This is a genomic window from Anaplasma marginale str. Florida, from assembly GCF_000020305.1.
In the GTDB taxonomy this organism is placed as follows: domain Bacteria; phylum Pseudomonadota; class Alphaproteobacteria; order Rickettsiales; family Anaplasmataceae; genus Anaplasma; species Anaplasma marginale.
In genome coordinates, this window is sequence record NC_012026.1 from 807401 (window position 1) to 1202435 (window position 395035).

Consider the following 395035-nt stretch of genomic DNA (forward strand, 5'->3'; position numbering starts at 1 on the left):
TTGTGATCTCCCCCATCGTACAGATGATGCATCGTACAATAAAAATAGGCTATGGATCCGTTTATCACGGGCATACCATCCACTACTGTAAAATTATAGCTCTCCCAAAACTTCCTATTCCTCTCTGCAAAATTTCTGGAAACGTCGGCCTGGTGCTCACCCAAAATATTCACAACGAACTGGGTGCACATGCTAAACACACCAAACCTCGAAGAAGTTTTCTCAATAGAAAACAATACCAGCGGCGGATCCAGAGACACAGAGTTGAACGAGCTAACCGTAACTCCATGCATAACACCACAGTTGTCCATCGTAGTTACCACAGTAACACCGGTGGCAAACCTCCCCATACAAGACCTAAATAGTTCCGAAGAAACATCGCCGAGTTGCATTCGAACCGGGAATTACAGAAACCTGATACCTATCTTACCGAGAAACGCGCCCAGAAAAAGCAACAGCCCCACGTACATGTTGATCCTGAACATATACATGCATCTGCTGGGGCTGTCAAAGTCTGACTTTGCGTATTGGTAGTAGAATATGCCGGCAATCCCCAACATGCACACATAATAAGCAGCACCCAACGAGGATATTACGCCCGTACTCACCCACATGGTAGTGGTAAGTATATACAGCCTCCCTATGTATCGCTTTGTATTAGCACCGAACTTGACTGCGGTGCTTCCCAGGCCCAAAATCGCGTCATCCTCCTTATCTTGACAGGCGTATATGGTATCATAGGCGGTGGTCCAAAATATGCATCCTATGTACAGGAGTATGGACCCAAGCACAAGCTTATTTGCCGCCATTGCAGAGCCTATCAACACCCCGCAATTGAATACAAAACCGAGAAAAAACTGCGGGTAGGAGAAATATCTTTTCATCAAGGGATATAGCACAATACCAACTGCAAAAAAGGTGCTTAGGTAGAAAGTCATCGCGTTGGTCAATAGCAAAATACCTAGGGCGATCCCAACCAGCAACAGCAGCACTTTTAATGCCTGAGGAACAGTAAGGGCACCAGAGGCAAGGGGCCTGTTTTTGGTCCTCCGGACCTTTGCATCTATCTTTCTGTCAAATATATCATTGATCACACACCCAGCAGTCCTCACAATGGCCGCACCGACCGCGCTGAGCACAAAAAGCCACAGGGTTTTCGCGATGCTGCTCGACGCAATGGAGATACTGGCAAGCGCGGGAAAGGCAGCAAGTAGGGTTATTTCCACACTTTGCAGCCTGCACAGCGTAAAATACGGGAGCGGGAGGTGGCATTTGATGAGGTTCTTGACTCTACCCAGCAACATAGGCCACCCCAACACACATACTAGCTTCACGGTCTACCACAAAACCGCTGTTCGCTCAAGGCAAACCTACCGGCTAGGACCCCAAGCATCCAAGAAACCACGCTACACAGACGTGTAGCGTTGCAACACAAAATTGACAAAACTAGAGGAGAGGAGGATCCCCCCCCCCTTCCATTGAGCACTACACCCCAAGAGCAGTACTTGGCGTAGCAACCTCCGCAGCAACACTTGTCAAAGCGGTGCTGGGTGCTGGTTGCCCAAGAGCAGTACTTGGTGTAGCAACACCTACCAAATCGGTGCCGGGTGCTGGTTGCGTCCCAGCAAGGGTCGTCGTAACAGCAGTCGTAACAACACCTATCAAATCGGTACCGGGCGTAGATGTGGTGCCCATCTTACCAAGAGCCTGCAGCTTATCCGCTGCTCGTTTAAGAGCATCAGTAGCAGCGGCAAGTTCTGCTTTTGCTTGAGCAATTTCTTTTGCTTGGGCAATCTTAGGTGCCCATTCGGCATCTATATCGTTAAGCTCCTTCCTGAGTGATTCACGGGCTTGAGCAATTTCTTTTGCTTGGGCAATCCTAGGTGCCCATTCGGCATCTATAGCTTTGAGCTCCCTACTAAGCTCTATACGACCCTCTATGGTGCGAAGTGCCCTCCTGAGCTCAACCGCGTGTTGCGTCTCAGCATCTATAGCTTTGAGCTCCTTACTAAGCTCTATACTACCAATGATAGCGCGATATGCACTCTCGAGCCTAATCGCAGGTCTCCACTCAGCATCTATAGCTTTGAGCTCCTTCCTGAGTGATTCACGGACAATCACAGGCCTCCACTCAGCATCTATAGCGTCAAGCTCCTTACTAAGCTCTATACTACCAATGATAGCGCGAGATATATGCCAGAAGGTAATCGCGTGTTGCCACTCAGCATCTATAGCGTCAAGCTCCTTCCTGAGTGATTCACGGGCAATCACAGGCCTCCACTCAGCATCTATAGCTTTGAGTTCAGCACGAAGTTCTTTACGAACTTGAGCAGGACTCCCCTTAACTATGCACCTCCCCAGGAGTGCAAGGCGCAAGCGAGCGTCCTCCGCAAGCCTTAGCTCCTCTGCAATCCTACGACCGCAGCCCGGACTTCCACCCCGCGACACAGGACATCCCACAGTGCCATATGTTACTTCAACACCATGCCACTACGGGACAAATTGAAAAATCCATTACACCTCGGGCCTTTTCACCCGAATATTTCAGAAAACCACGCTACACAGACGTGTAGCGTTGCAACACAAAATTGACAAAACTAGAGGAGAGGAGGATCCCCCCCCCTTCCATTGAGCACTACACCCCAAGAGCAGTACTTGGCGTAGCAACCTCCGCAGCAACACTTGTCAAAGCGGTGCTGGGTGCTGGTTGCCCAAGAGCAGTACTTGGTGTAGCAACCTGGCCGTCAATCAAACCCGGGTCCGCACACTTACGACTACGCCCAGTACCCAGACTATTAATTGCAGCCACACAACGATCTGCACATTCACAAAATACCTGTTCAAGCGACTGTAGCTCCACGCCTTCCTGGACTTGCAATTTCAGTGTGAGCTCCATACCGTTACCAGAATTTGTAGCGTGCAACTCCACATCAAGTTGTTCACTGCTAGTGTGTTTAGTCATGCTCTGTCCAGTCTGACAGACAATCACAAACCTCCACGCAGTATCTATAGCGTTGAGTTCAGCACGAAGTTCTCTACGAACCTGAGCAGCAAGTTCTTCTTGGGCTTTAGCAATCCTAGGTCTCCACTCAGCATCTATAGCTTTGAGCTCCTTCCTGAGCTTAATCACAGGTGCCCACTCAGCATCTATAGCTTTGAGCTCCTTCCTGAGCTTAATCACAGGTGCCCACTCAGCATCTATAGCTTTGAGCTCCTTACTAAGCTCCCAACGACCAATGATAGCGCGATATGCACTCCTGAGCCTAATCGCAGGTCTCCACTCAGCATCTATAGCTTTGAGCTCCGCACTAAGCTCAATCTTAGGTGCCCACTCAGCATCTATAGCGTCAAGCTCCTTCCTGAGTGATTCACGGGCAATCACAGGCCTCCACTCAGCATCTATAGCGTCAAGCTCCTTCCTGAGCTCTATACGACCAATGATAGCGCGATATGCACTCCTGAGCCTAATCGCAGGTCTCCACTCAGCATCTATAGCTTTGAGCTCCTTCCTGAGTGATTCACGGGCAATCACAGGCCTCCACTCAGCATCTATAGCTTTGAGCTCCTTCCTGAGCTTAATCACAGGTGCCCACTCAGCATCTATAGCTTTGAGCTCCTTACTAAGCTCCCAACGACCAATGATAGCGCGATATGCACTCCTGAGCCTAATCGCAGGTCTCCACTCAGCATCTATAGCTTTGAGCTCCGCACTAAGCTCAATCTTAGGTGCCCACTCAGCATCTATAGCGTCAAGCTCCTTCCTGAGTGATTCACGGGCAATCACAGGCCTCCACTCAGCATCTATAGCGTCAAGCTCCTTCCTGAGCTCTATACGACCAATGATAGCGCGATATGCACTCCTGAGCCTAATCGCAGGTCTCCACTCAGCATCTATAGCTTTGAGCTCCGCACTAAGCTCAATCTTAGGTGCCCACTCAGCATCTATAGCGTCAAGCTCCTTCCTGAGTGATTCACGGGCAATCACAGGCCTCCACTCAGCATCTATAGCTTTGAGTTCAGCACGAAGTTCTCTACGAACCTGAGCAGGACTCCCCTTAACTATGCACCTCCCCAGGAGTGCAAGGCGCAAGCGAGCGTCCTCCGCAAGCCTTAGCTCCTCTGCAATCCTACGACCGCAGCCCGGACTTCCACCCCGCGACACAGGACATCCCACAGCAACATATGTCACTTCAACACGCATACCAATTTCCCGATCTACCACAAAACCGCTGTTCGCTCAAGGCAAACCCACCGGCTAGGACCCCAAGCATCCAAGAAACCACGCTACACAGACGTGTAGCGTTGCAACACAAAATTGACAAAACTAGAGGAGAGGAGGATCCCCCCCCTTCCATTGAGCACTACACCCCAAGAGCAGTACTTGGTGTAGCAACCTCCGCAGCAACACTTGTCAAAGCGGTGCTGGGTGCTGGTTGCATCCCAGCAGCAGCAAGGGTCGCAATAGCAGTCGTAACAACACCTATCAAATCGGTACCGGGCGTAGATGTGGTGTCCATCTTACCAAGAGCCTGCAGCTTATCCGCTGCTCGTTTAAGAGCATCAGCAGCAGCGGCAAGTTCTGCTCGGGCAATCCTAGGTGCCCACTCAGCATCTATAGCGTCAAGCTCCTTCCTGAGTGATTCACGGGCAATCACAGGCCTCCACTCAGCATCTATAGCTTTGAGCTCCTTCCTGAGCTTAATCGTATGTCTACACTCAGCATCTATAGCGTCAAGCTCCTTCCTGAGTGATTCACGGGCAATCACAAGCCTCCACTCAGCATCTATAGCTCTGAGTTCAGCACGAAGTTCTCTACGAACTTGAGCAACACGTTCTTCACGCTCGCGTTTCTTCTTCTGTGCCTCGTGAATAATCACAGGCTCCCACCCGGCATCTATAGCTTTGAGCTCCTTACTAAGCTCTATACTACCAATGATAGCGCGAGATATACGCAAGAAGGTAATCGCGTGTTGCCACTGAGCATCTATAGCTTTGAGCTCCTTCCTGAGTGATTCACGGGCAATCACAGGCCTCCACTCAGCATCTATAGCTTTGAGCTCCTTCCTGAGTTCTGCACGAGCCTTAGCAGCGGTAATATGCTGCTGCATCACCCCTCCCAAGCATAAGAGGGACGCGCGAGCAGCAGCGGCAAGTTCTTGCCGCTGCTGCCGGTCTCCCCCTCCATTACAGGAATCTCCACACATACTAGCTTCCCGATCCACAACAAAAAACCTTAGCTCCTCTGCAATCCTACGACCGCAGCCCGGACTTCCACCCCGCGACACAGGACATCCCACAGTGCCATATGTTACTTCAACACCATGCCACTACGGGACAAATTGAAAAATCCATTACACCTCGGGCCTTTTCACCCGAATATTTCAGAAAACCACGCTACACAGACGTGTAGCGTTGCAACACAAAATTGACAAAACTAGAGGAGAGGAGGATCCCCCCCCCCCTTCCATTGAGCACTACACCCCAAGAGCAGTACTTGGCGTAGCAACCTCCGCAGCAACACTTGTCAAAGCGGTGCTGGGTGCTGGTTGCCCAAGAGCAGTACTTGGTGTAGCAACACCTACCAAATCGGTGCCGGGTGCTGGTTGCGTCCCAGCAAGGGTCGTCGTAACAGCAGTCGTAACAACACCTATCAAATCGGTACCGGGCGTAGATGTGGTGCCCATCTTACCAAGAGCCTGCAGCTTATCCGCTGCTCGTTTAAGAGCATCAGTAGCAGCGGCAAGTTCTGCTTTTGCTTGAGCAATTTCTTTTGCTTGGGCAATCTTAGGTGCCCATTCGGCATCTATATCGTTAAGCTCCTTCCTGAGTGATTCACGGGCTTGAGCAATTTCTTTTGCTTGGGCAATCCTAGGTGCCCATTCGGCATCTATAGCTTTGAGCTCCCTACTAAGCTCTATACGACCCTCTATGGTGCGAAGTGCCCTCCTGAGCTCAACCGCGTGTTGCGTCTCAGCATCTATAGCTTTGAGCTCCTTACTAAGCTCTATACTACCAATGATAGCGCGATATGCACTCTCGAGCCTAATCGCAGGTCTCCACTCAGCATCTATAGCTTTGAGCTCCTTCCTGAGTGATTCACGGACAATCACAGGCCTCCACTCAGCATCTATAGCGTCAAGCTCCTTACTAAGCTCTATACTACCAATGATAGCGCGAGATATATGCCAGAAGGTAATCGCGTGTTGCCACTCAGCATCTATAGCGTCAAGCTCCTTCCTGAGTGATTCACGGGCAATCACAGGCCTCCACTCAGCATCTATAGCTTTGAGTTCAGCACGAAGTTCTTTACGAACTTGAGCAGGACTCCCCTTAACTATGCACCTCCCCAGGAGTGCAAGGCGCAAGCGAGCGTCCTCCGCAAGCCTTAGCTCCTCTGCAATCCTACGACCGCAGCCCGGACTTCCACCCCGCGACACAGGACATCCCACAGTGCCATATGTTACTTCAACACCATGCCACTACGGGACAAATTGAAAAATCCATTACACCTCGGGCCTTTTCACCCGAATATTTCAGAAAACCACGCTACACAGACGTGTAGCGTTGCAACACAAAATTGACAAAACTAGAGGAGAGGAGGATCCCCCCCCCTTCCATTGAGCACTACACCCCAAGAGCAGTACTTGGCGTAGCAACCTCCGCAGCAACACTTGTCAAAGCGGTGCTGGGTGCTGGTTGCCCAAGAGCAGTACTTGGTGTAGCAACCTGGCCGTCAATCAAACCCGGGTCCGCACACTTACGACTACGCCCAGTACCCAGACTATTAATTGCAGCCACACAACGATCTGCACATTCACAAAATACCTGTTCAAGCGACTGTAGCTCCACGCCTTCCTGGACTTGCAATTTCAGTGTGAGCTCCATACCGTTACCAGAATTTGTAGCGTGCAACTCCACATCAAGTTGTTCACTGCTAGTGTGTTTAGTCATGCTCTGTCCAGTCTGACAGACAATCACAAACCTCCACGCAGTATCTATAGCGTTGAGTTCAGCACGAAGTTCTCTACGAACCTGAGCAACACGTTCTTCACGCTCGCGTTTCTTCTTCTGTGCCTCGTGAATAATCACAGGCTCCCACTCCATTACAGGAATCTCCACACATACTAGCTTCCCGATCCACAACAAAAAACCGCCGCAACAATACCTATCAAATCGGTGCTGTGTACAGGTATAACACCTCAGGCCTTTTCACCCACAATCACACCATGCAGGTCTTGAATGCGTTGAATATCCAGCAAAGAGACAGAAGTGCAAGACCTAAAGTTGTAACTACTTGACAATAGCGGGGATTGATTATAGCCTGGACGCTGTTTGCCTTAGTTCAGTGCTATGAAAAGGACGTTTCAGCCAAGTAGGATTGTGAGAAAGCGCAGGCACGGCTTCCGCGCCAGGATGTCCACAAGGTGGGGCAGAAAGATTCTCAACAGGAGGCGTGCCAAGGGGAGGTGCCTTTTGTGCGCCTGAAAGGGGTGGTTACCTTAAAGAAAAGAAAGGAGTTCGCGCGCGCCAGGTTCAGTGGCCGCTCAGCAAGCAGCAAGGGCCTGTTGTTGCAAGCTGTGGAGGATTCTGCACACCCGCCGGGGAGCGATGGCCTGGTGCGGGTGGGGTTTACGGTAAGCAAAAAGTCTGGAAACTCTGTAGTTAGGAATAGGATACGCAGGCGGTTGCGGGTCATTGCCCAAGATGTCATATCCACCAGTGCGGCCAGAGGGTTTTGTTACGTTTTTGTAAGCAGTAGTAGGCTGTCAGAAACCAAGCTACCAGTGTTGCGGTCCAGTTTGGTGTCATGTCTTAAGAGACTGAGGCTGCATGTACCGGTTTGCGACTAGTAGGAGGCAGTTATGGGCTTGCTTAACACTCTCCTGTGCATCCCAGCCGTAGCCATGCTACTGTTTGCTGGGTTGCGCATGTCCATATCGTCTGGTTGGCTACAGATAAGGGGGCTGCCTCTTGCCATTTCTTCGCTCTTCGCGGGTGAGAGGAGAAAATTTTCCTCCGTTGCCGCTGTGTGCACAATTCTAGGTGGAAACCTGGGTGTTGGTAACATTTCCGGAACCGCAATAGCATTAAGTTCCGGGGGGCCCGGCTTTATAGTCTGGATGGTGCTGATAATAACAGTCGCCTCAATAATAAAATATGCCAACTGTTACATAAGCACCTCTACAAGGGTACAAGCACAAAACGGCAAGACGTTCGGGGGGCCTGTGGTGTACGTCAAGCACGCTTTTGGGGTGAAGTGGGCTCCCTGCGTCGTTGCATTTGTAACCGCAGTGTGTGCCATAACCGTCGGAAACTTGGTTCAAGTAAATTCCCTGGCTATTCCTATGAGCCTCATGGATCTGCCACCCTTGGCTGCGGGCATACTTGTGGCATTTGCACTCTTTTTCGTCAGCGCCTTGGGTATGAATTTCATAGCCAAAACTGTCTCTGGCATGGTCCCAGCGATGGTTTTGCTGTACATAGCGCTGTGTTTCGTTGTTCTGGTGAAGTGCTACGATAACATTTTGCCCTCTCTTACATTAATCCTCACGAGTTTTCTTAATCTAGACAGCCTGAAAAATGGGGCAGCCCTGGCGTTCATTGCGGAAATCCTGGCTGTTGTGCAGGTCGGCGCCTTGCGTGGCATATTCGCAACCGATATAGGGCTAGGGCTAGAAGGAACGGTGCATTCATTAGTACCAAACGAGTGTGACGACAAGAGGTTTGTGGCGCAACAGAGCCTGATATCGTTAGTTTCACCGTTCGTCGTTGCGATCGTGGCTTTCGTGACGACCATGGTATTGCTCACTACCGGCGTGTGGTCCGATGCTGCATTGGAAAGCACAAATATGTGCTTCACTGCTTTTACCAGCGCTTTGGGGTCGGGTTATGTAGAGTACGCGCTATTGGGGCTGATGTTTTGTTTCTCGTTCACCACTATGCTAACGTGGCTTATGTGTTCAAAGGAAGCGCTGCTGTACGTTTTGGGAAGGGATGCGTACGGAAAGGCCTGGACCGCATTTTTTATAGCCATAGCTCCCCTGGGGTCCGTGTGCACGGTCGCGCTCCTATGGGACATTGCAGATCTTGCAATTTCACTTGCCACAATCGTAAACACAATCGGAATGCTTGTTGTAGCATCGCGATATCGTGACATGTTCAATGTTGCACACTTGAGGTAGTTTTTCCCAAGTATTGCGCACTCTGACGGAATTGGTGGTTCGCATATCCGCATGCACGCTACGGGCCGATGCTATCCGCCGGGACCCGTACTTTTCTGCGGCGGTCTACTGGTAGTTTATTATCGGAGTGCGTCACAATCGCTAAACCGTTGCAAAAAGGCGTCGAATCGCCCGCATTTCTGTTTCTTGCGGCACACTTCGCACATTTCCCCTGAACAAAACTTGCCGCATTGGCGTGCCATGGTCTTCTGGTACGCGCACTTTCTACCTTAACCGAAGAGCCACTGAGTGATACATAATGCGCCCCGAGCTTCCTGATGTCATCATAAGTGATATGAGGTACGTGGCTGCACGGTGCCGGGTAGCGCGGGCCGGACCCGGTGTGTATTACCAAATCCGCCTCTGAACAGCGTTGTAAGATAAACTCAGTATCGCAAGAAATTATCACTCTACTATCATATATGCAGCCGCCTGCCATACATATCAGCTTCTTCCCCTGGCCAAAATAGCCTCCATTGATGATTTTAGGCTGCCCATTTTCCCGAGCCCATGCGGAGTAAGAAAACCCTCTCGTGCTTCCTCTCCTCATTGCAAAATACAGCTGGCCGTCACCCTCTTTCACGGCTACTCCGCCAACGCCATAAAGAACGTCCGGAGTTTTGTAGGCAAGCGCAAGTAGAAACCCAGACAAGGCAAAAAGCAAACCCAATATTATTCTTGCAGTCCCGCGCCACCAGCTGAATGCCAGCAACCCGAGCGTCATAAACAGTACAGAGGCGGGAGGAATGCTGCGCACGGTTGGCGCTAACCACTCAACTTTTGCGGCATAGTGGGCAATATATAAAATCAGGCCCACGGATGCTTCCAACGGGCTAGCCACTAACGCACCAGAAAGCAGACAGTCCGTTATTACGTATACAAGGCCAAGTGGTATCACTACAAACGCCGTAAGCGGGATGGCAATGATATTCGATACCACTCCAACTACGGAGAAGTAATTGAAGTGGTACACAACATACGGGGCAGTTGCAATGCTGGCGATCAGAGAGCCCGAAGTTGCCGCGGTGATGTATCGCACAACGCTGCCTGCAGATACTACCCTGCTCACGCCACAACTTCCAGCCAGCGCCACAACAGCGGCAAATGACATTTGAAAGCTGGGTAGCAAGATTGTCTCGGGAGTAAGCAATAATATGATAGATGCAGCGAGAGATATGGAGCGCAATACACTGTTGGGTTTATCAACGATTATCCCAACAAAAGTCAGAGTCACCATAATAAATGCCCTGCAGGCCGAAACTGGCATACCAGAGATAAGCAGGTAGAAAAAACTCGCAATAATAGCCACAACCGCAGCAAATTTTTTTATGTTATGTTTGAGTGTTATAGTCTCGGAGAGGACAAAAATATTCCTGGTAAGCATGAAGGAGATCCCAGCAACAAAAGATAGGTGCAGCCCGGATATTGCGAACAGATGCGACAGCCCGGAGTTCCTTATGTCTTCTAGTACCTCACTTCTGATACCAAGCCTCTTGCCGACTAGTAGCGCCGCCATTATTTCAGCGCAATCTCGCCGAAGGCCGGAAACAAGCCTTGCATAAATCTCGTCCCTGATTCTCTCAACCCATTCCTTGAACCCCACCTTGCTGCGTCGTTCATGCAACTTGACCTGAGAGGTCGTAAAGCCGACCGCATTAATGCCTCTGAAGTACGCAACCCGGGCAAAGTCGTAGCCGTGTTTAGACGCGGATACGGGCGGTGGGTGGATCACCCCAGAAAATGTCAATATGTCTCCGGGTCTTATCGTAGGATCAATTGCAGTTCTTGCAGCAAGTCTGGCACATATGCCCTGAATCTTGTCACTCTCTACATCACACACTAGAAGTTGGGCATATCCAGGCTTATGGTTAATCTCCTTCAACAGTCCGGTAGCGCCGTTGACGTACACCCGCCGAAACGTGGAAATGGGCGGCTGTTTGGGAAAGAGTAACGCGGTCCTACAATGCGCGCTGATAAACCCCAGCGCCCCAAACGCCACAATCAGCAGCGGTAGGAACCTTGTATTAATCAGCGTGAGTAAAAAAAGCGCCACCATTGCACAAGCCACAAGTGCCGCCAGTGTAAAACTCGGTTCGTGTTTTAAGGAGAAATACAGTAGGATGCCCGCCGCTTGTAGTGCTGGAATCCATATCACAAAATTGCAGGCCTGAGATGTTAATGCATCGATAGTCAGTCTCCAAAACTTCTTTATGTTGAACGGTCCGATTTCTGGCTGCATTGCGTTAACGGTGAGGCCAAAAGTCATTATTAGATTAAAATCTTAAGAATACAAGCGCCTCAATGACCGGCCAATTCCAAAGTTATGCATCCTGTAACAGCTCATGCTCAGCAGATATTACCCCACCGAAGCGAGACCCACATCATACGCCATAGGCCCGGTTGGAGTGCCACCACTTATCTCTTCTTCCACACTTTAGGACATTAACGCCCCGCGCGGCAGCGGCCTGCAGTCTGAGCGTAGCTAGAGCCATACCCTGCAGTAACGTGCCTACTTAACATAAGTCCGCCCCTGCAGCAGATTATCGGTCAATCAGCCCTAAGCTCGCCCCCCAATTTTTGCGCTACCAGGGCTATAATGCGCTCGGATACGTCTTTAATCTCTGATTCAGTCATGGTGCCCACTTTTGAAATCATCACAACAGCAACAGCAATAGACACCTTGCCTTCGGGTATGTTATCCCCACAGTAGAAATCAAAAACCGATACTTCTGCCACGCCGGGGATACATCCTACTACGTCAACCAAAGCTTGTGATTGCACGCCCTGGTCTAACACAAACGCAAAATCCCTCTTCACTGGCTGGTATTTGTGCACCAAAAACTCGTCTCCTGTGGGATTGTCGTCCACATTCGGGATGCGGGATAAAAATATTTCAAAACACGCAGCGGCAGACCGCATTTCAAAAAACCCAATGAGGTCGGGGTGCAGCTCGCCAACATATCCGCACAATATGTCGCGAAAATACACATCTGCTGATCGCGCCGGGTGCATATAACTCCTGTCACAGCTTCTGAACTCAACCAACCGACCATCAATACCTAGTTGGGTAAGCACCTGCAAAACGTCACACTTCGCGTCAAAAAAATCAAACTTTCTGGTTGCGCCGTGTGGATTGCGAGGAACGTTATCGCCGGAACGTACGCCGCATATCGAGCGCTCGCTTTCATCAAGAAACCTATAAACTTCCCCAAGCTCAAAAATCGCCACGCTCTCACACCCACATGCCTGATTGCTTGCAGCCGTCTGTAGTAAATTGGGCAAAAGAGACGGGCGCATGACATCAAACTTATTGCTTACCGGGTTTTCTACACACAAATCTTCAATACTATACCCAAGTTTTTCTGCAACAGCGCCGCTCATGAAGGACCACGTCACAACCTCTGTGAGCCCCGCAGACAGCATGATCAAGCTTAGCTTTTCGTCGTAATTACACCCATTAGGACCCGCAATACACGGCACAACAGGCTGTTCCTGAACTTTGTCATACCCGTGCATGCGCAACACTTCCTCCACAACATCGAAGGAGGATCGCACATCGGCCAACCTCCAAGATGGCACCGAGACCTCCCACTGACGATCCTTGTCGGCATTAACATCAAAGCCCAAAGCCGTTAGTATGCGAAGAATTTCTTCGCGCTCAATTTCTACACTACCTATAACGCCCACAGAATCCGGGTTAAAACTAATTACCCTGCCCTCAGAAAAAGGTGTCTCACCACACGCCACAACGTCAGATGCAACGCCGCCGCAGTACTTTACAATCATGTGTGACGCAAAATCCAGGCCAAGTTTAACGCACCCAGGATCGGTAAACCTCTCAAATCTGCAGCTGGAATCTGTGGATAGTTTGAGTTTTCTGGCCGACATTGCAATATCGACCGGGTCATACCACGCGGATTCGAGAAATATATTCTCAGAATCTAGTGTACACCCACTCAGGGTTGACCCTATGACACCCGCAATGCAGTGTACAACTCCGGCGCCGTCCGTCACCACCAAATTGTCTTTGCTCAAGGTGTATTTCTTCCCATCAAGTGCATGAAAATCTGTGTTAGATGACGCGCCAACAACTAGCTTGCCGCCCTGTATCTTGTCGGCATCATACACATGCATTGGCCTGTTTAGGACCAGCATAACATAATTTACTATGTCAACAACGCACGAAATGGTCTTGACGCCGGCAGATATCAAGCGATCCTTGATCCACCTAGGCGAGTCCCCGGTATTTTTTATGGACTTAATATACCTGCCCATAAGCACGCCCGCGGAGCGCATTTCAGCTTCTATTGGAGAGCGCCCAAAAACCTCAAGATCGTCCACGGGCAGTGGCCTCAAAGCCCCAACCCCGGCAGCAACCAACTCCCTAGCAATGCCGCGCAGGCCTAGGCAATCTCCCCGGTTTGGCGTAACACCAACCTCAATCACCGCCCCAGACAGAAAAAAGCTATCTCCCACTTCATAATCAGAACTCGGCAGGTCTAGTATACCGGAATCTTGTGCTCTCCACCCTTGGACACCCAGTTCATCAGCCGAACAGAGCATGCCATGGCTTTTCACGCCCCTGAGTACTGCCTCAACAATCGTAGGGCCGCCATTGGGCATAACCGCACCACAGCGCGCCAGTACAGACAGCATGCCCTCCCTGACGTTCGATGCACCACACACCACCTGCATGTGGTCTGCACCATCAAAAACCTCACAGACTTTCAGCTTATCAGCCGAAGGATGGGGCTTAACCGCGCCAACTCTGGCAACCACAAACGGGGCCGGATCTTGGCCTTCGTGCAGCAATTCTGCCTCAATGCCCAAACGAGAAAGCTCATCCGCAACCGCACTGGCCGACCACTCGGTATCCAAATGATCCATAAGCCAGGAATATGCGAACCTCACGGGTTAGCCCTCAGCCACCTTTTTAGGCTCCCCTTCCTTCCTGTCCACAAATTCCATAATAGCAATTGGAGCACAATCGCCCGCGCGGAACCCGTTCTTCAAAATTCGGGTGTAACCACCGGGACGCCGAGCATAGCGCTTTGCCAGAACGTCTAACAGCTTGTTAACTGCATCCAAATCCCCGCCCATCTTGGAAAGCAAAAGCCTACGGCCACGGACCGGGTCTTTCTTCGCAAGCCTCCGTCCAACGGTGACCAGTCTCTCCACAAAGGGCCTTAAATCTTTGGCCTTCGCGACCGTGGTAACAATACGCTCATGACGAATCAGCGACACCGCAAGATTAGCCAACATAGACAATCTATGCGCTGTGGGACGAGAGAACTTTCTACAACTTATACCGTGCCTCATTACAGACCCTCACCCACAACCATATGCACAGGACTCATGACTAATCCTCACTATACTGCTTACTAAGATTCTCAATAGACTCAGGCGGCCAATTCGGAACCTTCATGCCAAGGTGAAGGTTCATGCTAGCCAAGACCTCATTTATCTCATTCAGAGACTTTCTACCAAAGTTGGGAGTACGCAACATGTCAGACTCTGTTTTCTGCACGAGGTCACCTATATACGTTATGTTGTCATTTTTCAAGCAGTTGTGGGACCTTACAGAAAGCTCTAGCTCATCAACCTTGCGCAGCAGATTATGATCGTAGGGTAACGCCCCCTCTTCTTTGTCAACCTTCTTCCTGGATTCTCCCTCAACTTCCTCAGAGCCTATGAATGACTGCAGCTGATCCTGCAGCACCCTGGCAGAAACGGCCACAGCTTCGTCCGGAGATATAGAGCCATCCGTCTCAACAGAGATAACAAGCCTATCGTAGTCAGTAAACTGGCCTATCCTGCTACTCTCGATCCTGAATGCAACCTTTTTTACCGGACTATAGAGCGCGTTGGTGGCAATGAACCCCGGGCCAACTTCGCTGGTAGCGCCAGATCTGGAGGCAGCCCTGTACTCAGAAGCGGGAACATAGCCCTTTCCGCTGTTCACATATATCTTCATGCTGAAGTCAACATCTTTACCCAAGGTGCAGATATGCAAATCCTTGTTTAGAACCACGCACCCCTCGGAGTCACCTATAGCAGCTGCAGTGATCTCCCCGGGGCCTTTAGCAACGAGACGCAGAACCCTGGATTCAGAAGTCAAAAGCTTTACCCTCAACATACTCAGGTTGAGCACCAAATCCGCAACATCTTCCCGAACCCCAGATAGAGACGTGAGTTCGTGCGACACGCCCTCAACCTCTATCCCGTACACAGCGAACCCTCTTAGGGAAGACATCATAACACGCCTGAGCGCGTTGCCCAAGGTGAGGGCAAACCCACTCTCCAGGGGCTCTACAATTAGCTCGGCAGAGCGCGATAGATCGCCATCACCCACAACCTTTATGGAAGAAGGTCTGGTCAGTTTATCCCAGTGATCAGAGATCGAGAACTCGCTACCATAACACAAGCCAACGGAGCCCCCCCCATTATCAGAAATCGCCATAAATCTCTCGCAAACAAAAACTATACCCTGCGCCTCTTCGGCAGCTTACACCCATTGTGAGGGAGCTTAGTAGTATCCCTTATGGACGTAACATTGAGGTTACAGGTCTGAACCGCCCTGATGGCAGCTTCCCTACCAGCACCAGGACCGGATATGCACACCGACACCGTCCTCATACCATTCCGCTCAACAACGGCCTTAACTGCTCTCGCGACTGTCTCCTGAGCGGCGTAAGGGGTCGCCTTCTTGGAGCCTTTAAAGTTACAAGCCCCGGCCGAGGTAGTGACAAGAACGTGCCCCTGCTGATCAGCAATCGTCACAATTACGTTGTTATACGTGGCGTAGATATGCACCTCGCCCACAACAACGTTCCTCCTTTTCTTAACTACCGCCATATAACCCTATCACCCCTTTTTGACAGCAACAGCCAGCCTGGTGCCGCCTTTACGGGTTCTAGCATTCGTGTGCGTCCTCTGACCACGCACAGGAAGCTTCTTCCTATGGCGCAAGCCCCTGTAGCAGCCTATATCCATCAGAAACTTGATGTTCATAGCCACTTCTTTCCTCAGGTCAGCCTCAACAACACAACCAGACCTTATGAAGTTTCTGATCTTGACCACATCCTCGTCGCTAAGGGAGGATACGAGAACATCCTCTCCTATGCCACAACCCTCGCAAATCTTACTGGCCAAGGACGGACCGATACCGTATATGTACGTCAAGGCAACTACAACACGCTTATTCACGGGGACATTAACCCCACCTATACGCGCCACTAAGAACCCCTACAAAAAACACCAGCGGAACCCCTGTATAGCAAATGTACCACTCACCGTCAACTAGTTATTTAGGACATCAACTATATCTCTTATGGCCTGAAATACTTCGTCTACAGATCCATTGCTGTCTACTCTCGTTACCAGCTTTCCGTAATATTGCTCCAACTCTCCTATAACGGACTCATATTCCGAAATCCTGTGCTTTATTGTCTCTGCTACATCATCATTCCTACTGATATAATCACGACAACCACACTCATCGCACACTGTTGTGCCGAAGCTTACGTTTGACACCTTGCCACAACCTTTACATATCAAGCGTCCGCGTAGCCTGCATTTTACGACTTCCGCATCTACCTCCAACTTTATCACCGCATCAATCCCGCAATTTATTAATCGCAGAACGACCGTCAAAAACTCAGCCTGATGCCGATTTCTCGGAAACCCATCCAGCAGAAATCCCTGCCTGACTTTCCTGAGCTTTCTAAACAGCATCTCACACACAAGTGCGTCGTCGACGAGGATGCCGGAACGCATTACGTCTTCTATCTCCTTACCTGTCTCAGTGCGCTCGCAAATCTCGTTGCGCAGTAGGTCACCCATGGATACCACTTGCAGGCCGTCCAAATGCCCAGCCAACAAGCGCGCCTGTGTTCCCTTGCCAGAGCCAGGAGCCCCTAAAATGAGCAGGTTTACTTTACTTTTTTCCATAACTCAGACTTCTTCATCAACGCACTATACCTGCCAGAATACACCTGAGTCTGAACCTGAGAGAATGTGTCGTTTATGACATTCACGATAATTAAAAAACTGGTACCGCCCAGAGTGAATGAGACGGCACAGTAATGACGGACAATTTCCGGCACAACACACACAACAGATAAGTATATCGCACCCAAAACTGTAATCCTGCCTATAACCTGGTCAAAATACTCTTTGGTTGCCTTGCCTGGACGCTTCCCGGGGACAAACCCCCCATTTTTTTTTAGCATCTCTGAGGTTTCCTTCGTATCAAACACAAGAGAGGTGTAGAAGAAGGTAAAAAACATTATAAGCGCTATATAGACAGAGACATACAGGATGCCTTCCGAGGAAAGGTACCGCAGCAGCACATCGGCCCACTCGGAGCCAGAGTGGAATCTCACGAGCGAAATAGATGACAGTAGCAGGGCGTTAGCGAAAATTGGAGGTATGACACCCGCAGTATTTATTTTGAGCGGAATGTAACTTGAATCGCTATTGTAAAAACGGCCGCCTGTCTGCCGTTTTGGATACTGCACAAAAACCTTTCTGTATGACCTCTCGAAAAAAATTATCAATAGGAACAGGGCAAAAAATGCCAGTAACATTGACAGAACGACCAGTCCGGAAACCTCCCCGTTTTTCCCAAGCAAAAACACGGAGGATATGGAACTTGGTAGCTCGGAAATTATCCCCACAAAAATTATAAGGGAAATGCCGTTACCTATACCCTTCGCATTGATTCTTTCTCCAAGCCAAAGCAAAAACATAGTTCCTGCCAGTAGGCTACTGATCCCAACCACCCGGAACATTATTCCCGGATTTATAACCACCATGACCTCATCAGAGTTCATGCGTTCCAACCCCAAGAGTATGACCAACCCTTGCGCAATACAAAAAGCCACGGATAGATATCTTGTATAGGTGCTCATTTTCATCCTGCCAAGCTCGCCATCCTGCCTCATCTCATTCAGAGTGGGTATGGCAACAGAAAGTAGCTGTACTATTATGGACGAGACTATGTACGGCATGACATTGAGCGCAAAGATAGTCATCCTGCCCAGAGCGCCCCCGGAGAACACATTGAAGATGCCAAGAACACCGGTCGCATGGCTAGAAATTATATCCTCTACAACACTGGGATTAACTCCGGGAATGGGGATATAAGTACCCAAGCGATATACTATTAGGGCTAGCAGCGTGAACCCAAACCTCCAGAACAGCCCCGCATTGCCTCGTGCACCCACATTCACAACAAACCTTCCTTAAGAATCACTCAACCCTTCGGTAAGTAGACTTTCTTCCCAAGCAGCTTTCGACACCGCGTCATAACTTATCCCCACCTTCGCCTTGAGCGCGCCTTTGCCGAGAATCTTTACCTTACTCATCGGCGAAGGTATCATGCCCAATTCTGCCATCAGCTCCTTGCTGATGTTGGAGGCGTCAACAATCTTCTTCTCGCTAATCAGCCTCTGCAAGGCACCAATATTCACTATTTCGTACCTAGCTCGGGACATGGATCTGAACCCCCTTTTGGGAAGACGAGTAAATATGGGCTGTTGTCCCCCCTCAAACCCATTGACAGCGCATCCTGACCTAGCCTTCTGTCCCTTGTGCCCCCTACCAGAGGTCTTACCCTTACCACACCCCAGGCCTCTACCCAAAACCTTAAGCCTTCTACGCTTGGGTAAGCCGGCAAATAATTCGTTCAACTTCATAGCAAAAGACCCATCACCTATTCTCTATTACCTCACCGACCTTGCGGCTTCTTTTACCAGCAACTTGCTTGGGGGATAGCATATTTTTAAATGCAGCAAATACGGCATAAATTACACTATGCGGGTTAGAGGACCCAATAATCTTTGCAACAACATCCTGAACACCCAGCACTTCAAACACCGCTCTGACCGAACCGCCGGCAATAATTCCGGTACCAACCCTGGCAGATCTGAGAACAACCCTACTAGCGCAGAATTTCGCTTCCACGTCGTGGTGCAGTGTTCTTGACTCGCGGAGATAAACTCTGATCATGCTTTTCTTCGCCGCATTTACCGCCTTGATTTTGGCCTCAGAAACTTCCGCGTGCTTACCCATGCCGCAGCCTACCCGACCCTTCTCATCACCTACCACGACAAGCACAGAAAAGGAGAATCTTCTTCCACCCTTAACAACCTTAGAGACTCTGCGTACAGACACTAACAACTCTGACAAATCATGAGAATCGTGCGCAGCGCGCGGCTTTTTATCAACACTCATTCAGAACAACCTAAAACTCAAAACCAAGACTTCTCAACTCATCTGCAAACGCAGCTACCACACCTATGTACCTGCATGAACCACGATCAAGTACGAACTTGCGGTAGTTGGCATCCAAGCCATCTAGGCGACCGGCAAATAACCTTGCGACCACCCTAGCGGCCTCCGAGTTCACCCGCCTTTTGGCTGTGGCCAAAACATCGGGTTCAAGCGTGGAAGCGGCTGCCAAAGTCGCGCCTTTCTCATCATCTATAAGCTGGGCATAAAAGTGCCTGTTAGACTTGAACACGGAAAGCCTGACACTCGATAGCGACCTAAGCTTCAGCCTCACTCGCCTCTTACGCCTCGTAGCCCTTTTTAAATCACACAATGACATAGCCGGTTCCACCCTATTTCTTCTTACTCACTTCCTTCCGGTACACGTACTCTCCCTTAACGAATATACCCTTACCCTTGTAAGGATCATACCGCCTGATCGAGCATATGTCAGCTGCTACCATGTGTACCTTGACTTTGTCGGAGCCTTTAATCACAAGCTGTGTGGGCTTAGGACACTTGATCTCTATCCCCTCCGGAATTACATACCTCACCCCGTGGCTGAACCCCACAAACATAGAGAGGTACTTATTGTCACATACAACCCTATACCCAACGCCATTCACTTCGAGTTCCACAGAAAACCCTTTGGATAGCCCCTTTATAGCATTGCTGATGCCGCTCCTATAAGAGCCCCACATCACCTTCGCCCTGGGAGAGGACTGACGCTCATTCACAAGCAGCAGGGTACTGCCATCAAGCACGGCCCGTATGCCGTGGCACAAAGAGAAGGAAGAGGACGTCCCATCCTTACCAATCACGGTGACAGAATTACCATCACACACATCCACTTTCACACCTTCAGGAACCTCTATGGGCATCGCCCCAACTCTAGACACAGCAAACTCTCCTAAAAAACACCGCACAAAATTTCCCCGCCAATGCCGAGTTTACGCGCCCTGTAATCTAACATCACCCCCTGCGATGTCGACACTATGTACACACCGAGACCATTGTAAAACTTCGGCAGCCTATCTGCAGAAGAATACACTCTCTTACCTGGGCGAGAAACGCGCACTATTTTCTTAATGACCGGAGCACAGTTGTAGTACTTGAGGCACACCTTAAGGTACTTTATTCCTGAACTCTTAGACTCCTCAGTGAAACCCTCTATGTAACCCTCCGCAAGCAGGATGTCCAATATGGATCTAACCACCTTAGAATGGGGCACAAAAACTACCTTGTTCATGCCTGCCTGCCCATTACGCAGGCGGGTCAAAAAATCAGCAATCGGATCGGATAACGACACAGCCAACCTCCTTCTATCTACCAACTCGACTTCGTCAAGCCGGGCATCTGCCCTATCGAACCAAGCTGGCGCAGCACTATGCGGGACACCATAAACTTCCTGTAGTAACCGCGGGGCCTGCCGGTGATGAGACACCTGTTCCTAATCCTAATGTAGGAAGAATCCCTAGGCATTTTAGAGAGCTTCACCTGAGCAGCGAACCTTTCCTGCATGGGCAAACTCGCATCCTTGATGATGCGCACTAGAGCACGCCTTTTTTCCGACAACCGCGCAGAAATAGCAACGCGTTTCAGATTTCTCTGCACTACAGATTTTCTAGACACTACACCCCCAACTAATTCACAAAAGGAAAACCGAGCTCAGTAAGCAAAGCCTTGGCATCATAATCACTTTTCGCAGTGGTAACAACGCTCACATCAAAACCGCGTACCTTGTCTATTTTATCGTAGTCCACCTCAAGGAAGGATATATGCTCCTTCACTCCAAAAGATATGTTCCCATGGCCATCGAACTGCGACATAGACAGCCCCTTGAAGTCCCGCTCGCGTGGGAGTGCTATGTTAATCAGCCTGTCCAAAAACTCATACATCTTCTTACCTCTAAGGGTAACCATACAACCTATGGGAAACCCCTTACGTATCTTAAACCCGGCAATAGATCGCCTTGCACGGGTCACCACAGGCTTTTGCGCCGATATCAAGGCAAGATCCCTGCTACATGAATCCATAACCTTGCTATCCATCGCTCCAATGCCGATACCCATGTTCAGGCAGACCTTCACCACTTTGGGTACCTGCATGACACTACTGCAACCCAGCTTACTCATGAGAGACTGCGCTACGGCCTCTTTACACAAACTTCCTAGCATATACACCTAATCCAACACACGGCCAGAACCTTTAAGATACCGCACCTTTTTTCCATCCACAAACTTGTAGCCCACCTTGGTGCGCACACCAGCCTCACTATCAAACAAAGCGATATTGGAAATGTCTATAAACCTTTCCACGCTGAAAATACCACCCTCCCTATCCTTAGAGGGCTTAACACTCTTTCGACAGAGAGCAACCCCGGCCACCTTGGCCACCACATGCCCCCCCTTTCTCAGAATCTTCACAACCTGCCGATCTTGCCCTTGTCGCTTCCAGCTATGACAATCACATCATCCCCGCTAACAATCTTAGCCATCACAAAACCTCCACAGCCAAGGACATAACCTTGGTGAACTCACCAACGGGCAGCTTCCTAACAGGGCCAAATACTCTCGTACCCAGAGGGTCACCCTGGTCGTTCACCAACACAACAGCATTACTGGAAAACCTGATAGTGCTGCCATCCAAACGACGAATCGGGCCCTTGGTCCTCACAACAACAGCTTTATACACCCTACCTTTATTAACCTTGCCTCTAGGCGCAACAACCCTAGCAGACACAACAATAACATCCCCCACCAAGGCGCGCTTCTTTCCACCCAAAAACCCTATGCACAGCACTTTGCGGGCGCCCGAATTATCTGCTACATCCAAGATCGCGTTTTTTTGTATCATACAGAAGTTACCTCAACTATCCACCACAATCCACCTCTTGGTAGCAGACACGGGAATGTGCTCTCTTATCTTGACCACATCACCACGTTTACACCTATTGTGCTCGTCGTGCACAGAGTAGATTCTGCACTTTTTGACAATCTTCTTGTACACTTTGTGGTGCACCATGCGGTAGACCGAGACTTTTACTGTCTTATCTCGCCTAGCATCCGTGACGACACCCACTAGGACTCCCTTAGACATCATCCCCTCTCACTCTTCTCCAACTCAGCGTGGTAAGCACTCTTGCTATCTCCTTCTTGATAGCACTCCGTCTGACACTGCTGGTAGACGAACCTTCCTTGCTCTCAAACACCTGAGCAACCAAATCCCTGCGCAGGGACGCCAGCTTCTCACGCAGCTCTTTAGAAGACTGCCCCTTCATGTCTACAGAAGAACCCATACCTAACCTACCTCAACCCATCTTCAATATAACTACACCTCATGGGCAACTTCGCACTCGCCTTCCTAAGGGCCTCCCTAGCCAAAACAGATGAAACCCCACCTATTTCAAATAACACCCGGCCTGGTTGGACCCTGCACACCCACATCTCTATGCTGCCTTTGCCCTTACCCATACGAACGTCAACAGGCTTCTTGCTCACCGGAAGGTGACAGAACACCCTTATCCACACCTTCCCCACACGTCTAAGACTCCTAGATATGCTGCGCCTGGCAGATTCAATCTGCTTAGAAGTCAGCCTGCATGGCTCCAGCGCTTTAAGTCCACATGAACCAAAAGCCAGCTCACTACCACCCTTTGTCTGACCTTTGATGCGCCCCTTGAAGCTCTTAGAGTACTTGGTTTTTTTCGGCACAAATAACATAACAGTTCTCACTCACCCCCAGTTCTAGAATCGCCCACATATACCCAGACCTTCACACCAACAATCCCGTATATGGTCTTAGCTTCAGCGCAGCTATAGTCTATGTTAGCCCTAAAAGTATGCAGAGGCACGCTGCCCTCTTTGTACCACTCGGTCCTCGCAATCTCCGCTCCACCTAGCCGCCCAGAACAACTAACCTTAACTCCTCTGGCACCAAGCTTCAAGCAGTTCTGAACACCACGCTTCATAGCCCTCCTGAATGACACCCTTTTCTCCAACTGCTGCGCTATGTTCTCAGCTATCAGAGCAGCTTTCAGATCAGGCTTCTTCACTTCTACTATATGAAGTTCAACATCGTGATTGACCATCTGGGCAATCTTCTGCTTGACCCTATCTATATCAGTACCTTTCTTGCCGATTATTACACCAGGACGCGCAGAGTGTATGTTTATTATCACAGCATCAACCTTCCTGGCAATAACAACCCTACTGACCGCAGCATGGTGAAAAGTCTTCTTGACAAAACTGCGCAGAAGAAGGTCCTCGTGCAGCTTGGACGCATACCCACCGCCAGCATACCACAGCGAATCCCAAGTCCCGACTATCCCTAACCTTAATCCAATAGGATTAGACTTCTGCCCCATAAGTTACCTTTTCAACAATCTAATTACAACGCTCCCATACCGCTTTCTTATCCTGCATGCCCTACCCCGCGCCCTGGGCCGAACCCTGCGCAGAGTGAAGGACTTACCAACTAAAACCTCCTTCACGTACAAACTATCCAAGTCGACGTCGTAGTTGGCCCTAGCGTTAGCTACAGCGGACTTGAGCACCTTTCCAACAAGAAATGCGGCCTTCTTCCTGCAAAACTTAAGGTACATCACGGCCGTGGACACGTCCTGACCTCTTATCAGGTCCGCAACCAAATTCAACTTAGAGGGCGTAGACCTGAGACCCGACACTCTAGCACTGATAACAGTAGTCATAAACTAACCCTTCCTGGACACTTTCTTGTCACCCGCATGCCCCAGAAACCGCCTAGTAGGAGAGAACTCGCCAAACTTGCGCCCCACTATATTGTCAGTCACCTTTACAGGTACGTAGGTTCTTCCATTATGAACCCCAAAAGTCAGCCCTATAAACTTGTGCAGGATCACCGAGGACCTTGAGTGTATGTTTATGATCGCATTCCGGTTGGATGCAATCGCCCTATTTGCGAGACGCAGCACATGAGGGGCACAGAAAGGAGGCTTTTTAATCGATCGAGACATGCAAACTACCTCTTCCTGACAGACGAAACTTTTATGTACTTGTCGCTATGCTTGCCACGCTTCCGCGTCTTTTTACCCTTAGTCGGTACACCCCATGGAGTAACAGAGTTCCTACCACCCGAAGTTTTACCTTCTCCACCACCGTGCGGGTGGTCCACGGGGTTCATGGCGACACCACGAACCGTAGGCCTGAAACCAAGCCACCTATTTCTACCGGCCTTACCTAGCTTTATGTTCTGATTGTTCAAATTCGAAACAACGCCCACGGTTGCCCTACACAACGCCAAAATCTTCCTCACCTCTCCAGAACCAAGCCTTAACAGGACATACGCACCATCCCTACCCATAACCTGGGCATAGCTACCAGCTGCCCGAGCTATGATACCACCACCGCACGGCCTGAGCTCTACGTTGTGCACAAAGGTTCCAGCCGGTATTGAGCCCAGCTGCAAGCAATTCCCAGGAAGCACGTCCGACCCAACACCGGAAACAACCACATCGGAGACCTTCAGTCCATCAGGGGCCAGAATGTAAGACAACTCACCGTCCTCATAGCGTACCAGGGCCAAAAAAGCAGTACGGTTCGGGTCATATTCCAACCGCTGCACAACAGCCTGCACACCATCCTTGTTCCTCTTAAGGTCTACCACTCTGTGCAGCCGTTTGTGCCCCCCTCCACGGTGGCGCACAGTGATAACTCCATGTGCATTCCTGCCCCCACTGGAGACTCTACCAACGACCAGAGACTTTTCGGGCTTACCCCTCCACAGCGCAACCCTGTTAACCATAACGGTCCCCCTGAGGGACGGAGTGACGGGGTTTAGAACTTTAAGACTCATTTCGCCGCCCCCACAATTTTAAACTCCTTGCCCTTAGGTAGAGAAAAGTACACCTTTTTCCTATCTTTCCTTCTTCCGGGAACACCCTTACAGCGCTTCCTTTTACCCTTGACCCTAAGCGAGCACACATCAGTGGGCGCCTCCCCACACAGCAGCTTTATAGCACGCCTGACCTGGGGCTTGGTAGCACCGACAGCCACGTACACCGCATATCTACTGTGTCCCTCACCTAGCGAAACCGACTTCTCCGTAACCACGGGAGAAGCAATTACCGAAAAGCTATCCATTACACAACCTACTCTCAAGACACTTAACCGTGCCAACGGTCAGAATTACACAATCATGCCGCAGTATATCGAGGACATTTATGCCAGCGTATTTCAGTAGGTCAACGTTCGGAAGATTCCTACACGCACACATGACTTTATCTTCGTACGTTTCGGCAACTACTAAATAAGACCCATGTGCACCGAAATTACCAAAAGCAACATGCGCATCCGCGGTTTTTTCCAAAAGCAAACCCGAGTCATCCAGTACTACAAGTTTGCTGTCGGAAACCTTCATAGACAGCGCAACTTTCAACCCTAATCTGCGCACTTTCTTGTTCAGAGAGTACGCATGGCTTCTATTCACAGGACCAAACACCACCGCGCCTCCCCGGAATTGTGGGCTGCGTAAACTACCTTGCCTAGCTCGACCGGTATGCTTCTGCCTATAAGGCTTGGCCGTGGTACCAGAAACATCGGATATGCACCTAGTTTTGTGCGTACCAGCCCTTCTCTTGGCAAGCTGCCAGGTCACCACATCTCTCAGCACATCACGCCTGAGCTGTACCCCAAACACCTCGGCGCTGAGCTGCACCTTGCCAACCACCTCATTTTTGATGTTAACCACATTAACTTCCATGAACGCCCCTCACTTCCTCAACCAGCAGCGCCCACAGGAGACTGGGTAGCCACAACTCCACCTTCCCTTGGCACAGGCTTTTTCACAGCATCTCTCACCAGAACATACGACCCACAAGGCCCAGGGACGTTGGTGCCCTCAACAACAAGTAGAGACCTCTCGGAGTCTACCAGGACCACCCTGAGATTCTGCACAACCGACATGGTATGACCCATGTGCCCAGCCATCTTCTTGCCCTTAAACACTCTACCAGGATCCTGGCACTGCCCCGTGGACCCCTGCGACCTGTGAGATATGGAAACACCGTGAGATGCACGTAGCCCACCAAAATTATGTCTCTTCATAACACCAGCAAAACCCCTACCTATCGAGCGCCCAGCTACATCCACAAACTGGCCCTGGAAAAAGTGATCTACCAGAACCCTGCCACCAGGCTCAACGCCATCCACAGTGTCCACACGAGACTCAAATAAGTGACAATCAACGTCTATTCCCTTCTTCCTAAGTGCGCATATCTGCGGCTTGTTTAGGCGCCCAGGACGACGTACACCAAGCACAACCGCGTTGTACCCGTGCACATCACGACTTTTCACGTCAACAACGAAAGTGTCCTCTAGCAGCAGCAAAGTCACAGGAACCCTGGCACCTGCATCCCCAAACACCGCGGTGCTGCCAACCTTCTTCATCAACAAACCAACCCTGCTCCCAGTCGCCACGCTACCCTCCTACAACCTTGACTTTGACATCAACACCAGCTGGAAGCTGGAGACTCATGAGGGCCTGAAGTATAGCGGAATTAGCTTTCGGTAGGCTAATCAACCTCTTGTGCGTTCTGATCTCGAACTGCTCCCTAGACTTCTTATCGACATGGGTCGAGCGATTAACAATGAACTTCGCAATCCTGCGAGGGAAAAACACTGGACCATTCACCTTGGCGCCGCTTCTCCTTGCGATCAGAATTATGTTGCGGGCAGACCCATCGAGCAGGCAATGGTCAAACGCCTTTAGTTCAATATATATCTTCTGCGTTACCATAAACCACTACTCCAAAATCTCAGTTATGATACCGGAGCCTACGGTTCTGCCACCCTCTCTCACCGCAAACCTCAACCCCTTATCAAGAGCAACTGGTTTATCAAGAGCAACTTCGATACTGAGGTTATCACCAGGCATAACCATCTCAACTCCACTAGGCAGCTTTATGCTTCCAGTAACATCTGTGGTACGGACATAGAACTGAGGCTGGTAGTTCGAGAAGAACGGAGTGTGCCTTCCACCTTCCTCCTTCTTCAAGATATATACCTCTGCCTTGAACGCCTTGTATGAACGTATCTGACCCGGTGCACTCAACACTTGGCCACGCTCCACATCTTCCTTCTTGATACCCCTAAGTAGTATGCCGGCGTTGTCCCCAGCTTCACCTGTCTCAAGGGCCTTGTGGAACATCTCAACTCCAGTGCACACTGTGCTCTGTAAGTCCCTAAGACCTACAATATCTACCTTGTCCCCTACCTTTATCACTCCTCTCTCAATCCTACCCGTAACCACTGTGCCACGACCAGGAATCGAGAATACATCTTCAACCGACATCAAAAATGGCTTGTCTTTCTCTCTAACCGGAAGCTCTATCTTCTCTAGCGCCCCCACCAGCTCCATAATCTTCTCACTCCACGGACCGTCAGAGCTTTCCTCCAACGCCTTGACCGCAGATCCTCTCACTACGTCAACCCCATCACCGTCATACCCATAGTTGCTCAGAAGCTCCCTAACTTCCATCTCAACTATCGACAACATCTCCTCATCTTCTACCACGTCACATTTGTTTATCCATGTGACTATGTCTTTCACGCCTACCTGCTTGGCTAGTAGTATGTGCTCACGAGTTTGTGGCATTGCTCCATCAGTTGCAGAGACTACCAGTATCGCCACATCCATCTGCGCGGCACCGGTTATCATGTTCTTTATGTAATCCGCGTGCCCCGGACAGTCTACGTGCGCATAGTGCCTGCCTTCTGTCTCATACTCTACGTGCGCTGTGGAAATGGTGATACCACGTGCCCTTTCCTCAGGCGCTTTGTCTATCTCATCGTACTTTACTACCTTGTTCGCTCCGCTAAGCCTTCTTGTCAATACCGTAGTAAGTGCAGCCGTTAACGTAGTCTTCCCGTGGTCAACATGCCCTATCGTACCTACGTTTATGTGCGGCTTTCTCCCTTCTGTCATAAAATTACCCCAAAATAACACATTACAGCGACAAGATACCTTCCAAAGAGCGGGTAATGGGAATCGAACCCACGCGGGCAGCTTGGAAGGCTGCTACTCTACCACTGAGTTATACCCGCAACAGCCGTGGAGGAGGTAGGATTTGAACCTACGTACACATAAGTGGGCAGATTTACAGTCTGCTGCCTTTGACCACTCGGCCACCCCTCCCCTGAGACTTAGCAAAAAAGGCGCCGCCCCTGTAATAGCACATAATTCACAAAAGTAATACCAAAAAAACCAACTGCGATTCTAGAGTTGATTCAGAAAAATTAAACCCTACAATACGTCACTGCATACGTTAGCAAAATTTTTAGGCTTTACAACAACAAAGTTATGGGTCGCACCAGAAATCACGGAGGGTGCATGTGGATATGCGGTAGACATGTGTGCATTGCTGCGCTTCAGAACCCGAATAGGGTGTGTAGAGATATGCTAGTTACCGGAGAGTTCCTGAAGAAGTACCCAGAAGTTGCGCGTATGGCACAGAGCAAAGGCGTATACCCAAAAAGAGTTGCAGCGGAGAAGATCAGCAAGATTTTGGGTCACGGTGGAATGGCGCATCAGGGGATCGCACTCATGGTTGATGAGCTCTCCGGGCGCGACGGTAGCAAGCTCAGAGTGGAGGATATAGTGTCAGCCAACCCTTCCGAGGCTTCTACCGTGGTTATTCTAGATCGAGTTACAGACATCAACAACGTAGGTGCAATAGTGAGGTCGGCCGCCTGCTTTGATGCAGACGCGGTCATCCTACCGGAACATCACTCTCCTTCCGAAAGCTGCACAATTACAAAGGCTTCCAGCGGAGCCGCAGATATCGTCCCGGTGGTGCAAGTGGGCAATCTGGTCAAAACGATGGAATACTTGAAGCAGAATGGATACTGGTGCTACGGCATGGATGCGGGCGGGGATAAGGCCTTGCACGAAATTAGCTTTTGTGAGCGCAGAGCCATAATACTGGGCTCGGAGGGAAAGGGCATAAGGAGGCTGACAAGGGAGCATTGTGATCATCTAGTCAAAATCCCAATGTCGGCAAGGATTGATAGCCTGAATGTGTCTAACGCAGCCGCAATAGCGCTATATTCGAGTTATCTACAGCTACACGGAAGTGTGCGTGACTAATAACCCGGGCAATCAGCACAGCAAACGCTTAGTTATAGCCATCGATGGGCCATCTTGTTCCGGCAAGGGCACGCTAGCCAAGGAAATAGCCAACATTTTGCGCATGCAACACCTAGACACCGGAAAGTTGTACAGAGTTTTCGCAGTCAAATTCCCGCACAAATACTCACAGGCTCGCGGCCACGGGGAAATTCGGCTAAGTGCGGAGGAAGAAGAAGAAATACTGTCAGCACTGAATGATGATGACCCGAAGTACTACAGCGAGTGCGTCGGAAGGACGGCATCGGTGTTCGCGAAAGATACCCGAGTCAGATCTGCATTGCTGCCAATACAGCAGCAATTTGTGCTCAATGCCCCACATGGCGCCGTTGTAGACGGGAGGGATATAGCTTCTGTTGTATGCCCAAATGCCGATGTGAAGATCTTCGTCAGCGCATATGCGTCAGTTAGGGCACGAAGGCGCTTTAAACAGCTGCGCGGCTCTAGTTGCAAGGCAATGTACAAAACTGTACTCTTCCACCTGCTGCATAGGGATATCAGGGATACTCGTAGGAGTACTGCGCCACTGGTGCGCACTGAGGATGCTATATATCTGAACAACTCGCACATGCAAAAGGCCACTGCTCTGCAGGAATTGGTGGAAAAAATAAAAACGTTCTTGTAAAACTGCGCGAACGGTATATTATTGCCACTCGTTGTTTTCTTTTCGTTGTTTGCGGGCTTAGTGTATGTCGTCGGGTACGGGTTTGCAGGGTAGTGCTTCTGGTAGTATAAGCAGGATGTATTCCAACAGGTTTGTGAGCCACGGCTTTGATGATATAGAGTCGGGCGATGCTGACCTCTCTGATGCTCTGTCTGAGCTCTTGGATAAAGGGCCGAAGGAAGGCGAGATAATAGAAGGCACAGTTATCTGCATGGACGGCGGGTATATAACCGTCGATGCGGGGCTGAAGTCCGAGGGCGTGGTCTCCCTTAGGGAGTTTGAGCTTGGCGATGGCGGGCAGGACGTTGAAGTCGGTTCTAAGGTCAAGCTGTGCCTGGAAAAGATTGAGGGTAAAAGCGGCAGCGTGGTCCTTAGCCGAGAAAAGGCAATAAGAGACGAATTATGGCAAAAGCTAGAAAAGGCCGCGGAAGAGAAAACTGATGTGGAAGGGGTTATTTTTGGCTCCATCAGGTGTGGGTACACCGTAGATGTCGGGGGCGTTGTTGCCTTTCTGCCTGCAAGCCATGTGGGGCTGCGCCAGGTTAAAGATATTACCCCCTTGTTGGGTAAAAAGCAGCAGTTCCGCATTCTCAAGATGGACAAGAAGCAGGGAAATATCGTTGTTTCCCGGAAGGCGGTGTTAGAGGAGTCGCTTGCAGACGCTAAAGATTCTTTCCTAAGCCAGCTGGAAGAAGGCAGCATAATAGAGGGCAAGGTCAAGAGCATAACAAAGTATGGCGTGTTCATAGGCATACACGAATCTCCGTCCGTGGGGGTTGTAGATGGGCTGTTGCACATAACAGATATCTCCTGGAGCCGCGTGAGCCACCCATCTGCCGTGTTTTCTTGCGGACAGACGGTACGCGCAAAAATAATTAGGATTGACAGGGAAAACCGTAAAATCTCTCTGGGAGTTAAGCAGCTGGAGGAAAGCCCCTGGGCAAACGTGGAAGAGAGGTATCCTGTAGACAGTATCCACAAGGGCATAGTCACAAGCATAGAGGATTATGGAATCTTTGTGGAGCTAGAGACCGGAGTAGAAGGGTTGATACACGTGTCTGAGGTAAGTTGGGTGAGGAGCCACCTGCCCGTAAATCAGACTTTCATGCGCGGTGAGGAGGTTGAGGCAAAAGTCCTCAGTCTGGACGCGGCCAAAAACCGCATGAGTCTCAGTATAAAAAGGTGTAAGGAAAACCCTTGGGAGGCGTTTATAGAAAAGCACCCTGTTGGATCAGTTGTTGCAACCAGGGTAAAGAGCATAAGTAGCCTTGGCGTTTTCGTTTCGTTTGAGGATGATACTTCTGGGTCAGGCATAGAGGGACTGATTCGCTCCACCGAGCTGAGTTGGAGTGGTTCCCCTGAGGCAGCGTTGAAGAAATACAGCGTTGGGGATCTCGTGAAGGCCAAAATATTGATGGTTGCCACAAACAAGAACAAAATAGACCTAGGGGTTAAGCAGATTGAGCGGGATCCCTTCCTTGATTTGCTCAAGAGGGTCGAGGTTGGTGACCGTGTTGCTGTCACCGTATCAAAGGTTCTAGAAGATATGGGTGTGCTGGTTGACGTATTTGAGGGGTCAGAAAGCTTCAACGTATTGGTGAAGCAGGAGCACCTACCCGAGAACAAGAAGTTCTTTCCTGGTGACAGGGTGGAAGCTGAGGTTCTAACGGTTGGGTCTTACAGTCTTGTCTTATCGCTGAAATAGGGGTTGCACGTGCTTGATCACTTGCTAAAGATGGAGGCGTTACATTCCAGGGTTCTGTGGTGGAGGGCTTCTTTCTTTCTCGTCGTGTGTTTGCTACTTTTGGTTATGGGGCATGTAGATTACTCGAGGGTTATTGGAACCTTGAGGAGAACTCACGACTACGTCGCAAGGGTAAGAATCAGCGGTGAAATCGGCCGTAGCAGGGCCAGGGAAGCAATGCTCGCTCGGCTAGCGGAAAGTGATTCTGTAAAGGCGTTAGTCCTTAGAATAGACAGCCCAGGCGGTACTGTGGGCGATAGCGAAGCTTTGTATCAACAAATAAGAGAGATAGCCCTGAAGAAGCCCGTGGTCGCGGTGCTTGGGAACGTAGCTGCCTCGGGTGGGTACATGGCTGCCATAGCGGCTGACCATGTGGTTGCACGCCATGGTACCATAACCGGGTCCATAGGTGTAGTCTCGCAGTATATCGGCGTGGCCGAGGCGGCTGGGAAGTTGGGCATTGCACTGAAATCTATTAAAACTGCTCCGTTGAAGTCCAATATGTCTCCTCTGGAGGAGCTGTCACCCGAAGGTGAAAGCATAATACAAGGAGTGGTGGACGATTTTCACGTCTTTTTTGTAGGCTTGGTAGCTGAGAGGCGAGGATTCACCCCTGATAAAGTTTCTGCGGTCTCTGACGGCAGGATATATACCGGGGCTCAGGCTCTACAAGCCGGGTTGATAGACGCCATAGGAGGGGAAAAGGAGGCTTTGGAGTGGCTGAAAACGCAGAGGGATGTTGATGTGCGCGTCGTTAAGGATGTGGATTACCAACGCATTGATTCTGGTTTGCCAGCGTTCTTCTCCTCTGCTATACAGTACCTGCACGTATTGCTTTTCGGATGAACACTATATGTCCCTCAAGTCTGATCTAATTCAGCGCGTCGCAAGAAAAAATCCCTCACTGGGTGAGGCCGTGGTTTCGCAGATCGTGGGCATATTTTTCTCCTCTATAGTAGGCTGTGTCAGTAGCGGGTGCAGAGTTGAGCTTAGAGGGTTCGGCGCATTCTCTACTCGACACTACGTGTTGAAGAACCACAGCTTGAACTCTAGACTTCCGAAGCCAACTTACAAGAGGGTATACTTCCGCCCCAGTGAGAAGCTTGTTAAGGCTGTTGACAGTCGTTAGCGCAGCCGAAGGGCGGCCATTCCGCGTTTTTCACAGCGTAGCTGAAAATAGGCGGGTTCCATCTATTTGCAATTCTTCAAACCCACCCTGCAGTTCCGGGTTGACGATAACAAAAAGTTTGCATGTTTTGGTTATCTGTAATAACTTGCGTTTTTGGGTCTTTGTTCATCGTCCTATGGTTGTTAAGTCGGAGGATGCGGACTACGCCGGGGATCTGCGCAGAGCGTTTGATGAATTGGAGGATTCTCTAACGCGCAGGCTAGGTGCCGAGGGTGGTACAGGTACAGCTGGGTCCGAAAGAAGGGTGAGCGAGCTGGCCGCGGAAAAGCAGCTGCTGGAGGAGGCGTTGATGCAACGTGAGGCAGAGTGTGCGTATTGGAAAGCGACGTGCAGCGAAATTGTTGATGGCCTGAATTCCTCAATAGAAGCAGTGAAATCTATTTTAAACGGTAGAGAGGGATAGGTGACTGAAGAGATACCTGCTGGCTCGCGTGTCGTTGATGTTACGATTCGCGGCAGCACTTACAGAGTCGCTTGCGGGGCGAGCGAGGAGAAGCGCCTGGGTGAGCTTGCCGGCAGGCTGAGTAGGTTGGTGGAGGCAATATCCGGCGGGGGCAGAGGCAGAACTTCTGACACCCTACTCTTGCTTCTGGCCGGATTGAAGCTTGAGGATAAAGTCGAGGAACTGACACAGGAGCTCAACAAGGCCACTGAAGAGTTGTCCGAGTATAAGGCAATGCACAGCAAAGAAGTCCGCCTTAGGGGGTCCCTTGAGGGGCTGCTGCGCTACAGCCTGTCGCGGACAAGGGAGTTGTTGGCATATGTTAATGACACGCGCGCAAGGGAAGTGCAGGATACAGAAAGTGCCGCCGGAACCTGCTGAAGCGGCATGCTGACGCACGCGGCAGTCGCTGGTGACGTGTTGTGAAACGTGGCTGGGCTTCCGCGCGGTCCTGGAGTTTCGTTGTGCATTTGTTAGACTGGTAAGCTGCAGGCCTGGCGTCTGTAGCCCAGTACGTGCATCCGCGGTCGTGCGCCACACCGGTGTGTGTGCACCCCGCAAGCGCGGTAGGGCTCTGCGTGCAGGTCTCTGCTCTGTGGCATCGCATTTGTGGGCAGGAATGCTAAACAATTGCCCGACTGTTGACTGCACTGGGTATTTGCTCTAGACTGGACCCAATTTTACAGTCGGGGGGGGGGTATGCCGGGGTGTTGTAGCAATTCCGAGCCGAGCGGCAGGAGCACGGAGGAAAGCGGTGGCGGGTCGCACAGCCGCCTGAAGGTGCTATCCAGACAGGTGTGCGAGTCTGTGCTTTGCGGCTTTTCTGGTGCGTCGTCGTTTCTTATAGCTTCAGCATCCGCTATCCAGTTGCGAATCTTCCTCGGCGTCTGTCACAGCTCCATGGAGCCTGGCGCACGCAGGGTGCACAGGGGTAATATGCGTAACGCCCTTGCAGCCATGAAGGCGAGCATACTGCCTGCAGCTGAGATGTTTGTTCTGGTTCCGCTGCTGTGTACTCTACTCCACTGGTTCGGAAGCATCAGCCTTGCACTCTGCCTGCTAGCGTGCTGGGGAGCTATGTTCGCTGTGTGTCTCTTTGTGAGAGTCACTGGAATCTTAAAGGGATGCCCGAGAGTGGAATCCCCCATGTACGGGCATGGTAGCCCCTTCCCGAGAATGGCCCCCCCGCAAAACGTCGGCGCCGCACATGAACATGAGGATTCTATGCACAGTGAACCAGAGCCCGCGTCCAATGCCGGCGCTATAGGTGCGTCGCTTTTGAAGTCTGCCGTGCTAGCCGTTTTGTTTATACCCTTCCGGGCCGTGACGCTGGTCTCTACACTTGTACTTATGACAGTGGCGTTGTTGTGTTCGATCCCCAGCTTTTTTCATGACGTCTATGATGCAGTGAGGAGGCACGTTAGGCACGGCAGTTCCGAACGCCTTGGCCAAGACTCACAGTCCACGGCTCTGTTCCCAAGAGTAACAGATATCGCGCGCAAGTTTTGCTCCCTGGCAAAGTCGGCTTTGTTTGATCTCGCGTGGATTGCAACCCTGGGAATTACCGGAGTGCCATCTCTGATGCATGGAGTGACTGTAGAAGGGCTAACATCTTCCCCTCGTGTTGATGTTGCCGCCGCGGAACTTAGCTAGTGTTCGCAATTATGGCACAGCTCGGAGGAAGCTCAGCATCGCACCGTGGTAGCTCCACCGGAGCGGGAGAGTTGGTCATCGCTGCGGCAGCCGCTCGGCGCTCCCTAATAGTGATGCATTGGTTGCGTTCGTCCGCCCTGCAAAGCCGTTGGTCGCCTGTGCAGTACGTATGATATTACCCCGGTGTGACATTACCCCAGCAAGTGGCAGGTACAAGTGCCCGATACGGCCCCGTGTGGACTGCGCTGGTGAGCGTAGATCCGAGTTGTTGGCGCATTAGTCTTAATCGAGTTTGTAAACAGCGTGAGTAGAACATCAAACAAAAAAGTGGCTGTGGTGCTGCTCAATCTTGGTGGGCCGGGCTCTTTGTGTGAAGTTGAAAAATTCTTGTTCAGTCTGTTTAGTGACCGACGCATACTGGGGCTGCCGTATCCGCTAAGGATGCTGGTGGCCACGATAATTTCGAAGCTCAGAGCAAGGTCGGCTAGAAAGATCTACTCATTAATGGGGGGGAAGTCTACCATACTGGAGGAAACGGAGCACCAAGCTTCGGCCCTGGAAAAACGCTTGAATAGCTCCGCAGCAGGCAAGATTTACAAGGTGTTTGTCTGCATGCGACACTCAAAACCAGGGTCCAGGGAAGCACTGCACGCCGTTCGTGATTATCAGCCTGAACATGTAGTGCTGCTGCCGATGTATCCGCAGTATTCCAGCACCACAACTCTGTCCGCAATTGAGGACTGGAACAACAGCGCGCGTAAAGCATGCTATGCACCCGATACCAGAATCATATGCTGCTACCACGCCCACAAGGACTACATAGCAGCACACTGCAAATTGATTTTGGACGAGTATAATAAGGCTGCCATGGGCCATAGCAGCCCGAGAATATTATTTTCCGCACATGGGCTGCCTGTACACATTGTAGAGCGCGGGGACCCGTACCAAGAACAGATACGGCAAAGCGTTTGCGCGATTGTGGAGCAATTGGGGATACGAGCTCTGGACTACTCCATATGCTATCAGAGTAAAGTGGGGCCCACTCAATGGCTTGAGCCCAGTACGCAGCTTGAGATCCTTAGGGCGAAAGATGATGGAGTCCCAGTAGTAGTGGTGCCAATCTCTTTTGTCTCTGAACACTCAGAAACCCTGGTGGAACTCGATATAGAATACAAGGCACTGATGCCGGAAGAGCAGCAATATTTCAGGGTGCCAACTTTGGGGGTGAATACACTGTTTATTGAGTGCCTATACAAGCTGGTGTGCACACTAGATGCAAATGCGGCCCCGTGCTGCGCCAAGTACGGACTATGCTGGAAAAAAGTGCGGGGTGATACCCATGCAGAAACGCGCTAGCATCACCATGTGTCGGCCCCCATTTCGGCAAGCCTGGACGCGGCGCGCTTGAAGCCTACCGATGCAGGCCCTGTGTGTAATTCATTAATATCAGCAGCGAGAGAGCAAAATATGCGCACCCTGCGCTCATACAGCTCATCCACCAACATGATAAACCGCTGCATTTCGTTTTGAGCGAAAAAATCAAACACCGGAATGCCTTTGATAAACATGGTAGCGAAGTTTTTGGCTATCTCCTTATAGTCCGCAACCCACAAAGGGTTTTTGTCGCCGCACAGATCTTCAAAACTAAACCAGGCAACAGCATTGCAAGCCTTCCCTACTTCGATATTCCTGCTTCCAACGGTCAGCACCACGCTTTCAACTTTGCCAGAACCGACGAGCCCCGCAAAGCGCGCGTGCAATTTTTGGTCTGCACCCTCACCCACATAATATCTGCGCGCATTTTGTCCGCGCACCGACCTATAGTCGAGCTTACCAAGCATGGACACAACCTGCATACGCCGCTCAAGCAAAGATATGGCGGGCAGAAAGAGCTCCCGACGTAGCCCTCCTTCGTACAATCCATGTGGGGGATAGTTGGACGTCATGACGACTACTAGGCTTTTGGAAAATAGCACAGAAAATACTTTATGCAGCACTACAGCTTCACAAACATCGTTGACTTGCACCTCATCTAAGTACAAAAGCTCCACGCCTTGTAGCATGGCATTCACAGCAAAAGATATGCAGTGGCTATCCTGCTGCCGGTTATCAACACGCATGTGATGCAGCAGATCGTGCAAATCTTTCATGAAGGTGTTGAAGTGTATCTTTTTTTTCTTTTTGATTACCGAATGTTCGTAAAACAGATTCGCCAGCATAGACTTGCCCCTGCCAACATCCCCGTATATGTATACGCCCTTTTTTGCGGTAGAGCTTGGCCTACGCCAAAACTCCCACCATTTCGGCGGAGCTTGGTCGTATTGCATCAGCTCCTTGAGCACATCAACCTGGAGGTCATCTCGCGCTATCTTGCGCGCATCGACCATACTGTGATATCTAGCAAGCATAAACTTACCAAACAACCCCGCTAGATCCGGGGGATTATAATTCGCAACTGAGGCAGAGAATCTTACGCCCAGATATAGGGTGCCATAAAAACGGGATAAATTCCACTACCGCCGTACCACGCGGAAAATCAGGCCAGGTACCCTTCCCAACAGTGGCACAACTCCATCTCACACCACGAACCATATACCGCGGGCACATTACGCGCAACCCAGTTTTCCAAATTTGAAGGGAAAGAAGTTTGTTGCATAACCATCAGGCAACACAATTACCTATTTACTCAGGGATTTAGAGACTATATCTCTCATCTTGTCCCTAACATAGGCCGGATTGTAACCAGCAAAGTGACATACAGTTATGAAATCACTGTGCAAATCGTTGATCCAGTTAAAGGCCTTCATCTTTTCTATATTATTTTCCGTTCGTTTATAGTTAGATGTAATGTCTATCATGGCCTGAAGTATAACTGCACCCCAAAGTGAGCTGTAACGTTTCTGTTCGCCAACCGTTTCCTCATCCTCCAAATTGTGAAGTGGGTCAGTAGCAAGGCCGTCGTACACCCCGCAGTAGTTGTAGAAGTTTAATAGATTGGAGTCCATTTTTACCCTCTTAGATTAAGAAAGATCGATCGATTCAAAACCCAGGGAAAACAAAAAATCAAGCCGCGTCAGGGTGTCTCTCTGCTCCTTATTATGAACAAAAAAAGTAGCCTCTTTCCCAATGGCGGGGATTTTACGATATGCCTGTTATGATATAATTATATTGGATATTTCCGTACAGGCTGATCAAAAACTGTTACTCAGCTAGTATGTATTTGCTGAGAGAAAAATCTGGCGTGAAAAAGTTTGTGAGTTACTATTGTCTATAAGCTAAAAATATGGGCACTGTAGCGGCATTATCGGTGTTCGCTATACTTTACGGTGGAAAGCTTGCAGTGCGGAGGTTGCAACGCGCGGAGCATAACGGCACGTGTTTGTGCTCATATAATTTGATAATTTGCTACACCCTAAGCACTAATCGTCTGAAGCTGCTTGGTTCGCAGTTCATGCCGCAAACTCACGGCTTCTGTAGTGGATTTCTCGTGCGCGTGGTTATACATATAAGTCTTAGGCGTTCCAACAGAAAATGCAGTTTGTTTATTCAACGCTTATGACGGGCTGTGTTTCACTTTCTGATACAAGCGCAACCAGCAGATTGCTGACGAACTTGAGTTTGCGGTCATCAGTTAAGTCAATCCCGTGCTTAGCTTCAAGGTGAGATAGCACTTCGTCTACCATGTTGACCGCGTTTTTCACTATATACACCCTGGCCTCGGAAATCGCCTTCGCTTGCTGCCTTCGCAGCATAACTTGCGCTATCTCTGAAGAGTACGCAAGATGGGATATTCTCGCATCTTCCACTTCGATGCCAACAATGCCCATTCTGCTTTGCAGGATCGCACGAAGCTTTTGGGAAATCTCTGTAGAATTCTGGCGCAGCGATACGGCAGAATTGGAGTCATACGGATAGCTGCCGGCAAGCTCTCTGAGGGCAGTTTCTCCTTGCACAGAAATGAAGCTCTGGTAATTCTCTATGTTAAAGCACGCCTTGGCTGGGCATACAACTCTCCAAACCACGGCAGCTGCTATCTCTATAGGGTTCCCATCTGCATCGTTAACTTTCATCACGGAGGTGTTTGTGCTCTCGATTTTCAGAGAAACACTGCGCTTAGCGGAGAAGGGTACAGTGAAACGTAGGCCCATACCGAACGACGTGCCGATGTACTCACCAAAAAATTCCACAACTTTGGCCTCATTTGGCCCGTTTATGAAGAAGCCACTTGGCAACAGTGACCCGATTACAGTCAATATGCCCATGGCACCTAAAAACGGCAGCGAAAAATCGCTAACCAGGCAGCCAATACCGAGCCCGGCTAGGCTAATCAGCATTACGCCTATTACGCTGTATCCGTTAAAACAAAGCAGATTTTTGTTCTCAATATTGCGCACGGACGACGATGCTACACCATTACGTTTTCCCCCATCTTTTTGCATGAGACCCCCTAGTACAGTTTTGTGCAAGGACTAACGATAGCAATATAACGGCATGGACGCAAAGCCCATTTGGACAGCCAACGGGCAGCTACCCCTCTTGTTCTTCTTCGCTGAAGCCAACCTGCATTTCACTTATTGCGTTTATCATGTCTACCCTGCCCTTATCAATCGCAACGCTGAGCGGGGTTTCTCCTCGATCATTCTTGACGCTGACATCAGCACCATTTGACAGCAGGTACCTGACAGTATCTATGGCTCCATGCCTAACTGCATAAATAAGCAGGTTGTCCCCATTGTTAGCACGCATTTCTTCCATGACAAACTTTTGGTTTTTGCCCATTGCTGCTAACTCATCGACGACAGCCAAAAGCCCTGTGATGTCATTAGCTTTTGCGCAGTAGAATACGTGTGCGTAGTAATCTTCCGCGCGGTAAAATCGTGGTAGATGCATATTATCGTTATTGTATGCGTCCGTCTCTATGTACGGATGGGCTGCTCTGCGGTGCGGCCAATGCCTGGCTTTGCCGCGTGGTAGATTTGCGCTATCACCCGCAGATTCGCCACGATCACCGTCTTGTACGCGTTCCGCGTTGGTTTCAGCAACCACATCACTAGTGGTTTCGCTAACCACATCACCAGTGGTTTCGCTTCCCTGCACTGGAGGCTTTTTCTCTCCCTCATTGCGTTTTTGCGCATCATCGACGCTCACCTCTTTGTTTGAGCGTTGTTCCTTTGATTTGTCATCGCCACCTTTGCGCCACGTCATAATGCCGCTGATGCCCGACTCCACGCTAGGTATCATGGTCTCCGCGCGCTTGCTTACTTCTCCCAAAAGAAAGTCTAATGTGCCACTGGAAGAGCTGCTAGCAATGCATTCCTGGCTACAAAACACAGTGCACAAAACACCGGTCAAAAAAACCCTCCTCACACCACACATGTTTCGCTACTCTTTAGACTCCACGCATATAGGCTCTACCACCAAAGTATGATTTAATCATTAACACAAAGGTTAAGAAAGTAAAAAGACAAAACCGGTGAAAAATTCTAAGCTTGACATACAGCAGCAAAGTGCTACCGACCCGGAACGGGAATTCGTGTGGATAAGTGCATCTGCAGGTACTGGAAAAACTAAGTTACTGGTCCATAGAGTAATAAGGCTGATGGTATCTGGGCAGCGCAATATACTGTGCCTCACTTTCACAAACGCTGCTGTACATGAAATAAGAGAGAGGGTATACGGCATAGTTGCAGAGTGGCTGGCGCTACCCAAAGAAGAGCTAGTCAACAGGCTTCGGGAAGTATGCTACCAACAGATAGATCACCAACATTATGTAAGAGCACGGCGGCTTTTCTTTGACGTCCCATCCATTTTAAAAATACAAACGGTGCACAGCTTTTGTCACTCTCTAGTGGCATCATTCCCCGCGGAAACAGGTGTCTCGGCAGACTTTGAAATGCGCGAACTGTCGTGGTCTTACCCAAAAATCTTTGCACAGCTGCTACGAGAGGATAGGAGCATTGACCGTGACTTGTCAGAAATTTCGGTGGAGCTCGCAGAAGATACTCTGTACAACCTTGTGTATCAAATCATCAACAAGCAACACAAGATTGTCCCCATTGAGCCGCCACAAACCGCAGTTGCTGACCCACACACAATTATGTGCCCAGTGCAGTTGATAGACGCCTTGAAGTGTGGCAGCACAAGAGACCAAAAAATCGGCAAAAGGCTGAGCACTTGGAATACTTCCACCAGGAGGTCTCCGGAAGAGGTCGCGGAGTATTTGTCGATTTTCATCAACTTACAATCCCTGGCAAAAAAATCCATCTCTAGCATAGTGACAAAAGGCATCTTGGAACAATTTCCCGACATTGTCCGGGTAATTGAGTGCGAACAGGAGGCGCTGCTGGAATTTGCCGAAAAATTTTACACAGAACGGATAACAAAGCGTACGTTCCACCTGGTGCGGATTGCACAAAAATGCGCGGCGTTGTATGAACAGGACAAGAAATGCTCAAAATACCTGGATTACAACGATGTAATTGGGCTTACGCTTGATCTCATGCTACATCCAGACTGCAAAGACTGGGTGCTCTTCCGCCTAGACAGCGAAATAGACCATATACTGGTGGATGAATCTCAGGACAACAGCCTCGAGCAGTGGAACATAGTAGCCGCCCTGTGCAGCGAGTTCTTCTCTGGGCTTGGTAGCAGCAATAATAAGCGAACTCTGTTCGTTGTGGGGGATGTTAAACAATCTATATACGGGTTTCAAAACGCCCGACCAGATTATTTTCACCGCATGCACCAGTATTTTGTCGCCCAAAGCAGCGACGCGCTCACCATACAACTTCAGACGTCATTCCGGTCAGCCAAGCCTATTTTGCACCTTGTGGACCGGGTTTTCAACGCTTTTAGAGAGCAAGTTTCTTTCCAGTCACAAGAAATAAAGCATGAAGCATATCGCGCGTCAGACTATGGGTACGTTGAAGTGTGGCCATTGATAAACACTGAAAAGCGTAGAAAACTTTACGCCTGGGACGAGCTAGAGGTGGAAACCGGCACACCACATGCCACTGACCACTTGCTGCTTGCACAAACAATGGCGAGGTCCATCGGTACGTGGATTCAAAGCGGCAGGATACTAGCTGCTAAAAATCGCCCAGTACGCGCAGGGGACATACTAATACTGGTGCGACGCAGAACCATTTTAGTTGATTACATAATCGCGGAGTTGAGGCAGGCCGGAGTTCCAGTATCCGGCAGGGATAGGTTCAACATGATGGACTACGTCGCAATTCAGGACTTGGTAAACCTGGGAGAATTCTTGTTGCTACCCGAAAACGACATGGCTCTCGCGGCGTTGCTTAAGTCCCCAATCTTTGAACTGACAGACTGCGATCTATTAAACTTAACGCATAGCCGCGCCGATGCCGTTTCGTTGTGGGGCAAACTACAGGCATTTGCACAGTTCGGCAAAATCGCAGACTATCTAGTATCACTAATCAATGCTTCCAAAACACGTACTCCGCTGGATTTATACTGCCTTATCCTATCAGAGCACAGAGAAAAGCTATTGCAACACCCCGGCCAGGCATCAGCAGAGATCGTGGACGAATTTATGAACTCACTAACCAAGTTTGGGCTCAACAACGTGAACACTTTGGAATCTTTCATTCACTGGATAAAGAGCACAAACCCTGAAGTGAAGATTGATATAAACACCTCAGAGGACGTCGCAAGAGTTATGACTGTGCACAACGCGAAAGGCATGCAATCACCCATTGTGTTTTTACCAGATACAACGAATGTCCCCAGGTGCGAGCTTCAACTCATTTTCGACGCCGAAAATACACCTATATGGTGTGCTGGCGACACAAACGCGCGTTGCAGGGACCTAAAAACGCTGAAAAGGCAGGAAGAATACAACGAATATCTCAGGCTATTGTACGTTGCCATGACCAGGGCGGAAGATGAGCTGTACGTGGCTGGAGTGGGTCCCCCACGCGAGCAGTCCTGGTACAGTATCATTACCGGCGCAGGAGAGGGCGTATTCGCAAAAAAATCAGTAGTCCTGTCTCCAATGTTCCAAGACAAGGTAGATGCACTCTACATAGAAAGCTCCGAAGAACCGGCTTAGTGCGGTAGACCACTCAAGTTCTAGTCAGCACATTTATTCATAGCAAACTTATGGAGCGAGCTCGTAACCTGTTGGTGGCGTACGAAGCTGCTAACGCGCTCAGCGGCTGAGGAACTTGTGCATGGCGCTTTAGACCAGCCGCCAACGGGGCCACAATGCACCGGCGCAACACGCATCACCGCCACACATGGGGCGCTGCTACGCACCCGGGAAACTACCGTACCTTCAAGTTGGAAACACCAGCTTACTGCGACCAGCCGCCCGGGCCTTGGCCAATAACCAGCAAGTGTGCGCACAGCCAATGTTCACACCCAAACGGTCGCATTACATGGTAATGACGCCTAAACCCGACAACTTCCGGTCCTCAAGGTCTTTGTGAGCCTTGGCAATGTCTTTAAACTTGTAAGTCTTGTTAATCTCCGCCCTAATATGCCCCCTCCTGAGCATTTCAAATATCTCCATGGCGGTGAGCCCAAGTTCCAACCTGGAGCGCTTATAGTGCTGAATCGCCGGAGAAGTTATAAACCACGATCTGGCACTCAGCATCGACATACTGACACTGGGCATGCGGCCGGAAATGCTTCCGTAAGATATGTACAGCCCGAAGTGCCCCAATACGCCGAACGACATCTTGCTCACCGCTGCACCTATCGGGTCATACACAACATTCACGCCCCGGTCACCAGTGATCGTCATCACCTCTTTGGTGATGTCATCATCCTTTAGGTTCACAACGTAAGCACAGCCCACCTCTTTCGCCACACCGAGACGTGCACCTGACTCTACAACTCCTATAACCTTGCCGCCTTTGTACCTAGCCCACTGACAGAGAATTTGCCCAACGCCTCCAGACACTCCGTGCACCAGGGCAAATGTTCCCGGACGGATATCATATATTCTGTGAGTAAGATAGTGCGCAGCCATTGCCTTAAGCATGACGGCAGCGGCAACCTCGTCGCTGATGTCATCAGCTATCTTGAACAGGTACTTTTGGTTTATCAATCTGGTCTCAGAGTATGCACCACCGGGTGCAGTGCAGTACCCTACCCTATCTCCAACATTTAGCGCCTCAACACCCGGCCCCAGTTGCCTCACAACACCAACGGCCTCCACACCCAAAACCGCGGGGAAGGACGGCACTTTCCTTGTTCCAGTACGATACTCCACATCGTAGCGATTCAGGCCTATCGCCGTATGTTCAATTAAAACCTCGCCCTTGCCAGGCTCACCAACATCTACGTCAACATACTTGAGGACGCCCGCATCACCATTTCTGTCGATAACAACAGCTTTTGACATACGCTCCACTCCATCTCACCGTACCATATTACATACAACCATTAACAAAAAGAAAAAGATCTCGCATCGGTCATACATCCACACCTATTTAATTCACTTTGTTCCATAAAAGACCTAGTCCTGCTCCGGGACCAGTGACCCAGCTTCCATGCGTACACGGCCGTTATTTTGAGACCCAGCTCCCATGGCAGCCTTAGCACCAGGACTACCGCCACTAATAGGATCGTCGATTTTAGCTCCGTCTGTACTAGCGCCATTTGAAATACGCACCTTTGATGCCGTATCCGGTATACCACTTGTTGCGGACTTCTTGATACGACTGCGAGTTTTCCTTTTGTGCGACTTTTCTTGTACCTTAGAGACACTTTCAGCGCTGCTGCGTTCAGCGGCATTTTTCGTATTACTACGCAGCACACCCGGAGAGCCTGCGTGTGCGTCGGTCGCCGGACTATCAGCCTTTTCACGTGCCACTTGTTCGCGGTCTTGCTCGGGCACAGAATCTTGCTGTGTGACGCCTTCACTCTTGGCCACACTTGCAACCGAGGAGGTGCCGCCCCCTTTTTCTATTGGGCCTCCAGCAGGATGATCTGGACTGCCACCAGATTGCAAGTTTCCAATCGGAGTATTATGGCCGTGTGTAGCGCGGCCTCCCCCCACAGCGTTCTGAGAATCTGCAGCACCCGCAGCGGCACCGCCAACATTGCCGGACGACGCTTCTATTCTAGAAGGCCCTGGACCACTGGTAGGACGCACTCCTGCACCCTCCTGACTACCCGATTCCTTGCTGGTAGGAGGCTTGTTGGTAGTGAACCTACTGAGTATCTCGTCTCTCTCGCCCATAGCGGCCATCATGCCGTCATCCATAACGATTATCTGCTCCACAGCGCCGAGCAACTGCATTTTATGTGTCACAACAAACGTTGTAATGCCCTGCTGTTTCGCATAGGCGAGCGCACGTACCAAGTTTGCTTCTGCCCTTCCGTCCAAATTTGCATTGGGTTCATCCAAAACCAAGAGCCTCACGTCGCCGTAGAACGCCCTGGCTAGCCCCAGCATTTGTTTTTGCCCCCCCGATAGGACCACTCCACTGCCACCTATCACGGTGTCATACCCGCTGGGGAGGTGCAATATCATTTCATGAATTCCAGCAATTTTAGCGGCTTTAATTACCTTCTCTGGGTCAGGATCTGGTGCCATCCTTGCAATGTTGGTTTTAACGGAGGCCTGAAAGAGCTCAATATCTTGAGGTAAATACCCAACATGGCAGCCAAAATCTTCCCTATTCCACGTGTACACATCCGCACCGTCAAGCCTGACAACTCCAGACAGTGGCTTCCATACCCCAACCAAAAGCTTGGCCAGGGTTGACTTCCCTGAGGCACTGGGCCCGATGATCCCAACAACGCTACCAGGCTCCACACCGAAAGACACCCCTTTAATTGTAGGCTTACTTCCCCCATACGGCGTGAAAAACACCCTGTCCATAGTGACGCCCCCCCTAGGCTTGGGCAGCGCCATGGCCTGCTCCCTTTTAGGAAATGCGAGCAGCAGGGCCTGTAACCTTCTGTAGGAGATTCTTGCCGAAAGTAGCATCTTCCAGGTGTTAATCGCAGCCTCAAACGGGGCTAAAGCTCTACCCATAAGAATGGAGGCAGCAATTATGCCGCCGGCAGTTTTATGCCCATGTATGGCTAGCCACGCTCCCACACCGATTACAGAAATTTGCAGAACAGAGCGAACAAACTTCGTAACACCCATAATGACGTTAGACCTGCCCTGAGCTTTTATCTGCAACTTCCTGTTGTGGGTATTTCTATCGGACCACTCGGCAACTATGTGCCTCACCATCCCCATGGCCTCTACCACTTCGGCGTTCCGACTTGCAACATCTATATAGTTGATATTGCGCACGTTTTCCTCGTTAGACTCCTGCATAACCCGCTTGGTCGCCAGCTCATTCCAGATCGCCATCAATACCAGCAGCACTATGCCAACTATGGCTATATACCCTGTGACTGGGTGTATCATGAATATTGCAGCAAGATACACTACCGCCCACGGCATATCGAATAGGGATAGCACGCCAAACCCCGTAATGAAGCCTTTGACCACCCCAAGGTCACGTATTGCTTCACCGCTTGAAGTTGAAGCCTTCACTGAGGTCAAGCTGATGGATCTGGCAATCAGATCGGGCGTGGCTTCTCTATCTATCCAATCCGCAACCTTAGCCATGGTCAAGGATCGGCAAACATCCAACATCGAAGAGCAGACCAACGCGCCTACAGTTACTATGCTTAGCATAAGGAGAGTGGAAGAGCTCCCACTGGAGAGCACCCTATCCAAAACCTGTGAGGTATACAGCGGCAAAAACAGGACCAGGACGTTTATTGCGGAACTGAACCAGAACACAAACCAAAACACGCCCTTGCACTTTTCCAGCGTTTGATAAAGGACGCTTTTTTTCAGCTCCTTCATCGCGGAAAAGCCGAACTTTACACCTTCCACTACATACCCCAAATACCACGGATCTCACGCACTCACAGAGTGGCGCCAGTCGTTAAGCCTCGATATTACTATAAAAGTCTACTTATCATAAAGTAAATTAGTGTTGTACAACCCTAAATCAGGCCTTAGAATACCACTTGGGGTTTGTTCTACTGTTTGTAAAAATGCTACCCGTCGTTGTGTTATCACTGCTTACTGTACTCTCGTTGGTAGCAGGTGTCGTGCTAGCGTCTGTGGGCGGGAGCTTTTACGTAAAGTATAGGAACAAGCTCATGCTTGCAAGAGTGGCGCTGCAGGCAGCTTGCGTCATTTCCGCCGCGTTGCTCCTCAGGTAATGGGTCAAGTGTGGATCCTCTGCGTACTAAAATCATGGGAGTGCTGAATGTAACCCCAGATTCGTTTTCTGATGGAGGTAAGTTCTTCAATAGCGAAAGCGCGGTCGGCCACGCTGCAAGGTTAATAGCAGATGGGGCGGCAGTTATAGATGTAGGTGGGGAGTCAAGCGCACCCGGTGCCACGGCCATCTCTCAGGAGGAAGAGTGGAATAGGCTGAGTGGGGTTTTGCCCCAAGTTGTGAATATGGCACACAGCTCGGGGGTTGAGGTTAGTGTTGATACCAGAAACGCACGCACCGCTGCAGGGGCTTTAGCTCTCGGAGTGGATTACGTAAATGATGTGGGCGGGCTCATGGACCCGGAAATGCTGTCGACAGTGGCGCATAGCAGTGCAAAGATAATCATCATGCACAATTTTGGTATACCTGTATCCATTGCGAGGCCAAAATTGGATATGCCAGAACAATTGGTGGAGGAGATTATCGAATGGTTTCACGCCAAGGTAAGCGCGTTAGTCTCTGCCGGCGTGGATAAGCAGCGCATCATCTTAGACCCTGGTATAGGCTTTGGAAAGTCGCATAAGTGCTCATGGTATATCATAAAAAATGTATCGCACTTTAAAGTGTTGGGTTTTCCAATATGTATCGGGCACTCACGCAAGTCTATGTTCTCCGCAATTTCGGCTGAGCCAGAATCGCGTGATTTTCCCACGGCGGTCGTATCAGCATTTCTGCTGAACCAGGGAGTAGAGTTTATAAGAGTCCATAACGTGTCCCTTTGCAAAACTGCGCTCACAGTCGCAGGCATGCTGATGTAGCTTTTGCGCCCATCCCACAGGAGAAGGCTTCGCCCCAATATGTGTCAGGTAAGGTGGTCCCATGTGCGCCAGAAGCCGTAGCACGCCATTGTGTGCAGATCGCGCGGTGATGGCGGCACAACCGCTGGTGCAGTTACAGACGTCCTGCACAAATTACCAACAGACTTGCGCATCTGGAAATAACTGCGAACCATAAGCTTGCGCAGACTCGCGGGCAACGCTTGGGGAGCCTTGTGTATGTGCGTAATACCCAAGAATTCGCTTCTAGCTACTTCACACGTGCACCTACCAAACCTGCACACACCCAGATACAGGGCGCGCCACGGAACCAACACCAAAAGCGCAGCCAATGCGCAGGAAAAGTTACGCCTTGCAATCATGCGTTGTGCTGCAGTCCCGCTTTGCTTTTTGCCCGCATTAGTAGTAACATGCTGCGAGCTTATTTCCGGGAAATGTGAATGCCAAAGCGCGAAGATATAGAAACCATAATCATTTTGGGCGCAGGACCTATTGTAATAGGCCAGGCATGCGAGTTCGACTACTCTGGCACTCAGGCCTGCAAGGTTCTGAAAAGCGAGGGTTACAGGATAGTTTTAGTGAACTCCAACCCTGCAACAATTATGACCGACCCAGGCCTGGCAGATGCAACATATATAGAGCCGATAACTGCAGAAATTATTGAGAGAATCATCCTGAAAGAAAAGCCCAACGCAATACTGCCGACGGTCGGGGGGCAGACTGCACTTAACGTCGCCATGGAGCTTGTAGATCGTGGGGTACTATCTCGCAACGGCGTGGAAATGATAGGCGCAAACCAGGATGCAATCCGAAAAGCGGAGGATAGAAGCCTATTTCGCAAAGCAGTTGAAAGAGTTGGGGCCAAGTGTCCAAAGAGTACAATTTTAAAGGCTTCAGACCATATAGCCCAGGCGATGGAGTATGTGGGGTTGCCAGCCGTCATAAGGCCCTCTTTCACCCTTGGGGGAATAGGCGGCGGCATAGCGCGCACTGAAGAGGAATTTTGCGAGGCAGTCCAACGAGGGTTTGCGATGTCACCAATTTCCGAGGTTCAGGTTGACGAGTCAATAATAGGGTGGAAAGAATTTGAGATGGAAGTTATGCGCGACTGTCGCGACAATTGCATAGTCGTGTGCTCCATAGAGAACATTGACCCTATGGGCGTACATACGGGAGATAGCATAACAGTTGCACCGGCAATTACGTTACGCGATGAGGAGTATCAGCGCATGCGTAATGTCTCTTTCGACATATTGCGGGAGATAGGAGTGGAAACCGGCGGGTCCAACGTCCAGTTTGCGGTCAACCCCGAATGCGAGGGGGAGATGGTAGTCATCGAAATGAACCCCAGAGTCTCCAGATCATCTGCTCTCGCATCAAAAGCTACAGGGTTTCCCATAGCTAAAGTCGCGGCAAAATTGGCCGTAGGCTACACCTTAGACGAGATAGCGAATGACTGCGCAGTTTCAATTCCGGCATCATTCGAACCAGTGATGGATTACGTGGTGGTAAAGGTCCCCAGGTTTGACTTTGCAAAATTCCGGGTTCCCACGCAGGAGTTATCCACATCTATGAAGTCAGTGGGAGAGGCCATGGCGATAGGTCGGTCGTTTACTGAGGCCCTACAAAAGGCAATGTGCTCCTTGGAAGCGGGGTACAACGGATTGAACGAATTTTTTCCTCCGGGCACACATCTGGAGCAGGTATATGCGGCCTTGGCGGAACCATCACCCAGCAGGATTCTCATGATTGCAGACGCACTGAGAATGGGAATTGGCATAGACAAGATAAACGAGCTCACAAAGTATGACCCGTGGTTTCTCAAGCAGATAGAAATCATAGTAGCTTACGAGCAAGAGGTCAGAAACAATGGGCTACCGCAAACAAAGGCTGAGCTGCTGCAGCTCAAGAAAATTGGGTTTTCGGACGCAAGGCTAGCAGAACTTGGCGGTAGGGATGTCGCTTATGTAGAAAACCTGCGAGACACCCTGTCAGTGAAACCGGTGTATAAGAGGATTGACACGTGCGCCGGAGAGTTCAGAACCAACACGGCTTACATGTACGGGTGTTACGAGGGAGATGCGTTCGGTGAGCCTGAGTGCGAGTCGCTGGTCACAAATAAAGACAAGGTCATAATACTGGGAAGCGGGCCCAACAGGGTTGGACAAGGAATAGAGTTCGACTACACATGCGTACACGCCGCGCACATGATAAAGCAGATGGGGCTAGAAGCCATAATCATCAATTGTAATCCTGAGACTGTATCTACCGATTATGACACATCTGACCGGCTGTACTTCTCCCCACTAACGCGGGAATGCGTCCTAGACATCATAAGCAAGGAGTCCGAAGGGCAGGCTACGGTGAAAGTCATCGTCCAATTGGGTGGCCAAACTCCATTGAAGCTCGCGAAGGTGCTACAAGAGAAGGGCATAAACATCGTTGGAACGGGCTTTGACTCGATCGACCTAGCGGAAGACAGGCAGAAATTCAATGGGCTACTTACAAAACTTGGGATAAAGCAGCCGCACAGCGAAACCTGCAATTCCGCAGACGAGGTGTTAGAGAAGGCACAACGCGTGGGGTTCCCAGTTTTGCTACGCCCTTCATACGTGCTGGGGGGGCAGTTTATGTCGGTAGTACGCACCGAGCAGGCCCTCGCCACATATTTACGTGAGCACGACAAGATATTCGATTCCGGCTCACTGCTTATAGACAAGTTTTTGACCGACGCCGCAGAGGTTGATGTGGATGCAATCTGTGACGGCAACCAAGTCTACATAGCTGGAATCATGGAGCACATCGAGGAAGCAGGCATCCATTCGGGAGATTCCGCATGCTCGCTACCACCATATACCCTCGGGGAAAATACGATAGCCTTGGTATCGCAATACACCAGGCAGGTGGCGCTGGCTCTTAATGTCAGGGGCTTGCTGAATATCCAATATGCCATCCAGGACGGGGAAGTATATCTGCTGGAAGCAAACCCTAGAGCGAGTAGAACCGTGCCGTTTGTCGCAAAAGCCACCGGTGTTCCCGTAGCCAAACTTGCGACTGCAGTAATGCTCGGTGGAAGGATATCTATAAGCAGTGACGCACCAGCGGTAATGTCGTATACGGCAGTCAAGGAGGCTGTGTTTTCATTTTCGAGGTTTGCAAGCGCGGATCCACGGCTGGGCCCAGAAATGAAATCTACCGGCGAGGTCATGGGTATAGACCAGTCCTTTGGCATGGCCTTTGTAAAATCACAAATCGCGGCCGGATACGCACTACCAACGTCGGGCAAGGTGTTTCTATCGGTAAAGGATAGCGATAAGCCGGCAGCGGCGGATTTGGCGCGGTCATTTGTGGACTTGGGGTTTGAGCTTTTTTCAACCACCGGCACCGCTCAGTATTTGGATACGTTGGGCATTCGCACCACGCGCATCAATAAAGTCCGCGAAGGAAGGCCGCACATAGTGGATATGCTAAACAACGATGAGATAGTGCTAGTAATTAACACGTCCGCGGGAATAAAAGCAGTCTCGGACAGCGCGGATATCAGGAGAACCGCAATCATGCGCAGAATACCCCACAGCACAACGCTTTCCGGTGCCAAGGCCATAGTGCTCGCGCTCAGGAACCTAAAATCTGGAGGTGGCCCAGAGGTGGCACCCATACAGGAGTATCACGACAAAAATTCCGGAACATTATCGGAATGTTCAGTGCAGTGGGACCCTGGGAAAGAGGAAGCGACAGCCACGTGATAACCTCCAGATAAAATTTGCCGGCACCCTACTCGAGATTTGCACCTGTGATGACCATCAGCCAATACTGGCATCGCTCTCCAACCTAGCCATAGCGGCCAGAAACAAAGCACACCAGAATATCTCAACCAAAGCCGACCTTACCTCTACGAGGATAACCATGCACCAGACGATCAACCGCCGGTGAGTGCCATGGACATCTTCACATATAAGCAAACCAGCCACAATACACGGTCACAGTGTATTAGTCAGCGTAGTCTATATGGGAAAACCTAACCAGGAGGGTGTGCGCCACGATTGGGCCGTGGTAGCCAGTCAGTCGCTTCTTCGCCGCAACGAGGAAGGCCTAGCTGAAGACACAAATGCCGTTAAAAAGTGCCTTGGTCAACGGGGCAAATCCGGCAAGGCAAGCTAGCTACCCACACAAACGACGAATATCCCAACCAAAGCCGACCTTACCTCCACGAGGAGAACCATGCACCAGACGATCAACCGCCGGCGAGCGCTGTATTTTTCGCTATGATCAGACCTTTATAACTCGCGGCCAATGCCGTGATCCTCTCTACCGTAGGATGACCATGAACCAGACGATCAACCGCCGGTGAGTGTTGTATTTTTCGTCATGACAGGACTTTTTCAACCCGCACACTGCATCCTAACCGCAATAGTCCCTACCGCCCTACTCTCATGGGATGATCAATTACCTCCGGTAAGTGCCACAGACATCTTCACGTATAAGCAAAACCCGCATCCCGGCCGGACACAAAGGGATCGGTCAGCATGGACTCTACCATAGGAAAGTCCTACCAAGAGGGGTACCCCGGGCGAATGCACACAAGGAAAGCAAGCACTGAGCCGGCACCCACCGACCTGGGCCATCCTACAAAAAGCGAAACAGGCATGAACCTAGCACACGCCACAATACAGCCCAACACACCGCCGGGCCACAATGACGCTGAGAATAATAAATAAAAAGAAGGATCACACCCAGAAGCACAGCACCAAAACGAACCGCGGGTGCAACCTACGCAGAACCCACCAAAGTCGGCACAAAACCGAGACGGCTCCGCCCACTTTCAGCAGTGGAACCCCGCTGAGACGGCTGGCTTCTTCCCAGAAACCCGACGAGCAGCGTCGCCACCCAGCACCAAGGACGCAACAACCCAGGCACCGGCCCATGCGGAACATCGACCTACAGGGCAGTTAGTATAAAACTGAGACGATCACCCACCTTCAGCAGCGGCAGAAGAATTTTGCTGAGACGGCTGGTTGCCAGAAACCTGATGCGCCGCAGCATCGCCAGAGACAGAACCGCCACCCAGCACTACCCTCTCTAGCCTCAGAAGCCTCTTCTTAATAATCCTGAGATCTTCCGAAATCTTCTGAGACACGCGCTCTTCCAAACGATCAGCTATGCGGTCATATAGCTCGTTACCAACACCGTCAGCAGCTATCTGACCCACGGGATCACCGTCTTTCATGCTTGAAGCTAGAACCTTCTCCTGCATTTTCATTATGGAGGCAACCACGTCATCGAAGCGGCCCTCGCCGAAGACCTCCTTAACGCTCCCTATGCATTGCCTAATAATTTCCTTATATTCGTCTTCACCAGACATAAAAACGCCACTGACACAACTAGGACCCCGATGGTAACACGTAGCTAAGGTGCGGTCAATTACAAACTTGCGGTATCAGCCAGCGCGCAGCGGTCCGCGCTTCTCCTGTTGGGGCTAAGACGCCAGCCACACGCGCCCCACCACCATAAAACAGGCCACTATATTCAGTCAGGAGAGACCATCTTCCTGGGATCAACTATCGCGTCAAACTCCGCCCCGTCTACTAAACCCAATTTTGCAGCCGCATCCTTAAGCGTCACACGATTCTCAAACGCAAACTTGGAGATCTTTGCGGCGTTGTCATAACCTATATGCCTGTTTAGCGCAGTAACCAGCATGAGAGACTGCCCCAGCATGACGGCTATACGTTCTTTATCGGCCTCTATGCCGCTTACGCATTTTGTCGCAAAGCTCTCACAAGCATCTGCCAACAATCGGACAGAGTTTAGAACGTTATACGCAATCATAGGCTTGAATACGTTCAGCTCAAGGTGTCCGTTGGACCCCCCTACAGAAACTGCAACGTGATTCCCCATAACCTGCGCGCAAACCATGGTGAGTGCTTCGCACTGCGTCGGGTTCACCTTACCCGGCATGATTGACGACCCAGGCTCATTCGCGGGAAGGATGATCTCCCCTATTCCGCACCTGGGCCCAGATGCAAGCAGCCGGATGTCATTCGCTATTTTCATGCAACTGACGGCAAGCGTATTGAGCGCGCCGCTTAGTTGTACCATGGCATCATGCGTAGCAAGCGCCTCGAATTTGTTCTCCGCGGTTATAAACTTCATACCGGTGATGCCCGCAACCTCTTTTGCAAACTCTTCAGCAAAGCCTTTCTTGGTGTTCAAACCCGTGCCAACACCTGTACCCCCCTGTGCAAGCTGATAAACATCCACCATTGAGGACTTGACTCTTTCTATTCCCTTTCTCACTTGGCATTCGTACCCCGAAAACTCCTGACCAAGCGTGAGAGGTACTGCATCCTGGAGGTGGGTGCGACCCGTTTTTACTATGTCTGAAAATGCCACAACTTTCGCCTCCAACGCGCCGCGAAGTGCCTCCAGCGCGGGCAGTAAGCGCCGTTCTACCTCGGCCACGGTAGCAATGTGCATGGCAGTGGGAAATACATCATTTGAAGATTGAGAGTGGTTGACATGGTCATTCGGGTGTACGGGAGACTTGCTACCAACTTTCCCCCCCAGTATCTCTATGGCCCGGTTTGCTATTACTTCGTTGGCGTTCATGTTGGTTTGGGTGCCAGAACCAGTCTGCCACACCACCAGGGGAAATTCCCCATCCATCTTGCCATCTATAACTTCCTGCGCAGCAGCACAAATTGCCTCTCCCACAGACTTTTCTATGCTTCCTTTTCTAGCGTTTACCCGGGCAGCCGCCAGCTTCACCACACCCAACGCCCATATCAAGGGCCGGGGCATTTTTTCCTCTCCAATTGCAAAATTCATCATGGAGCGCTGTGTTTGTGCACCCCAATAGCGTTCAGCCGGCACCTCAATGTTACCCATGCTGTCAGACTCAATCCTCACCCCCATAACAGACTCCTGAAGCTAACAACGCCGCATTATAACAGACTTCCAAACCTCGTCTACAACCAACTCTGTAACATGAGTGCCAGGTAAATTCACTAAAATCTACATATGTTTTGCAAGACTTGGTCAGTAACGTTACTATTCCCACACGTTTAGTCGGAATAGGTGGCCAGTGCGCAGTGTGCTCATTACAGCGGGGTCTACCAGAGAGTATATAGATCCCGTCCGCTACATAAGCAGCGGCTCCTCCGGAAAGCAGGGATACGCTATTGCAGAGTGTATGGGGCTGATGGGTTGGGACGTTAAGCTGGTATCCTGCCCCGTCAGTATAACGCCTAATCACAACCTGTACGAGGTTTTGCAGGTTGAAACTTCCGCACAGCTGCTGGAAACCTGCTTAGACTTATTGCCCGTGGATGTTGCAATATGCACGGCAGCGGTTACAGATTGGGTGCCATACAGACATCCAAGCAAGCTCAAGAAGCGCTCCGTTGATGCTGTTAGCTTGATGCACAGCCCGGACATTGTAAGGTGTATCAGCATATCAAAAAAGAGGCCCAAGCTCGTGATTGGGTTCTGTCTAGAGTCCGAAAATTTGATAGAATCAGCAAAAGAGAAATTGGCCTACAAGGGCTGCGATTGGGTAGTTGCAAACCACCAATACGTGGCAGAGGAAGAGCAAACCATGGGTAGCGATCGCAACAAAATATCCATTGTAACCAGGGATGTTGTGCAGCACTATCCGGTCATGACAAAGCAGGAAGTGGCCAATCTGCTTGCGAAAAATATTGTTGACTATTTTAACGAATTACACATAAGCTAGGTGGGTGTTGTGGGTGTTGCGGACATGTATGCAAATCAATCTTGGGAGTTGCTTGGTGGCGGCCAGCGCCCGGATTACGTCATCGCATATGTGAACGCGCGGGTTATTGACCCCGGGTCCAACACAGACGCACCTGGGTACGTTGTAACTCGGGGGAGGGAAATTTCCCATTTTGGCTTTGGTGAGCACAAAGCTGACGATTTTCAATCAAGCGCAAACGAAGTAATCGATTGTGGCGGGCGTGTTTTGATGCCAGGAATAGTAGACATCCATGTGCATCTCAGAGAGCCCGGTGGCGAGCATAAAGAAACTATCGATACAGGAAGTAGGTCTGCGGCCGCTGGTGGGGTAACTACGGTGGTGTGTCAGCCTAATACATCCCCGCACATAGACAGCGTCATGGTTGCAAAGTACCTGAAGATGAGGGCGTTGGAAAGCTCTTGCGTCAACATAGAGTTTTATGGCTCAATAACAAAACCGTGCGGATCATTGTGCGATATGCGCGCTCTGAAGGAAGCTGGCGCTCTGGGATTTACAGACGACGGGTCGCCCGTGATGAATGCACTATCCATGAAACGTGCCTTCGAATGCGCAAGCACCCTGGGTGTTGTAGTTGCCCAACACGCGGAGGACTGCCACCTTTCTGACGGTGGGTGTATTAACGAGGGGAAGGTCTCACAGGAACTCGGTCTGAAGGGGATTTCTGACCTTTCTGAGAGCATCATGGTGGGTCGCGATATAGAGCTGCTGCGCGAGGTCCCTGGCGCGCGGTATCACGTGCTGCACGTGTCCACGAAAAAGGCTATCGATTTGATTCGTTCCGCAAAAAATGAGGGTCTGCCAGTCACGTGCGAAGTTACTCCTCACCATTTTGCTTTGACCGAAGATGCAGTCAGAGAGCACGGGACCATGGCCAAGATGAACCCCCCACTTAGAACCGAGGAGGATCGTCTGTGCATGGTCGAGGGGCTTGTAGATGGCACGATAGACTGCATTGCAACAGACCACGCGCCTCACTCGTGCCAGGACAAAGCGCTACCAATTTCCAGTTGTGCATTTGGTGTAGTTGGCTTGGAGACCATGTTGCCACTCTCTTTGGAGTTGTATCATAGCGGGAAAATGGGCCTGCTGGAGGTTTTGTCTAAGCTAACTGACAAGCCGTCGGATATAGTAAAAATCCCAAGAGGCAGAATAGCTAAGGGCCTGGTGGCGGATTTGGTTTTGGTTGATTTGGACCATGAGTGGACTGTAGACACAACCAAATTTGCTAGCAAGTCTAAGAATTCGCCGTTTCACGGCAGGACCGTAAAAGGTAAGGCGCTGCGGACTGTTGTCGCCGGAAAAACCGTATACCTGGCTTCCTGATCGCTATATCACAATCGCATCGCTCTCGGCACCATTTTCAAAAAAGGAGTGGCTACACAGCTTGCGTACAAACACTGTTGCACTACCGAGTGCCTGAATGAGTTGCGGCCGCCGGCTTGGATATCACACATTACTGCATTTCTGGCTCAACACCGTTTTCCACGCCCAACTCGCGCAGTTTTATGGAAAGCTCGTCCGCAACCAATGCCACCAACTTGGGATCTTCTCCCTCGATCACACATCTTATAAGCCGCTCAGTTCCAGACCTTCTAAATATTACCCTGCCATTTACTCTCCCCAGCGCTTGTTCTACATCTGACAAAGTAGGCCCTATCAGCCGCGCTATGTGATCAAACTCCATACTATAGGGTATATCCCTATGCACTCTAGGCATTGGAACAAAATCACCAAATATTGAACTCGCGCTTTTATTCTCCAAAAGCATTATTGACAAAATTTGCAGCGCGGCGACCAGGCTGTCGCTAGTTGTGGAATGCTCCCACAAAATAATGTGTCCAGACTTCTCTCCTCCAACGCTACACGAGTGTTGTCGCATTGTGTCCACAAGGTGACGATCACCCACTTCCGACCTGTGCAGCCTCACGCCCAGCTCTCTAGCATAGCTATCTATTGACTTACTCGACATAGTAGTCACCGCTGCGTCGGTAATAGACTTGGTCGCGCGCAAGTGCCGCATGATTGACGCTATTACCTGATCTCCATCAACGAGTCTGCCCTTTTCATCACACACAACAACGCGATCAGCGTCTCCGTCCAGGGCAATGCCAATATCTGCCCCCTCTTCCAATACTTTTTGTACCATACCCTCAGGATGTAAAGACCCACAATTGTGGTTTATGTTTAGCCCATCAGGCTTGTTTCCAATAACCACCACATCTGCCCCTAATTCCCAGAATACTTCGCCACCTATGTGGTATGCGGCGCCGTTCGCGCAATCCACCACTATCTTCATGCCAGACAGCTTCAGCCTTTTAGGAAATGTGCCTTTCACAAACTCTATGTATCTCCCAACCGCACCAGCTATCCTATACACCTTACCCATACCACGTACTTGGGCAAGGTCGCTGCTTAGCTCGGCACGCACGTTAGATTCGAGCACTTCTTCCAGCTCCAGGGGTATTTTTATCCCCTCGCTGTCGAATATCTTCACTCCATTATCCAAATACGAGTTGTGTGAAGCGGAAATCACAACGCCCATGCTGGCACGTAGGTTTCTGACAAGCGTAGCTATGGCCGCAGTGGGCATTGGCCCCAATAGGCCCACGTTGACGCCCATGGCAACCAGCCCAGAAACCAATGCGGACTCTACCATATATCCCGAAATTCTAGTATCCTTGCCCAAAACCACTTGAGTTCCAACCTTTCTGGCTTCAAGCCCTATGGCCATCCCAAGCCTAAGTACGGTTATTGGGTCCATGGGGTATACATTAGCCCTACCTCTAACCCCGTCTGTACCAAAAATATTCACGACAACACCATATAGTTGAGTGCGTACATATAAAACCTATTGCAAGAAGATAGTGTCGAACTTTTGCTGCAGCACGGCATCGAACTCTTCAAAGGGCACGGTAACCCCCAAATCCTGAAGCGACGTGACGTGAGAACCGGCTATGCCGCAGGGCACGATGCCTGAGTAGCAGCCAAGATCTGTGCTAATGTTCACCGAAAACCCATGGTAAGTCACCCAACGGCGGATTGCTATTCCAAAAGCGGCTATTTTCTTCGCTTGCCTACTATACTGCACCCATACACCCGTGTTGTCGTCATCAAAATGGCTATCAATGCCAAACTCCGCCAGTGTGCCAACTACCCACAGCCCAAGGTTACGTACATATAATCTTACGTCACGCTTGTCCCTGCGCCCTAAATGCAACATCACATAAACCACCCGCTGCCCGGGGCCGTGGTATGAATATTTCCCGCCACGGGTGGTGCGTACAACTTGAAACTTGTTCTCAGAAAGCAACTCTCCATCCTTCGCACTGACACCAGCAGTATATACTGAAGGGTGCTCCAACAGCCAGACCATCTCCGATTCTCTGCCCTCCAAAATACCATCAACTCTGGAGGTCATAAAATCCAAAGCTGCTTTATAGTCGACCATTCCGTCAGAAACGCGCCACTCCACAGGGAAACCAAGCAAACTCACAGCACCACGTTGAGGGGTGCGACTCTACAACACAAAATGGTGTAAGTCAACCCTCCGTAGGCATTATGAAAATGCGCCCGAATGGTAGGCTTATAACAGGCCGTTGGTTTTGAAGCTATAGTGCCTTTTTGGTGTAATAATCACATGGTCCACCAGCACTATGTTCATGCTACAGCAAGCCTCTTGCAACCTATTGGTAATGTGTATATCCGCCTTGGATGGCTTGGGATCACCACTTGGGTGATTGTGCGACACTACGATGTATGAGGCATCATGCAAAAGCGACTTTTTTACAACCTCGCGCACGTATAAAGGAGTCTCATCTATAGTGCCAGTATTTTGTATTTCATCTGCGATTATGCGATATTTCTTATTGAGGTACAAAACGCACAGGTTTTCCACGCTTGAGTTTCCTATTTTGACTCGCAAATAATCCAATAACTTCTGCCACTCATTCACTACCACGCCATATTTCATTTCGCCTTTTAGCGTGCGTATCACCGCCTCTCGCACACACAATATTGCGGCAACTGAAGATTCACCAACTCCCTTCACTCTCTTCAGCTTTGCCACATCTGCGTATATCACCTTCGAAAGAGTACCAAACTCCGCGATAAGTTGCTTAGCAATAGGTTTTAGGTCCACGCGACTGCGAGCAGAGCATAAAATCAATTCCAGAATTTCATAGTCGAGCAGTCCGACCCCTTCACCAGATATCAGCCTTTCTCTGAGCCTCGCCCTGTGCCCGAATTTGAGCTGCTCGCATTTTGAACTGTCTCGCATCTCATTGCTCCAAATTAGTTAAGAAATAAACTAAAACCATTTGGGGAAATCCTACGCATTGTGAAAGAACATGCAAGCCAACAGCGCCTCAAGCTAGTAAAAACTAAAAAAAAAATTACCAATCGTGTCCCACCACTCTTGAAATTCAATTTTTCGGCTCCTATATAACCGCCAGAGTTATCGTGACGCGATCAGTCACAAAAAATGTTCGGAGGATAGTTATGAATCTAGCTATGTTGCATGATAATGTTTTGGTTGAGGCTTTGGAAGATAGTGGAGGAAATTCTCCCATACAGCTTCCAGATTCGGCTAAGAAAAAGCCGACCAGGGGCAAGGTCGTGTCTGTAGGGCCCGGTGCTTTGAACAGCGAAGGCAAGGTTACACCCATGTCGGTCAGGGCTGGTGATGTAGTTTACTATCGTCAATGGGCCGGAAACGAGGTAGAGCTCGAAGGAAAGAAGTTCATAGTCATGAAAGAGAGCGACATAATCGCTAAGGAGGCGTAGTCCGGTACGCAGGTTTGGTTTGTTAAGTTTGATTTAGGAGGTTACAAATGGCGAATGTTGTTGTTACGGGCGAGGCGTTAGATAAGTCCATAAGGGAGGTGGTGCGCATTCTGGAGGATGCTGTTGGTTGCACTGCCGGCCCAAAGGGGCTTACCGTTGCTATTAGCAAGCCCTATGGGTCCCCGGAGATCACAAAGGATGGATACAAAGTCATGAAGAGCATAAAGCCCGAGGAACCTTTGGCAGTCGCTATCGCGAACATAATTACTCAGAGCGCGTCTCAGTGTAACGATAAGGTTGGTGACGGGACTACCACATGCTCCATACTGACTGCAAAAGTTATTGAGGAAGTGTCCAGAGCCAAGGCCGCTGGCGCTGATACCATAAGCATAAAAAACGGGATCTTGAAGGCCAAGGAGGCTGTTCTCACAGCTTTGCTATCAATGAAGCGTGAAGTGGCGTCTGAAGATGAGATTGCACAGGTTGCTACTATATCTGCCAACGGAGATAAAAACATAGGTGGCAAGATAGCACAGTGCGTAAGGGAAGTTGGCAAAGACGGGGTAATAACGGTTGAGGAAAGCAAGGGGTTCAAGGACCTTGAGGTCGAAAGGACTGACGGTATGCAGTTTGACCGCGGATATCTCTCCCCTTACTTCGTCACCAACGCTGAGAAGATGCTGGTGGAGTTCGAGAATCCGTACATATTCCTAACTGAAAAGAAAATCAATCTAGTACAAAGCATACTGCCAGTACTAGAAAACGTCGCTAGGTCAGGAAGGCCATTGCTGATCATCGCGGAAGACGTAGAGGGTGAAGCATTAAGTACACTGGTGCTCAACAAGCTTCGCGGAGGCTTGCAGGTTGCAGCTGTCAAGGCACCTGGTTTCGGCGACAGAAGGAAGGACATGCTCGGCGATATTGCTGTAATAGCCGGTGCGAAATACGTGGTAAACGACGAGCTCGCAGTAAAGGTTGAGGACATCACTCTGGATGACCTCGGTACTGCTAAGACTGTGCGCATAACTAAGGATACAACCACAATCATAGGAAGCGTCGACAGCAACGCTGACAGCATTACCAGCAGAATTAGCCAGATTAAGTCTCAGATTGAAGTTTCTTCTTCTGACTACGACAAGGAAAAACTGAAGGAGAGGCTGGCGAAGCTCTCAGGTGGGGTTGCCGTACTTAAGGTTGGTGGCTCTAGTGAGGTTGAAGTCAAGGAGCGTAAGGATAGGGTTGAAGATGCTTTGCACGCAACTAGGGCTGCGGTTGAGGAAGGCGTGGTACCTGGTGGTGGAGCTGCCCTGCTATACACGCTTGCATCTCTGGACGGCATCAAAGGGAAAAATGATGATGAGCAACTTGGTATTAATATCATAAAGCGCGCTGTTTGTGCTCCAATAAAGAGGATCATCAAAAATTCCGGATCCGAAGAGGCTCCGTGTGTTATCCAGCACCTTATGAAGCAGAATGACAAAGAGCTGATCTTCAATGTTGACACCATGAACTACGCCAACGCGTTCGCTTCTGGGGTTATGGACCCTCTGAAGGTAGTGCGCATCGCGTTTGACTTGGCTGTGTCACTCGCAGCTGTATTCATGACCTTGAATGCAGTAGTTGTGGACGTCCCGAGCAAGGAGGACACAGCAGGTGGCGGAGCAGCCGGAGGCATGGGAGGGATGGGCGGATTCTAACCCAGCCTTTTAAGCACATATTTGGGAAGAGCGGGATGGCCGTGCCGTGTGCATCGCCTAGGGGGCCGCTCTTTCCCTGTCTCCCCTGGGGTAATGCCTGGGGGATAGCAGTGTTGATGCAGGCTGCCCGTGGTGGCCGTGCTCGCCACATGAGCGCGCTGCATGTGTGAAAATCCTCGATAATGCTGCATGCGGGCTGGTGTGCAGTCAGCACCATGAGTCGGAGCTTGATTGGTGCATGCTGGTAACCATAAAAGAACTGTAAAATGCAGCCGTGTATAAAAGCGGTCACGTGTAACGTGGTGTCTCTGTACTCTCTGCAGCATACAGTGGAGTTGTGGTGGCACGGCTTTTCCGATTTTCTCCTGTCTTAAAGAGCACATGATGCTTGGCACGAAGCCGGTGCTACGCGGGAGTGCCGTTGGCGGTTATTCCGTTCAAGACACCACTTGTACGTCACCCTTCATGCAACAAAACTCCCTTTTTGTAACCTCCTCGCACCTCTGTACGTACAAAACTTGGCCCGGCAGCAAGTCAGCTAGTCGGTTGTTTTATGATTCGCCTCTGCTTCCGATGCCACACTCGCACAGCAGAGTTGGTGACGTGAGAGCGCGTTATTCTTCCTCAATGTTTTGGGTCAGCTCGTATATTTGGCCAGTAACGCAGCACTCCTCGGACGCCAACTCCACAAATTTGTCTGTGACGCTATCAGGTGCCAGTAATTTGGATTGCTTCTGCGCGGAAAAGATCTGAGAGTAAATGTTGCTGTCAATACTGCACGGGTACACAATGTTTACGCATAGTTTGCTATGCTTGGTCTCCACTGCATACACCTGGACCATAGCCTCTAGGGCCACTTTGCTTGCAGCATACGGCGCAAAATACGAGTAATTAAGTAGTGACCTCGCAGCTTCGGACGTCACAAACACTGCCCTGCCAGCCGGGGCACTCTTGAGAAGGGCGTCAAAATGCTTGATGAGGTACCAGTTTGCAAAGAGGTTCACATTCATCACTTCCTTCCAAACTGCAGGTTCGTATTCCTGCACGGGGCCAAGACCCCCGAGCGACGCGGCCACAGAGATTAAAATATCAAGGCAACCAAACTTGCTCTTCACGGAGAGAGCCAAGCTATGCACGCTCTCATAATCTTGTATGTCTATAGGAGCCAATATAGCCTCACCACCAGACTCCTGTATCTCATCACACAGCGTTTTCAGCTTGCCCATGTTCCGAGCAACCAAAACCACCCTAGCACCCTCCTTGGCAAGCCTTCTGGCTACAGCTGCCCCAATTCCACCCGAGGCACCAGTAATCAACGCCACCTTACCCCGCAAGCGATCAGCCATACCTAATCTTCAAAACCCCTACAAGTGTATGAGTGGGGATGGTAAGCCCTATTCAGGCACTTGACAAGAAATATAGTGCACCTTTATACAGCCGCGAACACGGTGGCCAGGGGTAAAATTCTTCATCGATAGGCCCCTTCACATTTTTTTCTGCAGCTCCATACAAATTTAGTGGAACATGACATATATCTATGTGCAGAAAAGTTAGGCATATAACCATCATGGATCTAAACAAGTTCACCGAAAAGGCAAAGGGTTTCATAATGAACGCGCAAATGTTCGCGGTATCCTCCGGGCACCAGTCTTTGCTTCCAGAGCATCTACTAAATGTAATGCTGGAAGAGGAAAATGACATGGTCGGCAACTTAATATCCTCATGTGGGGCCGAGGTGAGCAAGATCACTGGCGCTCTGTCAACCATGCTGAGTAAGCTGCCGGTAGTAAGTGGCTCAGGAAGCGGGCATTTAAGCCTCTCCAGAGAGATGGCAAAGATTTTAGACGAAGCAGCGAGTTTGGCAAAGCGCAACCAAGATGTGTACGTAACGGCAGAGCGGCTTCTGCAGGCTCTTGTTGTTGTGGAAAGCAGCGTGTCAAGAATGCTGCTAAATGAGGGAGTAACAACGCAGAAGCTTAACGCCTTAATCGAAAGAATGCGCGACGGAGTGAGGGCCGAAAGCGAAAACGCGGAACAGCAATTTGACGCACTGAGAAAGTATACCCAAGATCTGACCGAACTGGCCGCAAAAGGTAAGATGGATCCGGTAATTGGCAGGAGTGACGAAACTAGGCGGCTGATTCAAGTCTTATCCCGCAGGACTAAAAACAACCCAGCATTGATCGGAGAACCCGGGGTGGGGAAGAGCGCAATCGTAGAGGGGCTAGTTCAGGCTATGATTTCCGGCAACGTTCCTATGTGGCTGCGTGACGCGAAAGTGCTCGCCCTGGATTTAGCTTCACTCATAGCCGGAACGAAGTACAGAGGGGAGTTTGAAGAGAGGTTGAAGGCCGTAATAACAAAAATAGTCGCCTCAAACGGCAAAATCATACTATTCATTGATGAGTTGCACATGCTAGTAGGGGCGGGAGCAACAGGCGGTTCTATGGATGCATCTAACATATTAAAGCCTGTTCTTGCCAGAGGGGAAATACGCTGTATTGGCGCAACCACGCTGGATGAGTATCGCGAACATATAGAAAAAGACCCCGCACTCGCGCGAAGATTTCAGCCCGTATTCGTCGCAGAACCAACCACTGGTGATACAATTTCCATACTAAGGGGCCTAAAGGAGAAATATGAGCTCCATCATGGTATAAGAATCACCGACAGCGCAATCGTTGCTGCCGCAACACTGTCTAACCGTTACATTACTGACAGGTTCCTGCCAGACAAAGCCATAGATTTAATAGATGAGGCCGCGAGCCGCGCAAGAATTGAAATAGACAGTAAACCCGAAATTATAGACAGCATAGACCGAAGGATAATGCAACTCAAGATAGAGTCAGAAGTTTTGAAAAACGAAAAAAACGAGGCGTCTCAGCAGCGTCTTGCGGTTATTAATGCGGAGCTCAATGAGCTGAGTTCAGAAGCTGCAGATTTGAACAGCAAGTGGCAGGCTGAAAAGATCAAAATCTCAAAAATGCAGGAGCTGACTGAGAAGCTCGACGGGGCGCGTATCGAGCTCGAACAGGCCCAAAGGTCTGGCAACCTATCTCGGGCTGGGGAGCTAATGTATGGAGTAATACCATCGCTAGAGCAGGAATTGAAACAGCATGAAGAAGTAGCTGGCACTATGCTGAGGAAGGAAATAGGAGTAAACGACATTGCGGCAATAGTTTCACGGTGGACCGGCATTCCCGTAGAAAACGTGATGAATAGCGAAAAAGAAAAGCTGCTCAATATGGAGGCAGAAATAGGTAAAAGCGTTATAGGACAGGAAAGCGCGGTCAGGGCGGTGAGTAACGCGGTTAGAAGATCTAGAGCGGGAGTGCAAGATGCGCAGAAACCCATGGGGTCATTTTTATTCCTAGGCCCAACAGGTGTCGGGAAGACCGAGCTCACCAAGGCGCTAAGCGAGTTTTTGTTTGACTCCAGGTCTGCATTGCTGCGGTTTGACATGTCTGAGTTCATGGAAAAGCATTCGGTCGCAAAGCTGATAGGCGCGCCACCAGGATATGTGGGGTATGAGCAGGGTGGAATGCTGACAGAAGCGGTAAGGCGAAGGCCGTATCAGGTGGTGTTGTTTGACGAGATAGAGAAGGCGCACCCAGACATCTTTAACATATTGCTGCAAGTCCTTGATGAGGGCAGACTAACAGACAGCAAGGGCAAGTTGGTAGACTTCAAAAATACAATATTGGTGTTAACATCAAACATTGGACAGGAAATTCTGGTAAATGGTGCCACAGGCGAAAGCGCAGAAGTCACGCGCCAGAAGGTGCTTGAGGTGCTAAACATGCATTTCCGCCCAGAGTTTTTGAATAGGCTTGATGATATCATCATATTCAACAGGCTAGCCAAAGAACATATAGGGCGCATAGTCGACGTTCAGATGTCCTACCTGCAGAAAATAATTAGTGACAAGGGCCTCACCATAACTCTTCTGCCAGAGGCGAAATCCTGGATAGCAGAGCGCGGTTATGATGTAACCTACGGAGCACGCCCTCTCAAGCGTCTCATACAACACAATATACAAGACCAGCTGGCAGAGTTGCTGCTCTCCGGCAAAGTAAGCGCTGGGGATAGCTTAGAGGGATTTGTGTTGGATGGGGCCCTAGCGATACGGCGGAAGGAAACGCCCACCACGCGCGCAGAATCCGGAGCAAACAGTTACAGCCCGTAGTTTACACATAGGTGGCGGCACTTTTGTATTGTTACAGGCGCTGACAGGTATATACAAACGGCACTGCAGCTGAGATTCGGGTAGTACGGGCGTTATCTACCGCTTTTCACTTAGCGACCATGTAGAACGCCGGCACCCACACAATCATGTATGGACGCCGCGCTGCCGATTCTGATATCATAATTCGCGTGTGCAATCCGAGGGTCGGTTTCTCTACTTTCGGCCTTACCTAGAATAAACAAAACCAAGCTTATCGTACCTCGGGCCATAAGGTTGAGCAACCCAAAGTTGGCTAGGCTGCTTTCTATGCGCGCATCATACAGCACGGCATTTTCCCATCCAATGCCCCCTTCTCCCGACTTCCTTGTGATGTACAGCGCGTCACACACCACCGCTATCACAAGAATTGCACTAGAGACCACAAGAGCGGCGAGGAACCCAACGTACGTGGGATTTTTCACCACGCTATTGAGGCATGGTATGTGTAACACCCCCGTAAACAGGGCACCAAGAACTAGGATATTGGTGAGCAATATCTCTGAAAATAAACACACCCTGTCAGCAATAGCTGAGGCTTTTCTCTTGCCCGCAGCGTATAGCTCACTAGACAGTTGGGCGAGGCATGCGGGAAGCATAAGCACGGAGGTAATCACGCGGAAGAAAATTTCGTAAGCAAATTTGCTCCCCAGGTATGCGGTTTTGCTATCTCTGAATTCTTCCCTAATCACAAACAGTTCGCAGATGTTGCAAACCGCCGTGGTTAGTATGCCAAACTTGAGTACGGAACGGGCTATATTGTCGGGCACTTCAAGATCAAGAGAGCACGCCCCCTTGCGAACCAAGTAGCAGCAAAATGCCGTCGCTCCCATTAATATTGCAACGGATGACAATATTCCCACAAGTGCAGCAATGCTTATTGGATCACCACGAAGCCCCATTAATGGTGGGCTCCCAACCTGTAAAAAGGCAATATATGCAATTGTGGCGACGAGAAAAATATTGACCAGCAAAACGTGAGACAACGCACTTAGCGCCCGCACTACTGACATCGCGGTCTTTCTTCGTTTGTGATAAAAGTAATTGCATAGCAGGGCCATGCACGCAGGAAGCAATAACAAATATGACGTGCAGTATAGGTAGACCTCATACGCAACATAGCCGTCATAGATCTTTTTGCGTTGAACATTCTCATGAGCGAAAAATGGGCCGCTGCAGCCGCTATAGCTAACAAGCGCCGGCATGCCGTACACGATATCTCGCAGGTAGCTCTGTTCTAGAAGCGCGTGACATACACCGCACTGTGTATTTTTAACCATTTCATACACACAATAGTATCGCCATGTCATCGAGATTATAGACAAAGGAATAGTGCACATGGAGGCCAAAAATAGCACAGCCAGGTCTAGATGAGGTATGAAAAACCCATTCAGCAGGGTGGGATATTTTTTGAATGCAATCAGCAGGACCTTTGCAAATATGAGCTCAATGGCCAGCACAGAACGCAGGCATAGAAACAGCTCCATGCTGACAGCTGCCCCCACCATCCTGCCTCTTCTGTATAGCTCTTTAGAGATGTAATACGGGATTATAGGCACCACACACAGCACGGAGCTACACAGCATATACGCCGTGTATATCCTGCTCCGCACATCGTACACCCTAGCCTCGTCATCCGGAATAGTGTTGCAAGTACGGCTCAACACGTCCTCGGACGAAGTACTTATTTGCGGTCCGCTAGCGTACGCGACACCCTCTTCCATAGACTGAGGCACACATTTTCAGTAAAACCAAAAAGAGCGCCTCTGCCCATTCTGGAACGGGCATTCATTAGACCCCCACGCACTCAGGTGGCACCCTGCAGTATGGTACCATACAGAACCAACGCAAACAACCAGAGCACGTATTGCCCGGCAGCAAGCACCGGCCCATCCAGCATATTTTTTGTGTGCGCGCGCGGAACACGCCCCGGGATTCTACAAACCTCCAGGCAAGCGCCTTGCTGTTAGTCTCTAAACAGACCCCATTTGGTCTTCGTGTCCACAGACAGTCCGCATATCTTGGAACCTGCAGCAGCTTCTCTGAAGTTCAACGCCAGATCTTCCTCTCCACTCTGCCTGTCGTATACGTAGCACCCCAAAGCAAACAAGGCGGTTGGAATACCCATCAACAACTGCCTATCGCACCTAGCAAGGGAAGACATGCTCATGGCATCCCGGATTTGCTCCCTGAACATCAGGTTAAACGCGGAATCATCAGCCCTATCATGAGCGCTGGCAACACCGCGCCATATCAGGCTGAAGGCGCGCCTCGCAGGAAGGGAGTCTTTGAGCTTCATGTACCACGATGCGTAGTGATACACAATGCTGATGGCGAACATAATTGCAGTCGGCGCCAAGGCCCACAACACTGACTTCCCAAAGGAGAAGTGCTCACCAACTATCGGACCCGATAGCGCATAAGTAAGCAGGGTAAATGTCGCAAGGTTAAACAGCAACACGTGCATATAAGCGTACATTTGCCTGACTGTGGGCCCGAGCATCCGGTGCATCAACCCTAACCGTACCCTACCACCTCTTTTCATGGCGCTGTATGGCACGGTTCTGGCCCATGTGTATTCCGCCCCTGCAACAGGTCTCGACAGAGCGCACAATAGCAGTACCGGCGCCGTCATGAGAACTACAAGGGCCATGGTAGCACGAACATACAGGCAAAACGCCTTGAAGCCAGCTGTTGCAAACTTGCCTTTAGTCTTTTTCTTGGGCTTGTGATAGACGCTAGGCGCCATTTTGCGCGCCGCGCGACCACAGGCATCACCCGGGCCACCAAAAACATCTACGGGCACACCTAGCGACGGATAGCCACCAACATGCTGGCTACCGCGAACCACACCCGGGCTCACAAACTTTCCACGTTGCTTCCCGAATGGCCCGCACGCCTTTTTGGCTCCTCGGCCCATGACTCCGGCTAAGTCGTAGCCGTCTGTATACGCTTTCACGGACGTATTACCCTAGGAATACACACCTACCAGTGTACAACGAAACCGCATCGCGAATCAATCATGCGCAAACATCGCGGTCAGCTTAGAGCCTTCCACAGCCGTTATGGGGCCGCATTAATATCGTTACCATTTTGTTGAGCAGGACCAAAGTTTTCAGCAAAAGTCATATTAAACTCATACACCTTAACCCCGGTTTCACCGCCTTCGTCAACCAGCCGTGCAGTAAGCAGCTTCCTCATAGATGCGGGAATCCTACTGAAACCCGGATCCTCAGAGCCACCAAGCCCCTCAAAAAACATCTCGGTCTGAAGCTCGGGAAAATCTTGGTGCTTTAACAGGAAGTGGAGACGCGGGGACCTACCCATATGCCGACCTGGCATGATTGTAACAAAGCCAAAGTTACCCAGATTGTCTGTGGTTGCCTTGCCAGAGCCGTTAAAGTGCTCATCGTACTTCACCTCGCCAGGTTTGCCCGAACTCCCAGCTGCCTCACCAGAGCTTGCAACCCTGCCCGAGTTATATACGCCGCGGGAGTCTGCTTGCCACATGAACACGCTGACGTTGCTCAAGGGATGGCATTTTGAATCCGTCACCCTACCCACGATGTACACCAATTCCCCATCGGCAACCACTGGGCTCCCCGGCTTGCGCGCCAAATTGTTCGAGAGGTTAAAAACATTGGGCATTTCGCTCACATCGTGAATTTCCGGAGTTTCTACACAATTCACGATCACTGGATCAACCGCACCAGCTCCACGTGAGAAGCATACCAACAACGCAGCCAACCCAGCAAAAACACCGCCGAACCACTTATTCAACTTCCTCACCTCTCTCATAACCAACCCCATAGCACACCAACAACCCCAGCAGAGCACGATAACCCCACCGCACGTGCCTACTCCGCGCAAGAAACCCAATGATCACAGGTGTTGCTACCACCCATCCCGAGCCGACGCCGCGCAACGCACAACACTAGAGATTACCCTGTATTACCGCGCAGCACCGCTTAACGCAAGAAAAACAACTCTCTACACATCCCAACAGCGTGAAACCCGCCGGCAATGCACATATGCTCCGCCAGAATCATACACTCCACACAGCATCACAGCAAGTTTCTGGAGTGGCGCAAACCAGTGGACGAAAACGCCTAACTATCGGCAGTGCTGTTGGCTGGCTACACTCACGCGGCTTTCGCACCGAGCTGATTTGCATGGCACAGATTGCAGCTAAGCTTTCTGCACAAAACACCTCACAAAAATTCTCGTGTGATCTCAACATTCCCGGCTGCAGACAAACCAATATACATAACAAAAATTCTCGTGTGATCTCAACATTCCCGGCTGCAGACAAACCAATATACATATATAGTCGCCAGATCGCACCTCACAGCCCCATTGCATTAGGCTTTATGCCAAATGTGCTATGGTACTCGCATCGTTGGTAGATACACCATCTACTTCTTGAAGTACCGTGCAAATGGTGCTAGAATCCGCGCGCTCGTGCTTGTTTGGTTTGGGGCTCGTATGGTTAGTGTTTCGTTTCTTGGTCTTGCTTCCGGTGTTTCTACCTTGCTAAAAACCGCAGTGCTTGTTGTGGGGGTTTTTGAAGGTAGCAACGTACTTGAAGATGGTGGGATTCTGCGTCCTGAAGAGAGAAAGACGGTATTGAGAATCAAAGACATGGCCATGTTCTCCGGGAAGTTCGCTGACACCATGCCTATAGTTCTGACTCATGATGGCGGGGTGGTGCTGGTAGTGGGCCTGGGTAAGGAGTCTGACACCATAACGGAAAGCAAGGCTATGGAGTTAGGCGGGGCAGTCTATTCTAGTCTTGAGAAAATCAAGGCAAAAAGCGCTACAGTAGTCGCGCCCGGTGGTTCAGAGCTCAGAGTGGCCTACGGGGCGTTCCTGCGTAGTTTCAAGTTTGACCAATATTTCCACAGCAAAAAGTCCGACAATGCCTCTACAGTCCAGGAGATCAGCATGTTGGTTGCTGGGGATGCAGAGTCTGCAAAAAAATCTTTCGACGCACTCAAGAAAGCGGAGGGAGAGTCCGTATTTTTCGTGCGTTCACTCGTATCGGAGCCCTCAAACGTTCTGTACCCGGAAGAATATTCAGTGCGAATCCAGAAGGAGCTGGCCCCTCTCGGGGTTGAGGTAGAAGTGCTCGACGAGAAGCGTATGGAGGAAAAGGGCATGATGGCCCTTCTGGGGGTTGGCCAGGGCAGCACTAAAGAATCAAAATTGGTCGTGATGAAATACACGGGGGCACCTGGTGGTGGAGCCCCACTAGCGTTCGTAGGCAAAGGCGTAACCTTTGACACAGGGGGCATCTCGCTCAAACCTGCTAAGGGTATGTGGAGCATGAAGTATGACATGGGCGGCTCCGCGGTTGTTGTCGGGTTGATGAGGACTTTGGCTGCGAGAAAAGCAAAGGTGAACGCAGTTGGCGTGGTGGGTCTGGTTGAGAATGCTGTCGGTGGGAACGCACAGCGTCCTGGTGACATTGTCACTTCCATGTCCGGACAGACCATAGAGGTCTTAAATACAGACGCGGAAGGGAGGCTGGTTCTGGCTGACGCCCTGTGGTACACACAAAAAGTATTTTCTCCAAAATTCATTGTCGACCTCGCAACTTTGACTGGAGCCATAACTGTTGCGCTGGGAGAAAACCAATACGCGGGCCTCTTTTCCAACAGCGACTCCCTGGCTGAGCAGCTTGCGAAGGCCGGCGAGGAAGTTAATGAGAAGCTTTGGCGCATGCCCATGGGGGATGCTTATGACAAGATGATAGATTCCCCGGTGGCAGATGTGCAAAATATTTCCACCAAAGGGCATGGGGCTGACAGCATAACCGCCGCACAATTCCTGCAGCGCTTCGTAAATGGCGTACCCTGGGCACATCTGGACATTGCTGGCGTTGCTTGGGATGACGACGGGTCTGCTGTGTCCGCCAAGGGGGCGACCGGGTTCGGTGTAATGCTGCTCAACAGGTTTGTGTCGAAGTATTACGAAAAGTGAGGCGGGTGAGCCGTCGTGGCAGCTGTAGACCGTCTTAGACTTGGTGTGCTGATCTCCGGTAGGGGGTCGAATATGGCAGCAATAGCTCAAGCGTGTTTGGATAACACGTTCCCCGCAGTTGTGGAGTGCGTAATATCAAACAACCCCAAAGCCGCGGGGCTCTCCATCGCGAATGACTATGGGTTACGTTCATTCGTTGTCGAGAGAAAGCCTTTAGATGTTGAGCGAATTGATCAAATTTTGACGGATCACAAAGTAGATTTGGTATGCTTGGCAGGTTTTATGAGCATACTAGAGGGAGGGTTCGTTCAAAAATGGCATCGCAAGATGATCAATATTCACCCATCGCTGCTGCCATCTTTCAAAGGTATGCGGGCGCAAGAACAGGCCTTGAGAGCTGGGGTTAAAGTCGCTGGATGTACTGTGCATTACGTTTATCCAGAGCTGGACGCCGGGCCGATAATAATGCAGGCCGCAGTTCCGGTCATGAACAACGACAGTGTAGAAAGCCTCGCGGACAGAATACTGGCTGCGGAGCACGTGTGCTACCCTGAGGCAGTACGGCTTATATCCCTGGGCAAAATAAGCCTAGACAGTGATGATGTGGTCAAGGCAAATGACGGCAGTAGGCTATTTCTCTTCCCCACCAGCGTTTCATAGTTCCGGTCACCATCCTCCAGGCCATAGAGCATACAAGAGGCCAGCTGCTGTGGCCGCAATGTATGGCCATGCCACTGTACAACATGCAGCACTACACAACATTATTGCGCACAGTGCCGGGATAATTTACCCCCCTATCTTGCTCTTGACGGTTGCGCGACAGTCTTGGGTGCGACAGGCTCCCAATTTCGGGGATCAGTAGTAATAGCCTGGAGCAGGTTCTCGGCGGCACTGAGGAAACCTGCATCTTTTTCAAGGGCTTTCATTATGTCAGCTTTGTCAGATGGTGCTTGGGAAGTACCATCAACAGCCTCCTTTGCAGCAACTGGACCTTGCTGTATAGGCTCCCACCCTTGTCCTGCATCTACAGCTTTGTCAGATGGTGCTTGGGAAGTACCATCAACAGCCTCCTTTGCAGCAACTGGACCTTGCTGTGTAGGCTCCCACTCTTGTCCTGCATCCTTGGCAACAGGTTCCCAGTCTTGGGTCTGCTGCACGCTATCACTAGTCATGTTAGCAGTCTCGACAGCCACCTCATTTTGAAGTTGTTCGGGGCATTCAGAAGCACGCTGCCCGAGCACGATGGGACTAGTTTCAACAGGCAACGCAGCCTTGGCAGAATACCGGTCAGCAACTCCCCCAACGGCTAGACCTGTTGCCAGCACACCGGCGCCCAGAGCCAAAGCGATGATGATACATGTGCTTAATGGACATGCTACTGTACAACAAACTCCACACAATATTATTGCTGCACACAGCGCAACCACTGCGGCACCAGCCAGGGCCATGAGTATTCTATGCGTTGGACTGGCAGCTTCTGGAGGAGCGAGCCACTTTATCCTGCTGATCTTCTGTGGTTTATAATTCTCTATGACATCATATTCTGTAGTATCCCTCTTATGCACAGGATCTTGCATGGATACTACCGGCACCCTGGCAGAATGGAGTTCAGCCCTTACAGCAAATGCACCCACAGCCAAACCAGCTGCTACTAAACCGGCACAAGCAACCCCCACAGTACCAGCAGCAATCCACACACCGGTTACAACAGCAACCCCCACACCAGCTGCTACTAAACCGGCAACTAGGGGAGCAACACAAGCAACCCCCACACCAGCCGCGGCCAAACCTGTTGCCAAAGCACTGGCACATGTACCAACACATGTAGCAGTACTGGGTGTGGTACCAACAGCCTTGGTGGCATCCTTCAGCGTACTGGGATCTGCCTCAGCCATGACCTTGACAATACCAGAACTGGTAGCAACCCCAGCTATAACCTTATTAGTCCCGCCAACAGCAGTACCCTGATCCACAGCAGCCTGAGCTGCATCCTCAGCCTTGGCCTTACCAGTCAGGAGCTTGGCAATTCTTCTATTACCTGTTCTCTCAGCTATAGGAGTTACAGGAGTAAGAACAGGTTGTAATGATTGTACAGTAGCTAGTCCTTCTTCCTTTACTTGTTTAACTTGCCTACAAGATTCAACTAAATCTCGTATAGAACATCCTGTTATCACTGAAAATAACACTGCAGCTACGCCAGCCACTGCTACAGCTGCAATGATGGGTGGACAACATGCTGCTACTGTACACAACATTATTGTGCACAGCGCAGCTACGGTGCAGACCATCATCAGCATGCCCATGTTTATGAGCACTCCAGATACTGCATGTGCAGTGTTTGCTGCTGCAATACGATGTGCGCGTGTCTTTCCTATTTGTGTGTTGGGACTCAACCTTCCCCCCCCCCCTCCTTGCGGAGATGCTGGTGTATGGTTGGTGCAGTTCTCCATGTGTAGTCGGGCTATTTTTGCGTCATTTGTGGTGGAAATTCACATGCATCTGTGCTTTCTCCGCGCTAGAGCCACAAGCCGAGGCCTGTGTGGGAAGCGTGCGCAGCTTTGGTAACCCTGCATTTTGAGGCGTATACTACCCCCAGCACCCACAAAGTGGGATATCCTACATGCAGGCCTACTCCCCCATTCCTAGTGTACAACTACACTGCATAACAACTTATTACATAGCTTTGGTGATGCACGGAAAGTATAAGCTGCATACGGTGTAGTTAGGCAAAATACCTAACAGCGTTACAAAAAACTTCAAAACCATCGGCATAGGTGGGCACGGGCTTGCCCGCACGCACGTTTGCATCTTTGATATCCGTCCAGTCATACCGTTGAGTGAAAAATACCGCCCTTTCGGGGTGCGGCATCATCAGAAGGGCCCGGCCATTATTTCCTGATAGTGCGGCAATATCGTATGCGGATCCATTGGGATTATGTGGAAACTGTCCGTCGGCGAGCTCACCATCAGGCCTTGTGTACTTCATCGCGACGCTGCCCCGCTCCGCAAGCCCAAGTAGTGCATTGTCTGGAGCGTAAAACCTGCCCTCACCGTGCGCAACAGGAATATACATCTCGTCTATACCCTTTAGCCATATCGAACTGCAACACGATTTGACCTTTACCCACCTGCACTGATACCTACCGACATCATTACGCACTAGGGCTATGTCAGGGAAAAATACCCTGAGCAAAATCTGGCACCCGTTGCATATCCCCAACAACAGCTTATCTTGTTCCACAAATGCCTGGATTTCCTCTCCGAGCCCGTGCAGCATACGCAGGGCAAACGCGTTGCCGGCACCCGTGTCATCACCGTAAGAAAATCCGCCGGGGACCACCATAGTGTTGAACTCTCTGAGACATTTGGGATTCAACAACAGCTCGTTGATGTGCATTACTCTCCCAGAAACACTGGCGTTTAAAAACCGCCCTGCTTCCATAAACGCGAAGAGGGTTTCCTCCTCACAATTCAGCCCATATCCGGATAAGACTACTAAATTCATGCGCTATATTGACGCTCGCAACCTAAGGCACCGGGAGTTTAGCACGATTTGACACGTCTTATATTACTTTTTACCATCTAGTGTTCTATATCATCTGGTTGGTTGTTGTGCTAAGCTACGAAGTCGTAGTGGTTGGTGGGGGGCATGCGGGGTGTGAGGCCGCGGCAGCCGCGGCGCGCGTTGGTGCGAAGACCCTGCTAATTACCCATAAAATTGGTTCAATAGGCGAAATGTCCTGCAACCCCGCAATCGGGGGTGTAGCCAAGGGTGTCGTGGTGCGGGAGGTAGATGCGCTTGACGGGTTGATGGGGCAAGCTATCGACAAAGCAAGCATACACTCTACCATACTCAACCAGAGCAAGGGCCCAGCAGTCTGGGGGCCGCGAGCTCAGGCGGACCGGGATGCCTACAGGACGGCTATGCAGGATATCGTTCTGGGTTACAAGAACCTAGAAGTTCTGGAAGCCTCAGTGATAGATTTTTCAACCGACAACGAAGCGGGAAGCCCGTGTGTTGCGTCAGTCACGCTGTCCTGTGGGAAAGTTCTGCACACAAGGAGGCTTGTTCTGGCTACGGGGACTTTCCTCGGGGGAATGATACATGTGGGGAGAGATAAGGGTATACCGGCCGGCAGGATGGGAGATAAACCTTCCACAAGGCTGGCAAAGGCTTTATGCGCACACGGCTTCATGTTGGGTAGGTTGAAGACCGGTACACCACCAAGAATTGACAGAAGCAGCATAGATTGGTCAGCCACAGCGGAACAGAAGGGTGACTTAGTCCCAACCCCGTTTTCTTTTCTATCTGATGCCATCGTTTTGCCGCAGGTCTCATGTTACATTACCCACACGAATACAAAAACGCACGAGATCGTCAGGAACAATTTGCACCTCGCTGCCTCCTGTGCATCATTAGTGGACGTCGCGGCACCTAGGTATTGCCCTTCCATAGAGGAGAAGGTTAGAAGATTCCCAGAACACAAAAGCCACCAGGTGTTTTTGGAACCAGAAGGGTTAGATTCCAACTCGGTATATCCAAACGGCGTTTCGACTTCCTGTCCAATAGACGTGCAGTTGGAAATGCTACGCAGCATAAGGGGCCTGGAAAATGTTAGGATGTTGCGCCACGGGTACACGGTCGAGTACAACTTCGTGGATCCGCGAGAGCTGCATCACACATTAGAAACCAAGAAGATCAAGGGGCTGTACTTCGCAGGGCAAATCAACGGCACAACCGGGTATGAAGAGGCGGCTGGCCAGGGAATTGTAGCGGGAGCCAATGCGGCACTGTCGCTTTCTCAGAACCATGCTCCGTTCGTTTTGAAGAGGAGTGAAGCATATATTGGGGTCATGATTGATGACTTGGTCACGCTGGGCACCAGTGAGCCTTATCGGTTGTTCACGTCTAGAGCGGAATATAGGCTGCGGCTACGTTCCGACAATGCCGACATGCGACTCACCGAAATGGGATACAATGCCGGCCTTGTCTCGGAAAGGAGGTTTGGTGTTCTGTACAACAAAAAGCAAGAGATGGATAGGTTGGTTGAGGAGCTACATCGAACCAGTATAACCCCACACACGTTGTCCAAGTGCGGCATATTCATATCCCAGAACGGAGAGAAGAAAACTGCATTTGAGTTGTTGGGTCATCCTAGCATAACCATGGACATCCTCATACAACTGTGGCCAAGCTTGAATTCCTTCAGCAGGGCCGCGCTAGCCGCAGTGGGCATCGAGGGGAAGTACGCACCATACCTTCAACGCCAAGCAGCAGACATACAGTCGTTTCTAGAAGAGGAAAATGCGTCCATCCCGGCAGACATAAGATATTCCGAGGTTCACGGCCTATCCAAGGAGGCGCAGGAAAAGCTGCAACGTGCGCAGCCGTTTTCCATAGGAGCTGCTAGGAGGATTCCTGGCATAACCCCAGCAGCGATTGCCAATATCATAATACACCTACGGTGCCGCGGTAGAGCATCTCACCAAAATAGCTAGCAAGCTGCCGCCTGCCACATCCCTATTCTTTTACTGGTCATAGACGCTGCTGTGTTCGTTTTAGATATGGCAGTTGCAGCGCACAGACCGCAGCAGCCTATTTGAGAGAATCACGGAGTCACCCACCCATGCGCGCAACTCCACGCGTGACCAGCATCCACAGCAAACGTCCACGTAGCTTTTTGAGATCACCCCTATATCCGGGGGCCTTTCGCGCAATTTGTGCTGGAGCCCCAGTGCGGATGTAGCCCTCACCCATGCAGTGTGCCAGCGCCCAGTGCGGCGGCGGGCCCGTAAAGGTTTTACAGTTCGCTAGCGCTGAGCGCGCACAACAGGCCCGGCGGGGGGTTTGTAAAATGTTCTCTGTACCCGTGAAATAACACCCAACGTGGAGAAGATTACTGAATCTGCAGTAACGCATCCACCCTCGCTGCGCGAAATCCCCCTCATTATCAAGCTATCGGTCACCCCGGTAGCTATGAAAAACGCCTCCCCTCGCACCATGTCACCGGTCGCGTACGACCTATCCATGTCTTCCACACCCACGCTTTTCGCTCTTTCACGCAGCGCATCTGTATTGAGAACCAACTTTCCCTCAATCTGCCCGCCCACAGCTGCAAGCAGGACTGCAGAAAGCACACCTTCAGGTGCGCCCCCTATGCCGAGGTAAATGTCGTTCTCCTCGCGAATCAGTGACAGCGTAGCAGATAGGTCACCGTCGTCTATTAGCTTTATGCGGACATCCAGCTCCCTTAGGCCCTCTATTAAAGCGGCGTGCCTATCCCTGTTTAGCACTACGGCTCTTAAACCAGACACGGCACATCCTTTCGCGTGCGATAGGCTATGTAGATTCGTTTTCAGATCGCCACTCAGGGATACTACCCCATGAGGCAACCCCGGACCGACAGCTATTTTATCCATGTAGACATCTGGCGCCTTTAATAAGCACCCGGATTGCGCCACCGCAATAACAGACATTGCACCATCTTTGTACAGGGCGCATGTGGTAGTACCCTCTAATGGATCAACCGCTATATCTAAAGCTGGGCCCCCAATGCCGACTTTTTCTCCAGAATACAGCATAGGAGCGTTATCTCTCTCACCTTCCCCAATGACTATTGTCCCGCTGATGCACATTTTGTTGAGCGTGGAACGCATAGAATCAACCGCTGCCTTATCAGCATCTTTTTCGTTCCCCCTACCCGCAAATCTGTGCGCCTCAATCGCTGCGCGCTCCGTTACATTGAGAAACTCCATACACAGACCATCACCCAACACGCGCGCCTACCTCTAGAAATAATCATTAACAAGTACTCAGGAGTCCATTATGATACAGCGAATGGTGAGGCAATCAACTTACAAATGTGCGTGTAGTAGCATTAATACTGGCTAGCTTCCTTCTGTACGGCTGTTTCACTCAGGAGCCGGCTCCTGTGTCCCTCAGGGGTGAGGAGTTTTATGGAAATCGGGAACGCGATGAAAATGCTGATTACCACCTAACGAGGGATTACGGCGACAGGGGGGCGGCAACAACGGCTGCACCGAAGCGCAAGTTGCTGGTGAGAGACATATCCACACGTGGTGCTCCCCCCTCAAGCGCAAAGCTCAAGCAAGGGCCCAAAAAACCTTCGCCTCCTAAGGAATGTGAGTTTGACATGCCGCTAAATGGTGGAAGGGTCGTAGAATCTGGCGCTGAAGGCGAAAAGGGCCCCTACTGTAATGACGGGGTCGCCATATTCGCAGATGGCATCGCAAAGGTCAAAGCCGCAGGAAGCGGTAAGGTCATGTACGTGGGGAAGGGTCTCCGGTGGTATGGAAGTTTGGTCATACTGGAACACAACAAATACACTATCTCGCTCTATTCTTATCTGCACGAGGTACACGTCAAGATTGGCGACAAGGTGAAGAAGGGGCAGGTGATCGCAACAATTACAAAATCTAGCCAGAGTGCGGACAGTGGGTATTTCTTCTGTTTTGCTATAAGGCGCAATGGTAAACCTGTAGACCCCGTGCAATACATCAAAAAGTGCAAAAAAAGCTGCCAAGCCCGCGGTTGCCGCTAGATAAACGCGACATGTGTTGACCAGAGTGGTCAATCTCTGGCATCCGTGCCAAAGTGCCGCGCTGGACGGGCAGTAGATGCCACAAACATTTTTGGGCAAGTAAGGAAAAATAAATATCTCTGATGTAGAGTCCGAGAGTTGTTGCAAGGATAGCGAGTACCGGATGTCAGAATATGTGTCGGAGAGACGTGCAATAAACATACTGTGTTCATACTGGGACCAGTTGCGCAATGGTAGGAATTTTCCTGCGAAAGAAGAAATAGATCCGGCAGACATCATGGAGATTTGGCCCTATTGCTTCATGCTTCAAGTCAAAGTTGCTGATGACGGCAGAAAATACGAATGCGTATACGCGGGCGAGGAGTCTGTGAGGCTTTATAAATCTGACCTTAGGTACTACTCAGAATCAGAAAATATAGTTATTTTCTTCCCGCAGATAGTCGAAGGGCTATTTGATTACCTAGAATCAGTGGTAGACAACCAGCGCCCGTTGATAGAAGAATCAGAAAAGACGACCGCTGATGGCAGTGATATAAAAATAAGGCAGTGCTTGCTTCCCCTGGGTCAGGATAACGTCGTTGATCACATAATCGGGGTCGTGGGAGGCAGAATATACTAGGTGTCGCCCATAGGGTACAGTCAATACATAGCTTCCCGCACGTATCAGAAGCCAGGCTGGGCTGTCAAGTGCGTCTTGGCATAAAAGAACCTGGGGGTGATTGACATCGCGCTGCAGTACTTATAGAATCCGCAATGTCGTGGTTTCGCCGTTTTTTCGTATGTTCTCCCTGCTTCTGCGTGACTGTGTCAGGTTGGGCGTCTCCGTGCTCGGCCTGGTTTCGGGGGCGTTGGCGGAGGGAAAGATGGCTGCTAGGCGCAAGGCTGAGTCTTGTATAAGAGACATGGGCTTTGTAAGCCGCGATGAGTTTGAGGCTATGAGTGAGTCCTTCAGGCGCTATAGTAGCAAACACGATAAGGAGTGTTCAAAGCGTGATAAGAAATAATTGGACGCTTGAGGAGGCATTGGAGCTTTTCCGTATGCCGTTTAGCGACCTCATACTCAAGGCCCACTCAGTACATGTGCAGAATTTCCGAAATAATGAGGTCCAAGTCGCGGCGCTCATGAACATCAAAACCGGGAGCTGTCCGGAAAACTGCCGCTATTGCGCCCAGAGTGCACACTACAACACAGGCCTTGAAAAGAAATCCCTATCCACTGTTGAAGAAGTCAAAACAGCTGCGAAGAGGGCAAAAGAAATTGGGGCTGACAGATTTTGCTTCGCGGCAGCGTGGCGAAATTTGCATGACAGAGATTTAGAAAAGATCTGCCAATTCGTAGAAGCAATAAAAAGCGAAGGGTTGGAGAGCTGCGCGTCCCTGGGCATGTTAAAGCTCGATCAAGCACAAAAACTAAAGGAGTCGGGCCTAGATTTTTATAACCACAACGTGGACACTTCCCGCGAATTCTATCACAACGTGGTCACCACACGTACGTACGAGGAGAGGCTGGAGACCGTGCGCAATGTCCAGCAAGCGGGCATCAAAGTCTGCTGTGGAGGAATACTGGGTATGGGTGAAAGCACCGAGGATAGGGCAAGTATGTTGGTGACTCTAGCAAATTTGGAGCAACATCCACTCTCTGTACCAATCAATCGTCTCGTTCCGATCGAGGGCACCCCTATGGAAGGCAACCCGAAGATTGACAATATTGATTTCGTCCGCACCATCGCGGTTGCGCGCATCATGATGCCCGCGTCCTACGTGCGCCTTGCAGCAGGAAGGGGGGAAATGTCGGAAGAGATGCAGGCGCTGTGTATGTTGGCAGGAGCGAACTCCATATTTTGTGGCGAGAAGCTTCTAACCACGCCAAATGCCAGACCAGAAGACGACCAGCGGCTGTTTTCGCAGTTAGGAATCACGCCTTCCCGTGCGGCTTGCACCACTTCCGATGCGCAGCTTGCGTGAATACCTCTCCCTCCTCCATCTAGATATACCCCGGCTTGGCGTGTTTCCACGGGCTTGTCATGCAGTCCGTTGGCCGCGGTGGCAGCGCCACAAGCGAACGTCACTCATGCAGATGCTTAGTGTAGTGAGGTCCGCCACGTCTGTGGTTACAGAATACAATAAAACCGGAGCTTGCGTGGCTGGGTATCACAAACCATAGGCTTGCGCGGCTCCGCGGTATTGTATAGAATCGGGCCCCAGGTGGAGAAGTAGCCGCTGTGCCGCGTTGTACAGAGGAAAGTCCGGACTCCAAGGGAAGATGGTGGCAGGTAACTCCTGCCGGGGGTAACCCTAGGTTAGGGCCACAGAAAATTACCGCCTCTACGAGGTAAGGGTGAAAAGGTGCGGTAAGAGCGCACCGTGCTCGTGGTGACACGTAGCAGCCAGGCAACCACCACCAGGAGCAAGGCTAAGAAGGGTATTGTGTCTTCTCTCATGTTACCCGGGTAAGTCGCTTGAGGTAAGTAGCGATGCTTGCCCCAGATGAATGGCTACATAAACAGAATCCGGCTTATCTCCACCTGGTCCGCATGTAATCCATCGGCACGTAACAGACGCTCATGGGTTGCATCTTCACAGAGTATCCTGCGCTGTAGCACATCGGCTCCGCAGTTCCCGCTCGGCTGGTGCGTGTTTTTACGTGCGCCACCCACAACTGCAGCAGACTTTTTGACTATGTAAAAATTTAATGATCTGCAATAATGTGGGGCTGTTCCTCAAACACGGTGGCCGCCGTATGATATTCAGAATTGCGGTTGATGACATCTTTGACCCCAGCAGAAAACTCGCATATGTTGTCCGCACCCCAAACAAAATAGGCACGGAAGACGTTTTACGCGTCAGAGGCCTACTATCAAACAACACAACTAGCAAGTGCTACGCTTTTATATACGAACACGATATGTACGCACCTGGAGCACACGGGTACAGAAATATAGAATCTGGCAAACCTTATGACTTATTTGAAATTCTAGGAGCAACCTGGTCAGTGGAGATAGGATACCTTCCCGGGATGACCGACAACGTGGGAAACTCGGCGGCTCAGATAATTCGTGATTTTTTATGCATTGAAGACGTCCTGGTCCGAACGTCGGAGAATTTTTTCTTCAAAGAAGAGCCAGACCGCACTGCACGCAACTACAATCCACTGGTGCAGTACTGTAAGCTGGTACACACGAAAGCAGAAGGTGTTTTTGAAGTAGAATTCCTAGGCAATAAAAATGTGTGCGCCATTAACCGCTCAATAGCAAACCCTATTATAACCCCGCACCCGATACCATTCATCATGGCCCCTGATGTTGTGGGCGAGGGGGTAGAGGAGGACGTACGTGCGGTAGACTTGCATGTTAGCGATGAGGAGCTTGAAAAAATTAGCAAGCACGGGATTGACGGACGCGGGCCGCTCAATTTGTCCTTGGAGGCCATGCACGCCATTCGCACATACTTTGATGGCGAAAACCGCCCACCAAACGACATAGAGCTAGAAACCCTGGCGCAGACGTGGTCAGAGCACTGCAAGCACAATATATTTTCCGCCCAGATAGATGAGATCAAAGAGGGGTTGTACAGACACTGCATAAAGCGCGCAACTTCCGACATAAACTCACCGATGTGCATATCGGTCTTCTCCGATAATGCCGGAGCCATAACATTTGATGACGATTTTCTCGTAGTAGCCAAGGTGGAAACGCACAATAGCCCCTCCGCTCTTGACCCATTTGGAGGAGCAGAAACTGGTGTTCTGGGCGTGAACAGGGACATAATCGGGTTCGGTATGGGCGCAAAACCGATTATGAATTCGTACCACTTTTGTTTTGCAGACAACCTGGAACAAAAGCTGTACAGAGACCGGGAGTGCTTGGAGGAGATACTGCCACCGCGGAAAATTGCGGATGGGGTAATACGGGGAGTAAACTCGGGAGGAAATTGTTCGGGCATCCCAACCACCATTGGGACATCATACTTCGATAACAGATTCTGCGGCAAGCCGCTAGTTTTTGTCGGCAGCATTGGGATTATACCACGCACAGTCTGTGGGCTGCCAGCACATGTCAAGACCGTGCAGGATGGAGATTACATAGTGGTAGTTGGCGGTAGAGTGGGAAGAGATGGAATCCACGGTGCCACGTTTTCTTCACATGCGCTAAGAGAGGGAATAGGCGCTACTGTGGTGCAGGTAGGTAGCCCTATCACACAGAAAAAACTGTCTGATGCAATAATCAAGCAGGCAAGGGATTTGGGGCTGTATAATGCAATAACAGACAACGGGGCAGGCGGCCTTTCTTCTTCCGTCGGTGAAATGGGCGTGAGAGGATTTAATGTTGAGCTGGACAAGGTCCCCCTCAAAACACAAAGCATGCTACCATGGGAAATATGGGTGTCTGAATCTCAGGAGAGGATGACGCTTGCTGTCCCTCCCAGCAAGTATCAAAAACTTGCAGAAATTATGCAAATGCATGACGTAGAAATCAGCATCATTGGAGAATTCAACAGCACTGGACGGGCAGTTGTCACGTACAATGGTAAGGTCATCATGGACATAGACACAAGCTTTCTGCACAACGGCGTTCCTAGATTAACCCTTACTACTGAAAAACAATTTTACACCCAACAACAGTCAGAGCTAAGAACAAACACCTCAGTAGCGGAGGATTTGCGCAACATTATTGGGCGCAAAAATATCTGCAGCAAAGAGTATATAATCTCGCAGTACGATCATGAAGTACAGGGGTCTTCCGTCATAAAACCGCTACAGGGCGCGGGCAGAATATGTGGAGATGCAGTAGTCCTTCGCCCTGTACCCTCATCCAAAAGAGGAGTAGTCACGTCTCAGGGGTTTGGATGTAGATACGGAGAGGTTGATCCTTACAGGATGGCAGCTTGCGCCATTGATACCGCAATACGCAATTACGTTGCAGTAGGGGGCAATATAGACCACCTTGCACTCATCGATAACTTCTGCTGGTGCAGCGCAACCGAACCTGGCAGACTCTGGCAACTGAAGCAGGCAGCCAAGGCTTGTTATGACTATGCTACTGCGTTTGGTACGCCCTTCATATCTGGGAAGGATAGCATGTTCAACGATTTTCACGGGTATAACAGCGCTGGCCAACCGGTGCGTATTTCCGCTCCGCCCTCTCTGCTGATTTCCACGCTTGGCATTATTGAAAATGTAGAAAGTGCTATCTCGCCCCACGTCAAGGGAATGGACCCAATCTACATCCTGGGTACCACCTATAACGAGCTTGGCATGTCAGAATATCAGGCCTATAGCGGACTAAATAGTGGTAGCGTTCCCTCAGTAGATGCACAAACTGCCAAGTTGATGTATCGTAAGTTCCACCATGCCACAATCCGCGGCATAATAGCCTCCGCAATCGCGCCAGGCCTCGGTGGACTGGCAGTTGGTTTGGCCAAGGCCCTCATAGGGGGCAGGCTTGGCGCCGAAATAGACCTATCTGCAGTGCCTACAAGCGGAATACCGAAAGATGAAATGTGGGAAAAGTCTATTATGTTCTCAGAATCACAAAGCAGGATAATCGTAACTGTACATGAAGACCGCAGCGCAGAGTTTGAGTCAATCTTCTCAGAAGTCCCGCATGCGCGCATAGGCAGAACCACGAAAGATTATATGCTAAAAATTACAGACGTTGCAGAAGTGTGTCTGCATGACCTCGAAGCCAGCTACAAAGCGTTCAGCAATAGCCATTATGCCGACCACTGTGCGGAAAACTTATAGTGGAACCGGCGAAATCATAGCCCAATACAGTTGAGAAGCATTCCGCGGGCCATCATACGCAAGATTTACACAAGGCTGGCGGCCTTAGGCCGAGCAGCACCGTCAACCTCACACGTTTGAACCACGTGCACGGCTGTTATGTAGCCACAACTTTGAACCACACACTCATGATGCGCAATGCGGCACGGATGCGACACGTCGCGTATTTACAGTCTAGCATTGCGGCGCATTGGTGAGATTGTGCACACCGTTTGCGATACATAAACCGTACTAATACGCACACTTGATGCACATAGTTAAACGTCTACCCAGACCTACTGTACGGCTATAGAACCGCGGGTGCTTCCAACTTTGGCACAATACGCATAAAACTTGTACCCACCAACCTATACCCGCCAACCTACGGCTCCGCATTTTAGCAGTATAGGTTGCCCTGGAAGATTAAAGCCTCACGCCCCACAGGTGGACATATGGGGCCAATGCGTTAGATGGCAAGCTCAAAAATCACTCGCTAAAATTTCGCGGCAATGCAACAATGCCTTGCATGTTCCAACAAACAACGGAAATGTAGACGTGGTGGTGCTGGCACTGGGTAGCAACGTTGGCTCGAGAAAGAACAATTTAGAGGCTGCTGTCAGGCTGCTCCCCATCTACAACGGGCATTGTTCGTATATATACGAAACCAGGGCTTTGCTACCGGATGGGGCACCTACTTGGTGGGACATGCCGTACCTCAACATGGTAATGTGTGGCTACGTAAATCTGTCTCCAGATGAGCTGCTGGGGTGCATAAAGCGCGTGGAGTATACTTTGGGAAGAAGCAACACTGGAACATGGGGCCCAAGACCTATAGATGTGGACATACTACTGTACGATGGCCTGTCGATGCAGAGTGACGCCCTCACTATACCGCACAAGGAGATGCACAAAAGAGATTTCGTCCTCGTACCAGCATGCGATGTCTGCGCTAGGTTCCCCCATACTGTGCTCAAAACCACGCTAGAAACTATTCTATCGTCAATGCAGGAAGTAGATGTGGTCAAAAAGTACGGCCCGCTGAGCTGCACCCGTACATAGCCTCGGATCGTGTTGTACGTTCTGTAACGAGGCCTTACTACAGCCGAGGGGACTATCAGCCGCTAGCCTGGCTGCCACCACTATCTGGCCGTGGTTTCGGTTCCTGTTGTGCCTCGTATATTCTGCCACCACATTCATCTACGTAGCATACATCATAGTCGTTTTTACACAGGGCGTCGCAGCGTCGCGTGCTGCAGGAATCTCTTTTATCCCTGAAGGTAGGCTTGCCAATACCTATCTTGAAGGAGCCACCTGTGCATCTATATTGAGATTCGCACCTGAAGGCACAAAAAGTGTCTGAACTGCAATTGGAAATGCATGCGCTCTTCCGCGCTTCGCACGAACTTATCCTGTCACGCTCCTCCTGCCTCTTAATAAAGCCGTCGAGCATGTCCATAATGCCACCGATGTACCGAGAGGCACTGTTCCTAGATTCCCGCGCCTCACACTCTTGGGATTTGTCTTGACATTTCCTGTAGCAGTCATTCCTGGTATGTGCACACCGCGCTACACACGCCCTACCCTCAACACTCGCGGGCGGCTCATATACGGCCCTGCGTGCATGCTCTTCCGTGGTGATACACGAGGATAGCAGCGCACAAGCAACTATGCAACAAAACCCGGATTTTTTCCACACTCCGAACACAGCAACCCTGACGCATAGAATGTATAGTGCACAACTTAACCCATGGTAGTAAACAAAGAATTATTAACTCGCTGCTCAATTGCAGGAAAGGCGTTACATTACCGTGCTTTGCGCACCTCTTCCATGTCTTCTATAACTCGCAGCTGCACGCTGCCATTTTTCAGGTACGTTTTGGACAGCGCAGCATATTTTGCAAATTTCTTGTTGTCACCTTCGACGAAAAATCTGTTAGCCATGGCAAAATAGGACATGCCAACATTGCCAGTTCTACCGTAAACTATTGCAAGGTTCTTCCAGACCAATGGGTTTTCTTTTTCTTGATAAGACACTTGCTCTAAATACTGAAGCGTCTCATGAGGATCTTTCAACATCAGCGCCTGGGCCAATTCTAGTTTTATCATAGAGTTTTCAGGAAGCAGACCAAGCGCGGTTTTATAGTCTGACACAGATTCCTCTATCCGACCAAGCTTGTAGAAAATATGGGCGCGCATTTCATACAAGTACGGGTCGGACGGCTTCGCCTCGATTAAGAGCCCCAGCTCCCTGAGGGCGTCATCCGTGTTAGCCTTTCTGTAGTTGAGTATAGACTTCATGTATGGGGATAGTGTGCCACGCTCAAGAAATTGCACAGGTGTCAAAAACGCCTCTGTCTTCTCCACAACGCGCCCAAAGCTGGCTATATCGTCATCAGAAAAGCCCTTAACCGCGTTACTCCTCGAATAGCTGCTAACCTTCGCCAAACGGTGCTCACTAACCGGGTGGGTTGATAGGTATTGATCCTTCTCCGCCTCTACTAGATGAGATTCCTTCTGGCTAAAATGATTCAAAACCTTTATCAAGCCGTCGCTGGTGTAGCCAGCCGCGTCAAGATACTCCAGGGCGCGTTGATCGGCAACCTCCTCCTGTGCTCTACTATAGGCCAAAAACTCCCTTTGGTGAATTGTGCTACTTCCCAAAATTATGGCCTCTCCCACTCTAGGATCCACGGCCAAGGAGGCTATCATACCTAAAACATACCCTATTCCCTCAGCCACTGCACCGCTACGCGCCTCACTACCCCTTTTTGCGATATGATTTTGCGACATGTGGCCAATCTCGTGTGCGATTACGCCCACAATCACGCTGGGGTCCCTCGAGAAAAGTATCAGCCCTTTGTGTATAAAAAGATCCCCGCCTGAGGAGACGTACGCGTTTATGGAGTAGTCGTCAACTACAAAAACCCTCACGGTGCTGGAATCAACATTTGCTGCAGCAAACAGAGGAGTGCTGATTTTTTTCACAACATTCTCCACTTCGCTATCCCTGAATACGCGCATGCACAACGCATCCGGGGACAGTATGAGCGCAGAGCACAGCGTGAAAATGAAAAATGCCCTCATATAGCCTCATCGTTTGGCAGCATCATGATAGTAAAAAGCACAGAGATACTCCATTTATCATTTGTCCACCAACCACAGGAGCGATGTACAGGTACAAGTTTGTGGTAATAAATTTGTGCGTGCGCGTCGCTTTTGTGCGAGCAAAACTACAATGTGGTATAATGCGCGAATAAATTGTTTGGAGGTTTCTCAGTGCCGGGGTATACCGAGCTAAAAGACTCCGTAGTTGCCGTCCTTGACGAACATAGCGCTAGTGACATAGTCGTCCTCGATGTTGCGGGGAGGTGTCAATTGACTGAACACATGATTATAGCATCTGGCAATTCTTCAACACATGTTAAATCTCTGGTCGAACACATAAAGAAGAAGGTGTCTAAATCTGGAAAGGTGCTTGTGGAAGGGTTACGTGACGGTAATTGGGTCGTCATAAGCATGGAAGGCGTTATAGTACACATATTCAGGCCAGAAGTGCGATCATACTACCGCCTGGAGGAGCTTTGGAGCCACAGCAGCCGAGAATCGGCCCAGTGTGCCGGTGCTTAGCAGCGCTAACCGCCTGCTCTGTGTTCCCAGCTAGAACGGCCGGCAGGTGCCCGTTGTGCGTTCACATCTGTGGCTTTGTGCGCGGTATATGGCACAGAGTTCTCGTCGTAGTGGTCCTGCTCAACAGTTTCGCACACCATCGGCGGCTGCAATGGTTAACGCATTGGTAACACTCTGAAGCTATTCTATAGTCGCCCTGCGGTGGCGGGGCGTCTGTTGATCTTAAATCGCGGCTGGATGGAACATGGAAGACTCTGTCATAGCTCGAAGAGCCGATGATCTTGTTATTTCTGTAAGGCAGGATAATGACGCGCAGAGCGTGTCAATTTCCGGCATTAATGAGCGCGCCTTAGCGCTTCTGGGTTTTGATAACACACAGTCCGTAGTCGGTGCTTCGCTATACTCCATATTAGATCCCAGAACGAAGGACATAGTCAGCAGCTACCTGGAGTTCACAGATGATGGCACAGACCTCTCTGAGGTCGTTTCAAAAATCCGTGGGTTCACGCTGCTAAACAGTAAGTTGCAGCCTGTTTCCGTGCGGCCAAAAATCTTCCGGACGACCTCTAGCCGGGGGGTGCTGAATTACGAAATTCTAATACGCGACACGAGTCTATCCCAAAAGCTCGATGAATTCAGGGCGGGCAAGCTGCGGGAAAATGCTCGCTATACTATGCATGAGTCGTTCGGCATAATGGATGAGGCATCCACAGCAACCGAGATAGGTGTGGTGTTGGACTTCGCAAATAGCAGCGGGGTTAATGCGATTATATGCATGATCGCCGCGGATCCAACTGCGCATAGCAGTGGTAGCAGCCTTGCAGAGATGCTAGACAGGACGCTTTCCGACACTATCAGTGAAAACATCAGGTACACGGACATTTCTGGGTATTTCGGAGAGCGTAGATTTGTGTTCATTCTTTTGGGATGCGACAACGCCAACGCTTATTCTGCAATTTCAAGAGTCCACGGGAGGGTATGCGACAAGCTGTCATCCCGTTGTTCGCCTCCAGCCACAGCCTCTGCCGCATATGCTCAGATGCAAGGCTCTAAGCTGGAGACTATGGTAACAGGTTTGAAGAATACGTTGCTTGCGGCACAAAAAGAAACGCAGTCAGTTAAGCTGGTTATGTGACGCGCTACAAGAGCGGAAGCGGCCGTTTCGAAGGCCATGCATCCGCGGCTGTAGAGCCTTACAGAGACGGTAACGGGGGCCCGGAGTGTAGCCGTGTGCAGTGAGATAAGCGGTTGACCACTAGCGCCGAGACAACAGCAGCTCACCACCGGGTTTGTACACTGTGTATGCGTGCAGGCTCCGGCAGCACAGGTTTGTTTGTTCGGCCGGTGAGCAAACCTCCGCACAGTTGGCAGTCTAATGAGGCAGTGTTATCTCTATAATTGCATCGTAGGCGTCATAACAAAAAGTTGCGCCGTACCTCATTAACAATAATGACATAAAATAGGCCTGAATATTTCTTGTATTCAGCTGGCACGCATCTATATCTCTATAGACGAGCACCCGTTCTATGTCCCGATGCATTGCAACTTCGTCAGCCTTGAGTTTTGCTCTCAACCGCACGCTCCCTTCTTCGGCAGCATCAACAACAGAAACAGCGACCTCCTCGCCCCGCACCATGAGCATAACAGATAGCAACGCAATGTGCGCCAACAATCTGTTGACCTTCTCCACCAGCTCCGCGTCAGCAAACTGCGCTTCAACCTCCCAAAGCAGCTGAGCAACACCCCTTTTCTGTAGGTATTGCCTAATGTTACTCTGGGTTTTATCAAAACTGGCATTGTCTTCCGACAAGCTGTACGCCTGGCGCAGCAACCTAAACCTTGCTATGATCTCTTCCGATGCTTCCTCCAGCGAACGAAGCGTACCTTCAGATTCAGGATCCTCAACCAGGCACTCAACGTAGCTCACCATAGCACCCACAGAACCGGCCAGGTCGTGCAACAGCCTGGCAGAGAGCACTTCCATGTTGGCCAGAACCCCAACACTCTGCTCATCATCAGTACTCATCTAGTACAGACTCCGAAGTCTCACGTAAAGTAGCGTGTATTCTATAGCAGCATAGAAGTTAATCAATAAATATTTTTGTATCGGTTTGTTACATCTGGTGCTACCCTATCGGGATGGGGGTATTCGAGTTTATGAGCAGGTACTCAGATTCCGGCGTGGATATCGGCTTGGCTAGCAAGCTCGTAGAAGCTATAAAGCCTATAGCGTCATCCACCGCGAACCGTGGCACAATTTCAGACATAGGTGGCTTCGGTGCGTTGTATGATCCTTTCTCCCCCGGTAATGGCAAAAAATACAGCTGTCCGGTGTTGGTTTCCTCCACAGATGGCGTGGGCACCAAGTTACTTATTGCACAGCAGACAAAAAACCACAAATCCATAGGCATAGACCTGGTGGCCATGTGCGTCAATGATATACTCGCGCAGGGCGCGACACCTATGTTTTTTTTGGATTATTTTTCCACCAGCAGCCTTGATTATGACACAGCGTTAGAGATTATCTCAGGAATTGCGGAGGGGTGCAGGCGCGCAGATACGGCGCTCATCGGTGGGGAGACGGCAGAGATGCCCGGCATGTATCCAGCTGGGTGTTATGACTTGGCAGGGTTTGCCGTTGGGATAGTCGAGAAGAGCGAGATATTACCGCGTACTGACCAGATTCGCACAGGAGATGTAATTATCGGCCTTGCTTCCTCAGGGCTGCACTCCAACGGCTTTTCGTTGGTAAGAAGTGCCCTGCAGGATTGCAATATTGCTTACGATAACCCATGTCCCTTTGCAGATGGCGCCACCTGGGCGAGCGTGTTGCTTGAGCCAACAAAGATATACGTACGGCCGGTATTGCAAGTGTTGCATATGGTAAAAGCCGTGGCCCACATTACAGGCGGGGGGTTTGTTCACAATATACCCAGAGTGTTGCCGGAACATCTGGCGGCACACATTCGGCTAGGGACATGGAAGCAACATGATATATTCTCGTGGTTGGAAAAAGAAGCCCAAATACCTTCAGCAGAGATGTTCGAAACCTTCAATTGCGGTATCGGCATGGTACTCATAACTTCTGCAGATGCGGCGGGCGAGGTGTTGAAAACACTGGAGAAAAGCGGTGAGGATGCATATACCATTGGAAGCGTGGTGCGGCGCGACGGCCACGGAGTAGTCCTAAGTTAGGCCATTTTTCTTTATAGTTTGGGGGTGAAATCCTCGGTAATTTTCTATTACGCTGTTGTAGTCCAAATGGGTATAAACCTGCGTAGTGGCAAGGCTGGCGTGCCCAAGCAATTCTTGCACCACTCTGATGTCCGCACCCTCCAAAAACAGGTGCGTTGCAAAACTGTGCCGGAGCGTGTGAGGGGTGGTCGTCTCAGGAAGCCCGATGCGCCTGCGCAACCCTTTCATTCTGTATGCAAAGTAGGTTCTGGACAATCTGCCGCCTCGCAGCCCGACAAAAACATATTCGGTGCTGGACGCGCCATGCACCCGTTGGTGTGGACAGCTTGCTACATACTCATCAATAATGCATCGTACCCATGGCAAAATGGGAATTACTCTCTCCTTAGATCCCTTACCCAGCACGCGTAATTCGTCTTGCCTCAGATCGCAAAACTTTATGTTTACCGCCTCACTTATCCTAAGGCCGCAGCCGTATAACAGCGCTGATACGGCCAAGTCTCGTCTGTGCGTCCAGTGTAAATCTTCCGGCTCTTCCATGACTTTACGCATTTGTGGCTCCTCCAAAACCTTAGGCAAGCTCCTGCGCACAATAGGCTTGGAAATATTGAAGACGACTGAGCTTTTCATGCCACACTTGTGGTGTAAATAACGAAAAAAGCTTCTCACAACGGAAATGGCTCTGGCGTTTGATGCAGACTGTTTTCCCTGCTTAAATCTGTCAGCCAGCCAGCTTCTAAACTCCGCTGAGCGCAACTCTTGGACCTCCTGCAAACTCACAGAACGCTCGCAGGGTTCGCCACAGACGGACCGATAAAAATCCATGATATCTCTTTCGTAAGCAGCAACAGTGTTGGGAGAATACCTCCTCTCTTCTCGCAGCCAACACAGCCAATTGTTGATTGCGGACAGCAAATCTCCTGAACCCATGCTAAGCCCCACTCCCTAGAAGGTGAAATGCTATCTTATGTATACACCGTGGCATAGTTTTTCTTGCACGTAAAATTTCTAGAGAATCCGTCTGCGACCTTTTATTCATTTCCAATATACCTGACCACACCTACAGCATCGGCAGGAAATAAGCCATAAAAGCGCAGTATACTCCATTTTATGCACCACAATTTTTACAGGCGGGCCATTGAATGATTCCTGCTTGCCAGGTCTGTGCTGCTTATGCCCCAAACCCCGATCTATCCGCCGCCACACGTTTTTTATGTTGATAAATGGCATGCTAAGCTATACCATGCTGGGCGTGTGTTTTTGAAGGTTGAAGTGCAGGTCACAATTCTTGGAGCTGGAGCATTCGGCACCGCGCTATCCATTGCACTGTGCAACACAGGTAAAAAGGTGCGCATTTGGAGTCGAAACGGGCAGGTTGTGGAGTCCCTACGCACACATGGGGAAAATTCTGTGTACCTACCGGGGTTCAAAGTGCCCAGAGAAGTTTTGGTGCATTCCGATATGGGCTTGGCCACAGACGGCCCTGCGGCTATTTTGATGTGTGTTCCGGCTCAGGAGTTGCGCAGTCTGTGCAACACTATAACGGCGGCTAGTGCGCTGGAAGCCGGGGTACCACTGCTGGTGTGCAGCAAGGGGATAGAAAACTCCTCACTAAAATTCCCGAGTGAGGTAGTGGCGGAAATGTTTCCGCAGAACCCCGTCTTTGTCCTCTCCGGCCCCGCACTCGCCAGGGAACTTGCGTCCGGGCTACCCTGCGCTATGGTGCTCGCGGGTGACGAAATTACAACAGCAGAAACATTGGCGTCGCAACTCAGCGGGCCAGCCCTCGCCATAGTACATAGTGGCGACCTAATGGGGGTACAGGTTGGCGCCGTAATGAAAAACATAATAGCCATAGCGTCGGGCATAATTGCCGGCATGGGTTTGGGACACAACGCGTCTGCAATTGTCATGGTGCAAGGTATGTCAGAAATCAAAGCAGTGTGTGAGGCAAAAGTAGGGGTTGCCGCTACGGAAACTCTAATTGGTCTTTCGTGCTTGGGTGACCTAGTGCTAACATGCACGGCACCGGGTTCACGTAACATGTCTTTTGGCTCATCGGTGGGAAAGGCGGGGCGCGCAGGTGCTTCTGGCCAGCAAAAGCCTATGTTAGTTGAGGGGGTTGAAAGCGTTACGGCCATGGTAAACATGGGCAAAGCGCTTAATCTAGAGCTACCCATATGTTCTGCGATAGCCCGCATGCTTCATGGACAACTAGGCGTGCGTCAGGCAGCCGCTGAAATACTTTCCGCCCCAGTAAAATCACGTCTCAATGTGTGACGCATATACCTTGGCTCACCGTTCTATTACGGGTGAGAGGGCCTTTCGCAGCTTTCATTTATCCAAGAACTTCGTGTGCATTAATCAGCTGCGGCACGAGTGACATCTCTGCATCCGCGCCTGACTTACGGGCTGCAAAACTCCTGGCTCCCACTCATGGCCCACACAACGCGACTTCCTCCATAATTTCACTTGGCGCCAACCCCCCTACCCGGCAGCACATCATCTCGTACCACCTGCTCTTGGCACTCAGCCCAACTCACTACCAATGCCAACACAGCTCTCTGCATCATTCAAAGCTCTTGGTACCACCGACATAACAAAGCCACTATCTATAAACTCCTGGCATCCCAGTCTAACTTGGTACCACACAGCATAACCCAACCTCTGGTACCTCCTACATAACCTGGTGCCTACATCCTCACAGCACTCAGCCCAACTTGGCTCTACCACTCACCACCGACACCATCGCCCTTGGCACTCAGCCCAACTCACTACCCAATGTGGCACGACCAACACAGCTCTCTGCACCATCACTACCCAGAAGCTACTTCCCAGCGGCAGTACCCTTATAACTTGCACAGTCAAACTTACCAGCATTCTCCATGCCTTCACCACTCAACCCAGCAGCAAATTTAGCCATGAGCTTACCAGCACCAAAGAATATAGCTGTAAATACAACCAACATTACAATAGCAGGCCATGCAAGCTTACCAAAGATAGCCATAATGCTAGAACCTAGTATCACTCCAGTCATGATAGGAAGCCCAAGCTTCTGCACAAACCGTATAACGTTACATATAACAACAGTCGCTGTATCGTCAGCAGCCTGAGTAGTCCCTGCACTGCTACCGCTAGCAGCCCCTGCAGCAGCCCCTGCAGCAGGTACACCATGTAAGATACCCAATGCTAATACTACAGCAATTAGTAAGAATCTAAGTTTTAGCAACATCACCACTCTCCCAAAACCTCTACGTCCACCCTTGCACTAACTGGTATTGCCCTCAATACAGTGGCCATAAGTTTACCAACACCTATGGCTGTACACACAACCAGCATTACCATGGCAGGCCATGCAAGTGTGCCAAGCCATGACGCCAGAACCTAGTACCACCCCTGTCATGATGGGTAATCCCAGCTTCTGCACGAAGACAATGACGTCACAAATAACCTTGGTAGCTGTATCGTCAGCAGTGTTAGTACTGCTGATAGTATCGGCATTAGTAGAACCTGCTGTGATGAATAACCATATCAGGGCTACCATAGCATGCTCACAGCCCTAGAGGGGAGCATTGGGTATAGTATTGGAGGAGCAAGGGTTGAAGTAGAAGTAGGGTATGAAAGGTTTGTCATTAAGGGAGGTAAGAAGTCTAATGAGGATACAGCTTCAGTATTCTTATTAGGAAAGGAGTTAGCATATGATACAGCAAGAGGTCAGGTAGACCGTCTTGCTGCTGCTTTAGGTAAGATGACTAAGGGTGAAGCTAAGAAGTGGGGTACTACTGTAGAAGCTGCTACTAATGGTCAAACAGTGAGCCAGAAGGTGTGTGGCAATGGTACTGGTAGCAGTGGTAGCAACTGTGGTAAGAACACTACTGACAGCACCAACAATAATGGCAAAATCACTCAAGCATTTACCGCTGATAGTGATACAACACTACTCTCTGCTGAGAGTAGCAACATCAGTACGTCGGGGATGGCAACCAACATCAATGGCCTGAGTAAGGAGGAGAAGGCTGTTGTTGCTGGGGCTTTTGCTAGAGCTGTTGAAGGTGCGGAGGTGATAGAGGTCAGGGCTATAGGGTCTACTTCTGTAATGCTCAATGCTTGTTATGACCTTCTGACTGATGGTATTGGGGTTGTTCCTTATGCTTGTGCTGGTATCGGTGGTAACTTTGTCAGTGTTGTTGATGGTCACATTAATCCTAAGTTTGCTTACAGAGTGAAGGCTGGGCTGGGATGCCAAGGGTAGGAGGTGTCTGGATTGGTGATACCAAGAACTTCAAGTGCGGATTGGTGGTTGATGTGCACTACTACTCTTACCATATGTGTTACTAGTGCAACTACCCCGACTATCTCCGGTACGTTGATGGCGTCACTTACAGCAGAGCTGTGTTGGTGAAGCCACATTGGGTAGGTAATTAGGGGCTGAGGTGTCAAGGCACTGAAGGTTAGGAGATTAGGTGTGGGGGTAGAGAGCTGTGTGTGGAGTGTGAGTAAGTAGAGTGGTGATGAGAGGACATTGGCTTATCTGTATTGTAAATTTGGGTAATGTGCGGGCGTGTCCGCTGGGCAGGAAGTTGGTGCCAAGTTAAATTTACAGATGAGGCCGCGTTGTGGTGCAGAGCTGGCAGCGTGGTTGTGCTGTGCATAAAAAAGGAGCCAAGGTCTCAATTCCTGAGCGCTATGAGCTACTAACCCGCAAGTCTTACTGCGGGTCGGAAGTACTATTCCTGTGCGCGCTCCCCGACGATTAGCAGTATACCACTCACCATCGTTGGGAGATAGGTGTGCATTGGGTAGGATGGGCAGAGGCAGGAAACCTGGATAGGAGTGACCCAGGTCTCCTGTACCTGTATGTGCACACCAACACCGTAGTGCTGCACCTCCCTGGCACAGACATCAGGTGCGGTGGGGAGGCTGAGGTATTGGCCTGTGTTAGCTGTTCATCATCTCAAAGAAGTCATTGTTGTCCTTGGCGATGCTTAGCTTGTCTCGCAGGAACTCCATGGCTTCTACTGGACCCATTGCTGATAGTAACCTTCTGAGTAGCCATACCTTCTTCAAAAATGCACTCTCTATCAGCATGTCTTCCTTACGAGTCCCAGATTTAGAAATATCAATCGCAGGGTAGATTCTCTTGTCTGCGATTTTCCTGTCTAGGATTATTTCACAGTTACCTGTACCCTTGAATTCTTCAAAGATGACTTCATCCATCTTTGAACCAGTTTCAATCAGTGCTGTTGCAATGATGGTGAGTGACCCGCCATTCTCGATGTTCCTTGCAGCTCCGAAGAACCTCTTGGGTCTTTGCAATGCGTTGGAATCTACCCCACCAGTTAGTACCTTACCAGATGATGGCATGACCTCATTGTACGCACGGGCCAATCTGGTGATTGAGTCTAGTAGTATCACAACTTCCTTCTTGTGTTCTACCATCCTCTTAGCCCGCTCAATTACTATTTCAGCCAGTTGTACGTGCCTATATGCTGGCTCATCAAATGTGGAGCTCACTACTTCTCCTTTTACTGACCTCAGCATGTCTGTAACTTCCTCAGGCCGTTCTCCTATGAGCAGGACTATCAACTCCATGTTTGGGTGATTCATGGCAATGGAGTGTGCAATCTGCTGCAAAATTACCGTCTTGCCCACCCTAGGTGGTGCTACAATCAGTGCACGCTGACCTTTGCCCAGTGGGGCTATGATGTCTATTGCGCGCATGCTGATGTCTTTCTTCTCCCCTCCAAAACTCTCTTTGCATTCGAGTAAAATCCTCTCCTCAGGGTATAGTGGAATCAGATCGTCAAAGTGTACGTACCTCTGTAGCTTTCCTATCTCTGTGTAGTTTATGCTATATGCCTTGACCAGTGTGAAGTATCTCTCCTTCTCCCCAGGTGCTCTGATCTCGCCACTTACTATGTCTCCTGTTCTTAAATTGAACTTCTTGATCTGGCCTGCAGATATGTAGATATCATCACTGCTTGCTGCATAGTTAGCCTTGGCTGATCTTAAAAACCCAAACCCGTCAGGTAGTGTCTCTACTACTCCACCTCCGATAGCTATGCCTCCTTCACTGATAACTCGCTTCATTAGCTGGAAAATTATCTCCTGCTTCAGCATCCTTCCGTTGCTGACTACTCCCAACTCCTCTGCTGTTACCAGTAACTCCTCCGTGCTCTTTTGCTTCAGTTCACACAGGTTCAGTACCCTCCCTCCTTCGGAGGGGTTTTCTGTGACACCACCCTTTACTATAGACTCTTCCTTTTCCATGACACCTTCTGACATAAAATTCTCTTCACTAAACCCAACAAGTACAACCAATCATTTGTTCCGAAGACAGCGCACCACCCCCAGATTCCAGGAATACCAAACTTGAGCACAAGCGCTGAAGCACACCAAGCTTCATCACGCTTCACTGAAAATCCGCGCTAGCAACGCTCTATGCAGGAGCTGCCACATCACACCACAACCTCTCAGGCACAGCAGGCCAACGCACAAAACCACCTCCCATCAGGGAAATTTTCGGATGAACCCCGAGCCTGGAATCTATACCATAACTCCTCACCGCACAAGTACATTTTTATGCCAAATTACGCAAAAAGCCCCTCTCCATCTACGTGCGATAGCGAAATTTTGCACTCCAGACCACCAGCAGAGGGGCACACAATACAAACCGCAGCTGGCCACGCAAAATTGAGTACAACGCCAAAACAACACCAGGAATCTTCGCAATGGACCCGGGAACGGCACGGAACCGCAAGCGACATCAAAAGCCCGCGCTCACGTCGCGAGTGTATCACATTTTTGTTCTCCCACAACAATATTAAAAGTTGCATCGATAAATTTGTGGTACTGTCGGGCCTGCCCGCGCGTTCATGTGCACCGTAACTTATTGTAAGAGTAACTGCAACCCATCTCCAGTTCCGCAACGTGCCGCACTACGAAGATGTACTACAAAATCTTCGCTGGATTTCAGTGGAGTGAGGGTGCATAATCGTGGGCATTGAGTATTGATTGGTGCAACGTAACTGAGCTTATGGTAGGTATTTGCTTGAATCAGCACCGGTCTTATTTCTCATCAATAAGTGGTGGGCCGCGGGGAGTTTGGTTATGAGTCACAGAGACAGCTACACGATGTACGGAACCACCATATTATGCATCAGGCAGGGTGGCAGCGTGATTATCGCAGGTGACGGGCAGGTTTCTATGGGCAGTGCAATAATGAAAACCTCTGCCAAGAAGATAAAGCGCCTCGCCGGTGATAGTGTCATCACCGGGTTTGCAGGCGCAACAGCCGATGCGTTTACTTTGTTTGAAAGGCTGGAAGCTAAGCTGGAGAAGCACCCCGGCCAGTTGATGCGTGCATGCGTGGAATTGGCGAAGGATTGGAGAAGGGATAAATATTTGCGAAGATTAGAGGCCATGATGATAGTCGCGGATAAGTCCGTGTCTTTGATAATTTCCGGCGGGGGAGACGTGCTTGAACCAGAAAATGGAATCGCGGCGATAGGGTCTGGCGGGAATTTCGCCCTGTCCGCAGCCAGGGCGCTATGCGCTGCCAGAGACGAGCTTTCCTTGGATATGACCCTAGAGTACATAGCCACCGCGGCGATGGCTGTGGCCTCGGAGATCTGCGTGTACACTAACAATAATATTATCATGGAAAAGATAGAGGAGTGATGATGTCTTCCGGTGAACTAGGCGCAACGGGTGTTGGTAATTCAGGACCAGGGGAAGCAAAAGGCCCTGATCAGGGCGGTAGTGAGCCCAAAAAGATTGGGGAGGGCGTTGCGGAGTCAGAAGAAGAATACGAGACACGTGATCTTTCACCTCGCCAGATAACCAGAGAGCTTGATAGGTTTATAGTGGGGCAGGAAGAGGCAAAAAAGGCTGTGGCCAACGCGCTCAGGAGCCGTTGGCGGCGAAACCGGGTTCCTCTTCCACTGCGGGATGAAATCATCCCCAAGAACATATTGATGATTGGGCACACTGGCGTAGGTAAAACAGAAATAGCGCGTCGTTTGGCGAAGCTCGCGCAGGCTCCATTCATTAAGGTGGAGGCCACAAAGTTCACCGAAATAGGTTACGTCGGGCGGGATGTTGATTCAATAATGCGTGACCTTGTCGACAGGGCTGTTCTTTTGGTCAAGGAAAAGCACAGAAAGGTGGTGGCCAAGCAGGCGCGTAAGTCTTCCGAGGAAATTATACTAAATTGCCTGGTGGGTGTTGACGCGAGCGAAGAAACAAAAAGTGCCTTTAGGGAAAGGTTGAGGTCCGGAGAATTTGAGGACTCCGAAATTTCGATAAGCGTAAAGGAAAACAAGAACGTCCAGCATTCTTTTGACGTACCTGGCATGCCAGGTAGCCAGGTAGGAATTATGAACATCAATGAGATAGTACAAAAAATGCTGGGGGGAAATAAGCAGTTTAAATCGCTCAAAACCACAGTAAAAGAGGCGAGGGAAATTTTGTTGGATGAAGAAACAGAAAAACTCATCGACGAAGATAAGATAGTCAGAGAAGCGCTGCATATTGCAAGCAACGAGGGGATAGTGTTCCTTGACGAGATTGATAAAATCGCCGCAAGAACCGAGATTAGAGGAGAAGTAAACAGGGAGGGTGTTCAGCGCGATCTTTTGCCACTACTCGAAGGAACCAGTGTTAGCACAAAATACGGGACGGTAACTACTGACCACGTGTTGTTCATAGCCTCGGGTGCGTTTCATCTTGCTAAGCCTTCAGATCTACTGCCAGAATTGCAGGGCCGGCTGCCGATAAGGGTTGAGCTTAAACCTCTCGGCAGAGACGACCTGATACGGATTCTTACCGAGCCTGAGTCTAACTTGTTACGGCAGTATCGCGCCCTTATGGAAACCGAAGGCGTTAACGTGGAGTTTACTGAAGATGGGATACTTGCCATCGCGGAAATAGCCTCCACCGTCAACCGTGAGGTAGAGAATATCGGCGCAAGGAGGTTGCACACCATATTGGAGAAGCTAATGGAAGATATAAGCTACAGCGCGTCGGAGAACAAAGGGAAGACTTACGTCATCGATGGAGACCACGTGAGGGAAAAGCTTGAAGATATTTCAAAACAGATGGATTTGTCTAAGTTTATACTTTGAGCAATGCCGCTGCAGTTAGAGGTCAACGAGATTTTCTCTTCGGTAGCGCCGCGCTATGACCTCATGAATGACCTCATGAGCTTTGGGTTGCACAGGTTGTGGAAGCGGGAGCTGTGCAGCAAAATCACGCACAAGAGCGGCACGTTATTGGACGTGGCAGGAGGAACTGGGGACGTAGCAATGCGGGCCTTGGCAAGACGCAGTGGCTTGCATGTAACAGTGTGCGACATTAACCCCGATATGCTAGGGGTCGGGAGAGATAGGGCAATCAATTCCGGTTATGCTAACATCAGTTGGGTGTGCGCAAGCGCGGAGGACCTGCCGTTTGCCAGCAATTCCTTCGACTACTACACTATCGCCTTCGGAATACGCAACATACCCAACAGAGAGAAAGCGCTACAGGAGGCACATCGCGTACTCAAGCTTCAAGGAAGGTTGCTCTGTCTTGAATTTTCCCCCATACAAAAGCAAGGGTTGTTTCGGACTTTGTATGATCTATACTCCGCGTATGTAATACCAAATATGGGCAGGTGCGTGGCGGGTAATGCCGAGGCATATACATACCTAACAGACAGTATAAGGGCATTCCCACCACCTGAAGAGTTTGCCCAGGAAATAGCAGGCGCAGGGTTTTTCAATGTTGCGCACCAGAATATCTGCAATGGAGTTACGTCGCTCTACAGTGCATGGAAAGTGGAGTTAAAACTCGGAGCACGGCCCCATCACAACAGCGAATTCGGCTTGTAATTAACCCTCAGATTGTGTGGAATACAGCTTACCAAAAACGGGTGTAGGAGTTCCCAAGGAGACGCCACCCCTGCAAAATTCGGAAAAATGCTCAAACGAGCGTCTATCGGCCGGAAGTGATATCTGATCAAGAATTTTAGACGCAGAATCAGGCACGAAGGGTTGCAGCATGATGCCGATGCACCTTATGTATTCTAGTAGCTTAAACACAACCGCCTGTGCGCTTTTTCTATCTTCTTTGAACAGCTTCCACGGCGCTCTTCTTGCAATATACTCATTGGCCACGGAAGACAGATTCATAACAAATTTGAGCGCCTCAAAAAACCGGTATTCCGCCATATATTCCACATACTGCACCAGCACCGCTTTGTAGTTTATCGGCGCTTCTTCCCCTTGCATCATGCCTTCTACCTCGGGAATTTTGCCACCACACTCCCTGTGCACAAGGGTTATAGTACGCTGAACCAGATTTCCAAAATTGTTAGCCAAATCGCAGTTTATGCGCTCCACAAGACTAGCACCACTAAAGCTAGCATCGTTTCCTACGGGGGTTTCACTGAGCAGGAAATACCTACAATTATCCAGACCGTATTGTTCTATCAACGCAAATGGGTCTATCACATTGCCTATCGATTTTGATATCTTCTGGCCCTCATTAAGCCACCACCCGTGCGCAACTATTTGCTTCGGCAACGGCAGATCAGCAGCCATTAAAAGAGCAGGCCAATACACCGCATGGAACCTTAGTATATCTTTCCCTACAACGTGCGTACTTACCGCACCATCACTCCCCCAGTAACGCTTGTATTCCCCTTCAGTTTCGGGAAACCCAAGCAACGCCAAATAGCAGCATAGTGCATCCACCCATATGTATATTATATGGTCAGAATCGTGAGGTACCTCAATCCCCCAAGATAGGCTTTTCTTAGATCTGGAAACAGACAAATCTCGGAGGCCGGATTCCACAAAACTTATGACCTCATTGAACTTCCCTTCCGGAATTACAAACTTCGGATTATCTGCATAAAACTTTAGCAGGCTTTCCTGCCACTCAGACAGCTTGAAGAAATATCCTGGCTCTTCCAGCCATTCCACTTCGGCACCAGTGGGCGCTTTACCATCCACAAGGTCACGCTCTTGGTAAAAAGTCTCATCACGTACTGAATAAAACCCGGCGTAGTGCCCCAGGTATATCTGATTGTTGCCACGCAGGCGTTCCCACAGCGCCAGCACAGCGCGCTTGTGGCGCTCTTCAGTGGTGCGTATAAAGTCATTACAACTAAAGCCAGAAACCCCTACGAGGTTTCTAAACGAGCCACTTATTTCATCAACAAACTGGCGCACTGGAACACCTCTGGCACGGGCCATATTCTCAACTTTCTGGCCGTGCTCATCCGTCCCTGTAGTGAACTTGACCTGCTTGCCACTCAGACTTCTAAACCTGGCAGCAACATCAGATATGAGTGTGGTGTAGAAGTGCCCTATGTGAGGAGTATCGTTAACATAGTATATAGGAGTGGTAACGTAAAAGCATTCCCCCTGCCTCACCAAAGCCCTCAAAGCGCACAACACCAAGAACTGGGTATGGTACCAAAACCTTGCTCATTCTTCAAGCAGTAACCAGCACCGGAGAGAATAAAGCTGCCATTCGGTGCTGAGAGGATATCAGCAATGCCGCAAATAGCGCAACCCGTGCGTCACAACCATAGGCATACATCATTAAAAAACCCATGGTCCGCACTGGCAATTATCTGTGTAAAGGACCTGGCAAATCAGTTATAATCCGCAACTACGTGGATATGCAAATCTGAGCATGGGCAGGATTCTGGTAAAAAAGTTTGGAGGCACATCCTTAAAAGACGTAGAGTGCATATTAAGAGTTGCAAACATAGTGCGGCAGGGTGTGGAGCGTGGCCACAAGCTTGTGGTGGTAGTCTCGGCCATGGGCCGCTTTACGGACGAGGCCGTTACAACTGCACAGGAGGTTTCGGAGCTGGCATCAGAGGCACAGCTTTCGGAGTATGACGTGGTCGTCTCCTCCGGAGAGCAGGTATCATGTGGGCTTCTGGCGCTTGCATTGCAGCGCATAGACATCAAAGCAACATCTATAATGGGCTGGCAGATACCCATAAACACAACCGGAGAGCACTCGCGGGCCAGAATTATAGAAATAAAACCCGATCGCATATTATCGCTCCTGAACGAGCATGATGTTGTAATAGTTGCAGGGTTCCAAGGTATTCACAATGCGCGCATCACTACCCTGGGCAGGGGTGGGTCAGACATCTCCGCAGTGGCAATAGCCGCTGCACTGCGGCTGGACGCGTGTTATATGTACACAGATGTTGCGGGAGTATATACGGCAAATCCTTGTTTGGTCCCGAGCGCACGTAAGTTAGATCACGTAACGTATAACGACATGGTAGAAATATCCGCCTCTGGTAGGGCAATATTGAACGTACGCTCTGTAGAGATGGCTATGCGGTGCGGCGTGCGTATTCATGTGATGTCAAGCTCGCAGGAAGCGAAGGGCACATTGGTATCTTTTGAGTGTGAGAGGGAAATGGAGAGCAGAATAATTACTGGAATCGCTATTAGTAAAAAGATAGCAAGCGTATCGCTGGGCGGAGTGCCTGCAGTTCCCGGCATCGCCGCAGCACTGCTTCCCATAGCAGAGGGAAACATAGACGTGGATATGATAATGCAGACCGTGGACGGGGAACTCCGCAATATTACTTTTACTGTGCAAGAAGAAGATCTGCAAAAAACGCAAGATATCCTTTTACAACACAAACACAACATAATGTACGAGAGCCTGGCGGTAACGGATGGCCTGGCCAAGGTTTCTTTAGTAGGCGCATGTATGATATCGCGTCCGGGTGTGGCCAGCAGGGTTTTTAGCGCATTGGCCAGTGGTGGAATAGCCGTATTGGCAGTCTCCACTTCTGAGATAAAAATTACTGTTTTGATGCATGAACAAAGCGCTGCACCAGCGTTGAGCCTCCTTCACGAGGAATTCGCACTTGATCGTGAAAGTGTGCCTTGTACATAAACTGCGCGTTCGTCATCTGCTCCTACCTGGTCACTAGCACGCGGCCTTTGCTGCAAAACTGCGTAACATCGCACTTGCACCCAGGCATCTCTCTTTTGTATATATAACACACCTGAGGCTACCAGAGCGGTATTTGTAATGCACATCACTGTGCGTACACAAGTGTAAAGCCCCTACCCACATTGTTAAAGGTATGTTACCTGCGTCAGCAGCCGTTACCAGCTGGAACAAAAGCCTTGCTATTTCCACTGTTGCGATGTACCATCCGACGGTATATGTTGGCTTTCACTGTGTTTTTCCTATGCTCCGTGCGCTCGTTGTGGGTGTGTTGTTTGTCTGCGGATCGCTATGGGGGCCCAGCGCGGGTGCAAGTGCGCCTTACCCATGGCAGCTTGGGTTTCAGGAGCCCGCAACAGAAATTATGGAGCTAATTGCCAAGTCCCATAACTACATCATGGTTGTGATGTCTGCAGTGGCGGCTGTTGTATTTTTCTTGATGTTCTATACACTGGCCAAGTTTCGAAGAAAGAAGGGTGAGCAGGTAAAGTTTAACAACAAGAATTCTCACAATGTCGCGCTTGAAGTAACGTGGACCTTAATCCCGCTGTTAATTGTCGGGTTATTGACCATAAGCAACGTTAAGCTCATCAAAAAGGAGCAGCAAATCCCCGAAGCAGACATTGTGATTAAGGCTATAGGATATCAGTGGTACTGGACCTACGTGTATCCAGAGACTGGTATAAGGTTTGACAGCTACATGAAGCCAGATTCGGAGTTGGAGAGTGGTGAGTTGCGCCTGCTTGAGGTAGACAATAGGATGGTCGTACCGGTAGGCGAGGTCGTGTTGTTGCAGTCCACCGCCGGAGATGTGATACACAGCTGGGCTGTGCCGGCTTTGGGCATTAAAGTTGATGCAGTGCCAGGAAAGTTAAACGAGGTGTGGTTCTCGGTGAAGAAACCCGGGGTTTACTATGGGCAGTGTTCCGAACTTTGCGGGAGGCTGCATGGCTTCATGCCCATCGTGGTTGAGGCGGTAACTAGGGATAAGTTTGATGCGTGGGTAGCACAGCGCAAAGAAAGCAGTTAGGGGGCCTAGCAGTTGGTGTGGTAAGCTGATGGGTCAAATTTTGAGGCTTATATGCTTGTGGGTTGTTGCGTGTTTCCTCCCAGAGCTATTTTAGGAGGTGGGTTATATGTACGATGAGCATGCGCCTAGTGGTTTGAAGCGGTGGTTGTTCTCCACCAACCATAAAGACATAGGCACCATGTACATCATCTTTTCGATAATAGGTGGTGTGATAGGGGGCCTGCTGTCCCTCATATTGCGCGCACAGTTGGCGCACATAGACGTGTTGCACGGAAACTACCAGCTATATAACGTCATGGTTACTGGGCACGCGCTCATAATGGTCTTTTTCATGATAATGCCTGCTCTCACCGGGGGGTTTGGGAACTGGTTTGTTCCCCTGCTAATTGGCGCACCAGATATGGCATTTCCGCGGTTGAATAACCTGAGTTTTTGGATGCTAGTAGCATCACTCGCGCTGCTGTTTTGCTCTGTACTGATCGGAGATGGCCCGGGAACGGGTTGGACTTTGTACCCTCCCCTGTCATACCTGTCCTCTCATCCAGACGCATCTGTGGACATGGCTATATTGGCATTGCACCTCGCGGGTATTTCCTCAATAGTTGGGTCCATAAACTTTATAGTAACAATTCTCAACATGCGTGCCCACGGTATGACGCTGCTCAAGATGCCGTTGTTCGTATGGACCATATTGCTTACTTCGTTCATGCTAATAGTGTCACTCCCCGTATTAGCCGGAGCAATTACAATGCTCCTGACTGATCGCAACTTCGGTACCAGCTTTTTTAACCCGTCAGGCGGCGGTGACCCAATACTTTTTCAGCATCTGTTCTGGTTTTTCGGGCACCCGGAAGTATACGTGATAATATTCCCAGCTTTTGGGATTATAAGTCAGATAGTATCCACGTTTTCCCACAAGGCGGTTTTTGGGTACCTGGGAATGGTGTTCGCGCTAGTTGGAATAGCGACGGTCGGGTTGGTGGTTTGGGCGCACCATATGTTCACCACCGGCTTGAGTACGGAAATGATCACGTACTATAGCGTCACAACGATGTTGATAGGGGTGCTGACCGGAGTCAAGGTGTTCAGCTGGATAGCCACCATGTGGGGAGGGAAGATAGAGTTTAAGACCCCGATGCTTTTCGCGATAGGGTTCATCTTCGTGTTCACAGTCGGCGGCTTGACCGGCATAGTGGTCTCACACGGGGGAGTGGATAAGGTTCTGCATGACACATACTACGTGGTTGCCCACTTTCACTATGTGATGTCAATCGCAGCGCTCTTTGCCGCATATGCGGGGTTTTATTATTGGATAGGTAAAATGTCAGGCAAGCAGTACCCCGAGTGTATGGGGAAAATTCACTTCTGGCTGACTTTCATTTCGACCAATATAGCGTTCTTCCCTCAGCACTTTTTGGGGCTTGCCGGCATGCCTAGAAGAATTCCTGACTATCCAGATGCCTTTGCTCCATGGAATTACGTATCCTCCGTGGGAGCGGGCCTTTCTTTTCTATCTGCGCTGCTATTTATAGCAATTGCGATATACACATTGAAGAGGGGCAAGACGGCCGAAGCAAACCCGTGGGGAGGCGACACTTTGGAGTGGACTGTCCCCTCGCCCGCCCCGTTCCACACTTTTGAGGAAATTCCCAAGTTGGACTAAGGGATACACATGACAGCAACTTTTATCAAGACCTCCCGAGGGAAAAGCCCTGCGTCTCTTTCCTCGGTTGGCGATTACGTTCAGCTGCTCAAGCCCAGGATAATGTGTTTGGTGGTGTTTACTGCAATAACCGGAATGCTAATCGCACCGGGAACTATTCACCCACTAATAGGGCTTGTATCCACGGTGTGTGTAGCCCTGGGCGCAGGTGCGGCGGGTGCGTTCAATATGTGGTACGATAGTGATATTGACGCAATTATGGATCGTACCAAGGGCCGGCCTATACCTGCAGGAAAAATTTGCAGGGAACAAGCATGGGAATGCGGCATGGTGCTTGCAACACTATCAGTGTTTGTCATGGCAATCGCAGTAAACTATGTATCTGCGCTCCTTCTGGCGGGAAGCATTTTTTCCTATGCAGTAGTTTATACAATGCTACTGAAAAGGCGCACACCGCAGAATATAGTGATTGGCGGCATCGCGGGCGCTTTCCCACCAGTAATAGGTTGGGCCTCAGTTTCCGGGACGCTGTCGCTTGAGAGCTTGTCCCTGTTTGCGATAATATTCGTGTGGACACCCCCTCACTTTTGGGCAATCGCCCTACTCACCCTGGAGGAATACAAAAAAGCGAACGTTCCCATGCTGCCCGTGTACTGTATACGTAAAACCAGGTCGCACATATTGTTGTATAGCATAATTCTTGCGGTCGTGGGGGCAACGCCGGGTTTGTTTGTGAAACACCCGGTTTTATATGAAATTCTGGCAACCGGCTTGAGCGCAACGTTCATCGCTTATGCCATCGCCGTATTTCGGGAAAAGGGACAGCCGTCACATAAGGCATGCATGGGGCTGTTTAAATACTCTATATACTATCTGTTTCTACTGTTTGCCGTGGTGATAGCCTGCGTACACTAGCTTGGAAAAGGCAGCACGTCTCGCCGTCCCCGGGGCGCGGCGCTAGTTAGTGTTACAACAGTGATTCTCGCTGTGCGTCCTCCACAGCTTCTTCTCCGGCAGCAGCACTGCTAGGAGGAGTAGCGCTCTTTCCCTCATCATCCCCCTCCTTGGTTCCTTCCTGCCCGACTTCTTGCGCACAGTTTTTCTCCCCGCTTAGTAGACGCTCAGCCCTGGCGCGCCACACGTTGCCTTCATCTAATTTAGAGAGGTACGCGGCCGCTGATTTATGGTCCCCCAAGGCTGTGTAGGCCTCCACCAGTCGGTACAACCCTTCGTTAGTGTACGCTGAACTTGGATATGCAGATATCAGAGCTCTAAACCTCTTCACTGCGGCTATGTGCCCCCCTCGCTTGAGGTAAAACTTACCAATCATGAATTCCCTAGCAGCCAGGTGCTGCTGCACGGCAGCAAGCCTTTTGGAAATTTCACCTAAGTGGCGCGAGTTTGGGAACATGCGCACAAACTCGTAAGCAAGGTTCCTAACCTCTAGGGCCACTCCCTGGTCCAACCCAAGATCGGGAATCTGCATGTATTTAGCCAGAATTCTGACGTAGTAGGCGTAGTCTATGCTCTTGCTGCTGGGGTAGGAATCAATGTAGCCCTCCGCAAGAGAAGCCGATTCAGCGTAGTTACCGAGCTCATAATGAGCCACCGCAGCAACCAGACTGCCGTCTATTGCCATTTGTGAAAACGGATATAGAGCCTCTATCTTATCGAAAACCGCTATAGCCTTCTTATACCGTCCCTCGTGAAACAGCCTGAGACCATCTTCGTAAAGCTTATGTACCCCCTCTTCAGCGAAGGACGCAGCAGCAACGGGGTGCGTGGTACAGAGAATAGAAAGGATAACCAAAACAGCGCACAACAAACCAGTACGAGGAGCCACGAAACCACACCAAACAAACGTCAGGGAGCCATTAAACCACGCAACCAGACCCATAGCAAGTCTTTTGTCCTACAGGATTCCCGAATATATTCCTGCTAGTTTTGCATGTTTGCACGAAACCCTATTGACAAACTGACGATTTGTGGTAGCGTGGCGGTGGCGTTTCGTGGTCTTGATGGTCTCTTGTAGGGGGCGGGATGAATGTTCTGGTTGTCGGCTCCGGGGGTAGGGAGCATGCCCTGTTGGACTGCCTGAGCCGCTCCCCCATGTTAACTCGTTTGTTTGTTGCTCCTGGGCGTGAGGCCATGGCGGACCTGGCGACTTTGGTGGACGTAGACGTAACTAACTTTATCGAGGTTGCGCAGATCTGCAAGCGCGAGAAGATAGATCTGGTTGTTGTCGGTCCTGAGTTACCGCTAATCAGCGGGTTGTCCGATGCACTTACCGATGAGGGTATTTTTGTGTTTGGCCCGTCCAGGGCCGCATCTAGGCTCGAGGCCTCAAAGGGGTTTACAAAGGAGTTGTGCGCCCGTTACAACATCCCCACGGCGAAGCACGGGTATTTTATGGACATCGGCTCCGCCAAGCAGTTCGTCAAGAGGAGTAAGCTGCCGTTGGTGGTGAAAGCCGATGGGCCGGCTCAGGGAAAGGGCGTCATAATATGCCACACTCTGGAGGAAACTTATGACGCATTAGACGCCATGCTTGTACAGGGCAAGTTCGGCAAAGCCGGCGAAGCAGTCGTGGTGGAGGAATTCCTAGACGGTAAGGAGGTTAGCTTTCTCACCTTAATAGACGGCACTAACCCGGTGGTGCTTGGGGCGGTGCAGGATTATAAGCCGGCGTATGATGGGAACAAAGGGCCGAACACTGGGGGCATGGGAGCGTATTCAACCCCGGGTATTATCACTGAAGAGATGGAGCACCTGATAGTGCAACGGATCATATATCCGACTATCAAAGCCATGTTTAACATGGGAATACAGTTCAGGGGGCTACTGTTCGCTGGCATTATGATTAAGAAAAACGAGCCCAAACTTCTGGAATACAACGTCAGGTTCGGGGATCCCGAGACGCAGGCCATTTTGCCCAGATTGGATTCAGATTTGCTGAGGCTCATGTCCCTAGCAGCGAAGGGCAGGCTTGGTAGCGAGGTGGTGTCTCTGAACCGCAAGTCGGTCGTTTGTGTGGTAGTAGCCAGCAAGGGCTACCCTGGGCCTTACGAATCAGGCTCAGTGATAGGTGGGCTGGACGAGATTGCGAGGGCTTCTAGTGTTAAGGTCTTTCACGCGGGCACGAAGCGGGTTGGGAACAACTGGGTTTCCGCCGGCGGTAGGGTTTTGAATATAGTAGCCGAGGCGGATGACTTGGCCACCGCTAAGCACCAGGCCTACGCGGCCCTAGATTTGTTAGACTGGCCTGGTGGCATGTATAGGTATGACATAGGCGCCTGCGAGTAGCGCGGCTTTGCTACACTGCACGCGGGTGGCGTGTGTTTGCATCCAGGGTCCACGTCCGCCGCGTATTGGCTGGCCACCTTAGTTGTCTCCTTGACAGCGCACCTAGCCTTTGGTAGATTGCAGAATACGTTTCTGGTAGGTTCGATGCTTTCATTTCCTAGTGCCTTGTTTGCCGCTACGGCTGCTACCCCGGCGCCTGCTGCTGGGCTAGGGGCCTCTATTGCCGGGTTTGCCCCGTTGGTTCTCATATTCCTGATTTTCTATTTCTTGGTCATAAGGCCCCAACAGAAAAAGCTCAGGGAGCATAACAAGTTGTTGGACAGTATCAAAAAGGGAGACAAGGTAATCGCGTCAGGCGGGCTCTTTGGTACGGTAACTAAGGTTGATGCAAGTAACGGGCACCTGCACATAGAGATTGCAACAGGTGTGGAGGTTAGGGTGCTGAAGTCGTCCGTGTCGGAGGTACTCAATAGAGACGGGAACGGTAAGGGAGCCTATGTAGGCAAATCCCAATCGACTGCAAAAAGCCTGTATTAGCGTAGTTCCCTGCGTCCCTTTGCCCTGAACAACGGATTGGTGAGTGGCCTGCTTATCCCTATTCTCAATTGGGTGTCCTTATGTGTGGTGTGTTAGGAGTCGTTAGCAGCTGCCAGGCAGTTCCCTTGTTGCTGTGCGGCCTGCGCCAGCTTGAGTATAGGGGGTATGACTCGTGCGGAATCGCGGTTTTGGATCGCGGCGGCATTCAGGTTAGGCGTTCGTGTGGCAAGGTTGCCAGGCTGAGCGAGCTTGTGTCCTCAGGGGAAGGTACGCTGCGGGGAAATGTTGGCATAGCGCATACTAGGTGGGCTACGCATGGGGTTCCAAAAATTGAAAATGCGCACCCCATATGCGTGGGCAAAGTGGCGGTCGTCCACAACGGAATTGTTGAGAACTATCCGTCAATTAGAGAGCGTCTTGAGGCCAATGGTAGCAGATTCTGCACGGATACAGACACAGAGGTTATACCCCACCTGGTCGGGTCACTGTTGCAAGCTGGATTGCCCCCAAGATATGCGGTGCGGAAGGCGCTGGAAGAGATAGAAGGCAGTTTTGCAGTCATATTTATGTTGGCGGGGCACAGTAGTTTGCTGGCAACCTGCAGAATGTTACCCTTAGTCGTTGGCTGCGGCACCGACGCCAACCTGGTATCTTCAGACGAATATGTCTTGAGCAAGTATGCACAAAGGATTTGTTATCTGCAAGACAATCACATAGCCGAAATTTCGCTCAATGACGTTAAGATATATAACGAGAGTGATGAGGCGCTCGACTACGAAACAATACTCATCAGCGCACCCAGCACAAGCACCGACAAGGCACCGTATGAACATTTCATGCTAAAGGAGATCCACGAACAACCCAAGGTCATACGTGATACGATTGACCAGTTTATCAGCTATGGCAGCGTCGAGTTCGCATGTAATGCAGACTTATTCAAATCCTTAACCCACCTGACAATAGTAGGAAGCGGATCATCCTATATGGCCGGCCTAATCGCAAAATATTGGTTAGAAAGCATAGCGAACATCAGAGTGCTGTTAAGTATAGCATCGGAGTTTCGCTACCATCGGATGCAGATATCAGAAAACGACGTGTTCTTGTTCATATCTCAATCCGGAGAAACTGCTGATACCCTGGCGGCTTTGCGCCACGCACGAAGGCAACATAGCACAGTTATTAGCTTGACTAACGTCCCGCGAAACAGCATGGAGAGTATATCAGATATTGCCCTAAAGATCCTCGCAGGACCGGAAGTTGGTGTCGCATCAACCAAAACTTTCTCTGCACAATTGGCTGTGCTAGCGTGCTTTTCTCTGTGGCTTGCAAAAGTCAGATGTGTCATAGCACAAAGCACATACGAGCAGTTGTTGGAAGCACTGCAATGTGTGGCGCAACACGCGTCAGAGGCTCTTGGAACCTCAATAGAGTCTGTAGCCAACCTAATATTGCACTACAATCGTGTAATAATAATGGGTAGAGGCACCTGCTACGGAGTTGCGCTGGAGGCTGCGCTAAAAATTAGGGAGCTGTCCTACATTCACACCATAGGTATCGCGTCTGGAGAGCTGAAGCATGGTTCAATAGCACTTGTGGATGAATCTCTTCCCGTCATAGCCATTGCACCATACAACGAGACGTTCACCAAAAACCTGGTGAGCATACAGGAAGTATCTGCAAGAAAGGGTATAGTCGTGGCCTTTACTGACAGAAAGGGGGCACAAAAACTGAAACATCTGTGCAGGGCAGTGGTAGAGCTGCCTGAGACGAATGCCTTCTCCCTGCCTATAGTATATACGATAGCCGCACAACTCCTCGCGTACAGCATTGCCGTCAAGAAGGGGTTGGATGCTGATCAACCCCGTAATCTGGCAAAGTCGGTCACTGTGGAGTAGAAACTCAGCCCATATACCGGTTTTGAATCAGCACATCACAACACTTTTTGTCTGCCCGCTCACATGACGAGTGCGGCATAGCGTGCATTCCGGCGCTTTAGCGTAGCGGCTTCAAGTAGCTCTTGGACAAAATGCATCACCCGGGCACCGGATGTTGCGCAACAGCGACAGTATCTTGCCGCAACAGTCACACGTAAGTAATCAAGCCATGTTGAGGAAGAACAACATATGGCAGGCAGGCAAGCACGCCAAATCCCGAAGCACAAGGGGAGCGGTTGTTGCGCCATAACCACGTCCAACTAAGCACGAAAACACCGATAGTATTGAAGATCAAGCGTCTGACACCTACGCGCCAGCGCAACTATATTCTCATAGGCATTATTATGTGCATGGAGCCGCCGGGTTCCTTGTCCTGAATCAGCACGGCAGTGTTACCATCCTGAAATACGACCTCACAGGCCCCCTTCATGCAACCCAGCACCTCAATAAGATACCTGGCATTGAGCCCAATAGTGACTTCATCACCTTTGTAATCTACCTCAAGCTCCTCCCTGGCATCACCCTGATCGGACGACGCGGAGCTGAGAGTCAGCCGACCGGAGGCGAATGACAGCTTAATGGCCTTCACCTTATCAAAAACTACCACAGAAACCCGATCCACAGCGCTAAGAAGAGAGCACGCATCCATAGATACACTCGCACCCCTCTCTTGCGGAATTATAGATAAGTAGTCCGGAAACACCCCGTCAACCACTTTGGAAACCATGAAATATCCCTTGTACCTGAAGCATATCTTGCGCTGTGAAATGCTTACAGATACAACTTGTGACGCATCCCCACCGCCACCTATTATTTTCAAAAGCTCATTTACCGTCTTCCTAGGTACAATCACGCCGATATCAGGCTGCAGGCCTTCCGGCCTATTCACCTTCGCAAGCGACAAGCGGTGCCCATCGGTCGCCACACAGCACAACATATCCTCCGCAACATGCATGTAGACACCCCTGAGGTTATACCTACTCTCCTCAACGGACATGGAGAATTTTGTCTTGTTGAGCAACTCGGCAATATGGGAAACCTGCATGTCAAAACCGCAGTCAACCTCGCCACCCTCAATTGCGGGGAACTTTTCCGGCGCCACAACATGGAGAAAGAACTTGGCATTTCCGCATTCAACGAGCAGCCGCCCATCGCTCATCTTGAAGCCAACTGCGCAATCACCCGAAAGCTTCCTGACAATGTCATACAACAACTGAGCAGATGCGACTACGACTCCCTTATGAACAACGCTAGCGTTGACGCACGCTTCTATTGAAATATCAAGGTCCGTCGAAGACAGCTCAACAACACCATCTTTGGCCTCCACCCTGACGCATGACAACACAGCTATGCTGTTGCGCCTCTCTATCACGCTGCTGACGTAGGCCAGGGACTGCAGCAAATCCTCCCTACTTATACTGCATTCCAACCCACCACCCACTGCGATATCCATAAGCACCATACAGAGTTGAGGATTCTAAACGCAACCAACCCTCATGTCAACAACCCGTGACTTCCCTCTGTTAGGGTGCAACAGCGATAGCACCCCCCTATTACATTATACGCAATAGTATAACAGAGGCCGCTGTGCCGCCGCATGTATTGGAATTACCTCATTACTCGGACGCTTGGGGCACAGCACGCAGGGAAGGCGCAACCGTGGCAAATCTCGTACTGCAAAGTCATGTTTGGTGGCTAAAGATGTCTACCCCATCCCAACCCAATAAATCCAGCTCTGCCCTCGCAGGAATAAACTTGAAACAAGACTCAGCCAGATCCTGCTTGTCTTCTCGTTCAAGCATCATATCGAGCTTTTTCTTGATATCATGTAGATATATGACATCGGCCGCCGCGTAACTCAGTTGCTCAGAAGTGAGCACCTCCCTACCCCAATCGGAGGATTGCTGCGCCTTGTTGATTTTCACTCCCAGAAGTTCGTAACACAGATCCTTAAGCCCGTGATGGTTCGTGTAAGTCCTCACCAGCCTCGACGCGATTTTAGTGCAGTAACAAGGTACCGCCCACATCCCGAAACAATGGCGTATCGCAGCCACATCAAACCGGGCAAAATGGAATATCTTCATAATCTCAGGATTGGAGACGATACGCCGCAAATTAGGTGCGCTATAGTCACCAGAAAACTTAACAAGGTGCGCGTCGCCATCACCAGAAGAAAGCTGCACTAAGCACACCCTATCACGCCTACAAACAAGACCCATGGTCTCAGTATCTACAGCAACAACGTTACCTAGATCAAGACCGTCCGGTAAATCATTGTTATGCACGAACACAGCCACGCATCACCCCGCTTTTACTAACAGGGCCTCACTCTAGCACACACTCCGAAAAAAACAATCCCCCTTAGGCCTCCTCGGCGTAATTCCTACGCTCTTCCGTTTTGTTGCCTGCGCCATCGCACTCGCCCTCGGCCGGCCACTTATTATACCCAGGTCTACCCTTGTTGCCGCTGCTACCCTTGGCGTCACCTTCACTAGCCTTATTGACGCTGCCTCCGGAATCCTTACTGCTGCCCTCTTCGTCGTCACTTGCACATTCCTTGAGTACGTATCCCCTACCCCATACGGTCTCTATGTAATTTTTTCCGTTGTTCGCTACCTTAAGCTTTTTGCGTAGCTTACACATGAAAACGTCTATAATTTTGTCATCGGACGGCTCGTCCAACTCCCTATACAGGTGGGACAGGAACATTTCTTTCGTTAGCACGGTACCGAGGCGGGAAGACAATAGCTCAATCATCCCGTACTCTTTCTTGGTAAGGTGGATAATCTCACCGTTACATTCGACACATTTGTGATCTAGATTGATGGAGATGTTGCCCACACGCACTATAGACTCTGGGTGGCCCCTGGTTCTCCGCACTATGGCCTTGATCCTGGCAAGTAGCTCGCTCTTGTGGAAAGGCTTCGTGATATAATCGTCAGCCCCGTAGTAGAGACCCTTAACCTTGTGCGCCACAGAAGAGATGCAGGACAGTATCAGAACGGGAACCTTGATCCCAGACTCCCTAAGCTTCACCAGTATGTCGTAACCATCCACCTTACCGGGAAAGTGTATATCCAATATTACGACGTCATAGTCGTCATTCTTAGGAATTATACTACCGTAACAGTCCTGAGCGGAGGCCATGGTCTCGCAAAAATGCCCTTCTGAAGACAGAGAAGCCTCCACTGCCCTGGCACAAGCAACATCATCTTCTATCAACAGTATACGCATACCCACACCTCAAAAACCCAACGAACCCCAGGCACCAAAAAACCGCCCCCTGCACGGTGCCCTAACTTCTCAAAGATTAACACATATACCATTATGCTAATCAAGCATAACTGCAAAAAATGTATAACATATTTCTGATGTGTTGCATATACAACACGGCAGTCTCCACAGCACACTGACCAGGGCGCTCCCGTTATAAGCCACGCAACCGGCCTTTCCAACTTACAGCACAAAGAATGCCGAGCGTCCAGTACGCGCGTTAACACATTATTAATACAGAACACAAAGCTCTGCTTACTGTTACCACAAAGCCCTAGCGTACCATACTACGCGCCCAAGGACTTTGATATCTTCAACCGGGCATTCGTAGGATGAATATTTTTTGTTGTCACATACCACATGTAGCATGATGTTCTGGCTGTCCCGTACATATTCTAGCCTGCGTATCAGAATCCCCATAGAGTCCCGTATAGCAAACACCCCCGCAGGATGAGCGATTTTATCAGACACATCCACCAACACTACGTCCTGCCCCACAAGTGTCGGAGACATACTATCTCCCTTCACATCATAGAAGCGCAAACTCTCCACACTAAACGGAAGCTTGGTGTGCGCAGGCATGTAAAACCTAGAGCACCGCGTATGGTTATTTTTGTCTTCTTCATCCTCGGATTCCGCAAGATAGTAGACCGGCAACACCCCACCGGAAGTCACATCATACAAACCGTCATCACTGCCGACTAGGTAGGCCAGCGGAACCTGAAGCACCTCAGCGATCGCCATAAGCTTTTTCGAGGTAGGGTTGCTAGACTTCCCACTAAGTATATCATACACAAAAGACTTCCCTACTGACGCCCTATCGGCCAGCTCACGGGCGTTTATCCCGATCCTATCCATCTGGGATCTTATCCTAGCTACTATCGTGCTACAACTACCCTGCCTCTCCATAAACTCGCCTTATGGTTAACATAAATACAGCTTGTACAATTTTCGATACATAAACTCAAGCATTAAGTCACCAATCACGACACAAAATTTATGACTTCACAATAATAAGTTAATAAATTTACTGGTATAGCATAAAATCACACTCAAAACTAGCAATGTGCAGGAATGCAAACGGGACTGATTTCGGATGTATAGAACTTGGCAGTCCGAACGGGCCCAATTTGCCGCACTATCGCGCTGCACTGCCTCATAAACTCGGTGTCGCATGCAAGGTTGCTCTTCCATCATCAACGTACCGCACAACCAGCAGCACATATCCTTGTTACGCTGCCCGTTGCGGGAAAACTTTGCCAAAGCTAACATCACCAGAAACCCCGTGTGTTCCTATCCAGAGTTTTTAGGTCACACATAGTACAAAAGTGCGGCAAGTTTACCACAGTTAGTGCATTGCAATTTTCGACATTACAAATTGATAGAGTACACACAGAGACTCGGCGCGAAGCGCAGGCATGTTCATCGCATACCAGTGTAACGCGGTCACGCGGGGGTGTGCTTTAGCCTGTGGTAGGATGGTTGCTCTTGGTGGCGCGTGGCCTGTTAGTTTTCGGTGTGAAATTTCCTGATGAAGGTGTCTGCAGGCGAGCCTTTAAGTTCTATAGCGTCACTTCTGGCTGTGTAGCAGGCCGACTTTCGGTTATCCTATGCCGCGTAGCTAAATGCCTGCGTGTTCTGGCTTTGATGGAGTGGTCTGCAGTGCGTGTTGCCAGGGAGATTGCTTTTCCTCTTTATTTCTCTTGCGGGTGTGGTGGCATGTCTACTCTTGGTGATGCGCAGTCACCGCGGCTAGCGAGCAACAGAAGACATTGATTCACGTATTAGGCTCTTGGCAAACTCGGCATCCCGCCACGCACCCACAGAAACGAATTTGTCCTTCTCAAGTTTTTTGTAGAAGGAGAAAAAGTGCGACACGGAATCCAAGAATGACTGCGGCAGATCGGAATAGTCATTAACTCCATCATAGTAAGGGTCAACCTTGCGCGCTGGCACCGCCACGACTTTAACATCCTCACCTGACTCGTCACTCATCATAAGGGCACCCACGGGCCTGGAAACAATTACGGCACCTGTTATGACCGGAAACCTGGTGAGCACCAAAACGTCAACTGGGTCACCATCTCCGGCGATGGTTTCTGGGACAAACCCGTAATTGCAGGGGTAGTACATGGCTGTGGGCAAGAACCTATCGACGCAAAACGCCCCACAGCCCTTATCAAGCTCGTACTTGACAGGATGCGAATCCTTGCTGATCTCAATAACAACATTAACCTCCTCTGGGGCATTCTTCCCGCTACCAATCGCACTCAAGTTCACAACCTACCTCACATAACCGCGCGCGGACAGGCAGCAACAACAAACCCAGAGTGGCTTTGCAAGACTCCCAATCAGAAACCGAAACTACGGGCCACGTGCCGCTAACGACGCATACGGCAGGAATGTTACCACACCCGCAAGAGAAATAAAGAGGAAAAGCAATCTCCCCGGCAATACGTACTGCAGGTTACCCCATCAAAGCCCGAGCAACACCGGCATTCAGCTACAGTGGCATGGATAACCGAAGGTCTGCATGCATACAAAACGGGAGCGACTGCAGCAGCATCAAGGCCGAAATAGCCGCCGAATGCGCAAAAGATACCGCGAGACACATCACCACTGAAGCCGGAACACGCCGGCATTTAGCTACAGCATAGGATAACCGGAGGAGGTCGGCCTGCGACACAGCCAGAAGTGACGCTATCAGAGCTGAAAGGCTCGCCTGCAGACACCTTCATCAGGAAATTTCACACCAGAGAACACCGATAGGCCACTCGCTACCAGAGCAACCAGCTACCACAGGCATAGAGCACACCACCCGCGGTGACCGCGTACCACCAAGGACGGGAATGCTATCGCCACCCCCGCAAGAGAAATAAAGAGGAAAAGCAATCTCCCCGGCAATACGTACTGCAGGTTACCCTACTAAATCTCTATAACTCTGGGCCCGGCTACAACAGCACGAGGCCACAAGTCGGCCTGCGACACAACGGGAGCGACTCTGCAGCACAAAGGGCGAAATAGTCGTCGCATGCGCAAAAGATGCTGCAGGGTAATCACCACCGAAGCCGAAACACGCCTGCACCCGGCTACAGTGGCATGGATAACCGAAGGTCTGCATGCATACAAAACGGGAGCGACTGCAGCAGCATCAAGGCCGAAATAGCCGCCGAATGCGCAAAAGATACCGCGAGACACATCACCACTGAAGCCGGAACACGCCGGCATTTAGCTACAGCATAGGATAACCGGAGGAGGTCGGCCTGCGACACAGCCAGAAGTGACGCTATCAGAGCTGAAAGGCTCGCCTGCAGACACCTTCATCAGGAAATTTCACACCAGAGAACACCGATAGGCCACTCGCTACCAGAGCAACCAGCTACCACAGGCATAGAGCACACCACCCGCGGTGACCGCGTACCACCAAGGACGGGAATGCTATCGCCACCCCCGCAAGAGAAATAAAGAGGAAAAGCAATCTCCCCGGCAATACGTACTGCAGGTTACCCTACTAAATCTCTATAACTCTGGGCCCGGCTACAACAGCACGAGGCCACAAGTCGGCCTGCGACACAACGGGAGCGACTCTGCAGCACAAAGGGCGAAATAGTCGTCGCATGCGCAAAAGATGCTGCAGGGTAATCACCACCGAAGCCGAAACACGCCTGCACCCGGCTACAGCGGCATAGGAAACCGAGGTCGGCCTGCAACACAGCCAGAAGTGACGCTATCAGAGCTTAAATAGCCTACCATAGGCACAAAGCACACACCCGCGGTGACCGCGGCTGTCAAGAGTAGACATGCCATCACCATCGAAGCCGAAACACGCAGGCATTTAGCTACAGCGGCATAGGATAGCTGAGGTCGGCCTGCGACACAGCCAGAAGTGACGCTATCAGAGCTGAAAGGCTCGCCTGCAGACACCTTCATCAGGAAATTTCACACCAGAGAACACCGATAGGCCACTCGCTACCAGAGCAACCAGCTACCACAGGCATAGAGCACACCACCCACGGTGACCGCGTACCACCAAGGACGGGAATGCTATCGCCACCGAAGCCGGAACACGCAGGCACCGGACCAGCTATATTATCTCTTAGAAAACTGGCACTTCTTCCTGGCCTTGTGCTGACCGTATTTCTTACGTTCCACAACCCTCGAATCTCTGGTGAGGAAACCAGATTGCCTTAAAACGGGATGCAGCGCGGGATTCATGCACTTTAGTGCCTTGCTTATACCGTGAGCCAAAGCCCCAGCTTGACCAGAAATGCCACCACCAAAAACCACAGCCTTCACGTCGTAACAGCCAACGGACGACGCAACCCCGAACGGGGCATTAACCCTGCGACATAGAGATTCTCTCTTGAAGTACTGCGCGCATCCAACCCCGTTGACCGTGATCACGCCACTGCCCACCTTCAACCATACCTTGGCCACAGCGGTCTTCCTGCTGCCGGTACCGTAAGAGCGACCAAACTCGTCTATTTTGGCAGCAGCCCCACCACCGAGATCGGTAGCTCTCTCACCTTCCGTCATTCCTTCCCCTTGCATTCTTAACGTTCACCGCACCAAAGTCCAACGGCACGGGCTTCTGAGCATCATGACCATGGACCGGACCAGCGTACACTCTGAGATTCTTGAAGCGCCGCCTAGCCAACGGGCCATCACCCAACATCCTCCACACAGCCATCTTAACTATCCTCTCAGGACGGCCGGCACGCTCAATATCCATGGGAGTGCAGCTCTTCAGCCCACCAGGGTACCCGGTGTGCCTGTAATAGATTTTATCCTTGCGCTTGTTGCCAGTAAACCTGGCGCGACCGGCGTTGATGATAATTACATTATCTCCGCAGTCCATGTGGGGTGTGTACTCGGGCTTGTTCTTGCCACGCAACACACTTGCAACAAATGCCGCAAGCCTGCCGACCACGGCCCCGTCAGCGTCTATAAGCACCCAGCGCTTGTCCACCTGACTAGCCTTCAGAGAAAAAGTCCTCGCGCCTAATACACCCATAACAAAATCACAAAAAACCAAAACGCATCACGTCACTCTAGCGCCATATCCCACACTTGTCAATTTCAAAACTGGGCCCACAACCGAGAAATAAGCGCGCGGATAGCACAAGTTGTGCGGCCATGCAGTATACTCTAAACTCCGTACGTGGCGTGATTAAGATGTTGCGCCGACGGCGATTTTACATAACTATAGCACGTGAGACAAACAGTAGCTGGTGGTTGCTTATGCGCATAGGATTTCTATTACTTTCGTCTGCCTTTTTAGTTGCCCTTTCTTCTGGGGCCTATGGAACTTCGCTGGACGAGGCGTTGAAAAAAACGCTGGAGAATAATTACGCCATCAAGGCAGGCGTGTATAGGAGCTTGGCCACCAAAAGAGAAATAGCCAGCGCTGTCATCAGGGGGTTTCTACCCAGAGTCACCTACGACTTCGTCGTGCAGAAAGATGGTAGGCATGCGTCGCATAGTATGTCCACTTTGACCTTAACACAGCCCATGTTCGATGGCGCGGCAACACTCGCCCTTGACAAAGCCAAACACTTGCACAATGCACAAGACGTAGGGCTCGCTTTGGAAAAACAAAAAACCCTACTGGGTGCGATAAAGACGTACATGGGGGTGCTGACTGCATATGAAGTGCATAAGTTGAACGAGAATAACGTAAAGGTTTTCGAGCAACACATGCTCGCAGCAGAAAAACGATTTTCGGTAGGGGAAATCACGAAAACTGAGCTTGCCCAGGCGAGGGCAAGATTTTCCGCTGCGAAGTCTGATGCCATGAGCGCAGCAGGCAAGTTAAAAGCTATGGAGGCGAGTTATACCCGTATAGTAGGAGAAAAACCAGTTGATTTAAAATACCCTAGGCATAGGCTACACATTCCCGAGTCGCTGCAGGAAGCCATAGAGGCCTCGAAAGCGGGCAATCTGGCTCTAATACTGTCGAGGTATTTGTACCAAGCATCAAAACGCGATGTGGCCATAGCAACGGCCAAGAAAGTGCTTCCGTCGTTGAGCATATCCGCATCTGAGCTGTTCCCGGGCATAAACGTGGACAAGGCGTCACAGCGGCTGGAAGTGCGTTTGCGATTCCCGGTCTTTGAGCAAGGAACAGGATTCATGGATATAGACCGAGCACATAAAATTCGGCAGCACAAGCTATACTCTTTGCGCGAAGAAATGCGGGAAATTGAGGAGTCTATAATACTGGCCTGGGAAAATTTGGCGACGTCTAGATCCGTATTGAAGTCCGCACGCGACTCAGCCAGGTTCACCGAAACAGCGCTAGAAGCGATAAAGCAGGAGGCAAAGCTGAATTTGAAAACGACTCTGGATGTGCTTGATGTTGAACAGGAATTGCTCAAGGCAAGGGTGAACACGATAAACGCACACAGCGAGTTGATCGTGAGTCAGTACAATTTGCTTGCCTTAATTGGGCAATTTAATATTAATTAGGTTACGTGCCTTGGGGATGTGCTTGTTATGAGTGGTTCCAGCAGCCTTCAGTCTATAAGGGATGTCGTTGCAAGTATAAGGAAAGTCATACTCAGCGACTCCCAGTCTCATGATGACGTAATGTACCTGGAAAATCCTGAGAATTTGGATGTGATAAGCTATAAGAGAGAGGGCCCGGGCGTGTCCAGCAGCATTTGCGCTACGCAGAGTGTTGGCAGGGTGCGCCACTCCAAGAATTTTTGCTCGGTAGAAAGGGAAGTGCAGCAACGACAGATAAGCTGCTCGATGGAGCTCACTGAGAGTTCGTCCTTGGCTTCCTTTGCAGAAGGTAGTACAGCATCGTCAGACGAGGACGAAAGTGCTTTGCTCTCTCGAGAGAACATAGAAGCAGCAACTAAAGAAATAAAAAAGTTGGTTGACGCAGCCATGGCTACGGAAAGCCCGGCGGCGCCTGCCCCCTCAGCGGGAGATAGCAGCAAAGGCCTCACTGTTGAGGAATTGACGCTCAGTGTGCTGCGCCCTCAGCTTTCTGAGTGGCTGAACGAGAACCTGCCGGGGCTGGTTAGGGAAATTGTGGAAAGAGAAATCGGTAAGCTGATTAAACAGCAGTAGTCGCAGCGGAGTGCGTGGCCGGGCTTGTCGTCTTTCCAAGACGTGGGCTTCTTGCTGGAAATCGTGGGAGTGTGGAGTTGCCATTGGTGGCGGGTGTTGCTCCTTTGGGTGAGTCCATCCTGCACGATTATATTACACCGCCTTCGGTGATGCTTGTTAGCATGTTCTCTGTGATTCGATCATACGCTTCTAGTAGCTCTTTGTTTCCTACAGTTGGGTCTCTGCACTCCGAGGTTTGACAAATTTCGGGGTCAATTCTGATGTCACCTAGGAATGGTGCACCAGTCAGCCTGGAAATATCCTGTGCTCCTCCCGTACCAAACACGTAGGTCTTGCGGCCAGACGCGCTGTCGAAAAAATAGCTCATATTCTCTATAACTCCCGATAGCTTTACATTCAAATTTGCGAGCATATCGCAGGTCTTTACAACCTGCAGCACTGACAGCTTCTGCGGAGTGGAGACTGCTACTGCCCCAGTTACGGCAAATTTTGCAAGGCTAATATGCACGTCACCGGTACCTGGAGGCGTATCAACTATCATGTAGTCTATCTCCCCCCAGCTCGTGCCTAACATAAGTTTATCGATTGCCTTAGTAAGCATGGGGCCACGCCATACTATCGCCTTGTTTTTGTCCTCCACAAGGTTCCCAATCGAAATGCTTTTCAACCCAAAACTTTCCAGGGGTACTATCATGCCATTACGGTCGATTCCCGCCAAAGCGTCGGCCCCAAGTAGGTGTGGAATTGAAGAGCCATAAATATCCACATCCACCAGCGCAACTTTGTACCCACGCCTCACCAGAGAAAGGGCAATTTGAGTCGCCACGGTGGATTTTCCCACACCTCCCTTACCGGAAACAACCAGCACCATATTGCGCACCCCCTCAATTGTAACCTTGGGTGTGCGTTGTGTGCGCCTTTGCACCAGAGCAACCGTTACACTTGATATGCCAGATATGCCCTTCTGGATTTCGTTTATACACTTCGCTTTGAAGCTCTGTTCCCACGATTTAGTAACCTGTCCGGGCATGTCTAGTATCACGCCCACATTGCCCCCATTCAGGGTGATAGAGAATTTACCGATGCTGGCCACGTTGCTGCCTGTTTCCGGATCTGCAATCTTTTCCAGAATTTCCCTAACATCCTGTTCGGTGAACATGGCAACTTCGCATAGCAGAGTGAAAAATTATGGTACCACGTATGGTAAAACATGTTTACTTTTGTGACGCACCTAATTATCATGCGCTCGTTAATGGCAACGTTTGGTCAGTATGGTAATAGTACCTGGCAGCACTGCCACAGCTCTTGCTGCAAGTTTGTCAAGTGTTACAGGGTTCCCAGTAGTCACACCCTGCATTTCTAGGTTCGCGGACGGAGAAATCAACGTTGAGTTTCCAAGTGGCGCTGCGGAGGCGCCGTATAAGAACGTGGTTTTGCTGCAGTCCTTGTGCAAACCAGCGAATGACAGTTTAATGGAGCTTCTGCTGCTGGCAGATGTTGTGCGGCGGACTTGCGCGCCAGACAGGGTAACCGCTGTGGTGCCTTACATGTGCTACTCTCGGCAGGATAGGGTAACGTCCCGGGTAGCGGGTGAGTATGGTGCGGTAACGTCCGCACTTAGCTCTAAGGTCGTCGCAAAGTTGCTTGGAGCGTCTGGAATAGATCACTTGATTACCGTAGACCTGCATTCCAGCCAGGCAGCCGGGTTTTTCGAAATGCCGCTTACCAATCTGCCCGTAGCGGGGTTATTTATCGAGGAGATTGGTGACAGCCACATACTGGACAAGCTGGCGGTTGTGGCGCCTGACTGTGGGTCCCTGCCCAGGGTTAGGGGGTTCGTTCGGGCGCTGTCAGAAGGGCGCAAGGTCAACTCCGTGCAGGTGGCGGTAATTGACAAATATCGTGAAAGCCCCGGAGTATCTGAGGTTGTGCACGTCATCGGCAGCGTAAAGGATAGGCATTGCGTCATTTTGGATGATATAGTAGACTCGGGGGGTACGCTGTGCAACGCAGCTGCGGCCCTGAAAACGAGGGGGGCCATGAGTGTACACGCGCGCATAACCCATGGTGTGTTCTCTGGCAGCGCGGTTGACGCCATAGAGGCGTCAGAGCTGGACTCTCTGGTGGTGACAGATACAATAACTGGGGTATCCTTCCCGGAGGGTAAGATAAAAGTACAATCAGTAGGCAAGCTTTTGGGAGACTGCGTACTATCGCACTTTATGAGGCACAAGTTATGAGTAAACTCTCAGATGGAGCAGCCTACAGTGTGGGGCACGAAGAGCTCGCTAGGGCGGCTAGGTTGGTGAGGCTCAGGGTACCGGAACATGAGGTTGACCGGTGCTGCGAAGAGCTCGGCAATGTGGTCGCGTGGTTTAATATGTTGTCTGAGGTTGACACATCGGGTGTAGACCCTGTGCTGTACGGGGGAGCACCTGGTCCATCGCAGGTACGTGATGACGTTGTGGATGATGGAGGCATCAGAGATCAGGTACTTTCCCACTCTGAAGTGGGCACAGAAGCCGGATGTTTTTTCGTGCAAAAGATTATAGAATAAGCAGTGCGGCGGAAAGCCACGCACTACAGCCTACGTCACGCATTGCCTGCAACGCTCTCTCCTACCACCTTCTTCAAAACGTAGTGTAGCACACCTCCAGAGGCAAGATACTCCTCCTCGACTTCGGTGTTGATCGCACACAATAGGAGAATTTCCCTCTCAGAGCCATCCGCTTCGCGAATTTTGCACACAATCTCCTCGCCGACACCAACATTACCGCTTAATGTTATCACTTCATTGCCGGAAAACACGTTGTCGCTGGCCCGTTTAAAAGTGAGCGGCAGCACTCCCATGCTCACTAGGTTGGACCTGTGTATGCGTTCAAAATCCTCCGCTATTACCGCCCTGACCCCAAGCAGCAGCGTGCCTTTTGCCGCCCAGTCTCTACTAGACCCTGCACCGTATCCCTGTTTCGCAATAATCACCAGCGGCACATTGGCCTCCCTATAGAGCATAGCGGCCTCAAACACCGTCATAACTCTCTCCGTTGGGACGTGCTTCGTGAACCCACCCTGCACTTCATTGAGCATCTCATTTTTTATTCTGATGTTGGCAAAGGTACCTCGCAACATTACGTGATGGTTGCCCCTTCTGGCACCGTACGAATTGAAATCCCGTTCTTTGACGCCATTATGCATAAGAAACTCGCCTGCGGGGCTTTTCAAAGGAATATTGCCGGCAGGAGAAATATGGTCAGTAGTGATCCCGCTGCCAAGCAACATCAATATTCTTGCGCCACTTATGTTAAATTTCCTGCCAACCACCCTGCCGCTGGTCTCACCCATAAAATAGGGCGGGCTTTGCACGTATGTGCTACCAGGCTCCCAATTGTAGGTTGCATCACCCCTATATTCGACGTTTTTCCAAATGTCATCCCCACTGAAGACATCCTTATACTTTTCCGCAAAGACCTCCCTGGATACAAATTTTGCAATCACCTCCTCAATTTCACCGCTTGAAGGCCATAGGTCACGCAAGAAAATGTCATTACCGCGAGAATCCTGGCACACAGGATCGCGCGTTAGATCTAAGAGAACTGTGCCCGCCAGGGCGTAAATGACCACAAGAGGCGGCGAAGCGAGGAAATTGGCCTTAACGCATGGGTGTATCCTTCCCTCAAAATTCCGGTTGCCAGACAGAACAGATGCGACTAGCAAATCCTGCTCTTTGATCAGGCTTTCGATTTCCTTAGCAAGCGGGCCGGAATTTCCTATGCAGGTCGCACACCCGTACCCGGCGATATTGAATCCAATGAAATCCAAGCACTCCTGCAGGCCCGAAGATTGTAAGTATGCCTCAACAACCCTAGAACCGGGTGTGAGGGAAGTTTTAACCCAGGGCTTGGGCTTGATCCCGAGCTGTTTTGCCTTACGCGCAACCAGCCCCGCTGCAACCATCACATGTGGATTAGAGGTGTTAGTGCAGCTGGTAATCGCCGCGATAACTACATCTCCGTTTTTCACAACGGAATTGTGCTCAGTTTTTTTATGTGTTGCACACCCTGCCAGAGTGTTAGGAACTTGAGACAGCAAAACCCGCTCCTGCGGCATTTTAGGCCCAGCAACAACAGGTTGTACATCGGCCAAATCCACGATGAGCTTATCTGAATAAACTGCCTGGCTGCCATTGTTGTACCACAAACCCTGCGCACGCAGATATGCCTCAACAACGTCTATCTCTTCTTTCGAGCGTCCGGTGACGTCTAGATAGTCTAGCGTACCCTGGTCAAATGGGAAAAATCCGCAGGTTGCGCCGTATTCCGGCGCCATATTTGCAACAGTGGCTCGGTCAAACACAGATAAATTCTTGAGTCCATCTCCGTAAAACTCAACAAATTTCCCCACCACACACTTCTTTCTGAGAATGTTAGTGATTGTCAGCACCGTGTCTGTCGCGGTCACACCCTCGCGCAACTTGCCATGTAACTCTACCCCTAACACTTCAGGTGCTACCATGACTATCGGCTGCCCAAGCATAACGGCTTCGGCCTCTATTCCTCCAACGCCCCATCCCAACACCGCAATCCCGTTTACCATTGTGGTATGGCTATCGGTCCCAACAACAGTGTCTGGGCACAAAACTCCGCCGCGGTTCCACACAATTTTGGCCAAATGTTCGAGATTAACCTGGTGGCATATGCCAACGCCAGGTGGTATCACACGAAAGTTGCTAAATGCGGACTGCCCCCATTTGAGGAATTTATAGCGCTCCAAATTCCGTGACATCTCCAGCCCGACATTTTTTGCCAGTGCATCTTGCGTGCCGTAGAAATCAACCTGCACGGAATGGTCTATTACCAGATCCACAGGAATTTTCGGATTTATTAGGCTCGGGTCACGCCCCTTTTCCCGCACATAATCGCGCATAGCTGCCAGGTCCACAAGCGCGGGCACTCCCGTAAAATCTTGCATGATAACCCTGGCGGGCATGAAACTCACTTCACACTCTACGCCCGTGTTTATACGGTTAGCTAGCCTTTTTAGGTCACCAAGCGTAACATGGACGCCATCCTCGTTGCGCAACAGATTCTCTAGCAAAATCTTGAGCACAAACGGCAGTCTGGCACCATCCAGACCCAGCCCCTGGTAGGCCGCATCTAACGCGAAGTAGTCATGAGAACTTCCGCCTACACGTAACTGCCTGCGTGTTTGTAGAGAATCCAAGCACGTCACACCAACCTCCGTACAGCAACCTAGCGCAGTCCTCTCTTGTAGGATAGCAGATGTCCGCCGCGCCGTCACCCCCTAATTAACAGCAGCTCACAGCCACAAATCCCTCCCACATTTAACATGGCAATTGACTTGCTTAGTGTTAACGTGTTCGTCACAATAGCACGTCGTGCCGGACAACCGCGGATATGCAGTGAGCGAAAGCACGATCAAACAAAAACACGGCCTCTATGGCCCCACTTGCGGAAGAGAAGGCGCATGACGCCACCATAGCGGACTCAGCAAACCCACACCAGCGAGACGCGAGGCAAGACAACCCGTAAGGCGCACCACACGGAACCCCGAGGTGGCCCCAGCAGGCAGCAAGCGCGGCGGCCGAGAAAAGGCAGCCTAGTTAAGCCTCACAATATCGTACGGGCTATCGAGCGAAAAGGTAGGCACATCTACGTAGAACACCTGCGCCTTGTCTTCATCCACAAATTGATACCACCCGTTCATAACCCCGGACGGCGTACTGAGGCATGTGCCACTAGTGTACTCGAAAAACCCCCCGGGCTTTAGCACAGGCTGACGGCCCACAACACCAGATCCGCTTACCTCGTTCACCATGCCTTTAGAATCTATTATTTTCCAGCTACGCTTCAGCAGCTGTACCGTAGAATTGCTGACATTTTTGATCTTGACGCTGTAAAGCCATATGTAGCAATTCTCGTGCGGCATCGAATGCTCTTCGAGATAACTCGGTGTTACCTCAACTTCTATCAGACCAGTCGCACCACCACATCTAGGCGTCGTCATAGCGCAGCACCACCCCACAACTTCGAAAAACAAACGCGTGGTCCACCAGACCCTAATTGAAGTATCTCCTCCCAGCCGTATAATTATAGTTGCTTTTTGTTTCTACATCAATCGCTATCACATGCCAAAATCATATGTCCACACTGGTACCGTCATTGGCATCATGGGCGGAGGACAACTCGGTAAGATGACGTCCCTAGCCGCATCACAAATGGGTTACAGAACCCACGTATTTGCAGAACACCATGGTGACCCAGCAGTCTTCGTTACCAACACCTCTACCATTGCAAGTTTTAGTGATGGCAGCAAACTGTCGGATTTTGCATCTACAATTAACCTCGCAGTAATAGAATTTGAAAACATACCTGCCAGTGCAGTGGACACCGTTGCAGCAAAAGCCCCCGTATACCCGGGCAGAGCTGCACTGCATATTGCGCAAAACAGGATACGAGAAAAGCAGCACATATGTAATCTTGGCATCCCGGTAGCGGATTTTGCGGTAGTAAACAGCCACGCAGAACTTCTAGGTAGCATTGACGACATTGGCTACCCATGCCTACTCAAGACCGCAGAGCTAGGATACGATGGCAGGGGGCAGTACACGCTAAAAAGCAGCAGCGATATCGCCGGGGCGTCATCCCTGGATTGGAGCCGCAGCTATATTTTGGAAAAGTTTGTCGATATTCACGAAGAGATCTCCCTGATCATTGCTGTGGCAGCGGACGGATCACACGAGCTGTTTCCAATTGCCCAAAACTATCACGTTGACGGCATTTTGGATAGATCAATCGTCCCCGCACAAGTCAAGCGTTCCGTGCATGAGCAGGCGGCAGAGATGGCCATCACCATAGCAACTTCGCTTGGCATTGTGGGAATTTTAGCTGTTGAGTTTTTTATTACAACAGACGGATCATTGTTGGTAAATGAGATAGCGCCACGCCCGCATAATTCCGGCCATTGGAGCATGGATGCGTGCAATGTTAGCCAATTTGAGCAGCTAGTGCGCGCGGCGTGTGGCTTGCCGCTTCGGAAAGTGCAGTTGCTTGCGCCTTGCGTCACAAAAAACGTTTTTGGTGACACGGCCACAGTCTACCAAACACACTCACATTCGAATAGTAGCGTACACATATATGGCAAGTTAGAGCCTAGGCAGCGCAGAAAGATGGGGCATGTGAATATTCTCGATTATTAGGCAAGTGCCTATCGTATATTGTGGTTGGCCCCACGGCTACCCAACACAAGGGCCGGGTTGTCACCAACACTTGCGGTGGGGCTGCAAAATTACGCGATGGTTCAGCCCTGTGTGACAATGCAGTTCGCTTTAATCAACACAGTGCAGTTTTATGATGCCAGAGTCTGGCGGATCTGCAGGCAATTCATACGGCAGGCTGCTACTGTAGAGAACTTCAAGCCTGCTATTGCCCGAGTTATATGCTGTACTCATTCTGTAGGGGGTAGGATGAGCGCTGCCACGTCTCTCAGCCGGCAATATGATGCAGTCACTGCTCTCATGGCTTGTCAGATCAGTTAGATCCACGGGGCCTACACACAGCTTCAGTAGGGTTTGCAACCGCATAGAACTGGAGTTATGTCTTATATTGAATATTGCAGTCAGTGTGTCCTGCGGGGCAAGGTTTTTGATCAAGTGCACAGCCTTTTCGCTCACACCCATCTCGTACAGCTCGGCTCTCAAAAACTGACAGCCCTTGAAAATTCCACTTTTTGCGTACTGGTATTTCGGTGTGTTGTGTATCTCTCTTTGGCCACTTGGTCCGGTGTACGAATCGCTTGCGGCATGTATTTTAGCTTTCTTTGATGCCAATATGCACAGGCCTTGTTCGTACGGATCACCAACTTCTATGGTTTGCGCATCTAACGCTGTTTTGTGTTTATGTAGGGGGGCTGAATACCGCATAGGCACTTTGTCCAAATCTGGGCAGAATCTCTCTACGTTACCCACAATACCCATCCTTTTTATATCGTCTTTCGGTAGATATAAAATTCCTTGCGGGCCTGGAATTAGCGCATCCAACAATTCCTGCCTCTCCTGTAGTGGTATGTCAGGAAACCCAGCGCACCCTTCGCTGACCAAACTTCTTTCACCAGCCCCCAAGTCAACCGTAGTTTTTCCCACAAGCAGGTCTAGTACTTCACGCCCTTCTGCGTACCTGCCAGCCAGCCGTGCATAATCCGCAATGCTGACACGTCCCTGTTCGGTTCTGATCATGGCACGATATTGAGCCATGTGTAGCGCACACTCCGTGCAGTATGTAATTACTGAATATACTCCACCACCATAGGTGCCAAATTTAAACCCAATATCCCTATAAACCCCCGCGCTGGGAGCAAACTGTTGGTTAATCACCAGGCACCTGAGGTTGCTCTTATCACCCGACAGGTATAAGAGCTCAGGTTTAGAGCCATCCCCGCACAACATATGCCCAGCTCGCACCACTTTAACCTTCATGGGGTCAGATACAACTTTCTTCGGACACTTGGCATATTGCTCAAACATGTAATCATCTGACACAACCGGGATTATAGCCGACAACGCGGCAGGAAAGGTCATTGTTTGGCCTACCCGTAACTCAAAAACACACTTCTTCTCGTTGCGACACCCGGGAAACTTCACCCCGATTGCATTGCGTTTGTTGCGCACCCTGTAAACTGTGGGCTTGGGTAAAAAAGGTGTGGGCACGCACTCTGTGTATACATTCGCGCCTCCTTCCTTGTACGTACCGCATATCACGTCTTCGCGCATTTTTTTCTCAACATCAATGACGTAGGTGCTACCCAGCAGAGTCACTGTAAACTCTTTTTTGGTCTCCCCAGCTTCCAGGTTCAGGTATAAATTACGCCCAACAGAAGGGGACGTACCTTTATTCTCATCGGTGTAGCTTACAACCCGAATACCTGGACGAAAATAGTTCTGGTTGGCGAACGATACCGGAACAAACTTCACACTTTTCCTCCCAGGCAAAAAGTCACAAAAGCCTGGAGCATCTGCAGGTATCAAGGGCCTACAGGCGGAATGCTTACACTTAATGTTGCCATGCATGGCGTACATGCTATTGTGACAATATTCCGAGACACAGGCACATAGGTCTCCGCTTTCTTCATCAAAATATACTGACCCACAGTACTCAATAGCGTTCGGCAGGACGGGAGGCATAGCCCTCGTAGTAATCGCTGTGTAATAGTCCCTCATTGTCTGTATGTCGCGGCTACGGTACCCAGGTATTCTGACGCTCGCTCCCGGACCGGCAGAAACGCACTGGCGCATATGGCAAAAGTGCACGCTTGGGTTAAAAAACTGCTCCCTTGAATTATCCGCCCCAGCCTTGCTCTTGGCAATATGGGGATTGGTAAAGTTTATGAGCCTGGGTCCCGCTGCATACACACACGGGCTTACCACACAGGATAGTACAAAACCCAGAATAGACACGCATACGGCTTTTGCTGCACGATGGTACATAGACGGCGCGTTACCAAAAGCCGCATGTCTTAATGCGGAAGGGTTAAGAAATCCATACTACAGACAATGATGTTACGGAGCCGCGCTATCATTTCCGAGCGCTAATCATACAAGCGCTAAAGGAAATTCCGGCATGCACCGCGCAAAGGCCTCATTTATATATGCTCCGGAACAACCCCACAAAAAGTTGAGCAGTGAGTTGTATAGTCTTACTCCACGTGCCAGTTTTATGCACACAGCCCTGCTCCACACACGCGATCCACTGCACATGCACAGCCTACTGCACGCACCACCTCACACGCACAGTCTACTCCACGCACCAGCCCTACTCCACACACGCCATCCACCTCACACACCAGTCCTGCTCCACACGTCATTCACTCCACTCCAACCCACTACAAACGGCACTGCTCTCGGCCACTGGAAACTACCGGAGAAACGGGGAAAGTCCCACTTACGCGCGCAGTCCAACCCACCCCACACGCAATCCACTCCCCCCCCCCAACCAACTGGGAGGCCTGGCTCTCGCCTTGTGGAAGTCTTTACGTTTGATTACAATGACGAGTTGGTTAAGTTGGAGTCTATCACGCTTGCGCGATTCTAGTTAGGAAGAATGACGAGTCTCAGTACAAAGCATGCACATCATATTGCAGTGGCAAACACTGCCCATGCTGTGTCTGGAGTGCTCATAAGTATGGGTATATTGCTAGCATCCCTCAGCATTCTTGCGGTTTTTCTTGCGGTGCTCATGTATTTCAGTGCAGCTGCAAGGATATTTTCGCTTTCTGCCACCAATGCCGCCACTGTTTGCGCCGCAGTAGCGTTGTTATCAGCGTGCATCGTATTTTGCTCGGTAAGAGATTTAGTCAAATCTTGCAAGCAAGTTAAACAAGCGGGGAAGGAAGAATCACCAGCAGTCCAGCCATTACAGCCTATTCTCACTTCTGTGACTCCCCACTCTGAAGCGGCAGCCAACACACGTAGACAGCAACGTATACGTGGGAGTAAGCACGGGGATGTCATAGCAGAAATTGCCAATAGCGTCGCATCTCTCGCCATGATCGCCACTTTCACCGCTCTTGCCACTGTTGTTGTGGTCGCCATTGCCAGAATCTTCAATTCCTCAGTTGCCTTTATTGGGGCCTACGTTTATAGCACTGACGCTTTTGGTACAGCAAAAGTCGCCATAGTTGCCGCAGCAGCCGCTGTAATTTCTGCGGTAGTCACAGCTTTATTTGCAGCAATAGCCGCTAGAGCCGCAAACCGCAGTACAATGCCGGCAATACCACCGGAAGATAAGACGGCAACCGATAAAGCAGTCACACAGGTAAAACACGCAAACCTCGCTATCAAAATTTCCGGCATAACCGCAATAGCAGCAACTTCAACCGCGGCAGTGGCTGCACTAATAGTGCCCTTTGCTGCTAAGGCCAGCGAAGCATTTGCCATTTCTTGGGGCATGACCACAGCTGCCAGAACCGCAGCAGCTACAACACACACCACTGGCATCATAGGCACCGTCAGTACCGCTGCGTACCTACCACATGCGCTCATAGCACTATCTGTTGCATGCTCGTTATGCCTGCTGATACATATTGCGGTGGATATCTATTTGGCGCGGATACCCTCCTCCCAGCCTCGTGGCAAGCAACGTATTTCCCACCAGGTGGCAGACCGAGCACGCAGCACTTTTTCAAAGGGCAACTCCCTACAGCCCAAGAGCGCACCCGCTAGTCCGCATGATGACCCTACCCGCGGTCACAGCGATTTTAAGCATAACAACCCTGCTGATAGAAACATGACCAGCAGGCCATGCACTCCACCTACAGCTGCAGATCCAAAACACACAACACTCGTAGCAGCCATCAGTGCTGTGATGATTTGCAGTGCAGCCTTTCTCATGCGGAATTATGCAATGCTGGGTGCCGTTGCTCCACCTGCAGCACTACTACTTTATGGTGTGATAGCCTGGGTGCGTAAGATGAGTTGTCATGAGGTACAGGAAGAAGTTTTAAGTAGCAAGATTGACAGTCCCACAGCTGCTATGCTGCCACACGTGTATGATGTTGCGTTGCAGACTGGCAAAAGGTGAATTCTGTTGGTGCGGTACGCAAAGCAACTTGCAGCAAAGCACAAGAAGTTCCAACCAGCATTTGCGGCCCTGCAGTTGCGATGCAGTCATACACGCATAGCATTGCAGCATTGTGTGCAGAGCAGCAAAAGGTGAATTCTGTGGTGTAGGGCGGTGTAAAACTGTTGCAATATTAACCATAGCGTGGTACGCTGCGGCCCAGTGCTCTCGCTGAAAGTGCAATCCTCATTTATGTAATGCAGGCTGTTGCTTCGGCAGCGTGTTGCGCTTACGTCAGTGAATTTAGCTAAACATTATAAGGGGTAGCAACAGTGTGGGAAGATATTTGCACAATGTTTCGGTATAGCCCTGTCCCTTGGGTTGCTATTCCCGTAGAGCTCACACTTGTGCTCTCAACCTTAGCTATTCTTCCGTATGGCTGTGCACAGGAATATACTCGTTGGCGTAGCAAATCACCAAAGCGTCCTAGAAGCAAGTTTGATAAGTTTGCTCGGTGGCTTCCTATTCCCGTTGTAAGTGTTCCACTCTGGTTCTGCGCTACCGTATTCACAATTCCCATTGCCAGTTATGGTTGCTGCTTTGGTGTCGAGGAAGTACATCAAGAGCGTAGAGTAGAGCTGTCACCTGACATTTGGATGCCTGATCATGGTGGGCAGCAGGCAGTGTGCGTCATAACAATGGATGGCAATGAGATAATAGGGGTTAAGGGCCTTGACGATAGTACCGTAACTATTAAGGGCCCCACCAGGCATAATCAGCACAGCTACTTAGTTATAGAGGGCACACTGAATCTGGAAGCATCTTGGAACACTAGTCAGCAGTTACAACAGCAGGTTGGGATAGACATCTCTACAGACGGAAAGGTAAATGTGGCATCTGGATCGGTACAGAAGTGTGGAGCTAAGGGAGAAAAACTTAACTTTGACGGATGCGGGATCAAACTGGGAAACACTCCCCTAGAACAAGCTCTGCGTTCAGGCTATTGGAAACTGCCGGAGCAACGGGGGAAGTCCCAGTCCATACCCTCCACGGAACATGTACCTGGCAGTTCCGTAACTGTGCATAAGGGATATACCATTACTTGGGACCCTGGTAGTGGTAAACAGAAAACATCGTGTGTCATCACAACAGATGGAGATGATATACAGTTTTCTAATCCCTCCGGTGGCAGGACCGTAAGTGTATCTGGTCCAACAGGTAATGATCGCAGCTACCTTGTCGTGGTTGGTGCACTAAACATGGTAGTATCTTGGAGTACTAGTCAGCGGTTACAACAGCGGGTTGGGATAGACGTCACAGATGACGGAAGGGTGGCAGTAGCATCTGAATCCGTACAGAAGTGTGGAGCCAAGGGAGAAAAACTTAACTTTGACGGGTGCCGGACCAAATTGGGAGACGTTCCACTACAAACGGCACTGCGTCTCGGCTACTGGAAACGACCAGCAGCAGGGTTGCAACCGCGGGACAGTGGGCTGTATAGTCCACTCCAACCCACCCCACACCCGCAATCCACTGCACAGTCTACTTCACGCACCACCTCACACGCACAGTCTGCTCCACGCACCAGTCCCACTTTATACACACAGTCTACTTCACGCACGCAATCCACTGCACAGTCTACTTTATACACACAGCCTACTTCACACACGTCATCCACTCTTCTCCCCCCCCCCCAACCAACTGGGGGGCCTGGCTCTCGCCTTGTGGAAGTCTTTACGTTTGATCACAATGACAAGTTGGTTAAGTTGGAAAGTTTTGAGTTGGGTTCTAGGCAACTATAGAGGCAGCAGGCTAGTATCGCTGCCCCGCCTCTACTTCTTTGGCTGGCTATGCACACCCCGTTTATACTTCCTATCCAGCTTGTCTATTCTATCCCAAAAATGTCCCCCTGAAGCGTGGCGATTATTTGTGTAGCCCTGCTCGAAGTGTGCGCACCGCTTATCGTCACAGCCGTACATTTCCCGCACCTTGTACTGCCTAGCGAGGAAGTATTCGTAGTCTGCCTCGCTATTAAACACTTCCTCGTACTCACGCAGGCCTCCCATACAACTATAGTGACCGCCACCTATGGTCCACCAAGCATACCATGGACAGTACAGGTATTTCTTCTTCGCCGGCCATTGCGGCTCGGGCTCAGGCGCAGGTTCGGGTTTAGGCGCAGCAGGCTTAGGTTGCTCAACCTTCAGCTCCCTCACCGTAGACTCAGCCGCTTTACTCTTGGGCGTCGTAGTAGGCCGCCGTGCTGTCGCCCTAGATCCAGCCCCCCCGCCAGAAGTCTTGTCTGTCTCAACAGCGGAACCGGACTCACCAGGTCGTGCTTCCCCTGTTGTTCCACCCGGTGCTAACGCCCTCTCAGGCCTCATTTTATCCGCAAACCCGAGCTCTTGTGGCCCTACGGTATCCCACTGCTCACAGGTAATCATAACGGCACCACTTTCCCCCAAGCCGGGCGCATTATCGCCCCAACATCCCCCCATGCCTGGAACAAAGACGTCATTCTCGCGCCACTTGGAGTACCTGAGCCTTCTCTTGCACAGGCTTCTAGGTAAGCTGCGTCCTTCAAAATACTCTTTCACCTTCAGTATACGTTCTTTCTCCCGCGTGAGTGGGAAATTCATTTCTAGTGGAAATTTCGTGAACATTGCACGTCCTTCCAGCAGCAATCTGGCGGCCCTATCATCCCCTGCTAGCACGTCTCCAATGATGGTGCGATAGCTGACCATTAAATCTTTAATCGCTTTTACATTGAGCACTCCGGGATGTGTGCTACCTCCACCCACGGCCCGCATGATTTCATGGCACTGTTCCGTGTTTTGCGTATTACTTTGAGTTTGAGCGCCGTTTTGGTTGCCAGTGGAATTTTTCTTCTTAGTGCAGAATTTCACCACCGTATCACCACCGGCGCCTGTACCGCCACCGTAGCTCCCTTGGACTTCAGTTCTAACATATCCAACCGGGGGTTGCTTGTCGCTTTCCGCCTTTTTAGGCGTCTGAGATTCGCCGCCTTCTCCGATGTCAACCTTAATCGAAAACTCCAGGTCGCTGATCCTGGTGGACCCTTTTTGCTTGTTGTAATGAGCAAACACGTCGCAGTCATAGTTGTTTTTCTGATCGGGATTACGCAGTATTCCCACAACGTACTGTCCCGGCCTTCCAGATCTATGCATGCCCATCTCGGTAATTGCGGCGGCTTCGCCTCCTCCCCACGCCTCAATTTTGTAGAATTGGCACCATTTACCGTTCTGAGTCGGTGCAGTGCCAGCTGCCCGGTCTCCGTTGGAAGCCTCAAACTTCAGCACCACGTATTCTTTATTAACCGTTTGCGTGTGCCCGTTTGTAATTTTATACTCAGGCTCGTACCAGGACCTGGCGAAATTATCTATACACAACCCGCGGTCATAAACACTCAGAGGCCGCAGCTTTACAGTCGCCCCCTCTTTTTCAATGTTATCACCGGTAGAAACCCCAGCCGGGAAGTGATAACCCGCGCTCCCGCCAACACGCCCACCGAGCGACACTGGGCGGTAGTCGTCCATGCTTACATACTCGTACGTACAACCTTCAACCTTGCGCCCTGGGGCGTAGTACTGCGTACTGGGGTCAACACACCCAGCAAGACTGCCTGGCTCGGTGCTGAACCTGCCTGATTCGTAATAGTATACTGTGTTGGAGTCAGCGCGCGCGCAAGGGTCGCCGTTGTTTTTTCCTCCACTGGACGCCCCACCGGACAACTTTTGCGGAACCACAAAGCGCCCATCTTTTACCACAATATTGTCCAAAACGGGCTGGCTCAGGAGCTGCAAATTTATAGAGTACTTGTCGTCACACAAAACCCTCCTTGCGCCGTCATCCTCGCCTGCCAGCACGTAGCGCCTCAACATTTTGGGCTGTTTCTTAAGCCACGTACGGGATATACCCCCATCGATGGTGCTCGTAACTTCGTAATCAGATATCTCAGTCCCAGACCCTATTCCCGTAATACACATAACCTTGGGTTTGCCAGTCTTCACTACGTAATACTCGCATTTATGGTCATAGCTACTATCACCCACCTTACCGCAGGCACCCCCAAGTTCACGATTCTTATCTACCGCAACCCCAACGAACTCCACCTTGTTCGCGTTACCCCCATAATCTTTGGCTATCTCCGTAATCTTTTGCTGCATAAAATCCAAGGAAGAATACCCCCAAAACGCCCCTACAGGGTGCTTATAGTAGCTAGTTTCGGTATTCCATTTTTGTTGGCCATTAGTCCCGCTGCGCGAAAGTTGAAAAACACTTGGCACACTGCCATTCTTGAACTCCTTGGTGGGATCGGCAACATTCGCGCACATGTCCCTGCCACCGAACTTTACACATTCTCTGAGCTCACGCTCACACACGTCAGAATCGGAAGACCTTGTCCTTTTGTCCAAATTGCTGGTTATGTGCTTCTTATACCATTCGGAAGACTGTTCCTCAATCCACTCTTCATGTATTGCCCATGGACCCCCTGTCTCATCAACTGCTATCCACTTGTCGCCGCTTGTGCTTTTTTTGAGGTGTTGCACAAACGCCCTGCCTGATTCGCCTTTGCGACCACTGCTCAGACTAAGGCGCATTACTGTATCTTTGCCTCTGATGAATTGCACTCGATACTTATCAGATTCATCGCTACTAATCAGATACTCAGTTCTGCTGGCAGCGCTGTTTTTGCAGTAGTCTTTTATGTACTTGTTGTAGTACCACTGCCCAACAGACTTTGTGAGACTATAAATCTGGTAGATTCTGGGCGGCTCCATAGGTGGGATTGGCAGACACTCTTCAAAAAGCTCGGTACTCATCTCCGGGTCGGTACCATAGTACCTCGCACACACAGTATCCTGCTCTCTTCTTGCCTTCAAATAGTGTTTGGTTTCGTTATCGGAGAAGGAGTAACTTTTTTCCTGCTCAGAAATAGCCCACTCTTGGCTTTCCTTATCATCCTTCCAACCCTTGGTATGCCATATGTACTCCTCCCTTTTCTGGCCGATAATACCTTCAAAGTCTCCGCGTTTGCCTGGGTTGATTATATGCTTCCTGACTTTGCGGTGAAGTACCTTGCTGCTCGCCCTGTCTTGCTCCCAACTTTCGACTATTGCCACAAATCCTGGCACCCAAAAACTCTGTTTGGAAAATTCCAGCGGGACAAACCTGACCTTGGCAGATCTTTTGCGGCCAGGCAGCACATTACAGAACGGCCCAGCATCGCGCAGGAGCGGCTTATCGAAGCATCCCAACGGTTGCATACAACTTTTGTTCCAGCCACCGGGATCCCAGGGGAGGCTGCACGCGAGCGCTTTGCACGCACATATCTTTCCCGGTCCGGCTGGGTCTTGCACGCCATACACCATTACGTAGGTGGGAAATATATACCTGCAGTCGCCCTCATACATACGCACGCAAGTGCCGCAGGCCGGCCATGCCGCACAAACTTTCAACCTGGCAGTCAACAGCGGCGTCATTGAGCCTACGCCTGACACCTCTGCAGCAAGAGCAACACCCTGGATGCCTAGTCTACAGCTATTAACTGGGACATTGTCAAACGCGCGCGCATCATCAGGGTTTGCTTTCTCTACAGTGAGGCCGTCGCTGGCCCTTACTATACAAGGCACAACAGATAGGAGAAGTGCTACGGCCGCGGTAGCGAAAACCGGGCGCCACCTATCCCTAAACGACATCCACCAACCCACCAGAACACGTGCCCACACGGTAACTCAGCAACGCTAAAATTTGCTTAATTCCCATACAACCGAGACGTGAAGGTAATGGTTATGTACTTAACCTGAGATTGATTAGTGTCGTAGTCGCTACAGATCTGTAGCTTGTGGTAGATATTAGGCTTGGATGTACAGCATGCCCTTCATCTTCCCCAGTGGGGAGTTACCCCTACTTGGTCTTCTTCGTGCTGTTACCATCCCCTCTTGTTTGTGTAGTTATCCCTGTAATGCACACACGACTTATCGTCGCAACCACTCATGCGTCTTACCCTCACCCAAGAATTGCTATATGCTTCAAATGCCTTCACATTATCAAACTTTTCAGTGTACGTTCTTATGCCTCCAGTGCAGGAGTACGCGTCCTCCCATGAGCTAGTCTGGAACCTAGCCCACCACGGACAGTACTTGTATGTTACCAGTATCTTGCCATCGTGTTCCTTGCAACTGCCCGCTGGTAGGTCGCCACACTTATCAGGAATCTTGGGTACAGGTACGGGCGCAGCAGCCGGCTGAACCACGGGCCTTGTTGCCGTGGTAGCGGCGGGTTTAGCGGCAGCTGGTGGTGTAGTCGGAGGGTTATGCCCGTTGGTATCGGGCTTTTTCGTTTCATTGCCGGAAAATGTAGGAGCTCTTGTGTCATCCCACAACTCACAGGTAATCATCGCGGCTCCGCTCTCACCCAACCCCGGCTCTTTACCTTTTTCATTGTGCCAGCAGCCTCCCATGCCCGGAATAAAGAAATCACCAAAGTCGCGATAGATGTGATACATGTCTTTCCACGTACATAACTCCCTGGGCAAGCTTCTACCCCGAAAATGCTCCGCAATCAAATCCAGCCACTTTCTTGTATTACCTTCCTGGTCATACAGCGGAAAGTTCATTTCCAGCGGGAATTTCGTAAACATCGCGCGCCCTTCCAGCAGCAATTTAGTGGCTCCATCGTCGTCTGCCAGCACATCTCCAGTGATAGTCCGATAGCTCACCACCAGATTCTTAATGGCGCTCTCATCTAGAGTTCCGGCACGTTTACTGCCGCCCCCCACTGCTGTCATGATTGTGTAACACCGCTTACCATTACTATTACTGTTAGCGTTTTGACCACTTGACGCGCTTGTACAATTGCCACTTGCACAGACACAAAACTTCACTATGGTGTCGCCGCCCACTCCAAGGTCATGATTCTCTCCTGTTGTGGGGTTCTTTTTGTTCTTGCCGCTTTTCCCTCCTTCCCCAACCTCAACCTCAATGGAGAGCTCCAAGTCCTTGACATTCCTACTACCCTTGTTCTCCGAAAAAGCTTGGCACCCTTCATCCGTGCAGTTAGGGTTGCGCAGTACCACCATGGAATATTGTCCGGGCCTTCCAGATCTGCGCTCACCCATCGCAGTCGTCGCAGCAGCCTCACCGCCCCCCCATGCTTCAATACGGTAGAAATTGCATCCCCTCGGCTGGTTTTTGTCTTCGGCTTTGAATTTAAGCATGACGTAGTCCTTGGTAACAGTCGGATTATCCGTATTCTCCACCTCGTACTGCGTTCCACTGCTGAAAATGTATCGCGGCTCGTACCAATGTCTGGGAAATTTGTCGATACATAATCCGCGGTCATACGGGTTTAGAGGCCTCAATTCGAGGTCGGTGGTTAACTTCTTCGGAACTTCGTTGCTGGATGTTGTCTGCACCGCATTGTTAGTCTGCGCAGTGCTTGACTGAACCGCCACGTTTGCCTGCGCTTGCCCAGCGGCAGGCACCGGGGTAGTGCCAGTCGCGGGAACGTTGTGCTCGGATGTGATTCCACTAAATGTAAGGGGGCGGTAATCATCCATGCTCACATATTCATATGCACAACCCTTCACTTCCTTGCCGGGACCATAGTATTGCGTAACCGGGTGGCTACATCTAGAGAGAACACCGGGGTCAGAGGTAAATCCGCCAGATTCGTAATAGTATACTATCTTGGCATCGGGACTAGAACACGGGTCACTGCCACCCTTGACAAAGCTGCGTTCGAGAAATTCCTTCGGGAATATGTACTGTCCATCTTGCACCGTCGTTTTGTCCAGAATATCCTGGCTCAATGAACCAAGAACGATAGAATATTTATCATCGCATGCCACTCTTCTAGTGTCATTTCCCACGTCCACCAGGACATAGCGCCGCAAAACCTTCGGCTGCTTCCTGAGCCAAGTGCGTGCCACACCTTCATCACTCTTGCTTCGGATTTCATATTCGGAGACATCAGACCCCACACCGGACACGCACAGAACATTGGCTGGTGCATTCTCAGCGGGTTTATACCAGCAGACTTCGCTCTTGCCCTCTATATCTTCAACATTGGCACAATATCGCCGCATTTCTCGCAATGCCGGATCTGCAGTAACCCCCAAAAACTTTGCGCTGCTTTCCCCCCTGCGCTGCTGCTCTTCCTGCTTTTCCTGCCCACTCGCAAATTGCTCGGTTGCATAACCCACGAACATGTCTCGTGGCTTGTCATAATGTGTACCGCTCCAGTCTTCGGAACGTTCCTTCTCATCGTGGCACGTTGTTGTTCCGTTAAATCTCACGCATTGTTTGTATGCGAAGACACAGCTGCGGCCAAATGCATTCTTTACCATGCGCTTAATGTTCCTTTCCGCCTGACTCTGCTCGGAACTTATTTCTCGTCTTGTTAGCTTTTGCTCCTTCCGTATTATACGCTTCCTGCCCTTATATAAACCGAGAATACAGGTTGGCACACTTTCGGGGGTATTGGCGTTGCACCTTTTGTCGCAGTCATCAAACTTCTCTTCGCCAGCAAAGCAGTTGCAGGTCCCCTGACGCTTATCTACAGCAATAGCCATACAGTCTGGCCACTTCCCGTATCCACCCCAGTAAAAATCAACTCTGTACTCTCCTGTATTCCCTTCCTTCTGCAGCATGTCGTGATTTTTCGCGATTGAAACTGCCATGGGACACGTATATGTCCACTCACGAAACTCACCCCCAAAAAGCTTGCTTCTATTCGGTATTTTATAATGGCCCGTGTAAGGCTTATTACTGTTATCCACTTTGAAAGCCTGGTATACCAGTGGGGGCTCCATTGTTGGAATTGGGACACATCCGCCGGAAATTGCGGATTCCCTATTCTGATCTGCGCCGTAGTATTCCACACAAACAGTATCGTGCACCCTGCGCGCCTTGAGGTGGTGTGTCTTCCCGTTATCAGAAAAGCTGTAGTCCTTTGGTTCCCCATTTATCTTCTCACCCACGGTGTGCCATGTGCGTTTTTGCTTCTCTTCCTCTGTGGTGGACGCATTTGCCGTCGTAGGTTGGCCGCTTGGTGCCGCAGGTTGGCTGTCTGGTGTGGACACATCACTCATTGCAATTGCTGCGGCTTGGGTACCTGGACTGCTAGCAGTTGTAGTCGCCACACCCTGACTGCTATTGGAAGCATTACTGGATGCAGTTTCAGGCTGCTTCCCGCCCGGGTGGATTACGTGCTTACTCACTTTCTTGGTCATGACACCGTTTTTATGTTCCCAGCTCTCGACTATTGCGACAAATCCTGGAATCCAATAGCTCTGTTTGGAAAATTCCAGCGGAACAAACCTGACGGTTGTGGGCCGGTGGTGTCTGGGCAGTACATTACAGAATGGCCCCGCCTCCGTGGCAACTGCCTTGTCATAGCATGCCAGGTGCTGGTAGCAGTTTTTGCTCCACTCTGTGGAATCCCAGGGCAGGTAGCATGACTTCGCCTTACATGCACAAATCTGTTCTGCACCTTTGGTATCGTCGTGTGCGCTGTATACCATAACAAAGGATGGATAAACGTGCCTGCAGTCGCCCTCATACATGCGCACGCAAGTGCCGCAGGCCGGCCATGCCGCACAAACATTTATGCCCGCACCAGCAGGTACCGCATTATTCGTGCCACTGCTTCGGACCCTACCTACCGGTTTGACAGTCTGTTTTGTGAGCCAGCACGCACCACCAAGGGGGCCGCTCTGTTCGCCCTCACCCCCCATACCAGGCTCTCCCCCAAGTCCGGGACCTGGTCCTGAACCGGGTGGGCCTTCAGGACCTGGAGCGGAAGTTGTTGCGGGGCTCGAAGCGGGAGAGGCGGATCCTGCGGCGGTGGATGAATCGGAGGTGGATGCAGAGCTCGGAGCGGGAGAGGCGGGTGTAGGGGCGGCGGTTTCGGCGGGTGCTTTAGAGGCGGCTGCTGCAGCAGAACCCTGAACCATAACTGCGTTTGGCAAGCACAACAAGAGAAGCGCCAGGATAATGATGACATGGCGCCACCTATCCCTAAACAACATCCACCAACCCACCAGAACACGTGCCCACACGGTAACTCAGCAACGCTAAAATTTGCTTAATTCCCATACAACCGAGACGTGAAGGTAATGGTTATGTACCTAACTTGAGATTGATTAGTGTCGTAGTCGCTACAGATCTGTAGCTTGTAGTAGATATCAGGCTTGGATGTACAGCATGCCCTTCATCTTCCCAGCATCCTGAGCCGGGTTACCTAACTTTGGGAGAAGTGTCACACTTTGTACTGCACCTGATATTGGGTGCTTAGTCTATGCGTTGTAGAGCATTGGGGAGTGTTGTTCAGGCCCCTGCACCCAAGGCATTATCCACGTGGACGCGCACCTGTATCTGTAATGCACGCATGACTCATGATACTACCCTTACTTTGCTCTTCAGCAATTCCCTAACAGTGTGATAAAAATTCACCATCGGAATGTAGGGTACGCCCATCCCCGCAAACTTCATCGCACGTGTGAGTGACGAGCGATCATAGATTACTAGCTCATCTAGCAGAGGATGTGATACACCACCTTCCGGAGGGTGAAGTTGCGCTTCGAGGTATAATTCTTCAATGCTCTTTTTTTGACGCTTGACAAACTCCGATATGGTGGAGCCCCTGGGACCTTTCAGCAGCTCGTAGACTTGGCCCCGCATGTGGAATGGTAGCATCATGTTCTCGATTAAAGAAAGTTTCCCAAGATAGAGATCTCCGTACATCATCAGCAGATTCAGAGACCTCGAATCCTGCGCAAACTTCTCCATGTGAGCTTCAATCCCTTCTATCCATGCATCAGCTTCAGCAAGTGTGGCAAAGGTTTTTACATCCCCTTTCAGTATGGGCAGTAGATGATCTAACAAAAATGAGAGCACAAGTGTCCCCTCCGCAGCATTTACGAACTTCACGTCTCGCATTGCTATAAAAACCAGACTCGCTCCGTCTCCGTAGGGATACCCAGCGCGCGTTGCAATATCATCAATTGCACTATATGTCTCCATCCAGTCATACTCCTGCTGCAGCGCATCTGCACCCTTGTTCTCCTCACGCAGCGCAGAGGATCTCTTATACAGCATATTTTGTACTTGGTTGTAGAGAGATAGACCAGGTGGTTCAAAGTATATGTAATTGTCGCAATCCTCAGCTTCTGCTTTTGCGCGCTCTCTATACACCCTCTTGTGCTCCGCACTGCTGTCAAATGCTCGGTTTAGAACATCTGCGGCTTTGCCCGAGTACCAGCTCCACAGCCTATCAAAAGCTTGCACCCTGTCCCAGGAGCTAAGCAGCGTGACAAGATCTTTCACAACATTGCGGAATTCCTGATTAGCAACCTTCAAAAAGGCAGGATGGGAAATCATGCGGACCCCGCAACATGTACCCTTAGATTCAAACTGCGACTCAGTCTCTGGACATGGCCCACTTTCAGTAGACAGCGCTTGTAGCTGGTTGAGCACTTTCACAAATTCCTGATCAGTCACATTTTTATAATTCCCCTGGCCAAGTAAGTCAGACATGGCTCCTTCCACAACCTTGCGGATATCCCCGTCGTACGGCGTGTTCTCACCATGAAGCTCGAGGCATTTTTCTAAGTACCGATACGTGTGCGTGTGCAGCATTTGCTTGGTAAAGGCGTGCGAACTGTCAAAATCTGGTATGCTTTCTCTGGCAATTGCAACGCCCTCCATAATAAGTAAAATGTTGTTCAGCCCCCAGGCAAGGCACCGTGATTTACCAGCAGCATTTTTGGCGAAAGTGCCAGAAGCCATTCGCTTTGTGGCATCTAGGTCCTTATACCTTCCCCAAATTTTGGTACGCTTCAGCATAGCTTCAAGCGTGTTCGCGAACATCTTATATTCTCCCTCGGTTTTCTTCGCGCTGTGTTTTACAAAACTCGCGTCCAAGATACCTTTTAGGGCTTCAAACACCTTGTTCCTGACATAACGATTGACGTAATCCGCATCTTTCAAAAACCTTGCCAGTGCGGCGTGCCGCCCCTCTTTCGAAAGCGCACGTGCAACTTCTTCGGGAAACAAGTCCGATGTAGGAATGCGCTCCAGCATTTGGTTCCAACTTGAACGAAAACTCCTGAGTTTGCGCAAGTCAGGGGCTCTCTCCGACTGGGAAACATACGCCACGTATTCTAGCAGTGAGAAAAGATGTTGATTGGTTTCAACTCTGAGTACAATGTACGCCCTTCGGAAAAACACATCAAAAATCAGCTCTGCATCGCGTATGCCGTACTCTTGGGCTGCCGTGCGTAGCGCATGCAGTACCCTACGTGCACTTAATCCGGTATTAACTGGGTCTACATGTGTTTCCAATGTTATCCGGCGCGTGCGCTCCCCATCATCTTCAACAATCCAGTAGTTACTGTCTACAGCCTTGCTCCGCACCAGATCTCTGAAATTGGTAATAAGCTCAGACTTTGCATCCTCATCGTATGCTCGCTTAGAACGGGTTTCGTCGTAACGCACATTTGCATATGCCTCGACTATCTTGCCCTCTTTGTTTAGCGCCTTCACTACAGGAGCTATGGAACTTTCTACCCAAGTCTCAATATCTTTCGCGTTGTCAAAAACCTTATCTTCAGCACTGATCACAGCAGCAACCGCTTCCAAGCCGGCAATAAATTCTTCGTGCCCCGATATGGCTCTGGGAAAGCTGCTTTTCGCGATCCTCCTGAACACCCCTTGACTTTTCACCCCATGTACTTCCGCATGGTTTTTCAGCTGCTCTAGAAGTTCTAGCACTCTGTCAAGAACGGTGGAGGTCGCCTTTACTGCCAGCTCCTTAAAGCCCTCAATGAAGGAATCTACGATGCTTTCGTGTCCTTTCGCATCTATACTCCCCCCCAGCTTACTGATAACCCTCTCGTACGCCTTTGCCACTTCAACATCATCCGTCAGCGCCTTCTTGAGCGATGCAACCATTCCCCCGACCCAAGCATCTACTTCTTGCTCATTTTCAAATGCCAGACCTTGCTTGCTTCCAATATTTTTCACAGTGCTTTCAAGCCATTCAACAAAGTCAGGGGATTTTGCCACATCTTCGGCAAACTCTTTGCTCTCCAAAGCGGCGAGAATATAATCGGACTTCAGGCTTTGGCCACCGGTGTAGTCTTTCAAGCGCTTGAGCATTTCCAGCACTTCGCTGCTGTCAGCAATGATAGAAACCTTACTTTTTATCAGCTCCTCAAAACCCTGTGAAAACTCCTTTTTGCCTCCCGTGCTTGTTTTCTTCAATGCCTTCTGTGCCGTGACGTACGCATTGACAACTCTATAATCGCTGTCCAGAACGGAGCTCAGGGGAGCCAGGGTTTTGGTAATCCAAGCCTTAGCCTCCTTCCTGTTCTTTTTTGTCACATCATTGCCTTTCACTACTGTGGCCAGAGCATCTAATACCTGGGGCAATTTGGGCAACCCAGTCACTCCACGACAAAAAGGCATGCTGGCAACGTCAGCAAAGAAAGTGTTCGTTTCCTCATTTAACTTGCGATCTGCGGCATGTTTCTTGAACAGGTTCAAAAGCTCAAGCACCTCTTTGTTGCAAAAGCTTCCTTCCCACTCCTTCACTTTACCGGGATCACCAGACCATTTTTCGCAGGTAAGTTTGACCATGCCGTGCGCTCCACTTTGCACGGCTTTAATATCCGCTCTGGCACAGCCGCCGGCACCCATATACTTACCGGGCGCAAGTACCTTTACCGCAGCTTGCTTGTCAGAAGGTGAATTGCTAATGCATCCTACGGCATCCATGCCGGCCCGCCCCTCAGCAAAGTCAATACTCTGATACGGAACAAAGACTTCATCATTCCTGATCTCTGTGCGCCCCTCGGCAACTCTGTAGTGCACAAGTTTTTCGTACCCACCAGATGACGACATGCCCTTGCTAGGCTGCCCTCCGCCACTTGCCGTCAGTTTTAAACTGCACGTTTCTCCGCCAACATCGTCACACAATAAAGCAACGGTATTCCCGCCCGGGTTCCGGGTGTTACTGGCACCCTTGTTATCAAGCGAGGCAGCGCCCCCATGGCCAATACTAGTTATCAGGTATTTGCGCTCTTCTGGATTCACCTTGAGCACTCCCATGACGTACTCGCCGGGCCTACCAACCTTGGCGCCTCCACGCAATGAGCCGGACTCTCCACCTCCCCACATTTCTATCTTTATAAAATCGCACTGGGTGTTATTACGACTTATCTCAAGCAGGTGTTTGTTACTTTCCTCGACACTCAGTCCGGCAGCCAGGGGGGAGTTTCCCGAGTAGTATTTATACTCATACGCAGGGAAGTTACTTACACACAAACCCTGCATGTGTGAATTTAGGGGTGTAACTGCACTTGTGCTTAGCTCTTCAGACTCCTGTAAAAAGAAGGGCTGATGGTCATCTTCGCTTACGTACCTGGTTTTACAATGCCCACCTATTACTCCATCCCTGCTGGCACTGCTGCACATGGCTGGCGTGTCATGCGCAAATACTCTGTCATTGTCATAAAAATAAAGCATGTTGTCCTTGCACAGTACATCACCACTGGAACTACTTCCCTCAGGCGGTATCATGCGGAAAAAACGTCCCCGGCCCCTCATGCGATCAATGTCTTCCTGGCGCATTGTGGCAAGATCAAGCGATGCACTGTCAGCACACAGTAGGTTTCTCTTTGCTTTGGTATCTCGGCTGCGGCCTACAAGAACCTTAGGTAATTCACGAATCCAGTAGTATCTGCCATCTCTTTTGACGTAAAACTTTTTGGGGGAAAACTGCAAGTCCATCAGGCACGTTACATTGCCGCTAGGATCTTCATCATAAACCTGTCGGGGTTGCTTGCAGTCTTTGAGTTCAACACCGGGTTCATCACAAACGTATCTTAACGCAAAGTCGTAGCGGCCTATGTCAAACTTTGGCCTCGCTACGGCAAACCCTATCGTACTATCCCTGTCGCCCGGACCCATGGTCACATCGCAGTAGTCTGTGTCTTGACCATTCGCGCCTTTGCACGGGTTAAATTTTATCTGAACCTTGTCTCCAGGAATAGCGGTTATGGAAGGTCGTTGCAAGCTCGGCGCCGGAACGCAATCGACCACCTTGCCTGAATTGCTCGTGCGTTCTATGCAGATTTCCTCCCCGTTTCTGCTTAGCAAATATCCGAACGAGGATACATCTTCTCCTGAGTGCGGACTTTCAGCGGGGAATGAACAGCCACTAAGCTCGCCGAATGCTTTGCTGATCTCCCCCTTGCAGTCAATACTTTTCACTTTACTTGAACGTGTAGGTACATGCTTTCTACTGGCTCCAAGATACAGATCCTGCGCCTTGCTTGCCCCTCTATCTTCAGTAATAACACGGAGCCCGGGTGTAAAGTAGGACTGCCTACGGAACTCCATGGGCAAAACCTGAATGCGTGACTCTTTAGCAAACGCATTGCAAAACACAGGCAAGTCCGGGGTAATCGCAATTATGCTAACACAACCTTTCCAGGTGTTCATATATTCGCACCTATCGCGCACCCTGTCGTCTAGTGAGAGGTCCTCAAAATTTGTTAACTCGTCTTCCTGCTCCGTCCTTTTAATTTCCAGTTCCCGCGCCAAACCACTATCCAAAATGCTGGTCCACTTGGTACACGCACATATTTGCAGCTCATTATTCTCGTTGCGTTGCACGTATCCAACAACATATCCGAGCCGCCTGCGCATGTATTCCCATCTCTCCACCCGCACAACCTCGTAGTCTCCGTAGTGCCCAATACCGGGCGGCAGGAATATAACTGCAATCTCGGGTATGGCAAAAACACCTTCTGCGTCCCCATTGCGTGGAGCCTCAACAAACAAATCAGGTATAACGCCCCCTGCAGAATTACACATACACGGGACACAAAACGCCGCAATCGCGCAAAACATGTACACCAAGCGTGCTGCAAAAACCAGCAGTGAACGTCTTCTGGCACGCTTTCCTGAATTACATACAACCATACAGTTGAAAATATCTATGTACCCTTTTGTTTAGTATGTTTCAGTCAACCAAGACTAGTTCACATGAATAGCTTTAAATAAAGATTAAGATCAACTAAAAATAGCTATTTGTATCCTAATATTACACATCCTTCCCCGAAAGATATACTGGTATCTTGGTTATATCCAATGAGATCTTCCTATAACACGGAAACATACTCTGCAGATCGTATTTTCCGGGCATAGACAGCTTGCTGCATTTTCGGTAACACAAATTGGAATCCGATCACTGGACAATTGCACTACAGAATGGCCGGAAATTGGCCTACAGTACGGCGTATTAGCCTTAGATATGCCACGCTGCATAACACACGCGTCAACTTTGACGCCGCTGGGCATTTAATATCACAGCAAACTGGCCTCAGAAGACGTGCGCGGCACCATGGGCGGCATTGCCGCCGTATTTCCGCACCACGGAGCGGGGCCACCGCCGCATTGCGGACGGTTCACTCATCTTTGACGTAAGAACACTTACACTTGTCGGATTGCTCAGATCTATAGCACAAAGGCGGGATTACTGCGCGAGTTTATCGCACTTTGCATGAAATGCAGGTAGCCAATCCTTGCCCTTCTCTGCAATCGCTTCATACATGAGTTTTATTGTCGTTCTATTTGCAGATAGCACTCTCGTCTCTTTGTCTCGCAGCTTCAGCGCCAAAACTACCGATGAACTGCCTTGCTTGATGAAGAAATGCCCCTCATGATGGGGGATCTGCAACATGACATCCACTTCTTCTTTGGACAGGCCAAACACCCTAACCTGCTGCTGGCTGCCTATGATAACATTAGGCATGAAAATCCGCGTTTCGATGTGTTTGCTAGCATATCTTATAAGCTTACTTGTGGAGATAGCACGAATGTTTTCTGCTGCAAACACCACCACAACGTTTCGTGCGGTAAGCCTCTCCATCCACGCATCAAACTCGCTCTCATCCGGAAACACCACATCCATGACCCAGGCCTCATACATCACAAGAATGGTCGGCTCTCCGTTAAAGCGGTTTTCGAGTGAACGCAGGAGAAAATACAATATCGCACCCATACACTCCTGTTTGCCAGCAAGCATGCCAACGTTAATTACCACAAACTCCCCATCCAACTCTATTTCCGTCGTGTCTGATATTAGGCGCGAAAAAGCCCCCTGGGCCCCCCACCAAGCACGCGCTGACTCCCCTAACATTTCTATGCATTCCCGCACTTTGTCCGGCGTACGGGACTCCATGGGGATTGAGAATATCTTATCAACAACCTCTCTGGCAGCGAGTTTGATTGCCTCGCTGGGCGGCTCAAGCGTACCGGCCATTCTTTCCACAACCCCAACAGCTATCTCGCGATTAATCGGGGTATCGTGCACATTGAACGGATTGAAGAACTGGGTTACTTTGCCTTGCCTATCATCTATCCTGTTGTACTGCCCGTTAATTGCAGTAGCAAAAATAATGGATTTTCCGCTATAGTCGAACACCACAGACTTCACGCGCAACCTTCTGGACTCTGAAATTATGAAATTCATTATTAAGGTCATGTGTGAATCCTGCGGACCTAGGCAAAGCGTGTGCCCCTTATCCCCCGCGTGGAAGCTAAAGAAATACGGCAGGTTTTGGTTGGAAAAAAACAGCGTAATGGCCTCGTGCCATCGCCCTCCCTTAAGCGCACCCGAAGGAAAGTGGTGCGTCATAGCAAAAGTGCATGCGGCTTTCACCATTGCAAACCGCATCCCAAGAACGTAGCGGAAACTACCGGGCATGTTGGCCCAGAAGTCATCTTCCAGGGCCAAGTCAACCCTTACCACGATTGCACCCAACTCTGAAAACGCGGCAACCATTTTCTTTATGTCCTTCTTGAGGGATGGGACACTGTTTGAGATGACCATGCAGCTCACTTTCCGCTTACAACAATCACCAATTGAGCTTTCGTCGGTGGACATAACCTCTTCCAGACGTGCAATCTTTGCCAGTTCCGCGTCTCCGCTTATCTCCAACAGTTCGGTCTGCCTCCTGTACGCATCCTTGACCTGCACACTCGGCACGAATTGTATCACTTCTGTTATGACGAACTCGCACTCTTGCTGTAAACACATGTCAATCGCATCTAGAGATTCACCTGTGTATTCCTTGACGCCAAGAATTGCTCCGTATCTTGCCCCTTCTTGATCCGAAATCTTTAACGTGTTAAACCCAACAGCCAGACCACATCCTGCGGCAATGGTATGCGCGCTGTCACGGAATTCTAAGAATCGCTCACCACGTCTTAAGGTAACCAAATAGCTCAGAAACTCCAGTAATTCAGACCGCCATTTTCCGTCTTCGCAGCGGACTACCCCAAGCTTTCTAGCAGAAAAACATTGTAGTTCTGCCACCATGGCGGAAGTTACCCTGGATAACTGTTGCACTTTAGAGGCCAAAAAGCTCTTATGTCTCTTTTTGACTCGGCCGAACGTCAGCGCACTGATCATGCCATCCAGCTTCTCGCGCAGAGGCTGAGTCACCACAGCAATGTATACCTCATTAGCGTAAGTACGCCTTGAGCCTATAGAGTCCTCGTACAGGGAGTGCAAAGAATCAGAAAAGTCCCGCGTCTCGTGCCAATCAAGTTTAAATTTGCACTCTTCCCTAACAGTGTATAGCCAAAATGCAATGCTCGGATCCCGCACGTTCGATATAACAGTCCTTATAGCATCCCTGAGAGACCCCAAACCTGAACTGTCGGCATAGTCTTCTATCCGTATTATTTGTACCAGACCCCCACTTTTGTTCAGCAGCGTCTCTTCGTTGTAGTGGCAGGCGGGTGCTATGAACTCCACGTAGGAATCCGCCCCACCTGCTGCATAGGAGGAGCTGTGTACCTCCTCAACTGTAGCACTGCTCTTCTCTTCAGAGCCTTGATCCTCATCGCCCCTTTTCTTCAGGCGAAATTTGCGCACAAAACTATCTATGAAAGACACCGGTGAATACCCATAACCCTCTCACGCCACCAAGCATAATTCAGAGTACTACATTCATATGCTTAACATTCCGTGAACCAAAAATAGGCAAACCTGCCGATGTTCAGAAAGCCCGAACGTCCACAGACGGGGCTATATAGTCGTGCCAGCAAGCACTCTACAGTCAAAATCATCAGCACCCAATTCTGCAATGCCACCGGCAAATTTTGAAATCAACTTCCCTGCACCAAAGAATATGGCTGTAAATACAACTAGCATCACAATAGCAGGCCATGCCAGCCTACCGAAGACCGCCATGATGCTCGAGCCCAGTATAACTCCCGTCATTATAGGCAACCCCAACTTTTGCACGAACACCACAACGTTGCATATAACTTTTGATACCACTTCCCCATTCGCCGCATTTGCTGAACCCTGGGACATAGCGCGCACGCTTGAGGCTTCAGAGCTGAACGATAGTAACGTGAAGACAAACACAGATACTGTTGTCAAAAAGGCTTTCAACATTCTACTCCCTTAAAGACTTTACCTGTTACCTTATATAACAATCTGCGTAGCCTATCTACAGTTATGCTTAATGAATTTTCAATTTTGTTGCACGCCGCCGAAGCGCGACTTGCATGCGGATTTCAGAAAGTATACTAGCTGAAAGCCATGCTGTGCATTATAGTTTAACGGGACACAATGTGCCCCGTTAAGAGATGGACTGAACCTTGTTGTGAAGTCGGGTTGCCTTGCGGGTAAGCGCCAGCATTGTTGTGATGACAACCCCTTATGGGTTACTTGCAGTCAAAGTTATCGGCGTCTAGCTCGGTGATCCCCTTCGCAAATTTGCTTATGAGCTTACTTGCGCCAAAGAATATTGCAGTAAATACAACCAACATTGCTATGGCCGGCCATGCCAGCCTACCGAAAACCGCCATTACACTTGCGCCTAGAATAACACCGGTCATGATCGGTAACCCCAGCTTTTGCACAAAGAGGATGACATTACATATCACTGTTGTGGCAACATCTTTTTTATCATTCTGTTCCCCTGTCTTCACCCCACCGTTCGCGAAGGCGCAGTCTGCGGTACCGATGCTGAGCGCAACTAATAGTGTACATGCTGCCCGAAAGAAAAATTTTACAAATCGTGACATTCCATAAACCCCCATTCAGAACTATCCCACACACCACGGAAAAGCCCTTGCAACATGCCACTTATGCGAGCAGATTGATCAGCTTACTAAAATCCGCTTTCATGACCTCCACGGTGCACTTGGCATATGGTGAGCAACTCACCTTGTTTGCATTCTATTAGGCAATAAGTTAATTTAGGATTAACCAATATTCTTGTTTAGCGCGCAGTTATGTATGCTCCCTCCCAAATAATGGGATCCTTAGGGACTTGTCCGAATAAAACATATATTGATAGGGAAAATTTCTGTCATTGCTCGTGCGTGCAGTAGGTTATAGCAACACGTGTTGACGTTATGGGCATTGTTACCGCACTGGTGTGCTGGTATGTGACACTCTTTTATTTAGAGTATGAGAGCGCGGTAAAACGTAGTACACACCGCAGATGATGGGGAAAATCTGTCACCAGTAGTGAGCCCATACACCTGATGCAGTGCGTACTAAGCCACACCAAATTTAGGATAGGGCCTTTACCGCAATTTTTACAACCTAGCAAACCGAAATTCGGGGGCAGTTCGCCCCTGCTGCACTGCCGGCCAGTAAGTTTCTGCGGCACATTACCCATCATCGGGCCCCACCGAGTTCCACTGCCAGCTACAATAATACCAGATCTGCATATCATCTGGTGCAAACCATTGCGTTTTCCGCAAGGCTAAACCACCGCCGCCCCGGGGGTGCAGGGCGGCAGCGTGGGCGCCTGTCTACCGTGAGCCTTCACGCATCACAGTTGCTGTAGACACAATCGCGCCCAGATACGTACACGCCTATGTGCACGAAAATACGGATGTCGGACCAACACCATCGGCAAATTTCTTAACCAGTTTATCCGCTCCAAAAAACACTCCGGTAAACACTACTAGTATGGCTATTGCAGGCCATGCCAATCTGCCGAAAATTGCCATGATGCTAGAGCCTAATATCACCCCAGTCATGATTGGCAACCCTATAGCCCTAACGAAACTGATTACATTACAGATGACTTTGCCGGCAACCATATCATCGTTGGCGCCGCCACCGCCGCCACCTGTGCCTCCTCCACTACCTGAGCCTGTATTACCACTACCTGAGCCTCCACCACCCAAAGCAGGAAACTGATTGGCAGTACCGACATTCGTACTGCCGGCACTTTTACTCTTACTACTGCTCACACTTTTACTCTTACTACCGCTTACACTCTTACTGCTCGTGCTCTTACTCTTATTATTGCCAGCATTCTTATTACTAGCAGCATGCGCCGAATCGACAACGAACAGGAACACCAAAAATAACAATACCTTCGGCGCTACGGCGTACATAGCACCTCCGAAACGCTTCAATAACAAACAACAAGTCACTTTCCTCTCCCTAGTAAACAATCAAACTCTCTACGCTTCAGGGTGACAGTGCACCAGTATCGAACTCCGCCACTTATTCGCGATATGGACGCGCCTTTTCATGCGCAGGATCCAGATAGACACGGAGCTACAGAATCTCGCGCAAGAAGTTTCCCGCCATAGTTCCCTGAAATTTGCGCCTATTGGGTCTAGCTTGGTGTTACACGACACAAAATTAGGTAACCCCGAATTGTGTTCACAGGGATGGCACTGCTCGGAACGCTTGCCCGCGCGAGACGTGCATGGGTGCAGACCGAAAAACCACTGGAAAACGTCCGTTGCGGCATTTCGGCAATTATGCATAGCCACCGAGGTATCCAGTATCCAACGGAGCCCCACACAAGATAGCACACCAAATACGGGCAACGCAGTAGTCAGGGCGTCACACGCACAGGGTGCATGCAGCAACGTGAAAGGGGCCTGGGGCTTCATCCAAAGTTCCTCGATAAGCGGCGCAATGTCACAGGGGCCAGTGACGTAGAGGAAATTACTTAACAACACGTGACTCCAAAAATGCAGAGAACAAAAAGTCTCGGCCAACAGGCCTTTGTATGCGCGCGCAAATTTGTGTCTCGCTGAAGGTTGTGTTGGAGCGAATTTTTACTAGGCAAAACAGCTGGATATCACCAACCATGCACGTGCAACGTCTGCTAGGTAACCCAAGCCGTGTCTTTCGGTCATGCCCGTTGGTGCCACAAGGTGACAGATGTGTGTCGACCCAAGCAATTACACAAGTAATTACAAGAGGGTTGTGCCGGCAGTTCAAGTGTGAAGCGAGTCAGGTTGGGGCAGTTGAGCGGAAGGTTTAGAGAAAGACTTGGCACTGAAAGTTGGCAACACAAGGAAATTCAAGTGTTGGTAGTAGAATCAATCAAGACACCAGGTGGCGTAAAAGTCCACTGCAGCGTTTGTGCCGCTGCCTCATCTACTGATGTGGCAGCGGCACATACCCCATCAGTACAACCCAGGATTGTTTACAAAATTTTAGCAACTCTGTGCTGTAATGCTGCCAGCTTGCACACTGGAGGCTATAGGACAAGTTACAGAATTATTATCCATTACGTACATCACAGCATGTATGTGATGAATAAGTACTATGGAGGAATATGTTCAACTTTGCACGAAGATACCTAGCTCCTGCTATGGTAGCCCTGATATGGTTATTCATCACAGCAGGTTCTACTAATGCCGATACTATCAGCAGTACTAACACTGCTGACGATACAGCTACCAAGGTTATTTGTGACGTCATTGTCTTCGTGCAGAAGCTGGGATTACCCATCATGACAGGGGTGGTACTAGGTTCTGGCGTCATGGCTTGGCACACTTGCATGGCCTGCCATGGTAATGCTGGTTGTGTGTACAGCCATAGGTAAGCTTATGGCCACTGTATTGAGGGTAATACCAGTTAGTGCAAGGGTGGACGTAGAGGTTTTGGGAGAGTGGTGATGTTGCTAAAACTTAGATTCTTACTCATTGCTGTAGTATTAGCATTGGGTATCTTACATGGTGTACCTGCTGCAGGGGCTGATACTAGTACTACTGGTACTGAAGCTGATGATACAGCGACTGTTGTTATATGTAATGTTATACGGTTTGTGCAGAAGCTGGGACTACCCATCATGACTGGAGTGATACTAGGTTCTAGCATTATGGCTATCTTTGGTAAGCTTGCATGGCCTGCTATTGTAATGTTGGTTGTATTTACAGCTATATTCTTTGGTGCTGGTAAGCTTATGGCTAAATTTGCTGCTGGGTTGGGCGATGTGGGAGGAGGCACGAAGGCCGAGAGCTTTGACTGTTCCAGTTATAAAGGCACTGCTAGGCAGTGATGGTGCAGAGAGCTGTGGTGGTCGTGCCAAGTTAGACTGGGATGCCAGGGGTTTATAGATAGTGGCTTTGTTATGTCGGTGGTACCAAGAACTTCAAGTGTGTTGGTGCCCAGTAGAGTTGGAAGTGTGAGTGATGTTTCGAGGGAGAGTGGTGATGATGCCAAAACTTAGATTCTTACTGATTGCTGGGGTATCAGCATTGGGTATCCTCCATAGTATGTCTGCGGGGGCTGCCGATAGAAGTAAGTCACGCACACAGAGGTTGGCTAGTGGACCGGCTTTGGGGAAAGGCAACGGGAGCTTCTACATAGGCCTAGACTATAACCCAACTTTCAACGGTATCAAGGACCTGAAAATCATCGGCGAAACCGATGAGGATGAAATGGATGTTCTCACCGGTGCCAGGGGCCTGTTCCCGATGAACGCTCTTGCTAGCAACGTCACCGATTTTAACTCATACCACTTCGACTGGAGTACCCCACTGCCTGGGCTAGAATTTGGGAACAGTACCCTGGCTCTTGGAGGGAGCATTGGGTACAGAATTGGAGGAGCCAGGGTTGAAGTAGGGATAGGACATGAGAGGTTTGTTATTAAGGGGGGAGATGATGCAGCATTCCTACTAGGTAGGGAACTAGCATTGGATACAGCGAGGGGTCAGTTACTATCCAGTGCATTGGGTAGGATGTCCATGGGTGATGTACACAGATTAAAGAAGGAAGTAGTTGATAGTATAGGAAGAGGAACAGCTAGTCCTGTAAGGGCAATGTTTAGTAGAGAGATCTCAGATGGGAATACATTACTTGCTGGGGAGATGGTAGGAGTTGATGAAGGACTAGTTATACAAGAACTGAGCAGACCAGAAGAATTAGAAAAGCTACAACATGAACTAGCAAAGCAAGTAAGTAAATTAGCTGAACTTGGAGAACTTAAGTGGTTAGAAGAACTTGAAAAGCTGGAGACTGAGGAGCTGGAGCAAGGACTCGAAGGAGCGCTAAAAGCTTTGGGCGTGGAAGCATCAGTGCAGGAGCTGGTACAGAGATTCAAGAAGGAAATTGCTGATGGTAAGACACCGGAAGAGATAAAGCTGGAGTGGATCAAGGAGATAGAAGCTAAGAAGTTAGAGGAGGTGCAGGAGCAGGCTGAGAAAAAGCTGGCGGAGCTGGAACTAGCGGATAAAGGAGGAGCATTGGGAACTAAAGGCGAAATACGGGAAGTTAGGCAGCTCAAGGAACTAGCGGATAAAGGAGGAGCGTTAGGAATCATGGCCGAGAAGCTCAAGAAGCAGGAAAGTCTCAAGGGGCTAGGAGGAACAGTAGAAGAATTAGCAGCGATAAGGGAACTGAAGGAATTGGGGCTAGAAGAGCAGCTGAGGATGCTGGCTGAGATTAAGGAAGTTAAGAGATTGGCAGAGAAGCAGAAATCACAAGGATTAGAGGCTCATGAGGGATTACAACTGACTGAGAAGATTAGAGCATTGGGAGGACAGCTGGATCTGCTGGAAGAGAGATTGAGTGAAAAGTTTAAGAGACTACAGCAGAATGAGCAAGGTATACGTAAGGATCTGAATCCACAAGCTATAACAGCAGTGGCAGGTAAACTAGATGAGATTTGGGTACTGGGGACGCTAGGACAGTTAGATGAGCTAGTGCCTGGGAAGAGAGCTCAGACACTGGGGGAAATGAAGGCAACGCTGAAGGAGCTCGAGAAAATACGGAAGTTAGTAGACCTAGAGAAGAAGCTAGAAACTATGGGAGAACTAAAGAAGGAGATAGAGAAAATCAACGAGGAGGGAGAGCTGCTGAAGCTAGAGGCTAAGATACAGGAGGAGGCGAAGGCGGAGATAACAACGCTTAAGTCAGCGGAGAGGTATGGTACGCTAAAGGAGAATCTCAAGGAGTTGGAGAAGAAACTAGGGGAGGTGAAGAGCCTAGGAGCGTTGAAGTGGCAGGTAGCTGGGATAGAACCCGGGACGGGAAGTCAGGGTGGAAAGATACAGAAGCTGGCTGATAAGCTCAAGAACAAACTAGGTGAACTAGTTGCCATAAGGGAACTGAAGGAATTGGGGTTTAAGGATTGGTTGAGGCTCAGGACACTAGAGGAGCTTACAGAGATAGCTGAGAAGCGTGGAGTTGCAACAGTGATGAAGGCAGCATTAGCTAGTGCGATGGAGATAGCTAAGAACAGGGGTTGGACTGATTATTTAAACAGTCTAGATGTAAGTGAGAGAGCTAATGCTGCAAGGGAATTAATTGCTGCTGAGAAGATTAGAAAATGGGCTAGGGATATTAATAACTTGGATGCTGATGAACGGGCAATGGTCGCTGGGGCTTTTGCTAGAGCTGTTGAAGGTGCGGAGGTGATAGAGGTCAGGGCTATAGGGTCTACTTCTGTAATGCTCAATGCTTGTTATGACCTTCTGACTGATGGTATTGGGGTTGTTCCTTATGCTTGTGCTGGTATCGGTGGTAACTTTGTCAGTGTTGTTGATGGTCACATTAATCCTAAGTTTGCTTACAGAGTGAAGGCTGGTCTGAGTTATGCTCTGACTCCTGAAATTTCTGCCTTTGCTGGGGCTTTCTACCACAAGGTGTTAGGTGATGGTGATTATGATGAGCTACCTTTGAGTCATATTTCTGATTATACTGGTACTGCTGGTAAGAATAAGGATACTGGTATTGCTTCATTTAACTTCGCTTACTTTGGTGGTGAGTTGGGTGTTAGGTTTGCCTTCTAGTTCCTTCTAGATAGAAGGCTTAGGGGGAGTGCAATGCACTCCCCTTTTTTATTTGTCCCGTTGAGGTTCGGCAACGCTTAGGGGGATTCTTCACTACCTGGGCAGTAGACCAGCATTGAGCAAGAGGGGGTGGTCTCTCAACCTGAACAGTAGACCAGCATTGGGGGACGAAAAGCGGTGGTGGTGGTAGTATTTTTGTTGATACGGTGATGATTCTGCGATAGACTCCCTCTTGTTCTGCTGGGATTGGTGGTCTTTATGAGCGATGGGGGTGATCCCTGGGGCGGGGAGAGCGGCGAAGGGTTTGAGAAACCCAAAAACGGCAAGAGGTTCGGCGATTCCCAGTTCGATGGCTTGTTCGAGGGCGTTCGCTCTGCACTAAATGAGTTCCCTGGGGGAAAGCATCCCGGCGACTTTGTGCTCAAGTATTCACATTTGCTCTTGCTTCTTGCCTCGCTTACGGTGCTGTACGCGTGTACCGGCTTCTACGTGGTAAACCCAGAGGAAAAGGCTGTCGAATTGCTGTTTGGAAAATACAGAAAGGTGACGGAGCCCGGCTTGCGCTTCTGGCTGCCCCGCCCATTCGGTAAAGTACTGAAAGTTAAGGTCGAGATCGTCAGTAAGGAAGAAATTGGCAGCGGTGTGTACAGAGGTGATGGTGGTGAGCATAGCCACGGCGAGGGCATAATGCTGACTGGCGACGAGAATATCGTCAATATAAACTTTGACGTTCAGTGGAAGGTCACTGACGCATACAAGTATCTGTTCTGCGTCAGAGATGGTAGGCCGGGTGCCACTGTAAAGAATGCCGCTGAAAGTGCTATGCGGGAGATAATTGGCAAAAGTACTCTAGCCTTCGCTATAGAGGGCGAGGGAAGAGCCTCCATAGCATATGAGACAAAAAAACTGTTACAGAGTGTGTTGGACCATTACAGCATGGGAGTTGAAGTCCTCTCGATACAGCTAAAGAAGGTAGATCCGCCCGAGAAGGTGATTAGCGCATTTAGAGACGTCCAGAGTGCCAGAGCCGATAAGGAAAGGGCTATTAACGAGGCTCATGCATATCGCAATGAAGTGTTGCCCAAAGCCAAGGGGGAGGCAATTAGAATAAAGCTCGACGCTGAGGCTTACAAGAGCGAAGTGATAAACCGGGCACAGGGGGATGCCGCAAAGTTTCTTGCGGTGTACAAAGAATATGTAAATCAGCCAGCAGCGGTTAGAGATCGCATGTATATAGAAGCGATGGAAGAGGTGCTGAACAATATGGACAAGGTCGTTGTTACTGACGACATCAAAGGCCTGTTCTCCTACCTGCCCTTGGCCGGAGCGGGTGGCAAGAAAGCTGGAAGCGGGGGGTAGTATGAAGTTAAGTCTTGCTAGGCTCGCGCTGTTGGGTGCTATCGTTTTTGGCCTTGTGACGCTTGCGCTGGAATCCGCGTTTATCGTAGATGAAGCACACCAGGCTATCGTGGTGCAATTCGGGCGCGTGCAGAAGAGCGTACAGAAAAGTGGTCTTTTTTACAAAGTTCCTGTAATCAGCGAAGTTATATACTTTGACAAGCGCATTATAGAGATCCGGTCAGACTCTTGCGAGGTAATAGCAGCGGACCAGAAGCGCTTTGTTGTTGATTTTTATGCAAAGTATAAAATCATTGACCCGGTTAAGTTTTACCAAACAGTACGGAGTGAGACTGGGCTTGAGAATAGGCTGGGCTCTATTATTGAATCAAGCCTACGCGCGCAGGTTGGTAGCGTAGCGTTGATCAACTTCCTTAACGAAGCCAGAGCCGACGTCATGCGCCGTATACAAGAGGGTGTGAGCACGGAGTCTGAAAAGTTTGGTGTGGAAATGGTTGATGTGCGAATCAAGAGAGCAGACCTTCCCGAGGAAAACAGTGCAGCAATTTTCCGCCGCATGCAGACTGACAGAGAAAAGGAGGCGAGAGAGATCAGGGCAGAAGGGGAAGAGATGTCTCAAAAGATCAGATCAGATGCAGACTTCCAGACACGCGTTATTATTGCAGACGCGATGCGGGATGCGCAAATTATCAGGGGTACGGGAGATGCAAAAGCATCTCAAATTTATAACAACGCTCTTAAAGCCGACCCTGACTTTTTCAGTTTTTACCGCACAATGAGAGCATATAGGCGAGTATTTAGCGATGGTACGACAAAAATTGTGCTGTCACCAAACAATGATTTTATCAGTCTTTTTAACAAAAGCAGGGGTTAGGTGTGAAGAGGTTTTTATCGCTTTTTTTGCTGATAGCGTCGCTGTGTAGCATACACTCCGGAGGCAGCGCGTTGTCGTCGGTGGCAGGGTCAAAAACTGCCGTTCCGGACAGCCGTAGGGGGTTTTCTGGGCTGGCTGCTAAGCTGTTGCCTGCGGTAGTCAATATTTCCACGGAACAGACCGTAGATAGCGATGCAAGCTCCATGGGCCAAGGCTTTAGGTTCCCGGGAATTCCAAAGGGTATTTTTGAGGAATTTTTCAACAACTTGGAGCCCCTCCTCGTTGACCCTTTAAAACCCAGAAAGGTAGTCTCCCTGGGCTCGGGGTTCATAGTGGATAAGTCAGGGCTGATAGTCACCAACTACCACGTAATAGCGAACGCTAAGGAGATTCACGTAAAGTTCAGCGACAATTCCACAGCCAAGGCTACGGTGTTGGGAAAAGATCCTAAAACGGATCTAGCAGTGCTCAAAGTCAAAACGAAAAAAGACCTACAACCGGTAACACTGGGCAACTCCGATGAAGTTTTGGTAGGAGAGTGGGTGTTGGCTATAGGTAACCCCTTTGGGCTCGGAGGTTCAGTGAGTGTAGGTATAATCTCGGGCCGCGCACGCGATATTAACATTGGTACTGCAAGCGAGTTTTTGCAGACTGATGCTGCCATAAACCGCGGACATTCGGGTGGGCCGCTGTTCAATGCTGATGGGGAGGTCATTGGCATAAATACGGCAATAATGTCCCCACAGGGCGGCGGCAATGTTGGAGTGGCGTTCGCTATTCCTTCAAACAATGCGGCACGTGTTATACGTGTGCTATCCAAGGGTGGAAGGGTAGAGCACGGTTGGTTGGGGGTTGTCATTCAACATGTTACTGATGATATGACAGACTCTCTTGGCCTGGAGAGTGCAAGAGGCGCATTAATATCTGGCGTAGCAAAGGATAGCCCGGCAGAGAAAGCGGGGCTCAAGGTGGGCGACGTAATTCTGGAGTTCAACGGACAGAAAATAGAGAATATGCCCCAGCTTACGCACCTTATAACAAAAGCCGCAGTGAACGAGAAGGCCAAGATAACTGTCCAGCGCGATGGCCGCGCTCTTAACGTCATGGTTACAATCGGTAAGTTGCCGGACGACGCTGTGCCAGGAGGGGCAGACCAGGAAGCCACCGATGACAGCGTGGGCCTTACAGTTGGCAATCTACCTAAAAACTCTAAGAAGCAGCAGGAAGGGGTGCTGATACTCAGGGTTGACCACAGAAGCGATGCTTTCAGTGAGGGCGTCAGAAAGGGAGATATTCTGCTCGGCATCAATTCCGCAACGATAAACAGCGTGTCAGATTTCAACAAGGAGATGAGCAAAATTAAGAGCGGCAGCGGCGGAAAGGGTTCCCTGTTGCTCCTCGTAAAGAAGGGAGGAGGTGACGCACCGCCGATATACATACCGGTAAAACTAAACAAGAATGCATAGGCGTGGCGCCCTGTTCTGGGCGTTACTCTTTTTGCTGCATCTTATAACTCCGGCCAGGTCGCCCTGCTCCGTCCATTCCCCGGCTGTGGCCTCTCCTAGCTTTGCTGCGCAGCTCATTGAGATCGTGGAGTGCATAAATTCCTTCAACGCAGATTTTGCACAGACTGGCGAAGATGGGTCCGTACAATACGGCAGAGCCACGATTAGGCCTGGACTCCTGAGGTTTGACTACCATGCGCCAATTTCCACATCAATTGTGATCAAGAACGGATGGATGACCTTCTACGACCAGGCACTCAAGCACTACTCCTATATAAAGGTACGCCACCCGATTGTGGAGCTTTTTAGCGCTACAAATTCAGATAAAATCAAACAGCTGAATATTCTGTCAGCCGTTGTTCATGACGGCAGGAAGACATTTCACATAATAGAAAAGCAATCAGGGGCGGCAATGGTGGCCTCATTTGCCTTCGCTGGCTGCAGTTCTGCATACATTTCCGAGCTCAGCGTACAAAACTTACAGCAGGGCGCGATGAGATTGGAATTCTACAATGTTGAGAATAACCCGCCAGTAACCAAAAAGGAGTCTCGCGTTGCATCCCGTTGATAAAAAGAGCCTAGCACTTAAGATATATGAGGCCACAGGGTACCAATTTAGGGATTTAGACCTGCTGCTAGAGGCGTTGACCCACCCCAGCCTTTCGTATAAGAGTGCGGCGAATTACGAGCGCCTTGAGTTCCTCGGTGACGCAGTATTGAGCATGACTGTCTCCGAAATGCTATACAGGCTCTTTCCAGATGATGACGAGGGCTGCTTGACCAGAAAAAGAACGGCGCTGGTGCGCGGCTCAGAAGTAGTTGAGATTGCAAGATCCATAGGCCTGGGTGAGCTCATACTCATGTCAGGCGGGGAGCGAACCTGCGGAGGATCCGACAATCCGGGCACCCTTGAGAATGCATTAGAAGCCCTTATAGGGGCAATGTACATGGATGGCGGCCCGGAGGCTTACAGGAGCTTTATACATAAGCACTGGCTCGCACGCGCGCAACACATGTCCTATACGCCACCTCAGGATCCAAAAACTGCGCTGCAGGAGTGGGTACAGGGCAGGGGCTGGGCAATGCCATTATATAAATTGGTAAGCAAATCCGGCCCCGAGCACAAACCAGTCTTTGCAGTTGAGGTAAGCATCCAGGAGCATGGCAACGTGCTGGGTACCGGCAGTAGTAAAAAGCTTGCGGAACAGGAAGCAGCGAAACTGATGTTGAAAAAAATCACCGAGCTCCCATAGAATGGACGCAGAAGGAACCTCAAAACTACCGTGAAAAAAACAAAACGCAATAATAATGAGGTCTTGACACTACTAGTGTCAGTAATAGCTTCAATGCTGTGCCTGACGTACGCGTCGGTGCCATTATATAGAATTTTCTGCAAGGCAACCGGCTACGGAGGCACAACAAAAGAGGCCGCATCTGTGGCCCCAGTGAAAAAAACGGGCAGCTATAATATAAAAGTCAGATTAAACGCAGATACACACGGCATTCCGTTGCTTTTTCACCCGGAACAGCCCTACGTCATGGTAACGCCCGGAGTGCAGCAGTTGGCCTTCTACGTAGCAGAAAACCCGTCTGACAAAGAAATAAGCGGCATGGCCGTGTATAACGTAACTCCAGTACAAGCAGGAAAGTACTTTTACAAAATCGCCTGTTTTTGCTTCTCGCAGCAGACATTCGCCCCAGGGCTGAAGATAACTATGCCAGTATCGTTTTTCATAGCTCCAGAGATAGAGGAGGACCCCCAAACCGAGGATATAAGGGAGATTACCCTATCTTACACCTTCTTTCCGACAGAGCAGGAAAGCTCCCCAGCAGCTGCAGCCACGCCGCAAAATACGCCACAGGCCAACGCGACAGGAGCACAAAAGCACACGGACGGAGCTGCGTAGCCACCACACTTACGGCAGCAGGGGCGATACGCCGAAAGGTACGACGGAGGCACCGCCTTTTGAGATCCTGACATTGGCGATATTCGCGGAGGAAACGTTCAGCCTATCGGCAATATCGTCGATGTCTGCATCCGAAAAGTGAGTTCTGTCATCACTAAGGACCAACATACCATTGCCTGCAGAAGAGAGCATGTAGCGTATAAGACCTACACCCCCGGTAACCAACACCAAAGCAGCCGCAACCAAGCACACGTGCGACGCCGTGGACGGGACAAACAGAGCCTTAGCTGCCTCCACAAAATCACCCTGGGCACCGGCACACAAAACGCCGAACGCGGCAGAAAAAGTACACAGCGAAACGCCAAGTGCCCCCACAAGGGCGCAGGAAAGGGGCTCGAACTTAGCACCTCGAAGCCCACCCGTCCTGACACTAACCTCAGCACGAGCGTTAGTGCTGCGCACAAAGGACCCGTTCATCTGCAGCATACCCGAAGAGCTAAACGCCTCCTCAGGCAAAGAGACAACGAGCCCATATTTGTCTACAGACTTGAGCCTAAGGCAGAACACCATAAGCCCAGAAAACGCCACAAAAGCAGCCACCATGGAGCAGAGGAAGGCCGCAGTGGCAGGCCCTGCACCCAGCAAGTGGACCCCAGAAGCGGAGATGTAAGCGGCGAAGAAAGAAAGAGAGGCAGCGCTCGCAACCAGCAGCACAGCACAAATCTTAGCGTACAGCCGATCACGCCCAATCCGCGAAACACCTACATCACCGTAGTCAGCATCCCTATACACCCTACAGCCTCATCACCTTAAAAAGATTACTAGCATTTTAAGGAAATAAGCACCCAGAGTCAATAGAACCCCCGCGCAACCGCCTCAGGAGGCGGCTCAAGCCTACACAGACAACACAGCCACAACGTGCACCAACGCAGGCTCACACCCGGAGAGCGACACTTAACTAACCGGCAGCACAGCGGGAACAACCGCACCCACAGCTACCAGGAAGACAGAGAAAGGGCGACGTAGCACTCGCGACCAGGCGGGAGAAACCACCCAGGAACCGCACCACCACTACAGCATGCAACAACGCCAAACCGCAGTAGATTGGAACACAAACCGCCGCCCGGAGATTACATTGCAACGGGAGTTGCCGCGCCGCCGCCCCTGTAATTAGCATCGTGTACGTGTATAGCCATAACCTCGTTGAAGTCGGTCTCTGGACCCAGCGCACCAGCGGGGAGGACCCCATCTGCAGCGGAGACATCACCAGAGCTCACAACACAAAGCCTGTTCCCCTGACCGGAGGCAAGCAATCCACCTCTCATGGCAGCAAAGAACGTTACAGCCATAGCTAAGAATAGCATGACAACCCACGCTTGTTGCAGAGGAGTAGCAGCAGCAAACCCGGAACCTATCAAATCGGCAGTAATAGCCGTAGAACTAGGCAGCGCACCAGACAGCGCAGCGAACACAGTCAGAGTCACCAGACCCGCCATAGATGTAGGCGTGGAGAACGGATTTGTGCGACCGCTCGAAACAAAAGACACGTGCCGCGTCTCATGTCTCCGTCCCAGCTCACCTTCTGCCCCCCTAGCAGGAGCTACCAAGTATGCGGCATTCGGATACAGGCCGTTCATCTCCTTAGCCTTCTTCTGATGTTCATTGCAGACCACGGCCAAGCCTATAGCAGCAACAACAAACACAGCCAGCATGACCATCAGCGCTATGAACTCGGGACGCTTCAGAAGCACGCTAGATTCCAGGCCCTCCTGAGACAGCCTCCACACACGCGCTGCAAGCGCGGCAACTACTATGACCGACAAAGCTGTAGTAACACCCAAACCCTGACGCATATACCTAGTACCATCTGGGTTCGCTATGTGCGCACTCAGCCTCTCATCTTTAATCTTGAAGGACATAACCGACACAACCTAAATAGATAACACACCAGGCGATACTACTGCTGGGGAACAAGATTGTCAACTAGTTAAACTTGGAAATATAAAACCTTACATGCGGAAGCTAACTAGTTTACAGATCTTTAAGTTGCAGCCGTCTCATTGGAAGCCTATTTTTACTCTATAGTAATAATTAGCAATGCACACCCCCGCATAGCAGAGTATGGCACAATAGCAACACCGATACTACGTGTGGAAACTGGCAGAAAACGGCTGAGATCTGCGCCCATAGCGTATATGCGCATGAGTCTGCGTGCAAAAACTGCGCTCCGTGCTTACATACACCACTGCGTATTTTCACGCCAGGTTAGCTACTACACGTAACCTGCAAAGTCTATGTCAGCTTGTAGTATCACGCACTAAAACAGCCTCTATGGAGCTATTGCGGACTACGAGCATCTATAACACACTTAACACAGACTCCAGAAGTTTCACTCCCGAGCCCCATGAGCGCATTGATCCAACTTGTGCCCTGTAGAATATCGTGGGCTGAGCTCCGCTCTCCCTTAGCACCAGGGATACGCGCATTCCCAGCTGCTGTACCATCTGCAACGCCATGCTCCTCCTGCACCACAGAGCCGCGAGATGACCCCCCATGTATTACCGCCGCGCGAGCGGGATCGGATTCTGACGCCACAACAACAAACATGTTTACGCAAGGTGTGGCTCCATCAGTAAAAACTCTGACGCAAAATAGCATAAAGCACGAAATCAAAAACGCCGCAACTGCGGCGAGAAATATAACACTTTCTACGCTTTGAACTCTGGAAATCAGCGAAGCGATTGCGGGTATAGTTTGCGACTTTCCAACTATTACCCCGCTCACCAGTGCGGCGGTAATGAGTGAACACGCAATAGCGCATGCTAGAACCGACTGAAACACCCCATAGCCAGCCTGCACTCCATGTCTGCGCACACTGACATCAAATCTTCTGTTCGGACAACCAAAAGGAGCTTGTATCGTTCCGCTGGCATGCTGCACCCTACCGCTGCGACTCTGCAGGGCAGACATAATGAACACGAATGTTAAGCTTATAAGGAGTGACACCGTAGAGGCCACAGCAACAATAAAAACCGGAGCGTACCACGAAAACGCAACACCAGCAGATATCGCATAGGCAAACGCAAACGCGGCTACGGTGGCAAACAGCGTAGCACAAAGAACCCCCAGCCTGAAGTATACATTGCTGATGGGCTTACGCAGAATCAGAGCCCTTACGCCGCTCTCAACGTCATCTTCGCCATCCCCCCTCACATACCCTCATGTAAAACACAAATCCAATGTGCGGTCCTGCCGCCGCGTACAGTATACTCGCTATCTCCCACAGTGAAAACCACAAACCCCTAATAGCAGCCGTGGGACGGCAGAGCAACAAAACACTTTGCTGTGCACAGCAACGCGAGCTTCTTGGAGACTGCTGTGGTGACTACCTAAAAATAGCCGTTATAGCCTAGGGTACTACCCTACCGCCAATGTTGTTTCGCACCCCCACTTCGACAACAGATAGGTCACCGAGCACTTCTCGCGCAACTTCATTAACTTCTTGCAGCGTTATGGAATCAAACAGCGCGCGATATTCCGATATGTAGCCCAGCTCCCTACCCTGCAGCTGCAGTCTCATGAGCAAATTCGCCACAGAACCCGTGTTTAGAAAGGTAAATACGAAAGAATCAAGGATATCGGCCTTTGAGATGTTGAACACCTGCTCATCTAATCCATGTTCTTTGACCGTTCTTATTACGTCAGCAAGCCCATTCACCCCACGCTTGGCAGTTGAGTTGTCAGTGTACAAAACACCTAGCATCAAATTCATGTGCCCTTCGTTGTGCAGGAAGCTATCCACCCTGTACGTAATCCCAAGCTTCTCGCGTAGCTCTCTCATCAACACTGAATTCAGGGCAGTACCGCCCAGTGCGTTCGTCAGGAGCTGCATTGCATGGTATCGATGATCTGTGATTTCTACACTCTTGCCCGCAAACACAACAACACTCTGTGGAGCATCGTACCCGATATACCCTCTACTGCCTATGTTAGCATCAACCGGGCTGACCTCTTTAAGATTCTGCCCTCTACGTAGCCGAGCAAAGCTTGTGTCGAGCATTTTTGACAGGCTTTTTTCGCTGATATCTCCCACTACTCCAACAACCATTTGATCGAGATCAAAAGTTTCCTGCTTGTAGCGCGATATGTCGTCCAAAGTTATTTTGTCGATATCCTCGATGCTGCCTCTGGGCGAGCGGCCGTAGGGGTGATCACCGAACAAAACGCGCCCTATCCCATACATCGCCAGCTCTGAAGGCTCAGTCATACTATGGCGCACCGCAGACTTTTGGCGCTCCTTCTCCTGTGCAAAAACCTCAGAATTTATGTGCGTATCCAACATGCAGCGGCCCAGCATTTCCAGCGCCAATCCGAGGTTATCTGACAAAGTCTTCAAAAAGATATACACATGTTCGCGATCGACGGAGACTGACAGATCTATCCCCCGCTCAGTAAGCTTTTGCAGGGCACTAACACCCTCCTCAACCTCAGAGTGCGGCATAACCAAAGAGGCCAGGTATGAGAGGCCATGCCGCCCTTCGGGGTCGTAAGCCGACCCGGCTTTTTTGAACGCAATTGCCACAGAGACTATCGGTAGGTTGTGCTCTTGCAGATACCAATAGCTGATACCGTTTTGAGTGTTCGCGCTGCGTACGTCCGCAGTTACCTCGTCAGCAACGCACTCAGTCCCGAACAGCACCACACCGAGGAGGAATAGGACGCGTAATAAAGGGTTAGCACTCATACAATCAACCTCCTATATTTTAGGTAACAAATGCCCTTCCACTGCGGGATTGGTAAAAGTTCCCTTGATGGCCGCGTTTACATCCTCAACCCGGATGCTCTTGATAGCATCCACAACATCCTCCATGGAAATTGCGGGGGAACCGATAGCCAAAAGCCCTGCATAAAACCACGCCCTATCTTCAATGCCGTCAAGGCTATACACAACACGTGCCATGCCCCTGTACTTGGCATTTTCAACAAATTTCTTTGACGCCCCAGAAGAGACTAGCTGCTCGATTACGCGCTTAACTTCATTGCTCACGATATCGGGAGAAACTCCTGGCGCAAGGCTTATGTCTATGGAAACTGCCCCACTACTCAGCTCCCTGGCACTATGTGAGGCAGAGACTCGCGTTGCTACGCGTTGTTTGCGGACCAACTCATCATACAGTACCCCAAATTCGTCTCCGGCAAGCACATCCGCGGCTATAGCTGCCGCGTAGTAGTTGTGCAGGCTTTCACTTTGGATAACACTCGGAGTTTGATAGAGCACAAACATTTCCGGATCTGCCACAAAGGCGCTCTCCATTTTGACGGTTATACCAGCCCTGTGCGGGGGTTCTAGCTTGGCATCGGCATTACGCTCAATAGCCTCACTGTTGTTTGTCAGGCCACCGTAATTGGCTTGTGCAAGCGCCATCACTTCCTCAAAACTCACATCCCCAGCCACCAGCAATATCGCATTGTTGGGGTTGTAGTACTTGCGATAAAAAGCCTGGACATTTTGCATGTCATAGTTAGCTATTTCGTGTTCCCAGCCGATGACTGGTCTGCCATAGCCGTTACGATAGAAGACATTCACAGCCTCTTCCTCCAGTAACCCACGCGGGGTTGCCTCGGTACGCATTTTTCTTTCCTCAAGCACAACGTTGCGTTCGCGCTCCATGTGCTCCGCGGTAAGATCAAGGTTGCGCATCCTATCGGCTTCCATCTCCATCATCAGCGGCAGGTGCCGTTTTCCCACTAACTCATAGTATGCAGTGTATGCGGTCGAAGTCATCGCGTTGAATCTTCCACCGAGCCGGCCGATTGTTTCAGAGAAATCTTGAACTTTCTCCGTACCAGTAAACATCATGTGTTCAAGAAAGTGGGCGATGCCTGAAAGGCCAGGTGGATCATCCATACCACCTACCCTGTATACCAGCATATGCAGCACTATCGGGAAGCGATTATCTGATATTACATAAACCTTCATCCCGTTTTCGAGTTCTGCAACTCGCACACCTTGTAGTTTTGCACAAAATGCAGAGCTGCAGAAAAGGGAAACCAACAGAAAGCTTGCCACAAAAAACTTGTTCATCGCCCCTAATCCAAAATGAAAAATCAGCCTCGTCCCAAGCAATATAGTGAGACAATTAATATTTCTTAACGGAGAGCGCATCGGGGTCTCCACTTGTGTCTACACACGCCTTTGCATGGTACATTACCTCAAGGCATAGGAAACAAATAACCCCACACGTCACGCATACATCCGCAAAGTTGAACGCGGGCCAGTGAAACTCGCCTGCATGCAGACTGATAAAGTCATACACAGCACCGAACCTGAGCCTATCTGCGAGGTTACCCAAGGCCCCTCCTATCACCACGCCCATACAGATCGTGCTTTTATTACACTTAGACTGCACAAACAGTACAAAAAGCATCAATATGACGCCCAGAGAGACATACGTGAAGATCAAGTTGCTACTCTCCAGCGCACCAAACATACCAAAACTAATACCCCTATTCCAAACCTCCACCAAGCTGCAGAATTTGAAAATCTCCGTCGCACCTGATTGTGAGTACCAATCGATCGCATAAGCTTTGCTCACCTGATCAAGCGCAAAAACAAGCACGATAGCTATCACACCAACAATTTTGCTTTTCACTGTATACCCCTACCAACTACACAACCCGCAGTTTAGCATAAAAGTGAACACTGTGACATAGGAGCCGCAAATGTGCAACTAATGCCTTTGCTTTACGCGGGATATGTCTTGCTCTATTTGCCGAACCAGTTGATCAACATTATGGAATTTACGCTCAGGTCTGAGAAAGCTAATCAGCTCTACATCTGCCCATTTTCCGTAAACATCATCGTCAAAATCAAAGACGTGCATCTCCAACAGTGGGCATATTTCTTCGGCAAAAGTGGGCCTTGTCCCTATGTTGACGACGCCAGGCAGCCAATAATTGTTCCCGCCAAAACGCACTCTCGCATGGTACACACCATTTTTCGGCAGTACGGTATGATCCATGCTCAGATTCAGCGTCGGGAACCCTATGAGCTTTCCCCTGCCCCGGCCTTTTAGCACCCTTCCACTGACGACATGCCGTCTGCCCAGCAGCAGATTTGCGGTTTCAATATCACCCAGTTGCAAGCACTCCCTGATGCGAGAGGAAGAACACGCACGTCCGTCCACCATGTACTGCGGTACTCCTGTTACCCCATATCCACATGTGGCCGCGTGTAGCTCGAGCGATTTGAGATTACCCGCACACTTGTGCCCAAAAACGCAGTCTTTCCCCACAACTACGTGTCTGGCTTTACAGCCACCGACCAGCACATTATGAATAAACGCATCGGGTGATAGCTGCGCAAATTCCTGCCCGAACTCCACAACGTACAGATAATCCACCCCGCACGCTTCTATGAGCTCCACCTTGTGTTCAAAGTCTACTAACAAGAAATTCTTTCTCTGCCTCAAAAAAGCGGCAGTGTGGGGGGAGAACGTCAAAACAGCAGAGGGCAGAGACAGCTCGGCAGCACGCCGGGTAAGCTCTGCGAATATCTGCACATGCCCGAGGTGTATTCCGTCAAAATTACCGAAAGTCAGCGCTACCGCCTCTTTACCCTCGTGCCCATACAATACTTCCATATAAAAACTTTACATCTATACGCAGCCGTGCTAGCTAGAGCATGCACATCTCGGAAGGAGGAGCAGTATGCGGGAGGTCCTCATATATACAAAGGTCCCCTGCCCCTATTGTACTAGGGCAAAGGCTTTGTTCAACAAAAAAAATGTACCCTTTAAGGAGATTGACATCACCGATAATCCGGAGGCTATGCGTGAGATGGTAGAGCGCTCGGGGAGGAGGACTGTGCCGCAGATTTTTATTGACGGCAAGAGCATAGGCGGTTGTGATGATCTATACGCCCTGTACGAATCCGGGGAGTTGGAACTCTAGAGTGCGGCAGTCTGTTGCGGGTATTGTAGCGTAGCTCAGCACGTGCGCCCTGGCCCCTTTCATGTTGCTGGTGTCTGTGCGGGTGGAAGGCAAGTGGCGCGCGGTCGTGGGCTTGGCATGAATCGAGTGCTGGCGCGGCGGTGGAGGAGTTTTATGCCCCGGGCAGCAGCTTCAGGATGATGCACCTCTTCCTACCGGCAAGGTCGTACTCATAGTTGCAGAAGCCTATATTCCAGCGTAGGGCTTCGTCGCGTATTGTGCTCTGATCTTCACCAATCTCCAGAATCGCCCTGCCGGACGGGCGCAGGCATTTTTTTAGGACCTTAAAAATCTGAGTATACGCCTCCATGCCCCTTGTCCCACCGTCCAGGGCCCCCAATGGCTCGTGCTGCCTGACCTCACGCTGTAGGCCGGGTATTTTGCACCTCCTGATATACGGGGGGTTGCTTACTATCAGGTCAAACTTCCCTTCGCACCGCTCCCAGCTTGCACAGCGCAGTTTTACCCTTGCGAGCATGGAGTGTCGCACAAAGTTTTGTCGCGCAACGCGGTAAGCCTTCACACTCTTCTCAAATGCAACCCCGGTGGCGTGTCTGTAGTGCGATAGTAGCGCAATCAAGATGCACCCGGTGCCTGTGCCCAGATCGGCAATTGTGAGGTTACGATTTTGGTTTTTGTAAATTTTGATTGCAGAAGACACCACAGACTCAGTATCTGCCCGCGGATCGAGAACATCTGAATTGACTGCAAAATCCATGCCCCAGAATTCCCGTTTGCCAAGAATATGCGAGACTGGTTCCCCCGATAGCCGCCGGTCCAGTAGCGCGAAAAACCTATCCGCGCGTTCCTGTTCCACTGGCATATCAGCATCTACGAGCATGGCAATCGCACTGATACCCAGGGCCTGCTGCGCGATGAGCTCTGCATCTAGCCTCGGAGTTGCCACGCCAGCACCGCTTAGCATGGCCGCAGCCTTACCCAACAGAGTAGAGATTCTCATCGCTTGCATCGCACATACCTGAAAGGCCAGCCATGTATGAAGCCGTGGATCCGCAAATTCCGCTGCATAGTTTCGGGAAAACTTCGCAATATTGTATCACAATACAGAAACTGCACTCTTCTGCAAAGCCTGAGGTTACGACGCTAACCGCTGCCCGCCACCACACGCGCGGGCGATTGAGGTGCGCGCCTACTGGTAGGGCGGGAAATTCCAATTCTTTGGCGACATGGTGAAAACTTCCGCCCCATCTTTGGTGACCCCTAACGAATGTTCGAACTGCGCGGAGAGAGAGAAATCTCGGGTCGTCACGGTCCATCCGTCTTTCTTGCTCACGGTGGTGTGGTGCTTACCTGCATTTATCATGGGCTCCACCGTGAAAAACATTCCTTCCTGCAGCACAGTTTCATCTTCCTCGTCGTAGTAGTGTACAACATTAGGCGCCGCATGAAATACTTTGCCGAGGCCGTGGCCACAATAATCACGCACAATTGAATAGCCATATTTGGCTATCGTTTCCTCAATCGCCATGCCAAGCCTATTGAGCTTCTGTCCGGGCTTCACATGTCCAATTGCAGCCCACATTGCTTCATACGAGGCCTCGCACAGGCGCTTGGCCTTCACCGCAGTGTTCTCGCCAACCCAGTACATCCTGCTGGTGTCCCCATGCCAGCCATCCAAAATTACCGTAACATCTATGTTTAGTATGTCCCCATCCTTGAGCGCCACATCATCCGGGATGCCGTGGCACACTACACAATTTTTTGAGGTACAGATAGACTTCGGATATCCGCGGTACCCCAGGGGGGCGGGCACAGCGCCGGCATCTATAATGAAGCGATGGCACAGATCATTCAAAGCGTTTGTAGAAACCCCGGGCTTTACGTAGGGAGTTATGAAATCCAGCGTCTCGGCGGCCAACCTACCCGCCCTGCGCATGCCTTCAAAATCCTTCTCGGAGTGAATAGTTATGCCCCCAGCCGAAACCATGACCTAAATCTCGAGAGACATCCTGTTCGGATCTTCTATATATTGCTTGACGCGCACGAGGAAGGTCACCGCACCTTGACCATCCACTATTCTGTGGTCATACGAAAGCGCGAGATACATCATGGGCCTGATTTCAATATTGCCGTTGACCACCACGGGGCGCTCTTGTATCGCGTGCATGCCCAGAATCCCTGACTGAGGAGGGTTAATAATCGGTGTGGAAAGAAGAGACCCATATACTCCACCATTGGTGATGGTAAACGTTGCGCCAGACATATCAGCAACTGTGAGCGTCCCTCCCCTGGCCTTCTTACTCAGCATCACCAACTCTTGCTCTAATGCCGCAAACGACATGGTCTCGGCCCCGCGTATCACCGGCACTACTAACCCCTTATCCGTGCCGACCGCAACCCCGATATTGCAGTAGTCGCGGTATATTATCTCATCCCCGGAAATCTCAGCATTAATCACCGGTATCTCTCTGAGAGCCAGCACCACGGCCTTGATGAAGAACGACATGAACCCCAGTTTCACCTCATACTTCTTCTCAAAGCCTTCCTTATATTTCCCCCTGAGCGCCATAACAGCACTCATATCCACCTCATTAAAAGTGCTGAGCGTGGCTGCGGTGTTTTGCGATTCCTTCAGCCGTGACGCGATCACCTGGCGGATTTTGCTCATCTTAACGCGCCTTTCTCCTGGCACGCTTATGACGCCGTCAACCTCATCATACACGCGTTGCTGCGGGACGGGGCTCTTGCCCACATCGCCCACAGGCTTGGTGATTTTACCAGCCGCCCTATCAGCAGGTGAGGAACACCCACCGGCGACGAACTCGTCTATACCAGGAATGCGTGGGCCAGTGACCGGCTTAACCGGCTTTTCCTTGTCAGCAACTTGAGCTTGCGCATCACGTTGCTCAACCTGCGGTGCTAATTCGGCATCTGGAGTTGCAACTTCAGCTTGCTTGTGCTCACGCGCTGCGGCATCCTGAGGGGCACCTTCATGCTTGCTGATGATCGCCAAAACCTGGCCCCTGGTTATTATCTCTTCATCCGACACGCGCAGTTCGGTGATAACACCGGCAACCGGAGATGCTATCTCCAGAGAGGTTTTATCCGTTTCAACAATAAAAACCGCCTCTTCTGCGGAAACGGCATCACCAACCTTTTTCAGAACCCGAACAGGGGCCTCTGATATGGATTCCCCACCAAGGTTATCAACTTTTATCTCTACATTATCACTCATACAAGCAGCTTGCCCAATAAACGAACTATATGCCGGACGGATGGACCGCCAGTCTAGGCACCAAACCACGAAATGTCAAACCATAGATCAGCGCGTGACTTATAGATATGACCTGGATAGCTCGATATACCCGTCAGCTGACTGTTGCAGATATGCTAACTCTTGATCCGACAGCATCCTCATGTACTTGGCGGGCCTTCCCCCCCACAACTCACCGGATTTTACCACCTTACCCCTAGTTAGCAAAGACCCAGCAGCTAACATGCTGCACTCCTCCATTAGGGCGCGGTCCATAATCACACAACCCATGCCCACGAATGTTTTGTCCATGAGGGAACACGCATGCAATATGCAGCCGTGCCCGACAGTTACGAATTTTCCAATCTCGGTGTCACCGTATTCTTGATCAGTATGCACAACGGTATTATCCTGGATATTGCTGCCTTCACCAACGACAATTTTCCCTACATCACCCCTGAGAACCGAGCAAAACCAGATGCTTGCGTTCTTTCCTACGGCAACATGGCCGATAAGACGTGCGTTGTCTGCTATGAAAGCGGTAGAGTCTACAGACGGAAGAACGCCCATGTAGCTCACTAAAGACGCGTTACCCACCACATACCCTCCATACATGTCTAGCAGCGCTAGTGTACCTAGGGACCGGCCTCGCAGCACTTATTTTTTCAAGGCACACAGTCACAGCAGCAACATACCCTAAAACTAAGCCAGGAGGACGTTATCAATAAGCCGACAATTCCCCAAATACACGGCCAGGAAAACCCTTGCGGGCTTTCTGAAGGTCTGCATGTGCTCGAGCGTATTGTTGTCTCGCACTTCAAGATAGTCAACCTCAAACCCCTCCTGCTCAAGACGCAGCTTGCCGCGCGCAATTATTTCTTGCTGCCCGTGCGGATCGTCAGAAAGCTGCTGCCCAACTTCGAGTAGAAACCCGTACAAAAAGTTGGCTTTGGTAATTGCCGCACTGCTCAAATATAGGTGCCTGAAAAATAGCGCCAACCCTTCTGCGCTTCTCACGGTGTTACCCTGCAACACGTCTACTCCTATGTCAAGGTCACGGAACAGCTGACGGGTGAGGTGCAGCATTTGGTAGTCTTTTTCCCCGAGGATCATGCAATGTGCATTTGTTTGCATCACCAACTTTATTAGCACAACCATAATCCCGTTTATGAAATTCTGCCTAGACGCGCCACACAGTTCACGCGCCATGGGCCCTATGTCCACACTGGTGGAAAAGCCATCGGGATACATACCCTCGGCACTCGGGATGTACACAACATCCACGCCCGCACTGGCGCATTTTTCGCAGTCCACCTCCTCACACCTTGGATATTTCTCGTAATCTTCGCCCGGGGAAAACTGCAGTGGGTTCACAAAGATGCTCACGATGACCACATCAGCATGCTTTTTCATCTCATGCACTAAGGATAGGTGCCCGGAGTGCAATGCACCCATGGTTGGCACAAGTCCTATTTTACGGTTTGTAAATGGGCGCAGCACCGCCCTCACGGATTCTACGTCCCTAACAATTTCCATCTGGAAACTCACAAGGCCTGTACCGTCCCGGATTGTAGCCTGGTCGCCTGGCGCTGTCCACAACAATCAACAATTGTTGCGCGGTAAATTTTGTTATTGATATAGAGCCCGCACATCAAGTATAACTGCCCGTGTTTTAGTCTAGTATCCTGCTGTGATCAGGCGTTTTCTGCTCAGTTTTTTGGTGCCCGCGTTCTGCTGCTTGGCATTGGCTCCGGCCCGCCCTTCTTACGCGCTCAAGATGCACACAAAGGCACCGCATGCAATTGTGTATGAGCTGGGGTCCCGGACAGTGCTCTTTGAGCATGATGCTGACGTTGCAGTGGCACCTTCTTCCATGAGCAAGTTGATGACGCTATATCTAGTGTTTCAGCACTTGCATGCCGGCCTGATAAAGATGGACGATACGTTCTCTGTTAGTGAGAGCGCGTGGAAGCGTGGGGGCTCTTCTGCGTTTTTGAAAGTCGGGCAAATGGTCAAGGTTCGTGACCTCATCATGGGGGCTGCTGTATCATCTGGTAATGACGCATGCATTGCGCTTGCAGAGGGGGTCAGCGGTTCACAAGAACAGTTTGTGGAGGACATTAACAGTTTGGCGAAGGAGATGAACCTGGCACATAGCAGTTTCACGAATGTGACTGGGTGGCCAGATGAGGGGCATTTGATGTCTGTGAGGGACATACTCACGCTGTCGGTCAGAATTTTCGAGGATTTTCCCGAGTATTACCACGTATTCGGCGAGAAGCAGTTCACATATAATGGTGTAACCCAAAAGAACTACAATACCCTGCTCAATTACAATATAGGGGTGGATGGGATAAAGACCGGCCACACAGAAAAGGCTGGGTATGGAATAGCGGCATCGGCACAGAAGGATAATCGCCGCGTTTTTGTTGTTGTCAACGGGCTGAAAACCGAAACGGAGCGGGCGTACGAGACTAAGCGGCTGCTGCTGTATGCCTTTAATCGCTTTGAGACCAAAGTTGTTTTCCCCGCGGGGAGCGTAGTGGGTGAAGTAAAAGTGTGGAATGGTAGGAAAGGGACGGTCCAGATGCATGTTCGCGACGATGTGGTCATAAGCTACCCGAGGGACCTGTCAAAAAGCGTAAAGGCGTTTATCTCCCACAAGAGTACAATAGCTGCTCCAGTGAAAAAGGGCCAGGAGATAGGCACACTCGCGGTGCAGATACCCGGCATGGCAGATAAGGTGTTTCCAGTATATGCAGCCACGGAGGTTGAGGCGCTGGGACCGGTGCGCGGGTTTTTTAGATCGCTAAAGCACGCTATTCTGGGCTAGCTTTGGAACTTGGGTTTGCGTTCAGGTGCTTGCTCAAAATCTCAAGAAGCGTTTTTTCGCTGAAAATTTGCGGCATAGGCCCTACGGATTTTCCGTTGACGTACAGCTCGTAGAACGGAACACCACCACCGCCATGTTCGCTTAAGTACTCGGCAATAGTGCTGTCCATGTTGGTCCAGTCTGCTTTCATGTATATAACACCATGTGTGCGTAGAAAACTCTGCACCGATGCGGATTCAAGCACTTTTTCATTAACCTTACAGGTAAGACACCACTCAGCCCCCACAGACAAAAACACCGTCTTATCTTTGCGCAGTAACCTCGCCAACCTTGCTTCGGAAAATTCCACCACTGCAAGCTCACCATATGCGTGATCGTGGCCTCGAAAGCGACCAATATATATCGCAGTACCAACAACAAAGAGCGGTAGTAGCACCGCCAAGGCCTTGGATGCTTGCATCTTGACATTAGACATAACCCGCAGAAACCACACCCCTAACGATACCGCAACAATTGACAGCACTGTTGGGAGTAGTACGTGCGTGCCCTTTTGGCTCACCAGAACGTGCAGCAGCCACGCAGAGGTTGCATACATTGGGAATGCAAGAAATTGCTTAAGGTACTCCATCCACCGTCCAGGTTTTGGAAGTAGGCGAGTCAGACCCGGGGAACACGATATGATCAAATATGGAAGCGCCATACCTAGTCCCATAACCTGAAATATTGCAATAGAACGCAACCCCGGCTGCAGCAGAGCGAAACTTACAGCAGACACCATGAACGGGGCCGAGCATGGAGTACCGATTAGCGCAGAAAGAACCCCGGCAAAAAAACTTCCAACGTTGTGCGCGGTTATTGCATCTACGAACGGCACTTTGATTGACAAGTCAAGAAAACCGGAAAATGACATGCCCACAAGAAAAGTTACGTGTAGGAGGCCGATAACCAAAGCTGGGGACTGCATCTGAAACCCCCAACCAAGAAAGTGGCCTGCGGAGCGCAGTAAAATCAGCACCAAAGACAAGAGTAGCATGCTACTCATAACCCCAGCCGTGTAGTATACCCCATCCACCGCGGTACTCCACCTACTTTTCGAGCTTTTACGCACTATGGGTAGCACTTTCAACGACAATATGGGAAACACGCAGGGCATTAGGTTGAGCACCAAACCACCAACAAACGCGAGTGCTAATATTTCGGGAAATGTATGTTCCATAAGCTACCTCAGCAATGCCACTCTGGCATACACCACCAGCAAGTTACTTGCCGGACGCACATGCCGATATGCGAGACACGAGCGCCTTGTCTATGGAGTCAGGCACCGGTCGCCTACCCACTATATAGGAGTATAGCAACTCATCATCAAGTTCCACTATCTTCTCATACTGCACAAGCTCCTCCTCGTCCAGTAGGGCAAGATACCTCTGCGCAAAAGCACCCAAAAGTATGTCAGTCTCCTTGCAGCCCCTGTGCGTACTTCTGTAAAGCAACCTGCGTTTTCGCCCTTCGAGACCAAAGTCATCCATCCCACAAACACCGCGCTCACTGCAGCCACCACGCAGGAACTTTATACCGCACAATACTGTTGTCAAGGATATAAATATGATATAACATGCTCCTGTTTCGAGCTTGTCGAGTATCCTTATGGTTTCCCTAGCGCGGGTGTTTGGCGCTTTTCAGGAGGGTTCTTTCTACATTGCCTCCTTCCTCCTCGTGCTTTCCGTGGTCGTGTTTGTGCATGAGTATGGGCATTATGCGGTTGCGAAGTTGTGCGGGGTTCGGGTCAAGACATTCTCTCTTGGGTTTGGACCTGAGCTGTTTGGGATTACTGACGGGTCTGGCACTAGGTGGAAGTTCAGCCTGGTGCCTGTCGGGGGATACGTAAAGATGCTTGGTGACACGCAGGAGGACAATCTCTCTGAGGGTGAGAAGTCTTTCGCGTTTAACGAAAAGCCCCTGTGGCAGAGGTTTGCCGTCGCTGGTGCTGGGCCGCTGGCGAATTTGCTGTTTTCCGTCTTGGTATTCTTCGTGTTGTTCTCTACCAGAGGGATTATGAGCCCGATGCCAATAGTGGGCAGCATACTGCCTGGAAGCACGGCAGAAAAGGTTGGGCTCATGGCGGGCGACAGGATAGTTGAGGTTGACGGACATGAAATTTCGTGGTTTGAGGAGATACGGCACTATATCGCCGGAAGCCCCAATCAGGAGTTTACAATGGTATTTCTCCGCGATGGCGTACAACATTCCATCAAGCTCTCTCCGGATGTGTGGTCTGACGATGCCCATAGGCTGGGCATAGCGGCTAACATATCCCCGGAAACTACCAGGGCCAGGCGTCTGCCAGTGTTACGGGCCGCAGTTGAGTCTTTTAGGTGCATCTTCAGAATAGTGAAAATAACCCTGCTGGCAGTCGTGCAGCTTGTAACGGGCGCTCGTGGCATGGATGAGCTTGGCGGGCCGGTTAGGATTGCAAAACATTCTGGCGAGTCAATCAGAAACAAAGAGGGATTGTGGTTTGTAGGGTTGATTTCCGCAAACCTGGGGGTTGTCAATCTCCTCCCCATACCTATGCTGGATGGGGGGTACATGCTGCAGTATGCCCTGCAGGGGATTTTCCGCAGGAAAACTATAAACCCTAAATATCAGAATGTCATGATGGCTATAGGCTTCGTGCTCCTGGTATCTATGATGGTTTTCGTCACCTTCAATGACGTCAAGAGCATTTTGAAGTGAGTTTTATGAGATACGTCCTTGTTTTCGTTCTGTACGTAGTCGCATGTGTGTCCTTTGTGGGGCCCATTCTTCCCGCCAGCGCGGTTGCTGGTGTAACAAGAGTCAAGGTAATAGGCAACGAGAGGCTGGATTCCGGCACCGTGCAGTTTTACGCCAAAGTACCTCTGACTGGGGATGTTACACAACCCGAAATAGACGAGGCGATAAAAAACCTATACGCAACTTCTCTCTTTTCCAGAGTTAGCGTTCGCGCAGAGGGCAATGAGCTGGTGATCAGAGTGAAGGAGAACCCCGTAGTAAGGAGTATAAAGATCGTAGGCAACAGGATGTTCTCTGATAAGAATCTTGAGAGTGACGTACTCAAGATGAAAAAGATGAGTATTTTCACAGAGGCAAAGCTGAAGCGCGACCTGTCAACCTTGCACGCACTGTATCAGAGCAGGGGAATGCTGGGTGCAAAGGTGTCTTACGCAGTTAGGCGGGCTCCGCACAACGCGGTAGACATAGTGCTCAACATTGTAGAGGGAAAGGCCACTCGCATCGGTGAGATCAGGTTCGTAGGCAACAAGGCGTTTTCGTCCAGCGAGTTAAAAGCAATAGTATACTCAAAAGAGTACAAGCTGAAGGAGGGTTTTGGCCTATTTGGCGGCAGTACAAAGTTCTTCGCGGAGCGATTAGTTGCGGATCAGTCCATTTTGCGCGAGTTTTACACCAGCAGGGGGTTTCTTGACTTCAGAGTCAAGTCCGTAGTGTCAGAGGTAAGTCGGGACCTCACGCGCATGACTGTAATATTCTCTGTGGAAGAAGGGAAGAAATATCAGTTTGGCGAAAGCACAGTAACCGTGAGTGACATAGCGCACAGCTATGAAGGTATAGAAAAAGACCTGCTTGAACTTGTGCTATCGAAGAAGGGAGAGGTGTTTGACGCGACCATGGTAAACGGGTCAGTCGCGCGTATGACCGCTCATCTTAATGAGCGCGGCAACTTGTTCGCCTCTGTAAAGAGTGACTATGACGTGCAGGGTGACGTGGTAAATGTGAAGTATAGCATATCCCTGGGACATAGCGTCTACATACACAGAATAAACATACTCGGTAACAATAGGACGTTAGACCACGTCATGCGGCGCAAGCTCGGCATACATGAGGGAGACGTGTACAGCACGGGCGCTGTCAGGCAGTCGCGCAAAAGGCTGGCAGATATGGATTTCTTCGAGACCGTGGATGTAGAAACTCAAAAAATCTCTGACAGCTTGGTAGATTTGAATTTTAGAGTGAAAGAGCGTGGCACTGGTTCGTTTGACATAGGTGCTGGCTTTTCCTCAGAAAGCGGTCTTGTTGGCAAGATCAGCGTGAGAGAGCGCAATGCGTTTGGCACTGGAAAGATGGTCGCATTCGATTTATCTAGATCCATGACCAGTTTGTCAGGAACACTTGATCTAGTAACTCCCAATGTGCTTGATAGCGACGTTGCGTTTGGCGTCGGAGTATTTTACTCACAGCAGGGCAGCCCATCTTCTTCCAGTGGCACTCTCGGTGGGTTGTTTTCTTCCTCCGAAGGCTCATTTAGCAGCACCAACGCGGGGCTTTCCACCCGGCTGTCGTGCAATCTTACTGATAGCGTTGCTGCATCTTTGCAATATTATTACAAGTATCACAGCATACATAACATAGGGGAGTCAGCCTCCATTTACATAAAAGAACAAGAGGGGCGGCATTTTGATTCCGCCGTGGGTTACTCATTGGTGTACAGCAGTCTGGACAGCACTTACAAGCCCAGCACTGGGGTGTTTGCTAAGGTGAGCCAGTTGTTTTCGGGAATAGGAGGAAACTTACACTACGTCAAGACAGAAGCCTCAAGCGCCCATTTCTTCCCGGTGTTTCGCAGAATACATGACGACATAGTGCTAAAGGTTAAGCCATCTTTCGGGTATGTGTTCGCATATTCAGGTGAAACTGTGAAAATAGGGCAGAGGTTCTTTGCAGGAAACAGCGAAATCCGAGGCTTTGCTGCTTCGGGAATCGGCCCCAGAGATCGCAATACTAAGGAGTCTTTAGGTGGCAAGTTGTTCTACGGAGTCGTTACCCAGCTTGACTTTCCCATAGGTCTGCCTGAGCATTTAGGTATCAGGGGTTCAGTGTTTGCTGATGTGGCAAGCCTGTCTCGGTTGGACTCAGAAGTCGGCGGGTATGATACTAGTGACCTGCCGAGGCTGTCCATAGGGTTCGGGTTTTCTTGGAAGTCTCCATTTGGACCGGTAAGGATAGACTTCGGGTTTCCCATAGTGAAGGAAAAGTTTGACATTAAAGATAGAATAAGGATTTCCACGGATGCGGGTATTTAGAATGCGCAGATTTCTCACGATATTTTTCTTTGTACTTTTTTGCTCATCGGGTGCAGGCGCGGAAGATGCGTCGGTTAGTAGGCCCGTGCTATTCGTAGACTCGGAAAAGGTGCTTAGTGAGGCACTGGTCGCGAAGGACATCAGGGCGCAGTTGGATAGAAGGCGGACCGAATTGCGGAGCACGTTTTCCCGCAGAGGCGAGGAGTTGCGTAAAGGCGAGGACGAGCTCATGAAACAGAAAAGCATATTGAGCTCCGAGGCATTTGAGGCAAAAGTTGCGGAATTTAGAAAGGAGGTTGACTCCTTAAACAGGGATGCAGCAGCTAAAATGTCTGAGCTCGAGAGTATGTACAGCGGCGCCATGGAACAGGTTTACAACAAAGTGCAACAGATCTCCAAGCACCTGGCCGGCGAGCTTGGCGCCACAATTGTGCTCTTCATACCCAGAGGTCAGGTTGCCCACGTGGAAGACGCGGCTGATATCTCTGAGCGGGTTCTGGAGACCCTGAACAAGGACCTGTCGCGAGTCAACATGGGGGGAAGCTAGCCTAGATGACCATGGCGCTTGATCACAAGCAGATTATGCGGATGTTGCCCCACTCGTATCCGTTCTTGCTAGTGGATAGAGTTTTAGAGTGCATCCCTGGTAAGTCCATAGTCGCGCTAAAGAATGTAACCTTCAACGAGCCGTTTTTTGTGGGGCACTTTCGCGACAATCCAGTTATGCCTGGTGTGCTGATTATAGAGTCTATGGCACAATCTTCTATGCTGTGTGTCGTAAGCGACCGCGAAGGGGACGAGGCAAGCGGGAACCGGTCAGTGTATTTTATGTCGATAGATGGAGCAAAATTTCGCAGGGTGGTTGTTCCGGGTGATACCCTAACGATAAAATCGGCAGTAATCCACATGCGCGGCACCACCTGCAAATTTCAGTGCCATGCGTACGTCGGGGACGAGCTGGCATCCGAGGCACAAATTTTGGCAATGATGGGTTAAGGTACGCAAGAATAATGACTGCTTCCTCAACGGGCAGAACAGCCCTGATATCGGTATATGACAAGACAAATATTGAGAAACTCGCCCAGTTTATAGCAGCACGAGGGTTTCGCATAATAGCAACAAAAAATACATGTGGCCTGCTGCAGCAGGCTGGTATTCCTGCGGTTGAAGTTTCAGAGTACACCGGATACCCAGAAATGATGGACGGTAGGGTTAAGACTCTGCACCCAAAAATATTCGCCGGCATTTTGCGCAATGGAGACAGCCACGATTCCGAGTTGGACAGGCTAGCCGTAGATGCAATCGATCTGGTCATAGTAAATCTATACCCCTTCCAGAGCCTTGCAGCTGCTAAGGCCGCAGATGTTGCAGTGGTGGAGCAGATAGACATAGGCGGGGTGTCGCTTCTGAGGGCGGGAGCCAAGAATTTTCAGCATGTTACGGTTATACCCGACGTGCACGAATACGAAGGGCTGATGCAGGAAATGTCCAGTAACGGGAACGCAACAACACTCGAATATAGAAGGCGCATGGCCGCTAAAACTTTCGCCAACGTATCTTCTTACGATTCATGCATTCATGCGTGGTTAAACGGTACAGAAGCGCCAGACATGCCGCAAGAAATCACAATACGCGGAAGGAAAATTCAGGATTTGCGCATTGGTGAGAACCCGCATCAGAAAGCCGCCGTGTACGGCATGTATCACGATAGTTCACCTATGACATTGCCCATTGAGCAGATGCACGGCAAGGAGCTGAGCTTTAATAATATCGTCGATATCGAGTCCGCTGTTGCTATAGTAGCCGAGTTTGACGTCCCAGCAGTTTCTGTAATAAAGCACGGGAACCCATGCGGGGTGGCAGTTTCTAGCGCAAATGTGGACGATGCCTATGAAAAGGCAATTACTTGTGACCCAAAAAGCAGTTTCGGCGGGATAATAGCGTGTAATAGGCCGGTTACAGAGGAAATTGCACACAAGGTCGCAGACATGTTTGTGGAAGCGGTGGTTGCCCCAGATTTTGCTGAGGATGCACTGAAAGTATTGTACACAAAAAAGAACTTACGTGTGGTAAAGTGCACGCCCTACATGGCGAGTAGGTTGGTTTTCAAAAGCGCGCTTGGTAGCGGCTTGCTTATGCAGGAACGCAATTGCAGCACAATAGGCATTGACGACCTGCTTAAGGTTACAACTAAAACAGCGCCTCCCGCGGTTCTGCAGGATTTGCTGTTCGCGTGGCGGGTATGCAAGCATGTGAAGTCCAACGCAATTGTAATAGCACGTGACGGGCGCGCCATAGGAGTAGGCGCAGGACAAATGAGCAGGGTTGACAGCGTGGAGCTTGCTGTCAAAAAGGCACAAGACTGCACAGGTGCTGTTATGGCGTCTGACGCATTTTTCCCATTTGCAGATAGTATACATCACGCCGCGACTGCAGGCATATTTGCTATAGTGCAGCCTGGTGGTTCTTTGCGGGACAAAGAAGTAATAGAGGCTGCTGACGATAGTGGCATTGCGATGTACTTCACGGGCCTCAGGAGTTTTTGCCACTAACAGGAAAATCAGATTCCGGTTTTCTCAACCGCAGTGCGGGTGTACAGATACATGGAATATACCGACAATGCAGCCGCAACCCACAGAAGAAATTCCCCAATGCGCGTCACAACTCCCCCATCACCGACGATTAATACTCCAGTTGCAGTCATTTGCATTACAGTTTTGAGCTTGCCCATGCCGCTTACTGGCAAACTGGTGCCCGCAGCAATAAAGAATTCACGCATTCCGGATACCAGCACTTCCCTGCAGACAATAACGACGACGCACGCGACGCTCAAGCCCGTTATTTGCCCCACATATACCAGCATTATGAAAGCAGAAAGGACTATAAGCTTGTCGGCAACCGGATCAAAAAGCCTGCCAAACTTAGATTGCGCTCTCCACATGCGAGCCAGGTATCCGTCAAGGAAATCAGTTGCGCAGGCAAGCAGAAATATAGCCAAGGTCACATACCGGGCACATCCGCAACCCACATAAAAGCTGGAGACTACGGCAGGTATGGCAAGAACCCTAAAGATGGTCAGCATATTGGGCAAAACTTTCCTCAAGCCACTCCCCTCTCAACTCACAGCGCGCCCGCCTATCGGGACATCAAATACCAAGAGACCTAACAGCCGCGCACCGGACCTGTGGAAAGCGCAACATCCACTACACCTAAAGAAACAGCATAAAAACGCTCACCGCGCTGACACGCCTGTTTAAACCCATAAGCATTCTATAATGGATGCTTTCCGGGTTGACTGCAAGTCTAAAATACGCCAAATCGCCACGAATTAGCGCAATACCTGGCCGCTCTTGCCTGAAAAATCATCATGCCTAGAAAAGTGACACCCCGCTGCTTGAAAAGCCCAAATGGGAATAATGTCTATTCAGCCCTGGTTTCGGTGGCAATACTGCAGCGTGCGATTTGTGCACCCAAGTGTTAGCGCGCTTCCAAGACACCATTTTTGGGAGTAGTTCTAACACGCTGCTTGGTTTATCTATCACAGATTCTGTCCAATTGCCCCATATGTTGATGCCCTGCAGCCATTATTCACGCAGCCACAACTGGCCTCCGTAGCCGATGACGCAACGCGTTAGAAACCGTACGTAGTGTTGGCATTATAGCAACCAACGTTGCACTTTTGCCGCATTTTCAATGCATGAAGTAGCCGTTAAAGCCCTGGCGCGCGGTTATACCGCGCCATGGGACAACCTTTTTATTTGCCCGCGATGGCAATTACATATACTATATCCCCGTCTTAACATGGCTTTGTATGGCTTTCGTTGATGACAGAAACGTAAAGACTTGCCGTGGATGGGTTTTGGTCGGAGTCCACGCATTGGGAGTCTCCGGCATCCTGTCAATACTAGTAGTGTTCCTGAGAATGCCATTTCTCAAGTCAGTAATCACAAATGCTGACCAAGTATTTGGCCTGTCACTAGTACTGCACGTGGACCTTTCGGTGGTAGTGTGGCTGTGTTCGATGTCCTCTACGCTGATTAGTATGACCGTACACCATAAGCTAAGATACCTTGGGCACTGCTGGGTGGTGGCCGCAGTAGGCACTGCACTAATGGTGTTATCGGCACTCTTACAGGGCGCGGTTCCAATAAAAAGCAACTATGTACCGGTCATAGACCACTGGTTTTTTTTCGTAGGGCTGGGGCTGTTCTGCTGCGGGGTATTGCTCAACACCCTACCCTCAGTAACTAGGCGCAAAGACCAGCGCACTGACTTTCCCATGTTAGTGGGAATACACGGAATGTCCGCCATGATGACCGCGGCAGTGTTTTGCTTCATAACTGCATATTCTGCGACCGACAAAAACCTGGAAAGCTTGGTGTTTTACGAAAGGGTCTTTTGGGGCGCAGGACACCTCTTGCAAGGTGTGTTCGGACAAGCATTTTTGGTGGTGATGTTGTTGAAGATCAGGCATGGGCGCTTCACACACCCCTACTTGGTCAGCACAGTGTTCGCGATAAATGCCCTGTCCGTCATAATTGCGTCTGCAGCGCATATTATTTACCCACTAGATTTTGCATTACTAGCTGAATTTTTCACATGGCATATGCGGATAGCAGAGGCCGTGGTACCCGCCTTCCTGATAGTATTTGCAGGCGGTAATCTTAAAGCCTTGTTGCAGCGCGACAACAGACATCTGCTTTATTCCACAGTAATGTTCACTTACGGCGGCATTCTAGGCATCCTCAGCATGCATGGCACGGTCACAATACCCGCTCATTACCATGGGTGCGTCGTCGGAATGACCGCGGCTTTCATGGGGTTTGTATATCTCATGATGCCACAGTTTGGTTATAGGGCAGTCAGTCAGACTTGGCAAAACATACAACTGTTCGTGTATAGCGCAGGGCAGATGCTCCATATAACGGGATTAGAGTTGCTGGGAGGGTACGGAGCCTTACGTAAGGTGACCCATCTGCCAGACGCTGCATCAGCGGTTGCGCGCTATTGTTTTTCAGTGGGCGGCGCTATGGCAATCATAGGTGGGTTCCTTTTCGTTATGCTGGTTTTGGTGTGTGTGTATCGTGGAAGGGAAACAAAACATGGCACCTCATAGGTGTGCTTACCCCAAGGGTAGCCTAGTTTGCGGTGTGCGGTATTTAAAAATTTACCACACAAGCGTACCATCAACTCGAGGGTGTCTCAGGTGAAAGCGAGGCCTGCGACAGATAGAAGTCGCTGGCGCAAAGCGCTTGGTTGGGACGCAACGCCCTCATCTGCTCCCCCCAGTTACGTCATCGCCAAAAATTCTATGATCACCAGCTCTTTGCGCTGCCTGCTGTTGCGCATGGCATGCGTTTTCCTTATGTTGCCGTCAATAGCCAGCGGCTCTGGCCCGAGCATAGCGGTTCCGTGGACAATAAGAGAGCCAGAAATGCGCGGCTTTTCCAAAATGCTGGAGCACGCCAATAGAGGAAACTACAAAACAACGCAACGCATTGCAAAAAAGCTGGGCAAGGAGTACGTGGTGCTTGCACAGTGGCTGCGATTGCGCCATGACTGCGTCTCTCAAGAGGAGGTCAACGATTTCAAGTCAGCCCACCCAGAGTGGCCAAGCCCTGTTGCACACACCAAAACTGCCGTTATGACGTCTATCTCCGAGGTCAAGCCTGAATGCGGACGTCTTAGGAAAAGTGCGGTCTTCCTGAACTACAGCACCCTGCCCAGAGATGCGCTCATATCAGTGGCAAACCGGCTGCTGTGGACAAAAAGAATACGTGCGGCAGAGTATATAGCCAATAACCTCGGGGAAGAGGGCCTGGTTACCACAGCCAGAATAAGCTTTAGGCGCAACAAAAAAGACCTAGGCGGCATAGATGCGTCACCAGTTTTTGCGTCTATGAGCTCAGACTTTGGGCTCATGTATGACTATGTATCTTGGTATATAAAGAACAGACAGATCAGCGAAGAAATACTGCATCTGATGTCTTCGATACCCAAAGACCAAAAATACCGCAGGGAGCTTTGGTACCTCTACAGGTTGTACATCGGTGATATCATGTACTACAAACTCTCTAGGTTTTACGGCGCCGCATACGCGCTAGCCAGGGACTGCACAAGGCTTGTGGATGCCAGCACATTACCTGAAGTACACTGGCTTCTCGGGTGGATCGCACTTAAATGCCTTGAAGATTATGAAGCGGCCAACGCACATTTTACAGACTTTTATAACACAGCAAGAACACAAGAATACAAAAGTAAGGCTGCCTATTGGGCTGGGCGCTCTGCCGAAAAGTTGGGTGACGCCGATGAATCCCTCGGGTGGTTTAGGCTTGCAGCACTGCATAAGACAACCTTCTATGGCCAGCTTGCCCTTCTGCAGCTGGGCGTGAACAAAGTCCTGCTTGACACAAAAAGCGTCAGGTACAGTAATCTACACTACCTGCGTTGCAGGAAAAACCTGTTTGCAAAAATAGGGTATATGCTGTCTAGAGCGCAGCGCGATGATATCGCAGATCTGTTCGTGCAGCATGCAATAAAAACCACCAATAGCCCGGAGGTTGCCGGCATTATCACTGAGCTCGCCCTTGCGAGTGGCAATACCCACTCTGCGCTCAAAGGTGCGGAGTATATAGGATCTAAGCTTTTACTGCCGGAAAGCCTTTACCCACAACAATATTTGGCAGTGCACGATGACCATAAAGACATAGTGCTATCAATGATCAGGCAGGAGAGTAAATTCGACAAAAAAGCTAAAAGTCGGTCCAACGCGCTTGGGCTAATGCAACTATTGCCATCAACTGCGATGGAATTGGCGCGGGATTTACAAATAGAATACCAAGAGAGTAACCTTCTGGACCCAGAGTACAACATAATGCTGGGACATCACTATCTAACCAAGCTGCTTAAGACATATAATAATTTTCTGGTACTGGCCTTGGCAGCTTATAACGCAGGACCGGGAAATGTGAACCTATGGTTGAAAAATCTGGGAGATCCGAGGCAGTTGGAATCACCCGGAGCGCTCGCGGAGTGGATAGAGTCCGTACCATTCCCAGAAACTCGCACATACATACAGAGGGTGCTTGCAAATTTGCATGTGTACAATGGCATGTCGGGCAAAATTATGGCCCTAAGCCGGCAACAGAACCAAGTGTTCGCGCCTTAGTATGTATCACGCAGGACGCCTTGTTCCGCGTACATAGTAGACGTATCCCAGCAGCCAAACCAGGGCTAGGAAGTACCACGTTATGGCGTATTCAAGGTGGTCATTCCTGACTATAAGCGCCGAATTTGCTTGTAATCCGCCAGCAATAGTTGTGCCATCACCCCACAATATACAAGGCTCAAGGTCGGGCAGGCCAATGTGTTTTGACATGTTTTTTACGTCAAACCAAAACCATAGATTTTCTTCCGGACTGTTACGCACCACCCATCTGGATAGACTCCGCAACTTGCAGTGCAATACACCACCGACCAACCGCACGCTCAAATCGCTGGTGTCGGACACGGTGCTGATGTTGGTAAACACCCCTCTGTTTACCAGAATTCGCCGGCCATCTACCAACGAAAATGGCTGAAGGAAGTAATATCCTGCCTTGCCAGCGAAAACCCGTATATGTTTTTCGTCCTTAAAAACACCCTGTAACTTTACTTTCCTGTACGCGTAAGCATGCAGCTCCCCAGCAGGAAGAGTGACAGGGTCCATGCGCATTGTTTCAATAATATGCAACTTCTCCCGCAACCGTAGGAGCTGCCATGTACCCAATGATAGAAGCAAGGCAAGAGGCGCAAAACAACACACAACCAGCAGTGCATACCCTGCGCAACTGCGCGTTTTAAAACACATCATGCACTCCACAGAATGTTTGCCCCGCTCATAAGACTTGCATAATGCAAGACTTCCAACAATCTGGAGGCAACACTACGCCCAACATCTTCTCGGGAGTGTATGCCACTTTCCTCGTTGACACAAAGCAATTTAAGTGCCATCAAGTAGCAGCAGGGGGCGTGTATATGCGCCTTTTAATGCCGGTGGTCGTGCGTGAGTGGGGTTAATACTTTGTGAGTTTTTGCCTCCTACAATGTTGGGGGTATGTGGGTTGGTGTTGGGTGCGTATGAGAAAAGCAGACATAAACGCGGGCCGCTTGTCTTTTCCCTCAAAAAAACTGGCCTGGGTCGCAATTGTATGCGCATTCCTATCAGGAACCTTTCCCCACAATAGCAGCGCGCAGGCAGAAAAGCAGGAGGATCCCAGGCAGGCTTTTGTCAGGGATACTGAAAGTCTGAAAAAGACCTCATACACCAGGCGCGACTTTAGAGAGTTCATCGTAAAGTGTAACGCCAAGGGGGTCGCCCCAAATTTTAAGAAGGAGTTCGGCAGTAACCTTGCTGGGGCGGATTTTAGTGAGCTGGACATGCGGGGCGCAGTCTTTGAGGATGTTAGCCTCGTTCAGGCAAATTTTAGGCATAGCAATATCTCCAGCACCACATTTTCTGGATCAGACATGCGCGGGGCTAACTTTTCGAACACTGACCTAAATAGATCCCAGTTTGAATCGGTGGATCTAAAGTTTGCCAACTTTGCGCTTGCAGACCTCAACGAAGTTAAAATAAACTCCTCCGAAATCAGTTATGCATCTTTCCTCGGCGCAGACATGCAGTCCGCGGCAATCAAGAACTCGCAGGGAGTATATGCGGCGTTTACAAACGCTGATCTCGGTACAGTGTCGGTATTGAACTCAAACATGAGCAATGCAAACTTTCAGGATATAGAAGCAACCGGCATACTGATACAGGATAGTGATCTGACTGCTGCAAGGCTATTCGGCGCCAATTTAAACGGTGCTAGAATACAAAACTCTGTACTAAAGGGCTCTATCATGTACGGAGTGCGCATGAACTTTGCAGACTTCACAGGAAGTGATTTGAGCAACGCTAACATGGAAATAGCAAGCATCCACTCTGCGAGTCTTCACAATGCAAACTTGAGCAACGCTAACATGTACTCCGCCGATATTTATCATACCGATATGCGAAATGCTAATCTCAGTGGTGCAACTTTGGGCGGCGCAGTTATGGTGGGGGTGAATCTGCACAATGCGGTGCTGGCAAGGGCCGAGCTGAAGGGCACCGCGATATCTGAATCTATCTTGACGGAATCTGATCTGAGAGATATTACACTCGAGGCTAGCAGCATTTCTGACAGTACACTAGGTCTTGCCGTGCTGAGCAGAGCGAAAATCAGCAACTCTACAATATCGCGGACTGGCATGTCGTCAACCTTCGCACACACCGCAAATTTGAACAAAGTTACCCTAGAAAAGGTTGACCTAACAAATGCGGTATTGAGCGAGGTTAAGACGTCACAATCCGTATACAATGACGTAAACGCCAGCGAAATGGTATGGTCTGCGTCCGAGCTGCATGATGTCATAATACACGGCACCCTGCTGCAAAATTCTGTATTTGCCAATAGCAAGCTGGGGAAAGTAAGTATATCAGCAAGTAACGCGACAAGAGCTAGTTTTATAGAGTCAGAATTTGTCGGCACAAGTGTATATAGGGGCGTTTTGGCTGGATCTAGTTTTCAAGACTGCACGTTCGTAAACACTGTTATCATGGAAAACGACACAGTACCGGATGATGCGAGTGGTGCCGTCACATCGGAACAGGAACTGCAAGCATTACTCAAGCGCGAAAAAGTGCTCGATGTAAACTATTCGTATCTAGACTTTAGCGGCATGCAACTACACGAGATAGACTTTTCGAATTCCCGCCTGGCAGGCACTAACTTTCACGAAGCACAACTACACGACGTAAACTTCTCTAAAGCGGATCTCTCCTCTGCAGATTTTACCGACGCATCCTTGGTAGAGGTAAACTTCACGGAATCCAACGTCAATAAAGTAATCTGGCCTGATGGGACAATGGTCCGACAAGGGGCAAGCGCAGCACAGCCCAGTGATGACAGTAAAACCAAGGCCGCTGGTGGAACAACTGAGCAGCAGAGCAAAGCCCAAGACCAAAGCGAAAACAAACAAAAGAGCGGTGCCCCGCGGCCAGACGCTTCTAAACCCGACGAAAGCACCGCTGTTCAGAAGCAACCTGCAAATTCAAGCAATGGGCCCAGTCACGCCGGAGAGGCGCCCTCAACAGGGGGTGGAGCTACGCAACGAGAGCACGCTCCCGGTAGAAAAGCCCTGCGGTGAGGTAGCGGTGCGCAATCTGCATGAACGTTAGATCGGTTGAGGTGTGTGAGGCAGGGTGGCACTCTGTGGCTCTGCACTACAAATAAATTTAGTCACATTACCGGAACTTGCGCGTGGTGAGCAATGTCAAGAAATGTAAATCTGTCTCTAGTGGCAAATGCCAAGTTTGCTACCTCACCATACCTTGCGGTAGTCCACCCAACATGCTCGGGTAGATACGGGCTTTTGAGGTCGTGCAGAATTCTCTCCAGCAGCGTGGGATCAATAACCTCTGCTCTAACCCTCTCGGAGATGTATTCCCACTTTTCACTTATCACGTGGTTTAGACTTTTTGCGGCTTCGCTGTCTATGGACTTCCGAAGCAGCACATCGTAAAACTCCTGCGCTCGCTCTCTACCAAAATACTGTTGCAGTGAACGGCTATCAATGCAAGTTTGCACAAGTCGCGGTTGCATGTTGCACAGCTTTTTCTGTAGTTTCGCCAGCACTACCGTGGCAACCCCCACCCTTTCCCCGTGCAACAGGTTGTAGTCATCTAGAAGCTCGGTAGCGCAGGCCAAGATATGTTCCCCTTGGCTTGCGGACTGGCTCCCTCCAGCTATTATCATACCGACACCAGATAGGAGCAGAGCCTGCATGAGCAACATTATGGTATCGACATCCCGGGCCACCAGGCCTTGGTAGCTTTCTACGAGAGCGTGTTCTACATCTTCACTGATGAGAAAAGGCAGCTCGCTATATTGAGTGCCTAGAAATATATGCGAAAGTAACCAGTCTGCACGCGCTGTTGAGCGACAAATAAAATCTGCAAAGCCGCTATTTATCATCCTCGCCGGTGCGTTGGCCAGAGTGCCTGTATCTATATAGATGGCGCGCGGCAGTTGGCCGGCAAAAGATTTTTTTGTGCCGTTTTTAATCGTAATGGAAGCGTTGGGGGAGGTATATCCATTCATGGAGGGAGCGGTTGGAAACAGTATGTATTCCTTGCCTTCAGTTTTGCTCACATATTTACACACATCGTTTATTGACCCACTTCCAAGGGCAATAATGAAATCTGCACTTTTAGATGCATTCTTCACACAGTCAACCAGGGCAGTGGAAGCGCAATATTCTCCTTGAATCGTGTAGTGATTGAAGGAATTTAACACCGCACTACTGATGAGCTTTGCAGTGTTTGAGTCCGCAACTAAAAGCGCCCTGCCCGCGTAGTTGGATGCTATATCTGGAAGGCTGGCCAGCATACCTTGGCCTACATTTATAGCTCCAGTAATGTACTCAGCAACCTCAGCGTACCCGCCAGCAACAACATGTGGCAGAGCCATGTTTAAAAACTGAGTAGTCATGCACCATAACGCCGGCCAAAACCCATGTAGCGAGTATACATCCAGCAGCAGCGCATAGCAAAGAATATGCCCTACTGCCCAACCTATGTCTGGCGTACACACCGGTGGCTAAGCCCGCTGGGATTGCACCCTTAACCCGGTACGAATGGCTTTGTTCAGCCTGATAGGCCATGGTGATGACTTTAGTTGACTGGCGTCATATTCTGAGTGATACTGCCCAACGTAGTCTACATTGCGTTAGGTGTGGTTTGAGTCCGCTGGAACAGTTTAGAGTAACAAAGTTACTCGACATACCCGCTCTTTGGGGAATAGACCTGAGCTTCACTAATTGCTCGCTGGTCATGGTGCTTGCGTCCGTAAGCTCTATCTCGCTTTTGTGTTGGGCACTTAGAAAGGTCAACGTTGTGCCAGGGCCTTCCCAAACTGCAGTGGAGCTAATTTACGGCTTCGTCGCCAACACCCTTGAAAGTAACGCCGGCGCGGAAGGTCTGCGCTACATACCCTTGGTTATGACTACCTTTCTGTTCGTGCTGGCGTGCAACCTTGTGGGAATATTGCCATTTGGGTTCACCGCAACCAGCCATCTATCCGTCACGCTGGCTCTGTCACTTGTTGTTTGCACAGCAATCACGGTAATTGGTTTCAGGCACCAGGGGTTGCACTTTCTCAGGATATTCCTGCCCGAAGGTACGCCGCTGTGGCTGGCCCCTATGATGGTTTTTATAAAGCTGTTTGCATACGTGGCACGGCCGGTAAGCCTTGCAATACGTTTGGCAGCAAATATGATCGCCGGCCACACCATAATCGCGGTGATTGCGGACTTCGTGCTCAAGATGCATCTCGTACTAGCGCCTCTGCCATTTGCGTTCATAATGGCCCTGATAGCATTTGAGATCTTCGTTGCCATATTGCAGGCATATATATTCACCGTACTTACTACTGTGTACCTGTCTGACGCCGTAGCTGGCCATTAAGGCGTCCAAATCACCTAGTTGTTGAGAGTTACGCGCGCGGGGAGTGGCGCACCCACCGGCGAGGACGCCGCACGGCATCCTCATTACGCCTTCACCGGGGCAGTACTAAAAGCGCAGCACTCCGCTAGTACAACGTGTGCCACGTTACCGTCGCCCAAATGCAACTGGATTGCTCTAAGCACGTTGGGACTGGGCCGCCCTGTCCGCCGCCATTGCTGGAGCCACAACCTCCACTTACAGAACTGCAGCCAGGGGTCTGCTGAGCTCCCCCCCCCCCCCAACGGTAGCTGAACTCTGCGCTTGTGTTTGCATCGTGGGTTGTGCTGGCTCACTTGTAGCAGCGCTCCCTCCCCCAGTGGTGCTGTGCGGCCGTGCATACGTGGTGGACCAAGATGCTTCTCCTTCCAGCTCCAGATCCAACGACCTAGCGTGGTCAGCAGCACGGGCAATCGCGTATGTGGTATGCAGCACCGTACCCGCTAAAGCAACAGCAGGATGTGCTCCTAGGGCCGCATTGAGAACGCTAGACGTAACTGTATAGGTAGCCACACTGGTGGCACTATGTAATACGGCTTTATCAAAATCTGCATCGTTTTCACGCCATTCTGGATCATCTTCAGTAATGGCATCGGTGATGACATCGGCCACTTTGTCAGCAAGAAAATTGGCGACGACGAATGTAACCATTCCCGCAATAATTGGTAAAAACATACAAACTCCTAATTATAGTGCTATACAAAACTTGTGCGCAGGCCACACCTGGCACGGGCACCAACCTAGGGCAGCCACCGCCCTTGAAGCATTTGGGAATTACAGGTGATCACGCACACATACGGTAGGGTAATATACACGCCACTGGTGCAATGTCAATTCATAGCATAAACCTCATCCACCGCACAGTAACAGTAGGTTATCGCCAAACGGTGTTCGCACGCCTCAAGCATCCCTCAACCCTCGCGCGCCACGAACCCACACTTGGCTTCCCAACCACTATATCAGGAAATGCACGCCCACCGTGAAGCAGTACGCCACCGCCCGGTAGCGCAAGTGACTCCGCTCCACACCACGGCACACCAACTCCACAGCAACTCCTCAGCAACTCCTCAGCAACTCCTCAGCAACTCCTCAGCAACTCCTCAGCAACTCCTCAGCAACTCCTCAGCAACTCCTCAGCAACTCCTCAGCAACTCCTCAGCAACTCCTCAGCAACTCCTCAGCACTTGTAATGCTGAAATGCGAAGGCCACAGTCCACAAAACTCGCTTAGCGCTAGTGCTCCCAGATAGCATATCTAGCAAATCTCCTACTGTACGGCAGTCAATTACTAATTGACTTAGCATTGCAAGCCCTTATAATCTGTAGGGTTGAAGTTTGCACTGGTGGTGGTTTATGGACTCTTTGAGGTTTGTGGCCGTTGGGCTGAGCGTCCTGGGTATGGTGGCGTCTGCGTTTGGAGTTGCAGCTGTTTTTTCGGCCATGCTCAATGGCATCGCTCGCAATCCGGAGACAGAAGACAAGCTGAAGAAATATGTCTATACCGGCGCCGCCTTGGTTGAGGCTATGGGCCTGTTCTCGTTCTTGCTAGCACTACTTTTGATATTCGTGGCCGGCTAGCCAGCAATGGGCACCGTACCCCAGTTGGACTTTTCAGTATACCCCTCGCAGGTGGTCTGGTTTTCCTGCGCGTTTTTCTTGCTCTACCTTGCGGTTAGGTGGGTCGTTCCCAGGGTTGAAGACGCTATAGGTAGAAGGCACGCTGCAGCTAGCAAGTCCTTGGAGGGAGCTTCGGATGTTTGTGAGGCTATAGGGTTGAAGCTGCTTGGGCAGCGGGAGGCGTTGGAGGACGCAGAACTTAAGGCTGGAGACACGGTAAAAAAGGCGTTGGCCGAGGTTTCGCTGTGTGTTGAGGAGGCGCGCTCTCTGCTAGACAAGGAGGTTGGTGCTATGCTCGAGGTGGCAGAACAGCGTTTGGAAAAACTGCAGCAGGACACTCGTGGTGAGCTGATTGATCTTTCCGCTGAGGTTGCATTTATGTACTACGCTAAGGTGCGCGGCCACAATGAGGCGAAAAAGGCAGCACTGAAGAAGTTGGCCGCCAGATTATACGAGGGAAAGTTATGACTATGAGCACTCATTTGATAGTTGACCTTGCTTTTTGTGTGGGATTCGCATTGGCTTTCAATCCCGCCAGTAAGTTCGTTAGGCGGTTTTTGTCGAAACACTCAGATTCAGTGGGCGGCGTCGTGGAGAAGTCAGCCGATCTCGAGCGTGAGCTGGAGCTAATGCTTCACGATATATCAAAAAAGGAACACGAAGTAGATTCAGCAGTGGCTGAGATGCTCCGCAAGTCTGAGGAACAGTACAGGGCCATAGTGCAAAACGGGAAAAAAGAAATAGAAGAAATGCTTGAGGCTCAAATTAACCTGGCGACTGAGCGGGTTGCGTTTGAGGTTGATAACTTTGTAAAGTCTCTGAGGCTTGCTGCAGTTGACGCGGCTTCTGGTGCTGCCCGTAGCCTGCTCAGGGAAGAGCTGGAGGGTAAGGAGCGTGGTGACGGCGGTGATGTAGCCCCTTCACCAGAGCACGATGACGACATCGCAAAAAAGCTTCACTAGGCAGCGCTTGTAGTTGCGGCACGCGGCAGGGGTTCTGGCGTGTGCGATGTGTGGCAGCGAGTTTTCGTCGCGTGCACCTGTCTGGTGCGGCGACTGTACCCCGACGTGTTATGCGTTGCTCTTATCTGTAATCCACTTCAGCATCTTGCGTATTCTTCCGTATGACGGGCTGTGATTCCTATCCATTCCCTTGTAAAAGCTGTGCACTACTAGTAGTGCAGTACCGACGGCTGCAGAAAATATTGGATTTCTGTCATACTCTTTGTTCATACCATGAATTTGAGCAGGCAGACCAACCCTTACTTGCTTGCCTAGAACGTAATTGGCAACCTCCCGGATACTAGCCAAATTGCTACACCCTCCCGTTATCACAACTTTGCCAACAACATTCTGCTGCCTGTCCATCTCCCCCTTCACCAATTCTAGAATCTCCTCCACTCTCGGGCGAATAATGTTAGTCAAATCAGACTTCATTATGGAGCGCTCGTCTTCGCTGCCATCTTCGGTTTCAATGGCATAGTTCTTATCCGCCGAGGTGAGCATTATGTCCCCGTGCAGCACTTTCACGCGCTCGGCATCCTTGACGCTTATACACAATCCGTACGCTATATCTCTGGTTATGTGCATTCCACCCAGGGGAATTGTACTTGCATGCACGAATTTGCCCCTATCAAATATCCCAATAGAGGTGTAATTCCCCCCTATATCGAGAATCATAGTTCCCAGCTCCTTTTCATCCTCCGTGAGGCAAGCCAACCCCGATACATACGGCTCCGCAACGCAGCCACCCATGCTCAGGTTGTTATCGGCGATGCAATTCTCGATGTTAAGAAGGGCAAGCTTCGAAGCGGTAACCACGTGCATATCAGCACGTAACTTCCTACCATACAGCCCTTTCAGCTCCGTAACATCGCTGAGGTCATCCAAATGATAGGCTATTGGAATGTTGTGGACTACTATATCATCCCCAGAAAATTTCTCATACGTCTGAAGCATGATCTTGCGCACGTCACGATCCGATATCTCGTGCACTGTAGAGCACATCTCATTCGAGATGTTATGCGACGCAATGCTACACCCAGACACATTAACATACACCTGGTTCATCGTGTGCTCGGACGCCTGTTCCGCAGCATCCACACTGGACAATATAGAGTATCCGGCATGTTGTTTGTTGGAAATCGCACCGCCATTTACGCCGTCAGCGGCTTTATACCCCACCCCCATGACTGTAGGCACGCCGTCACTACGCATTTTCACGGCGAGGCACACCATTTTTGTGGAGCCCATGTCTAAAACTGCAAACACGTTCTTCCGGGGCTCCGTCATCACGGCAGAATGCAACACAACACGATACCCTTTTACCCTTCCACCCCGGAGCAATATATGACAGATCCGGGTTCATCTTATATGGTTATCGGAACATATCAAGCATTTTTGCTCCCCTACCAATCCCCAGCAAGCGCCCTGCACCGCCTCGCAGCAGAGACAGTATAAGCACAAAAACTGGAACGAGCTCTAGCCGTCCGATCAACATTAGTACCGTCAATACAAACTTGACGGTTGCAGACACCGGGGCATACGTACCATGTGGCCCGACAACATCACCTATGCCCGGCCCCGTATTCGTAAAAGTTGATGAAACAGACGTTACAATTGTTGCCAAGTCGTCTTCACTCCAGGCAACAATAATGCATGCGATGCAAAATACGAAAACATACAAAAAGAAAAACGCACCGGCTTCAGGCAAGGCCTCCTCCCGCGCTGATTGCTCAGACACGGTGAATGGAGTCCGCATGAGCATGTGTTTGACGTATCTGTATCCACCGCGTACCAGGATAACTATTCTATGCATTTTAAGGCCGCTATTAGTGGAACCGGAGCATCCTCCACATAAGGTTAGGATTGTCCCAGAAACGGCTAAAAAGCCCCAGGAGCTGTAGTCGCAGTTAGAAAACCCGGTAGAAGTCACCAGTGAAACGAGTATGAAGGCTGAGCGTCGCAGCACCTCAGGAAACTCCGCCTCGGGAAGCATGTTTCTGCTGTATAGGTTGACCGCACCCAATAGCGAAAATACCACAAGTACGCACACGAAGACAACAAACTGCTTGGATCGAAACCTGCCCTCAAGCGCCAACCTAAGATAGACTACAAACGGGCAAGAAGACAGCAGCATAAAGACAATGGCGACGATCTCAATTGCAGCGCTGTTGAAGTGGCCCAGCGAGCTGTCGTAATTTGCAAAACCACCCGTGGAAACCGTACTCATCGCATGGCATATTGCATCAAACGCAGACATGCCGGCTATCTTGTAGGCACCCGTACACAGTACTAGCAACATAGCATACATGCAAGAAATGTACAGCACAGTTCTGAAAACACTCAACTTGAACCGTTGCCGCGCTGTGGCGGATTCAACGCCGTAGATATCCTTAAGCCCAACAACTTTCAGGCATGGTAACAGCAACACACCAATGGCGATAACTCCCAACCCACCGATAAAGTTTAGCATCACGCGCCACAGTAGTATTCCCGGCGATTTCGCTTGTAGATTATAGAGCACCGTGGCACCAGTGGTGGTAAGCCCAGACACAGCTTCAAACAGCGCATCAGCATAAGACAACTTGGCTGTCTCCGAGACAAGAAAGGGTATTGCGGCCAGAATTGACAGCACAGTCCACACGGCACAGATGAGATATACGGTTTCATGCCGCCCTATGGGGCCAGATTTCCCAAAGTGCAGACACACCGATCCAACAACAGCAGACACCGAAAAGGCAGTGGCAAAACCCTCCCAATCCTCTCCGCCCATGAAGAAGTCTACAGCCATTGGAACCAAGAGGAACAGCGCAAACAGCAGGGAAAATGCCCCCTGCACGAAGACCAGGGCGCGCCAATGCGTTAGGGATGTATCACACGCCTCATTGCGCACAGCAGCCACCAAAAACCAGCACTCGCGACACCCTAGCGCAGATGCAGCACTCACGTGAACCGCGCGCCCTTGGGGTGTCCTATCACAAAAAGTGTTTTATGTCCATGAATAATATACGGGTTACGTGAGCCCAAATTTGTGCGCATGCACGCCTTTTTCTGCTACAATCGACGCGGAGAGATGGCTGAGCGGTCGAAAGCGCACGCTTGGAGAGCGTGTACACAGCAATGTGTCGGGGGTTCGAATCCCCCTCTTTCCGCGTTTTATTCCACATGGAACAGTAAAGTTGGAGTCTGCAGCCCTAAAAAAGCTCAATAGTCTAGAGCTGAGTGGTGGCTACGCCGTTGCGGTATCTGGTGGCGTGGATAGCATAACATTGTTGAACCTCGTGGCGGCATTGCACAAAACACAAGCTACCAGCCGCCCAGTCGTGCTGACGGTAAACCACGGGTTTCGCGCTGAGGCAGATCATGAAACTCGCTTCGTACAAAAGCGGGCCGTGGCGCTCGGGCTAGATTGCGAAATACTGCGCTGGAACCGGCATCGCACGTCTAGCAAGTCTCAGGAAACCGCTCGGGAGATTAGATACAGCCTGCTGCACCAGTGGTGCACGGAGCATTCAGTCAAATTTCTACTCACCGCACACAACAAGAGCGATCAGGCAGAAACTGTACTTATGCATTTAGAGCGTGGTAGCGGCATTGACGGGCTATCTGGCATGCATGAGCGGTCTGTCTTCGGGGATATTACCATTTACAGGCCCTTACTCGGCTTTACTAGGCAGGAAATCTTAGAATATGCAACCCAAAAACAGCTATCCTGGGTGGAAGATCCGAGCAACCAGGATCCTAAATATAGAAGGACGTTTTTTCGCAACTTAATAGCGGAAAGCAAAAATCCTGGAGTTGTTGTAGACAGACTATGCAGAACTACATCACACATGCATAGAGCACTTGCTTGCATTTTGCACTACGTGCGGTCTTCGCTCGATTACTGTCTGGAATTCAGCCCTTTAGGTTTTATAACTGTAAAATCGCAGGAATTACGTAGCGTGCCCGAGGAAATCGCGTCCAGATTGCTGTTACTATCGCTAATGGCTATGGGGGGGAAGGACCATAAGCCGCGGTATTCCGCTTTTTGGCCAATTTTAACAAAAATACTCCAGGGCCAAGATTTTACCCCGCGTACACTGCATGGGTGCAAGGTACGTAAAGAGCCAGACGGGAATTTCTCTATAGTGCGCGAACTTGCACGCATAGAAACCAAAATTGGCGTAAAAACTATAGCTGAGACTATTCAATGGGACCGAAGATTCGCCATAAAGATAATGTGCACGCACAATGCATCAGCCGCGGAAACCACATCATGCAGCGCTAAACATGCACCAAACCCATCGGAAGAGACACAAAACTTGTACATCACCCCACTGGGCAATGGGTCACTACCTGAACATCTAGTACATGTTAACAGAGATGTTGCATGCAGCCTTCCGGTGCTCGCCCATGGAGATAAAGTTCTTGCGTACCCCTGGCAAAACCATAATATAGGGGTCTCTCCAACCATCAGTGTGGAGGAAGTTCTGGTTAGAAGGGGCGTGATTAATCTAATTTGCCATCAGCTTTATCGGTAGGGGTCACTCGTCATGAATTTTAGGAAAGTGGCTGAGGGGTTGATTGTATGGTCAGCAGTGATTGCCCTCACTGCTGTGCTTTACACCCAGTTTGGTGACAAGATTATAGGCAACAAGGAACTACGTGTACCTTTCTCCGAGTTTCTTGTAAAGCTAGATGCTGGGGAAGTTGAGCATGTTAACATAACAGAGCGCGAAATATCAGGAAAGCTGCGTGACGGCACAAGGTTTAGGACCGGGGGCGTGATATATGATAGCCTGATAAAAACCTTGCACGCTCAGAAAGTTACTTTTGAGTTCTCATCTGGAGAAACAGTGCTGGGCATCCTGGGCAGCTTGCTCATTTCCTGTCTGCCGATGTTATCCCTGGTAGTTATATGGTGCATCTTCCTCAAACAGATTCAGGTTGGGGGCAACCGCACGATGAGTTTCAGCAAGTCCCGCGCAAGGCTTATGACCGATAACCGCGGCAAGGTCACATTCGAAGACGTGGCCGGCATTGATGAGGCAAAAGAAGAACTTGTAGAGATAGTAGACTTTCTCAAGCATCGGCAAAAGTTTCAAAAGTTAGGTGGAAAAATTCCGAAAGGGTGCTTGCTGATAGGCCCACCTGGGACTGGTAAAACGCTGTTAGCTCGTGCAATTGCTGGTGAGGCCAGCGTCCCCTTCTTTAGCATCTCTGGTTCTGATTTCGTAGAAATGTTTGTTGGTGTAGGAGCCAGCAGGGTGCGGGACATGTTCGAGCAGGGGAAGAAGCATGCGCCATGTATAATTTTCGTGGACGAGATAGACGCCGTAGGCCGGCATCGCGGCATAGGTCTTGGTGGGGGTAATGACGAACGCGAGCAAACGCTGAATCAGTTGCTTGTAGAAATGGATGGATTTGAATCCAACGATGGCGTAATCATAATCGCCGCAACCAACCGCCCAGACGTTCTTGATCCCGCCTTGCTAAGGCCGGGTAGGTTTGACCGGCAGGTTACTATATCCATTCCAGATATAAACGGGCGTGAGAAGATTATAAACGTGCACGCTAAAAAGGTGCCCATGGCCCCGGATGTTGATGTCAGAGTAGTGGCAAGGGGGACCCCTGGGTTCTCCGGTGCTGACCTGGCCAATTTGGTCAACGAAGCCGCGTTGATTGCTGCCAGGCTTAACAAGAAAGTCGTCACTATGAGTGACTTTGAGTACGCCAGAGACAAGGTCATGATGGGCGCCGAAAGGAGGTCTATGATTATGACGGATGAGGAGCGCCGCCTTACTGCGTATCACGAAGCTGGGCACGCGGTAACGGCATTTCACAACCCCGCCTCCGATCCTATACACAAAGCTACTATCATACCGAGAGGTAGAACACTGGGTTTGGTAATGCGCCTGCCAGAAACTGACAGAGTCTCGCACACGAGAGAAAAAATGCTTGCTGACTTGGTAGTGGCCATGGGGGGCAGGGCCGCAGAGGAGCTGATTTTCGGATACAGTAAAGTGACTAGTGGTGCATCTTCGGATATTAAGCAGGCCACAGAATTGGCTAGATCTATGGTCATGAAGTGGGGCATGAGTGATAGTGTAGGACCTCTTTACCACAGCGACGACCGGAACGAGTCAATTTCTGACAACATGGCAAACCTCATAGACGAGGAGGTAAAGTCTATAGTATCGAAAGCGCTTGAAGAGGCTAAGGCCACCCTGGAAAAGCACATTAACTCCCTACATGTGATAGCGGAAAACCTTCTGGAATTTGAGACGCTTACCGGCGACGAAATAAGCGATCTGATGTCCGGCAAGAAAATAACCAGGAATGAGGGAGAAGCTAAACCAATAAAGCGTTCTTTTGTGCCGGACTGACGCTGGTTTCGCTTGGGTTGCCCCATCATCACTGTTGCAGCTACAAATTTGTCTGGCGGTCGGTTAGTCACCGCGTGGATCTTCCAGCATATTAATCATTGAGGAGATATCCGTGGGCTTTTGTCAATTCTGTTGTGCTTTACTCAGCTTGAGCATATAATCCGCGTTCCGGTACCTCTATACGTAGTCCCTATGTTGAGCATGGCAAAGCGGGTGTTCTGGCCGTACGGTTATGGGTCCGGCAGGGCCTCGTTTCACAAAATTGTCAAGAACATCAACGCGATGGAAGAGGGGCTATCTGCGCTTTCAGATAGCGAACTTTTTTCCAAGACTAGCCATTTCAAAGAATTGCTCGCAAGCGGCCAGACCTTAGATGACCTCCTCGTTCCAGCATTTGCAGTAGTACGCGAAACCGCGCGTAGGGTGCTGAATATGCGCCACTTTGATGTACAGCTCATTGGAGGCATAGCCCTACATAGGTGCATGATCGCAGAAATGAAAACGGGGGAAGGTAAAACGTTGGTGGCAACCCTCGCCGCATATTTGGGCGCACTAGAGGGTGCGGGGGTGCATGTGGTCACTGTGAATGACTACCTGGCGCGGCGCGACTCCGAATGGATGGGCAATATATACCAGGCCCTGGGAATGAGTGTGGGTTGTATCACGGGGTCATCTTCGGATGAGCAAAGAAAGGCAGCGTACGCGTGTGATGTGCTTTATTCAACAAACAATGAACTCGGGTTCGACTATCTGCGTGATAACATGAAATTCGGCAGAGAGTCCATGGTGCAGCGGGGGTTTAATTACGCGATCGTGGATGAAGTAGATTCCATTCTGATAGACGAGGCGAGAACTCCGCTGATTATTTCTGGACCAGTAGAGCGCGATAGCGCCCTATATGGCAGGGTAGACTCATTAGTGCGGGCACTGACGCCGGAGGATTATGAGGTGGAGGAGAAGAACAGATCCGCATTCTTGACTGAAGAAGGTGCGGTCAAGGTTGAAAAAATGCTTCTGTCAATGGGGCTCATTCCCGTGGGGTCTTCTCTGTATGATACCGAAAACATAGTAATGATGCACTACGTGAGCCAGGCTCTGCGTGCCCACAAGCTGTTCGCCGTGGACAAGGACTATATAGTAAAAAATGGCAATGTAGTCATAATTGACGAGTTCACCGGACGGATGATGGAAGGGCGCAGGTATTCGGACGGGTTGCATCAGGCATTGGAGGCTAAAGAGAGGCTTACCGTCAACAGCGAAAATCAAACCCTGGCATCTACCACATTTCAGAATTACTTTCGCATGTATCGCCGCATTTCAGGCATGACTGGAACTGCGGCAACCGAAGCGGATGAGTTTCTGGGAACGTACAATTTACAGGTAATGCAAATCCCAACCAATGTCCCCGTAAGAAGGGTAGACATGGATGATGACGTGTATTGTACAGAAGAGGAAAAATTCGAAGCGGTTATAGACTTTATAGTAGAGTGCAACAAGCGGCTGCAGCCGACACTAGTGGGCACCATTAGCATAGAAAAATCCGAACTTTTGTCTGAGATGCTTACAAAAAGAGGAATAAAACATTCTGTGCTGAACGCTCGGTACCACGAAAAGGAGGCATACATCATAGCCCAAGCAGGCAGACCCGGAGCAGTGACGATTGCGACCAATATGGCGGGTCGGGGAACAGACATACAACTTGGTGGAAACCCCGAAATGCTTGCGAAAGACGAGCTGTCAGGCATCACATCTGATGAGGAGCGCAGCGCAAAGTACGAGCAACTCGTGGCACAGACAAAACGTGACAGGGACGTAGTGGTTGCGGCGGGGGGTTTGTGTATTGTTGGCACAGAACGGCACGAAAGCAGGAGGATTGATAACCAGCTCCGTGGAAGATCTGGCCGGCAGGGGGACCCCGGATTGTCCAAGTTTTTCCTTTCCTTAGAGGACGATTTACTGAGAATTTTCGGCTCAGATAAAGTCAAAGGAATGTTAAAAAAGCTCGGCATGAAGAGGGGCGAGGCAATTCAGCATAAATGGATAAGCAAGGCTATAGAGCGCGCACAAAAAAAGGTCGAGGCGAGAAACTACGATATACGCAAGTCTCTACTCCGGTTTGACGATGTAATAAATGAGCAGAGACAGGTTGTGTTTGAACAACGCAATCAAGTGCTTGACAATGACACATATGATTTCGCATTCATGTATCACAGCGTGAACCAAGATCTGGTTTCGCGCGTCGTCAAGGACAAATATTATGACCCTAGCCCGGAAACGTGTGAGCCTCTGTTATCGGAAGTTAAGCGAATATATGGGGTAGAATTAGAGCCTGAGAAGCTGCAAAATTTGGAAACCAAGGAGCAGGTGGTGGGCTATCTAGATTCATTCGCCCAGGAATTGCTAGAAAAGAAAGCCGCAGAGTTCGTCCACAACGGGGAGAACCTCTGGGATTTTGCCGCAAGGCGGGTGTTGATCACGTCTTTGGACCATATGTGGATTGAGCATTTGTCTGCGCTTGACAGCCTAAAGTGCGGTATTAACCTCCGCTCCATAGGGCAAAAAGACCCCTTGAATGAATTTAAAATAGAAGCTTTCACCATGTTAAAGCACATGCTGTTGAAGTTTCACGAGATGGTGATACAAAAGCTATCAAGCATGCGGCTAGAGCGGGATGCTAGCCCTGCCACACAGCACATGTTCAGGGCTGCGCGTGGGGGCGACTCGCCCTTTAGTGGCATTTCTCGTAATGAGAAGTGCCCCTGCGGATCTGGCAAAAAATTCAAGCACTGCCACGGCATCCTGCAACTCTGATCCTCTCTCAGAAACGGCTGGGCCCGCGTCGTCGCACTCAGCGCTATTTTCACTCACACTGAGTACATTACCATACTAGGAAACGGCACCGGCAGTTTGCGGACGCAACCCACCTATTGAGTTCATGGGAGATCTTTCGTTTTCAAGCTCAAAGTGAGCTATCGCCCCATCTATGCCGTATTTTTTTATTATGTCGTCAACTATTGACCGCTGGGTTATGGCGGTGCTGATGAAGTTATTGATTTTCATATCACATATTCCAAGCTTACCATTATCGGCAACGTGGAATTCTATCACAATAAAATCGTCGCCGTGCCCTCTTCTAGCCAGCCTAACCCTGACAGCGTACGTGCCGCCATCAATAAGACGCACAGACATTATCCGCATCATGTGAAATGCGTGCATACGCAACTGCCTGATGTACACACCCCTTATGTAGCGCCCGTATGTGCTAACAAACCTTTCGCGCTGCAGTGGATCAGCAGTTTTCCAGTGGCCGCCCATAGCAAACTTGGCAATCCCGTTTAAATCGAGCGCACTATCCACGACTTCTTCGAGCAGCGGCTCAACGGTTTCCCCGCCCCTCGATACTATGGAGTACACTCGCGCCTTGAGAGTTTCAATGAAGCCGCAAATCTCCTGGTGATTGCTGCACGTTTCAAAACGGGTAGTAAACCCTCCAAGAGATATAAGGGCAAGACACATTGCCAGAACACAGCCTACATCAGTGCATCTTTTGTACATTGCCAATCTCCTGGGAAGCATGTGCAATGCTATACTACCAGTTGTTATCTTAACATTAACCATTACTACACCAGACAGCATAGCTCAGCTAGCATCGGAACATTCTCCGCATTCAATCTCTATGGTCACGTGGGGTATGCCGAATTTTTCGTTGAGTAACCTCTTTATTGATATCAAAAGTGCAGAATGTGCTTCGTTGCTCGCCAGAGGTGTTGGCACCTTCACGTGCATTGTCATTATGGGATAATTATTGGTCAAAGACCACAGATGAACATGGTGCACGTCAATAACCGCGGGAATGTTGCTGAGAATTGAATCTTTTACCTCTTCAATGTCTATATTTTCCGGCTTTCCCTCCAGTAAAATATTGCCGGAGCTTTTCACTATTTTAAACGCACTGTAAAACATTAGAATGCTGGCAAACACAGACAACAAGGGGTCAACAATCTGCCATCCGCTAAGCATGATAACAATAGAAGACAAAACAGCCGCGACGGAGCTTAGCAGATCTCCCAAAACATGCAGCACCGCACTTTTGATATTTAAATTATGTTCGTCCTTTCTGTATAGAATTACAAACACCGTTACGTTCGCCACAAGACCCAGCAGCGCCACTGTTAACATGATCTGCCAGTGCACCTCAACCGGGTAGATGAACCTCTTTGCTGATTCGCAGACTATTAGAATTGCCACCACAAATAAAGAAACGCCGTTGATGAATGCAGCCATAACTTGAAATCTGTGGTAGCCATATGACCTGCACGCATCAGACTCCTTCACGGCAAATTTATATGCGAGCCAGCTAAGCGTGAGTGCCACAAGATCTGTAAGCATATGGCCAGCATCTGAGAGCAGCGCGAGGGAGTTTGACGCCAGCCCTCCTATAACTTCGGCTGCCATTGCCACCGCAACCACAACTATGGATAGCGCCATTCTTCTGTGCGTATGCGGGCAGAACTCACCGTCATAGCTAGACATACGCACCACCCTCGTGAGTGGGTAATACTGGACTCGAACCAGTGACCTCTTGCACGTCAAGCAAACGCTCTACCACCTGAGCTAATCACCCAATGCTTACTACTATAGGCCATGTCCACTAAAAGTCAATTCGCTGTGGCTCCACCAACCCGCAGACCAGAGTATGCACCAAGGAAAATTTGCGCGCTGAACAAATTTTGAAACTGCGCCTCTGGCCCCGCTGAAATCAGTCTTTCTCCACAGCAAGACGAACAGCTGCCAGTACAAAAAATACGCTTACTGGCACCAAACATAGCACACCTACCCCTAACAGGGCGGTTGTTCGGGTAAAGGTGAAATCTACCATGCCCTCAAGACAAAGATGGGAACACACGACCACTGGTACAATCATCGGGAAAACCAAAATCTGGGCCGTAATTAGCTTCCCCTCACCACCCAAGACCAGGGAGTGCCCCACGGCGGACACGCAGTTGACGACCAGCAGCCCGACACCTAGCACCAGCCCTAGGGCAACCGCATAGTGGATGCTTCCCCCCAGTATTGTGAGTTGGATTAACGCGGCGGCTATGCTTATAGGTACCGAGATGCAGATCCAATGCGCAAGTATTTTTAGGAAGATAACAGCCTCTGGTAGCAGATCTTGTATAAGCAGTTGTTCGAGCACTCCGCCACGATAATCATCTTCCAGCAGCGCCTTGATAGATGTCTGCGTGGCTGACACACCACAAATCCAGAACAGACAAGGCACAACCTCATTCACGCATGCTGGCGGAAGTACAAAAAGTGCGATACCCACTACTACTACAAACAGTAAAACAACTTGTGCAGCATTACCGGTATCGCAAGACATGATTTTTAGCTCGCGCATTAGCACGCTTCCATGGGACACGATAGGACACTATGTATAACCCTCTAGCAGCATAGTGGTACACCAAATGTTAAGCAAGCATTCTTAGGATTTCAGTTATGCGATAACACCGGAGGGTGATGTGTTGTCTAAGTACACCTTGGATGAAGAAGATGAAAACTACATGAATCCCAAGCAGCTGGATTATTTTAGAAACAAGCTTATAACGTGGAAGCAGGCGCTGCAGAAGGAATCCGAGGAGAAGGCCAGGGAGGTTTTGCAGTCTCACACAGATGCTGACCTAACCGATATGGCCACCAGAGAGTACGATACAGACTTAACCCTACAGACGTGTAATCGCAATGATGCTCTGACCGTGGAAATCGACAAAGCGTTGCAGAGAATTGACGACGGCCTGTACGGTTACTGTGAAGAGACCGGAGAAAAAATTGGCACTGCTAGACTTGAGGCAAACCCAGTAACCCTGTATTGCATAGAAGAGCAAGAAAGGCGGGAAAAGCAACAAAAACTATACAGCGACGAGGAAGAAGATTAAGGCGCCAGTTGCTGAATGCAAACAGCAACCCGGCACGTTCGCGTGGCGCAGCATATAATCAGCACAATATAGCCCGGCACAATAAAACGAGGTTGTCTGAGGCCGGCGCTGCCGTGTGTGCGCTGCCCCAATGAAGTCCACTATTCATTCCCCTGCCCCACCAGCACCAATTTTTCACATTTGCCGCCTTGCATGCAGTAGCATGGGGCCGGGCCCATTTGACGGTTGGCATGCGCTGTATAGATAGGAAGAACTCGCGCCTGTGCGCCCCACGGAAGTGCTGTGCTTCCCACCTATGCCATACGGGATGTAGCCCTATGACAGCAATTAAGTGCCGCTGCCCGCAATGAAGTCCACTATTCCCCTCCCCACCAGCGCCCACTTTTCATGTTCGCCACTAACGTGGTCCTGAACGTATGCTGAACGTCCACAATAGGAACGCAGGTACTCTACCAAATCTGTGCAATATGTGCTGTCCGAGTCCTTTAGGGTAATCACAATCTTCACCTGCATACCCCTCAGCGCTTCCAAAGCCGTCAACACGTGGCTTATGCTCCCCAAATATGGGTTTACAACCAAAACCACAGCGACATCCAGATCTTTTATTAAGTCTATGCAGCTTTTTTCATCCGTTAGTGGGGACATAACTCCGCCAACGCCCTCAATTAATATGTGTCCGGGCACATTTTTGCAACGCTCGGCACAAAACCGCAAAATCTCGCTATAGTTCAGATTAACACCTTCCATCCTTGATGCAATATTCGGGGCACGCGGATGTTTTAACCTCCACGGAGAAACCTTATCCACGTTCTCTTGGGTAAAATCATATCCTAAGCTGGAGATAATTTGAAAAGTGTCGCTAGATCCCGGATTATCCTCGTCGTACCCGCTTACTACCGGCTTAATGGCTTGCACAGTTTCACCAATTCTTCTAAAATTCCAGCACAGTGCTGTGGCAATGAAGGTCTTTCCTACATCTGTTCCGCAGGATGTTATAAAGTGCGCTTGCATTGATGGAAGCTCCCCCAAGGTGCCGTGGCGATGGTACCACGTGTACCAGGAGTTTCAAGCTGTTGGGTCTAGTTTATGGAATGTGATCAAGGGTTGTTGGGTAGCTTAAAGGACAGCCTGTTGAAAACCTCGTCTAAGCTTAACGCGGGAATCAGAAAGCTGTTCCGGGATGGCCAAAAGGTCGACCAAGAAACTTTGAAGGAGTTGTTGCACCTGCTCATATCGACCGATATGGGGCGCGAGAGTGCGTCTTTTTTCACACAGAAGATAGCTGCAATGCAGTTTAGCGAACCCAGCTGTGCCCGGGTACGAGAAACACTGGCTGAAGAAATCGAGGCATTTCTCACCAAGGTCGCCGTTCCAATATCTATAGAGCACAGCCCCCAGGTGGTAATGTTATGTGGGGTCAACGGCAGTGGTAAGACTACCACAGCCGCTAAACTTGCGCGCAAATTCCAGCGGGAAGGCAAATCTGTACTCATGGGTGCGTGTGACACCTTCCGTGCAGCTGCGGTTAGCCAGTTAAAGATTTGGGCCGATAGAATATCTTGTCCAATTATAGCGGGGGAGGCCGGGGCTGATGCTGCAAGTATAGCATATAAGGCGGTTGATCAAGCCATACGCGAGAAAATAGATGTGGTGCTTATAGACACCGCTGGGCGCCTACAAAACCACAAAAATCTAATGGAAGAGTTGGCCAAGGTACGCCGCGTGATAGGCAGGCATGACAAAAAGGCTCCACATAACACTATAATAGTGCTAGACGCAACAATAGGGCAAAATGCATTCTCGCAGGTTGAGCTCTTTTCAAGTTTTGCTGGGGTGAATGGCATAGTGCTCACCAAACTAGATGGCACAGCCAAAGGTGGTATAGTGCTAAGTGTAGCACAGAAGTATGGCATACACATACATGCGGTGGGAGTCGGCGAAGGTATAGATGACCTGAAGGATTTTTCCGCCCGGGAATTTGCCAGGGGGCTTTTGGAAATTTAACTTCTAGCCGGCACGCCGTGGCGGGTGGTACGCGCTCTACAAGCACTTTGCCTACATAGCAACCTTGCAATCTCAACAAAGTTGGTCGTGAGGCCAACGCTGGGTACCTGCTCTGCTGATAGCGCCACATAAACCTATACCGGCATGCGTGAGTGTTAGAGTGTGCTATAATGGCTGATATTCGCCTTTCAGTATATGATTAGCCGTCAGCTTTACCCACAGCGCGTGTATTTAACGTTTCCCATTTGAGCAATATTCGCTATACTGTGGGCTCTTGTGTTGGGAGTCTATGTCAGTACCTATAACCGTAGCGTATGGAGATGGAGTAGGGCCGGAAATTATGGAGGCCGTGCTGTTCATCTTGAAGGAGGCCAGAGCAGATGTTTCTATAGAAACCGTGGATATAGGCCACAACCAGTATAAAAAGGAGTGGACTTCTGGCATCGCTCCTTCTGCTTGGGAGTCAATCAGCAGGACTAGGCTGCTGCTTAAGGCCCCTACTATGACCCCACAGGGCAGTGGGCATAAGAGTTTGAATGTCGCCCTCAGGCAGAGGCTGGGGCTTTATGTAAACGTGCGGCCCTGCGTTTCTTATTTTCCCGTTGTAGGCACTAAGCACCCAGATTTGGATGTGGTAATCATCAGAGAGAATGAGGAAGACACCTACAGCGGTGTTGAGCACAAACTATCTGAAGACACCCATGAGTGCGTGAAGATTTCAACCAGGTCCGCCTCGGAAAAAATCTGTGCGTATGCGTTTAACTACGCCAGGGCTCACAATAGAAAGAAGGTTACGTGTTTCGTGAAAGATAACATCATGAAAATGACTGACGGAATACTGCACGCTTCTTTCGACAAGGTCGCCAAGGGCTATCCAGATATTGAAGCAAACTACTACATAGTTGATGTGGGCATGGCTAAGATCGCCAGCAACCCGGAGGATTTTGATGTTGTGGTAACCACAAATCTGTATGGAGACATTGTATCAGACATAGTGTCGCTCTCTTCTGGGTCTATAGGGCTGACTGGCAGTGCGAACATAGGTGATTATTACGCCATGTTCGAGGCAGTACACGGCTCAGCACCCGATATAGCAGGCAAGAATGTGGCCAATCCCTCAGGGCTGCTCAACGCGGCTGTGCAAATGTTAGTGCACATCGGGCAGCTGGACAAGGCCGGGGTGATCCGTAACGCATTTTTGAAGACCTTAGAAGATGGCGTGCATACTGCCGATATATATAGCGAGAAAACCAGCTTGCGTAGGGCATCCACCATGGAGTTCGCGCAGGCAATAGTGGGAAACTTAGGAACAACACCTCAGCGGCTTAAGGGCCTCTCTCTCGGCAAGGAAACACCAAGTACCGGGAGTTCGGGCTACGTGCGCAGCAATCCCAAAAGGGTGTTGGTGGGCGTTGATGTCACGGTACATTGGGACAAGGGCACTGACATCAAGGAGTTAGTTGGGTCCCTTTCAGGGCTCAGTTCGGAACTGAAGTTGCAGCTGGTGTACGCCAAAGGACTGGAGTTGTGGCCTAAAGCTCCATATTCTTACACGTACGTCGATCTTGTGTCTTGCAGGTTTTACGCGGAAGGGAAGGAAGAGGATGGCGTTGACGGCCGGGAGGTTGGAAATCTGCTGCTCAAAATGGAAGACGCTGGCATAGACACGGTGAAGATGGTGAAGTTGTACCTGTACGATGGGGGCCAGGGGTTTTTTACTCCGTAGCAGCTTTGGATCCTGAGCTCAGTCAAGCGTTCGTTCGGGAGTTTGGGGTTGCAGTGTGTAGCTACGTTTATAGCCGCTCTGTAGGGCTGGTGCCGCAACTTTAAAACACAAGGCCGTTTGTAGGTCACCGGGGTTGAGTAGTGCAAGATGTAATAGAAGCAACAGACGCGGCACTGGAGTACGTTGGTGTTGGAGGGGCAACGTGGAGGGTCTGTGAAGTACCCTGCCGGGACGTAACAACAATTATGCAGCGCTTCGGGATTTGTGAAGTGGTAGCCAGGGTGTTGGCAACTCGCGGTATCCCCATAGAAGAGATGGAAAATTTTTTGTTTCCTACCCTGAGGCTCCTGCTGCCGGATCCGTTTCACCTGCTAGACATGGACAAAGCCGTAGCGAGGATACACGATGCAATACGCAATGGGGAGAGCATCGCAATTTTCGGCGACTACGACGTTGATGGCGCAACATCCTCTGCCATGTTGTGTAGATACCTGCGTGGCCTGGAGGTACACACAAAAATTTACATCCCTGACCGCGTTGAAGAGGGCTACGGACCAAACTCCGCCGCAATGTTAAAACTACGTGAGGAAGGTTATAGCCTCTGTATTACCGTAGACTGCGGCACGTTGGCCTACGAACCCATATTAGCAGCACGGTCTGTAAACCTTGATGTCATAGTCGTCGACCACCACATTGGAATAAACACCCTGCCCAAGGCCGTTGCGGTAGTGAATCCGAACAGACTGGACGAATCCTCTGAGCATACATACCTGTCGGCCGTTGGTACATCTTTTTTGCTGTTAGTGGCACTACAAAAAACCCTGAGAGAAGCGGGGGTTTTTGCGCACAGAAGCGAGCCAGATCTCATGAACTACCTCGACTTGGTTGCGCTGGGCACCGTTTGCGATGTTATGCCAATGATAAAGCTCAACAGAGCAATGGTCAGGCACGGACTGAAGGTGATATCCGCCCGGAGTAACGTGGGGCTTAGAGTGCTCGGAGACGCCATTGGGATAGAGGAAAAGATCAGCGTTTATCACCTGGGCTTTAGCATAGGGCCACATATAAATGCCGGGGGGCGGGTCGGCAACGCAAGCCTGGGAGCCAGCCTTTTGTCTAGTGATGACGAGAGCGAGTGCGAGAGAATATCCTACATGCTGCTGAGCTTGAATGCTGAAAGAAAAGAGCTGGAAAAGCGGAGTTTGGAAGAAGCGTTGCACCAAGCAGAGCGGTTAGTCGCAGCAGGTAATAATGTCATCATGGTTGCGGGCACCTGGCACGTGGGCGTAATAGGAATTGTGGCGAGCAGGCTTAAGGAGAGATTCCATCTACCATCAATAGTGGTTTCGCTAAGCGGAAATCTCGGCAAGGCGAGCGCCAGATCCGTTAGCGGTATTGATATAGGAGCGGCAGTGCTCGCAGCAAAACTTGAGCAGTTAATACCTGAGGGCGGTGGACATGCTATGGCCGCGGGATTTTCAGTGTGCGCAGACAAGCTTGAGGCATTGTACTCGTTCTTCTTGGAAAGGTTTAAGCACTCCGACATACAGAAAGTCTCGTATGCTTGCGGCATATTAACCGCAGGGGCCGTGAACTTTCCACTGTGGAGGGAGCTGCAAATGCTGGAACCGTTCGGCCCAGGAAATCCAGAGCCTAGATTCATCCTTAAAAATGTAGAAATCAGAAAACCCGAAGTCATGGGTGGCAGCCACGTTAGGTGCCTAATATCCGGTGACAATGCACTTGTTAAGGGCGTGTGCTTCAAGTGCATAGGCACAGAACTGGGCACAACGCTTCTGCAGCGCGGGCGATGCGTTCATCTGCTCGGCAAAATCAGCGTAAACCAGTGGCGGGGAAATGAGTACGTGCAGTTCGTCATAGACGATGCGGCATTGCCGTAGCTGGGCAACTACTAACGGCACCCCCGGCAATTTTGGCTTTCAGGCATTCCACACAGCAGAAAAGGTGCACAAAACACAGCCTTAGGTAAGCAAACTGCGCAAAACGCGCAACAACAGAGCGTGTAAGTATAAATCTGTTGTAAACTTTGCCAGCAAATTCTCCAACAAGTTCGTACGAGTCTTGCCTCCTGCACATAAATTCACGTCCCTGACAGCGCGCATGCTTCGTGCAAGAGTTGCTTAAGCGCGCCACACTGCATGTTTCATGCTGCATAACAGCAACTCAAAGCAGTAGTTGTTGTCTAACAGGCGCGCCAGAGTGGGAAATGTGGCTTATGTTCATCACATATCTTCAAACCCGCATTCACCGCGATAATTATTACATGGCGCTACCATAAGGAAAATTTTCTGTCTTTTGCGCGGAAGTTTGCTAACATCGGTGGAAATTTTTCATAGCACGAATAATGCTAAGTAAACTCGTGGCCGATCCCGGTGTAGTTCGGATAGTGGAAGCTATAGAGGGTGCACGCGGAAATGCTAGACTCGTGGGCGGTTGCGTGCGTGATAGCGTGCTTGGTCGCGATACTACCGATATTGATCTTGCCACCGATTTAGTGCCAGAAATGGTGATTCAGGCTCTGGGCAGCGCAGGAATCAAGACGATACCCACAGGCATAAAGCATGGCACTGTAACCGCGGTGGTAGCGGGTATCCCGTATGAAATTACCACGCTGAGGCGTGACTTAGAATGCGATGGTCGCCACGCGGCTGTTGCGTTCACGAATAGCTGGATGGAAGATGCCTCTAGGAGGGATTTTACGTTCAACGCCCTATACTGCGACAAGAGCGGTAAAATTTACGATTATTTCTCTGGCATGCAAGACTTGGAAAATCGGACTGTGGTCTTTATTGGAGATGCGGAAGCGCGCATTAATGAGGATTTTCTGCGCATACTAAGGGTGTTTCGGTTCCACGCGTCTATATGCGACAAAAGCCCATTGAGCGAGGAAATTATCTTCCTTTGCAACAAATACGCGGATAGCCTCGCCAAACTATCCAGAGAGCGCATACGCAGCGAGTTTTTCAAGCTACTGGCGTGCACAAACTGCGCATCTACACTCAAAATAATGGAAGGGTGCGGCGTATTACACCAAGTAGTGCCCTATCCGGTACAGATCGGCAGGCTGTCATGCACACACTTGGCGGGTAGAGCGCCCATAACCAAGCTTGCGGCCATTTTGAAAGGATATGCACACACCGATATGTCAGGTACAGTAGAGGGATTGGAAGCACTACTGCGCTTGTCTAGAAAGGAAAAAAAGCTCTTGGAAACACTGCTGACAACCAACCTGCCCTTCCCGCTTTCCACCACACAACAACAGAAGTATCTTAACGACCTGGGTACAGATGTATATAGAGACCTGGTAATAGTCAGCTTCCTAAGCAAAGAAACCTTGTCTGCAAGCGCTTTCCTGGAGCACTTGGAGTATACGAAACAGTTTGCGCCTTTGTCGTTACCTGTTTCTGGGAAGGATCTGGCCAAACTGGGATATAAGGAAGGAAAATTACTCGGACACACCCTAAAAAGGTTAAAGGAGACGTGGGAACGCAACCCACAGAGTGTAACCAGGAACCATTTGCTGCTGTTGGCAAAAAAGCTCTTAGAAGCCCAACAGGCGGCAAGTTGCGGAAATGTTAATTCACGAGGTAAAAGAAGCGTTTAAGAGGTCCTACGCACCAAGGACTCTGCGTTTTACCACGCGCTAGACGCACGTCAGAGACCTCAGAACTTTGTGCCGTGCGGCCTACACATTTTAGATATCGCTCACAAGAAAATAGTTACAAGAAGGCAGCCGTAGGCTATTTGCCATTGGGCATGCTGCTCATGATTTCGTGTTCTTTAAAAAAGAACTTTATCTCCCACTCAGCGTTTTCCAGGCTGTCAGAGCCGTGTACGCAGTTTGCATCTATACTCTCTGCCAAATCTCCTCTTATCGTACCAGGGGCCGCTTCGCTAGGGTTCGTGGCACCCATAACATCTCTGTAAGTTTTGACAGCAGATTCACCAACTAGCACCTGCACTACAACTGGACCAGAGGTCATAAAACCTACCAGGCTAGGGAAAAACGGCCTTGCTTTATGTACCGCATAGAAGGCCTCCGCCTGCTCATGCGACAATGCACACATCCTCTGGGCAACAATGCGCAGCCCCGCCGCTTCTATGTAGGATAGGACACGGCCTATTATACCACGTTCAACAACGTCAGGCTTTAGTATAGATAGCGTCTTTTCAAACATCATGGCTCCTCCTAGAACGATCGCCGCATGCTAGCATAAAACGCGCGCACTAACAAGTGCCCAGCGCGCTGCCTCAAAAAATCTCCGGAAGTTTCCCGGATATTTATTGATGATTTTATTTTTAATCTAGCATACCATTTACAGTTTTATTATTACAACCATACATTAAATAACTGTTGCATTAACATTATGTATGATTTATCCTAAGTTATCTGAGTAACATATGGGATAATGTTTATGACTTCTCGAACACAAAACCAAAGTTCCATACCCATAATTGTTGAGGGCAAAGCCAGACCCCACCCGGTAGACGAGTATGTCGGCAGGGAGATTAAGAAGCAGCGGATCATGAAGGGCATGAGCCGGAACCAGCTCGCAAGCAGGTTGGGAATTACATTCCAACAAGTACAAAAATATGAAAAGGGTACCAACCGTATTGTGATCAGCAGATTGTATGAGCTTGCAAGGGTTCTGGGCATCGAAATCAAAGACCTGATTGCAAAGCTGCAAAACGACTTACGGCCTATCACCGATGCGGGCGATGCAACAGATGCCGCGCTCAGGGAAGGCGAAGAGTCCTCCCTAGAGGAATTTGGCCAAAGCTATAACGATGGCAAAGAAGTCCTTATGCTGGTAAGAGCATATCGTCGCATCAAGAGCGATAAAATGCGTGGCGCGATTCACACTTTGGTGAAGGTAATGTGCGCGGAACAGCAGCAGGATGACTACGAGCATTCTGATGCGGACGAGGAGCTCGGCTACGAGCACGACCCCGAATCCGAAACGGGAGCCTAGGTTAAGACTCGGATAGACTGTCACTATTAATAGTGTACGCGGGTTGGCGCATTTGAAGTTCGCAGCGTGGTGAGAGCGGCATGGCATCAGTGCCGCTTCTGCAGGGCTGCTTTCACCTCTTTGCTGGCTTCTTTATGTGCTAGTCAGTCTCACGCGTGTGTCAGTGCATCCTCGTGTGCGATGCCGTGCTTTCGCGTCACACAGTCTGACTTTGTCGCGCCAATGCTGCATCGCTAGTGGTATATTTATCGCGCCAGGTCTATTGCATTGCATATTGGTAACAGCAGCGTGGATTGTTTAACAACTCCTTTATATGAAGCAAGCATTCCCTAAATGTAGATTGCATGCATTTGACACACCATTGTGGTTCATCTATCCTGGCACGTGCGCTGAAGTGTTGGGTACAGTTTTGCTATGAAGAAGGTCTACGGCTTGGTTTACGCTGCGTTGTCTTTGTTGTTCACGCCTTGTGGGTCATTTGCTTCCCCCAGGCCCATAGACTTTTCTAGGGGCGAGGGTGCGTCGGGATTCTTCGCCAGTGTACAGTACAAGCTGGCAGTCCCGCACTTTAGGGACTTTATAGTAGAAGACAAAGGTAAGGCGCTTAATACGTTTGCCATGAAGGAAAAACAGCAGGGTGGCACCGCTAAGGCAGCGGCGGGCGCTGCAACGCCTCCAGCGGCCCCATCCGGCGCCGAGGCTCCACCCGCTAAAGGGCCAGATCTAGCTTCGGGCGGCAGCTTTGAGGGGAAGTACTCCCCTGAGTACCTTAGGAGTGCTAAGGCTGGGTCCGTATCGGTTGGGTACTCCGCTGGAAATGTGCGGCTGGAGGCTGAAGGCATGTATCAGAAATTCCCCGTAGATACCAAGAAGTATAAGGATAATCCTGAGCGCGCGTATCGTTTTGCCATTTCAGCGCCTGATGAGAATAGCACAACTGTTGCTACAAGGCCGCAGGAGCCCTACCACATCACCGCTGAGAATAAGGAAGTGACCACAGCATCCCTGATGGCCAATCTGTGCTACGACCTCTTGCCTGAGTCCTCCCAGATCTCTCCAAGCGCCTGCGTTGGCGGTGGTGGCAGTCTAGTCAGGTTTCTGGGCGTGACCGAGGTGCGGTGGGCGTACCAGGCAAAGGTTGGGGTGCAGTATTTCGCGTCTAGGAAGGCAGCCCTGTTCGCGTACGCTTATGCAAGTAGGGTGCATCCGGAAAAGTTTTCCAACATACCTGTAGTACACCACATCAAGACAGAGTCACCTAAAGGATCCCAGGGTGCAGCAGGTAGCGGTGGGGGCGAGAGCAGCGCCCAGGCGGCCGGCGGTAAGCTGCCCGGTTTGCTATACCCGCAAGCGAGCTTGGGGCTGGACTATTTTGGGTTTGAGTGCGGTATCAGACTCGTACTTTAGAGTCTAGGTCGGCTCTATACCCCCGCGGTTAGGAGGCGGCGTCAGCTGTGATATCCGCATGGTTGAGGGTGACGCGCTTGAATAAATCGTTAAGGCACATCATTTAAATTGCAAAATATATTGCCAGCTCTCTTGACTTAATTCTTTTTTAGTATACCTTATGGGTGTGTGGGTTGCACACACTACCCTCTTCTGTGCGCAGATGGGGTGTTTTTGGGTCGGTTTGTTGGATTGTTTGTATGTCGATTCGCGGAAGAGCCTGTTGTAGCATCCTTGCATGTGGGGCGCTGGTGGCGGCTTCTGGCGCGGTGTGCACCGGCGCCAACGCGGGGACTAGGGGCTTTTACGCCACACTGGGCGGGGAGCTCGGTGTAGCCAACTTCGGCTTTCCCTCCGTAAAGACCCACGGAGTGCCGGGTGCAGTGTTGGGAGTCGATAAGGGTAGCGAGCAGCTCGTGCGGTTTGCAGAGCTTGGTCTCGCCGCGCCCACGCGTGACGGGTTTGGCGCGCATTACCTCCCTAAATATGAAAACAGCCTCGGTTTGTCGGGTGCCCTGGGCTACAGCTTCGACTCTTTTAGATTGCAGCTCAGCGCTTATAGCAGCAGTTTCAGTGTTGACGGCGGCAGCTATGCCGTGAGCGGCAACGCTGCCTGGTTTGCATTCCCAAGCGGCAAGGTCTCCTCTGATGGCGGGTCCACGGCCGAGTATCACATTGGGGAGGTTTCGGGGGTCGGCCTGAACTCCGTCGAGCTTAGCGCATGCTACTCCGGCGTTGGCGCGTTCGGCAGGCATTTTGGGCTTTATTCCTGCCTGGGCCTCGGGGTTTCGTCTGTAGATTATTGGGGGTCCCGTGGTAGCTTGGTGTTGTCGTGGAGCGGCAGAACCGGCGTCGAGTATAACTTGGGCCCGCGGCTCTCGCTGTTTGCTGAGGCGTACTACCTGGGTACGGATACTGAAGAACATGCTGGGGGTGGGCCAACGCTCTTGAGTACCACAAGTAGTGGCGTACCCTCTGTGGACGCGGACGTCCTTCCGGTGCTTAGTGTAGGTTACTTCGGAGGAATCGCCGGGGTGAGATGTGCATTTGGTGATGGTTTTTAGGTTTAGATGGGATTTTGTGGTCGGGTTTGTATATGAGTCGTAAAAGTCTGTTCGTGCTGCCTTGTCTTCTCTTTGTGGCGGTGTCCACCGCCGGGAACGGGGCGGCTCCCAATGTTGGTAGCGCCGCACCGGGCGTCGGGGCGGAGGGTGAGCTCTATGTAGCGGCTCAGTACAAGCCGGCACTGCCTGTGGTGCGGGAGTTCGCCGTGCGTGAAAACAGGCTTACCGCTCCAAGCAAGCTTTTTAGGCTCGCGCCCAGCACATCTGTTCTGACTGCCGAGCAGGCAACGGGTGCTACGCTCTTAGACTCTCCTCTGCTCAGGGCTCTGCGGGGTAGGAATAACTTTGAGCCTAGCTACACGCCATCATACGAGGTCAGTATGTGTGGGGTTTCAGGTGTGCTGGGCTACTCCAGAGCGGGCACCAGAGTGGAACTTGAGGTTTCTTTTGAGGATTTCAGGGTTAAGAAGTCCGGGAAGCCGGTGCTCAAAGGCGGGCACGAATATTTTGCCGCTGGGAGAACCAGCGACACTCAGCGGGTTGTTTTTGCAAATCGCGCAATCTCTGCTGGCTCAGCCGTAGTTAGCATCTGTCGCGATTTCCCTGCAGGCCCCTCTGGAGGAAGCGTTACCCCGTACACATGCCTGGGCGGCGGCGTGGAGTTCCTTGACATTCTTGGCATGGCGAACACACGCTTCGCATACCAGGCGAAAATGGGCGCAGCTTTAAACTTGCACCCTCGTGCCAGCATCTTCGCAGCAGGTTACTACCGGGGAACCCTGGAGCGGGCTATTAGGCCCCTTCCTGCCGTGGTCGTGATACCGGCTACTGCTGGGGAGGGGGAGAACTTGGGCCTGCCACCGTTCGAGGGTAACGCAGGAGTGCGGTACCTTGGCGTCGAAGCAGGCATAAGGGTGTTACTTTGAGGTAGCTTTATGTGGGGAGCGGCATGAGTTGCAGAGCATTTTCCTTGAAGGGACTGCTTGCCTTCACGCTGTTGCCAGGCTCTCTGGCCACAGCGGCGCGCCCGTCCTTGCTGAGGGTGGGTGGCGAAGCATCGGGGCAGCAGACCTCAGGTGGTGGCTTCCACGCTGCTGGAGGAGCTAGCGCCACTAGGGGTAGGTTAACCTCCGCCTCGGCTGTAAGTGCACCCCAAAGTTTCGGGGTCCTTGGCAGTACGGTGTGGGAGGATGGTTTCCTACCAAGCGTCTTTTCCCCAGCTCAGGAGTTGTTAAGTGCTGCACTGCAGCCAAGTCCAACACCTTCAAGCTGGGTTTTTGGACGTACAGCGATTAGTGGTGTACGTGGTTTTCTAGAGCGTACGGTTTTTTTGGTTTTTTAGGAGTTAGGTTTTATGAGTGCTGTAAGTAATAGGAAGCTTCCCCTAGGAGGCGTGTTGATGGCTCTGGTTGCAGCGGTTGCACCAATCCATTCTTTACTGGCTGCCCCTGCAGCTGGTGCTGGCGCAGGCGGCGAGGGTCTATTTTCAGGCGCCGGAGCCGGGAGTTTTTACATAGGACTGGACTACAGCCCAGCATTCGGCAGCATCAAGGACTTTAAAGTCCAAGAGGCTGGCGGCACTACTAGAGGTGTGTTCCCGTACAAGCGAGATGCTGCAGGTCGGGTGGATTTCAAGGTCCACAACTTCGACTGGAGTGCTCCAGAACCCAAGATTAGCTTCAAGGATAGCATGCTCACAGCCCTAGAGGGGAGCATTGGGTATAGTATTGGAGGAGCAAGGGTTGAAGTAGAAGTAGGGTATGAAAGGTTTGTCATTAAGGGAGGTAAGAAGTCTAATGAGGATACAGCTTCAGTATTCTTATTAGGAAAGGAGTTAGCATATCATACAGCTAGAGGTCAGGTAGACCGTCTTGCTGCTGCTTTAGGTAAGATGACTAAGGGTGAAGCTAAGAAGTGGGGTACTACTGTAGAAGCTGCTACTAATGGTCAAACAGTGAGCCAGAAGGTGTGTGGCAATGGTACTGGTAGCAGTGGTAGCAGTGGCAACAAATGTGGTACCACCGATAGCACTGCCACCACCAAGATTAGTGCGGTGTTCACTGAGGATGCAGCAGCGCAGTTATCTACTATGGACACTGCTACCAGTAGTACTAGTACCGGCACCATCAGCTTGCAGGGGATGGCGAATAACATTAATAGCCTGAGTAAGGAGGACAAGGCCATAGTTGCTGGGGCTTTTGCTAGAGCTGTTGAAGGTGCGGAGGTGATAGAGGTCAGGGCTATAGGGTCTACTTCTGTAATGCTCAATGCTTGTTATGACCTTCTGACTGATGGTATTGGGGTTGTTCCTTATGCTTGTGCTGGTATCGGTGGTAACTTTGTCAGTGTTGTTGATGGTCACATTAATCCTAAGTTTGCTTACAGAGTGAAGGCTGGTCTGAGTTATGCTCTGACTCCTGAAATTTCTGCCTTTGCTGGGGCTTTCTACCACAAGGTGTTAGGTGATGGTGATTATGATGAGCTACCTTTGAGTCATATTTCTGATTATACTGGTACTGCTGGTAAGAATAAGGATACTGGTATTGCTTCATTTAACTTCGCTTACTTTGGTGGTGAGTTGGGTGTTAGGTTTGCCTTCTAGTTCCTTCTAGATAGAAGGCTTAGGGGGAGTGCAATGCACTCCCCTTTTTTATTTGTCCCGTTGAGGTTCGGCAACGCTTAGGGGGATTCTTCACTACCTGGGCAGTAGACCAGCATTGAGCAAGAGGGGGTGGTCTCTCAACCTGAACAGTAGACCAGCATTGGGGGACGAAAAGCGGTGGTGGTGCTTTTAGTCGTCACCAAGCAGGGCGTCACGCGCTTGGTTGAGCTTTTGGGCAAAATATGCCGAGCCCCCCTTGTCGGGATGCGCAAACTTCATCAACCGGTGGTATGCCGAGGTTATCTGCTCTGGGGTCGCACCAGCCCCAAGACCTAAAACCTCTAGCGCTTCATACTTGGACAAGGCCCCTGTAGTTTTCCTGGCCGTGCTAGCCCCATACGCTCCGCCGTACATATCGTTGATCATTTTATTCAGGATGGCCCTGAAATCCCCGTTGCTAAAATTCCCATACATGACGTTGTTTCTCTTAAACAGCAAAAACGCCACCATAGCAGCAATCGGTAGCACAAACAGTGCGCCGATCACGCTTAGCACGGTGAAAAGCACTAACAACATGTGATAAAGTCTTGATTTGCTCCACGCACTGCAATACACTGCTATCTCCTGCAGCGGGGGGATTATACCCACGAAAATTACTTCATTGCAAGGGTTGTTTATGTTCATCCAAATCGAAGTCACGCCCAATCCAGACGCTCTTAGGTTTTTGCTCAGTGCTGAGATAGGCGCAATAGGAAGCGGGATTGAGTTCTCCGATGCCACCACAGCCCAGGGTTCCACGCTGGCAAGGTTATTGTTCGAGATACAAGGCGTTTCTAAGGTGTTTTTTGGAGGCGACTTTGTGTCCGTCACAAAGCTTCCGGATGCAGATTGGGATACCCTTAGGCCGGAGATTTTGGTCGTGATGACAGACTACTTCTCGTTGCACAATGCGTATTCTGATGCGGCGCCGCAAGCGCATGAGGAAAGTGATGAGCGAGAATTTTTCGACACAAAAGACTCTGAAGTGGTGCAGCGCGTTAAGGAGCTTATAGAACACTACGTGAGGCCCGCAGTTGCCCAAGACGGCGGAGATATAAAGTTCAGGGGATACAAAGAGGGAGTGGTTTTCGTGCACCTAAGAGGCGCCTGTTCCGGCTGCCCAAGCGCCGCTGTGACTCTGAAAGACGGAGTCTACGGCATGCTCAGCTATTATGTGCCAGAGGTCAAAGCTGTGGAGAGCGTTTAGGCCACACAAAAAGTCCTACATGCGCGATGGGCCAAATATGGTTCAGTTGGCCATCACGTCAACCTCTATGTGCGTGACTTACTTCTATCGGCAGCCCCGAGCTACTATAGAATCTCACCCCTCTTCCACCAGCGCATCTACCCATGTACGGTTAATGATGTGAGTCTATGGGAGAGCAAAAGATAGGAAGGTGTGAGAGCACCCATGCCAATCTGAGTAAGGAGGACAAGGCCATAGTTGCCAGGGCATTTGCTAGAGCTGTTGAAGGTGCAGAGGTGATAGAGGTTCGGGCTATAGGGTCTACTTCTGTAATGCCCAATGCACTGGATAGTAACTGACCCCTTGCTGTATCCAATGCTAGTTCCCTACCTAGTAGGAATGCTGTGTCATCTCCCCCCTTAATCACAAACCTCTCATGTCCTATCCCTACTTCAACCCTGGCTCCTCCAATTCTGTACCCAATGCTCCCTCCAAGAGCCAGGGTACTGTTCCCAAATTCTAGCCCAGGCAGTGGGGTACTCCAGTCGAAGTGGTATGAGTTAAAATCGGTGACGTTGCTAGCAAGAGCGTTCATCGGGAACAGGCCCCTGGCACCGGTGAGAACATCCATTTCATCCTCATCGGTTTCGCCGATGATTTTCAGGTCCTTGATACCGTTGAAAGTTGGGTTATAGTCTAGGCCTATGTAGAAGCTCCCGTTGCCTTTCCCCAAAGCCGGTCCACTAGCCAACCTCTGTGTGCGTGACTTACTTCTATCGGCAGCCCCCGCAGACATACTATGGAGGATACCCAATGCTGATACCCCAGCAATCAGTAAGAATCTAAGTTTTGGCATCATCACCACTCTCCCTCGAAACATCACTCACACTTCCAACTTACTACCCAGGTCACCATCAACTTGAAGTTCTTGGTACCACCGACATAACAAAGCCACTATCTATAAACTCCTGGCATCCCAGTCTAACTTGGTACCACCTACAAACCCAAGTCCCAACTTCTGGCACCTCCTGCCCTTGGCACTCAACCCAACTCATTACCCAGACCGCCACCACAGCTCTCTGCACCATCACTCAGGTACCTCATTTCCTATCGGTTACTTGGCCTTGACTTCCTTATAACTGGAACAGTCAAAGCTCTCGGCCTTCGTGCCTCCTCCCACATCGCCCAACCCAGCAGCAAATTTAGCCATAAGCTTACCAGCACCAAAGAATATAGCTGTAAATACAACCAACATTACAATAGCAGGCCATGCAAGCTTACCAAAGATAGCCATAATGCTAGAACCTAGTATCACTCCAGTCATGATGGGTAGTCCCAGCTTCTGCACAAACCGTATAACATTACATATAACAACAGTCGCTGTATCATCAGCTTCAGTACCAGTAGTACTAGTAGCAGGACTAGTAGCACCAGCAGGTACACCATGTAAGATACCCAATGCTAATACTACAGCAATGAGTAAGAATCTAAGTTTTAGCAACATCACCACTCTCCCAAAACCTCTACGTCCACCCTTGCACTAACTGGTATTACCCTCAGTACAGTGGCCATAAGCTTACCAACACCACTCACCGCTTTCCCATATCAACTAGTCACCCAACCTCATCTCCTACCCCATGACTTCTCAGGCTCATCCCACTGTGGTATTGCTACCATCTATAACCACCTAACGTGGTTCCTGGGGTACATCTAGTATAGGAAGAGGAACAGCTAGTCCTGTAAGGGCAATGTTTAGTAGAGAGATCTCAGATGGAGATACATTACTTGCTGGGGAGATGGTAGGAGTTGATGAAGGACTAGTTATACAAGAACTGAGCAGACCAGAAGAATTAGAAAAGCTACAACATGAACTAGCAAAGCAAGTAAGTAAATTAGCTGAACTTGGAGAACTTAAGTGGCTAGAAGAACTTGAAAAGCTGGAGACTGAGGAGCTGGAGCAAGGACTCGAAGGAGCGCTAAAAGCTTTGGGCGTGGAGAAGGATAAGGCGGCGTTGGTGAAGGAATTCAAAGAGAAGATTGATAATGGTAAGACACCGGAAGAGATAAAGCTGGAGTGGATCAAGGAGATTGAGAAAAAGAAGATGGAGGAGGTGAAGAAGGCAAAAAAGGAAGCGTTTATTCTGGGAATAGAGCAGCGCTTAGGGGAATCGGAGACGTTAAAGGATAAGCTGAAGGGGGGAAAGCTTGAAGAGCTGAAGGGAGGTAGCCTCAAGGAGGCGCTAAATAAGTTGGGCACCTGGATAGGCGGGAAGGAGGAGTGGAAGGAGGGGTTTAAGGGCCAAGTAGATATGCTGAAGAACCTCAAGAGCAAACTAGAGGAACTAGCTGCAATAAGGGGATTGAAGGGGGGAGTAGAGAGACTCAAGGGGGAGTTAGATAAACTCAGTGAGCCAGGAGATTTGGAACAGCTAGAGGCTAAGAAGTTAGAGGAGGTGGAAGCGGCAAAGAAGGAAGTGGCGGACAAGATAGAGAAGGTGAAGGAAAAGGTGGGAGACACTGGGCTGGGAAAGAAGGTGGAGGAACTAGGGGAGAAGTTTAAGAGACTTACTGAGCAAGACTCGGCAGAGCTGGTGCAGAGGGTGAGGGAGGAGCTCAGAGAATCGGAGGCGCTAGAGAAGGTGAAGAATCTGGGACTCGAGGGTATAAGGGTGGTAGTAAAGCTCAAGAGCAAACTAGAGGAACTAGCTGCAATAAGGGAACTGAGAGCATTGGGATTAGAAGAGAGGTTAAGAGAATTAGCTGAGGTTAAGGAAGTTAGAGCATTAGCTGAAAAAAGAAAAGAGTTAGATGTTCAAGGAGGATTACAACTTACAGAGAGGATTAGAGCATTAGGAGGACAGCTAGATCGGTTGGAAGCTAGGAGATTGGCAGAGAGCACAGAAGGTAACTTAGAAGAAGTTTGGATACTGGGAAATTTGGGACAGTTAGATGAGTTAGCAACTGGGAAGAAGCTCAGAGAATCGGAGGCTACTAGGGCAACGCTGAAGCAGTTGAAGGAGATAAAGTTAGTAGACCTAGAGAGGAAGCTAGAAACCATGGGGGAACTGAAGAAGGAGATAGAGAAAATCAAGAACGCACAGGAGTTGGAGAAGCTGGAGCAAGAGAAGATCAAGGAGGTGGAAGCGGCGTTAAAGAAGGTGAAGAGCGGGGAAAGGGTTGGTAGTAGCCTCAAGGAGGAGCTCAAGGGGCAGTTGGAGGCTGGGAAGCTTAAGGAGGCCAAGATAACAAAGCTAAAGGAGCTGGTGAAGGAATTGGAGAAGCCAGGAACAGTGAGCCAGGGAGAACTGAAGGAGGGAAAAGAGAACCTCAAGAGCAAACTAGAGGAACTAGCTGCAATAAGGGAACTGAAGGAATTGGGGTTTAAGGATTGGTTGAGGCTCAGGACACTAGAGGAGCTTACAGAGATAGCTGAGAAGCGTGGAGTTGCAACAGTGATGAAGGCAGCATTAGCTAGTGCGATGGAGATAGCTAAGAACAGGGGTTGGACTGATTATTTAAACAGTCTAGATGTAAGTGAGAGAGCTAATGCTGCAAAGGAATTAATTGCTGCTGAGAAAATTAGAAAATGGGCTAGGGATATTAATAACTTGGATGCTGATGAACGGGCAATGGTCGCTGGGGCCCTAACCCTTTTCCTAACCCCTTCTACAACAGTGTGACTCACCACTCTTCCTCGCAACATCGCTCACACTCCTAACCAAAGCTGCCAAGGTCAGACCTGCCAGCACAGCTCTAGCAACAACAGCCTTGTCCTCCTTACTCAGGCTATTAATGTTATTCGCCATTCCTGTCGTGTTGATGGTGGTATTGTCCATAGTAGATAACTGCGCTGCTGCATCCTCAGTGAACACCGCACTAATCTTGGTGGTGGCAGTGCTATCGGTGGTACCACATTTGTTGCCACTGCTGCCAGTGCTACCAGTACCCTTGCACACATTCTGGCTCACCTTATCACCATTAGTAGCATTCTCTACTGCATTACCCCACTTCTTGGCTTCACCCTTAGTCATCTTACCTAAAGCAGTGGCAAGACGGTCTACCTGACCCCTTGCTGTATCATATGCTAACTCCTTTCCTAATAAGAATACTGAAGCTGTATCCTCATTAGACTTCTTACCTCCCTTAATCACAAACCTCTCATGTCCTATCCCTACTTCAACCCTGGCTCCTACCTCTCTTCCACTTCTGTAGCAGTGCCTGTTCCTATGCTAGGTGTTGTCAGTGCAACACCAAGGAAGCTGGTAGTGCGAGTAGTACACAGAGGTAGGGATCTGGGAAGGTGGTGTGGACCTTTAACTGTACTTTAGGAACAACATTAGGTGGTTATAGATGGTAGATATGCCACAGTGGGATGAACATAGGGACACCCAACTGTTTGCAGTATCAACATGAGCCTGAGAAGTCGTAGGGGTATGCTGTGTAGATGACTAGTTGATATGGGAATGAGTTGTGAGTGGTGCTGGTGCAGAGGGTAGGTATGTCGGTAATGCCAGGAACCCAACTGTGTAGAGTGCTGGTTGATGTGCACCACTATTCCCGCCACATGTGTTACTAGTGCAACCCGAAGGATGCCAGTACCTCTTTTGTTCTACCTAACGGACTCGCATCATCAACCGCACGATGGGCAGGGGCGTTGATAGTACCAAGAGCTTTGAATGAAGGAGGTGGAAATGCTGTGTAGTTGGTTGGGTAACTAGTTGATATGGAAAGCAGTGAGTCTTCACATGGAGTATCCTCCACGGTGTACCTGCTGGTGCTACTAGTCCTGCTACTAGTACTACTGGTACTGAAGCTGATGATACAGCGACTAGGGTCATATGTAACGTTATAGGGTTTGTACAGAAGCTTGGACTACCCATCATGACTGGAGTGATACTAGGTTCTAGCATTATGGCTATCTTTGGTAAGCTTGCATGGCCTGCTATTGTGATGTTGGTTGTATTTACAGCTATATTCTTTGGTGCTGGTAAGCTTATGGCTAAATTTGCTGCTGGGTTGAGTGGTGACGGTATGGATAAGGCCGAGAACTTTGACTGTGCCACAGTGCGTAATAAGAGTACCAAGTAGGTGATGGTGCAGGGAGCTGTGGTGGTGCCAGGAGTTTGGAGATATGGGCTTGGGTTATTGTCGGGTGGTACCAAGAGCTTCGAATGGTGCAGAGAGCTGTGGTGGCATTGTAGTAAGTTGGGCTGAGGTGCCAGGGGTAGAAGGTACCAGAAGTTGGGAGATGCTGGTTACCGTTGAAGTGAACCGGTGCAGAGAGCTGTGTGTGGTTGGGATGACAACATTGGGTGAGCCCAGTAGAGTTGGGCTGAGGTGCCAAGAGGTGCTGTGAGGATGTAGGCACCAGGTTATGTCGGTGGTACCAAGAGCTTTGACTGTGCCGGTTATAAGGAGGCACGAATGAGGTGTTGTGCCCAGTAGAGTTGGGAGTGTGAGTGATGTTTCGAGGGAGAACGGTGATGATGCCAAAACTTAGATTCTTACTAATTGCTGGGGTATCAGCATTGGGTACAGCAAGGTGTAGTGGTGGTACCAAGAGCTTTGGCTGCGTAGGTAGTGTGGTAATGCCAGGATTGAGCATTACAGAAGTAGACCCTATAGCCCTGACCTCTATCACCTCAGCAACTATGGCCTTGTCCTCCTTACTCAGATTGGCACGGGCGCTCTCACACCTTCCTCTCTTTTGTTCCCCCATAGACTCAATCATCAACCGTACATGGGTAGATGCGCTGGTAGTGCCGGGAACCGCAAGTGGGTAGATGGTGGAGGGGCACCATTGGGGTGGGTGTCCTAGAATCCGAACCTGATTCCTAGTTCTACCCCTATATTGCGTAGCCCGAAGGATGCTGAGACCTTCTCCTTTGTTTTTCCTAATGGGCTGGCGTCATCGACTGCACGGTGGGCAGGGGTGTTGTCGTAGTTTGTGCCTAGTGTTTTGCTGGCAGTGCCCAGTATAGTTGGAAGTGTGGTCATAGGCTTGTGTGGTTGGGAAGACAACATTGGGTGGTTATAGATGGTAGCAATACCACAGTGGGATGAACCTGAGAAGTTATAGAGTAGGGGGGGTATGCTGTGGTAGAGGTTGGGTTGATATGGGAAAGTAGTGAGTGGTGTTGGTAAGAAGTAGGGGGTAAGTAGAGAGGCACTGATGGTGGTGCACCATTGGGTAGTAGAGTTGGGCTGAGGTGCCAAGGGTAGTGGAGGACAAGAGCTGTGGTGCCCAGTGGGGCGAGATGCCAGGGGCAGGAGGTACCAGAGGCGTAGGGAGATGCTGGTTACCGTTGAAGTGAACCGGTGCGGAGAGCTGTGGTGGTAAGTTGGGCTGGGATGCCGGGTTATGTAGGTGGTACCAAGAACTTCAAGTGTGTTTGTGGTGCAGAGGTGGTGGCATTGGTAGTGAGTTGGGCTGAGTGCCAAGGGTAGGAGGTACGAATGAGGCACCGGGAGTTTGGAGACGGGGGCTTGGGTGGTACCGGTGCAGAGCTGTGATGGCAAGGTGGGCTGAGATGCCAACGATGGTGTCGGTGGTGAGTGGTATACTACTAATCGTCGGGGAGCGTGCTAGAAAGGGCGGCAGCCGGGAGGATTGCACTGCCGGATTCGTTGCGGCAAGTCAACAAGGCAGGCATAGGCGTGAGGTTGGTGGCATTTGGGTGAAGGGTAGTGCATATAAAGCACAAATCAAAAAATCTGATCCTGTGTCTTGTGCGCTGGTAATATATCCACAGGTGTAGTTGTGAGCGCGTGCACGTGTTACCTGCACCAATATAATAAGGTGCAAATATTTGCAGGGCTATAGCCGCGATTTTTCTGCCTACTAGTACGTAATTGCCCAATGTGCTGTGCAGTAGGTTTAAATGCGCGTGATTTGCGCAATATTAAGATTTTTGTTTATATGCGAGATTTTTGCAACATAATCGCGTGCGCGCCTAAGGCCATAATTAATACACTCTGCCAACTAAAATAAAAGGAATCTTCAGTTTGTGTGCGCTAGACATGTTGCATGAGGAACACACTGGTCTCTCATTATCAGCATATCATTGAATACAGGAGGAAGTCGCTTATGGGCGTCGTTTTTGTGAATTATGCGCGGTCTTTTCTGGCCGGTACTATGGCTCTATCCGCCGTGTGCCTGAATTTCGCTTTGCCGTCTGTGGCACAGGCAGATGCCTCGGATTGGGAGCAGCAAGATGGGTTCTACGCCGGATTTACACTTAACCCCTCATATAGTAGAGTACAAAACTTCAAATTGAAAGACGCCGGGAATGACCCGGCGGGTATACTTGCCTACCACAGCGGAATTGGCACTGTGCCTGAGAGATTTGACTGGAACACATTGGATGCTAATGTAGAGTTCGGGAATAGTAGTTTTCCGGCGCTGGAAGGTATTATAGGGTTTAGTATGCAAGGCTTCAGGGTAGAGCTGGGCATAGGAAGAGAAGCATTCCCAGTAAAAACTGACGAGGCGGGTAGCAGTAGAACGTTTTTGCTTATCCGAAATCTTGCGCGTGCAGTGGCGCAGCACGATTCTGATACTATAGAAAGTGAACTTTTCCAACACACAGGAGGTGACACACAAAAAATCAAGTCTATGGTATCAGGCATTGAAGAAATGGAGGAGGCGCTGAGGGAAAGCGTTGAGCAGCGCTTTGTGGACATAATGCAGAGCATACAAAAAGACCCTAAGGCCGAATTCCCAAGAAGTGCAGTGAAGCACCTTGTTGCGGGCTATGGTGCAGAGAAATATAAATACAGCCCGAAACTAGTTGCTCAGAAAATAGCAGGGCTTAGTACACAGGGCGCAGCAAGCGTTGCGAGTAGCTTCATTAGGCACTTGGAAGGTGCGACTGTTGCCAGAATCAGTGGCATTACTTCAACATCTGTTACTCTAAATGTTTGTCGCGATGTTCCTACGTACATTCCAAACGCGAGATTGATACCTTACGCCTGCGCCGGTGTTGGTTGGGGATTCATAGGCATGTCCGGTGAAACTGCAACGCATCTCGTGTACAGAGTAAAGGGCGGCGCGCGTTATGCACTAACACCCCGTGTCCACCTAATAGCAGGCGCATTTCTGCAGGGTGTATTTGGCAGCGTGAAACACCAGGATATAGATACGGACGTCGTAGCTGGTAACATCTCCAAAGCGGCTAGCCACATTTCGTCTACATTCCGACTCAAAAACCTAGGTTTTAACATTGGAGCAAGTTTCTCAATTTAGCACCGCCAACCACAAAAATTCGGGGGCAGCAGCGCTGTTGCTCCCGGTGTGTTATACAGTTGCGCGCATAGTTGCAGGCAACAGGCGAAGCTTTTTTGGGCACGCGTATTTGCATAGTTTGGGCAGAGACATTCAAAACCTGAACCTAAGGTGGCTAAATCCTACCCCCATATTTTTTACTACAACCAGCGCATTGCATGAAGCATGTATATAATGTATCCGAAAAATGTGTGGTTTACCGTGCAATTGCTTGAAAAAACATAAATTCATCTTGCAATGTTCGCGGTGAAGCTGGTAGAATCCCGGGCACTGGGCTCGGCCCGGTTGTATATATGCTGGTGGTGGAGAGTTTGCCTATGCGCGCGGTTATTTTGCTGGGGAGAGGGAAAGTTGCTTTGTTTGCAGGCGCATGCTCAGTTGCAGTGTGTTTGTTTGCGTGTGTCGCGTCTGGCGCGGTACATATCGGGCATAAAGGTGCAGGTACGCGTCGTGTATATGTAGCCGGCACAGCAGGTTGGGCACGCAGTGCCGTGCGGGATTTGAGATTAGGAACTATCGACGGCAAAACTGCAGGGGTGTTGCCCTTGAGCCACACTCACGGCGCTGAGCACGCTGAACTGGTGGAGGATATAACAAGTTTCGACTGGAAGTCGCCAAATCCAGACATAAGTTTTGGATGTGGAGATTTCCCTGCGCTCGGGTGGTCAGCGGGATATGCCACAGGTAGAGTGAGATTTGAGTTCGGAATGGAAGGAAGGAGATTCCCTGTAAAAATCGATGGAGAGTCTGCAGGTGGGGCTGGTTTTTTCTTGTTACTCAAGAACCTCACCTACGCTCTCGCCTATAATGGCAGCACTAGCAGCCTTGCGGAAGCCCTGGAAAGCTGCACAGGATGCCAGGGCGGGCTAGTTATATACCCATCAGATGACAGTTTGGACACCGCAATATACAAGGTTTCCGTTGAGGGACACGATGATACCGAGTATAGTGCTGAGCGTGCAGCGGAACGGCTTGCACTGTTCAGCAGAGAAGATAGATTGGCTGCGGCTAAGCTGCTCAGTAAAGCGGCAGATGGCATCGGGGAAGTCTCTGCAGTGGTGGAGGTAAACGATATAGAAACCACAGCGGCCATGTTCAGTGCATGTTACGATGCCCCAGCGCGCGCATTCTCAGGGCGTCTTACCCCGTATGTTTGCGGAAGCGTCGGTGGAAATTTAGTCGATGTATCCGGTAACATCCTCTGGAAACTTGCATATAGAGCACGTCTAGGAGTGAACTACATGCTTACGCAAAGAGTCTCGGTGAATTTGGAAGCCTTTGTCCACAAGGTACCCGGTGAGGTGCGTTATAGAAAATTTGTCGTTGAGCATGTGCTGGGAGATACATATGCCGACCAGGGCAGCAATTTTGCTGACGTTGCACTCAAGCTTTCCTACTCTGGTTGCAATCTGGGGCTGAAGCTCGAGTTTTAGCTACGCACGTTTCCGTACCTGAAGTTGCGTACAGCCGCGCCCAGTGGCAACATGGGTGTTGCGCCTACCCAGCGGTGACGAGGCGCTGGAGACTGCACCAAACCGCCGGAAGGCAGGGCCACACCCGGCGGCGAGTAGCTTGCGTTGGTGTAGAGTATAGGAATTACGGCAGGAACTAGGCAAGATGTAGGGGCGTGCAAACCGCTCCCCTGCCCTATAACCGTGCCCCTAGGTAGTGTGAACAGTAATCTTTTCCAGATCCTTGCCTTAATCGTTGTATGTAAAGCACCATCCCACGTTGCAACCTTTGGCGCAGAAACATATAGAAGAACGCCAAGGCCGCAGTATATCCCACCGCCCCGTTCTACTACTCATAAATTTTCAGGTGAGTGCCGCCACTTTCCAGATTGCAACCATCGGCAATTTTTTCAACCTCCAAAAGACACAAGCCCCAACCCTCAAGCGTGGATAGCATGTGCCCTGCAGGCTGTCCCTGCGCAAATATTTCCTGCCCACATACCAATGTTTTCGTGTCTGAAAATACCGTGTATAGCTTCTTTTTCGCGCCTATACGCCACATCCGCGCTACAATTTCTTGCCCGATGTAACACCCCTTGTTCAAACTTATGGCGTTAAGTCTGTCCATCGCAAAGTGCAGCGGGAATGATTCATTTCTCACCATGTCTAGGACGCAGTTTGGAATCGTGCACTTAATTCTCAGCAGCTCGTACTCGTTTAAGTTCGGCAGCTCATCACAGGTTATCGACGCGGTGGTAGGCACAATCGCGCGCATCCACATCTTTGGGTCCCGTGGATCTTGAAACAGTATGGCATCCTCAAAATTTGCGGCATTTCCGCTATCAACCGTATTAGGATGCACCGCAACGGCGTATTCGTCATCGCAACGCTTCACCCTAACTTTTAGCTGCAATCTATATGAACGCAGCAATTCGGTGAGAGCATCCGCGTCCGCACTTGCGCAGTCTAGCAAGAAATTTTGTTCATGAGGGATTAGAAAGAAATCAAATACGTACCTTCCGCGGGGATTTAATATCAAATTGTATATAGGCTCCTGAGCCCCGATTCCAAGTACATCATTAGTAGTGATGCCGTGTAGAAACTTTCCAGCGTCAGGGCCATAAACCCTTAAAACACTGCGGTCGTGAAGCCGAAAAAGTTTCACTACTATCCCTCAATGGTGCGCCAGTAATCATCATACTAAACTTCATCCAATCAGGCAGTACTATTTGCACCTATAGCAGGATTGTTTTGCCTGCGGCGCAGCCATACTTTAACTACCGACAGCACTCCCCCGGCCGCCATCAGGGCAAACCCTGCCCATACCAGATTGATTAGTGGTTTGTAGTGCATCTGCACCGCTATCCCGCGATTTTTATCCACTTCACCTACTACTATGTATATGTCCGCAAGTAATCCGTGACAGATGCTACTTTCAGAATTTCTAATACCTTCGACATAGTAGAACCTACTTTCGGGGAACAATAGACACACTACTTTGCCTGATCTAGCCACGGAAAACTTCGCCCTTATGGCCTCGTTATGCGGCCGCTTTACCAGTGACACACCAGATAATGTCACGCTAAACCCGTGAATTTCTGCGGATTCGCGCTCTTTCATGTATTGTGTTACATCTTCCTGAAATGCAGTAGAGCAGATGATGCCAAACATGCAAACCGCAACACCGGCGTGTGTCATCATCATTGCATATCGCCCAAGGCTCACACGCCTGACCGCAGCACTCAGCCGCATTTGTGAGCTACGCACTCGATAAATGTAATCTTCCAGTATCGAAAAAAACAACAGCGCAGCCAGCAAAATTAACACTCCGGTGAGCCCAAGGGGCGCTGCAAAAGGTACAAGAAGTGTTGCGATTACGGAAGAAATTTTGAAGGTCATTTTAAATTTCTCCGAGCCGTCCCAACTTAGGCCAGAGAGCAATATCATAACCGAAAACAACGCTACGGATAGCACGCTGAACACGTTATTGTAATATGGCGCGCCTACAGATATGGTATCCCCCTCAAGCAGCTCTAGAATTATGGGATACACAGTCCCTGCCAAAACCACCAAAAACGCGGTCAACATTATTACGCTATTGGCCAAAATCGCGGTGAGTTTTGATATGCAGCCGAAGTGGCAGCAGGTCTCCGGCAAATTTCTGTACTTAATAACAAATGTTAGCAGCCCACCTACCGTTACTATCGTAACCAAAGCCAGTAGAAAAATGCCGCATCCTTGATCATTCGCGAAAGCATGGACAGAAACTAAAAACCCAGAGCGCACTAAAAATGTGCCGCACAAGCTGGAAATAAACGCCAGCAAAGCGAGCAAAAACGTAAAATTGCAATATATGCCGAACTTTTTCACCACCGGCATCATGTGAATGAGCGCCACCCCCAAAAACCACGGCATCAAGGAAACATTTTCAACCGGATCCCAAGACCAAAATCCTCCCCAACCTAATTCCCTATATGCCCACCATCCGCCAAGTGCTACACCCAGCGTGAGTAAAGTCCACGCGCCTAACACCCAACCACGTATAACCGCGACCCATTCTTTGGGGTCTATGCGCAAAACAAGTGCAGCAATCGTTATGGAAAATACTGCGCCAAAACCCGTATAACCCCCAAACAATACTGGGGGGTGAAGTGCAAGCCCGACATCCTGCAACATTGGGTTAAAACCCAGCCCGTCTGCGTCCAGGGTTATAACTTTCAGGAATGGATTTGCAAATATGACGCCAAACAGCGCAAAGCCAAAGCTGAGCAAGTTTTGTACGACGAGCGCAGCTCCTTTCAGATCGTCTCGCTTGACCAGAAGCGCAATAAGCGTTCCATATGCACTCAGCATCCATACAAACAGCAGGTTTGAGCCCTCATAGTTTCCCCATATCCCGCACACCTTGTACAGGAGTGGTTGAGTAGTATGCGAATTCTGATATACGTGTGCGTAGTTGAAGTGGTCCGTAACCCGCAGGTAGGTGAGCAGGGCTGCAGCTGCGCTGTATAACGAGAATGCCACGTGCGTCAGTGTTGCCCCCCACGCGGTTGATAAGCGCGCAACCACGGAACATAGCAGAGACAGCGCGCACGCGCACATTAAAAACGCGCCCAAGCCGCCCATCGAATATTGCATATAACCTCGCTGGCTTGTGTTTGAAACATCAGCCCCTGCTAGCGGCAGGTATGGACTAGCACTACTTTATAGCGAATGCGCCACTTACTCAACCGCTGGCACGCTCCACCGGATTCTAAACTAGCACGCGCTGTGGTTATCAACGGGCATGAGCGGCATCACCTAACAATTTTCACCCGCGGTACAGCGCGCGGGACGCGGCTTAGGATACCGGCATGGCCATGATATGCCAGTGCAGCCCACCACGTTTCGGTTGCACCCCAATTTATTCCCAAATGTGTGATACCGGCGGTGACTGCAGTATACGAAATTAGGGTTGTTTATAACATGACAATTTTTTATACTCCAGGTTTATCGCTTGAACGTACGCGTTCGACATTTTATGCAGTCTTTAGATAGTAGATATCAGCACAAAACCGTAGAAGAAGAGTGTAACGCCGCTTGGGATGAGCACAAAATTTACAAGTGGAAGGGAAACGTTGCACAGAGTTTTGTAATCGACACACCGCCGCCGACTGTGTCTGGAGTTCTGCACATGGGGCACGTTTTTAGTTACTGCCACACGGACTTCATAGCACGTTACCAAAGAATGGCCGGAAAGGACGTTTTCTACCCCATCGGCTTTGATGACAACGGGCTTCCAACCGAACGGCTGGTTGAAAAAATCAAAAAGTTGAGGGCAGTGCAGTTAGAGAGGGCGGAGTTCACCAAAATGTGCAGGGAGGTCTCGCACGAGTTCAGAACTAAGTTCAGAAATCTATTCAGGCGGCTGGGAATAAGCTACGATTGGGCGTTGGAATATCACACGGTCAGCGAAGAAGTACAGCGGCTCTCGCAGGCCTCTTTTCTCGATTTATACGCAAAAGACAAGCTATACAGAAAACAGCAGCCCATATTATGGGACACCGTAGATTGCACCGCTATAGCGCATGCGGAGGTTGAGGAGCTAGATCTGCACTCCCACTTAAACACCATTAGCTTTCACACAGTAGGTGGAGAGAAAATCGATATAGCCACCACCCGGCCGGAGCTTATACCTGCATGCGTGGCTTTGTTTTTCAATCCGGAAGATGATAGGTACACTCACCTACACGGCCAGTTTGCAGTGGTGCCCGTCGGGGGGCATAAAGTCAAAATTTTACCTGACGACAAAGTGCGAATTGACAAAGGCACAGGATTGGTAATGTGTTGCACATTTGGCGATGAAACAGACGTCTACTGGTGGCGCACACATAATTTAGACACCAAAACCATTGTGAGCAGGACCGGGCATATAGTAGACTTGGCGGAAGATACTCCAGATGCAAAAATCCCTGCAGCACAGTTTGACGGAATGCATGTGCAGAAGGCCAGAAAGGCGGTTTGTGACGCGCTGGAGGGCGCCGGATTGCTGGTTTCACAGGAGCCGATAGTGCACACTGTAAAGTGCGCGGAAAGGTCAGGCGCACCAATAGAGATATTGCTTAGCCACCAGTGGTTCGTGAGGGTAATGGAGCACAAGCACGAGCTTCTTGAGCAAGTACAAAAAGTGCAGTGGCACCCGGACAGCATGCGTAAACGCATGGAAATATGGATCGAAAACCTCAACTGGGATTGGTGCATATCTAGGCAGCGGTATTTCGGTGTACCGTTCCCGGTATGGTACTCCAAGCGTGAGGGCGAGGTGGGCAAGGTGCTTTTGCCCGATGTGCGCGATCTCCCCGTAGATCCATTGCGCGACCTGCCCAGCGGCTATGGCAGAGATGAAGTCGAACCGGATGTGGACGTTATGGACACGTGGGCCACCAGCTCCATATCGCCACAGTTTCTTACAAAATCTGTAGGGCAAGTGTTACGCAATGAGAATCTCGAGCCTTTATTTCCCACAGATCTCCGGGCACAAAGTCACGAAATTATACGTTCGTGGGCGTTCTACACAATGTTGAAGTCTTACTACCACAACGGAGAGATTCCGTGGCAAAACATAATGATCAGCGGATGGTGCCTTGCTGAGGATAAGACGAAAATGAGCAAATCCAAAGGCAATGCAATGGATCCCGAAAGTACACTAGATCTTTATGGGGCAGATTCCGTAAGATACTGGGCTGCGAAATCCCGCCTGGGGGCCGATACTGTATTTTCCGAAGAAGTGCTGAAAACTGGCAGAAGGCTCACAACCAAGCTGTGGAATGCGAGTAAGTTTGTAGCCACTTTTCTGCGCGATAACCCTCCCGCCGGCACGACAGCAGCACCTACAGATCTGTGGATACTATCCAAATTGCACAAAGCGGTTGCCCATAATACAGAAAACCTAAAACTTTTCGAGTACTGCGCAGCACTGAATCGCACAGAGGAATTTTTCTGGAAGGATTTTTGCGACAACTATCTGGAGCTGGTAAAGCATAGGGCGTACAATCACGGGTCGGCACACGGGCATGCCTCCGCTGTCAGCACTTTACATCATACCCTAAAAACCCTACTACTGCTGTTTGCACCGTTTCTACCGTATGTCACTGAGGCAGTATATGGTACACTTTTCTCCGGATGTATACACGCCCAAGAGTGGCCGAACGCTGACGAAATTCCCTACAATGCCTCACTTGAGCAGCACGGTGATGCATTAATAAAAATAGTGGAGGAAGTGCGCAAAGCGAAAACCCACGCGCAGGTTTCCGTCAAATACCCAGTCGAGCTCATAACCATAGGCGGACTTGCAACTGACTTTCCGGAATCTATGCTCGAGGATTTGAAACATATGTGCTGCGCAGAGCAGATCAAACTCACCGCACCAGACAGTGCAGAGCTTGCAGTCGCCGTAACATTGGCACCCACCGTGAGCAGCAACTAAGCGCATATGCACACGCCATGGGTCTAACCGAGTCCATAAGCCCGAAGTGTGCAATCTATGTGCGCCCCTTTTGCGGACTATAGCCGGCTGGTGTGCCTCGCATTAAAGTTGCTATAGTATTGGTAACAACTAGGCGCGTATCCCAGCACTATAGCCGGATGGTGTGTCTCGCATTGAAGTTGCCGTAATTGGTTACTGCAGACAACAACTAGGTGGCTAGTGTGCCACGACGCTGCTATAAAATCCCACCGTGAGCAGCCAAAAACTACACCCCACAACAAATAGGCCCTCTCGACCGGCCCGAAGTGTGCCCTGCACCTCGAAGTTGCTATAACATTGGGCCCGAAGTGTGCCCCACACTGATGTGCAATCTATGCGCGCTCCTTTCGGACTATGGCCCTGCACTTCTGCCGTAACATTGGCACCCACAGGCAGCAGTTAACCGCGTATCCCACACACCATGGGTCTAACCGAGTCCATAAGCTGAAGTGTGCCCTGCACTTCGAAGCTGCTATAACATTGGGCCCGAAGTTGCAATCTATGTGCGTTCCTTTTCGGACTATGGCCCTGCCAGTGTGCCACAACGCTGCTATAAAATCCCACCGTGAGCAGCCAAAAACTACACCCCACAACAAATAGGCCCTCTCGACCGGCCCGAAGTGTGCCCTGCACCTCGAAGTTGCTATAACATTGGGCCCGAAGTGTGCCCCACACTGATGTGCAATCTATGCGCGCTCCTTTCGGACTATGGCCCTGCACTTCTGCCGTAACATTGGCACCCACAGGCAGCAGTTAACCGCGTATCCCACACACCATGGGTCTAACCGAGTCCATAAGCTGAAGTGTGCCCTGCACTTCGAAGCTGCTATAACATTGGGCCCGAAGTTGCAATCTATGTGCGTTCCTTTTCGGACTATGGCCCTGCCAGTGTGCCACGACGCTGCTATAAAATCCCACCGTGAGCAGCCAAAAACTACACCCCACAACAAATAGGCCCTCTCGACCGGCCCGAAGTTGCAATCTATGTGCGTTCCTTTTTGGACTATTGCCCTGCAATGCAGCCGCTGGGAATTGACCGATTGAAACATCTACCAGTAGCGGATCAACTAAGCGCGAGTAACCAGACTCGTTACTCAAAGCAGGCATCTACAGCCATACGCGGCCCCATTGTTGTCCGAGCGCGCAATCACCCAACCACGGCGTATTCTAGACTTCCCTGCGGGATATTCTACTCTTCTCGCGCTGCCAGTCCCTGGTTTTTATAGCCTCGCGCTTATCGTATAGCTTTTTCCCCTTCACTATTGCAATTTTGATTTTTGCAATCCCCTTGTTATTGAAAAAGATCATCAGCGGCACCACAGCCAGACCCGACACTTTTATGTTGCCAGCAATTTTGTGGATCTCACGCTTGCGTAGTAGCAGCTTCCTCACACGCAACGGCTTATGATTTTTGCGGTCTGACCTGTTGTACTCGGAGATGTGTAGATTGTGTATCCACAGCTCCATGTCTTTTTCCAAGACGTAGGCGTCACCCATGTTTACTTTGCGCTGGCGCAGGGATTTCACCTCGCTCCCAACTAGCACCATCCCAGCGTCATACTCCTGTAGGACGAAATAGTCAAACCTCGCCTTGCGATTTTCCGCAACTATTTCCATTACTAGGAATTGCTTAGGTATTCCACAAGCCCCTTTATTGTGGTAACGCCAACATCATGCGCCTGAGCGAACGCAATGATCTCGGGCAGCCTGGACATGGTGCCATCAGGGTTCATAAGTTCACAGATAACCGCAGCGCTTGTCGCACCAGCAAGTTTGGCTATTTCCACGCTTGCCTCGGTGTGGCCCGCCCGCTTGGTAACCCCACCGCTATCGGCTATTATGGGAAACACATGCCCAGGAGTGACAATATCATCAGCAGTGCTATGCTCAGCAACTGCGGCTAGTATGGTCGTAGCACGATCATACGCAGACACCCCTGTGGTTATACCATACCTAGCATCTATAGATGTGGTAAAGGCTGTGCACCCGTCCTTTGCATTACGTCTGGGCATCAGCGCCAAGCCAAGCCTGTTCGCATGCTGCTCAGAAATTGCAAGGCATATAATGCCACTGCCATATCTTATCATCATGTTTATTGTAGCAACGCTGACTTTATCAGCAAGCACTACAAGATCACCCTCATTTTCTCTCTCCGCATCATCCAAAAGCACAAAAGCCTTGCCTTGGGAGGCGGCCTCGATAACCTCATCTATAGGAGCGAAAACCCCCGAAGCCAGTGGTTCAACATTCATACAAACCGACGCTCCACTTCACACAAATTCAATCTTCATAATTTGGTAGATCTTATAGTCGCCCCTAGGCGTTTTTACCTCAACACTATCCCCCTCTCTTCTGCCCAAAAGAGAGAGCACCAGCGGGGATTTTATGGAAATCATATTCTTCGATACATCCGCTTCATACTCACCAACAATCTGGTACTGCATCACACCTGTGGAGTCAGTCTGTTCGTCATACACTGATACCGTCACTGTAGCACCAAACATGACAGTATCCCCAGAAAGCTCAGATACATCTATCACTTCAGCCCTAGAACGCTTAGACTCAAGCTCCATTATTTTGCTCTCAACGAGCCCCTGTCTCTCACGCGCCGCATGATATTCAGCATTCTCAGAAAGGTCACCCAGCTCTCTAGCGTCTGATATAGACTTAATAATCTTAGGCCTTTCACTCTTGAGAGCCTCCAATTCCGCCTCTAACTTTTGGAATCCCCGCCTCGTGATCGGAAACCTGGTAGTCACGTAATCACTCATACAGCACCCATCCTCCACAGTCAAAAACTAGCAGCGAAACCCCTGATAACCTCCAAAAGCTTACCTTTTATATCATCAGCAATATCAGCTGACAAGGAAGACATAAGACCCCCATGCTCAGCACGAAGACGCTCCAGAAGGCCCCTTTCGAACTTACTAATCTCACTAACTGGAATGCCATTTACGCAGTCATCAGCGCCGGCAAGAACAACTGCAACCTGCTCTTCCACGGAAAGGGGTGAGTACTGCCCCTGTTTGAGTAGCTCCATAAACCTGCGCCCCTTTTCTAGCATAGCTTGAGAACTTGGGTCAAGATCGGAGCCAAACCTGGCAAAATCTTCCAACTCCCTGTACTGTGCCAGAGTGAGCTTCATAGAGCCAGCAACTTTCTTCACAGACTTAACTTGGGCTGCGGAACCGACGCGGGAAACGGATAAACCGACATTAATCGCGGGCCTGAACCCTTTGTGAAACAGTTCGGACTCTAGAAAGATCTGCCCATCGGTTATGGAAATCACATTGGTAGGTATGTAGGCAGACACGTCCCCAGCCTGTGTTTCGATGATGGGCAATGCAGTCAATGAGCCGCCACCCAGATCATCAGACAACTTTGCCGCTCTTTCCAAAAGCCGGGAGTGTATGTAAAACACATCACCAGGATACGCTTCCCTACCCGGAGGGCGCCGCAACAGCAGGGACATCTGCCTGTACGCAACGGCGTGTTTAGATAGATCATCATACACGATCAGGCAGTGCATGCCATTGTCCCGGAAAAATTCCCCCATGGCACACGCCGCATACGGAGCAAGATATTGTATTGATACCGGATCAGACGCACCAGCAGCCACCACTATTGTATAGTCCATGGCCCCTGTTTCCTTCAGTTTGTGCACCACCCTGGCAATGGAGGAATTCTTCTGGCCAATGGCAACATAAATGCAGTACATCCTGTTTTTCGCATCAGCCGTGTCGTTTGTTTTCTTCTGGTTGATGATGGTATCAAGCGCAATCGCAGTTTTGCCAGTTTTCCTATCACCGATAACAAGCTCACGCTGACCCCGACCAATGGGAATGAGCATGTCTACGGTTTTTATCCCAGTCTGCAAAGGCTCACATACAGGTTGCCTTGCCATTATGCCGGGCGCCTTCGCCTCCACTGGAAGCCTAGAATCAGCCACAATGGCATTGCCCCCATCCACTGGAGACCCAAGCGGATTTACCACTCTACCAAGCACAGACAGCCCTGCGGGCACGGTCATAAGTTCACCCGTACACTGCACAGAGTCCCCTTCGCGGATTTCTCTATCTTCCCCGAAAACCACAACGCTGCACGTATCACGCTCTAGCCCAGCGACTACGCCGCGCACTCCGGACGAGAAAGCCACAGTCTCACCAAATTTTACCCCACTCAGGCCATACACCAGGGCTATGCCGTCTTTTATAGCGACAACATCCCCAACACTACTGGTCTTAACTGGGCTGTCAAAACCCTCAATCCTCTCCTTTAGGATTTTGAGTATATCACCCGAGGACACAATGCTCATGTTTCACCATACCACAAAACTAGACACCGCAAACAACGCTCCTACTCACCCTTTCTAGCTCCCGCAAATGTCCAGCAAACGAGGCATCAATCACTAGAGAGTCCGCCTTCGCGATAAACCCACCAAGTATTGCAGGATCAACACGCTTAGTCACAGTTGCCGGCTCGCCATACTCTGACTTCACAATGCTCAATATCCTCTTCTCCTCGGCCGCAGACACCGGAGATGCTGTGGTTATTTCTAGCGCAAACTGGCCACGTGCGTGCATGAGCAGAACAAAAAACTCCTCAAACATGTCAGACAGCAGGCCAAACTTGCCGTCTTTGACAACCACACACACAAAACCCACCAGGGTGCGACTTAACTTACAGCTCTTGCCCAAAGCTTGCAACACCGCAATTTTGTTCTCTTTCGGAGTTACGGGATTCGCGAAAAACGCACGGACCTCGCCATCTGCAGTGAGTGCAGCACGCACTAGCTTGATCTCCTCGCAGATGCTGTCCGCGCTATCCACAACTATGTCTAACAAAGCACGTGCATAACAGTACGCAACGCGCCCATTCCCGTGTTTCCTCACAACATCCAAAAACAAAGAACATAGAACACCCGCCGTATTATTGCCTACACCGCACGCCCAGTCAAGTGGTTTCCCTGCAATACACCCACGCCAGAATACTGCTGTCCATGCTTTCAGTTACATGTGCGTTTTAGCATTCCAGCGTTATGAAATATACTAAAAATAGGCCCGCTGCAGCATAGTGCAGGGAAATATGCCCCACAGATTGAGGGGTCTTTTGCGCATTTTTTGCATTCCGCTATTGAACGCTGCACATTTCCACCTTTTGGCAGTGTAGCTGCCTTGCGCATGAGCCATAAACTGTTGAGCGCGGCAATGGTGCCGCATAGTTCGCGATTGGTACGCCTGTTTGCTCGTCAACATAAGCGCTTGCTCGCGCAAGCCGTACCGCGTCTTTGCTTTGAGTTCTGCACCGCTATATGTAACCCCACTCATGACAACACGCTACCCACACTTATAGCATCTTCAAACAGCAAGTGGCCGCTACCAGCGCGAGGAAGCCGACCAGCAGCACTGGCAAGCGCGTCTAATTTATCGGGGTAGGAGTATTTGCTGCAACCAACAGAATGGCAAAGTACTGTGCTGGACATTTATGGCACAAGATCATACAAAAAGCTAAGGTCTGCAAGATACCCAGCGTATTTCAAGTAGCAGTATAGGCCAGAGAATATTGCGGAAATTATGGTTACTATCAAAACTTTCACGCCCAAGTGAGCACGTTTGGGAGCGCTACTGGCAAAACCCGTCTGGGGTTGCGCGTCTACCTCAATGTTTATAGGCAGCGCAATGAAAATAGCAACCCACCAGGTGATGGTAAATACTAGCAGCGCCCCAGCAACCACCGTTTATCCCAACCATTGCACAGAATTGAATGCGTTGCAGGCCGAGCATTCATGGCTCCACTCGGGCAATACAGAACAACATTTTGTGCACCGCCATTGCATATTGGGTACGGAGTCTTTTTGCATTTTTGTGATCCAGTATACAACTTCGTCAATATTTCCTATGCGCGCCATGACGTCTGCCATGAGACAGTAAAGCTCAACATACTTGTACCTAGCAATGGCACGCTTAGCATGCTGCTCGGCTGCGTTGTACTGCTTAGCGTTCATATATCGCTTGACGGACAATATCATACTAACGTAGTGATCGGGATTTAAGCTACTGAGCCGCTCCGTTGCCGTGTCATAATCTTGTGACACTGCCAAGTACGCCGTCACTATTTCTGGGTGTGGCGTGGTTTTATAGCAGGCTTCCAATGCATCCCTAGCCTTTTGCGGGTTGCCCAATTTTTCGTGGGTCTTGGCTTTCAAAATGGCTGCATGCATGTCTGTTGCCCGCCCTACCAACTTGAGGCCTTCTTTATAGTCACCCCGCTGATAGCATGACCTAGCAAGCATTAGGCAAGCTATATCTGCCATTCTCTCGTGTTTGTAGGGAAGAACAATACCTCGCTTAGCTGCCAGCTTTACCTCCACCAGCACTGTATCCCAGTCTCCCTCTATGCGGGCAATTTCCAACCTAAACATTGCAGCCCAAGGTGCTCGGTGGAACACATCACACAACCTTCGCAACACCCTCAACTTGCAGTCTTTGCTTCGTTCGCCATTTAGCGACTCCACCAACCACAACCCCAGTCTCGCATCAGGCAAGCTGCTACCCTTGAGCAGAAGCAGCGGTTTTTCTGCCATTTCATACTGTCCGAGCCTAAACCATGCACATGTTTCCAACATCGCAAGAGAATAGCGATCAAGCGCACGAAGCTTCTCCACTGTATTCACAATTTGCTCGTGGTTCATGGCTCCGCCAAGGCTCAGTAGGGCATATCCCCTGCCCAAAGATTCGTACTGCCTGGCGACAGACTTACATTTGATTTTATACACAAGCAGCGCGCAGGCTAGGCATAATCGTAGTAAAGCAGCGAGCAGAAGCGCTAGAGCACACGCCATAAAAACTATAAACACGGTGTTCGCCTCTATGACGTATCCAGCAATTTCTATTTTGAGCACGAGCTCTTCGTAATTCTGTATAGCCAATCCAGCCGCCAGGGACGCTACTATGCAAATCAACAAATAGGTGATCATATTCCCTCTGGATTACTGTTAACACGCTCTATCAGCCGGTCATATATCGTGGACAAGCTCCTCTCGATCTCTAGTATGGATTCTAGATCTTGTACCCAAGATTTTATGCCGGGCACGGGGCTTAAAGCAGCATCGTTGGCCACATTTAAACAATCCTCCCAGGCGCCCTGGCGTGCCAGGCGCTCTAGGCGCTCAAATTCCCGCCACAGGGCTTCATTGCGATTTTCTATTGATATCCATTTTGACAGGTGTTTGCCAATTGGGCCAACCACAGTCGCACGTAACCTCTTGCGAAGATCAGATAAGTCCTCAACCAGGTCTCTATACCCCCTCCTTGGATTGAACCCCTCAACAACTTTGAAGTTGTCATCAATCTGCTGGTCACGCAATTCCGCAAGCATGGGCTTTACCGCGTAGACCGCATCATGAGACATTGCACCCAAGGCAAAGGCTCTGCGCAGGTCCGCCACCATGAGCAAAAGCCTGGCCAAACACTCCGTACGTACGCACCCATCTTTGTTTACCACAATGGTATTCTTGCGAGAGGCCAAGCTTTTTAGCTGCTGCACCTCTGATGACAAGCCAGACAATGCTGCGTTTGTGTGCGCATGGTCACTTACAAGTTTCTCAATGTTAACCGAGAAATTTAACAGCATTTCTCTACACTCTAGAACGAAATATGTAATTCCCCCCATACACAGAGACAGAATACAAAAAATTCCTATCCATCCACAATTTTCTGCCTTCATTTACTTACTCATATCTAAGAATATCAACCGGGTTTTGGCGCGCAGCCACAATCGCTGGAGGCACAGCAGCCAATAGTGAAGCGCTGAGAGATAGCATAACGACCCTTGCGATATCTCCAAACATCATCTCTGGTGATATCCCCTCCAGGCAGTACGCTATTGATTCAAAAAGTGTTCCGTGCCCAAAGGAACTGAAAAAGTTGTTTATGTTCTCAATGTTTGCGGAAAAAGCAACGCCTAAAATACATCCGAAACTGGTTCCCAATATCCCTATGAAAGCCCCACACATGCAGAAGATGCGCATAACTGCGTATCTGCTCACGCCCATTGTGCGCATTATAGCAATGGCACCTCTTTTGTCCCGCACAAGCACAGATATCCCTGAAATTATGTTAAAGGCCGCAACAATGACGATAAGGGCCAGGATAAAAAACATGGCGTCACGCTCCAATTCAAGGGCGCGGAAGTATTGCCCCTGTTGCACTTTCCAATCTTCCACTTTTAGGCTAGTTCTCCTTGCAATTTCAACGAGGGCCTCGGAAGATTTTGTCACATCCTCAAGAAATACCTCTATGTACTTTATCTTATTTGCATATCCAAAAAGCAATTGGGAATCCCGCAATGGAATGTACGCAAAAGCGCTGTCATATTCGTACACGCCTACATCAAAAATGCCGGTCACCTTGTATGTCTTCGTACGTGGCACAGCGCCAAAAATTGTCGGGGAAGTTTCCGGGGAAATGATAGTGATTTCATCACCATAATCAGCGCCAATGCTCTCTGCAAGCCTAAAACCTAAAACTATTCCTTCCTCAAGCATGTCTACATCACCCCTTACAACATATCCATGCAACTTGCGGTGTATATCACACATGTGCATACCGCGCACTACCGCGCCCATAATGTTGTTCTCGTATTTTAGCAGGGCTTGCCCTTCAATAACCGGTGCGGCAGAAACCACGTCCGGCACATGGTGAATCTCGGCAATGACATTTGGATAATCTGGGCGATTGCAATGGATGGTAATATGGCCGTTCATGCCCAAAATGCTGGATAGCAGCTTCGCAGAAAAGCCATTCATCACTGATGTGACTGATATTAGCGTTGCAACTCCTATGCAAATGCCCAAAATGGAAAGGACAGTTGCCGTAGAAAATAGGAACCGCCCCCCGTTAGATTGTATATACCTTCTGGCTAACAGCCATTCCAAGCCCATAACACCGCCGCTCACATGTAGGCCACATCTACAGCACGTATAGCACGCTTCTAGGGCAGTTACAATTTCTCCGGCGTGGTATTCCGCAGTTGCGCTGGGAATTGCAGCACGGAAAAATTAAATTAACAACTGAAAGATGTCTGTGCATGCAAAATACCACCCGGCTGCACGTGTTGTTGTCGGTGCGCTGCGGCTTTATCAATGCATGCAGCAACTAGACATCCATGCGATACCGCGTACACTAGAAATGCTGGGCAATGGGGTGCCCAGTCGCATTCCGCAAGCGGTATAACAGTGAAGATTACTCCATCAAAGTTGAGAGATTTTTTCAATAGTCCAGAAAGCTACGGGAGCGTGCTGCTTCACGGAAGTGATTACAGCAGGATGAGTATGTATACGCAGAAAATCCTGGATCGCATTAATCGCAATGGTGAATTTGTCATCCACAAAATGGAATTTCTCAGGGCCAATCGGGACCCGGAGCAGTTGCTGGTTAGTTTAATGACCGTTCCAATGTTCGGGCAAAAGCCTCTAGTCCTCCTCACTGATGCAAAAGACATGCTATCCGCAGACCTAAAAACCATCATGGCAGGCATTGATACGCAGCATTGTTACGTGATAATACAAGCCCGTGAGCTCTCGGGAGCTTCTACACTCAAGAGTTATTATAACAACCACAAAATATTCGCTGCCGTGGGTTGCTATAAAGAGGAGGACGTGGGCTTTATAGTGGCTGATTTTCTCGCAAAGCATGAGATATCCTACGAGCATAGCACGTTCAAACTGCTCTGCACCACGCTAAAACACAGTGCCGCCGGTATACAACCTGAGCTGGAAAAGTTATTGCTATATCTGGGTGAAAAAAAATCTCTGTCAACAGAAGACGTACAAAAAAGCCTGTCTACCGACGTAGACCCCGCGCTGGATGACATTTGCGTGGCAATAGCAGACGGTAATTTGGAAGATGTTTTGAAATGTGCGGATACTCTAATGCAGCATAGAATATCTCCAATACTGGCTATAAGGTCCAGCCTGAAGTATTTCATGCAACTTGAATATTTGCTGAGGGCAGCCCAGAATCAAGTAAGTATTGATAACGCCCTGAAGGCATTGCAGCCTCCAGTATTTTTTAGACTCATCCCTAAACTCAAGAGGAATGCTGCGTCGGTCTCGTATAGGACATTACAGGTAATATTGCGTAGGCTGTTAGAAGCAGAAATGCAATGTAAGCTTTCTGACGCAACTCAGGAAGTGGTTTTTAAATACCTAATGTGCTCGCTGGCCGCGTTTGTGAAACGTGCTGAGGGCAAGCAATTGCATCAATACGCGCACCATAGCCTATGACAACTGGTCTCTGCCATTTACGTAGGCACCTCCTATCTCTTCCGCCTCTATAGCTGCAGCTAGAATCGCAAGTTTGCCAACTGTCCGCCAAATGCGCTTTTTCTCCTCCGCGATGCCAGAGCCTACATCAGCAAACCCGCATCCGGGGGCGTTTAGGCTTTCAAACCTGCTCCTGGTAGAGTTATATCTGCACAGATAACACACGGGTTCTGCCCCCACACAATATAACAACGGCTCTGCTGCGTGGGTGCCAAATACCTCACTGGTTGGAACACCTTCTTGCAACACTACGCTCTCTACCGGGTTGTTTTCCTTAATCATGCGCATTTTGTTGCGATTTTTTTTGTTCATGTTGAGCACATCTTCCCCGCTGTATACCTCTATTACACCCATGCCATAGGTTCCATTGTCAGCCTTGATAAAAACATGCGGAGTGCAATCCAACCCGTAGAAGCGAAATTTTTCTCCAATTTTGGATATCAAATCTTCAACGCCACTGGCAACATCATCGATACCCTTCCTGCTAACAAAATCCACATCCTGACAGTGCGCAAAAAGTGTGCAGACCCCCCATTTATCTATTCCAAATTCCGTGCAGAACTTTTCCGCCACTTCGCTGTATATGCCAAAGTATCTAGACTTACGCCTGTTAAACCACCCCAAATGCAGCGGAGGTATCATGCGCTGCGTTAAGATGCCATCAAGCACGCCCGGAATACCGCTGGTAAGATCGTTGTTTAGTATGATGAGGTCCGGCACAAATCCAGAGGTTGTACTCACCTCCCCCCCACAATTCACCAGAGCCTTGACGTCCAGCGTGGCACCCGTGGATGATACCGCGCTCATGTCTTCGGTAATGCCGCAGGCACCCACCTCAAGCTGAAATCCTGATGCACCCAATATGTCTTTAAGTGCCATAACGCTATCAACGTACTTCTTATTCCTGGTATGGCTTTCAACCACAATCAGCACTTTAGATCCAAGATACTGAGATAGGTGCTCCAAAAAGGCAGACTCCGCTCTCTGTCTTGCATCCACACCAAAGTTGTTGTACCCTGCCGGGAAGAAGTTAACGTCAACCGGAGCTATTTTGTATCCTGAGCTGCGGACGTCTACAGAGGTGCTCAGAACCGCAGGGTATCTGGAAAACCAGTCAGCAAACCAGTCTTCAACTGCCGCTGCACGACGCTCGAGCACGTCCTCAAGCATCTTGACGCATGTCAAAACAGAACCTTAAAAACCAAAGAACTAGCTAGGATTATACCCGCCTTTGTGCCCGTCAACTACCCAATTTTATTACTTAAAAGCCCTAAAACCGCCACAGAACGCAGAACGTGCTCACTGCACGCCTAGCACGTTGTATGTAGAATATCGGCCACACCACTCGCGGTTAAGTCGCACGCCGCAACAACCACAAGCAGGTAACCACAGAACCGGCGCATATGGCCACTACATGTGTAATCGGCCTTGGTTCAGACCTGAAATGCCGTGACGGCAATGTCTAACAAAAAATGGCCGCCAGCGCATTTCCGTACCTACGTCACGTGCCAAACATTGCTTGCACATCGCTCAATAAACTTCGCGCGCTACTCTGCGTTCATCTTGCCGGTATAAAGTTGGCGTGGGCGGCATATCTTGCTACCCTCGTGCTGTTTATCCAACATTTCATACCATTGGGCAGACCATCCGGTAGTCCTCGCCAGAGCAAAAAACGCGGTAAACATGTTCACTGGCACCCCGGCTGCCTTTAGTACAATACCGGAGTAAAAGTCAACATTGGGGTACAGTGAGCGTTTGACAAAATATTCGTCTTCCAGAGCCGCTTTTTCCAGCGCAGTCGCCACATCAAGTAGTGGGTCATCCGCGCCCAATCCACTCAGCGTTTCTTTGCATATATCCCGGATGATGCGGGCTCTTGGATCGTAGTTCTTGTAGACCCTGTGGCCAAAACCCATGAGCCTCACTCCGCTTTCTTTCTCTTTTACCTTCTCAATGAACTCACCAACTCGCTCAGGGCGACCAATTTCCTCAAGCATTTTTACAACTGCTTCGTTCGCACCACCATGAGCTGGGCCCCACAAGGTTGCTGCGCCTGCGCTCAGGCACGCAAACAGGTTAGCCCCGGCAGAGCCGGTTGCCCTTACCGTAGCAGTAGAAGCATTCTGTTCGTGGTCTGCATGCATTATGAAGATCGCCTCCAGCGCCTTGCAGATAATGCTTTTGCGCGTCTCATGCAAGTCACCAAACATCATGTGCACGAAGTTTTGTACGTACCCTAGGCTCGGATCTGCCTCTATAAGCGGCGCGCCAGAAGTGTGCCTGTAAATGCTTGCAACAATGCCCGGCACTTGCGATATAGCCACAATCGCGCTGCGCAGTGGATCTAAAGAATTGGCACCGTGATAGTGGGCAGCAAGAGCTGCAAAGCTTGCAATTAATATGGCCATTGGGTGGGCATCACGTGGCAATGCTCGAATTACGTCTAAAACTTGTGTGCGTACATTGCACTCCCTGCTTACAGTAGCGACAAAGTCAGCGAGCTCGCGCCCTTGCGGCATAGTCCCATACAACAGTAGGTAGGCAATGCTACAAAATCCGCCGTCTGCCATGGTAAGGTCAGCTATATCATACCCCCTGTAACGCAGAATGCCTTCATCGCCGTCTATGAACGTTATTTCGGATTTACACGCAGCAGTGGACATGAATCCAGGATCATAAGTAAGGATTTTGGAATCTTTGTAGAGGCTAGTCGTGTCAACAGCTAGTGTACCATCGCTGCCATGCATAACGGGCAAGCTTATTTTGCAATCTCCGCACTCTAAAATCGCTTTTTCTACCATACCACTCCCCACCCCGGACAACAAACTCACCAGACATTACTCCCACTCAATCGTTGCTGGGGGCTTTGAGGTCATATCGTACACAACCCTATTCACCCCCTGCAGATTGCTTACAATAGCCCTACTAACTTTTTGTAAAAACGCAAGAAACTCCAACTTCCTTTCATCGGTTTCACCGAAGGGAAAGCAGTCTGCAGTCATGCCATCACTCGAGGTGACTGCCCTGAGTGCACACACATACCCGTAGGTTCTGCCATCACCCATCACACCAACGGTACGCACGGGCACCAAAACCGCAAACGCTTGCCATATGTGGTCATACAACCCACTATCACGCATCATATCTATGTAGATGTTGTCTATTTCTCGCAGCAACTCAACCCGCTCTGCTGTAACCTCTCCCATAATCCTAACCGCTAACCCCGGACCCGGAAACGGGTGCCTATCGAGTATCGCAGATGGCAAGCCAAGCTCTTTGCCCAGTAACCGTACTTCATCTTTAAACAGGTGCCGAAGCGGCTCCACGAGCGACAAGTTCATGATTTCAGGAAGCCCACCGACATTGTGATGTGATTTAATTTTTGTTCCAGATTCTCCTACGCCAGACTCTATAACGTCTGGGTATATAGTCCCCTGCATTAGGAATTTGATATCGCCTAGGCTCTTAGCTTCTTGCTCGAACACCTCAATGAATGTCTCGCCGATGATCTTACGCTTTACCTCTGGATCTTGCACACCAGCGAGACGTTGCATGAATAGGGCGCTTTTGTCCAGAACGTTAACATGCATGTTGAGCTTGCCCACGAAAAGGTCTCGCACCACGCTAGCCTCGCCTTTGCGCAGCAGGCCAGTATCAACAAATACGCAAACCAGCCTTTCCCCTATTGCCTTGTGAACCAACACTGATGCCACGCTGGAATCAACTCCGCCACTGATCGCTGCCACCACGCGTCCACCGTCAGTAGCAGACTTTATGGCGCCAATTTGGGTATGAAGGAATGACCCCATAGTCCAGTCTCTGGTGCAGCCTGCAATCTTTAAGAAGTTGTCTAGCATTTCACGCCCACCCGGGGTGTGAGCCACCTCTGGGTGAAACTGCACACCATAAATTTTGCGCTCATCATTACACATAAACGCTACAGCCCCGGTATCCGCGCTGCGCGCCACCACCCTAAAACCCTGCGGCACCTCACCAACTATGCTATCAGAGTGGCTCATCCACACGTCTACCTTGCTGCCCAATGACCACACCCCTTCAGTGATAGACGAGGGCTCAATGACGTCTAACCAAGCTCTGCCAAATTCCCTGGCTACACTCTGTGCCACGTCAGCCCCAAAATAGTGGGCCAGCATTTGAAAACCGTAGCATATACCCAGCACAGGTACGCCTTTTTGGAGATTGAGATTCAGCACGTCTGACACTGCATTGGGAACGCCATGCAACTGCTGAACCGAATTTGGGCCTCCGGAGAGAATAAAGGCATCAATTTTGATTCCGCGGCTGGCCATAGCCTGAAAATCTGTACTGGGAGGAAATACTTCACTGTACACACCCAGCTCCCTAACCCTTCTGGCTATAAGCTGGGTTACTTGGGAACCAAAGTCGACTATGGCAACGGTAGACATCCAACGCCCCTGATTGCGTGTTGTTATAGCACCGGAAACTCGCGGTCCATGTATACTTGCCGAACACCGCGGTGTAAAGTTTTATTAGGCGTTTACAAGTCGGGTGAAGGCTCCAATTACGCCTTAGGCGCGTCCACTCCGAAGGATGCAAGCCCCGTAATGCCGCACCCACAACCATAAATGCTGCTCAAAGCAGTCATCAAGCCTAGCGCACCAACACTGCGCTGATGGTATTGGTGCCTTCGGAAAGTTGCAGTTGGCACCTCGGCTACCGCGAAAATTTTATATGGTGTGTAGGGTGCTTTTGAGTCATAGTAAGTACGCCTGCGTACCGCGCAAACATGCACTCAGATCATATTAAACCTGAGAGACTAATTTGCGTGGGTGCACTGGGCGCGCGTTTTGTGCAGAAGTTATAAATTTTTTAATAAATTTTGCATATCATTCTTGCCGATAGACAATGTTAGGGTAGTTTAGTATGAGTGCAGGGCCCCAGAACCATAGTCGCACCGCTGTCACCGCTCAAAGGAGCCAATCGCAGCACGCGCGCAACCAGGGCACAGGCTCTAACGAAGCCAAGAAGAACCAGGTGAACCAAAAAGACTTCGCTCTATCAAACGAAGAGATCGATCACGTTATAAGGTGCATGGAGCAGGAGTATGGCAGCCAAATGAGTGATCGGATGCGGCAGACAATGAAAAAGGAAATCTCCTCTGCTGTACCAGAACTAACCAAGGTGCTAGTGCCCATAGTGGCATCCGCAGCTCAGAACGGTGGTCGTCCTGCAGGATCTCACGAAGATTTGATCAAGACTTTCATGCAGATCATGCTGCCGCACATGCGCAGAATTATGAACGCTGCAACAGAATACTAGGAACCGGCAGCCGGTTGTTACGTATTACGTGTATTGTCTCGCTCAGGCGTCCGCACAGGGTGGGGCAAACAGCCGGTCGGTACGCGGTAGTTGCGTGCACACAGCACGGAATAACAGCGCCGGATGCCGCCATGCGCGCAGATTAGTTGAGATACCCGCAGGGCTATTGCACTGCAACACTCTCCAGCAGAGTGGCCGACATAAGCCAGACACACAATCCTCTTACTACGTGCTCTGCGGGTTTTCCTGGGGCCTCGTCTAAGAGACAGGGGCCCCGAGGACAGCACTTCCTTTTGCGTCTTGCCATAAGGTTCCGCACGTTGGGTTGCCTGTTGGGCGCCCCTCCGAGCATTGGCGAACATGTATAGTGGCGGCCCTCAACCGTTGCCGCAGGAACAGCAAGCCGGACGTGGCCAGCGCGCAAAACTAAACGCACAGAGAGGCTTGGTTGCGTCACTGCGTGCAAGGGCAGCATCTCCCCATCAAAGCGTATTTAATACTTTACACATGCTCGGGTGTCACCCACTCTCAGTGACCAATTGGATTGACACTGGCATTTCGATACTGTAAACGATAGTCCTGCTTCTAGGATTTCTGTCCGGGTTATCGTATGCCAGTTAGAGTATTAATGCCAGCGCTCTCTCCAACTATGAAGAGCGGCATTGTAGCTAGGTGGCACAAGAAGGAGGGGGATTCCGTCAAGCCTGGCGATGTCATCGCAGACATAGAAACAGACAAGGCTGTGATGGAGTTCGAGTATGTGGACGAGCCAGGAGTTCTGTACAAGATTCTCACGCAGGAAGGCACGAGGGATGTGCCGGTAAATCAGGTAATAGCCGTAGTGCGGGTGGGAGATGAAGACGTAGCGTCCGTTGAGGCTCTGTGCAATGTTGCACACGACGCGGATGCGAAGGGCTCAGCAGCAGATTCGCAGGGCACCGCCGCTGTAGCGGCACCGGCTAGCCCTAGCGTAGCCACCAACACAGAAAAACCGTCGCAACCCCAGCCTGAGCGTCAACGGCCGGAAAGAGGGGTGGCATATCCGATACCCGATTTTGCCGAAGAGCGCAAAATTAAGGCAACACCACTTGCCAAAAAGCTCGCTTCCAGACTTTCAGTAGACATTACTAAGGTCGCGGGTACCGGCCCGTACGGCAGGGTGGTTAAGGCTGATGTTTTAGATGCAGCAGCAGGTGGTGGCTTTCCCAGCACAACAGGGGCAGCGGGAGGTGATGTCGTAGAGGTCAGCAGCATGCGCAGGGTGATAGCTGACCGGTTGTTGGAATCAAAATTGACGGTACCGCATTTTTACCTTGCGGTAGACTGCATGGTTGGGGAACTTTTGAAACTTAGGGTTGAGATAAACGACAGCTGCGCTGATAGGGGCACCAAAATTACAGTGAACGATTTTGTGCTCAAAGCGGTGGCGCTGGCAATGCGGGAATTCCCTGAGATCAATTCCTCGTGGGAGGGTGACCGGATAAGGTACCACAGAGACATAAATATATCGTTTGCAGTCTCAATAGACGGGGGGTTGATAACTCCGGTTGTCGAAAATGTCGATGCAAAGTCACTGTCAGAAATATCTGACATCACAAAAAGTCTGGTCACCAGAGCCAAAGAGAGGAAATTGCAGCCTCACGAATTTCAGGGAGGTGGGTTCACCGTGTCTAACTTGGGAATGTTCGGGGTGCGCGAATTCTACGCAATCATAAACCCTCCTCAATCTTGCATTATGGCTGTGGGGCAGTCAGAAAAGCGTGCGGTTGTCGTGGATGGGTGCGTTGTACCCGCAGACGTTATGACTGTTACACTGTCTGTGGATCACAGATCAGTAGATGGAGTGCTGGCAACAAAGTTCTTGAACAGATTCAAGTTTTACATCGAGAACCCGTTGCTGATGTTGGTGTAGGCACGAGCGGTATCCGGCCCGTAGCAGCGTCACCCTGCGCGTAGGGTATGTGAAGCGTGCTGTCGCTGCCCCCCGATATTCAGCCAGCTGGGCGTTCGCCGACACGTATTCAGTGGCCATACTGTGTAACATATGCCGCGTCAATTCTGTAATGGGCTACAGCACGAGATGGTTGGGGTGCATCCAGAACATCTGTGCGCAGGCACTCCCAGATTTAGTTTGAAATTGGGTATCCCCATCGTATAATGGTGGATCACCCAATTCGGGAGCACTAGCATCGCGGCGGGTGTTGCTGCTTTGTGCGGTTTTGGTGGCATCATGAGTTTTAGCGAGCAAGTCAGACATATCCTCAGTTGTTATGATGGCGAGAACCCTGGAGTTCTTACAAATCTTGCTAGGATGTTGCTGCATGGAAGGCTCGCAAACACTGGTAGGCTGCTCATACTACCCGTAGACCAGGGGTTTGAGCACGGCCCTGTTAGGAGTTTCGAAGCCAATCCTGACGCGTGTGATCCGCACTATCACTTCAGGCTTGCCCTCAATTGCGGGTTTAGCGCATACGCGGCTCCCTTGGGGATGCTGGAGTGCGGGGCCTGCGCCTATGCGGGCATGCTTCCTTTAATACTCAAGCTCAACAGCTCTACTGCATTATTTCCCAAGGGGTCCCCACCGAACCAAACGGTCACGGCCTCAGTGAAAGATGCCCTACGTTTGGGGTGCGTCGCTGTAGGGCTCACTATCTACCCTGGGTCAGAGTCATTTTTGTCTATGGTGGGTGAGGCCAGGGAATTGATTAGAGAAGCCAAATCTTGCGGGCTCGCAGTGGTAGTATGGTCATATCCACGTGGTGGAGACCTGTCTAAGAAGGGGGAGACCGCTATAGACATTGTGTCATATGCTGCGCACATCGCGGCGTCCATAGGGGCAAATATTATCAAGGTGAAACTACCTACAAACCACATTGAGCGCGATAGCATAAATTGTGACATACTGTCGCTTGCGCAGAGAGTTGCTTATGTCAAGAGGGCTTGCTTCGCCGGTAGGAGAATGGTAGTATTCTCGGGTGGTAGCGCGAAGAGCGATGATGAGTTGCTTAAGGAAGTCGAGGCCGTTAGGGCCGGAGGCGGAGACGGCTCCATAATAGGCAGGAACTCTTTTCAAAGAACAGAAAGAGATGCTGCGTCGTTGATGCGTAGCATTGCGGAGATTTACAGCTAGGTGGCTGGGTGGCAGAATGGTTTATGCAGAGGACTGCAAATCCTTTTATATCGGTTCGATTCCGGTCCCGGCCTCGCTTTAAGCACACATAGGCGCTGCGCGAGTGGCAGTTAGCGCAGAGTGTTTTCAGTGCTTGCCGCCAGCCAATTAGACGCGCTGCGTGCGTGTCAATTTCAACCTGTCTGTTATACCTGCGGGGTTGTGCTTGCATGGGGTGGACCGCTTGTTGGGCTACACACGGTGCCACAACAACCTAGTTAACTAGCGTTGCGTCTTCTTGCGCAAATAGGCCTTGTTCCTCCATGTAGCCAAAAACTCTCCGTGCTATTTTGACAGAATTGCTTGAACTACTAGACTCAGTAAACGCGGCTATTGCATATTTTGGAGATGAGTATGGCGCATATCCCACAAATATACCATTATTGCTGCGGCGCCCTCCCGCACCAAAAACCTGAACGGTACCGGTTTTCCCTGCAACTTTTACAGATTTGGGAGGGGCATCACGCGAAAAATGCTTAAACGCTGTGCCCCCGGGGGTGTTTACCACCTTAAACATAGCGTGGCGCACGCACTCCATATGAGCAAAATCCGCCTCTATGGGAGGAAATTGAGCTGGAACTTGCCCAGCATCCACGTGTAATCTTGGTAACACTCTCATCCCGCTTGCCACCCTGGCTATAAATACAGCAAGCTGCATAGGGGTTGCCAGTAGATAGCCATGTCCGATTGTGATATTAAGTGTGTCTCCTAATCTCCAGCCATCGAGATTTTCAGCGCGCCACACCTGGTTTGGCAAGATTCCTACAGCTTCTCCAGGCAGATTGGTATTGCACTGTTCCGCAAATCCAAACTCTTGGGCGACGCCGACAATTTCATCTATGTCAACCAGGCGCCCAACATTGTAGAAATAGCAGTTACAAGAACATGTGATTGCTTGCTCCAAACTTATCAATCCGTGCCCATTTCTGTTCCAGCAGTGAAATTTTCTACCCCCCACTAGCACGCTACCCGAGCATAAAAACCGCTGGTCCGCGTCTATAGCGCCACTACGTAAGGCAGCCAACGCAGCAATTATCTTAAAGGTAGAGGCGGGCTCGGTCTGTAGAGCGATAGCACGGTTAATCAGTGGTAGTTCGGTGGAGTCGTTCATTGACTCCCAAGTGTGGCGGGACAACCCATTGACGAAGAGGTTATTGTCGTACGACGGAGAGCTACACAGTGCTAGTATATCACCGCTTAGTACATCTAACACCACAACCGCTCCTCTGTCGCCCCCCATTATCTCAAACACAGCTTGTTGTAGCGACGCATCTACGGTAAGGGTTACATCACTCCCAGGTAGGCAGCGTAGTAGCAGCAATTCTTTTACTTTCCTGCTCCGAGCGTCAATTTCGTGTTCCGCAATTCCCGGAGTGCCTTTGAGAATGCCATCATACACGTACTCCGCCCCAGTGATTCCTTCGCGCTTTTCCGGTAACAATTCGCTACTTTTACCACCCGACCATGGCCTGGTATACCCTATGAGGTGAGCACAGCTTGCACCAAATGGGTAGTGTCGTCTATGGAACGGCGATATATAGATGTTTGGCAACTTGTATATATTGAACTCGATATCTGAAAGTTGCTTCCAGCTTATGTCGTCATACAGTGTAACAGTTTCAAACTTTTTGGACCTGATACGCTCGATCGCGCCCTCTAATATCGGCTGCTTGGTAATTTGAACCAACGTACTAAGCAGCTCATCAATATTCTTTACGTGTCGCAAAACACAAAAAACCCTGTACGCCGGCCTACATGTTGCAAGCTCTATTCCCGCTCTATCAAGGATTTTGCCACGCATGGGCGGAATGAGCAATTTTCTTATCCTATTGTTATCAGACAGTATACTATACCTCTTCCCGCACCGTACCTGCAGGTGGTACACTCTGAATGTCAGCACAGACACCGCTAACGCCTGCAGTGTGGCCAGAAGTACAATCCTGCGGCTATAGACTTTTTTTACATTTCGGTCCTGCGATGCGCTAAGTAGGGCCCAGATCCTATGTAGGGTTCTCTTCATTTTTGCGTTTTAGAACCTTCTGTGCACCACTCACAAAGGGAACAGTGGATATAAAAATGGACGAATACGTGCCCACAATAACACCGAAGAATACGATCACACCCAAATCGTGTACCGCGCCCTCGCATAATAATATCAAAGGTACTGCGGCAAGTAGTGTGGTGCCAGATGTGAGTAAAGTTCTGGATAGCGTCGAGTTTATCCCCGCATTGATTATACCACCCACGTCTTTGCCATGCACGCTCTCACCGCGCGCCAGCTCTCTAATTCTGTCATATATGACTACAGAATCATTGACCGAGTAGCCAATAATCATCAAAACTCCAGCCGTTGCTGGAAGACCAAACTCAATGCCCGTGGCGCTTACCATGCCCATTGTTATTGCAACATCATGCACTAGCGCCAGAACTCCTCCAACCGCGAATTGCAATTTAAACCTGCAGCACAGGTATAAAAACATCCCCACTAATGAGCACAGTACCGCTATCACCCCCCTGGTCACCTGGGCAACACCAACCTGTGCGCCTACGTAGTCTAGCCGCTTGTATGTTATGGCGCCAATGCCGTTTATGGCGTCTTTTATGCGTTGCAGTTCATCAGAGCCGCCAGGGCCAGCAGTGCCACGGAAGACAACCATAAATTCTTGGCCGCTATCCCCAAAACCCTGTACTGAGAGCCCGCTGAGCCCTGCGTCAGATAGTGCAGCACGCACTTGTTCTACGGTAGAATGCCCATCATCCAGAGAAAAATTGGCAACCATGCCACCAGTAAAGTCAGCCCCCAATGTTACGCCCTTGAGCGCAATGAGCAATGCCGAACCCAGCAGCAACACAAGGCTTATAAGTAGGGCAAGCTTTCTATGCTTTATGAAATTGAAGTTGACGCCATCAGGAACAATACGCAAGACCATAGCCAATACAGCGAACGCTCGAGTGGCCAAGTTTATGTCATTTCAGCCGTGGGTTCAAGGGAAATAGTGCAAAACTAAACCAAGTTGCTCTTGCAAAATATCGACTGCGCCGATATAAACTGCACGTACAAAAGTTGATTCTACCAGGCCTGTGTGCACGTCAAAAAGCAGGGCATCAAAAGTGCGAAGTTTGGTGGGTTATGCCGGAGAGCTAGTAGTGTTGTTGCTGCGCAAAGCCCGGCTACACAAGGTGCTGCATCACAGATACCGGTCCCCTTTGGGGGAGATTGATCTTATAGTGCAAAACGGGCGGGAACTTCACTTTATTGAGGTAAAAACCAGCATGACCTCACGCTTTCACGAGGTGCCAGTCACAAAAAAGCAGCGCCGGTCCGTCGTGAGAACAGCGCAATATTTCCTCTCGCGCAACCCGCAGTTCAGTGAGCATCAAATCAGCTTCGAGGTCTATTGTTTTTCCCCAAAAAGTGGTGTCACCCGCTTCGTAAACGCATGGCAAGTAGAAGAGCGCTAAGGCTATACACAACTTTTAACTAGCGACACAGAAAACCGCTGCAGCACCTGCAATAGCCCATCAATCAGCTTTTCTATCATGTCATCCGTGTGAAACGGAGTGGGCGTAATTCTAAGTCGCTCCGTACCGTGTGGCACGGTTGGGTAGTTGATTGACTGAATGTAGATACCATGGTCACGCAGCAGCGCCCCAGAGATTTCCCTGCAGATTTCTGCATCACCAACTATTATTGGTATTATGTGGGTTTCAGTCATGACAAACTCTATGCCCGCATTCAGCATGGCATTTTTGACCTTCTGCACAACTTGTCTATGCTTTTCTCGTTCCACGTTACTCACCTTCAGGTGCTCAACGCTAGCCCTGGCAGACGCGGCAATCAATGGGGAAATCGCAGTCGTGAAGATAAAGCCCGGCGCAAAACTTCTCACTACGTCCACCAACCCCTTTGAGGCCGCTATGTACCCACCCATGACTCCAAAAGCCTTGGACAATGTGCCTTGAATTACTGAGATCCTATCAACCAAACCTTCACGTTCTGATATTCCGCCACCGCGGGCCCCGTACATGCCAACTGCATGCACTTCATCCAAATATGTGATTGCATTGTACTTATCAGCCAGGTCACAAATCTCCCGGATCGGGGCAATGTCCCCATCCATGGAGTATAGAGACTCGAACAATATGATTTTAGGGCCGGGGCCAGCTGCCTCTAACAGGCTTTCGAGGTGCTCTACATCATTGTGTCTGAAGATGTGTCTCTCCCTGTTGCTTGCGCGAATACCCTCAATCATGGATGAGTGATTTTTCGCATCGGAAAACACGACTATGTCTGGAATCATCGACAAAATTGTGCTGATGCTAGTCTGGTTGGCAACATATCCACAAACAAATGCGAGAGCTGCAGGCTTGTTGTGCAGATCCGCCAGAGAGCGTTCTAGTTCTATGACTTCTTTGGTGGTACCAGAAATGTTTCTGGTCCCCCCAGCCCCAACATTGACGCTCACATCACGCGCAGCGGAGAGTACATGTTCGTTTTGACTCATACCTAAATAGTCATTGCTGCACCAGAGCGTGATAACTTTCTCTGTTTGGCATTCAATAGCGTATGGGAACTTTCCTGGAATGCGACGAAACCCGGTAAACTCCCTGTATCTACCTTCTTCCTTGATAGCTTGTATCTTCTCAAGAAATACTTTCTCGTAATCCATCATAGGAAACAACCCACATTTTGCCACAGCATAACACTAAGCACTGTTTTTTACCACAAACACCATATCCCCCATTGCGTGAACGCCACCAACGCAATGCAACGCACCTGGGCATGGCCGCAACTCCGCGTCCGCAGTTCGGAGACCGGTCTGCGGCAGCTCGGCTATGATTTTGTCGTACAACAGCCCGCATATTCTAATCTTCCACAACCACCTTGATGCGTCGCTTCTTGCCACAAAACACCGTTATGTACCCACTGTTGCGCGCAAAGTCTGCGTGAGTCAGCGCATGGTCAGCATCTTCGACTACCATTCCATTGATTTTACATCCCCTACCCTTGATGAGCCTCCTTCCAGCGCTGATACTCTCTTCCAGTCCCGCCAGTTGCAGGAGCTTGGCCACCGATATACCCTGAGCTATAAGGCTCTTGTGCAGGGGGAAGTGAGGCAACCCCGCATCGTCATTGTGCTCAAAAACCTGTAGAGCCGCGTTCTCAGCCGCAAGCGCAGCGGATTTACCATGACATATTGCGGTAGCCTCAGTGGCCAGAACCTTTTTTGCCTCGTTTATTGCTTCACCCTGCAGGTTTTCTAACTCGGCAATTTCATTCATCGGCAGCTCAGTAAAAAGCCGCAGTAGGCGGCCGACTTCCACATCTGGAACATTGCGAAAGTACTGCCAGTAATTTCCGGGATCAAACATTTCGGCGTCAAGCCATACCGCCCCATCGGCGGTTTTACCCATCTTCTCCCCAGTGCTTGTAAGCAAAAGTTGGGTGGTCAAACCATAGAGTTGCGGCAGCCCCAGCTTGCGCCCTAGGTCTATGCCATTCACGATGTTGCCCCACTGGTCAGCACCACCTATCTGTAGCACACATTTGTGCCTTCGATGCAGTTCTACAAAGTCGTATGATTGCAGTAGAACGTAACTAAATTCCAAGAAGCTCAGGTTTTGGTCCCGGTCTAGGCGGCTGCGCACGCTATCTAGGCCCAACATAGCGTTGACGGAAAATTTGCTGCCAATCTCCCGCAAAAACTCGAGGTACCGCACTTCTCCAAGCCATTCAGCATTGTCTGCTATAACAACGCCGTCACCCTGGTTCAAAAATTTGTTGATGGTGGCCAGGATCCCAGCCTTATTGGCCGCAATTTCCGCTTCAGAAAGCATCGCCCTGGCTTTATCCTTACCAGAAGGGTCACCAATCTTGGTGGTGCCTCCCCCCAAAAGCACAACTATCTTGTGGCCGAACTTTTGCAGGTATCGCATTACCATAATCTGCATTAGACTTCCGATGTGCAGACTACGCGCGGTGCAGTCGAACCCTATGTACGCGGTTATTGGCTGCAGCGCCATGAGTTCATCAAGTGCCACATCATCTGTGCACTGGTGTAGATACCCCCTAACCTGCAGCGTATTTAAAAACCCAGACTTGAACTCCATGAGCTTGTTCACCCCAACAACGCCAGAACGCAGTGGTCCCGGCGCGGATCGAACGCGCGGCACGGTGATTAAAAGCCACCTGCTCTACCACTGAGCTACAGGACCTAAGCACACTTAGAGTCAGCAAACCCACACCACGATGGTAACGCCTTTGCCGGCAGAAGTCAAAAGTCTTAATGGTCTTCTGGACGTACATTTCGCAGCACGCAACTTACAATCAATATGTGCTGGCTGTTCCTGTTGCCAAGACACGGAAAATTTGTTACGCTCCACTCGATCTTTTTACTAAATATCTTCAGGATCTTCGTTATGTTCCTACGCGCAGAGGACTTGCTGGACTACATTGCAAAAAATTCGGTCAAATTCATAGACTGGCGGTTTACCGACCTTCTTGGAAGGTGGCATCATACAACATATAGCGTTTCCTCCTTGAGTGCTGAGGTTTTTTCTTCTGGCATTGCATTTGACAGTTCTTCGGTACCCGGGTGGCAACCTATAGAAAAGTCTGACATGTTGCTGGTGCCAGACGTAAGCACCGCGTTTGTAGACCCGTTTTCGCCCCAGCCGTCCTTAGCGGTAATTTGCAACGTCGTAAACCCACATGGGCATAACGATTATCAGCGTGACCCGCGCTATACAGCACGCAAGGCGTACGAGTATATGCTGTCATCCGAGATTGCAGATAAGTGCTTTTTCGGCACCGAACTGGAGTTTTTTGTGTTCGACCACGTGCGTTTTGGCACGGACCCTTATAACACATATTTTAAGTTAGCCAGCCAGGAAGATGGGGGGCTTGGTTCCCGAGGGTGCTTTTCAAACCATGGGTACCGCATGAAGGCAAAAGACGGATACATGCGGCTCGCACCGGTAGATTCTCTGCACGATGTACGGTCGGAAATGCTTGCCATGTTGTCTGAAGTTGGGGTCACACCGTTGCTCCATCACCATGAAGTTGCAGCATCGCAGTGTGAAATTGGGTTCCGGTACGCAGAGCTCGTCACGAGCGCAGACAATGTACAGAAGTGTAAGTATGTGCTCCGAAACGTGGCAAGTTCTTACGGCAAAAGCGTAACTTTCATGCCGAAACCCGTGCGCGGAGATAATGGCAGCGGTATGCACTGCCATCAATCTCTGTGGAAGGACGGGAATAACATATTTTCCGGTAGCAATAGGGGGCTGTCTGAGCTGTGTTTGCATTACATAGGTGGTGTAATAAAGCATGGTAGGGCTTTGAGTGCATTTGCGAATCCATCTACTAACAGCTACAAACGGCTTCTACCGAATTTTGAAGCCCCTACGTGGTTGGTGTATTCGCACGAGAACAGGTCTGCAGCAATTCGCATACCGTGTATACCAGACGGAGGCTCCACGAGGATAGAGGTCAGGTTTCCGGACCCGCTCGCGAACCCGTACTTGTGTTTTGCCGCGCAGCTAATGGCGGGGTTAGATGGCATTAAGCACAAGGTGCATCCTCATGAAGTAAGTGGCAAATGTTTGTACAGCATGGAAGAGTCAGAAACGCGTGACTTGCTGTCTGTTCCCACCTCTTTGGAAGAGGCGCTAACATCTCTGGATAAAGACCGGGACTTTCTCCTACAGGGCGAAGTTTTCACTAACGAGCAGATAGAATCCTACATCCAGCTCAAGAGATCAGAGGTTGACAACCTGCGGTCATATCCACACCCGGTAGAGTTTAGCAACTACTACGCTCTTTGAGGGCGGCGCTGTGTTCAGCCCGATAGGGAAGGTTGCCCAACCCTATTTTTGCAGTTTTTTGCTTTCAACAATTCTAGGATTCGTAATAGCGCCCCGCACCATAGCTGCACTGAAAAATATCCAAAAGGGTAGGAATCCCGTCCGCAGTTGTTTTCCCGCAGCACATCTTGCAAAGAAAAGCGGCATACCATCCATGGGTGGCGTCATCATACTCTTGCCATGCATATTATCCACAGCAATATTCGGTGATCTACACGATCGCGACATATGGGTGATACTGACAACCATGGTTGCTTTCGCAATACTTGGAGGAGTGGATGACTATTTGAAATTCACTCGGCAGAACCCGCAGGGTATCAGCCTGGAAGCAAAGTTATTTGCCCAGCTGTTGATAGCATCTGCGGCACTGATCTTCCTCTCGTACACCTCCGATAGCTTTACTAGCACACACATATTTTCCAAGGGGTTGATAGATCTGGGATGGGCATATATGCCCTTTGCATATATCGTTGTGGTTGGGTCATCAAATTCTGTAAACCTGACGGACGGGCTCGACGGGCTTGCAACCCTGCCGATTATCACTTCCACAGCAATTTTGGGAATTATAGGCCATTTATCACTGCAATTTGGTGCGGAGCCCCCTGGCGTGGTTGGCGCAAATATACCAATATTTTGTTCGGCGCTTGTGGGAAGTGCACTAAGCTTTCTATGGTTCAACGCGCATCCAGCTCAGGTATTTATGGGAGACTTGGGTAGTCTGTCGCTCGGAGCATCGCTGGGGTTGATGAGTGTAATGCTAAAGTGCGAATTTATCTACGCAATCTCAGGTTGTATATTCGTCGCAGAAGCTATTTCCAGTATGGCACAAGTGGCTTATTGTAAGCTCACAAAGGGACGCAAAATTTTTCTGGTAGCGCCCATACATCACCACTTTGAAAAGGCTGGCCTAAAAGAAGCTACCATAGTAACTAGAGCGTGGGTTATTGCTATGGTCTCATTCGTGGTATCCCTTGCAGCAATTATTTACATTTATCGTTAGTGGGAAAGTATGTCAGATGCGTTTAACAGAGCGTTGATTGACCTCAAAAGCTTGGTGCTAGAAGACCTGCAGGCAATGGAGCAGCTCATAGTCGACACAAGCAATAGTGACATCTCATACATCGCCGACATAGTCAGCCATCTTATGCTCTCTGGGGGCAAGCGTATACGGCCGATTTTACTGCTTGCTGTATGTAAGATGCTGGCACTAGCAGATGAGCGTAGAATCCGCATTGCTGCCGCAATAGAATTTATACACAGCGCAACTTTATTGCATGATGACGTCGTAGACCAAAGTGAACTGCGCCGTGGCGCAAAAACATCGAACAGCTTATGGGGAAACAAGGCCAGCATTTTGGTGGGAGATTTCCTCTTGGCTGCCGCTTTTCAGTGGATAGTGTCATGTGGTAATTTTGAGCTTCTCACCGTGCTCTCCGGAGCATCCCGCACAATAGTTGCCGGGGAGATACAACAGATGGTGTATAGCAAAAATTTGGATATCACGCGCGAGAAATACATAGAAATAATATCCGCAAAAACCGCTGCTTTGTTCTCCGCAACCTGCGAATCCGCGGGTGTTTTGTCTGAAAGCCCACACGGCAACCGGGAAGCGTTGAGGGATTTTGGGCATAATTTCGGTATAACATTTCAAATAGTGGACGACTTGCTCGATTACACGGCACAGCATGAGCAGTGGGGGAAGGCACACAGTCAGGACCTTAACAACGGCCAGGTTACTTTACCACTGATTATGGCATACGAGGAGGCAGATTCGGCCGGGAAAGAAATGTTGAGGGGCGCTCTAGCTGGCAGGACCGCAGATATTGAAACTGCGCATTCTTACATCACATCTCTAAACATCGTACAAAAAGCCACAAAATTTGCTGCGGAATATGTAGATGCAGCTAACAGATTTTTAGAGCCGTTTCCCAATTCACAATGTAAATCCAAGCTTAGTGCGCTACTGAATAGTGCCCTGCAGAGGCGATTTTAGCGGAAGATTTTTACCTGAAAGCGTTAGGCAGTAGTGATGGCCTGTGAAACGCACATGCGCTAGACTGCAGGCCATCAACACCGCAAGCCACGTGCTGCGTTTTCAGCGCTGGTAATTTGCTCCCAAGGGGGTGTACATGTAACAGCACGTAAGTGCGTGCCGGTAGCAGCCGGCACTGGTGGTACACTTGGAGCATTTCTGAGTGTATTCTCCCCACACCGTATTACGCCAAGAATATAGTCCTCAGAGCTGCGCCTAAGTTCTAGCATCCTGCGCTCAATCTCCGCTTTTTCCAGTGCACAGTAAGTATATAAGGCCGTGCATACCAGGAATGTGACCCACACAATACCAAACATCTGCCACATTTTGGTGTGTAGTGGGGCCTTGCTGCAGGCAACAATCCCTGAGAGCGCGCACACCAATATTACGCCTCCCGCACTGGGGAAGAAATAGCAGAATGCTTTGAATATCCGGTGCTCACGAGCGTAAACACGCCTCGCCTCTGAAAAACCGCTACATACTTCTGCATGCTCGAGGAAAAACCTTGAAGATAGCTTGCACGCTGAGCACACCATAGCAAAAAAACTATTCACTACCATGGTGTACGTGTCATACGCCCACCCGTTGGCATCGCTCCCCGCTTCGTCGCGGCAGAGCAGCCTGCGCGTGTAGTCCGCACATATACTAACCCGCCTCACATAGGCATTATCACTAAGAACATATTCCACTAATTCGCCAACCACCGCTCTTGCACCAATACGGTTGCGCCCGTTTTCACAAAAGCTAAAAAGCTCGCTCAGGTGGCCGCGTATTACGTCATCCAAGAGGCGAGATTCCACATCTGACTCAGTGCGTATGCGATTTAGCTTCTGTCTACAACGAGCAAAAAACTCCTGAATTGGTGCAAACTCCTCGTGCCGTAATAGCACATTGTTGCCGCGGATTCTGTCATCCTGAGCACACAACATGTGCAATACATTGCAAAATCTTGTGTTGAAAATTCTCGCTCTTTCAGCAATACCATCTGTATGCTCCAGGCGGCTCCGTATAATTCTTGCTACCTCGTGTAGGTCTATGTTACGGGAACCAACCCTACCTTGTAACCAACCGATGCTATTTCTTAGTTCTGCGTTTGACTGCATAAACGCAAGTTTGAATCTCTCACAATCCTCGCTCAGAGAATAAAAAAGTGCATAGTAGGGTATCCCAGTAATAAATTCTTGCAGAAACGAAGGGTCTCTCGGTGTACTGATGCGATCAAGGTATAGGAGCGCGTATCTTACCGCACTTTCAGAGCAGTATACCGAGCCCAGCGCATAACGTAGCGGCCCATTGCCTTCTTGGTCCCTTAGTGCTTCAAAAAACGAACCGCTGGTACATTCTGTTCGGAAGCGTCTGGCTTCCCGTGCAACCAATGGGCGTACGATCTGAACCATGAACTCCCTTTCGTACTTACCGCCACACAAAGACAAAGCGTAATGAATGGCTCGCGCGCCGCGGGCATCCAACGCATATCTTGAGAAGCCTATCAAAAACTTCTTTACAAGCTCGAACATGAGATTCTGTCTGTCTTCCGCATTACCTGGCATGAGATATTGCAGACACAGCATGTAAGTGAAGCTTCTATGAACTTCCATAGAGCCGTCATCGCACCTGCGCATGCATACGTGTTCCTGTTGTAAAAATCGCTCAACGCTACTAACAAACACCGCATGTGTAACTCTTCCCTTTTGCATGGATGCCAAGCGCGCTTGTTCTATTTTGTCTGCTATTATTCCAACACATTCAATAATTGCAGGAATGCGACGATCTCTCCTCGATACTGGATCATCAGCACCAGCAGATATACTTCTCGCAGGTAAACTCCGTATTGGCCGGCGTGCCCGTGCACCGCTGGGGCCGGCGGTATTATCAGGCCTCGACGCCCCATATCTACCACCAGTTATTGTTGAGCGGAACATTGCCCACAAATCGCTCAACGTCCCATTTTCCTGAGAGCTGGGTAGCATGGCATCCATTAGTATGGCAAGCGGGCTGTCGTTGCCATCGCGGGATAGTATTTCCTCCACAGGCATGTCCGCCAATGTACGTGCAAAGGCGTGTGCATGCCCACCTAGGTCTTCAGCATTCAACATTAAAGGGCTCACAATTGCCAACAGCGACCCAACGTGTTAACACATGGGCACAGGCGGGAGTATACTACGCAGGACGTTACGTTCACCAATGAAATATTCTGAGAGTGCACGAAACACCCTACCACCCGCACAAAAGCATGTGTACTATTAGTAGGCAAGCCGCATGAACTTCACTACGTACGGGTCCGTGCTGTTTTGTATGTCACTCACCCCTTCGCACGCAATAATCTTCCCGTCTTTTAGCACCGCAATTTTATCCGCTATCCTGAGCGCGCTATCAATATCGTGCGTTATGGTGATGACAGTCAGCTTGAGCTCCGCGTGGCATTGCATGATGATATCACTCACCACATCAGACATTATAGGGTCGAGCCCGGAAGTCGGCTCATCCAAAATCAAGATCTTCGGCCGCCCGATTATCGCACGGGCAAGCGCGACCCTTTTTTTCATACCCCCAGAAAGAGCTACGGGATAAACATCCATGACGCTAGAGTCCAAACCTACCATTTCCAGCCCACACTGTGCCAGCTCTTTGGCCTGGTTCGCACTAATGCCCAACCTTCTGCGAAAATTAAAAACCACATTCTCCCACACGGTAAGGCTGTCAAACAGTGCACAATTTTGGAATAGAACGCTAAATTTCTTCGTATTCTGCTGATGGTGCGACACATCCACTCCGTCTATTGTCACACTACCGGCGGTTGGTGTGATGAGCCCCAGCACTATTTTAGTCAGTACTGACTTCCCGCTACCGGATTCCCCCAGAATTACCAGGGATTCCCCCCACGGGATGTTGAGGTTAACACCCTGGAGCACCTTTTTGTCGCGGAAAGTCATGTGCAAATCAGATATGGATACAGCATACATGGCACTACGCGTAAAAAACCGTAATTACATAGTTAAGCAGTACGATGAGCATGGAAGATGAAACAACTGTGTTGGTAGTTGCAGCACCAACTCCTCTGGCTCCCCCACTGCAATAATACCCGCTATAGCACCCCACCATCGCAATTACAAACCCGAAGGACACTGCCTTGACTAAACCCTCGGTCACATCCTTGAAGCGCAAAAATTCAGCGACACCCCCTATATACTCGTTTGGATTATAACCCAGACCCAATGTGCCGACAGCGTACCCACCAAATATCCCCAAAAAATCTGTGTATATGATAAGCACAGGCATCGCGACCATGAGGGCGATAACCCGGGGCGCCACTAGATACTGGAAGGGGTCAGCTTCAAGAGTATCCAGAGCATCAATCTGTTCTGTAATGCGCATTGTCCCTATTTCTGCAGCAACTGCAGCGCCAACTCTTCCTGCAACAATCAGCCCTATCAACACCGGCCCAAGTTCCCGAACTATCGCAACGGTTACTATACCAGCCATAAAGTGTGCTGCGACCTTACCGCCCCCCACTAGAGTATCTTGCAGCACCAGCGCGCCTCCAGTAAACAGCGCGGTCATCCCAACAATAGGAAGAGAGAAGAACCACATCTCAAAAAACTGCCTCGCTGCTATTGGGAAGTAGTAAGGGGGGAGAGCGCCAAGTGCCACAGATTTCGCACAGAAAATCGACATCCTGCCCACTGGTACAACCAACCCGATAAAGTACCTGCCAACAGCAGCAAAAATTGTTGCAACAGCGTTCAACTCTACCTCACAATATTTCTAAAATGACTTCAAGGCCTGCACTACTTTATACATGTTAGCAGATTTGAAAAGTGATGTACCAACCACTACCACATCAGCACCTGCGTTGACAATAGATCCGACATTTTCCGTAGTGACGCCCCCATCCACCGATATCTTGGTTGGCAAGGAGTACTTCTCCACCATGGTACGGATTTTTTCTATTTTGCGCAGCTGTGATGTAAGAAACTCTTGGCCCGCGAACCCCGGATCTACAGACATCACAAGCACAAGGTCCAGTTCATGTATCACGTATTCCAGTGCGCTATGGTGAGTTTTAGGGACCAGGGACACTCCCACTTTTTTCCCGTGGGATTTTACCTCTCGCACAAACCTGTAAAGGTGCACATCTGACTCCGCATGTACGGTGATGATATCAGCCCCGGCATCTATTACACTCCGTAAGTGCAGGGCCGGAGTTTGAACCATCAAGTGTACATCCAACACTAGGCGAGTGCACTTTTTGATACCAGCAATAACCACGGGGCCCACCGTTAGGTTTGGCACAAAGCACCCATCCATAACATCAACATGCAGCCAGTCAACTCCAGCAGCCTCTACTGCAGCGACTGACGCACTAAGGTTTGCAAAGTCTGCAGATAGAATAGAAGCAGAAACAACTACGCCCTTAGCGGCTTCGGGCCCGCCGTTAGGAGTCTTTAAAAAATCCTCTTTCTTGGCCAACAAGACAACCAACCAACAAACACGACTCTCGCGCATTATAGCTCTTAGGTCCCGTCTTTCAAGATGTAACCCTGTCAAACAAAACCGGTTGCGCAGTTAGACTAATAATTAACATCAGCCATAACCCGAGTAGACGTCAACAGAGCGCCGCCGTTTATACTGACTCCAATTTTGCCATGCTACCCCAACTGCTACCAACCCCGATATCAACCTTGAGTGGCACGGAAAAATTTGCGACACCCTCCATCACTTCTTTCATCAACTTTGCAACCCTATCCACATGGCTCTCGGGCACCTCAACTAGAAGTTCGTCGTGTACTTGCAAAATTATTGCGCCAACCTCGAGTTTATTACGTAAATTTATCATCGCTTTTTTAACAACATCTGCAGCGGTACCCTGTATTGGAGCATTAATCGCGGCACGCTCTGCAAAACCTCTGACTGTGTGTTGCTCGCTGTTTATACCAGAAATGTAACATTTCCTACCAAAGGCTGTTCTAGTATACCCATACTTCCTTGCATAGGCTTTGATTGCCTCCATATAGTTTTTGATCTCCGGATAAGAGCGAAAATACTGTGCTACGTACTGGCTGGCCTCTTGCCTAGTAATGCCGACATTCTTTGCCAATCCAAATGGGCTCATACCGTATATGATCCCGAAATTTATAGACTTCGCCCTTCTCCTGAGTTCCGGATCTGTGACTCCATCACCAAAAATTTGCTGTGCCGTCACCATGTGGATATCCTTTCCCTCGGAGAAGGCGTCTCTGAAGGCCTGCACCCCGGCAATGTGGGCCATAATTTTCAGCTCCATCTGGGAATAATCTGCCGATACTAGCTTGTGGCCTTCACGCGCTACAAACGCTTTTCTGATTTCGGTGCCTTCTTTGCTCCTGATGGGTATATTCTGCAGATTCGGGTTGCTCGAGCTTATTCTACCAGTAGCAGTAGAAATCATAGAATAGCTGGTGTGTACCCGCTTAGTTCCGGTCTCAACCTGTCTTAGCAAAGCGTCAACGTAAGTACTTTTTAGCTTGGAAAAATGCCGCCACTTCAGCACCTTGTCTGCAATTTCTACCCCTTCTGCAGCAAGCTCTGTAAGCACCTCAGCATTCGTAGAATAAGACCCGGACGGCATTTTCTTCGCACTGCTGCTGAGCCCCATACGTTCAAACAAAAGCTTGCCTAGTTGCCTTGCGGACGCAACATTGAACTTGCATCCAGCAAGGTCATATATTTCCTTTTCCAGCGAGCGTATGGAACCATGAAAATCTTGTGAGAGCTGTTTCAAGATTTCTGTATCAACCTCAACGCCGATTTCTTGCATCTCATAGAGAACGCGCACAAGCGGCCTTTCAAGTTGGTAGTAAACTGTGAATAACCTGTCTAAGAGCAGTTTGTTTCTCATTACCCCATGCAACTGCACAAGGGTGCACGCCAGCCTGGCCGGAAATTTCTGGTGCAAGTAACGATAGGCCATACCCGCCAAACTGTGGTCATGACTGCCCGCATCCAGACTATAAGACATCAACATAACATCATCGAACGCCCCTAAATCCGGAAAATGCCGCATAATTAGCTTCGCATCATGTACAATTTTAAGTACAGAATCTGAAGCCAAAATTTGCCTGGCTGCATCCATAAAATTCCGTACCTCATCCCCACGTACGGTGAGCGCATGTTCCCTATCATAGGCAACCGACAACTCGTTAATGGTTCCGTCTGCAATTTTTGCGTGGAAGGCAAGCAACCCAACATTTTCACACTTACGCAAAAACGCCACCGGGTCTTCGGTGTGAGATTCCGGCATTTCTCCCGCTCCCCCCTGCCGATCGGGAGACTCAAGAGAGATCTGGTAACACTGCTCGATTTTCCCCCGCAGAGAGTTTAGCTCGTACTTTTCTAAGAAAGCGAGCAGCTGCTCCGAGTCAGGCAGTTTTTTGGCATACTTATTCAAGTCTCCATCGAACTCGACTGCTCGTTGTAAGGACACTAAATCCCGTGAGAGTAACGCCTGATCCGCGTGTTGTATGAGCATTTCTCGACATTTTTTCTGCTCAACTTTCTCAGCGCAGCTCAAAACGTTATCTAAGGATCCAAATTGGTTGATAAGCCTGGCAGCGGTTTTTACACCAATACTCGGCACACCCGGGATGTTGTCAGAGGCATCCCCAGTTAGAGCGAGAACGTCCAGGAGTTTGTCAGGAGTCACACCAAATTTGTCAACTACATATTCATCTGTCAGGTACTTATTCTTAATTGGATCAAAAATCTGCACGTGCTCTCCCATGAGCTGTAGCAAATCTTTGTCCGCAGTGATTACCCGCACTTGAACATCTTCAGACGCATATTTCGTGCTGAGCGTAGCTATGACATCGTCCGCCTCAAAATTGTGCACCTCCTCACTTGCAATGCCCAGTGCACTCACTGCTTCTCGCAGCGGGGAAAATTGTCTGAGCAGATCCTCAGGCAATCTTGGTCGGTTCATTTTGTACTGTGGATACAGGGTGTGGCGAAAGTTTTTTGAGCCTGTATCAAAAACAACTGCTATATAGTCTGCATTGTGTGTCAGTAGATGTTTCAAGAGAATATTGATAAATCCGTACACACCGCCTATGGGCGCCCCCTGAGAGGTATGCAACTGCGGAAGGGCATAATACGCGCGGAAGAGAAATCCATACGCATCTACAACTACAAAGTTTGCCATATGTAGCACCCCCAAAACCTCCGAGTACTCTAAATAACGCAAAATGTGCTCGGCCTCCAGTTTGTTGTTTGTGGGAACGTTGCAACCACCTTCTATGAATGATCAAAAATCGTACTACCAGAAGGCGCCAGCAGCATGGCCATAAACCCCTAGTATCATCCAAAAACCCAAGATGTTCCAGCTATCCGGTACTGATAGGAAAGGTGTGCATGGCGCATCGGGTTGCGTGTTGTAACTCCATTATTAAGAAATTACAAACTGTTATGGACGAGAATTTCACCGGGTTTTCACAATTTAGGGTTGGCTCAACAGCATTTAGCTACAATCCGAGGTTGTTCCAAACGCAAAGGGGGAGTTTAATTCATGTCACAGACTATCGGCAGTAAGCCCAAAAGTAGCACCAAGGCGACAAAGGCTACAAGTAGCAAGCGCACAGTCAGCACAAAAAAGGCGCGTGCAGCCGCAACACCGAAAGATCGCACAGCGGTAAAGAGCACACGCGCTGTTGCGCGGGCACGGCGGACAGCTGCATCTACGCAACATAGTCGCCCAGCTGTTTCGAAGCCAGCTAGCGTGGCACGTAGTGCCGCTAGTCATCATAACGTTGGGGTGTGGTGTAAGGGGCCATGCGGATTTGTTTTCGGCGGCCTTAGGCATTTGTTGGGATGTGCACTGTCATTCATAAGGCCACACATTCCAAAGTGACATCACAGCAGAGTTATTGAGTTCCCTGAGACTCCCTGTTTCCGGTGATATCTAATCTCCGTGCTGGGGCCCGGCATGGGCGCCTGCGGGGTGGCGGTGCCGCTTATCTCCACTTGCTCTGTGCTGGTGTGGCGCCAGTTTTGCACGCAGTAGATGCGGGCAAGCCAGGAGCCTGCCTATACCCCCACGCTCCCTACGTGTCAGCCGGCCGCGCTGGCGTGCGCTGGAGCAATAATCGCCCTGTTCCGGTGCTGCTGCGGGCGCAGGCAGTGGACCCAGGTACGCTGTGTTACAAGCGCTTGTAGGGCGTTTTACGTCATTTTAGCACGCAGGCAACATGCAAACCTCTTGACATTCACCATCCTTTGTGGTGAAACCCTAGAATGTTGCTGTCCTTGGCTGCCAGCGAATTCTGGAGTAGTTGCAGTGGATGCGGAGTTCTTACACAAAAGGAAAATAAAAAATTGCACTGTGTTCGCGCTGTTGTTAGCGCTTGTGGTTGTGCTGTTTTTTGTGTCTATTGTTAGAGTGAAGTTCTAGTGTAGGTTGGGCAGGTAAGGGCGTGGGTGTTGCTGGAACTGGGGTAGGGTCTCTCGTCGACATTGGCTGCTGTAGCAGCGCAAGCATGTGGGTTATCTCAGGCTTTGAACTAAAAACCAAAACGGTGTACAACAAGTTGGCGGGCACGCTTGTGCGCAAAAACATTGCCATGGCGCTTTGTCAGTCCTCCGCGCGTACCAGGGCTTCCTTTGAGGGCAACATAAACCAGAAGGGCAGCGGGATAATAGTGCTCGGAGCAAGTGAAGTGTACCCACACAGGGGTGAATCGGTACGCGATGCCGCATCGTCGCAGTACGTAGACCTTATGGTGCCGCGTACAGCAAGCCACGCCGCTCTGCTGGAGATGAAACTGCGCAGCAATGTGCAGATGATCAATGCGCTCATCAAAAAGAGCCATCCGTATCGGGTGCTGGCTGGCATCTTAACTTATGCGGCAACAAAGTGGTGTGCAATTTTCGGGCAAACTGTTGCGTGGGTGTGCGGCAATACCAACGTATTGAGTTCCCAGGTGCGGGCTGCCGCTGCTTTGAAGTTTAGGCTTCTGACACCCACTCTACGGTGCTCAGATAACATGGCCCGGAAAGACGCACAACAAGAAGGTGCAGACATCGCTTATGAGCCAGAGCTGGCGCATGCGGCTTCGGATGCAGATGTTGTCACTTCTGACTCTTGGCATTCGATGGGCAACCCCACTAACCTAGACGTGCTGAATAACCATCAGGTCGATGAATTTCTTATTGCGCTTGCGAAGCATGGCCATATGCTTTTGCACTGCATGCCAGCGTATGTTGAACGGGAGGTCGGTAGAGCTGCGCCGTGCGGTCCTTCCTCGCACACAGCCGAAGAGGCAGGAAACAAGCTGCGCATACAAAAAGCCCTCCCAGCCTGGCGTTTTGGGCTGTTATCGTAAGATCTTAATATGTCCCCCAGTCCAAGATCGTGTATTCAAAGCATTAAGTTGTGTAACTTCCGGAATTACACAAGGGCCGAACTGGAAAGCCACGGGCATTCAGTTGTGCTGTTGGGAGAAAATGGATCAGGCAAAACTAACATTTTAGAGGCAATATCTTTGCTGTCGAAGGGCCCCGGATTGCGCAATGTCAGTGCAGCTTGTATGCAAAACCGTGAGTCGAGCGCTCCCTGGAGTGTGCACCATGCGGTACTGAGTGGTAACGCACAATGTTCGGTTAGTATCACAAAGCACGAAAATAAACGTCGCCTGCTTATAGACGAGAAGGCCGGTCTCTACAGTACCCTACACAATATGCTATGCATAGTGTGGCTCATGCCGCAGTTGGACCATATTTTACTCAAAGCACCATCAGAGCGCCTAAGGTTTTTTGACAGGGTCGTGCACATATTCGACAAAGATTATTCCTCTCACATAGTCCGGTACGAAAAGGCAAAGCGTGACAGAAGAAAGATTCTGCGCGAGGCCCCACAGGACGTCAATTGGCTTACGAGTTTGGAAAATGTCATGGCTGCAAGTGGGGTTTGCATCGCTCGGATGCGGCTCAACGCACTTGAGATTTTACAAAAAACCATGGCAGATAATGACATTAACTCCCCATTTTTGAAGTTCAACATACACCTAGATAGTGCGGTTTTCGAGCTGTTAGAAAGCCAGGAACATGCGGTAAGTCGGTACATGCAGCAGCTGGGAAACAGTAGAATGAAGGACATGCATGGACAGCTCACCTCATTTGGCATCCACAATGATCATTTTCAGATATCAAACGCAGATAAAAACCTCGCAGCAAGTAACTGCTCAACCGGAGAACAAAAAATCCTCCTGCTATCGCTGTTGTTGACAGCAGCAGTTGCGAAGCGCAAGGTACACAACCAGGCCCCCATAATGTTGCTGGACGACATCATGTCGCATTTGGATTATACGCATAAGCAAGAGCTTGTGCAGACCATAAAAGACGTGGGATGCCAAACATGGATCACAGACGTTGACGACAGGAATTTTGAGGGGCTAGAACGGCACTTCGTGCGCTTGCGCATCACTGATAACAGCATAAATCCAGTTTAGCCTCCAAGATCTGCACTACGCTTCCCTAGCAACAAGAACAAGGAGTTTCCTTGTTTCCAATGTCTACCACTAATCTCAGAAACAGAAAACTCTTGCCCAATCACTCCAAGCTCTATCCTAGTGTCACCCAGAGCATAGCCTACAGCTCCAGTGACACCATATGGGCTTATACGTTTAAACTTTATTGGATCATCACCAGGAGCACCTCCGTTCTTACCCCACCAGTCAAAGCTAGACCAGGATAATACTTCATCACCTGATACATCTTTCTTATAGGGTAGGACATACCAAGTCTCTCCAGGAATGCCAACGTATAGGTTTCTAACACCTCCCCAAGCTGGCGTATATCCGAAACTTACATAAGGACCAAAAGCTTCGGCAGCAGAAGAACCTGTTCCGTAAAGAAAGACAGCAGGCAGCAACACTGCCAGAGTGGCACCTACGAGAGACCTGAGCACAACCCCTCCGATTGGAGGGGGAACGCAATCAGCAGGGTGCTACGCGAGTATAAACCTCAATCCCGCTTCCAGCGCCAGGTGATGCAACCCAAAGGACACGCGTGCCTTGACGTCTTCCTCCTCAGTATACGCGCGATACTCCGACGCTGCAGACAGCGTAGACACGCGGCACTGCTCTTTATACTCCATAACTCTCCGGTATGCGCCATCAACAAAAATACTGGCTTGTGGGGAGAGCTCGTAACTCACACCTAGCTTTGCGCCATATGTAAACCTGGGAGTACCGGTCTTGGCCACTTTCAAAAAGCTCATCCCTATGCCAACACATCCATATGGGGATAGACCCCCCATGTTAACAGTAGAAACGTCATAGCAGTAGTTGGCACCAAAAGTGTTGGCCGCAACTGCAGGTATCTCGATTTTATATCCACCAATGCGCCCGAGGGCTGCGAGTATCATTTCCCGCTCCTTCTTCAAAATTTCTTCATTATTGTCGGTTTTGGCTTTAGTCGCCGCAGCAAGGAGAAGCATGGCCTTGCGTTTCTGGTCATGTGTGCTGACGCTCCGACCCCCATATTTGTAGCCAATCGTAGCAGCAACTAATTTGACGGCTGTGTGCACATCCACCGAACTCGCCCCTACATGCTTTAGAGCCCCTTTCCCGGTTCGTGTACCAAGCTCACCAGACAGCGCACTCGCAAGATCATGAAGCCCATCGTACCGAGTAGAGGACAGCACACGAAGAGCTCTCGCCGCCGGATCATCGCTGTCAATCTGTCCTGTCACAAGCCGAACAATTGCGTCATCCACGAGAAGGAACATTGAGTCTCCCTTGGTCCACGCTCTACCACTGACCTTCATGATGGGAAAGCGCTCGCGCACTGCTTCGAGCTCTAATCTACCTGTCGAGTAGCGCACCCCCACACTGCCAACAACGCCAAATGGGCTACTGTGCCGGAATTTTATTGGATATTTGCTCCCCTTGGTGCCCACGCTGCTCCAATCGAAGTCAAAAGGGGAAGTGTCCCCACCAACGGCATCTTTCCGATAAGGTAACGCAGAATCCGCCGCACCGGGAACCTCAGCGTAGAAATCCGCCACACTCCCGAATGCTGGGGCAAGCCCAAATCCTAAGTAAAAGTCGGTATCGTCACCACCAAACCCTGCCGCAACAGCGGACGAACCAAACGCGATAGTTCCAGCTACAACCGCACCCAACAGAAAAGACCTAACCACCTCACCCTCCGTACATCAGCAACACACATCCCCTCCCCACCTAGGAGGAAACAACAATAGAGCGCTACGCGAGTATAAACCTCAACCCTGCTTCCAGCGCCAGGTAATGCAGCCCAAAGGACACGCGCGCTCTGATATTTTCCCTTTCAGTATACTCACGATACCCTGACGCCGCGGACAGAGTAGACACACGGCACCGCTCGCCGTACCCCATAACCCTACGGTACGCGCCACCAACAAAAACCCTAGCCCGCGGAGAGAGCTCGTAACTCACACCCAGCTTCGCACCATATGTAAACTTCGGAACACTGTTCTTGACCACCTTCAAAAAGCTCATTCCCGCGCTAACACAGCCATATGGGGATAGACCCCCCATGTTAACAGTAGAAACGTCATAGCAGTAGTTTGCGCCAAAAGTGTTGGCCACGACCGCAGGTATTTCGATTTTGTGTCCACCAATACTGCCAAAGGCGACGCTAATCATACGTGCGCGGTCAATAATCTCACGCTCTTGCTTGTCGACTGCCGTAGCGGCAGCAAGGAGCAGCATGGCTTTTCGCATCCGCTCAGGAGTAAGAGGGGTATCATCCCTCCTCCCAAATTGGCTCCCATATACCATAGCGACAATCCTGGCTGCCGCCGCAGCGTCATGTTTATCAGCACCTGTGTGTGCCAGAGCGCCCTGTTTCAGTGTAACCGTCTGTACCGCAGTGCTCAGCGCATCTTCCAGTGATAAGAAATCCTGGTGCTCGGGCAACGCCTTGCTTAGCGACTTTACAGTTTTGCTATCGCTGTCATTGGCACTTCTCTGTCCTGTCGCAACCCGCACCACTGCATCATCCACAAGCAGGAACATTGAGTCCCCTTTGGCCCACACCCTACCACTGACCTTCATGATGGGAAAGCGCTCACGCATCGCTTCGAACTCCAGCCTACCAGTTGAGTGGCGAACGCCTATACTGCCAACAACTCCAAACAGGCTATTGTGCTGGAATTTTATCGGGTATTTACTCCCCTTGGTGCCCGATTCTTCCCAATCAAAGTCAAAGGGGGAGGTTTCCCCGCCGCCAATGGCATCCTTCCTATAAGGTAATGCAGAATCTGCTGCGCCGGGAACTTCAGCGTAGAAATCCGCCACATTCCCAAATGCTGGGGCAAGCCCAAATCCCAAGTAAAAGTCGGTATCGTCACCACCAAACTCTGCCGCAACAGCGGACGAACCAAACGCAAGAGCCCCAGCTACAACCGCGCTCAATAGAAAAGACTTAACCACCTCACCCTCCGTACATCAGCAACACATAGCCCCCACTGGAAGAGCACACAATCAGCGGGCGCTACGCGAGTATAAATCTCAAACCCGCCTCCAGTGCCAGGTAATGCAACCCAAAGGACACGCGTGCCTTGACATCTTCCCTCTCAACATATTCACTATAATCTGACGCTGCAGACAGCGTAGACACGCGGCACCGTTCGCTGTACTCCACAGCCCTCCGGTACGCTCCATCGACAAAAACCCTAGCCCGTGGAGAGAGCTCGTAACTCACGCCCAGTTTTGCACCATATGTAAACTTCGGAGCACTGTTCTCGGCCACCTTCAAAAAGCTCATCCCGATGCTAACACAGCCGTATGGGGACAAACCCCTCACGTTAACAGTAGAAATATCATAACAGTAGTTTGCGCCAAAAGTGTTGGCCACGACCGCAGGTATTTTGATCCTGTATCCACCAATGCCGCCAAGGGCAATTCCAATCATGTGCGCCTTTTCAACAATTTCACGCTCTTCCGCACCAACCCTGGCTGCAGCAGCAAGCAGCAGCGCAGCCCTTCTCCTGGTTTCCGCGGCACCAAGACCCCCTGATCCATACTTGCGCCCCCACGCCCGAGCAACAATTTGAGTCGCCGCTAAAGCATCTTCGCGGGTCGTTCCTGTGTGTGCCAGAGCACCTCCCTCACGATGCGCTGTCTTCCTCTGCTGGATCGCAGTGTTCAGCGCACTGAATAAAGCATCAAGATCCGCATGTTCGACAGTCAGGTCGTGTAGTGACTTCACAGCTTGATTATCGGTATCACCGGCACTTCTCTGCCCTGTAGCAAACCGTACCACTGCATCATCTACAAGAAGGAATATTGAGTCTCCCTTGGCCCACGTTCTGCCACTCACCTTCATGACGGGAAAGCGCTCACATGCTGCTTCAAACTCCAATCTACTATTTGAGTGGCGCACCCCTACACTTCCCACCATTCCAAACAAGCTCCTGCGCTGGAATTTTATTGGGTATTTACTCCCCTTAGTGCCTGACCCTTCCCAATCGAAGTCAAAGGGGGAAGTTTCCCAGCTACCAACGGCATCTTTCCGGTAAGGCAATGCAGCATCCGCCGCACCGGGAACTTCAGCGTAGAAATCCGCCACATCCCCAAATGCCGGGGCAAGCCCAAATCCTAAGTAAAAGTCAGTATCATCACCACCAAACCCTGCCGCAACAGCAGACGAACCAAACGCAAGAGCCCCAGCTACAACCGCGCTCAACAGAAAAGACCTAACCACCTCACCCTCCGTACATCAGCAACACATAGCCCCCACTGGAGGAGAACACAATCAGTAGACGCTACGTGAGTATAAACCTCAGGCCCACTTCTCCAGCGAGATTCAGCACCCCAAAAGAGATCCGAGCCTCCTCATTCCTTGCGTAGTCTGCATGGCCTCCCGCCGCCGCCACAGACCCACTATCAGCCCCCATAGGAATAACGGGCAAGTTAAAATCATAATTCGCAGTTCTATGCAGCACCCCGCCAACAAACACCGATGCAGCGCGAGATAATTTGTAGCTCACACCAAGCTTCAACTCAGCACCAAATTCCGCAACATTCTTCCCGGCCCCGCGTACAAAGCTTACCCCCATTCCAGCACAACCGTACGCATCCAAGTTCCGAGTAGCCGCGGCCGTAAATAGATTCGACAGCGCAAGATCGCGACACCCAACAACCGTAACAGCGGTGAGCTCAACAGCAGAAATCGCCACAACCCCGCTGTCCCCATACTCACCCAGGGCACGCCGCGCTTCGTCCTTATCGCTATATGAAAGATATGGCCAGACCTTAGGCAACGCCTGCCCCAACATGGTATGTAGCCGTTCGACAACATCCGGCTTACTTGACCAGTTGCGGCCGGGCATGGTCGCCGACCCAACATAGTTAAGCAACATCTTCGCGCTTGCTGCTTCTGCCTTCCGTCCGGATTCAGATAGCCCATTCAGGCCACGGCGGAGTGCGAGCAGAAGATTGTTAAGCCTCTTACCTTCTTCCACGGACTTACCATCGCCGGCATTAGTACTAATGTAGGGGCGCAACCACCTCACAAGATCTGCACTACGCTTCCCTAGCAACAAGAACAAAGAGTTTCCTTGTTTCCAATGTCTACCACTAACTTCAGAAACAGAAAACTCTTGCCCAATCACTCCAAGCTCTATCCTAGTGTCACCCAGAGCATAGCCTACAGCTCCAGTGACACCATATGGGCTTATACGTTTAAACTTTATTGGATCATCACCAGGAGCACCTCCGTTCTTACCCCACCAGTCAAAGCTAGACCAGGATAATACTTCATCACCTGATACATCTTTCTTATAGGGCAGGACATACCAAGTCTCTCCAGGAATGCCAACATATAGGTTTCTAACACCTCCCCAAGCTGGCGTATATCCGAAACTTACATAAGGACCAAAAGCTTCGGCAGCAGAAGAACCTGTTCCGTAAAGAAAGACAGCAGGCAGCAACACTGCCAGAGTGGCACCTACGAGAGACCTGAGCACAACCCCTCCGAGCTTAAAGAAACCGTCGCAACGCAGCAACCCGAAGGACACGCGTGCGACCCTCACCTACACGAAAATCACGATAAATGCAACCAAAATGTGCGTACAGCACCCACATTATCCAGTAAACGCATAGACATCTGCAGTACGTACCACACGCCCGCACCCGTCAGCGAGCCCAAAGCCCCAGCGACAACTTTACAGCTTAGCAGCCATCACCGCGGCAGACACGACCGTCATGTGTGACGCAGAAAGCCACGGTGAGACGCGGCGAACACCCAGAGCTCGAAGACCACCCCCACTTTGCTCAGCTAACGGAAGGCACCCGCTCACCAGCCCGCACGCAATACCGGACATACACCCCGAGTCTTCCACAACACAACTTTGGGAAAGATAGCGCGGGGCGGCACATAACCACCCCGCCAGGAACGACCTGACGGACGCGCCAGCGCACCTCCCTACAGGGAAAAGCCCAGGACGCCCGCCTAAAACAACTACTTCGCCTTTTTCTCGAGCGAGACTACGATGTCATAACAGCCTTCTTGAGCCCGGAATACCAAGGCGTCATCCAGCTCTTGGCCAACAATAGGATGCCCGACGTATACCGACTTGGAAACGTAAGCCCCTTCAGTGTGAACGCCGTTCGGGCGGCTGCGCTCGCCGCAGGAGAAGTCTCTCAGAGTGACCTCCTCCTTGCCATCACCGTCATTATCACCCACGTGCATACTGCCGTAGACCCAGATTTCCCTAACCACAGACTCGCCGTCGGTGACCCTTGTGACGTTGGATGACAAATACACTTCATTCTCATCGTATGCCCCCAGCTCAAGGCCCACTGGCACAGAATACTCCCCAAAGCTGCAACCACCAGCATCGCCCACAATACCGGTCACGGATACAGACGCCACAGCGTAATCGCCAAAATCCACCATAGCACACCCCTCGGAATCAAACAAAAACAACCAACACGTGGTTATAGCAAAAACTCCTCGCTGTAAAGAAAAATCCGGGCAATTTTTGGACAACATGAGGTGCATGTAGTAGGCTTGTCCCTACTATCCCTAGTTATTATTCCAACAGCTTCCCGGCCGAGCGTGCACAGAAACCGCGCTCCTACCTTTACTAGGCGCTACAAACTGTTTGTTTCGTGCAGTGTACCTTGCACAATCACAGCGCTATGGCTCGGTGCCGCCCCCATGGTCTGCTGCACAACGCGGCGGTGAAGGACGCATTGAAGATTGTCCCACACAGATGTTGTTCACGCCAACCGTTGTAGAACCATTAATCGCCCGGCAAGTTGCAAGAAAATACGTTCACACACTTGTTGTGCTGACCCTATTGCATGTGTTATAGTGGCGCCGTGTCGAATTAGAGTATTTTGAGAGGGGTTGAGTATGTTGTTTGATATAGATATAGAAGTGGGCGGTGAAAGGCTCACTGTGCAAAACGTTGATGTTAAGGATGACGGCACCTTTAGCACATGTGCTTGCAACGGCGACGCGCAGAAACGTGTTGATGGGGTATGGACGCCCACGTATCTGATCCTCTCTGTTGGTGATGGTACAGTTGGTGCGTGTAGCGATACCAGTGCTTGTAAAACAGACCAGGAGATTTCCAAGGGTCAGATGTACATTTTCGAGCAGTGGGCTGATGACGTCATGCTGAATGACAGGCATGCCAACTTTGACACCGCAAGCGGGGTTATGAAGTTCGCTTTCACTGGAGACGGCAACGACACTGTCGAGTTTGTTGATGCCCAGGGGACTACTACTGTGAAGTTCAAGACTCATGAGGAAGTAAAACCTGCAGGCGATGGCGGCACGACCGATGCGCCAACCACCGATGTACGTGAAGTAGAAAATGGTGCGAAGACTCCAGTGGAAGAAGAGAAGCCAGAAGAAGTAAAAGAAGTGGCTCCTGCTCCGGCAACGGAAAAGCGGCCGGAAGAGAGTGCCACAGGTGAGTATGTCCGTGGTGACAATGGCACCGTGGTTTCCACACCTACTGGAGTATATGGGGACAACGAGTGGTAGTCGCCTTCGTTTTTCCTGGTAGCTGACGGCAACAGCGAGAGTTGTTGCGGTCGGTTGCGATTGTGATGTGCTGGTCAGGTCAGGCGGCGCGTGTTAAACGTGCGGAGCATGGCCAGCTGTGCGTGGGGGCTGCAGTGCGGCAGATGCTTCTCCTAGCCTGATACGCTGCACTGCGGTCCGCCCTTTGGTTTGGTAGGGTCGGGCGCTTTTGTTGCTGCCTTTTATGTTGGCCGCTCCAGGCAGTGGGCGTGCTGCAGCGCGTCCTGCGCGGTCTGCGGTCGCGTTCTCTTGGCCTTGCTGTTTCCTGTTTCGTTGGTTGCTGTTAAGGTGATGGCCGGTAGGTCTGTCCTGTTGCACGGCGCCTTTTGGTCCGGGAGGCCAGCCGCGGTGTCGCGTTGCCGGTTCAGTTGTTTGGCCTAGGAGTTGTCAGGCTGGGCGAGCCTTACGGCAAGCGTGGAGTGGCGCTAGTTCGCGTTCTTTTGGGGGACATCGCTGTTTATTATATCTTGCAGCTGAGGGCCGAAGTCTCTACTAAGCTTGGCAAAACCCTTTGTCAGCACGGGGGGCACGCCACAGAACTCCCCTCGTTGCTCCAGTGCATCTTCCAGTTTTCCTAGTGTTGTGGTATCACACGTCTTATTACTCAAGCGGTATAGTATATTTTCAACGGTCTTGGCCACATCTTTATACTTGCTCAAAGGATGAGCGCTGGGATAGCTCGCAATGTTCTGTACAACCCTTAGCTCATTACTGGTAGAGTCCAAAAACGCCAGGCTGATAATCTGCTTCCGTACAAATTCCTCATCCGCCCACGGCACCGCACCGACCTGCGCCAAGGCGTTGCTCAGAGATGCCAAGGCGTTGCAAATATTTTCCCCGGTAGTAATTTCTATATACCTATTTTTCACGTCGGGATTGGCACAGCTGATAGAATTCTTGCCCCGCAAGATTTCCACAAGCTCCTTGCTGGGCCCGGAAGAGAAGTCTAGATACCGCTCAGATGCGGGAGAGAGAAACACCGTGTCTCTCGATATGTGCACAGTATAGGATGGGCAATTGTCATCTGACTCCAATACGACTATACCTTCTGTCCGCAAATTGCATGCTTGCGCCATCATATCTGACAGTACCCCAGCCTTGAAGCTGAAACCGTGGTTCAGCAGGTGATTGATCATGGAATTTGCGCTGTGGTAGGTAAATTCCTGCTCAGGAACAAGCTCCGCGCGGTTCTCCGCATGGTAGGATATAGATACATCATGGGAAAATATGGCCCTGGAAGCAGTGCTGGCATCTAGCGTAGTAAACACCTTTTTGAAATTCTCTACATGCAGCGCGTCTGCAAATGACAAAACTGCCTCTTTTTTTGAAATAATAGCGTATGTTATCACGTTTATACTTGTGTGGGTTGCGCTGGAGCATTCTGGGCAATTTTTATTAAGAAAAAAATAATTTCAGTGGTCGACTCCATCACAAAGATGCCAAAGCCCACGGTTTGCCTGGGCTTTACACATGTGCCAAAGTGGAGTGCAATCTGTGAGTTATTCAACAGCCAGTTTCTGCCTGAACATGACGAGCAGCGAAAAGAAATACACCAGAACCCCCAGCAGCACGACAACGATTAGGGATGATATTTTAACAATTGCCCCCTGGAAGAAAAACGGTGTCAACAGCGTTTTTGCCATACAGATAACTATGACCATTATGGCCGAGGAGAGAAATATGTAGGTCAGCTTGCGGCTCAGCTCCTCACTCATGCTGTATAAATTGTGAATCTTGAGATACACAAGCAGCAAAGCTGCATAGGTCCACGAACCCGCTGATGAGGCAATTGCTATCCCGACATGCCCCAGGAATTGCATGAGCACATAGCTGAGGAGTGCGTTGACAGTCACAGATATGCAGGAAAAGAACGCCGGGATTTTAAACTCTCCACGTGCGTAGAAAAATAGTAGCAATATTTTGATAGCCACAAAAGAAGGTAGCGAGGTTGCCAAAACAGCCACAACCGGAACAGTGTTACCGATCGCCAAATAGTCAAACCGGCCATAATTCAGCAGCGCAAGCAGCAATGCGTCTGGTATAGCAATTAGGGCAGCAGCCGCAGGAACCATTAGCGTCATACCCAAGTCTAGCGCGTTGTTTTGCATTTCTATCATGCGTTGTGTGCTGCCCTCTACAGCCAACTTTGAGATCGCTGGCAGCAATACAGTGCTCATGGATATTCCGACAAGAGCCTGCGGCAGTTGATTCAGCCGATCTGCATAGTACATGTAAGATATGGCCCCAGGAATAAAACTTGCGAACAGGGTGTTCAGCCACAGGTTTACTTGGGTAATACAACCACTGAGCGTCGACATCATAGCTCTTTTCAGAAACTCCTTCATGTCACTATCGCGCAGGGACAACGTGATCTTCATTCCAATGTTCTTACGTGCCGCAACAACCATCGTAAGTGCCAGTTGCAAGGCACCCGACAGGGATACGGCGACCGAGAAGTAGTACACCGGCGATGCGCCCCAATGCGGTATGAGCCCACTAATTATCACGCAGCAGTTGAGTAATACGGGGGAGATGGCAGTCACAAAAAAACAATTATGCGCTTGTAGTACCGCGCAAACTACAGACGACAGGGACATGCAGAAAAGGTATACCATCATGATTCTGGAAAGCTCTGTCGCGAGGTTGAACTTATAAGAGCCCACAAAGAACCCCGGAGTGAACACTCCTAAAATTTGTGGGGTAAACACGAGCATGCCTAGGCAGAATACCGAAAGAAACACAAAAAGTGACGAAAACACCTGGCTGGCGAATTTATGTGGTAAATCTTGCTTGATCAGCTTATGTGCGTATATCGGGACAAAGCTCGCGCTCAAAGCGCCCTCAGCAAAATATGATCTGAACAAATTGGGCAGGCGGAACGCTGCTAGAAATACGTCAGACAGACCCTGCGCCCCTAGTGTGTAGGCTATCAGAGTGTCACGCAGCAGACCAAGAATCCTAGACACAAGCGTGCCCGCGCTAAAGGCAAAAACTCTCCTCAGCATAACTTGACTTCACTATTTAGAACCGCCGATAATACGCTGCAGTAGCTTTGCAGAACCACGGGCTAGTAGGAAGTTATAGGTAAATGTGTCAGGAATGTCAATTTGTTTTGCCATGCGGGAAGCCGTAGAGTGGATATTGCACCTGGATCCGGTTTTCATGCACGTTGGGCCCCTGGAAATTAGGTGGTATGCGCTCTCTTACGTGTTTGGAATACTGTTCGCACACTGGCACATAACAAAAGCCTCCCAGTGTCTGGCGCTCGATAAAAAGTTCCTAGATTCTCTTATGCTCTGGGCCGTGATAGGCATCATCCTTGGCGGCAGAACTGCTTACATCTTGTTGTATAACCCAAGCTTTTACTGGGAATATCCGTCGGAAATTCTACAAACATGGCACGGGGGCATGTCCATGCATGGCGGATATGTAGGATGCATAATAGCGGTTAGTATCGTGTGTAAAAAGCATAGGGTGCGCGTCATGCCCGTCTTGGACCTGTGTGCGTGTGCCGCACCTCTGGGGCTTTTCTTAGGCAGGATGGCCAATCTTGTTAATGGAGAACTATATGGTAGGGCAACAACCACATGTTTGGGAGTGGTGTTTCCAAGTAGTGGCGACCTTGTGCCAAGACACCCAAGTCAAGTGTATGAAGCCATGCTTGAGGGCTTGTTGCCATTGCTGTTTATGAGCATACTCGCGCGATACACCAAGGTCAGGCTGCGCTTTGGCGTGTTGTCTCACATGTTTGGCGCATGGTACGGCATTGTAAGATGCGCAGTCGAGTTTTTTCGTGAGCCCGATCCACAGGTCGGCTACATAGCATTCGGGTGGTTGACCATGGGGCAAGTGCTATCAGCGCCTATAGCCGTTGTGGGCATTTTTATGCTGGTATTAACAGTGCTACGCGAAAAACCGCGAGAGGGCGTTGCAGATATTTCGGCGTGAGTTCTGCTATTTCCACAAATTAAAGTAAACATCGGACAACACAGTGCACATTCCGGTTGCAAGTGGCTAGATATCTGGTTTTCACCTGCCATAAAAACGCCGAAATTCTAATATGCCATAGTAGGCCTATATACACCCTTGGTAAATGTCGCGTACGAGTCTGAGTGGCCGATGGTTGGAAAATGACGTGATTATTACTAGTGTTAGTATGCAATATGTAGTATACGTATGCAGGGTCTGTGTCTTTTGGGGTCACGAGATTGAAAAAACCCGGCATGCGCGCATGTGACGGCTTGGTCCTGTTAAGTGAGTACCCACAGGTACAGCAGAGTCTGTTTCTGTCCAGCTCCGTGAACGACCCGTATCCAGATACTTACATGAGCTGTGTACAGTGTAGCGCGTTCGGTGCGCTATGCTGCGACGATCAGGATAAAGAAAAGCAAGAGCTATCCTAATATTACGATATTTCACACACTCGCACCCGTTATTCACAGGCTTGGCCAGTGCAACTGCGCTAATTACACGTGTCTCGCCGGTGCTGGGAACGCCAAAGCCGCACAGAAGCATGCTATGATTGTACGCCCCTCTCACGGCGCTAAAAGCAGCCGCTGCATAGAATTTTTGTACGGACGCCACACACCAAGCCCAGACGGCAAGCACCCGGGCGCAGTACCGTTTGCACGTGGTGTGGTGAGGATAAACTCTAGGTGCTAGTGCCCTGTAGGCTCAAATCGAAGGCCTTAAGCTTCGCGGCAAGAGATTTGACTTTACGCGCAGCAGTGTTCCTATGCATTACACCCTTGTTGACACACTTGTGAATGTTAGACTCCGCGGCCCTAAAGGCAGTGACCGCATCTTCCAGATGACCTTTGGACTCTAAAACCGCCAAAAATTTTTTCACAGAGTTACGCACTCTACTCTTCCTAACGCGGTTTGAAAACGTGCGCTCCTTGATAACCCTGACCATCTTTTTGGCACTCGAATGATTTGGCATTACTACGTAAACCTTTACCCCATTAACCAAAGGAATCTACAGGGAATCGGCAACAAATGCAAGGTGCGAAGTGCCGGGCAAACCTGGGCGCGGCAAGATAACCCCGTAAGCCCCATCACTAGGGCTGCAATTGCAATGCAACCAACAGGCGGGCCATGAGCTCTTCCGATTCTAACCCCGGCGCTATAGCGGGTAAAATTCTAATTTTGGCTTTGCCCCTCTTTTTACTAAGTGTGAATATTTTGCCCGGCCAATAATTGCCTGTATCCAACACTATTGGCACAACTGGTAGGAACACTCTTGAATACACAGCCGCTACCCCGCGGTGTAGGTGCATGTCACGCAACTGCGATGTCCCCTGAGGGAATAATACCAGTGTCCGCCCTTCTTTTGCCCTTGCTTCGCATTCTCGCACCATTTTCCTCAGAGCGGCAATTTTCTTCCCTCGGTCAACAAACACCATCTTCAATGCCATGAAACCCATACCCAAAATGGGCAGAGTTTTAAGCTCCTTCTTCATCACAGTTACAACATCTCGAAATTCCGCGTACAGGATAAGGGTTTCCAAGGGTGACTGATGCGCTGATGCAACTATGAACTGCCCCTTTGGCAAGCAATCTCGGCCTATAATTTCGTAGGAAATACCGTCAATAACCTTGCACATCCACAGTATAACTCTAGTCCACCACACGCACGCAATGTTCTGGCAGGAGGCAGGAATGAACCATACTATAGGCAATAGTACGCAGCCGTAAAGTATTGTAAATAGCGCGGAAAGAATGTAGAATGCCACAGTTTTTGCTCGAGTACCCTCCGTAAAATAAATACAGCAGTACGCGGGCAATGCAAGGCTTTGTACCCGTGGAGATCAAGCGATGGCCGTTCTACCCCTATTAACCCTACCCGATAGTAGGCTATCTTTGTGTTCAGAAGAGGTGCACGCGGCTGACTTCGGACCACAACTTGAAACGCTTACCAACAACATGCTGGAAACCATGTACCACAATAAAGGCATAGGCTTGGCAGCGGTGCAGGTTGGTGTGCACAAGCGCATCTGTGTCGTAGACCTGGAGTATGGATCAGATAGATACGAAATACCTGAGGATGACGGAGTTGGCGAGTACCGTGCAACCTGCGGCCCAGTTGTTATTTTGAATCCAATTGTTGTTGAGGAGTCTGAACAGCTTGCAACCATGGAGGAGGGCTGCCTGTCTGTTCCTGGCTATAGAGAGACTGTGCAGCGGCCGGAGCGCATAGTAGTGCAGTATACCGACTTAAACAGACAGACGAAGTACATCAAAGCCTGCGGGTTGTTGGCACGCTGTTTGCAGCACGAATTGGATCATCTAAATGGGGTCGTGTTCCTGCAGCGCGTATCTAAGCTTAAGCGTGATATGGTCATGGAGAAAATAAGAAAGGCATCTAAGCATTAGCTCACCACAAGCGCCGGGAGAAGCGCGGCAGCAGGCATCTTCAGGTGTTGATTGTGGTCGCAGCACTGGAGTTTGGGCTGCAACCGGCAGTTATCTCAATAGTTAGTTGACTTACAGGCAGTTGCGTGTATGAAGAGCTCAGGCCATAAGTGTGCTGGGCCATGTTATATATCATGTGGTGTAATGTGGTGTAAGCCGGTCGGGACGGCAGTTAGTGGGTCAGCGTAGTGCCGATGCCCGGCGACAGTGCGCGTTCAAGATCATTTGCAGGAGAGTAACATGACAGGAAAAGAAAAAGACGCGGCGGTTGGCAGTGGAGAGCTGCTTGAGGTATTGAAATTCTACCACGAAAATGGGGTAGACTGCGTGCTGGAGGAAGATGGGCCCGGAACATGCGCGCCTCCCGTGGCGGCGCTGCAAGAACAAGAAGGGTGCACACTACAGGTCGGCAGTCCCTCAGAACAGATGGATGCGGGCGCAAGTCAGTTTTCAACCGATTGGGTCGCTGCAGCCAAGAGCATTGCCGACAAATGCGGCACCCTAGCAGAGTTGAGAGAGGCAGTTGAGGCCTTCGAGGGATGCGAAATCAAAAAAGCTGCCATGAACACGGTGTTTTCGGACGGCAACCCAAACGCCAAGATTATGCTGATCGGGGAGGCACCGGGTAGCAACGAAGATCGCGAGGGCCGGCCGTTTTGTGGGGCTAGCGGTATGTTGCTTGATAAAATGCTCGCGGCTATTGGTTTGGACCGAAAAAGTACTTACATCAGCAACACAACGTTTTGGCGCCCCCCTGGAAATCGACGTCCGACTGATTTTGAGCTGGAAATATGCAAACCGTTCGTCGAGAAACACATAGCGCTTATCGCACCAAGTATCTTGGTGCTGGTAGGCAGCACTGCATGTTGCTCTCTGCTAAGCACACCCGAAAGTATCTCCAGATTGCGGGGGAGGTTTCACGAATATGCTAACCCTTTCCTTGCGCATCCCATAAAAACCGCTGTAATCTTCCACCCAGCATATTTACTGCGCCAACCTATGCAGAAACGGCTCGCTTGGGAGGATTTGAAGATGATCAGGTCTCACATTGAGAATGAGAAAATAACAGTAGACGCCTAGCCAGGTAGTATGTAAATGAGCCCGCATCAGATTTGGCAGTAAGGGCGCTGTGGTTCGGGGCGCTGTGTCTGCGCAGCATGCAGCAGAAAATATTACTGACTATGGAAGTGTTAGTGGCACGCTTGTGCGCACCAGCCGCATGTGGCGCAGTTCTGGCCATTGACCGGCAATGGTATCACAATTTTTACTTTTGCCCAACGCGCGGCTGTCCCGAAAAATGCAGCTTTATGCAACACATGGTATACACATGCGTGTCATACAAACAACTATGAGACTTTTTTACTTTACAAGGAAAATCGTTTTAATAAGACTGTGAAAGTTTATCGTGCTCTTGGGGTTACTATGGTGGATTTCGGTGAGGGAACATACAACATTTCCATTTCTGGCTCTGTCAGCAATAGTGAGTTGTGTACTGGCAATTGCGATTGCAATACAGAGTTTACTGCCGTCACTTTCGAGCGTGCGCATGACGGTAGCTGGTGGTTCTGGGCAGAAAATGTTGCTGAGGCCTCAGCAGGCTGCAGGGGCGCCCATACTAGTGCAATAAACGGCTATGTGGAAAACGCTGATGGGGGGCCGGTAGCGCGCTTTGTTTCCTACTACGACGCACCCTGCCAAAACTTCGCAGAGGAGCAATACTCTGTGGTTAGCAGGGGGCTAGAGTTTTCCGGCATAAAAGGGCAAGAGGGGGATGATGGACGTATAGTCTTCCACAGCGACGTGCTAAATACTGACTTGATAATAGTCAAGGTCAATGAGGCGGTGGCAGAAGAGCTAGATGCAACAATCGCCGAACCCGCTGAGGAAAACGTCGCCGACACCTGCCCGACATGTCATCGCAATGGTGGTGCGACAGCCGAATTGGTGTAGACTATCTATTGCAAGGAGCACCACAGATTTTCTTGGTGCTTCTTGCACTGTCCTCAGCTGGGGCTCCTGGCTGGAAGCTGATCCCCGCTGTTATGCCAGGGTGGCGCCGCGCAGGTGGGCTTCTTGCATCTTTTTGTAGCCCTCTATAAGCAGTGCTACTGACGCTTCGTCGATTTCCGGGTGCTTGGGGTGTGCGTAGCAGTAGGGTTCCTGGCCGCTGGGGTCGCAAGCGTCGTAGTGGTGAGTGATAGGAAATCCTAGAAAGTCTGTATAGTCTGTCATCGTAACCTCCAAAGCAGTACATGTGCGTTGCCGCATTTTTTGGTAAAGTGTGGGTCGCAGACGTGCTTGTAACTATAGTCAAGTCGCCAGGATTTTATTCTTCATGCTCCGTACCCTTCTCGCGCAGATGCGCAGAGGCGTCATTGCTTCTGGCAACATATTGGGAATGATTGCGCATAGCACTGACAAGATCGCTGCAGGGCCGTAGCGGGTGTGCACCCGAGTATGATGGCAGCCTAACAGTTCTAGCAAACCTTCTGCTTGCAGTAGGATTCTTGAAATATCTCAAAAATGTCTTCATGCGGGTTAACCCTCCTAAATATCAGTCCTAAAACAATTTATTGCCCCTAGTGTGAGGCACTAAATGCTGTACACCCCAACTTAGCGGTGGGCACACGTTACGCGTCTACAGGCGCCACACGTGTATTTCAGCCGCAACTACCCGGCCATTGGAGCATACACATGTGGCCTCAGCCATAATTTACGCGCGAAAGCTTGTTTGCCACCAAGGGTGGCGCACAGCCACTCCAGTGCCATTAGTACACTCTAGGTTCTGGTATGATAAATTCATACTGAGCTTTCATGTCATCAGGAACTCGCAAGATCAATTCAAGCACATCAGGATCTTGGAACACTACAGTTCTGCGATCGTCAAATACAATCCGTCCGCTTATGGGGGTACGAGTTCCTACGTTGTATCGCGCCAGCACGTCGTCAGCTTTGACCTCACCCTCGCGCTCTATTGGGTACCAATATTCTGAGTACAGCACATTGTTGAGCGCTGCATCGTAGTAATTTACATACTCAAAGTCACCCGTTACCACAAAATTTCTGCGAATGTCAGGATGCGCTGGATGCTCAAACACCCCACTGGCCTGGAAGTGTATGGTGCCATCTTCATTGTAAGTAAACTCGGCCGGACAAAAATAATCGATACGGTGCTCAACCGCTTCACCACCGTCGACGTACGTTTTTCGTGCATCGGAGTGTATATATACGCTGCCACCTTGTGAATTTTCGGCGGAGCTGCCATCGAAATATATCATTTTAGACCTATAAAAACGAAATAAGCGGTACGTCGGTAGTTACCCTAGGAAAAAATAGATTTAATCCATCCAAGAATTTTAGAGTACCCAGACTTTCCCGCATCATGCAGCTCTTCAGACGTGTGATCATTGTTGCCTTGGGAGCCTTTGTCCTCAGCAGATCCATCATCAACAACATTGTTCTCGCGCGCTTCACCCACTTCGCCCGGAGTAGGTTGCTGTCGCATGTCCTGATCTGCCGTAGCTCCGGTACTAGGCTTTGATTCAGGTGTCTGCGGCTGGCCATCAGGTGCCATTATGTGTTCTTGTGGAGCGTTTGCGGGGTTAGATGTTTCAACGGTCAATGGCAACATGTCAGCCTCAGTATTAGTTTTAGGTTCATGCTCAGAACTTGACGGATGTTTTGCAGCATCCACAACACCCTGAGTTTCTGTCTTGCTTTCCGCAGTTACCGGTTCGGCATTACCCTCGTGCGCAGATATATATTTCGGCGGATACAATACGACATCTAGTACTTGGGAGTCCGGAACCGACACCTGAAAAACAACGGTATTATCACCAAACGCTACCGATCCGCGTGCTGGGCCTGTTAGTATGGAAAATCCGTTCTTAGCAACAGCGCAATCACCTAATTCAGTGAGTTGCCCTGTAAATGCTTGGCCGCCACCATTTTGCACTTTGTAAGTGTAGTGCTTTTCCCCGTACGCCATATTGAGTAACTCCGCAGATGCGTGGTCTGTGTATCTAAATGATCCGTAAGTTCTGTAATTTTTGAATGAGTCTGTCCCCTCGGGTACGACATGTGCCAGCCCAGCAAATTCAGGATCGACTATATTCTCAAAGCTAATAGTGCCGGTTTTCCCGTCTTGGCTAAACTCTACAGGAGCCAGATAGTCTATAGTAAAAATGCCTTCCGCAATTTCCCCGCCAACAAATCTGTGCCCCAAATATGGATCGGAGTGTACGTATATACCTCCGTTGCTGAAAGCCTCAGCAAGTTTGCTACCGTCAAAATGTATCATTCCAAGCCTCAAACCAAAGTTACAATCCCCTAATACGCACCACGAGCTACGTGGTGTGGGGCACCAGCGAGCAGAACCGTGCAAAACGTCAAAAGCGTGGCTCAGCATTAGGTGCTGCGGGTGGCAAAGCACAACCCAGTCTGGTCACCAGCCAGCATACAACACCAGAATACCATACTGCATGGACGCTTGGCACCAGCCCACCGCGGGTGTTCCCATCAAGTCTTTGTGCTGCGAGAAAGCCTAATAATGGCGTAACCTCACTCTGCAACAACCGAAAAGCGCCGTGGCAAACATCTAGAGCCAAACGTGGTTGAGCCGCTGGGTGTTTCAGGAGACGAAATGCCCATGGAGCAAGCTCAAGGCTGTATGATGCGCAAGTGGCGAAACAACATTCCCTGTACCGCCGCGTTGCGTGCCTCTCATAAATTCAAGTGCTGCCGCCCGAAGACGCGAACGGTCAGAGCTTTTAGGGGCAAAGTTTTAAGGAATCATTACCAGATACGCGGAGACAAACGGCCATCAGCGTCCACGCAGCATATCATCACGGAGCAGTAAGCCTCTTTATTTCATTGCGTATTTCTACTGCACGTTCAAAATCGAGGTTCTCCGCGCACAAAAGCATCTCTTTTTGCAGCTCTACAATATCGCGGTTTGCGGGATCGGTATTTGTATCGCGGGAGACTTTTTTGCGAGAAGAGCCTACACGCTCACTAAGGCTGGTCTGCACGGGTTTTTGGATAGTGCGGGGCACAATGCTATGCTCCTGGTTATATTTGCGCTGTATATCACGTCGGCGGTCAGTTTCTTCCATAGCTGTACGCATGGACTTGGTAATTACATTTGCGTATAGAATCACTCTGCCTTCCACATTACGTGCAGCGCGCCCTATCGTCTGTATTAGGGAAGTCGTAGAACGCAAAAAGCCTTCTTTATCAGCATCCAGTATTCCAACAAGGGCACACTCTGGTATGTCTAGCCCCTCACGCATAAGGTTTACACCCACCAGAACGTCGATAACTCCCAGCCGAAGATCGCTAATGATTTCAATCCTCTCTAGGGTTTTAACGTCAGAATGTAGATACGCAACTTTGATGCCCATTTCGCGCATGTACTCGGTTAGATTTTCTGCCATTTTTTTAGTCAGCGTAGTGATCAGCACCCGATATCCGCGCGCTATAGTTGCTTGGCTCTCGCACATCACATCGTGTATTTGCCCATCTGCACCTTTCACGATACACACAGGGTCCAACAGCCCAGTAGGTCTGATTAACTGTTCTGTCGCTACACCTCCGGTCTGCTGTAGTTCATACTGCCCCGGAGTAGCAGAAACGTAAACCACTGTTGGCTTTCTATCTTCCCACTCCGCAAAAGTTAGTGGGCGGTTATCCAGTGCAGATGGCATCCTGAACCCGTGGTTGATAAGATTAGCCTTCCTCATCCTATCCCCATTGTACATGGCTCTAATCTGAGGCACAGTCATGTGGCTTTCATCGATGAACATTATTGCATCCTGCGGCAGGTAATCCAGCAGCGTATTGGGCGGATCCCCCGCTTCCTTGCCACACAAATAACGTGAGTAGTTCTCGATACCTTTGCAGGTACCTGTCTCTCTCATCATCTCGATATCGAATCGTGTCCTCTCCACAATTCTATCTGCCTCAACTATTTTGTTGCACTGCTTAAACTGCAGCGCACATTCATCGAGCTCTTTTTCAATCTCAGAGATGGCCTGAAGCAAAGTCGGCCTGGGGGTAACGTAGTGGCTGTTGGGGAATATTTTTATCTTTTCCAGTTTCAACGTCACCATACCAGATTTTGGATCAACTTCCTGTATGGAGTCTACCTCGTCACCAAAAAACGATATCTTCCATATTCTGTCTTCATAGTGTGAGGGAAACACGCTCAGTACATCGCCCTGTACGCTGAAGCTACCGCGCTCATATCTGTTGCCGTGCTTATACTGCAGCTCCACAAGCCTTTCTTGTAGTTGGCACATATCTAGCTTCATACCAAGAGCAATAGGCACGGTCATCTCTGAGTAGAGTTCGGGCGATCCTAAACCGTATATGCATGACACGCTGGCAACAACTACTACATCTCTCCTTTCCAGCAGCGATCTGGTTGCAGAGTGTCTTAGTAGGTCAATTTTGTCGTTTATCAGCGCATCTTTTTCTATATACACATCGCTTTGGGGAATGTACGCCTCGGGCTGATAATAGTCGTAGTATGAGACAAAATACTCCACTGCATTTTCCGGAAAGAACGACCGCATTTCTTCGTGCAACTGCGCCGCTAGGGTTTTATTGTGTGCAATTATAATCGCAGGACGCTGCGTTTGCTCAATCACCGAAGCCATGGTAAATGTTTTCCCAGACCCCGTCACACCCAACAGAGTCTGCTCTTTTGCACCACAGCTTATGCCGCGCACTAGGCTATCAATTGCACCTGGCTGGTCACCAGATGGGTTGAACTCAGAGGAAATTTTAAAGCGCTGCATAAAACCGCTATTCGGATTTGCCCAGATTTAATATAATGTACCCCAAATTGCATAGTGGTAAAACATGCATCCTATAGGCAAGGCAGTGGCCGCGTTCATACTGTGTGTGGTGTCGGTGTACTTAGTCATGCCCAACTTTGTGGATTCTAATTTGTTGATATCAAAGAAAAAGGCAAATTTGGGCCTGGATTTGCAAGGTGGCGTCTATCTTTTGCTTGAAGTTGATTTTCATGAGTATCTTAAAGGAAGGCTCTATGGCTTGAGTGATACACTCCAGGCTTTCTTGCTTAAGGAAAAGATCTCATACAAAAGGTTGTATGTGAAGGATGATTCCTTAGTGCTGTCTTTATCTAATGAAAAGGATTACGCGCGTGTAAAGCGTTTTGACGCCAACGTCACCGTCTCTGGCGCTTATGACCGTGCTGCAATATCCTTCACAAGTGGATACACAAAATCGCTATTGCGTGGGGTTGTGTCTGATTCCATACAGAACGTGCAACGCAGGCTGGACACATCTGGCACTAAGGAGATTATTATCAAAAGCTATGGGGAAGATAAAGTATCCCTGCAAGTCCCAGGAATATACAATCCTGATAGCATTAAGTCGCTGATAGGCAAAACTGCTAAGCTGACCTTTCACCTACTTGAAGAGGTTAAAAGTTTGTCAGACATAGACCCCGTAGTGACCAGCCTGCTGAGCGACACAGCCGGCAATGTGTACCCGGTATTGAAAAAGGTAGAGATAAGCGGAGACTCACTAGTCGATGCTAGTGCGGGGCTTAATAGCCTAGGAAGGCCCGTGGTGTATTTCAAGTTTGACAGCGTGGCTACTAAGAAGCTGGCGGAAATCACAAAAAACCACGCAGGCAAGCAGTTTGCAGCGGTACTTGATAACGTCGTGTTGACGGCACCCACTATTCGGGAACCCATACTGGGTGGGAATGGTGAAATTAGCGGCAGATTCAGCATGAGTGAAGCGAAAGAACTTGCAGTGTTGCTTAAATCTGGGTCACTACCCGCACCTTTGCGCATAATAGAAGAAAAGGTAATCGGGCCCAGTTTGGGCGCCGGGTCAATTGCCATGGGCAAGGTGGCAATGCTCGCCTCCGTGGTGGGTGTCTCTGCATTTGTGACTGCGTCATACGGAATACTTGGGGTTTTTGCGGTAGTCGGGCTGATTTTCAACATCGTGTTTGTGTTGCTGACCATGACTTTTATCGGAGCAACGTTAACTCTTCCGGGCATAGCTGGGATGACGCTCACAGTAGGTATGTCCATAGATGCAAACGTGCTCATTTTTGAGCGCATAAGGGAGGAAATACGCACCGGCAGAAAATTAAGGTTGGCAGTGGATAAGGGCTTTAGAAATGCCATGTCGACAATTTTCGATTCCAACATTACCACGCTAATAGTCGCTGCCATAATGTTCATCATGGGTAGCGTGTCAGTGAGCGGCTTTGCTGTAACGCTGGGAGTTGGTATATTGTGCTCAATGTTATCCGCGGTGGTGCTGACTAAGGTGCTAATAGACGTATGGGTACATACAACAAAGGGTCTACAAATGGTATAATAACTGCATGGCAAGCACATTTTTGTGGAGTTGCATATGAGCGGTAAGTCTTGTAACGAAGAGAAAGTGACGTTCTGCGACGGCAATGACGCAGAGGGGTTATATTCTGGGCATCCAAGGGTGTATATAAAAATCACTGGGAAAAACCAGCAATGCCCGTATTGCGGGAGGGTTTTGAGTTGATTCCAGCAGTCGCCGCGCGCAAAGGCGCCGTCGTATGCTTTTAGCTCCGGTTGCTCACAACTTGTAGTTGCCCTTGCATCCACAAACCCCCTATAGACGCGGCGGTTTCTCCGGCAATATTGGTCATTGTTTGACGTATTGGTATTTACTAAATTTGTAACCTGTGTTAGAATTCTAAGGCTGTGCGGCATTACCTTAAGCACGCACATCACGCTGTTTAGCAGTCCTGATAAACCCTGGGAGGCCTGGCAAGTGGGTGCGATAGTGCCCTAGTGCGGCGCACGGGACAAAATAGGAGGGAAATTCATGCCTAGTAGCCGCGGGGTGGCGTACTCCGCACAAGACATAAGTAGGAGGTTTGCGCTTTTCATGCCTGGTAAGGGCATAGTTAGGCTTGGACGCCTTATACCCGGCGTTGCTCCTGCATCCGCACTAATAAATAGAGATTTAGAAGCGCTACCAGCGGGTAGCTCGGAAGTGGAATTCAACGATGTGCTACTCAGTAGGACTTTCTGCTTTTTTGACTCCAAGCCAGCAGACGTCCGAAAGACGGTTGCAGCGCTTGCATCCTCCGGATTGGTAGTACGAATAATGTGCAGCGCACAAGATTGTGAGTATTTAACGGGAAAGGGCATAAGCAGTGAAACATGCATAAGCGACGCTAGATACGCGTTTCCCTCACGGAATGCAGTTGTGCTCATCTACCACAGGGAGTTCTCACGCATGGACTTCCGTGGGCTTAAAGCCCTTATGGTATGGGACGGCGCACCACAGGAAATGCGTCAGCTGCTGACGGAGTTGATGTCCAGTACACATGGCGCAGCACGCGTTGCTGGCGATGATAACAAATTTTTCACTGTAAAGTATAGAGCATCCGAAAAACCTTTGGGACAAAAACTGCTCGATTCGGTGCTCTATGCGGAAAAGTGGTCATTGTTGTCGGCAGAAGAAAAAGCGTGGAGATGTGCCTTCAGCGTACTACTAACTTTAATACTGCCCATAATGCCTGTGGTATTCGCATTAATTGCTCGCGGAAGGAGCAAGGACCCCAGCTACAACTTGGGTATCATGCGTTGGCAGAACAGCGTCTACAGGGACGGACAGCTTCCTAAGTCAGATCCGTACGATATGCTGTTCGGGGACGACGCAGAAGCTTCGCGGCGCCTTACTTACACCGTAAACATGATCGCATCGGAGCCTGGCTTCGGGTATATGGATAGTGACCACAGGCTCACAGAAAAGGCAAAAGTGGTCAGCAAGTGGCACAATCTCCTGCTACTTGCGAGCCGAAAGCAATTATCCCGTGGGGAACTTGCGCTACGTGCCGTGTTTCTTGTCACATTTGCAACCCTGGCCATTGCTAGTATCGCACAGTTATCCTTAAGCAGCATTGCACATTCAGGTGCTTCCATAGCGTCAGCGGTTTCTTACTGTGCACTAATCGGCGTTTGCGTAGGATCGATCTGCATATACCGCAAGGATACCAAGCGCCTACTCATGTTTGGCACTCTCTCTTTTGCGTGCGTTGCATTACTGGCAAATTCCATAACCACGTTTCACCTTGGTAGTGCACCAGGGCCCGTGACGCAGAGCTTGGAAACAATAATCTCCACAGCTTTGATTTCCTTGTTTGTCATGTATTGCATTGCCGCGTGTGCAGCAAATCTCATATACAAGAAAGACAAAATGGTCGCGAACGAGCTGGGAATGAGCTTCACTGCATATCGCGACATAAAACCGCAGCTATGTTCTGAGTTAAAAAACCACGACAGAAACGCCGCAAATGCGGAAGTATTGGTCAGAATATTAGAAGACAGCGGCGAGGACGTAGCTACACTACTTGCAAGGCGGGCTGCAAGCATCGCTTCGGTGGAGAGTGGCGAGATACAACAACCGTGCGCTGGTACCAGTGGTAGTGCGTCACCAGCAGCAGACCGTTGGTGGTTGGATCCCACAAATCCGTTCGCCGCAGATGCAAATACTGAAGCCGAAGAGCACCTGGGGGCCAGCGCATCAGGAGAGAGCGACACACCGGACATCAGCTCAACCCTGCAAGATGTAGCAACAATAACCAAAGGTCGTTCTTATTCCTCCTCGCTTGATGCCAACAGGCCGGCAAGGTCAGCATAAGCTGTGGCACCACCTACTTTTTGTAACAAGTATATCGCGGTGGAAGCGCTGCGCGGGGACGGCGGCGCCCCCTGTAGTCCTACTCCCAGCCCAGCCTAGTCGCCGTATCGCAGCCTCAGCGGCCTTAGCAGCCTTAGCAGCCTTAGCAGTAGGAGTCTCAACCCCACTGGCCTAAGGCCGCCAGCCTCTCTGGTACCTCATCTCCTACCAAGGCCACCACCACAGCTCTGCACCTTCAACAGCTCTAGCAAAAGCCCCAGCAACAACAGCCTTCTCCTCCTTACTCAGGCCATTGATGTTGGTTGCCATCCCCGACGTACTGATGTTGCTACTCTCAGCAGAGAGTAGTGTTGTATCACTATCAGCGGTAAATGCTTGAGTGATTTTGCCATTATTGTTGGTGCTGTCAGTAGTGTTCTTACCACAGTTGCTACCACTGCTACCAGTACCATTGCCACACACCTTCTGGCTCACTGTTTGACCATTAGTAGCAGCTTCTACAGTAGTACCCCACTTCTTAGCTTCACCCTTAGTCATCTTACCTAAAGCAGCAGCAAGACGGTCTACCTGACCTCTTGCTGTATCATATGCTAACTCCTTTCCTAATAAGAATACTGAAGCTGTATCCTCATTAGACTTCTTACCTCCCTTAATGACAAACCTTTCATACCCTACTTCTACTTCAACCCTTGCTCCTCCAATACTATACCCAATGCTCCCCTCTAGGGCTGTGAGCATGCTATGGTAGCCCTGATATGGTTATTCATCACAGCAGGTTCTACTAATGCCGATACTATCAGCAGTACTAACACTGCTGACGATACAGCTACCAAGGTTATTTGTGACGTCATTGTCTTCGTGCAGAAGCTGGGATTACCCATCATGACAGGGGTGGTACTAGGTTCTGGCGTCATGGCTTGGCACACTTGCATGGCCTGCCATGGTAATGCTGGTTGTATGTACAGCCATAGGTAAGCTTATGGCCACTGTATTGAGGGTAATACCAGTTAGTGCAAGGGTGGACGTAGAGGTTTTGGGAGAGTGGTGATGTTGCTAAAACTTAGATTCTTACTCATTGCTGTAGTATTAGCATTGGGTATCTTACATGGTGTACCTGCTGCAGGGGCTACTGCTCAGGCGAGCCCTAGTCCCAGTACTGAAGCTGATGATACAGCGACTGTTGTTATATGTAACGTTATACGGTTTGTGCAGAAGCTGGGACTACCTATCATGACTGGGGTGATATTGGGTTCTAGCATTATGGCCATCTTTGGTAAGCTTGCATGGCCTGCTATTGTGATGTTGGTTGTATTTACAGCTATATTCTTTGGTGCTGGTAAGCTTATGGCTAAATTTGCTGCCGGACTTAGTGGTGAAGGCATGGAGAATGCTGGTAAGTTTGACTGTGCCAGTCATACGAGTGCCAAGACTTAGTGGCAAGTAGCCGCTAGGTGGTGCAGAGAGCTGTGTTGGCCTTGGTTAGGAGATGCTGTGGTGGCTAATCTCTAAATCCGTATTCGGCCCATCGTGATGTCACCCGTTCAGTAATATCTTCGCTCATTTTCAGAGGGATACCCCAAAGGCGGGTGGTTTCTGGATGAATTTTGTTCGTCGCGTCAAACCCAACCTTGCTGCCCAACCCCTCCTCAGGGGAGGCGAAGTCTAGGTAGTCAATGGGAGATCGCTCAATGAACATGGTGTCACGGGCGGGGTCCATCCTGGTAGACATCGCCCATATTACATCCTTCCAATCTCGCACGCATATGTCCTCGTCGACGACTATGACAAACTTGACATATAAAAACTGCCGCAAATAGGACAAAACCCCCATGGCTATCCTCCGCGCGTGCCCTGGGTACGCCTTTTTGATGGAAACCACGGCCACACGGTATGAGCATCCCTCTGGAGGCAGCCAAAAATCTGTGATTTCCGGATATTGCAACTTTAACATAGGGATTAGGAGCTCCGTCAACACCTCTCCCAGCACAGAGCATTCATCCGGAGGCCTCCCGGTAAAAGTGCTCATGTATATCGGTGAAGAGCGCATGGTTATGGCCGTCACCGTGAATTTTGGGAACTTCTCCACACTGTTATAATACCCTGTGTGATCGCCATATGGCCCCTCTTCGAGAAATTCGTCGGCACTTACCACCCCTTCCAATACTATTTCAGCATTCGAGGGCACTTTTAGGGGCACCGTTATGCACTCAACAAGCTCTGTGGGATGTTTGCGCAAAATACCAGCAAATTGGTACTCAGAGATGGTATCAGGAACGGGAGCGACCGCAGAAATTAGGGTTGCAGGGTCAGACCCTATGACAACAGCTGCGGGAAAATCCCCCCTGCCTTCTTTCACCCATCTGCGATACTGTTGCGCCCCACCTCGGTGCCTTAGCCATCGCATGATTGTGGAATTTTTGCTAACAACTTGCATGCGATACACACCGAGGTTGAAATTATCTTCACGAGACGCAGACGGCCCGCGCGTCACAACTATGGGCCATGTTATAAGAGGAGCTGGCTCCCCAGGCCAACAGGTTTGTATGGGTAGCTTACGTAGGTCTACATCGTCACCAACCATAATCACTTCGTGGCACGGCGCCTTTTTGACAACCCTAGTGCGCGCAGCAACAACATTACGCAACATGGGAACCATAGTTAGTAGGTCCCTAAAAGATTCTGGAGGAGTAGGAGACCTCAAAAAAGCCAGCAGCTCCCCTATACCGCGTAGACCACAAGGCTCGACCCCAAGGCCAAGTGCAACCCTCTCAACAGTGCCGAACAGGTTAACCAAGACTGGTATGCTGCAAGGCCCATGTTCTGTGACCACATTTTTGAAAAGCACAGCCGGACCCTGCGCTGCCACCAACCTTCTGTGAATTTCTGTAATTTCAAAAACTGAGGATACTTCCCCTTGTACATGGACGAAACACCCTCTAGCCTCCAGGAAGCTTACAAACTCCCCAAGACCCGCAAATGACATAGCAACCCGCGAGAAAACGGCACCCGGGCAAGGCTACCACATACACGGCAAAACACCAACAAAACCCTAGTGGCGCCATACAACACGCCACCACCGGCAATTTCCTCTCCTAGAGAGAAAGCCTCAGCCCAGCCTCTAGCCCGAAGTAAGCTATGTCCATACCGATGGGCAAGTTCACAGGTAGCAGCTTAGCATGGGTCTTGCTGCCGGTATGACGGGAGCAGTCAGTCCTCACAACCTCGTAACCACTCTGTGTAAGAATAACCTCGCCATTGCCCGCAAGCGCGCGGTAGTAGAGGCTGGCAAACCCGTGAACATTATTGCCAAACTTATAACTTGCACCAATCTTCGCCTGGTAAGAAACCCTTTTAGCATCAGAGTCGAACATGCTTACTTTTTCCAGACCAAACCCAGCACACACATATGGCAGAATGTTCTCATTCAAGCTGATACTAAAATCCCTGCACAAACTAGCAAGCACCGAGGAGAGCTGTACCCCTTCGTTTTTCACAATGACCATAGCGTTAGCATCGCCGCCATCAGTAGTGGCAGGAGGAGTAGCAGGCGCCCCTTTCCCCGAAGAAAGCTTCATGTGCACGGCGGAGTATCTATAGCCTTCAGAAGCGTACAGATCTCCCACCACACCCTCATCGTGGCCGGACGCGGGGCCTCCCCCCCGTCCTACGTCAAAGCTCTGCTTAGCCAGCTCCAGCTCAGCCCTAACCTGGCCCACAGGGTACCCCAAAACCACAGCAACACCATGCGCGCTACTATGGTAATCGGAGCCCCGCGCCAGCACCGGCCAAGGGTCAAACGAGTTTGCTGCGATAGTAACACCATTTAGGCGCACATGCCGCACATCTTGATCTTGTCCAGCAAACCACAGCATGGGCAGCGCATTCAGGGGCGCAGTTCTAAAAGAAGTGTCGAAAGAACCCTTAAATGCCAGGTCACCGAAAATAGGAGAGGCAGGCTTATACATGCCCCCAATATACAATCCGCCCACACCGCGTGCTATGCCATCCAAGGAAAAAGAAACTGCAGATGACGAGTAGGCCAAGAAAACACAACCAAGAGATACGGCAAGAAACCTTACAAAGCTCATCTGAAACCCTCAACACAAAGCCACGCACGATAGCCCGCCATAACAGCGGGCTATCGTACACCAAGTATTTACTCCCGTAGTATACACGCGTCAAGTGCATTCAAAGAATCATGAGCCAATAACCTGCAATCTCTGCGGTGAGCACGTAGCAAAGTGCAGAGAATGAGGAGTGATGTTTGAGGGTTGTAGTGAGCTAAAACATATACCTAGCGCCAAATTCCCCTCCAAAGTGAGCTATGCGCATATTGGCTTTAGCAGCCACAGGTTTGGGCACGATATCAAATCTTTCAGGTACTACAAGTGCCACGGAACTAAAGCGGCTGCTGTGAAGCATGTGGTAGTATGTACCAATAAATAGCGTCACACCCCGCGTCATCGGAATTCCCACACCCATTTTGCCCTGATATCCATGAGTAACGTCGCCAGTGTTTAGCAGACTCAACCTGTTCCCGCTTACGCCCACACATACGTATCCAAGTGCAGCACTAATTTGTATCTGTTCGTAGCATAAGTTCAGCGCTACGGAGGATACGTCGATTTTCCTGTTTTCCACAACTGCGTAGTTCCCTGGCATTATTGTCTGAGCCCTGACTAGCGCTATGTTGCATGCATCGTCCTTATTGACCGAACCAACCCCGCCTTTTGTCTCAAACACACTGTGAAACCGCTCTAATTCCAGTCTCACGGGGCCAGCGCTGTAGCCCACACCCCCAGCAAATTCCAGATAATCGCTATTGTAAAAAGGCGGCCTATACGGCCCAAAAGCTTTGTGGTTGTGTATATCAACAATAACGCTCCCATTCATGCTCATTTGCGCAACTGTTGCCACTCCTGGCGTAGAAAGCTGCCCTTCGCTTATCTTCAAATTACCAAAATCGGGAAAGCTGCTTTTGTAAGCGCCAATAAGGTACGCTCGCCCCTGTGATCTGAATTTGCGTAACGGGCAATTGCTTGCGGAAAAGGCCTGTGGAGGAAAAAGCAAAACCGCGATGAATATCCACACTCGAACGGAAATGCTGCCTTTTTTTGTTGCCCTCATCATAGATCCCATAATTATCCCCTAAAAATTAGCCGGAAGCGGCAACTCTCACACGATTTCGAAATCTCTCAACTATAAAGAATTCTCAACGATGCTCGGCGCTGCAGCGCGCCTTTCTAGAACAAAAACGTTAACCAAGAGCTAATGCAGAGGAAAATACGCGCATACACACCCAAGCGGCTGCGCACTTAGGAGAAGCAAGAAGGCAACATAACGCCGCTAGAAGAACCACCTAAGCCCAATTTCTGCCCCTAGGTAGCTTATATGCACGTCTGAAACTCGTACATCTAAACTACGACGGGGGTCATCCCTGGTCCTGCTAGACGCACCCCATTGGTAAGCGACAGGCACATCGTTAAAAGTGCTATCTAAAACTCTGTGCACAAAGGCGCTAACTACCAACTGCAGTGACTGAGACACCTGTTGATGGAACCCAATGCTCCCTTCCACGGAGAAAGCAGCTCTAGTCATATCAAGCAGATCCACAGCATCAATTCCAGATCCAACACAAAAGTGTGGCACGAACGGAGCCGTTATGAATTGCCTATCGGCGTCGTAACATACGCTCACCATGGTAGTAGTGCTACCAATGCCTTTGTGACGCACCGCCACCAGCCCATCGGTTACGGGCGCTGGCGCAGTAGACGGCTGTTGGCCAGCACTGCTGCCAGCACCAGCAGCATTCGTTGTGGCAGCAGCATTTGTTGTGGCAGCGGCATCGTCAGTTTCGCGTATTTCTTGGACTAATAGTACATCCCTATGGTCAATGAGGGCGTCACCCCTGGTGCGTATAGCACCAAAAAAGCTCCTCGCAACCTTAAATTCCAACCTAAAGCCGCGGTCAGCAGCACCCAAAACACCAAACACACCCGTGTAGTCAGAAGAGTACGTCACTGAAGCGGCCCTTGCTGACCGCATTTTTTCTATCATGCGGCTATCAACTTCACGCGCCTCCAGAGGACCGCAACATGTATCCAGACCCGGCGCAAAAACATCAGCAGTGCGCCCATCCATTGACATTGCAAGCCTACCAATATTCTGAAGCGCAGGCCGATACCCCATAGAAGCGTAAAACCCTGCAGCAGAGCACACCTCTGCATGCAACAAACATAAAAAACACACCGCCAAGGTTATAACGGCGAGCCTCCACCGCAAAGCCATCCCTTTCAACCCTCTCTGATCACCAACAGGGCCCGCCGCACGCGCCCAAGCACCACAACCATGCGGTGCATCCGCAATCACGTTACGACTCAACCATGCTGCCCCTGCTTTAACCATTTAGAAAACAAAAGTCAAGGTTGTAAACGGCTCATTATGGTAGTTATCATACAAAGCCCGGCCCTGCAGCCATGTTAGAGTAATTGTGCAGCAAAACAAAACCCGCAACTCTCTGGAGTTGAGCCATTCCTTGGTGGAACCACGGGGCTCCGGCACGTTTTATGACGCAGCCACCATATTTACAAAGCCTTAAAAAACGTTTCAAAAGGGATCTGTGCCCGTTTGCAGGCCAACTTTAAGGGTTTACATGAACTCGCGAAAGTAGTAGCATTCGGGCTGGCTTTTTGTTTCATATGCCAATGTCGTTGAACGTCTACTTGCCTGACCACCAATCCGTATCTGCAGTACGGCCCAGAATCACAGTTCTGGGCGTTGGTGGCGCTGGCGGTAATGCAGTAAACAACATGATACAGTCGTGCCTTCAGGGGGTCAACTTTATAGTTGCCAACACAGACGCCCAAGCGCTTGATTGCTCTCTGTCAGAAAAGAAAATTCAGCTCGGGATCAACCTAACGAAGGGGCTAGGCGCTGGCTCCCTACCAGAAGTTGGAAGGGGCGCCGCTGAGGAGTCCATAGACGAGATCATGGGAGAAATTGCCGACAGCAACATGCTATTTATAACAGCGGGTATGGGGGGCGGCACAGGTACAGGCGCCGCACCCGTGATTGCTAAGGCTGCCAAGGAAAACAAAATCCTGACTGTAGGAGTGGTAACCAAGCCGTTCCACTTTGAGGGTGCACATAGGATGAAAACCGCCGACTTGGGGCTGGAAGAACTTCAGCGGTATGTAGACACTCTTATAATAATCCCGAACCAGAACTTGTTTAGGATCGCAAACGAGAATACCACCTTCGCGGACGCGTTCAAGCTCGCGGATACGGTGCTTCATACGGGAGTAAGAGGCATAACTGACCTTATGGTGATGCCTGGGTTGATCAACCTCGATTTTGCCGACATAAAAGTTGTGATGAGCGAAATGGGCAAGGCAATGATGGGAACTGGAGAGGCAGAGGGAGAGCATCGAGCTGTAATCGCCGCAGAAGCCGCGATCTCCAACCCCCTTCTTGATAATATTTCCATGAAGGGCGCCAGGGGGATCTTGATAAATATCACTGGGGGCCTGGACCTTACTTTGTTTGAAGTGGACGCGGCCGCGAACAGAATCAGGGAAGAAGTCGATGATAATGCCAACATCATATTTGGCTCCACGTTCAACGAGGAAAGCAGCGGGAAGATTAGAGTCTCTGTTCTTGCCACTGGTATCGACAGTGTGCGCCCCGCGCAAAGGCCCCATAGTGTCGAGCAACAACAGCCGCAGCGAATCAGCGATTTTGATTTCGATAGTGAACTAAGCTCGCTCAATCCCGAGAATGGCAGCACCATGGCCTATTACAAGCCTAGTCTTCCTGAGGAGGATGCCATGGCTGATGCGCATGCTGCCGCGGAAAAACAGCAGCCGCCTCAAAAATCCGGTACATTTAACTGGGGTGAATCATTCGACGTACCGGCATTCCTCAGAAAAAAGGAAAAATTGTGAAAACATTGGGCAGTGGCAAATCTGCCAACAACGAAAGGGTGTGGCAGCGTCTGGTCCCGTGATGGCGCGGGCGCAGAAATTCGCCCACCAGATGGAGTTGTATAGTAAAGAGGTGCCGGCAGGGAGGAAGGATTTTGTAGTCAAGCCGAAATGGAATTTGGAACATCAATCAACGCATACTCGTATTATATTCATACATGGCAGTGGTTCATACATTTGGCACGCCGCACTTCATGCGCATCATCGGCAGCAACAACTAATCGTCCGCATCTGGGAACGTGGCACTCCACAGGCAGTAAGCACTTTTGCGCACCGAGCTATACGCGGGAAAGAGGCCTTGCTGCGCAGTATAAACACCACACGCGTGTAGCATCACATGATTGAAGTTAATATACACACACGAGGGTGGTACAAATTGGTTGGTAAGCCCAAAACCTCCGCGAAACGTGTGATCAGGTTTTGTTTATCAGAGTTAGACATTACCAAGTATGACCCAAAAGTTTTTGTTGTTTTGGCCAATGACGCACTACTCCTCGAGCTCAATTCCCAGTACAGGGGAATCCACAAAGCCACCAATGTCCTTTCCTTCAGTTATGAAAAACTATCTCCAGGCTGCTGTTTGGGAGAAATATATTTGTCCATGGAACGGATAGCGGAAGAATCGCTGGAAATGGACGTGGCTGTCAGGTCGCATTTCTTTCATATGCTGATACACGGAATGTTGCATATATTGGGATACGACCACGAGGAACCCGAAGAGGCAATCACAATGCAGGCATTGGAAGTGGGGCTACTTGCCAAGCTTGGAATACGCAATCCATATGTTCCACGTGAAACATAGCATGCCGACAAGCCTACCAAAATTTAGGGTGACAATGCCAGCCACTCACGTATAATCCGAGCAGTGGACGGTATTGTCAATGGCTAAGGTTTTTGCGGTTGTAAATCAGAAAGGCGGCGTTGGTAAGACTACAACTAGCATAAACTTGGCAACGGCGTTCGCTGTTGTCGGGAAGTCGACCCTAATGGTAGACCTTGATCCGCAGGGCAACAGCAGTAGCGGGCTGGGCATACCGTACTCTTCAAGATCGCCGGACATTTACAGGGTCTTGGTCGATAACCATCCGATTACAGAAGCGATTAGAAGTACCTGTATACCCAATCTATCCATCGTACCTTCTACTATTGATCTGTCTGCGGCAGAGTTGGGGCTTGCACAGATGGAGTCCAGGGAGTTTGTACTGAAAAATTGCCTACTACACACTGCGGAGTATCAGTACGTATTTGTAGATTGTCCTCCGTCACTTGGCTTGCTCACTATAAACGCATTGGCCGCAGCGCATTCCGTGATCATCCCCATGCAATGTGAGTTCTTCGCACTGGAAGGGCTAAAACACTTAATGAAAACCGTAAATCTCGTCAAAAAGCGCCTAAATCCCTCTCTGACTATCGAGGGCATTTTACTCACGATGTATGATCGCAGAAACAATCTGAGTGAGCAGGTAGAGGAAAACATCAGGGAGCATCTACGCGAGAATGTATATAAAACTGTAATACCAAGAAACGTTCGGCTATCTGAAGCCCCATCGCACGGAAAGCCGGCAATAATCTATGACTATAAGTGCCCGGGTTCGCAGTCTTACATATATTTGGCAAAAGAAATACTAGAGCAGCAAAATAGAGTGCAGGCATTTCGTGCAGAGGGCGAAGTTTTGGAGCAAAAGCAATGAAGAGATCCTTAGGTAAAGGAATTCTGGAGCTAATTGGAGAAGAAAGTGAGGGCGATGCGGCTACTTTAACCATGGAGGCCCCAACGCGCATTAGGGTAAACATGTTACATCCAGGAAGATTTCAACCGAGGCGGAAATTTGATCAGGCAGCCATTAAGGAGTTGGCTAGCTCTATCGCCCGCAACGGGCTTATCCAGCCAATTATTGTAAGAAAGGACGCTGTGGGGGATAGGTACGAAATCATAGCTGGAGAGCGCAGGTGGAGAGCAAGCATAGCGGCAAAGCTTGTAGACGTACCCGTAATCGTCAGGAACGTTAGCGATAGCAAGTGTCTGGAGATCTCGGTAATCGAGAATATCCAGCGGGAGGACTTGACAGCACTAGAGGAGGCTGAGTCATACAAGAAGCTCATCGACGAATTTAACCATACACACGAAAGCTTGGCTGCGATACTCGGTAGAAGCAGGAGCCACATAACCAATATACTACGCATCCTTACGCTACCAGATTCTGTAAAGCGCATGATAAGCGACAGGTCCATATCTTTCGGCCACGCAAGATGCCTGTTGGGCGCAGAAAATCCTGAAGAGTTGGCCGAGAGGATTTTATCTTCAGGCATGAGTGTGAGAGAAACTGAGGCCATGGTGAAGGACCTGCAAAACCACACAGACATTGTGCAGGCCACCACCATGCGCATTGAGAGCTTCCTGCCCGGCAGGCTGGATACTGAGGTTAGGGTGAGGAAAAGCGGCAAGAAGCTCACTATAAACTTTACCAGCGAGGAAAAGTGTGAGGACTTTTTCAAAATGCTGGACAAACTTTAGGCGTTTTAGGATTGCTGGCGGCATGCTTAGGATGTAAAATTCCAGCATTGTGTATACACCTAAAAATCATGGTTCGCGGTGATATGGTGCTCCTGGGCGTGGTGCGCGCTCCACATGGGGTCATGGGACTCGTGAAGGTTAGAACGTTTACTGAAGATCCATCTCATATATCAGCGTATGGCCCGCTAACTGACGGGCACAATTGTTTTAACGTAACAGTAGTGTCAGTGCTGGGGGCGGATAGCGTAATAGCAAAATTTGACGGGCTTAGCTCAAGGACAGAATCAGAAAAGCTGCGCGGTAAACGCCTCTACGTCAGCAGATCTAGTTTACCGAGGCTGCAGGAAGACGAATTCTACGAGAACGAACTCATCGGGATGGATGCCAAACTCGAAGATGGCACAGCCTATGGAGTTATCTCGGCCATACTCAATTTTGGGTCGTGCGACATTATAGAGCTGTCTACAAGCACAGGTAAGGTAGTGATGGTCCCTTTCTCGCGGTCAACTTTCCCAGTGGTAGACGTGGAGCGCAGAGTTGTTATCGTTGTTCCACCTGAAGTTATTGGTGTGGGTAGCAGATGATTTTCAACGTCTTGACCATCTTTCCAGATATGTTCCCGGGTCCTCTTGGATATTCTACAGTAGGTAACGCGCTAAGGAAGGGCTTATGGTCTCTGAATGTGGTTGACATTCGGTCATTTGCCAGCGACAAACACTCAACAGTTGATGACAAGCCGTACGGCGGTGGCCCGGGAATGCTGATGAAGGCTGATGTGCTTGGTAGGTGCATAGATAGCGTGCTGGAGGCACATCCTGACACCAGATTGGTCTACACTTCCCCGAAGGGAAAGCAGTTCACTCAAGATATGTCTAGACAGATTGTCCATTTTGGCAATATAACTTTACTCTGTGGGCGTTTCGAAGGTATTGACGAGAGGGTTGTCGACGTTTATAACTTCCAGGAGGTCAGCATAGGCGACTATGTGATTTCCGGCGGAGAGCTGGCGGCCATGGTCGTGATTGACTCTTGTGTTAGAATGGTCACCGGGGTAATCGGCAACAAAGACAGTCTTACTCGTGAGAGCTTTGACTGTGGGCTGGAGTACCCTCAGTATACAAGGCCTGCCAGTTGGAAGGGGGTCTCGGTTCCTGATGTTCTTCTCAGAGGAAACCATAAGGAAACTGAGCTTTGGAGGTGTAAGATGTCCAGGATCATTACGGAACGCAGGCGTCCAGATTTGCTGAAGGATTGCGGCGGAGAAGAAGAAGGGAGTTCAAATGAGTAGCGTACTAGAAGAGTTCAATAAAAGACAGATAGAGTCACTTTCTGGAGTTGAAAGGCCTCATTTCCTCCCTGGAGACACTGTTAAGGTAGGAATAAACGTTTTTGACGGAGTGAACTGGAGGGTTCAGACTTTTGAGGGAGTGTGCATCAAAAAGCGCAATAGAGGCCTGCATTCGTCGTTCGTTCTGCGCAAGATAAGCTACAATGAAAGCATACAGTTACAGGTCTTCCTGCATTCCCCAAACATAAAGTCCATGGAGGTAGTGCGGTACGGTAGGGTGCGCAGGGCTAAACTGTATTACATGCTCAAACTCTTCGGAAAGGCGGCAAGAATTAAAGAGGCTGGGGATACCCGCAAGAAGCGTATTGCTAGCCAGCGTTCTGCCTCAGCATCCTAGCTGCACTCAGCTGCTGGACGCTGCCAGTGTTAGGAGGCCTATAGCTTTTTGTACTACCGCTTTTTGGACTTCAAACCGTGAGAGGTGGTTCCAGTCATACCGAAATGTTTGCACCTTTGAGCCTCGTTTAGCGAGCCCTATATGAACAACTCCGGTTTCTGGCTCTGTAGCAGCAGGGGCTTGGTTTGTAAAATGGGCGGTAGCACCGGCTATACCAGTTATCGAGACTGCTATATCAACATCCTCTAGTGTTTTTAGTACATTTTCAGCCATCATACCGGCAATTTCCTCGCTTACAACACCGTATTTATCTATTTCTTGTTGTGGAACCCCAAGCAGAAAGTGCTTCGAGCGTGTTGCATAGGTTACGACGGAAGAAAAAAGAACGCTAGAAACCCCGGGTACACACGAAAAAACGAATGCCAGCAACCCCCCCGTACAGGATTCGGCAAAAGAGACCTTTAAGCTCTGCCGTTGCAAGCGCTGTATACACACGGCCGCCTCTGCAATTAAGGCTTCTGGAATCAGCATATAAAGCTCGCTACAGACCTAAAATGGAATTATTATAGTGCGGCTCCCTATGGAAATCACCGCCTATGATAAACATTACCACCTCTTTTCCCAACAAGACAGCGGCGGCGTTTCACAAGCATGTCACGGGTTCCGAGGTGGCATCGGCCATGTTCCCTGAAATAGCAGGGTCTATAGTTGCGCTATTTGTTGATGGAAATTTACAAGATCTAGCAACCCCAATAAGCAAAGATGGCTCTGTTGACCCGGTAACAATAGAAAGCAACACTGGAATGGATATAATCAGGCATGACGCGGCTCACATCATGGCTAGGGCAGTAAGAGAGATCTTCCCTGATACTAAGCTGGCAATAGGCCCCACCATCGAGAATGGATTCTATTATGACTTTGACCTCTCCCATAGCCTGTCTGAGAAAGACTTTGAGGCCATAGAGAGAAAGATGTCAGACATTATTGCCAAAGACGAAAGGTTTGTTAGGGAAGTTTGGCCCAGGGAACGCGCGATAAAATTCTTCGAAGATTTGGGCGAGCACTACAAATTAGAAATCCTATCCAAAGTTCCCTTAGGCGAGGAGATAACTGTCTACAAACACGGAGAGTTCGTGGATCTTTGTAGGGGGCCACATGCCCCATCTGCTAGGTACGTCAAAGCATTTAAGCTCACCAAAATTTCCGGGGCATATTGGCTTGGAGACCAAAAAAACAAGATGTTGCAGCGAGTTTATGGCACCGCATGGCATAGCAGCGAAGCGCTTGCGTCCTACATTCACAACATGCAAGAAGCAGAAAAGAGAGATCATAGAAAAATAGCTAAAGATTTGGGATGGTTTCACATACAAAATGAAGCGCTCGGTCAGGTGTTCTGGCACGACAAAGGGTGGGTGATATACCGCATAATCGAAGAATACATAAGGTGCAAACTCAAGAAGCACGGGTATCTTGAGGTAAAAACTCCGATAATGCTCGACAGAAAGCTGTGGGAAAAGTCAGGCCATTGGGAGAAGTTTAAAGAAAACATGTTCGTAGTGGAGGACGACAAGAAAGAACTCGCTATAAAACCGATGAACTGCCCATGCCACGTACAGATATTCAAATCAAAGATAAGAAGTTACAAGGAGCTACCTATCCGTATGGCGGAATTTGGCATGTGCCACAGAAACGAGCCCTCGGGTTCGCTTTACGGGCTTATGAGAGTTCGGGGATTTACACAAGATGACGCACACATATTCTGCACGCATGAGCAGGTCAGAGACGAAGTGCTGCGATTTTATGAGCTACTCATGGAGGTATACAAGGATTTTGGTTTCGATAGCGTCACAGTAAAACTCTCAGATCGTCCAGAAAACAGAATAGGGTCTGATGAGATATGGGATAGATCTGAGCAATCTCTAATGGAGCCCATGAATGCATTGGGAGTGCAATATACAATCAATAAGGGAGAGGGGGCCTTCTACGGCCCTAAGTTAGAGTTTACCCTCAAAGATTCAATAGGTAGGGAGTGGCAGTGCGGCACTGTACAGCTGGATTTCGTACTACCCGACAGACTGGGTGCATATTATATAGGCGAGGACGGGAAAAAACACATTCCAGTAATTATACACCGGGCTGTTTTGGGAACTATTGAGAGGTTTATCGGCATTCTAATCGAGCATTACGCAGGCAATATTCCTGCGTGGCTCGCCCCAGTGCAGCTAGAAATACTCACCGTAAGTGGGGAGGTAGCAGAATATGCAAGGGACCTGGCAGAAATGGCATCGCAGGAAAATGTGCGAGTAGAATTGAACGCAGCAGAGGAAAACATAAGTCACAAAATACGTAAAGCCATTTTTAACAAAGTACCAATAGTATGGGTGGTGGGGAAAAGCGAAGCAGGTGACCGTTGTGTGTCCGTAAGGCGCTACGGGTCGGGTGAGACTTGTCGAATGGCGGCTGGTAAAGCGTTGAAAACGCTGTTGACTTGTGTTAGCATGCGCTAGCTTCTTTAGTTTGGGTTCATGGGTTAAAAGTGGAGAGAAAAGGGCCGAGAATTAACGAATTAATAATAGCCAGGAAAGTTAGACTCGTTGATGAGAAAGGTTCTATGGTTGGTGTAGTCGACATAGACGAGGCTATCGCCATGGCTCGGGAAGCTGAGCTAGACCTGGTTGAGGTAGTCAGCGAGGGAGAGTTCCCGATATGCAAAATATTCAACTACAGCAAGCAGAAGTACAACAAAAAGAAGTCTGGAGGGCCCAAGAGAAGCAGATCCTCCTCACTCAAAGAACTGAAGTTCAGGCTAAACATTGAGGACAACGACTATAACATTAAGCTCAACAACCTCAAAGGATTCATAGAGAAGGGAAATAAGGTTAAGGTGTCTATAAGGTTTGTGGGACGTGAGCTTCAGTATAAGGAAGTGGGGTTAGGTATTCTAGATCGTTTAGTGAATGATACTGAAGGAGTTGCTAGACCAGAGTCTTCTCCTAGAATGGATGGAAATGTGATGAGTATGGTCTTTGGTAGTAAGGGGAGTGGTTCTTCCTCTTCTTCATTGCAGTAGCCAATATCGTCCCCCTGCTACCAGGCACATTCGCTTGGTGGTTTCTAGAGTTTTACGCCCCACGTAAATCAGGGGCCAGGTTTCCGTTTAGGTAGCACTCATGGTTGCTGGCGCGCACGGGAGTCTGCTACCTGCATACTACCGCCGTAAAAAGATACACTGTGCCATTACTTGCTGAATTGGTTTGTACCTACCGACTTTGGTGATACCGGTTTACGGTCCATATCATTAGGATAGCACTCTGGGTAAATGCGTCGATAATTCATCACCCAAGGTACGCCGCACGGGGCACCCCATTCCGGCATTAACTGCGGCAGACACACCACAAGCCACGGCGCTATGTACGTAACTGTGCGCTGATTAGAAAGGAAAGCCTTGTGACCCACGTCAGTGGCGAGATAACACCTCAGGAGTTTCTCCGTATCGCAATATCACGCATATCGCTACCCGCACTGGAATAGGTGACATTGAGTTCCAAATCAAACTTCACGCAATTACCAAGAATTTCGGGCCACTCGACAAGCACCAAATTGCCGGCTAAAACGTCAAAAACACCAGCCTCCTGCACTTCCTTAACGGAAGAGAGCCTGTATAAGTCTACGTGATACAAAAGAAACCCAGGGCACTCATATTCGTGGATTACACCAAACGTAGGGCTGCCAAGAAAGCTGGCACTCGACAACTCAAGAATAATCGCCTTGCAAAACTCAGTCTTCCCGACGCCTAAGTCCCCACTGATAGCAACCGCCATATCCCCCGCCAAGGACTTAGAAAGGGCGGCCGCCACCCCACGCAGCGCGCTAAGGTCGAGGCGCTGGTGATAGGAAACAGCCTTGTCCCCTTGTTGTACAGGGGGACACATCTGTTATCTGCGATCTCCCATGAGATGCAACAGGCTAAGGAAAATGTTTATGTAGTTGAAGTACAAGCTGGTCGCGCCCATAACGGCCATCTTACTCGAAGTGACCTCAGAGCCATCATTAAACCGGTAGTACATGTCCTTGATGCGCTGAGCATCAAAAGCTGTCATCGCAGTGAACACTACCACAGCAACCACCGATATAGCGAAATGTAGCGGACCGCTCGCCATGAATATATTCACGACCGAGGCTATCAATATCCCGACAACCCCCATGATGAGGAAAGTGCCGAATTTAGACAGGTCTCTCTTGGTTGTATTCCCGTAGAATGCCATCACACCGAACATAGCGGAGGATATGAAGAAAACCCTGGCTATACTGTGCGCGGTGTACACCATGAACATGTACGAGAGGGAAAGCCCCATCGTGGCCGCAAACCCGAAAAACACCGCAAACACCGCCTGCACGCTCATGCTGTGCACCCTGGAGGAGAGAAAGAACACCATGACGATGGGGGCAAGAGACACCACCCAGTGCAGTGGGGTTCCGTAAAGAACACTCATCAACCCGTGAGAAAAGGAAGTCATCAAAGCAACAACACCGGTAAGCCCCAGGGCCGCAGCCATGTAGTTATACACCTTAACCAAGTAGCTCCTGAGCCCCGCGCAGTAATAAGCGCCTTGGAACTGGGCACTGTAATCGTTCATAAATTACAACCGCTCCTCTTCGAAAACCATACATGCTAACACACAAACGGTATAATATCAACTAAAATGAGTAAAATAGCAGCCAGAATAAGAGCTCTCACTCCCATTCACACCCATCTAGAGATATTCCTCAACCAAAATCTGCGCTATCTGCACTAAGTTAGATGCAGCACCCTTCCTCAGGTTGTCAGATATTACCCACATACTCAACCCATAAGGCACGGTTGTATCCTTGCGGATTCTAGATACATACACTACATCATCATCAACGCAGTCTATCGGGGTTACGTATTGCATGCTGCTCTCGTTACCAAGCACTAGGACGCCCGGTGCCTCGCTCAACGCTTCGTATGCTGCATCCACAGAAATTGCGCTATGAAACTCGATATTCAGAGCCTGTGAGTGACATACAAATACTGGAACTCTAACGCAAGTCGCAACAATTTTTATGTCCTCACCCATGATCTTTTGCGCCTCAGCGGACATCTTCCACTCTTCGGTCGTTGAACCATCTTCCAAAAACTCACCTACATGCGGAATGCAATTGAAAGATATCTGCCTGGGAAACTCGCTCGGTTCTAGCTTCTTGTTTACAAACATGGCCTTAGTCTGGTCATATAACTCAGACATCGCGCCCCTTCCAGCACCGGAAACAGATTGGTATGTTGACGCCACCACCCGCTTTATTCCCGCCACAGCACGCAATGGATTAAGCGCTACCAGCATCTGCGTGGCTGAGCAGTTAGGGCTTGCAATGATGTTTTTGTTGGTATACGAGGCTATGGCGTCTCCGTTTACCTCCGGAATAACCAGCGGAACGTCGTCATCCATGCGGTAGCAAGACGAGCTATCAATAACGACACAATCACATTGCACCGCTCTACCGACATACCTCTCCGATACTGCATCGCTGGTGGCGAAAATCGCCAGTTCAGAACCGTGGAAATCGTACTCATCCAGGCTGCCACACCGAATTTCAGAGTTCTCACCATAACCCAGGCGCTTACCCGCAGATTCGGCTGAAGAAAGTGCTACGACACTATCAACAGAAAAACCGCGCTCGCTCAGCACTTTTAGCACCAACCTCCCTACATTTCCAGTAGCTCCAACTACAGCTATACGACTCATACTAGAAATGGAAAGACATTAGCGAACTTATGAGACCTTTGTTATGCTCTACCGACTTCCTAAACGCGTCATCAAATGCGGCTTTGATTAGGTCTTCCACCATGAAAGCCTCGCCTTCCAGGACTGAGGGGTCAACCCGCACCTCCTGGACTTTGTACTCTAAAAAGTTGGATAGCACTATCTTGACGCGCACCCTGCCACCCAGCGATTGCCCGTCAAAAGACTTGGGCTCCTGGTGCGCGCGAAACTCACCAAGCTTCTTTTTTATAGCATTCTGGAGATCGAAAAACTTCTGGTCATCAAAGGGCATATAAACTACTCAGACACCAAATCATAACAACCAACGACTGATGCGCCCTCAAAATCCCTCATCACGCCCATCACAGCCTCATCCTCCTCGGGATTGTACACCTTGTCATGAGTATTGACACCATTTTTTTTCATGGGTTCAGTACGCTGCTCATTGTCATACACTCGTTGGGTAGGAGCGCTCTCACTAGCTGCGACCTGGCTAGGGCCAGCACTTTCGCCACTTGTACCACCCATGGTACGGGATTCCAATTCCGGTGTTCCGTAGCTATACGTGGTTGCACCCTCAACTTTTTTTTTAACAGTGTGCATCGGAGCTCCCTCCCTGCTCTTGGAGAGCAATAACCCGGCAATCTTCTGCGGAGATGGTAGATCACTTAGGTAACACAGCCTTATTACCATCATCTCCCCAGCACGCTGCACGTCATCGGCATTTTTCACCTCTTGCAGCCCGTGCGTCAGGGTTTGCCACACCCTGGAGAGAAACGGGGTGGAGCCAGACCTTACAGTAGACAGCAGCTCGCGCCCTAAGTCAAATTTATGTCCCTTGCTCACTGAGGTCACGCAAAGTTCGTATACTATCAGTTGCACCCCTTCCAATATGGGGACCGGCAGGCTTTGGGAGCACAATTCCCTAAAAACCTCGAGCGCCGACGAAGCATCGGCAAGCAATATGCATTTGACCAAATTTTCGGTTAAGTGCTTATCTACGCATCCAAGTAGCGCTCTAACCTCGCTAACGTGAATTTTGTTTTTCGTATAGATTGCAGACTGCTCCAACAGGAATAGGGCATTCCGCACTGACCCAGAAGCATTCTCTGCTATGAGCCGCAACCCGTCCCCGTCATGCTCTATATCCTCCTTTTTGGCAATCTCGACCAAATGAGCAAAGAGTTGATCAGTAGTAAGTTTGAAGAGATCTAGCCTGTGGCACCTTGAGGCCACGGTGACAGGAACTTTTCTCACTTCCGTTGTGGCCATAACAAACCTCACATGCTCCGCAGGGTCTTCCAAAGTCTTCAACAGGGCGTTGAAAGCACTTATCGAAAGCATGTGCACTTCATCGATGATATAAACTTTATACCTAGATGAGGTGGGAAGGTAACTAGAATTTTCCAACAACACTCGTATGTCATCCACGCCCGTGTTGCTGGCCGCATCCATCTCGATAACATCTGGGTTAGTGGAGTTTTTTATGGAAACGCACTCATGGCACGTCCCGCAGGGATCTGGGGTAGGACCGTTAACGCAGTTAAGGCACAGAGAGACTATCCTGGCACATGTGGTTTTGCCGACCCCACTTGCCCCTACCATTAGTATAGGGGAGCTTAGAGAGCCAATAGTGAACGCGTTCCTAAGAATTCGCACCAGGACATCCTGGCCCACGAGATCATCAAAGCTGCGTGGCCTGTACTTAAGCGCTAAATTCACGGCTACACTCGGAACAACAGTGGGAAGCGCAACCCAGAAAGACGACGCTACGGCTGCTTTATTTCTAACCTGACCGACTTCACGCGCAATCTGCTCGCACCGCCCTGAAAATCCTATCACAGTTCACAAAAAACTCAACTGGGTTTTTTGCGGCCGATGCACCGTTATAGCCCTTAGCACCAGTATTATAAAAACCGCAACAACTCCCTGGAGACATCTACCATCCTGGTGGCAAAAGCCCATTCGTTGTCATACCAGGCGAGTACCCTAGACACACCACCATCGTTGGCATAAGTTTCCATAAGGTCAAAAACCGCGCTATAAGTTGTGTGATTAAAATCAGATGAGACTAGTTGTTCGTCTGACGCCATAAGCACGTCCGGACGTGCAGTAGCTGCCTTGCACAAGGCCTCATTAATGGACGTTACAGTAGCTTTAGAAGAAGAAACAAAAGCAAAGTCTACTACCGAAACATTTGGGGTGGGTACCCTGATGGAGGAGGCAGAAAGTTTCCCAGACAGCTTGGGGAACAGGACCTCTAGAGCCTTAGATGCCCCCGTGGTTGTGGGAATCATAGAAAGACCGCATGCGCGGGCCCTTCTAAGGTCCTTGTGGCTGCCATCTACATGATTCTGATCATTCGTGTACGCATGTACCGTAGTTATAAATCCACCTTCTATCCCAAAAGCTTCATCCATAGCCTTAACAACGTGGGCTGCGCAGTTTGTGGTACACGATCCAACTGATATCACGTCGTGCTCACTACTTATCGCCCCCTCATTCACGCCAAAAATTACCTGGATATCTGCATCAGCAACCGGAGCGGATACCACTACTTTTTTCACCGTGCCCCCAAGATGCAGCCCGGAAGACTCCCTGTTGTTAAATTTTCCAGTGCATTCCAGAACGACGTTTACCCCTACTTCTTCCCACGGAATGTCCTGGGGTTGCTTTTCCTTGAAAAATTTTACGGTTTTACCACCAACCTCAAGAAGGGCGCCCTCTTTTATACCAATATTACACCCAAACCTTCCATGCACCGAATCATTCCTCAGTAGGTGTCTGTGCAGCTCTAAGCTAGAAGATCCGTTAACAGCAACCAATTCTACATTTGGGATATTATTTTCGAACAACACCCTAAATAGGCATCTCCCTATCCTACCAAGGCCGTTTATACCAATCCTGAGCATGAAAATTCACAAAAATTTAAGCACATACAAATCTGCCACGGTTGCAAGGTTTGCGCAATTGATTCATACCGCAATGTTTAGTTGCTACCACACCAAGGGGTTATGTTCATACAAGTGTAACGCAATTTGCAGTCGTAAAGTCCATAGAAGCGGCCTAGAAGGGGTCCAACGTTGCAATTGTGTACAAATCCCGTCACTAAGCAAAATAGACCTGCAAAATTGTGCACAAAACTGCGGTTTGCAACCTATGGGACACAGAATTTAAAATTTTAATTTGGTCATAAAGTGGGCCTTTGTATTACCTTTCTCCTACCTTGCTGACCCGTAAATATGTAAAAATCTTACAATTTATGCTAAAATTTACGCGTACGTTGTTGAGGTTCGCAACATGACGTTATCGCTTAGCATCCCAAGAAAGATGCTGAAAATAGAAAAGCTCAATTATATCCGGCAATGTTGTTCGATATTCACGCTCCTGATAACGACAACTATGTTCATTTTGCTTGCGCTTTCTCAGGCGGGCTTGCTTTCTGGGATGGGTGCATCCGCAGCAAATTTCTGGACAGCCATGGAATTCCTAACAGGCCTCACTGCATCTTTGGGTGTTATATGTGGCCTCATCTTGGTATTCAAGATAGAAAGGGACAAACGCAAAATACAGCAGAGAATTGAGCTTGAGTCCAGACGTATGGGCTTGCAAAGCAAGATATCCTTGGAAAGGGTCGATAGAAAGCCACTGGACAAGGCATCAGACTTCATGGAAGTACATGCGAATAAAGTAGACCTTGCTGCCTCCGTACTCTTTACCACCATACACTTAGTTGGTTTGGGGGTCTTATTATACTCCGGGCTTTCTTTATCTGGCCATGTTAAGGTCGGGGGCATGGGTGTAACCCAGATTACTGACATGGTAGTCAATGCTCTGTTCTTCGCGTCAGCCCTGATGTTTGCGGTTTCTTTCTGGATAATCCACAGGAACAAGCCGACATGCTCGAAAAATGTTGCGCATCAGGCTAGGTTGACAGTATTATACCTGTGCGGAAACTTCCTGCTCTTCGGAGGGAAGGTCGTATTGGCGATGGAGTCCGTTGGGAAGATCGCATCTGCTCCCTTGTCCTCCGGTGGAACATTTCCGATAGGTTGGGCCCTGCGTCTCGTTGGGATATTACTGGTCCTGACAAGCGTCGTTATGATGCTCACTGCCAACCATGAGAAGTGTACGCAGTTGAAGCGGATGGTAGAAAGCGGGGAAGGGACAGAGCGGTTGGCGATGTTATCTACCCACGAAATAAGATCTTGCTTTGGCTACCAGGAATGCCGCCTGTCGAGGTAGGGATGGGGTCAGGTTATGAATTGCGTGGTATTGCTGTGTGGGTGCGGTCACATGGACGGCTCCGAGGTACGCGAGTCAGTGCTAGTTCTGCTGGAGCTGGATAGGTTAGGAGTTAAGTTCCAGTGCTGCGCGCCTGACATCCAACAGCATGATGTAGTAAACCACGCATCAAAATCCACAGAGAACCAAACAAGAAACATTCTTGCTGAGTCTGCTAGAATTGCCCGCGGGGAAGTTATTAGCATAGAAAGGGTGCAGGTACATGAGTTTGACATGCTTATAGTCCCTGGAGGTTTCGGTGTCGCTAAGAATTTCTCCAATCTAGTCTCCCAAAGCGGGCCTGTGAGCGTTATTGACAGCGTTAAAGGCCTTATTCATCAGTTCCATCGGGCAAGGAAGGCCATCGGCGGCGTGTGTATAGCCCCCGCAGTTATAGCTGCAGCTTTGAGTGAGCTGGTAAAGGTGAAGGTCACGCTCGGGGACGATGCAGACGGAATAATATCCCGGTGTGGAGGGGAGCACGTCGTATGTCCTACTGATGATTTTGTCGCAGATGAAAAAAATGCAGTTTTCTCTTGCTCGGCATATATGCGCGACGATACGCTGCATAGGGTGCATTTAGGCATCCAAAAGATGGTTGAGGGCATGGTTAAGTTTTGCGGCGGTAGGTAGAGCAAATAAGGGCATAAACCCAGGTTAAGCGTCGAGTTTTATCCTACGTTCTAAAGATCTCATTCTGTTAAATGACATCAAAATGCCAAGCATTATACTGGTGGAGACTAGCGAAGACCCACCGTAGCTGAGAAACGGCAGTGCGATGCCTGTTGTGGGTAGTAAGTCTAGCGCGACCCCAACGTTGATCATAAACTGGGATGAAAATTGAAAAAAGAGGCCTGATACCGACAACAGTTTAAATAGGTCACTCTCACTATATGCAAAAAACCATGCCCTGGTGGCTATGTACCCGAGAATAAATAAGATTAACATACATAACATTGCACCAAACTCCTCCGCGGCGACGGAGAATATGAAGTCTGTATGGCAATCTGGAAGTAGTAGTTTGACCACCCCCTCACCCGGACCCGCACCCAGCATTCTACCGGCTTTGAATGACCTTATGGAATTCAATATCTGAAAGTGATCATGGTTTGTTGGATCAAAAAAGGTCAGAACCCGCTCCCTGGTGTATGGGAACAAAAACAGGTATAGCAGCACCCCGGCCAGAAAAAAAGCCGCTATCGCGAGCATTGATAAAAAAGATATACCATACACAAACAGCTGGCTTCCCCAAATCAAGGAAAACATAACAAACATGCTAAGATCTGGTTGTAGTAGGAGTAGCGAAACTAAACTAACGTAAATGGCTGCAGAGGAGATGTATCTTGTTTTGCTCTCTGTTCTACATAGAATCCAGGCATTCACAACAGAAAAAACAGTCTTCGCAAATTCGGACGGCTGGATTGATAGGCCTAGGAAGAAAAACCACCTCTTAGAACCTTTTACTCCCACTCCCCAAAACGCTATATAAACCAAAAGAATTATGCATACAGAAAGCAGTAGGAAAGAGGTGGCTATGATGAGCCTCTCATTCATCATTGAGTACACCACCACAATGCCAAGTGCTATACACAGATAGGTAAGATGCCGAAGTAGAAAATGGTCCTTTGGCAGCATAACCCTACTTTCAATGACTGGTCCGGCAGAGGAAATCAGAGTAAGACTGATGACCGATATAGTAAAAAAGGAAAGAAGAAGCGGCTTGTCTACAGACCTGTACCACCGGTTGAAAAACACGCTCAGCAAGCGAAATAGGTCTATGGCATTTGCCCCTAAACGCATTCCTTGCATCTTAGACCAAAAACTCTAGCCATATCAAGAGATAGGTCAAGCCTTTCCCAGGAGAAGCTTTCTCCAAAATTGCGACCAAAGTGCCCATAACATGATGTGGGCGCGTAAATCTGCTCAAATAGCAATAGGTGATCACAGATACCGCTTATGGAAAGATCTACATTTTCCTCTATATACTTCTCGATACACTCATTATGAACCAAACCAGTCCCTAAGGTGTTTACGCTGAAGGTCAGGGGTGTGGGCACTCCTATCGCGTAAGACATCTGAACTAGGCACTCAGCAGCAAGCCCAGCCTGAACCACATTTTTCGCTATGTATCTTGCCATATATGCTGCAGACCTATCAACCTTGCTGGGGTCTTTACCAGAAAAGGCTCCCCCACCGTGCGGTATGTGCCCGCCGTAGGTATCAACCATAATTTTTCTCCCGGTCATACCAGAATCACCTACAGGCCCCCCAACTACGAATCTACCGGTAGGGTTTACGAGGAAATCTTCATCTTTGCACATCCACCCCTCTGGAATTGCAGCAACAAAATGCGGATATACCAGGTCCCTAACATCCCGTTGGGTCATTCCCTCCTCGTGCTGGATGGACATCACCGCCCTCAAAACTTTTACTGGTTTGCGGTTTGCGTATAGTAGAGTGATTTCAGTTTTGGCATCTGGTCCCAAGCCGGATATCCTACCCTCATATATGGCCGAAGCGATATTCTTTAACACGAGGTGCGAGTAGAAGATTGGTGCAGGTAGAAGAGAATATGTCTCATCCACCGCGTAGCCGTACATTACTCCCTGGTCACCAGCGCCTTTTTTTCTTCTTCCTGTGTTTACACCGAGGATTATATCTGGAGACTGCTCGTGTATGAGTATCGAAACTTTTACTGTGTTCCAGTGAAACCCAGGGAGGCTATACCCTATTTCCTTAACTGTGCTTCGTACCACATCTTCAATCGCCCCCAAGTCTACATCTACGCCACAGACCTCCCCAGCTACAACCACATTATCTCTGGTAACTAGTGTCTCTACCGCAACGTGGGCGTATGGGTTTTTCGCCATAAAATGGTCTAAAATCTCGTCTGAGATCCGATCGGCTATTTTATCTGGGTGCCCTTGGGAGACTGACTCACTCGTGAGAAAGCACTCCCCACCTGAGCTATGTATACGAAACACACTGATCAAACGAAGAAGAAGTTCTCACGATGATACATAAAAATCTAACCAGTTACAAATCGCTATGTTACCCACATGGGCTCTCAGCAATCTATTGACTTAAAAAACTAAATATGCAAGCCTCTTCTACGGGGTGTCCGTAGCTCAGCTGGACAAGAGCAGCAGCCTTCTAAGCTGCGGGTCAGGGGTTCGAGTCCCTTCGGGCACACCAGGTTTTTGTAGGTCGCTCCATGGTTCGCTACTACGATGTAGTTATTCTCGGAGGTGGGGTAAACGGAATCCTGGCGGGAATTGGGCTCACAGAGAGCGGAATGAAAGCTGCCGTCGTTGAGCAGAAAGACTGCGTGCTCAGCAATCTGGATCACAGGGTTTTCGCGATCTCCAAAAGGTCAAAAGATGTTTTTGACCGCTTTGGAGTGTGGAATCACAATGGAATTTATTGTCCTATAGAGGATATACTAATCTTCGATGGCAATAGCCTCTCTACAGTCCACTATGACCATAAACTAGTGGGGAATGACCCTATGGGGTACACCATTAGTGGAAAAGAGATATCTTCCATGTTACAGAGTAAGGTAAATGGGTTCACCCACATAACCTCCACCTCTTATGGTGCAATAGAGGCCAAGGGTGGGTTCATTGAAACTTCGCTAACGAATGGAGAGAAGATCTCGAGTAGGCTGGTAATCTGCGCCGAAGGAAAGGGGTCAAAGTTCCTTAGAAAATCACATATAGGAACCTTGAGGTACGACTATAAACAAAGCTGTATTACCTGTAACGTGCGTCATAAGCAACACCATCGCAATGTAGCGATTGAGCACTTTTTTCAAGGTGGGCCGTTTGCAATTCTACCGATGCATGGAGGATATCACTCATCGATTATATGGACTGAAAAAACCGAGATAGCCCAAATGCTATTACAGCTTTCGGATGATGAGTTTGAAACCGAGCTACAAAAGAAGTGCGGAGAACATATAGGGTGTGTGGAGGTTATTGGGCGTAGGTCTTGCCACAAAATTTCAATGGTGCTGGCTGATAGACAATACGCAAAGCGCTCCCTCCTGTTGGGAGATGCACTTCACTCCATCCACCCAGTTGCCGGGCAGGGGTTGAATATTGGCATACGAGACGTGGAAGTGGCAGTAGAGATACTCAGTGCATATCACTCAGTAGGATCTGATATAGGCCAGCAATTCATTTTAGAAGAAATAGAAAAGCGCAGGCTGCTTGACAATTATTCTATGGCAGCAATCACTACGGTAGTAAATTCTATCTTCTCTAGTAACTCAATAATTAGGAAAATGGCCAGAAGAGTGGCTATGTCTATTGTGGAAATGTCTCCCTGTATTAAAGAGAAACTTATAACCCATGCCATGGGTGTAAGTACAATATATTAGTTATACCTGCGCTATTGCCGGTCTCTGGATTCTATAGCACTTCGTATAAATTCATCAATCTGGTAGCTTATTTTGATGAGAAAGGCCTTTTTGAGGGAAGTGAGTTCATCGCTGGATATTTTATCCTCCGATGTTGAAACTGTCCTCCAAATATCTTTAAGTATGTCATCCACCGCACTAATGATTTTACGCCTTACATTATCAGATCCATCTAGATTGGCCCTCATACCAATTCTTGATATCATAGACCTACTCGACTTTACACCCGAAACGCAACAACGCCTACAGAAGCGCAGTGTCAAAGCTGGAAGCCTCCTCCATTCCAGATTCCATATAGAATATTGGAGCGCAAAAGTTCCTCCCATAGCTAGAAATATCTTCAGCCCTCTCGTAAAGGACATCATTTCCCGGTTGTAGTAGTACCACTTCAATATAGAATACACTCGGGTGCATAGATTTATTGGGTCTTTAAATAAAAGAAAGCTGGACCATCCGTCATGTAGCATCACAAATGCAATCGAGGAAAAATATGCGTATATGACGAGAAAGAAAAACCTAACAACAATTCTGTCAAAATTGCAGATTAGGTAGGAAAGCATCATGAATCTTATAATAGACACACACTACCCATTGGAAAATTCAGGAGGAAAGAGCTGGGATGGGAGGGATCGAACCTCCGAATGACGGTACCAAAAACCGCTGCCTTACCGCTTGGCTACATCCCAAATGAAAACGACCATGTACCGCGGCATCATGGTAATGAAAAATAGTGAAAATGCAATGAAAAACAAGAAAAATCTCATGTTCAGTAGAGCGTACAATCCGAAATAAATTTCTTGTTAAAGCATCCTTTTCGTATCATCATCACCGTCAATGTTGATTATCGCAAGCTGGCGTGAATTTCCAAAGTATAATTAGGAAGTTGGATGACTATTGGAAGGACTATGGCTGCGCCATCATGTATCCGTACACCTCTGAGCTAGGAGCTGGAACGCTACACCCAGCAACTTCAATTTCCGTTCTTTCAGGAAAGGAAACCATGGTTGCCTACGTGCAGCCAGTTATTAGACCTTCAGACGGCAGATACGGACAGAACCCTAATAGGTTATATCAACACCATCAGTACCAGGTTATCGTTCAACCATCTAGAAGTACTCTCGTTGATGATTATTTGAAAAGCCTTGAGATAATTGGCATCTCGAAAAATGACTTTGACATCCGGTTTATTGAAGACGACTGGGAAAACCCTAGTATAGGGGCCTCAGGGCTTGGATGGGAAGTATCGTGTAATGGCATGGAAATTACGCAATTCACCTACATGCAACAAGTCGGAGGGGTTGATTGCACCACTATTCCTGGTGAAATTGCCTACGGGCTCGAGAGAATTGCAATGGTACTGCAAAATGTCGATAGCGTTTACGAAATAGCTTGGGATGATACTGGAGTAAAATACGGCGATATATTTCTTGCTAGGGAAAAGGAGTTTTCCGCCCTTTCCTTTGAGTATTATGACATTGAGTTTCTACTTTCCAGATTCGAGAATAGTGAAAAAATGTGCGCTCTCATGGTTGAAAAAGATCTACCTCTTGCAGGATACGATTTCTGCATCCAGGCAAGCCACATGCTTAACATTGTAGAATCACGCGGTGCAATCGGGGTGAATGAGCGAGCCTCATACATTCTAAGGGTGAGAAAAATGGCAAACATGTGCTGCGAAGCCTACATAAAACTGTATAGAACGGCTTAGTATGTCTTCTGATTTAATACTTGAGGTTCTGTGTGAGCAGCTTCCTACCAAAACCATCAAGTCCGCACACGAGTATATCCTACCTCGGATCGATAAAGAATTCTCCAGTAGAAGAATAAGTTGCGACGCACCAAAGGTATTCGCCACCTCTCATAGGATAATACTCATCGCATGTAATGTTAGTCAAAACAGTAGTGATGGAAAGAAAGAGATAAAAGGGCCAAGGATTTCTTCTGACAAAGAAGTAATAAGTGGTTTTTTGAGAAAGGTTGGCAAGAGTGGTGTGGAAGAACTGGAAATACGGGAGGTCTCAGGTGAAAAATTCTACTACAGCTCCAGTGTTTTAAGTTCAAAAGACCTTACCAATGAACTCACTGAAGTAATACAATGCATGATAGAAAACTTTCCTCTACACAAGCGTATGAGGTGGGGAACAGGTACTGGATATTGGGTTCGGCCGGTTATTAACGTTTTATGTGTTTTAGACGGTAAGGTCCTACCAGTCTCAGTTGCCGGTATTACAGCAAATAATAGAACCTTCGGAAATCTAAGGTTCTCCAACCGCAAATACACCGTTACTAAGGCAGCGGAATATCTCAACTTCTTGTCTGAGAATATGGTTATTGTGGATGTTGAAGCAAGAAGGAAACACATTCTTGAGCAACTGAATGAACAAATATCTGGCACGGAACTTACGTATGACCAAAATGCTCAGATATTGGAAGATATGAGTAGTAATTTAGAGTATCCAAAAGTACTAATTGGGAGTGTAGATAAAAATTTTAGTGAAATTCCTACAGAAGTAGTCTCATGTGTTATGACCAACCACCAGAGATACTTAGCGATAAAAGACCAGAGTGGAAAAATAGTAAAGTTCGCCTCTGCTGCTAGTGTAGTGAATAATATGGTAATCAAGAACCACGAGAAGGTACTTAGGGCGAGGTTATCAGATGCACTGTTCTTAATTAAAAAGGATAAAGAACACAATATGGACTACTATGTTGGTCTACTGTCAGGTGTAGTATTCAAGAGTGGTCTGGGCACGCTTTTAGATAAGGCGGAGAGGATATCCGCCCTTGCAAAATATTGTTCGGTGTGGATTCCGCGCTCTTCAATGTTAAACACTGAAAGGGCGGCAATGATCTCTAAGGCTGATCTCGCGACCTTAGTTGTAAGAGAGTTTCCAGAGCTCCAAGGAAAGATAGGCAGATACTATGCCAAACATTCTGGAGAGGAAGAGGAAGTTTGCGTAGCAATTGAGGAGCATTACCTTCCAATCGGGCAGAAGGACCATTGTCCAAAATCTCCAATAGGAATAGCCGTTTCGATTGCGGATAAGGTAGATAGCCTAGTTGGGCTCATGGCAACTGAAAATATATCAGGTTCTCGTGACCCTTTCGCCTTAAGAAGAACATCGATCTCATTATTGAGGGTAATGATAGAAAACAGTGTTTCTATCCCGCTTGATTTGATGGTATCAAAAGCCGTGTCTATGTACATGTGTAAAGCAAGATTAAATAAAAATGAGGGCCGTTTCCTGCGTGTTGACCGAGACGCTTTGATTTCTACTATCCTATCTTTCTGCTACGACAGACTAAAAGTAATTTTAAAGGAAAGCGATCTAGATAAGGAGGTGGTGGATGCTATCGTTGGAACGTTGCATGATATACCAATAGTTAAAAAGAAGGTGGAAGTAATCTGTAGCTTCCTTAAAACAGAGAAAGGAAAATCTGTCATCACTGCCTATAGAAGGGCAAATAATATAATCTCAAAAGAATCTTTCGATTGGAAACTAGATGGTAAATCTAATAAAAGGTTATGCAAAGAAGATTGTGAAATACAGTTGTATAATCAAATACAACACTACAAAAAGTTGTTGGGTAGTCTGATAAAAGAGGATAAGTTTCTCGAGGCCATGGAGTCACTATTTGAATTTAGTTCATTTGTTAACATATTCATGGATGGGGTTAGAGTGTGTGACAAGATGAATACGGAATTGTACCGTAATAGGACTAGGTTGTTGGTATCATCCGTGAGTATATATAATACTGTTCTGGATTTTAGTAAAATACATGGAACGTTCTAGCGTTTACCCTTGAATTTTGATTCTCGAGTATATAGATACTAGAGTCTACCTGAATTTTTTATAGTTTAATAAAGACCGGAAATGAGTGGCAACGACTACTATGAGATCTTAGAAGTAAGTAGAAACGCCAGTGCAGAGGAAATTAAAAAGTCATACCGTAAGATGGTTTTTAAGTACCATCCAGATAAGAACCCTGGGGATAAAAAAGCAGAAGAAAAATTTAAAAAGATAAGCGAAGCTTATGAGGTATTAAGCAATCCGGAAAAACGTGCCGCTTATGACCGCTATGGTCACAGCACATTCACCAGTGGAGGGGCTAGTGGTTTTGATTTTACCAGTGGTTTTTCAACTGACTTTTCTGATATTTTCCAGGATTTCTTCGGTGGAGGTTTTGGTAAATCACAAAGAGCCTCTAGTAGGGAACATTTACGCGGTTCCGACCTTAGATATGATGTCGAAGTCTCCCTTGAGGACGCTTTTAAAGGTATTAAAGTCCCGATTAGTTATGTAACAAACGTGAAGTGTTCTTCATGCTCCGGTATAGGAAGCGAGGGAGCGGTTAATTCAGTAAAATGTGGAAATTGTAATGGTGCTGGTAGTGTTAGAACCAGGAAGGGCTTCCTAACAATTGAAGAAGTGTGTAACGTATGTAACGGTGAAGGAGAAGTTATTAAGAATAAGTGCCGTAGGTGTGGAGGAAGCGGGAGGGTAAGGAACGAGGTAAGCCTCCTAGTAACTGTGCCTAAGGGTATAGAAACAGGGAATAAGGTAAGAGTTAATGGTAAGGGGGAAGCAGGTTTTCGGGGAGCTCAGGAGGGAGATCTTTATGTATATATCAGGGTTAAGGAACATAAATTCTTCACTAGAAGATCTTCTGACTTGCATTGTAGTGTTCCAATAAAAATGACTATAGCGGCCCTAGGCGGGGAGATAGAAATGCCCTCTATTGATGGTTCTTGGACAAAGTTAAAAATACCGGAAGGAACCCAGAGCGGAGACCAAATAAGGATGAGGGGCAAGGGAATGCCGGAGGTAAACTCAAAAGATAGAAGGGGAGATATGTATGTGCATGTTACTGTAGAAACCCCAGTCAAATTAACAAAACAGCAGGTGGACTTACTAAAGAAGTTTGAAGAAGAATCTAGCGCAAATTGCAGCCCAAAGTACCAAGGGTTTTTCCAAAAAATCAAGGATATATGGAGAGATATAAGTTCTGGATAGTTATAAACTTAATATAAATCATTTAAAAACTTCTAGGCTAATATCTTTACACGTGAACGAGTGGGTGATGGACCCTATGGAGATATAATCCGCCCCCAGGCTAGCTATTTCTCTAATATTTTCAAGATTAACTCCACCAGAAACCTCTACCATAGCTGAATTCCCAATCATCTTAATGGAGTCTTTTATGTCTGAAACTCCCATATTATCTAGCATAATCAAGTTGACAGAGCTTTTTATAGATTCTTCTACTTGAAGTTTATTATCACACTCAACGGTAATAAAAACATCCCCTAACTTTCTTCTTATCCTAGATACACACTCCGTTATGCTACCACAGGCTACTATATGGTTGTCTTTTACCATTATCCCGTTATATAACCCATCTCTATAACTTTCACCTCCACCCACACGGACAGCGTATAAATCAAAATTGCGTAGCCCAGGTGATGTTTTACGTGTACTCCTTATTTTTGCCTTTGTTCCTGCAACTTTAGATACAAAATCTCTAGTTCTAGAGGAAATGGAAGACGCCCTCTGTAGAAAGTTTAACAGCACTCTTTCAATTGATAATATCCCGGATGCTAGGCCAGAACCTTTAACAATCACAGTGCCAGATTGTATATTGTTTCCATCAAATTCGAGTATAGTGAAGTTTATTTCCTTACTAAATATTTCAAATATCTCCTTAACAGCAACAATTCCAGAAACCATCATTGATTCCTTGGAGATAATTGAAAAATTCACCTCCTCTTTCTCAAAAATACAATTCGTGGTTATATCCCCTTGCTCCCCAAGGTCCTCCATTATCGCAGAGCGTATAATCTCCTCAAACATATAATTTTTCCACGAATAACTTTACCATGAGTGTATACTGTATACCTTTAGATAGGAAGTGAACTTGCTTATGGGCTATACATACCTAATCCCTATACTATTCGCCTCATATCTAATTGGGTCAATCCCCTTCTCATGGATCTTAGTAAAGGTATTCTATAAAAGAGATTTAAGAAGTGTTGGCTCTGGAAATATTGGAGCAACAAACGCGTTTAGGGTGAATAGGGGTATTTCATTCCTTGTGTTACTCCTCGATATATTCAAGTCGGTATTAGTAATACTCATATTAGAAAAAATGTGTGCACATAAAAGTATTATGTATTTAACTGGGTTTACCGTAGTGTTAGGACATATATTCCCGGTGTGGTTTTTATTTAAAGGAGGTAAAGGAATAGCCCCTACTATAGGGGTTGTGCTATCTATAAATATAAAAATATTTTTCTTATTTATAATAACCTGGGCCGTTGTTTTTATGATATTCAGATACTCGTCACTATCCTCGATAATTTCAATTATTTCCTCGTGTATATACTGCGCAGTAACTGAAAATTTTAACTCATCAATCTTCTATATAGCTATGTCAATTATCGTACTAATAAAGCATAGAGATAATGTAATTAGAATGATAAACGGAACCGAGAAAAAGCTATTTTAAAGCAAAATTTCTATTTCTAGTATTATATACGTGGCATAAAGCGGCGGCTATTGCATCTGATGAGTGGTTATTGATTTCAACATCTTGCTTTATCCCAAGTGAACTCCTTACCATAAACGAAACTTGCTCCTTTGGGGCCATGCCACTTCCGGTTATACATTTTTTTATGGCAGTAGAGGAATATTCATATATATCAATCCCTCTAGACATAACGGAAATTGTCGACGCGGCTCTAGCGTAGCATAATGACATTGACGATCTAGGGTTTGAGTTTATAAAAACCTTCTCGATCGATGCCTCGTCTATTTTATATAAACTCAGAACTGAAAGAAGCGATACGTAGATTTTATATAGCTTTTCACTCTCTCTGCTAATACCCCTAGTGGAAATTACTCCACTATCTAGAAGGCACACGGATTGGGAATTTGTACTAGAAACCACCCCCCAGCCAGTAAACTCAAGCCCAGGATCTATACCAATGATCATCACACCACTAGCTGTAAAAAATCATGAGCTAATAACGTACATAAAAAGAAATAAAAACAGCCAAATTACATCTACAAAATGCCAATACCAGGCGGCGCATTCAAAACCAATGTGGCAATCAGGGGAAACCTTACCCCTTTTCATTCTTACCCAACAAACGAATAAAAAAACTATCCCTAATAATACGTGTATTCCATGAAACCCAGTTGCCATATAAAAATTAGAGGAATATATAGCCCCTTCACCAACCCCCTTAAACGGAAAATCTATGTGTGTATATTCGATACATTGAAAAGACGAAAAAACAATTCCGAGAATAATCGTAAATAACAGCATCCGAGAGGAAGATTTCATATCTCCCTCTAAGAGAAAATGGTGAGACCATGTAACTGCAAAGCCGGAAAGTAGAAGAGTTATAGTGTTAAAGAAAGGTATGGACCATGGATCGACAGTTTTTATCCCTTTTGGCGGCCAAGAGGTGTTTATCTTCTCTGAAAAATCTATCAGATTATAAACCGGAAAAAGCCAAGCCTTAAAAAAAGACCAAAAAAAGGCAAAAAAGAACATAGTCTCTGAAAGTATCATAACTGCAAGGCCGAGCCTCAACCCGCGTTTAACAACTTCCGTGAAACAGTTATCCTTATTAGCCTCGTCGATGACGTCAAACCACCACTTGTATAACACCGTTATGGTTAGAAGCACTCCTATTGGGAAAAATACCGTCCAATAGGAGCCGCCGTGTATAAATTTTACTAACCCAAATGCAGAGAGAAAAGAGCATAAAGAGAGAAGAATCGGCCACGGACTTTGTGAAAGTATATGGTGGTCGTGCTTCTTCATCTGAGTTTTAGTAGTAAAAGTAACTGGAAGTTACAGACTAATGAGAGTATATGTCAAGATTATTCGAATTCAAGAGGCCTTCCTTACTGATCTAATAAGACTTTCTACATGTTGTATTGGGGTTTCTGGTAGGATGCCGTGCCCTAAGTTAAAAATAAGTGGTTTATCTCCCAACTCCTCCACTATTTTCATAGATTGGCTGTCTGATGCTTTTTGGTTGTATGCCAATAGAGATGGGTCTAGATTCCCTTGTATTACACCATCGAGGTGTTCTTTTATCCATGAAGTTGGTATGCTGTAGTCAACACTAATAGCGGATATTCCAGTTTTTTCCAAATATGTCTTATACATCACACCCGCGCCCATAGGGAATCCAATAATAGGAAAGTTTGGATGCCTAACACGTACAAAGTCTACTATCTTCTTTGTTGGGGTGATAACGTATTCCTCGAAGATTTCTACCGGAAGTAAACTTGCACTACTATCGAATAGTTGAATAACATCGACCCCACTCTCGATTTGTTTCGCTAGGTAGTGGGATGTCAGGTCAGTAATTCTGTTAACTAGCTCCGTCACCTTGTTTTTGGTGTGTTTATGTACAGTTTCCAGACAAATATCCTTCCTGATTTTTAAAAAGTTATTTTCTTTACCTAAGACATATGTAAGTAGTGTCCATGGCGATCCGGCAAATCCTATTAGGGTTTTGTCACTGTCTAAAGACTTTCGTACCTTACGAATTCCTTCAAATACTGGTTGAAGCTTTGCTATGGATTCAGTGGTTGAGTACTGATGTATGATATTTCCTATTTTTGGTCCTTGTCCTCTGATGAAGCTTACTTCGTAACCCAAGGCATCTAGGACAACCATTATGTCGGAAAATATTATTGCTGCGTCTATATCAAACCTTTTGACCGGCTGTAGGGTTATCTCCTCAACAACTTCCGGGGTGTAGCAGGCGTCTAGAAAGTTTTGAAAGTTGTCCATAACCTTGTGGTACTCAGGTAGGTATCTTCCAGCCTGTCTCATGAACCATATTGGGATTTTTTCCTGTCTCTCCTTTTTGGTTAGAACTCGTTCGAGTACTCTACTTTGTTTTTTTGAATTAAACATAAATAATCTTCCTTATATATAACTATAGTTTATTTATACCTGTTGATTGTGTGAATAACTGTAAATTGCGCAAAATTCTGCACGGGAGCCAGGTTGCAGTTTTGTGGATAAATTTGTTAGTAAAGTAGATAAGTACCTGATTTTGTGCATGAATTTATGTTTATAAAATATATGTGAATTGTGTTGATAACTGCTTGGTATGTAAAGGCTTTTGGGCCGCAAAAATTCACCTTATTTCTCAAAACTCTGTGTATAACTCTGTGTTATTTTGTTAGTATCTTTTATTCACTTGTGGTTTACACACTTATCAACAGAGTTATGTAAATAACTTTGATATAGAAAGATGGGGCTTTGCTGAGTATACTCTGGGGCTCTATATAGGTGATGTGGTTTTCGTTAATAATGGGTAGTGGGGTTTCTGAGGACGGTGTGGGGGGTGATAGTCCCACGCAGGGTGGTATGAGGTCTTTCTTCTATTCTTTTATCCTGGAGAAGCTTCCCGGATTCAAAGATTTTGTAAAAAACAGGATAATGGCAGAAAATGTACTACATTTTGGTAGCTCACACATAATGAACAACCTAGTCAGGTTGGATGAATGTTCAGTGAAAGACATCATGGTGCAAAGGTCTGAAATACTCGCACTGGGGATTGATGATAGTGACCTACTCACTAAGGTGCTGAGGAGCCAGCATACCAGGGTGCCGGTGTATAAAGACAATATCGATAACATCGTCGGATTTATTCACATTAAGGACATCACCTCGAAAGAGGGTTTGGACTTCAACGTGAAGAGCATAATACACAATGTGATGTACGTTCCGCACTCGATGAAGGCCGTGAACCTTTTTGTGAAGATGCAGTCCTCCCGTGTGCACATGGCAATTGTGCTAGATGAGTATGGAAGCACCGACGGGCTGGTTACGATGGCTGATATAATTGAGGAAATTGTCGGCGATATAGAAGATGAGCATGATGTTCCCTCAATCCCCGATATTGTAAATATTTCCAACGATAAAATCGAGGTGAATGCAAGAGTGCTGGTCCGCACCCTGGAGCAGTCGCTCGGTATCTCACTTAAAGATTCCGAGGAAGAAGAGTACGTAACAGTCGGAGGGCTTATACTCGCTATGGTGGGTAGGGTGCCGGTTGTGGATGAGGTTTTTAATCACAAAAGTGGTGCATCATTCCTGATTAAGGAAGTAGACAATCGATGCATATATAGGGTGGTGATTGATCTGAGTAAGGTTCTCAGAAACCGGTAAGGAAAAGGCGGCCTGCGGCCGCTATAGGGGCGCGCAGAGCTTTCACTGTGCTTATTTTTGCCATTTCGTTTGCTGGGAATGTAACCACGCTGACTTCCCAGAGGTCTATTTTGGAGATCATCCTAACGCCGGATTTGCTATCTCTTCTTGACCGCACAACCTTATACCCTATGGATAGGGCATTTACGCTGCCGTCTGTTATTAGGGCGTAGACCTCCCGTGCCAGCCGAAGCCCCAGGTTTAGCTTTGCAACCACCAACAAACCAAAGGAGTCTTCCCTAGCGTCTAGTATTTTCCCAATAGGGTCCTTAATGCTATGTTGCCATAGTAGGGCCACTTTTCTCTTTTGCAGGGACTCCACAAATGCCCCTGGTTTTATGACGTCGTTGTGGGCATCTATTCTGTTAAAAACGCTGGCATAGCCCCTAAACTTTCCCTGTTCTTGCCTACTGAGGTTTTTGATCATATAAAATCCCGCTTGTATAACACTACTTTTGAGCCTCAAGGGAGTTGCCTCCCTCGATCGGGGGCAAGCCGAAAGCGGCTCTTTTTTCGTTTACGGTCATGAACGTTGCATTTTGTACATACTGCCATAACCGTTGCCTTTTTTCAGTCAGCGCGCAGATAGATTCCTTATCGTAAGACAGAAACATGTTGCTACCAAACCTCGGCACCAACCATGAGTTGAGATGTGCGATAATACTCTCCAAATGCGGGATGATCGTCTGCTCCCATAACGCAAGCCTAGCTTCTGAAAGGTTGCTGTAAGTGTTGTCTCCCGGGATGCCTAGCAATTGAGGGGGAACACCAAAAGCCAGGGCGATCTCCCGGGCGGAAACATTTTTCGATTCAATGAAATCCATGTCCTTTGGGGACAGGCTCATTTCTCGCCATTCTAACCCACCTTCGAGCAAAATAGGTCTACCGGAGTTCCTTGGCCCTGTGTAAAAGTCTTCAATCTGGGCCTTCAATCTTTGATACTGCTCCTGTGTCAGGGTGCTATTTTTCTCGTTTTTAGTTTTCACGACCAGGGCACCACTGGGGCGGGCTCCGTTCTGCAGCATTGCCTGGTTCCAGGTGCCGGCCTGATTATGCTGGTCAATGCTGTAAGATGCGGCTTCGATCGTCGATAATCCGTACCAATCATTTAAGGGGTGAAAGTTCTTCAGGTGTAACAAATCATGGCGGTTGGTGGCGCGGTCCACCTGAAACTCGTACACATGTCCGTTCACGCTATAGCGGTATGCTACGGCATTCCCACCTGCTTTGGTAACAATTTCTACCCTATCGGGCCTCAGTAGGTGTAATTCTTTCGGGAGCATGTCCCTACTTTCTACGGATAGGACGTACGAATTGCCGCTAATCAACCTGTACGTCACTATTCCTTCGATCAGCTCGGCCCTTGTCATAATACAGTTGGGACGCGATAACAATTTCAGGATGGGATGGTTGAAGATTTGAAAAACGCCGCTTTTAGTGGTTTTGTGCAACGTGATGTTTACAGATCCTGCGGCGGATGCCACCATATGGATCGACCGAAAAGCGATAACGTTTTTGATGTACCCGTTTCTAGCAAAACTTGCATAGTTGCGGTCACCCCACACAGCTTCTCCGCGACATTCTAAAAAAGCTGAAGACACGCTTGTGCCGCTGTTTCTACCGAAAAGATTGAAGGACTCCCTCATATTTAGCTGTGGCTCATTGGGTATACCGCATGCTAATACGCCCGGCCCACGTTCCGGAAGCAATTTTGGGTATTATGTGTTCTGACAATAAGGTTTAAAATCTTGGTTTTGGTGGTTTTGTGTCGCATATACATGTCTTGTGGTAGCACCTGCATTAAGGGAGTGAGAGGCGCATTTGACAAAGCAGCAAGTTCTTACGACGAATACTCCGCCTTCCAGCGCAATATTGCGGGGGAGCTATGCGCACTTGTGCACGGTGTTGATGGAAAGAAAGTGCTCGACGTTGGCTGCGGCACCGGGCACGTAGGCGCCATAATCGGCAACCGTTGCGAGCTTTCTCAGGTAGACGCCTCCCAAGAAATGTGTAACATTGCCAACAAGAAAATTCGCGGCATTACCGTAAGTTGCGACATGGAAAACATGCCGTTCCCCGACGGTTTTTTCGATGTGGTAACGTCATCCATGGCTATACACTGGGCTTACAATATTAGTGCCTGTCTGCGAAGCATGCTGAGAGTTCTCAATGAAACTGGGCAGGGGTTGTTTATCAGCGTTCCCGTACAAGGAACCTTGGAGGAGCTTGCAGTTTGTGAAAGGTTAATGGGCCGGAAGAGAAAATTTGAATTTCATGACGTTGCGTTTTTTGAAAAGCTTGTCCCCACGCTGGGGGCCACCATTGAATATGTGCAGTGCAAAAAATATACACTGCATCACAAGACGTGCATGCGATTGCTGAACTCAATTGCCAAGATTGGCGCGCAGTCTCACCGTGGTGCAGCTGAAACTTCTGGGGTAAGTATTGCAGATGTGTGCCGTGTGTATAGCGACCTCTTCTCGCAGAATGGGATGGTAATAAGCTCCTGGAATATAGCTTATTTAGTTATCAAAAAACGATTTTGCTGATATCATAGCGCTAACGTCTGTGTCTAGCGTATTTGCCGTCATGCTTAGCGACTGTCGCGATTTGTCACGCGAAATCAGGGACATTGCGAAGAAAAAAAACGCGATCATTCTGGCCCACTACTATCAGGATGATGAAGTCCAAGAAACCGCAGATTTTGTTGGGGATTCCCTTGAGCTGTCAAAGAGGGCAGCATCAACAGATGCGGAGATCATCGTCTTTTGTGGCGTGTTCTTCATGGCAGAGGTTGCCAAAATTCTAAATCCCGGTAAAAGGGTTATAATGCCAGACCTCAATGCCGGATGCTCGTTGGCAGAATCTTGTAGAGGGGAAGACTTTAAAAATTTCCGGCGTGCACATGAGGACCACTTTGCAATTACGTATATCAATTCTTCCGCGGAAGTGAAATGCTACTCAGACATAATATGCACCTCTTCCAACGCCGTTAAGATAATTAACAGCATACCCAAAGACCAAAAAGTATTGTTCGCTCCTGACAGGTTTTTGGGAGAATTTCTCAAACAGAAAACGGGCAGGGATATGCTCTTGTGGCATGGAAGTTGTGTTGTGCACGAAAACTTTTCCGAAGCCAGCCTTGTTGACCTGTCTGTGAGGCATAAAGACGCCCACATTATTGCACATCCGGAATGCCCTGGTAATTTGCTAAAATATGCGCACTGCATAGGCTCCACCACACACTTATTGCGCTACGCTGCCGCTCATGCTGGGTCTAAGTTCATTGTATTGACTGAAGAAGGGTTGGTGTACCAAATGAAAAAAGCGTCCCCGGGGAGTGAGTTTTATGTAGTTAATTCTGCCAAGGGCTGTGAATCATGCAGCAAGTGCCCATACATGCGGCTAAATACTTTAGAAAAGCTCTACAAGTGTATTATGGATGAGCAACCCGAAGTGACGATGAGTGAGGAAATAATCTCCGGCGCAAGGAAACCGATCGAAGCGATGATGCGCGCATCGTAAGGTAGTTCAAGAAGCCTGGCCTCAAGTGTTTTCTTTGAAGTACTGCGCCTTGTTTAAGTCATCCTTATACCTCTCCGCCTCCTCCATAGGTGGTTTTGAGGCTGTGATGTTTTTCCATTTTTTAGAAAATTCTGCGTTTATTTTGTGAAAAGCCTTCAAGCTCTGTTGCCGCTCATTCAGCGCGCTATCATCACACGATATGATATCTTCTATGAACTCGTCGCTGACTATGGCATCCACAGGGCATTCCGGTACGCAAACACCGCAGTCTATGCACTGGTCCGGGTCGATTACCAGCATGTTCTCCCCCTCATAAAAGCAGTCCACAGGGCACACCTCAACGCAGTCTGTATACTTGCACCGGATGCACCTGTCTGTTACAAAATGGGTCATGAAGCTAAGCCGCTAAAACCCTTATGATACTTGACTGTTGTCGAAAGAGCAAATACTGCAGGCGCCGCAACCGCCTGCGTGTTGTTGGTACGCGTATGTGCCCTCTCGTCGAGGGAGGTGTTTAGATGGAGATATACCAACATAGTGATTGTAGCTGCCTGAGCGGAAAGAAGTTTTGCATTGTTGGCTATGGTTCCCAGGGCAAGGCCCAGGCGATGAATCTGCGCGATAGCGGAATTAGAGATATAACGATTATCCTCCATGCAGGATCAAGGAGTATAGATTTAGCAAGGGGGGACGGGTTTGAAGTTGATACTTCAGGCTCCTCAGCAAAACATGCTGACGTCATAGTGATGCTAGCACCTGATGAGGCACACCGGGAGATATGTAAAGAGACGCTATTTCCATATTTGAAGCCTGGGCAGGCAATCATATTTGCACATGGGCTGAGCATACTATATGGCCTGGTTGAGTTGCCGGGATACGTTGACGTGTGTATGGTATCGCCAAAGTCAGTAGGCACAGAGGTACGGAACCAATATCTGGAGGGCAATGGAGTTGTGTGCTTCACTGCGGTTATGAATGACTGCAGTGGCACAGCGAAGGCGGTATCAGATGCCTATGCAGCGGCGGTGATGCTCGGAAAGCTGATCATAGGTACTACCTTCAAGCAAGAAGTAGAAGCAAACCTATTTTCTGAACAAGTAGTCTTATGTGGAGGGATACCATCACTCATCAAGTGCGCTTTTGAGGTTATGGTTGAATCTGGAATCTCACCAGAGGTAGCATACTTGGGTTGTGTATATGAGGTGAAGCTAATAGCTGATCTGATGCACAGGAAGGGGATATACGGTTGCTTGAGCAATGTCTCTAGTGTTGCGGGATATGGTGCCAGTATTACTGGAGATAGGATTATAGATGGCAGGGTGAAGCAAAGTATGAGGGAAACGCTAGCAGAGATCCAAAGCAGAGAATTCTTCAAGAAGCTCAGCAAAGAACCTAATCTACAACACACTCTTAGTACATACTATAAAGAACTAGAGAAGCATCCTATAGAGGCAGTAGGGAAGGAACTAAGAGATATGATGAACACGTAGTTATATATAGTAAATATATAACGATAGGATGTAGTACACACACTACTGCAATGAAGAAGAGGAAGAACCACTCCCCTTACTACCAAAGACCATACTCATCACATTTCCATCCATTCTAGGAGAAGACTCTGGTCTAGCAACTCCTTCAGTATCATTCACTAAACGATCTAGAATACCTAACCCCACTTCCTTATACTGAAGCTCACGTCCCACAAACCTTATAGACACCTTAACCTTATTTCCCTTCTCTATGAATCCTTTGAGGTTGTTGAGCTTAATGTTATAGTCGTTGTCCTCAATGTTTAGCCTGAACTTCAGTTCTTTGAGTGAGGAGGATCTAGCCTGGCCTATAGAGCTCATTACGGGTTGTCATCATCACGCTGCTTGCCGTCGCGACGGGGGGGTTGTGTATCTTCGTCATCGTATGTTTCGTCTTCCCCGTACGGCTCATCGCCGCCACTTTCTTCATAATACGGCTCTTCATCTCCGCTGCCATACTCGTCTTCGGCATCTTGCAGCTCACCATCAGTGGGCTCCTCTTCATATGCTAGGGGTTCATCCTCCTCCGGATACACGTCAGTGACCCCGCCTTCTGAACCGCGTATTTCATCTGCCTCATACGGCTCACCACCGTCATTTTCCTCGTAATACGGCTCTTCATCTCCGCCACCATACCCATCTTCGGCATCTTGCAGCTCACTATCGGTGGGCTCTTCTTTATACGCAGAGAGTTCATCCTCTTCCGGATGTCCTTCGTCGCTAACGTGATCTTCCGGGTAGCTGTCTTCGTCACCTATATCGTCCAGGCCTTCTCCGTTTAGTGGTACATCCTCTCCTTCTATGTCATCCAGACCTTCCATGTACTCATCATCTTCTGAGCTGTAGTCATAGTCTTGTGGATAATCTCCGAATTCGTCGTACCCAGCCTCATCACCGTGTTGTTCTTGGGGTTGCTGCGCCTCCTGAGCGCTTTCTTCATGAGCAATGGCAGCCTGCTGCTCTCCTTCTTCAGATGTAGGCACATCCTCAGCGACTGTGTCCACTCCTCCCCGTGCCGCATCTGGATCATAAGGTTCCTGCGTCGGGACAAAAGTGCTCTTGAGTAGCTTCTTAGTGAAGAACTTATCCTCATAGTACTTAATCTTTTTCGATTTGATCGGATACGTAGATTCGATCAATAAAATCTGCTCATCTTTCGGTAGCATGATCACTTCCTGTGGAAGCAACAGCGCCCGTTGAGTATCTGAAATGTGCAGAGAACGCGATGCAGGATTCAAATCCAAAAATTTCGGCCTATTCAGCGATTCCTGACTCACGGTTTTGTTACCTATGAGCTGAGAAATCAAGTTTGCAGTTTCAATATTATTTGCCGCAAATGTGATCCTATAAGTAGAGTTTGAGAGGAAGGAGTTCATACCCGCCTCTTCGTATATACCCTTCAGCTGCTCGGTATCTTGTATTATCAAGAACAGCCTAACTCTATAGCCGCGGAAGTACGCGATACCGGTTTGGAATTGCTCCATTTTTCCTAGCGTGGGGAACTCATCCATCATAAACAACACCCCATAGGGCTCATCGTCCGATGGCAACGCCCTACACAAAAACTCGGTCGCCTGCTGATAAAACACCTGCATCAGAGGCCTGAGCCTGGTCAGGTTATCTGGGGTGAGGCCCACGTATACTGTGATCTTCTTCTTCTTGAACTCCTGAATGTTGAAGTCACTAGACGCGGTTGCAGTGTCAATCAAGGGGTTGGCCCACAGTTCCAGGGATGAGTTCATTGTTGAGACCACACCTGACCGCTCCTTATCGGCCTTCTGGAGGAAGGCCGCAATGTTCATATATGCTACTGGATGGATTTTTTTCCCTATGGTATCCAAAACCACGGCCAGGTTATAAACCACATCGTCACTGCGCATTGTGCGCACGACTTCACCAAATGATTTGACCTTTTCCGGCACTGCAAGCAGATACAAAACAACGCCGACGAAAAGACTCCGCGCCTCGTTGTACCAGAAATCTTGCTCAGGCATGATGAGGTTCGCAATTTTTTGCACGTCATCCACCATTTGGCCGGGCTTTTTGCTAATCCAGTCTAGAGGGTTATAACAGTGGCTAACGCCGTCGGGCTGTGCCGGGTTCCACACGTAAACTTCTTGCCCGATCTTCTTGCGCCACCCACTCGTGATGTCGTAGTTCTCCAGCTTGATGTCATGCACCACGAGCGAGTCTTCCCAGAACAGAAGATTGGGTATTACAAACCCCACACCTTTACCTGACCCTGTAGGCGCAAAAAGCAATGCGTGCTGATAGCCGTCTGCTACTAAATACCCCCTTTGGTCTTTTCCAAGCAGCAAACCCTTCCTGCTTCTGAGGCCAATTTTACGTATATCGCGCTCCGACGCCCATCTGGAATCACCATGCAAGGCCTCTTTCTTTCGAAACGGCCGCCACTCCAGGAGAATGTGCCGCAGATTCCAAAAGACAGTGCCCACTATACACAACGGTGCCGCGAAGGATAGCCACAACTTCAGCGAATTAGACACCCCATATAACTTGGGGTCGGCCCACCACCCGTGGATGTAATTGAAAATTGTTGGCCATAACCTCATGGGGAAGTCTGATATACTGGGGTTCAAAGCGTTGAAATCCAGGTACTCAAGACCCCACATTGAAAGAACAAAAAGTGCCCCCGAGATGTAAAAACAGAACTCCAGGAGGAAAAACATCCCGAAGAAGAACACCAAAATGTTACGTATGTGATTAGAGCTACTGTGCATGGCTTAACAATAAGGAGACCCCGGCCGTAGGCAATTTTACACCAAGCTTAATCATTGCCTTGTGAACATTTAGTGAACATAATCTCCGCGACGTGCCGCACCCCTCCAGACTCCCTTTTCAGCTGTATAATTACGTCTACTATGTTGGTAATGTAACTTACTATTTGGTCTGGCGGCAACCCTAGACTCGCTTGCATTACCATAAGTTTCAGCTGCTCTACAGCCATTCTAGGCGTGTCTGCATGCAAGGTGGAGATGGAACCCGGGTGCCCGGTATTTATGGCTCTGAGAAAGCTAAACGCCTCAGCCCCCCTGAGCTCCCCCACAATTATTCTATCTGGACGAAGACGCAAGCAGGCCTCTATGAGATCTTGTGTAGAGACCTTAGCGCGCCCCTGGCCGCCCTTGGATGCCAATAGATGTACCCTGTTGGGGTGGTCTAGCGCTATTTCTCTAGAGTCTTCCACCGTTATTATCCTTTCATCCTTTGGGATGACCCGCAGCGCCGCGTTTGTGAACGTAGTTTTCCCAGTGGACGTACCTCCACTGACGATTATGTTTTTTTTGCTCAGCACCGCAAGCTCTATGAAAGATTTGATATCCCCGCTATCCAGGAGCTCACTAAGCTGCTTGTTTACGTCCATAGCCTTGCGGCCCTGCTGGGCCACATGGGAGAACGCACCCATTTTTTCATAATCATCGAGCGACAACTGCACCGTCGATGGCTTTCTTATGGAAAATACGACTTTATCACCCTCGCAAGCGGGGGGAAACACCACCTGCACGCGGAAGCCGTTGGGCAAAGAAGCCGACAGCAAAGGCGTTTCCTCACTCAATTTCTGCTCGGTTGCTTGTGCTACCAACCTGCCGAGTGCTTTTAGATGCGACAGAGTTAGACTTTCAATCCTCTCACACCGTATATCGCCCCTGTTCTCTACCCATACCTCGCATTCCCTGTTGATCGAGATCTCATTGACCCCATCCTCCGCGAATATGCTCTGCAGGGGCTCCAAGTATGTTTCTAACGCTGCGTATCCTGCTGTCATATGCGCACACAACACCCCACACTAATAAACAACGCGCCCAGACCTGAGCCAGGCCACTACCTACGCACCGCCTCCCTAGGGAACACTATGTCTTGGTTTACAAATACCTTCATTACAGTTCCCTGGTCAACATAAATGGTAGGCTTGCTGGTATCTACGTACTTCTTAATCAGAGCCTTCATAGATTCAGAGAAATCCTTTACGGCATCAGAAACGATCTTAACCGGTAGGGTAGATGACTTTTCCTCTTTCTTCTTCTCACCTTTCTCCTCGGTAGTGTCTTTGATTTCAGACTGCAGAGCAGGTATTTTTGAGGTCACAAAAGCAGTGCCCATGGAAACCCCTGCAAGCAGAATCGTGGACGTAAGGACATTCCCCATTTTGGTGTCAATAAACCCTGCGCTACCGTTCCTACCCAGCTCATCAGTACCGGCTGAGTTAATTTGGATGTCTATACCATGAGGCAGGATGACCCTAGACCAACTCACAGTCACCCGCGTATTATTGCCGGATGCGTCAAAGAAGTAGCTACCTATCAGCCTAGAGCCTTTCGGTATCATGACCATATTGCCCGCTTCCGCGTATACATCCCTAGATACTATTGCCCGCAACACTCCGGGAATATCTGAGTTTATAGCGGTCTCTAAAACTGCATCTATCATGTGTCCCTGAAGAATCACATATCCAGGATCGCCTACCCTGGTTGCCTTAACGCTAGGGGACGAAGTGCCGTCCAGTGTGCTCCAAGTACTAAAACGGCTGTCAGTGCCTTGTCCGCCACCATCTTCGCTTGGGCCGCCATCACCACCCCCTCCCAGGACGATCATAGGCGTACCGCGTTTTTCTCTATCGTACCCCAAGAAGGAAGGCACGGGCTCAGGGATAGCTCCCCCACCTGGCCGGTACGGCATAGGTATATGCTGCGGTGGCCCATCGTCCTCCATCGGGCGACGTTGCAACTCGGGTTCAAAGAAACTTTCTGCTGCTGGAGGTAAAATCTCCTTGGTTTCCTCAACCACGGGCTCCTCTTTCTTCTTTTTGGCTATCCTGGCCAGCGTCGGGAGCTCAGGCGCGGTAGGCATGACCAAAGGAGGTAGGTCAGGCAGTTTAGGTGGAGGAGTCAAAATTCTCGGCGCAGTTTCCTGGGCTGGAGCTTCGGACTCCTTGAGCAACTTGTCAACATCCTGCTTCTCAATAACCGGTTGCGGCTCCTCAGATGTTTCTGTGGTACCGCTGCCACGAAAGAACATGTAATAGGCCATTCCGGTTATAGCGCACACTACCAGGACTACAAAAAGCTTCTTGCTTTTGTGCACCCCCACTACATTGACGCTTTCCTCTACGCCATCGCCGTAGTTATTATCCTTGGTTTCGTCTGACATCCCTAAACTCAACTATTGATCAAAGCACCGTATTCACTACTTCGACGCCACTCTTGCCGTAGTCAAGGTACAGCCGCTTGTGGACTCCTTCGATTATTACATAGCCCTTAAGTAGCAACATCCTGCATGGCACTTTTTTGCCATGTCTGCCCACAGAAAACACTTTTGGGATCACCTTGTTATTGTCATAGAACTGAAAATATGTAAGGGCCCCATCATCAAAAGTTTTCACAGGGACTATTGTTGCATCAGCGCTGCTTGCAGAGTATACATAATTCTTGCCAGTTGCATTCGGGCGCACAGTAACCTCGCCACTGTTGGGGTTCTTTGCCAAGCTCGGAGCAGACAAGTCCGCCAGTCCGGCCCCTTTTAGATCGAACTCCCTGTTATTATCCGGGTAGTAAAAACGCACCACGTAGGCCATATCCAACAGGGGGGAGTCCACCCTGCCGAGCTCATCCGCCACTTCTTTATACCCCGCGGCATCAGGACCAGCAGACTTTGAAACAAGATCAAAAGCGTAGCTCCTGCCTTTGTTGGTTTCTACCAGCATATTTGTCTTGCCTTCCCTCTCCAGTGGCATAATGAACAGTTTGTTATCTACGGGCTTTACCTTCCAGTGAACGCTGTCTCCCATAGCCATCACTTTTATGGTCTCACCTTTGGAGAACTCTATAAACGAGTGATACCCGTGGTTAAACACAACGGTAAATATCTCGTTCGGGCTGTATACAAAGGTTTTGATCCTACTGTCTACAGACACAGGTGCACCACCGCTTACGGCAGACTGTGCCACACCTCCTGTAAAAACAACGGTCAGTAGAGCCGAGCACGCAAGCAAGTTTTTATAGAAATTCATCGTCCGCCCTATAGTAAGTAATCTGAAATCCCAGAGGGTTCACCTGCCTATCCTGATCGTTCATCTCAAGCGAAGAGTACCTAAAGGCGAGAGTGGCAATTCTGTCTCTCTTGGTGATAGACCCATTGTGGTTGTTAAACTCCAAGGAAAACCTAATCTGCACATTTCCGGTGCTAAGATGTTGCAAAGACCGCACCTTCAGATTGCCGGATACTGCGTCCGAGTACAGCGTCATTGGGCTTGAGGGGTTGCTAGGACGTATCCAGTTGCGGAACTCGCTATAAGTCTCCTGGGAGGAGAGTAACCTCACCTTAGTGTAATAGTTGTACTGGAAATTGTTGGGATCATACAGCTCCCTCGCCCGCACATACTCAATTATGAAGTAATTACCCAAGACCTCATCAGCGGAGTACTGCTTTACCGTGATCGGGTTAACTAACGTGGTGATCCCCGACTTCTTTTCTATTTCAACTACGAACGGCTCGATTGTCCTTGTTTTTCCTATCCTGAAAATTACAAAAGTGCTTACTGCAATACAGAAAACGGACAACACTACCAAAAGAAGCAAAACGTTCCGCTGGACCACAACTGAGCTGTATCTGTCATGATACCAGTCATCAGTACTTGCGGAAACCGCGGCACTCGCACCCTTCTTACCGAAACCGAACATACCCATACAAACTCGCCGAAACTAGACTAGGAAGGGGGATACCCTACCCGATGATAAGCCCACATAATACACGAACACAACCTACAACGCTTTTATTTACATCAAGTTAACAGGAAAAGCATCCTCAATTAACGTGCCCTAGGCGTTCTATTTTTGTTTTTATGTAGTCAATATTGCGTTCGTGAGTTCCGACCGAAAGGGGTATCATTTTTGTGACAGTGAATCCATGATCACACATACTAGATACCTTGCTGGGGTTGCTGGTTAGCATCTGAAACTTTGAGATTCCCAGCTCGTCAAGAATGCGCGCTGCTGGCAGGAAGACTCTTTCGTCATCATCGAATCCAAGAAACCTATTCGCGTCTACGGTATCCAGAGCGTTCTGCGTTTGCAAGTTATAGGCGCGTATTTTGTTCGCTAGCCCTATTCCTCTTCCCTCTTGAGAGATATATAACACTATGCCGCCACTTCCACTGCCCAAGAACTGTATGGTGTGCAGTAATTGGCCTCTACAGTCGCACGAAATGCTGCCCAGTAGATCTCCCGTGTAGCACGACGAGTGCAACCTTACCACGGGGTTCTCAAAGCTTGGATCGCCTATGATAATTGCATAGTGTTCCGGTTCTCCTAAGTTTGACCTGTACACAAGTATCTTAGAAGCCGGTGCGTTGTTCAGACAAAGATCAGAGCGGCAAACCTCGCGCAAGCTATACTCCTTACGATAGCCAGACAGTGCATCGCATGCCAAACACAGTATGTTATTTTGCGCGCACCACTGCTCCATTTCCCCATCATGCGCAAACTCCATGTCTGCGATCAGAGCGGAAGGAAGCAACTTTGCTAGCTTCATTAGGTCTATCGCGTGGCCATCTAACGGGCTACTGCTGCTTGTAACCTGCACACCAGGTGGCAGACTTGTGCTAGTAGATAGCGCAGCTGCAATATCTGCTAGTGTGAAACCGTTTGCCAGCACCCTGGACAGCGCACGCCCACCTGCGACTGCAGCCATTCTCCTGCCAGTTAGCAGTAGGTACAACTTACTGGAAAACTCGGTTAATGTGGCGAAGGAGTGGTCCTCCAACAGTTCGCTAGGGAAAACCAACGCATACCTGCCGCTCTTGTGGAGGATAACCGGCGCGCAGCGCCTTATCTCCAACACCGCCCTCTCTACCAGATTGTTGCCAAAGCCGAAAACTCTGCCTATCAAATTCACTTGAGACCCACGAGATGGTGCGGTTAAGAAGACTCGAACTTCCAAGGCCTGTTATAGCCACAGCGACCTCAACGCTGCGTGTCTACCATTTCCACCACAACCGCGACAAATGCGGACCAATGGTAACGCAAAATGGGTTTGTCTGTCAATAACCACAGCCGCTAGGTGGTGCCCACAGCGCCAGCAGCATCTGCCCCACCACTCTTCCGCTGTGCTGCTGCAGCGTCATCACCATGAGATATAGCAAACAGCAGCCCATCGACCCTGTCTCCGTATATTTTGCAACGGTTAACGTAACTTAGACGCAAGCCCAATTTCTCCACTTGTTGTTGAACATATGCACCTGAGTGACAAAAGAAATCTCCCTCCTTGACGAACCGATACCCCTGTCCGGTACCTTCGCGCACCAGCGCCACAATAATGCCTCCTTTGGCTAGAGCCTTACTGCACATTTCCAAAATCTCGCCTAAGCGCTTTCCTGAATAGTGCAGTACTTCAGTTAGGATGATTACATCATACTCCTTGTTGTTGTCTCGTAGAAACTCGTGCATGTTCATGCAGAGCAGTTCATTGTATGCCTGCCTCCCGTTTACGAAGCACTTTCTCGCAATGTCCAGCATCCTGCGGGATATGTCAACTCCGGTTATATGGCGGCCCACCCCCTTCATCTTCAGGAACTGCCCGCAAACGCCGGTGCCGCATCCTAGATCTAGAACATCCAGCTCGGCAATCCTGTCTCCCAGGAAATTCATAACCAGGGACCGCACGTACTCGTGCCCCCTGTAGTTTTGGGCGATTAGCCAATACTCAACAAAGTACTCGCTTGTGTAGTTAAAGTGTTGTCTTATGATGTTTTCCGGTACCTCAGCCACCTTTTCGGGAGCTTCTATTTTTTGTAGATAATACATAGACTCCTGATGCGATTTGTCGAGCGATAACGCCTTCTCAAAGCTTTTTACCGCCCTGTGTATGTCTCGCAGCACCAGGTGGCACCTGCCTATGTTGTAATAAGCGTCCGGAAGTTTTGGTCTTACCAAGCTGATGAGCCAGAATCTTGCTTTTGCGTCTTGTACGTTGCCCCTATAAAAGTGATACAACCCTAAATCCATATTCGTGAAGAGTAGGCTCTTAGACTTATCCCTTAAGGAGGAAATGCTTTCCATGGCTGACGCGCGGCTGCTTCTTACGAGTTCAGCAACCTCCCCCGTACCTGGGAGCGAACAAAAAACCCTCGAGCACAATGACCCCAGGCCATCGCCGAAGAAAGAAAGGATTTTCCTCATACTATAACCGGTAAGACAAAACTCTCCACACCCAAAAAACCGCGAACGCCGTCGGTAAGTTCTAAGACAAAATTGAGTTTTTGCAAAGCTCTCTTTGGTGTGCAACAGAATCCGTGACATCCAGCAACCAAAGCACGCTACCCACTCTTTGTCTCATGTTACCTTTACAGGGACGGGGATCAGGTTCTTTGGGATCTATTCTGCGGTAGAAGCTGCCATCGGTGTAATCCATAAGCACAGCGCGCCCATCCGCCAGAGCCTCTTTTGTTTTGTGCCTCCCCTCTAAAGACAGCCACCAAGCCATAACTGCGGCAAAACTTCTATACTGAGCGGCTGTGACAGACACAACATACCAGGCACGCTCCAGCGCTTGAAGCGTGAAAAACAGCAACGTCACCACCGTAAGTACCGCCCATGCGGAAAACCCCGCAAACGGAGATTCGAGAGAGGCCCCGGACTTAGTGCCCAGAGTTTTTATCAACACCGCGGCTACACACGCCGCGAAAACACACATGGAGGCCGGCACTACACACATTGACGCCGCCACCTTGTCCACGGAAGAAAGTCCCTGCATAACACAAAGCTCCACACCACACCCTGATTATAGCGCGCACACGCTGCATTTGTAATCAGAAAACTTGCAATTTGCCTATAGAACGCCGCGAAAAGACTCAGTAACACCACTACCGACCACGGTATCACCACTTTCTTGCCATTCTGTTAACAGATCTCCACCGGGCATACTAACCGTACATTTCCTTTCCGTGACTCCCAATCTTACGCCCGCGATGAGCGCAGCGCAGGATCCACTGCCACAGGAAAACGTCTCGCCAGTGCCCCTTTCCCACACTCTGAGGGTAATCTTGCTTCTGGTTACTACTTCTGCCACACATACGTTGGTGCGTTGCGGGAATAGGGCATCGTGCTCTACCAGCGGTCCCAGCTCTTCTAGCTTACAGTCCTTGACTGATGCCACGAAAAACACCATGTGCGTGTTGCCCATATTCACTCCTACGGGCTGTGGGTATCCTGGGATTGACAGCGGGACCTTCAACGTGTCGCATTCGTGGGCTATTGGTATATCCTGCCAAGCGAGCTTTGGCTTGCCCAAGTTTACTAGTATCATGCCAGTTTTGGACTTTTCCGCAAGTACTACGCGGTCTCCAATTGTTATAGATGCGCTAGTAGTGCCCAGCTCATCCATCAGTAGCTTGCCTACGCACATTGCGGCATTGCCGCACATTGCCGCCTGGCTGCCGTCTGGGTTGTGGATAGTAATTGTGCAATCGGTGCCGCCGTCCGATCTGTCTATAGTCACTACCTGGTCGCAACCAACGCCGGTCTTTCTGTGGGCAATTGCCGCGTAGTCTATGGCCACTTCTCCAATGCTTCTGCGATCAATTATGACAAAATCATTCGCATTGCTGTGCATTTTGATAAAATCCACCGCCCACACCCGATTTAATTGTGTAACCCAACGCACGGAGCGGAATTCTACCCGTGTTGAAGCATTTTTGCAATTTGGTGGGGGAATACCTGGTCTACCGCGATGCAGTACATTAAGGTGTTTGCCGATTCTACCTCGGAGAACGGTTCTTGGTCCGTGTCGATTACTCCTTCTTCGACAACATAGAACTGTGCTTCATTGGGGGCGGGCTCGCTGATGTCCATACAACACGGCTCATACGCGATCTCCACCACTTCTATAGCTTCCTCTGTAGATTCTACCAACTCACAGTGGCTAGGTTCCACCTCTAGGGAATACAATGCACACTTAGCGCTTGGTTCCACCATGACTTTAGCAGAGCATCCACGCGATAGTGGGGCAATATGGCCTACCGGAGGTTGCTTCGTGGAATGACTGCCGCCACCGCACCCCGTGTGAGGCACTGGTGTTGCTCGAGGGAAGGCTGCGGTTGCACGGGCTTGATCATCTGCGTGACAAACGCGCTTATGCCTGGAGTCTGGCGGCGCAACCTCGGTGCCACCATGGAGGGTGGGGGGCTCTGCCGGGTTGCGTGATGCAGGGTACGCCGGCGCTGGGGGCGCCAACTGGCCATGTGTGGATTTCTCACGAAGCGCTGCGGGTGCATGTCCGAAGCCGGCACCCCGCACCGACTGCGCTGCTGTGAAAAATATGACAAAAAGTACCAACGCAGCAAGCACTACCTGATACTGCTGCAGAAGCTGCACGACAGCTACGGCGTACACACGTATTCCTGATTGTGAAATTGATAAGGTGGATAGATAAGAAATTTATAATCTATCCTAATTTCTTAAGGGTTAATGCGCGTGAATTAAGCAGCCGCCGCGCATAGACCTTAAACGTTCAATAACCACTCAACTGTCAGCTTACACACTGAAAGAGCCCTTCAGCAGCTTTGCTGCTTCACCGAACTCCTTAACGAAACTCTTCCGTATACTTTCTGGAAGCGTGATACCGAGATTGTCTTCAAAATATTTGGACAAGTCTTGCAAGCGAGAGACATAATTGCGCTTTTTGCTGGAAAACTTGCGCAGCATAACTCCGTCGAGAACCTCTATGCTAACTGCCTTGTTAAGAAGCACGCAATCTATAGAGGGGTTAATTCTGAGTAGCACGCTCCTCACAGGCTCCGCGCTGAAGGCGAACATACCCTCAATGTTGTACACCTTTATGGTATACAGGCAGGATACCTGAGACAAGCTGCCATTGCTGTATTTTTGATGCTTCACCACCTCCCACTGCACCCTCAGAGGGCCGGAGTGCCCCGGAGTGCCTGCAGGTACATCTTGCTGCATACGGCTATACCTAAAACTGAACTCTGCTCACCGCAAAAGCATACACTTTCCATAGTTAAATAATGCATAATGGTGAGATGACAGTGCTCAAGTGGCGCGGCACACATTTACTTCGGTTTGGTGATTGTGTAACATGCGAGAAATGCGTAACCTCATGGCAGCTTGTTCATACTTGCTTTGGGGCTAGATGCGCTCACTGCGCGGGGCTTTGCGGCTTCTATAGCGTTAAAAAGGGGGTCCCAACATAGAGAGATGCCAGTTGTGGGACGTAGGCGGAGCACATGTGACGCAAGTTTTGCTAGAATCCGTTGCATATGATGCGTAATGAACGAAAGCACGCAATAGGACTTGTCTTGTGCGGTATACGTGTGTACACTCCTGAGGTGCTCTAGGACCCGTGCGTGCGGTTACGGGCGGCTTCATGTTGGATTTGGCGATGAAAAGCATCAGAACGTTGCCCTGGGTGCAAAATTCCAGTGTGCGGGGATGTAGAGTTCTGCTGAGGGTTGACTTTAACGTTCCAGTAGAACATGGCCAGGTGCGTGACAGAACAAGGATCGAAAGGGTTGCGCCTACGGTAGACTATCTAGTCAAAGCTGGGGCCAAGGTTATTATGGTGTCTCACTTTGGGCGCCCGAGCTGTGTGGACGCAGATTTCTCGCTTGAACCGCTAGTTGGCACCATAAGCGAGGTTTTGGGCGTACCCGTTACTTTTGTAGGAGACTGCTTTGGTGAAAGGGTGTGCACCGTTGTAAATGCATTGCCTTGGGGGTCCGTGGTCCTATTGGAAAACCTTAGGTTCCATGCGGGGGAGGAGAAGAACGATCCTGCTTTTGCAAAACAGTTGGCTTCCATGGCAGATTTGTATGTTAATGATGCATTTTCCTGCTCACACAGAATGCACGCCTCAATTGACGCGATCACCAAATTTCTCCCTGCTGCTGCGGGCCTTAATTTGCAAGATGAACTGCACTACCTGGGTAACATAGTGAGCGAGCATCCAGTTGCCGCGGTCATTGGGGGCGCGAAGACGTCTTCTAAGATACCAATGTTGCGTAACTTGGCCCAGAAAGTTGATTTTTTAGTGCTCGGTGGGGGGCTATCAAACAGTTTTTTGCGTGCAAGTGGCCACAAGATCGGTAGTTCGGTCTACGAACCTTGTGACGATGCCGTACATGCGGTTTTGGAATCCGCACGCAAGAGCAATTGCTGTGTGATCGTCCCCAGAGATCACGTTGTTGCGCGCAATCTGGACTGCAGTGCACAGACAAAGCAAAACAAAGATGTAGGAGAGGAGGACTGCATTTTTGATATTGGAACGCAAACCTCTGCTGAGGTGGCTGAGGTTTTGGGTAAATGTAAAACCGTGTTCTGGAACGGCCCCATGGGGGTTTTTGAGCGCGCGGCTTTCGCCACAGGCACCTCAGACCTGATTCGGAACTTGGTGTGCCTCAAGAAAGAAAAGGGGGTGAGCACAATTGTGGGGGGAGGCGACAGCATATTCGCCATAAAAGCGTCTGGCTATTCTGCGGAAGACTTTTCATACGTTTCCACCGGGGGCGGTGCCCTGTTGCAATTTTTGAGTGTTGCGTAAGGCTTGCGTGTACCGGGTCTGGCAGTTGAAAAGGAACGTACACTTCTGCACGGAATTTAACTAGGGTGCTGCCAGTAGTGCCAGGATTTCGTTTGCCGCTTGTGTAGGCGTTTTACCATGCCGTGGGCGCAACGGTCCGCTATTGAGCAGGTGTTATATGTCTGTTCCGGCAATAAAAGGCATGCTAGCGTTCAAGTCAGTATAGCTGCCCTTCGCTTTCCGTCTTTCCACTCTATCACTATGGTGTCGTCGGGAGCCACGGCATTTGCGGAGCTCACGTGTTGCCCGGTGTTGTCGTATATGACCGCATAACCCACCGATATAATATGTTCTTTGTTGTAACGGTCGATCCTCCCGATCAGGTTGTCAAGGTACTGTTGTTTTTTGAGCAAAGCCACCTTAAAAAGGAACTCGATTTTTTCTTGGTGCGCAAGCGCACTCCTTCCCACTTCGCTTATCTTGTGTTTAGTTTCGGTGAGTACGCCGTATAGCTGGAGCAACCTATGCTCTTTAGCGCCCAGCACATTTCTAACAGCGCTCCTGATTTTTGAAAGCTTATGCGCGATATCGCTCACGAGCTGTTGTCTTTCCGGCAGCACGATTTCGACAGCTGCTGTGGGAGTTGGAGCCCGTACATCTGCAGCATAGTCAATTATTGTAAAATCTGTTTCGTGCCCAATAGCGGAGACTATGGGTATCTTCGATGCGGCGGCTGTTCGCGCCAGCTCCTCGTCATTAAACGGCCACAAGTCCTCTATGCTGCCCCCACCTCTTGCCACAATTATCACATCAGGTGGCTCTTCCAAGTTGTTAAACCCCAAAATCGCTTGCACAACCATCGCACTCGCTTGTGAACCCTGCACCTGTACCGGCCATACTATGATATGTGAGGGGAACCTGTGCTTCACGCGGTTTAGTATGTCGCGAATTACCGCCCCAGTTGGTGATGTTATTACTCCAATTTTAAGCGGTAAAAGGGGCAGCGGCTTTTTACGTGCCTGGTCAAACAACCCTTCTTTCTCCAGTTTCTTGCGGCGTTCTTCAAGCATGGCTGCCAACTTCCCCTGGCCGGCAAGCACCATTCCTTCAATCACCAATTGGTATCTCGATTGGTAGGTACTAATATGCCCTGTGCATATGACCTCCAACCCATTTTCGAACTGTACATCAAGCCTGGTGCCGTGCCAACACACAGCACTGATGACAGAATTATCGTCTTTAAGTGACAGATATACATGCCCAGAGCTCGGCCTCGATAAGCCGCTTATCTCTCCACGAATTTTGATGCAGTAGAACGTATCATGCATCACCTGCCGTACTAGATCAGTGATCTCCGTTACGGTAAATTCTGGAATCATCTCAGTAGAACAAGACCTCAAAGACATTCCCGACCTTCACTTTTAAGGTTGCCACGTTGCTGGGCACGCCACTAACGGTTTTTTCAAACTGCAGCCTAGTGTTGCTGGGTATGAGCCCGTACTTGTTCACCTCTACCTTACGGGAGAATACTTTTTTGGAATTTTTGTCATAAAAAACGAGATGCACGCCAGGGATAAAGCGCTCATCACCCGCTGTATTTTCTATTGACCAGCTTACCTTTACTACTAGTTCTTCCCCATCAACGCTTAGGATCTTGACCCGAGATTCCTGCAGCCTTACGTGAGAGGTGTCATAAATTTCGGCAAAGCGGTATGCCTTTCTGAACCTATAAGGAATTTTCTTCTGAAATGTGGAAGAAAAGAAAAATATGAGCGGAAACATCATTAGAATGAGCACGCCATCCTTCCAAGTGAAAGGCTCGCGCCCTCTGCTACGTCTAGTTGCGCCGCCGAGCTTTACAGCGGGTGTGCTGGAAGATTTAGCTGTGCCTTCCTCGGCAGAAAAAAACCACACATGCCCGCAGTTTGTGCACTTGACTTTTTTTCCTTTAGCAGGCATCTTGTCGCGAGCTACGCTGTAAGTTGCATGGCAGTTTTTGCACTCTATCTTCATCGCATCGGCGCCGGTAACGCGTAACAACGGGTGCACTATAGCGCATTATTCTCTGTGTGTCCATTGTTATGAACTGATGATTGACCAAATGGAAGGCGGTTTCGTATCCGTTTGCCGACACCGAACCTAGTGTGCGCCTTGCAATTTTGGAAACTTCTGCTCGGCTTGAGACCGTTGTATGGAGCATGGGTGTATGTTAGGTGAGCGTGTCAAGGTGGATGAATCTGTGGACTCTGAGGCTGATTTTGAATATCTACAAGGTGTTTTTGAGGCAGAGAATTGCTCGCAGGACGAGCTGCGCCGAGCGAGCGAGACGGCTTTGGAACTTTTGGATATAGGCAAAATCCGGGCCTGCGTAAAATCGGCCTCCGGAGATTGGGTGGTCAATAGCTGGGTGCAAAAAGCTGTACTGGCTTTTTTCCGTACGCATGACATCAACTTCATGGGCATTCCAGGGTCAGATTGGTGTAGCTGGTGTGATAAAATCCCCGCAAAGTTTGCTGGGTGGGATGCCGCACAGTTTGCAAGTGCGAGCATTAGAGCGGTGCCTGGCGCGTATGTGAGGAAGTCTGCATACATTGGGGCCGGAGTGGTATTAATGCCGAGTTTTGTTAACGTTGCTGCCCATGTGGGTGCGGGGACCATGATCGACACATGGGCCACTGTAGGCAGCTGTGCGCAAATTGGGGAGAATTGCCACATATCTGGTGGCGTGGGAATAGGGGGCGTGCTAGAACCAGTCGGTAACAGGCCGACTGTTATTGAGAACGGGTGCTTTATCGGTGCTAGGAGCGAAGTTGTAGATGGAGTTATAATAGGGGAAGGGTCAGTACTCGCAATGGGCACATATATCGGGTCCTCAACCAAGATTATTGACAGAGAAACTGGGGAAGTCACCTTCGGTAGAGTGCCTCCCTATTCCGTAGTGGTTCCGGGGTGCGCTCCCACATCAGGTGGTGCATCTCTGTATTGCGCTGTAATTGTGAAAAAGGTGTGTAATCGTACCAGGAGCCGGACCGCAATCAACGAGATCCTCAGAGGGGTGTATTAGGTGTCACGCGCAGACACGATCTTCGCCTTATCAACGCCCATGGGTAAATCTGGGGTTGCGGTAATCAGAATATCCGGGCATAACGCCTTGAAGTCTATGCAACTGTTAGGTGTAAAAGAGCCGGTGCGTCCCAGAGTTGCTACTTGCAAAACCCTGTATGACAAAAAGCGGCAGCCGATAGACCAAGCTGTAGTACTGTATTTCCCTGGGCCCGGAAGCTTTACTGGTGAAGATGTTGTGGAGCTGCAAGTGCACGGCAGCCTGGCAGTTATAAGGTTGCTCTTCGAAGAGTTGCAAACGGTGTTTCGCATTGCAGAGCCGGGGGAATTCTCACTCAGGGCGTTTTTGAATGGTAAAATCGATCTCACCAGAGCTGAAGGAATTGCTGATCTTGTAAACTCTGAGACAGAAGCGCAACTGCGCCAGGCATTTGCCCAATCCTCAGGTTTCTTGGAGCGGTTGTATGAAGAGTGGCGTAGCAGCCTTGTTGATATACTGTCTGACCTAGAGGCTTACATCGATTTTCCCGATGATGTCTCACCACAGATACTGCGCAGTGTGCATGACAGAGTAAAAGAGCTGCATAACTCCCTTGAGCGGCATCTTGATGACGGCCACCGTGGGGAGAGATTGCGGCATGGCATGAGGGTTGCAATTCTCGGTAAGCCGAACGTTGGCAAGTCTACGCTGTTTAATCACCTTGCACGCAGAGACATGGCGATTGTTTCGGAATATCCCGGCACCACACGCGATGTGCTTGAAGCGCACGTGGACATCGGTGGCTATCCGTTCATAGTTGTAGATACCGCAGGTATACGTGAAAGCACAGATTTTGTAGAGCGTGAAGGCATCATGCGTGCAAAATCAGAGGCGGCAACTGCTGACATCAGGATAATGTTATTTCCCCACAGCGAAGCAGGCAACCTGGGTGTGCATGAGGCAATTGAAGGGGGGGATGATGGTAAAACCATTTATGTGCTGAGCAAGGCTGATAGCGCAAAGGAGGGAGAAACCAGAATTATAGAGGGAAAGCAGTTTTACCTGGTATCTGTGCACACCAACCTTGGGGTAGATAGCCTATTATCAGCGCTCAAGGAGAGGGCAATAGACGGGTTCCCAAAGTCCGGGGACGTATTAATAACATCACAAAGGCACAGAGGCCACCTACAAAGCGCTGCTAAAGTGATTTCCGATATTACAGACGAGATGCCCGCTGAGATTGTTGCTGAGTATCTCAGGCTGGCTACCAAGGAGATAGGTAAAGTCACTGGTGCGGTTTATGGGGATGATATTTTGGATAACATCTTCAAGAGATTCTGCATTGGAAAATAGCTCAGGTTTAATGCGCACAGGTTGCTAAGGACGTAGACGGCATTGCACCCTTGCAGTTTCTGGCGCGGATTGAGGCCATTTGTCCCGGCGGGAAGCTCTGCACCACAGAGAGTGGGGCGCATCTGTCCGAGTTTGTGGCTATGGGAAGGGGTGATGTCAATCCTCCGTGAGTGGCTTGCCGGCGCTATTTTGCATGTTCTCCACGTATGAGATTATGGTTTCCACGCTTGCCATTTTCCCGTAGCCCTCTTCCCCGCACGCCAATATGCCGGTCTCCGGCTCTATGATCTGCACATTATCGCGCTTTAGGATTTCCAGATTACGCAATGTTGGTTTCGCTTCCCACATTGCGGTGTTCATGGCAGGCGCCATGACGATTGGCACCCTCGCGCATGTTAGAATTGTTGATGGCAGGTCATCACAAATGCCATGCGCGGCCTTTGCCATTATGTTAGCACTTGCCGGCGCGACAAGTATAAGGTCGGAGTTGCGTGATAGCGAAATATGCTTCATACTCGCCTGCAGAGAGAAGAAATCGCTCTCCGTGTAGGTATGGTGCCCGGCTAACGATGTGACGGATAAAGGAGTGACGAATTTTTCTCCGCACTTACTCAGAACACACAACAAGTTATGGTTCCTCCTTTTCAGCTCCCTTGCAACGTCTAGCGACTTGTACGCAGCAACGCTGCCGGATATTATGAGCAGTATGTTCATGTGTGACCTATGATCAAGACGCCGAGGCCCGCGATTGGTCTACACTCAGATGATAAGGCTACCACGCAAAGGGCGGGAATCGGGATATTCTCGAGCATATACGATATGCCGAACATGGACAATAAGAAAGGCGAGATACTGGAAAGGCTATGCGGCGGGCACAGATTGATAGATATTTTGCTGTATGCCCCTTATGGATACGTAGACAGGACGAATAAATCGTTAGCGGAGGACTCAGTAGGCCGTGTGGTGACTTTTACCGCCCTGGTCAAGCAGCATATGCCACCTCCACCCGGCAGGAGGGCTCATCGCGCGCCCTATAAGATTTTGCTGGAATCCGAAGTTGGTCCTGTATCGCTAATCTTTTTCAACCATTCAAGGGGGCGCTTGAGCAATACGCTAAAGGTTGGGCACCAATGCGTGGTGAGCGGCAAGCTTGAAACGCACCGTGGTGCGCTGCAGATTGTGCATCCAGACTACGTAACCTCCAAGCTTGATCAACTGCAAGAAATCTGCACTCTGGAGCCATTATATTCTGTGGTCAAGGGTTTTCAATCCAAAGCAATGCACAAACTCATAAAGGCTTTTGTGCCGTTGTTGCCTGACTGGCAAGAATGGATCAGACCAGATGTACTATCGCAGAATTCATGGTGCAGCTGGAAAAAAAGCGTGGAGGGTATGCACGACCCGGACAGCGTGCGCGAGGTGCATCTTTACAAAGGTAGATTAGCCTACGACGAATTGCTAAGCTACCACGCAGCCATGTACTTTGCGAAGCAAAGCCGTGCAGCCAAGGGTGTTTCGGTCAAAAGCTGTGGGGTATACCGCAAATTGGTAGAGAGGAATTTAGGATTTGAACTCACTGATGGGCAAAAATCTGCAATTGAGGCCATAACGAGCGACCAAGCATCCGAAAAGCAGATGACCATGCTACTTCAGGGTGATGTAGGCAGCGGCAAAACGGTAGTTGCGTTGTTTGCCATACTCAACGCAGTAGAAAGTGGTGGCCAGGTTGCACTGATGGTGCCTACAGAGATACTGGCTGAGCAGCACTATGCGCGGATCAGTGATGCACTATCGGGCTTGAATATTTGCACTGAGTTGTTAACTGGTAGCACAAAAAACAAACAGCTGCTCAAAGATAGGCTGCTTGCCGGGGATATATGCATACTAATTGGGACGCATGCTCTGTTTCAGGAGTCAGTACGGTTCCGCAATTTGCGACTTGTAGTCATAGATGAGCAGCAAAGGTTTGGTGTTGTGCAGAGAATGCGCTTGGCAGAAAAGGGGGAGTCTACGGACGTGCTGTTCATCAGCGCTACGCCGATTCCCCGCACTTTGGAGCAAATTCTGTACGGCAACATCGATAGGGTAACGCTTTTCGGGCGGCCGCAAGGTAGGCGCCCAGTGCATACCAGCATGATACAAATTGGCAGAATAGATGAGGTGTGCCATCGTCTGCAAAATGCCATATCGGAAGGGCACAAAGCGTATTGGATATGCCCCCGTATCGTGCATTCCGAAACCTCTGAAATGACCTCAGCAGAAGGTAGATTTATAGCTTTGAGGGAAATATTTGGCAATCTTGTTGGCATAGCGCACGGTGCATTGCCGCAAGTTGACAAGGACAAAGCAATTAGGGCATTTCATGCCGGGGACATAAAAATACTCGTGGCAACCACGGTTATCGAGGTAGGTATTGATGTGCCAGATGCTACGATAATTGTCATTGAAAACCCAGAAAAGTTTGGCTTATCGCAACTACACCAGCTTAGAGGAAGGGTAGGCCGCAGCAGCAAGCAGTCTTTCTGCATACTACTGCATGGGGCCATTGGCAGAATTGCGTACCGTAAGCTAAGCGTGCTACGCAGCTCCCAAGATGGTTTTTTCATCGCGGAACAAGACCTACTATTGCGTGGTGGTGGTGATATTCTCGGGTACAAACAGTCTGGCGCTGTGGAATTCAGATTTGCGGACCCCTTTGACGTCCAGACTGTATTGAATGCGCGTTCTGATGCCTGGAGCATGCTCAAAACCGCTGAGGGCAGGGCGACGGCCTGCAGGCTAATGGAGATATTTGGATACTCCTTGCCAGAAGTACATTACTAATACTTTTACTTTACGTGGAATGTAATATTACAAACTGTGGTTGCCAGCGTATTGCTTCTGAAGGTATAACGCACAACGCCGCTGTGGCTGATGTAGCTGTGTTGGTGTAGGATGCTACACCCGGTGCAAGTTGCGGTGATTACTGTATTGGATTGCGCGGTGTTTTGAAAGCGTAGATAATGTGGAGGCTCAAAGTGACGGTGGCGTGATGAAAAAAGTGGTTGTGTTCGGTGGTAGCGGGTTCATAGGCAGGCATGTGGTAAGCAGCCTTGTCCTACGAGGATATACCGTAAGCGTATTTACTCGTAATCCGGAGAAAGCCGCGCGGCTCAAGTTGATCGGCAACTTAGGGCAAGTGCAAATAGTACCTGGTGACCTGTCTAACGCGCTGTTGATCGAGAAGCTGCTTGCGGAATGTGACGTGATCGTAAACCTTGTTGGCAGCATGAGCCCACGTAGGGATGTGCTACGGTATCTACACGTTACTGTGCCCGGCAACATTGCGAAATTTGCGGGGCAACACGGCAAAATGCTTGTGCATTTTTCTACGATGAGTAGCGACGTTGCCTCGAGCTCTTTCTACGCTACCAGCAAGCTTGAAGGAGAAAATACCGTTAGAAGCGTCTGCAAGGATGCGGTTATAGTAAAACCCAACCTGGTGTTTGGGGATGAGGACCATTTTTTCAGTAAATTTGCAAAACTTGCCAGGGTGCTTCCATTTCTGCCTGTTGTATGCGGTAATAGCATGGTACAGCCTGTGTATGTGGGCGAAGTAGCCGAGCTCACCTCCGCGATAGTCGAGGGCCAAGAAACCGGAAAGACACTCGAGGTATGTGGGCCCAAAACCTACTCAATGCGGGAACTTATGCAATTCATTTTGCAAACGACCGCCAGAGACAAGCCCGTGCTGGAGCTACCCACGGTGCTTGCGAGGGCAGTTGCTGCGCTCTGCGAGTTGCGACTAGTATCCTTTTTGCTCAAGCCTCTAACTGGGGATGGTGAACCCATATTGACTACCGACCAGCTAGCGCTACTGAAATATAGCATTGTTGCTGACAGCACTGCTGGTAGTGACGTGCGGGTGATGGCCCAGTCCATCGAGGATATTATGCCAGGTTGCCTAGAAATATACAAAAAACGCGGGGGGGACTCTTGCGCCTAAGCACGCGGCGCGCCTTGGTTGAGAATCGGATAATGGAGTAACTGGGTGCAAGGCGGGTCGCACCGTACGGTGGCTTGACCATACATGGCAGGCACTTCTCGATGTTGTTGTACCTTAATGCAGCGGCGGACTGTGCGTTCAGTGCTGTTCCATTTCGCCTACCGGGTACATGCCGGTGAAGCATGCGTCACAATATTGTGGAGAGGAGTTGTTGCGGGGGGACCCGCACACTGCTTTGTACAGACCATCTATGCTGATAAATGCTATGCTATCGCACTGCAGCATCGTGTTCAGTTCTTGTAGAGAGAGCCTGTTTGCCACCAACTTGGACCGCTCCGGCGTATCGATACCATAAAAGCATGAGTGCAGTGTTGGCGGGCTAGAAATCCGGAGGTGTATGGCTTTTGTTCCAGCCCTTCTAAGCAGCTCTATTACTTCTCGCAGGGTGGTGCCACGCACTATGCTGTCGTCAACCAGAACTATGTTTTTCCCGCGCAAAACTGAGGAGTTCGCGTTGTGCTTCAGCTCAACCCCCATGCGCCGCCCGCCATCGGTTGGCTGGATGAAAGTGCGCCCCACATAGTGATTCCTTACTATCCCAAACTCAAAAGGCACGCCAGACTTTGCCGCGTACCCCATAGCTGCTGGGATACCAGAATCTGGTACGGGCACCACCATATCTACATTGTCGGGAGGAGGGCTTTCTACTGCAAGCTCTGCCCCGATATTTTTACGTGCCTCATAAACTGGTATGTTGTCCACGACACTATCCGGCCTGGCAAAATATATATACTCAAAAATGCAGAAACTGCGCTTCAATGGCGGAAACGGATACGTACTGGTCAACTCATTTGACTGGCTGATTACCACCAGTTCTCCGGGTTGTATATCTCTGACAAACTCTGCCTTTACTATATCAAGTGCGCAAGTTTCTGATGCCATGACATATGCCCCATCCACGATGCCAAGCACCAACGGCCGTATACCGGCAGCGTCTCTCACCCCGACTAGGGTGTTGTTTGTCATCATGACCAGAGAATACGCGCCCTTAACCTCTTTCACGGCGGAGATGACGCAATCGATAAAAGAATCAGACGGGCTTGTTGCTATTAAGTGGGCAATGACCTCCGTATCGATGTCTGACAAAAACACGCACCCCTTGTCGACTAACTGCCTACGCAGGCTATCGGCGTTAGTTAGGTTCCCGTTGTGTGCGATCGCCAATTTGCCGAACTTGCAGTCTACCACTATTGGCTGCGCTCCCGGTTTACTGCCGCTGGTGGAATATCTTACATGCCCGACTGACAGATTGCCCCGTAACGAGTGTGCCTCCGGCTTTTCGAATATGCTACTCACGTGTTCACTGCTGTGATACACAGCGAACTCCCCATTGTTAGACGATGTAACAATGCCAAATGACTCCTGACCGCGGTGCTGCAGCGCATGAAGGCCCATGAGGCACTTCTTAGCCGCGTCGCTGTGGTTCTGGATTGCAAAAATCCCGCATTCTTCGTGTACGCTTGCCAGTGGCATACGATTCTGCACCAAATCACTCAGTGTAACATCTTACCACCGCAGCGAATATCACTCTAGCACTAATCTCGCAATTCTCGCCCTGCCATGCTGGCTTACTCTGCGCGATGTGTGCCTACTTGCGGTGGGGACATGGGGCCAAATACCGGGGGAAGTGTGCTGGTATCACTGCGCGTGGTCACAGCGTATTTTGGATATGAACCCGTTTACATTGCCATCCAGTAGCTCTGTGAGGTTGGCGGAGATTTTGTGCGCCAGCTGCTGCACCGAGTCAAAGTCATGGAAGTCAGACAGCACGTGCCCAGATAAGCTACCTGCATCTGGTCTGCCTACACCTAACCTAACTCTCCAATATTGACAACCAATTGCGGCGTCGATGGAGCGGAGGCCATTATGCCCGGCATTGCCCCCTCCTTGTTTGACCTTCACAACGCCATGCTGGAGATCTGCATCGTCATGAAACACTGTTATCTGTTCGGCTGGTATCTTGTGCATGCTAGCAGCCTTAAGCACGGCGGCACCAGACCTATTCATGAACGTTGCGGGTTTTACGATCATAGCCCTATGCAAGCCGACGTTACCTACAGACACAAGTGCATCATACTTGCTAGAAAACTCTGGAAAATCGAAGTCTCGCGCCACAGTGTCTGCAACAACAAACCCTACATTGTGCCGCGTAAACTCGTACTGCTTGCCAGGATTGCCGAGCCCGACCAGCAACAGCACGGCGCTACTTGCCTGTTTCCTGAGCTTCCGCAGCCCCTTGTCCCTGTGCAGACTCCTCCGGAGCCCCGTCTTCTTTCGCTTCCTCCACCGCAGCCGTAGCGGAGACTGATGCAACTACGGGATTCTCCTCCTTCATCGCAACTTGCATTGTTTCAGGCAGCGCCAGGTCACTCACATGTATAGAGTGCCCGATAGCCAGATCTAGCAAGTCCACCTCTAAGCTTTGCGGGATTGCATCGGGAGCGCAGCGGATTAGCAGGGAGCGATGCAAAATGTTAAGCGCCCCGCCAAGCTTAACCCCGGCGCATTTTTGTTCATTTAAGAACACCAAGGGAACTTCTACCTTGATTTCTGCGCCTCGATCTACAAACTGGAAATCCACGTGTGACACGGCGCCACTTACCGGGTGCTTCTGGATCTCCTTAGTGAGGGCGAACTCCTCTTTCCCGTCTATGCAGAGTTTTATGAGCTGCGAGAATATAGGGAGCGTGCGACACTTCTTCAAAAAATCTGCGTGCGACAGGGAGATGTTAACAGCGTCGCGATTCTTTCCGTACACCACTGCGGGTATCAACCCCGCTGCCCTGAGAGCGCGCGCACTTCCTGTGCCACACTTTGCGCGCACAGACGCATCTACCCTTATAGTATCCCCATGACTCATAACCCAACTCCTCTCAAAACCCTGGCCACGAAAAGCGAGAGTCAAGCATATAACAATACTCGCCGTATACAAAGGAATTTTGCACAGACTTGTCGCAAGCCACTCACCGCGCGACCAAACACAGCACATCCGCGCCACCAAAACCTTCTGGCCCCACAACACGCAGCAACTGCAAGGGTTGCTACCAATCCATCCTTGCCAGCCTGAGCAGGAGCCTTAGCAGCACCAAAGAATATAGCTGTAAATACAACCAACATTACAATAGCAGGCCATGCAAGCTTACCAAAGATAGCCATAATGCTAGAACCTAGTATCACTCCAGTCATGATGGGTAGTCCCAGCTTCTGCACAAACCGTATAACATTACATATAACAACAGTCGCTGTATCATCAGCTTCAGTACCAGTAGTACTAGTAGCAGGACTAGTAGCACCAGCAGGTACACCGTGGAGGATACTCCATGTGAAGACTCACTGCTTTCCATATCAACTAGTTACCCAACCAACTACACAGCATTTCCACCTCCTTCATTCAAAGCTCTTGGTACTATCAACGCCCCTGCCCATCGTGCGGTTGATGATGCGAGTCCGTTAGGTAGAACAAAAGAGGTACTGGCATCCTTCGGGTTGCACTAGTAACACATGTGGCGGGAATAGTGGTGCACATCAACCAGCACTCTACACAGTTGGGTTCCTGGCATTACCGACATACCTACCCTCTGCACCAGCACCACTCACAACTCATTCCCATATCAACTAGTCATCTACACAGCATACCCCTACGACTTCTCAGGCTCATGTTGATACTGCAAACAGTTGGGTGTCCCTATGTTCATCCCACTGTGGCATATCTACCATCTATAACCACCTAATGTTGTTCCTAAAGTACAGTTAAAGGTCCACACCACCTTCCCAGATCCCTACCTCTGTGTACTACTCGCACTACCAGCTTCCTTGGTGTTGCACTGACAACACCTAGCATAGGAACAGGCACTGCTACAGAAGTGGAAGAGAGGTAGGAGCCAGGGTTGAAGTAGGGATAGGACATGAGAGGTTTGTGATTAAGGGAGGTAAGAAGTCTAATGAGGATACAGCTTCAGTATTCTTATTAGGAAAGGAGTTAGCATATGATACAGCAAGGGGTCAGGTAGACCGTCTTGCCACTGCTTTAGGTAAGATGACTAAGGGTGAAGCCAAGAAGTGGGGTAATGCAGTAGAGAATGCTACTAATGGTGATAAGGTGAGCCAGAATGTGTGCAAGGGTACTGGTAGCACTGGCAGCAGTGGCAACAAATGTGGTACCACCGATAGCACTGCCACCACCAAGATTAGTGCGGTGTTCACTGAGGATGCAGCAGCGCAGTTATCTACTATGGACACTGCTACCAGTAGTACTAGTACCGGCACCATCAGCTTGCAGGGGATGGCGAATAACATTAATAGCCTGAGTAAGGAGGACAAGGCCATAGTTGCTGGGGCTTTTGCTAGAGCTGTTGAAGGTGCGGAGGTGATAGAGGTCAGGGCTATAGGGTCTACTTCTGTAATGCTCAATGCTTGGCATTGCCACCACAGCTGGAGTGCGTGGTACCACCACTACACCTTCCTAGTATACTTAGTGCAGTTAAAGTTCTCTGCATTCACACACCTAATTACTCGACCCTGGCGCCACTACCTCCGCACCCTCAGCTCTTGCCATCACCTACGCCTGCTTCTTACGCACTTCGGCGCAGTCATGAAGGTACTGCCACTGGGAATCAGTTATGTGGAGGATGCGAGCTTTGACTGTGCCAATTATAGGGGGAGTACTACCACATCAAGCCAAGTGGCTGCTAGGTAGTGATGGTGCAGAGAGCTGTGTTGGTGGTAAGTTGGGCTGAGGTGTCGGAGCTGGGAATACGAGTCTATAGATGGTAGAGGTGCCACACAGGTAATTAGGGTGCGCCCCAAACCTATAGAGGCTGGGAGACCTAGGTGGTGCCCAGTAGAGTTGGAAGATTAGGTGTGAGCGATGTTGCGAGGAAGAGTGGTGAGTCACACTGTTGTAGAAGGGGTTAGGAAAAGGGTTAGGGCCCCAGCGACCATTGCCCGTTCATCAGCATCCAAGTTATTAATATCCCTAGCCCATTTTCTAATCTTCTCAGCAGCAATTAATTCCCTTGCAGCATTAGCTCTCTCACTTACATCTAGACTGTTTAAATAATCAGTCCAACCCCTGTTCTTAGCTATCTCCATCGCACTAGCTAATGCTGCTTTAAGCTTCTTACTAACAGCTAGATCCTCTAGTCCCCTGATCCTCTTTATCTGTCTTCCCAGTTTTGCTATATCTCCACCCTCTAGGAGTGCGTTGATCTTGGCTAGTTTTTTCTCCAGTATCACTAACTCCCAGTCCTTTGTTTCTCCTACACCCAGCGCCACCAGTCCCAGGTCTAGTACTGCTCCAAAGAGCCCTTTGGCTTTTCGCTTCTCAGCCAGCTCCTTAATCAGCTTAAGCTTTTCCTGCTCCAGTACCTTCTTCTGACTTTCCAGACTCTTTCTATCTAGCTTACTTACCTTTGCTACCAGATTCCTCTCTAATGCCACAGTTCTGGTCGTAAGCTGTAATATCTCTTGAACATCTAGCGCTTCATCCTTCTGCTTTTCAGCCAATGCCTTGAGATCCTTAACCTCAGCTAGCATCCTCAGCTGCTCCTCCAGATCCAGTCTTATCTCCTTGAGCATCTGCTCCAGCTCTGGCCCTTCCTTCAGCTCCCTGATCGCTGCTAGTTCTTTTACTGTTTCTCCTAGCTTTTTCCCCAGTTCCTTAAGTCCGGGTGTATTCACCTTCAGCTTCTCCAGCTCCGCCAGCTTTTTCCCCTCTAGCTTCCCTAGCTCTCTCAGTGCTCTTATCTCTTCCCGTGTCAGCCCCTTTCCCTCTAGTTCTTTTGACCCTAACGACGTTACCTTCTCCTGCACCTCCTCCAACTTCTTAGCTTCTAGCTTTCCCAGCTTCCCCTTCACCTCCGCCAGCTTTATCTCTTCTAGCCTGTCCAAGTCTTCCAGTTTCAACTTTCCTACTGCCTGCTCCAGCTCTGACTTCTTTTCCTCCAGCTTTTTCTCGGCCTTCTTCACCTCCTTTATCTCCTCCTTCAGCCCCTTCAGCTTCTCCAACTCTCGCAGTTGTGCCACATCCGCCTCCAGCCGCACCAGCGCCTCCAGCTCCACTCTCAGCCCATCCTTCTCCAGCTGCGACTTTTTCGCTTCCAGCTCCCTCTCCAGCTCCTTCATCGACTCAAGCCGCTGCTTGACCAACTCCAGCTCCGCCAACTTTTCCAGTTTTTCTAATCCCAGCGCACTCTTTAGTTCCCTCTCTATCTCTTCAGCCTTTTTCTGTTCTAACAGCGTCCTAAGCCCCTCTGAGGCTTTTCTCGCTTTCAGTCTCAACAGCTCCCCCAGCTCCTCAGTCTCCAGCTTTTCAAGTTCTTCTAGCCACTTAAGTTCTCCAAGTTCAGCTAATTTACTTACTTGCTTTGCTAGTTCATGTTGTAGCTTTTCTAATTCTTCTGGTCTGCTCAGTTCTTGTATAACTAGTCCTTCATCAACTCCTACCATCTCCCCAGCAAGTAATGTATCTCCATCTGAGATCTCTCTACTAAACATTGCCCTTACAGGACTAGCTGTTCCTCTTCCTATACTACCTACTACTTCCTTCTTTAATCTACGTACATCACCCATGGACATCCTACCCAATGCACTGGATAGTAACTGACCCCTTGCTGTATCCAATGCTAGTTCCCTACCTAGTAGGAATGCTGTGTCATCTCCCCCCTTAATCACAAACCTCTCATGTCCTATCCCTACTTCAACCCTGGCTCCTCCAATTCTGTACCCAATGCTCCCCCCGAAAGCATTTACTGCCCGCGCTCGCCATTGACAAGGCAACGCCGCTCTGGGGCGGATTTCAGGTACTGGTAGCCCTGCCCGCTGGTACGGGTGCTGAGAAATTTTTATTTCTCAGTTGCTAAGACCTTTAGAATTTGGTACAAGGGGCCCACGCATGTGTCACATGTGCCTTACGCGGGGTGGAGCAGTTGGTTAGCTCGGCAGGCTCATAACCTGCAGGTCGATGGTTCGAGTCCGTCCCCCGCAACCTTCCGCAGCCAGCAGCATTGGTGTCATGTAAGTGTGCGTGCGGTTGTAGGTTGGCTATAGGTTATAGTAGGGTCCGGCAAAGCGTCACAGCACGGATCTCACGTGCACCTGTATCTGCAAGCGCGCTCGCACATGCCGCAATGGTGGCCCCTGTGGTTATTACGTCGTCTATCAGTACTATGACCTTCCCGCGCACCTTATCCGTGTCGGCAACCGTGAAGGACGCACAAACATTTTTCCTTCTAGCAGTTGCAGCCAAACCGTGCTGAGGCGGAGTATCTTTTGACTTTTTGAGTAATAGAACTTCCGTAGGAATCTTGCGCAACTTGCCTACAGCCTGGGCCAGCAGGGCCGCCTGGTTGTATTTTCTGTGCATTAAACGTACCCTATGCATAGGCACCGGCACTAAAATATCCGCACCTTCCAGCACCGCTTTGCCCCTTTCGCACATCCAACGCGCGTATGCTCTAACATGGAACAGGTCGTCACCAAATTTGAGCCGTAGCACCATGTTTTTACTGCATTCGTCGTACACAAACACGGAGTTGATGGCCGATATATGCGTGGGCCTAGCTGCGCACCCAGCACATGTATTGGTATGTCGCTGTGCCACGGCCCCGCACACAACGCAGAAGTCCTCCCATAGGAACCTAATTGCCCGCGTGCAGGCGTCACACACAACCTTCCCGCGCGGGATTATTGTGCGACAATTCGCGCATATGTCGGGGAACAGCGCATCGCAAATCTTGCTAACTACGGCTCTGAGCAACAGCAAAAAACCTGTTAATGAACCTGTGATATATCTCCGCAAGTGTTAGCACATCTGCAACTGACACGCATTCATCTACTTTGTGGGCAGTACCGCTGGGCAAGCCGAGCTCGGCTACTGGGCAAAAGCTACTAATGATGCATGCATCGGACGTCCCTCCATCCGTAATCAGCCTTGCATCCAGCCCGGTTACCTCCTTTACAACCTCACACAAAGTTGCTGTGTAGCAAGAGGGTTGACTGATAGATGCACCGCCAAAGCACCTATGGGAGAGCGTGTAGTTGCTTGTCACTGAGGCGCATATTGCGTCCATGTCCCGGTATAGAGATTCCGCGGTATGGAGGTCATTAAACCTTATGTTAAACGCCGCAGTGGCGGACGACGGGATTAAATTCTCCACATCATTGCCAACGTCAATACTTGTTATCTCGCAATGCGAGGGAGGAAAGTGGTCGGTACCACTATCCAGGGTGGTGTCTTTGATCTTACGCAAGATACAAAGCACATCGTCTATGGGGTTATGCGCCAGCTCCGGATATGCGACATGCCCCTGTACGCCACGACACGACAGCTCAAAATTTAAGGAACCCCTGCGCCCTATGGATATGCAATCTCCCAAACGCTTACGGCTACTGGGCTCTCCCAACACGCAGTAGTCCGGGCAAATCCCGTTCTTTGTCATCCAATCTAAAACAGATTTGGTTCCATACTCCCGCCAGCGCCCCTCCTCATCACCTGTAATAAGAAAGCTAAGGCACCCAGGCACCGAATCCAGCCGGGCAACCGCAGAAATGTACGCGCAAATCGCAGCCTTCATGTCGGATGCACCACGGCCGTATAGCATACCGTCTTTCACCTGCGGGGAGAATGGATCAGTACGCCAGGTGCCCCCAGGCGGCACCACATCAGTGTGGCCAGCGAAACACAGATTGGGATGGCCGTTTCCGTATTGCGCGTATAGGTTTTTCACCTCTACATCGCCATTTCCGAAGGACAGAATTTCGCACCTGAACCCTAAATCCGACAACAGCTCTGCCAGGAACGGTATGGCACCGCTTCTATCCGGCGTAACACTAGGGTAAGACATGAGCCTGCAGGCCAGCGACACTGGGTCATCCAGGCGCACATCAGACATACCTTGAACTTCCACGCGCACACCCACAAAAAAGACAAAGGTTAGCATATCTCAAAGGACTTGGTATTGCAATACCGCACGTACCCATTCATGAGTCGCGTACGTAGTGACGCGAACGGCTGCTCAAATTTCTGGTAGTGGCGTTGCTTGCATATTGTGTACGTGCCACCAGAATTATGGACAAAGCCGGCGCGTTTTACTGAACTCGCTCTCCATACTATTCTTCTATGTGTCCGTAATCCTCCGCCCTGAGGGCATCTTGCAACGATGCAATCGCATCTGTGCTGAACCCGCTGATGCTCAACGCCACACCACCCAGTTGCAAGCCAGTTTCATACGTTTCCGGAATCAAATAGTGGGCACCGAGCTTTCTGTAGGCTTCCGCGTTCGTCAAATCAGGTATGCGTACCGCCACTATCGTGTCACGGAAGTTGTTTGCTACCAGGGATATTATTTTTTTGGTCGTCACACTGTTGTTGATTGCAATAATCACTGCCTTGGCACGCGCAATTCCCATAGATGTCAAGGTCTCAAGCCTTGTTAGATCACCCAAATACACGGGGAATCCCTCTTTCCTCCCCTCAGTGACCACAACTGGTTGAATATCGGACGCAATGTAGTTCACATGTTCTGCAGTGAGCACTTTTGCAACTATCCGGCCCACCCTGCCGAACCCGACAACAATCACGTGTTGATCAAGGTCTCTAGTATCAAGCACCAACTCTTGTGACGAGAAAGCAATCTTATTCTTAGTGAGCAACCCGGCTATCCAATGCCCCAACGCCGCCAGCAGAGGTGTAAACGCCATGGTGACTGTTGTCGTCATCATGAGTATCTGCGCCAAGCCGTGTGACATAACGCCCTTTTCCGCCGCCAGACCAAACAAGATGAAGGCGAACTCTCCTCCCTGGCACAGTAGCAACCCAGCATGCACACCCACAGCGAGCTGGAATCTGAAAAACCTGCACAACGCGCAAACTACAATTGCTTTTAGCAAGATAAGTGCGATAGATAGCGCAAGGATGATGGGCAGTTTACTGATTAACAGCCCACCATCTATAGACATTCCCACCACCATGAAGAACAGCCCCATGAGCAGTTTTTTGAACGGCAGTACCACCTGCTCTACATCGTATCTGTACTCAGTTTCTGCAACGAGGAGCCCAGACACGAACGCCCCGAGTGCCATGGAAAGATTGAAATTTTCTGTAACAAACGCGGCTCCTAACACCACCAAAAGCGTGGTCGCAATGAACGCCTCGTTGCTTTTCATCGTTGCTATGGTACCGAACAGCGGGCGCAATAGTAGCCTTCCTGATATAAAAATCAGCGCAAGTGCCGCCACGGCCTTGAGCAGCGCATGCATTAGCGACATCACCAAGCTATTGGACTCCCCAGCCAGAAGCGGAAGTAACACTATAAGGGGCACAACTGCGAAGTCTTGCAGCAGCAAGATAGCAACGGACAGCCGGCCTATCTGGGTTGACTGCTGCCCCTTTTCTTGCAGCACCTGCAGCACAATTGCAGTGGAGGACAACGCCAGGGCTCCACCTATGACTACGGAGCTCTCATAATCCACACCAAGGGCTCTGGCAACGCACCAGATAAGGGTTGCAGTAACGATAACCTGCATCGTACCGAACCCAAATACATGCAGCCTCATGGCCGCAAGCCTTTCAAACGTTAGCTCAATACCGATGAGAAACAACAAGAAAACTACGCCGAACTCACCCAAGCTGCTTATTATTGCGGATGACTCCACAAGCTGCAGCCCATGCGGTCCGATTGCAGCACCGGCGACAAAGTACCCCAGTACCGGACTGATGCGCAGCTTGCCGAACACCACAACCACAACCACGGCCGCAGAGAGCAACAAGATAACATCCAACAGGTAGCTGGCGTGACTCATATCGCAACCATACTCAACCGGAGCGCCATTTTATTGAGCAACCGATACTAGGTACCTGGTCACCCGGTACTTTGCCAGTTTCCGCTACAAACCGCACCGCCTCGAAAAGCTCACTCCTATCATCGGGGCAAAGCCCCCAGTCCTTGTTAGGGTCATCAAACCTGCCCCTGTAGCACAACTGCAGCTCCCTATTGAAACAAAAAAAGTCAGGCGTGCAAACCGCACCGTAGCTCTTTGCAACGGACTGACCTTCGTCTATAACGTACGGGAATGGAAAGGCGAGGCTTTGCGCCAACGCCGCCATTTTGTCGTAAGAATCCTCCGGGTATGCGTCCGTATCATTAGGCATTATAGCGACTGCTCCCACGCCACAATCCGCCATCAGCAACTTCACCTCGCGCACGAGGTGTTTTATCAAGGCCTTCACGTAGGGACAGTGATTGCATATAAACATTACCAGAAGGGCACTGCTACCACGGAAGTTATCCAGGCCATAATAGCCCCCGTCTGTGGCTTTGAGCCGAAAATCACGCGCGGTAAACCCCGCGTCAAGCGTAGGAGTAACTACTGCAGCCACCTAGCACCTACCAAAGAGCACTTAACAACCGGATTCTAAGCTGCATGCCGATGAAAAGTCAACAGTTTCGTCTATGGCAACTAAAATGCGGCTGAAAGCAGCCCTTGGCTGCAAAATTCAAACCACCTCAAACGTCCCCAGTGGCCTTTGCGCCGCAACCGTCCAGAGCAGCCAGCCACAGCGCATTCCCCGCTGCGTTGTGCCCAGCATCTAGGCCTTACTTGCCGTTACATAAATGGTCGCACTACAACCATCACCACTATTGCAACCATGAGTGCAGTGACAGTTTCATTGAGTATTCTAAAGTAGAGCGGAGAATGCCTGCATGCATTCCGACGCAGGTCCCTACCGTACTTAGCCAACAGAGCGTGAATGGTAAGCATGGCAAGAATAAGCAAGAACTTAATTTTGAACCAAAGAAAAACGTAATATCCCTCCGCAACCGCCAACGATATACCCGTTGCTAAGGTTGCCAGCATTGCTGGGTTCATGATGTACAACAATAACCGGCGCTCCATCAGGGACAGCAGGGAGTCCCCCTCCGATCCGTAACGCACTTTTGAGTGGTATACATACAACCTGGGTAGATACAACATGCCCACCATCCAGGAAATCGCTGCAATTATATGAAATGCCTCAACCCAGCGGTGATAAGCACAAATCCACGTGAGCACAGCCTTATTAATAGTTTAATAACTAAGGCATTGTAGCACGCCCTGCCGTTTATGCAATACAGCGCGCCCCGACGGAACACGATGTTTTGCCCGGCGCACATTTCATCGAGCTGGCAGCTGACAAAACAAACTACACTTTGCGGTAGCAAACCTCGTGCGCCGCACTGACTATATCGCTGACCTGAGGGAGTGCGGAGGCTTCCAGGTTAGCGGCATACGGCAATGGCACCTCCTTGCCCGCAACCCGCAGCACCGGAGCGTCAAGGTCATCAAACGCGAACTCAGTCACAAATGCGGCAATTTCAGCGCCTACGCCGGAGAATGGCCATCCCTCCTCTACGGTTACCAATCTGTTGGTCTTTCGTACTGACTGTAAAATAGTTTCGCGGTCCAGGGGGCGTATGGTGCGCAAATCTATAACTTCCGCACTTATTCCATCATTCATCAACGCATCAGCCGCCTCTAGCGCGTACTGCAACTGCAATGAAAATGCCAGGACCGTCAGATCTGATCCTTCACGCACCACTGCAGCTTTTCCTATTTCTACCAGATAGTCGGCGCTTTGCTCTTCTTCTGAAATGTCATGCTGGTGCCCATATGCAATCTCATTTTCCAAGAATATTACAGGATTGGGGTCCCTAATTGCGGCTTTTAACATGCCTTTGCAGTCAGCAGCAAAGTACGGGGCGACCACCTTAATGCCGGGAATATGTGCGTACCACGACGCGTAGCACTGCGAATGTTGAGCCGCCACTCCCGCAGCAGCACCGTTAGGACCACGGAACACAATAGGGCAACCCAACTGCCCACCAGACATGTAATTCGTCTTGGCTGCTGAATTCACTATCTGGTCCATGGCTTGCATGGAAAAGTTGAAGCTCATAAACTCCACAATCGGCTTTAAACCGCAAAATGCGGCCCCTACCGCGATGCCAGTAAACGCGTGCTCGCTTATGGGTGTATCAACAACTCTGCTAGGGCCGAACCGCTCCAGCAGCCCCTGGCTGACCTTGTACGCACCCTGGTACTCTCCGACTTCCTCCCCAATCAAGAGCACGTTAGGATCACGCTCCATTTCTTCTTCCATGGCCTGACGTAACGCTTCTCTCACTGTGATTAGTGCCATACGCTCCCAGAGGTGTATTTCCGGCCTCATCTTATTTTAAAAGAGGGAGCAGCGCAAACAGATTCGATGAACGGCTGCTTTGAAACGGTGTTGCCTACCTGGTTGCACCGAGCGCGACTGGCACCGCTGGTGCCACGGACGGCTCTTGCAACGTGTCTTGCTGTCTGTTACGCAGTAGATACTCCACAGTTAGCGAGCACAGCAGTATCAGAATCAGCGTGCATGGCAGGCCCGATGCCACTGCGATGTCGCAACTCGCCAAGTGTGTTACGCATCGACTCCTAATTACACCCACGTATATAGCAGCAATCAATATCGCAGCGAGCGCGGATACCATGAAGATTTTACAGGACGTGCTAGCCAGCAATGCTAGGAGCACATCACGCACAGGAGGGCACGTGGGCGCATTTCGGCCTTCCATGCTTGGGCGTATTTCCAGTGTTTGTGGCGCCCGGGCAGGCACACCAAAATGCCCTGCGCCGCTACCATCCATTCTCAGCTGCTGTTCTACCCATTGTGTGTACGCCTCCGATTCCGGCGCACATGCTGCACGTGTGTCGGGGGCTGTTGGATCTCCCGCTGCACTATCCTGACTGTCTGGACGCTCAGATGGCTCGTCACGGTTTGGGGTTAACGCACTGATAATACGTCTGACTATAGCTGCTATCCTTGCCAATATGCCATCTTGGCTCTCAGCGGCTTCCTGCTGACAAACCGCGGGCGGCGCAAGTTCGGTTGCTTGCATTGGCTGCGTGCCACCACCGCTCGTGTGGCCAGGTATGTTGCCCATTCCGAACTGCGCAGTTGGCAGAACAAAGCGCGGAGCATTTTGCCGGATTTGTTGTGGTGCACTCTCCTGTGCTAAATCCGTGACGCTGCGGCTTTTTTCAGTCAGAGTTACTGCCGACGACAATGCAGGCTCTGAGCACATTCTACTTAGTGACATGCTGCGCCCAACACGCACATGATGGATAGATGCTGCGTGGCCGTCTTGCACATCCCATGGCTGAGACGCAAAAACTGTCATATACTCCTCCGCAACGGCAAGTGCGCAATCGGCTGCACTGGCATTTGGCACGTGCTCGTGTTCTTGATTGACTGGAGCAACAACACTCGCTGCGGCAATTTGCGGAATCACGCGCGCCTTTTCCCTGACGAACATCACGCACTCCACGAGCGTGTTGAGTTCCGCACCTGTGCTGCGTACTACCGGCAAAAAGCTTCCTAAAGTGCACATTAGTGAGGACTGCCCTGTTGCGTTGCTGAATATGAGTTGTAGCTCCTCCTCAACTTGCTTGGTGGCAGTTAGTGCCAGAGGCCGCTCCCCTAATGTGGATTCCAGCAGCGCCCACCTGGACGTACCGGAATGCTGCGATTGGGCGTTAGAGTCTTGTTTTACCTGGAAGTTTACTGCTAACACTATTGTAAACCTCTTGCTGCAGAGCCGTCTGCATGAAGACATTAAATTGATAAATTTGGCCAGATGCTCGACTGACGGTTCAGAGTTTGGGTCATTTTTCACCACAGAGAGCGACAAACACCCACTGGTGGCATCGGACCTCTGGCCATACAGCCCCAGTTTGGCGAAATGTGACGAAAGCTCGGCATCTATTTGGATGCCATTATCAACTGCAATGTGGTAGGGGAATACATCAGGTAGTTCCTGCACGTACAAAAGATCTCCACGTATTCTGTGTAGCGCCATATCGTAGGCACGAGTTACTTTTTCGGTAATAGGAAATGCGCAACTATTGAGGTCTGGTGCATTTTTCCCGTAAACAAAAATGTACCCCATAAGTGCAGGATTCTTCGCACACTCGCGTGATTTGGACTGTGATGTGTAGTAAGTAAGTGCGCATATAGCCCCCAAATTGTATGGGGTGCGTGATACAAATTGCTGCATTTGGAGGTCGAATGCAGCCTGTTGATGCTCGTCGCCACCGGCATTAGCGGCCAGCAAGTAGCGGTACAGCTGCAATACTTGGCTTGCTTGCAACATCGTACGTAGCGCCTGCACATTGCCGCGTACAAATTTTAGATGCTCTGCCGTCAGCAGGCTGTCGGGAATTTCTGCGCGCAGCACGATTGTTAGTATCCCGGATGGTTTTTGTAATGAAAGAGCCAAAATTTCGTGCAGTATGGCGTTACCAGGAATGAAAAAGGACGTGCAATGATGGGTTACCTTGTGCGAAACGTAATGGTCAAGATCGCGCACTGTACAGGTATCTGTCTGGGTGCAAAGCTTCAATGCAATACCAAGCTTCCTATTGACATCCTCTGGACTATCGCTTGCTGTTACTTTGCAGAGCGTGTGGGATGCGAGCACAGACAGAATGTACATATTGCAGAAGTTGCACAGCACATAGGCGGCACGGCAGAAGAACTGATGCAAATCTTCCTCCTGAGCTGCCGTCACGGCAAAGGTCATCACTCCCCGTGCATTCCCACAAACATCTGTAAAAGAACCTGTGGTGACGCGCACAGGTGGAATAATCAGCCGTTGCGTGTGCTCACCTGTTTGACTGTTAGTTCCCCGACGTAGCGGCGTAAAAGCCTCCTGCGCCTGCGGCGACGATAGAAGCTCCAATATGGATGATACGACCGATATGCGGTTTACTGCATTGAGCTTGACCACTGCCGACGCATTTTGGGGCCCAGCATCTGACATAGCAATTTGGTCGCGGTCCAATGTAGGATTGGTAGATCCTTGCACCGAAGCTGCAGCACTAGGGTTCCCAGCAAAATTGGAATCGTCATCGCGGCGAAACCACGACGACTTCGCGTTGAACTTGTACATATCTACTTTAGGAATCTTATAAGGAGCCTCTAGTAGAGGCCACTGACGGGACCATACAACACATTCTGTGCTTTGTAAACCGAGATATGCAGGCACTTCTGGGTAATCCGCGTCCGTGGCGGAGCTCATAATATGAGCACATACCGTGCACGTTCCAACAATATCCGCATTGCGTCTACTCGTATTGCGTGGCTCAGCACCACTCTAGACTTCCCACTGATTGTTCTCAAAGTTGGTGGCGTGGCAAACTCCCAATCCGTGGGTAGGGGCAACCGTTACACATCCAGCACACCTACACAGTATTGTGCGGATGGCTTTACTGGTTGCTGTGGCCGAGGACCACTCCGAACTATTCCACTGCATGCGGATTGTTAGTGCCAGTGCAGGTGGGTAGTGGCACACCGCTAGTACCGGTTGCGCACAACAAGATGCCAACCACCCGAGATGCGTAAGCAATTAATCATGGAGCAAGCGTGCCCGAAAGAAGACTCGAACTTCCACGACCGTAAGGCCACTAGCACCTGAAGCTAGCGCGTCTACCAATTCCGCCATTCGGACTTTGTACCGTCGGAAGTCACCTGCCAAAGAGGCCGCGCACCCCCGAATTAAGTTGATTATTCAAGACCACAAAGTATATTGTTACAGTTTATACAGACAAAAGCGCAAGAATGGAAGTTTTCGATGCAGAGAGGGTGTTCTTTGCTCAAGTAGACAGGGAAAAGCTAGGTGGCCTCGTTAGAGATGCGCTGCACCGCTCCGATGGGGGGGAGCTGTTCCTGGAATTTTGCAATGCAGAGTCTCTCAGCATAGAAAATGGCGTAGTGAAGAATGCTGATTTTACCTTCCGCAGGGGTTTTGGCCTTCGTGCATTCCACGGAGAAAGTACCACTATTGTGTGCTCTTCCGAAATAAACGAGCGCGAAATACAGAAAGCCGCCTCCCTAGTCAAAAATGCGGGCGGCAAGGAAGGAACGCATGTAGTAAGTTTGTGCGAGCCTGGTGCGCCACTGTACCCTCAGACAAACCCTGTGAGTGAAGTACCATTCGCAGATAAGATAGGCGTCCTACAAAGCATCGATGCATACCTGCGTGGCGCAAATCCGCATGTGGCTCAGGTCAAAGTGGCAATTAGCACCCAATGGCAGGTGGTGCGTATTGTGAGAAAAGATGGCAGCGAAGTTGGCGATGTAAGGCCATTGGTCAGGCTTGATGTATACGTACTTCTAGAAAAAGGCGGGAGAAAAGAACACGGTAGGTCGGGCCACGGAGGCAGAGCTTTATGCTCGGAATTTGTGAGTGAGGCGCAGTGGAAGAAAGTCGCAGATGAGGCTCTGCGCCAATCTATGGTAAACATGGAGGCAGTGGCCGCTCCCGCGGGGGAAATAACCGTGGTGCTTGGGCCGGGATTTCCCGGAGTGTTACTACACGAAGCTGTGGGTCATGGTTTGGAGAGTGATTTTAATCGTAAGAAGATCTCCGCCTTTTCTGACGCTATGGGAACCAAAGTAGCCGCAGAAGGCATCACGGTTGTTGATAATGGAGCAATGGCAGGCCGCAGAGGGTCTCTTAACATAGATGATGAAGGTACCGCATCTCGTTACAACGTGCTAATAGAGAACGGGGTTCTGGTCTCATACATGCATGACAACATGAACTCCAAGCTTATGGGCGCATCCTCCACCGGCAATGGTAGAAGGGAAAGCTACAAAAGCGTTGTAATGCCGCGTATGACAAACACGTACATGCTGCCCGGTGACTACGCTCCTAACGAGATAGTCTCAAGCGTGAAACGTGGCATATATGCCGCTGATTTTGGTGGCGGACAAGTTGACATTACCTCAGGCCAGTTTGTGTTTTCGGCTTCGGAAAGCTACATGATTGAAGATGGTAAAATGGGGCGTCCGCTAAAGGGCGCCACACTCATCGGGAGTGGGCCTGACATCCTCAAAAAAGTGTCTATGGTTGGTAACGATTTGTCGCTAGATACCGGCACTGGCACGTGCTCCAAAAACGGCCAAAGTGTACCAGTATGCGTTGGCCAGCCCACGTTGAAGATTGACGCAATCACAGTTGGTGGCACAGACATGTAGCTGGTGCCCGATGCTTGCCATTTTAGGAGGCTGGCCCATAGTGGGCGGATGGCTTGTTGCGCTGTGCACTGCCCGTGTACCTACTAACGTGCTAATGTGTGTTGATCAACCATTACTCCCCGCGCTCGGCCTGCGGTGCCTGCACCATATACAACTGTCCACAGGCCCCCAACCGGGCACTGTCTGCTTTTTGTGCGCGTAGCCATATAGCCACACGACCAACACAGTGGCATAATTCCTTGGGTGACAACGGCGCATGTGCTACCACGTGTGCACCGGAGAATCTGCGTGCTGTCGCATAGCAGACATCATATCTCCCACACTGAAGTCGGCCACAATCGTGAACTTGGCGCTAAAGTTGCAGCCCAGTGCAGTAGGCCTCGCAGCGGAGGTTGCCTCAGCGCAGCCGGGCCTAGGAAGCGGCGCGTATTACTTGTTCACTCTGAAATGTATCACGTCCCCATCCTGCACTATGTAGTCCCTTCCCTCAAACCTTATCTTTCCTGCTTCTCTGCATCCAGACTCGCCGCCATACTGCACATAATCCTGGAAACTCGTGGTTTCTGCCTTGATAAATCCCTTTTCAAAGTCAGTATGTATAACCCCAGCGGCCTTGTCGGCCTTGGTATTCCGCTTAATTGGCCATGCCCGGGCCTCTTTCGGCCCTACAGTGAAGAAGGTTATCAAATCTAGCAGTGCGTACATATTGCGGACCGCAACATCTATGCCCGATTCCTCCATGCCAATCTCTGCCAGAAAAGTTCTTCTTTCATCTTCGTCATCAATGCTAAGAACGTCAGTCTCCAGCTTTGCCGAGAGATAACAGCATTTACTGCCCCTGGCCTCAGCCATTTTACTCACCAAAGCCGAGAGAGCGTTGCCTCCCACCACGTTTGTATCCTCGACGTTACATACGTACATCACAGGTTTGCTCGAGAGAAGTTGCAGCTGCTTTAGCTCTTCCGGATCCACACTGCCAATAGCGCTCCTTGCGGGCTGCCCGCTTTCAAGCGTTTTGAGAATTTCCTCCAATACAACAAGCCTGCTCTTGTCTTCCTTGCCGGATTTGACTGCCTTTTCCAAATTCGGTAGGCGGCGTTTGATGCTGTCTATATCGGCCATGATCAGCTCCATTTCCACTACTTCCGCATCACCAATAGGATCAACAACTTGGTGTACATGGCTGACGTCACCGTCCTCAAAACAGCGCAGCACGTGCATTATTGCATCTACCTCTCTTATGTGGCCGAGAAATTTGTTTCCCAGCCCTTCGCCGCTGCTCGCACCCTTAACCAACCCAGCAATGTCCACAAACTCCACCTGGCTGAACACAACATTTTGGGAGCCGGCAATGGATGCCAGCGTTTTGAGCCTCGCATCGCGCACTACGGACATGCCCTTGTTGGGTTCAATCGTGCAAAACGGGTAATTGGCCATCTCCGCCGCCATAGTTTTGGTGAGCGCATTGAACAGAGTAGACTTGCCCACGTTGGGTAACCCTACTATTCCGCAATTTAACCCCATAACGAACTTATAATTGTCTCAATAGCAGGGGCATTCTAACACCGAATCAAAATTTGAGGTACTACATTTACTCTCTTCCACCTCGCCCTCGTGGGCCTTATGTAGCCGACCATGAGCTCAAAATTACCCTAACGGGCTCCAGAGCGGAGATTGCACGCATTGTAAGCAGATTTGCCAATACTAACCACGGGGATTTTCACTGCCCGGGTTGGGTGCCGCCGCGGTGACTTTGCGGCACAGTACCACAGCGTGCGCAGCGATGCCCTCGCCCCGTCCGATAAACCCAAGCTTTTCTGTAGTCACTGCTTTTATGTTGATTGCTGAGGCATCTATGCTCAACAGCTTGGACATAAACAACTTCATCTTGGGAACATGCGGGATAATTTTGGGGAGCTCACATACAATAGTAAGATCAAAATTCAGCACGGCATAACCTTTGGCAAGGGCCTTATTCTGTGCTTCTAGCAAAAAGTGTGTGGAACTCATATTTTCCCATCGGGGGTCTGTGTTAGGAAAATGCTCACCTATGCTTCCCTCTCCCACACAGCCTAGCAAGGCATCCACCAACGCGTGTGTGCCTACATCGCCGTCTGAGTGCGCCTTTATTTTCCTATGGAATGCTATTTCCACCCCGCACAGGACAATATGGCCGTTTTCAGGTGGAGAGGCAGCAAACCCATGCACATCATAACCTATGCCCACCCTGAAAGGCACCGCCCGTACCGCAGTAATCAAAGACGGCAGTCTACAGCAGTAATGGACAATATGCAATGCGTCTGTAGGCGGTATACCGGGGGTAGAGGCCTATCAGCAATGACCGTGGGCAAGGACTATGCACAATGTGTTTGCGGCTGGTAACTGCAGCATTGTCTGACACAACTTTTATTGTATCAACCACAGGTAATGTCTGGACAACCCCTGAGTGCTGCGTGAGTGCATCTGTAACTTTACTTTCCGCATTGCTTGGGTGCGGTAGTAACGGACAATACGCAATGCGTTGTAGGCGGTGGTAACTATACCTTAATTATGAGGAACACTGGAAAGGTGTAGCTCTGCCTGTAATATATCCTCAGCTGTGGTGATTTTGAAATTGTTACGGCTCCCCTCAACAACCGCAACTGACATCCCGCACTCCAGCATGACTGATGAATCATCCGTGAAATACTGATAGGGGTTTGTGCGGTGCACCGCGCTGTGGCACGCAAGCACATCTCGGTATGTGTACACCTGCGGAGTTTGTACTATACGCGCAGTTTCCCGATCTACACTTCCCACTATGGTATTGTCTGACACGACTTTTATTGTATCAACCACAGGTAATGTTTGGACAACCCCTGAGTGCTGCGTTAGCGCGTCTGTGACTTTACTTTCTGATATTGCTTGGGCAAATGGACGGCATGCATCGTGGATTACCACAATACTGGGCTTCATGCCATCCAGGCTTTCTAAGCCTATGCGTACGGAATCTTGCCTTCTATCGCCCCCATATACCGGAGGCAGGAGCCTGTCTGCAATCGCCGAAGGCAGAGATTTTATGGCATTTTGGTAAAATACGTCGTGCCCCTCTCTTATGACAACCCTCACCTTGTATATGTAAGGCGCGAATGAGCTAACAATGGAGTACCACAACACTGCCTGCTTGTGAATTTTCACATATTGTTTGGGTAACCCAGCAACGCAGAGCCTACTACCCTCTCCAGCAGCTACAACAACCATCACACAACTGCGCATATAGGAGGAAGGTAAAAGAACAGGCACCAATGGTACACTTGTTTGGGGCATTTTCCAAGTAAGTTAAATATAGCCCGATAGTAAGGCTTTTAAGCATTTTACTACTATATCATTGATGGCAACTGAAAATTGTAAGCCTTAATCTTTGTTCTTGTTGATACATACACACCACTATGTTAGCTTGACGGTGCAGCACGTGGTTGCACCTTCTTGGTGTAGGTGTCCATAACGCTGCATGAAAAGGTGCCGTTCAGAGGTTGCGCGCGCAATGCGTACGCTTGTTGGACTGTTTCCTACGTAGATCCTGTGTAATCCACTGAGGTTGATGACGCACTGCTCATCAAGCAAGGGGGTTGTTCTTTTTGTTGTGTAATTCAAAAC

The 395035-nt window shown here is 49.8% G+C and carries 338 protein-coding genes, 11 tRNA genes, 2 other RNA genes and 8 pseudogenes (1 of these 359 only partly in view); 151 read left to right on the plus strand and 208 right to left on the minus strand.

Going from position 1 to position 395035, the window contains the following annotated elements:
• From AMF_RS08300 to AMF_RS08330, 7 genes are all read right to left on the minus strand, one after another.
• Nucleotides 1-392, minus strand: partial view of a flavin reductase family protein gene (locus AMF_RS08300; RefSeq protein ID WP_010265186.1) — the 5' portion only. 94 nt of this gene lie to the left of the window's left edge; 392 of the gene's 486 nt are visible here — the first part of the coding sequence; its start codon is at nt 390-392; the stop codon falls past the left edge of the window.
• A 12-nt stretch (nt 393-404) separates the two neighbouring features.
• A complete protein-coding gene (locus tag AMF_RS08305) occupies nt 405-1304 on the minus strand; it encodes a 4-hydroxybenzoate octaprenyltransferase (protein WP_010267994.1) in 900 nt (299 codons plus the stop codon).
• A 181-nt stretch (nt 1305-1485) separates the two neighbouring features.
• A complete protein-coding gene (locus AMF_RS08310; RefSeq protein WP_244825210.1) occupies nt 1486-2448 on the minus strand; it encodes a hypothetical protein in 963 nt (320 codons plus the stop codon).
• A 187-nt stretch (nt 2449-2635) separates the two neighbouring features.
• Nucleotides 2636-4162 carry a hypothetical protein gene (locus tag AMF_RS10585; protein WP_244825212.1) on the minus strand — a complete coding sequence of 509 codons (1527 nt, stop codon included), beginning with the start codon at nt 4160-4162 and terminating at the stop codon, nt 2636-2638.
• Between the two features lie 199 nt (nt 4163-4361).
• The gene (locus tag AMF_RS08320; protein ID WP_244825214.1) at nt 4362-5285 is read right to left on the minus strand and encodes a hypothetical protein; all 924 of its coding nucleotides are present in this window, start codon (nt 5283-5285) and stop codon (nt 4362-4364) included.
• 189 nt (nt 5286-5474) lie between these two features.
• Nucleotides 5475-6437 carry a hypothetical protein gene (locus AMF_RS08325; RefSeq protein WP_244825210.1) on the minus strand — a complete coding sequence of 321 codons (963 nt, stop codon included), beginning with the start codon at nt 6435-6437 and terminating at the stop codon, nt 5475-5477.
• 187 nt (nt 6438-6624) lie between these two features.
• Nucleotides 6625-7146, minus strand: a complete 522-nt coding sequence (locus tag AMF_RS08330) for a hypothetical protein (RefSeq protein ID WP_012659040.1) — start codon at nt 7144-7146, stop codon at nt 6625-6627.
• Nucleotides 7147-7350: 204 nt separating this feature from the next.
• Between AMF_RS08330 and rpmH the strand changes: the two genes are divergently transcribed.
• Genes rpmH through AMF_RS08340 form a run of 3 tightly spaced genes read left to right on the plus strand, consistent with a single transcriptional unit; the run spans nt 7351 to nt 9182 of the window.
• Nucleotides 7351-7485 (plus strand): 50S ribosomal protein L34, encoded by a 135-nt coding sequence (gene rpmH / locus AMF_RS10285; protein WP_010265225.1) that lies wholly within the window; start codon nt 7351-7353, stop codon nt 7483-7485.
• Complete coding sequence (gene rnpA, locus AMF_RS08335) at nt 7476-7850, plus strand: ribonuclease P protein component (RefSeq protein ID WP_035062449.1); 375 nt, start codon at nt 7476-7478, stop codon at nt 7848-7850. The genes rpmH and rnpA overlap by 10 nt, the downstream gene beginning before the upstream one ends.
• 12 nt (nt 7851-7862) lie before the next feature.
• The gene (locus tag AMF_RS08340) at nt 7863-9182 is read left to right on the plus strand and encodes an alanine:cation symporter family protein (RefSeq protein ID WP_010265232.1); all 1320 of its coding nucleotides are present in this window, start codon (nt 7863-7865) and stop codon (nt 9180-9182) included.
• A 58-nt stretch (nt 9183-9240) separates the two neighbouring features.
• Here AMF_RS08340 and AMF_RS08345 read toward each other — a convergent pair whose 3' ends face one another.
• From AMF_RS08345 to AMF_RS08495, 31 genes and pseudogenes are all read right to left on the minus strand, one after another.
• Nucleotides 9241-11487, minus strand: a complete 2247-nt coding sequence (locus AMF_RS08345; protein ID WP_010268053.1) for a ComEC/Rec2 family competence protein — start codon at nt 11485-11487, stop codon at nt 9241-9243.
• Nucleotides 11488-11768: 281 nt separating this feature from the next.
• On the minus strand, nt 11769-14132 hold the full coding sequence (pheT, locus tag AMF_RS08350) for a phenylalanine--tRNA ligase subunit beta (protein ID WP_012659041.1): 2364 nt from the start codon (nt 14130-14132) through the stop codon (nt 11769-11771).
• Between the two features lie 3 nt (nt 14133-14135).
• The gene (rplQ, locus tag AMF_RS08355; RefSeq protein ID WP_010268058.1) at nt 14136-14540 is read right to left on the minus strand and encodes a 50S ribosomal protein L17; all 405 of its coding nucleotides are present in this window, start codon (nt 14538-14540) and stop codon (nt 14136-14138) included.
• Nucleotides 14541-14580: 40 nt separating this feature from the next.
• Nucleotides 14581-15681 carry a DNA-directed RNA polymerase subunit alpha gene (locus tag AMF_RS08360; RefSeq protein WP_010265240.1) on the minus strand — a complete coding sequence of 367 codons (1101 nt, stop codon included), beginning with the start codon at nt 15679-15681 and terminating at the stop codon, nt 14581-14583.
• Between the two features lie 20 nt (nt 15682-15701).
• Nucleotides 15702-16076, minus strand: coding sequence for a 30S ribosomal protein S11 (gene rpsK, locus AMF_RS08365; RefSeq protein ID WP_010268062.1), 375 nt, complete (start codon nt 16074-16076; stop codon nt 15702-15704).
• Nucleotides 16077-16085: 9 nt separating this feature from the next.
• Entirely contained in the window at nt 16086-16457 is a 372-nt protein-coding gene (rpsM, locus tag AMF_RS08370) for a 30S ribosomal protein S13 (protein ID WP_010265244.1), read from the minus strand.
• Between the two features lie 63 nt (nt 16458-16520).
• Nucleotides 16521-17171, minus strand: coding sequence for an adenylate kinase family protein (locus AMF_RS08375; RefSeq protein ID WP_010268066.1), 651 nt, complete (start codon nt 17169-17171; stop codon nt 16521-16523).
• Nucleotides 17153-18454, minus strand: a complete 1302-nt coding sequence (gene secY / locus AMF_RS08380) for a preprotein translocase subunit SecY (protein ID WP_010268070.1) — start codon at nt 18452-18454, stop codon at nt 17153-17155. Before secY ends, AMF_RS08375 begins: the two co-directional genes overlap by 19 nt.
• 12 nt (nt 18455-18466) lie before the next feature.
• On the minus strand, nt 18467-18919 hold the full coding sequence (gene rplO, locus AMF_RS08385) for a 50S ribosomal protein L15 (RefSeq protein WP_012659043.1): 453 nt from the start codon (nt 18917-18919) through the stop codon (nt 18467-18469).
• 13 nt (nt 18920-18932) lie between these two features.
• Nucleotides 18933-19457 carry a 30S ribosomal protein S5 gene (gene rpsE / locus AMF_RS08390; protein WP_010265253.1) on the minus strand — a complete coding sequence of 175 codons (525 nt, stop codon included), beginning with the start codon at nt 19455-19457 and terminating at the stop codon, nt 18933-18935.
• A 10-nt stretch (nt 19458-19467) separates the two neighbouring features.
• Nucleotides 19468-19833, minus strand: coding sequence for a 50S ribosomal protein L18 (gene rplR / locus AMF_RS08395; RefSeq protein WP_010265255.1), 366 nt, complete (start codon nt 19831-19833; stop codon nt 19468-19470).
• 13 nt (nt 19834-19846) lie between these two features.
• On the minus strand, nt 19847-20392 hold the full coding sequence (gene rplF / locus AMF_RS08400; protein ID WP_010268077.1) for a 50S ribosomal protein L6: 546 nt from the start codon (nt 20390-20392) through the stop codon (nt 19847-19849).
• Nucleotides 20393-20403: 11 nt separating this feature from the next.
• On the minus strand, nt 20404-20802 hold the full coding sequence (rpsH, locus tag AMF_RS08405; protein ID WP_010265262.1) for a 30S ribosomal protein S8: 399 nt from the start codon (nt 20800-20802) through the stop codon (nt 20404-20406).
• 17 nt (nt 20803-20819) lie between these two features.
• Nucleotides 20820-21125, minus strand: a complete 306-nt coding sequence (gene rpsN / locus AMF_RS08410; protein WP_010265265.1) for a 30S ribosomal protein S14 — start codon at nt 21123-21125, stop codon at nt 20820-20822.
• 11 nt (nt 21126-21136) lie between these two features.
• Nucleotides 21137-21670: a 50S ribosomal protein L5 gene (rplE, locus tag AMF_RS08415; protein WP_010268085.1), complete on the minus strand. Its 534-nt coding sequence runs from the start codon at nt 21668-21670 to the stop codon at nt 21137-21139.
• A 6-nt stretch (nt 21671-21676) separates the two neighbouring features.
• A pseudogene (rplX, locus tag AMF_RS08420) lies at nt 21677-21990 on the minus strand (50S ribosomal protein L24).
• Nucleotides 21990-22349: a 50S ribosomal protein L14 gene (rplN, locus tag AMF_RS08425; RefSeq protein ID WP_010265276.1), complete on the minus strand. Its 360-nt coding sequence runs from the start codon at nt 22347-22349 to the stop codon at nt 21990-21992. Before rplN ends, rplX begins: the two are co-directional and overlap by 1 nt.
• Before the next feature lie 12 nt (nt 22350-22361).
• Nucleotides 22362-22595 (minus strand): 30S ribosomal protein S17, encoded by a 234-nt coding sequence (gene rpsQ, locus AMF_RS08430; protein ID WP_011114489.1) that lies wholly within the window; start codon nt 22593-22595, stop codon nt 22362-22364.
• Nucleotides 22585-22791 (minus strand): 50S ribosomal protein L29, encoded by a 207-nt coding sequence (rpmC, locus tag AMF_RS08435; protein ID WP_010265283.1) that lies wholly within the window; start codon nt 22789-22791, stop codon nt 22585-22587. Before rpmC ends, rpsQ begins: the two co-directional genes overlap by 11 nt.
• A 7-nt stretch (nt 22792-22798) precedes the next feature.
• Complete coding sequence (gene rplP, locus AMF_RS08440) at nt 22799-23215, minus strand: 50S ribosomal protein L16 (protein ID WP_011114490.1); 417 nt, start codon at nt 23213-23215, stop codon at nt 22799-22801.
• An 8-nt stretch (nt 23216-23223) separates the two neighbouring features.
• Complete coding sequence (gene rpsC / locus AMF_RS08445) at nt 23224-23859, minus strand: 30S ribosomal protein S3 (RefSeq protein WP_010265292.1); 636 nt, start codon at nt 23857-23859, stop codon at nt 23224-23226.
• A 3-nt stretch (nt 23860-23862) separates the two neighbouring features.
• Entirely contained in the window at nt 23863-24201 is a 339-nt protein-coding gene (rplV, locus tag AMF_RS08450; RefSeq protein WP_010265295.1) for a 50S ribosomal protein L22, read from the minus strand.
• Between the two features lie 3 nt (nt 24202-24204).
• On the minus strand, nt 24205-24486 hold the full coding sequence (gene rpsS / locus AMF_RS08455) for a 30S ribosomal protein S19 (protein WP_010265298.1): 282 nt from the start codon (nt 24484-24486) through the stop codon (nt 24205-24207).
• A 5-nt stretch (nt 24487-24491) separates the two neighbouring features.
• Nucleotides 24492-25325: a 50S ribosomal protein L2 gene (rplB, locus tag AMF_RS08460; RefSeq protein ID WP_010265300.1), complete on the minus strand. Its 834-nt coding sequence runs from the start codon at nt 25323-25325 to the stop codon at nt 24492-24494.
• A complete protein-coding gene (locus AMF_RS08465; protein ID WP_010265302.1) occupies nt 25322-25612 on the minus strand; it encodes a 50S ribosomal protein L23 in 291 nt (96 codons plus the stop codon). Before AMF_RS08465 ends, rplB begins: the two co-directional genes overlap by 4 nt.
• Nucleotides 25605-26231, minus strand: coding sequence for a 50S ribosomal protein L4 (gene rplD / locus AMF_RS08470; protein ID WP_011114492.1), 627 nt, complete (start codon nt 26229-26231; stop codon nt 25605-25607). Before rplD ends, AMF_RS08465 begins: the two co-directional genes overlap by 8 nt.
• A 17-nt stretch (nt 26232-26248) precedes the next feature.
• The gene (rplC, locus tag AMF_RS08475) at nt 26249-26947 is read right to left on the minus strand and encodes a 50S ribosomal protein L3 (RefSeq protein ID WP_010265311.1); all 699 of its coding nucleotides are present in this window, start codon (nt 26945-26947) and stop codon (nt 26249-26251) included.
• Nucleotide 26948: 1 nt separating this feature from the next.
• On the minus strand, nt 26949-27266 hold the full coding sequence (gene rpsJ, locus AMF_RS08480; protein ID WP_010265314.1) for a 30S ribosomal protein S10: 318 nt from the start codon (nt 27264-27266) through the stop codon (nt 26949-26951).
• A gap of 6 nt (nt 27267-27272) precedes the next feature.
• Entirely contained in the window at nt 27273-28454 is a 1182-nt protein-coding gene (gene tuf / locus AMF_RS08485; RefSeq protein ID WP_011114180.1) for an elongation factor Tu, read from the minus strand.
• A 48-nt stretch (nt 28455-28502) separates the two neighbouring features.
• Nucleotides 28503-28573 (minus strand) — tRNA-Gly (locus tag AMF_RS08490).
• Nucleotides 28574-28581: 8 nt separating this feature from the next.
• Nucleotides 28582-28664 (minus strand) — tRNA-Tyr (locus tag AMF_RS08495).
• Between the two features lie 165 nt (nt 28665-28829).
• Here AMF_RS08495 and rlmB point away from each other — a divergent pair.
• From rlmB to hemH, 9 genes are all read left to right on the plus strand, one after another.
• Nucleotides 28830-29615: a 23S rRNA (guanosine(2251)-2'-O)-methyltransferase RlmB gene (rlmB, locus tag AMF_RS08500; RefSeq protein ID WP_011114493.1), complete on the plus strand. Its 786-nt coding sequence runs from the start codon at nt 28830-28832 to the stop codon at nt 29613-29615.
• Nucleotides 29608-30279, plus strand: a complete 672-nt coding sequence (gene cmk, locus AMF_RS08505) for a (d)CMP kinase (protein ID WP_010265340.1) — start codon at nt 29608-29610, stop codon at nt 30277-30279. The genes rlmB and cmk overlap by 8 nt, the downstream gene beginning before the upstream one ends.
• 64 nt (nt 30280-30343) lie before the next feature.
• Nucleotides 30344-32023 carry a 30S ribosomal protein S1 gene (locus AMF_RS08510; RefSeq protein ID WP_010268120.1) on the plus strand — a complete coding sequence of 560 codons (1680 nt, stop codon included), beginning with the start codon at nt 30344-30346 and terminating at the stop codon, nt 32021-32023.
• Nucleotides 32024-32032: 9 nt separating this feature from the next.
• Nucleotides 32033-32908 carry a signal peptide peptidase SppA gene (sppA, locus tag AMF_RS08515; protein WP_010265341.1) on the plus strand — a complete coding sequence of 292 codons (876 nt, stop codon included), beginning with the start codon at nt 32033-32035 and terminating at the stop codon, nt 32906-32908.
• Nucleotides 32909-32915: 7 nt separating this feature from the next.
• Nucleotides 32916-33191: an HU family DNA-binding protein gene (locus AMF_RS08520; protein WP_010265343.1), complete on the plus strand. Its 276-nt coding sequence runs from the start codon at nt 32916-32918 to the stop codon at nt 33189-33191.
• Between the two features lie 175 nt (nt 33192-33366).
• Nucleotides 33367-33654, plus strand: a complete 288-nt coding sequence (locus AMF_RS08525; protein WP_037348940.1) for a DUF4164 domain-containing protein — start codon at nt 33367-33369, stop codon at nt 33652-33654.
• On the plus strand, nt 33655-34074 hold the full coding sequence (gene zapA / locus AMF_RS08530) for a cell division protein ZapA (protein WP_012659049.1): 420 nt from the start codon (nt 33655-33657) through the stop codon (nt 34072-34074).
• Nucleotides 34075-34392: 318 nt separating this feature from the next.
• Entirely contained in the window at nt 34393-35346 is a 954-nt protein-coding gene (locus tag AMF_RS08535) for a hypothetical protein (protein ID WP_012659050.1), read from the plus strand.
• Between the two features lie 303 nt (nt 35347-35649).
• Entirely contained in the window at nt 35650-36702 is a 1053-nt protein-coding gene (hemH, locus tag AMF_RS08540; RefSeq protein WP_010265351.1) for a ferrochelatase, read from the plus strand.
• A gap of 2 nt (nt 36703-36704) precedes the next feature.
• Here hemH and zapE read toward each other — a convergent pair whose 3' ends face one another.
• The 4 genes from zapE to ankB form a co-directional block, all read right to left on the minus strand.
• Nucleotides 36705-37754 carry a cell division protein ZapE gene (gene zapE, locus AMF_RS08545; protein WP_037330740.1) on the minus strand — a complete coding sequence of 350 codons (1050 nt, stop codon included), beginning with the start codon at nt 37752-37754 and terminating at the stop codon, nt 36705-36707.
• A 270-nt stretch (nt 37755-38024) separates the two neighbouring features.
• Nucleotides 38025-38351, minus strand: a complete 327-nt coding sequence (locus AMF_RS08550) for a hypothetical protein (protein WP_010268129.1) — start codon at nt 38349-38351, stop codon at nt 38025-38027.
• Nucleotides 38352-38888: 537 nt separating this feature from the next.
• Nucleotides 38889-39785: an SPFH domain-containing protein gene (locus AMF_RS08560; protein ID WP_010265361.1), complete on the minus strand. Its 897-nt coding sequence runs from the start codon at nt 39783-39785 to the stop codon at nt 38889-38891.
• Nucleotides 39786-39873: 88 nt separating this feature from the next.
• Nucleotides 39874-40698 (minus strand): ankyrin repeat domain-containing protein AnkB, encoded by an 825-nt coding sequence (gene ankB / locus AMF_RS08565; protein WP_241760152.1) that lies wholly within the window; start codon nt 40696-40698, stop codon nt 39874-39876.
• A gap of 121 nt (nt 40699-40819) precedes the next feature.
• Between ankB and AMF_RS08570 the strand changes: the two genes are divergently transcribed.
• Nucleotides 40820-43423, plus strand: a complete 2604-nt coding sequence (locus AMF_RS08570) for a UvrD-helicase domain-containing protein (protein WP_010270390.1) — start codon at nt 40820-40822, stop codon at nt 43421-43423.
• Between the two features lie 324 nt (nt 43424-43747).
• On the opposite strand, the gene AMF_RS08575 is transcribed toward AMF_RS08570, so the two are convergent.
• Both AMF_RS08575 and AMF_RS08580 read right to left on the minus strand, forming a co-directional pair.
• Entirely contained in the window at nt 43748-44722 is a 975-nt protein-coding gene (locus tag AMF_RS08575) for a quinone oxidoreductase family protein (protein WP_010268142.1), read from the minus strand.
• Between the two features lie 114 nt (nt 44723-44836).
• Nucleotides 44837-47197 carry a type I secretion system permease/ATPase gene (locus AMF_RS08580; RefSeq protein WP_225318162.1) on the minus strand — a complete coding sequence of 787 codons (2361 nt, stop codon included), beginning with the start codon at nt 47195-47197 and terminating at the stop codon, nt 44837-44839.
• A gap of 375 nt (nt 47198-47572) precedes the next feature.
• Between AMF_RS08580 and folP the strand changes: the two genes are divergently transcribed.
• Together folP and carB are read left to right on the plus strand one after the other, a co-directional pair.
• The gene (gene folP / locus AMF_RS08590) at nt 47573-48379 is read left to right on the plus strand and encodes a dihydropteroate synthase (RefSeq protein ID WP_037349481.1); all 807 of its coding nucleotides are present in this window, start codon (nt 47573-47575) and stop codon (nt 48377-48379) included.
• Nucleotides 48380-48837: 458 nt separating this feature from the next.
• Complete coding sequence (carB, locus tag AMF_RS08600; RefSeq protein WP_012659056.1) at nt 48838-52143, plus strand: carbamoyl-phosphate synthase large subunit; 3306 nt, start codon at nt 48838-48840, stop codon at nt 52141-52143.
• A gap of 1223 nt (nt 52144-53366) precedes the next feature.
• Here carB and AMF_RS08610 read toward each other — a convergent pair.
• Together AMF_RS08610 and fumC are read right to left on the minus strand one after the other, a co-directional pair.
• On the minus strand, nt 53367-53759 hold the full coding sequence (locus AMF_RS08610; protein WP_010265607.1) for a hypothetical protein: 393 nt from the start codon (nt 53757-53759) through the stop codon (nt 53367-53369).
• A 164-nt stretch (nt 53760-53923) separates the two neighbouring features.
• Nucleotides 53924-55312: a class II fumarate hydratase gene (gene fumC, locus AMF_RS08615; protein WP_010268172.1), complete on the minus strand. Its 1389-nt coding sequence runs from the start codon at nt 55310-55312 to the stop codon at nt 53924-53926.
• A gap of 169 nt (nt 55313-55481) precedes the next feature.
• On the opposite strand from fumC, the gene AMF_RS08620 reads away from it, so the two are divergent.
• A complete protein-coding gene (locus AMF_RS08620) occupies nt 55482-56132 on the plus strand; it encodes a phosphopantothenoylcysteine decarboxylase domain-containing protein (RefSeq protein ID WP_010268175.1) in 651 nt (216 codons plus the stop codon).
• Between the two features lie 24 nt (nt 56133-56156).
• Nucleotides 56157-57497 (plus strand): dihydroorotase, encoded by a 1341-nt coding sequence (locus AMF_RS08625; RefSeq protein WP_035062455.1) that lies wholly within the window; start codon nt 56157-56159, stop codon nt 57495-57497.
• Between the two features lie 130 nt (nt 57498-57627).
• On the opposite strand, the gene glmM is transcribed toward AMF_RS08625, so the two are convergent.
• From glmM to radC, 3 genes are all read right to left on the minus strand, one after another.
• The gene (gene glmM / locus AMF_RS08630) at nt 57628-58986 is read right to left on the minus strand and encodes a phosphoglucosamine mutase (RefSeq protein WP_010268183.1); all 1359 of its coding nucleotides are present in this window, start codon (nt 58984-58986) and stop codon (nt 57628-57630) included.
• A gap of 36 nt (nt 58987-59022) precedes the next feature.
• The gene (lipB, locus tag AMF_RS08635) at nt 59023-59667 is read right to left on the minus strand and encodes a lipoyl(octanoyl) transferase LipB (protein WP_010265630.1); all 645 of its coding nucleotides are present in this window, start codon (nt 59665-59667) and stop codon (nt 59023-59025) included.
• 90 nt (nt 59668-59757) lie between these two features.
• Complete coding sequence (radC, locus tag AMF_RS08640) at nt 59758-60450, minus strand: RadC family protein (RefSeq protein WP_010268187.1); 693 nt, start codon at nt 60448-60450, stop codon at nt 59758-59760.
• A 221-nt stretch (nt 60451-60671) separates the two neighbouring features.
• On the opposite strand from radC, the gene AMF_RS08645 reads away from it, so the two are divergent.
• Nucleotides 60672-60956 carry a co-chaperone GroES gene (locus AMF_RS08645; RefSeq protein ID WP_010265645.1) on the plus strand — a complete coding sequence of 95 codons (285 nt, stop codon included), beginning with the start codon at nt 60672-60674 and terminating at the stop codon, nt 60954-60956.
• 47 nt (nt 60957-61003) lie between these two features.
• Complete coding sequence (gene groL / locus AMF_RS08650; protein WP_010265648.1) at nt 61004-62653, plus strand: chaperonin GroEL; 1650 nt, start codon at nt 61004-61006, stop codon at nt 62651-62653.
• Nucleotides 62654-63267: 614 nt separating this feature from the next.
• Here groL and AMF_RS08655 read toward each other — a convergent pair.
• Nucleotides 63268-63999, minus strand: a complete 732-nt coding sequence (locus tag AMF_RS08655; RefSeq protein WP_010268191.1) for an SDR family NAD(P)-dependent oxidoreductase — start codon at nt 63997-63999, stop codon at nt 63268-63270.
• Nucleotides 64000-64220: 221 nt separating this feature from the next.
• Between AMF_RS08655 and clpB the strand changes: the two genes are divergently transcribed.
• Nucleotides 64221-66839 carry an ATP-dependent chaperone ClpB gene (gene clpB, locus AMF_RS08660; RefSeq protein ID WP_011114510.1) on the plus strand — a complete coding sequence of 873 codons (2619 nt, stop codon included), beginning with the start codon at nt 64221-64223 and terminating at the stop codon, nt 66837-66839.
• Between the two features lie 110 nt (nt 66840-66949).
• Here clpB and AMF_RS08665 read toward each other — a convergent pair whose 3' ends face one another.
• From AMF_RS08665 to AMF_RS08675, 3 genes are all read right to left on the minus strand, one after another.
• A complete protein-coding gene (locus AMF_RS08665; RefSeq protein WP_010268195.1) occupies nt 66950-68599 on the minus strand; it encodes a hypothetical protein in 1650 nt (549 codons plus the stop codon).
• 242 nt (nt 68600-68841) lie between these two features.
• Nucleotides 68842-69834 carry a hypothetical protein gene (locus AMF_RS08670; RefSeq protein WP_011114512.1) on the minus strand — a complete coding sequence of 331 codons (993 nt, stop codon included), beginning with the start codon at nt 69832-69834 and terminating at the stop codon, nt 68842-68844.
• 104 nt (nt 69835-69938) lie between these two features.
• Entirely contained in the window at nt 69939-70673 is a 735-nt protein-coding gene (locus AMF_RS08675) for a protocatechuate 3,4-dioxygenase (protein WP_044051816.1), read from the minus strand.
• Between the two features lie 687 nt (nt 70674-71360).
• Here AMF_RS08675 and AMF_RS08685 point away from each other — a divergent pair.
• On the plus strand, nt 71361-72857 hold the full coding sequence (locus tag AMF_RS08685; RefSeq protein WP_029209734.1) for a leucyl aminopeptidase: 1497 nt from the start codon (nt 71361-71363) through the stop codon (nt 72855-72857).
• A gap of 15 nt (nt 72858-72872) precedes the next feature.
• On the plus strand, nt 72873-73517 hold the full coding sequence (gene purN, locus AMF_RS08690; protein WP_012659060.1) for a phosphoribosylglycinamide formyltransferase: 645 nt from the start codon (nt 72873-72875) through the stop codon (nt 73515-73517).
• Between the two features lie 134 nt (nt 73518-73651).
• On the opposite strand, the gene AMF_RS08695 is transcribed toward purN, so the two are convergent.
• Nucleotides 73652-75250 (minus strand): hypothetical protein, encoded by a 1599-nt coding sequence (locus AMF_RS08695; protein WP_041660072.1) that lies wholly within the window; start codon nt 75248-75250, stop codon nt 73652-73654.
• Nucleotides 75251-75579: 329 nt separating this feature from the next.
• Entirely contained in the window at nt 75580-76362 is a 783-nt protein-coding gene (locus AMF_RS08700) for a phosphoribosylformylglycinamidine synthase subunit PurQ (RefSeq protein WP_010268224.1), read from the minus strand.
• 80 nt (nt 76363-76442) lie between these two features.
• On the opposite strand from AMF_RS08700, the gene mnmG reads away from it, so the two are divergent.
• Nucleotides 76443-78356 (plus strand): tRNA uridine-5-carboxymethylaminomethyl(34) synthesis enzyme MnmG, encoded by a 1914-nt coding sequence (gene mnmG, locus AMF_RS08705; RefSeq protein ID WP_012659062.1) that lies wholly within the window; start codon nt 76443-76445, stop codon nt 78354-78356.
• A 312-nt stretch (nt 78357-78668) separates the two neighbouring features.
• Here the strand turns inward: mnmG and glpX are convergent, their stop codons facing one another.
• A complete protein-coding gene (gene glpX, locus AMF_RS08710; protein WP_044051796.1) occupies nt 78669-79613 on the minus strand; it encodes a class II fructose-bisphosphatase in 945 nt (314 codons plus the stop codon).
• A gap of 176 nt (nt 79614-79789) precedes the next feature.
• Here glpX and AMF_RS08715 point away from each other — a divergent pair, with 176 nt between their 5' ends.
• From AMF_RS08715 to folK, 7 genes are all read left to right on the plus strand, one after another.
• Entirely contained in the window at nt 79790-80419 is a 630-nt protein-coding gene (locus tag AMF_RS08715) for a murein hydrolase activator EnvC family protein (protein ID WP_241759968.1), read from the plus strand.
• Between the two features lie 163 nt (nt 80420-80582).
• A complete protein-coding gene (locus AMF_RS08720; protein WP_011114520.1) occupies nt 80583-81038 on the plus strand; it encodes a PAS domain-containing protein in 456 nt (151 codons plus the stop codon).
• 160 nt (nt 81039-81198) lie between these two features.
• A complete protein-coding gene (locus tag AMF_RS08725; RefSeq protein ID WP_010268249.1) occupies nt 81199-81423 on the plus strand; it encodes a hypothetical protein in 225 nt (74 codons plus the stop codon).
• The gene (gene bioB / locus AMF_RS08730; protein ID WP_010265738.1) at nt 81410-82384 is read left to right on the plus strand and encodes a biotin synthase BioB; all 975 of its coding nucleotides are present in this window, start codon (nt 81410-81412) and stop codon (nt 82382-82384) included. The genes AMF_RS08725 and bioB overlap by 14 nt, the downstream gene beginning before the upstream one ends.
• A 236-nt stretch (nt 82385-82620) precedes the next feature.
• An RNA gene (gene rnpB / locus AMF_RS10155) (RNase P RNA component class A) lies at nt 82621-82952 on the plus strand.
• A gap of 207 nt (nt 82953-83159) precedes the next feature.
• Entirely contained in the window at nt 83160-86162 is a 3003-nt protein-coding gene (locus AMF_RS08735) for a phosphoribosylformylglycinamidine synthase subunit PurL (protein WP_029209887.1), read from the plus strand.
• Nucleotides 86163-86702: 540 nt separating this feature from the next.
• On the plus strand, nt 86703-87239 hold the full coding sequence (gene folK, locus AMF_RS08740; RefSeq protein WP_241759824.1) for a 2-amino-4-hydroxy-6-hydroxymethyldihydropteridine diphosphokinase: 537 nt from the start codon (nt 86703-86705) through the stop codon (nt 87237-87239).
• A 55-nt stretch (nt 87240-87294) separates the two neighbouring features.
• On the opposite strand, the gene AMF_RS08745 is transcribed toward folK, so the two are convergent.
• Nucleotides 87295-87885 carry a hypothetical protein gene (locus tag AMF_RS08745; RefSeq protein WP_010268256.1) on the minus strand — a complete coding sequence of 197 codons (591 nt, stop codon included), beginning with the start codon at nt 87883-87885 and terminating at the stop codon, nt 87295-87297.
• A 98-nt stretch (nt 87886-87983) separates the two neighbouring features.
• Nucleotides 87984-89264 carry a M48 family metalloprotease gene (locus AMF_RS08750; protein ID WP_010265747.1) on the minus strand — a complete coding sequence of 427 codons (1281 nt, stop codon included), beginning with the start codon at nt 89262-89264 and terminating at the stop codon, nt 87984-87986.
• Nucleotides 89265-89456: 192 nt separating this feature from the next.
• Between AMF_RS08750 and rsfS the strand changes: the two genes are divergently transcribed.
• Together rsfS and AMF_RS08760 are read left to right on the plus strand one after the other, a co-directional pair.
• Nucleotides 89457-89807: a ribosome silencing factor gene (gene rsfS / locus AMF_RS08755; protein ID WP_010265749.1), complete on the plus strand. Its 351-nt coding sequence runs from the start codon at nt 89457-89459 to the stop codon at nt 89805-89807.
• Nucleotides 89808-90051: 244 nt separating this feature from the next.
• Nucleotides 90052-90942: a hypothetical protein gene (locus AMF_RS08760; protein ID WP_011114528.1), complete on the plus strand. Its 891-nt coding sequence runs from the start codon at nt 90052-90054 to the stop codon at nt 90940-90942.
• Nucleotides 90943-91179: 237 nt separating this feature from the next.
• Here the strand turns inward: AMF_RS08760 and AMF_RS08765 are convergent, their stop codons facing one another.
• On the minus strand, nt 91180-91833 hold the full coding sequence (locus AMF_RS08765) for a histidine phosphotransferase family protein (RefSeq protein WP_010265756.1): 654 nt from the start codon (nt 91831-91833) through the stop codon (nt 91180-91182).
• A 131-nt stretch (nt 91834-91964) separates the two neighbouring features.
• Between AMF_RS08765 and purM the strand changes: the two genes are divergently transcribed.
• Entirely contained in the window at nt 91965-93002 is a 1038-nt protein-coding gene (gene purM / locus AMF_RS08770) for a phosphoribosylformylglycinamidine cyclo-ligase (RefSeq protein ID WP_010265758.1), read from the plus strand.
• Here the strand turns inward: purM and AMF_RS08775 are convergent.
• Entirely contained in the window at nt 92994-93932 is a 939-nt protein-coding gene (locus tag AMF_RS08775) for a tyrosine recombinase XerC (RefSeq protein WP_010268268.1), read from the minus strand. The two genes, purM and AMF_RS08775, sit on opposite strands and share 9 nt — an antisense overlap.
• A 324-nt stretch (nt 93933-94256) precedes the next feature.
• Here AMF_RS08775 and AMF_RS08780 point away from each other — a divergent pair, with 324 nt between their 5' ends.
• The gene (locus tag AMF_RS08780; RefSeq protein ID WP_223822738.1) at nt 94257-95282 is read left to right on the plus strand and encodes an NAD(P)H-dependent glycerol-3-phosphate dehydrogenase; all 1026 of its coding nucleotides are present in this window, start codon (nt 94257-94259) and stop codon (nt 95280-95282) included.
• A 547-nt stretch (nt 95283-95829) separates the two neighbouring features.
• On the opposite strand, the gene AMF_RS08785 is transcribed toward AMF_RS08780, so the two are convergent.
• Together AMF_RS08785 and AMF_RS10435 are read right to left on the minus strand one after the other, a co-directional pair.
• Entirely contained in the window at nt 95830-96234 is a 405-nt protein-coding gene (locus tag AMF_RS08785) for a TrbC/VirB2 family protein (RefSeq protein ID WP_041660054.1), read from the minus strand.
• Nucleotides 96234-96546: pseudogene (locus AMF_RS10435) on the minus strand (hypothetical protein). Before AMF_RS10435 ends, AMF_RS08785 begins: the two are co-directional and overlap by 1 nt.
• On the opposite strand from AMF_RS10435, the pseudogene AMF_RS08790 reads away from it, so the two are divergent.
• A pseudogene (locus tag AMF_RS08790) lies at nt 96547-97239 on the plus strand (P44/Msp2 family outer membrane protein); the annotation flags it as partial.
• A 701-nt stretch (nt 97240-97940) separates the two neighbouring features.
• On the opposite strand, the gene rho reads toward AMF_RS08790, so the two are convergent.
• Nucleotides 97941-99287, minus strand: coding sequence for a transcription termination factor Rho (rho, locus tag AMF_RS08795; protein ID WP_041659993.1), 1347 nt, complete (start codon nt 99285-99287; stop codon nt 97941-97943).
• A gap of 825 nt (nt 99288-100112) precedes the next feature.
• Between rho and hslV the strand changes: the two genes are divergently transcribed.
• The 3 genes from hslV to ubiE are packed head-to-tail and all read left to right on the plus strand — an operon-like array spanning nt 100113 to nt 102874.
• Complete coding sequence (gene hslV / locus AMF_RS08805; protein WP_010265784.1) at nt 100113-100682, plus strand: ATP-dependent protease subunit HslV; 570 nt, start codon at nt 100113-100115, stop codon at nt 100680-100682.
• A 2-nt stretch (nt 100683-100684) separates the two neighbouring features.
• Complete coding sequence (gene hslU, locus AMF_RS08810) at nt 100685-102127, plus strand: ATP-dependent protease ATPase subunit HslU (RefSeq protein WP_010268333.1); 1443 nt, start codon at nt 100685-100687, stop codon at nt 102125-102127.
• A gap of 3 nt (nt 102128-102130) precedes the next feature.
• On the plus strand, nt 102131-102874 hold the full coding sequence (ubiE, locus tag AMF_RS08815; protein WP_010270498.1) for a bifunctional demethylmenaquinone methyltransferase/2-methoxy-6-polyprenyl-1,4-benzoquinol methylase UbiE: 744 nt from the start codon (nt 102131-102133) through the stop codon (nt 102872-102874).
• Here the strand turns inward: ubiE and AMF_RS08820 are convergent, their stop codons facing one another.
• Nucleotides 102875-104422: a methionine--tRNA ligase gene (locus AMF_RS08820; protein ID WP_037349888.1), complete on the minus strand. Its 1548-nt coding sequence runs from the start codon at nt 104420-104422 to the stop codon at nt 102875-102877.
• Nucleotides 104423-104687: 265 nt separating this feature from the next.
• Between AMF_RS08820 and AMF_RS08825 the strand changes: the two genes are divergently transcribed.
• From AMF_RS08825 to cyoE, 4 genes are all read left to right on the plus strand, one after another.
• Complete coding sequence (locus AMF_RS08825) at nt 104688-105926, plus strand: aspartate kinase (RefSeq protein WP_012659070.1); 1239 nt, start codon at nt 104688-104690, stop codon at nt 105924-105926.
• A gap of 193 nt (nt 105927-106119) precedes the next feature.
• Nucleotides 106120-107013, plus strand: a complete 894-nt coding sequence (coxB, locus tag AMF_RS08835) for a cytochrome c oxidase subunit II (protein WP_080510993.1) — start codon at nt 106120-106122, stop codon at nt 107011-107013.
• Between the two features lie 106 nt (nt 107014-107119).
• Nucleotides 107120-108676, plus strand: a complete 1557-nt coding sequence (ctaD, locus tag AMF_RS08840; RefSeq protein ID WP_010268343.1) for a cytochrome c oxidase subunit I — start codon at nt 107120-107122, stop codon at nt 108674-108676.
• A 9-nt stretch (nt 108677-108685) separates the two neighbouring features.
• Nucleotides 108686-109591, plus strand: coding sequence for a heme o synthase (gene cyoE, locus AMF_RS08845; RefSeq protein ID WP_010265801.1), 906 nt, complete (start codon nt 108686-108688; stop codon nt 109589-109591).
• 52 nt (nt 109592-109643) lie between these two features.
• On the opposite strand, the gene bamD is transcribed toward cyoE, so the two are convergent.
• Complete coding sequence (bamD, locus tag AMF_RS08850; RefSeq protein WP_241759825.1) at nt 109644-110486, minus strand: outer membrane protein assembly factor BamD; 843 nt, start codon at nt 110484-110486, stop codon at nt 109644-109646.
• Between the two features lie 230 nt (nt 110487-110716).
• On the opposite strand from bamD, the gene purD reads away from it, so the two are divergent.
• From purD to glmS, 3 genes are all read left to right on the plus strand, one after another.
• Complete coding sequence (gene purD / locus AMF_RS08855; RefSeq protein WP_010268350.1) at nt 110717-111979, plus strand: phosphoribosylamine--glycine ligase; 1263 nt, start codon at nt 110717-110719, stop codon at nt 111977-111979.
• A 144-nt stretch (nt 111980-112123) separates the two neighbouring features.
• The gene (yajC, locus tag AMF_RS08860; protein WP_010268352.1) at nt 112124-112516 is read left to right on the plus strand and encodes a preprotein translocase subunit YajC; all 393 of its coding nucleotides are present in this window, start codon (nt 112124-112126) and stop codon (nt 112514-112516) included.
• An 80-nt stretch (nt 112517-112596) separates the two neighbouring features.
• Nucleotides 112597-114411, plus strand: coding sequence for a glutamine--fructose-6-phosphate transaminase (isomerizing) (gene glmS / locus AMF_RS08865; protein WP_010268355.1), 1815 nt, complete (start codon nt 112597-112599; stop codon nt 114409-114411).
• A gap of 361 nt (nt 114412-114772) precedes the next feature.
• Here glmS and dnaN read toward each other — a convergent pair whose 3' ends face one another.
• The 7 genes from dnaN to rplM all read right to left on the minus strand — a co-directional run bounded on the left by dnaN (nt 114773) and on the right by rplM (nt 122737).
• Complete coding sequence (gene dnaN / locus AMF_RS08870; RefSeq protein ID WP_010268358.1) at nt 114773-115912, minus strand: DNA polymerase III subunit beta; 1140 nt, start codon at nt 115910-115912, stop codon at nt 114773-114775.
• 220 nt (nt 115913-116132) lie between these two features.
• A complete protein-coding gene (locus AMF_RS08875) occupies nt 116133-116747 on the minus strand; it encodes a ribonuclease D (protein ID WP_010265811.1) in 615 nt (204 codons plus the stop codon).
• A gap of 64 nt (nt 116748-116811) precedes the next feature.
• Nucleotides 116812-117684: a response regulator transcription factor gene (locus AMF_RS08880; RefSeq protein WP_011114547.1), complete on the minus strand. Its 873-nt coding sequence runs from the start codon at nt 117682-117684 to the stop codon at nt 116812-116814.
• 300 nt (nt 117685-117984) lie between these two features.
• Nucleotides 117985-118632 carry an ECH_1013 family putative transcriptional regulator gene (locus tag AMF_RS08890; RefSeq protein WP_010265817.1) on the minus strand — a complete coding sequence of 216 codons (648 nt, stop codon included), beginning with the start codon at nt 118630-118632 and terminating at the stop codon, nt 117985-117987.
• An 843-nt stretch (nt 118633-119475) separates the two neighbouring features.
• Nucleotides 119476-120003, minus strand: a complete 528-nt coding sequence (ppa, locus tag AMF_RS08900; RefSeq protein ID WP_010268361.1) for an inorganic diphosphatase — start codon at nt 120001-120003, stop codon at nt 119476-119478.
• Between the two features lie 1809 nt (nt 120004-121812).
• Nucleotides 121813-122259, minus strand: coding sequence for a 30S ribosomal protein S9 (gene rpsI, locus AMF_RS08905; protein WP_010265839.1), 447 nt, complete (start codon nt 122257-122259; stop codon nt 121813-121815).
• Nucleotides 122246-122737: a 50S ribosomal protein L13 gene (gene rplM / locus AMF_RS08910; protein WP_010270531.1), complete on the minus strand. Its 492-nt coding sequence runs from the start codon at nt 122735-122737 to the stop codon at nt 122246-122248. Before rplM ends, rpsI begins: the two co-directional genes overlap by 14 nt.
• A 227-nt stretch (nt 122738-122964) precedes the next feature.
• Between rplM and AMF_RS08915 the strand changes: the two genes are divergently transcribed.
• Nucleotides 122965-124191 carry a TolC family protein gene (locus AMF_RS08915; protein ID WP_010265842.1) on the plus strand — a complete coding sequence of 409 codons (1227 nt, stop codon included), beginning with the start codon at nt 122965-122967 and terminating at the stop codon, nt 124189-124191.
• Nucleotides 124192-124218: 27 nt separating this feature from the next.
• Nucleotides 124219-124803: a DUF2497 domain-containing protein gene (locus tag AMF_RS08920; protein WP_010268375.1), complete on the plus strand. Its 585-nt coding sequence runs from the start codon at nt 124219-124221 to the stop codon at nt 124801-124803.
• 127 nt (nt 124804-124930) lie between these two features.
• On the opposite strand, the gene AMF_RS08925 is transcribed toward AMF_RS08920, so the two are convergent.
• Entirely contained in the window at nt 124931-125962 is a 1032-nt protein-coding gene (locus AMF_RS08925) for an Mrp/NBP35 family ATP-binding protein (RefSeq protein WP_010268378.1), read from the minus strand.
• Nucleotides 125963-126074: 112 nt separating this feature from the next.
• On the opposite strand from AMF_RS08925, the gene AMF_RS08930 reads away from it, so the two are divergent.
• A complete protein-coding gene (locus AMF_RS08930; protein ID WP_010268380.1) occupies nt 126075-127043 on the plus strand; it encodes a ribose-phosphate diphosphokinase in 969 nt (322 codons plus the stop codon).
• Nucleotides 127040-127360 carry an Asp-tRNA(Asn)/Glu-tRNA(Gln) amidotransferase subunit GatC gene (locus AMF_RS08935; protein ID WP_010268386.1) on the plus strand — a complete coding sequence of 107 codons (321 nt, stop codon included), beginning with the start codon at nt 127040-127042 and terminating at the stop codon, nt 127358-127360. Before AMF_RS08930 ends, AMF_RS08935 begins: the two co-directional genes overlap by 4 nt.
• 35 nt (nt 127361-127395) lie before the next feature.
• On the opposite strand, the gene acnA is transcribed toward AMF_RS08935, so the two are convergent.
• A complete protein-coding gene (gene acnA, locus AMF_RS08940; RefSeq protein ID WP_010268390.1) occupies nt 127396-130032 on the minus strand; it encodes an aconitate hydratase AcnA in 2637 nt (878 codons plus the stop codon).
• Between the two features lie 387 nt (nt 130033-130419).
• Nucleotides 130420-130827, minus strand: coding sequence for a Co2+/Mg2+ efflux protein ApaG (apaG, locus tag AMF_RS08945; protein WP_010265852.1), 408 nt, complete (start codon nt 130825-130827; stop codon nt 130420-130422).
• A 121-nt stretch (nt 130828-130948) separates the two neighbouring features.
• Between apaG and AMF_RS08950 the strand changes: the two genes are divergently transcribed.
• A complete protein-coding gene (locus AMF_RS08950) occupies nt 130949-132019 on the plus strand; it encodes a 5-(carboxyamino)imidazole ribonucleotide synthase (RefSeq protein ID WP_029209833.1) in 1071 nt (356 codons plus the stop codon).
• A gap of 129 nt (nt 132020-132148) precedes the next feature.
• Here the strand turns inward: AMF_RS08950 and AMF_RS08955 are convergent, their stop codons facing one another.
• A complete protein-coding gene (locus AMF_RS08955; RefSeq protein WP_241759995.1) occupies nt 132149-134227 on the minus strand; it encodes a hypothetical protein in 2079 nt (692 codons plus the stop codon).
• Nucleotides 134228-134996: 769 nt separating this feature from the next.
• On the opposite strand from AMF_RS08955, the gene AMF_RS08960 reads away from it, so the two are divergent.
• Both AMF_RS08960 and AMF_RS10535 read left to right on the plus strand, forming a co-directional pair.
• Nucleotides 134997-136394, plus strand: coding sequence for a hypothetical protein (locus AMF_RS08960; protein ID WP_241759994.1), 1398 nt, complete (start codon nt 134997-134999; stop codon nt 136392-136394).
• Between the two features lie 635 nt (nt 136395-137029).
• A complete protein-coding gene (locus AMF_RS10535) occupies nt 137030-138175 on the plus strand; it encodes a hypothetical protein (RefSeq protein WP_244825218.1) in 1146 nt (381 codons plus the stop codon).
• Nucleotides 138176-138205: 30 nt separating this feature from the next.
• Here AMF_RS10535 and AMF_RS10590 read toward each other — a convergent pair whose 3' ends face one another.
• From AMF_RS10590 to AMF_RS10650, 7 genes are all read right to left on the minus strand, one after another.
• Complete coding sequence (locus AMF_RS10590) at nt 138206-142093, minus strand: hypothetical protein (protein ID WP_241759955.1); 3888 nt, start codon at nt 142091-142093, stop codon at nt 138206-138208.
• Between the two features lie 230 nt (nt 142094-142323).
• Nucleotides 142324-146133 carry a hypothetical protein gene (locus AMF_RS08975; protein ID WP_241759954.1) on the minus strand — a complete coding sequence of 1270 codons (3810 nt, stop codon included), beginning with the start codon at nt 146131-146133 and terminating at the stop codon, nt 142324-142326.
• 658 nt (nt 146134-146791) lie between these two features.
• Nucleotides 146792-152386, minus strand: coding sequence for a glycine-rich domain-containing protein (locus AMF_RS08980; protein WP_010268444.1), 5595 nt, complete (start codon nt 152384-152386; stop codon nt 146792-146794).
• Between the two features lie 553 nt (nt 152387-152939).
• Nucleotides 152940-155369 (minus strand): VirB4 family type IV secretion/conjugal transfer ATPase, encoded by a 2430-nt coding sequence (locus tag AMF_RS08985; protein WP_010265927.1) that lies wholly within the window; start codon nt 155367-155369, stop codon nt 152940-152942.
• A 132-nt stretch (nt 155370-155501) separates the two neighbouring features.
• Nucleotides 155502-155876: a TrbC/VirB2 family protein gene (locus tag AMF_RS08990; protein WP_010265930.1), complete on the minus strand. Its 375-nt coding sequence runs from the start codon at nt 155874-155876 to the stop codon at nt 155502-155504.
• 272 nt (nt 155877-156148) lie between these two features.
• Complete coding sequence (locus AMF_RS08995) at nt 156149-156511, minus strand: TrbC/VirB2 family protein (RefSeq protein WP_010265932.1); 363 nt, start codon at nt 156509-156511, stop codon at nt 156149-156151.
• 801 nt (nt 156512-157312) lie between these two features.
• A complete protein-coding gene (locus tag AMF_RS10650) occupies nt 157313-157843 on the minus strand; it encodes a TrbC/VirB2 family protein (protein ID WP_010265935.1) in 531 nt (176 codons plus the stop codon).
• A gap of 846 nt (nt 157844-158689) precedes the next feature.
• On the opposite strand from AMF_RS10650, the gene AMF_RS09005 reads away from it, so the two are divergent.
• From AMF_RS09005 to AMF_RS09045, 11 genes and pseudogenes are all read left to right on the plus strand, one after another.
• On the plus strand, nt 158690-159055 hold the full coding sequence (locus AMF_RS09005) for a hypothetical protein (protein ID WP_010265942.1): 366 nt from the start codon (nt 158690-158692) through the stop codon (nt 159053-159055).
• Between the two features lie 8 nt (nt 159056-159063).
• Entirely contained in the window at nt 159064-159297 is a 234-nt protein-coding gene (locus AMF_RS10310) for a TrbC/VirB2 family protein (RefSeq protein WP_011114088.1), read from the plus strand.
• A gap of 72 nt (nt 159298-159369) precedes the next feature.
• Nucleotides 159370-159753 carry a TrbC/VirB2 family protein gene (locus AMF_RS09010; protein WP_041660055.1) on the plus strand — a complete coding sequence of 128 codons (384 nt, stop codon included), beginning with the start codon at nt 159370-159372 and terminating at the stop codon, nt 159751-159753.
• A 217-nt stretch (nt 159754-159970) separates the two neighbouring features.
• Nucleotides 159971-160294: pseudogene (locus tag AMF_RS10600) on the plus strand (P44/Msp2 family outer membrane protein); the annotation flags it as partial.
• A gap of 1734 nt (nt 160295-162028) precedes the next feature.
• Nucleotides 162029-162487, plus strand: a pseudogene (gene msp2, locus AMF_RS10605) (outer membrane protein MSP2); the annotation flags it as partial.
• 258 nt (nt 162488-162745) lie between these two features.
• Nucleotides 162746-163846 carry an FtsH protease activity modulator HflK gene (hflK, locus tag AMF_RS09020; protein ID WP_010265958.1) on the plus strand — a complete coding sequence of 367 codons (1101 nt, stop codon included), beginning with the start codon at nt 162746-162748 and terminating at the stop codon, nt 163844-163846.
• 1 nt (nt 163847) lies between these two features.
• On the plus strand, nt 163848-164720 hold the full coding sequence (gene hflC / locus AMF_RS09025) for a protease modulator HflC (RefSeq protein ID WP_010265959.1): 873 nt from the start codon (nt 163848-163850) through the stop codon (nt 164718-164720).
• A gap of 2 nt (nt 164721-164722) precedes the next feature.
• Nucleotides 164723-166186 (plus strand): Do family serine endopeptidase, encoded by a 1464-nt coding sequence (locus AMF_RS09030; protein WP_010265961.1) that lies wholly within the window; start codon nt 164723-164725, stop codon nt 166184-166186.
• Nucleotides 166187-166271: 85 nt separating this feature from the next.
• Nucleotides 166272-166793 (plus strand): LolA family protein, encoded by a 522-nt coding sequence (locus AMF_RS09035; protein WP_227013284.1) that lies wholly within the window; start codon nt 166272-166274, stop codon nt 166791-166793.
• Entirely contained in the window at nt 166780-167478 is a 699-nt protein-coding gene (rnc, locus tag AMF_RS09040) for a ribonuclease III (protein ID WP_010265965.1), read from the plus strand. Before AMF_RS09035 ends, rnc begins: the two co-directional genes overlap by 14 nt.
• Nucleotides 167479-167508: 30 nt before the next feature.
• Nucleotides 167509-168132, plus strand: a complete 624-nt coding sequence (locus tag AMF_RS09045) for a cytochrome c oxidase assembly protein (protein WP_010268488.1) — start codon at nt 167509-167511, stop codon at nt 168130-168132.
• 9 nt (nt 168133-168141) lie between these two features.
• Here the strand turns inward: AMF_RS09045 and AMF_RS09050 are convergent, their stop codons facing one another.
• The 7 genes from AMF_RS09050 to AMF_RS09085 all read right to left on the minus strand — a co-directional run bounded on the left by AMF_RS09050 (nt 168142) and on the right by AMF_RS09085 (nt 175775).
• Nucleotides 168142-168924 carry a hypothetical protein gene (locus tag AMF_RS09050; RefSeq protein ID WP_010265971.1) on the minus strand — a complete coding sequence of 261 codons (783 nt, stop codon included), beginning with the start codon at nt 168922-168924 and terminating at the stop codon, nt 168142-168144.
• A gap of 338 nt (nt 168925-169262) precedes the next feature.
• Nucleotides 169263-170051 (minus strand): hypothetical protein, encoded by a 789-nt coding sequence (locus AMF_RS09055; protein ID WP_037349015.1) that lies wholly within the window; start codon nt 170049-170051, stop codon nt 169263-169265.
• Nucleotides 170052-170469: 418 nt separating this feature from the next.
• Nucleotides 170470-171345 carry a hypothetical protein gene (locus AMF_RS09065; protein ID WP_010268497.1) on the minus strand — a complete coding sequence of 292 codons (876 nt, stop codon included), beginning with the start codon at nt 171343-171345 and terminating at the stop codon, nt 170470-170472.
• Between the two features lie 196 nt (nt 171346-171541).
• The gene (locus tag AMF_RS09070; RefSeq protein WP_010268501.1) at nt 171542-172876 is read right to left on the minus strand and encodes a M16 family metallopeptidase; all 1335 of its coding nucleotides are present in this window, start codon (nt 172874-172876) and stop codon (nt 171542-171544) included.
• A gap of 12 nt (nt 172877-172888) precedes the next feature.
• Complete coding sequence (locus tag AMF_RS09075) at nt 172889-174217, minus strand: M16 family metallopeptidase (RefSeq protein WP_010268506.1); 1329 nt, start codon at nt 174215-174217, stop codon at nt 172889-172891.
• Nucleotides 174218-174272: 55 nt separating this feature from the next.
• Nucleotides 174273-174785 (minus strand): signal peptidase II, encoded by a 513-nt coding sequence (lspA, locus tag AMF_RS09080; RefSeq protein ID WP_010265985.1) that lies wholly within the window; start codon nt 174783-174785, stop codon nt 174273-174275.
• A 78-nt stretch (nt 174786-174863) separates the two neighbouring features.
• Nucleotides 174864-175775, minus strand: a complete 912-nt coding sequence (locus AMF_RS09085; RefSeq protein ID WP_010265988.1) for a bifunctional riboflavin kinase/FAD synthetase — start codon at nt 175773-175775, stop codon at nt 174864-174866.
• 67 nt (nt 175776-175842) lie between these two features.
• Between AMF_RS09085 and grxC the strand changes: the two genes are divergently transcribed.
• Nucleotides 175843-176085 (plus strand): glutaredoxin 3, encoded by a 243-nt coding sequence (gene grxC, locus AMF_RS09090; RefSeq protein ID WP_010265991.1) that lies wholly within the window; start codon nt 175843-175845, stop codon nt 176083-176085.
• A gap of 151 nt (nt 176086-176236) precedes the next feature.
• Here the strand turns inward: grxC and prmC are convergent, their stop codons facing one another.
• From prmC to panC, 5 genes are all read right to left on the minus strand, one after another.
• Nucleotides 176237-177085: a peptide chain release factor N(5)-glutamine methyltransferase gene (prmC, locus tag AMF_RS09095; protein ID WP_227013282.1), complete on the minus strand. Its 849-nt coding sequence runs from the start codon at nt 177083-177085 to the stop codon at nt 176237-176239.
• A 189-nt stretch (nt 177086-177274) separates the two neighbouring features.
• Nucleotides 177275-178072 carry a type I methionyl aminopeptidase gene (map, locus tag AMF_RS09100; RefSeq protein WP_010265995.1) on the minus strand — a complete coding sequence of 266 codons (798 nt, stop codon included), beginning with the start codon at nt 178070-178072 and terminating at the stop codon, nt 177275-177277.
• 3 nt (nt 178073-178075) lie between these two features.
• Nucleotides 178076-179320 carry a dihydrolipoyllysine-residue succinyltransferase gene (gene sucB, locus AMF_RS09105; RefSeq protein WP_035018081.1) on the minus strand — a complete coding sequence of 415 codons (1245 nt, stop codon included), beginning with the start codon at nt 179318-179320 and terminating at the stop codon, nt 178076-178078.
• A 99-nt stretch (nt 179321-179419) separates the two neighbouring features.
• A complete protein-coding gene (locus AMF_RS09110; protein ID WP_037349527.1) occupies nt 179420-179953 on the minus strand; it encodes a gamma carbonic anhydrase family protein in 534 nt (177 codons plus the stop codon).
• Between the two features lie 87 nt (nt 179954-180040).
• Nucleotides 180041-180874: a pantoate--beta-alanine ligase gene (panC, locus tag AMF_RS09115; protein WP_244825220.1), complete on the minus strand. Its 834-nt coding sequence runs from the start codon at nt 180872-180874 to the stop codon at nt 180041-180043.
• 154 nt (nt 180875-181028) lie between these two features.
• Between panC and AMF_RS09120 the strand changes: the two genes are divergently transcribed.
• Nucleotides 181029-182171, plus strand: coding sequence for a D-alanyl-D-alanine carboxypeptidase family protein (locus AMF_RS09120; RefSeq protein ID WP_012659093.1), 1143 nt, complete (start codon nt 181029-181031; stop codon nt 182169-182171).
• Here the strand turns inward: AMF_RS09120 and AMF_RS09125 are convergent.
• Together AMF_RS09125 and AMF_RS09130 are read right to left on the minus strand one after the other, a co-directional pair.
• A complete protein-coding gene (locus AMF_RS09125; protein WP_012659094.1) occupies nt 182158-183387 on the minus strand; it encodes a protein-disulfide reductase DsbD family protein in 1230 nt (409 codons plus the stop codon). The genes AMF_RS09120 and AMF_RS09125 overlap by 14 nt on opposite strands.
• A gap of 43 nt (nt 183388-183430) precedes the next feature.
• Entirely contained in the window at nt 183431-183697 is a 267-nt protein-coding gene (locus AMF_RS09130) for an FAD assembly factor SdhE (RefSeq protein ID WP_010268515.1), read from the minus strand.
• A gap of 118 nt (nt 183698-183815) precedes the next feature.
• Here AMF_RS09130 and AMF_RS09135 point away from each other — a divergent pair, with 118 nt between their 5' ends.
• From AMF_RS09135 to purH, 5 genes are read left to right on the plus strand one after another with little or no spacing between them, the layout of a single operon-like run.
• A complete protein-coding gene (locus tag AMF_RS09135) occupies nt 183816-184904 on the plus strand; it encodes a M50 family metallopeptidase (protein WP_010270696.1) in 1089 nt (362 codons plus the stop codon).
• Nucleotides 184905-184909: 5 nt separating this feature from the next.
• Nucleotides 184910-187249, plus strand: coding sequence for an outer membrane protein assembly factor BamA (gene bamA / locus AMF_RS09140; RefSeq protein WP_010268518.1), 2340 nt, complete (start codon nt 184910-184912; stop codon nt 187247-187249).
• On the plus strand, nt 187236-187796 hold the full coding sequence (locus AMF_RS09145) for an OmpH/Skp family outer membrane protein (RefSeq protein ID WP_010268520.1): 561 nt from the start codon (nt 187236-187238) through the stop codon (nt 187794-187796). The genes bamA and AMF_RS09145 overlap by 14 nt, the downstream gene beginning before the upstream one ends.
• A gap of 11 nt (nt 187797-187807) precedes the next feature.
• A complete protein-coding gene (gene fabZ / locus AMF_RS09150; protein WP_035018105.1) occupies nt 187808-188245 on the plus strand; it encodes a 3-hydroxyacyl-ACP dehydratase FabZ in 438 nt (145 codons plus the stop codon).
• A gap of 14 nt (nt 188246-188259) precedes the next feature.
• Nucleotides 188260-189801, plus strand: coding sequence for a bifunctional phosphoribosylaminoimidazolecarboxamide formyltransferase/IMP cyclohydrolase (gene purH / locus AMF_RS09155; protein WP_010268524.1), 1542 nt, complete (start codon nt 188260-188262; stop codon nt 189799-189801).
• A gap of 8 nt (nt 189802-189809) precedes the next feature.
• Here purH and pgsA read toward each other — a convergent pair whose 3' ends face one another.
• Nucleotides 189810-190352 (minus strand): CDP-diacylglycerol--glycerol-3-phosphate 3-phosphatidyltransferase, encoded by a 543-nt coding sequence (gene pgsA / locus AMF_RS09160; protein ID WP_010266017.1) that lies wholly within the window; start codon nt 190350-190352, stop codon nt 189810-189812.
• 708 nt (nt 190353-191060) lie between these two features.
• Here pgsA and AMF_RS09165 point away from each other — a divergent pair.
• Together AMF_RS09165 and AMF_RS09170 are read left to right on the plus strand one after the other, a co-directional pair.
• Complete coding sequence (locus AMF_RS09165) at nt 191061-192365, plus strand: cbb3-type cytochrome c oxidase subunit I (RefSeq protein ID WP_010268528.1); 1305 nt, start codon at nt 191061-191063, stop codon at nt 192363-192365.
• Between the two features lie 249 nt (nt 192366-192614).
• Nucleotides 192615-194417: a lytic transglycosylase domain-containing protein gene (locus AMF_RS09170; RefSeq protein ID WP_241759959.1), complete on the plus strand. Its 1803-nt coding sequence runs from the start codon at nt 192615-192617 to the stop codon at nt 194415-194417.
• A 6-nt stretch (nt 194418-194423) separates the two neighbouring features.
• Here the strand turns inward: AMF_RS09170 and AMF_RS09175 are convergent, their stop codons facing one another.
• Entirely contained in the window at nt 194424-195101 is a 678-nt protein-coding gene (locus AMF_RS09175) for an SURF1 family protein (protein WP_010266019.1), read from the minus strand.
• Between the two features lie 266 nt (nt 195102-195367).
• On the opposite strand from AMF_RS09175, the gene AMF_RS09180 reads away from it, so the two are divergent.
• Nucleotides 195368-197461: a pentapeptide repeat-containing protein gene (locus AMF_RS09180; RefSeq protein WP_010270707.1), complete on the plus strand. Its 2094-nt coding sequence runs from the start codon at nt 195368-195370 to the stop codon at nt 197459-197461.
• Nucleotides 197462-197553: 92 nt separating this feature from the next.
• Here the strand turns inward: AMF_RS09180 and AMF_RS09185 are convergent, their stop codons facing one another.
• On the minus strand, nt 197554-198804 hold the full coding sequence (locus AMF_RS09185) for an iron-containing alcohol dehydrogenase (RefSeq protein WP_035062485.1): 1251 nt from the start codon (nt 198802-198804) through the stop codon (nt 197554-197556).
• 248 nt (nt 198805-199052) lie between these two features.
• Between AMF_RS09185 and AMF_RS09190 the strand changes: the two genes are divergently transcribed.
• Nucleotides 199053-199778: a F0F1 ATP synthase subunit A gene (locus tag AMF_RS09190; protein ID WP_010266027.1), complete on the plus strand. Its 726-nt coding sequence runs from the start codon at nt 199053-199055 to the stop codon at nt 199776-199778.
• Between the two features lie 234 nt (nt 199779-200012).
• On the opposite strand, the gene AMF_RS09195 is transcribed toward AMF_RS09190, so the two are convergent.
• Nucleotides 200013-200489 carry a hypothetical protein gene (locus AMF_RS09195; protein ID WP_012659100.1) on the minus strand — a complete coding sequence of 159 codons (477 nt, stop codon included), beginning with the start codon at nt 200487-200489 and terminating at the stop codon, nt 200013-200015.
• Nucleotides 200490-201166: 677 nt separating this feature from the next.
• On the opposite strand from AMF_RS09195, the gene AMF_RS09200 reads away from it, so the two are divergent.
• From AMF_RS09200 to AMF_RS09210, 3 genes are read left to right on the plus strand one after another with little or no spacing between them, the layout of a single operon-like run.
• Nucleotides 201167-201391, plus strand: a complete 225-nt coding sequence (locus AMF_RS09200; RefSeq protein WP_010266033.1) for a F0F1 ATP synthase subunit C — start codon at nt 201167-201169, stop codon at nt 201389-201391.
• Between the two features lie 6 nt (nt 201392-201397).
• A complete protein-coding gene (locus AMF_RS09205; protein ID WP_012659102.1) occupies nt 201398-201898 on the plus strand; it encodes an ATP synthase subunit B family protein in 501 nt (166 codons plus the stop codon).
• Nucleotides 201895-202392, plus strand: a complete 498-nt coding sequence (locus AMF_RS09210) for a hypothetical protein (protein ID WP_010268561.1) — start codon at nt 201895-201897, stop codon at nt 202390-202392. The genes AMF_RS09205 and AMF_RS09210 overlap by 4 nt, the downstream gene beginning before the upstream one ends.
• 108 nt (nt 202393-202500) lie before the next feature.
• Here the strand turns inward: AMF_RS09210 and ftsA are convergent, their stop codons facing one another.
• Together ftsA and AMF_RS09220 are read right to left on the minus strand one after the other, a co-directional pair.
• Nucleotides 202501-203739 (minus strand): cell division protein FtsA, encoded by a 1239-nt coding sequence (gene ftsA / locus AMF_RS09215; RefSeq protein WP_080510997.1) that lies wholly within the window; start codon nt 203737-203739, stop codon nt 202501-202503.
• 67 nt (nt 203740-203806) lie between these two features.
• The gene (locus AMF_RS09220) at nt 203807-205378 is read right to left on the minus strand and encodes a TrkH family potassium uptake protein (protein WP_010268567.1); all 1572 of its coding nucleotides are present in this window, start codon (nt 205376-205378) and stop codon (nt 203807-203809) included.
• Between the two features lie 120 nt (nt 205379-205498).
• Between AMF_RS09220 and AMF_RS09225 the strand changes: the two genes are divergently transcribed.
• The 4 genes from AMF_RS09225 to secA all read left to right on the plus strand — a co-directional run bounded on the left by AMF_RS09225 (nt 205499) and on the right by secA (nt 211610).
• Nucleotides 205499-205583: transfer RNA gene (locus AMF_RS09225), tRNA-Ser, on the plus strand.
• Between the two features lie 27 nt (nt 205584-205610).
• Nucleotides 205611-206954, plus strand: coding sequence for a tRNA lysidine(34) synthetase TilS (gene tilS, locus AMF_RS10315; RefSeq protein WP_029209839.1), 1344 nt, complete (start codon nt 205611-205613; stop codon nt 206952-206954).
• A 12-nt stretch (nt 206955-206966) separates the two neighbouring features.
• Nucleotides 206967-208799 carry an ATP-dependent zinc metalloprotease FtsH gene (ftsH, locus tag AMF_RS09235; RefSeq protein ID WP_010268572.1) on the plus strand — a complete coding sequence of 611 codons (1833 nt, stop codon included), beginning with the start codon at nt 206967-206969 and terminating at the stop codon, nt 208797-208799.
• Between the two features lie 192 nt (nt 208800-208991).
• Complete coding sequence (secA, locus tag AMF_RS09240) at nt 208992-211610, plus strand: preprotein translocase subunit SecA (protein WP_010268575.1); 2619 nt, start codon at nt 208992-208994, stop codon at nt 211608-211610.
• Nucleotides 211611-211685: 75 nt separating this feature from the next.
• On the opposite strand, the gene AMF_RS09245 is transcribed toward secA, so the two are convergent.
• The 4 genes from AMF_RS09245 to AMF_RS09260 form a co-directional block, all read right to left on the minus strand.
• Nucleotides 211686-212417, minus strand: coding sequence for an MlaC/ttg2D family ABC transporter substrate-binding protein (locus AMF_RS09245; protein WP_225318140.1), 732 nt, complete (start codon nt 212415-212417; stop codon nt 211686-211688).
• Between the two features lie 21 nt (nt 212418-212438).
• Nucleotides 212439-213332 carry a cation diffusion facilitator family transporter gene (locus tag AMF_RS09250; protein ID WP_010268585.1) on the minus strand — a complete coding sequence of 298 codons (894 nt, stop codon included), beginning with the start codon at nt 213330-213332 and terminating at the stop codon, nt 212439-212441.
• A gap of 18 nt (nt 213333-213350) precedes the next feature.
• Nucleotides 213351-213423 (minus strand) — tRNA-Val (locus AMF_RS09255).
• A 135-nt stretch (nt 213424-213558) separates the two neighbouring features.
• A complete protein-coding gene (locus AMF_RS09260) occupies nt 213559-214221 on the minus strand; it encodes a heme exporter protein CcmB (protein ID WP_010270727.1) in 663 nt (220 codons plus the stop codon).
• A 100-nt stretch (nt 214222-214321) separates the two neighbouring features.
• On the opposite strand from AMF_RS09260, the gene AMF_RS09265 reads away from it, so the two are divergent.
• A complete protein-coding gene (locus tag AMF_RS09265; RefSeq protein WP_010266066.1) occupies nt 214322-214735 on the plus strand; it encodes a TraR/DksA family transcriptional regulator in 414 nt (137 codons plus the stop codon).
• A 327-nt stretch (nt 214736-215062) separates the two neighbouring features.
• On the opposite strand, the gene bioD is transcribed toward AMF_RS09265, so the two are convergent.
• Complete coding sequence (gene bioD / locus AMF_RS09270; RefSeq protein ID WP_010270732.1) at nt 215063-215746, minus strand: dethiobiotin synthase; 684 nt, start codon at nt 215744-215746, stop codon at nt 215063-215065.
• Nucleotides 215747-215821: 75 nt separating this feature from the next.
• On the opposite strand from bioD, the gene ftsY reads away from it, so the two are divergent.
• The 4 genes from ftsY (at nt 215822) to AMF_RS09290 (ending at nt 222090) form a co-directional block, all read left to right on the plus strand.
• Entirely contained in the window at nt 215822-216739 is a 918-nt protein-coding gene (ftsY, locus tag AMF_RS09275; RefSeq protein WP_010266070.1) for a signal recognition particle-docking protein FtsY, read from the plus strand.
• Nucleotides 216740-217028: 289 nt separating this feature from the next.
• Entirely contained in the window at nt 217029-218465 is a 1437-nt protein-coding gene (gene icd, locus AMF_RS09280) for an isocitrate dehydrogenase (protein WP_010268592.1), read from the plus strand.
• A gap of 140 nt (nt 218466-218605) precedes the next feature.
• Complete coding sequence (recJ, locus tag AMF_RS09285; RefSeq protein ID WP_010268596.1) at nt 218606-220366, plus strand: single-stranded-DNA-specific exonuclease RecJ; 1761 nt, start codon at nt 218606-218608, stop codon at nt 220364-220366.
• Between the two features lie 464 nt (nt 220367-220830).
• Nucleotides 220831-222090, plus strand: coding sequence for a CCA tRNA nucleotidyltransferase (locus tag AMF_RS09290; protein ID WP_011114596.1), 1260 nt, complete (start codon nt 220831-220833; stop codon nt 222088-222090).
• A gap of 136 nt (nt 222091-222226) precedes the next feature.
• Here the strand turns inward: AMF_RS09290 and ndk are convergent, their stop codons facing one another.
• A complete protein-coding gene (gene ndk, locus AMF_RS09295; protein ID WP_010268610.1) occupies nt 222227-222667 on the minus strand; it encodes a nucleoside-diphosphate kinase in 441 nt (146 codons plus the stop codon).
• Nucleotides 222668-222895: 228 nt separating this feature from the next.
• Here ndk and AMF_RS09300 point away from each other — a divergent pair, with 228 nt between their 5' ends.
• From AMF_RS09300 to msp2 (AMF_RS09325), 5 genes are all read left to right on the plus strand, one after another.
• Nucleotides 222896-223459, plus strand: coding sequence for a helix-turn-helix domain-containing protein (locus AMF_RS09300; RefSeq protein ID WP_012659109.1), 564 nt, complete (start codon nt 222896-222898; stop codon nt 223457-223459).
• A gap of 414 nt (nt 223460-223873) precedes the next feature.
• The gene (locus AMF_RS09305) at nt 223874-224866 is read left to right on the plus strand and encodes a P44/Msp2 family outer membrane protein (protein ID WP_010268627.1); all 993 of its coding nucleotides are present in this window, start codon (nt 223874-223876) and stop codon (nt 224864-224866) included.
• Nucleotides 224867-225105: 239 nt separating this feature from the next.
• Nucleotides 225106-225969: a P44/Msp2 family outer membrane protein gene (locus tag AMF_RS09310; protein ID WP_010268630.1), complete on the plus strand. Its 864-nt coding sequence runs from the start codon at nt 225106-225108 to the stop codon at nt 225967-225969.
• Nucleotides 225970-226001: 32 nt separating this feature from the next.
• Nucleotides 226002-226895: a P44/Msp2 family outer membrane protein gene (locus AMF_RS09315; protein WP_010266103.1), complete on the plus strand. Its 894-nt coding sequence runs from the start codon at nt 226002-226004 to the stop codon at nt 226893-226895.
• A gap of 428 nt (nt 226896-227323) precedes the next feature.
• The gene (gene msp2 / locus AMF_RS09325) at nt 227324-228571 is read left to right on the plus strand and encodes an outer membrane protein MSP2 (RefSeq protein ID WP_012659110.1); all 1248 of its coding nucleotides are present in this window, start codon (nt 227324-227326) and stop codon (nt 228569-228571) included.
• A 189-nt stretch (nt 228572-228760) separates the two neighbouring features.
• On the opposite strand, the gene AMF_RS10325 is transcribed toward msp2 (AMF_RS09325), so the two are convergent.
• On the minus strand, nt 228761-229147 hold the full coding sequence (locus AMF_RS10325; protein ID WP_035018118.1) for a J domain-containing protein: 387 nt from the start codon (nt 229145-229147) through the stop codon (nt 228761-228763).
• Nucleotides 229148-229247: 100 nt separating this feature from the next.
• Here AMF_RS10325 and AMF_RS09335 point away from each other — a divergent pair, with 100 nt between their 5' ends.
• Nucleotides 229248-229817 (plus strand): NifU family protein, encoded by a 570-nt coding sequence (locus AMF_RS09335; RefSeq protein ID WP_010266132.1) that lies wholly within the window; start codon nt 229248-229250, stop codon nt 229815-229817.
• 151 nt (nt 229818-229968) lie between these two features.
• Here AMF_RS09335 and AMF_RS09340 read toward each other — a convergent pair whose 3' ends face one another.
• Both AMF_RS09340 and AMF_RS09345 read right to left on the minus strand, forming a co-directional pair.
• The gene (locus AMF_RS09340; RefSeq protein WP_044051797.1) at nt 229969-230676 is read right to left on the minus strand and encodes a P44/Msp2 family outer membrane protein; all 708 of its coding nucleotides are present in this window, start codon (nt 230674-230676) and stop codon (nt 229969-229971) included.
• A gap of 234 nt (nt 230677-230910) precedes the next feature.
• Nucleotides 230911-231300: a TrbC/VirB2 family protein gene (locus AMF_RS09345; protein ID WP_037350027.1), complete on the minus strand. Its 390-nt coding sequence runs from the start codon at nt 231298-231300 to the stop codon at nt 230911-230913.
• Between the two features lie 244 nt (nt 231301-231544).
• Here AMF_RS09345 and AMF_RS10610 point away from each other — a divergent pair, with 244 nt between their 5' ends.
• Entirely contained in the window at nt 231545-233476 is a 1932-nt protein-coding gene (locus AMF_RS10610; protein WP_244825223.1) for a hypothetical protein, read from the plus strand.
• A 69-nt stretch (nt 233477-233545) separates the two neighbouring features.
• Here the strand turns inward: AMF_RS10610 and msp2 (AMF_RS09355) are convergent.
• Nucleotides 233546-233986, minus strand: a pseudogene (gene msp2 / locus AMF_RS09355) (outer membrane protein MSP2); the annotation flags it as partial.
• Nucleotides 233987-234548: 562 nt separating this feature from the next.
• Between msp2 (AMF_RS09355) and AMF_RS09360 the strand changes: the two are divergent.
• The 6 genes from AMF_RS09360 to AMF_RS09390 all read left to right on the plus strand — a co-directional run bounded on the left by AMF_RS09360 (nt 234549) and on the right by AMF_RS09390 (nt 239513).
• Nucleotides 234549-234884 carry a TrbC/VirB2 family protein gene (locus AMF_RS09360; protein WP_044051798.1) on the plus strand — a complete coding sequence of 112 codons (336 nt, stop codon included), beginning with the start codon at nt 234549-234551 and terminating at the stop codon, nt 234882-234884.
• Between the two features lie 43 nt (nt 234885-234927).
• Nucleotides 234928-235152, plus strand: coding sequence for a hypothetical protein (locus AMF_RS10540; RefSeq protein ID WP_010268712.1), 225 nt, complete (start codon nt 234928-234930; stop codon nt 235150-235152).
• Between the two features lie 106 nt (nt 235153-235258).
• Nucleotides 235259-235579: a hypothetical protein gene (locus tag AMF_RS10545; RefSeq protein WP_010270835.1), complete on the plus strand. Its 321-nt coding sequence runs from the start codon at nt 235259-235261 to the stop codon at nt 235577-235579.
• A gap of 756 nt (nt 235580-236335) precedes the next feature.
• On the plus strand, nt 236336-236554 hold the full coding sequence (locus AMF_RS09375) for a hypothetical protein (protein WP_041641625.1): 219 nt from the start codon (nt 236336-236338) through the stop codon (nt 236552-236554).
• A gap of 329 nt (nt 236555-236883) precedes the next feature.
• The gene (locus tag AMF_RS09380) at nt 236884-238041 is read left to right on the plus strand and encodes a P44/Msp2 family outer membrane protein (RefSeq protein ID WP_010268719.1); all 1158 of its coding nucleotides are present in this window, start codon (nt 236884-236886) and stop codon (nt 238039-238041) included.
• Nucleotides 238042-238571: 530 nt separating this feature from the next.
• Nucleotides 238572-239513, plus strand: a complete 942-nt coding sequence (locus AMF_RS09390) for a P44/Msp2 family outer membrane protein (protein ID WP_240366671.1) — start codon at nt 238572-238574, stop codon at nt 239511-239513.
• Between the two features lie 367 nt (nt 239514-239880).
• On the opposite strand, the gene ygfZ is transcribed toward AMF_RS09390, so the two are convergent.
• The gene (gene ygfZ / locus AMF_RS09395) at nt 239881-240696 is read right to left on the minus strand and encodes a CAF17-like 4Fe-4S cluster assembly/insertion protein YgfZ (protein WP_010266184.1); all 816 of its coding nucleotides are present in this window, start codon (nt 240694-240696) and stop codon (nt 239881-239883) included.
• A gap of 50 nt (nt 240697-240746) precedes the next feature.
• On the minus strand, nt 240747-242555 hold the full coding sequence (locus AMF_RS09400; RefSeq protein ID WP_227013272.1) for a heme lyase CcmF/NrfE family subunit: 1809 nt from the start codon (nt 242553-242555) through the stop codon (nt 240747-240749).
• A gap of 496 nt (nt 242556-243051) precedes the next feature.
• Here AMF_RS09400 and AMF_RS09405 point away from each other — a divergent pair, with 496 nt between their 5' ends.
• Nucleotides 243052-245496 (plus strand): valine--tRNA ligase, encoded by a 2445-nt coding sequence (locus AMF_RS09405; RefSeq protein WP_010268726.1) that lies wholly within the window; start codon nt 243052-243054, stop codon nt 245494-245496.
• Nucleotides 245497-246702: 1206 nt separating this feature from the next.
• On the opposite strand, the gene smpB is transcribed toward AMF_RS09405, so the two are convergent.
• From smpB to AMF_RS09455, 9 genes are all read right to left on the minus strand, one after another.
• Complete coding sequence (gene smpB / locus AMF_RS09410; protein ID WP_010266209.1) at nt 246703-247152, minus strand: SsrA-binding protein SmpB; 450 nt, start codon at nt 247150-247152, stop codon at nt 246703-246705.
• 2 nt (nt 247153-247154) lie between these two features.
• Entirely contained in the window at nt 247155-247787 is a 633-nt protein-coding gene (ribB, locus tag AMF_RS09415) for a 3,4-dihydroxy-2-butanone-4-phosphate synthase (protein ID WP_011114615.1), read from the minus strand.
• An 18-nt stretch (nt 247788-247805) separates the two neighbouring features.
• Nucleotides 247806-248306, minus strand: coding sequence for a transcription elongation factor GreA (greA, locus tag AMF_RS09420; RefSeq protein WP_029209753.1), 501 nt, complete (start codon nt 248304-248306; stop codon nt 247806-247808).
• 20 nt (nt 248307-248326) lie between these two features.
• The gene (gene atpA / locus AMF_RS09425) at nt 248327-249850 is read right to left on the minus strand and encodes a F0F1 ATP synthase subunit alpha (RefSeq protein WP_010266218.1); all 1524 of its coding nucleotides are present in this window, start codon (nt 249848-249850) and stop codon (nt 248327-248329) included.
• Between the two features lie 19 nt (nt 249851-249869).
• Nucleotides 249870-250442, minus strand: coding sequence for an ATP synthase F1 subunit delta (gene atpH / locus AMF_RS09430; protein WP_010266221.1), 573 nt, complete (start codon nt 250440-250442; stop codon nt 249870-249872).
• Between the two features lie 575 nt (nt 250443-251017).
• Nucleotides 251018-251269, minus strand: coding sequence for a DUF1467 family protein (locus AMF_RS09440; protein WP_010266228.1), 252 nt, complete (start codon nt 251267-251269; stop codon nt 251018-251020).
• Nucleotides 251270-251272: 3 nt separating this feature from the next.
• On the minus strand, nt 251273-252511 hold the full coding sequence (locus AMF_RS09445; protein WP_010270875.1) for a CDC27 family protein: 1239 nt from the start codon (nt 252509-252511) through the stop codon (nt 251273-251275).
• A complete protein-coding gene (locus AMF_RS09450; protein ID WP_225349012.1) occupies nt 252508-253167 on the minus strand; it encodes a hypothetical protein in 660 nt (219 codons plus the stop codon). The genes AMF_RS09445 and AMF_RS09450 overlap by 4 nt, the downstream gene beginning before the upstream one ends.
• 97 nt (nt 253168-253264) lie before the next feature.
• The gene (locus AMF_RS09455) at nt 253265-254491 is read right to left on the minus strand and encodes a lipoprotein-releasing ABC transporter permease subunit (protein WP_012659118.1); all 1227 of its coding nucleotides are present in this window, start codon (nt 254489-254491) and stop codon (nt 253265-253267) included.
• A 186-nt stretch (nt 254492-254677) separates the two neighbouring features.
• On the opposite strand from AMF_RS09455, the gene holA reads away from it, so the two are divergent.
• Complete coding sequence (holA, locus tag AMF_RS09460; RefSeq protein ID WP_012659119.1) at nt 254678-255820, plus strand: DNA polymerase III subunit delta; 1143 nt, start codon at nt 254678-254680, stop codon at nt 255818-255820.
• Here the strand turns inward: holA and gshA are convergent.
• From gshA to guaA, 3 genes are all read right to left on the minus strand, one after another.
• On the minus strand, nt 255815-257029 hold the full coding sequence (gene gshA, locus AMF_RS09465) for a glutamate--cysteine ligase (RefSeq protein WP_010268758.1): 1215 nt from the start codon (nt 257027-257029) through the stop codon (nt 255815-255817). The genes holA and gshA overlap by 6 nt on opposite strands.
• Before the next feature lie 377 nt (nt 257030-257406).
• Entirely contained in the window at nt 257407-258660 is a 1254-nt protein-coding gene (locus tag AMF_RS09470) for a citrate synthase (protein WP_010266244.1), read from the minus strand.
• Nucleotides 258661-258696: 36 nt separating this feature from the next.
• On the minus strand, nt 258697-260286 hold the full coding sequence (gene guaA, locus AMF_RS09475) for a glutamine-hydrolyzing GMP synthase (protein ID WP_012659121.1): 1590 nt from the start codon (nt 260284-260286) through the stop codon (nt 258697-258699).
• 478 nt (nt 260287-260764) lie between these two features.
• Between guaA and AMF_RS09480 the strand changes: the two genes are divergently transcribed.
• The 4 genes from AMF_RS09480 to AMF_RS09495 all read left to right on the plus strand — a co-directional run bounded on the left by AMF_RS09480 (nt 260765) and on the right by AMF_RS09495 (nt 264364).
• On the plus strand, nt 260765-261160 hold the full coding sequence (locus AMF_RS09480) for a hypothetical protein (protein ID WP_010268767.1): 396 nt from the start codon (nt 260765-260767) through the stop codon (nt 261158-261160).
• A gap of 610 nt (nt 261161-261770) precedes the next feature.
• Nucleotides 261771-263072, plus strand: a complete 1302-nt coding sequence (locus AMF_RS09485; protein WP_012659122.1) for a pyruvate dehydrogenase complex dihydrolipoamide acetyltransferase — start codon at nt 261771-261773, stop codon at nt 263070-263072.
• A 318-nt stretch (nt 263073-263390) separates the two neighbouring features.
• Nucleotides 263391-264290 carry a class I fructose-bisphosphate aldolase gene (locus AMF_RS09490; protein WP_010268772.1) on the plus strand — a complete coding sequence of 300 codons (900 nt, stop codon included), beginning with the start codon at nt 263391-263393 and terminating at the stop codon, nt 264288-264290.
• 2 nt (nt 264291-264292) lie between these two features.
• Nucleotides 264293-264364: transfer RNA gene (locus AMF_RS09495), tRNA-Cys, on the plus strand.
• 179 nt (nt 264365-264543) lie between these two features.
• On the opposite strand, the gene mrdA is transcribed toward AMF_RS09495, so the two are convergent.
• Together mrdA and secF are read right to left on the minus strand one after the other, a co-directional pair.
• A complete protein-coding gene (gene mrdA / locus AMF_RS09500; protein WP_010266262.1) occupies nt 264544-266349 on the minus strand; it encodes a penicillin-binding protein 2 in 1806 nt (601 codons plus the stop codon).
• Complete coding sequence (gene secF / locus AMF_RS09505) at nt 266330-267259, minus strand: protein translocase subunit SecF (protein WP_010266264.1); 930 nt, start codon at nt 267257-267259, stop codon at nt 266330-266332. Before secF ends, mrdA begins: the two co-directional genes overlap by 20 nt.
• A 181-nt stretch (nt 267260-267440) precedes the next feature.
• On the opposite strand from secF, the gene AMF_RS09510 reads away from it, so the two are divergent.
• Nucleotides 267441-267791 carry a YraN family protein gene (locus AMF_RS09510; protein ID WP_225307924.1) on the plus strand — a complete coding sequence of 117 codons (351 nt, stop codon included), beginning with the start codon at nt 267441-267443 and terminating at the stop codon, nt 267789-267791.
• Between the two features lie 2 nt (nt 267792-267793).
• Here AMF_RS09510 and hemA read toward each other — a convergent pair whose 3' ends face one another.
• The 3 genes from hemA to AMF_RS09525 all read right to left on the minus strand — a co-directional run bounded on the left by hemA (nt 267794) and on the right by AMF_RS09525 (nt 270545).
• A complete protein-coding gene (gene hemA / locus AMF_RS09515) occupies nt 267794-269002 on the minus strand; it encodes a 5-aminolevulinate synthase (RefSeq protein WP_010268779.1) in 1209 nt (402 codons plus the stop codon).
• Between the two features lie 193 nt (nt 269003-269195).
• Nucleotides 269196-270440: a tyrosine--tRNA ligase gene (gene tyrS / locus AMF_RS09520; protein WP_010268783.1), complete on the minus strand. Its 1245-nt coding sequence runs from the start codon at nt 270438-270440 to the stop codon at nt 269196-269198.
• Between the two features lie 33 nt (nt 270441-270473).
• Nucleotides 270474-270545, minus strand: a tRNA-Lys gene (locus AMF_RS09525).
• 204 nt (nt 270546-270749) lie between these two features.
• On the opposite strand from AMF_RS09525, the gene glnA reads away from it, so the two are divergent.
• From glnA to AMF_RS09540, 3 genes are read left to right on the plus strand one after another with little or no spacing between them, the layout of a single operon-like run.
• Nucleotides 270750-272156, plus strand: coding sequence for a type I glutamate--ammonia ligase (gene glnA, locus AMF_RS09530; RefSeq protein ID WP_010266269.1), 1407 nt, complete (start codon nt 270750-270752; stop codon nt 272154-272156).
• A gap of 58 nt (nt 272157-272214) precedes the next feature.
• Nucleotides 272215-273195 (plus strand): phospho-N-acetylmuramoyl-pentapeptide-transferase, encoded by a 981-nt coding sequence (gene mraY, locus AMF_RS09535; RefSeq protein WP_241759925.1) that lies wholly within the window; start codon nt 272215-272217, stop codon nt 273193-273195.
• Between the two features lie 9 nt (nt 273196-273204).
• The gene (locus AMF_RS09540; RefSeq protein WP_010268795.1) at nt 273205-274188 is read left to right on the plus strand and encodes a polyprenyl synthetase family protein; all 984 of its coding nucleotides are present in this window, start codon (nt 273205-273207) and stop codon (nt 274186-274188) included.
• 74 nt (nt 274189-274262) lie between these two features.
• Here the strand turns inward: AMF_RS09540 and AMF_RS09545 are convergent, their stop codons facing one another.
• From AMF_RS09545 to polA, 5 genes are all read right to left on the minus strand, one after another.
• On the minus strand, nt 274263-276335 hold the full coding sequence (locus AMF_RS09545) for a hypothetical protein (RefSeq protein WP_223822670.1): 2073 nt from the start codon (nt 276333-276335) through the stop codon (nt 274263-274265).
• A 135-nt stretch (nt 276336-276470) separates the two neighbouring features.
• Entirely contained in the window at nt 276471-277190 is a 720-nt protein-coding gene (locus AMF_RS09550) for an ABC transporter ATP-binding protein (RefSeq protein WP_010266279.1), read from the minus strand.
• Between the two features lie 4 nt (nt 277191-277194).
• On the minus strand, nt 277195-277974 hold the full coding sequence (locus AMF_RS09555; RefSeq protein ID WP_010266282.1) for an MlaE family ABC transporter permease: 780 nt from the start codon (nt 277972-277974) through the stop codon (nt 277195-277197).
• 18 nt (nt 277975-277992) lie between these two features.
• Nucleotides 277993-278733 (minus strand): ribulose-phosphate 3-epimerase, encoded by a 741-nt coding sequence (gene rpe / locus AMF_RS09560; RefSeq protein ID WP_225349014.1) that lies wholly within the window; start codon nt 278731-278733, stop codon nt 277993-277995.
• Nucleotides 278734-278851: 118 nt separating this feature from the next.
• Nucleotides 278852-281404: a DNA polymerase I gene (polA, locus tag AMF_RS09565; protein ID WP_080510995.1), complete on the minus strand. Its 2553-nt coding sequence runs from the start codon at nt 281402-281404 to the stop codon at nt 278852-278854.
• 1267 nt (nt 281405-282671) lie between these two features.
• Here polA and AMF_RS09575 point away from each other — a divergent pair.
• Nucleotides 282672-283580 (plus strand): Rossmann-fold NAD(P)-binding domain-containing protein, encoded by a 909-nt coding sequence (locus AMF_RS09575; protein ID WP_011114630.1) that lies wholly within the window; start codon nt 282672-282674, stop codon nt 283578-283580.
• Nucleotides 283581-283589: 9 nt separating this feature from the next.
• Nucleotides 283590-284705: a DNA replication/repair protein RecF gene (gene recF, locus AMF_RS09580; RefSeq protein ID WP_012659131.1), complete on the plus strand. Its 1116-nt coding sequence runs from the start codon at nt 283590-283592 to the stop codon at nt 284703-284705.
• Here the strand turns inward: recF and AMF_RS09585 are convergent.
• From AMF_RS09585 to AMF_RS09610, 6 genes are all read right to left on the minus strand, one after another.
• Entirely contained in the window at nt 284702-285163 is a 462-nt protein-coding gene (locus tag AMF_RS09585; RefSeq protein ID WP_010268812.1) for a P44/Msp2 family outer membrane protein, read from the minus strand. The genes recF and AMF_RS09585 overlap by 4 nt on opposite strands.
• A 39-nt stretch (nt 285164-285202) precedes the next feature.
• A complete protein-coding gene (locus tag AMF_RS09590) occupies nt 285203-286399 on the minus strand; it encodes a P44/Msp2 family outer membrane protein (RefSeq protein ID WP_012659132.1) in 1197 nt (398 codons plus the stop codon).
• Between the two features lie 64 nt (nt 286400-286463).
• Entirely contained in the window at nt 286464-287672 is a 1209-nt protein-coding gene (locus tag AMF_RS09595) for a P44/Msp2 family outer membrane protein (protein ID WP_012659133.1), read from the minus strand.
• 61 nt (nt 287673-287733) lie between these two features.
• Nucleotides 287734-288945 (minus strand): P44/Msp2 family outer membrane protein, encoded by a 1212-nt coding sequence (locus AMF_RS09600; protein ID WP_012659134.1) that lies wholly within the window; start codon nt 288943-288945, stop codon nt 287734-287736.
• A gap of 61 nt (nt 288946-289006) precedes the next feature.
• On the minus strand, nt 289007-290209 hold the full coding sequence (locus tag AMF_RS10145; protein WP_080510999.1) for a P44/Msp2 family outer membrane protein: 1203 nt from the start codon (nt 290207-290209) through the stop codon (nt 289007-289009).
• 494 nt (nt 290210-290703) lie between these two features.
• Entirely contained in the window at nt 290704-291141 is a 438-nt protein-coding gene (locus tag AMF_RS09610; RefSeq protein WP_223822668.1) for a hypothetical protein, read from the minus strand.
• Between the two features lie 462 nt (nt 291142-291603).
• On the opposite strand from AMF_RS09610, the gene AMF_RS09615 reads away from it, so the two are divergent.
• Entirely contained in the window at nt 291604-292242 is a 639-nt protein-coding gene (locus AMF_RS09615) for a hypothetical protein (protein ID WP_010270968.1), read from the plus strand.
• A 464-nt stretch (nt 292243-292706) separates the two neighbouring features.
• On the opposite strand, the gene AMF_RS09620 is transcribed toward AMF_RS09615, so the two are convergent.
• Nucleotides 292707-293591, minus strand: coding sequence for a hypothetical protein (locus AMF_RS09620; RefSeq protein WP_223822667.1), 885 nt, complete (start codon nt 293589-293591; stop codon nt 292707-292709).
• A 189-nt stretch (nt 293592-293780) separates the two neighbouring features.
• On the minus strand, nt 293781-295286 hold the full coding sequence (gene murJ, locus AMF_RS09625; protein ID WP_010268861.1) for a murein biosynthesis integral membrane protein MurJ: 1506 nt from the start codon (nt 295284-295286) through the stop codon (nt 293781-293783).
• A gap of 85 nt (nt 295287-295371) precedes the next feature.
• Here murJ and lgt point away from each other — a divergent pair, with 85 nt between their 5' ends.
• Entirely contained in the window at nt 295372-296229 is an 858-nt protein-coding gene (gene lgt / locus AMF_RS09630) for a prolipoprotein diacylglyceryl transferase (RefSeq protein ID WP_011114638.1), read from the plus strand.
• A gap of 239 nt (nt 296230-296468) precedes the next feature.
• Nucleotides 296469-296684 carry a hypothetical protein gene (locus AMF_RS09635; RefSeq protein WP_010268869.1) on the plus strand — a complete coding sequence of 72 codons (216 nt, stop codon included), beginning with the start codon at nt 296469-296471 and terminating at the stop codon, nt 296682-296684.
• 248 nt (nt 296685-296932) lie between these two features.
• On the opposite strand, the gene rpsT is transcribed toward AMF_RS09635, so the two are convergent.
• Together rpsT and AMF_RS09645 are read right to left on the minus strand one after the other, a co-directional pair.
• Nucleotides 296933-297223 (minus strand): 30S ribosomal protein S20, encoded by a 291-nt coding sequence (gene rpsT, locus AMF_RS09640; RefSeq protein ID WP_010266347.1) that lies wholly within the window; start codon nt 297221-297223, stop codon nt 296933-296935.
• 118 nt (nt 297224-297341) lie between these two features.
• Nucleotides 297342-297887 (minus strand): lysophospholipid acyltransferase family protein, encoded by a 546-nt coding sequence (locus AMF_RS09645; protein ID WP_237696953.1) that lies wholly within the window; start codon nt 297885-297887, stop codon nt 297342-297344.
• A gap of 211 nt (nt 297888-298098) precedes the next feature.
• Between AMF_RS09645 and def the strand changes: the two genes are divergently transcribed.
• The 3 genes from def (at nt 298099) to AMF_RS09660 (ending at nt 300645) form a co-directional block, all read left to right on the plus strand.
• On the plus strand, nt 298099-298656 hold the full coding sequence (gene def, locus AMF_RS09650; protein WP_010266351.1) for a peptide deformylase: 558 nt from the start codon (nt 298099-298101) through the stop codon (nt 298654-298656).
• A gap of 279 nt (nt 298657-298935) precedes the next feature.
• Nucleotides 298936-299775: a uracil-DNA glycosylase gene (locus AMF_RS09655; protein WP_010266354.1), complete on the plus strand. Its 840-nt coding sequence runs from the start codon at nt 298936-298938 to the stop codon at nt 299773-299775.
• A 342-nt stretch (nt 299776-300117) separates the two neighbouring features.
• On the plus strand, nt 300118-300645 hold the full coding sequence (locus tag AMF_RS09660; protein WP_010266356.1) for a hypothetical protein: 528 nt from the start codon (nt 300118-300120) through the stop codon (nt 300643-300645).
• 90 nt (nt 300646-300735) lie between these two features.
• On the opposite strand, the gene AMF_RS09665 is transcribed toward AMF_RS09660, so the two are convergent.
• The 5 genes from AMF_RS09665 to uvrB all read right to left on the minus strand — a co-directional run bounded on the left by AMF_RS09665 (nt 300736) and on the right by uvrB (nt 305495).
• Complete coding sequence (locus AMF_RS09665; protein WP_010266358.1) at nt 300736-300927, minus strand: hypothetical protein; 192 nt, start codon at nt 300925-300927, stop codon at nt 300736-300738.
• 94 nt (nt 300928-301021) lie between these two features.
• Nucleotides 301022-301228: a hypothetical protein gene (locus tag AMF_RS09670; protein WP_010266359.1), complete on the minus strand. Its 207-nt coding sequence runs from the start codon at nt 301226-301228 to the stop codon at nt 301022-301024.
• 235 nt (nt 301229-301463) lie between these two features.
• Nucleotides 301464-301973, minus strand: coding sequence for a hypothetical protein (locus AMF_RS09675; RefSeq protein ID WP_010268885.1), 510 nt, complete (start codon nt 301971-301973; stop codon nt 301464-301466).
• Nucleotides 301974-302017: 44 nt separating this feature from the next.
• A complete protein-coding gene (locus tag AMF_RS09680) occupies nt 302018-302995 on the minus strand; it encodes a hypothetical protein (RefSeq protein WP_010270987.1) in 978 nt (325 codons plus the stop codon).
• Nucleotides 302996-303539: 544 nt separating this feature from the next.
• Nucleotides 303540-305495, minus strand: a complete 1956-nt coding sequence (uvrB, locus tag AMF_RS09685) for an excinuclease ABC subunit UvrB (RefSeq protein WP_010270990.1) — start codon at nt 305493-305495, stop codon at nt 303540-303542.
• A gap of 64 nt (nt 305496-305559) precedes the next feature.
• Here uvrB and secD point away from each other — a divergent pair, with 64 nt between their 5' ends.
• From secD to AMF_RS09695, 3 genes are all read left to right on the plus strand, one after another.
• Complete coding sequence (gene secD, locus AMF_RS09690) at nt 305560-307065, plus strand: protein translocase subunit SecD (protein ID WP_010268892.1); 1506 nt, start codon at nt 305560-305562, stop codon at nt 307063-307065.
• Nucleotides 307066-307101: 36 nt separating this feature from the next.
• Nucleotides 307102-307248: a zinc-finger domain-containing protein gene (locus AMF_RS10350; RefSeq protein ID WP_010266367.1), complete on the plus strand. Its 147-nt coding sequence runs from the start codon at nt 307102-307104 to the stop codon at nt 307246-307248.
• Between the two features lie 306 nt (nt 307249-307554).
• Nucleotides 307555-309378 (plus strand): hypothetical protein, encoded by a 1824-nt coding sequence (locus tag AMF_RS09695; RefSeq protein WP_010268897.1) that lies wholly within the window; start codon nt 307555-307557, stop codon nt 309376-309378.
• 204 nt (nt 309379-309582) lie between these two features.
• On the opposite strand, the gene AMF_RS09700 is transcribed toward AMF_RS09695, so the two are convergent.
• Complete coding sequence (locus AMF_RS09700; protein ID WP_044051799.1) at nt 309583-310116, minus strand: P44/Msp2 family outer membrane protein; 534 nt, start codon at nt 310114-310116, stop codon at nt 309583-309585.
• A gap of 3 nt (nt 310117-310119) precedes the next feature.
• Between AMF_RS09700 and AMF_RS10355 the strand changes: the two genes are divergently transcribed.
• Nucleotides 310120-310353 (plus strand): TrbC/VirB2 family protein, encoded by a 234-nt coding sequence (locus tag AMF_RS10355; protein ID WP_011114405.1) that lies wholly within the window; start codon nt 310120-310122, stop codon nt 310351-310353.
• A gap of 72 nt (nt 310354-310425) precedes the next feature.
• On the plus strand, nt 310426-310812 hold the full coding sequence (locus tag AMF_RS09705; RefSeq protein WP_041660056.1) for a TrbC/VirB2 family protein: 387 nt from the start codon (nt 310426-310428) through the stop codon (nt 310810-310812).
• 64 nt (nt 310813-310876) lie between these two features.
• On the opposite strand, the gene AMF_RS09710 is transcribed toward AMF_RS09705, so the two are convergent.
• From AMF_RS09710 to AMF_RS09725, 4 genes are all read right to left on the minus strand, one after another.
• A complete protein-coding gene (locus AMF_RS09710; RefSeq protein ID WP_010268916.1) occupies nt 310877-312361 on the minus strand; it encodes a UbiD family decarboxylase in 1485 nt (494 codons plus the stop codon).
• Between the two features lie 109 nt (nt 312362-312470).
• A complete protein-coding gene (locus AMF_RS09715; protein WP_010268919.1) occupies nt 312471-313466 on the minus strand; it encodes a P44/Msp2 family outer membrane protein in 996 nt (331 codons plus the stop codon).
• A gap of 193 nt (nt 313467-313659) precedes the next feature.
• On the minus strand, nt 313660-314508 hold the full coding sequence (locus AMF_RS09720) for a P44/Msp2 family outer membrane protein (protein WP_227013276.1): 849 nt from the start codon (nt 314506-314508) through the stop codon (nt 313660-313662).
• Between the two features lie 216 nt (nt 314509-314724).
• A complete protein-coding gene (locus tag AMF_RS09725; RefSeq protein ID WP_012659140.1) occupies nt 314725-315783 on the minus strand; it encodes a P44/Msp2 family outer membrane protein in 1059 nt (352 codons plus the stop codon).
• A 299-nt stretch (nt 315784-316082) separates the two neighbouring features.
• Between AMF_RS09725 and ftsZ the strand changes: the two genes are divergently transcribed.
• The 7 genes from ftsZ (at nt 316083) to rplS (ending at nt 321560) form a co-directional block, all read left to right on the plus strand.
• The gene (gene ftsZ, locus AMF_RS09730) at nt 316083-317321 is read left to right on the plus strand and encodes a cell division protein FtsZ (protein ID WP_035017643.1); all 1239 of its coding nucleotides are present in this window, start codon (nt 316083-316085) and stop codon (nt 317319-317321) included.
• A 376-nt stretch (nt 317322-317697) separates the two neighbouring features.
• The gene (gene ybeY, locus AMF_RS09740; RefSeq protein ID WP_010268936.1) at nt 317698-318162 is read left to right on the plus strand and encodes an rRNA maturation RNase YbeY; all 465 of its coding nucleotides are present in this window, start codon (nt 317698-317700) and stop codon (nt 318160-318162) included.
• 79 nt (nt 318163-318241) lie between these two features.
• A complete protein-coding gene (locus AMF_RS09745) occupies nt 318242-319051 on the plus strand; it encodes a ParA family protein (RefSeq protein ID WP_010266435.1) in 810 nt (269 codons plus the stop codon).
• Nucleotides 319048-319875 carry a ParB/RepB/Spo0J family partition protein gene (locus AMF_RS09750; protein WP_010268939.1) on the plus strand — a complete coding sequence of 276 codons (828 nt, stop codon included), beginning with the start codon at nt 319048-319050 and terminating at the stop codon, nt 319873-319875. The genes AMF_RS09745 and AMF_RS09750 overlap by 4 nt, the downstream gene beginning before the upstream one ends.
• An 83-nt stretch (nt 319876-319958) precedes the next feature.
• Complete coding sequence (gene rimM / locus AMF_RS09755; protein WP_010268944.1) at nt 319959-320459, plus strand: ribosome maturation factor RimM; 501 nt, start codon at nt 319959-319961, stop codon at nt 320457-320459.
• On the plus strand, nt 320456-321163 hold the full coding sequence (trmD, locus tag AMF_RS09760; RefSeq protein ID WP_010268948.1) for a tRNA (guanosine(37)-N1)-methyltransferase TrmD: 708 nt from the start codon (nt 320456-320458) through the stop codon (nt 321161-321163). The genes rimM and trmD overlap by 4 nt, the downstream gene beginning before the upstream one ends.
• Nucleotides 321156-321560 (plus strand): 50S ribosomal protein L19, encoded by a 405-nt coding sequence (rplS, locus tag AMF_RS09765; RefSeq protein ID WP_010268952.1) that lies wholly within the window; start codon nt 321156-321158, stop codon nt 321558-321560. The genes trmD and rplS overlap by 8 nt, the downstream gene beginning before the upstream one ends.
• Before the next feature lie 6 nt (nt 321561-321566).
• Here the strand turns inward: rplS and AMF_RS09770 are convergent, their stop codons facing one another.
• Nucleotides 321567-322091, minus strand: coding sequence for a CinA family protein (locus AMF_RS09770; protein WP_010268956.1), 525 nt, complete (start codon nt 322089-322091; stop codon nt 321567-321569).
• Between the two features lie 65 nt (nt 322092-322156).
• Between AMF_RS09770 and thrS the strand changes: the two genes are divergently transcribed.
• On the plus strand, nt 322157-324067 hold the full coding sequence (gene thrS / locus AMF_RS09775) for a threonine--tRNA ligase (protein ID WP_010268959.1): 1911 nt from the start codon (nt 322157-322159) through the stop codon (nt 324065-324067).
• Nucleotides 324068-324096: 29 nt separating this feature from the next.
• The gene (gene infC, locus AMF_RS09780) at nt 324097-324630 is read left to right on the plus strand and encodes a translation initiation factor IF-3 (RefSeq protein ID WP_010266456.1); all 534 of its coding nucleotides are present in this window, start codon (nt 324097-324099) and stop codon (nt 324628-324630) included.
• A 406-nt stretch (nt 324631-325036) separates the two neighbouring features.
• On the opposite strand, the gene tsaE is transcribed toward infC (AMF_RS09780), so the two are convergent.
• From tsaE to gap, 7 genes are all read right to left on the minus strand, one after another.
• Nucleotides 325037-325492 (minus strand): tRNA (adenosine(37)-N6)-threonylcarbamoyltransferase complex ATPase subunit type 1 TsaE, encoded by a 456-nt coding sequence (gene tsaE, locus AMF_RS09785; RefSeq protein WP_010268962.1) that lies wholly within the window; start codon nt 325490-325492, stop codon nt 325037-325039.
• A 3-nt stretch (nt 325493-325495) separates the two neighbouring features.
• Nucleotides 325496-326197 (minus strand): Bax inhibitor-1/YccA family protein, encoded by a 702-nt coding sequence (locus AMF_RS09790; RefSeq protein WP_010266466.1) that lies wholly within the window; start codon nt 326195-326197, stop codon nt 325496-325498.
• 117 nt (nt 326198-326314) lie between these two features.
• Nucleotides 326315-327325 carry an aspartate-semialdehyde dehydrogenase gene (locus AMF_RS09795; protein WP_011114656.1) on the minus strand — a complete coding sequence of 337 codons (1011 nt, stop codon included), beginning with the start codon at nt 327323-327325 and terminating at the stop codon, nt 326315-326317.
• A gap of 1 nt (nt 327326) precedes the next feature.
• Entirely contained in the window at nt 327327-327635 is a 309-nt protein-coding gene (locus AMF_RS09800; protein ID WP_010266474.1) for a YbaB/EbfC family nucleoid-associated protein, read from the minus strand.
• Between the two features lie 5 nt (nt 327636-327640).
• Complete coding sequence (gene dnaX, locus AMF_RS09805; protein ID WP_011114657.1) at nt 327641-329065, minus strand: DNA polymerase III subunit gamma/tau; 1425 nt, start codon at nt 329063-329065, stop codon at nt 327641-327643.
• 11 nt (nt 329066-329076) lie between these two features.
• Nucleotides 329077-329175: signal recognition particle sRNA small type (gene ffs, locus AMF_RS10360), an RNA gene on the minus strand.
• Nucleotides 329176-329250: 75 nt separating this feature from the next.
• Nucleotides 329251-330255: a type I glyceraldehyde-3-phosphate dehydrogenase gene (gene gap, locus AMF_RS09810; protein ID WP_010268966.1), complete on the minus strand. Its 1005-nt coding sequence runs from the start codon at nt 330253-330255 to the stop codon at nt 329251-329253.
• A 388-nt stretch (nt 330256-330643) separates the two neighbouring features.
• On the opposite strand from gap, the gene AMF_RS09815 reads away from it, so the two are divergent.
• A complete protein-coding gene (locus tag AMF_RS09815) occupies nt 330644-331588 on the plus strand; it encodes a hypothetical protein (RefSeq protein WP_010266484.1) in 945 nt (314 codons plus the stop codon).
• A 15-nt stretch (nt 331589-331603) separates the two neighbouring features.
• Nucleotides 331604-332260: an isoprenoid biosynthesis glyoxalase ElbB gene (gene elbB / locus AMF_RS09820; protein ID WP_010266486.1), complete on the plus strand. Its 657-nt coding sequence runs from the start codon at nt 331604-331606 to the stop codon at nt 332258-332260.
• Between the two features lie 24 nt (nt 332261-332284).
• On the opposite strand, the gene AMF_RS09825 is transcribed toward elbB, so the two are convergent.
• Together AMF_RS09825 and metK are read right to left on the minus strand one after the other, a co-directional pair.
• A complete protein-coding gene (locus AMF_RS09825; protein ID WP_010271047.1) occupies nt 332285-333427 on the minus strand; it encodes an FtsW/RodA/SpoVE family cell cycle protein in 1143 nt (380 codons plus the stop codon).
• Nucleotides 333418-334611 carry a methionine adenosyltransferase gene (gene metK / locus AMF_RS09830; protein WP_378410563.1) on the minus strand — a complete coding sequence of 398 codons (1194 nt, stop codon included), beginning with the start codon at nt 334609-334611 and terminating at the stop codon, nt 333418-333420. The genes AMF_RS09825 and metK overlap by 10 nt, the downstream gene beginning before the upstream one ends.
• Before the next feature lie 133 nt (nt 334612-334744).
• Between metK and AMF_RS09835 the strand changes: the two genes are divergently transcribed.
• A tRNA-Arg gene (locus AMF_RS09835) sits at nt 334745-334822 on the plus strand.
• Nucleotides 334823-334841: 19 nt separating this feature from the next.
• Nucleotides 334842-336008 (plus strand): FAD-dependent monooxygenase, encoded by a 1167-nt coding sequence (locus AMF_RS09840; protein ID WP_012659142.1) that lies wholly within the window; start codon nt 334842-334844, stop codon nt 336006-336008.
• Between the two features lie 11 nt (nt 336009-336019).
• Here the strand turns inward: AMF_RS09840 and AMF_RS10550 are convergent, their stop codons facing one another.
• Both AMF_RS10550 and AMF_RS09850 read right to left on the minus strand, forming a co-directional pair.
• Nucleotides 336020-336628: a hypothetical protein gene (locus AMF_RS10550; RefSeq protein WP_012659143.1), complete on the minus strand. Its 609-nt coding sequence runs from the start codon at nt 336626-336628 to the stop codon at nt 336020-336022.
• Nucleotides 336629-336661: 33 nt separating this feature from the next.
• Nucleotides 336662-336733 (minus strand) — tRNA-Gln (locus tag AMF_RS09850).
• A 170-nt stretch (nt 336734-336903) separates the two neighbouring features.
• Between AMF_RS09850 and AMF_RS09855 the strand changes: the two genes are divergently transcribed.
• The 3 genes from AMF_RS09855 (at nt 336904) to dnaJ (ending at nt 341062) form a co-directional block, all read left to right on the plus strand.
• Complete coding sequence (locus AMF_RS09855) at nt 336904-337755, plus strand: glycine--tRNA ligase subunit alpha (RefSeq protein WP_010268986.1); 852 nt, start codon at nt 336904-336906, stop codon at nt 337753-337755.
• Nucleotide 337756: 1 nt separating this feature from the next.
• Complete coding sequence (gene glyS, locus AMF_RS09860; protein ID WP_010268989.1) at nt 337757-339841, plus strand: glycine--tRNA ligase subunit beta; 2085 nt, start codon at nt 337757-337759, stop codon at nt 339839-339841.
• 81 nt (nt 339842-339922) lie between these two features.
• Nucleotides 339923-341062, plus strand: coding sequence for a molecular chaperone DnaJ (dnaJ, locus tag AMF_RS09865; protein WP_010268992.1), 1140 nt, complete (start codon nt 339923-339925; stop codon nt 341060-341062).
• An 18-nt stretch (nt 341063-341080) separates the two neighbouring features.
• Here dnaJ and nadC read toward each other — a convergent pair whose 3' ends face one another.
• Nucleotides 341081-341899, minus strand: coding sequence for a carboxylating nicotinate-nucleotide diphosphorylase (gene nadC, locus AMF_RS09870; RefSeq protein ID WP_010268995.1), 819 nt, complete (start codon nt 341897-341899; stop codon nt 341081-341083).
• Between the two features lie 58 nt (nt 341900-341957).
• On the opposite strand from nadC, the gene plsY reads away from it, so the two are divergent.
• On the plus strand, nt 341958-342554 hold the full coding sequence (gene plsY, locus AMF_RS09875; RefSeq protein WP_012659144.1) for a glycerol-3-phosphate 1-O-acyltransferase PlsY: 597 nt from the start codon (nt 341958-341960) through the stop codon (nt 342552-342554).
• Here the strand turns inward: plsY and ruvC are convergent.
• The 3 genes from ruvC to hemE all read right to left on the minus strand — a co-directional run bounded on the left by ruvC (nt 342546) and on the right by hemE (nt 344990).
• Nucleotides 342546-343043 carry a crossover junction endodeoxyribonuclease RuvC gene (gene ruvC / locus AMF_RS09880; RefSeq protein ID WP_012659145.1) on the minus strand — a complete coding sequence of 166 codons (498 nt, stop codon included), beginning with the start codon at nt 343041-343043 and terminating at the stop codon, nt 342546-342548. The two genes, plsY and ruvC, sit on opposite strands and share 9 nt — an antisense overlap.
• A gap of 18 nt (nt 343044-343061) precedes the next feature.
• Nucleotides 343062-343880 carry a cytochrome c oxidase subunit 3 gene (locus AMF_RS09885; RefSeq protein ID WP_010269005.1) on the minus strand — a complete coding sequence of 273 codons (819 nt, stop codon included), beginning with the start codon at nt 343878-343880 and terminating at the stop codon, nt 343062-343064.
• A 69-nt stretch (nt 343881-343949) separates the two neighbouring features.
• Nucleotides 343950-344990, minus strand: a complete 1041-nt coding sequence (hemE, locus tag AMF_RS09890; RefSeq protein WP_010269010.1) for a uroporphyrinogen decarboxylase — start codon at nt 344988-344990, stop codon at nt 343950-343952.
• A 402-nt stretch (nt 344991-345392) separates the two neighbouring features.
• Between hemE and AMF_RS09895 the strand changes: the two genes are divergently transcribed.
• Nucleotides 345393-346253: a hemolysin family protein gene (locus AMF_RS09895; protein ID WP_010266523.1), complete on the plus strand. Its 861-nt coding sequence runs from the start codon at nt 345393-345395 to the stop codon at nt 346251-346253.
• On the opposite strand, the gene AMF_RS09900 is transcribed toward AMF_RS09895, so the two are convergent.
• Nucleotides 346240-346719, minus strand: a complete 480-nt coding sequence (locus AMF_RS09900; protein WP_010269013.1) for an HK97 family phage prohead protease — start codon at nt 346717-346719, stop codon at nt 346240-346242. The two genes, AMF_RS09895 and AMF_RS09900, sit on opposite strands and share 14 nt — an antisense overlap.
• A gap of 22 nt (nt 346720-346741) precedes the next feature.
• Nucleotides 346742-347938: a phage portal protein gene (locus tag AMF_RS09905; protein ID WP_011114670.1), complete on the minus strand. Its 1197-nt coding sequence runs from the start codon at nt 347936-347938 to the stop codon at nt 346742-346744.
• A 132-nt stretch (nt 347939-348070) separates the two neighbouring features.
• On the opposite strand from AMF_RS09905, the gene AMF_RS09910 reads away from it, so the two are divergent.
• On the plus strand, nt 348071-348841 hold the full coding sequence (locus AMF_RS09910) for a methyltransferase domain-containing protein (RefSeq protein WP_010269021.1): 771 nt from the start codon (nt 348071-348073) through the stop codon (nt 348839-348841).
• 40 nt (nt 348842-348881) lie between these two features.
• Nucleotides 348882-349817 (plus strand): quinolinate synthase NadA, encoded by a 936-nt coding sequence (gene nadA, locus AMF_RS09915; protein WP_010269024.1) that lies wholly within the window; start codon nt 348882-348884, stop codon nt 349815-349817.
• Between the two features lie 21 nt (nt 349818-349838).
• Here nadA and AMF_RS09920 read toward each other — a convergent pair whose 3' ends face one another.
• Complete coding sequence (locus AMF_RS09920) at nt 349839-350210, minus strand: ferredoxin family protein (protein WP_010266543.1); 372 nt, start codon at nt 350208-350210, stop codon at nt 349839-349841.
• A gap of 125 nt (nt 350211-350335) precedes the next feature.
• Between AMF_RS09920 and ilvC the strand changes: the two genes are divergently transcribed.
• On the plus strand, nt 350336-351307 hold the full coding sequence (ilvC, locus tag AMF_RS09925; protein ID WP_010266547.1) for a ketol-acid reductoisomerase: 972 nt from the start codon (nt 350336-350338) through the stop codon (nt 351305-351307).
• A 42-nt stretch (nt 351308-351349) separates the two neighbouring features.
• Here the strand turns inward: ilvC and infC (AMF_RS09930) are convergent, their stop codons facing one another.
• From infC (AMF_RS09930) to AMF_RS09990, 13 genes are all read right to left on the minus strand, one after another.
• Nucleotides 351350-351667, minus strand: a complete 318-nt coding sequence (gene infC / locus AMF_RS09930) for a translation initiation factor IF-3 (protein ID WP_010269027.1) — start codon at nt 351665-351667, stop codon at nt 351350-351352.
• Nucleotides 351667-354087, minus strand: a complete 2421-nt coding sequence (locus AMF_RS09935) for a type IV secretory system conjugative DNA transfer family protein (protein ID WP_011114675.1) — start codon at nt 354085-354087, stop codon at nt 351667-351669. The genes infC (AMF_RS09930) and AMF_RS09935 overlap by 1 nt, the downstream gene beginning before the upstream one ends.
• A 47-nt stretch (nt 354088-354134) precedes the next feature.
• Nucleotides 354135-355133, minus strand: a complete 999-nt coding sequence (gene virB11, locus AMF_RS09940) for a P-type DNA transfer ATPase VirB11 (RefSeq protein ID WP_035017591.1) — start codon at nt 355131-355133, stop codon at nt 354135-354137.
• A 56-nt stretch (nt 355134-355189) separates the two neighbouring features.
• Nucleotides 355190-356515: a TrbI/VirB10 family protein gene (locus tag AMF_RS09945; protein ID WP_010266574.1), complete on the minus strand. Its 1326-nt coding sequence runs from the start codon at nt 356513-356515 to the stop codon at nt 355190-355192.
• A 19-nt stretch (nt 356516-356534) separates the two neighbouring features.
• Nucleotides 356535-357374 carry a P-type conjugative transfer protein VirB9 gene (virB9, locus tag AMF_RS09950; protein WP_010266578.1) on the minus strand — a complete coding sequence of 280 codons (840 nt, stop codon included), beginning with the start codon at nt 357372-357374 and terminating at the stop codon, nt 356535-356537.
• Nucleotides 357361-358050 (minus strand): VirB8 family type IV secretion system protein, encoded by a 690-nt coding sequence (locus AMF_RS09955; RefSeq protein WP_010266581.1) that lies wholly within the window; start codon nt 358048-358050, stop codon nt 357361-357363. Before AMF_RS09955 ends, virB9 begins: the two co-directional genes overlap by 14 nt.
• 118 nt (nt 358051-358168) lie before the next feature.
• Nucleotides 358169-359257, minus strand: a complete 1089-nt coding sequence (locus AMF_RS09960) for a GTP cyclohydrolase II (protein WP_010266584.1) — start codon at nt 359255-359257, stop codon at nt 358169-358171.
• 15 nt (nt 359258-359272) lie between these two features.
• Nucleotides 359273-359361 (minus strand) — tRNA-Leu (locus tag AMF_RS09965).
• Nucleotides 359362-359418: 57 nt separating this feature from the next.
• Nucleotides 359419-360540, minus strand: coding sequence for a methyltransferase domain-containing protein (locus AMF_RS09970; protein ID WP_010266586.1), 1122 nt, complete (start codon nt 360538-360540; stop codon nt 359419-359421).
• 61 nt (nt 360541-360601) lie between these two features.
• Nucleotides 360602-361129 carry a hypothetical protein gene (locus tag AMF_RS09975; protein WP_010266588.1) on the minus strand — a complete coding sequence of 176 codons (528 nt, stop codon included), beginning with the start codon at nt 361127-361129 and terminating at the stop codon, nt 360602-360604.
• 60 nt (nt 361130-361189) lie between these two features.
• A complete protein-coding gene (dapF, locus tag AMF_RS09980) occupies nt 361190-361987 on the minus strand; it encodes a diaminopimelate epimerase (protein ID WP_010269033.1) in 798 nt (265 codons plus the stop codon).
• Between the two features lie 47 nt (nt 361988-362034).
• Complete coding sequence (locus tag AMF_RS10615; RefSeq protein ID WP_241759852.1) at nt 362035-362334, minus strand: hypothetical protein; 300 nt, start codon at nt 362332-362334, stop codon at nt 362035-362037.
• A gap of 558 nt (nt 362335-362892) precedes the next feature.
• Entirely contained in the window at nt 362893-363321 is a 429-nt protein-coding gene (locus AMF_RS09990) for a hypothetical protein (RefSeq protein ID WP_010266596.1), read from the minus strand.
• Nucleotides 363322-363742: 421 nt separating this feature from the next.
• On the opposite strand from AMF_RS09990, the gene AMF_RS09995 reads away from it, so the two are divergent.
• Entirely contained in the window at nt 363743-364915 is a 1173-nt protein-coding gene (locus AMF_RS09995; RefSeq protein ID WP_010269040.1) for a phosphoglycerate kinase, read from the plus strand.
• A gap of 191 nt (nt 364916-365106) precedes the next feature.
• Here the strand turns inward: AMF_RS09995 and xseA are convergent, their stop codons facing one another.
• Nucleotides 365107-366300, minus strand: coding sequence for an exodeoxyribonuclease VII large subunit (gene xseA / locus AMF_RS10000; protein WP_010269044.1), 1194 nt, complete (start codon nt 366298-366300; stop codon nt 365107-365109).
• On the minus strand, nt 366275-366934 hold the full coding sequence (locus AMF_RS10005) for a zinc-ribbon domain-containing protein (RefSeq protein WP_338022820.1): 660 nt from the start codon (nt 366932-366934) through the stop codon (nt 366275-366277). The genes xseA and AMF_RS10005 overlap by 26 nt, the downstream gene beginning before the upstream one ends.
• Nucleotides 366935-367100: 166 nt before the next feature.
• On the opposite strand from AMF_RS10005, the gene AMF_RS10010 reads away from it, so the two are divergent.
• Together AMF_RS10010 and mnmE are read left to right on the plus strand one after the other, a co-directional pair.
• Nucleotides 367101-367958 (plus strand): 2,3,4,5-tetrahydropyridine-2,6-dicarboxylate N-succinyltransferase, encoded by an 858-nt coding sequence (locus AMF_RS10010; RefSeq protein WP_010269047.1) that lies wholly within the window; start codon nt 367101-367103, stop codon nt 367956-367958.
• Nucleotides 367959-369290, plus strand: coding sequence for a tRNA uridine-5-carboxymethylaminomethyl(34) synthesis GTPase MnmE (gene mnmE / locus AMF_RS10015; protein WP_010269051.1), 1332 nt, complete (start codon nt 367959-367961; stop codon nt 369288-369290). It abuts the gene before it with no gap.
• A gap of 156 nt (nt 369291-369446) precedes the next feature.
• On the opposite strand, the gene AMF_RS10020 is transcribed toward mnmE, so the two are convergent.
• Entirely contained in the window at nt 369447-370004 is a 558-nt protein-coding gene (locus tag AMF_RS10020; protein ID WP_010269053.1) for a phosphopantothenoylcysteine decarboxylase, read from the minus strand.
• Nucleotides 370005-370013: 9 nt separating this feature from the next.
• Between AMF_RS10020 and AMF_RS10025 the strand changes: the two genes are divergently transcribed.
• Nucleotides 370014-372113 (plus strand): ATP-dependent DNA helicase RecG, encoded by a 2100-nt coding sequence (locus tag AMF_RS10025; protein WP_010269054.1) that lies wholly within the window; start codon nt 370014-370016, stop codon nt 372111-372113.
• A 208-nt stretch (nt 372114-372321) separates the two neighbouring features.
• On the plus strand, nt 372322-373275 hold the full coding sequence (locus tag AMF_RS10030) for a complex I NDUFA9 subunit family protein (protein WP_035062537.1): 954 nt from the start codon (nt 372322-372324) through the stop codon (nt 373273-373275).
• Nucleotides 373276-373413: 138 nt separating this feature from the next.
• On the opposite strand, the gene purF is transcribed toward AMF_RS10030, so the two are convergent.
• From purF to AMF_RS10050, 4 genes and pseudogenes are all read right to left on the minus strand, one after another.
• Nucleotides 373414-374808, minus strand: coding sequence for an amidophosphoribosyltransferase (gene purF, locus AMF_RS10035; RefSeq protein ID WP_037349306.1), 1395 nt, complete (start codon nt 374806-374808; stop codon nt 373414-373416).
• Nucleotides 374809-374973: 165 nt separating this feature from the next.
• On the minus strand, nt 374974-375534 hold the full coding sequence (pth, locus tag AMF_RS10040) for an aminoacyl-tRNA hydrolase (protein ID WP_012659157.1): 561 nt from the start codon (nt 375532-375534) through the stop codon (nt 374974-374976).
• 4 nt (nt 375535-375538) lie between these two features.
• Nucleotides 375539-376195 carry a 50S ribosomal protein L25/general stress protein Ctc gene (locus AMF_RS10045; RefSeq protein WP_012659158.1) on the minus strand — a complete coding sequence of 219 codons (657 nt, stop codon included), beginning with the start codon at nt 376193-376195 and terminating at the stop codon, nt 375539-375541.
• A 188-nt stretch (nt 376196-376383) separates the two neighbouring features.
• Nucleotides 376384-376650: pseudogene (locus AMF_RS10050) on the minus strand (TrbC/VirB2 family protein); the annotation flags it as partial.
• A 562-nt stretch (nt 376651-377212) separates the two neighbouring features.
• Between AMF_RS10050 and AMF_RS10055 the strand changes: the two are divergent.
• Nucleotides 377213-377749 (plus strand): annotated as a pseudogene (locus AMF_RS10055) (P44/Msp2 family outer membrane protein); the annotation flags it as partial.
• 476 nt (nt 377750-378225) lie between these two features.
• Here the strand turns inward: AMF_RS10055 and AMF_RS10655 are convergent.
• Nucleotides 378226-380007, minus strand: a complete 1782-nt coding sequence (locus tag AMF_RS10655; protein ID WP_338022821.1) for a coiled-coil domain-containing protein — start codon at nt 380005-380007, stop codon at nt 378226-378228.
• 239 nt (nt 380008-380246) lie between these two features.
• Here AMF_RS10655 and AMF_RS10065 point away from each other — a divergent pair.
• A tRNA-Met gene (locus AMF_RS10065) sits at nt 380247-380320 on the plus strand.
• A gap of 63 nt (nt 380321-380383) precedes the next feature.
• Here AMF_RS10065 and AMF_RS10070 read toward each other — a convergent pair.
• From AMF_RS10070 to AMF_RS10105, 8 genes are all read right to left on the minus strand, one after another.
• Nucleotides 380384-381097 carry a ComF family protein gene (locus AMF_RS10070; RefSeq protein ID WP_010271122.1) on the minus strand — a complete coding sequence of 238 codons (714 nt, stop codon included), beginning with the start codon at nt 381095-381097 and terminating at the stop codon, nt 380384-380386.
• A complete protein-coding gene (gene dapE / locus AMF_RS10075; protein ID WP_181005433.1) occupies nt 381072-382226 on the minus strand; it encodes a succinyl-diaminopimelate desuccinylase in 1155 nt (384 codons plus the stop codon). Before dapE ends, AMF_RS10070 begins: the two co-directional genes overlap by 26 nt.
• 217 nt (nt 382227-382443) lie before the next feature.
• Nucleotides 382444-384135 carry a cation:proton antiporter domain-containing protein gene (locus AMF_RS10080; RefSeq protein WP_010266675.1) on the minus strand — a complete coding sequence of 564 codons (1692 nt, stop codon included), beginning with the start codon at nt 384133-384135 and terminating at the stop codon, nt 382444-382446.
• A 13-nt stretch (nt 384136-384148) separates the two neighbouring features.
• Entirely contained in the window at nt 384149-384712 is a 564-nt protein-coding gene (locus AMF_RS10085; RefSeq protein WP_010266681.1) for a thioredoxin family protein, read from the minus strand.
• A 227-nt stretch (nt 384713-384939) separates the two neighbouring features.
• A complete protein-coding gene (gene hemJ, locus AMF_RS10090) occupies nt 384940-385386 on the minus strand; it encodes a protoporphyrinogen oxidase HemJ (RefSeq protein WP_011114693.1) in 447 nt (148 codons plus the stop codon).
• Between the two features lie 130 nt (nt 385387-385516).
• Nucleotides 385517-386542: a pyruvate dehydrogenase complex E1 component subunit beta gene (locus AMF_RS10095; protein WP_012659159.1), complete on the minus strand. Its 1026-nt coding sequence runs from the start codon at nt 386540-386542 to the stop codon at nt 385517-385519.
• Nucleotides 386543-386606: 64 nt separating this feature from the next.
• Nucleotides 386607-389438, minus strand: coding sequence for a hypothetical protein (locus AMF_RS10100; protein WP_012659160.1), 2832 nt, complete (start codon nt 389436-389438; stop codon nt 386607-386609).
• A 345-nt stretch (nt 389439-389783) separates the two neighbouring features.
• A tRNA-Leu gene (locus AMF_RS10105) sits at nt 389784-389867 on the minus strand.
• 110 nt (nt 389868-389977) lie between these two features.
• On the opposite strand from AMF_RS10105, the gene AMF_RS10110 reads away from it, so the two are divergent.
• Entirely contained in the window at nt 389978-391399 is a 1422-nt protein-coding gene (locus AMF_RS10110; protein ID WP_010269123.1) for a metallopeptidase TldD-related protein, read from the plus strand.
• Nucleotides 391400-391828: 429 nt separating this feature from the next.
• On the opposite strand, the gene ychF is transcribed toward AMF_RS10110, so the two are convergent.
• The 3 genes from ychF to AMF_RS10125 all read right to left on the minus strand — a co-directional run bounded on the left by ychF (nt 391829) and on the right by AMF_RS10125 (nt 394639).
• Nucleotides 391829-392923: a redox-regulated ATPase YchF gene (ychF, locus tag AMF_RS10115; RefSeq protein ID WP_010266702.1), complete on the minus strand. Its 1095-nt coding sequence runs from the start codon at nt 392921-392923 to the stop codon at nt 391829-391831.
• 180 nt (nt 392924-393103) lie between these two features.
• Nucleotides 393104-393637: a 2-C-methyl-D-erythritol 2,4-cyclodiphosphate synthase gene (ispF, locus tag AMF_RS10120; RefSeq protein WP_010269126.1), complete on the minus strand. Its 534-nt coding sequence runs from the start codon at nt 393635-393637 to the stop codon at nt 393104-393106.
• Nucleotides 393638-393943: 306 nt separating this feature from the next.
• Nucleotides 393944-394639, minus strand: a complete 696-nt coding sequence (locus AMF_RS10125) for an IspD/TarI family cytidylyltransferase (RefSeq protein WP_010269128.1) — start codon at nt 394637-394639, stop codon at nt 393944-393946.
• Nucleotides 394640-395035 lie beyond the last annotated feature (396 nt).

Coding starts and splice junctions, on each gene's coding strand:
- AMF_RS08305 (WP_010267994.1), bottom strand. CDS start 1,304: ATGTTGCTGGGTAGAGTCAAGAACCTCATCAAATGCCACCTCCCGCTC.
- rpmH (WP_010265225.1), top strand. CDS start 7,351: ATGAAAAGGACGTTTCAGCCAAGTAGGATTGTGAGAAAGCGCAGGCAC.
- AMF_RS08340 (WP_010265232.1), top strand. CDS start 7,863: ATGGGCTTGCTTAACACTCTCCTGTGCATCCCAGCCGTAGCCATGCTA.
- AMF_RS08345 (WP_010268053.1), bottom strand. CDS start 11,487: ATGACTTTTGGCCTCACCGTTAACGCAATGCAGCCAGAAATCGGACCG.
- rplQ (WP_010268058.1), bottom strand. CDS start 14,540: ATGAGGCACGGTATAAGTTGTAGAAAGTTCTCTCGTCCCACAGCGCAT.
- AMF_RS08360 (WP_010265240.1), bottom strand. CDS start 15,681: ATGGCGATTTCTGATAATGGGGGGGGCTCCGTTGGCTTGTGTTATGGT.
- rpsK (WP_010268062.1), bottom strand. CDS start 16,076: ATGGCGGTAGTTAAGAAAAGGAGGAACGTTGTTGTGGGCGAGGTGCAT.
- AMF_RS08375 (WP_010268066.1), bottom strand. CDS start 17,171: ATGGAAAAAAGTAAAGTAAACCTGCTCATTTTAGGGGCTCCTGGCTCT.
- rplO (WP_012659043.1), bottom strand. CDS start 18,919: ATGAAGTTGAACGAATTATTTGCCGGCTTACCCAAGCGTAGAAGGCTT.
- rpsE (WP_010265253.1), bottom strand. CDS start 19,457: ATGAGTGTTGATAAAAAGCCGCGCGCTGCGCACGATTCTCATGATTTG.
- rplR (WP_010265255.1), bottom strand. CDS start 19,833: ATGTCATTGTGTGATTTAAAAAGGGCTACGAGGCGTAAGAGGCGAGTG.
- rplE (WP_010268085.1), bottom strand. CDS start 21,670: ATGCTAGGAAGTTTGTGTAAAGAGGCCGTAGCGCAGTCTCTCATGAGT.
- rplN (WP_010265276.1), bottom strand. CDS start 22,349: ATGATACAAAAAAACGCGATCTTGGATGTAGCAGATAATTCGGGCGCC.
- rpsQ (WP_011114489.1), bottom strand. CDS start 22,595: ATGATGTCTAAGGGAGTCCTAGTGGGTGTCGTCACGGATGCTAGGCGA.
- rpmC (WP_010265283.1), bottom strand. CDS start 22,791: ATGGGTTCTTCTGTAGACATGAAGGGGCAGTCTTCTAAAGAGCTGCGT.
- rplP (WP_011114490.1), bottom strand. CDS start 23,215: ATGTTATTTGTGCCGAAAAAAACCAAGTACTCTAAGAGCTTCAAGGGG.
- rpsC (WP_010265292.1), bottom strand. CDS start 23,859: ATGGGGCAGAAGTCTAATCCTATTGGATTAAGGTTAGGGATAGTCGGG.
- rplV (WP_010265295.1), bottom strand. CDS start 24,201: ATGACTACTGTTATCAGTGCTAGAGTGTCGGGTCTCAGGTCTACGCCC.
- rpsS (WP_010265298.1), bottom strand. CDS start 24,486: ATGTCTCGATCGATTAAAAAGCCTCCTTTCTGTGCCCCTCATGTGCTG.
- rplB (WP_010265300.1), bottom strand. CDS start 25,325: ATGAGTCTTAAAGTTCTAAACCCCGTCACTCCGTCCCTCAGGGGGACC.
- AMF_RS08465 (WP_010265302.1), bottom strand. CDS start 25,612: ATGGATAGCTTTTCGGTAATTGCTTCTCCCGTGGTTACGGAGAAGTCG.
- rplD (WP_011114492.1), bottom strand. CDS start 26,231: ATGGAAGTTAATGTGGTTAACATCAAAAATGAGGTGGTTGGCAAGGTG.
- rpsJ (WP_010265314.1), bottom strand. CDS start 27,266: ATGGTAACGCAGAAGATATATATTGAACTAAAGGCGTTTGACCATTGC.
- tuf (WP_011114180.1), bottom strand. CDS start 28,454: ATGACAGAAGGGAGAAAGCCGCACATAAACGTAGGTACGATAGGGCAT.
- rlmB (WP_011114493.1), top strand. CDS start 28,830: ATGGGTCGCACCAGAAATCACGGAGGGTGCATGTGGATATGCGGTAGA.
- AMF_RS08510 (WP_010268120.1), top strand. CDS start 30,344: ATGTCGTCGGGTACGGGTTTGCAGGGTAGTGCTTCTGGTAGTATAAGC.
- AMF_RS08520 (WP_010265343.1), top strand. CDS start 32,916: ATGTCCCTCAAGTCTGATCTAATTCAGCGCGTCGCAAGAAAAAATCCC.
- AMF_RS08525 (WP_037348940.1), top strand. CDS start 33,367: ATGGTTGTTAAGTCGGAGGATGCGGACTACGCCGGGGATCTGCGCAGA.
- AMF_RS08535 (WP_012659050.1), top strand. CDS start 34,393: ATGCCGGGGTGTTGTAGCAATTCCGAGCCGAGCGGCAGGAGCACGGAG.
- zapE (WP_037330740.1), bottom strand. CDS start 37,754: ATGCTTGCTAGATATCACAGTATGGTCGATGCGCGCAAGATAGCGCGA.
- AMF_RS08550 (WP_010268129.1), bottom strand. CDS start 38,351: ATGGACTCCAATCTATTAAACTTCTACAACTACTGCGGGGTGTACGAC.
- AMF_RS08560 (WP_010265361.1), bottom strand. CDS start 39,785: ATGCAAAAAGATGGGGGAAAACGTAATGGTGTAGCATCGTCGTCCGTG.
- AMF_RS08575 (WP_010268142.1), bottom strand. CDS start 44,722: ATGTCAAAAGCTGTTGTTATCGACAGAAATGGTGATGCGGGCGTCCTC.
- AMF_RS08580 (WP_225318162.1), bottom strand. CDS start 47,197: ATGAAGGAGCTGAAAAAAAGCGTCCTTTATCAAACGCTGGAAAAGTGC.
- carB (WP_012659056.1), top strand. CDS start 48,838: ATGCCAAAGCGCGAAGATATAGAAACCATAATCATTTTGGGCGCAGGA.
- AMF_RS08610 (WP_010265607.1), bottom strand. CDS start 53,759: ATGTCTGGTGAAGACGAATATAAGGAAATTATTAGGCAATGCATAGGG.
- fumC (WP_010268172.1), bottom strand. CDS start 55,312: ATGGGGGTGAGGATTGAGTCTGACAGCATGGGTAACATTGAGGTGCCG.
- AMF_RS08625 (WP_035062455.1), top strand. CDS start 56,157: ATGTATGCAAATCAATCTTGGGAGTTGCTTGGTGGCGGCCAGCGCCCG.
- radC (WP_010268187.1), bottom strand. CDS start 60,450: ATGCGAGACAGTTCAAAATGCGAGCAGCTCAAATTCGGGCACAGGGCG.
- AMF_RS08645 (WP_010265645.1), top strand. CDS start 60,672: ATGAATCTAGCTATGTTGCATGATAATGTTTTGGTTGAGGCTTTGGAA.
- groL (WP_010265648.1), top strand. CDS start 61,004: ATGGCGAATGTTGTTGTTACGGGCGAGGCGTTAGATAAGTCCATAAGG.
- AMF_RS08655 (WP_010268191.1), bottom strand. CDS start 63,999: ATGGCTGATCGCTTGCGGGGTAAGGTGGCGTTGATTACTGGTGCCTCG.
- clpB (WP_011114510.1), top strand. CDS start 64,221: ATGGATCTAAACAAGTTCACCGAAAAGGCAAAGGGTTTCATAATGAAC.
- AMF_RS08665 (WP_010268195.1), bottom strand. CDS start 68,599: ATGGAAGAGGGTGTCGCGTACGCTAGCGGACCGCAAATAAGTACTTCG.
- AMF_RS08675 (WP_044051816.1), bottom strand. CDS start 70,673: ATGAGAGAGGTGAGGAAGTTGAATAAGTGGTTCGGCGGTGTTTTTGCT.
- AMF_RS08685 (WP_029209734.1), top strand. CDS start 71,361: ATGGTTAGTGTTTCGTTTCTTGGTCTTGCTTCCGGTGTTTCTACCTTG.
- AMF_RS08700 (WP_010268224.1), bottom strand. CDS start 76,362: ATGAATTTAGTAGTCTTATCCGGATATGGGCTGAATTGTGAGGAGGAA.
- glpX (WP_044051796.1), bottom strand. CDS start 79,613: ATGGAGTTTCTCAATGTAACGGAGCGCGCAGCGATTGAGGCGCACAGA.
- AMF_RS08720 (WP_011114520.1), top strand. CDS start 80,583: ATGTCAGAATATGTGTCGGAGAGACGTGCAATAAACATACTGTGTTCA.
- AMF_RS08725 (WP_010268249.1), top strand. CDS start 81,199: ATGTTCTCCCTGCTTCTGCGTGACTGTGTCAGGTTGGGCGTCTCCGTG.
- AMF_RS08735 (WP_029209887.1), top strand. CDS start 83,160: ATGATATTCAGAATTGCGGTTGATGACATCTTTGACCCCAGCAGAAAA.
- AMF_RS08750 (WP_010265747.1), bottom strand. CDS start 89,264: ATGAGGGCATTTTTCATTTTCACGCTGTGCTCTGCGCTCATACTGTCC.
- AMF_RS08760 (WP_011114528.1), top strand. CDS start 90,052: ATGGAAGACTCTGTCATAGCTCGAAGAGCCGATGATCTTGTTATTTCT.
- AMF_RS08765 (WP_010265756.1), bottom strand. CDS start 91,833: ATGAGTACTGATGATGAGCAGAGTGTTGGGGTTCTGGCCAACATGGAA.
- purM (WP_010265758.1), top strand. CDS start 91,965: ATGAGCAGGTACTCAGATTCCGGCGTGGATATCGGCTTGGCTAGCAAG.
- AMF_RS08775 (WP_010268268.1), bottom strand. CDS start 93,932: ATGGGTTCAGGAGATTTGCTGTCCGCAATCAACAATTGGCTGTGTTGG.
- AMF_RS08785 (WP_041660054.1), bottom strand. CDS start 96,234: ATGTTGCTAAAACTTAGATTCTTACTAATTGCTGTAGTATTAGCATTG.
- rho (WP_041659993.1), bottom strand. CDS start 99,287: ATGTCAGAAGGTGTCATGGAAAAGGAAGAGTCTATAGTAAAGGGTGGT.
- hslV (WP_010265784.1), top strand. CDS start 100,113: ATGAGTCACAGAGACAGCTACACGATGTACGGAACCACCATATTATGC.
- hslU (WP_010268333.1), top strand. CDS start 100,685: ATGTCTTCCGGTGAACTAGGCGCAACGGGTGTTGGTAATTCAGGACCA.
- ubiE (WP_010270498.1), top strand. CDS start 102,131: ATGCCGCTGCAGTTAGAGGTCAACGAGATTTTCTCTTCGGTAGCGCCG.
- AMF_RS08825 (WP_012659070.1), top strand. CDS start 104,688: ATGGGCAGGATTCTGGTAAAAAAGTTTGGAGGCACATCCTTAAAAGAC.
- coxB (WP_080510993.1), top strand. CDS start 106,120: ATGTTACCTGCGTCAGCAGCCGTTACCAGCTGGAACAAAAGCCTTGCT.
- ctaD (WP_010268343.1), top strand. CDS start 107,120: ATGTACGATGAGCATGCGCCTAGTGGTTTGAAGCGGTGGTTGTTCTCC.
- cyoE (WP_010265801.1), top strand. CDS start 108,686: ATGACAGCAACTTTTATCAAGACCTCCCGAGGGAAAAGCCCTGCGTCT.
- purD (WP_010268350.1), top strand. CDS start 110,717: ATGAATGTTCTGGTTGTCGGCTCCGGGGGTAGGGAGCATGCCCTGTTG.
- yajC (WP_010268352.1), top strand. CDS start 112,124: ATGCTTTCATTTCCTAGTGCCTTGTTTGCCGCTACGGCTGCTACCCCG.
- glmS (WP_010268355.1), top strand. CDS start 112,597: ATGTGTGGTGTGTTAGGAGTCGTTAGCAGCTGCCAGGCAGTTCCCTTG.
- dnaN (WP_010268358.1), bottom strand. CDS start 115,912: ATGGTGCTTATGGATATCGCAGTGGGTGGTGGGTTGGAATGCAGTATA.
- AMF_RS08880 (WP_011114547.1), bottom strand. CDS start 117,684: ATGCGTATACTGTTGATAGAAGATGATGTTGCTTGTGCCAGGGCAGTG.
- AMF_RS08890 (WP_010265817.1), bottom strand. CDS start 118,632: ATGGAGAGGCAGGGTAGTTGTAGCACGATAGTAGCTAGGATAAGATCC.
- rpsI (WP_010265839.1), bottom strand. CDS start 122,259: ATGACGGAAGGTGAGAGAGCTACCGATCTCGGTGGTGGGGCTGCTGCC.
- rplM (WP_010270531.1), bottom strand. CDS start 122,737: ATGGGTGTATTAGGCGCGAGGACTTTTTCTCTGAAGGCTAGTCAGGTG.
- AMF_RS08915 (WP_010265842.1), top strand. CDS start 122,965: ATGCGCATAGGATTTCTATTACTTTCGTCTGCCTTTTTAGTTGCCCTT.
- AMF_RS08920 (WP_010268375.1), top strand. CDS start 124,219: ATGAGTGGTTCCAGCAGCCTTCAGTCTATAAGGGATGTCGTTGCAAGT.
- AMF_RS08925 (WP_010268378.1), bottom strand. CDS start 125,962: ATGTTCACCGAACAGGATGTTAGGGAAATTCTGGAAAAGATTGCAGAT.
- AMF_RS08930 (WP_010268380.1), top strand. CDS start 126,075: ATGGTAATAGTACCTGGCAGCACTGCCACAGCTCTTGCTGCAAGTTTG.
- AMF_RS08935 (WP_010268386.1), top strand. CDS start 127,040: ATGAGTAAACTCTCAGATGGAGCAGCCTACAGTGTGGGGCACGAAGAG.
- apaG (WP_010265852.1), bottom strand. CDS start 130,827: ATGACGACGCCTAGATGTGGTGGTGCGACTGGTCTGATAGAAGTTGAG.
- AMF_RS08950 (WP_029209833.1), top strand. CDS start 130,949: ATGCCAAAATCATATGTCCACACTGGTACCGTCATTGGCATCATGGGC.
- AMF_RS08960 (WP_241759994.1), top strand. CDS start 134,997: ATGGGTATATTGCTAGCATCCCTCAGCATTCTTGCGGTTTTTCTTGCG.
- AMF_RS10535 (WP_244825218.1), top strand. CDS start 137,030: ATGCCTGATCATGGTGGGCAGCAGGCAGTGTGCGTCATAACAATGGAT.
- AMF_RS10590 (WP_241759955.1), bottom strand. CDS start 142,093: ATGTCGTTTAGGGATAGGTGGCGCCCGGTTTTCGCTACCGCGGCCGTA.
- AMF_RS08975 (WP_241759954.1), bottom strand. CDS start 146,133: ATGGGGGGTGAGGGCGAACAGAGCGGCCCCCTTGGTGGTGCGTGCTGG.
- AMF_RS08980 (WP_010268444.1), bottom strand. CDS start 152,386: ATGGTTGTATGTAATTCAGGAAAGCGTGCCAGAAGACGTTCACTGCTG.
- AMF_RS08990 (WP_010265930.1), bottom strand. CDS start 155,876: ATGTTGAAAGCCTTTTTGACAACAGTATCTGTGTTTGTCTTCACGTTA.
- AMF_RS08995 (WP_010265932.1), bottom strand. CDS start 156,511: ATGTCACGATTTGTAAAATTTTTCTTTCGGGCAGCATGTACACTATTA.
- AMF_RS10650 (WP_010265935.1), bottom strand. CDS start 157,843: ATGTACGCCGTAGCGCCGAAGGTATTGTTATTTTTGGTGTTCCTGTTC.
- AMF_RS10310 (WP_011114088.1), top strand. CDS start 159,064: ATGGTAGCCCTGATATGGTTATTCATCACAGCAGGTTCTACTAATGCC.
- AMF_RS09010 (WP_041660055.1), top strand. CDS start 159,370: ATGTTGCTAAAACTTAGATTCTTACTCATTGCTGTAGTATTAGCATTG.
- hflK (WP_010265958.1), top strand. CDS start 162,746: ATGAGCGATGGGGGTGATCCCTGGGGCGGGGAGAGCGGCGAAGGGTTT.
- hflC (WP_010265959.1), top strand. CDS start 163,848: ATGAAGTTAAGTCTTGCTAGGCTCGCGCTGTTGGGTGCTATCGTTTTT.
- AMF_RS09055 (WP_037349015.1), bottom strand. CDS start 170,051: ATGTCCTTCAAGATTAAAGATGAGAGGCTGAGTGCGCACATAGCGAAC.
- AMF_RS09070 (WP_010268501.1), bottom strand. CDS start 172,876: ATGAGTGCTAACCCTTTATTACGCGTCCTATTCCTCCTCGGTGTGGTG.
- AMF_RS09075 (WP_010268506.1), bottom strand. CDS start 174,217: ATGAACAAGTTTTTTGTGGCAAGCTTTCTGTTGGTTTCCCTTTTCTGC.
- AMF_RS09085 (WP_010265988.1), bottom strand. CDS start 175,775: ATGGAAGTATTGTATGGGCACGAGGGTAAAGAGGCGGTAGCGCTGACT.
- grxC (WP_010265991.1), top strand. CDS start 175,843: ATGCGGGAGGTCCTCATATATACAAAGGTCCCCTGCCCCTATTGTACT.
- prmC (WP_227013282.1), bottom strand. CDS start 177,085: ATGAGAATCTCTACTCTGTTGGGTAAGGCTGCGGCCATGCTAAGCGGT.
- map (WP_010265995.1), bottom strand. CDS start 178,072: ATGGTTTCGGCTGGGGGCATAACTATTCACTCCGAGAAGGATTTTGAA.
- sucB (WP_035018081.1), bottom strand. CDS start 179,320: ATGAGTGATAATGTAGAGATAAAAGTTGATAACCTTGGTGGGGAATCC.
- AMF_RS09110 (WP_037349527.1), bottom strand. CDS start 179,953: ATGTATGGAGGGTATGTGGTGGGTAACGCGTCTTTAGTGAGCTACATG.
- panC (WP_244825220.1), bottom strand. CDS start 180,874: ATGGAAATTGTTAGGGACGTAGAATCCGTGAGGGCGGTGCTGCGCCCA.
- AMF_RS09125 (WP_012659094.1), bottom strand. CDS start 183,387: ATGGAACATACATTTCCCGAAATATTAGCACTCGCGTTTGTTGGTGGT.
- AMF_RS09130 (WP_010268515.1), bottom strand. CDS start 183,697: ATGGATGACTTTGGTCTCGAAGGGCGAAAACGCAGGTTGCTTTACAGA.
- AMF_RS09135 (WP_010270696.1), top strand. CDS start 183,816: ATGGTTTCCCTAGCGCGGGTGTTTGGCGCTTTTCAGGAGGGTTCTTTC.
- bamA (WP_010268518.1), top strand. CDS start 184,910: ATGAGATACGTCCTTGTTTTCGTTCTGTACGTAGTCGCATGTGTGTCC.
- AMF_RS09145 (WP_010268520.1), top strand. CDS start 187,236: ATGCGGGTATTTAGAATGCGCAGATTTCTCACGATATTTTTCTTTGTA.
- fabZ (WP_035018105.1), top strand. CDS start 187,808: ATGGCGCTTGATCACAAGCAGATTATGCGGATGTTGCCCCACTCGTAT.
- purH (WP_010268524.1), top strand. CDS start 188,260: ATGACTGCTTCCTCAACGGGCAGAACAGCCCTGATATCGGTATATGAC.
- AMF_RS09165 (WP_010268528.1), top strand. CDS start 191,061: ATGGCTTTCGTTGATGACAGAAACGTAAAGACTTGCCGTGGATGGGTT.
- AMF_RS09170 (WP_241759959.1), top strand. CDS start 192,615: ATGTTGCCGTCAATAGCCAGCGGCTCTGGCCCGAGCATAGCGGTTCCG.
- AMF_RS09175 (WP_010266019.1), bottom strand. CDS start 195,101: ATGATGTGTTTTAAAACGCGCAGTTGCGCAGGGTATGCACTGCTGGTT.
- AMF_RS09180 (WP_010270707.1), top strand. CDS start 195,368: ATGAGAAAAGCAGACATAAACGCGGGCCGCTTGTCTTTTCCCTCAAAA.
- AMF_RS09185 (WP_035062485.1), bottom strand. CDS start 198,804: ATGACTACTCAGTTTTTAAACATGGCTCTGCCACATGTTGTTGCTGGC.
- AMF_RS09195 (WP_012659100.1), bottom strand. CDS start 200,489: ATGTTTTTACCAATTATTGCGGGAATGGTTACATTCGTCGTCGCCAAT.
- AMF_RS09200 (WP_010266033.1), top strand. CDS start 201,167: ATGGACTCTTTGAGGTTTGTGGCCGTTGGGCTGAGCGTCCTGGGTATG.
- AMF_RS09205 (WP_012659102.1), top strand. CDS start 201,398: ATGGGCACCGTACCCCAGTTGGACTTTTCAGTATACCCCTCGCAGGTG.
- AMF_RS09210 (WP_010268561.1), top strand. CDS start 201,895: ATGACTATGAGCACTCATTTGATAGTTGACCTTGCTTTTTGTGTGGGA.
- ftsH (WP_010268572.1), top strand. CDS start 206,967: ATGAATTTTAGGAAAGTGGCTGAGGGGTTGATTGTATGGTCAGCAGTG.
- secA (WP_010268575.1), top strand. CDS start 208,992: ATGTTGAGCATGGCAAAGCGGGTGTTCTGGCCGTACGGTTATGGGTCC.
- AMF_RS09245 (WP_225318140.1), bottom strand. CDS start 212,417: ATGGTTAATGTTAAGATAACAACTGGTAGTATAGCATTGCACATGCTT.
- AMF_RS09250 (WP_010268585.1), bottom strand. CDS start 213,332: ATGTCTAGCTATGACGGTGAGTTCTGCCCGCATACGCACAGAAGAATG.
- bioD (WP_010270732.1), bottom strand. CDS start 215,746: ATGCAAGCGCACTTTATAACATCCTGCGGAACAGATGTAGGAAAGACC.
- ftsY (WP_010266070.1), top strand. CDS start 215,822: ATGGAATGTGATCAAGGGTTGTTGGGTAGCTTAAAGGACAGCCTGTTG.
- icd (WP_010268592.1), top strand. CDS start 217,029: ATGTCAGTACCTATAACCGTAGCGTATGGAGATGGAGTAGGGCCGGAA.
- AMF_RS09290 (WP_011114596.1), top strand. CDS start 220,831: ATGCTAAGTAAACTCGTGGCCGATCCCGGTGTAGTTCGGATAGTGGAA.
- ndk (WP_010268610.1), bottom strand. CDS start 222,667: ATGATGTTTGAAAAGACGCTATCTATACTAAAGCCTGACGTTGTTGAA.
- AMF_RS09300 (WP_012659109.1), top strand. CDS start 222,896: ATGTTTATGACTTCTCGAACACAAAACCAAAGTTCCATACCCATAATT.
- AMF_RS09305 (WP_010268627.1), top strand. CDS start 223,874: ATGAAGAAGGTCTACGGCTTGGTTTACGCTGCGTTGTCTTTGTTGTTC.
- AMF_RS09310 (WP_010268630.1), top strand. CDS start 225,106: ATGTCGATTCGCGGAAGAGCCTGTTGTAGCATCCTTGCATGTGGGGCG.
- AMF_RS09315 (WP_010266103.1), top strand. CDS start 226,002: ATGAGTCGTAAAAGTCTGTTCGTGCTGCCTTGTCTTCTCTTTGTGGCG.
- msp2 (WP_012659110.1), top strand. CDS start 227,324: ATGAGTGCTGTAAGTAATAGGAAGCTTCCCCTAGGAGGCGTGTTGATG.
- AMF_RS10325 (WP_035018118.1), bottom strand. CDS start 229,147: ATGTTGTTAGTGCTTTTCACCGTGCTAAGCGTGATCGGCGCACTGTTT.
- AMF_RS09335 (WP_010266132.1), top strand. CDS start 229,248: ATGTTCATCCAAATCGAAGTCACGCCCAATCCAGACGCTCTTAGGTTT.
- AMF_RS09340 (WP_044051797.1), bottom strand. CDS start 230,676: ATGTTTCGAGGGAGAGTGGTGATGATGCCAAAACTTAGATTCTTACTG.
- AMF_RS09345 (WP_037350027.1), bottom strand. CDS start 231,300: ATGTTGCTAAAACTTAGATTCTTACTCATTGCTGTAGTATTAGCATTG.
- AMF_RS10610 (WP_244825223.1), top strand. CDS start 231,545: ATGTTTAGTAGAGAGATCTCAGATGGAGATACATTACTTGCTGGGGAG.
- AMF_RS10540 (WP_010268712.1), top strand. CDS start 234,928: ATGGGCTTGGGTTATTGTCGGGTGGTACCAAGAGCTTCGAATGGTGCA.
- AMF_RS10545 (WP_010270835.1), top strand. CDS start 235,259: ATGTTTCGAGGGAGAACGGTGATGATGCCAAAACTTAGATTCTTACTA.
- AMF_RS09375 (WP_041641625.1), top strand. CDS start 236,336: ATGGTGTCGGTGGTGAGTGGTATACTACTAATCGTCGGGGAGCGTGCT.
- AMF_RS09380 (WP_010268719.1), top strand. CDS start 236,884: ATGGGCGTCGTTTTTGTGAATTATGCGCGGTCTTTTCTGGCCGGTACT.
- AMF_RS09405 (WP_010268726.1), top strand. CDS start 243,052: ATGCAGTCTTTAGATAGTAGATATCAGCACAAAACCGTAGAAGAAGAG.
- smpB (WP_010266209.1), bottom strand. CDS start 247,152: ATGGAAATAGTTGCGGAAAATCGCAAGGCGAGGTTTGACTATTTCGTC.
- ribB (WP_011114615.1), bottom strand. CDS start 247,787: ATGAATGTTGAACCACTGGCTTCGGGGGTTTTCGCTCCTATAGATGAG.
- greA (WP_029209753.1), bottom strand. CDS start 248,306: ATGAGTGATTACGTGACTACCAGGTTTCCGATCACGAGGCGGGGATTC.
- atpA (WP_010266218.1), bottom strand. CDS start 249,850: ATGAGCATTGTGTCCTCGGGTGATATACTCAAAATCCTAAAGGAGAGG.
- AMF_RS09445 (WP_010270875.1), bottom strand. CDS start 252,511: ATGATCACCTATTTGTTGATTTGCATAGTAGCGTCCCTGGCGGCTGGA.
- AMF_RS09450 (WP_225349012.1), bottom strand. CDS start 253,167: ATGCTGTTAAATTTCTCGGTTAACATTGAGAAACTTGTAAGTGACCAT.
- holA (WP_012659119.1), top strand. CDS start 254,678: ATGCATGCAGCAACTAGACATCCATGCGATACCGCGTACACTAGAAAT.
- gshA (WP_010268758.1), bottom strand. CDS start 257,029: ATGCTTGAGGACGTGCTCGAGCGTCGTGCAGCGGCAGTTGAAGACTGG.
- AMF_RS09470 (WP_010266244.1), bottom strand. CDS start 258,660: ATGGTAGAAAAAGCGATTTTAGAGTGCGGAGATTGCAAAATAAGCTTG.
- guaA (WP_012659121.1), bottom strand. CDS start 260,286: ATGTCTACCGTTGCCATAGTCGACTTTGGTTCCCAAGTAACCCAGCTT.
- AMF_RS09480 (WP_010268767.1), top strand. CDS start 260,765: ATGAGTGCAGGGCCCCAGAACCATAGTCGCACCGCTGTCACCGCTCAA.
- AMF_RS09485 (WP_012659122.1), top strand. CDS start 261,771: ATGCCAGTTAGAGTATTAATGCCAGCGCTCTCTCCAACTATGAAGAGC.
- AMF_RS09490 (WP_010268772.1), top strand. CDS start 263,391: ATGAGTTTTAGCGAGCAAGTCAGACATATCCTCAGTTGTTATGATGGC.
- mrdA (WP_010266262.1), bottom strand. CDS start 266,349: ATGAAGAGAACCCTACATAGGATCTGGGCCCTACTTAGCGCATCGCAG.
- secF (WP_010266264.1), bottom strand. CDS start 267,259: ATGGTCTTGCGTATTGTTCCTGATGGCGTCAACTTCAATTTCATAAAG.
- hemA (WP_010268779.1), bottom strand. CDS start 269,002: ATGATGGATTACGAGAAAGTATTTCTTGAGAAGATACAAGCTATCAAG.
- tyrS (WP_010268783.1), bottom strand. CDS start 270,440: ATGGAGTTCAAGTCTGGGTTTTTAAATACGCTGCAGGTTAGGGGGTAT.
- glnA (WP_010266269.1), top strand. CDS start 270,750: ATGTTCCTACGCGCAGAGGACTTGCTGGACTACATTGCAAAAAATTCG.
- AMF_RS09540 (WP_010268795.1), top strand. CDS start 273,205: ATGTCAGATGCGTTTAACAGAGCGTTGATTGACCTCAAAAGCTTGGTG.
- AMF_RS09550 (WP_010266279.1), bottom strand. CDS start 277,190: ATGTATGCTGTATCCATATCTGATTTGCACATGACTTTCCGCGACAAA.
- rpe (WP_225349014.1), bottom strand. CDS start 278,733: ATGCGCGAGAGTCGTGTTTGTTGGTTGGTTGTCTTGTTGGCCAAGAAA.
- polA (WP_080510995.1), bottom strand. CDS start 281,404: ATGGCAAACTTTGTAGTTGTAGATGCGTATGGATTTCTCTTCCGCGCG.
- recF (WP_012659131.1), top strand. CDS start 283,590: ATGTCCCCCAGTCCAAGATCGTGTATTCAAAGCATTAAGTTGTGTAAC.
- AMF_RS09610 (WP_223822668.1), bottom strand. CDS start 291,141: ATGGTGGATTTTGGCGATTACGCTGTGGCGTCTGTATCCGTGACCGGT.
- AMF_RS09615 (WP_010270968.1), top strand. CDS start 291,604: ATGTTGTTTGATATAGATATAGAAGTGGGCGGTGAAAGGCTCACTGTG.
- murJ (WP_010268861.1), bottom strand. CDS start 295,286: ATGCTGAGGAGAGTTTTTGCCTTTAGCGCGGGCACGCTTGTGTCTAGG.
- rpsT (WP_010266347.1), bottom strand. CDS start 297,223: ATGCCAAATCATTCGAGTGCCAAAAAGATGGTCAGGGTTATCAAGGAG.
- AMF_RS09645 (WP_237696953.1), bottom strand. CDS start 297,887: ATGTGCAAGGTTATTGACGGTATTTCCTACGAAATTATAGGCCGAGAT.
- def (WP_010266351.1), top strand. CDS start 298,099: ATGGCCGTTCTACCCCTATTAACCCTACCCGATAGTAGGCTATCTTTG.
- AMF_RS09655 (WP_010266354.1), top strand. CDS start 298,936: ATGACAGGAAAAGAAAAAGACGCGGCGGTTGGCAGTGGAGAGCTGCTT.
- AMF_RS09660 (WP_010266356.1), top strand. CDS start 300,118: ATGGTGGATTTCGGTGAGGGAACATACAACATTTCCATTTCTGGCTCT.
- AMF_RS09665 (WP_010266358.1), bottom strand. CDS start 300,927: ATGACAGACTATACAGACTTTCTAGGATTTCCTATCACTCACCACTAC.
- AMF_RS09670 (WP_010266359.1), bottom strand. CDS start 301,228: ATGAAGACATTTTTGAGATATTTCAAGAATCCTACTGCAAGCAGAAGG.
- AMF_RS09675 (WP_010268885.1), bottom strand. CDS start 301,973: ATGATATATTTCGATGGCAGCTCCGCCGAAAATTCACAAGGTGGCAGC.
- AMF_RS09680 (WP_010270987.1), bottom strand. CDS start 302,995: ATGATACATTTTGACGGTAGCAAACTTGCTGAGGCTTTCAGCAACGGA.
- uvrB (WP_010270990.1), bottom strand. CDS start 305,495: ATGCAGCGCTTTAAAATTTCCTCTGAGTTCAACCCATCTGGTGACCAG.
- secD (WP_010268892.1), top strand. CDS start 305,560: ATGCATCCTATAGGCAAGGCAGTGGCCGCGTTCATACTGTGTGTGGTG.
- AMF_RS10350 (WP_010266367.1), top strand. CDS start 307,102: ATGAGCGGTAAGTCTTGTAACGAAGAGAAAGTGACGTTCTGCGACGGC.
- AMF_RS09695 (WP_010268897.1), top strand. CDS start 307,555: ATGCCTAGTAGCCGCGGGGTGGCGTACTCCGCACAAGACATAAGTAGG.
- AMF_RS09700 (WP_044051799.1), bottom strand. CDS start 310,116: ATGCTCACAGCCCTAGAGGGGAGCATTGGGTATAGTATTGGAGGAGCA.
- AMF_RS10355 (WP_011114405.1), top strand. CDS start 310,120: ATGGTAGCCCTGATATGGTTATTCATCACAGCAGGTTCTACTAATGCC.
- AMF_RS09705 (WP_041660056.1), top strand. CDS start 310,426: ATGTTGCTAAAACTTAGATTCTTACTCATTGCTGTAGTATTAGCATTG.
- AMF_RS09710 (WP_010268916.1), bottom strand. CDS start 312,361: ATGTCATTTGCGGGTCTTGGGGAGTTTGTAAGCTTCCTGGAGGCTAGA.
- AMF_RS09715 (WP_010268919.1), bottom strand. CDS start 313,466: ATGAGCTTTGTAAGGTTTCTTGCCGTATCTCTTGGTTGTGTTTTCTTG.
- AMF_RS09720 (WP_227013276.1), bottom strand. CDS start 314,508: ATGATGAGGGCAACAAAAAAAGGCAGCATTTCCGTTCGAGTGTGGATA.
- AMF_RS09725 (WP_012659140.1), bottom strand. CDS start 315,783: ATGGTTAAAGCAGGGGCAGCATGGTTGAGTCGTAACGTGATTGCGGAT.
- ftsZ (WP_035017643.1), top strand. CDS start 316,083: ATGTCGTTGAACGTCTACTTGCCTGACCACCAATCCGTATCTGCAGTA.
- ybeY (WP_010268936.1), top strand. CDS start 317,698: ATGATTGAAGTTAATATACACACACGAGGGTGGTACAAATTGGTTGGT.
- AMF_RS09745 (WP_010266435.1), top strand. CDS start 318,242: ATGGCTAAGGTTTTTGCGGTTGTAAATCAGAAAGGCGGCGTTGGTAAG.
- AMF_RS09750 (WP_010268939.1), top strand. CDS start 319,048: ATGAAGAGATCCTTAGGTAAAGGAATTCTGGAGCTAATTGGAGAAGAA.
- rimM (WP_010268944.1), top strand. CDS start 319,959: ATGGTGCTCCTGGGCGTGGTGCGCGCTCCACATGGGGTCATGGGACTC.
- trmD (WP_010268948.1), top strand. CDS start 320,456: ATGATTTTCAACGTCTTGACCATCTTTCCAGATATGTTCCCGGGTCCT.
- rplS (WP_010268952.1), top strand. CDS start 321,156: ATGAGTAGCGTACTAGAAGAGTTCAATAAAAGACAGATAGAGTCACTT.
- AMF_RS09770 (WP_010268956.1), bottom strand. CDS start 322,091: ATGCTGATTCCAGAAGCCTTAATTGCAGAGGCGGCCGTGTGTATACAG.
- thrS (WP_010268959.1), top strand. CDS start 322,157: ATGATAAACATTACCACCTCTTTTCCCAACAAGACAGCGGCGGCGTTT.
- tsaE (WP_010268962.1), bottom strand. CDS start 325,492: ATGTGTCCCCCTGTACAACAAGGGGACAAGGCTGTTTCCTATCACCAG.
- AMF_RS09790 (WP_010266466.1), bottom strand. CDS start 326,197: ATGAACGATTACAGTGCCCAGTTCCAAGGCGCTTATTACTGCGCGGGG.
- AMF_RS09795 (WP_011114656.1), bottom strand. CDS start 327,325: ATGAGTCGTATAGCTGTAGTTGGAGCTACTGGAAATGTAGGGAGGTTG.
- AMF_RS09800 (WP_010266474.1), bottom strand. CDS start 327,635: ATGCCCTTTGATGACCAGAAGTTTTTCGATCTCCAGAATGCTATAAAA.
- gap (WP_010268966.1), bottom strand. CDS start 330,255: ATGCTCAGGATTGGTATAAACGGCCTTGGTAGGATAGGGAGATGCCTA.
- AMF_RS09815 (WP_010266484.1), top strand. CDS start 330,644: ATGACGTTATCGCTTAGCATCCCAAGAAAGATGCTGAAAATAGAAAAG.
- elbB (WP_010266486.1), top strand. CDS start 331,604: ATGAATTGCGTGGTATTGCTGTGTGGGTGCGGTCACATGGACGGCTCC.
- AMF_RS09825 (WP_010271047.1), bottom strand. CDS start 333,427: ATGCGTTTAGGGGCAAATGCCATAGACCTATTTCGCTTGCTGAGCGTG.
- AMF_RS09840 (WP_012659142.1), top strand. CDS start 334,842: ATGGTTCGCTACTACGATGTAGTTATTCTCGGAGGTGGGGTAAACGGA.
- glyS (WP_010268989.1), top strand. CDS start 337,757: ATGTCTTCTGATTTAATACTTGAGGTTCTGTGTGAGCAGCTTCCTACC.
- dnaJ (WP_010268992.1), top strand. CDS start 339,923: ATGAGTGGCAACGACTACTATGAGATCTTAGAAGTAAGTAGAAACGCC.
- nadC (WP_010268995.1), bottom strand. CDS start 341,899: ATGTTTGAGGAGATTATACGCTCTGCGATAATGGAGGACCTTGGGGAG.
- AMF_RS09885 (WP_010269005.1), bottom strand. CDS start 343,880: ATGAAGAAGCACGACCACCATATACTTTCACAAAGTCCGTGGCCGATT.
- hemE (WP_010269010.1), bottom strand. CDS start 344,990: ATGTTTAATTCAAAAAAACAAAGTAGAGTACTCGAACGAGTTCTAACC.
- AMF_RS09895 (WP_010266523.1), top strand. CDS start 345,393: ATGGGTAGTGGGGTTTCTGAGGACGGTGTGGGGGGTGATAGTCCCACG.
- AMF_RS09900 (WP_010269013.1), bottom strand. CDS start 346,719: ATGATCAAAAACCTCAGTAGGCAAGAACAGGGAAAGTTTAGGGGCTAT.
- AMF_RS09905 (WP_011114670.1), bottom strand. CDS start 347,938: ATGAGGGAGTCCTTCAATCTTTTCGGTAGAAACAGCGGCACAAGCGTG.
- AMF_RS09910 (WP_010269021.1), top strand. CDS start 348,071: ATGTCTTGTGGTAGCACCTGCATTAAGGGAGTGAGAGGCGCATTTGAC.
- nadA (WP_010269024.1), top strand. CDS start 348,882: ATGCTTAGCGACTGTCGCGATTTGTCACGCGAAATCAGGGACATTGCG.
- AMF_RS09920 (WP_010266543.1), bottom strand. CDS start 350,210: ATGACCCATTTTGTAACAGACAGGTGCATCCGGTGCAAGTATACAGAC.
- ilvC (WP_010266547.1), top strand. CDS start 350,336: ATGGAGATATACCAACATAGTGATTGTAGCTGCCTGAGCGGAAAGAAG.
- infC (WP_010269027.1), bottom strand. CDS start 351,667: ATGAGCTCTATAGGCCAGGCTAGATCCTCCTCACTCAAAGAACTGAAG.
- AMF_RS09935 (WP_011114675.1), bottom strand. CDS start 354,087: ATGCACAGTAGCTCTAATCACATACGTAACATTTTGGTGTTCTTCTTC.
- virB11 (WP_035017591.1), bottom strand. CDS start 355,133: ATGACAGCAGGATACGCAGCGTTAGAAACATACTTGGAGCCCCTGCAG.
- AMF_RS09945 (WP_010266574.1), bottom strand. CDS start 356,515: ATGTCAGACGAAACCAAGGATAATAACTACGGCGATGGCGTAGAGGAA.
- virB9 (WP_010266578.1), bottom strand. CDS start 357,374: ATGAATTTCTATAAAAACTTGCTTGCGTGCTCGGCTCTACTGACCGTT.
- AMF_RS09955 (WP_010266581.1), bottom strand. CDS start 358,050: ATGGGTATGTTCGGTTTCGGTAAGAAGGGTGCGAGTGCCGCGGTTTCC.
- AMF_RS09970 (WP_010266586.1), bottom strand. CDS start 360,540: ATGAGGAAAATCCTTTCTTTCTTCGGCGATGGCCTGGGGTCATTGTGC.
- AMF_RS10615 (WP_241759852.1), bottom strand. CDS start 362,334: ATGGTGGAACCAAGCGCTAAGTGTGCATTGTATTCCCTAGAGGTGGAA.
- AMF_RS09990 (WP_010266596.1), bottom strand. CDS start 363,321: ATGCAGCAAGATGTACCTGCAGGCACTCCGGGGCACTCCGGCCCTCTG.
- AMF_RS09995 (WP_010269040.1), top strand. CDS start 363,743: ATGTTGGATTTGGCGATGAAAAGCATCAGAACGTTGCCCTGGGTGCAA.
- xseA (WP_010269044.1), bottom strand. CDS start 366,300: ATGTCTTTGAGGTCTTGTTCTACTGAGATGATTCCAGAATTTACCGTA.
- AMF_RS10010 (WP_010269047.1), top strand. CDS start 367,101: ATGTTAGGTGAGCGTGTCAAGGTGGATGAATCTGTGGACTCTGAGGCT.
- AMF_RS10020 (WP_010269053.1), bottom strand. CDS start 370,004: ATGAACATACTGCTCATAATATCCGGCAGCGTTGCTGCGTACAAGTCG.
- AMF_RS10025 (WP_010269054.1), top strand. CDS start 370,014: ATGATCAAGACGCCGAGGCCCGCGATTGGTCTACACTCAGATGATAAG.
- AMF_RS10030 (WP_035062537.1), top strand. CDS start 372,322: ATGAAAAAAGTGGTTGTGTTCGGTGGTAGCGGGTTCATAGGCAGGCAT.
- purF (WP_037349306.1), bottom strand. CDS start 374,808: ATGCCACTGGCAAGCGTACACGAAGAATGCGGGATTTTTGCAATCCAG.
- AMF_RS10045 (WP_012659158.1), bottom strand. CDS start 376,195: ATGAGTCATGGGGATACTATAAGGGTAGATGCGTCTGTGCGCGCAAAG.
- dapE (WP_181005433.1), bottom strand. CDS start 382,226: ATGTCTGATGTGCGCCTGGATGACCCAGTGTCGCTGGCCTGCAGGCTC.
- AMF_RS10080 (WP_010266675.1), bottom strand. CDS start 384,135: ATGAGTCACGCCAGCTACCTGTTGGATGTTATCTTGTTGCTCTCTGCG.
- AMF_RS10095 (WP_012659159.1), bottom strand. CDS start 386,542: ATGAGGCCGGAAATACACCTCTGGGAGCGTATGGCACTAATCACAGTG.
- AMF_RS10100 (WP_012659160.1), bottom strand. CDS start 389,438: ATGAGCTCCGCCACGGACGCGGATTACCCAGAAGTGCCTGCATATCTC.
- AMF_RS10110 (WP_010269123.1), top strand. CDS start 389,978: ATGGAAGTTTTCGATGCAGAGAGGGTGTTCTTTGCTCAAGTAGACAGG.
- ychF (WP_010266702.1), bottom strand. CDS start 392,923: ATGGGGTTAAATTGCGGAATAGTAGGGTTACCCAACGTGGGCAAGTCT.
- AMF_RS10125 (WP_010269128.1), bottom strand. CDS start 394,639: ATGGTTGTTGTAGCTGCTGGAGAGGGTAGTAGGCTCTGCGTTGCTGGG.